The following is a 461,373-nucleotide window of genomic DNA, read 5'->3' on the forward strand; positions in this document are numbered from 1 at the left end:
GGAACCGCTCATTCCTATAAAATGTTCAGCCGAAATATTAGAAGCAATCAGGGAGGCACCAATTGCCCACCAGGTAAGAGAACCTTCGGCAAGGAAATATTCGTTAGAACTCGTTGTTGCATTTTTCTTGCTTCGGTAAATATACATTCCGTAACTCGAGACCAGTACGAAATAGATAAAGAAAACAATGTAATCTGCGGTTTGTAATGCATTCATAATGGTGTGGTTATTTTTGGTTAGTCAGTAAAGTGCATTCTAAAATGTGTATGTTTTTAAACAAGTGCAAAGCTTAAAATAAGTCAGTCTTCCTATTATTCTTAACCCCCTCTTTTCTCTTTATTCTTTCCTCTCTTTCTATAATATATTCTCTTCATTCTATTCTCATCATTCTATTCTCATCATTCTATTCTCATCATTCTATTCTCTTTATTCTATACTCTTCATTCTATACTCTTTCCTCTCAAACTTTCAAAAACCATCTCCTCTTATACAAAAAATAAAGCAAAACAAGCTGCACTACTGTTACGGACAAAGCTGTAAAAACGGGTTGCCAAAGGAGAGGAAAGAACTTGATGATTCCTCCAAATACAAAATCGGCTGTATATTTAAAATCTACCAAGCCTTCTGCTGCTATATAAATCAAAATCGAATTTGAACCGATTAACAGTAAAGGGAATGCCCATTTATGAAATCCCAAAATATCAATTGTCAGATAGAAAAAAGTAAAAAACAAAATACTAAATCCACCTACAAAACATACAAAAGAGCTTGTCCATAAATGTTTATTAATCGGGAAATCATAATCCCAAATAATTCCTATTAGGATCAAAACAATTGCCGAAGCAACCATGACAGTTAATTTATTCTTTCGTGAAAAGTAGTTATCCGTCTTTAAAAATGTGCCTGAAAAAACACCCAACAAAGCCGTCGCAATTGCTGGTATTGTCGAAAACAAACCTTCAGGATCATATACTGTGCTGTGCAATCTTCCCGGCAAAAACAAACGATCAATATAGCCTTCTAAGGAACCTTCTTTGGTCAAAATACCTGCTCCAAAATCAGGAACAGGAATAAATTTCATTGTCAGATAATATCCTGCCAGAATACCTGTAAACCATATCAGTTGTTTTTTTAAATCAAAATTCAAATAGATCATACCTGCAAAAAACCAGGCAAGTCCAATGCGCCCCAATACACTGGCAAAACGGGTTTGATCAAACCCGTCAAAACGCAATAAGCCGTTGACAACAAATCCTAAAAACAATAATATAGAAGTTCGTTTTAGCATCGATCTGTATATTTTCTGTTTTTCTTTTGTTGGCAGTTCTCTTGGCGTTTTTACACCTGCCAGATTCATTTTCTTTTCGAAAGAATACGGCATAGAAACCCCGGCAACAAATAAAAAGATGGGAAAGATCATATCATAAAACGTAATCCCATTCCACTCTGCGTGGTGCAATTGCGACGACATCCAGATAAAAACGGGAATTGGTACAGCCTTCGCCAGCGCGTGCATGATATGTTCTCCGCTCATAATCCAAAACATAACAAACCCTCTCAGAGCATCCAGAGAAACCAATCTTTCACTTGCAATAGTTTTATTCATATTGTACTTATTTAAAAGCATATTTATCCTGTTGAGCCTCTTTTGTGAGATCAAAATTTTATAATTATTTCCTTTTATGGTATAGATGATGCATCAATACAATTCGCTAAAAAAGCAATTGTATGACTACAGAAATTTGAAAATTAAAAGCAGCAACAGGTACTTTACTGCTTTTAATTGTCCTTTATTACTTTGGTTCTATTGGCTTTATGACAAAGCCGTAACTGTATTCATTTTGTTTTAGTAAATACTGTTCGTGTGGATATTCGCCCCAACTGTTGTCTCCACCTAAACCCCGTTGTGCCAGATCAACACAAACAACAACTTCATTTCTTGGTGTAATATCACTTGAATGCATGTTCTTTTTTGTTAGTCCCGCATCAAAATCACTTGGATAATTATTCAAAGTACTCATTCCTAAAGGCTGTAATCCTTTTATTTCTAAACCTTTTCCGTTTTGATTTGAAAGTTTGAACCAACGGATATCTGTTTTATATCCGTTTTCCTGAGGACGAGTATAAGGAACATATTGATCGGCCACTTTACTTGTATAAATTCCTTTCAGTGACGAATCATTTCTATCTGAATAATTTTCCCAAGGTCCTCTTCCGTAATAATCCAGATTTTCGAGCGTATTTTTAAGAACGAAAATCATCCCGAAACGTGGCATATCCGGCACCGGATTAATTCCTTTTTTATAAGAAGGAACTATTTCTAAAGCGCCGTCACTACCCAAAGAATATTTGATCGTATAATCAGAAGCAATATCGTTAAGCTTCATTTTTGCACTAACATATTTTTTTCCGTTTTCTTCAATCATCTGAATATTTTCTAAACTGCTGTTTTTTCCGGCTGTTCGCCACACATTCGCTTTTACATTCATCTTATTTCCGTAATCATTATCTGTTGGAGCTCTCCAGAAATTAGGTTCCGGATATTGTTTAAAATATTCCTCTCCATTGAAACTATAATACGAAATCAAACCTGTCGCCTTGCTGATCTTCACGATAACATTGGTTGTACTCAAGATAAATTCATTTTTCTCCTCCTGAACTTTTGATGAAGAAGCGGTTGTTTTTTCAAAATAATTATCCCCATCCAAAACAAATTGTTCTTTAGCAATTGCAAAATTTTGAGGCAAAACTTCTGAACCAATTTTAGTATAAGCAAAAACATTAAGTAAATATTCTACTCCTTGTTTTGACTGCAATTTTGGTAAATTAAGTTTAAATTGTTTTTTTGATTTCGGATCTAAAGCGACATCAATTGTGCCCTCTTTTATAACGTTTCCGTTTTCTAAAACCTGATATTTAAAATTGTACTGATTCAGATTCGTAAATCCAAAATCGTTTATGATATCGATTACTCCATTCTTGATATCAACGGCTTCAAACAAAATATCCTGATATACTTTTTTTACTTCAAATGCTCCGGGATGCGGTGTTCGATCCGGCCAGACTAATCCGTTATGGCAAAAATTCTCGTCGTTGGTGTAATTCTGACTTCCCATATCTCCTCCATAAGACCAGTAATTACGTCCCGCTTCATCTTTTACCAGAAATCCCTGATCTACCCAATCCCAAATAAATCCGCCCTGCATGTTTTTACTGCTTCGAATAATATCCCAGTATTCCTGAAAATTACCGTTGCTGTTTCCCATGGCATGCGAGTACTCGCACATAATAAACGGACGGGTAACTTCTTTGCGTGCCGCATATTCTTTCATGTAGGCAATTGTTGGGTACATGGGACACACAATATCTGTGTTTTCATTTTCTCTTGCCTGCTCGAACTGTACCAAACGGGTGTTATCTCTCTTTTTGATCCATTTATAAGCTTCATGAAAAACGGGTCCGTTGGCACATTCGTTTCCTAAAGACCAAAGTATTACCGATGGTGCATTTTTGTCTCTTTCTACCAGACTGTAAATTCGGTCTAAATGTGCTTCTCGCCATTCCGGAAGATAAGCAGGATGTGTTTTGGGATTCATAAAACTTTGTCCCTCTACTCCCATTCCATGACTTTCAATATTGGCTTCGTCTACTAAAAACAAACCGTATTTATTACACAATTTTACCCAAAGGATATTGTTTGGATAATGACTACAGCGTACTGAATTGATATTCAACTGTTTCATCAGCTTAATATCTTTCATCATCGTGGCTTCATCCTGATAATGTCCTGTTACAGGATTATGCTCATGAATATTCACGCCGTGCACCATCAATCTTACACCGTTTACCAGTAATTGCCCTCCTTTTAGTTCTACTTTTCTAAAACCTATTTGAGTAGCTACTGTTTCGATTATATCTCCTTTTTCATCTTTTAAGGTTAACAGTAATGTGTATAAATTAGGCGTTTCACTGCTCCATAATTTGGGGTTTGATACCTTTTGCCCAAAATTGACTGTTTGAATTGTATTGCCTTCAAAATTTACTTTTACATCTTTAACAAATATATTTTTACCGGAAGCATCTACCAGTTTTGCTTCTAATTGTTGATTGTTTACGGCTTTTGACGTCAGATTTTTTAGAGTAACTTCTACATTTAAGCTTCCGTTTTTATACTTAGCATCTAAATCAGGTTTCGCAAAAAAATCAGCAATTCTGGTATCATTTGTACTATATAAATAAACATCTCTGTCTATGCCGGAAAGTCTCCAGAAATCCTGATCCTCGAGATAAGATCCATCGCTCCATCTGTACACTTCAACAGCCAGGCTATTATTTCCGGTTTTTAGGTATTTCGTAATATCAAATTCTGCCGGACTTTTTGTGTTTTCCGTATACCCTACTTTTTCTCCGTTTACCCAAATGTACATTGCTGATGTTCCTGCTTCAAAATGAAGATAAACATGGCGATTTTTCCAGTTTTCCGGTACTACAAAATCTTTTTTATAAGAACCAACCGGATTATCTGAATGATTTATAAATGGCGGGTTCCTCTCAAAAGGATACGTAATATTGGTGTAAATGGGCACTCCATAACCGTTTAATTCCCAGTTTGAAGGCACTTGCAATTCTTTCCAGTGTAAAGTACTGTAATCTTGCTTATAAAAATCTTTTGGACGCTGATCGGGTGTTGGCGACCAGGAGAATTTCCATTTTCCATTCAATGAAAAATACCACGGCGAATTACTGTACTGATCCATTATTGCAGACTTTTCATCTGCATAAGGAAGAAATGCCGCTCGTGCCGGTTCTCTGTTGATTTGAAATACTTCCGGGTTTTCCCAATCGTTTCTCTCTTTTTTATCCTGCCCAAAAACTGTCGTTCCGTAAATTACAAACAGGCTTAATAAAAGTATTGTGGTTTTGATTTTCTGCATTTATTACTGGTTTAGGTATCTTTAGATTGAAAGATTTATAAAATTCAAAAAATAAGCAATCTTGGTTTAAAACTTCATTTTCTCCGGCAAATATTTAGCGACTAATTCTTTATAATACGGCAATAATGCTTTTACATCTGGTTTTACGGGTGCCTTTGTATATAAATCGTAAGGATTGAATTTGCGTACCCAGTCAAACATTTCTACATCTTTCTCATTCATCAAATGGGCATAGGCATTTTCTTTGTGCTGTGAATAAAACGAGTGATAACGAATCATATATAAGGCAGGATCCGGCAGATAATCTTTCATAATCTGATACAGATATTCATCGTGTCCCCAGCTCATTTTTACTTTATCAAGTCCGCAATTTTCAGCATAAACACCAAATTTAGTATTAAATCTTTCATCTGTAAAATCTGGATTTTCTGAAAAAAATTCAGGGTATACAATTTTATCCGAGTAAGAACAACCTACCGGAAATGTATCGCCAACAACTGCCCATTGAGGTTCGCCAAACAAACATAAAATCTTTCCTAAATCATGTATAAAACCGGTCAGTACAAACCAATCCGGATGACCATCTGCCCTGATAGCTTCAGAAGTTTGTAAAAGGTGTTGCGTCTGGTCTAAATCAATATCAGGATCACTGTCGTCTACAAGTGTATTTAGAAAATCAACGGCTTCCCAAATCGACATTTCTTTTTTATTAAACTGTAAAAATTCAGCTTCTTTACTGCATACAAAATCGTAAGTCTGATAGGTATGATTTATTCTGTAAAATTCCTTAACGGTTTCTACTCTCTCTGAATCGACATAATTTCTAAACTCGTCTTTTTCTTTTACGGGTTCAGAAGGATCCGGATATCGTACTAACAAATCGTCTTCCCATTCATCCAGATTATGCAACGGATTATTACTGTCTAGTGGCTTTTTCATAAGATCTAAAATTAAATGTTACCTGACAAAAATAGCCTTATCATTAGAGAACAAAATGGACTAATACATCAAAAACATGGATAGATTTTAAATTTATGTGATTTTTTTAATAACAAAACATTAAGTAACCAATTCTTTTTCAAACACATAAAGATCTCCTGTTGATTTAGGGCTAATTATCAAATAAATAATTGCCATCTATCTCAGCTGAGAAATATAATTTAAATAAAACCTGAATATTGGGACAACAAAGCTGTTGTTTTTTGGCTAAAGCCAATTTATCTTTCATACTAATTTACCTCCAGCTAAAGCAGGAGGCAATTCAAAGAGAATTATCAATTATCAAAATAAAATGGATCGATTTTGACACGAATTTCACGAATTTTCACGAATTAAATTTGTCATAATGGTAAAATTCAGAATAATTACAATTCGCGAAAATTCGTGAAATTCGTGGCTAAAAACACCTAACCAAGACGCACTGCTGTGCGCCTCTACGATCAAAAATGTGAATATCTCGCAACAAATCATAAAAATACATAACAATTAAAATTCGCGAAGATTCGTGAAATTCGTGGCTAAAAAAAACACATAACCAAGACGCACTGCTGTGCGCCTCTACGGTATAAAAATTTCAAAATTTACTTCAATTAAATTCATCCAATTCGTGGCAAAAAAATAATTGAAACATTCTTTTTCCTAATCAAATCGCTCTTTGTATTTTTTGAATAAAGTATTCATTACCAGAAGCACAACTCCAACTCCTAATAAAACCAAGGCTCTGATTAGGAAATCTGCATTTGATAAATCGAAAAACATAAGTCGGATTACGCAAACACCTACTAAAGAAAGTGACACGTAACGGAAGTATTTCTCTTTAAGGATAATTCCGAGTATCAGTAATCCTAAAGATTCTAAAATCCAGAAGAATGTCAAGATTCCTTTGTCGAATGAGAGATATAAAAATAAACCAATGCTAAATGTAGCAGGATAAATTATAATACTGTTTCTGAACTGAAAATCTTCAATATACTTATAGATGATAAAAACGTATAATGCCAAAAGGGCAAATATGATCAGATAAACAAATTCAAATTTAGATTCGTAATACGTGAAACTAATAAAAGCCAAATGGAAATTTGCCAGTAAATAATACACGATACTGATTTCTTTTTTATCTCCAATTTTTTTATAATAAAGCCCCAGGTTTATTATAGCGGTTGTCGCCCAAAATACAGGAAGCCACTTGTGTTCTAACTGTGAGAACATAATGATCGAAAGCCAAATATTTATGACAATTTGATAATCTATTTTTAATGATTTTATAAACTCTTTTTTGTTCATCAGCAGTACTAAAACAACCAATAAAACAATACTGGAAAGTTGTAAAACCCAAGCTAACCACGTAAAATCATTTAGTTCTTTGATGCTGTAAAAAACAGATGTCATAATAGACAAAAGCCCAATAAGTATGACCGATTCCGGGACTAATTCTATTTTTTCATATAATATAAGACCAAAATTCAGGATGGCTAAAAGCATAAATAGTGGCGCTAAATAAACTACTTCTACCTGAATAAATAATAAAGCGATTACCCAAAGGTTTTGAATAATAGGTAAAAATGCAATAAACATTTTACCATCTTCTTTTTGGCTTTTTATTTGCAGGTAACTATAGCCCACAGATAATAAAACAGTAATTGCCTGTATCGCATATAAAATATTTTTGCTCACCGTATTTGCTTCGAAAGCAGCTAAATAAAGGCTTAGAAATATCCCTCCAATTAAAAGCACAAAAGAATAAATATTATAACGTTTAAATCTGTAAATTTTTTGAAAAATCCAAAAAGTAACTAATGCCAGACCTCCTAAATAAACAGGAATATAATCGAGCGAAATACAGGCAAATCCAAAAACCAGGGCGTTAAAAAGAATGAATTCAGAATTGATGACATTGAAATTTCCCCAGCCGGAAACAACAGCATTCGATTTGTTCCTGATTTTATCTGCAAATAATATATATATTTCAATTATTGATAGTCCAATGGCAATGAATCCAATTTCAGTATTGCTCAAAAATCGGGTATTATAGGCAAATAACGCGCTTCCAAATACCGAGAAAGCAAGACAAAAACCGTACAGCAAGATCTGGTTGTCCGTCGTAAGTGTTTTACGTTTGAACTGAATCCATAAAAACTCATGATTGAGTAAAGCGATAGCAAACCATCCAAAAATCTGGATAATAGTATAAGGCGCTAAATATTTATATGAAAGCGAAATTAATAATAGATTGATACCAATGATTCCGATAGTTTTGACAATCGAATCATCATTATACAATAATTTTACAAACCAGTTTAACGTTACTATAGTTACAATCCCTAAAGCAAAGACAATATCCAAATTAGATTTTGGCTCTGTGAGCGTTAACATTAATCCTGTGCCAATGGTGATGACTAAAAAAGTAAATCGTCCAAAATCGAATGTGTTTGTCTTGAATCTGAATCGTAAAAGACACCACAATAAAGCAATAAATAAAAGCGGGTAATAAAACGAAATTTCGATGGTATGGTACCAGCTTATAAAAAGCAATATGGAGAAAAATACGGAGAAAACCCCGTTTAAACTCAAATCTTTCTTGAAGAAGAAAACATCAATTTCAAGATATTCTTTTTTTACAGCACAAAAAACAGGAACCAGTAATGTTGCAAATGTCATAAAAATGACCGCTGCAAAAGAGTTCGTAATATGGATTTGCTCAAAAGACGGATTAATGTACAAAAGGAAAAAAACTAAGGCCACCAAACAGAAAACATGATTGATCGCTAAAAATATTTTATGCAATAAAATTTCTTTGCTTTTATAAACAACAAACAAACAAGCGATCACCAAAAGGTACAATCCGCAAACGATAATATCATAGCCTACCATCCAATCGTTCAGCATTATGATGCTTAAAGCAAAGAGTATAAACGAAACCATTCCGTCTAAATGATACAACCAGATAATCTTTTTCTTTCTGGCAAAAAGGGTTGCACAAAGACAAAGAACCGCGGCTGTAAATAGAACGAAAATTTTGATTTTGCTTCCGGTAGAATGCAATATCAAACCTAAAGCAAATAAAACCCAGTTAACAAGGTGCGTTATAAAAGCGATTCGGTCAAAACGAGTATTAGCATAAATACTGCGGTATTGCATGTACATACAACTTACTGAAACCAAAACAATACCAAGTATGGCAAAGATGTTTTCAGACGAACTTAAAACACTGGTTCCTTGTGTAAACCAAATGTCAAATATTATAAAGGCAGAAATAACAATCAATAAATGATATTCCCATTTTTCTTTATAAGATAAAATTATTCCTGCTGTTGCCGTTAATGAAGCCAATAAAAATGTAATTAATAATTTTTCAGGAATTACACATAAAATCAGAAAACTCAGTATCACGTGAAGGGATAAAAAAGTTTGCTGTTTTATGATGTAACCAATATATAAATTGATCCCAATTCCAATCCCGATGAGCGAATATGCGAGCGGAATATTATCTATAAAAGCAAGCGCCGGAATTTGTGAGGCACCAAAACAACCAAACAAAAACAAACTTGCTCCGGCACTGCGAAGCCAAAGTCCTGTCTTAAACCATTTTTCTTTTTTCTGCAGGAAATAATACGACCCCGCTAAAATTCCGGCATAAAGCCACAGAATCAAAATCCTGAACATTGGCGAGACTTTCATGGCAGTATAAATACTCAGGTAGCCAATCCCTAAAACCATAATGGCTGTTCCTAAAATTCCGGTCCAGTTTTCGGCAAATTGCTGCTCCAGTTTCTTGATTAAAATAGAGAAAGCGCTTTCTACATAAACTTCTTCCTCGTATTTCTGAGGTTCCGGCTGTTCTTCGATCTCATATAATTGCTGAGGACGAGTTTCTTGTATTTCAATATTTTCTACTGATTCCGGTGTTTTTATTTCCGCTATACTTTCTTTATTATCATTGATATAAATGGTTGGATTCTCGAAGCTCAACGCCAGTTTTTCGAGAGCTTCTTCATTGCCTGCATTTCTCTCATTTTGAACAGAATCCTCAACAATATTGAAATTATCAGGAATGATCGGAGGAAGAACTTCCTGTATTTGTTCAGGAATTTTTCCAATTTCCTCGATTTTTGATGCTATACTTTCGGCAACAAAATCAGGTTGTGTTATTTGTTTTTTGATTTCTTCCATCTCTTTTTTCAAAGAGTTGAAATCATCTTTATTTTTTCTACAGAGAGAATCTAAGTATTCGTTTTCCTTTTTTAGATTGGAAAAATTATTAAATAAGATCGCAATACAGGCAATTAATGCCAAAAGAATAAAATTCTCCATAGTTTAAATTTAGAATCGGCTAATGTAAGAATTATACTTTTAAATCAATTTTAAAAAATAAGTTTCTCATTTTATGCTCAATTTTTTGCGTTTACTGTTAAAATTCGGATATAATGTATTGAACACCATAATAGTTTACCAAGAATCGAACGAATTATCACGAATTTGATTATTGCAAATAATGTATTTAGGTTCGCCACGAATTACACGAATTTGATTTCTGTTAATTCGTGTAATTCGTGGCAAAAAACCGCTAGCATAAGACGCACTGCTGTGCGCCTCTACGGTATAAAATGTGCTCAAAATATATTGAACTCAATTTTAAATCTGCCACGAATTACACGAATTAACACGAATTAATTTGTGTTAATTCGTGCGATTCATGGCAAAAAATCATAGATTGACCATTAATTAATCAATTTACTAGGCGGAAAACCAAACTGTTTTTTGAAACATCTGCTGAAATACAAAGGATCATTAAATCCTACTAAATTGGTGACTTCAGAAACATTGTATTTTTTGGTTTTTAGAAGCTCTGCAGCTTTCTTCAAACGTATTGTCCTGATAAATTCATTTGGTGCCAAATCCGTCAGTTCCTTAATTTTCCGGTATAATTTAGAAGAGCTTACACCTAATTTATCGCATAAAAAATCTGTCGACAGATCGACTTCACTCAAATTATCATTGATTAGCGTTGTGATTTTACTCATAAATTCCTCATCAATTGGCGAATGCGTCAATAAACTTATTTTACTTTCGACTTCTCCGGAGAATTTTACTTTGAGTTCTAATCTTGATTTGATAATATTTTCAATGACCGTTTTTAGCAATAAAGGTTCAAAAGGTTTTACCAGATAACCATCAGCGCCCATATCATATCCTCTTACTTTATCTACATTTTCTGCCAATGCGGTTAATAAAACAACAGGAATATGACTGATAAATTCATCGTTTTTTAGTTCTTTACAAAATTCTAATCCGCTCATAACCGGCATCATGACATCTGCAACACATAAAATAGGTTTTATTTGTCGGCAGATTTTCAGTCCTTCTTCTCCGTTTTCGGCATCATAAACTTTATAATAATCAGAGAGATAATCGACCAGATACTTTCGAAGTTCAATGTTGTCTTCTATAACAAGTATTTTTTCTTTTAGCTCTGTGTTCTGAATAATCTTTTTTGCTGCTTTTTCAGGAATAAGCATGCTGAGATTATCATTTTTCAAAGCATATTCAAATACTTCTTTACTGTCGTAAGATTCCCGATCTATTGGAAGCTCGACTCTAAAAGTACTTCCCTTTCCCGGCGTACTTTCTACAGCTATACTCCCCTTGTGAAGTGCTACTAAAGATTTTACTAACGATAAACCAATTCCTGATCCTGTATTATTGGCTTTACTATTTGATGCCTGATAAAATCTTTTGAATATTTTTTCCTGACTTTTTAGAGGAATTCCAATACCATCATCGCTTACTTCTATTATCAATACGCTTTCAATGCCGGATTTTAACCTTAGACACAAATCTACATTTCCGTATTTATTAGTGAATTTTAAGGCATTAGATAAAAGATTATAAAGGATCTTATCGTATTTATCGTTATCGATCCAGCCGTTGATACTTTCAAGATCAGAAATAAAATTTAATTTAATTTTCTTGTTGTAGGCCATTTCTTTATACGAATCAAAGATGTTTTTTGAATAGACCAGAATATCTGTTTTCGAAACTTTAAGTTTTAATTCGCCTGACTGTGCTTTTCTAAAATCAAGTACCTGATTTACGAGATTTAAAAGTCTGCTGGCATTTTGATAAATCAGGTTGTACCTGCTTTTTTCATATTCGGTTGCATTACTGTTATTTTCATCCAATAATTGTTTGGCAGGGCCTAAAATAAGCGTTAGCGGAGTTCTTAACTCATGCGAAATGTTGGTAAAGAATCGTAGTTTTTCATTGTTGAGCTTAACATCGTGTTCTCTGTTTACTTTTTCAGTCAGCAATTCTTGTTTTAACCGGATGCGGTGTTTGATCTCTCTTCTTATAAAATAAAAAATACAGGAAAGTGCCAAAATAAAGAGTACAAAAGAAGTTGGCGTTAACCAAAAAGGCGGTAAAATCTTTATTTGATAGGATACCACTTTGCTCCAGTGCCCATCACTATTACTCGATTTTATTTTGAATACGTATTTGCCGGGATAAAGATTGGTATATTGAACGATTCTGGAGTTACTATTGGCTGTAACCCAATGTTTATCAAAACCTTCAAGCATATACTGAAACTTATTCAGCTTTTCATTTGCAAATGAAGGCGTTGAAAACTGAAGTGAAAAATTTCGGTTTTTGTAGTTCAGTTCTACTTCTTTACCATAGTTTAAATCTTTCAGAAGCGGAATCTGTCCATTGATTTCCATGTCGGGAAATACTTCTTCATTCTGAATTTTAAATTCGGTAATAACCGGTTCCGGCGACCATTTATTTCTTTTCATTGTATGGGGCGAAAAGGAAATAATACCATTTTTGCCTCCTAAATAAATAGTGGAATTATTGAAATTAAAAAAACCACCTGAGCTAAAAACATCTAATCTGTTACCACTATTGACATGATAAATATTGATGTCTTTCAGATCTGATTTGACCCAGGCAATGCTATTGTTATTGATGTTTAGCCATAAATTTCCGTTTACATCAGAAACCATATCAGTAATCCACTTTCCTGAAAGCTCTTTAAAATTGGTAATTGTTACGAAACTGTTCTTTTTAGCATCATAGAGACATAATCCAAAACGGGTCGAAGCCCAAATTCTTCCTTTGTTGTCGATAATAACATCGCTTACATTGTCTTCGTGCGGTAAAGCGTTTTCTTTTTTAGAAAGTGTTTTATACGTTTCTATTTTACCTGATGGGTAATTGTATCGTACAACGCCTGTTTCTGTGGCGAACCAGACATTATTTTTGCTGTCTTTTTCTATTGCATTAATCTGGAAACCGGGTAGTAATTTTCCTTTGTCTGCCAGAACTTCTAAGGTTTTAGTATTTAATATAATCGCACCTTCGCCAAAAGACCCTACCATAAGAGACTGCTCACTGATTTTGTTGAATGCAAATACGGGGGATGTATCAAAGCCAACGCTAATTTCTGTTGATGAATTAGTACTATAATTATAAACCAGTACATTACCATCCCAGAGACCACAATAAAAAATCCTGCCATCATCTGAGTAAATACTGGCAATATCTTTTGCTTTATTGTGGAGCGGTACAAACCCTTTGGCACTCGAAATAAAGAGTCCGTTATGACTTGTTACCACAATTACTTTCTCATCATAGGTTTTAGAAAAACCACGTATACGAGGTGCCTGATTGCCAATAAAACGCGATATATCTTTGTTGAGTGTAAACTGATTTTCGTATGGATCGTATTTATCTAATCCGTCTTCTGTCCCAATCCATAATACTCCCGAAGCATCAAAATACAATGCCGAAACTAAATTATCTACTATCGAGGTATCATCTGATAATACGGAATAATACCATTTATAATCACCGGTTTTAATATCTTCTAACTGCTTACAAACTAATAATCCACCTAAAGTTCCTACCCAATATTTACCATCCGGTGCCTGGGCAACAGACAAAAAGTACGGACCTAAACTGCCTCGGATTTCTTTGTTTTCGATGTATAAATTTATAAACTGATCGTTCTTTTTATCTAATTTATACAAACCTTCGCGAGTTCCTATAAAGATATCGGACTTGGCGTCTTCGTATATAAAATTGATATACGGATTTTTGACATTCGAATTAGGAACTGAGAGTGCATAATTATTTATTTTTACAATTGCTCCTTTGCTGTCTAAGGTTATTTTTGCAACTGATCCTTTCTCATAACTTCCAATCCAGATATTGCCTTTTTTGTCTTCAAAGATTTCTTTTACGTAGTCAAAACCTTTTATCGGAATTTTTTCGAATCTATTTTCTTTTAGGAAAAACATATAAACTCCTTTGGTTTTGGTTCCTACCCAGACTCTTTTAAATTTATCAACATGAACGGAACGAATCTCTTCTTCGGGCAGACTGTTTGGATTATTTTTTTGTTTTAAGAAAGTTACAAAAACCTGTGTATCCATTTTAAAAAGGGTGAGTCCTTTTCTGGTGCCTATCCACAAATGATTCGATGCTTCATCGAGTTCTAATGCCGTAATATCGTCGTTGTTTAATTTGTTTGTGCCTGATGCGGCACTCATATAATTTTTGAACTGATAACCATCAAAACGATTCAATCCTGAAAATGTTCCAAACCATAAAAACCCTTTTTTATCCTGCACAATATGTCTCACAGAATTATGAGATAAACCATTGTTGTCATTATAATGCGTGAATTTTATATTCTGCGAATTAGAATAAAAAAAAGCAATCAGACAAAACAGTAGGATATAAGGATTCGGTTTCATGAAATGGATTATAACTGCAATATACTCTTTTAGGGTAAATTATTATTATATTTTTAAGGAGTTATTCGCGAAATTTTACTGGTTTTTAAGTTAATTTCAAAATGATCGGCAGGTTGGCCTTTCATTGTTTTCAAAAATATTCCTGACCACAAAACCCACTTTTGATCTTTTGATTTCTCTAACTCTTTACATACTATTTCATATTGTTTTAATCTGCTGGTTCCTATCTCGCGAAGGGCGAGTTCATCTGCATTTTTTAATCTGTAGAAATCGAATATCATATCAAAACCATTCCAAGATTCAAAATCTTGAAAGGTTAAGGAATTCGATTTTAATGTTGCAGCAACTTCTGTGTTATTTTTATTGAAAAGCAGTAACTCTTTTCCGGAAAGATCCTGAATTGATTTTAAAAATGCAGTCGGAAAATCTTCGGGCAAAAACCTGAGACGTACTAATTCTTTCAAATGCCATTGGGTAAAATCTTTATAATCTTTGGCATTCAAAACTTCTTTATTCCAAATTGCGGGGCTTTTTATATTTTGCAAATGGGCGTATTCTTGTTTATAGAAAGGGAATAAACTATTGAATTTTGGAACAGAACCTACCACTACCGTTTCTACCTCAACATTGGTCTGAGAATCAATGGTCAGTATTTTATACGCCGGCATATAAGCGGCCAAAGATGGCGTTTGAATATTAAATAAAGTATTGCCTTTTGCTGTTGTTTGTACTCCTGTATCGTTGATGTGCATGTGTCCGCCAAAATGAATCTGAATGCCTGCATCTGCAAATTGTTCTGCTACCTCTTGATTGGGAACTCTTGACAACTGCATTTTGTCAGCACCAAAAAGTAATTTTAATTCGGGCGAGGCACCATTATTAAAATCAACCATAGGATAATGACTAAAAGCAATTAATATTTTACCTCTTTGTCTGGCTTCTGCCGAAACCTCTCTTAACCAATTGATTAAGTGATTTTTATAAATAAGAACATTATTATAACCAATACTGGCTCCGGAAAAATCATTGGGATTATCTGCTAAACCTGATAATTTTTTATTGGGAACATAGGCATTGGCATCTATCGCCAAAAGCCAGACGCCTTTTACGGGTTCAACCAAATAACTGGCATCGGGAAGCGATAAATTGGTGTTTTTTATGGTATATGTTCTCTTTTCTAAAACAGATTCTGCTGCAGCTTTATCAAAATTATAACCTTCATACGCATAGGTTGAAAATGGTGTCTCCCAATACAAATCTTTCTTTTGTGGAAAAAATCCAAAAGAAGCCATTTCGTTCAATGTCTCTTTATATCCCCAGTTTTTTATATCGGCGGTGATAATGGGTTCTAATTGATTGTCTTGTTTTTTGAAATTGGTTTTAGAACTGCTTATAATTTGTTCCTGACCGTCTTTGCCCAGAAAATCGGTTTTTACGGCTTCTTGCGCAAAAGGTTTTACAGCATCATGATTTCCTGTGGTTACAAAAAAAGACATGCCTTTTTCTCGTGAATATTGATCCAGTATTTTTCTCAATCCGCGAACATGAACCGGTTGTCCGTCATCGCTAAAATCACCAGGAAGAACAACTAGTTTAATGCCTCTTTTTGAGATGTCATTTAATGCTTCTAAAAAAGCAAAGTAATTTTCATTAAAAATTCGGGTCGAATGCAATTGCGAACTCATTGTTCTTATATTGGCATACTCCCCGGTTACAGGATTTTTGATTCCCTGATACTCATTGTCTTCAAATTTTGCAAAAATATCCTGTAAATGAGCATCGGCAATAAAGGCTATTTGTACAATGTCTTTTTTTTCTGCCTGTTTTGATTTACAGGCATATAAAGAAAGTAATAGCATTAATATTCCCGATACTCTTAACATGTGATATTATTTTAAAACTCAGGAACTATCAGCCTATTTTATATAAGCTTCTAATTTATCCAAAGTATTGATTTCTTGTTCTCTGGCACTTGCCGATATAATTTTTGTTTCTAAAGATTTGGTTGGTTTCGAGATTAATAAATACTGTGTTCCATCATCTGTACTTTTTTCATAATCTTTAGGATTGTATATTATAGCAGCACCTATAGGTACAATTTCTGCAGCAACATCTTCAGGATGTTTTCCCCAGACTGCGATGTAATTAGTTCCTCTTTTTGTTTCAAAATCTTTGAAATAATTTACTCCTGTAGCAAATTGTACTTTTTCTCCGGTCAAACTAACAGCTTCTACTTTTGCATCTCTTTTTCCTGAAGTAACCGTAACACGAACTAAAATATCAACTTTTTTTCCTTTGTAAGGAACTCCTCTTGAAATCATTTCCATCCAAGAAGTTGTATCTGTTTTCCCTACACGTGCCAAACGATTCGTAACAGGATTCAACGGTACTAGTTTTTCGCCGTCCCAAAGTTTTACACCTCCTAAACCTACAGTTGATGCTACTTTGTAATAATCAGCTCCCCATCCTTCTTTTTGCTGTTCCGGAGTTGGATACCATTGTGCTTTTTTTAATTCTAAACCCGGTTTTGCTTTAGAATAAACGTCTATGGCAACTTTATCACTAAAATAAATACGCAATGCCATCCACTCATTTTCAATTGCGGGCCCGTGATGCCCAATTGTTTTATATAAATCTCCCGATTCTGAACCTATGTCAGTCAGGTATGTTATTTTTTCAGATTTCATATACAAACTGGTGTCTGTATTATTTTGTGCAAAGCAAATTGAGCCAAACAACAAAGCAGTGATAAATGATAATTTCATGATTTTTATTTTATATATTTAATTTTTGTGAAATTAAACTAAGATTTCAACAATACCCAAAGATTTTATTATTAAAATAGATTCATTTTGTGATGAAATGGTGTAAATCCTGTTATATAAATACGTTTTCCACTAGTTCTAAGGGTTCCCTGATGATAGGTATATTCTTCACTATCTAAATTTTCTACGTTTAAATGTTCACATTTTCCCGGACCAAATTGTATTGTATCTCCCGCCATAACAATTTCTCCAATGCCGGATTTAAGGAAATAGTTATTTTTTTCCTCTGTTATGTCTCCCTTAATTGTAGTTTCTTCATTAAAACACATTTCAATAGTCACTTCGACATTTGGCGGGCCCTCTACTTTAAAATCTAAACTTAATGCTCCGTTGTTTTCAGTAATTTCGATTGTTGTGATTTGCTTTTTTACATTGCTTTTTATTCTCGAATCAAAATCCATTTTATTCCAGAACCTACCGTCCAGCGATTCAGATAATTTATAATCTCCATCTGCTTTGCGAAATTCCGGGGCAAGAGGCTGATAATAATCTGCTTCTTTGATTTCTTTCAAAATGTACTTATTCCCTTCTTTTACAATACCGTTGCTGCTGAAATATCCCATTCTAAAAAATGACGTAGACAATCGCATGTATTTTAGTATTGAATTTCCTTTTCGATACATTAGAAAATTAGGATTTGAAGATCTTCCTGATACAATCTGAACGGGCTGGTCGTTGCCCCCAAATAGTGTTACAGAAGTTTTTCCGCGTCTGATTCTTGCCAGATTAGAGATTTCAAAAAACTTTTCAAAATCATCATCAACCTTCCCATTCACAGCAATTTGTTTCTGAAGCGCTGCATTTTCCATAAAAAAAGCCAACGAGTCTGATAAGATATCATTTGTAAATTCCGGCAGATTTTCGATCGCATTTACCATATAAGCAAATATTGGATTACGACTATGAATTGCCATATAGCGATACTGCAAATAAAACCTAGTGACTTTTAAGGACATGAACTGATCTTGTCTTTTGGAATCAACCGTCACTAAATCGCCGTTGGGTTCTGTATAATAAAAATAAGTGATTAGGTTCTTGTGTACTATTTCTAATAATTCCGGTCTGTTGAGTTCTCTTGACATTGTAATCAAAGCTTTGTCAATAACCGCCGAGTAAACACCACTTCGCTCAGAATAATGTCCGTCTTTATTGATATAAATGCCTTCGGCCAGCCATTGATCAATTCTTTTGATATATCTCGCATCGGGATAAAGGGAATTAATACTGGATAAAGCGGCACAAATAACCCATCTGTGATTTGGAGTATGAACACCGCCCGTTGTCATAGCTTCGCCGGCATTTAAAATAAACTTTTTTAATTTATCTCTTAATTCTGTCAGATCAATTTGTTTTTCTCTCTTTAGCAAGGCTGCTGCAGGACAAATATATTCTAAGATAAAAGCCGTATCAGGAGGTGATTGCCTGTTTCCTCCGGCGTCTAATGTGCCATCTGCATATTGTGATTTCAATAAAACGCCGGTTGCACGATTTAACTTTTCAGACACAAGTCCGGATTTATAATATTCAGATCCGGGATTTAATAGTGACGCTGTCATCACGGTTATTGAATTTGCTACCAAACGAAAATTACTGACTCTGATATTTGGGTCAGCCGGTTTTTCGTTTAATATAGCCCGAACCTTCGCATCATTATTGAAAATGAGCTTTTTCATTAATTGAATATCTTCTTTATCTGTATTACGATCGAAAAATATATCATTGGCAAAAACAACATCACTAACCAATGCTCCCGCTAATGTGAGGCCTGATAATCTAATAAATTCTCCACGGCTGATTTGTTTCATGTATTATTTATTGTTTTTTAAGTTTCGAATTATCTTTTTATGCAATGAAAATTTAGGAAAACAGATATATCAAATCGAAATATTTCACCCCGATGGGGTTCTTGAATATTGATTCATTATTTTTTCTATAAATATGTCATCCCGATGGGATTTAAAAATCTCAATTTCATTTCATTAAAACTATAAATGTGTCGTTCCGCTGGGATTTATCAATTATTATCACATTTTTATATCAAGCTCCGGAGGAGCGATATATTTATAGCAAATCAAATCCTGTACACAGAATAAAGCTCCAGATGAGCGATATCTTTATAACAAAATCAGAATCCCGCACACAGAATAAAGCTCCAGAGGAGCGACATATTTATAACAAATCAGAATCCATGCGCAACATAAAGCTCCAGAGGAGCGACATATTATACCTGCAATTAATATCACATTCATAAAACCAAAATCATCACAACGACATAGCAAATTCTAATATTTCACCCCGATGGGGTTCTTTCATATTGATTCATTATTTTTTCTATAAATATGTCATTCCGCTGGAATTGAAAAAAAAAATAAATTTCAATTAATTAAAACCTATAAATCTGTCGTCCCGCCGGGACTTAATCAATTAATATTATCTGCTATTTTCACTAATGTGAAATTTATTCCTAATGGGTTTTTAATTATTTTACAGATCAACGGAAATTCGGGATTTTTCACAATCCACATTTCAGTTTCATCAACCTGTGCTACGACGTGTAAAGTATCCAGTAGTTTACCTTCTATGTCAATATTGTTATTCACTGAATTTTCGTCTAACACATAGGTTGTATTATTGTAGATGAATTTGTTGTTTTTTAGCAAATCCTGATAAGCAGATTGCGAGATCATAAAAAATGTCTCTGTTGGTCTCAGGTTCAAAACCGGTGCGTATTCTCCCTGATTAAAACTGAGGGCATTACCGTTTTTCAATGCTTCCGGCAATGTTACAATACTGCTTTTTACACCTCTGGTATCTAAATCGAAAATTAGCTTATCACTGATTATTCTGGATGTAAGTGTCAAAGTTCTCGTTTGCCTGTGAAGTTTACATATATAGCTTAATTCTGTATTGTTCTTAAGGGTTGGAATGTATTTTTGCGCTGTTCCTATCTGATGCATGGCACACACAAGAAGGATTAAAATTGTGTTTTTCATCTTGTGCTTCTTTATTTTGTTGGTGGTAAAATTGCAGTTCCCCAAGCGGAAGGTTTTGAATCCATTTCGAGAACCAATTCGCCGCCTTTGGCAACATCATCGTGTAAAATCCAGGCTTTGCTGTAGTGCTTTCCGTTTAGTAAAGCTGATTTTATATATCGGTTTTTATCACTCATTTTTTTTGCCGAGATTTTAAAATACTTCCCATTTTCTAACTGCAGCGTTGTTTCCTTAATCAGTGGTGTATTCAATAAATAATACGGCTGACCTGCATTAGGATACAATCCCATCATATGAAATGCCAGCCAGGAAGACATCGCTCCTGAATCATCATTACCGGGCAAGCCTTCATGTGAGCTATTGAAATTATCCTTGATAATGGTTCTGATTCTGTCACTGCTTAAATAAGGTTTCCCGATCCAGTGGTACAAACACGGGGTTAAAAATGATGGTTCGTTTGCTACGTTATACAATTTGGTATCAAAAAAAGTATCAAGTCTTTTTTGAAAAGCTGCTTCTCCTCCGGATTTACGAACGAGTTCGGGAACATCATGCGGAATACTTAATGAATATTCCCAGGAATTGCCTTCGTAAAAAAAGACGCACCAATGGCACACGTACCAAGGCGATTCAATGATAACTGGGGTATATTTGAATGTTGGCTTTTGAATTTTCGATTCTCCAAAAACAATATCGTCCAGCCATTTCCCTGAAGCATCTTTTGGCATGATAAAACCTGTTGATCCGTTATTTACATAATCTGAGCGCCAAAGATTTTGCCAGTTGTCGGCTTGTTTTATGTATTGATTGTAGAGATCCGTATGGTTCAGTCCTTTGGCAATTGTTGCAATATTATAATCATTATAGGAGTAATCAATAGTTCGGTTTCCTGCTCGATCTGTACCGTAGGGCACATAACCAAATTTCAGATAATCTAATAATCCGCCCCTGCCTTCTTTTTCCTCATTTCCTCCGGGTGGTACTGTGGCATCTTTAAGCATGGCCTGCAAAGCCAGTTCATAATCTATACCTTTTAGATTTTTTACAAAAGCATCGGCTAAAACGACCTCTGCATTCGAACCGCCTTGTGTACGGCCATTATCATTTCCGCTGCGGCCTTCGGGCAGATAACCTTCGCGTTTGTAAATGTTTAGCATGGCATTGACAATTTCGACCTGACGTTTGGAATCTATTAGTGTAATCAAAGGGCTGGAACTTCTAAAAGTGTCCCAAATACAATAAAAATCATCGTAATAAGGCTCATCGTTTGTCCACAATGGATTCTCTCCTGTTCTGTCTGTCGGCATTATCATGGTGTGATACAAACCTGTATAAAACATTTTTCTGTATTCTTCAGATGTATCTGCCGAAAGCTGGATACGGCCTAACAATTGTTCCCATTTATTTTCTAAGCTCGCTAAAACTGTATTAAAATTCCAATGCGGAATTTCTACTTCGATATTGTTTTTTGCTTTTAATTCGCTTAAAAAAGAAATTCCGATTTTTACATTTAATTCTTGTTTTACTTCGTTACCAAAAGAAAATAATGCTGCTGTTTTTTTTCCTGAATCAAATTGAGCAGATTGATTGTTGTAAAATTTCCCGTCTTTCCAGGTTACATACTTTGCAATTGGCTGATCAAAAACTGCCCAAAAATAAACGGTATAGGCACGGCCATTATTCCATCCGCCGCGAATTCTGCTATAACCGCGAACTTCTGTATCGGAGACGATTTCTATTTGAGAACCTACAAATTGCTGCGCTTCCCTTCCGTCCGATTTTGATTCTTCTCCTAAGAAAAAGCCCGGATCAATCTTTACATTTTTAGCTGTGTTTTTAGGATAGGTAATTCGATAAAAGGCAACTTTCTCTGCTGTTGTTATTTCTGTTTTGATATTATTTTCTTTGAAAACGGTTTCATAATATCCCAGCTTTACAATTTCTTCTGCTCTGTAAGATGTTTGATCTAACTTATCTAAAGCACCTGAAAAAGGCATGATTTGAATGTTTCCATACTTTGGCCCGCCACCGGTACCGCTTACATGAACCTGACTGAATCCTGTTACTTCTTTTGGCAACGGAAGCCAGCCGCTATTTGGACTAACTGTGCAATCCGGACTTGGTTTCACCATTCCGTACGGGCATGATGGACCAATAAAAACCCTGCCAACTCCTTCTGATCCTATCATGGGATCTACATAATTGTGAAGCTGCTTTTGGGCATTTATTTCGTGGGTACAGCATAATGCTATTCCTAGAAAAGTTATGATTTTAATAGATAATTTCATTTGCTTTATCTGATATTTCTTTTTTAATAAACAGTTCTTTTTTTCACACTAAGAATCTATGTTTCTATGTCTGAAAAATTAATCACCCAACTAATTTATTTAGTGTTTTGGTGTCTTGGACATTTCTAAATTTAATTCTCCTCCGTCTGTAATGGCTGAATGAGAAATACTGAAATTTTGTACCGGAATATTGTTGTATTTTATTTCCTTGATATAAATGTTTTCCGGACTGTTATTATTGGCATTAATAACAAACTTTTTGCCTTTATAATAATTTGGATTTAATTGAATCGACACTTTATTAAATATTGGACTTCCTATCTGGTACTCGGGATTTACCTCTGTACCTCCATTCATTTGAAACAAACCAATTTTAAGCAACACATTCAGGCTTCCCATTAATCCCTGATCTTCATCTCCGTTATAACCTGTAGCCGGAGATAAACCACTAAAAGTTTCTTTTACTACATTTCTTGTCCAATACTGTGTTAAGTCAGGTCTCCCTAATAAATTAAAAATAAAGGAGGTTTGTATCGAAGGCTGATTTCCAAAATTGATCGGAATACGGCTGAATTCGGGATGTAATTCGGCATCGTGTGAAGTACCGGAAGTAAATTTTAATTTTTGAGAAGCTTGAAATTGACTGTTTAATTTTTCTGCCGCTTTTTCTTTTCCGCCCATCAATGCTACTAAACCGTTGATATCATGAGGTACAAACCAGGTCGATTGTGCGCCATTAGATTCTATAAAACCATTTTCATATTTATAGGGATCAAAATTTTCAAGCCATTTTCCGTTAACATCTTTTGGACGCATCCATCCGATTGTTGTATCAAAAACATTTTGATAATTTTTAGCTCTTGCCATAAAATAATTATAGTCATCATCATGCTTTAATTTCTTCGCCAATTGTGCTAATGTCCAGTCTTGATAAGCATATTCCAGTGTTTGGCTCGCACCATCCTGATGACTTCCAAATTCACCTTCAGGAATGGGATAAGGAACAAAACCATTATCGATATAATATTTTAATCCACCGCCAATGTCCGTCGTATGTTCATAGCCCGCTTTTCCCATAATACCGTTGAGCATATGGTTTTTTTTGAGTGCGGTATAGATATTTCCTAAATCTTCTGTTATAATTCCTTTTTGAATAGCACTTACAATAAATGGTGTCGTAGAAGCCCCGGTCATGACAAATGTATCATTACCTCCGGATGGACCACGCGGAATCATTCCGCCATCTTTATAATATTGCATTAAGGACTGAACAAATTCACCCATAATTTCTGGATAAGCAAGACCCCAAAGCGTATTTATTGTCCATTGTGCTCCCCAAAATGAGTCTGAATTGTATTGATTAAATTTAGGTTTTCCTTGTTTATCTAAAGGCAATTGTCCTATTCTGAATTTGTCTCCTGTATTATCAGGATAAGCGCCATTTGCATCACTAATCATTTTTCTACCCTGCAAAGCATGCCACAGATCTGTATAAAATCGTCTTTGATCTGTTGTAGTTCCGCCTTCTACTTCAATTCTGCCCAGCAAATTATTCCATTCGTTTTTTGAATCTGTAACTACCTGATCAAAATTCCAATGTGGTAATTCCTGCTGTATATTATTTGATGCATTTTTTACTGATGTATAGGAAATCCCTACTTTCATTAATACCGTTTTATCCGCTTTGTCTAAATTTATTAAATAATTATTTGTCTTGTTATCGTGTTCGATCGAAGTAATAGGTGTATTCAGTTTAATTTTAAAAAATACGGTTAAGGGTTTCGGACGTCTAAAATTGGTACTCAATACTAATGATCCGGAAAGTTCATCATCACTATTTTTCTGCAATATTCCGTTTGTATTATCGCAAGGTCCCAAGATTGTATTGAGATTAAAAAGAATTGCTTTTTGCTCTTTCTCTGGAAATGTATAACGATGAAAACCTACTCTTTTTGTACTGGTCAGTTCCGCTGTAATTTGATATTTATCTAATAGTACGGAATGATAACCCGGAGTTATTTTTTCGGTTTCATGACTGAATTTAGAATAAAAACTGGTAAAAATGTCTTTTTTACTGGCTGTGGAAATAGTTACAGGCATTACGGAAACGCCGGACATTTGCCATTCATGAATATGACTAAAACCTTTTATTGTGTCTGTTGTATACTTGTAGCCGCCTCCCCAATCGCCATTGATTTCTGTATCGGGACTTAAGTTTACCATACCAAACGGACGGCTTGCAGAGGAAAAGAAAAACCATCTTGAATTTTCGGTATCCAGCTGAGGATAGACCATATCTACTAATGGTTTCTTTTTTGCAACAGCATTTTTTTCTGTTTTACATGACACTAAAAAAACAAGAAAGAGACTTATTCCTATACGTCCTATTTTATAAATTTTATCCAATTTCATTTATTCTGATTGTATTGATAGGGACTACGCTTTTATTTGTGGGGAATTGTGTAAAGTGTATTCGGTAATTGTTGCCATGATTTTCTGAATTTTGAAAATGCGGTATTAAAAACCAACACTGGCAATCTGGCTTTTTAATAAAAAAGGAGAAGGAATTTTAATCCTCTTCTCCTTTTTATAAAGTTGCAATCTGTTTTAACTCGCTGATTGTGATTAATTTTAACACATAGAAACATAGTTTTAAATTCTCAAAAAAGGCGTTTCACTTATTTTTAATGCACGGAACTATGTGCAAGAAATGTTTCTTATTGCCTTCTTTTTTACTTTAGAATCTATGTTTCTGTGTATTTAACTTTTTAATAATTACACTCAACGGTTATTCAATTTACTTTTAGAAATAGCCTAATATCCGGCATTCTGTGTCAGGGCGGGATTTAAAACCAAAGCATTGGTTGGAATTGGGAATGTACGACGATAGGTATCTGAGTTTGTTTTGAATCCCCATGATCCTTCATATTTCCCAAAGCGGATCATATCGTTTCTATGCCATGCTTCCTGCGCAAATTCGCGACTTCTTTCCTGATAAAGTTCTTCCAGAGTAACACCGCTCCATGCTGCAGAAGTAGTTCTGTTTGAACGAACCATATTGACCAATGCCAATGGTGTTTGTCCTAAAGTTGCGGCACCTCCGCGAAGAATTGCTTCTGCTTTCATCAGGATAACATCTGAATAGCGTAAAAACGGTACATCGTTATTTTGATTACGGCTTGTTGACGTTGCATCAGGATAAAACTTAATATTTCTATACCCCATGTTCCAGGCAATTTCATCATTTCCGCAGTCAAATAAAGCAGCATTCTGGCGCAGTACAATATCCGGCGTTAAATTTACCTGATACGTATAGGCCGCACTACCATCTGATCCTGTATAAAACTGGTCGTAACCTTTCTTTGTAGTGCTTACCATTACAGGCGTAACACCATCATTCATGAATTGTAATCCGGTTAACCATTGTTTGTTACGAATATCAGTAACATCGTTGAAATAGGCATAAAATGATGGAATTGTACTTCTTGGTGCACTTGGTGTAAAAGGAATTCCAAACTTTGCTCTTTCAGAACGGGGCACATCATAACGGGCATGATACATTTGACCATTATATCCTACCGTTACTGCTGAAGCGTCATAAGGAACAGCAAAAATAAACTCTTTCATTTGCGGTCCGTTTGCAGGATAAAACATCTGAAGATAAGTGCTTCTTGGCTCAATCGCATACAATCCGGAATTAATAACGCCATCGCAAGCTGCAATACAATCATCATAACGTGCTGTTCCGGTATAAACTTCAGCATTCAGATACAATTTTGCAAGCAATGCATTGGCAGTTTGCTTATTTGGTCTTCCGTAAGTGGTAACTCCTGCAACAGGATTTAAGTTAGGAAGTGCTTTTTTTAATTCTCTTTCGATAAAATTAAAAACGTCTTTTCGATCTGATTTCGCGTGAGCAGTAAAATCTCCGTAAACGGTATCCAAAGGCACATTTCCGTAGCTGTCCATCATCATATAATAAGAGATGGCACGCATGGTTTTTAGTTCTGAAATCATAGTTGCTTTATCAGCACCTGTCGGCATTGTTTTATCTAAAATTGAAATCGCCTGATTGGCTGTTCCAATCACTTTTGACGACCAATCCCAAAGACTTGAAACCCAGCCATTGTCCGGTGTCCAATTGTGGTAATGCAACATACTGTAGTTCTGATTATCGAACCAGTTCCCTCCTCTTGCCGGCATAATTGATTCATCTGTGCTCAATGATTGCGTGAACCACCATGCAAAGGAATACTCGCCGCGAAAAGCAGTATATACCGGACCTGCGGTCTGAATATATTGTGTTGGATTCTGAGGAAAAACTTCTGGTGTAAGCTGCGTTGTAATGGGCACATCAAGGTCGTCGCAAGACCATAATAAACCAACCATAAGTATTGGAAGTCCTATATGTTTTAATATATTTTTCATGTTTTTTAGAATTTAATTTTTAGAATATCACGTTTAAACCAAACAAGAATGTTCTGGTTTTTGGATAGAAGTTATTTGAATCTACACCCGGAGCTGTTCCTCCTTGTTCTACTTCCGGATCAATTCCTGTATATTTAGTAATTATAAATAAATTATTTACTGTTTCGTAAATACGGATTTTCTTGATGTATTTACCCACTTTACCAAAATCATATCCTAAAGTTAAATTATCTAATCGAAGGTAACTTCCGTCTTCTATAAAGCGCGTTGAATACTTATAGGCATTTAAATCATTTGGCGATTCATTTTGCGCATCAACAAGAATATTCGTTGTCATTGCAGTACTTGGCCTGAATAAATCGGCACGGGTTGCGTTGAAAATTTTGTTTCCAAATACTCCGCGGAAAAAGATATTCAAATCAAATTTCTTGTAAGTGAAATTATTATCCCATCCCAATAAAAATTTAGGCTGCGCACTTCCTGCATAATGATAATCTGTACCAATGGCAGGATTGGTTGTTAAGCTGCCGTCTCTGGCAACATATTGGGAAACACCATTGGCATTTTTTCCTGCGTACTGAAGCGTAAAGAATTGCCCCAATGGTTTTCCTTCCTTAAAAATTTGTAACGTGCTTCCTGTCTGACCACCTCCATCTGGCTGTACTCTGCGTATTGAATCTCCTCCAACAAATAATGGGTTCTTCAATTTTGTAATCTCATTTTTATTTGTTGAACCATTTATAGTTGTTGACCAGCTGAAATTTTTAGTTTTAATGGCATTAATACTCAAAGACCCTTCAATACCACGATTCGACATATTACCACCGTTGGCTACAATTGTTCCTACAGGCACTAATACGGGATTTACAGCATAATTAAAAATCATATCTGTTGTTTTCTTTTCGTACACATCAACAGAACCTGATACTCTCCCTTTTAATATCGTAAAATCAAGACCAAGATTTGCGGTTGCTGTTTTTTCCCATTTCAAGTCGGGATTCGCTGCCTGGTTTGGTCCGTAAGCTCCAATTTGTTGTCCGTTATAATAGAATGTTCCAAGACTTCCAGAAATAAATTGAGCGGTATAGGCATTAAATCCGGAAGAGTTACCGGTTTGTCCCCAGCTTCCGCGAAGTTTCAAATCGCTAAAAACATTCTGACCTTTCATAAATCTTTCTTTATCAATTCTCCATGCACCACCTACTGAAGGAAAGTACCCCCATTGATTATTGGTTCCAAATACTGAACCTCCATCTCTTCTGATGGTTCCCTGCAGAAGGTATTTGTCTTTGTAATTGTAATTTAAACGTCCAAATTGAGAAATCAAACGTCTTTTTTGATACGCTTTACTGTCTCCAAAATTTACAACATAACCGTTTACAGAAGTATAATTGCTTAAAGCAAGGTTATTATAACTCACATTATCTACAGGAAAATTAGTTGCTGATGCCTGAAATCCGTCTCCAAGAACATCTTCCTGCCATGAATAACCAATGACTGCCTTGATTTTATGATCGCCAAAAGTTTTGTCCCAATTCAAAAAACTCTCTACAATTGTATTACTGTTTTGGTAAGAATTTCTCATTGCTGATCCGTTTACACCAAAATTCACTAATTGTTTAACCTGAGGCGGATCTGGATTATTGTAAAAAGCAGAGCTATTGTATTGCTGATAATAACTGTCATAAAACTCTCCGTGTAATGAATTTAATTGTTGGTAGGATAAATTTAGATTATACGAAAATCCATAAGGAAGTTTTAATTCTGCTGTAAGGCTCCCCACAAAATTATTTGTTTTCGTATCATCATCTCCGTGTTCAATTAAAGCAACAGGATTGAAATAACTGGTTTGAACGAAATTTTCGAAAAATGATCCGTCCGCATTTCTAATTGGTGATACCGGAAGATGGCTTACAGATTGTTGCAGCGCTGTATTACGCTGAGGAACATTGGTATATTTCGTATTAGAGTTCGTTACATTCAAACCAATTTTCAGGTTATCATCAAAAGCAAATTGCTCTACCGCTAAACGTGCAATAATTCTGGAGAAATCACTGCTCAAAAGAACTCCTTCTTTGTTTACTGCCGTTACACTTGCAAAATAATTACCATGCTCACCACCTCCGCTTAAAGAAAGGTTATGACTGCTTGACTGTGCTCCTGAACTTCTAAGAATTGCTTTTTGCCAATCTGTATTTGCTCCCTTATCATTTTCAGGCGTAAAATTTAAATTATTTTTTGATGTAAATGCTCTCAATTGATTCGCATCCATCATATTAAGTTGATTGGAAACATTCTCAACACCAAAATAATTGCTGTACGTAATCTGGCTTCTGTCTTTACTTCCTTTTTTAGTCGTTACCATGATTACTCCATTTGCAGCACGGTTACCATAAATGGCAGTAGCGGCAGCATCTTTTAAAACATCAATACTAACAATATCTTCTGATGCGATAACAGAAATATCAACACCAGGAATACCATCTACCACATAAAAAGGTCCCTGAGAGCCATTTAATGTTGAGACTCCACGCAAAACTACCGAAGATTGTTTTGTTGGATCGCCACTTGTTGAAACATTAAGTCCCGACACTTTTCCTTGCAGCATTTGACCCACATCACTAATTACTCCTCTGTTTAACTGATCTCCTTTTATAGAAGCGACAGATGTAGTTAGATTTTTACGCGATCCTTTTCCATACCCAACCACTACAACTTGTTCTAAATTAGTTGAGCCGGAATTTAATTTGATCGTGTAATTTGTTTTTGAACCATCTAGTTTGAGACGTTGTTCATCGAATCCTATAAAAGAAATAATCAATGTGGCATTTTTGTTTGAAACAGTCATTTTAAATTTCCCGTCAAAATCTGTCACAATGTTATTCGAAGTACCAATTTCGAGCACATTGGCTGCTGGTAATGGCATACTCTTCTCATCCAGAACCACACCTGATATTTCAGTTTTTTGTGCCCATGAATTAATTGAGAAGCCCAGAAAAAAGGCTAGTAATAAAAGCTTAAGTTTTTCCATATTATTATTTGGTTAATTGGTTAAATAGTAAGGCGAAAATAGTATTAATGAATTCTTAACAAATGGACAGGTTATTCACAAACATGGATTTTTTTAGTAAACACAGCAGGAATAAGGGGTTCAGCGATTTATTTTTTTGTGCATCAGAATTAAAAACAAAAATATCCTGACAAAAAAAGTACTGACTTAATTCAGATCATCTGCTTAATTATCCTTATTGGTCTGCATTTATCCCTGTTAACGATGCTTGTACATTGCAGCACTTTCACTCCATTTTACTTCCCAGTTTTTTATTGATGCTCTTACATTCGATTCATCAAATGAAGTATTATTGATTTCTGACTCTCTTAATGCCAGCAAAAACATTTTCCATCTTGGCCAGTAAAATTCTGCATACATACCACGCCATGATCGGGAAGCATAATCATTTAGATGTCCTTCTCCTCCCCAAAGTGTAATTATTGTTTTTGCATTTTTCACATATAGTTTTGATTCTTCAGTATTGCTTCCGTAATCCCACGCAGATTGCAGCCAATGGTTTAAATCATTCAATGGCTGTCCCGAAAGCATATTATCTATACGTAAAGCCTGATTCTCTATTTCCTTAAATAATTCATCTCCTTTTGGCACGTCTTTACGTTCATAAGCTTTTACACATTCTATCAATAAATCATCTATACAAAGCGAATAGTAATGTCTGGAAACATCTATTAAATCATAAGTATAAAGGCTGTTTTTATTGAAGTTTTCACTTTCTTTCTTCAAAATATCCAAAGCTTCTTTTAGCTTTTGTTTATCTCCCGGATTTCCTTTGAATTCTGTTATTTCCAGAGTTGGTCTTTTAAAAAATAAATACGCTCCGGCCCTATCATCCCACCAGCGCGTTTCCCAATACTTGGTACTGTATACTGATTCCAGCAATAACTGCCAGGATTGAAAAACAGTATCCGAAATATTTTTTCCGTATCGTGCTTTCAAATATTTTTTTAGCCAGTCCGCTATTGGTTCCTTACCTTGCGTCCAGGGCAGATCGTAGATGTACTCGTAAACTATCGAGTTATTGTTTAAGCCCTCAGGCATTACTCCATATCCTACAACATTTCCTTTGTTTGGATTTTTAAGTAAACTGGTCAATTCATTTTTATAGAAATTCAGATCCCCATACACAGGATTAGATCCTCCGTAATTGTGCACATATCCATACGTCCATTGTTTTCCGTAAAAAGCCTCCTGATTTTCCCAAACTTTATACCGGTCATTAGCATAATCCTGAATTATCATTCTGTCGTTTGGTACTTTGCTTAAAAAAGCACTGGTAGCTTCTTTAGTCCAAAATTCTTTATTATCACCAAAAAGCCAGCCCTGCATCACCCATACTGCTCCGGGAGAAGCTTCATTAATAGTTTCGAATATTGTTTTTCCGTAATCTGAAAGCTCGTCATATTTGTGTTCTTCAGAAACAGGCGGCGTTATTTCGTTGAAAGAATCAGCCAGATAAAAATCAGAATGTCCGTATAGTTTAGTATAGATTTCGATAAAGCGTTTTCCTATTTCTTTAAACAAAGGATCTTTGGAATCTAATAAATAGGTACTCGCAAAACCTCCACCGGACCAGGATTTCAGTTCACTTATTTTTGATTCGGGATGTTGCTCTGCAAATGCTTTTGGTACATAACCACTAAAAGCAGGCACTACGGGATACATCCCCAGAGCTCTCATTTTTTGCAAGATCTGTTTTTGAAGCGTGCTTTTCTTCTTAATCCATTCCTGAGGCAATGGTCCTTCAAGACTATTTATATTCCCCATTCTCTGCCAGGGCAAAAAAGCAGGTCCGGTAAAATGCGCTGCTAATTGACTGTCTGTTACCCCATATTCTTTCCATAATTCCTGCCAGACTGCTTCTTGCCCTTCCATTGCTGTAGGCAGATTAATGCCGTGAAATGCCATCCAGTCTATTTCTTGTTCCCAGCGTTTCCAATCCCACCAAGGAGTAGTGTAACCAAATGTACAGGCGTTTAGATATTCCCGGTATTCAAACGGAGTCGATTCTTTTTTTGAATACTTGGGCCAGCTTGTAGGCAAATCGACTCTGTTTCCTTCCCAACTGACGATAACTGCTCCAATATCCCTTAGAAAATTATATGCTGCATAACAAAGAGCAGTATTAGACGTTCCCTGAATTTTTACCTTATTGCCTTTGGTTGTTATTTCAAACCAATCTGATTGATTCTTATTTTCGATAATTGTAAAATCAAATTCACTCGCTCTTTTACCAATAAGTCTTTCTAGTACAGCTTTTGAACTTTTCGTGTTTTCGATATTTTGACTGTACACATCGGGTACTAAAAAAAATAGCATTACAAAAAAAGGAATTACAAATTTTAAGGAGTTATTGATTCTGACTTTCCAACATTCTATTTTCATATGGTATTATATTTATCTAATTAATGTCTACTATTTATTCTGAAATTGATACAAAAAATAGGGAGACATAATCTCCCTATTAAAACAAAATCAAATTTTCAACCCAATATTCTTATGAAACATTACTACATGAAACTTTTTGAATTGTTTCCCGACATCATTAATAAATGAAATACTGAATTGAAGATAAAAGTATAGAGAATGAATTTCTCAGTCATGGACACATCATTCAAAACTATAGACATATCCTGTATGAATGCTAAAATCTTAAAACAGCTATAAATATTAAATCCCACTTTTAAAGTATTGTAAATATGATGCCTGATTTTTTACTTGAAAAGAAATACAAATTTGAAGTTTTCAGCTGATTGATTTTAAAACCGCAAGTTTTTGTAAACCAAAAATCTACATGGAATAGGGTTGTTTTTTATTTCGTATACGCCATTATGAAACGGAAAAAATTAAAATTATAATTTGTATTTTCGTTTAACTGAAAATTTACTGCTTTAAATCACTCTAACTTTTACCACTAAAAAGTTAGTTGATAATGTATAACACCCAAACAAAACGAACATGAAACTATTGAAAATATTTGCCGGATCAATTATAGTATCATTTCTTGTTTCTTCCTGCTCTACTGTTTTAAAGAGTACAAAAATTAATTATCTAACAAGTAACTATTGTCAGCCAACCATTCAGTATGATTATTCTCAACTCGAAACTCCAAAAAATAAAATACAAAAACAGGATAGCATTTTAAATGCCCATTTATCCAAACATGATCTCTTAGTCAGCCAGGCTATTGGTATTGAAACTTATTTAGCAGAATACCTGCAAGTAAAAAAAGATACTTTAAAAAGATTGGTCCTAAAACAAAAAATCACTGATCGCCTCATGCTTACAACTATAGAAATAAATGCATTGGCATCAGAACTAGATTGTAATGGCGAACGCATCAATAAATTAGCAGACTATATTGATGACATCAACAATAAAAAAACTAGAAATCTAACAGTAGCTTCTGTGACTTTAGGTGCATTAACAACTGTGGCCACTGTTTTAATAAAAAATAATAATGCCGGTAATATAGTGGGTGTAACAGGCGGATTATTAAGTGCGGGATTAGGAGCATTAACTATTTCTCCAAAAGGTAAAAAAATCGAACTAAGGCTTCAAAGGAATCTACTGGGGAATATTTGGTACAATGATAATACAAACGAAGCATATCCTAACTCTATATGGACTCTTATAAACGAAACACAATTTAGCAATTCCGGAGAAAATGACCTGCAGGAAAGTATCAAAAACCGATGGACACAATATAATTTTGATGGTAAAATAGATTCTAAAACACAAAAACTCTTTTTTGATGATGGCGGAATCTACACCGCAGACGATTTACACTCAAGAGCGAATATGCTAAATGAACTACAGGCTACTATTCGTTCTCTTGAACAGGATTTAAAAAGCTTAGCAGTGAGACTTAATAGTTTTTAGAATGTTAATTCGATTGAGCGGATTTTAGCGAATGTACAAGGACAAGCCAACTAAAGATTTTCGAGAGCTTAACTTATATCTGGTTTACCGCAAAAGGATATCTTCTTATTCAGATTGTCTAATCTTTTTTGCCTAAACTACAAAGGGATGAAGCGCAAAGCTTGGGGAGGAAATGTCAAAATAAAATAAGAACTTTGTAATCTAAGAATTTTATATGACCCCTATAGAACTTTTGAAGTTTATGCTTCCTGATTTTTTAGTAGAACATTTTGAAGTAGTTTCATCTACTAATAGCGAAGAAATATTACACCTCTATTTTGAAGAGAATGCTAAACCTCCAGAAGAGTTTAGGGATCTTCAATTAGTCTCAAAGGGTTTTCAAGATGAGATTACCATACAGGACTTTCCTCTGAGGGGTAAGTTCGTGTATTTACATATCAAAAGACGTCGCTGGACTAATAAAAATACAGGTGAGATCGTTAAAAGAGATTGGAATTTAGTAGCTAAAGGAACCCGCATGACTCAAGAGTTTGCGGCTTTTTTAAAAGAAATTAATAGATAAAACTGCTATTGACTGTCGTACCATTGGAGGTTTCTTTGGAGTCAATGGGAAAAAATTACAAAGACAATACAAAAAATTTTTAAGCTCCTTTAGTACGTGGGCTCCACGTGAACATGCACATGAGTGGATTATTTATCCTGAAAATATAGGTACTCACTTGTCAATTGATGAAGTAGCCTTGTCTCAGGGTGAGCTTTTTACTATTGTAACCAATAAGGAAGCTAGAGGTAAAAAAGGATGCCTAGTTGCTATTATTGAAGGGACAAAGGCAGATCAGGTCATTGAACATATTTGTAAAATTAATTACAAAAAAAGAAGTTGGGTTCAAGAAATAACACTTGACATGGCTAATTCCATGAAATTGATTTCCAAAAAATGTTTTCCAAAAGCGGTACAGGTTACCGATAGATTTCATGTTCAAAAATTAGCTCTAGAAGCATTACAGGAGATTAGAATAAAATATCGTTGGGAAGCTATGGATACTGAGAATCGATTGATATTACAAGCGAAAAGAGAAAACAAAACTTATCTCCCAGATCTTTTATCTAATGGAGACTCTGTAAAACAGTTGCTCGCCAGAAGTCGATATGTTCTTTATAAATCCCGCGATAAATGGACCGAAAGACAAAACGAACGAGCCCAATTGTTATTTGGCTTATATCCCGATATTAAAAAAGCATACAGTTTAACCCAACAACTACGAGGTATTTACAACAATAATAACAATAAACACATTGCGATGACCAAACTGGCACATTGGTACAGGAATGTAGAGGAGTCAGGGTTTAAAAATTTTAATATTCTTTTAAATACCATAACGGTTAATTACCAGTCAATCTTAAACTATTTTGACAATAGAAGTACAAATGCTTCAGCAGAATCTTTTAATGCCAAAGTAAAAGCATTTAGAAGTCAATTTAGAGGAGTACGAAAAGTAGATTTTTTCTTATTCAGATTATCCAATCTTTTTGCGTAATCCCCAACTTTTGCGTTTGATCCCTACAAAGCATTATAAAACATTATCCCAGTATTTTGTAAAACAAAAAAACCTGTTTCGCTAGAAACAGGGTTTTCAAAAGAAAGGCGACGACATACTCTCCCACATAACTGCAGTACCATCTGCGCAGGCGGGCTTAACTACTCTGTTCGGGATGGGAAGAGGTGAGCCCCGCCGCAATAACCACCTTAAAGCCGTTTTGCAATGGGTAATTAGCTGTTGCTAATCAACATTACACAATATCTTAACATACTGAGATAAAGAAAAAAGTATTGATTTAGAAAGTTTCTTCTCCCACCTTACGGTGGGAGAAAAGGGTGTACATAAGCTTACGGATTATTAGTACTACTCGACTATGACATTACTGCCTTTACATCTATAGCCTATCAACGTGGTCATCTCCCACGATCCTTAAAAGAAATCTCATCTTGTGGTGGGTTTCGCGCTTATATGCTTTCAGCGCTTATCCCTTCCAAACGTAGCTACTCTGCGATGCTCCTGGCGGAACAACAGATACACTAGAGGTTTGTCCAATTCGGTCCTCTCGTACTAGAATCAGATCCACTCAAATTTCTAACGCCCACAGTAGATAGAGACCGAACTGTCTCACGACGTTCTGAACCCAGCTCGCGTGCCACTTTAATGGGCGAACAGCCCAACCCTTGGGACCTTCTCCAGCCCCAGGATGTGACGAGCCGACATCGAGGTGCCAAACCCCCCCGTCGATATGAGCTCTTGGGGGAGATCAGCCTGTTATCCCCGGCGTACCTTTTATCCTTTGAGCGATGGCCCTTCCATGCGGAACCACCGGATCACTATGCTCTACTTTCGTACCTGATCGACCTGTATGTCTCTCAGTCAAGCTCCCTTATGCCATTGCACTCTACGCACGGTTACCAAGCGTACTGAGGGAACCTTTAGAAGCCTCCGTTACTCTTTTGGAGGCGACCACCCCAGTCAAACTACCCACCAAGCAATGTCCCCCGTAAAACGGGGTTAGGCCTCAGATAAACAAAGGGTTGTATTTCAACAATGACTCCACAACGCCTGGCGACGCCACTTCACAGTCTCCAACCTATCCTACACATCATTTATCCAAGGTCAATACTAAGCTATAGTAAAGGTGCACAGGGTCTTTTCGTCCCACTGCGGGTAAACGGCATCTTCACCGTTACTACAATTTCACCGAGCTCATGGCTGAGACAGTGTCCAGATCGTTACACCATTCGTGCAGGTCGGAACTTACCCGACAAGGAATTTCGCTACCTTAGGACCGTTATAGTTACGGCCGCCGTTTACTGGGGCTTCAATTCAATGCTTCTCCGAAGATAACATCTCCTCTTAACCTTCCAGCACCGGGCAGGTGTCAGGCCCTATACTTCATCTTACGATTTTGCAGAGCCCTGTGTTTTTGATAAACAGTCGCCTGGACCTCTTCACTGCGGCCCTGATTACTCAGGGCGACCCTTCTCCCGAAGTTACGGGTCTATTTTGCCTAATTCCTTAGCCATGAATCTCTCGAGCACCTTAGGATTCTCTCCTCAACTACCTGTGTCGGTTTACGGTACTGGTACTAATTACCTGAAGTTTAGAGGTTTTTCTTGGAAGCCCTTAGGCGCACTATCTCTTTGTCCGAAGACTCCGAGTACTATCGTATTTCCCCAAAACCCGTGGATTTGCCTGCGGGTCTTATAGGTAGGTACTTCAACGAACTATTCCGTCAGTTCGCGGCGCTTTCATCACTCCGTCACCCCATCACAGTAATTAGTAGTACGGGAATATTAACCCGTTAGCCATCGACTGTCCCTTTCGGGTTCGCCTTAGGACCAGACTAACCCACAGCTGATTAGCATAGCTGTGGAAACCTTAGTTTTTCGGTGTGCGGGTTTCTCGCCCGCATTATCGTTACTTATGCCTACATTTTCTTTTCTAACCAGTCCAGCATACCTTACGATACACCTTCAACCCTGTTAGAATGCTCCCCTACCACTTACAATTGCTTGTAAATCCATAGCTTCGGTAATATACTTATGCCCGATTATTATCCATGCTCGTCCGCTCGACTAGTGAGCTGTTACGCACTCTTTAAATGAATGGCTGCTTCCAAGCCAACATCCTAGCTGTCTGGGCAGACAAACCTCGTTCTTTCAACTTAGTATATATTTGGGGACCTTAGCTGATGGTCTGGGTTCTTTCCCTCTCGGACTTGGACCTTAGCACCCAAGCCCTCACTGTTAGTGAACATTATATAGCATTCGGAGTTTGTCAGGAATTGGTAGGCGGTGAAGCCCCCGCATCCAATCAGTAGCTCTACCTCTATATAACTTTATAACTAACGCTGCACCTAAATGCATTTCGGGGAGTACGAGCTATTTCCGAGTTTGATTGGCCTTTCACCCCTACCCACAGGTCATCCGAAGACTTTTCAACGTCAACCGGTTCGGTCCTCCACTGTGTGTTACCACAGCTTCAACCTGCCCATGGGTAGATCACACGGTTTCGCGTCTAACACTACTGACTAAAGCGCCCTATTCAGACTCGCTTTCGCTACGGATCCGTGGCTTAACCACTTAACCTTGCCAGCAACGTTAACTCGTAGGCTCATTATGCAAAAGGCACGCCGTCACCCCACGAAAGGGCTCCGACCGCTTGTAAGCGTATGGTTTCAGGATCTATTTCACTCCGTTATTCACGGTTCTTTTCACCTTTCCCTCACGGTACTGGTTCACTATCGGTCTCTCAGGAGTATTTAGCCTTAGCGGATGGTCCCGCCAAATTCAGACAGGGTTTCACGTGCCCCGCCCTACTCAGGATACCACTATCTATTATACTCGTTACCCATACGGGACTATCACCCTCTATGGTGTCACTTTCCAGTAACTTCCGGTTCCTTGTACATAAAATATCGTGGTCCTACAACCCCAATCTTGCCGTAACAACATTGGTTTGGGCTAATCCGCGTTCGCTCGCCACTACTTACGGAATCACTTTTGTTTTCTTCTCCTCCGCCTACTTAGATGTTTCAGTTCAGCGGGTTTGCCCACCTATCGGTGTACTATGTCTTCAACATAGTGGGTTGCCCCATTCAGGTATCTACGGATCAATCGGTGTGTGCCCGTCCCCGTAGCTTTTCGCAGCTTATCACGCCTTTCATCGCCTCTGAGAGCCAAGGCATCCCCCATACGCCCTTATTTTGCTTATTGTACCAATCTTAAAATTAATTAAGACCGTTTTTTTTTGTTCTTTACAATAAATTGTAAAAAACGCTTTCTACTTTTTATTATTTTCTTATCTCAATATGTCAATGAACTTTTTCTTTTTCAGAATAAAGAACATAGAGAATAGAGAATAGACTTTGTCTATATTCTTTTTCTATATTCTATCTCCTTAAAGATAGTGGAGAATAACGGAGTCGAACCGTTGACCTCCTGCGTGCAAGGCAGGCGCTCTAGCCAGCTGAGCTAATCCCCCTTTTTAATTAAAAATTAAAAATCGTGAATTAAAAATTATGAACTATTTGATCCTTAATCTTTCAACTTCTAAAATTTCCTTCTTTTTAAGCATAAAATAGTTGTCTCGGACAGACTCGAACTGTCGACCCCTACATTATCAGTGTAGTACTCTAACCAGCTGAGCTACGAGACACTCTTATTCTTAAAATTTATTATTTGAACTAACAGCAAGAGTAAAATAGTCTTAAAATCAAAACCTATAAAGCTTCTTCTTTTTTCCTCAGCGTGTTGATAAATCAACTAACACTTGAGGCTCTAGAAAGGAGGTGTTCCAGCCGCACCTTCCGGTACGGCTACCTTGTTACGACTTAGCCCTAGTTACCAGTTTTACCCTAGGCAGCTCCTTGCGGTCACCGACTTCAGGCACCCCCAGCTTCCATGGCTTGACGGGCGGTGTGTACAAGGCCCGGGAACGTATTCACCGGATCATGGCTGATATCCGATTACTAGCGATTCCAGCTTCACGGAGTCGAGTTGCAGACTCCGATCCGAACTGTGACCGGTTTTATAGATTCGCTCCTGGTCGCCCAGTGGCTGCTCTCTGTACCGGCCATTGTAGCACGTGTGTAGCCCAAGGCGTAAGGGCCGTGATGATTTGACGTCATCCCCACCTTCCTCACAGTTTGCACTGGCAGTCTTGTTAGAGTTCCCGACATGACTCGCTGGCAACTAACAACAGGGGTTGCGCTCGTTATAGGACTTAACCTGACACCTCACGGCACGAGCTGACGACAACCATGCAGCACCTTGTAAATTGTCTTGCGAAAGATCTGTTTCCAAACCGGTCAATCTACATTTAAGCCTTGGTAAGGTTCCTCGCGTATCATCGAATTAAACCACATGCTCCACCGCTTGTGCGGGCCCCCGTCAATTCCTTTGAGTTTCATTCTTGCGAACGTACTCCCCAGGTGGGATACTTATCACTTTCGCTTAGCCACTGAGTTTGCACCCAACAGCTAGTATCCATCGTTTACGGCGTGGACTACCAGGGTATCTAATCCTGTTCGCTACCCACGCTTTCGTCCATCAGCGTCAATCAATTAGTAGTAACCTGCCTTCGCAATTGGTATTCCATGTAATCTCTAAGCATTTCACCGCTACACTACATATTCTAGTTACTTCCTAATAATTCAAGTCTAACAGTATCAATGGCCGTTCCACCGTTGAGCGATGGGCTTTCACCACTGACTTATTAAACCGCCTACGGACCCTTTAAACCCAATGATTCCGGATAACGCTTGGATCCTCCGTATTACCGCGGCTGCTGGCACGGAGTTAGCCGATCCTTATTCTTACGATACCGTCAAGCTACTTCACGAAGTAGTGTTTCTTCTCGTATAAAAGCAGTTTACAATCCATAGGACCGTCATCCTGCACGCGGCATGGCTGGATCAGGCTTGCGCCCATTGTCCAATATTCCTCACTGCTGCCTCCCGTAGGAGTCTGGTCCGTGTCTCAGTACCAGTGTGGGGGATCTCCCTCTCAGGACCCCTACCCATCGTAGCCTTGGTAAGCCGTTACCTTACCAACTAGCTAATGGGACGCATGCTCATCTTTTACCGTTGTGACTTTAATTATAAAATGATGCCATTTCATAATACTATGAGGTATTAATCCAAATTTCTCTGGGCTATCCCTCTGTAAAAGGTAGATTGCATACGCGTTACGCACCCGTGCGCCGGTCTCTAGTTCCGAGGAACTATACCCCTCGACTTGCATGTGTTAAGCCTGCCGCTAGCGTTCATCCTGAGCCAGGATCAAACTCTTCATCGTATATTGTTGATCTGATTACTCAGATCGTATTGTTATTCGAATCAGTCTCTATTGGTTCTTTTCAATCTCTCGATTATCTTACTCTTTATTCTTTTGTTTTAACATCTCTGTTAAAACGGCTGTCAATTCAATATGTCTACGAACGTGTCTTCTTATTTTTGTGTTTCGCTTGTTTCTCAAAGCGGGTGCAAAAGTACATAATGTTTCCGCATTTCCAATCTTTTTTATGCATTATTTTAAAGTTATTTTAAAACTTTTTCATAACACACTGACAACATACAATTTAAACATTACTTATTTTTCATTTTTTAAGGATTTTTCTTTCGGTTGGTATATTTTGCACAATTGATACTAAAAAACAAACGAACAGAGATAGTATAATTGAGTTGTGAATACTCTATTAGAAGACATAAACACCTAAAAGTCAAATGTTTTATTAAGAAAACATCATTAACATTGTGCACAGGCCTTATTCAAATAGCTTTTCATTTTAATTTTGGGTAAAGAAAAAATCTTCTTCTTCATAATTAAACCAAACTAGTCTAAGTTTGAATTTACCAAGAGTTAATAGGTGCGAGATTTGTTATTTTATTCTGTACAAAATCACAAATTAATCTGTATACAAAAGGTATTTTGCCCGTACAGCCTTAAACTTCTGCAATCCTGGTTCCCAACTTTTCCTGATTTCAGCTTCAGGCACTCCTGCGATGATCTGTTTTCTAAGTTGATCTGTACCTATACGCAGATCAAAAGGTGATACACCTGTATTGGCTCTTTCCTGATTAAAGAAACTAGCCTTGTCAGGATAAGCATTGTATAATTCAATTAGCCATGATAAATTAATCTGACGTCTATTTCGCAATTTGTCTATATTATAGTTATGAAGATCTAAACCATAACAAACGGCATCTTTGTGATTTGGTGCCTCACTCATTCCGGGAATACTTACAGGTTTGTATGAAAAAGAATATTTGCCCTTTAATTCGGGCGCTCCCAAAATAGTAAACGGCATATACGTTCCTCTACCTTCGTTGATTGCTGTTCCTTCAAACATACATAAGCTAGGAAAAAGCATTACAGCTTGTTGTGTATTTAAATTTGGTGACGGAGATATAGGTAATACATAAGGTATATCATGACTGTAATTGGCAACTTTTATAATCTTTATTTTGCATTGCTTCTTAAGATATCCTTCGCCATTAAGGTATTGTGCAAATTCTCCTATTGTCATACCATGAGTCATTGGTGTATGATGTATGCCAATAGCTGATTTAAATTTATCATCAGTCATTACCGGTCCGTCTACTACATATGCATTAGGATTTGGCCTATCAAGAATTAGCAGCTCCTTGTTGTTTTCTGCACAGGCTTCCATAACATATTCAAGAGTATTGATATTAGTATAATAACGGCAGCCTACATCCTGAATATCAAAAACCAAAAGATCAATATCTGCCAGCTGTTCTTTTGTTGGTTTCTCATTTTTACCATATAAAGAAATAATCGGAATACCGGTTTTATCATCTTTCTCATCACCCACTACGGCTCCATTACTGGCATTCCCTCTAAAACCATGCTCAGGCCCAAACACTTTTACAATTTTAATTCCAAGACTTACTAAACTATCGACACTACTTTTCTTGCCAATTATCGAACTTTGATTTGCAACTATTCCAATTCGCTTTCCTTTTAGATACGGCAAATATTTTTCAGTCTGATCGGCACCTGTGATAATTCCCGACTTGTTGGATGTACTGTGGGTTGACGATACAATTTGCGTGGGATGTTTAATATTACCAGTCACAAGAAATATAAAAAAAATCAGAGTTGTATATCTTATCATTATAGCTTTATTTATTATATACCATTAAAAATCAATTCATTATACCAAAGTATGCTTTTTTTATCAGAGACTAATAATAATTCTGCTTTAAACTTATAATTGCTTTAAAATTTTAAAGCTAGCTGTTGTTAAACATTTTCAAGTAGATTTTTTGCCTGATAATCAGAGACTGCACCTCTGATTATCAGCAATGTATCTTTCTATGAATCAAAAATGATGGCGCAAGAGGTACGATGTTAAAAAAACTGTTATAAAACCGTTATTTTTTTATTCTTGCTTGATTTTTTCAATTTGAATATGTAAATTAGTAGCTTGCTCGAGTGATAAAAAAATTAACCATAAATCTTAAAGAAATGGGGAAATTTGTAATTATAAGAAAAACAGCAGGCAAGTATCAGGTACAGCTCAAATCTAGGGCTGGAACTCTCTTGCTGAACTCCCGGGAATATACAACTAAAATAAGCTGTAAAAAAACCATTGAATGTTTGCGGTCCTATGCTGGTCAGGCAAATAAATTTCAGAAAAAGACCAGTACTGAATGGGAACTTTATTTCTATCTCAAATCCAATAATGGAAAGACGATTGCTACAAGTGTCCTTTTTCCAAGTACGCTCTCCCGCGAGCAGGCGATAAAAAGAGTGCAGAAACTGGCACCAATAGCTGCCGTCGAAGACGAGTCATGAATTACCATTAAGACAATCGAATTAAACTAACGGTAATACATAAGAGTTATGCAACCGTTTAAATATTAAAGAATAAAACTCGTAATTGGAGCTTCATGCAATAAATTATTTAGGCTTGTTGCCGACATAACAGAGATCGACGATTGAAATTTGGTTTTTAAATAAGCTGTAAATGCGGTCTTATCTGCATGCTGACAATATCACATCTTTTGGGTTGCGATAAAATAAATAAGATACTCATTGCAATATCATCTGCGTCTAGCATTTCTAATTTTTCTATTTTTTCGCGTTGTTCTTTTTTGGTTCCGGGCTGCATATCAGACATTACGGCTCCGGGTTCGATTAAGTTTACTTTTATTCCAAGGGGATTTATTTCTTTACGAAGTGATGCCGTAAATCCACGAATCGCTGATTTTGTGGTTACATAAATTGTGCTTTCCGGATTTTTTCTCTCGGCACTCATCGATCCTACATTAACAATATGTCCTGATTTTTGTATTTTCATTCTTTCAACAGCTTGTTGTGCAAAATCAATGTATCCCTTGATATTTGTATCCACTACGTATTTCCAATCATCGTTATTGGTAATTCCTCCAGCAGATAGCGCCGCATTATTAATTAATATATCGATATCTCCCATGCTGAGATCTACAATATCAAAAATCCTTTTAATGTCGTTCTCATTCGTAACATCTGCTGATGTTCCAAACAATTCGGCTTCAGGATATTTTGAGGTAAGTTCTTCATAAGTATTATGGAAATCTTCATGATCCCTGCCGAAAATCAGCACTCTTGCTCCAAGAGAAAGCAGCAATTCAGCCGTGGCTTTTCCTATTCCTGTTGTACCGCCTGTAATCACGATATTTTTTTGTTGTATGTTTGATCCAAAATATTCATTTAAATTTTTCATAATAATAATTTTTTAAGTCGTGTAATAACATACTTTTAGTGAGTGATATGCTTTATCTGCAAATTCATTTTCAATACAAATAATTATTATTTTGCCGCTTTCGCTAATGATTCGGCCATTGCCTGGGCATCTTTGGCGTATGTTCTTTTATAATAATCCAAAAGCTGTTTTTTTGTCTTTTTAGAATCTTTAGAATGTCCTTCCCATATAACTCCCAAAGAAGTATACGGAGGAACTGTTACTCCGATACTACAGAAAAAATTAGCAATATTTCCTGTAATATGTTCGACTCCATCAGAATCTCCTGTGACGATCACGCCTCCTATTTTCCCTTCAAGCGGAGATTTTTCTCCCGCCAGAATTTTATCATAAACTTCATCAAGTCGTTCTATACATCTTTGAAGTTCAGATGAATGATTGTTCCACCAAATGGGCGTGGCAAATAACAAAATTTTGGCGTTTGTGATCTTCTCATAGATTTCCGGCCAGTCATCTTTTGTTTCCATGTGCGTATAAGTGCCCGGCAGAATGTTATGTTTTGCAAGTTTGATGACTTCGTATTCTATATTTTGTTTTTCAAGATATGGCTCTAAAAATTCGACCAGAGTTTGGGTATTTGATCTTCCGTTTTGTTTAAGTGTAGCTAAAAGTATAATCGCTTTCATATTTTTTTATTTAAAAATGTATCACTTTTCTAAAGGCATTTTAAGCATTTTATCTAAACATCAATCAGTCAACAACAGCGCTTAATATTCCGTTATTTAAAACTAAACATTCCTCTGGCAGAAAGTTTATAATTTTCCCAAATAACTTTTATATTATTTTCATTTACAATTAATTACATTACTTTGAATAACAAAAGTGATTTACCACACTATTTTTACCTGACTGTTTCCTTGTATCGTATAATGGAGCACTGTTGCTCCCGAAAATTCTTTTTCTATTGCTTTTTTATTTTGGGTAACTTTTAGATTTTTCGAAATTTTCTTTGGAAAAATAATCTTGACATTACAGTAGAATTCTTCACTTCCTAAGGTTTTAAAAGTTATTGTATTTTTAACTTTTCTAAAGCCTTTTATCGGATAATCAAAAAATATCAAAAAGTCTTCATCTTTAACCTTGCAATATTGTCTTGGCACGACACCAAAAGCCACACCTCCACCATAAACTTCCTGACCAACCTGACCGCTTTTTTCCCAACCGGTATAAAGATCCTCCAACGGAATCCATAATTTTGGTTGAATTTCTCCCGTTTTCACTTCATCAGAAAGCATATTTTCTGGCAATTTTAACGGATAATAATACGGCATTCTTGTAACGGAATATTTTATAAATTCTGGAATTAAAATTCTTAAGGCCGGCAGGATTTCAACACCTTCTGCTTTTATCATGTATTCGCAAAATTTGGCATAAACTTCATGTTCCTCGTATACGGCACTATATGGCGCATCGTTAAGCGGAAAAACAGAAAAGTAATTGGGATAATTTTTTCCAAAACCATATTGGCAATCCCAAATTTGCATGTTTTTAAATAATCCTGCGAGACAGGCATAACTCAAATCGAGATACATTTTTTCTTCGGTTATTTTATAAAGTTCTAAAAGTACGCCGGCAGAAAAAGCGGTATTGTTCGCCTGATAAAAAATTTGAAAGCCATGACCCATCAATTTTTTGACTGCTTTTTTTGCTTCACGCAAATAAAGTTCATCTTTTGTTAATTCATAAACCAAAAGCATTAAATGGGCATATGAGCCCGGTACATCATGCTCACCGCCTTGCCCGGGTACGGTTTCCTGTTTAATAACCTGTAATGTGTCCATTCTATAAAAAACGGGCCATTCGTAGTCAAAATGGCGCGCCACCTTTATAGCGTACTGGATAGAATCTAATAGTATTTTCTCGGCAAGTTTTTCTCCTTTTAAGGCAAGTCTGGTAAGATTCATTAACGGATGGTGCAGATACCAGGAATCCATTACCATTTTCTCTTTTTGTTCCTCTGATCCGTCCAGTTTATCATATAAAGCAGGAAGCCAGCGATTTATAGTTTTTATATTAGGATCGTAAAATGCCTGAATTCCTCTTTGCAAATCATCAAAAAGCTGATGTTTTTCTCCGGTCCATTCCATATATTCCTTTAAAGGCACTAATACAGCAAGCTGCACCATAATTTCCGATGGCGTTTTGTAATCGCACAAATAGGCATTCAAATACGGAACACCGTTTGTTTGTGTCCAACAGCCTTTGTTATTGTATAAATCTTCCTGACATTTCTGCGCAATTTTGGGCCATTTGTGATATTCGGTTTTCGGGTGTGGAAGCGATTTATACACTTCACCCAAATTATTTAAGAATTGATGTGTAACCTGAATATCATCTTCGGCAACTTGGTCTGAAAATAATACATAAGCATCTGATAAAACAAAATCTTTATCTGCCGGCAGAGGTTTATCTTCTGTCAACGGTAATTGAAAACCTATTTCCGGCCAGTCTCCTCCTACTGTTTCAGCCACCGACGTTTCAGTTGCTTCACAATATGCACTCATAGAACCTAAATCCTGAAAGTAAAATACCGATCCGGTTTTTGGCTTTGTCATACTCAGAAAAATAAGTCCTGAACGTGCTCCTACCTGATGTGTATGGATGTTTCCAAAGGTATTTTCGACATTTCCTTTTTCTGTTAAAGGCAAAATATCACGTGGCCAAAACGGAATCATGATCGGAAAATCTGATTTAAAAGATGTTTTATAATGCACTAATGGCGAGAAATCATTCGGGAAATCGATCGTGACTTCGTATTTTCCAATTCTCGTTGTCAAATTAATTACCGTCGTTTGACCATCGTCGAATAAATTGGTTATTTCAAAACAGCTGTTTAAACCAAAAGCTGCCCTAAAAGCCATTCTTCCCTGTTTGGGCCATAATGCAACGATCCATAACGAATCGCCAGTGTTGTATAATTGAAAGGTATACTCACGGAATTTCTTTTCCCACAAAACCGTGCTATTTTCCAGATCTGACTGCACTGTCGCAGCCCATGGTGAAATTGATTGCATGTAGTAATAATTTAATGGGTTAGTTTAACTTATTTTCTTTTGGATTAATGATGCTGCACGATCGGCAGCTTTGAGTACAATTTCTTCGGCATTGCCAGAAAACACTTCCTTGTGGCTTATGTTCCTGCTGGTGTTATTATATAAAGAAAAATAGTGCCAACAGGTTTTTCCTTGGTTTCACTGCCTCCAGGAGTTGTAAGACCTGTTATTGCTACTGTTATTTTCGAATTAAAAAACTGAGCGGTTTGTTGCGCCAAATACTTTGTCACCTCTATAGATTCCGGCGTAAATTCCTTAATAAGATAATGAGGGACGTTCAGAATTTGTTCTTTTACAAAAACTTCGTAACATACAATTCCTCCTCTTAAGATTTTTCCTGAATCTGGCGTAAGAGAAAATTCTGCGCTAAGTCTTCCCGGCGATGCACTTTCAGCAAAAGCAATATTTAAACCTTTTTCTGCAATAATTTTACTGCATTCCGTAATAATTTCTGATGGCATAATTTCGCTTTTTTTATCAATAATTATTTTTCAGTTTCCGTATTAAAGAATTAACGGGTGTAGTTTTTCGATAAATTAATTTTTATTACACGCAAAAAAGAATTGAGTCACTGATTGTTGTGAAAACATTAAAACTCAAAATCTCAATGCTATTAATCAAATATTTTAAAATTTAGAACGTTCTGCCATAATTATTTAGCTATACAAATTTCAAATCTTAAAACGTCTTTTGCTTACATTATAACAAATAGATTTTATAGAATTTTATTCCCTAAAAAACATATTCTTTTCAATTATTACTTGAAAAAAAAATAACCCGTAGCATATACTACAGGTTATTTACAATCAAGAATTAATAAAAGCATAAGTAAGATGCTTAAGTTATTTACCTTTTGCAGTTGCTGAATCTGTAACAGTTCCGGTTCCGGTCGTGCCTGATGTTCCTGTTCCAACTGTATCTGTTCCCATTTCGGTAGTATCAACAGTTGTTTCAGTGGCTGTTGAATCTGTGTACTGATTATTTGTTGTAGCAGCGTCATTTTTTTAACATGAAAATGCAAGTCCGGCAACAACAACTAAAAGTCCCGTTTTGATTTTGGATGCTGTTTTCATAATTTTAATTTTAATAATTTATAATATGGTAAGTATTAGTTTTCAGTCGCAGTTTTTCAATCGCAGTTTTTCAGTCGTAGTCTCAGTCGCAGTTTTTTCAGTGATAGTATTTATTTATAATTTAAATAATACAGCGAATATTTACTGAAAGCTCAAAACTGTGACTGAGACTGAATACTTAGACTAAAAACTAACACCGAGTTCCTCCGATTATTTAGGAGTTCCCTGACCTGTTGGACGATTTATACTATCTCTAGAAGTAGAATTTGTCGACTTGTTTTTACCTTTTGTAGACTTAGATTTTGTTGTCTCAGTCTTATTGGTAGTTGTCGAATTTTTCTGGGTGCTTTTGTGCGTTTTTCCCTGATGGATTGTGTCCGTTGTAGTTTTCGATTTTGATTTAGGAGTTTCTTGTGCAGAAGCATATCCTACAATCATAATCATTGCGAATGTTAATAATAACTTTTTCATAATATTGATTTTCAAATAATTAATAAATACTTTTTAATTCATTCAAAGCAAATTTTGTATTTAAAAATAAAAAAATCTTACATTTTAATTCATGATACTTATATTATTTCCATTTGTATTTTTTTTCTTTTTTAAGGAGTTTATCAATGTCAGAGTCTTTTTTTTTAATTAAGACATTTTCTATCGTTCTATTACATAAAAAACACATAGCAACATTGTGTTTACCAATAACATAACAAGCTGACAATTATACAATTATTCCTTAAAATCTTATAAGTAAACCCTTTGTTACTCTATTAGATTTGTAAATATTAATTAAATGTAAAATCATGGATACTTCATATCATAAAAATAGTACTGCTACAAGTGCAAGAGCATCAAATAAAAAAGTTGCTTCTAAGACTACCTCATCGAGAAGCAATGAAAAGTCAAATATCGAAACTAAGAAAGTAGCACAAATCAAAAAATAGTAATACAAATACCTTTATTATGAAAACAGAAAATAACAAATTTAATAGTACGGAAGATCGTAATTTTAAAAATTCGGATTCTCAAATTACTGACGAGGCAACTGAAAATTTGAATAACAATCCTTATGATTCTGAAAATCTGGATAATGAATCAGACAGTGAATTAAAAGACATCACTGAACAAGACATTGAAAATGATTTGAAAAATAACGACCTGTTTGAATCTGATATTAATTTAGAAATTGATAATCAAGACAGAAAATTAGGAAGTAACGAATTAGATGATAGTGAATTGCATCGCAAAGAATTCGAAATTGGAGAATTGAGTAACGAACAAATTCAAAATGACGAATTTATCCGGGATGAGACTAATCATGACAAATTTAGAAAAAATGAATTTAGTACTGATTCTGATATCGAAGAAGAAGATCCTAAAAGAAATGAAAACAAGAAGTAGCTGTCTCAAAACTGAGTCAGCTACTTTTTTTTAATTTGTATTTTTATTAAGAATTTTGTAAATTTAATCAGTGTTAAGTAACTGATTATATATGAGATTCAAAGATTATAACCAACAACAAACGGTACTTTTGCCTTATTCGTTTGATGATTTAATTCCACAGAAACATCCGGTTCGAGTAGTTGATCAGATTGTCGAGTCAATAAATATCCAGCCTCTTTTACAGGCCTACAGTAAAGAGGGCAATCCTGGTTATCATCCCAAGATGTTACTCAAAGTGATGTTGTATGCTTATATGACTAATATTTACTCTTCACGAAAGATAGAACTTGCACTTCGCGAGAATATTAATTTTATGTGGCTTACTTCTATGACTATTGTTGATCACAATACAATTAATAGATTTAGAAGTGACAAACTCAAAGAGAGTTTTAAAGAAATCTTCAAGCAGGTAGTTTTAATGCTGGCATCAGAAGGGCTGGTAAACCTAAAACAAATTTATACAGATGGCACAAAAATAGAAGCTCAGGCTGGTAGGTACACTTTTGTGTGGGGCAACAGCATTAAAACCAACAAAGCTAAAATGCTGACTCAGTTGGAAGAATTATGGAAATATGCCCAAAGCATCAATAATGAAGAGGATCCAAACCCGGAACCAACAGAATTCAAAGAAATCAGTAAAGAGATAATTCAGAAAACTGTAGCTAAAATAGATGCAAAACTCTCCGGTAATGAAAAGGCAAGTTCTAAAGCAAAAGCAAAATTACGCTATATAAAAAATAATTTCACTGCCAATCTTGAAAAGTATGAAAAGCAAGAAGCTATTCTAGGGGAAAGAAACAGTTACAGCAAAACCGACACCCAGGCTACTTTTATGCGCATGAAAGAAGATCATATGCTAAACGGGCAGCTCAAGCCAGCTTATAATACCCAGATATCTACACAAAATCAGATCATCGTTCATTATACCATCCACCAAAATCCGACCGATACCAAAACCCTCAAACCTCATTTAGAAAATTTGGAACAAACCTTCGGCAAGAAAATATTTAAAAAGATAAAAGAGATAACTACTGACGCAGGTTATGGAAGTGAAGAAAACTATGATTATCTGGAGCAAAAGAAGCTCAAAGCTTTTGTGAAATATAATACTTTTGAAAAAGAACAAGATCAAAACTACCAAAAGAAACACAAGGCTTTTAGCAAAGAAAATCTACATTACAACGAGCAAGAAGATTATTATGTATGCCCAATGGGACAAAAAATGCATAAAACACATCAAAACCAGAAAACAACAGCTGCAGGATACACCCAAACCTTATCTCATTATCAGGCCAAAAACTGTGAAGGCTGTTCACTTCGAGGTCAATGTTTTAAAGCTCAGGGAAACAGAAGTATAGAGCGAAACCATAACCTTGAAAGGCATAAACAAAGGACAAGGGAATTACTGCTAAGTGAAATAGGAATACAAAGAAGAAAGCAACGCTCTGCCGATGTAGAGCCTGTGTTTGCCCAACTCAAGCATAATAACGGATTTAGACGATTTTCTTTAAAAGGAATTCAAAAAGTTGAATTAGAGTTCGGATTAATGGCTTTAGGTCACAACTTAAGGAAGAAAATTGCAGCATAAGGGCAATTTTTGCCTCCACTCAAAATTAACCCAATAAAAATCAAAACATCATCAAATAAAAAACCGTCTCAAATTATATGTTTTGAGACGGCTTCTTTTTATTTTTTGAAATTGATATAAAAACAATTAAATAAAAAAACCTGTATCAATTATTTGACACAGGTTATCAGAAATTATTTTTCTTCAACTTCATCATCAGCGGCATCAAAATTTATGGTATTGTACGCGGCATCTGTTAGTAAAGTGTCTGCTTCTTTTTCTTCTTCGAGTGTTGCTTTCAATAATTCTACAGCTTCCTGCTCTCCTAATGTTTCCGCAAATGCGGCTAAAGTTCCGTAAGTAGCGATTTCATAATGTTCGATTTTTTGAGAAGCGGCGATAATTCCAGCATCACGAACAGGACCAGGTTGTGTTTCTTCCATAATGCTTTCGCCTTCTTTGATAAGTCCTTCCATCGCATCGCATTTTTTTGCTGCTGCTTTTTCTCCTATAATTTCAAAAACTTGTTCCAGTCTTGTTATTTGTTCCTGAGTCACGGCCAAATGATCGTTGATGGTAGTAATTAGATTTTCTGAAGTTGCATTTTTTGCCATTTTTGGCAGCGCTTTGGTTAACGCTTTTTCTGCCCAATAGATATCTTTAAGCGAATCTACAAAGAGTTCTCTTAATCCTTCGGCAGCGCTTGACTTCGCTTTAACTTTTGTACCAGAAGTTGCTGTTTTACTTTTACTGGTCGTATTCTTTGTACTGGTTGTACTTTTTGTTGCAGTTTTCATAATTTTAAATTTTTAAGTTATAATTCAAATTTAAAGAAGCTGATTTTCTATCGTTTACAAATTTATTTTTCATTTTTACAGGATTCGCATTTTCAATACGTTGTCCTTATTTTATAATAAATTGTGAGATTATAGTATAATGCAGATGCTATAAATTCAATACTAAAATCTTTTGTTTGTTTGAATTTATAAAGTGATTATTGCCATGGATCGAGTACCACTTTTACACAGCCGTCTTCACGTTTTTTGAAGATATCATAAGCATGCGAAATCTCAGACAACGGAAGTCTGTGTGTGATAATATCATCCAGTTGTACTTTTCCCTGAACGACATATTCTAAAAGTTTGTCGATATGTTTGTGTGCCGGAGCCTGACCGCCTTTAAGGATTATTCCTTTATCGAAAAATTGCCCAAGCGGAAAATTATCATAATTCACAGGATAAACGCCTAATACCGAAACAATACCGCTTCTTCTTACAGCGCTCATACAAGCTTCTAATACTTTAATAGATCCTTTTTCGAAATTAATCGTCGCTTTGATTCTGTCGCCAAGATTACGTTCCGGCTCAAACCCTACGGCATCAATGCAAACATCTGCACCACGTCCTTGTGTGAGTGCACGAATTTGCTCGACAACATCTTTGGCGCCATCTTCCCATAAAATAGTAGTACATCCTGTTGTGGCTTTTGCCTTATCCAGTCGGTATTGAAGTGTATCGACAACAATGACCTGAGCAGCTCCGCGAAGCCAGGCACTTTTTGCAGCCATAAGTCCCACAGGTCCAGAACCAAATATGGCAACGGTTTCTCCTCCTTTTACTTCTCCCCAATCTACTCCTGTATATCCGGTTGGAAAAATATCCGTTAGAAATAATAATTGTTCATCTGTCAGACTGTCTGGAACAACTCTTGGTCCGTAATTGGCATAAGGAACCCGAACATATTGTGCTTGTCCGCCATCATAACCGCCGTAAAGATCTGTGTAGCCAAAAAGTGCTCCGCCTTTTTCAGTCAGGATTCCTCCTTCCGGTCCGTAATGTTCCGGATTACTGTGCTCACAATTTCCGGGAACATCGTGGTTACAAAAAAAACAATTTCCGCAGGCAATAGGAAATGGTACAACAACGCGATCGCCTCTTTTAAGATGTGTAACTGCTGATCCCGTTTCTTCGACTATTCCCATAAATTCGTGTCCCAGAACCATAGGCCTCGGCTGTGGCAAACCACCTGAATAAATGTGCAAATCTGATCCGCAGATTGCTGTAGAAGTTACTTTAAGAATAATATCGTCATTGGCCTGTAATTTCGGGTCATCGACCGTATCGTATTTTACGGAACCCGGTCCGTGTATAACTGCTGCTTTCATACTAAGCTTTTTAAAATTAATAGGCTTGTAAGTAACTCATATTAAACCTCTTAATCTTATACTTTATTCAAAAATCCTTACATATAAAACAACTGGTAATCATATAAAAGTCCTACAATATTTTATAAACCTCTAGCACACATCATTTTATAATTTTGAGAGATTCAGGCTTTTAGATAGTAATTCTGTGCCTGTTAAACTAAACACAAACAATATGGCACCATTACACGACAAATTCGACTCCGGCAATATAACATCCGGAGACAATGTATCTTTTTGGATAGATTCTACTGCGATAATTGCTTTTGATAAACCCAATAGAGATATTGAAACAGAGGTATTAATTATTGGCGGCGGAATTGCCGGACTTTCTACGGCATACAAATTAGTAAAAGCGGGCAAAAAGGTAACTCTGGTTGAGGACGGTTTTATAGGAAGTGGCGAAACTGGGCGTACAACAGCTCACTTGACTGCTGCATTAGACGACCGTTATTATTTTCTCGAAGATACTTTTGGAAAAGAAGCCGCAAAACTGGCTGCCGAAAGTCATACTGCAGCAATTGATGAAATCGAAAAAAATGTAAAGGATCTCAATATTGACTGCAACTTTATGAGGGTAAATGGCTATCTATTTCTTCACCCAAGTGACAAAGAGAAAAATTTGCAAAAAGAATTTGAAGCTACGCAAAATGCAGGTTTAAATACGGGTATTTTAGATCATATTCCTGCTATAATAGGTGGTGAAGGAATAAATTGTCTGGCTTTTTATAATCAGGCACAATTTCATATTCTGCATTATTTACAAGGACTTGCACAGGCAATTGTTGCGCTTGGAGGACAAATATTTACCGAAGCACGAGCTGATAAAATAACTAAAAACGGTGCCATAGTTAATGGTTATACTTTTTCGGCCAAGGATATTGTGGTGGCTACAAATACTCCGGTCAATGATACGCTCACAATGCATACCAAACAATTTGCTTACAGAACTTATGTTATTGCCGGGAAAATCCCAAAAGGAAAACTACCTTATCCGCTTTGGTGGGATACTGGCGATGCAGATTCTAAATGGGTTTCTCAACCTTATCATTATGTGCGCTTAGAAAGTTTTGATGATCAATACGATTTATTGATTTCGGGCGGTGAAGATCATAAAACTGGTCAGGCAGACGAAGAAGGCATTTCAGAATCAGAACGATACGCAAGACTCGAAGCATGGACAAAAAATTATTTTCCCGCGCTTGAAGAGATCACGTACAAATGGTCCGGTCAGGTTATGGAACCTGTAGATTCGTTAGGATTTATGGGCAAGAATCCCGGTGATGATCATATTTATATCATCACGGGAGATTCAGGCAACGGAATGACGCATGCTACGATTGGCGCCTTGATTATAAGTGATAGTATTTTGGGAATTAAAAACAAATGGGAAGATCTCTACAATCCGTCCAGAATTACTTTGAAAACTGCTGTAGATTTTGCCAAAGAAGCCGGAAATACAGCCGCACAATATCTGGATTGGATTGCGGCATCTGACTTAAAAAATGTAGCAGATCTTAATCATGGCGAAGGGGGAATTTTATCCTCAGGACTCAAAAAAATTGCGGTGTATCGCGATTATGACAATAGCTTAAGAGCATTTTCGGCAGTTTGTCCGCATTTGGGCTGTATTGTTAATTGGAATAACGACGAAAAATCTTTTGACTGCCCTTGCCACGGTTCACGTTTCTCTTGCGATGGCGTGGTAACAAACGGTCCTGCAAAAACAAATCTGAGTCAGATTCATATCAAATAAAAAATTCATTTACCAAAACTCAAATAATTATAATAATAATAATAATAAATATACGGATGATACAAGTACTTAATGCACCCAAAAATGTAGTGGCTTTCAGGGCTCTTGGCGAGGTCACGGCAAACGATTACAAAACGATAATCGCACCTGCGGTAAAAAATCTGGTAGAACAAATTGACGAAATCAACTTTCTATTTTTAATTGATACTGATCTCGAAAATTTTACGGCAACAGCGTGGCTCGAAGACGCTTTTATAGGTCTTAAAAATTTCGGGAAGTGGAACAGAGCCGCCATCGTCACCAACTCAGAAAAAGCTATTTCTTTTACCAATGCATTTGGTTATGTAGTGCCCGGTAATTTTCGCGGGTTCAAAAAAGAATTTTACGATCAGGCACTTCATTGGGTTCAGGGTGGCGCAGGTTGAGATTAGAATCTTATAACCTCTTAGGTGCAATTATATTTTAACAATTGTCCCTAAGTCATAAATTAAGTTTTTATATACAATTATTACTAAAAAAATCGGCAAAGTCGCAAAGCGCTCAAGTTCAGATACATATTCTTTGCGACTTTCGTGAGATTTATTCTGCAAAAGCATTATAGCTATTTTCTTTACTTATTGTCATTGGTCTTGGGAACTATGTGTTTAATTAATTTTTTGTGAATTGCCCTAAATGGTTCTTATAATATAATTTTTAAAAATATGGACAACGAAAATAAAAATTTGGCAAATGACCAAATGGCAAATGAAAGAACATTTTTGTCCTGGATCAGAACCAGAATTGGTATTATGGTCTTTGGATTCGTTATCGTAAAATTTTCTTTGTTTGTGAATCAGATTCCTTCTACATTTTTTAAGGAACCTGACCTTCCTAAAAACGGATCTACTATTTTAATAGGGATTGCTTTGGTAATCACCGGAGCCATTACCATATTGCTGTCGTATTTTAGATACAGACAATCTTCTAAACTTCTGGAACAGGGAAAATACTTGTATTCTACCATGATGTTAACGGTAATTACGGTAGTGATTTTTGTAATGAATATGATAATTATTGCCTATTTGATTATTTCCGCTTATCCTGCCGGCTAACTTTTTGAGTATAAAAATCAATTGATTTGTCTATAATTGCTGGTTTGCAAAAATTCCAATTGTCAAACTTAACAAGACTAAAAACAAGGAGATAAAATTTTATAATAAACAGTAAGAATTATATAAGTCAATTATAAAAATGAAAATTTAATTTTAGTACAAAGCAAACTATGTATTATTATGGATAATTTTTTTCATGACATTCTCAAGCATATCGAAGGATATTATTACGGTCTGGTAGATATTACTCCAAAAATTTTATTGGCCATTCTGGTTGTTTTAATCTCATGGTTTATTGCAGCACGTGTAAAAGTATTTGCCGATCGCAAATTAAAGACAAGAATGCATGATCCGTTATTGGCTACTTTTATCGCCAATTTAATCAAGGCTGTTCTTATTATCATTGGACTCTTGTTTATGTTTCGCGTTATTGGTCTTAACGGTGTAGCACAAAGTGTCTTGGCCGGTGCAGGAATATCAGCATTTGTAATAGGATTTGCTCTTAAAGATATTGGCGAAAACTTTCTTGCCGGAATTCTATTGGCTTTCAAAAGACCATTTTCTGTTGGTGATATTATAGAAAGCAACGGCGTAAAAGGAAAAGTTGTAGCATTGAACCTTCGTGATATACAGGTAAAAAGTGACAGTAAAAATATTTATATCCCAAATGCTCTTTTGATCAAAAACACTCTGGTTAATTTTAACAGCGAAGGATATTTATTGCAGGATTTTACCATTGGTCTTGAATACGGATCAGATTACAGAAAAGCGATTGAAATTATTGCTAACGTCATGAAAACAGATATTGCCGTAGTTGACAAAGGCTATTCTAATTCTGCAGTTGTATCGGGCATTACAGGAAATACGATACAAATCAACATTCGCTATTGGGTAAAAACTGATCGCACTGTGACAGATGGCAAACACAGATCAGAAGTTGTGATAAAGGTTGCCGAAGCATTAAAAGAGAATGACTTTACTATAAAATAGTATTAATTCGAATTATAAAAATAGAGAAGCTTGTTTACAGAACTAGCTTTTTTATGTCCGCATAATACACGATTTCTTACGATTACCACACCCAAACTACTGAAGATTAAATAACTAAAATCTAAAATTATATAAATATATCAATACGTCTCTTTTTAAATTTGGTTTTGAGTTTAAGCATAAGAGTTCTCATAAATCTGTTTGATTACAAGAAAAAAATCAGAACTCTTTTTGATTAAATATACCCTATAAACACAATTAAAAAAAGCAGAAACATAAAATCATCGTTGCTGCAAAATCAAATTTAAATATTTCACTACTATGAAAACAGCTAATTCAACACAGTACACACAACAAGTATTTTTATCAGAGGATTCTCCAATGTACATGGAAACATTTGAGCGCAATCATATTGAGCAGGTTTACCAATCGACAAAAGAGCAGCTTTTATGTTGGGGCGAAGAACCTAAATACCTAAACAGTGAATTTTCTAATACGTTTGAAAGAAAAGATCAGGGAGAATCAGGAAGAGTTTTTCAGATTTAGATAAGGAAAACAAATCCTGAGAACATTTTTTAAAGAACGGAAAATATAATATTATGGAAACCAAAAATAAAATATCCCGTCGCTCTGCACTTACCGGTATGGGAGCAGTATTTGCCACAGCAGCATTTAACCCGATTATGGCCAATGCATTTACATTAAATGAAATTCCGATGATGAATATACCTGAAGATCCTACTACAAAATATCCCCGACCACCTTTTAAAGAACAATCCCAGCCATGGCCGGGACTTGTCAGTAAAATGGATCCACGCCCGGATCATGGCGAGAAAAGCTATAAAGGTTCCGGTCGCTTAAAAGGCCGTAAAGCATTAATAACTGGTGGTGATTCCGGAATGGGACGCGCCGCAGCGATTGCTTATGCAAGAGAAGGCGCGGACGTTGCCATAAATTATTACCCCACCGAAGAAGAAGATGCCAAAGAGGTAATTGAACTAATAAAAGCCGAAGGACGCAAAGCTGTTGCAATTCCCGGAGATTTACGTAACGAGCAATTCTGCAAATCCCTTGTTGAACAAGCTGTAAAAGCGCTGGGCGGTCTTGACATTGTGGTCAACAATGCTGCACGACAACAAACACATGCTTCTATATTGGATATTTCGACTGAGGAATTCGACTGGACTATGAAAACCAATATTTATGCTCCTTTCTGGATTATCAAAGCGGCGCTTCCGCATCTCAAACCGGGCGCATCAATTATTGGCACAAGTTCTGTACAAGCCTATGCTCCTACTGAGGATTTATATGACTACGCTCAGACAAAAGCAGCCACAACAAATTATATTAAATCACTTGCGAAACAACTTGCTCCAAAAGGCATCAGGGTAAATGGTGTTGCTCCGGGACCAATCTGGACGGCATTGCAAGTAAGTGGAGGTGCTACGATGGAAAAACTAAAAGAATTTGGTTCTCAAACACCAATGGGAAGACCCGGAAAACCGGCTGAACTTGCTTCTATATATGTGCAGCTTGCTGCTAATGACGCCAGTTATGCAACAGGCCAGATTTATGGATCAAGTGGCGGAGAAGGTAATCCATAAACAAAAACTGCTTATTTTTTGTTCTTACTAACACAATTTTATATGTACATTATTAATTATACCACTGACTAAAAAGCCTTCAGTATCGACGATTTTGAAGGCTTTTTAGATTTTGTAAGATGCTGTAATGGGATTCAGGATATTGAAAAATTTCATCAAAACTTACCACTTTTCACCTATAAATTTCTAATCTCCTGATAAAGTATTTGATGATATATTGATTACAAAAGACTTTAATCTTTTTATGTGTTCATCGATGTCATTAATTCTTTTATTAAATGATGAAACGGTCTCGTCATGATCCCTGCGGTTTCTGCGCTCAGATAATAAACGAAGCATATTTCTTTTTTCTTCTAACATTCTGATGGATACCCAAATCGATTCTTCGATTTTTAAGTCCTGAAGTTCGTGCAGCATTTTCTCAGAATAAACATGCCCAATATGACATCTGTATCTGTGAGTGGGATCTTCTTTTATTTTCCATAATCCACCGCCGCAATCCAGACATGAAAAATCACTATGATCCGCAATCCTTTTTAACTGATTAATATCGCTCATTAGTTTTTCGGTTATATTTACTTCAATTTTCAATTCATGTGGAATAGCAATTTTTGGAGGAAGGGGTTTATTTAAAATATTTTGAATAATAACAGGTATTTCTTCCAGTTCAGCCATATAATTAACCCTTATTTTATTTAGTACATTTCTTGGCATATCAGCATATTCAGCCTGCTCCGGATCTTGTACAATACAAAGTCCTCCGCAACTTTTAATAGCCTGCATTCCTGAAGTTCCGTCATATAACATACCACTTTCAATCACACCTATTGCTTTATGTCCAAAATGTACTGCTGCAGAACGAAATAACACATCAACAGATGGGCGATGTCTATTTTCTTCCGGACCCTGATTCAAATGTACAGTAGCACCATTTACCATCAAATGATGTTCTGGCGGAGCAATGTATATAGTTCCTTTTTCAATTTCCGTTTCATCTTTTGCAACTACACATTTCAAATTTGTATTTCTTTGAAATATCTGAACAATATTTTCCGGACTTGACTTTCTCGATACATGAAGAACCACCAGAACAGCTGCATCAATTGTTTCCGGAAATCCATTGACTATTTTAGAAATTGCCTTAATACCTCCCGCTGATGCTCCAATAACAATGAGATTTCGTATTTGATCCATTTTTTTAATATTAAGTATTAGTACATAATTAATTCAAGTTGCTGATTTAATGATTCAATAAATATTTGGCTCTAAATAAATTCAATCTACGGGATATTTTTTCTCGTAATTTTTATTATTCTATCACCAATATTACTAACAATATTACTGCCAATATTTAACTCCTAACGGAGTAACAAAAAAATATCTCGCAGAGATTACATATTGGTAGAAATCAATTTATTCATACCTGTTTTGTCCCGTAGGGACTACATTTTATTAATTGGCAACTGGAATTAATGAGAAAAACAGATTCATTTAAATTCTTAAAAGTGAAATACTATTCAATCCATAACCATATAATTTTAATAGTAATGTTTCTGCGCTTTCAAATTCAATTTTATTGCAACAAGTCTATAATTCCTTTATTGTAAAGAGATTTATTCAAAGGATTTTTTCCTCACAATTGTTCTAAAAAATTACACTATTCGAATTTATAAAGAACCATAACATGAATCTTACAAAATAGAACGTTCGTTTTTACAAAATTCACAGTTAACTAATTAAACATCAGCGTTGTTAAAACCTTTAAAAAAATAATCAAGTAAGATTTTATGAAAATAATATAAATCTGAGGTTCCTATTTTATAATTGATTTACAAGCACTTATTATAATTTTCGAATTACTATTAAATGAATTTATAAATCAAAAAAGAATAAAAAATGGAAACAAAAACTTCACATTCGTCGAGTGCACTGAATCCTTTACATCTTAAAAAAAATGTATCTGCGATTGAGCGAATAATTATGGTTGCAAGCGGTGCCTATCTTTTATATGATGGTTTGTCACGCAACAAAAAAAGTTTATCAAAAAGTACTTTGGGAGGTTCAATGCTTCTGCGAGGCGTTAGCGGTTATTGTCCGGTTTATGATGCTGTCGACAATTTGCAGCAAAGCAAAGCTGCTAATGTCAACATCAGGATCAACAGCGTGATCAAAAAACCTGTAAACGAAGTATATGAATTCTGGCGTGACCTTGAAAATATGCCAAAATTTATGAGTCATCTTGAATCTGTAAAAACAATTAACCAATCAAAATCTGAATGGACAGCAAAAGGTCCGGCGGGAATTGGAAGATTGACCTGGGAAGCAGAAATTGTAAAAGATGAAAAAAATACTTTTTTGAGCTGGCAGTCACTTCCTGATGCTTCTATAAAAAATGTTGGGAAAATTGTTTTTAAACCTAAAGGAAAACATACAGAAATTGATGTAACGATTTCTTACCACGCTCCTTTTGGTGTTATTGGCGAAAAAGCGGCGCAGCTTCTTAATCCTTATTTCGAAAAAATTGTTAAAGATGATATTACAAGTTTCAAATCTTATTTAGAATTAGAAAAATAATAGTTGTTGGCATTATTTTGACTTAAAATATGATAAGTAATAATCAACAAAAACATACACACAAAAAATAATTGATAATTATAAAAATTTAAATTATGAACAACGAAAACAGCGAAAATTTCGATCGGGAAGATCGCAATTTTTATTCAGAAGGACAGCGCGCTACTCAGGATACTACTGAAAATACAGATCCCCTTAATCGCGATCAGAGTGAGACGAAAACCGGAGAAGAATACAAAAGTTCATCTGCTCAAAATGAAACCACTCCGGATCAGGAAAATAGAAACAATAGTCTAGAGAATGATTCTGATAACGATCCCAGCAGAAGAACATTGGACGAATATAATGCAAACGAAGATGAACCGGATCAGGATAATGGTTTAAAGAATGCCAATTTAAACCACAGCAATTCAAATAAAGATTCAGATCCTCTGAACAACGATTATGATTCGTACGACAATGATGTCGAAGATGACGATATCAGGGAAGATAATCTAAGAGATGCTTTTAATAATGACGATTTAGATCGAAAAGATCAAACTGATTTCGAGAATACAGATTTTGACAAGGAAGATAAACTTAGATATTCAGACAAAAATTTAGACAAACAAAATCCGAATATTAATGAACCCGATCCTTTTAAACCTAAAAGGTTTTAAGCAGGATAAAGACTTAATGAATACCATAGGATTTTGGTGTTCCGGATAGCAAAATAATACTTTCTAATTTATTAGAATCTATCAATAAACAGTACAAACTTTAAATTAAATTATTATGCCAGGAAAAGACCCGGGTCCACAAATAAAAGACAAGGACCAATACGAAGCATTGCGCGATAAAGGTTACAGCAAAGAAAAATCAGCGCGAATATCTAACAGTAAGGGAGCCGAAAAAAGAGGAGGCTCAAGAGATGATTATGCAGACAGAACAAAAGAGGAAATTTATTCTGAAGCAAAAAAAGCGGATATAAAAGGACGATCTACAATGTCTAAGAAAGAATTAATACACGCCTTACGCAATAATTAAAAATTTTAAACAGCAGCTCAAAAAACAACCGATTAAAGATTAAGTTTCTTTGAGCTTCTGTTTTGGTTTAGTAATTATTCTAAATTCTCTTTAAGAATGCAAATGCTGGTTTAAAACATCAGCTAAGCTAAAAAAATTAATTTTAAAACTACTTATTATGGGAATAGCAGATAACGAGAGATTTGGACAAAGCCAACGTCAATCTCAATCAGAAAGTCAGATGATAAATTCTGAAACTATGGAAAATAAAGATCCTGCAATAAATCAACATCAGGACGATAGCGCAAACAATGTAAATCACGAGTATAGTGATCAGGATGATAAAAAATCTTCTGACCTGGAAGAGGACGATAATGAAGATCCTTACTTTCAAAAAAATGCAGAAATTGCTCAGGATCTTGATGACGATTTAGAAAATAAAAATACATCAGAGCAATAATTCTGATAACGAAGATTCAGATCGTGACTTCGATCAAAAAGATACTTATGATCTTCAGAATGATAATTTTGGGAAAGAAAATGATCGAAATTATACTGATCCTATTATTGAAGACGATGAGGACATTGACCCTAATATAAAAGAACAAGATCCCTTAAATCAGCGATGATTGTGTTTCTTTCTTTTTTAACCTAAAAAAAACCGCCGGATATAAATTCAGCGGTTTTTGTGTTTTATCCTACAAATAAAAATCATCGACAACCTCACAGAGAAATAAGCAATGAATTATTACACCATAATCTAAATTAATCGGCTTTGTATTTATTATTCCAGTACAACATCAATAACAAAGTTACAATAATGCATGAAGCAGTTCCTTCAAATAAAAGGCACAGAACATAAGTGGCTACAGATGGATCGCCGCCAAACATAAAAGCTTCTGATAATGATTTTACATAAGCATCGCCACCTTTTGCATAACTATAAATAAGTAAGGCCACGACACTAAATACAACTCCGGAAAATGACGTGACCATTGCCGAGATTGCATTGGGAACAAAACTGTTTTTACCTTCGGCAAGGTTCATTTTTAGAGTTCTGTTTACTCCGTAAAAAATGAAGAGCACATTTAATAAACGTAGATAAAACAAGTGAGAAAGACCTAAAACTTCCATTAATAAAAAGAAAATAGCGATTCCTAAAAAAATATAAAACCCATTGATTACTTCTCTTGGTATTTTCATAGTAGTTATTTTTAAATTTAATAAATTGATTTGTTTCAAATTAATAAAAAATTAGATTAAAAAACTTCTACTATTTTCGGGTAAGATTATAAAATTTCAATTAAGAATCCAGGGCGGCATTTACATGCAAGCGAAACATTATCAAACAATTAACATATACTTTCATTAAATAAAATGTGGTAATTATGCAACAAAAAAATGAAAATTATATAAATTTGTACCTGTTCATGATTCTAAATTTACAAAAAGTAATTAAATTAGTTACAGACTTAAAGAGCCACAAAATGAAGATTATCAAACTTTTTTTAACCGTTTTTTCAATTACAGTATTCAATATTAATTGTGTCCCGCATTGTGATAATAAAGATTATACGCGTGATCAAAAAGAAGCAGAAATAACAAAAGCCAATTCGGTTCTGGTTATAAAACAATGATTTTTCTTTTACAATTTATCTGACAAAAGGCTTGTTTGTATTACAAGCTTTTTTTTTAACTTTAAAAATAAAAAAATATGCAAAAAATCTTGCTATTCATCCCTCCTGTCTGATTTGTTTTTTTTGATGACTTTTGCGGTTATCAGGTCGCATTATCTCTCACTTATTGCAACAATTATAAATACAATTCCCCCAAACATGAAATATAAAAACATTTTACAAATCGACGATGATTATGATGATTGCAATTTTTTCTTAGAAGCTCTTGAAGAAGTTTCTGTAGCTGCATATACAGCGATCCATAATCCTGTTCAGGCGATACAAAAGCTTGTTGATAATGAAATACTTCCTGATCTGATTGTTCTTGATATTAATATGCCAATCATGAACGGATTAGAAGTATTGTATGAAATCAAAAAGAAAGAAGTGATTAAAAATATACCTGTAATTATATTTTCAACATCGATACCTCCTGAAGTAAAAAACAAAATGAAAGATCTTGGCATAATGGACTACTTTATTAAACCAAGCGATTTTAATGTACTTAAAAAAATCCTGACAACGTTTACCTAGAATCTCAGTTGCATAAATACATTTTTCTAATAACAATACAATTAATACTCAATTTACGTCGAGACGTATACTGGTAGTAATCGTATTGTATTGGTTAGGATTTTTTTGTTTCATTTTTGAGGTTTTTTATATATTGGCATATAATTAATATGCTTACTTATTATAAATAGCACTCAATGATTTTTTCATAATATTGATTTTTAATCAATTAAAATTTCAAAAAATAATTATAAAACTAAATTTTACCTGAATCTAGACCATAATCTTATATTTTTATGAATTTATTATTACAACATTTCCATTTATTCAATATACAATTTTTTAATATTAAAAAGACTTAATACATTTGGTCTAAATTATAGTTTGCCATGAAAGTTCCTGCTAAAACTCCTCACAAAACAATACAGGATTTTCCCGTAGTTGGCATTGGTGCCTCTGCCGGAGGATTGGATGCTTTCAAAAAAGTACTGAAAGCCATACCCAATGATTCAGGGATGGCATATGTGCTTGTACAGCACTTGTCTCCTGACTATCCCAGCAACCTTCCTGAGATACTTTCTCAAAGCACAGATATTCCGGTTCATGAGATTATTAATGATATAAATCTGGCACCAAACCATATTTATATTATTCCGGAAAATAACAATCTTATTGCTGAAGATGGCGTTCTAAAACTGCATAACAGAACTCGTGATGAGAGAAAAAATAACAGCATCGACATTTTCTTTGAGTCGTTGGCACAAGTTCATAAGAGTTTTGCAATTGGTGTAATTCTTTCCGGAACTGCTTTTGATGGTACTTACGGACTTAAAAAAATAAAGGAACTTGGCGGTGTAACAATCTCTCAGGATCCTGAAACGGCAGCTTTTAAGGGAATGCCTCAAAGCGCTATCGACGCTGATGTGGCTGATTATGTTCTTGCACCTGAACTTATTCCGGAACAATTGCTTCAAATTCAGAAAAGTTATACCCTTAATCATGGTTATAGTGAAGAGGAACATATTCCTCAAAATGAAGAAGAAATCCTGAATAAAATTATAAATATTGTTTTTTTAAAAACAGGAAATAATTTCAATCATTACAAACAACCTACTATAAGACGGCGTATTGCCCGCAGAATGGTGATCGTTCGTAAAGAAGGTCTCGAAGAATATTACCATTATTTAAGAAATGATAAAGCTGAACAGGATCTCTTGTTCAATGATTTTTTAATTCCTGTAACGTACTTTTTTAGAGATACTAAGTTTTTTGAATCGCTGCCAAATATTGTGTTCCCAACCCTGATTCAAAATACTCTCAACAATAATTTACGTGTTTGGGTTGCAGGATGTGCCACTGGCGAAGAAGCATATTCGATTGCTATTTGCATTCATGAATATCTTGCAGAAAAAAACAATAAAGATATAAAGGTTCAAATTTTTGCTTCGGATATTTCTGAAAAATGCATTACAAAAGCCAGAACAGCACTTTATTCAGCTCAGGATTTACAACATGTTTCGCCGTCAAGGCTTCAAAATTATTTTACAAAACGTGATGGTCATTATCAGATCAATAAAGTAATTCGTGATATGTGCATTTTTGCAGTTCACAACTTTATCAAAGATCCTCCGTTTGCCAGAATTGATTTGGTTTCATGCCGAAATGTGCTCATCTATTTTGATCCGTTTTTACAGAACAAAGTTTTAAGTTCATTTCATTATTCATTAAAAGAAAAAGGAATTTTGTTTCTGGGAAAATCGGAAACTACAGCCAATGCACAAAATTTGTTTGAACCTCTTGGCAAAAACGAAAAAATCTATATCCGCAAATTTGCACCTGGACGTTATGTTCCTGAGGCGTTTAAACCGGCAAACATAAATTCGAGAGGCAAAACAGAAATATTTCCTAAAAAGATTCAACCGGAAACGGATTTTAGAAAAATTGCTTCAGATATTTTATTCCTAAAATATACTCCGGCAAGCGTCATTATAAATGAACATCTGGAAATTGTTCATTTTCATGGTGATACAAGTTTCTTTTTATTACCATCGCCCGGAAAACCAAACTTTAATATTTTGAAAATGGCACGCGAAGGCATCAGCTTTGAATTGCGTAATGCTATTTTGAAAATAAAAAAGGAACAAAAAAATGTCATCAAAGAAAATATAGTGGTCAAGGATCAACCTTATCTTGCTTCATTCGAAGTACTTGCTATCCCTAATGATGACGAACATATCATGGTTCTTTTTCATAAAAAAATGCTTCCTGAATTAGACGAAGACACTAAAAAAAGCCGAAAAAGTTCTGATCAGCAGCGTATCAAAGAACTCGAAAATGAACTTAACCAACTTCGTGAAGACATCAAACGGGTCACCGAAGAACAACAAACTGCATTTGAGGAACTTCAGACTACAAATGAAGAGTTATTGAGCAGCAGTGAAGAAATGCAGGCGATGAACGAGGAATTAGAAACCTCAACAGAAGAACTGCAGTCTAATAATGAAGAGTTAATGTGCGTAAACGACGAATTAATGGACCGTCAGGAACAATTGACTTCTATGCGAAATTATTCTGAGTCGATTTTTAAAACCATTCGCGAACCATTGATTATTATTGATCAGGACTTTTTTGTAAAAAATGCCAATCCTGCTTTTTATAAATATTTTCAAACTACCGAAAAAGAAACAGAAGGTTATTCCTTATTTGAGATTGGAGATTGCCAATGGGATATTCCGGAATTTAAAGATCTGATTTATAACATGCTTGGCGAAAAAACCCAGATCGAAGATTTCAAGGTTGATACTACCTGTAAAGGCATTGGCAAAAAAATCATGATGGTAAATGCGCGCCGTATACTAAATGCAAAACCTGCCGGCATGATCTTACTGGCACTCGAAGATATTACAGATGTAATTAGTGCTAATGAATTGTTGACAATCAAAAATGAAGAACTGCAAAATTATAACGATCAGCTAGAAGCCTTTAGTGCTGCAGCAAGTCATGATTTACAAGAACCGCTTCGCAAAATTCATATGTTTTGTAAAAGGATTATTGACAACGAAGAGCATTTATCTGAATCAAGTAAACATAATCTGGAGCGAATGTTATTTGCCGTGACCAACATGAGCCAGTTAATTGCTGACCTGATTGCGTACTCGCGAATAAATTTTATAGAAAAAGAATATAAAAAAACAGATCTGAACGTTCTTTTAAAGAAGATTATTGCAGATATAAAAGACACTATTTTAGAAACAAACACCATAATAACAGTTTCTTCATTTCCACAGTTAAATGTGATTCCGTATCAAATACAACAGCTTTTTACCAATTTAATTCTTAACGCTATTAAATACACAAAAAGCGACGTCACGCCTGAAATAAAAATTGAAACAGAGCAGCCTTCAACTGACGAAATCCTTTCAATTGGCGGTAACAAAGAAAGTAATTACGTAAAAATTAGCGTGACTGATAACGGGATTGGATTTAACCAGGAATTTGCATCAAAAATATTTGAGCCTTTTTATAGATTACACAACAACGATCAATATCATGGCAGTGGTCTTGGGCTTACATTGGCTAAAAAAATTGTCGCAAATCATAACGGATTTATTGCTGCAAAAAGCAAAGTCAATCACGGGACCACATTCAATATTTATTTACCGCTTTAAAATAAAAAAAACATAAATAACTGTCTCCAAAAAGTTTCACCGCTATTTGGAGACAGTTTTTTTGTAATGTTTTTCTATTCTCTCAATGTTTATACAGAGAACAAAAAATTATAAAATGATACTCACATTTTGCATAATTCTCATTCATAATTTACAATGTTGTACCCAAAAAATTGCCTGCGATGTTAAATTACCGTTCTGAGCGTTTCAAAAACCAAAAACAAGAATGTAATTCACTGATAATTATATAATTGAGATTTAAAATTCTATAAATAAATACGTTGCTTTCAAACTAATTTTGGATATGATCTTTACAACAATTCAATTTGTTTTTGAATAAAGATTGTATTAATCTATTAATTTAAACTATTTATTATGAACACTTCAAATCAAAAAAACAGCGGCACTACAGGTGCAAAAATGTCAGACAAAAAAACTGATACAAAATCAACTGCTTCAAAAGGTAGCAACAAGTCAACTGACGATAAAAAATCGACATCGACTAAAAAAAATTAAAACTTTTTACATCATTTTATGATACTAAAAAACAAATGAAAATTACGGTCTTCCCGATCGTAATTTTCTTCGTTTATACCAATAGCTAAAATTCAAAAAAATAAGTTTATCGATACTAAAGGGAAAAAAATCTTTTTTATTTTAAGTAAATTTGCAAATTCATAACTGAGAACCTTTACTAAAGTGCAAAAATTTCAGTTGGACCAAATGCCGGAATAATGTTTTTGACGCAAAAAAAATACTAATGAATTTAAAAAGATTACAGATCAGCAAAAACATTCAAAAAGCCGAAGACAAAAATCTATCCTTTCGCGCTTTTGATCTGAATACAGAATATATCGAAGACTATTTTCAACCTCATAAAAAAGATCATTTCTGCATTATAATTGTTGAAACCGGTACTATTGATATTCAGATCGAAGAAAAAATACATTATCTCAAAGCAGGTAAAATTTCTATAATCTTTCCGGAACAAATTCATTTTATCTTAGCCAAAAGTGATGATCTAAAAGGCAAAATCATTTTATTTGAAGAAGTCCTGTTTTGCTCTGATATATTAAAAAATGAACTAAGTCCGTATAATGTAAATCTTTCTGATAACCTTAATTGTACGGTACTCCCTACTGCTGAATTTGAACAGGCACTTTCTCTTATAAAAAACATTCAGACTATATATAACAACCCAACGTTGGTCAAAAAAGAACAGGCGCGATTTTATATAAAAGTATTTCTGCTGGGTTTAATCGAATCTATTCACGGCCAGCATCCTGTTTTGCATCAAAAAACAAATCAGCATATTTATATCGGTTTCAAAAAACTGCTAAATCAGCACTATAAAAGTGAGCGTACTGTGCAATATTATGCTTCGACGCTCACAATTACGCCAAAAAAACTCAATGAAATAACAAAAAAGCACTGCGGTGAAACGGCAATTAATGCGATTCATAACCGAATCCTTACCGAAATAAAAAGACAATTGCTTTTTTCAGATCTGTCCCACAAAGAGATTGCATTCGACCTGGGGTTTAGTTCCCCGTCGGCACTAAACAAATTTGTAAAGGCAAAACTCAAAGAAACGCCTACTGAACTACAGCAGGAATTGGCGCAAATTTATACCGCATAGTCCTGTTTGTATAACATCCTCCCCTGCACGCTCTTTTATCTTTGCCACAATAATTAATACTATTTAAAAGATGAGCAAATTATTTGTTGCAAGCGAGGTTTTCCATGGTCCCGGAAGTCTTGAGGAATTGAAAAACATCAAAGGAAAAAAGGCTTTTGTTGTAACTGGAGGAAGTTCTATGAAAAAAAGCGGAACTCTTGACAGAGCAGTAGCTTTTTTAAACGAAGCGGGAATCGAAACTTTTGTATTCGATGGTGTAGAGGAAGATCCTTCATCTGCTACAAGTTTTAAAGGCGCAGCAGCCATGAGCGAGTTTCAGCCGGACTGGATTGTAGGTATAGGAGGTTGTTCTGCTATTGACGCAGCAAAAACAATGTGGATTTTTTACGAACATCCTGATACTGAATTCGATTCATTAATCAAACCTTTCAATGTACCTGTATTACGAAATAAAGCTAAGTTTATAGCCATTCCGTCTACAAGCGGAACAGGAACGGAAACAACTGGTTTAGCAGTAATTACAGATCGCGAAAAAGGGGTTAAATATCCAATTGTATCGTATGAATTAACGCCGGATGTTGCCATTATCGATGGAGAAATTTGCGCATCAATGCCTGCTCATGTTACATCAAATACAGGATTAGACGCATTAACTCATTGTGTAGAAGCTTTTGTTTCTAACATTGATGATAATTTTGCTGACGTTCTGGCTAAAGGCGGATTAGAAATTGTATTTGATAATCTGGAAGAAGCGGTAAAAAACCCTTCAAATATTACAGCGAGACAAAATATGCATGATGCTTCATTTATGGGAGGATTAGCTTTTAATAATGCATGGTTAGGTATTGTTCATTCATTGTCACATCAGGTAGGTGCTTTATACGGTATTCCGCACGGTTGTGCAAATGCTATTTTCTTACCTAATGTTATTCGTTATAATGCTTTGGCAACGAATAAATATCCTGCATTAGCAAAAGTAATTGGTGTAGCAACTGCCGAAGATCTTGCGCAAGCGATCGAAGGTCTTAGAAGTAGAGTAAACAACATTTCATCTCTAAAAGAATTTGGAATTTCTAAAGAAGACTGGGATAAAAACCTTGATTATATTGCAAACAATGCACTAATCGATCCATGTACAGGATTTAATCCGCGTGTTTCTACTTTAGAAGATTTAAAAGATATTTATAATGCATGTTATGAAGGTATTTTTTATACAGAAAACGCAGTAACAATTTAATTTGTAAAGCCATTTTTAGCCAGACATTTATTTTATTGTCTGGCTTAGAACTGGCGAGGAATAAAATAAACTTCCGGAAAATAAAATTTCGTATGTTATTCTATATAAACATTTTAATTATAGGATTTTCTATAACTTAAAATTGAATAAGGCTGATTATTAGAAGTTTTATGATAATATAATTACCAGATTTATTTTATATTTGAATATAAATTCAAAACTATGAAAAAGATCTTTCTACTATCAATGCTTGTAACCATTTTAGTTTCATGTTCTTCAGAGAACGACAATATTCCAGACGACACATCTGGTAATATTCAGGGAACATGGCAATTAAAAGCAGAGTATATTGGTGGCGTAAGACAATCTTTAAGCGAATGCCGGTTAAACGAAAATATGTCTTTTGACGGTACTGCGGTAATAGCGGTAAAAAGTGATGAAACCGGAAATGTAAATTGTAATCTCAGCACCCAGGAAGGAACTTTTATAAGAACGGGAACTAACTTGTCGATTGCATTTACCAACGAGAATTTGAAAAGTAAGATCAAGGAATTGACAACAGTAAAACTGGTACTAATTCCTGAAAATTCAGATAAAACATTTGAGTACGAAAGGGCAAAGTAATTTTAATAAATTGCCTAATAATTAGACTGGTTTATTATTTTACAGTTCCCTTTTTTAGTCAAAAAATCAATTATACCCCTTTATTATCAAGAAATTACAATTATTATTTTTTTTCCAATACCTAATTTATTGAAATCCTTTTGGGTCACTTATTTTTAATTATAAAAAAAGAATCAGTACCTAAAACTCATTACTTAATCTAGATTAATCGATAGGTCTTCCCTTCCTATATAAATTTGTACAAGAAATCTAAGCCAAAATAAATACAGATAAAAACTTAAATTTTAGTTACAATACCAAATTAGGATATCTCCTAAATTTATTAATCTTAAAACCAAAAAAAATGAGCACAATTACAGTAAAAGACGGAACAGAAATTTATTATAAAGATTGGGGAACAGGACAACCTATTGTTTTTCATCACGGATGGCCTTTATCAAGTGATGACTGGGATGCACAAATGATGTTTTTCCTGAAACAAGGATACAGGGTTATTGCACACGACAGACGTGGACATGGTCGTTCTGGTCAAAGCTCTGAAGGAAATAACATGGAAACTTATGCTGCTGATATTGCTGAATTGACTGCTGCTCTTGATCTAAAAAATGCGATTCATATTGGGCATTCAACCGGTGGTGGCGAAGTGATACGATATGCTGCAAAATATGGAAAAGAACGTGTTGCAAAAGCTATAATAATTAGTGCTGTAACACCAATAATGATAAAAAATGAAGCAAATCCTGAAGGTGTGCCATTGTCTGTCTTTGATGAAATAAGAGAAGGTACAGGATTTAACAGAGCGCAATATTTTTACGATTTCCCTATAGCTTTCTACGGATGGAACCGCGAAGGAAAAACAGTTCAGGAAGGAATTAAGCATAACTGGTGGCGTCAGGGAATGATGGGTTCTGTACTTGCACATTATGAAGGTATAAAAGCTTTCTCTGAATCAGATTTTACAGAAGATCTTAAAAGTTTAGAAATTCCTGTTCTCGTTTTGCACGGAGAAGATGATCAGATTGTCCCTTTTAATCAGGCTCCAAAAGCAGCTAAACTATTAAAAAACGGAAAACTGATTTCATATCCGGGATTTCCTCACGGAATGCCAACTACAGAAGCAGAAACAATTAATAAAGATATCTTAGAGTTTATTAAATCTTAAGGAATATCAAATATTTTAACAGCAATAAATCCTTGAAAAAGAAGCGGCTTCAGAACTGAACTAGCATCTATTTCAAGGATTACTTTTTAATACAAATTGCAACAATCGATATTGCCGTTACAGGCAAGAAAGCAGCTTATTTATATTAAAATTTACGACATCTGTGCCGATAACGAAATTTTCTCTCTATAAAATCCTATCAAATTTAGATCGGGATTCTGCAAAATCCAATTACTATTATATAACAGAAAATTTCAGGGAAAAATTAAATTTGATGTACGCTATTAAAAATTCTGCTATGAAAAATTCGTTAATGCTTTTACTATCAATTTTCTTTTTTTCATGCCAACAAAAAGAAAATAAGAACGGTATTGTTTACTCTACAGATACAATTACGGCAAATAAAAATAAAGAGATAAACAAACCAAACGAAGAGAATAAACAAATAGGCGATACTATCCTAATGAATTTTAGAGATGATAAAGGTTTGTATGTAGCCGAAGGTTCCTTAGATTCAATTCATTCCAGAATATATGTCAAATTCAAAAATGAAAATTCAGAAAAATTGAATGCAACAATTGTTCCCTCTACAGGCAAAGGAAATATTCGTTTCAACCAAATTATTTTTCCAGATCAAACCTCAGACGGACCTTTTGGAATGGATATGAAAATCTCTCTCAAACAAAAAGGAAATTATGTTTTAGTAATTGGACATACGCAAATGGCTGACAATCCATTTTTTGGAAAATTCAGGGTACAGCTTGACAATAAAAAGGAATAATCCCTGAGTTCATAATTGCTCAAAGCCATAACTTGTATCCTCGTTTTAAGCCTTAAAAATAGCTCCAGGATTGTTGGTAAAAAATTCAAAAGCTCTTTTCTCTACATAAGAATGCGTAGAATTGCGCAATGGAAAAGCGCAGTGTCCTCCGTATTTTGGAGTTTCCAGATATACAAATGCACTGTCCTGCGATATAGCTCTGGGATAACATCTCTCGCTTAAAAAAGGATCATCAAGAGAATTAATAATCAAAACCGGAGTAGTAATGTCTTTAAGAGAAAATTCAGGAGAGACGCGCTCATAATAATCATCACGGCTTGCAAAACCATGTAACGGTGCTGTAAAATATTGATCGACTTCATCAAAAGAAGTAATTTTATCAATCTGATCGCGGTTTATAAAATCAGGAAACTGTGCCGCTTTATATTTCAGCTTTTTTTTAATATCAATTGTAAAATTCTTTAAATAAACCCTGTTAAATCCTTGTTTGAGTACCGCAGCACTTGTTGCGATATGAGTTGGTACAGAAATGCAAACACCAGCTTTGACCCGCTCATCGATTTTTGTCCAGCCAAAATAATTCAAAAGCTGAACCCCACCCATCGAATACCCAATTAAATAAACCTCATCGAATCCTTTTTGTAAAACAAACTGCACCACCTGATCAAGGTCATCAACTGCGCCGTGATGATAAAGTCTGGGAAGACGGTTCATCTCTCCTCCGCAGGTACGATTGTTCCATGCGAAAACCGAAAAATCTTTTTCCTGAAAATAAGCCGCACAACTATTATTGTACGTCCTGCGGGAATCCCCTTCTAATCCATGACATAAAATAACTGCCTTTTTAGGGTCACTTATAATAAAATCGATATTGATAAAATCTCCATCACTTAACTCATGCTTTTCCCTTGTATATCCCGGAGCGTCAAACTTTTTAAACAAAGCAGCATAAATAGTCGAAATGTGCCTGTTGCGATGAATAATAGAAGGTAAATTATATTCTGATTGTTCAATTATAGGCATGATAAAAAGTTTTTATGGTGCATACTACAAAGCTAAGGAATCAATCAAACATGTAATTAAAAACTGTCTTTTTTTATTTCATTTTTATTATTATTAATTTCATATAAAAAATATTCCCAAAACTTAAGAGACTCTATACTGATACGCGACAAGAAAATGAAAGAAGTTTTGATATTCATATATATTCCGGACTTTTATAAATTTCAATAATACCTCTTTCTTTCCTGCTTAAAACAAATTTTGCTGTTGCTGCTTTCGCATTATAACCTTTGCTGCTCTTCAGTCTGGACTTCTTTCTTTTTGTTTTCTAATTTCTGATTTCCAAAATTATAACGCAAACCTAATCTAAAACTCTGGGTGTCTGCATACGACTTGAAATAATTGTACTGATCAGCATAATCTGTAACGACTTTTTCTTTTTGCCCCCTGTAGATATCCGAAATAATAAGATATACTTCCCCGTTTTCTTTCCATATTTTCTTGCGAATAGCGGCAGAAAGACTTGAAGTCTGACTGTAAACAAAAGTACCCTGCACTGAAGAAGAATTGTATTGAAAATTTAATTCTGCATTTAGATCTTTCTTTTTAGTAAGTACGAAACGGTTGCTGATACTCGTGTTATAAGTTGGCTTTCCGTTTTTATAGAAATTGCCGTCCCTGCCCTGAAAACGATCTTCAACATAACTTAATCCTGCCTGAATTCCAGATTCCCAAAAACTATACAGCGTAAGATTAGTATTAAACTCAAGTCCAAAGGCAAAATCTTTTTTAATATTTGTAAAATGGTACACCAACATATTAGTTTCATAATCCTGATAAGAAATTTCCATAGAAGGATTCTTCTCAAGGCGATAAAAAAGATCAAAATTATATTTATTTTTAAGCGTATAAAGCAAATTCAAATTGTGCGTAATTGTAGGAAGTAATTTTGGATCTCCCATAAAATAAGAATACGAATTATAATACGAACGAAAAGGGTTTAATCTGCTGTATTGCGGTCTCGTAATTCGCTTGCCATAAGAAATACCAATTTCATGTCCCTCTTTTGGTTTGTAAAGCCCATAAAATGTTGGAAAAAGCTTGAAATAACGCTGTTGGTTTATTTCTGAAGTAGTAACCGAATTTCCTTCCAGCGAAGTATATTCGCCACGCAAACCAGCCTTGAGACTCCACTTGCCAAATTCCTTATTGTAACTCGCATAACCTGCCAGTATCGATTCGTCATAAAGAAAAACACTGGTTTTATTTGGATTGTTTACGAGATTGCCAGCAATTTCGTCCTTGTAATCAAGACCGCTTTGGGCCTTTACATTTCCAAATTTCAGTCCTGCTTCCAGAGTTCCGTTAATTTCATTCGAGTAATCCGTCTGAGCCGTAAAAAGCTGAATATCCTGCACATTATCACTAATAAAGCGTGTAGTGCGATACGGATTTTGTTCAGGAAGCGAAAATGCCGATGTAATATCCTGACGTTCCTGACGCCAATATTGAGTATAATCTGCCGCTACAGACACTTTTTCTTTTTCACTAAAAAGATGGTCAAAGGACATATTATAGGATTTATTTTTGAGCGGATTAGTACGATTATTTCTCGTTACGTAAAGCGAATCAAGAGCACCATTGCCTCCATAAATAAACGTTGGTACAGTAAAATCTCCCTCTTGCTGCAGCGCTATAAATCCAGTTGCACCTGCAGCGATCGTATTCAGCGAATCAATTTCATACGAAGCCTGAAGACGATATGAATTTTGAGCCAGTGATTTTGACTTGCGTCTCATAATGCTTTCCCAGCGCGAATCGATTGAGCCATCTTCTTTTAAATAATGCACGACATCAGTTCCTTCATTGACATATATGCCTGAGCCAAAACCGTATCTCCCTGCCAGAGATAATTTTTCTCCTTTATAAAACTGATTTGTAGATACAATACCTTTTGGATACATTGATTGCACATAAGCAGTATTAACAGAGCCTTTATAGCCTTGCGAAACATTCTTTTTTAGCTTGATATTCAAAACCGCACTTCCCTGCGCTTCGTATTTAGCAGGCGGGTTCGTGATAACCTCTATAGATTTTACTTCTTCGCCACTCGTGTTTTCTAAAAACTGTTTTAACTCTTCTCCACTAAGATAAACCTTCTTGTCATTGATAGTAACAAGAATGCTCTGACTGCCCCGAATGCTTATCGCTCCCGAAGTTCCCGTCATTACGCCAGGTGTTTTGCTTAGGATCTCCCAGGCATTGTTTGATGAAAGTGATGAATTTTCGACCCCAAACTCAAGCCTGTCAATCAACCTCTTTACAATAGGTTTTTTTGAAGTAATAGTCACACTCTCCAGATTATTTGTTATTTCGCTTAAAGAAATTATATCCAAAATCGTATCTTTTTGAATTGTTATCTTTTTGAGATACTCTTCAAAACCAATTGTTTTCAATTTAAGCAGGTAATCGCCTTTTGCCAAGCCGTTAAAACGAAACTCACCTGATTCATTCGTCTGCGCAGTCTTATAACTTACAGAATCATTTGCCTGCAAAAGCAGCATATCTGCAAAAGGTACGGCTTGATGAGAGCCGTCAACTACCTTTCCAGACAGGGAAATCTCTTGCGAATATCCAGCAAAAGAACCCCACAACAGTAACATGATTAATTTTTTCATTGATGATTTATTTGATGCAAAGCTCTGTAAATCATTTTCCGAAAATGGTTAACACAGGGTTAACGAAGGGTTAAACACCAAAAGATAAAAAGCTGATTGTAAACTCAAATTGCCCTTGATAAAAGACATTTCAATCCTGGCGCAGTTTTGTTTGAGTTATTGTTTATAAATTTGGTTAACGAAGGGTTAAGGCTAGTATATTTGAACTGAAAATACCCAAAATGCGATAGCTTTGTCTCAACAAAACAAACTGATTCGCTTCACGGATTAAAACTTTAAGAACAGATGAAAAGAAAAATAATGCTCTTGATTGGTGCCTGTATTTTTACAGTAATGGCCTTGGCAACCATACAAGGCTATTTTATCTACAACACTTATCAATTAAACGAAAGAGAAATAAATAGTGCCATAAAGAAACAAATTGCACGCCTGGAAGATACTGACGAATGGGAGAAACTGAATGATAACTGGGCAGGACATTCGAAAAAATATGCAAAACAGTATCTAAAAGGAGATGTAACAAAACAAAATTTCATTAAATATCTGAGTGCCAATAAAGATTCGCTTTCCAGGGCTATGAATACCTACATGAAAAAAATGGCGGAACCCGAAGACTATAATATTAATTATTCTATTTATCTCAATTCGATAATACTTATAAATAATAAAAAAACAGATACTTTATTTAAAGGAAAAATATTAGTCTTAGCCAACGACACCCTAAAAAAAAACCTAATTCTTTCTTCTATCGGACGCTGGGAGGTTAAAGATAATGATACAGAACTTTCAATGGTTATAAAAAGCCAACGTTATTATGGTTTTGATGAATTGCAGCAAACCATTATTTCTAAAATGGCCGGCTTATTACTTTTTTCAATAGTATTAATGGCTTTTGTTGTTTTCTTATACTATATGTCCCTAAAAAACCTGATTTCGCAAAAGCGAATTGCCGATATCAAAACGGACTTTGTCAATAATATTACACATGAATTTCAAACGCCACTCGCTACAATGGATATTGCCATAAAAACATTGCAGCGAAAGGACGAACAAATGAGCCCGGAACATTATAAAAATACACTCGCCATGATTGCAAGACAAAATGAAAGACTGCAAAAATTGTTTCGTCAAGTAACCGAAGCTTCTGTCAAGCCCATTGCCAATAAAAACACTATTCAGGTTACCAATGAAGAAATTAAGGACATGATTGACGACTTTAAGCTTTCGAAACCAGATGTAGCAATTGCGTTCTCGTGCCAAAAAGAAGCTTTTAGTATTTCGATGGATCGTTTTCACCTGAATACAATTCTGATAAATTTGTTAGACAACGCCGTAAAATATGGAGCTGACAAAATTGAAACTGACTTAAAAATAACAGATAAAAACTTTATTCTCTCTGTAAAAGACAATGGAAAAGGAATCCCGGTTCAGGAGCAGACCTCAATTTTCGATAAATTTTATAGAGTCGAAAAAGGAAATATTCACAACAGCAAAGGCCTTGGGCTTGGGTTATTCTATATCAAGCAATTGGTAGAAACGTATAACGGTAATATCGTTGTGGAAAGCGAAGAAGAAAAAGGATCTATATTTATAATTACAATTCCAATATGAAACAGCATATTTTATTAGCAGAAGACGATTTTGACTATGCTTCTATACTAAAGCAATATCTTGAATTTTCGGGCTTCATGGTAACCTGGGCAAAGGATGGTAAGGAAGCTTTGAAAATTTTTTCGGACACAAAACCGGATATCTGTGTTTTGGATGTTATGATGCCCCATATGGATGGCTTTACCCTGGCTGAAAATATTATTGAAAATTATCCTGAAACTCCTTTTATATTCTTAACAGCAAAAAGTCTCAAAGAAGATAAGATCAAAGGACTGAAACTTGGCGCTGATGATTATGTAGTGAAACCTTTTGAAGTCGAAGAATTGATTTTGCGGATTCAAAACATCCTGAAGCGCAGTCAAAAGCCGGTTACCGGAAATGCTAAGGAAACTCTGGTATTCTCTATTGGTACTTATATTTTTGATGGTAATAATTATACGCTTTCCCATGAACAAATCACACACCGAATTACTGAAAAAGATGCGCACCTGATTCGGTTTTTATATGCCAATAAAAACAAGCTGGTCAAACGTGAAGATATTTTAAAGGAAATATGGGGCAATGACGACTTTTTCTCAGGACGAAGCATGGACGTTTTTATCAGCCGTCTCAGGAAATATTTTAGCAACGATCCAAACATCTCCATCACAAGTGTAAGAGGTTTAGGATTTGAGTTTAATAGCAAAAACGAATAAAAATTTAAAACTTTTACTTATGAAAATCATCTTATTTTTAATAATGCTAATTTGTGGAGCTTTAGCTCACGGACAAACAACAGTTTCTAAATCCGGAAACACAACAGCAGTTGCAAAAACTCCTTCTAAAAATACAAAATCGACCAAAACTTCGATATCAATTTCTAATTCAGACAATTATTATTCATTACTTGCGAACTTTGATTCCTGGAGAACTAAAAAGTTGGAAAAACTATTATCTGAAAACTTAGACAATAGTTTATTCTCAACTGATGCCGACACCAAAATTTGGAAAAAAGATCACAATGGCGAAACGGCTTACTCTTTTATATTAAAAGAAGAAAAATTAAAGGTAAACATTGACAAAGAATTGGTTTCTAATGCAACCTTTGAGAAACTAAAAGCTTTGGGAGAAAAAATTTCTGAAACACTTTCAGAAGACTAAACTTTGGTTTTCTGGATTGTTAGCATAAAAAAGGACATCTTTTTTCAAAGCAATATTTTCCTGATCTGACCAATCACTTCATTGATTTGTTTCTCTTAACAAAAGCTATTTTCTAATTTTTCAAAAAGTTAAAACTAGTATTGACTGCTTTTAATTCATTACCAACAAATTCGATATCAATTATAGCTGCTTTTCTGGGAGAAACAGCACTCTCATTAAAATGCGTATGCAAGACATAATGCATTTTTTGATTTTGATCCCAAAAAACATCTCCATGACCAATCCCGTTTTGATTCGTGTTTTTTCGACTGATGATCGGACTGTCTTTTGATTTTTCCCAAGGACCTAAAGGACTTTTACTCGTGGCGTAACCAACAGCATAATCAATGTTTCTAAAATCATTTGCTGAATAAATCAGGTAATACAAACCATTGTGTTTTAACACCGTTGGTCCTTCTGTAACTGGCCAATTGGTTTTTTCGGTATTTTCCCAAGGCAATGTTCCCGAAATACATTCAGTCAACGTTTCTGGTTTAATACTTTGAAGATCGTCGTTTATCTCGGCAACAAAAATTCGGTTTCCATTGGTCAATCTCACGTGATATAAGTATTTTTTCCCGTCATCATCAATAAACACAAACGGATCAATCTGATTTCCGGTTTTAATAATCGGTTCTTTGGTCTCATTTTTAAATGGTCCAAGCGGACTATCACTAACCGCTGTTGCAATGTTTTCATTCGCCGTATAAATCATGTAAAATTTGTTTTTATACGAAAGAATCTGCGGTGCCCAAAAACCTTTATCTCCATAAGAATCTCCCTTTTTCAAAGCCAGACCATTTTGCGCTCCAGCGGGTCCTTTCCAATCTTTTAAATCCGAAGAAGTGTAAACCTGAAAACCTTCGCCATTTGGGATAGTTCCTGATGTCGTTCCGTATAAATAATAGGTCCCGTTGTTATAAAAAATAGTAGGATCTGCCAGTAAAATTGTACTGGATTTTTCCTCTTTTGGTTTGCTTGCTTGTTTTTCCTGCGAACATGCAACAAACACGCAGAGTGAAGTTATTAGAGTTGCTATTTTTTTCATTTTTGATTTGATTTATTTTTAGGTTTAATTATCAACCGTTTTTCATTTCGACAGAGGAAAATCACACAAGAAGTTCCGTATAGTATATCGCCAATCTTTGTCGACTTACTAATGTGATTTCTCTCTTCGATCGAAATGACAAACTTGGGAGATTTACTTTATGTTCTTTATTCTCTTATTCTCCCATTATTTCATTATCTCATTCCGTCTTTCTCTCACTTCACCGAAAACTGATAATAAGAAACCGTATGATACTTCTGCCCTGCTTTCAAAACAATTGGTGCAAATTTTGGCTGATTTGGTGCATCCGGGAAATGTTGTGTTTCCAATGCAAAAGCCGTTCTAAAATCATCTTTCGAACCAGATTTAAACGTGTTTTTTGATTGCATAAAATTTCCACTATAGAACTGTAATCCAGGTTCTTGAGTATAAACATCCATTATTATTCCCGATTTATCTCCTGAAATTGTTGCCGCATGGTTCAATCCGTTTTTCTTAGTTCCGTTTAAAACATAGTTGTGATCGTATCCTTTTCCAAATTTCAACTGCTCGTCTTTCGTTTCAATTCGTTCTCCAATAGTATGTTTTGAAGTAAAATCAAATGGCGTATTTTTTACCGATTTTAATTCTCCATTCGGAATCAAACCTTCATCAACCGGTGTAAATTCATTGGCATAAATCTGTAATTCATGATTTATGATACTACCGCTTCCTTCCCCATTCAAATTAAAAAAGGCATGGTTTGTTAAATTGACAATTGTCGTTTTATCGGTTGTCGCTTCATATTCCATTTTTATAGAATGATCATCTGTAATAGTGTATGTAACTCTTACCGTTAAATTCCCGGGAAAGCCTTGCTCTCCGTCTGGCGAAACATAACTAAAAACCAAAGTGTTTTCATTAGTTTTAGCAACATCCCAAACCACATCCTGAAAACCTTTTATCCCGCCGTGCAAAGCATTTTCTCCATTATTAAGCGGAACCTGATATTGTTTTCCTTCCAAGGTAAATTTTCCTTTTGCAATTCGGTTACCCACTCTTCCAATTGTAGCGCCAAAATAAGGTTCTGTAGCATTTTTAAAACCTTTTGCACTATTCATTCCAACCACAACATCTCTTGGTTTTCCGTTTTTATCTGCAACCCAAAGGCCAACTAATCTTCCTCCGTAATTGGTAAAAGCCGCTTTGATTCCTTTATTTTCAATCCAATACAAATTGACTTTTTTATTGTCTATTGTAGTATCAAAATTCTTCTCTTCTAAAACTATTTTTGTAGAATCTGTTCTTGTGCCAATTGTTTCTTTTAATGGTGAATTTTCTTTTTTACTGTCTTTACAATTAAATTGAAAAAGTGCCAGCATGATAACCCCAGCAATCTGAATATTTTTCATTTTATACTTTTAAGATGTTTTCTAATTTCTATTTTGATGGCAACGCTAATTTGGTTCCTTCGCTTACAGGTTCTCCCAAAACCGGAAATCCATTTGCATCCCAATTGATTTTCTGCATTCTTGGTGCTCTTTTATTCCCGCATCCTTCTCCCGGATTTGAATTGGCGTGGTATAAAATCCAATCTTCTTTTCCGTCAGGAGACTTAAAGAACGAATTATGTCCCGGCGCATAAACCCTATTTTTATCCGACTGTTTGAAAATTGGTTCAGGAGATTTTTTCCATGCCAATGCGTCTAACAAATTATCACTTCCTGTAAAAGTTAACAATCCCAAAGCATAAAAATCTGTCCAACAGCCACTAGCCGAAAACACGATAAAAACTTTACCATTTCGAGATAAAAACTGAGGGCCTTCATTCACATTTACCTGCGCCGGATTTATATCATCATGCAAAGCTCCGTGCGTTTCCCAATCGTTTGTTGGTGCGGAAATCATAACGCGATCTCCTTCAATCTCAAGCGGATTTTTCATTTTGGCTATGTAAATATTCTGTTGTCCGTTAGTTTCGCCTTCCCATCCTGCCCAGATCATGTACAATTGTTTTTTATGCTCAAAAACATTTCCATCAATCGCCCATTTGTCCGTTTTAGCAGCGATTTTTCCTTTAAATTCAAAATCTCCTTTAAACGGATCTGATGATTTATTTTCCAATACATACATTCTATGCGTGTTGTTATCGCCATTGTCTGCTGCAAAATAACAATACCATTTCCCGTTAATGACATGAAACTCAGGCGCCCAGATATCCGCAGAATAATCGGTTCCTTTTGGTGCTTGCCAAATGACTTTGCTTTGGGCATTTTTCAGATCAGATAGATCTTTTGTTTTCCAAAGCACCAATCGGTTTTGTAACGTATTCGTGTAATAATAATATCCGTTGTAATACGTGCTGTAAGGATCAGCACCCGCTGGTAGAATGGGATTTGTGAATGTTTTTTGCTGTGAATATCCAGTAGAAACAATCGCTAGCAAAAAGAGTAATAAGCATTTTTTCATTTTATTTTTTTATTGTTGGGTATCTGTTTTTAGTATCAAAAATTGGGTCAAATTGCTTCCTTTTATTAGAAGCTAATCCCGCTATCCGTTACAATCTTTTGTGGCGAACCCCTCCACAAAAGGATTTCCACTTCTATCGGGGCTAAGACAATGATTTTCATAACAATATTTCGGCATAGTTTGTCATCCTAATTTCTATAATAAAACCAAATCTTTTTGTTCTTTTCAACGGATTTAAATCCGTTGCTACAATATAACTCGTTCCTCCTAAAAGAGCCTTCGCTCAAATTATATTGTAGGGATGAATTTTAATCCATTCTTCTCAATCCGTAAACACAATCATTGTCATCTTGCGAACTTTGCATAAAACCTTTGCGCTCTTTGCGGTAAAAGTCATTTATATTGCTTTTTTAGAATAAAAATTAAACCTCGTACAGATAGAAATACGTAACTGACTTTTCTCTTTGACTCCCAAAATTGAAACTTCGGGCTATGCATTATTACTATGTTTAGAAACTTGTTTCTTTTTATCTTCTCTTTTCGATACAAAAAACTATGTTTCTATGTGCTTAAAAAAACTATTTATGGTTTAAAGCATCAATAACTTCTGTGTTCATTTTATTCACAGCTTTAAAATCCATTTTATCTACTTTTCTGTCGTAAGTCATGAAGCCGTTTACTTCGCCCTCAACATCCGTTGTTTGCGTGTAAACTGCTGCTGAGAATCCGCTTTTTACATAATTTTTTAGGATTTGGGCATATTTGATATACTCGGCTGTTACTTCACTTTCATTTTTAAATTTTACGTAACCCCAATTGTCATTTGCTCTCCATAAATGACCTTCAAGTGGCAAGCCAATTCCGCCGTACTCACCTAAAACAGTAACTCTTCTGGCATCATACAAATACATTTCAGGTCCCGGATAATTGTGTAAATCGAGAATATCTCCCGTTTGAAAATGATTTCCACCGCTTGATGAATTCGTTAATCTACTCGGATCATGTTGTCTTGTCCATTCTGTAATTTCTACAGTTTTAAATTGTCCCCACGCTTCGTTAAACGGAACCCAAACAACAATACTTGGATACGAATACAAATGATCCATAATTTCCCGCCATTCTTTTCTATAGATTTCTTCAGATTTTGGAGTACGCAGTAATTCAGTTCCTTCAAAATATTTTTTGTTTTGCCATAGCGGTTGTTCATCTCCGCTTGGCATATCCTGCCAAACTAAAATTCCCAATTGATCGCAGTGTGAGTACCAGCGTTCCGGTTCGACTTTTACGTGTTTACGAATCATATTAAAACCCAAATCTTTTGTTTTAATAATATCATATTTCAAAGCTTCATCTGTGGGTGCCGTATACAAACCATCTGGCCACCACCCTTGATCTAAAGGACCAAACTGAAAATAATCTTTGTTATTCAACTGCATTCTCATGATTCCGTTTTCATCTCTTTTTGATGCAATTTTTCGCATCGCAAAATAACTTTTCACTTCGTCAACCACTTTATTATTGCTGATTAAACGGATTTTTGTCTGATATAAAAATGGATTTTCAGGCGACCATAATTTCACATTATTCAAAACAATATCATTGCTTTCGCCAACAACAGCTTTTTCTTTGGCAATTTCTTTTCCTGCGTCAAAAACTGATATTTCGACTACGTCTCCGGTTGTTGCTCCCGCGACATCAGCTTTAATGCTTATCGTATTTTGATCAATATTTGGAGTTGTTTTTAGTGCCGTAATATTTTTTGTATTTACGGGTTCTATCCAAACCGTCTGCCAGATTCCGGTAACAGGCGTATACCAGATTCCTTCGGGATTTTTAACCTGTTTACCTCTTGGCTGCGGCCCATCATTTGACGGGTCCCAAACTTTTACAACCAGTTTTTGAGTTTTTCCTTTTTGGATAAATGGTGTAATATCAAATGAAAACGGTGTATAACCACCTGTATGTGAACCTACTTTGATATCGTTTATAAAAACTTCCGTTTTCCAGTCTACAGCGCCAAAATGTAAAAGGATATTTTTATTATTCCAGTTGGATTCAATCGAAAAATTGGTTTCATACCAAAGTTCATTTTTTGCCCCTACTTCTTTCATCACGCCAGACAAACTAGATTCTACCGCAAACGGAACCAGAATTTGTCCGTCATATTTTGATGGCGCGTTTTTTCCAAATTCCTGAATGGCGTAATTCCATAAACCATTCAAATTTTTCCATTGGCTGCGCTCCATAATCGGACGGGGATATTCTGGTAATGTTTTAGCAGGATCAACCTGTGCTGCCCATTTGGTTTTGATTTTATCGCCCTGAGGTTTCCATTGCGCATTTGCTGCAAACATCGAAAACAAGGCTAAAAAAACGATACTTTTTCTTTTCATGCTGTCTATTTATTTGGCATCTTTCATTAAATAATGCCGTGATATTTCATTTAAATCAAAATTGAATTACCAGACTTATATTCACACAAGTCTGGTAATTACTTAAACTAACTTCACTAACCATATTTTTCCTGAGTTTAGAACTCATTTTTTAAACCATATAAGCAATAAAAGTTCATATTAATTTAAGCTCATCTTATATTGTTTATATGGTTTATTTTTTACTTTTTTGTCAAACCAAATTTCTTCACCAAGCCGTCGTATTCTTTTTTTGAAATTGTAATCATACAACCATGACGTACTTTTTCGGGGAAACTGTATTTATCCCAATCGGAAAAAAAGGTGTAACCTGAGGCTTGAAACCAAGGTCCGTTGAGATTATCTGCGATAGATAATCCGTAGGAAACTCCGGGATATTGTTCGTAATACATGTACCATATTTTATCATCTGGTGAAGGAATCAACATTGGTGCTTCTCTAAAGTTGGGACTGATAGATTGCTGGGGCAAAGAATAAGGTCCTAATAGTGATTTTGATTTCGCAATACGGACGGTTTTTCCGGTTGTCCAATATAGAGTTGGATAGGTTTCATCTTTGATTACGGCGTAGTAGGAATCGCCAACTTTACGAATGAAAACATCAATGGTTCCCATATCCCAATCAAATAGACGTTTTGGTGTTCCTTCAAAAATTTTTAAATCTTTAGATAAAACATACAACGTTCGCTGACTTGCCCAATAACGTTCCGGATCTTCTTTTGTTCCGTCAAGATGTGGCGTGTGCCAGGTCATGATAAACTTTTCTGAGTCTTTGTCATAATATAATTTTGGTGCGCCAATTCGCTGTAAAGCATTCGAATAATCAGGTGTACTTTTTAAATCAGGCGTATAATCAGAGTGTTTTTTCCACGTAATTAAATCATCCGAAACCCAAATGTTGATGGTTTTTGCATCGTCGCCTGTATTTCCTGCGATGTAATATTTTCCGTCCGGACCTTTACAGATATCGGGATGTCCTTTATAATCTTCAAAAACTCTTTTTCCGCTGTTTAAGTTTTCCCAATGCAAACCATCAAGACTCACAGAATAATACAATCTACCATAATCGTTGTGTGTCATATGCGCAAAAAGATACGCTTCGTTTTTAGGTTTTTCATTTCCCTTTACTTGACCAGGCGGATCTGGCTGTTGCGCTTTCGCTGAAAATCCTACTAGAATTACTACCAGAAAAAAGAGCTGTTTTATTGTGTTTTTTTTCATGTTTTTAAAAGATTAAAATGTTTTTTTTGCCACGAATTCCACTAATTATTTTTTGCCACTTCGATAGTATCGGGATAAAAATGTTTTCTTTAACACATAGAGACATCGCTTTTCTTTGACTGAAAAAGGCGTTTCACTTATTAAAATACACATCGCTATTTGTGAAAGCGAGCTTTTTTGTACTCTTAAAAAGAAACAATAAATCTATGTTTCTTTGTGTTTAGTTTTTCATCACAGATTAGAATTAATCATTCTAATCTGCGCAATCTGTGGCAAAAAAATTATCAAATTGACACATTATCTAATTTTCTAATTCTTCTTATTCGCCTCAGCAGTCATTTTCTTAATCAAATCTGTTTCTGCTTTTATATAAGGTGTTCCATCGTTTTTAAGTACTTCGTGAAACCAAAGTTTTGGCTCTGAATCGTATTTTTTCGTCCAGCTGTCCCAAGCATATTTAGTTTGTGTTTTTCCGTCAACAAAACCCCAGTTGATCATGCCAACATTATACTTTTTTGCGATTGGTAAAAATCCCTCAAAAGTGCTTCCGTTTGGTCTTGCCATATATTCTGTACACAATAAAGGTTTTCCGTAACGCTGTAATTGTTTGATTACTTTTTCGAAATCCGCAGGTGTATTATAATTGTGAAAAGAAACAATATCAGATTGTTCGATCTGCATTTTGTGTATTGGTTTCATCTTTGTTTCATCGCTCCAATCACCAACCCAAACTCCGGAAGTTAATGGCTGAGAAGAATTGCTTTCTCTTGCCCAGACAAAAACATTTTTTAAAAGTGGTAGAATCAAATCGACTTTGTTTTTTATTTCGATTTTTTCGTAAGATGGTCCCGTCATATTATCCGGTTCGTTCCATACATCCCAACCTAAAACACGTTTATCATCTTTGAACTTACCAACAGTTTCTTTTACATATTTCTCTAAACGAGGATATTGTGCAGCATCCTGCAAAACTTTTTGCCCCGGACTTTGTACCCAGCCTGAATTGTGTATAAATGGTTTTGGCGCACGTTGTTTTCCTAAAGCTGGAAAAGGATCCCAACAGGAATCAAATAAAACAAATAATGTTTTAATATGATGTTTATCTGCTATTTCCAGAAACTTGTCCATGCGTTTATAAAGACCTTCCGCATCTTGCTTGTGCAATAAATCATGAAGATAAACGCGCATAACATTCATGCCGATAGCTTCTGCCCAACCCAGTTCCTGGTCGATTCTTATGGGATCAAATGTATCTTCCTGCCACATCTCTAACTGATTTATAGCTGTGCTAGGATAATAATTTGCGCCTACTAACCAAGGTTGTTCCGCATACCATTTATTGGCCTGATCTTTTGTCCAGATTTCTCTTTTTTCAACCGCAGTTGTTTCATTTTTATTTTCTTCGGTAGTATTCTTTTTATTGTTGCAACTAAGCAATACAAGTCCTGCCAACATAAATGTCAGACACAATTTTACTTTTTTCATTATAAATTTTGTTGTTTTATGAACGATCGTTCTTTTTATAAGGGAATCAGATTTGTTTGATCTGATTCCCTTTAAGCTATTAATATTCGTCGTGTTGTTTTAATTTCGGATTATTTTCAACCTCAACTTGCGGAATTGGTAATCTTTGATTTTTTCCTACTACAAAGTTTTTGAAATCAGGATCACGAAGTGCAATTTTATCGACAGAAGCCTGAGTGTTTAAATCTCCCCAACGTTTTAAATCTTCCCAGCGAACACTTTCTCCGGCCAATTCTAAAACTCGTTCTGTTTTTAATCTTTCTAAAAATTTATCGTGATCGTTTCCTATTTCAGGATGAGCCACCGCTAAAGCGTTCATGTTTACACGGGCTCTCACTAAGTCTACATATTGATAAGCATCTTGCGTATTTCCCAGTTCGTTCAAAACTTCGGCATAGCGCAATAAAATATCGGCGTAACGAACCAATCTGTAATTTACCTGACTGTAATAATCTTCGTTATTTCGGTAATAATCACGGCTTCCTTTTCTGAACCATGCTTCGTCATTGCCCCATTCCCAGTTTTTACCGTATACTTTGTCTCCAAAATCGGCTAGTAATTGAGGATAGTATAATGTATATCTCAATCTGGTATCAAGATTTCCGTCCTTATTTTTTTCTTGTTTAAAGGCATTTATCAACCAGAAACGAGCTTGTCCGTCAGACCATCCAATTCCTCTTGGTGCAAAAAACTGAGCACGGTTGCTTGAAACTGCAGCACTTTGACCCTCATCTGTTCCTCCGCTTTTTTGATCTCCAAACTGAATTTCAAATACAGATTCACTGTTGTTTTCTTTTAGATCCGTGAAGTTGTCTCTAAAATTTGAAGTTAAACTGTATTTTGCGCCTGCCCCGCTTATTAAATAATCTAAAGCGCCTTTTGCTTCACTCCATTTGTGCTGTTGCATGTATACTTTTGCTAAAAATGCTTTTGCTGCACCTTTATCAGGTCTTCCTGTTTGTTCTGCTGACCATGATGTAGGTAAATCTTCAAAAGCCTCATTTAGATCTTTTTCTACTTGTGCCCAAACTTCGGTTACATTTTTTTGTTCCGGTAAATCTGCTGGTGTAGACGGTGTTAAAACAAGCGGAATATTTTCCCAAAGTATTGCAGCATAATAATAATGTAATGCTCTAAAGAATTTTGCCTGTGCTATAATTCTCTTTTTATCGTCTTCATTCTGAAACGTAATGTTCGGCACATTTGCCAATACCTGATTGCATCTAAAAACGGCTTTATAAGTATCTCTCCAGGTTACTACCTGCCCTTCCCAGAAATTATAATTAATGTAATTAAATCTTGTCCAGTCAGCTAATTCTGTCCACGGGCTATTGCTAAATCCTTCATCAGAAGTCAGGTCTAAGCGAAAATACATCCATCTTGCCCATAATCCATCTTTATAAAACATGGCATAAATGGAGTTTACTCCTGCCTGTGCATCAGTTTCGGTCTTCCAATACTGATCTACGGTTACAGCATTTGGATTGTCCAGATCTAATTCGTTTTCACATGATGATGTGAAAAACAGACCTGAAAAAATTGCTATTAATACTATTATTTTTTTCATTACGCGATTTTTTTAAAATTAGAAGCTAAATTCAACACCAAATGAATACGTTTGTAAGTTTGGGAAAGCCCCGTTATCAACACCTCTCTGAAAAATATTAGAGTTACTAAACTCAGGATCTAAACCTTTGTATTTTGTAATTGTAATAACATTTTGTGCAGATATTGTTAATCTTGCTCTTGTAATTCCGGCACTTTTCAAGACGCTATCCGGAATGTTATAACCCAATCCGATGTATTTCAAACGGATAAAATCACCGTTTTCTAAGAATCTGTCTGTATCTCCCCTTGAGTTCAAAGTTGTTCCTTTTACAATTCTTGGAAAATCAGTATTTGGATTTTCCGGAGTCCAGGGCTGAATTCCTGTTCTGTAATTGCTATTGTCATCAAAACGATCCACAACACTCCTAAATCCGTTATAAACCGTTGCCCCGTGTGACGCAATCCAGTTCATAGAAAAATCAAAACCTTTGTATTCAGCTCCTGCATTTAAACCCATTTCAAATTCTGGCCAAGGACTTCCAACAATATCTTTGTCTTCGTTTGTAATTTGTCCGTCGCCGTTAACATCTTTAAAACGAATATCTCCAGGCTGCGCATTTGGCATAATTACTTTTCCATCCGCATTTTTGTAATTGGCAATTTCAGCTTGGTTTTGAAACAATCCGTCTGTTTGCAAAACGTACCACATTCCTACCGCGTTTCCGGCACGAGTAATCGTATTATCCTGAATATTTTGGTTTTGCCCGTTACCTAATGAAACCAGTTTATTATTTACTTTAGTAAAATTGATCGAAGCATTAAAAGAGAAATCATTGATTTTTTTGCTGTAAGCCAATTCCAGTTCAAGACCTTTATTTTCTACAGTTGCAGCATTAGAAATTGGATTTCCTCCGTCATTTCCGGTAGTTAATAAAATTGGGAAACCAAACAATACATCTTCGGTACGTGCCACAAAATAATCTGCTGTAAAGCGCAAATCGTTGTTCAAGACACCAAGATCTAAACCGAAATTTGATTGTTTTAATTTTTCCCAACGCAATTGTGCGTTTGATAATCTTACCTGAGTTGCAGCAGGATACAAACCTTGTCCGTTACCCAAAACTACAGTTCCAAAAGTATTAATGAAACTTTTATATTCGTAGTTTCCTATATTTCCTGAACCCAATTCTCCGTAACTCGCTCTTAGTTTTAAATCTTTAATAAATTCTGATTTAAAGAAAGATTCGTTATTGATTCTCCATCCTGCAGAAACAGATGGGAAATTCCCCCATTTATTATCGTCACTAAATCTTGAAGATCCGTCTCGTCTGATAACTGCATTAAGCAAATAACGATTATCATAATTGTATTCTAATCTTCCTAAATAAGATGTCAAAGCAGCTTCGTTTCTAAAACCTCCAACTTCCGGCGAATCTCCTAAATCCAGAACATCATAATATGATCCTGTACCTGAGTTTATCAAAAGATTTCTCTTTGTTCCGTAAATTTGGTTGTAATTGTCTTTTTGGAATGTTTGTCCCACCAAAACAGTGAAATCATGTTTACCAAATGCTTTTTTGAAAGTCAGTGTATTTTCATAAAGCAAGGTTTCTGATCTTCCTTTATTTTGGTTGATGAATGATTTTTCTACCGGTTGATTTAAAGTCCAGTTTCCTAATTTCCTCATGAAATTATAGCTATCAAAGCTGGTTTCATATCCAAAATTGAAACGGTATTTCAACCATGGCGTGAATTTAAGTTCAGACCAGATATTTCCTCTTATTCTAAAATTCTCATTGATAGTATTGGCAAAATCAGCAAGAGCCAAAGGGTTTGTACCAAAAGTATCTGCGACACCTTGTTTTCCGTAACCGTAACCACCAGGATTAGAAGCGTCGTAAACAGGAATTGTTGGTGTTAATCTATATACATCAATAATTGGGTTTCCTGACATTTCATCAGTTTTTGAATTACTAATAGCAATGTTTTCTCCAATACTAAAAATACCTTTTGAACCGCTTGAATTTACCCTGAATGAGATTCTGTCAAAATCAGTTCCTACTACAGTTCCTTTATTTCCAAAATAATTTCCCGACATAAAAAATGACGAGTTATCTCCTCCTCCGGAAACACTTACATTATAGTCATTGATCATTCCGTTCTGGAAAACCACATCCTGCCAGTCTGTATCGACTGCCATATTTAAGTTTTGTCTTGGCGCTCCGGCATTATCATACGCCTGATTATTGAATTTAGCGAACTCTTCTGTTCCCATCAAACTATATTTTGGCATTGTAGTAAAACTGCTTTTTGCTGAAGCTTCCACTTTAAGCGGACCTTTTTTACCTTTTTTGGTTGTAATAATAATTACACCATTTGCAGCTCTCGAACCATAAATTGCTGCTGCAGATGCATCTTTTAAAACCTGAATAGTCTCAATATCATTTGGGTTAAAATCTCTGTTTGCAGATGTAACCAATCCATCAATTACATATAATGGGTTAGTACTTTGAAGATTTTTTAAACCACGAATTTCGATATTCGCTTCCTGTCCCGGACGACCACCGCCACGCACTTTTACTCCAGTAACTAAACCCTGTAGTCCGTCTGCTACAGTTGTAATCTGACGTTTTTGAATTTCTTCGGCTTTTACTAGGGAAACTGCTCCTGTAAGGTCTTTTTTCTGTTGAGATCCATACCCTACAACCACAATTTCGTCCAGTTTCATTGCATCTTCTTCCAGAGAAGCGTCTACTGTCGTTCTATTGTTAATCGCAATTTCAATTGTTTTATATCCCTGCGAACTAAAAATCAGTGTTTGATTTGAAGCTGCTTCAATTTTATACCTTCCGTCGAAATCAGTAACTGCTCCGTTTTTGGTATTCTTGATGACAACATTTGCAAACGGAATTGGTTCTCCTGTTACTGAAGATACTTTTCCGCTTATGGTTATTTGCTGTTGCGCATACGTTTGTTGCACTAATAAACTAAAGAAAAACAAGAGGTAATATCTCTGCTTTAAAATTTGAGTGAACTTTGTTTTCATTGATTTTTCATTTTAGATAGTTTTCTTTTTTGGTTGGTTTTGTACTTAATTTGTAAAGTTTTAGCCGTCTTTTATCCGAGCGGCGTACCATTGTAAATTGGTATCTGTTAATAATGTGTTCATTTTAATTCAAAAGTATTAATGACGTTATTTTTTAAAGTTAATTTTACTGATGTCTTATTTTTTAAGGTTAAAAACTATCAATATCATTTATTTAAAAAGTCAAAGTAGATGATTTTAATTCAAAATAAAATGATTCATTTGTGTCAATATCTCTCTCAAATGAGTCAAATTGTACAAAACAGACCAGAAAAACAAAGACTTGCAACATTATGTCGAATATTGACACGATTTGAATAAGTTCTGGTTTTATCATAAAAAACACAACTATGCGTAAATTCTTTCTTATTGTATTTTTTTCGATTTTTTCAATAAATCTTATTCAGGCGCAAGAATATTATTTCAAACATTTTCAGGTCGAAGAAGGACTTTCAAACAACACCGTTTTGACTTCTTTACAGGACGAAGATGGTTTTATGTGGTTTGGAACTAAAGACGGTTTGAACCGATTTGATGGTTACCGATTTAAAACCTATCGAAGTAATGGCAACCCAATTCATAGTTTAGGAAGCAATTATATACAATCCCTGCATGAATATAAAGGTGTAATTTGGGTGGGTACAGACAAAGGTTTGTACCAATACAATAAAAAGACAGACCAGTTTACAGTTTTAAACGAAGCAATTAATGACAGGATCAACGATATCAACCACGACAAGAATGGAAATATTTGGTTTATCTCAGGAAATATTCTCTACAAATATTCTATGGTAAAAAAAGAAACCAAGACTTTCAACCCCAATAAGTACTTTATTGTGACTTCGATTTCACGCGATGCAAATGGAGAAATCTGGGCATCTTCCCTAAATAAAATCTACCGCTATTCTGAAGAAAATCTTTCGTTTGAAAACATTCCGATTACGCCTCCCGCAGGTTCTGCCAATTTTAGGATTACGGTTATTTATGCTTTAGACAAAAACAATATTGCGATTGGTACACAAGAAGATGGAGTTTTGGTTTATAATATTCCCGGAAAAACGACTTCAGGTCTGCAATTTTCGACCAAGAATCCGGTTTATGTCCGTCAATTTAAAAAGAAAGACAATGACGAACTCTGGATTGCCAGCGAATCAGGAGTTTATGTTTATAATCTAAAAACAAAAGTGAATGTAAATCTGAAAAAAAATTACAATGATCCGTATGCGATTTCAGACAATGCGGCTTATTCTATCACTATTGATAAGGAAAACGGGATTTGGATTGGAACTTATTTTGGCGGTATCAATTACCATCAAAAACAATACACACAATTCAAGAAATACTTCCCGCAGAAAGGGCAAAATTCTATTAGCGGAAGCGCCGTCAGGGAAATCCATAAAGATGATAAAGGCGATCTCTGGATTGGAACTGAAGATGCTGGCTTAAACCGATTTAATCCTAAAACCCAACAATTTACTTCGTATTTGCCCAACGGAAGCAAAAGCAACGTTTCATACTACAATATACATGCTTTGATGCCCAGAAAAGACAAAATTTGGGTGGGAACTTTTGAGCACGGATTAGATGTTTTAGATCGAAATTCAGGCGCCGTTATCAAACATTATAGTGCTAATAATCCGTCGTCAGGATTGAGAAGTAATTTTATTTTTTCATTTTATGAAACCAAAAAAGACGAATTGATCGTGATTACAACAATGGGACTTTATAAATATAACGATCAAAATGATACTTTTGAAACCTTAAAAAACTTTCCTGAAACGATACATTACACGAATTATAAAGAAGACAGCGACGGCAATTTGTGGGCAGGAAGTTATCGCGACGGTTTGTTTTATTATAATCCGAAAACTAAAAAGAAAGAGGTTTTTATTTATGATTACAAAAATCCGAATGGCATTAGTAATAATTCCATCAACTATATTTTTGAAGACAGCGCAAAAAACTTATGGTTTGCCACCGAAAACGGACTGGATTTATTGGATAAAAAAACAAGGACTTTTAAAAAATTCACCACAAAAAACGGATTCCCAAGCAATGTCGTATATTCAATTTTAGAAGATGATGCCAAAAATTTATGGCTGACGACTTCTAAAGGTTTGGTAAAATTTAGCCCGGACCATAAAAGCATTAAAATTTATACCACGGCAAATGGTTTATTGAGCGATCAGTTTAATTATGCATCGGCTTTTAAAGATGATAACGGCGATATGTATTTTGGAAACCTTAACGGAATGATTAGTTTCAACCCAAAGAATTTTACCAAAAACAAATACACGCCTTCGATTTTTATTACCAATTTGCAGATCAATAATAAAGATATTGATGCGAACGGAGATGATTCTCCTATAAAACAATCGATTTCTCATATTGATGAACTGGAACTTAACAGCAACCAATCGTCGTTTAATCTTGAATTTGCTTCCTTAAATTACACGGCTCCTGAACTTACAGAATATTGGTATAAACTCGAAAACGTTAATAATGACTGGGTTTATCTGGAACGCAACCACAAAGTTTTCTTTACAGAACTGGCACCTGGCGATTATGTTTTTAAAGTAAAATCATTGAATAGTTTTGGCGTTTGGAGTAAAGAAGTCGAATTAACAATAAGAATCCTTCCTCCGTTTTGGGCAAGTTCTTATGCTTACTTTTTTTATTTTCTCTTAATTTGCGGTTCGTTTTATTATATAATTCGGTATTCGCAAAATTTAACCCAGATTAAGAACAATCGCAAAATAAAACATCTTAACGACGAAAAAGAGAAAGAAATCTATCAGGCCAAAATTGATTTTTTTACCAATGTAGCGCACGAAATCAGAACGCCATTGACGTTGATAAAAGGACCTCTGGAAAAACTTTTAGTGATGGAACACCAATTGCCGGAAGTACCTCAGAATCTTTCTATAATGAAAAAAAATACCTCACGATTATTAAAATTAGTAAACGAATTATTGGATTTTAGAAAATCTGAAATTGGAGGTTTGAAACTTACTTTTGTCGAAGCAAATATTTCATCGATGGTGAGGAATTTTCATTTAAGATTCAGCCAATTGATTGAAGAAAGAGGCATTAAATTTGAACTGGAACTGGGCGATAAAGATATTTTTGCTTTTGTAGATAAAGAGGCTTTCAAAAAAATCCTGAGCAATTTGATGAGCAATGCCATTAAATATGCCAAAGACAAAGCCTCGATTACACTTTTCAGGGACGAAAAAAAACTGACTTTGATTGTGAAAAATGACGGGAATATAATTCCGTTTCATTTAAAAGATAAAATTTTCGAACCATTTTTCAGAGTGGATAATATGGATACGACTTCAGGAACGGGAATTGGGCTTTCGCTGGCGCATTCGCTAACGCAATTGCATCACGGAAACTTACAGGTAATTCCAGATTCAGAAGTTAATATTTTTGAACTTGTGGTTCCGCTGCGCCAGGAAGAAGAATTTATGTTTTATAATGAACCTGAAAAAGAAGAAATCGAAACTGAATCCGAAACTATTGCAATCGAAAACAAACACGAGAAACCACAACTTTTGATTGTAGAAGACAATGAAGATTTACTGAATTTTATTGCTACAGAATTGTCTTCGGTTTACACTGTTTTAAAAGCTGATAATGGCGAAAATGCGCTGAAAATAATTCACAACGAAAACATTCAATTGGTGATAAGTGATGTTTCGATGCCTGTTATGGACGGAATTACGCTGTGTAAAGAAATCAAATCCAATCTGGAGACGAGTCATATTCCGGTTATTTTGCTTACGGCCAAAAACTCGCTAAAATCTCAAATTGATGGTCTTGGTGCTGGCGCAGATGCGTATATCGCAAAACCTTTCTCAATGGATTATTTAAAAGTTCAGGCTAATAATCTGATCGAAAATAGAAAACAGATTATGAATTATTATGCGAGTTCGCCACTTTCGCACATTAAAAGTATCGCACACAATAAAACCGATGAAAAGTTCCTTAAAAAACTGGATGACGAAATTCTAAAAAACATTACAGATCCCGATTTAAGTGTAGAATCACTCGCAGAAATCATGAATATGAGCCGTTCGACTTTGTATCGAAAAATCAAGGATATTTCGAATCTAAGCCCGAATGAACTGATCAATTTAGTTCGGTTAAAAAGAGCTGCAGAACTACTTTTGAACGAGAATTTTAAAATGTATGAAATCGCAGAAAAAGTGGGTTATAAATCTCAGACGAGTTTTGGAAGAAATTTTCAAAAGCATTTTTCTATGACACCATCTGAATATATTGCCATGAATAAATAACTTTGCAATCTCAATCAACAGCCAATGTCTAAGAAAAATAAAACTATTCCGGTAAATCGTATGACAGAAGATGTGCATACCGGTATTGCTATCGAAAGGTTTAATTTTAACGATTTGAGCATTGAAGAAAAAGCTGAATTTAAGGAAGAAAATCAGGCACATCGACACGATCGCCATTCTTTTTTTCTGCTTGAAGAAGGAACTGTTGCTATCGAAATTGATTTTCAAAAGTATACAATAGAACCCTTTTCTGTGATTTACATTCACCCCAATCAGGTGCATCATACCATAACCACAGAAAATGTAATCGTGAGCTGTTGGGCTATTGATAATGAAAACCTGAATCCTGAATATTTGAAATTGCTGGAAGAAATTACTCCCGTAAAACCGTTAGTTTTAGAGAAAGAAATATTCTCTGTTATCGCAGAAGCAGTATTACTTGGTATACAATTATCTGCACTTAAAAGCGATAAATTATATCATTCTATAATAAAAGACAGTTGTAATTCGCTCGTTGCATTAGTGATTTCGCAGTATTTGAAAAATGTTCCGTCAACAGATAAAATTTCAAGATTTGACGTTGTAACGAAAACGTTCCGGGAATTATTAGAAAAGAATTATACCACTCTAAAACGTCCTGCCGATTATAGTCCAAAACTGAATATTTCGACTCCTTATTTAAACGAATGTATCAAAAATGCAACTGGATTTTCGGTTTCACATCACATACAGGAACGGGTAATTTTAGAAGCAAAACGGTTGCTTTATCACTCTGATAAATCGGTAAAAGAAATTGCTTCGGTTTTAGGATACGATGATTATGCTTATTTTTCACGACTGTTTACGAAGGTTACAGGCATGTCTGCTTTAACTTTTAGAAACAAAAACCTCGATTAGTCCAATACTTACTTTGATTGGCTATTTTGCGACACTGATTTAGGATGTTCCTTTGCATTGAATATAAATCGTATACAAAATGGAAACATTAAAAAATAAAAAAGTACTTGTTTCAGGCGCAAGTTTTGCCGGACTTTCTACCGCTTACTGGATGAATAAATTTGGCTGCAAAGTAACTATTGTCGAAGTTGCAGATGACCTGAAAATGGGCGGAACTCCTGTTGATATATTGGGCAATACTGTTGATATTGCAAAACGTATGGGCATTTTTGAGCAGATAAAATCAAACAGGCTGAATCCGAGAATTATAGAATTTAAAAACGCTGATAATATCACCGAAGGTTTCATGGCGCATGATGACGACGAACAAATTGACGACGATGAATCTGAAATTGAACGTGATATACTGCTTAAAATTCTATACAACACGATAAAAAATGATGTCGAATTTGTTTTCAATGACAGTATTACAGCATTAAACGAAACAAATGAAGAGGTCAAGGTTACTTTTAAAAATAATCCTCAGAAAAAATTTGACTTCGTATTTGGTTGTGACGGAATTCATTCCGCCGTACGAAGACTGTGGTTTGGTCCTGAAACTGACTATGTGCACTTTTTACAGCAATATTTTTCGATTACTATCGTAGATAAACTTTTAATAAAAGAAGATAGTGCTCAATTGTATAATGTGCCCAACAAAGCTGTTATGCTGAATACTTACAACAATAAAACAGACATTATTCTTTGCTTTCGTTCCGAAAAAGAAATTCCTTATGATTATCGAAATGAGGACGAACAACGAAATATTATCCTCGAAAAATTCGCTGGAGAAAGCTGGAGAACATCGGAATTATTACAAGAAGTACAGAATTCTAAAACTTTTTATTTTGATAAATTTTGCCAGATAAAAATGCCATCCTGGACAAAAGGCCGAATTGCTCTTGTAGGCGATGCTGCTTATTGTGCATCTCCAGCAGCCGGAATGGGCGGATCGCTGGCAATAAATGGTGCGGCGTCTTTGGCAGATGCTTTTGAAAAACATGACGGAAATTTTGAAGAAGCTTTTAAAGAATATAATATAAGTTTTCGACCGTTTATCGAAGAGGTTCAGGCAAATGCTGTAAACTTTGGGTTAGAAATTCTTATTCCCAGAACCGAAGAAGCTATTCGTACCAGAAATGCTGAAGCAAAACAGCTTTAGTTATCTTAATATATAGACAAATTGTATTTCGTAAATTAAAAAGAATTTAGACAGTCCCAATTGAATCGGGATGCTCAATCCAGCTGAATTATGGCGACAGATTATTTATAAGTTTTTCAACTTTAATTTACTTTTCCATTTTTTCACTTCTAATTCTCTTTTATAAGCCAATGATTTGGTCACAAATTCTTCAAAATAAGCAACGATCGGATCCTTCGCTCTGCCAGTAAATCCAGAATGATTTGATAAATGTTTACGTAATCGTTCCTCTAAACTCTCAGATGTATGACCAATATAATATTGATTAAGTGAATTTGAATATAAGACATAGAAGTAATTCATCAATTTCGTTTTCTTAGCAAATGATACAAAACAAAAAAACCACTCGATTTGAGTGGTTTTTCGTGAACGCAGAAGGATTCGAACCTTCGACCGCCTGCTTAGAAGGCAGGTGCTCTATCCAGCTGAGCTATGCATCCAATTATTTTACTAAAACTATACCACGGTCATTAAAACAAAAAAGCCACTCAATTGAATGGCTTTTTATGTGAACGCAGAAGGATTCGAACCTTCGACCGCCTGCTTAGAAGGCAGGTGCTCTATCCAGCTGAGCTATGCGTCCATTTGTTTTAAAACTTTATGGCAAAGTTTTCGTCGGGGTGGCAGGATTCGAACCTGCGGCCTCCTGCTCCCAAAGCAGGCGCGATAACCGGGCTACGCTACACCCCGAACTTTTTAGTCAATAGATTTGTATCTGTGTTATTCCCAATCTAAATCGGGACACGATAACCGGACTACTCTAAACCCGAGACAAAAATTAAGCGGAGAGTAAGGGATTCGAACCCTTGGTACAGTTACCCATACGCTTGTTTAGCAAACAAGTCCTTTCGGCCACTCAGGCAACTCTCCAGCTCAAGGAAACATGTCCTGTTTTGCGGTGGCAAAGGTATGACAACATTAGATATCTCACAACTATTTCGGTGCTTTTTTTCATCTTTTTTTCATCTTTTTTTTAAAACACTTCACAATCAAACAAATAGAATTAACAAAAAATTTATATTAAATTTAAAATCCAATCGAATTGGATCAAAATTTGAATTTATTCAAATAAAGAGTAAATTTGCTTGATTAACTAATATTAACAGAAAATGAACAAAAGAGTTGTTATCGTTTCTGCCGTTAGAACACCTATCGGAAGTTTCATGGGAGGTTTATCTACCGTACCCGCACCAAAATTAGGTGCTGCCGCTATTAAAGGCGCACTTCAAAAAATTAACCTTGACCCAAAATTAGTTGATGAAGTATTCATGGGGAATGTAGTACAAGCCGGAGTTGGACAAGCGCCAGCACGTCAGGCTGCACTTTTCGCCGGCCTGTCTAATGAAGTTGCTGCTACAACTGTAAACAAAGTTTGTGCTTCAGGAATGAAAGCTGTTATGTTTGCTGCTCAGGCTATCGCTTGTGGCGATGCTGAAATAGTAGTTGCCGGAGGAATGGAAAACATGAGTTTGATTCCACACTACGTACAAATGCGTAACGGAACTAAATTTGGCCCTGCAACTATGCTTGACGGAATGCAAAAAGATGGTTTGACAGATGCTTACGATAACAACGCAATGGGAGTTTGCGCTGATTTATGTGCATCTGAATACAAAATCAGCCGTGAAGAGCAGGATAATTTTGCAATTCAGTCTTATGAAAGAAGTGCAAAAGCATGGGATGCAGGAAAATTTGATAACGAAATTGTTCCTGTAGAAGTACCTCAAAGACGTGGTGAACCAATCATAGTTTCTAAAGACGAAGAATACACTAACGTAAAACTGGATAAAATACCTTCATTAGCTGCCGTTTTCACAAAAGACGGAACTGTTACTGCTGCTAATGCCTCAACAATCAATGATGGAGCTGCAGCTTTAGTTTTAATGTCTGAAGAAAAAGCAATCTCATTAGGATTAAAACCCCTCGCCTACATAAAAAGTTATGCTGATGCTGCTCAGGAACCAAAATGGTTTACAACAAGCCCGGCAAAAGCTTTACCAAAAGCTTTAGACAAAGCAGGAATAGCAATTGGCGATGTCGACTATTTTGAATTCAACGAAGCATTTGCAGTTGTTGGATTGGCTAATTCAAAAATTCTTGGTCTTGATAATGATAAAGTAAACGTGAATGGTGGAGCTGTTTCATTAGGTCATCCTCTGGGATGTTCCGGAGCAAGAATCATTGTAACTTTGCTAAATGTTTTAGAACAAAACAATGCAAAAACCGGAGCTGCTGCAATTTGCAATGGTGGCGGTGGCGCATCTGCAATTGTTATAGAAAGAGCTTAAATAATATTAAATTCAGGAGTTATTTTCAAGTGCAAATAACTCCTGAATTTCAACTAATAAATTACCCTAAATGTTCGGAATTTGCAATCTAGCTATAGTACCCGTTCGATCTGAGCCAAGTGACAGAAGTGAAATCGTTACACAACTTTTGTTTGGCGAACATCTCGAGATTTTAGAACGCCAAAATCAATGGGCCCGAATAAGAATGCAATATGATGACTACGAAGGTTGGGTAGATTCTAAACAGTACCAAATTATTTCTGAAGCAAATTTCAATCAGTTAAGCAAAGAAGCGATTATTCTTAATGCTGATCTAATTGATTATATCAGTGCGCCGGAAAATTTATTATTACCGATTCCGCTTGGTGCATCATTATCCTTTTTGAATAATAACGAAATAAATACTTCTAACTTTGATTTCGAAGGCACAAAAACTAGTGGCACAAAACCAAAAAGCGCTTTAATAAATACCGCTTTTATGTATTTAAACGCACCCTACCTTTGGGGCGGCAAAACACCTTTTGGAATCGATTGTTCCGGTTTTACGCAAATGGTCTACAAACTAAACGGATACAAAATACATCGCGACGCCTCACAGCAAGCTCTTGAAGGTGAAGCGTTAAGCTTTATCGAAGAAAGTGAAGCAGGAGATTTAGCCTTTTTTGATAATGACGAAGGAAACATCACACACGTTGGTATTATAATGGACAATAATTACATCATTCACGCAAGTGGAAAAGTACGTATCGACCGTCTGGACCATTTAGGAATTTACAATGCTGAATTGAATAAACACACACATACACTTAGAGTAATAAAAAAAATAATTTAAACACGAATTTCACAAATTAACACAGATTAAAAAATTCTTTTAATTTGTACCCGAGATGATAACGAACTTGCGTCGCAAAAATCGGTGGCAAAAAAATTCGTGCAAATTAATGTAATTCGTCTTTAAGTACTTATTCTTTAATCTATTATAAAAAATCCGCGATAATCCGTGTTTTCGCTTGCGAATCCGCGTCATCCGTGTGCCATTATCATGCACTAACACGTATCACTTTCCTAAACTCCGAAGGACTATTCCCTCTCTGTTTCTTAAAGAATTTATTAAAGTGGCTTTCATCCGTAAAACCAAATTCATACGCAATTTCGTTGATTCGCTTATCGCTAAATTGCAAACGATGTTCAATCAGTTTTGTTTTATAATTACTGATATATTGCTGCATCGTTTCATTAGCGTGTTTCTTGAAATAACGCCCTAAATATGTATTCGAAATACCAAAATATTCACTGAGCGATTCTGCTTTTATTCTCTCAGGGTAATAGATATTGTTCTGGATGTATTGCAAAATATCCATTGCTTTGGCTTCACAGCCAATATTAACCTGTTCCGGCAAGTACTTCGCAATATTTCGCGCTACTACAATAATCAAAGTATTCACCAATTGCTGAATCAATTCTTTATTATAAACATCCTTATTCTCATGTTCTCTAATAATAGCCTCAACCATCACTTTTACCAAACATTTATCTGCCTCATTTTTTAAAATACATCCCGGCTGATGATTTGCATTTTGTAGAATATATTCTAAACGCTGAATATTCTCATTCTGCAGACTCGAATTTTTCAAATAGATATCATTAAATCTCAAAAAGAAAAACTTCGTTTCCTTCTCTATCGTAAAGTTATGACAATCCTCAGGCGTCAATAAAAACATATGTCCCGCATCATATTCAAAAACATTCTTGTTGATACATTGCCTTCCTGTTCCTCCCAGAATATATACCAATTCAAAGAAATTATGACGATCCCCAACATCAGGATATTCATCCAGAGTTTCAAAGGAAACGGTAAACGGCTCGTATAAATTTTCTTTTTTCATGATAGTCTTTATTAATTCGGCTACAAATTTACATAAAAAAGACAAATATATACAAATTAATAGTCTTAAAAATGGTATAATTTTGCTAAACAATTTTTAAGCATTAAAATATAATATTATGGAATATAGAAAATTAGGCAATACAGAACTTGAATTATCAACTATTACATACGGAGCATTTGCTATTGGCGGGAACATGTGGGGCGGAAACGAAAAGAAAGATTCAATCGATTCTATCCACGCTTCAATCGATCATGGCGTAACCACAATCGACACTGCTCCTTTTTACGGATTTGGTTTAAGCGAAGAAATGATTGGTGAAGCCTTAAAAACAAAAGACAGATCAAAAGTACAATTGTTAACCAAATTTGGTTTGGTTTGGGACGGAAGCAACAACGGAAAAGGAGAATTCTTTTTTGATGCCGATGACAACGGAAAACAAATCCCGGTTTACAAATACGCATCAAAAAGCAGTATAATAAAAGAAGTCGAAAATAGCTTAAGACGTCTTCAAACTGATTATATCGATTTATTACAAATTCACTGGCCAGACGCTACAACTCCAATCCATGAAACTATGGAAACACTTGAAACCTTAATCCAACAAGGAAAAATCAGGGCAGCCGGAGTAAGTAATTATAGCCTTTCGCAACTTCAGGAAGCACAAAAAACAATTCGATTGGCATCCAACCAAGTTCCGTATAGCATGCTAAATCGCGGTATCGAATCAGATTTAGTACCATACACAACCACAGAAAACATCGGAATCATAGCTTACAGCCCAATGGAAAGAGGTTTATTGACCGGAAAATATTTCACAGACAGTAAACTAAAAGACAACGATCACAGAAACGGATATTTTGGTCAGTTTGATCTTCAAAAAGTAAAAACTCTAGTCGAAGAATTGAGTTCATTGGCGAATGCAAAACACATTTCAATCTCACAATTGGTTTTACGCTGGACAACTTTACAAAAAGGAATCACAATTGTTTTAGCCGGAGCAAGAAACGCAGAACAAGCCATTTCAAACGCAAAAACAATGGATTTTGATTTATCGATTTCAGAATTAGATTTCATCAATCAGGCAATTTCAAAACTAAAATAATACTAGTCACAAAATATTTAAACACATAGAAACATAGCCAATAGAAATATAGAAAGGCGTTTCACTTGTTTAAACAAACATAGGTATGTGTTAGAAACTAGTTTCTTTTTTGAATCCTTTTAAAAGCAAACAAAAAAACCTATGTTTCTATGTGTTTAAAAAATTACACTCAACAATAAAAATAATTAGGGTGTGTTCGCCGCGGCTAATCGGGCTATTCGTTACAATCTTTTTTATAAATAGAAAAAATTTATAAAAAAGGATTTTCACTTCTATCCCTCACACAAAACAAAATATAAAAGAACATTTACGATATGAAGAAAATATTTATCATCAACGGAAGTCAAAATTTTGCGCACTCAGGCGGAAAATTCAACGAAACCGTTACCAACTGGACAATCGAATACTTAACCAACAGCAAGCAATTCGAAATTAAAACCACCGACATCAAACAAGATTTCGACTTAGACAAAGAAGTAGAAAAATTCGTTTGGGCAGATGTTATCGTGTATCACACACCGGTTTGGTGGTTTCAGTTACCAAACCAATTCAAAAAATACATCGACGACGTTTTTACAGCCGGACACAACAAAGGAATTTACAGAAGCGACGGTAGAAGCAGAACAAATCCAGACATTAATTACGGAACCGGCGGCCAATTACACGGACGCAAATACATGTTAACCACAAGTTGGAATGCGCCTGCAACAGCATTTACACTTCCGGGAGAATTCTTCGAAGAAACATCTGTAGATGATGGCGCTATGTTTGGTTTTCATAAAATGAATAAATTTACAGGTATGGAAAAACTGGACGGATTCCATTTTCACGATGTCGAAAAAGGTGCTACTGCAGAAAATATTGATATCTTTAAGAAAAACTATACCAAACATTTAGAACAAACCTTTAAAACTTTATAATCATGATTTCAATTACAGCCCTCTTTAAAAGTAAACCAGAAAATAAGGAACAACTACAAAGCATGTTAAATCACCTCGTTACTGAGACCAGAAAAGAAGCCGCATGCGTTCGTTACGACCTTCATCATGCTGATCATGTTTTTATTATCTGGGAGGAGTGGAAAGATCAGCCAGGTCTTGACATACATAACAATCAACCTTATTTACTTGATTTCATCGCAAAAAGCGAAAGTTTTGTTTCTGCTCCTATTCAGGTTTACAAAACAGTACAAATACTATAATTTTTTTTACCACAAATTCCACCAATTTTCACTAATTAAAATATTCAATTGGATAATCCAAAAAATAAAAATTGGTGGGAATTCGTGGAATTCGTGGAATTCGTGGCAAACTTTGTAATACTATTTTATGCCGCCAAAAGCGCCAAAACACATATTCTTGTGTAAAATCTCTACACTTGAAAACCCTACCTTTTTCATCAAATCCAATTGGTAATTCATTGATCTTGGTGTGTCTTCTTTCTCTACATAATCCAATACTTTCTGACGGTATTCTGCACCTCCAATTCCTTCTAAATACTCTCCATAACGCTGCCAGGTATATTCGTTTAACAATTCAGTATCTTGTGTAATCAAGTCCGAAATCATAAAACATCCACCGGGTTTCAACAATTTGAATATTTTAGTAAAAGTACTTTCCCAATCCTGATCATCACGCAAATGATGCAAAACTGCTCCCGCCAAAATAATATCAAAATGATTTTCCTGTAAATCTACCTCACGAATATCACCATGCTTTACCTCTACCCTTCCGTCAGTTTCTTTTGAAACTCTTTCAAAAGCCTTGTCTAACATTGGCAAACTCAAATCGACCAATGTGCAATTCAAATTACTAACTTTCGATAACATTTTCAAAGTATAATTTCCCGCTCCACATCCAATATCCAAAACAGTTTTGGCATGAGGAACAATTCTTTTAGAAGCTTCCGTAATTAATTCTAATGAGATCGTAGCGTCAATTGTAGCGACTTGTCCCGTTTCTAAATTCGAAAATCGTTCGACATCATTATCAAAACGTTCTCTGATTTCATCAATAGTTGATTTTTTCATCATATAATTATTTAGCATGAGTTTTTTTAGCACACGGATGACGCGGGTTTAAACTGATTTTTATGGATTTTTTTTTCATAGTTTCTACCTTTTTTTGCCACTAATTTTCACAAACTTAAAAATAAGTAATTCGCGAAAATTCGTGAAATTCGTGGCGAACGAACTTTTACGTAACATACAAAAAATCCGCACAAACCAGTCCAATCCGTAAAACCCGTAGACCTAATATTTTTTTAGTAAAAGTATATCTTTCATATATACTTCAAAAATACTTATTTTGTCAATTATTAATACTTAATAGGTATTTATGGAATTACGTCACTTAAAATATTTTTTGGCTGTAGCCGAAGAATTAAACTTTACCAAAGCTGCTGAGAAACTTTTTATTTCTCAACCTCCTTTGAGCCGACAAATTATCGAATTGGAAGAAGAAATTCAGGCGCGCTTATTCAATCGAAATAATAAAAAAGTTGAATTGACCGAATCCGGGAAATATTTTGAAAAAGAAGTACGAGAACTTTTTCAGAATCTCGAACGCATTACAATCAAAACACAAAAAATTGCTAAAAATGTTTCCGGAGATTTTAGAATCGCCTATATCAGTTCAATTTATTCAAGCGTAATTTCAGAATTGATACAACATCTGAAAGCCGAATTTCCGTATGTGAATTTCAAACTATTTGAGATTTCAACAACCAAACAAATATCGGCATTAGAACAAGGAAAAATAGATTTAGGAATTATTCGGTCTCCAATAAAATCACCCATAATAAAATCGCAATTATGGTTTCGTGATGGTTTTTCGGTTGTCTATAATAAAAGTTTAATTCAAATTAATTCAGAGAAAGAAATTCCGAATTTAAAAGACGAAACTTTTGTTTTTTTTAATAAAAATTACGCACCGCATTACCATGAAGTTTTACTTGAACTTTGTGCTTTTTATGGTTTTACGCCAAAGGTAGTTCATGAATCAAACAACATCAATTCGATTGTACAATTGGTCAAAAATGGTCTCGGGATTTCGATTGTTCCATCAAATATTGCGAAGAATAATCAAGATTTGGAAATAGGTTTTATCGAATTAAAAAAGGTCAATTTGTTTACGGATGTTTCATTGATTACATCGAAAGAAGATGATTCTGAAATTACAAAAGTGGCCGTTGATTTTCTATTGCATCTTTCTAAGAAATAAGTTTGCCTCAAATTTTTAAAACGAAGGAAATCCGTAAAAATTACTTAAAAGAAATCTTTAAATTGTAAACTATAAAGTAATCTCGCAAAGGTCCAGAGTCGCAAAGTTTCTTTAGGTTTAAGTAAGTTTGTCATTTCGACGAAGGAGAAATCACAGTAGTTATTCCGTTGCTAAAAGTGTCAATCTTTGTCGAATTTCGAGTGTGATTTCTCCTTCGTCAAAATGACATAAAATGAGCAAAAATCATTATGCCCCTTATAATCTGTGGCTTAAAATTAATTCTTAGCGCTTAAGCAACTATACAATATTAACTAAAATTCAGGGAATTCGTGACAAAAAAACCTCAATTTTTAAATACCTTAGCAGATTATAATTCTACTCAATAAAATCAATAAAAATGGCGGAGCAATCTTCAATTAAGTGTCCAAATTGTGGAACAACTATCGATGTAAATGATATTTTAAAACATCAGTTAGAAGATAGTATCCGCAAAGAATTTCAACAAAAAACGAATGCTCAGACAAAAGAACTTGAACTTAAGAACGAGCAATTTGAAAAGGCCAAAACTGAATTTGAAGCCAAAAAGAAACACGAAAACGAACTTTTTGCAGAACGTTTAGAACGTGAGAAAAAAGTTGCCGAAAAAGAAATTACCGAAAAACTAAAAACAAAACTAGACGAAGAAAATAAGGATCGTTTGCTTTCGATGGAAAAAGAACTTTCTGAAAAATCTGAGAAACTTCGCGATCTAAGTAAAATGCAAGGAGAAATTGCTAAACTTCAACGGGAGAAACTGGAGATGAAAGATGCTATTCAGGCTGAAGCTGAAAAACAACTCAATGCTACTTTGGTTTTAGAACGGGACAAAATCCGCAAACAGGAAGAAGAAAAAAATGAACTAAAAATAAAAGAATACCAAAAACAATCTGACGATCAAAAAAAGCTGATTGAAGAAATGAAACGCAAGCAGGAACAAGGATCTATGCAATTGCAAGGCGAAGTAATGGAATTAGCAATCGAAGAATGGTTGGCAAATAATTTTCCGCTTGATACTATCGACGAAATCAAAAAAGGTGCAAACGGTGCTGATTGTCTTCAGATTGTAAATACCAGGGAATTACAAAATTGTGGTTCAATTTATTACGAAAGCAAGCGTACAAAAGCTTTTCAGCCTGCGTGGATTGAGAAATTCAAAAATGACATTAGAACTAAAAGAGCCAATATTGGTGTTTTAGTAACTGAGGTTATGCCGGCAGGACTGGACAGAATGGGAATGCGCGACGGAATCTGGATTTGTACTTATGAAGAATTTAAAGGTTTAAGCGCGGTTTTGCGTCAATCTCTGATACAAGTAAGTCAGGCTGTTCAGGCGCAGGAAAACAAAGGCGACAAAATGTCGATGTTATATGATTTTCTAACAAGTAACGAATTCCGTTTGCAAATTGAAGGAATTGTAGAAGGTTTTACGCAAATGCAAGGCGATCTTGATTCTGAAAAAAGAGCGATGCAGCGTATTTGGAAGCAACGTGAAAAACAAATCGAAAAAGTCGTTCATAATACGTTAGGAATGTACGGATCTATTCGTGGTATTGCCGGAAATGCTGTTCAAACGGTGAGAGCTCTGGAACTTGATTTTATTGAAGAAGAGAATGAAGATCCTAAAGAACTGGAATAGTAATACGAAATGGCACACGGATTTTACGGATTCGCTAAAGCGAAAACGCAGAATTACACGGATTTCTATATTATTTTGATTTCATCGTATAGTTTGTTACTCCACGGAACTAGCGATGAAAATCAAAAAAAACTAATCTACTTTTCTAAAAACCAAAAGTTTACCTGAAGGATTAGAAAGCGTTAATCGATTATCACCAAAAGAATATGTGGTGGTATTTTGAAGTGCTTTTATAAATTGATCTTCTTTATTTCCGGGTGCACAAGCCATCATAGTCGAAATAACTTTGGAAAATCGGAGTACGTCTTTTTCATAAAAAATACTGCCACTAATTGCATTACAACCTCCGTAACCCATAAATTTATTTTCTGCAGCATTAATTTCGATTCTTGGAAGTTCTTTTTGAAAATCTGTTAAAAAGACTTTGAATCCGTTTAGCTCTTCTAAAACCCAGATATCATGAAGACGATAATCTGTATTATAATTACCACATCCGTCCAGTTTTTTTAATTCAAGTTCCGAATTATTCTTAATTTCAATCGACACTTTATAAGGCGAAATTGCTCCTGACATTGAATTTTGACATTCTAATTGCTGAATCGAAATTGTCGCACTTGATGTTTCGTTACTGACTTTGTACATTTTTACATTAGCATCCATTGCTCGTATGGCTTCAGTTGCAGGAAAAATAAGTTTCTCTTTCCCCGAGATTAATGATGTAAACTCAATATTTTCTGTCCCCATTTTTAATGCCCAAAAAGGCTCGTTGCCGGTTGCAGTAAAATAATACTTCATTTGATCTTCCTGAGTTCCGTATTCTGAAGTAGTTTCTTTTGTATCTGGATTTTTATTTATCGCTATTTTACAGCTTATTATCAAAGAAGATAATAACATTAGTAAAAGAAGTTTTTTCATGAGATATGTTTTTAGAAATTGAATACTATCAAATTTAAGAAAAATAACACACTTTATTAAAATTTTAAGATCAAAACATACTTAAAAATAAATACTCTGAATTCTATAGAAATTATCCATGGTACTATTTTTTCATACTTTAGAATGAATATTTTATTTTGAATATTGAATGAATAAAACCTGTGCTACTAAAGTATACATAAGCTTTAGAGATTAATTATGTATATTTGAAATCTATTATCTTACCAAAAAATGAAGACACCTTTTCAAAAAGCAAGCGAGTGGATCGATACCGAAAACGCACAAGATCCAAACATCGAAATCGACCAGAATATTGAATATCCAAAGGAATTATTATATTCGAACAGGATGTATCAAAGACTAATGCAATTTGAACCTGAAGCTTCTGAAGAAGTGCAGATTGCTTCTAAAGCGCAGCATATTTGCAGATGGAAAGTGGCCCGGGAATCGTACCCAATGGATCGTGTTGGTTACTTGAAATGGAGGGAAGAACTTAAAAAATTTCATGCTAAAACTACCGCAGCAATTTTAGAAAAAGCCGGATATGCTTCTGAATTTACAGATCGTGTCTCTTTTTTGATCGAAAAGAAATTACTTAAAAAAGATGTAGAAACACAATTACTTGAAGATGTTATTTGCTTAGTTTTTTTAGGATATTACCTGGATCCTTTTGTGCACAAACACGACGAAGAAAAACTAAAAAACATCATTAAAAAAACCTGGGATAAAATGTCTGACAAAGGACATCAGGAAGCATTAAAGATTAATTATTCTGAAGAAAACTTAAATTTGATAAAAGCGTCTTTAGGTTTATAAACTTAATTTATTTACTGAAAAATAATATTTCACTTACTTATTTTACAATTAATTTTATTTCAAATATATAAAATAAGTACATTAGCGTATTATCTATAGGTAATTATACGTAAATAGTGAGAATTAAAAATAAGTAATTCATGAATAATGTTATTAAAATAGTCCTTGCAGATGATCACGTATTTGTGAGAGATGGTGTAAAATCATTACTGGAAAATGAAATAAATATAAAGGTTGTAGGTGAAGCTATTGATGGTATCGATGCTATTAAAGTAATAAACGAAACCGTTCCGGATTTACTTATTCTGGATATTAAGATGCCGAACTTAAATGGAATTGAGGTCATCGAAAAACTTAGGGCTCAAAACAATAAGATAAAAATTATAATGCTTTCTATGTACGATACTGAGGAGTATGTACTAAAATCACTAAAAGCCGGAGCAGACGGATATTTACTAAAAGGTTCAAGTAAGGAGGAATTCCTAAAGGCTTTACATACAGTTGCAGCAGGTGGAAAGTATTTTAGTGGTGATGTTTCTTCTATTCTTATTCGTCAGTTAACAGGTTCTTCCGGAGCTCTGGAACCCAAACAAAATTCTGGTGTACAAATGATGATTACCAGAAGAGAAAAAGAGATCCTGACTCTCTTATTATCAGGAAAAGGAAACAAAGAAATAGCCGAAGCACTAAATATTAGCAAACGAACTGCTGAAGTGCATCGCTTTAATCTGATGAAAAAACTAAAAGTGAAGAATCTAATGGAACTTTCGAATAAAGCTTCTGAATATTCCTTAGTATAAAATTACGTATTTGTACCTAATTATATTTTAAGTTCATTTTCGTTTTTAACCATTATAAAACGTTCAGATTTTATTTATTGAATAAGTCCTACTATGGTTTATAGTTTCATTAATGTGTTTGAACATATTTCATGATTTTAAATTAACAAAAAAAGACCACTAAAAACTTGAGAAGTTTTAAAAGCTCCCGGATATGCCGGTCATACCAACAATTGGACCTGGCTAATGATTTCTGTAAATCCAGGAATTTTTAGATAGAAGAAATAGATATTTTTTAAATCTAAATATTATAATTCACCTTTTTTTTCTTTTGAAAAGGATGTTTTTTTTGTTTTATGGTAATATTTTTTATTTTTTAATTTGGGTATATTTGATTTAGAAAAGAATTCCTTTTTTTAGCCTTTTTAAAATATTTAAGGCTATTGTACTATTCAAAATACAAATAAAACCATGAACAACTCCTGGAAAGATAGATGGGATGACCGCTACAGCAGCGAAGAATTTGCTTACGGTACGGAACCCAACAATTATTTAAAAGAACAACTGGGAAAATTAAAACCCGGAAGCATTCTTTTCCCTGCTGAAGGCGAAGGCCGCAATGCTGTTTTTGCAGCACAATTGGGCTGGAAGGTTGCTGCTTTTGACATTAGTGCCGAAGGAAAAAACAAGGCAATAAAACTGGCTGAAGCTAACAAGGTTGAAATTGATTTTCAGGTTGGAGTATTAGAAACGCTGAATTATCAACCCAACCAATTTGATGCTATCGCCCTGATTTATGCACACTTTCCCGCAGAAATTAAATCTTCTATTCATAAAACACTTGACCAATATTTACGCAAAGGCGGAGTAGTTATTTTTGAAGCTTTTAGTAAAAAACACTTAGAATATCTTGCGATTAATGATAAAGTGGGTGGACCAAAAGATATTGAATCTTTATTTTCTATCGAAGAAATAAAAGCTGATTTTCCTAATTATGAAATCATCGTGTTAGAAGAGAAAGAGATTGAATTGAATGAAGGATTATTCCATAACGGAAAAGGCTCTGTAATTCGATTTGTTGCATTAAAAAAATAATTATACCGATGTAGAGACGCGCTCTTGCGTGTCTCTACAAAAATGAATTTTCTCCTTGCATTCAATTCATTTGACTTTTTTACTTCCCATACGCTTTTCAGTTTTCAAACAAACTTCCCTGCATTATTTTACAATTTTGTTTAGTGAAATTGTTAAGAGATTTTATCTTTTATATTTCCAATACACTTCAAATAACTAACATTCAATACGTTAATTTATAAATTTATTGAAAAACTTAACATTGGCGAGTTTATTTAATGATTATATTTACTTAACTGTAAATTAACAATTTAGTCACATTTGTAATAATATCTACATCTAAAAGCGCATTAATATGGAAAACAAACCCACAGAAACCACTCCTGAGAAAATTGATTCACCAACATCTGAAAACAGCAAGCCTGTTGCAGAAAACATAAAACCTGTAAATCCAGCACCTGCAAAAGCACCGGTTCGTAAAGCAACTCCTGCTAAGACAGCAGCTGCAAAACCGGCAACACCAACGGTAAAACCAGTAGTGGCAAAACCAACGGTAACAAAAACTCCCGTAAGACCTGCTGTAAAAAGTGCAACAACAACTACGCCTAAATCGACAGTTCAAAAGGCTCCTGCAAGAAAAATTACTCCGGCTGCCATTGAGAAAACAGAAGAAATAACAACTCCAAAAGTTACAATCAAAGAAAAAAAGAAAGAACAGCCATCAGAAAACAAAACTGATAAAGCAACCGAAATAACAGGAAAAGATAAAAAAGATAAATCAACAGATAAAAAGAAGAAAAAAGTGAAAGACAAAGACAAGGAAAAAGAGAAAAAGAAATTAGCCAAGAAAAAAGAAAAAGCTAAAAAAGACAAAAAGAAAGAGAAAGCTAAAAAAGCGAAACAAAAAGCTACTGCGAAGAAAAAAGAAAAAGCAAAAAAAGCTAAGGATAAAGCAAAAGCGAAAAAAATAGCAAAAAAGAAAGCTAAGTCTCAGAAAAAGGCAAAAGCAAAAAAGAAGAAATAATTTAGAAAGAAGGTTTGACTTATAAAGTTGAACCTTTTTTTTGGTGGGCATTATCTATTGCACTAAGCAAAAATAATTATTGCGATAAATTTTGAATTTGGATTTTGGACCTCGTGCCCTCATCGCTATCGGGATGATTCATCATCAAGATGCTCTTTAACATAAGAATTCAATCCTGAAGTGTTTTTCACAACTTCGCCAATTACAATAATTGCGGGAGATGAAATTTTATTTTCTGATACCAATTTACTAATCGTACTTATTCTCCCTGTCACTTTTTGTTCTGTATTTTTAGTTCCGTTTTGAATAATCGCAATTGGTAAATCATCTGTTCGGTTCTTCTGATAGATGGAAATAATCTCATCTAATTTGTGCATTCCCATTAAAATCACAACCGTTGCATTAGACTTTGAAGCTAAATTAATATCTTTAGATAATTCATGATTTGAAGTTGTTCCTGTAATGACCCAAAAACTATCTGATACCAAACGCTCTGTCAGGCTTATCCCAACGGAAGTCGGTACACCTAAAGCAGAGGAAATTCCCGGAACGATTTCTGTTTCTACTCCAAATTTTTCTACATATTCAATCTCTTCACTTCCTCTTCCAAAAATAAAAGGATCTCCACCTTTTAAACGTACAACATGACCGTAACGATTAGCCATCGAAACAATCAATTCATTAATCTGATCCTGCGTATAAGCGTGACATCCCAGACGTTTACCCACAAAAACAATTTCTGCTTTTACCGCATATTGCAATAATTCTTCATTAACAAGAGCATCGTATAATACTACATCAGCATTCTCTAAAGTCTTTATCGCCTTTAGTGTAATCAATTCGGCATCACCCGGTCCTGCACCTACAATCGTTAATTTTGGTGTCTTTAAATTTCGCATAACATTAACTTAAATTGATATTCAGATCGTTCAATTCGTCTGCCGAATTAATATTAGTCAAATGAAAGTTTTCACTTTCTTCGATTGTGATGACTTGATGCGGAACGTTCGCTATTAAATTCGTCATTTTTAAATCGTCATTATCAATTGCACTTTTGATAACAGGTATTACTTTTTTAGAATAAATTCCAATTAACGGATGCATTCTGCTTTCAGATGCAAAAACAGTGATTTGAGCTTCCTGATTATGTTTTGCAATTAATTCAGATAATAATTCGGTCGAGATTAAGGGAATATCACAACTTAGAATCAAATTAAATTCTGTTTCTGAATTTGACAAAGCTGTGTAAATACCACCTAACGGACCTTTGTCTAAAATTATATCCGGTATTTTTTGATACGTCAGATAATCGTATTCTTTATTGTTTGTTATCAGCTTAATGTTTTCTGATATTGGTAAAATCGCCTTGATAATATGTTCAATAAATGGTTTATTCTGAAACAGAACTAATCCTTTCTCCGATTGCATTTGAGAACTTTTTCCTCCACAAAGAATAAATACAGCTAATGTTTCCATGACTAATTTTTGTTTCAAGTTTCAGGTTTATTTTTTTGTTTCAGGTTTTCTTTGTTTCAGTTTTTTTTGTTTCAGGTTTATGCTATATGTTTAAATTTACATACCGCATTCTACACTTTTTCTTCTTTATTCTATCCTCTATCCTCTATTCTCTTTATTCTATTCTCTTTACTCTATTCTCTAAAATCTACCCTATCGGCAATAAAGTCACCAACTCTCCTTTTTTGATCGATTCTACATCATGCGGAACAATTAATAAACTGTTGGCAATAGCAAAAGTATTTAGCATTGCTGAACTCTGGCCTTCTAAAACCCTAACCTGAGTTTCATCATATAAGGCTTTTAAAAACAATGTTTTTCCTGTTGTATTTAGAATGTCATCTTGTAATTTTCGAACTATTTTCTTTAAATGAATGTCTGAAAAACCCATTCTGTTTTTGATCGCCGGATAAACATAAATATAAAAATTAGTTAGCGATGAAGCAGGATTTCCAGGCAAAGCAAAAACTAAGGTTTCATTTTTAGACCCAAAAAACATTGGTTTTCCAGGTTTTTGATTGATTTTATAAAAAAGTTCCTGAACGCCATTTTCCAATAAAGCTTCTTTGACAAAATCATAATCTCCAACAGAAATTCCTCCTGAGACTAAAACAATATCATATTTATTCAGAATTTCTTTCAGGGCTTTTTTTGCCGCTTTTAGATCATCCTTTACTTTATAAACTTTCGCTTTTTTGATTCCAATCGTTTGAAGCGCAGCTTGCAACATTACCGAATTGCTTTCGTAAATTTTTCCTTTTGGCAATTTCTTACCGGCTTCTACCAATTCATTTCCAGTTACCAAAATGGCAACCGTAGGTTTTTTATAAACTGAAATTTCAGTAATACCTAAACAGGCTAAAAAACCAATTGCTGCAGGAGTAATCAGCGTATTTACTTTAAGAACAACTTCTTCTTCACCAATTTGTTCTCCTTTATTGCGAACATTTGTATGTTGCTCCGGCATTATGGTAATCAAAATAGAATTTTCATTAGCCATTACATGTTCCTGCGTCACTACAGTATCAGCATTATTAGGTACAAAAGCGCCTGTGAAAATTCGCACTGCTTCGTTTTCTTTAAGCTTTATTTTTGAATGATCACCAGCCTGTATAGTACCTACAATATCATATTGATGTTTTTCGCTATGAATAAAAGCATACCCATCCATCGATGATTGCCGAAAGGGTGGCATTGCAATTGGAGAATAAACCGTTTCAGCCAAAATATATCCCAGCGCTTTATGCATCTGGATTTTCTGGACCAGTATTCTAGTGCTATTCTCTGCAATAATTGATAAGGCTTCTTCGACTTGAATCATGGTTTGCTATTTTATATACAAGCAAAAAATACGTATTACAAATACTAGTATTTTTACTTAATTGAATTCATTAATAATCTAAAATTTTTTAAAGAATATAAATTTAAGCTTAATTACTCATATACTTCCAGAATAACGTACTGAAGTTCTCTTATCCTCAGTTCATATTTTTCAATATTACATATATACAACTGATAATAAAACCATTAACGTGATAAAAGTAAAAAAAACAATAATAGTAAATAACTAGTTACCAATTAATTTAAAAAACAAATTATAAAATTGTCTTTCCTCAATTATAAAAAATTTTGTGATTGATGAGCATTTAATTTTATTCCATTTTTATGTTTTTTTGAAAATCAATATTTTGTTAAAAAAACTCGTTTCAGATGACTAAATGGCATATGCTCGACGTTTTTGTTCTGTTTTTAGAATAGCTAAGGATTTAAAAATTAGAAAATTAAGTGTAAAATACTACATTTTGAATCCTTTTCAAAAGACTTATTTAACATATACAACACAAAATAAAAACATTACAAATAATTGATTTTCAATAATTTAAATAAAAATAATTACACTTAAAAAAAAGTAAAATTAACTATTTTTAAAAAAAACTAAACTATTTTTTGGATATTATTACAATAAAATTAACTTTGTCTATAGGATTAGTAGAGTATAAAAATATTTAAAAACCTAAAGAATTATATTTTGAAAACAACCGAAAGCATATTGTATCACATTTTTTCTAAAAAAAATACTTATAACACATTTTGTTATATGTGCTTCTGTTGCTAATTCCTGGCAATTTTTTCGTTTGCATTCGATTCCTCTCTCCTATCGAATCGATTTAAAAACGAACTTATAAAAAAACACCTCAAGATTATTTACTGAAATTACAAAAGTCTGTTTAACACATAATTTGTGTCGAAAGGATTCTTGAAACTATACTTATATAATAAAAAGAAAAACGACTAATAACTAATAAAAACTAAAATGAAAAAGATACAAAATTGTTGCTGTAAATAAAAAAAGCCATTTCTGCGGCAACAGAAATGGCAAGGCTTAAAGAACATTTATCACTAAATCAAGAATCCCATTAGAGAGTTGAAAATTCAACTTTCAAGGTGCCTTGTTAATTACTTAAACCAATACAAAGAAATGAAAAAAAAATTAAAAATATACTCATTGCTTTTTATCCTGTTGTTATCAGCCGGAATTAATGCCCAAAATACAACCCCACTTATTCAATCTAAGCTTGACGGAACTGTAGTCGATGATATTACAAATCAACCTATTATAGGAGCTTCAATAAATATAAAAGGAACAACTCACGGTGTTCAGACGGATGCAGAAGGAAAATTTTATTTTCAGACCGGTCAAAAATTTCCTTATACATTGATTGTCTCTTACATTGGATACAAAAAAGCGGAAATAGTTGTAAACAAAAATCCTGTTACAATTCATCTAAAAGAAGAACGTCAGGAATTAGATGAGTTAGTAGTTGTGGGTTACGGTGCTCAAAAACGTAAAGACATTACAGGATCTGTAGCTTCAGTACCTAAAGCAAATTTAGCTCAGGTTACCTCATCTGCAGATAATTTATTACGGGGCGCAATTGCCGGAGTGGTAGTTACGCAAAGTTCAGGACGTCCCGGAGCTTCTTCAAGTGTACGTATTAGAGGAGGAAATTCGATTACTGCGGGTAATGAACCACTTTATGTAGTAGACGGAATATTGATTTATAATGACAATAATAATGGTACAGCGGGAGTTTCAAACGCCGGTTCATCAATCAATGTATTGTCTACTATAAATCCCGGCGATATTGAATCTATCGAAGTATTAAAAGATGCGTCTGCAACTGCAATATATGGATCTCGTGGTGCAAATGGTGTTGTAATCATCACTACCAAAAAAGGTACAAAAGGACAGGATAATATTTCGTATCAGGGTTATTTTGGGTTTCAGAATGTTTCGAAAAAATTACATTTAATGAATGCCAGCCAATGGGCAAGCTTACGCAATGACGTTCAGGCAAGTATTGGACAGGCTCCGTCTTTTTCGGCTGCACAAATAGAAGCTTTTAAAACATCCGGAAGTTATGACTGGCAAGATGCTCTTTTTAGAACTGCTGCACCGGTTCAAAATCATCAATTATCATTTTCAGGAGGAGATGAAAAATCAAGATACGCAGTTTCGGCAGGTTACTTTCAACAGGATGGAATTGTGATTGCTTCTGATTTCAAAAGAATTTCTCTACGTGTTAACTACGAAAGAAATTATTCCCAGAATTTTAAATTTGGTGTCAATGCCAACTACAGTAATTCAGTTTCAAATGGTGTAGGAACCAATGGAGGAGCTACAGCCGGAAGATCACCAAGTCCTTTAGTTGTTGCTTTATATCAACCGCCAGTAGTACCAATTAAAAATGCTGACGGAAGTTATAATTTAACAAACAATCCTTACGCAACAGCGGTTAATGGTATAATACCAAACCCTATAAACGATTTGGTAAGTACGACCAATGAAACTAAAATTAATAGAATTTTGACCAGCTTATTTGGTGAATATAAAATAACCAAAAAACTGGTTGCAAAGGTTGCCGTGAGTGGTGACGTAATTAATACAAAACAAAATTATTATGCTCCGGCAACTACTACAACAGGTGCTGGAACAAAAGGGTTAGCATCTGTTGGAGACAGATTGGTAAGTTCTGTACTAAATGAAAATACTCTGAACTACAATACCACTTTTGGCGAAAACCATAAGTTCTCAGTTTTAGGAGGATATACACTTCAATACACTCAGGGTGAAGTTGTAAATGCCGGCGCCAATACTTTTGTAAATGATGCCAACACTTATAATGCACTTCAGGATGGTGTTGCGGTAAAACCATACAGCGATGCATTCGAAAGTGTATTAAAATCATGGTTGACCAGAATAAATTATTCTTATAGAGGAAAATATAATTTAACGCTTTCTGCCCGTGCAGATGGTTCGTCAAGATTTGGTTCTGAATCGCTATGGGGATATTTCCCGTCAGCAGGATTTTCATGGAATATTACGGATGAAGATTTTGCCAAAAACATAAAAGGTGTAACTGAAGCTAAACTTAGAATAACAGCCGGAACAACAGGAAATCAAGAGATTGGCAACTACCTTTCTCTTCCTGCAATGGGTTCTGTAAATTATTCTTTTGGAGGTACTTTATACACGGGACTAGCTCCTACCCGACTGGCAAATCCGGATTTGAAATGGGAAAAAACAAATCAATACAACGTGGGTTTAGATTTGTCTTTATTAGACAGAAAAATAAACTTTGTGTTTGATGTTTACTACAAAAAAACAAATGATTTGCTTATTAATGTCCCAGTACCATTAACTTCAGGATATGCTACAGTTCTTCAAAATATTGGTGGTGTTGAAAATAAAGGTGTTGAAGTTGGTTTGATCACAGAAAACATCAAAACAGAGAATTTCTCCTGGAATTCTAATTTTGTCTTCTCTGCCAACAAAAATAAAGTAGTTTCTATAGGAAACGGTGTAGATCAGTTTTTTCCTGTAGTGCCAAATGGTTCTTTATTGCAACAACAACCTGTAACTGTAAAAGTAGGATTGCCTTTAGGAACTTTCTGGGGATATAAAACCAACGGAATTTTCCAGACTCAGGAAGAAGTAAATACGCAGCCTAAGATTAACAGTTTAGCCAACACAAAAGTAGGTGACAGAAAATATGTAGATACAAATGGCGATGGCGTAATTACAGCTGCTGACAAAGGAAATCTTGGAAGCTCACAGCCTAAATTTGTCGGAAGTTTCAATAACACGGTTTCTTATCACGATTTCGATCTTAATTTCTCTTTTCAGGGTTCTTATGGCGGAAAGGTCTTTAATGCATTAAACCAACAATTAGAAATTTCTACACTGGGAACTAATGCTAATGTTACACTAGATGACCGCTGGACTCCAACGAATCCAAGCAATGAAATTCCAAGAGCAACAAGTTCTCCTCTGGGAATCGTATCAGAACGTTATGTAGAAGATGCTTCTTTTTTAAGATTAAAATTAATCACTTTAGGGTACACATTGCCTAAAAGCCTTTCTCAAAAATTAGGAACAAAGAGTATTAAATTCTATATCTCTGCCGAAAATTTAATTACATGGACAAAATATACCGGTTATGATCCGGAGGTAAGTTCATACGAACAAAACAACTTATATCCTGGAATTGACTTTGGCTCTTATCCAAATTCTAAAACATTCATTTCCGGCCTGAACGTAACTTTCTAAGTAAAAAATATACATAATGAAAAAGATCATACTAACAATACTATTAAGTGCCGGTTTATTTGCATCATGCACAGATTTAGAGGTAACACCAACCTCTTTTGTAACCGAAGATAATTACTTTAAAACACAAGATGATGCTATTGCCAGCGTAACTGCTGCCTATGCCTCGTTAAGTCTTGATCCGGGAGAACAGAGCTTATTTGGTCGAAACCTTTATTTCTTAACAGATATGGGATCTGATTATGCATCAGCGGGAGTTTCTGCAACGAATCCTCAGGTAAGAGCGATGAGTAATCTGACTCATGATGCTACAAATGATCGTGTTCAGGTTGCCTGGCGACAAATCTATAACGGAATAAACAGAGCGAATGTTTCTATCGATAATATACCTAAAGTAGCGGGTACAGAAGCTGTAAAAACAAGATTAATCAATGAAGCAAAATTCATCAGAGCCTTGTTGTATTTTCAGGCAGTTCGTCTTTGGGGCGGAGTTCCGATTGTATTGCACGAACCAACTTCTATAAAATTAGAAAGTTTAAAGTCAAGAAGAGAAACTGTAGACGCAGTATACACACAAATTATTTCAGACTTAAATGCCGCTGAAACTTTACCGGCAACTTATCCTGCAAGTGATGCAGGACGCGCAACATCAGGAGCTGCAAAAGCGATTTTGACCAAAGTATACCTGACAAGAAAAGATTATCCAAACGCTATATTAAAAGCCAGAGAAGTAATCAATGGCGGTTACGGATATGCGCTTTTCGAAAGTTTTGCTGATATCTTTAATAAAACCAAAAAGAACGGAAAAGAGCATATATTCTCTGTTCAGTTCGAAGCAAATCAGGCAGGAAACGGATCAAGCGGAAATAATTTTCAAGCCACATCATTCATTGGTTACACAGCAACAGAACCGGCAGATATTGTCTCAGATGTAGCTTTGTTTTATGACATATATGCTCCGGGAGATACAAGAAGAGATGTAAGTTATGCTAAAACATTACCTATTACCGGTACAGCAAATACATATACTTTCCCGAAACCAATTTTCAAAAAATATATCGATTTTACCAATTTGGCAACACCCGGAAATGTCGCTATCAATTTTCCAATTATCCGTTATGCAGATATTTTATTGTCATTGGCAGAAGCGATAAACGAACAAGGTGCGCCAACTCCGGAAGCTTATGAACTAATCAATCAGGTACGACGAAGAGCTTTTGCAAAACCAATTGCAACCCCAGACGCAACTATCGATTTAGCGGGATTAACACAAGTTACTTTTAGGGCAGCCATTCAGGAAGAACGTAAAAAAGAATTTGTTCAGGAAGGACAAAGATGGTTTGACCTGGTTCGTTGGGGAACCCTTGTTACCGAAGTGAAAAAAGTAACGGCTAAAAACTCTGTTACAGAAAGAAATAACCTATATCCGATTCCGCAAAGCGAAAGAAGTTTTGATCCCGTAGGATTGCCACAAAACCCTGGTTATTAATCAAAGCTCTAATTACCAATAAATAAAATGATTAAAAAACTGTTCATTCTCGCCCTATTGGTTGTTGTACAATTTCAGCTATTTGCACAGAAGAAACAACCTAACATCATCGTCATTTTGGCAGATGATTTAGGTTTCTCAGATATTGGTGCTTTTGGCTCAGAAATTAAAACTCCAAACCTGAATAAGCTCGCTAAAAACGGACTTATTATCAAGCAGTTTTACAATGCCGGACGTTGCTGTCCTTCCCGTGCGTCATTGCTCACGGGATTGTATCCGCATCAGGCAGGTATTGGAGATATGGTTCAGGACAAAGGATTTCCTGCCTATCAGGGATATTTAAACGAGCATTGTATCACAATTGGGCAAGCACTAAAACAGGCAGGATACAATACTATTGTTTCTGGAAAATGGCACGTTGGTCTTGTACCATCGGCCTGGGCGGTGAATCGGGGGTTTGATGATTCATTTACTTTACAAAACAATGGAAGTAGTTATTTTAACTCACAGCCTTTGTATAACGACGGAAGAAAAGTCACTTTTATGAAAGGAGATAAAGAAATTATCCGCACCGATACTTCTACCTATCTCACCCAGGAAATTACCAATTTCGCGCTTAATTCTTTAGAAAAACAGCGCAATCAGCAACAGCCTTTTTTTCTATATGTGGCTTATAATGCTCCACATTGGCCCATTCAGGCATTGCCCGAAGATATTGCAAAATACAAAGGCAAATATTTAGAAGGCTGGGATCAATTGAGAGCAAGTCGTTTTAAGAAATTAAAAGAACTGGGAATCATTGATAAAAACTGGGACTTATCAAATCGTTTTGAAAAAGTACCCGATTGGGAAAAACTAAGTGCCGAAGAAAAAGACAAATGGGATACGCGAATGGCAATTTACGCCGCTATGGTCGACCGAATGGATGCCGGAATTGGAGAAATCCTAACGAAAGTGAAATCTTTGGGTGAAGAAGATAATACGCTTGTTCTCTTCCTTTCGGATAATGGCGGAAGTGCCGATGATGTGAAAAACTGGAATTATGTTACACAAAAAAATGGAACACCAGGATCAGTTGCTTCGATTGACAGTTACGAAAGTCCGTGGGGAAATGTGAGCAATACGCCTTTTCAATTATTCAAAAAGAACACCCACGAAGGCGGAATTGCGACACCTTTTATTGCTTATTATCCAAAACACATTAAGGCTGGAACACAAAGCAACAGAGTAAGTCATTTGATCGATATTTTTCCAACTCTTTTGGAGTATGCCGGTATTCAATATCCCGATTCTTTTCAAGGAAAAAGTCTGACAGCTTTAGAAGGTATTAGCTTAAAAAAAGAATTTGAAGGACAACAATCTGATGCTCATGAAGCTTTGTTTTGGGAACATGAAGGCAGTAAAGCAGTACGAAAAGGTGATTGGAAAGCTATAGCCGAAAACAATCAGCCTTGGGAATTGTACAATCTTGTCACCGACCGGACAGAAACCAAAAACCTGGCAAAATCCGAACCAAAATTACTCCAAACCCTGATTGAATTACATCAGCAATGGTCCGTAAAAGTAGGTGTCGAAGATTGGAATAAAATAAAATAATCATCAGTGTAGCCTAACAGAAATTTTCTAAAGAATAGTAATAAACATAAAAATATATAAAATGAAAAAGTTTAAAAATAATATTGCAATCAAAAGTCCTAATAAAGGGCTTTTGATTACGGCATTAATAGTCGCCCAATTAAGTTTTGGGCAATCAAAACCAGATCCCAATTACAAAGGTGTAATTGGCAAAACCCTTGCAGATTCTAAAGAATATTGGCCAGATCCTGTAAAAGCTCCCGAAGGTGCGCCAAACGTTGTCTGGATTTTACTGGATGATGTTGGTTACGGAGCTACAAGTGCTTTTGGAGGTTTGATCAATACGCCCACTTTTGAGAATTTAGCCAATAATGGTTTACGTTATACCAACTTTCACACCACTGCAATTTGTGCACCAACCCGTGCAGGATTATTAACAGGTCGTAATGCACACGCCGTTCACGTAGGTGGATTTTCGCATACGGCTATGTCGGCTGGATTTCCCGGATACGATGGTAGAATCCCGTCTTCGGCAGGAACAATTGCTGAGATTTTACGCGACAATGGATACAACACTTTTGCCGTTGGAAAATATGGTGTCACGCCAGACGAAGATGCTACAGATGCCGGACCGTTTGACAGATGGCCAACCGGAAAAGGTTTCGACCATTTCTACGGATTCTTAGGTTCAGAAACCGATCAGTATAATCCCGATTTGGTTGAAGATCAAACTTGGCTTAACGGAAATACGAGACTAAATAATGCAGGAAATGATAAATCTAAAAATCAATTTACAGCTGATTTAAAAGGAAAACACTTAAGTGAATTAATCTCTGATAAAGCCATTACTTATATCGATCGCCAAAAAACTGCAGCGCCAAACAAACCTTTCTTTTTGTACTATGCGCCGGGAGCAACACATTCTCCGCATCAGGTGGCTAAAGAATGGAGCGACAAATACAAAGGTAAATTTGATGAAGGCTGGGATGTTTACCGCGATAAAGTAATTGCCAACCAAAAGAAATTAGGTTTAATTCCGGCTGATGCCAAATTGCCAACGCGCGATTCATACGTAAAAGCATGGAACACTTTGTCTCCGGATGAAAAGAAATTATATGCCCGTTTTATGGAAATCTACGCTGGATATCTTGAATATACCGATTACGAAGTAAGCCGAATCGTAAATCATCTGAAAGAAATAAATCAGTTAGATAATACTGTTTTCTACATTGTTTTAGGAGATAACGGAGCTAGTAAAGAAGGAACAGGATCTGGAACTATCGATCAGCCTTTATTGAAAAAATTATTCGGAAATGGTACAAAAGAAGATGCTGTAAAAGAAAATCTTGCGAAAATTGATCTTATGGGAACTCCTGAAGCTGTTGAAGGAAATTATCCTTACGGATGGGCATTGGCGGCAAATACACCGTTTAGAAATCTGAAACAAGATGCACATTCTGAAGGCGGAACACGTAATCCGTTGATTGTGTATTATCCAAAAGGAATAAAAACTCCCGGAATTCGTAATCAATACGGTCATGTAATTGATATTTTACCAACCACTCTGGAAACTGTTGGTATTACAACCCCAAAAGAAATACGCGGAATTGCTCAGGATTCGATTCAAGGAACTTCACTAGCGTATTCTTACGCTGATGCAAAAGCACCTTCAAGACATAAAATTCAATACTATTATATTTTTGGATCAAGAGCTTTGTACAAAGACGGATGGAAAGCTGCAGCACCTCATCATCCTGATTTTATTGATATCGTTGATAATGGCGCTTTGGCTAAAAATACAGGACCAAGTACCTACGACAATGATGTTTGGGAATTATACAATCTAAATACTGACTTTAACGAAAGAGTCGATTTAGCCAAAAAAAATCCTGAAAAATTAAAAGAACTTCAGGCTGCTTTTGACGATCAGGCGAAGAAAAACAACATCTACCCTTTTATCGATTGGCAGGATGTTTTGAAACAACGCGTTCACAAGAAAAATAAATAAAAACCCCTCGGTACTATTAATCATCCTGCAAAGAATGATTAATAGTACTGATATTAAAACAAGTAAATTATGTCAGCAACAAAACCAATTTTGAAAAAAGGCATCTTCGCCTTGATTCTTGTAGTAATTGCAGTAAGTTTTTACTACCTCACGATCTGGGTCACTCCATATTACGTGCAAAAAAAGTTTGCAGAAAAAAGTCTGGGCATTGTCAACACTCCCCGATTTGGAGATCAGCCCAATGCTGACAACAGCAGGGTAATCCCATTACCAAATCCTGACTTTTTGTATTCAACCATCAGTTATGATTTGAAAGAAAATGTGTTGAAAATTTCAGGGATTGTTCCTGATTCGACGTATTGGTCAATCTCGGCTTATCAGGAAAACACCACTAACTTTTTTGTAGAAAACGAAGAAAAAGTAAAAGCTAAATTCGAATATTATTTAGCGCCTGAAGGAAGTACCGCTGAAGCATTGAAAAATATTCCGAAAGAGAAAATCATTTACAGTCCTACAACTAAAGGATTGATTTTGTTTCGCTATTTAGTTTCAAAAGCATATCCGGTAAAAACATTAGCGGAATTGCAACATGGTGTTACGGTAGAAAAGTTAGGGAAGTAAGCGTAATCTTTGTCAAAGTAACCCCAGTCTTTGTCATTCCGAGGAACGAGGAATCACACTCTTTTATCGTCAAAGATTGTCGACATTGTTTGCGGAGTTTCGAGTGTGATTTCTCCCTTCGGTCGAAATGACAAAAATGTGCCTAATAACTTTATCACAGAGCACACAATGTAACTCGCCAAAGTCTTACCTAGCCCCGATAGAAGTGGAAATCCTTTTGTGGCGCTTCTTTAGCGACACAAAAGATTGGAACGGATAGCGGGATTAGCTCCTAAAAAAACACAACATTCAACTAAAAAAAAAGTAAAAATGGCTTTAAATCAAAAAATTAAAAAGATAGGACTTGCAGTAGCATTGATCATTTTGGCTATTGTATTCGGGAGTGCCGTTGGTGTTTATAACATCAAATCAGGCAAAAGCGATTCGCAACGCATTATTGGCAATTGGCAAACGGTCGATAAAGACAAAGACCTCAATTCGGCTGATTTGCTGACCATTGCTCAAGTGGCAGTTTATGGGCCTTATGCTTTGACCAAAAAAGAAGTTATCTACTTAAGTACAAGCACAGATAGCGAAGGAAACGCATTAGACCCAAAAGCTGATTACGTAATTAGCGGAAAAAAACTAGACGCTAAATACTGGAGTATCACGGCGTATGATGAAAACGGTTTTCTAATTAAAAACGCAATCAACAAATACAGCTACAATCTCGAGGATGTAAAATATGAAGCGGATAGTACTTCGTATAAAATTAATCTTTCGGGAACGGAGAAAAAAGAAAACTGGCTGCCTATCAATGACGTTAAAAAAGCGAGTTTGATCATTCGTTTGTATTTGCCTTCTGAAAAACTAAGAGACAATTTAACGCTTGAAACGCTTCCAACGATTCAAAAAGTAAAACAATAATCAATACATATTATAACAAATTTTGAAAAAAATAGTAAATAAAACTCTACTAAATCCATAGAATTAGAATAATATTTTATTTATTTTTACATTATCTAAAACGTACTGATTTTCAATATAGTTATAAAACATAAAAAATTAGAAATCATGAAAAGAGTAGACTTTGAAATTATAGGAAAAAAAATTGTCGTGGGAGCGATCGTTTTTTTAGTTCCGCTAGCTGTTTTGGCGGGAGGTTTAGCATTAATTAGTAATTTTTTAAAATAAGAAATCATGGCAATAGTTCAAAAAGAAAAACTAACAAGAGATTTAAGCATCAGTCTTTTAATATACAGTTTGCCTGTACTGGCAATTTTCCTTTATTTTAAACTCACAAACGGAGTTATAACAGAATCACACCTTACTTTACCCTCGTTTTTAGAATTTACAAAACCCGCTTTCGAAAACATTCGTACCTGGGGATTAATCGTTTTCATGCTGGTTTTGGGAGTTATAGAATTCACCGCAGGTTTATACGATGACGAATGGACGGGCGAAGAACGCAAAGTCGATATCATTTGTTTCTTGGCGCCAAAATTACTTTTACCTCCGGTAATCGCATTTTTTAGCTTAACAGCATTACCTTATTTAATCCCAAATTTGGCCAACTCGCTTTCATGGGTTCCGTTTTGGGGAGGATTTTTTCTAATCGCAATTGCTGATGATTTAACGCAATACTGGTACCACCGTTTGCACCACCAATTTCCGTTTTTATGGAGATTTCATAGAACGCACCATTCAGCTCCGTATATGGGCATGGCGATGGCATCGAGACAAAACTTTATCTATACGGTTTTCTTTTCTCAAATTTACTTGACAGCAACCTTAACTTTTTTAGGTTTAGGATTGCCTGCATTGTTTGTTTTGGTGATTAAAAGTTTCATCACTCTTGGCGCACATTCAAGCATCAAATGGGACAAACCTTTTTATAAATACAGAATATTACACCCAATTGCATGGGTTCTTGAACGCTTAATTTCGACTCCTGCAACGCATCACGCACATCACGCCGATACAAGCGGAGATGGTGTTGGGCATTTTAAAGGAAACTTTGGGAATATGTTTTTTATCTGGGACATGATTTTCGGAACCGCTTTGATCACCCGTAAATACCCAACGTCTTACGGAATGAAGTCCTACAAACAAGAAGAATGGTACGCACAATTTTTATGGCCAATATTCAAATCTAAAAAAGAAGGAAGTGCTTTGGCAGAAGGCGTTTTATCAGTTCCTATAAAAGCAAAAGCAGAAACTATTTCTCCGAGTCCGGTGTATTACGAGCAGGCTCAATCTTAAAAATACCATGAAAAAAAATAAAATAACGACACTGTTAATCGGTTTCAGCATTGCTGCAAATGCACAAGCGCCAAAACAGGCGTCAACTTATACCCAAAAATCAAATGAGGCAGTATATTCAAAGTTAAACTTTGATGATACTGCCGATTTTACCGACGCCAAGAGAGGTTTTATCGCCACTCTTGCCGACGGTAAAATTCTTTCTAAAACAGGAAATGTTGCTGTAAACCTCAATGATTTTGCTTTTATAAAAGGCAAATCTCCGGCAACAGTAAATCCCGCTTTATGGCGTCAGGCACAACTCAACAACATCAATGGCTTGTTTAAAATTACCGATGGTGTTTATCAGGTTCGTTCTCTTGATATTGCGAATATTTCGTTTATAGAAACCAAAAATGGCTATGTAGTTATTGATGCTTTGACGATTGGCGAAGCGTCGACTGCTGCTTATGAACTGGTCAAAAAACACGTTGCTAATAAACCTATATTGGCCGTAATTGTCACGCACAGTCACGGTGATCATTATGGTGGTATCGAAGGATTAGTTTCTGCAGAAGATATCAAATCCGGTAAAGTAAAATTTATAACGCCAAAAGGTTTCTACGAAGAAGCGGTGAGCGAAAATGTACTTTTAGGAAATGTAATGCGTCGAAGAGCCGGATATCAATTTGGGTTAGGTTTAGAAAGAAATGCAACTGGTCAGGTCGATGTGGGATTAGGAAAACCGTTTTTAAGCGGAGGTTCGTCCTCCCTTTTACAGCCCAATTTTGAAGTCGAAAAAACAGGACAAAAAATCACGATTGATGGTTTAGATCTGGTTTTTCAGCTTACGCCAAATTCTGAAGCTCCAGCCGAATTAACGGTCTTTGCTCCTGCTCAAAAAGTTTTCTTTTCTGCCGAAATTGCCAGTCATACGTATCATAATGTCCTTACGCCTCGTGGTGCAAAAACCAGAGATGCAAAAGCATGGGCAGGATATCTGGATGAAGCGATTGATTTGTTTGGCGATAAAACCGAATTCATCGTTCCGTCGCATACCTGGCCGGTTTACGGACATGATAAAGGAATTACTTTTCTGGAAAAACAACGAGATTTATACAAATACGTGCATGATCAAACCGTTCATCTGGCCAATAAAGGTTTAAATAAAGATGAAATTGCCGAAGAAATAAAACTTCCTGCCGAATTAGGCAAAGAATGGTACAATCGTGATTTTTACGGAACAGTAAAACACAATGCCAAAGCAACATACCAATTCTATCTGGGCTGGTGGGACGGAAATCCTGCTGATTATGATAAACTGCCACAAGTAGAATCGGCTAAAAAATATGTAGAATGGTTTGGCGGCGAAGAAATAGCTTTGAAAAAAGCAAATGAAAGCTACCAAAAAGGCGAATATCGTTGGGTTGCCGAAGTACTGAAACATGTGATCTTTGCGAATCCTGAGAATGTTGCGGCCAAAAATTTACAAGCTGATGCTTTTGAACAAATTGCGTATCAGAGTGAATCCGGAATTTGGAGAGATTTATATTTATCAGGAGCCAAAGAACTTCGCGAAGGTGTAATTGTTCCTAAAAACCCTGTGAATCGTGCTGCCGGATTTTTGTCGACACTAACTCCCGAAGCAATTTTCGATTATTTGTCTGTAACTGTTGACGGAAATAAAGCGGCTGGAAAAGACGTAAAATTGCGTTTCATTTTCCCTGAACTCAATAAAAATATTCTCGTTTATCTTAAAAACGGTGTTTTACATCAAAGTCAAACCCGAGCAAATGATAAAGCCGAATTTACATTAACCATTCCAAAAGCCAAGTTCGTAGCCTTACTATCCAATCCTGAAGAAGCAAGAAATATTCTAACTTCTGACGGTGTGAGTTTTGAAGGTGATCCGTTTAAATTCAGAGAATTGGCAGGCACATTCGAACCCGCAAATCCGTATTGGAATATTGTTACACCCTAATCTAAAAAATCATGAAAAATAAAATATTCAAAAAGAGTATTGCAACCGCAATTTTACTTTTTACAGTCGTAGGTTTTTCACAAAATAAAAGTTCAAATACAGTTTCATTAGAGGTCTTTTATTCAAAAATTCAAAGCCAAAAAAATCCACAAATAATTGACGCCAGGGGAGCTGAAGAATTTGCACTCAACCATATCAATGGCGCACAGAATTTTAATCTGGAATCAAAAGATTATGAGAAACGCATTGCCGCTTTAGACAAATCAAAACCTGTATTTACCTATTCGATTGGTGCAGGAAGAAGTGTTTGGCTCGCTGATGATTTATTAAAAAAAGGTTTCAAAGAAGCGTATAGTCTTGAAGGTGGAATCGCCAACTGGATTGGAAACGGAAAACCTTTTTATGCGAGCTCAAAAAGCAAATTAACACTAGCCGAATACAAAAAAATTATCGCTGAAAACAAAGATGTATTAGTAGATATTGGCTCAATCTATTGTGGCGCCTGCAAAAAAGTAAAACCGGTTTTAGAAACCATAAAAGCACAATACGGTTCTAATTTAAAAATCGTAGAAATTGATCTGGAAGACAGCCCGCAAGTAATTGCCGATTTAAAAACCGTAAAAGTTTTCCCTACGTTGATTTTATACAAAGATGGAAAAATTGTGTTCAAAAAAGAAGGTTTAGGCGATTTGAAAAATGATGTTGATGTGGCTTTGGCTGTAAAATAAACGCAATCATAATCACCATTTTTGTCATCCCGAGGAACGAGGGATCTCCGCAAGAAACTAACGCAAAGTTTATGCAGCATGTCGAGCTACTAGCGGAGATCCCTCGTTCCTCCGGATGACAAAAATGCGCATAAAAACTTTGACAAAGATTATCACTAAGTCCATTATTTCTAAAACAAAAAAACATGGCATTATCAAAAACAAAAAAGATTGTTTTTCCAATCCTGATTATAATTGCTATTCTGGCTATATTTTTATTCTGGCCCATCAATACAGATGGAACCTTAATAAAACCAGACCCAAAATTACTTGAAGGAAAAAAGGAATTTCTGGCTGAAAAAATTCCTGTAGATAGTTCTTTTAAAAAACCAAATATCATTATTCTTCTTGCCGATGATTTAGGAAAATATGATATTTCGTTATACGGAGGAAAATCAACCCCAACTCCGCAAATAGATTCTCTGGCAGCGTCAGGAGTTACTTTTCAGGATGGTTATGTTTCGGCTTCGATTTGTTCACCTTCTCGTGCAGGAATTTTAACCGGGCGTTATCAGGAACGTTTTGGACATGAATATCAGCCTGGGGATCGGTATCCAAAAAACAATCTTGAATATTATGGTTTCAAGTATCTGATCAATACCAATAATTGGAGATTGAATGATAAAATCAATTATCCAAACGAAGCTTCGATAGCCACACAAGGTTTGCCACAATCTGAAATTACGTTTGCCGATTTGGCCAAAAGAGAAGGTTACAGCACAGGAATTATCGGAAAATGGCATTTGGGACACAACAAAGGCTTTTTTCCTTTAGACAGAGGTTTCGATTATCATTATGGGTTTTATCAGGCGTTTTCGCTTTATACTCCTGAAGATGATAATCCGGATATTATCAACCATCATCACAAAGATTTTACAGATAAAATGATTTGGGGAAATGGACGCGTTGGAATCGGACAAATTCGTCGTGATACCACCATTATACACAATAAAGCCTATCTAACCGAAACATTTGCTGATGAAGCAGAAGCTTTTATTGATCGAAATAAAAACAAACCTTTCTTATTGTACGTGCCGTTTAATGCGCCACATACACCTTTTCAGGTTCGCAAAAAATACTACGATCGTTTCCCGAATGTAAAAGACGAGAACAAACGTGTCTATTTTGCCATGATCAGCGCCTTAGACGATGCCGTGGGAAGAATCAGGGCAAAAGTCAAAAAAGAAGGTCTGGAAGATAACACCTTAATCATTTTTGCCAGCGACAACGGTGGTGCCGATTATACTTTTGCTACGACAAACGCACCTCTGAAAGCAGGAAAGTTTTCTCATTTTGAAGGTGGCGTAAATGTTCCGTTTGCACTTTCGTGGAAAGGAAAAATCAAACCTCATACAATCTATAAAACTCCGGTAAGTACATTGGATATTTTTGCTACAATTGCTGCTGCTATTCATTCTGATTTACCAAAAGACCGAGTTTATGATGGTGTTGATCTTGTAAGTACAGTCAACGAAAATAAAGAAGCACACAAAACTTTGTACTGGCGTTCCGGCGATGCAAAAGCCATAAGAAGCGGTGACTGGAAATTAATCATAAGCGGAAAAACCCATGAAGAATGGCTTTATAACTTAGCTTCAGACAAATCTGAAACTACAGATCTTGCTCAAAAAAATCCGGCAAAAGTAAAAGAATTACATCTTGCATTGAAAAATTGGGAAAAGGGTTTAGTAAAACCTTTATGGCCAAATTTAACTCATTATGAATTTGATTTTGGCAAACAAAAATACTTTGTCGATTTGTAATCTATACACAAAACCAACATTTATCTATCCTAACAGGTTTTCAAAACCTGTTAGGTATTTAATTTTAAAAATAAACAATACAAATATTCGGCTAAAGCCAATGTCAACCTCATAATAATAACCTCCAGCTAAAGCAGGAGGCTATTCAAGAAAACTTTAAAAAAACTCAACCATAAATAATAATACCTAACAGGTTTTAAAAACCTGTTAGGATAACCAACAATAAATTTAAAATGTCAACCCCAACCAAAACATTTACCATTCACGAAGACTGGACCGTCGTAATTCTCGGATTTATAATCATCGGAATTTCCCTTTTTATTTTTCTTCCCGAAGTTCCTGTTTTCAAATGGTCTACCGGATCAGATTTATTCCACGATGTATTTGATTTCGGAAACCTAAAAATAATCGGATTACAATTTTTATATCTCATTTCTATCGGAACTTTAGGCGCTTTTTTAATTGGCAAATCGGTAAAATACTTTTTATTGGGTTTCCCGGTTGTTTATATCCTGACTGTTATTGCGCTAATTATTGCAGGAAATACAGCCGTAAAAGGACTGAATCTTGAAGCTGTCATTTTCAGTTTGGCAATTGGTTTAGCAATTGGCAATTTCTTCCAACTTCCGGATTGGTTTCGGTCAGCACTTTCGACAGAAGTATTTGTCAAAATAGGATTGGTATTATTGGGAACCAGTGTTATTTTCTCAGACATTCTAAAAGCTGGTTCTTTAGGATTAATTCAGGCTTTGGTGGTAGTTTTATCCGTTTGGTATTTTGCTTTTTGGTTGTGTAAAAAATTAAAAGTCGATGACGAATTGACCATGATGATTTCAAGTGCCGTTTCTATTTGTGGCGTTTCTGCCGCTATTGCCACATCCGGAGCCATCAAAGGAGATTCCAAAAAACTGTCTTATGTAATTTCGATTGTATTAGTAACCGCAATCCCAATGATGATTTTCATGCCTATAATTGCCAAATATTTCAATTTTCCCGAAGAAGTTACCGGAGCCTGGTTAGGCGGAAGTATCGACACATCCGGCGCTGTTGTCGCTTCTGGTTCTTTGGTAGGCGAAACCGCTTTGAAAATTAGCACGATCGTAAAATTCTCCCAAAATGTATTATTAGGAATCGCTGCTTTTGCGATCTCCTTTTATTGGACCTACACACACAACAATTCAGCCGAAGCTGTTGAATCAAAACCTACTTTGGGTGTCATTTGGGAACGTTTTCCAAAATTTGTTATCGGTTTTATTGCCGCTTCCCTACTCTTCTCTTTCCTGCTTACTGCTGAAACCAGAGAGGGCGTAAAAGATAGTTTGAAGAACTTACAAGGCATTTGGTTTGCATTGGCTTTCACGAGTATTGGTTTAGAAACGAACTTTAAAGATTTACTGAGTAATAATAGCCGAAAACCTTTGTATGCTTTTTTAATCGCGCAGTTATTCAATGTGATTATTACGCTGATTATTGCTTTTTTGTTGTTTGGTAAATAAACTACTTCAAACTTAAAAAAATATTGTTTCATACAGAAAACATTTTATAAACATAGCCAACGGTTTTAACCGTTGGAGCGCAATAAATTGACAAAATCCGTATTCCCAAGGTTGAAACCTCGGGCTATGTCTCTCCTGTTTTTCACGTTTTAAACTTTGACAAAGTGAAACTCCTCCAATTTCCAAAAAATTAAAATATCAACTATAATGAAAAAAACAATTCTTTCCCTAAATCTTCTACTCTCTGTAGTGGCTTTAAATGCACAAAATAAAACAACTGCTGAAAAACCCAACATCATTTTAATCATGGTCGATGATATGGGCTATTCTGATTTAGGAAATTACGGTTCCGAAATTAAAACACCCAACTTAGATAAATTAGCCAGCGAAGGTTTACGCTTACGCGAATTTTACAATAACTCAATTTGTGCGCCAACCCGCGGCTCTTTGCTAACGGGACAATATCAGCACAAAGCCGGAATGGGATTTTTTGATGTCAATTTGGGATTACCGGCATATCAGGGATATCTAAACAAAGAATCTTTGACATTGGGAGAAGTTTTCCGTTCTGGCGGTTACAGCACTTTATTATCCGGAAAATGGCACGTAGGTTCTGAAGATCAGGCGCAATGGCCAAATCAAAGAGGATTTGATAAATTCTATGGGATCTTAAAAGGAGCATCAAACTATTTTGATACCAAACCTTTGCCATTTGGAAAAACGCCTTATCCTGTAAAATTGATTCGTAATAATGAAGAACTGCATCCCAAAGATGATTCGTATTATTTTACAGATGAGATCGGGAATAATGCCATGACTTTCTTAGACGAACAAAATAAAGAAAACAAACCCTTCTTTTTGTATTTGGCATTTACAGCTCCGCATTGGCCGTTGCAGGCAAAACCGATTGACATTGCTAAATATAGAGGGAAATTTGATGAAGGCTGGGATGTTCTCAGAGAAAAAAGAATCGAAAAACTAAAAGCAAACGGCATTTTACCCGCGAATCAAACCGTTTCTCCACGAGATCCGGAAGTACCGGAATGGAGTAAACTAACCTATGACGAGAAACAATTCTGGAAAGCCAAAATGGAAGTTTATGCCGCAATGCTCGATAATATGGATCAGAACGTGGGCAAAGTTTTAGAGAAATTAAAAGCGTTGAAGAAAGATAAAAATACGCTGATTATTTTCATTTCAGATAATGGAGCACAAGGTGGTTTCAATTCGTATAATCCGTTAGGAAGAGGTTTGGTTCGAAATGACGGACCCGTTGGAACTTCAGAATCGTTTGATTACCAGGAACAAAACTGGGCGTATTTGTCTAATACTCCATTACAACAATACAAAAATAATATGCACGAAGGCGGATTCAGTTCTCCGTTTATTGCGTGGTTTCCATCAAAAATAAAAGCGGGCAGAATCGACAAAGGAACAGGACATATTATTGACCTTGCCCCTACTTTTTACGAATTGGCCGGAATTGAATATCCCAAAGAATATAATGGTGTGACGACAAACCCTTTGGTTGGAAGCAGTTTGTTGCCTGTTTTATTTAATAATGTTTCGCAGGTCGATAGAGGCGCACCATTATTTTGGGAAAGAGCCGGAAACAGAGCCGTGAGAGATGGCAAATGGAAATTGGTTTCGACCTATCCGTCGTACGAATGGGAACTTTACAATATCGAAACAGATCGTGGCGAAACTACAAATGTCGCACAACAAAACCCAGGAATTGTGAACAAGCTTTCGGCTTCTTATTTTGACTGGGCTGATAAAACGGGAGTGGTTGAATACAGTAAGTTCAAACTGAAAACAGAGGTTATGCCTGGCGGTGCAACTTTGAAAAAGTAATTTGTAATTAATCCTAAACCAAGTCCCAGCGGGACGATATATTTATAGAAATTTAATTTGACAAGAAGAATCCGAACCCCAGCGGGGTGGTATATATGTCGCTCCTCCGGAGCTTTAATACGGGGAAATATATAATTGCTATAAATATATCACTCCTCCGGAGCTTTAAATAATATTTACCTAAAACACTTAAAGACAGAAAAATAAGTATAAAAATAAACCTTATACTTTTTTTTCTGTCTTTTTTATTTCACACAGAATAAACACAAACCACTATAATACAACACATTAAACCCAAACCATTAAATTAAATCACTAATAACCTGCAACTTGTTAAAAAAAATATTTGGTTTTTATTATATTAAATTTAACTTTGTCTATAGAATTAGTAGAGTTTAAAACCAAAAGAACTACATTTTGAAAACAACCGAAAGCATAGCATTTTACATTCTTCCCAAAAAATATACTTATAACACTTTTTGTTATATGTGCTTCTGTTGTTAATTCCCTCACCTCCTTTTCGTTTATAAGTGATTTTTATCCAAAGAATCAGAATTAAAAAAACGAAAATTCTTAAACCTCAACGGTTTCTTATTGAATATTATACAATCATTTTGATGCTTTTTTTCATCAGGAAGAAGTATCACGCATAACTATAAATCATCCAAAAACAACAACTAAATACGAACAAACATGACACAAATACCACTACAAAACCGAACCTAAATATTTCTACGGCAATAGAAATGGCAAGGCTTAAAGAACATTTATCACTCAATAAAGAATGCACCAGAAATCCAATCTCCCGGCATTTTAATTACAAAAAATCAATAACCAAGAATGAAAAAAAATACAAAACTTATTTTATGGATTAGCATTTTGTTCATCTCCATCGGAATAAATGCTCAAAATACGGAACCAAATATTCAATCGAAACTTAACGGAACAATAGTAGATCAAATATCGAATCAGCCTATTATTGGCGCTTCGGTAAATATCAAAGGAACTACACATGGCGTTGAAACTGATATTGATGGGAAATTTTACTTTCAAACGGGACAAAAATTCCCTTACACTTTAGTCATTAGTTACATAGGGTACAATTCTAAAGAAGTTATAGTTGACGGAAGTCCGGTGGTCATCAAACTAACGGAACAGGTTGAAAAACTAGACGAAATCGTGGTTGTAGGTTACGGAACATCGGCCAAGAAAACCTTTACAGGAGCAACCTCAAAAATTGATGCGAAACAAATTGCCAATCGTCCGGCACAAAGTTTTGATCAATTGTTAGGCGGTCAGGCAGCAGGATTAAACATTGTTCAGCCCAGCGGATCTTTAAACAGTACGCCTGTTATTAGAATTCGAGGAATCAACTCTATCACAAGTTCGCTTTATCCTTTAGTAATTGTCGATGGTGTTACCGTTTTTACCGGAACTGCCGGAGGAGCAATTGGCAACAACCCGTTATCAGACATTAACCCAAATGATATTGAATCGATCGACGTTTTAAAAGATGCTTCGGCGGCAGCAGTTTACGGCTCTCGTGCAGCAAATGGTGTGATTGTGATTACGACCAAAAAAGGAAAAAAAGGAAAAGTAAACGTTAATTATGATATTTGGGTAAGCTGGAATAAAGCAACGAATTTACCAAAACTTTTGAATGCCGAAGATTATGTAAGCATCAAAAATGAAGCGAGAACCAATGCGGGACTTACACCTGGTTTTGCATTAGGACAAAATGCTGACGGATCGACAATAGGAACCAATTGGTATGATGTAGCATATCACACAGGGGTTTCGCAAAATCATAATTTAAGTTTCTCCGGCGCAACAAATTCTACTAGTTATTTTATTTCTACCAATTATTCTAATCAGGAAGGAATTCTAAGAACGAATGAATTTGTTAGAAAAGGAATCCGATTGAATTTCGAACATAAATTGAACAACTCGCTAACTTTAGGAACTAATTTCTCGTATAACAATTCACTAAATTCAGGACCAAACTCAGGATCATCAACGCCTAACTCGATTGGATCTTCGGCTGGAAATGCAGTGAACACACAATATATTGGTTTACAACCTTTGGGCCGACTTACTTATATTTTACCGTCAAACGTTTCGGTTTATAATCCTGATGGATCTTACAACATTAATCCGAGTAACGGAAATATTGGCTACGGAGCAAACAGTCCTTCACTAGGAGTTTTTAATGCTTATAACTTACAGACGATTTTAGATCTGGATAAAAACACTTCTGAAAACAACACTTTTATTGGAAGTATTTATGCCGAACTTGAAATCATCAAAAACCTGAAATTCAAAACGGTTTACGGTATCAATAATTTTGTAGTAGAAAACAAAGAATTTAGAAATCCGTTTAGTGGAGATGGTTTCTCTACTAAAGGAGCTGCAACAAACTCTAATACCAAATATTCCAGATCAAACTGGACCAATACCCTTACCTACTCGACTGTATTTGATCAAAAACATAGTTTGAAAGTACTTTTAGGACAAGAGAAAAATGTTCGCGAAATTGATGGTTGGGGAGCAATAAAAACCGGTTTGACTGATCCTTTCTTCACGAGTTACCAAGGCGGATTTACAAGCATTGCCCCTGGTCCTTCGGTTCAGACAGAAAATGTTTTGCTTTCATATTTTAGCAGTATTGCTTATGATTATGACAAAAAATACCTGCTGAATCTTAACTTCAGAAGAGACGGATTATCAGCATTGGCATCTGGAAATAAATGGGGAAATTTTGGCGGGGCTTCTGTAGGATGGAATGTATCTGAAGAAGATTTCTTTAAAAGTTCTTCTATAAAAAATGTCTTAAATGCTTTTAAAGTAAGAGCAAGTTACGGAATTGTGGGCAACAGCGAATTAAACGATTATGCCGCTTTATCGCAATATAACGCAGGTACTTATGCAGGAGTTCCAACGCTTAGTTTTGGGCAATCAGGCAATCCGGATTTAAAATGGGAAACAAGCAAAAAGTTTGACTTCGGGATCAATTTTGGATTGTTTGACAACCGCATTACAGTTGAAGCAGATTATTACAAAAATAACATCAACGATTTGATTTTGAATGCGCCTCAATCCTTATCACAAGGAATCCCAAACAATTCTATTGCAGCAAACGTTGGATCTTTATACAACAAAGGATTTGAACTTTCGATTAATGCAAACATTATAAATGGCAATGATTTTCAGTGGAATGCAAGTTTTAATTTATCAACAATTAAAAACAAAGTAACTTCATTAGGCGGTTACGGAGATATTTATCCAACGGTTCTAAGCACTTTCGGAATACAGAATATTACCAGAGAAGGTTATTCTGTAGGATCTATTTTTGCCGTACCAACAACGGGAGTAAATCCTGAAAACGGAAACCGTGTTTATGTCAACGCCAATAACGAAGAAGTACAATACAATGCACTTACAAAAGCTTTTACCTATCTCAATGGTGGTACTGCTCCGGCAATCGACAACTATCGTGACGGTCGTATTCAGGGACCCTCGTTACCCACTTATTACGGAGGTTTGAACAACAATTTATCGTATAAAAATTTCGATTTGTCGATTGGTCTGACTTTCTCCGGAGGAAACAAATTGTACAACGGTACAAGATCTACTTTATCTGATCAGCGTTTCTTCAACAACGGAACTTTCATCAAAGATCGCTGGACAACTCCGGGTCAGGTTACAGATGTTCCTAAGTTAATTTACGGAGACAGTTTTTCAGGAGGTTTCTCGTCAAGCAACTCTGCTTATGTAGAAGACGGATCTTACCTGAAAGTAAAAAACATCATTTTAAGCTATAGAATTCCGGTAAAAAACGAGTTGGTCAACAAATACATTTCAACAGCAAAAGTATATGCTCAGGGCTCTAATTTATACACCTGGACAAAATACCGCGGTTCAGATCCTGAGATTTCAATCAACGGGAACTCCATCAATTCCGGAAAAGATCAAAACGTGCCGGCCAATTCAGTAGTATTCACTTTAGGACTTAATGTAGGTTTCTAGGCATTCATCTTAATTAAAAATAAAAACATCATGATTTTCAATTATAAAAAAAGCATACAAAAAGCCTTTATTATCACACCATTTCTAGCTTTATTATTGGCCGGATGTAGCGATAATGCTTTAGATACTGTTCCTGAAACGAGCATTTCTACAGAAACGGCTTTCAGCACACCAGCCAAAATTTTAGGTCAGGTAAACGGACTATACGGTCAGTTTAGCAATCCGTCTTTTTACGGTGGCCGCTTCATTATTTTTAATGAACAAAGAGGAAACGAATTCAGTCAGAATGATGGTAACAATTCAACCGGAGCCAATGTTTGGAATCAGACGATAACTTCATCAGGAGATTTTGTAAACTCAGTTTGGAGCGTTGCTTACACGACTATTAACTTTTCGAATATTCTGATCGATAATCTGGCAACATCTACTGTTGTAACAGAGGATTTACGCAAGAATTATATCGCCGAAGCTAAGTTTGTAAGAGCGATTTCGTATCTAAGTTTAGTGCAAACCTATGCAAAACCTTATGCGCAAAATAGTGCTGCACTGGCGCTTCCGTTACGCTTAAAAGGAAATACATCGGGCGGACTTAACGACTTAGCCTTTAGCAGCGTTGCAGATGTTTATAGTCAAATTTTAAAAGATCTTGACGAAGCCGAGGTCGATTTACCAGAAAGTTATGCAACAGGAATCCTTACAGTTTCAAGAGCGCATAAAGCATCAGCAATAGCTTTAAAAACCAGAGTTTATTTAAGCAAAGGCGATTATGCAAAAGTAATTTCCGAAGCTAGTAAACTGGTTCCTGCAACAGCTCCTTTTCAATACGTTTCAGGAAGTTTGACACATCGTTTAGAACCTAATGTTGCTAACGTTTTTGGAGGTTCGTATGTAGGTAACGAAGCTATATTTTCAATTCCGTTTACTACTGCGGCAGAAGCTCCAGCCTTGCAAAGTGCACTTGGCGCAAACTACTTAACTCCGGTTATTTATTTTAATACCGCAGGAATTATTGCAGATCCTGTTTATGCTTCTCCAACTTCTGCAGATGCCAGAAAAGGTTTGGTGATCACTAATGCCACCGGACAAAAATTACTGAACAAATTCAAGAAAAATGGTGCCCCTTTTACTGATTATGTTCCTGTAATTCGATACGCAGAAGTCCTTTTGAATTATACCGAAGCTGCGGCACAAAGCGACAATTTGCCTTTGGCCAGAACGCTATTATCGGCAGTTCGCAATCGTTCTGATGCTGCTTATGTTTTTACAACAGGAGTTGCGACAAAAGACGAATTGGTCAATACAATTCTAAACGAAAGAAGAATAGAATTGGTGGGCGAAGGATTTCGTACGCCGGATTTATTGAGAAGAGTTCAGGCGCTTCCTGCCAAAACAGGAAATGCTGGTGCTGCACCTGAAGTCTTGCCAACAGCGGCGAATTATGTTTGGGCAATCCCAAGTAATGAATTAGCTTATAACAAACTGGCTCCGAGATAGAATACTACAACCCATTAGATGCAAGTGGAAAAAAAAATATTTAACACATAGAAACATAGGTTCTAGATTTTAGATAAGGGAACAAAAAGAAATAAATTTCTTTAACATAGCTCATATAGCTATGTGATTTATTCTAAGTGAAAAGCCTCTTTTCATAAAGTAAATGTATGTTTCTATGTGTTTAAAAATAATTATATAAACAAAAAAACAACAAAATGAGAACTAATTTAAAATGCCTGGCTATACTCTTCGCTGCGACGGTTATCCATGCACAGCAAAAAAATACAGCTGAGAAAATTTTTATCAACGGAAATATTATTACCGTTGATGCCAAAAACAGTACAGCGCAAGCTGTTGCCGTAAGTAACGGTAAAATTCTGGCTGTGGGAACGAATAGCAAAATCGAAAAACTAAAAGACAAAAACACGATTGTTGTCGACTTAAAAGGAAAAACGGTAGTTCCCGGATTTATTGACGGTCACAGCCATTTTATGGGTTTATCGAGATCTACAACAGTAAATGTGGGATCTCCGCCAATGGGAGATGTTAAAAACATTGCCGATTTGGTAAGCCGTATTCAGGATTTTCAAAAGAAAAACAATGTCGCTCCAGGCGAATGGATCGATGCTTTTGGATATGATCAGGATCAACTTGAAGAAAAAAGACATCCAAGCAAAGAAGATCTTGATGCTGCTTTTCCCAACAATCCAGTAACGATTACGAACATCAACGGGCATATGTCGGTTTCTAATTCGTATGCTTTAAAACTCTCAGGAATTGATGCCAATACAGCAAATCCTCCCGGTGGTGCCATCGAAAGAAAAAAAGGAACTAACGAACCAACAGGATTATTACAAGAAAATGCAAGCCGATTATTGAAAAGACCTGCGAAACCTGCTCCAACTTTAGACCAGCAGATAAAAGATTTAAAAGAGCAGCAATTATTTTATGCCAGTAATGGTATTACAACGGCTCAGGACGGATATTCAAGTTATGAATCTGTTGAATTATTGCACAAAGCCGCAGAAAGAAATGAATTGTTTATTGATATTGAAGCTTTGCCGGGATATCCAACTTTAGAAAAAGTATTGCAAAATCCTGATTTTAAATTTGGTGTACTAAGAAACCACTTAAAACTGGCCGGAACAAAAATGATTGCCGATGGTTCTCCACAAGGTAAAACGGCTTTTTTCAGTAAATCATATTTGGTAGAAGTTCCGGGTTGTAACCACGACGAATGTACCGGTTTCGCCAACATTACCCAAGATCAGTTTAATGATTTAGTTATTAAGGCTTTCCAAAATAATGTTCGCCCATTTGTGCATTGCAACGGAGATGCCACGATCGATATGTACCTGAAAGCGATAGAAAATGCCAATAAAACATTAAATACCAATAGTAACGATCGCAGACCGGTAACGATTCACTCTCAGTTTGTAAGACCTGATCAGTTGGATACTTATAAAAAACTGGGCATCATTGCCGCTTTCTTTAGTAATCACGCCTTCTTTTGGGGCGATGTACACCTTCGCAACTTAGGTCCGGAAAGAGCTAATTTTTTAAGCCCATTAAAAACAGCCATCAAAAAAGGTGTTGTCGCCACGAACCATACAGATTATCCGGTTACACCATTAAACCAATTGTTTTTATTGTGGACCTCTGTAGAAAGAAAATCACGTTCAGGTCAGGTTATTGGTCCGGATGAAAGATTAACGCCTATCGAAGGACTTCGTGCCATCACGATAAACGGCGCTTACGAATATTTTGAAGAAAATAGCAAAGGTTCTATCGAAACCGGAAAACTGGCGGATCTAGTGGTACTTTCAGACGATTTAACCAAAATAGATCCTTCTAAAATAAAAGACATTACTGTTCTGGAAACCATTAAAGAAGGAAAAACAGTCTTTAAAAAATAATAACTAAAACTCAAAAAATATGAATCAGACCAACCTAAATCCCGCACCTGTTGTATCAATGAGAATTAAAAATACTGAAATTTCCTGGTTGAGTGAAGCTGGAAAAAATGCGCAGGATAAAAATAAAAAATTGAAAAAGAGCTTAAAAAAGAAGAAAGAAAATGATTGAAGGTAAAATTGAAACAGTAGCCATTAGAACCCCGGAAAGAGTAGCAGAAATTTCCTGGTTCAATGACATTATTGGTGGAGATACAGCATATTTAGGCGTATTAGATAATGATCGCCGAAGCAGTTACGAACATTGTCGTGAAATAACATTAGAAGCAGAAAAACTAGGTTTTAGCAACATCTTATATCCATCTGCCTATACCGTAGGACAAGACGGACTGGCTTTTGCGGCAAGTGTTGCGCCGGAAACGAATAACATTACATTTTTGTTGGCGATCCGTACCGGAGAAGTACATCCGCCCATGTTGGCAAGAGCGATTTCTTCATTAGATCACATCTTGAAAGGAAGATTGATTTTAAACATCATCAACTCAGATTTACCGGGAACCCGTGAAGATCCTAATCTAAGATACCAACGATGTTCTGAGGTGATTCAGATTTTGCAGCAAGGCTGGACACAAGACAGAATCTCGCATAAAGGACAAATTTATCAGTTTGATTTGCCATCTGATCCGGTAAAATCCTATCAGCAAAACGGCGGTCCATTATTGTATTTTGGAGGAACTTCCCCTGGTTCCAGAGCCGTTTGTGCGAAACATTGCGACGTGTTTTTGACCTGGCCGGAATCTGAAGAATCGATGTATGCGACTCTGAAAGAAATGAGCGAACGTGCTGCTGCAGAAGGAAGAACGATAGATTTCGGGTTAAGAATTCATGTCATTGTTCGTGAAACACAGGAAGAAGCCAGAGCTTACGCGAAAAAGCTAATCTCGAAGTTTGATGAGAAAAGAGGTTTGGAAATCAGAAGCCGTGGCGAAGATTCGCGTTCGTTAGGAGTTTTAAAACAAGATGAATTAAGAGAAACTTCGGATGAGGATGGTTATGTAGAAGATATCTTATGGACCGATATTGGTAAAGTTTTCTCTGGCTGCGGAAGTGGTTTGGTAGGAAGTGCCGATCAAATTATAGAAAAACTGAATCGCTATATGGATATGGGTTTCCGCTCTTTTATTTTCTCCGGTTTCCCTTTGATTGAAGAAGCGAACTATTTTGCCAAATTGGTGCTGCCACGTTTGCCAAATGCATCGTTACCGCATCTGCAAGGAAGAATTCCAAAAGAAACACCTACAACACCTTTGACCAATGCCGAATTGGTTTAGTTATAAAAACAAAAAATCAGAATGTCAGAAATAGAAAAAAAACAAGAATATAAAAGAGAACTCGGTCTTGCCGATGCAGCTTTATTGGTTGCCAGCGGAATGATTGGTTCGGGAATTTTTATTGTGAGTGCCGATGTTACCCGTAATGTAGGATCAGCAGGCTGGCTAATTTTGGTTTGGTTAATTGGCGGATTCATGACGTTGATTGCAGCTGTGAGTTACGGAGAATTAAGCGGAATGTTCCCAAAATCAGGAGGTCAGTATGTTTATCTTAAAGAAGCTTATAATCCGCTTGTGGCATTTGTGTATGGATGGAGTTTGTTTACCGTAATTCAAACGGGAACAATTGCTGCGGTTTGTGTATCGTTCTTTAAATTTCTGGCGTACTTTTTTCCTTTATTTAGTGAAGATTTGGTTGCTTTTAGAATCGGAGAATCCTTTACCATTTCGCCGGCACAGCTCTCCTCTATTGTCTTGTTATTCATCTTAACCTATATCAATACCAAAGGCGTAAAACTCGGAAAAATAATTCAGAAGTTTTTCACCGGAACCAAACTGATAAGCTTACTAGTTCTTATTGTCTTCGGGTTTATATTTTTTAAACCCGAAGTATGGCAGGCAAACTGGACGAATCCGTTTCATTTGCAAAAACTAAATCCGGATGGTTCGTTTTTGCAATACACGAATACGCCTGCTTTTTGGGGCGCAATCGCTTCTGCTTTGGTGGGAACAGTTATTAGTTATGATGCCTGGAATAATGTGACGTTTGTTTCGGATGAAATAAAAAATCCAAAACGAAATATCGGTTTGAGTCTGCTTTTAGGAACTGCCGTGGTAACGATTATATACGTTTCTTTAAACATCATGTTTACTGCCGTTTTACCCGTTGAAGCCATTGGAACACCTGAAAAAGACCGAGTTGGAATTGCCGCTGCACAAGCGATTTTTGGCTCAAGCGGAACTTCGATTATCGCGTTAATGATTTTGATTGCTTCTTTTGGTTGTGCCAACGGAATGATTCTATCAGGCGCGAGAGTGTATCAGAGTATGGCAAAAGATGGTTTATTTTTCAAAAAGACAGCGATTTTAAACAAACATTCGGTTCCGGCAAATGCACTTTGGATTCAATTTTTTATGGCGGTTGTTTTGAGTTTAAGCGGTCGTTACGGGAATTTATTAGACATGATTTCATTTGTAGTTGTTCTGTTTTACGTTATCACTATTACTGGAATTTTTGTTTTGAGAAGTAAAAAACCGGAACATGAAAGACCTTATAAAGCCTTTGGATATCCATTTTTACCTGCCATTTATATCATTATGGGATCAGCGTTCTGTATATTATTAATCATTTACAAACCCACCTATACCTGGCCGGGATTAATCATCGCAGGAATAGGAATACCTGTTTTTTATATCAGGGAGAAGTTTTCAAAACCCAAAACCGAAGACATTTAAGCGGTTGGGGTAATTCTTTAACACATAGAAACATAGCTTATTGGTTGCTTAAAAAAAGGGGTTTCACTTTAGAATAAATCATCCCGAAGCTTCTGGACTATGTGAGAGAAATGTATTTCTTTTTGTCTCCTTTTCGAAACATAAAATCTATGTTTCTATGGGTTTAATAATATTTATGAATCCAAAAAGTTGCTTTAGAATACCTCGTTAGACTAGTTGATTTCGCATAAAGATGTTAGTACGAACCAAAAAACAATTTATTATGAATTCATTTTATCAAGAAATAGCCAACAACCATCAGAGTTTATTGATCCTTCCTCAAAAAAAGGTAATCCATCAATTTATTGAGGATTTATTCTCTGTTTTATTTTCGAATACTTCAAAGCGTTTTGGAGATTTATCCATTATCAAAAACAAATTTGAAGTTCTAGAAAAGCAATTTAATGAAATCGTAATTGATTATGCATCCAAAAAAGACGACAGTTTCGAGCAAACTAAGATATTTTTTGAAGCATTGCCTCATCTGTACAAGAAAACACTAAATGATGCCGATACCATTTTCAGGAAAGATCCTGCAGCTAAATCTATAGAAGAAGTTTTATACGCTTATCCCGGTTTTTTCGCCATAGCCGTTTATCGGTTTTCGCATCAAATCTGGGAACAGGATTTAAAGCTTTTAGCCAGAACTTTTTCAGAATATGCACACATCAAAACCAGTATCGAAATTCATCCTGGCGCTCAAATCGGCAATGATTTTGCCATCGATCACGGCACCGGAATTGTAATAGGCGAAACGACTATTATTGGCGATAATGTACAAATATATCAAGGTGTTACGTTAGGCGCTTTGAGTGTAAAAAAAGAGGAAGCCTTTATAAAAAGACATCCCACGATTGAGAACAATGTCATTATTTATTCGAATAGTACGATTCTGGGCGGACAAACCGTGGTAGGAAGAGATTCGATCATTGGAGGAAATGTCTGGCTGACGTATACGGTTCCGTCAAATTCAGTTGTGTATCATAAAAATGAGATTAAAGTGAAGGACAATAATCCGTTTCCGGAGCCTATTTTTTATTCGATTTAAAATGTTTTTTTGAACCATGTAAGTAATATTTGAACCATATAAGGAATATAAGAGCATATAAAAAAGGTCTTGCAAACTTTGTCAAAGTTCGAAACTTTGACAAAGTGTTTAGCCACACAATCTCTAACCGCAATCTTGTCATCCCGAGGAACGAGGAATCTCCGTTAGTAGCTCGACAAAGATTGACAATTTTGCATGCGGAGTTTCTTGCGGAGATTCCTCGTTCCTCGGAATGAACAAAAAATGAGCGTAAGAAATGAAATACTAAACGAAAACATTCTTATGAAAATGACCGCCATAGCCCCGATAGAAGTGGAAATCCTTTTGTGGCGGGGTTCGCCACAAAAGATTGAAACGGATAGCGGGATTAGCTCCTGAAAAAAAGATTTGGTTTTATCCTAGAAATTGGGATGACAAAAATGAACATAATAATATTGAGCATAAATCTTTGAAAAAGTTGTCAATAAAAAACGCAACGCATTTAAACTAAAATGAACTTATAATCACTTATATGGTTTAAAAACAAAACATCATGAAATATCAAAATATACTAGAAACCATAGGAAACACGCCTCACGTAAAACTCAACAAGATTTTTCCAGAGCATCAGGTCTGGATTAAGATTGAAAAGTCGAATCCGGGTGCGAGTATCAAAGACAGGATTGCATTGGCAATGATTGAAGATGCAGAGGAAAAAGGGCTTTTAAATCCTGATTCGATCATTATAGAACCCACTTCAGGAAATACCGGAATAGGGCTTTCGCTGGTGGCTGCGGTAAAAGGATACAACGTTATTCTGGTGATGCCGGAATCAATGAGTATCGAAAGGCGTAAAATCATGAATGCTTATGGTGCGGAATTTGTTCTGACTCCACGAGAAAAAGGAACTTCGGGCGCGGTAGAAAAAGCTAAGGAACTAGCATTATCAACTCCCAATTCGTTTTTGCCTTTTCAGTTTACAAATCCTGCAAATGTCGAAATTCATGAGAAAACTACGGCACAAGAAATTCTACAAGATTTCCCTGATGGAATTGATTACCTCATCACGGGAGTTGGAACGGGCGGACATATTACGGGAGTTTCTAAAATTTTGAAACAACATTTTCCTAATCTTAAAACTTATGCTGTAGAACCTGCCTTATCACCGGTTTTAAGCGGTGGTTCTCCTGCCCCACATCCTATTCAGGGAATTGGACCAGGATTTATTCCGGAAGTTTTTAATCGGGATTATGTCGATTTGATTATTCCGGTAGAAAAAGAAGATGCTTTTTATTTTGCTAAAAAATTACCAAAAGAAGAAGGAATTTTTGCCGGAATATCGACGGGAGCTTCTTTGGCGGCAATTTCAAAACAAATAAATAAAATCCCGAAAGATGCGGTTGTACTGACTTTTAATTATGATACGGGAGAACGATATCTTTCAGTTGACGAGTTATTCGACCCGCTTTCATAATTCTGTGATACAACAAATTACATGTTATTATACCGTAAATTAAACAGTAATAAAATCAAAGGCTACTGTTTTTAACATAAATTTACTGATAGAACAAAAATGTGTTTTTCTATGCGAAGATTTCACAAAAACATTAAAAATAAAATTAATCTTTAAACCATTACACCATGGCTGAACAAAAACAACAACAGACGGCATTAGGAGATGTTGCAGCAAGACAATTAGCAATTGCAACACGTACGGTTCCCCAAATTGGGACAATTTCGCCACGCTGGTTAACGCATCTTTTGCATTGGACACCAGTAGAATCAGGCGTTTTTCGTTTGAATAAAGTAAAAGACGGAAGTCATATCGAAGTCGATTGTTCTGCACGTGACGAAAGAGTTTTACCTAACACTTTTGTCGATTATATCGATAATCCAAGAGAATACAATCTAGCGGCAGTACAAACGATTGTAGATGTGCACACAAGAGTTTCTGACTTGTACAGCAAACCATACAATCAAATTTCTGAGCAGCTTCGTTTGGCAATTGAAACGATCAAAGAACGTCAGGAAAGCGAATTAATCAACAACAAAGATTATGGTTTGTTAAGCAATGTTGCAAAATCGCAAATTATCAAAACCAGAACCGGCGCACCAACTCCGGACGATTTAGACGAATTATTGACAAAAGTATGGAAAGAACCGGGATTTTTCTTGTTGCACCCTTTAGCAATTGCTGCTTTTGGCCGTGAATGTACTCGTCGTGGTGTTCCGCCTCCTACTACATCTTTGTTTGGATCTCAATTTTTAACATGGAGAGGCATTCCGCTTATTCCATCAGATAAATTACCTATCGTAAACGGAAAATCTAAAATCATTTTATTGCGTACAGGCGAAAGCCGTCAGGGCGTTATCGGATTGATTCAACCTGGATTACAAGGCGAGCAATCACCTGGATTATCGGTTCGCTTTATGGGAATCAATGAAAAAGCAATTGCTTCGTATTTGGTATCTCTTTATTGCTCATTGGCAATTTTGGTAGACGATGCAATCGCAGTTCTTGAAGATGTAGAAATAGGTAAGTATCATGAGTATAAATACTAACCACGACGGTTTACCCAACATTGAGGATTTGCAGCTTTTAGCGAACGAATTGTTCAAGTCATTGCCTAATGAGTTTCCTAAGGAAATTTCGTTGAGCCCTGATCGTAGTGAACATCCTCGTGCTACAAAAATTGCAGAGACTTTGTTGAATTCAGGGAACTTACGCGGTAATAATGCAACTCTTCCATTACAAGATGTAGCAACGCCACCTTCTGGTGCGCCTGCATTTAGTGGTTTTGGAGTTTCGCCAACTGTTGCCAATTATGGTTCAGGAGCTTCGGCTTTGTATCCAAACGCCGGAGCCGGATTTGATCCTCAAAGTGGCGTTTCTCCATCGGGGATTCCACACGGAAATAATGTAAATGTCAACAATCCGCAAACGGGTTTTCAGGATGCTAATTTCAAGAATAGCGGAACGGCGCAATCAAATGAAGAATTGTCTTTTTCGAAATTGCTTTTGAACCATGATTATCTGCCTTTTCAAACCGACAGTTCTTCTTTTGAAACGGAATTAAAAGTGGCATTGTCATTTGTTGATACACAATTTACAAAACGTCTTGATTTTCCGTTAAACGGAAATGAAATACCCAATTCGTATTATTTTTTAGATCAGAATCCGTTTGCTTTTGATCAGAGAAATTCGAATTTGGTTGTTGGAAATACTTTTGAAAAACCAGATTTTGGTACTATCTCAGGCTCTCATTTTGATGCTAATCTCATTAAAAAAGATTTTCCCATTTTGAGAGAAACTGTAAACGGAAAACCTCTGGTTTGGTTTGATAATGCTGCTACGACCCAAAAACCACAATCGGTTATTGATCGTATTGCTTATTTCTACGAGCATGAAAATTCAAACATTCATCGTGCAGCACATGAACTTGCGGCTCGTGCCTCAGATGCTTATGAATCCGCCCGTGAAAAAGTAAAAACATTTCTAAATGCAAATTCTGTAAACGAAATTGTATTTGTTCGCGGTGCCACAGAAGGAATTAATCTGGTGGCTCAAAGTTGGGGCGATCATAATCTGGTTGCCGGAGACGAAATCATTGTGAGTAATCTGGAACATCATGCGAATATTGTTCCGTGGAAACGTCTGGCGGATAAAAAAGGTCTAAAACTTCGTGTAATTCCTGTTGATGACGACGGACAAATTTTATTGGATGAATATTCAAAACTACTGAATTCTAAAACGCGTTTGGTTGCTTTTACGCAAGTTTCAAATGCTTTAGGAACTGTAACTCCGGCTAAAGAAATTGTAAAAATGGCACACGCCATTGGTGCAAAAGTTTTAATTGATGGCGCACAATCGGTCTCGCACATGAAAGTCGATGTTCAGGATTTAAATCCGGATTGGCTGGTTTTTTCCGGTCATAAACTTTTTGGTCCAACGGGAATTGGCGCTTTATACGGAAAAGAAGATTTGCTAAACGAAATGGAACCGTATCAAGCTGGCGGAAACATGATTCAGGATGTAACTTTTGAGGAAATAAAATACCACAAAGCACCGAATCGTTTCGAAGCCGGAACCGGAAATATCGCCGATGCCATTGGTCTAGGCGCTGCAATAGATTATGTTACTAAACTAGGTATCGACGCTATTGGTCACTACGAACATCAGTTACTGGAATATGCGACAAAGCTGCTAAAAGAAATTCCGGGTGTTCGATTGATCGGGACGGCGAAAAATAAGGCGAGTGTTCTTTCTTTTAATTTACAAGGTTATACCAACGATCAGGTGGGTCAGGCTTTGAATAAAGAAGGTGTTGCAGTACGAACCGGACATCATTGTGCTCAGCCTATTTTGCGAAGAATGGGTGTTGAAACTACCGTTCGTCCATCATTGGCTTTTTATAATACTACTCAGGATGTTGATACTTTTATCAAAACATTATGGGAACTTAAAAAAGTTAGATTTTAAATAATATAAAGAAGTGTCTTGTGCATTTTCTTAATGAAATAATTACTTTTTTTGATATTTTAAGTAATTATAACTAAAAGCGATTGTTCCTTGAACAGTCGCTTTTTTATTTAGAATGGCATTTGGAGTGGAAAAAAATTTAACCGCAAAGTTCTCGAAGTTTTAAGCTGATCTGAAAATTTTCTGACGAAGCTCGCAAAGCTTTGAGAATCATTTTATCCCGATGGGCATTTAGAGTGGCAAAAAATTTAACCGCAGAGAGCACAAAGGTTTACGCAAAGTTCGCGAAGTTTTAAGCTAAGCTCAAAATTTTCAGATGAAGTTCGCAAAGCTTTGAGAATCATTTCATCACGATGGGCATTTAGAGTGGCAAAAAATAATTCGAGAAATTCTTGGAATTCGTGGCGAAAAAAAACTACACCAGATACAGCAGATTAAAAACAAAAAACCATCCCGCGTTAAGTGGAATGGTTTTCTTTTTTTACGTTTGAGCGTAATTTATATTAATGCTTCAACAGCTGGCGACACTACTTGTGAATCAATTATTGATAAAGTTAGTTGATCTGAATACCCTAAGAAAAAAGTATCTAATATTTCCTGAAATACAGGATGAGCACCTTCTACCTGAGAAAACAAGGTCATCGACGAAAATAATTTACGAGCACCTAAATCTCCTAAGATACCTTCGGCTGATTTTCTTTTAAAGGTTAACAAAAGTTCTGAAATCTCTATAAGATGTTTGGCTAAAACAGGATGATCCAGAAACTCTTTAGCTTCTTTAAGATCAGTGATAGCATAAAACTTTGATATATTACTGGTGCCTAGTCCTTGTATTTGCGGAAAAATAAACCACATCCAATGGGTCTCTTTCTTTCCTTTTTTTATTTCGGAAAGAGCAGTAAGATAAAGTTTATTCTGCGCATCTAAAAAACGTGTTATATCATTATTTGAGTAAGCCATTATTATAGAATTGTATTTATAAATTTTTGTAAAACCATTTTGGTTCTTTCCTTTTTCTTTCTATTAAGAATTAAACAAAAACCTTTTTAGAGATTCGTTTTTAATTCCGTTTCAAAGACATTCAAAACTACTTCTCAACTCGCTAAAAAAGATTATACAATTCATGTCCTTTGTTATATAATTTATAGAATGTGGGAAAATAGTTTTTAGTCCCTGTTTTCAGTTCCAGTTTTCAGTTTCTAACCGAGACTGAAAACTCAGACTGAGACTGAGACTAAAAACTAAACTAAAAAAGCTGCTCATCTCTGAACAGCTTTTTTAGTTTGTATTATTTAAAAGATGTTTAATCTCTAAAATCATTTAATGATTTCTCGATAATTTCAAGACATTCGTGAATCTGAGCTTCGGTCATTACTAATGGTGGTGCCAATCTAATTTTGTTACCGTGAGTTGGTTTTGCCAATAATCCGTTGTCTCTAAATTTAAGGCAAATTTCCCAGGCAAGATCTGAATCTTCGCCACAATTAATTACGATAGCATTCAACAAACCTTTTCCACGAACAAGCGTAATTAGGTTATTTCTTTCTGCAATTTCGTTTAAACCTTTTCTTAGAATAATTCCTAAACGTTCTGCATTTTCAGCCAGATTTTCGTCTTTAATTACTTCAAGTGCCGCGATTGCTACTGCTGCTGCAACAGGATTTCCTCCAAAAGTAGATCCATGCTGACCTGGTTTAATTACATTCATGATTTCGTTATTACACAAAACAGCCGAAACAGGATAAACTCCGCCAGAAATAGCTTTACCTAAAATCAAAATATCAGGCTGCACATTTTCATGATGTACCGCTAATAATTTTCCGGTACGTGCAATTCCGGTCTGAACCTCATCTGCAATAAACAACACATTATGTTTCTCGCACAATGCTTTAGCTTTCGATAAATACCCTTCAGAAGGTACATACACTCCAGCTTCTCCCTGAATGGGTTCAACCAAAAATCCCGCTATATTTTTTGATGATTCCAGAACTTTTTCAAGAGCTTCAAGATTATCGTATTCAATTTTTATAAATCCTTCTGTAAAAGGTCCAAAGTTTTTACGGGCACCTTCATCATTAGAAAATGAAATGATCGTAGTAGTTCTTCCGTGAAAATTGTTTTCACAAACAATAACCTGCGCCTGATTTTCCGGAATACCTTTTACTTCATACGCCCATTTTCTACATACTTTAAGGGCTGTTTCTACAGCTTCTGCCCCAGTATTCATTGGCAGAACCTTATCAAAACCAAAATATTTTGTCACAAACTCTTCATAATCACCTAATTTGTCATTATAAAAAGCACGTGAAGTCAAGGTAAGTTTCTGTGCCTGATCTACCATTGCTTTTACAATTTTAGGATGGCAATGCCCTTGGTTTACCGCAGAATAAGCAGATAAAAAATCATAGTATTTTTTACCGTCGACATCCCAAACATATACACCTTCTCCTCGTTCTAAAACAACTGGAAGTGGATGATAATTATGAGCTCCGTATTTATTTTCTTTTTCAATCAAAACCTCAGATTTTGAAGAAAGGGATTTTTCAGTATGAATCATGATTTATTTATTTAAAGCACAAAAGTATTAAAATTTATTCATTACCAAGGTATAAACATTATTTTGACTTTTAAAATTCATTATTTAAGTCAAAAATAACATTTTTAAGGCGATAAAAAATCAATTTTATTTATTTAATGAAAGTCTTTTATTCCTTTTTATTAAAAAAAACAATTACTTTTATGAATCTGAACAATCAGCATATATTCCGTTAGGAATAAAATATTGGTAGAAAAAGAAGATCACAAACCAGTAAAAATGTTCCGTAGGAAGTACATATTTACCACAACAATAAAACAGTAGATAATTACATTACAATTTAAAGAATGGATATATTAGACGAATTTGACATTAGCATCATAAAAGAATTAGAAAAAGATGGAAGAATGGCTTTTTCTGCAATTGCTGCTAATTTGAAAATATCAAACACTATGGTGCACCAACGCATTAATCGAATGATAGAGCAAGGTGTTATTGGTGGAATAAAACCTATTATTCAGGAAAAGAAAATTGGTTATGACTGGGCTTCGTTTACGGGAATCACCTTAAATAAAGATTCTGATTCTGATCGCATTATTGAAGCATTAAAAGATATTCCCGAAATTACAGAATGTTATTATGTAACCGGTTCTTTCACGCTTTATATCAAAATCGTTGCAAAGGATCACGAGCATATGCGAAAAATTCTTTATGAAAAAATCGACAATATTCCGGGTATTGCCAAAACTGACTCTATTATAGAATTAGGTTGCGCCTTTAAACGAAATATTACATTATAACAATAGTAAATAATCATGTTCAATTACCCAAAAATATTAAAACTATTTTTTGTTTTTTGTTGCATCAATTTTCAGATTACTGCACAAAAAAATAATACAAAAGAAGTCATTCGTCTGGAAAAATTAGCGCAACAGGTTTCTATCATCAGAGACAAATGGGGAATTCCGCATGTTTATGGAAGAACAGATGCTGATGCGGTTTTTGGGTTATTATATGCGCAATGCGAAGATGATTTTAAACGTATCGAAATGAATTATATCGAAAAACTGGGTCGGCTTTCTGAGATAAAAGGCCAATCGGTTTTATACAATGATTTAGAAATCCGTCTTTTGATTGATACCGAAGAAGCAAAATCAGATTATAAAAAAGCACCGCTTTGGCTTAAAAAAATTTTGAACAGCTATGCTGATGCTATCAACTTTTATTTATACAAACATCCTGAAATAAAACCAGCTCTTTTAACACATTTTGAACCGTGGTTTCCTTTGCTATGGACAGACGGAAGTATTGGCGCCATTAGTACCGCTGATCTTTCGACAGGAGAACTAAAAGCCTTTTATTCCGGCAACAATGATAAAGTCGCTTATGTTGAGAGAAAAAAAAATGTGCAAACCGGCTCCAATGGATTTGCTTTTTCGCCATCGAAAACTGTTGATGGAAATGCTATTTTGTACATTAATCCGCATACTACATTTTACTTTAGACCTGAGGTTCAGATTACAAGCGAAGAAGGTTTAAATGTTTACGGAGCTGTAACCTGGGGACAATTTTTTATCTATCAGGGTTTTAATGACAATTGCGGCTGGATGCACACTTCATCAAACGTAGATGTTGCAGATATGTATGCCGAGAAAATCACCAATAAAAACGGTAAATTATTTTATGAATTCGATAAAAAACTATTGCCTGTTATCGAAAAAGAAATTACAATCAATTATAGTGAAAACGGTAAACTAATCCCAAAAAAATTCAAAACCAATTTTACCAACAATGGTCCAGTTATGGCAAAACGTGACGGGAAATGGATTAGCTTAAAATCGAACAATCGTTCGATGACAAGTTTGATTCAGAGTTGGGTCAGAACAAAATCGACCAATTTCGAAGAGTACAAAAAGGCAATGAATTTGAAAGCCAATACATCCAACAACACCGTTTATGCAGACAGTAAAGGAAATATTGCTTATTGGCACGGTAATTTTATCCCAATACGGGATAAAAATCTCAATTGGGCAAAAGTCGTTGACGGATCTATTTCATCTACACAATGGAAGGGTTTGCATGAAGTAGACGAAACCGTACATATTTATAATCCGGTAAACGGGTGGCTGCAAAATTGTAATTCAACACCCTATTCTGTTGCCGGAGAAAATAGCCCTAAAAAAGAAAACTACCTTCCTTATATGGCACCGGACGGAGAAAATTTTAGAGGAATAAATGCCGTTCGTATTTTCACCAAAGGCGATCATTATACTTTAGACAAAGTAATCTCGGACGGATATGATACTAAATTATCAATTTTTGAAATTCTGGTTCCAAGTTTGATTTCTGTTTTCGAAAAAAATATTAAACCTACAGATCCGGAGTATGCTGAACTAATCGAACCTATTACCATTTTAAAGAACTGGGATTATTATGCCAAAGAAAATTCAATAGCCACAACATTAGCGGTCGAATGGGCGTATAAATTGGATCCGATTATCTTAAAAGCATACATTGACGAAGGAGAATTAGATCAGGTGGAGAATACTAAAAATTTTGCAAAGAATGCGACTGTCAAACAACTCCTGCCTCAATTACAAGAAGTTCTAAAAGATTTAAAATCAAAATGGGGAACCTGGCAAGTTGCCTGGGGTGAAATAAACCGTTTTCAGCGTTCCAGCGGCGATATAGATTTAAAATACGACGACTCGAAACCAAGTTTACCAATTGCTTTTGGTCCCGGTTCCTGGGGAAGTCTGCCCTCTTTTAAAAGCAGTTATCAAAATAGCTCAAAGAAACGTTACGGATACAACGGAAACAGTTTTGTATGTGCTGTTGAATTTGGACCAAAAATAAAGGCAAAATCATTATTGGCGGGAGGAAACAGCAGTGATCCCAATTCAAGACATTTTGATGATCAGGCAGAAATGTATCAAAAAGGACAATTTAAAGATGTTTTATTTTATAAAGAAGATGTACTTAAAAATGCTAAAAAAACATATCATCCCGGCGAATGATTTTTAGCTTAAAAATTAACTTAGAAACCTCGGAAGAAATACCTTTCGAGGTTTTTTTGTAACATAATATTTCAGATATTTGTTAAAAATTGCAAAACTATGAAAAATCTGTCTCTTCTTCTGTTTGCTTCTATTTTGTTTTCTAACACTATAAATGCACAATTAAAAGCTGTAAAATATACAGACGGTTCTCAGGCGTTAAATGGATTATTTGTAAAATCTGTAAAGAAAAGCACTCAAAATCCAGGTATTTTACTTTTACCGGCGTGGCTTGGAATTGATAAAGCGTCTAAAGATATCGCAGAAAATTTATCTAAATTAGGTTACAATGTTTTCATCGCAGACATATATGGCGAAGGAAACTACCCAACAAATACTGCCGAAGCTGGAAAACAAGCCGGTTACTACAAAAAAAATTACGAAGTCTATCAAAAACGTATTGATGCAGCCCTAAAAGAATTAGTAAAATCAGGAGCAAACGCAGATAATATAGTTGCTATAGGATATTGTTTTGGCGGAACAGGAGTTCTTGAAGCTGCCCGCGGAAATTTGAATTTAAAAGGCGTTGCTTCATTTCACGGAGGTTTAGGCAAAGATGCAAGCCGTCCAGTTGAACCAATAACAACTAAAGTACTAGTTTGCCATGGTGCTGATGATCCGTTTGAATCAAAAGAAGAAATCACTGCTTTTCAGCAAGAAATGCGCGACTCAAAAGCCGATTGGCAAATGATTTATTATGCAAACGCAGTACATTCTTTCACCAATCCTGAAGCTGGAAGTGACAACTCAAAAGGTGCAGCATACAATCCTGTTGCTGCAAAGAGATCATTTGAGCATTTACAGCTTTTCCTGAATGAAGTATTCAAAAAATAGCACTTTATAGCCCACAGATGGTGCAGATTAAACGGGTTTACACAGATTTTATAAAAATTAATTCGTGCTAATTTGTGAAATTTGTGGCGAAAAGAAACCAGCTTAAACCCGTTTAAACCGGCCTAATCTGTGGGTAAAAAATAACAACCAAAACCAAACCAATTTACATCAAATGTCACATAGTCCGATTAGAAAAGACAAAACCTGTTTGAATTGCAGGCACGTTGTTGAGCAGAAATTTTGTCCAAATTGCGGGCAGGAAAATACCGATTCCCGAAAAACATTTCACCATTTATTTATTCACTTCTTTGAAGATCTGACGCATTACGAAAATGCTTTTTGGCGTACCATTAAAAACCTTTTATTTAAACCTTCTTCTTTAACTAAAGAATATCTTTCAGGAAAACGATTGTCGTATTTAGCTCCTGTGCGTCTATATATCTTCATCAGTTTTATTACTTTTCTTTTAATTGCTCTGTTTCCAGTTCATGTAAATGATACTGTCCATGAATCTTCTAAATTAGAAAAAGTTAAAGAAAAAGTTTCGTCTCCTACTAATTCATTAAATGAAGATAAGGATGTACAAACTTTACTAAACTCTAAATCAATATCTGAAGAAAACAAAAAAGCAATTCAGGATCTGTTGGATAACCCCAAAAAAAGTGATGACAACTTAATCAATTTAGGATATAAATCTGTTGAGCAAATCGATTCCATTCAAAAATACGGTTCAAAATCTGAAAAGCTTTCTGACTTTGGTTATTGGATCAATAGAAAAGTGCAGCTCATAAAAGACAAAAATAGTGGTCGGGAAGTTCTCGATAAATTCATAGAATCTTTTATACATAATTTGCCTAAAGTTTTATTTATTATCATGCCTTTTTTCGCTTTCTTTTTATGGCTTTTTCATAATAAAAAGCGTTGGTACTATTTTGACCACGGAATTTTCACACTACATTATTTTTCATTTTTATTACTCATATTTTTAATGCTCTTTTCTATTGAAAAATTAGGCGCCTTGATAAACCTTTCTTTTGTAAATTTTATAATTAATTGCATTACATTTATTGGAATAGCATGGGCATTTTATTATTTCTTTCCTGCTCATCATAGATTTTATGGCGAATCAAGAATTGTGTCTTTTACTAAAAGTATGGTATTATTTATCATAAATTCATTTTTTATCTTATTTTTACTCATTGTCTTTGCCTTTTATACATTTATCAATTTACACTAATACCAAATGAAAAAAATCATACTCCTATTATTAATTGGTTCTGCCTTTTCATGCAAGAATATGCAGTCGGCTGCATCAAAAGACAATTCAGATCCAAGCAAATACATAAAAGCCATCAAGGAGAAAGACTTAAAAGAAATGCTGTATGTTATTGCTTCTGACGAAATGGAAGGTCGAGAAACCGGCTCTAAAGGACAGAAAAAAGCCGGTGTTTATATGATCGAACAATACAAGAAAAACGGCGTTTCGTTTCCTAAAGGAGCCACGGATTTTTACCAGCACATTCCTGCCGCTTTTTTGAATGCAAGACGAAATGAAAACTTACCGGATTCTGAAAACATCTGGGCATATATTGAAGGTTCTGAAAAACCGGATGAAGTCTTAGTAATCTCTGCTCATTATGATCACGTAGGCATAAAAAATGGTGATGTATATAATGGTGCTGACGATGATGGTTCAGGAACTGTTGCATTAATAGAAATGGCAAAAGCATTTGCTAAAGCGAAGAAAAACGGGCACGGACCAAAACGTTCTATCCTTTTCTTGCACGTAACCGGAGAAGAACATGGTTTACACGGTTCTCGTTATTACTCTGAAAATCCTTTATTCCCTATTGCCAATACCATTGCCGACATTAATATTGATATGATTGGACGTCGCGATGTAGAACATGCCAAAACTAATAACTATGTTTATGTAATTGGCGCTGACAGATTATCAACAGATCTACATAATATTGTCGTGGCTCAAAATGAGAAATACACCAAAGTAGATTTAGACTTTAAGTTTAATGATCCTAAAGACCCTAATCATTTCTACGAGCGTTCTGATCACTATAACTTTGCAAAATTAGGTATTCCTGCAGTTTTCTTCTTCAACGGAGTTCATGAAGACTATCACGGAAAAGGTGACGAACCAGAAAAAATCGAATACGACGCCTTAACAAAAAGAACGAAGTTAGCATTCGTTATCGCCTGGGATTTAGCCAATAGAGAAAACAGACCGGTAGTTGATAAAAAGTAGCCTCTAAGGCACTAAGTAAGGTTCTAAGTTTTTAAAGTAAAGACGCGCAGCAGAACGTCTTGTTAAAAGTCGCGAATCTTCAGGTTTAGAAAAAACAGAATCCAAAACAAATAACAAACATAAAGTTTGGACAAGAAAAAGGGATGAGTTAAAAAAACTCATCCCTTTTTTATATTTATATATTCTAAGAAAACCTTAGGAACTTAGTACCTCAGCAACTTAGAGCCTTTCCACTAGTCATTCATAGAGATCAAAAACTCTTCGTTATTTCTTGTTTTCTTGAAACGTTCGTTTACAAAATCCATCGATTCTACTGGGTTCATATCTGATAGATATTTACGCATAATCCACATTCTTTGTAATGTTTTTTCGTCTAATAATAAATCATCACGACGTGTACTTGACGAAGTAAGATCAATTGCGGGGAAAATACGTTTGTTTGCGATTTTACGATCCAATTGAAGTTCCATGTTACCAGTACCTTTAAATTCCTCAAAGATCACCTCATCCATTTTAGAACCCGTTTCAGTCAATGCAGTTGCGATGATACTTAATGAACCACCATTTTCTACATTTCTTGCCGCCCCAAAGAAACGTTTTGGTTTTTGTAATGCGTTTGCATCAACACCACCACTTAATACTTTTCCGGACGCTGGCTGAACTGTATTATAAGCTCTTGCCAAACGTGTAATCGAATCTAAAAGAATCACTACATCGTGGCCACATTCTACTAAACGTTTTGCTTTTTCAAGGACGATATTAGCAATTTTCACGTGTTCTTGTGGTTCTCTGTCAAAGGTAGAAGCAATAACTTCTCCACGAACACTACGTTGCATATCTGTAACCTCTTCAGGACGCTCATCAATCAAAAGAACGATAAGATACACTTCTGGGTGATTTGCTGCAATTGCGTTTGCAATGTCTTTTAGCAACATTGTTTTACCCGTTTTAGGCTGAGCTACAATCATACCACGCTGTCCTTTCCCGATAGGAGAAAATAAATCGATAATACGGGTTGAAACTGAACTGCCTTTTTCGGCTAATTTAAATTTTTCAGAAGGAAAAACTGGCGTAAGGTGCTCAAAAGAAACTCTGTCGCGAACAACTTGCGGGTCGTGACCATTGATTTTAAGTACACGAACTAATGGAAAAAACTTCTCGCCTTCTTTTGGAGGACGAACCACTCCTTTTACAGTATCTCCGGTTTTAAGACCAAATAATCTGATTTGTGAAGTTGATAAATAAATATCATCCGGAGAGGCTAAATAATTATAATCTGATGAACGTAAAAAACCATAACCATCCGGCATCATTTCAAGAACACCTTCACTTTCGATAATTCCATCAAACTCAAAGTCTGAATCCCTGAAATTATTCTTTTTGTTTTTATGATTTGGATTTTGATTCCCGTTACTAACATTTCCGTTTGTGTTTCCATTTTGATTTGGATTCTGTGGAGCTGCAGTGTTTTGGCTGGGACTCTGGTTTGGATTTTTAATCTGGTTCGGATTGACCTTTTTAACTAAAAGCGGTGCTTCTGTTTTTTCAGCAGTCGAAGTTTCTGCTACAGCTTCGCCTTCCGGAATTGCTTCTTTTGTGGCTTCTTTTTCTTTTTGCAAAGCGACCTTTTTCTCGTAAGCTGATTTATTAAATTTTACGATTTTTGGTCCTTTTTTCTCCGTTACTTCATTCTCTGCAGCTTCTTTAACTTCAGGAGCTTCATTAACTTCGGGAGTTTCGGGAGTTTCATTAACTTCTGCAACTTCCTTTATTTCTGCAACTGCTTTAACTATTGGAGCTTTTGCTTTAGGAGTTATTTTTGCTGCCGGAGTTTGTTTTACAACTACAGGAGTTTCTATTTTTTCTGGAGTTTCCTCTATTTTATCAAATTCTAAAACTGGAGCATTTTTACTGATGGCTGCTTTTTTTACAGGAACAATTCTTGCTCTTTTAGGCTTATCATCAATATTCTCCGTTTCAGTTACAGCACTAACAGGTGGTGCTACAGTGGTTTCCTGATGTGCTAAAATCTGACTAATTAAGGTCTCTTTTTTGACACCGGTAAACTTTATAGTTTTAGCTAACTTAGCTATTTCTTGAAGCTCAGAAAGCTTCATTTCTTTTAATGCAGAAATATCAAACATGAATGTTCTATGAATTTAATTATTTTAACGGAAATACTGTAAAAAGAATAGGTAGATAATTGTTTTCAATTGACCGCAGTATGAAGTGCTTACGGTATTATGATGCAATAATACGAATAAAATTTAATCATACAATAGTATTTTAAAAAAAGAAAATATATTTTTGTAAAACAATTTCACACCATGATACAACGAATTCAGACCGTATATTTAATTCTTACCTTTATAATTACAGGTGTATTACTGTTTTTTATTCCGCTTTGGACATTAAATAATGGGAAACCATTTTACTTTATGCAGGACCAGTTTTATACTGTGTTATTAGGTTTAAGTACTGTCTTAACTGTTTTCAGTATCATTTCATACAAAAAAAGACAAAATCAGTTTGTCATGGGCAGACTGAACATAATATTAAATTTAATTTTATTAGGATTGTTTGTATATCGCTCTCTAAATCTATCTGGAGAAACAGTTGCTGTTTCAGAGAAAGGTATTGGGATGTTTCTACCAATTGTTGCTATCGTATTATTAGTTTTAGCTAATAAGGCCATCAAGAAGGATGAAGATCTTGTAAAATCTGTAGACCGTTTGAGGTAAACCTATAAACTTAAGTTTTTTGTGCGAAGAGAACCCGAATTTTATAATTCGGGTTTTTTTGTGCCTTAAATTTTATAATCACTCCCAATATCATCTTAAACAAAGACCGAAAACAGCTTTGTAAGATATTTTTTTTCATAAATTTGCGTTTTAGTTCCAAAAACAATCATGATATACAAAATAAGGATACATCTTGCCGATGATCATCAAGTACTTATTGATGGCCTTACCAATTTGCTGCAAACCGTAAATAACTTTGAAGTTGTAGGTAATTCATTAGACGGAACTACTGTTTATGATGATGTCATTAATAACAAAGCCGATATTTTAGTTTTAGATATTAGTATGCCTAAAAAAGATGGGATCGAAGTATTAAAAGAATTCAGCCAAAAAGGATTTCCATGCAAAGTGATTATCCTCTCCAGTTATGATGACTTAAAAATCATAAAAGAAGTAATGAAATTAGGCGCCAAAGGTTATCTCACAAAAAAATGTGCCGGTGAAAATATCATAGAAGCCATCCAAAGTGTTTATCAGGGACAAGAATACTTTTGTGATGCTGTAAGAGAGAAAATCTTTAATAGTTTTGCAAATAACAATCCAAAATTAAACAAACCGCTTTATATTGAGAATCCTATATTAAGTGCTCGCGAAATCGAAATTATTACGTTGATCTCACTTGAATATAGTGGAAAAGAAATAAGCGAACAACTTTTTATTAGCGTGAATACGGTAGAAACCCATCGAAAAAACATCATGAAAAAGTTACAAACCAAAAACACTATCGGGCTTGTAAAGTATGCGCTAAAAAACAACTTAATAAATCCTTAGTCTTATTTTAAAGTCAAAATCTATTACGTAATTATTTATGGGGTTACTGAGAGTTTTTATACTATTGCTTTTTTTCACTTCTACAAGTGGGACTATTTTGTTTAGTCAGCAAAAGTCAACTCTACCTCCAACACAATCCGATAGTATAAGTCAGGAAATCGTTAAAAAAAATATTTTTCCCGAAGCAAGGAAATTTGAAAAACTGAGAAACAAAAAAATTGTTAGTTTATCTATTGTTCTTGTCATAATATTGTTCTTTTTATTTTATTTCTTTTATCAGAATAATAAATTAAAACAGAAAATTAAACGGAAAGATACCAAACAAAAAATACTCCTTAATATTATTAACGCAGGAATTGACAGTCATGAAATCGAAAGTAAAAAAATTGCTTCTTTTTTACATGACAACATTAATTCATTATTGTCTTCTGTAGGTTTGCACCTGAATACTTTTACGGCACAAAACAATATAAAATCTGACGAAATTCAGAAAGCAAAAAATATACTTCAAGAAGCACACGATCTCTTGCGTGATATGTCTCATGACCTGATCCCTACCCTTTTGGTTCGTTTTGGACTAATTTATGCATTGGAAGACTTATGCGAAAGGAACTCTAATTCGAGTATTAATTTCGAATTTTCAAGTGCAATCCCAACTGATAAAAGGTATACGGAAAAGTTTGAAATGAAGGTTTATTTTATTGTGTCTGAATTATTCAGCAACATTATAAAACATAGTGACGCAAAAAAAGCTCAAATTTCATTGCAGGAAAGTAATAGTCAATTTACCATTATCATTCATGATGACGGAAAAGGTTTTAAACCCGAAAAATTAAATGAGGTCGAAGGCTTTGGCCTGAACCGAATCAGGGCACGAATCAAAAAATATAAGGGAAGTTTTGCAATTGTCTCAAAAGAAAATGAAGGAACTTCGATTAAAATCAGAATACCGTTACCGCATTAAGCAAGACTATTTCTTTCCGATCTCGATGATCTCTAAATCTTTAATTTTATCGTCGTCGATAACAAATCGCAACATAGTACGCACTTGGTGAAAACCGCTTTTTCCGGCTGCACCGGGATTCATGTGCAAGAGATTATGTTTCTTATCAAACATTACCTTTAAAATGTGCGAATGTCCGCAAATGAATAATTTAGGCGGATTCAGAGCCATTTCTTCTCTAATCGCCGGATTGTATTTTCCGGGATAACCACCGATATGAGTGATCCAAACTGAAACATTTTCGCATAAAAACTTATTATGCAACGGAAATTCTAATCTCGCTTGTGCATCATCAATGTTTCCGTAAACGCATCGTAAAGGTTTTAGCTTCTTTATCGTATCCGTAACATTCAAATCTCCAATATCTCCTGCATGCCAAACTTCATCTGCCTGATTTACATATTTTAAAATAGTATCATCAATATGACTGTGAGTATCTGAGAGGAGAAGTATTTTTTTCATTCTTTTTGAAGCAAACAAAGGTTTAAGAGGCGCAAAGGTACAAAGGTTTTTCTTTATAGTTGTTAAGGGCCTGAGTTGCTAAGATTCTAAGTTTTTCTTATGTGACCTATAATTTAAACACATTCGATTATAATGTCAAAGCACAATATTAAAACCTCAGAGCCTTTGTTGCTTTGCTACTTTGAACCTTTAAAGAAAATCTTTGTACCTTTGCAATTCAGAACCTTTGAACCTTCACTTTGAGATATTTTATTCAATTCGCTTATAACGGAACACATTATCATGGTTGGCAATTTCAGCCCAACGCATCTTCTGTTCAGGAAACTTTAAACAAAGCTTTTTCGGTTTTATTAAATTCGCCGATTAATATAATGGGCGCCGGAAGAACTGATACCGGTGTTCATGCACAGGAAATGTATGGCCATTTTGATTATGAAACTCTATTTGATGTTCCAACTTTAGTGCATAAACTAAATTCGTATTTGCCAAAAGACATTGCGGTTTTTGATATTATCCCGGTTCATGATGAGGCTCATTGCAGATTTGACGCTACAAAAAGAACGTATGAATACCATATCAATACTGTTAAAAATCCGTTTACGGAGGAATTGAGTTGGTATTTTAATCAAAAATTAGACGTAGCTTTGATGAATGAAGCCGCGAAAATCTTGCTGAATCATACGGATTTTCAATGTTTCTCGAAAGTAAATACGGATGTAAATACTTTTGATTGCACGATTTTTGAGGCCCATTGGAAAAGCGAAAACAACAAATTGGTTTTTACCATATCCGCCAATCGGTTTTTACGAAATATGGTTCGTGCCATTGTAGGCACTTTGGTAAACATTGGTTTACATAAAATTTCTCTCATCGATTTTGAAAACATTATTGCCAGCAAAAGCAGAGAAAAAGCTGGTTTTTCGGTTCCGGCACACGGATTATATTTAACCGAAATTGATTACGATTACATCATAAAATAGCCCTGATTGAAGTCAAAAGCTTTTTTGAAAAAAAATATTGTTTTTGTGTTTTTATGGAGCGACCAGCGGAAGCTTTATAAAAACAGTACAAAAACATATTTTTGAGAAAAACTTGTAACGGAAAGCAGGAATAGCTCCTAAAAAATATAATGAAAGCAAAAGCATTTGATACCGGATTATTCAAACGAATCTTAAAATATACTAAACCTTATAAATGGCGCTATTATGGTGTCATCATTTTTGCAGTCTCATTATCGATTTTTGCTGCACTTCGCCCCTATTTATTAAAACAAACGGTGGACGGCTATATCAAGACGCACGACAAAGAAGGTTTGCTGATGTATATTGTTTTAATGGGAGTAGTTCTTTTGTTTGAAGTTTTTTCACAGTTTTACTTCGTGTATTGGGCCAACTGGCTGGGACAGGATATTGTAAAAGATATCAGGACAAAACTTTTCAAGCATATTTTGAGTTTTAGAATGAAGTATTTTGATTTGGTTCCGGTAGGACAACTGGTAACCAGATCTGTGTCAGACATTGAGTCGATCGCTCGTATTTTTAGTCAGGGTCTGTTTATGATTATTAGTGACTTGATGAAGATGCTGGTCGTACTGATTTTTATGTTTTACATGAACTGGAAACTGACCTGGATTGTGGTCGTTGCGATGCCAATTCTGGTTTACATTACCCGAATATTCCAGCGTAAAATGCAGGTTGCTTTTGAGGAAGTTCGTACGCAAATTGCCAATATGAACTCGTTTGTACAGGAGCGCGTTACGGGAATGAAGATTGTTCAGCTTTTTAACCGTGAGAAAATCGAAGCTGATAATTTTAAGGAAATCAACAACAAACACAGGGTTGCCTGGATAAAAACGATTTTATACAACTCAATATTTTTCCCGATTGCTGATATTATTTCGTCGATTACTTTGGGATTAGTTGTGGTGTATGGGGGATTCAAAATTTTGAACGGAGATCATTTTACGACTTTTGGTGATCTATTCTCTTACACTATGTTTATCGGGATGCTGTTTAACCCATTGCGTCAGATTGCGGATAAGTTCAACGAGATGCAATTAGGAATGATTGCTGCCAATCGTGTATTTGATATTATAGATACACAAGATCATATACAAGATACAGGAACGCTTGAAGCACCTGTTTTTAATGGAAGTATTGAATTCAAAGACGTCCGTTTTAGTTATATTCCGGAAGAAGAAGTGATAAAAGGTATTGACCTATCGGTTGATGCCGGACAAACCATTGCAATTGTAGGTTCTACAGGTGCCGGAAAATCAACCATCATTAATTTACTGAATCGCTTTTACGAAATCAACAGCGGAACTATTTTTATCGACGGTCATAATATCGAAAACTATACTTTGGCTTCGCTAAGAAAACAAATCGCGGTCGTTTTGCAGGATGTGTTTTTGTTTGCTGATACCATATATAATAATATCACTTTGCATAATCCGGAAATTACCCGTGAACATGTTCTTAATGCTGCCAAAAAAATTGGCGTTCACGATTTCATTATGAGTTTGCCTGATAATTATGATTTTGATGTAAAAGAGCGTGGCGTAATGCTTTCGTCAGGACAACGCCAGTTAATTGCCTTTTTGAGATCGTATGTAAGCAATCCGAGTATTTTGATTTTAGATGAAGCAACCTCCTCTATCGATACATATTCTGAAGAATTGATTCAGCGTGCGACCGAGACAATTACTAAAGGAAGAACTTCTATTATTATCGCACATCGATTGGCAACAATTGTAAACGCCGATAAAATTGTAGTAATGGATAAAGGTTTAATTGTAGAACAAGGAACACATCAGGAATTACTGAATAAGGTCGATGGTTACTACAAAAATCTCTACGACTCCCAATTTTCAGTCGCTAATTAGATTTTGAAATGCTAAAAAAATTCTTAAAAAAGTTAAATAAGCGTTATAGGAATCATAAATGTAATATCTGAGCGAAATTATGTAATTGTTATAGTTTTTGAATTATTTATCTTTGAGAGACAAAATTCAAATGCAAAAGAAAATGCCACAAAATAGATTTTATCCAAACGAAGAATTCAAAGAAATAGAAATAAACGCCTCATTACAACTTAGATATGCAATTTCAAACAAAGGCCGACTTATAAGCTTTACGGATGAAATTCAAAACGGACGTCTTTTAAAAGGCGGTCTAAGTGATGGATATCCAACCTTTAGATTTAAGGTTAAAAATGACGACAAAATTGTCAATAAATATCTTTTTTTATACAAATTAGTTGCCCATTATTTCATTCCAAAAGCTTCAGAAGAACAAACTTATGTACTTCATTTAGATTACAACCGAAGTAATGATGATGTAAATAATTTACGTTGGGCTACAAAAGCCGAAATGATGGCGCACAGTCGTAAAAGCCCGCGCGTTATTCAGGCAAAAAAGAATCTGATCGAGCACAACTTAAAAGCCGACGGAAGAAAATTAACAACTACCAAAGTAATGTTAATCAAGAAAATCCTGGCCAGACCTGAACAAAAAACACGTCTTAAAATGATCGCCAAACAATTTGGCGTGAGCGAAATGCAAATAAGACGAATTGCCAGTGGTGAAAACTGGGGACATATTAAAGTTTAATTATAAGTTATAAATTGTGAATTATTAATTCTCTTACTATCACACTTAACAAAGTCGAAGTTTTTCAACACGAAAAGACTTCGACTTTGTTTATTTTGACAAACAATTTAATTTGAGACTTCGTTTCTAAATCTGTTTTTTCAGTTCAGAATTCACAATTTACAATTAACATTTTGACCTATCTCTGTGAAAAGATCAAAATCAGTGTGGGTAAAAATAAAATTTCAAGTGTTTTTTAAAATAATTCCTTAAATTCGCAATCACAAATAACAAAAGAATAAATCGAAAAATGAGTTTCGGAATAAACTTCATTTTTCGGTAATAAATACTAAAAACCAAAAAAATGAAATACGACATTATTGTTTTAGGAAGTGGTCCTGGCGGATATGTAACAGCTATTAGAGCTTCACAATTAGGCTTTAAAGTAGCTGTAGTTGAAAAAGAGAACTTAGGTGGTGTATGTTTAAACTGGGGTTGTATCCCAACAAAAGCATTACTAAAATCAGCTCAGGTTTTTGATTACTTAAAACACGCTTCTGACTACGGATTGAAGGTTTCTGAATTTGATAAAGATTTCCCTGCAGTAGTGCAACGCAGCCGTGACGTTGCTGACGGAATGAGCAAGGGGGTTCAATTCTTAATGAAAAAGAATAAAATTGACGTTATCGAAGGTTTTGGAAAACTAAAACCAGGAAAAAAACTTGACGTTACTGATAAAGACAATAAAGTTACTGAATATAGCGCTGATCACATTATCATCGCAACCGGAGCTCGCTCTCGTGAGTTACCAAACTTACCACAAGATGGTGTAAAAGTAATTGGTTACCGTCAGGCAATGACATTACCAACACAACCAAAATCTATGATCATTGTAGGTTCTGGAGCTATTGGAGTTGAATTTGCACATTTCTACAACTCTATGGGAACTGATGTTACTATTGTAGAATTTATGCCAAATATCGTTCCTGTTGAAGACGAGGATATCTCTAAACAAATGGAGCGTTCTATGAAAAAAGCAGGTGTAAAAATCATGACCAACTCATCTGTTGAGAAAATTGATACTACCGGAACTGGAGTAAAAGCAACTGTAAAAACGGCTAAAGGAGAAGAAATCCTTGAAGCTGATATCGTACTTTCTGCAGTTGGAATCAAAACTAACATTGAAAACATAGGTTTAGAAGAAGTTGGAATCGCTGTTGACAGAGATAAAATCTTAGTAAACGCTTATAACCAAACTAATATTCCTGGATACTACGCAATTGGAGATGTTACTCCGGGTCAAGCTTTAGCTCACGTAGCTTCGGCGGAAGGAATTAACTGTGTTGAAAAAATTGCTGGTTTACACGTAGACCCAATCGATTACGGAAACGTTCCTGGTTGTACTTATGCAACTCCAGAAATCGCTTCTGTAGGTTTAACAGAGAAACAAGCTAAAGAAAAAGGATACGAATTAAAAATTGGTAAATTCCCATTCTCAGCTTCTGGAAAAGCAAAAGCTGCCGGTGCTGCTGACGGATTCGTAAAAGTAATCTTTGATGCAAAATACGGAGAATGGTTAGGATGCCACATGATTGGTGCTGGTGTTACAGATATGATTGCTGAAGCAGTTGTAGCCCGTAAACTAGAAACTACAGGTCATGAAATCCTTAAATCTATTCACCCTCACCCAACAATGAGCGAGGCTGTTATGGAGGCTGTTGCTGATGCTTACGGCGAAGTAATTCACTTGTAAAAACATACCGTTTTACGGTTATATATAATTTTCAATTTAAAAATCCGATTTGCGAAAGCAAGTCGGATTTTTTTATGTTTATAAAGGCGTTTGCAAATCATTTTTCCAATTTTATTTCGCTTAATAAACACAAATGATCGTTATAAAAGATTTTATTTAAAACTACTAAACCTTTTTAAAAACCAAAAAATTAAAGCAGTTACAAGTAGAATAACACTTGACCAAATAATATACTTTATCTCAAAATGATATATAAAATATCCTCCTAACAACGTACCAAACGTTACAGCAGAATTTCCGCATGTGGTAAAAATGCTATTAATAAATTCCGCAGATTCCGGCGCCGATGAAGTCAGGTTTACATTGCTTATTAAAAATCCTGATGTATGTACAAAACCCCATACCATTACCAGCAATAACATAGGAATATAGTAAAATCCATAAAAAAACAACAAAACATGAACAATTAATAGCGCTATTATAAAGACTAAAATAGTCGTCAAAACATTTTTACTCAAAAATCTTCCTGCCAGCCAATTACCTCCAACTCCGCTTATCCCAAAAATTAATAATGTATAACTAATCTGCATTCCATTCATTCCGGTAATTTTACCCAAAAAATCTGCCATATAGCCGTATGTAGAATACATTGCGGCTATCATTAAAAATGATAAAATAAAATTTATCCAGAATACAGGCTTTTTAAGAATTTTACTTTGCGATCCAATCGTTTGTTTTTCAACAATTAGAGTTGATGGTAAAAAAAGTAATACCCCAATAAAAGATAAAACATTAATAATAGCACATAGTATAAAAGACGATTGCCAATTAAATAATGTTGCCATAAATGTTGCCAGAGGAATCCCAAAAACACAGGCAAGAGTAAATCCACCAAAAACAATGGCAACTCCTTTTGAAGATTGATTATCAGGTAAAGTATTTGCTGCCAAGGCAAGAGCAATAGACCAAAATACCGGATGCAAAAATGCCGGCAATATTCTTGCTATTAATAAAAACGAAAAGCTATTAGCAAATACAGACATAATGTTTGAAATAGCAAAAATTCCCAATACAAACAACATTAATTTCTTTTTATTAATTGAGGATAACAGAAGCATTACAAATGGGCCAAATATAGCCACTGTCAATGCAAATGAACTTAAAAGCCATCCTGCTTTATCAATTGTGACAGAGAAAGCCGAAGCAATTTGTGGTAAAATTCCAATAACTCCAAATTCTGTGGTTCCAATCCCGAAAGTACCTAAAGCTAAAATGTAAAGTGTGCGTTTCATAAATTTATTTTTTGCAAATTTGCAGAAGTAATAAATCATTTACACTTTACTTACTTTTATGTACTACACTTACTTTTAAGAAAGTTAACTGATTTTTAAACAGTTATACAATGCCTGATTTTTTTTATGATAGAAAACTCTATTACACTCCAATCGAATTTGCTTTAGCGCATATAGGCGGAACTTGGAAAATGCCAATATTGTGGAGATTACAAAACACTATTTTACGTTTCAGCGAATTAAAAAAAGATATTCCGCATATTACAGACAAAATGCTTACGAGCCAATTAAGAGAACTTGAAAGTAAAGGACTAATTACTAGAAAAGTTTATCCCACTGTACCTCCAAAAGTAGAATACAAATTAACAGAAAAAGGACAAAAAGCAATACCTGTAATTGAAACAATTATGAAATACGGATATAAACTTATTAAAGAGGCAGGAATTGAATATCCGCCTTTAGAATAAATACTTTTGGGGAATATTTTTACAATAATATACATTTTTACAAACTAATAAAACATCAGATTTAACTTATTTGTATTACCAATAAAAAGACAAATAAATTATTCCTCTTTTGATCTAAAACAAAAGAAGATTATAATATTAAAATGATATTTTTGCAGCACCCAAAATTATTTTAAGATGAAAAACCTACTCTTCATTATTACAATTTCTTTTCTTTTACCAAGTACCTTTTTTGGTCAGTCAAACAAAAGCACTTTTCAAAATTCAGTAACAGAAAATACTTTTTCAAAATCATATAATTATCTCAATGATTTCGAGAAAATCTTAACCTCATCCCAAATTACCACTTTAAATACAACGCTAAAATCTTCTGAAAAAAAATCAGGAACTAAAATTATTGTAGTCACGATTTCTTCCATACAACCTTATACAACTGTTCCGGAGTATGCTTCTAATTTGAAAAACTATCTATCCGATAATTTGAAATTGAATCCCACATTTCTAATTGTATTAAGCAAGGAGTTAAGACAAATCCAGATTCAGAGCAGCTACGAGGCACGCAATAAACTAACCGAGGAAGAAACGAAAAGCATTATAAATAGTTTTGCAATTCCCGAATTTAAAAAAGGCGATTATTATAAAGGTTTAGAAAATGCAGTAACGCAGATCATAAAAAAACTGGAATAGAATTAAAATACTACTTTATAGAATCCGATTTGCTTTTGTAAATCGGATTTTTTTGTTTTTACGCTGTAAATAAAACCTCAACTCCTTAAAACATTCATAAAATCAACAAGTCCACTTTTTACTATCTGACAAAAAATTTATATTTACGTAAAAAGAAATAATTATTCTAAAAATATAAGTGATGGAAAATACACCAATATTCTTTGCCGACGGAGAAAGTCCAAAAATCATTGACGCATTCAGAAAAGCACAGGAAACTTTTAAATATTTCTGGAGAGAACTATCTTGGGAATACCGTAGAATCGTTCCGGCACTTGACGTTGCCTGCGTAAAACTGGCATTTACACAAGAAATAAATGGCAATACAGTGGTAGAACATATGTGGATCAATGATATCAATTTTGACGGCGAGAAAATCAAAGGTATCCTGGTAAATGATCCGGACGAATTAACTAATGTTACTAATGGTGAATATGTCGAGATTCCGGCAAACCAAATTAGCGATTGGTTATTTGTAACCCAAGACAAAACTTATGGAGGTTTTACGATACAGTCAATGCGTTCAGAAATGAGCGAAACCGAAAGACAAGACCATGACGCAGCGTGGGGATTAAATTTTGGGGATTTTGATGATATTCTGGTTGCTTATGAACAAAAAGAAAAGCCAGAAAACCTTACAGAACACCCTATGAGCAAGAATATGAAGGAAAGTCTTCTTGAATTTATAAAAGCTAATCCTAATGAATTAACTGCTCAGGATGAATTTGGATATACTTTTTTGCACCGTGAAGCCATCGCAGGAAATAGTACAATTGTCGAAGTACTATTAGAATCCGGTGCTGATAAAAATGCGAAAACGCACAACAATAAAACACCTTTAGATTTTGCTCAAGAACTCAAATGGGATCATTTAGTTCCATTATTATAAAGACATTATTTAAAATCCGATTTATGAAAGTAAGTCGGATTTTTTTTGCGTATTCCCGGGCCACAAAAGGATATCGCCCCAATTACGCAAAAAACAATAACGATAAAAGAACCAATTAACAATAATATCCAAATCTAAACTTCGTATAATAATTTGTATTTTCGTTTGGCTAAAAGCTGATGATTCAGTTATTACATCAATAAAAATCTTATTACTATTTATACCGCTTAAAATCATAATGAAAAAACTAATAACCTACCAAATTGATTCTTTCACAAAAGAAAAATTCAAAGGAAATCCCGCCGGAGTTGTTGTAAATGCAGATGGACTGAATGATTATCAAATGCAACAAATTGCGCGCGAATTAAACAATTCCGAAACTGCATTTCTTTTCCCTCCTGACAGTACAGATTGCGATGGAGTAATTCGATACTTTACCCCAAATACCGAAGTTCCAATTTGCGGACATGCTACAATTGCAGCCATGTATGCAAAAGCAATCGAAGAAAAATTAGATTCCTGCATTCTACGATTCAAAACCAAAGTGGGTATTCTTCCGTTTGAAATAATTAAGAAAAACGAAGACTATCAAATTATAATGACTCAGGGAAGTTTTGAACTTAGTCCACCATTTGATGCTGATGTAACACAAAAAATGATCACAGCATTAGGTCTTGAAAAATCAGATATCGACGAAAAATGTCCCATTCAGATTGCTTCAACAGGACATTCTAAAGTAATGATAGGAATCAAAAGCAGAACAAAACTAAATTCCTTATCTCCCAATTATGCTGACTTAGCACATTTAAGTAAAGAGATTAACTGTAATGGTTATTTTGTTTTTACTTTCGATTCTAACGATAAGGATATATTAACCTACGGCAGAATGTTTGCCCCGGCAATTGGCATTAATGAAGATCCTGTTACCGGAAATGCAAACGGACCTTTAGGAGGTTATTTGGTACAAAACAAAATCGCTGATTTTAAAAATAATGAATTCGAGTTCAACGGAAGACAAGGCGAAAAAATAGACCGTTTGGGAATTATAAAAGTTAAAGTTAGTATAGAAGACAACAAACCAGCATTGATTCAGATAAAAGGTGATGCCGTAGTTGTTTTTAGAGCCGAAATAGAAATCTAAACAAGCACTTATTCATTTTACAAGACCAAGTAACTATAATGGAAATAATTAAAATCAGAAAAAACGACCTTCCTGCTTTGAGAATCTTATTCTTAAAGGAAAGACAAACCACTTTTTTGTGGATTGATTCTTCTAGTTTTCATTTGAAAGATTTTGATTCAGAAATTAAAGACGAAGAAGTTTTAGTCGCTATTCTTGATAATGTTGTAGTTGGTTTTATCTCTGTCTGGCTGCCCGAAAATTTTATTCATCATTTATATGTCGATCAAAAATATCATGATAAAGGCATCGGAACCCAATTACTTAAAGCGGCAATTGAAAAAGCCAATTTTCCTATTACTTTAAAATGTCTTGAGAATAATACCAAAGCCGTTGCCTTTTATAAACAAAAAGGATTCATAGAAAAAGAAAGAGGTCCATCTGAACATGGAGATTATATTTTGTTTGAGTTGCTATGAATTTTACATTAATAAAATAAATGAACAACGAACCAGACGAAATATTCGCTTTATTATACTCTAGAATTAAAACCACCAACAATAGAAAAATTAAGCCATGTAATTAGGCTTGGCAAAAGTACCAATTCAACGAAATATCTTACTTTATTTTATGCTTTTGCTGACCAAAAAACGTCAGTAAATAAACTAGTAATAAATCATGGAAGAATTAGTAATTGAAAAATCAGTATTCGAAGAAATACCAACAGAAAAAATTTATTCTGAAAAAGCAATTCGGGTTGGGACCTTTTTAGGAGGACCGCTGGTTGCGGGTTATTTTATGGCTGAAAACTTTAAAGTTTTTGGCGATTATAATAAAGTAAGAAATACATGGATTATAACAATTCTTTCGACAATAGTCATCTTCAGCTTGATTTTTATGATTCCTGAAGACGTTAAAATTCCTAACATTGTATTTCCATTTATTTATATGGGGATAGCAGCTTATCTGACGAAAACATATTAGGAGAAAAATATTGTCCAACACATTCAAAATGGCGGTCAAGAGTTTAATTGGTGGCGAACAGTAGGTATATCTCTTATTGGGTGTCTCGTAACTTTAGGCGTAATATTTGGCATTGCCTTTTTTAGTGAAGCGGCAAACGAAAGAATTTCGGAGTCAACAAAAACGTATGGAGCAATGAATCACGAAATTGTTTACCAAACTAATATCAATGAAAACGAAGTCAATAAAATTGCCAAGGCCTTTACGAAAGAAACTTTTTTTGATGACTCTATTACAAAATACATCTACTTAGAGAAAATCGATAACAATTACGAAATATCTATATCCTGCAATGAGTCAATTTCATATGATCCAGTTGCTTACAGTTCTTTTGTCGAGCTAAGAAAAAATATGCAAAAAGACTTTCCTGATAATAAAATTATTTTCAAACCAGTTGTTAAGGACTTAAATAATGTTGTGAAGAGAATTGAGTAATAAACATGAATTTAAAAAAAATAAAAGTTTATCATCTTTTCTGGTTTGTTTCCATAATTGTTTTATTGATCGGAACATTTAATCCTGACGAAACATTAGACATTAATGTTCATGATACATATTTTATAATTGCGCAGCTTCATGTTGCCATTGTTTTGTTTCTCTTTTTCTTTTTAAATGGATTTGGATATTGGTTTGTTCATAGAGTATTAAAGAAATCACTGGAAAAATACCTAACCCTAATTCATTCTTTTATTGTACTTGGGAGTTTTATTTTTTACTGGCTTATCATTCTTTATTCCAAACTTTTTTTATTCAATCCTGATTTTCTATTATTTGATGAGTATCAATTAATCAATATTATTTTGATATCTGAGTTCATGCTTATTGTTTTTATTGCCTTGCCAATTTTTATTACGAATTTATTGATTGCTATTTTCAGAAAGAATACTTAAACAAACTTCCTTTAGCAAACCTGACGGGTTTAAAACGACCAGATCATAAAAGGGCAACTTTCTTTTCTCATAAAGAATAATTTTGATATCCGACAAGAGACATATCATTAAAACACATAAATTTAACATTAAGAAAAAATAAGACGCAACCATTTAACGAAATATTCATCTATTAACTAAACCAATAACCTTTTAAACCATGAAAAAATACTTTTTACTTCTCGTTTTAATTACAATAAGTTCATGTAGTAACGAAGATTCTGATACAAAATTAAAAAAAACATTAGAAGGCAAATGGAATTGGAATGGATCGAGTGGCGGATTTACCGGAACATCTTCTACGCCTGAATCCACAGGCAGAATTATTTATATCGAATTTTCAGGTTCGACTTATAGAAACTATATTAATGGAAAGTTACTTTTTGAGAAAAAATTTGAAATAAAAACTCGAAAATCAATTTTAGGTGGTCAAAGACCAATGATTGTCAGCACTGATACTTTACAATATTTTATACCAATGTCTTTTACAATCGAAAATGATGAACTATTCTTAAGCGACGAATGTTTTGATTGCTTTGGATCTGGTTACACCCGTATGAAATAAATTTTTCAATAAAAACAAAACGATATAAAAAAAACTACTTCAATTATACGCCTTTTTGTATCTGCTAAAAATTCAGATAATAACACTTATACTCCCGCATATCCAAGCATCAGGATTCAAAATTATTGAATTTTTGAAATTTGCTGCAAAAAGTAGTATCAGATTATCAGATTCAAAAGATTCAGTTTTTAATTTGTATTTTCGTTCGATTAAAATCAATACTTCTTAAGAGAAAAGAATAAAGTTAATTAAAGCCTCAAAAGAAATTTCTTAAAAATCATATTAAATGACAATCGAACAAATTATCGACGCCCAAATGTTGGCTTTTAATAATAGAGACATCAAAAGCATGATGCCTTTATATCCTGATGACATCAAAATTTATAATTTCCCAGATACATTAGCGATTGATGGTAAAAAAGAATGCGAAAAAATGTTCGTTACCTTATTCGAAAATTCACCAAATCTTCGTGCCGAAATAATAAAAACAATCCAATTTGATAATAAAGTAATTGTTCAGGAATATATTTATGGTCGAAATGGAAGTAACGAAAGGACAGAACAAGTCGTGATATTTGAAGTAACCAATCAAAAAATAAGTCGAATGGATATAATGAGAAAATAAAAGCAATCACTAAATCATTTTTATAATTTTATGAAATTGCTTATATTGCAGATAACACAAAAATTATAAACATGACTCAAAACATTGAAAATCTTATTCCTCACCGCTCGCCATTTCTTTTTGTTGATGAGATAGTATCATTTACAAATGAAACGATTGTAGGCATGAAAACATTTGATGAAAAAGACAACTGGCTAAGAAGCAGTTTTCCTGAAATTGAGTATATTCCCGGGTCCATTTTAATAGAAGCGATGGCACAATGCGGAGGTGCCGGCGTAAAACTACTGGGAGTAACAGATGGGATATTTGGATTAGTGAGTATTGAAAATGCAGAGTTTTATGGAGGTGTAGAGTTTGATGACGAAGTAAAATTTATCATTGAAAATGTTCGTTTAAGCCAAAAAATAATTAAACAGCAAGGCATTGCGTATGTTCATGATAAAGCAATTCTCAAGGCAGGCTGGATGTGTATTAAACTATCCTAATTTAGACATCATAATTAACTATAAGGCTCACGAAGTTTTTAACTCTAAAATCTTAAATACAGAATTTAAGAATTAAAACTTGTCCGAAATACACCTTAAAATTGTCCTCTACAACCCTAACTTATTGATTTTTAAAGAATAAATTTGACATTCAACTTTAAAAAACATAAAATGAGTGCAACAGATTTTACCACAACAATAAAAGTAGACCAATCTCCTCAAGAAGTTTTTAACGCTGTTACAAATGTTCGAGGCTGGTGGTCTGAAGAAATTGAAGGCAATACAGCCCAACTTAACGATGTTTTCGATTATCACTACGAAGATATTCATAAAGCTAAAATTAAACTGATCGAAGTGATCCCAAATCAGAAAATTGTCTGGCTGGTGGAACAAAACTATTTTAAATTCACCAAAGACAGAACTGAATGGACGGGAACTAAACCGACTTTTGAAATCACGGAAAAAGATGGAAAAACAGAACTTCGCTTTACTCATTTTGGTTTGAATCCTGAATATGAATGTTTCGAAATATGCCGTGACTCCTGGACAAATTATATTCAGAATAGTTTAAAAAAACTGATCACAACCGGAAAAGGTGAACCAAATGCGACGGGAAAACCACAAACAGAAAACGAAAAAAAACTGTCTGAGAAATAATTCCCGGACTTCCCTCCCATCTTTAGACTACGACAATCGTAGATTTGGCGACAGTGATCCTCCTGATGTTGCCCAACTTTGTATTTAACTTATCTATAAGCGAAATTGCTTTTGAACTGGGTTTTGAACATCAGCAGTCTTTCAGTAAATTGTTTAAGACCAAAACAAATGTCTCACCGCTTGAATTCAGGCAATCTTTTAATTAATTTACCAAAACTTTCAACCAAAAGCTTCCATAATTTTCATAAATTCGTTGTGTAAAAACAAGTTTATGAATCCAATTTTAAAAAATACTTTAGCTGTAATCATTGGCCTTTTTGTGGGAAGTATTGTTAACATGGCTATTATCTTAACGAGCAGTTCGATTATTCCGCCTCCAAAAGGAGCAGACATTACCACAATAGAAGGATTAAAAGCCACCATACACCTATTTGAACCAAGACATTTTATTTTTCCGTTTTTAGCACATGCTATTGGCACTCTTGCCGGTGCCGGAACAACAGCTGTAATTGCAGCCAATCACAAAACAAAATTCGCTTTAGCAATAGGAGGTTTCTTTTTATTGGGTGGTATTGTAAATGTATTTACATTGCCATCTCCTGTTTGGTATGCTGTTATAGATATTGTGTTTGCTTATCTGCCTATGGCTTATCTGGCTAAAAAAATAGCAACAAACGAAAAGTCTTAAATTTAATAATTTAAACTATTATCAAAATGAGCGAGAAATCAATTACCGTAAAACCTGCAAAAACATGTTATGAACATATTGGTGGAAAATTAGGTCAATTACTTCTAGAAACTTTTACTGATAAAGGCTGGATTAGTAAAAACAAACCAACAGACAAACACTTTTATATTACAGATCTGGGCCAAAAAGAATTTGAAAAGCTAGGCGTCGATATTTCACAAATAAAATCGGAAGATTTATAAATAAAACGCAATGAAAAAAATTGGACTCGTAGGCGGTATCAGCTGGGTTTCTACAATTGATTATTATAAACTAATTAATGAAGGCGTAAATAAAAAATTAGGGGGATTGCAATTTGCAGAATGCCTGATTTACTCTTTGAACTTTGGTGATATTCAGGAAAAAACCTGGGCTCATTCGTACGAACTTTTATTAAATGCCTGCTTAAGCCTAAAGAAAAGTGGTGTCGATGCGATTGTATTGTGCGCCAATACAGCTCATATGTATGCAGACAAGATCGAAAAAGAAGTTGGCTTACCATTAATTCACATTGCAACTGAAACGGCAAAAGCCATCACAGAACAAAAAATCACTACCGTTGGACTTTTAGGAACTTCTTTTTCTATGGAAATGGATTTCTATAAAGAACGTCTCAAAAGTTTTGGATTAAATGTGTTAATTCCTGAGAATCAAGAAACAAGAGATTATATTCAGCATGTTTTAAAAGAAGAACTCGGAAGAGGAATTATTAATCCGGAATCGAAACAAAACTATATCAAAATTGCCAACGAACTTATTGCACGCGGTGCAGAAGGTATTATCTTAGGATGCACCGAAATCCCGTTATTAATAGACCAATCCCATTTTGATGTTCCTGTTTTTGATACGACAAAAATACATTCGGAAGCTATTGTAAACTTTATACTCTCTTAAACTTAAATTGTAACTTATGGGCTATTTTGGCGGACTCGGTTCTGGAAAAGGATGGAATAAATTTAACTTCATACTTACACCCAATGAATTTGAATCTCTTTTTACAGAACTTCAATTTTACTTTGTTATCACAAATACAAGAGTTCCTATCGATTATAAAGCAACTGATAAACCATATGTATTTACAGGTTACAAAGATTTTTTTAACGAAATTATAATCGGAGAGAAAGAATACGATAGAAAAGAACACTGGTTTTATGAAGATAAAATTCGAATATCGATTACAGATGATATTGACAAAATAGATTTTGAAAATATTGATGATAAAAACGAAATAGTATCTAAAGAATTTAAACGTGTTAGACCTACTGAACCGGTAATTAATATAACTCCTTTTTACCTTTACTTTATTAAAGATAAAGAAAGTTTAAGTGTGGCCTTCATGAATACAGAAGGAACTATTGGACTAGAATTGACGTATCCCAAATTTGTAAGCTTTTTAACTGATGGAGATAATTCCATAATTGATGCACATACTTTTAATAATTATAATTTATTTAATAAATTAGTAAAAAACATCAAATCAATATCTCATAAAGCGAAAGTACAAAGTCCAGCAAAACTATATCGCCCAAACTTTTGGATTAGCCCGGAAGCAAAAAAAGTAATCAATGAAAATCGATATCTAAAATCTAATGAATTAATTATTTTGTAATCGGATTACATATGAAAAAGATCATACAAATATTTATACTATTATTAATTTCAGTTTCATTACTAAATTGTGCTTCTTTTTCGACAAAGGATTTCAAAAACGATTACACTACAATTGATAACAAAAATTTAGATTCTTTTAATGGAAAATTTACCTTCTCACCAATAAAAAAATTCGACAAAAAAAATCAGCATTCAAATATAGAAAATTCAAAAAAGTATATTAATTCATACAATTACATAACAAACGAAAGTTTAAAATTTGAAGATATAGATTCTATTATAAATGGCCTTGTCAACTATCATATCGAATTAAAAATCAGCAATAATACCCAATTAAACGTCGAATTATTCAGGAATAATTACAGCATAAAAAAACAGCAAATCATGGGTGAGCTAAAAAAAGAAGGAATGTTTTATCTCGACAATAAATATCTTAAATGTACCGGAATACCCTACCTTTTTGGCGGATGCAATAACAATAAAAGACGCATCGCCATTTCTAAAAACAATAATTTAATTATAAATGAAGCCGTAGATAATACAGGCGCATTCTTGTTCCTTTTTTGGGCCGGACCAAGTTATAATGGTATTTATGAATTTAAACGTCTGGACTAAAATTATTAAGTACTTTTTGATTTTCATAGATACTTATTTTATAACTTAGTTAGCTTTTAAATTCCAGAACCATGACTAAGAAAGAAATTGCCCAGGACTTTTTAAAACTCGCTGCAAACGGGCATTCTCATGAAGCATTTCGTTTATATGTTGGTGAAAAATTCAAACATCATAATGCCTATTTTAAAGGTGATGCCGATACGTTGATGCTGGCAATGGAAGAATCAACGAGAACAAACCCAAATAAAGTTTTTAAAATTCACCATATTCTTGAAGATGGAAATCTGGTTGCTGTACATTCTCATTTAAAACAAACCCCTGTCGACTTAGGTTTTGCGGTCGTTCATATACTTAAATTCAAAGCAGATAAAATTGTTGAACTCTGGGATTTAGGACAACCTATTCCGAGAGAACCTATTAACAAAAATGGAATGTTCTGATAGAATAATTTTTAATCTCAGTCGCTGAAGACCGACACTAAAAACGGAGATCAAAACTCGAATCCTTAAACCTGAAACAAAAAAACAATCTTAAAAAATGAATTCCCACTTCAGAATCTCTTTCCTATTTTCTTTCATACTTTTATTTTCTAACAGCTTTTTATTTGCTCAGAAAAAAAATAATTATGCTGCTCAAATTGATAGTTTAATTAGCGTTAGCGATCCAATATTTAACGGCGTTGTCCTGATTGCCAAAAACGGAAAAACAGTTTATAATAAAACATATGGTTTTACCAATTTTGAAACCCGAAAACGTTTAAAAACAGACAGCCAATTTGAAATAATGTCGAATACGAGACAAATCACGGCTGTTTTAATCTTAAAAGAAGTAGAACAAGGCCGAATTGATTTACAGGCACCTATAAAAAAATATTTACCTGAACTTACCCAAGCTTGGGCAGATTCAGTTACGGTTCATCAACTTTTAAATCACACACACGGAATAATCGATTTACAAAAACCGCTGGCATTTAAACCGGGAACTGATTTTAAATATGGAGATTTAGGATATAGTTTACTGGGGGAAATAATAAAATATGTTACTAAAAAAAGTTATCAGGAAATAGCAAATGCATTTTTTAAAGAACTAAAGATGAAAAATACACTATGCTTTTCTGCAGCTCCAATTAAGAATTTAGTTTCCGGATATATCAACACGAATAATAGTTTCAAGATAGTATCAAAAACGATGATCACTTTAAAAAGTACGGCTTCTAACGGAATTGTTTCGACTGCGGGTGATTTAGCAATTTGGAATAAAAATCTTCATAAGGGAAAACTGCTACAACCAGAGAGTTATCAATTACTGTTTAAATATAACATAACCGCTCAAAATAATTTCTTTGCAAAAGAAAAGATAGGCTACGGATATGGCTTTAGAATCATAGATAAAGAACCTGTTAAATATGTTGGTCACACAGGTTTAGGCGACGGTTTTTCATCTGTAAATTTATATTTTCCTGAAAGCGATGTCAGTTTAATTATTTTAGAAAACCAGATGAATCAAAATCGTGATTTGTTTTATATCAATGAATTCAAAATCAAAAATATCCTGATGAAAAGTGATTTACTTAATTAGAATAAAATAAAATGGCAAAGAATAAAACTATTGAAACCAATGAAAGTATTGTTGATTTTATAAATGCTTTTGTTGAAGATGAAGCCAAAAGAAATGATTCGTTTAAACTTATTCAAATAATACAGGAAATCACTGGTTTAGAACCCAAAATGTGGGGACCAAGCATTATTGGTTTCGGAAATTATCATTATAAATATGCCAGCGGTCATGAAGGCGATGCGCCACTTGTGGGATTTTCTCCAAGAAAAGCAGCGATATCGCTTTACATATATGTCTCGCCAGAAAATAAAGACGAACTACTTTCTAAATTAGGAAAACATAAAGCCACTAAAGGCTGTATTTATATTAAAAAACTAGCCGACATTGATATTGAAGTTCTTAAAAATATGATTTCATTTTCTTTAGAATACTTAAAAATTTTATATCCTTCAAATTAAATTATAACCATGATACTTACCATACTAATTCTTTTGTGCGCCGTTCTTATTTTTGTTTTACAACATCCCAGATATGGCAAAAAACCGTCAGGAGCAAGATTGGCTTTAATGCAAAAGTCGCCTCAATATAAAAACGGAAAATTCGAAAACATCTCTTTTACACCAGAACTTGCCGAAGGTTACAGCTTCTCTAAAGTTTTCTATAATTTTTTGTTTAAAAAAGTAGACCGTAAAATTCCCACTGATACAATTCCATCCATAAAAACCAATCTAGAGGATCTCCCTATCAATCAGGATGTTTTGGTTTGGTTTGGACACTCCTCCTATTACATTCAGCTTGAAGGAAAACGATTCCTGATTGATCCTGTTTTTAGCGGCAACGCCTCTCCTATTTACGGAACTACAAAAGCATTTAAAGGAACTGATATTTATACCGCCGATGACTTTCCTGAAATTGATTATTTACTGATTACACACGATCATTATGACCATCTGGATTATAAGACAATCATGGAGCTAAAACCAAAAATCAAAAAAATAATTTGTGCACTTGGCGTAGGATCACATTTTGAATTTTGGAATTTTCCAAAAGAAATTATTATCGAAAAAGACTGGCATGAAAAAATCGAGCTCGATCAAAATTTGACGCTTTATACGACTCCATCAAGACACTTTTCGGGCAGAAGTATTAATCGTTGCAATACGCTTTGGACGTCTTTTGTTTTAGCAACCAAAGATTTTAAAATGTATTTGGGCGGCGACAGCGGTTACGACACGCATTATGCTGAAATTGGTAATAAATTCGGGCCTTTTGATATTGCACTTATCGACAACGGACAATATAATCCGGCATGGAAATACATTCATAATTTGCCTGAGGATGTAATAAAAGCCATGAAAGACCTAAAAGCAAAACGCGTGTTTCCGGTACATTCTTCAAAATTTCCATTAGCGCTGCATCCCTGGGATGAACCTTTGATAAAAGTGACTCAATTGAATGCCGCTTCAGAAAACCCGATTCCGTTGATAACTCCAAAAATTGGGGAATTAGTAAAATTGAAAAATGAAAAACAAGAATTTCAACAATGGTGGAAAGGGATTAAGTAATTGTAGATTTTAGAATAGAGAGTATAGATTTTAGAATATAGAGTATAGAATATAGAGTATAGATTTAAAATGCGACTGTAACTGCAAATTGAAACCTGAAACATGAAACCTGAAACAAAAATAAACCTTGCAAAAAACATGAAACAAAAAATAACCTTTTTCGCAATTGCTTTTCTGATCACTTTAAATAGTTTCTCGCAAAATACTTATGTCTTTTTAGGAAGTTACAATCGTGATTTGGCTGCAGAATCTATTCAGGTGTATCAGTTAGATACTGTAAAAGGGAAATTAAGCAAAGTAACATCTGCAAAAAACACTATCAATCCTTCGTATTTGACTTTATCACCAAACGGAAAATATCTATATGCATGCACAGATACAAAAACGCCAAATGCAGGAAGCGTAAGCAGTTTTGAATTTAATCCGGAAAACAAAACATTGACTTTTTTAAACAAACAATCAAGCGGTGGCGAAAATCCTGTTTATCTCTCTGTTCATAAAAATGGTAAATGGCTGGTAAACGGTAATTATACAGAAGGAAGTGTTTCAGTACATCCACTATTAGAAAACGGAAAAATCGATTCGATTGCACAAAATTACCAATATTCTGACGGAAGTATCAATAAAGAAAGACAAACAAAATCTCATGTTCATTCGACTGTGTTTTCGCCTCAAAATGATTATCTATTTCTACCCGATTTAGGCGCTGATAAAATCCGTTGTTATCGTTTTGATGAAAATCAAAAACAGCCTTTGCTCGAAACAAAAGTACCGTTTACTAAAACTGATTTAGAAGCCGGACCCAGACATTTGACTTTTCACCCTAATGAAAAATTGGGTTATTGTATCGAAGAAATGTCCGGATCGATAAGCGTCTACCAATACGAAAACGGAACTTTAAAACAAATTCAGCGTATCAACACACATCCTGAAGTAATAACATCGGGTTTTGAAAGTTCTGATATTCATATTTCACCAGACGGAAAATTTCTATACGCCACAAATCGCGGCAAAGAAAATAATATTGCCATTTTCTCTATTGATGAAAAGGGACTTTTGAAAAACATTGGTTACCAGTCGACTTTAGGAAAACATCCACGAATCTTTGCCATCGATGAAAGTGGAAAGTTTTTAGTCGCTACAAATGTCAATTCAGGAAATGTAGTAGTATTTAAAAGAAATTCAAAAACCGGATTACTTAAGAAAGTGGGAAAAGAAGTTAAAATGGAAAATGTTTCCTGCGTTCAGATTAAGAATATATAATCGCTCACGGATTAACCAGATTAAACCGGTTTGCGTAGTTTTTTTTATTTTATTCTCCTTTTTTGTCATTTCGATCGAAGAAAGAAATCAGTAGTTGATCGACCAAGATTGTCGGCATTTCTTTGCGGAGTTTCATGCGTGATTTGCTTCGCCTGTTCGCTATCGCCAGAACCTCCTTAGCATCGAAATAAACTTTATATATAAAATCATTTTAATCCTATAATTTGTGGCAAAAAAAACAATTCCCCAAAAACTAAAGTCAATTTTTTATTTTAAATTCATGCTCATTCGTAAACTTTAGTAGTAAACGAAAACTTTAAAACTTTAAGAAATGAATAATTCAGAATTCAATTTACAACCCGAAATTTTAGAAGACGAAATAACAAAATTAATTCCATTGCAGGAAAGTGATTTTGACGCACTTTATAAAGTAGCTTCAGATCCTTTAATTTGGGAACAGCATCCAATTAAAGACCGATATAAAATAGAAGTTTTCAGACCTTTTTTTGATGCTGCAATCAACTCAAAAAGTGCCTTTTTGATTGTAGATAAAAAAACAAATGAAATTATAGGCAATACCCGTTATTATGATTACAATCCAGAGAAATCCAGTATTGCAATAGGTTTTACCTTTATTGGTCGAAAATTCTGGGGTGGATTATATAATAAATCAAATAAAAAGCTATTAATAGATTATGCTTTTCAACATGTAGATTCGATACTATTTCATATTGGCGCAGATAATATTCGTTCGCAAAAAGCAGTATCAAAATTAGGCGGTGTAAAAATTGGTGAAATAAGTGCTATCAGTAATATTCCTCTTAATATGCCTCATTTTGAATATGAGTTAAAGGTTGAAGATTATAAATTATAACATTTACTTAAACAAAAAAATAAACAATGAAAAGAATTACCGTTTTCTGCGGTTCCAGTTTTGGTACCGATGAAATTTACAAAGAACAAGCAACTTTACTTGGACAGACTTTGGCTAAACAAAATATCGAATTGGTTTATGGTGGCGCAAATGTTGGTTTGATGGGCGCAATAGCAGATGGAGTTTTGAATGCAGGAGGAAAAGCAATTGGAGTTTTACCTAATTTTTTACGATCGAAAGAAATTGCACATTTAGGTTTAACCGAATTGATTTTAGTAGAAAGCATGCATGAAAGAAAAACCAAAATGAACGACTTATGTGATGGCGTAATTGCACTTCCGGGCGGTTTTGGAACTCTTGAAGAACTTTTTGAAATGCTGACATGGGCACAATTAGGACTTCATAAAAAACCTATTGCAATTTTAAACATCAATGGTTTTTATGATGCATTGATTGAACTAACAAAAGTTATGGTTGAGAAAGGTTTATTGAAAGATGTTAATCAGCAAATGTTATTAGTAAGTGACAACATTGATGATTTATTAGATCAAATGAAAAATTATGTAGCGCCAACTGTTGGAAAATGGATTGACAAGGAAAAAGTATAAGTAAAACGCTCATCCCGAGAAGTTAAACAATTAGAGCCAAAAAATAAAAAATTAGAATTATATTTACATTTACTTCTAAACCTCTATATTTTAGCACTTAACGTCTAACCTATAACTTCTTATTAAAAAATGAAAGCAGAAAACAACCACTTCGCAAAAGCCGAAATGCTAATTAGAAAACCTGTTTCAGAAGTTTTTCAAGCTTTTACAGACCCGGAAATAACACGTAAATTTTGGTTTACAAAAGGTTCCGGAAAATTAGAACAAGATACTACCACCGAATGGATTTGGGAAATGTATGGTTTTTCACTAACGGTTACAACACTAGTTTTGCAGGAAAATCATAAGATTGTGATCGAATGGGGAAATCCTGATGAAACCACATTAGTCGAATGGATATTTAGCCCACTAAACGAGCATGAAACTTTTGTAAGCATTATCAATTCAGGATTAAAAGGAGATGCTGATAAAATAATCGATCAGGTCAGAAACTCAACCGAAGGTTTTACTTTAGTCTTAGCCGGAGCGAAAGCATATCTAGAACACAAAATAGAACTGAATTTAGTTTTGGACCGCTTTCCTAAAGGACTTGCATAAAAAAGTTTTATTTTTTTTTGTTTCAGGTTAGTTACGAAAACTTGAAACTTCAAACCAAAAAAAAAACATGGACATAAAGAAACCAGTAGATATCGACGAATATATTGGCGCATTCCCAAATGATGTTCAGGAGATTTTGGAGGAAATCAGAACAACAATTCAGAAAGCTGCTCCGGATGCCAAAGAAAAAATTAGTTATTCGATGCCGGCTTTTGACCAAAACGGAATCGTTATATACTTTGCAGCTTTCAAAAATCATATTGGTCTGTATGCTTTGCCCAGTGGTCACGAAGCTTTTAAAGAGGATCTCTCAAAATATAAATCAGGAAAAGGTTCCGTACAATTTCCCCTTAATGAACCAATACCATTAGATTTAATAACCAAAATTGTAAAGTTTAGAGTGAAAGAAAACCTTGAAAAAGCAAAAAAGAAATAATTTTAAATGAATTTAACTGAACATTACAATCAGCTTTACACCAAATCTTCCGGAGAAATTTTAAACGGAAATTATAAATTAGATACGCAAATAAATAATATATCCGATTCCAGATTTGGCATCACGTTATTAATCCGTCCAAGCGAAATAATAAAAGCCAATATTCAGCTGTTTTTAGATGAACTAAAGGCAATTGAACCCAATCAATATTATTATCCTGATTCAGATATTCATATCACGGTTATGTCAATTATTTCATGCTACGAAGGTTTTACTTTAGATAAAATAAACATTCGCAAATATGTCGACGTAATTCAACAAAGTTTAGTGCATCTCGATAAAATTAAAATTGAATTTCGAGGTATTACAGCTTCACCTTCTGCGATAATGATTCAAGGTTTCCCTACTGATGAATCGTTGAATAATTTCAGGAATAAACTTCGTGAAGACTTTAAAAATTCAGCTCTGGAACAAAGTATAGATAGTCGATACACAATAGCAACTGCACATACCACAGTTATGCGATTTCAGGAAAAGCTTGAAAACCCGGAAAAATTAATACAAATTGCAGAAAAATTTCGCAATTATGGTTTTGGGGAATTCAAGGTAAAAAATATGGAATTAGTTTATAATGATTGGTACCAGAGAGAAAGCAACACAATTCATTTAGCCGATTTTTATATAGCAAATTAAAAAACTTTGCGCCTTTGTACATTGGTGGCAAAAACTATTTATTAAACTTACCAAAGTGCCATAAAACACCGGACGGATCGTGTAAAAAACATTCGCTTCCCCAATCTAAATGCACTGTAGGTGTTAACTTAACTCCATATTTTTTAGTTAAGTTCAAAGCCAATAAATGATTATAGTAATAATCAACATCTTCAACTTCAAGAAAAATCATAGTATTTTCGTTCCAGCTTTTGTCATAATAATCCTGAAGATAAAAGGCTAAATCTCCAGTCTTAAAAACAGAAAACTTTGAATCTAAAACTCCTTCTTCGAAACCTAAATCCCGATAGAAATTTCTGGAAATTTCGAAATCTTTGGCTCCAATAAAAGGTCTGATTGAAATTGCTTTGTGATTCATCTTATTGTGTTTTATAAATTATATAAATTTAAGAAAACCATTCAATTTTATGATCAAGACGAATAAGAAAATCAGTAAATGACTTTCCGATTTCAATATTATGTTTACTATCCAAATCAATAAAAGGAGAAAGTATTATTTTTACATTATCAGATAGATCTATTTCAATCCCTATAAATTCGCCGCTTCCGTTTGAACCAATCCCAATAGTTCTGGTCAATTCTTCAACTATATTATAGTTTTTATTGGCTTCGATTATTTCTTCTAAACTCCAGAGATTTATAAACTCAACGCCAATAAACTGGTCAATACCAAAGTAATTTTCAAGATAAAAAATATAATCTTTCGGGAGTTTTAAACCTGAATATGATTCAACATCAGCTACTTCAACAGAAGCTTTTATATCCCTTTTTGGAAAATCGCATTTTGACATAATTTCTAGTAGATCATCCATAATCGAAATGCTGTTTTATAAATTGATATCATTATAATAAACCAGAAACCATTTGTTTTTAATGAGTTTGAACTGTCTTTCGACTTCAAAACCACTATCAGGAATCCAAAATCTTTCGATTATCAAAGTATCGCTTTTTACCAAACTATGTTCGTAATTTTGTATTTCATTTTTCTCAGAAACCGGAACATTTATAAACTTCCAATTTTCTTTAGTCCAGTTGTGTCTGTCAAAACCCGAAACCGAGATTCCATCAATAGGAAAGTCTACTCTTGAAATCTGAAAAACAGAATCTGAATGAAATTGAGAATTAAATACATCAAAATTCTCCCCTTTTACAATTGTAGTTTTTTTTGATTCTGATAAAGATTCCTGCTTTTTATGCTGACAGCTTATCAAAATCAAAAATGCAACAATAGATACTACTTTTAGACAATTCATAATCAAAATTACCCCTTCTTCAAAATATTCCCTAATCCTCGACCTATTTGCTCAATGGCTTCAATACCTTTCGTTAATGGAGTTGCAGTAAAATCTTCATACGCATCCATAGAAGTCCCTTTGCGGTCATCATGGGCATAAACCAAAATCAGATTATTTTCATTAAATAATCGCTCAAATTTCTGTGGTAATTTGTCAAAGATCGACTGATAAGAAACAGATCCTTTTCTCGATAAATTAAAGACTATTAAATCTGTCAGTTTTATTTCTTCTGAGATCGATTCAAAATCATCCCAATCCATAATACTTTTAAAACCTAACTTAGCATTTAATTTCAAATTAACAGCAATTTGCTGGATTGCCTGATGTGTTTTATATTCGGCGTAAATCACAATCGGAATACTTAATTCTTGAGATAATCGGCAGATTTTCTGCAATAAAAGATGAAATCCAATTCCTCTTTCAGAAAAAGGCGGACAAATAAATACCAATCTTTTTTCTTCTATAAAAGTCTTTTGAAACCTGCAGATAAATAAACTTTTATCTACATTATTGATAATTGAATCTACGTTTTCTCCAAAAATCTTATCCAGAAAACCCGTTTTTCTTGGCCAGCCTACAATCACAATATCTGACATGATTTCTTTAGAAGTTCTCGCAATTCCACTCGCGGGATTATGGTCGATTCTGGCAATTGTATTTATTTTTACTTCTGAAGCAGATCCCTGAATAACAAATTTATCAACTGCTTTTCTATACTTTAGAATATTCTTTTCGGCCTGATCATTATTTGGCACAATCGTTAACAAAGTGACCGGATTAGCTGATTTTTTATCTTTAATTAAAAGAGCAAAATCTAGTAAAGTAGCCGTCGCAGAAGTTTTGGCTAACGGAATTAAAATATGTTCATCTAAAATTTGATCGCTATGTGCATCTTCATGCGAAACCTCTTCTTCGCAAATTGCTATTTTTTTAGCTGCTTTTTCAGTTGCAAACGAAGCAACAATACAAGTAATTAATATTAAGATAATAGTTCCGTTTAAGATATTCTCGTCCAGAATCTTTGCTTTAAATCCAACCAAAATAACGGCTAACGTTGCGGCAGCATGTGCACTGCTTAATCCAAAAATAAGTTGTCTTTCAGTCTTCGTATATTTAAAAACAATCTGAGTAAAAAATGCCGCAATCCATTTTCCAAAAATAGCTACAACACTCAAAGTTCCCGCCACAATTAATGCTGTGGGTCCGCTAAGAATCACGCTGATATCGACCAACATTCCTACCGAAATCAGGAAAAAAGGAATAAACAATGAATTCCCGATAAACTCTATTCTATTCATCAATGCCGACGAATGCGGAATTAAAGGATTTAATGCCAGACCAGCAACGAACGCTCCAATAATGGGCTCTACTCCTGCTACTTCGGCTAAAAAGGCCGCAAAGAAAACAACAGAAAGTACAAAGATATAATGAGCGTGTTTTTCGCTTTCTAATTTTTTAAAGAACCATTTTGCGATTCTCGGAATAACCAAAAACATAATGGCTGAGAAAATAGCCAATGAAACTGTTAGTTTTATCCAGAAAGCCTGATTCAGGTTTCCCTGACTGCTTCCCATAATAACAGCCAGAATAATCAAAACAGCTGTATCAGTTAATATTGTTCCTCCAACAGTAATTGCAACAGCCTGATTTTTTGCAATACCAAGTTTACTTACAATTGGGTACGCCACCAAAGTGTGTGTTGCAAACATACTGGCGGTTAAAAAACTAGCATTAAAATCGTATTGTAACAAATAATAACAAACTGGAAATCCTATCGTTAACGGAAAAATAAAGGTGAAAAAACCGAATAATAAACTCTTATTTCGGTTGGCTTTAAACTCATTCATATCCAACTCAAGTCCCGCGATAAACATAATATAAAGAAGCCCAATTGTAGAAAACAAATCTACTGCCGAGTTTTTTGCCAGAATATTAAGTCCGTGTGGTCCAATGATTACTCCAGAAATAATAAGCCCTATAATCCCGGGAATATTGATTTTTTTTAATAAAATAGGCGACAAGAGAATAATGAAAAGTATTAACGAGAAAATCAATACTGGATTGCTAAGCGGTAATTCGAATTCTTGTAAAAAATGCTTGAAAAATTCTATCATAATGTAATTTTATCTTCTTTGTGGTATTTCAATTTTTCGCAAAAGATCTGTGCAAATTAAAACAAAACCTCAGAAGTTATTATTTACCGATTTATTTAAAACTAAAAAAATCGGATTCTTTAGTGATTACTTCATTACAAAAATACCTAAAAAAAATGCGAACTTTTCACGAAAACCGCATATTAAGTAATAAAATTTGTTTCGTTGCCAAATTATTAATATTTAATATTTTTTTTAACAAAACTGCAACATTAACAAACGAAAGTAAAAGTTCATTGCATTATTCAATTATCTTTGTCTTAATAAATATTACACAATGGAAGAATGTATCTCTGTTTTTGATATGCTTAAAATTGGCGTTGGCCCCTCAAGTTCTCATACTTTAGGGCCTTGGAGAGCCGCAGAACGTTTTTTAGAAGAGCTGAAAGACGAATCAATTTTAGACCAGGTTAAACGGGTTAAAGTCGACTTATACGGATCCCTTTCATTAACAGGAAAAGGTCACGCTACTGATTTATCTGTAATGTTAGGTTTAAGCGGGCAAGATCCTGAATATATCCCGGTTGACAATATTGCAGGAATCATTAAAACGATCGAAGATACAAACGAGATTATTCTTGCAAACGAACATAAAATTCCGTTTTATTTTCTTCAGGATATTGTGTTCAATAAAGAGTTTCTTCCTTTTCATGCAAATGGACTAAAATTTACGGCTTACAAAGCCGACGATTCTGAATATGAATCTACTTTCTATTCTATTGGAGGTGGTTTTGTAGTGAAAGAAGAACGTACAAATGCAAAAATCAAGGAGGTCATAAAATGTGCTTTCCCCTTCCCGATTCAAAATGCTGTTGAACTTTTAAATTATACGGTTTCAGAAAACAAATCCATTTCGGAAATTGTTTACGAAAACGAAAAATCAATGCGTCCGGAAGCCGAAATTCACTCTGAATTAATGCGCATCTGGAACACGATGTTAGAATGTATGTATATTGGCTGCCATACCGGAGGAATTCTCCCAGGCGGGTTGAACGTTCGCAGAAGAGCTTTTGATATGCACCAAAATTTAATAGGTTTATCGAATTATTCGAACCCGCAAACTTGGTTGGAAGAAATCAGAAAAACCGAAGTGAAATTTCGCCAAATCTTAAAATGGGTAAGTTGTTTTGCACTTGCTGTAAATGAGGTAAACGCCTCTTTAGGCCGCGTTGTTACTGCACCTACAAACGGAAGTGCTGGTGTAATCCCTGCCGTTTTAATGTATTATCTGGTAATTGAAAATCACGATGCAGGCGAAAAAGAAATCAAACAATTTTTGATGGTTGCCGGAGAAATTGGAAGTATCTTTAAGAAAGGGTCTACCATTTCAGCAGCAATGGGCGGTTGTCAGGCCGAAATTGGTGTTTCATCATCTATGGCTGCGGCGGCACTTTGCGAATTAATGGGCGGATCTCCTGCTCAGGTTTTAATGGCTGCCGAAATCGCTATGGAACATCATTTAGGTTTAACCTGTGACCCAATTGGCGGTTTAGTTCAAATACCGTGCATCGAAAGAAATACAATGGGAGCAATAAAAGCAATTAATGCTGCTGAACTTGCTTTAGAAACAGATTCTAAAAATGCAAAGGTACCTTTGGATAAAGTCATCAATACAATGTGGCAAACGGCAAAAGACATGAACTCTAAATACAAAGAAACCTCTGAAGGCGGATTGGCAATTGCTGTAAATATGGCGGATTGTTAAAATAATAAAGGTTGCCACAGATTAAAGGATTTACACAGATTAAGTAAGTATGAATTAAGCATATTAAAAAAATCATTTTAAATCCTTTAATCTCTGGCAAAAAACTCTTCCAAATTTTACTTCATGAAAAAATATTACTTTCTTATTACAATACTATTTTGTTCCGTTTTAATGCATGCTCAGGAACGTTATTTCCTTAATTCAGATACGCGTTTGTATACTTCTTCGAATGCTTCTGCTGATTTTTTGGGCTATTTTAAATATGGTGCCGAAGTACAATTATTATCAGAAAGCAAAAACGGCTGGTATAAAGTAAAAGCTGATAATTTATCTGAAGGTTATATTCCTGAAAAATATGTCGCTACAAGATTAAACGCCAAAGATGTTAAAGTTAGAGACAATGAAAATCCTATTTTAGAAGGCGGAGATAATTATTACGGCGGAAACCATCTTTTTGTTTTAGTTGCTGGTTTAAAAGCGCGAGCACAACCAGATAAAAATTCAAAAATAAAAGAAATATTAAATACAGGAGATCCTGTCGCTATTAATTACCTTCCTAAGAATCAGGAAGACTGGGTTAATATAAGTGGTAATTTTAATGATGAATACGCAAGGTTTACGCTAAGAAAATTTGTTGGCAAAAGACCTGATTTCAATACTTTAATAAATGACTTTGACAAACTGGATGTTGCGAATATCACAGAGCGCAAAACCATTGGCGAAAGACTTGTAGAATTAGCCTGGAATAGTGATAACACTACTTTAGCTCCTGCATATCAAAGATATTATGAAGTCGTTAAACAATTAAATGATCCGAAACTTCTTGCTGATACAGAATTAAATATGGCTGTTGCCAAAGGAGTAACAAAACATAAAAAGCCAGAAGAAATTCTTGCTTTCGTTAAAAAATCCGAATTTATTTTGAAAGGAGTAAAAACCAAATCATGGTATATAACCCAAAAAGATTTGGTAAACACTTTCGGAAAACCTCCTAAAAAAGCAATTGTAAGCGATGAATGTGGTGTTTATTTAAGTGAAACTTTTTATTACTATCCAGATTTAGAAGCTTCTGTAGATGAACAAAAAAATCAGGCCGAATTAACTAAAGTTTTTATTAACGAAAACAACAAGTTAGTTTTAAATCCAAACGCAATATTAGACAATTCAGTAACTGAAAAAGCATTTGTCGAAAAATACGGTACTTATATTGGTGCTTCTATAAAAGTACCACATTCTTACTCCATACAAATAGAAGACAGCGAATTTAAGATAGAATTTAAAGATGGAAAGTTATTTTCGATCGAAATATTCTTCTATTGCTGATTTCAATCTATAATTATTCAATACTTTTACATCTTCAAAAAAAAACAAAATGTCAGTAGCAAAAAAAGATTATAAAAGAATCACAACAAAGTCATTAATCGAAATGAAAAGCAACGGAGAAAAAATCTCTATGCTAACAGCTTACGATTTTACAATGGCAAAAATTGTTGATACCGCAGGAGTCGATGTGATTTTAGTGGGCGATTCAGCATCAAATGTTATGGCGGGTCATGAAACGACGTTGCCAATTACTTTAGATCAAATGATTTATCACGCTTCATCTGTAGTTCGAGCTGTAGAAAGAGCACTAGTTGTGGTTGATTTACCTTTTGGAAGTTACCAATCTGATCCAAAAGAAGCTTTGCGTTCTGCTATCAGAATCATGAAAGAAAGTGGCGGTCACGCTGTGAAACTTGAAGGAGGAAAAGAAATAAAAGAATCTATCAAAAAAATATTAAACGCAGGAATCCCGGTTATGGGTCATTTAGGTTTAACACCTCAATCAATCTACAAATTTGGAACTTACAGTGTTCGCGCCAAAGAAGATGAAGAAGCAGAAAAATTGATCGCTGACGCAAAATTACTTGAAAAAGTAGGTTGTTTTGCTATCGTTTTAGAAAAAATCCCTGCCCATCTGGCAGAGCAAGTTGCCAAAAGTATTTCGATTCCAGTTATTGGTATTGGTGCCGGCGGTGGCGTTGACGGACAAGTTTTGGTTATTCACGATATGTTAGGAATGAACAATGAATTCAGTCCGCGTTTCTTACGTCGCTACTTAAATTTATACGAAGAAATGACAAAAGCAATTGGTCAATATGCTGCTGATGTTAAATCTAGTGATTTTCCTAATTCCGGTGAACAATATTAGTTTTTTTTTTAGGTACTAAGGTTCAAAGTAACAAAGGCTCAAAGGTTTTAAAATTATAAGTTCAATGCCATTAAGTTAAGCGTTTTTTGAATGCAGACTAATTATTTTTGTGTCAATAACGCTATCAGAATCCGCAATCGTGTCATCTCGACGAAGGAGAGATCAAAACAGAAACTCGACAAAGATTGGCGAATATCTGAACGGAAATACTAGTGTGATCTCTCCTTCGTCGAGATGACAAACTTTGTGTTTAAGCTTGGAGACTTGGAGAGAAAATTATGATACAAAACTTAACTTAACAAAATTGAGCTTTAACTAGAACAACATTTGAAATTCATAAAAAAGATTTAGCCAAAATTTCTCCTTATCTAAAATTCCCAACAAATCTACAATGAAAATAATATCAGATAAAAACAACTTACAAATACTACACGAAGACAACCATATTATTGTGGTTAACAAACGCGTAGGCGACATTGTACAAGGTGATAAAACGGGTGATAAACCTTTATCTGATGTTGTAAAAGAATACATAAAAGAGAAATACAATAAACCTGGTGATGTTTTTCTGGGAGTGATTCATCGTTTAGATCGTCCTACAACCGGAATTGTTGTTTTTGCGAGAACAAGTAAAGCACTTACGAGAATGAACGAAATGTTCAGTAATCGTGAAACACAAAAAACCTATTGGGCAGTTGTCAAGAATAAACCTCAGGAAACAACTGCCAAATTGGTTCATTATCTTAAAAGAAACGAGAAAAACAATACTTCAAAAGCACATTTAAAAGAAGTTCCAGACAGTAAATTGGCAAGTTTAGACTATACTGTTTTTAAAGAACTTCAGAATTATGTGGCACTGGAAATCAATTTACATACAGGTCGTCATCATCAAATTCGCGCTCAATTGTCAGCAATTGGATCCCCAATAAAAGGAGATTTAAAATATGGTTTTGACCGAAGCAATCCTGACGGTGGAATTCATCTTCATGCAAGAAAACTAGTTTTTATACATCCCGTTTCTAAAGAAAACATTACAATTGTAGCGCCAACTCCGGACGAAACAATCTGGAATGCAATTTGATTTTATGAAACAATTGTTAATTTTTTAATTTTTATCGATTAACTTGCATAGGCAAAAACAAGTGATCATAAAAATGGACTATAAAAACGACATCGGGTACAGAAGAGAAACGCTGAAAAAATTGTTGTACAATATTCAAAAAAGCGAAGACTTAATTGTAAAAGCTTTGTACGATGATTTTAAAAAGCCAGAATTTGAAGCTGTTTTAACAGAAACAAATTATGTCATTTCAGAATTAAAAGATACCATAAAAAACATTAATAAATGGGCAAAACGAAAACGTGTTTTCCCATCCCTTCTTAATTTTCCTTCTACAGATTATATTTTTAAAGAACCATATGGAAACGTATTGGTAATTGCTCCCTGGAATTATCCTTTTCAATTGGCTTTATGTCCTCTAATCTCTGCAGTTGCAGCGGGAAACAGAGTTGTTTTAAAACCATCAGAACTTACACCCCATACATCAGCAATAATTGCGAAAATCATCGAAAAAACATTTCATGTCAATCATGTAGAAGTTATTGAAGGCGGTGTCGAAGTATCAAATAAATTATTAGCCCAACGCTGGGATTATATTTTCTTTACAGGAAGTGTTTCTGTTGGTAAAATTGTAGCAAAAGCCGCTGCAGAAAATTTAACTCCAATCACTTTAGAATTAGGAGGAAAAAATCCTTGTGTTATAGACGAAACCGCCAATTTAAAATTAGCAGCCAAACGTATTGTCTGGGGAAAATTTATTAATGCAGGTCAGACTTGTATTGCGCCGGACTATATTCTGATTCAGAAAAACATGAAAGTTAATTTCATTACTTTTTTAATTGAAGAAATCATAAAGGCTTACGGTAAAAAAATGGATAAATCCCCTGATTTTGCCCGTATCATTAATACCAAAAACTGGTTGCGACTCGCAAGTATGATTGAACCTGAAAAAGTAATTTTTGGAGGAGAAACAGACGCTAATGAACTTTATATTTCACCAACATTAATTGAAGAACCGGCACTCGAAAGTCCTGTAATGAATGAAGAAATATTTGGACCCATTTTACCAATTTTAACTTACGAAACACAAACTGACATTGATACTATAATCAATCGCTATGAGAAACCTCTTGCATTTTATATTTTTAGCGAAAATAAATCGTTCGCCAAAAAATTAATCAAAACATATTCTTTTGGCGGTGGATGCATTAATGATACAGTTATTCATTTTTCTAACAAAAGACTTCCTTTTGGAGGTGTTGGACACAGTGGTATGGGCGCTTATCACGGACAATTGAGCTTTGATGTCTTTTCTCACCACAAAGCTATCGTAAAAAAAGGCAATTGGTTAGATTTACCAATGCGATATGCACCCTATAAAGGCAAATTATCATCTATAAAAAAGGTACTGGATTGGATGTAATAAGTGAAAAACAATTTTGTAATGTTTGCAGATTTTCAGACGGATTTGATTAAAAATATTATATTTACGTCACATATTTATCTTAAAAGACAAAATATAAAAACAATACCACTTAATAAAAAATGAAATCTATCGTTGAACAAATCAAAGACATTAAGAATCACGGTTATCACTTAGATTTTTCAGATGTCTTTAACAGTGCTTTTGAAAACTATAAAAAAATAGCACTTTATGCCGGATTAATATTATTAGTATTTTCAATACTTTTTGGTATTATCGGTTCTATTGTATTAGCAGCAATTTTTGGTGCAGATAAATTAAGCAATCCTGCATTTTTTAATATTCAGCCTATCCATCTCTCCAGTACTCAAGTACTATATTACGTTCTGGGAACAGTTCTTTTTTCAGCATTATTAAGCCCTTTTAGTGCCGGTTTTTTAAGAATGGCATACTGTGCAGATCGCGATCAGCAATTTAATGTTTCAACAATTTTTACATATTATAAAACCAAACATTTTTTACAAATATTTCTGGCAACTGCAATCATATCATTGTTTAGTGCTTCAATTTCTACATTTCTGGAAATTCAGAAACTTAGTAATTTAGGAATTATTATCTCACTGATTATATCTTATTTTACGTTTTTAACAATTCCCCTTATAATATTTGGAAATTTAAAAGCACTTGATGCAATAAAGTCAAGTTTCATTATTATTTCAAAACAACCACTTGTGCTTTTTGGACTAATGACTACAGTTGTAGCGGGTTTAATTGTGGGTTTTATGGCTTTTTTTATTGGAATTCTTTTTACAGTTCCACTTAGTTATTCAATGACATATGCTATATATCATGCAATTTTTAAAAATGACAAGGAAGATCCAATTGATTCAATTGGTCAATCGGATTTAGAATAAACAGAAAATTTTATATAAAAACAGAACTTAACCTACTCTGATTTAAAATTTTTTAAAAGAAATTTTACTAAACCAAACATACCCCAAATTCAATGGTAGAAAACTATAGTTTTTTCAATTCGTTGATTTCAGGAATTACCTCCCACGGTAATGCCCTAGACTCAATCATTACAAACTGGTATGTTTTCAGCTCAGATATTATTTTTTTTCACAATTCTAAATTTATCATTTTAGGATTAATGTTATTTGGTTTTCTGGGGATATTAGTTTATCAATTCTTTCGGATCAGAGCCAGAATTGGTTATTTTATAGAAAAAAAGCTAGAGGTAGAAACAGGTAACAGAGAATATCAACTCTACATTCTCTTCTTTGGTATTGCGATTATTGTAATCGAAATCATTAATGAAATCTTTAAAATCAGACCTAAAAGCTTATTAATCGTAAATTTATCAATAGGATTTGCAGTCCTGATTATCTATCTTATAACAAATAAAGTAAAATTTTTACGGGATCATATTCAACCCATTTTTATATTCTTTTTCTTTATTTACATAAGTTATGTGGCAAACAACATTATTATTCTTCCAAATGATGTTGTACCAATAATAGTTTTTTTAATTTCATTTTTCTTTTCTTACAGTATTCTAAAACCCATAAAAGTCTATTGGTTTTTCATTATTTTGGTTTTTGTTTTTTTAGTTCTCACAATTGTTTTCGATCTGATTCCTCTAAAATCATCAATCTTATTGATTAATTTCTGTATTCTGATTTTCATACTCAATCAGGTAAAATATGCCGTTTTATTAAACAATCTTGACAATTTCAGATTTACAAATGAGATTGTTCACAAAGGAAACTCATTAACAATTGCCACAAATAAAAAAAATGAAGTCCTGTTTTGCAGCGAGACCATAACATCAATTTTAGGTTATTTACCGGAAGAAGTGACTGGTTTAAAATTCTGGAAATTAACGAAAGAGACTGATTATATTGACAATATTAAAAACTTAAACCACGCAGAAAACAAACTTTATATTCGAAAATTAAAAAGCAAAAATGGCGAATACAAGTACATTCAGTGGAAAGATAAAAAATTCTCCGACGACTTAATTATAAGCATTGGTCAGGACGTTACAGAACAAATTAATGTTCAGGACCAATACAAAAATCTAATTCAGACCGCTACAGATATTATATTTGAGATTGACAATAATGGCTGTTTTACTTTTGTAAATGATTTTGGCTTTTCGATCTTGGGTTATTTTGAAAATGAAATTATCTCACAACACTACTCAAATTTTATTCATGAAAATTATCAAAGAAATGCAGTTGATTTTTATGAAAATCTAGATCCTGATGAAAATAATTTTCCAACAATCGAAATTCCAATTCTAAAGAAAAACGGAAAAACATTATGGATCTCCCAAAAAATAATAACCCGTAAAAATGATTTGGGACAAACAATCGGTTTTGCTGGTATAGCCAGAGATATTACAGATATTAAAAACATAGAAAACGAGAAAAAAAAGCGTCTAAAAAAAATAGAAGCTTACAACAATTCAACAAAAAAATTATCTACTTCAGATTTTAGCAAATATGCTAATTTAAATACTGTTATTGATTACATTATAAAAGAAGCAGCTACGGTAACGAAAACAAATCGCGTAAGTTTCTGGAAATACAATAAAGACCTGATTACGTGCAAGAACCTATTTAGCGTTGATAATCAAAACTTAAGCGACAAAAATATTCTTGACAAACAATCTTATCCAATTTATTTTGAAACTTTAAAAAACAAAGCCATCATTAACGCCCCGGATGTATTTAATAAACTAGAAACATCAGAATTTCAAAAGCTCTACTTTACCAAAAATCAAATTAAATCAATGTTGGATGTTCCAATATTTTTGAGTGGACAATTGGCGGGAGTAGTTTGTTTTGAGAGCACTGAAGAAAAAAGAGATTGGGATAACGAAGACATTACATATGCCCGAACGATTTCAGATATAATTTCTATTGCTATTTCATCTCAAATGCGTCTTGAAGCTGAGCGAAGATTAGAATTTAAAAGTCAATTACTTTATGCGCTTTCACTATGTACTGAAAAGTTTTTATTGAGCAAAACTACTCATGAAATGTTTCAGAAAACTTACGATTTAATAGGCAAAGCTGCTAAAGTCGATCATATGTACTATTATGAAAAAGATTTTACAACCAACACTGTTAGTCAGAAATACAAATGGTCAAGAAAAGGAATCAGGCATCAAACAACTGATCTACAACAACTTACAGAGGATGATTTAAAAGAAATTTATGAAGCTGCTAAAAATAGAAAAATACTAAACAAGCTGACGCGTAAACTTGAGAATACTTTTTTTAAAAAACTATTAATTGATAATGAAATCAAATCGATTTTGATTTTACCTTTATATATAAATGATATTTTTACCGGTTTCATAGCTTTTGATGATTGTACAAAAGAAAGAAAATGGTCTGAAGAAGAAATCTATATCTTTCAGGTTCTTGCCAATAACATTTCATCAGCATTGGAAAGGAATCGAAATGAGGCTAAAATTCTTGAAAGTGAAGAGAAATTTAAATTGATTGCCAATAATATTCCCGGAACTGTTTACCTGTCTAAATTTGACGCTTTTTCGACAAAAATTTTCCTTAACGACGAAATTTTAAATTTAACAGGTTATTCTAAGTCAGAATTTATTGAAAATAATTTATCTTTTCTATCCCTTATTCATCCGGAAGATAAAGATGAAGTAATCAACAATCAAATTGATAATTTACAAAGCGGAATACCTTTGCACAATATATACCGGATTCGAAGAAAAACAGGCGAATATATTTGGGTAGAAGAATTTGGAGATGTCATTAAAAAAGGCTCTGAAATTGAATTTGTAGGCGGGATTTATTTTGATATCACCAACAAGAAAGAAACTGAAGATGCCATAAAAGCCAAGCAACTGGCCGAAGCTGCAAATAAATCCAAATCGGATTTCCTTGCCAATATGTCCCATGAAATCAGAACACCACTAAATGGTATTATCGGCTTTACCCATTTATTAATGAAAACGGACTTAGAAGAAATTCAGGAAAAATACATGACCACTATTAATCAATCAGCACATTCGCTGTTAGAGATTATAAATGATATTCTCGATTTTTCCAAGATCGAAGCCGGAAAACTAGAATTATTTATCGATTTATATGATATTAAAAAAGTATTAGGTCAGGTTTTTGATCTAATTGTGTACGAATCGAATCAAAAAAATCTTAAATTAGAATTAAATGTCGATAACAATGTTCCTAAATATATCTGGACAGATATCGTCAGGATCAAACAAATTTTAATTAATTTACTTTCAAATGCAGTAAAATTCACGAACGAGGGTTCAATAAAACTGAATGTTTCTATTCTTAAAAAGCATACAAATAATTATTGTACTATCCGCTTCTCAGTAATTGATACAGGAATTGGTATTCTAGAAAAAAATCAAAAGAAAATTTTCAAAGCTTTTTCACAAGAAGATAGTTCCACAACAAGAAAATTTGGAGGAACTGGTTTAGGGTTAACAATTTCAAATCAGTTACTAGCCTTAATGGAAAGCAAATTACAATTAGAAAGTAAAATAGACACAGGGAGCAATTTTTATTTTGATTTAAATTTAAAAACAAGCAACCAAAGTATTAACGAAAAATACAATGATGAATTAAAAAAAATCAACCTTGAACATACTACCAAAAACATAACTAAAAGCTATAAAAACATTACATTTTTAATTGTAGAAGACAACAAAGTAAATATGTTATTATTAAAAACTATTATCAAAAACCTCTACAGCACAGCTTATATCTATGAATGTGAAAATGGTTACGAAGCCGTAACTCAATTTGAAAGTATTAATCCCGATCTTGTTTTTATGGATATTCAAATGCCAATTATGAACGGTTACGAAACAACAAAAGCCATTAGAAATATCAATTCAGGAAGAAATATTCCAATAATTGCTGTAACAGCCGGCGCTGAGAAAGACGAGAGAAACAAATGCCTATCAGCAGGAATGGATGATTATATCTCAAAGCCAATTATAAAAGGAACTGTAGAAGAAGCCTTAGTAAAATGGTTAAAATAGTTAAACTAAATCGTTTCATATAACTTGTAATTCCCAAAAAATATATAAATTAGTACAACAAATAATTTACAATAAACTAAAATACAATATAATATGAAGTGGCAAGGCAGAAGACAAAGTGATAATGTTGAAGACCGACGATCAATATCTGGCGGGAAAGTAGTCGTTGGAGGTGGTATTATTGGTATTATTATTTTATTAGTAAATGTTTTTGGCGGAGAAAATGCTCAACTTATCACTCCTGTTTTGGAACAATTGCAAGGCGGTCAACAACAAACTGAAGCCACAGCCACGTTAAGCAAGGAAGATGAAGAAATGGGTAATTTTGTCAGAGTAATTCTCGCAGACAATGAAGACATTTGGAGTAAAATATTTGCTGAACACGGAATGAAGTACAAAAATCCAAAATTAGTACTCTTTAGAGGTTCTGTAAACACGGCTTGCGGCGGAGCATCATCTGCATCCGGACCATTTTATTGTCCGGCAGATCAAAAAGTATATATGGATTTAGGGTTCTTTGAAGAACTGAAGACTAAATTCGGTGCCAAGGGTGGCGACTTTGCCATTGCCTATGTTATAGCACATGAAATTGGACATCACATACAAACCTTAATTGGAACTTCAGCAAAAATGCATCAGGCACAAGAAGGTAAAAGTCAAGCCCAAGCTAACAAACTCTCTGTTGCCTTAGAATTACAAGCTGATTTTTATGCAGGAGTCTGGACACACTACAATCAGGAAAATTTAGATACCGGAGATATCGAAGAAGCGTTAAGCGCCGCTAATGCAGTTGGTGACGATGCTATTCAAAGCAAAATGTCTGGACAAGTTATTCCCGATTCCTTCACGCACGGTACATCTGAACAAAGAATGTACTGGTTCAAAAAAGGTTTTAAAACCGGCGATATCAACCAGGGAAATACTTTTGAAGAAATAAGATAATTATAATTCATAGACCAAACTATTATAACCAAATGAGCATGATTTAAACATCATGCTTTTTTTTGTTTTTATAATACACTTAACAAATAAGTTTTGATAATATCATTCCTTTTTGCAACCCAGAGATAAACAAAATTCATTTCACCCTTTTAAATTTATTTTGGAAGTTTGGGTTTTACCGCAAAAGGATATCGCTGCCATCCCTAACGCAATCTAAAATAAAGAGAAGTGTCATTATTAAAATGAAATCCCAATGTATTTCCCATTGAACCTTTACAAACTTTACAAGAACATTAAATCAATAGTTTTTTTGTGCTTCTCTTTTAAAAAAGCAAATTAGAAACTATTTAAGAAAAAATGCTGGGTATTTCGGTCGGACCGTGCCACCCATTTCGGTTGAAATGGTGCCACTTTGAAAGAGATTACAATAATACAAAAAAGTTTGTTCAGTTTAAAAATTTGCTTTTCTCATAGACTCGCCTTGCAGATTTATTCTATGAGAAGAATTTACAATACGATCTAGGACTGCGTCAGCAATTGTCGAGTTCCCAATTATATCATGCCATGCAGATACAGGTATTTGAGAAGACAGTATTATTGATGCTTGATTGTACCTTTGGTCAACAATGTCCAATAATGCTTCCCGGGATTGGTTATCGAATGGTTGTAAGCCAAAGTCATCCAGAATAAGTAGATCTGATTTTAGTATCTTTTTCATTTCCCTTAGGTATGTCCCGTCTAATTTACTTATTTTTAATAAATTAAAAAGATTAGCAGTGTTATAATATAAGACTTTATAATCCATCAAACAGGCTTGGTATCCCAGAGCCTGAGCAAGATAACTTTTTCCAACTCCGCTGGAACCAGTTAATATTACATTCTGTTTTTTGAGAATAAAATCCAATGTTCCTAGACGGGTAAACATATTTTTATCTAGATCTCTGTTTTGAGTATAATTCACATCTGGCATACTTGCACTTTGTCTAAATTCAGCCTGTTTAATTAGCCTTTCTATTTTTCTATTTTGTCTATTTTCATACTCGTGATCCGTCAATAAACCAATGTACTCATCAATAGTAAATGAGGTCATTGTGTTGTTTTTAATGTGACTGTGATGTAGCTGTGCCATGTCGTTAAGTCTCATGGTCTTTAGCTTTTCGATAGTTTGATTGTTGTCCATATTATAATATTTAAGATTAATATTTATTGATACGCTGAGGCTCCTCTGATGTTTTGATGTACTGGGATGTGATTAGTGTTAGCGTCTAGTTCTTGGAACATAGCTTCTTTGAGATCCATATTATGACGCAGGATGTTTTTGATATGGGTGTAGGTTGCAACATTAGCATTCAATGCAATCTCACAAGCTTTATCCAGTCTTTGTGATCCATAACTCTTGTGTAGTTGTATTAAGCCAATCACCCTCTTGTATCCAATCTCAGGGTAATCGACATTACACAGAATCTTCTCTACGCATTTGACTAAATGAACACCATGTGGAGCTGCTTGATTTTTAAAATACTCAGGACTCCAACTGGTATAGCTTTGATGCGTACTGGATAAATGTTCCTTAATTGTATTGTAATTCCCTTTTTTCGGGTTTCGTTTATGTATTGCAATGCGTAAATGATTATAATAGATCTCTACTGAAGTATTGGTGTAGTGAATCATTGTATGATGGCCTATGTAGCGATAAGGAACGCTATAATAACTCTTGTCAGGTGAGAAATACACATAACCTATCTTCTGAACTTTAGCTCTTTTATAATCCTTTATTTGATAAGTAGTACAGGGTAATGCTTTTAAATATTGTCTTTCCACAGATTGAAAGAGCTCTACACGACTTGCTTCTTTACGTTGAAAAAGTAATTGGTTGTAAGTGATTAGCATACGTCGTAGCTCTGCATTGAGCTCTTCTAAAGAGAAGAAAGTCATCTCCCTGATTGGGTAGTAAATTCTTTGGTAGACAAGATGTACTGCGTTCTCCACTAACGCCTTATCTTGGGGAGCATAAATACGAGTTGGATTGACTATGCAGTTATAGTGGCTAGCAAAGTCTTTAAAGCTTCTGTTTATTTGTGATTCATATTTACTTGCGCGAGATACAGCTGATTTTAAGTTATCGGAGACTATTGCCAAGGGAACACCTCCATAAAAGTTTAGCGCATTAGTACAGCATATAATAAGATCTTCTTTCTTCTGACTCGGACAGGCTTGCACATAGGTATATTGGCTATTAGGAAGTATAGCCACAAAAACTTCTACAGATATAATTTCTCCTGTGTTTTGATCAATATATGAGAGTTTTTTACCTGCAAAATCAATGTACATCTCTTTACCAGGTTCATGCTCTAACTTCATAGAGCCTTTTACTTCTTTATATTTCCGGTTATAATGCTCCATAAACTGTGTGTAGCTGTAGGGATTAGCTACTGTCTGAGCATATTGAGCATAATGATATAGAAAAGTAAATCCAGGATGATTCCGAGCTTTATTAACCGTCTCAAAATAGAGCATTAAAGAGTTATGTCTTTGAGTGTCTACTGTCGTAAAGCTAGAAAAGAGCTCTGATAGTTGTTCAATATCCAACGTCAGCAACTGTTCTAAAGAGTATTTAGAGCCTTCGAAAAGCTGCATATAAGTATTTACAGTATTGCGAGAAATACCTAATGTACTTCCAATTTTACGATTGCTATAACCGTCCAAATGTAAAGTAATGATTTGTTTTAAGTCCATAGGATCAAGTTTATTAGCCATATCGTATTGCTTTAGATAACAACAAGATAGTAGCTGATTTTGATCTTTCAAAGTGGCACAAATCGAACCGGAAAACTATGACTTATTAACCGAGTGGCACAAATTGAACCGAAATAGTGGCACTATTCAAACCGAAATAGTGGCACAAATTCACCGAAATGGGTGGCACGGTCCGACCGAAATCACTGGCACAAATCGAACCGAAATATCCAAATGCATAAGAAGCAAGGAAAGCAAAAAGAAAAACAACTTTCCACAATTGCATTTGGTAACAAAATATTATCCGGTCCAGCTTTGCAAACTTAACGAATGCTTCAGCGGAATTTTTGTGTTGATCCTAAGAATCCTTAAAAGATGTTTCGTCTGTATCCCAAAGGCTTACTTCTTTATAACAAAGTGAGGAGTCATTTAGAGGTAAAAAGTAATAGGTGTTTTTTGTGTATAAATTGTATGTTTTATTTGCAACTAAGACATTATCAGTTGTCCTGATTGTCAAACTAAATATTTCTAAGATATCAGAAGTCTTTCCTTTTACTTTTGGAGATGCAGTTATTTTAAACTCATTAGCACTAGTTGTTGTATCATCGTTTTTTATCCAATTTACTTCAGACCTTGCAAATGCTTCAGCAGAATCTTTTAATGCTAAAGTAAAAGCATTTAGAAGTCAATTTAGAGGAGTGCGTAAAGTAGATTTCTTCTTATTCAGATTGTCTAATCTTTTTGCCTAATCCCCAACTTTTGCGTTTGATCCGACAGACTCCCGATAGCTATAAGGGCTCGCGCATTACTGCAGTATTTTGTAAAACAAAAAACCCTGTTTCGCTAGAAACAGGGTTTTCAAAAGAAAGGCGACGACATACTCTCCCACATAACTGCAGTACCATCTGCGCAGGCGGGCTTAACTACTCTGTTCGGGATGGGAAGAGGTGAGCCCCGCCGCAATAACCACCTTAAGAAGTTATAATTGCTTTGGGCAATTTGTTCTTCAATTTTTAATTTTTAATTCAAAATCTATAATTGAAGTAATATCTTAACATACTGAGATAAAGAAAAAAGTATTGATTTAGAAAGTTTCTTCTCCCACCTTACGGTGGGAGAAAAGGGTGTACATAAGCTTACGGATTATTAGTACTACTCGACTATGACATTACTGCCTTTACATCTATAGCCTATCAACGTGGTCATCTCCCACGATCCTTAAAAGAAATCTCATCTTGTGGTGGGTTTCGCGCTTATATGCTTTCAGCGCTTATCCCTTCCAAACGTAGCTACTCTGCGATGCTCCTGGCGGAACAACAGATACACTAGAGGTTTGTCCAATTCGGTCCTCTCGTACTAGAATCAGATCCACTCAAATTTCTAACGCCCACAGTAGATAGAGACCGAACTGTCTCACGACGTTCTGAACCCAGCTCGCGTGCCACTTTAATGGGCGAACAGCCCAACCCTTGGGACCTTCTCCAGCCCCAGGATGTGACGAGCCGACATCGAGGTGCCAAACCCCCCCGTCGATATGAGCTCTTGGGGGAGATCAGCCTGTTATCCCCGGCGTACCTTTTATCCTTTGAGCGATGGCCCTTCCATGCGGAACCACCGGATCACTATGCTCTACTTTCGTACCTGATCGACCTGTATGTCTCTCAGTCAAGCTCCCTTATGCCATTGCACTCTACGCACGGTTACCAAGCGTACTGAGGGAACCTTTAGAAGCCTCCGTTACTCTTTTGGAGGCGACCACCCCAGTCAAACTACCCACCAAGCAATGTCCCCCGTAAAACGGGGTTAGGCCTCAGATAAACAAAGGGTTGTATTTCAACAATGACTCCACAACGCCTGGCGACGCCACTTCACAGTCTCCAACCTATCCTACACATCATTTATCCAAGGTCAATACTAAGCTATAGTAAAGGTGCACAGGGTCTTTTCGTCCCACTGCGGGTAAACGGCATCTTCACCGTTACTACAATTTCACCGAGCTCATGGCTGAGACAGTGTCCAGATCGTTACACCATTCGTGCAGGTCGGAACTTACCCGACAAGGAATTTCGCTACCTTAGGACCGTTATAGTTACGGCCGCCGTTTACTGGGGCTTCAATTCAATGCTTCTCCGAAGATAACATCTCCTCTTAACCTTCCAGCACCGGGCAGGTGTCAGGCCCTATACTTCATCTTACGATTTTGCAGAGCCCTGTGTTTTTGATAAACAGTCGCCTGGACCTCTTCACTGCGGCCCTGATTACTCAGGGCGACCCTTCTCCCGAAGTTACGGGTCTATTTTGCCTAATTCCTTAGCCATGAATCTCTCGAGCACCTTAGGATTCTCTCCTCAACTACCTGTGTCGGTTTACGGTACTGGTACTAATTACCTGAAGTTTAGAGGTTTTTCTTGGAAGCCCTTAGGCGCACTATCTCTTTGTCCGAAGACTCCGAGTACTATCGTATTTCCCCAAAACCCGTGGATTTGCCTGCGGGTCTTATAGGTAGGTACTTCAACGAACTATTCCGTCAGTTCGCGGCGCTTTCATCACTCCGTCACCCCATCACAGTAATTAGTAGTACGGGAATATTAACCCGTTAGCCATCGACTGTCCCTTTCGGGTTCGCCTTAGGACCAGACTAACCCACAGCTGATTAGCATAGCTGTGGAAACCTTAGTTTTTCGGTGTGCGGGTTTCTCGCCCGCATTATCGTTACTTATGCCTACATTTTCTTTTCTAACCAGTCCAGCATACCTTACGATACACCTTCAACCCTGTTAGAATGCTCCCCTACCACTTACAATTGCTTGTAAATCCATAGCTTCGGTAATATACTTATGCCCGATTATTATCCATGCTCGTCCGCTCGACTAGTGAGCTGTTACGCACTCTTTAAATGAATGGCTGCTTCCAAGCCAACATCCTAGCTGTCTGGGCAGACAAACCTCGTTCTTTCAACTTAGTATATATTTGGGGACCTTAGCTGATGGTCTGGGTTCTTTCCCTCTCGGACTTGGACCTTAGCACCCAAGCCCTCACTGTTAGTGAACATTATATAGCATTCGGAGTTTGTCAGGAATTGGTAGGCGGTGAAGCCCCCGCATCCAATCAGTAGCTCTACCTCTATATAACTTTATAACTAACGCTGCACCTAAATGCATTTCGGGGAGTACGAGCTATTTCCGAGTTTGATTGGCCTTTCACCCCTACCCACAGGTCATCCGAAGACTTTTCAACGTCAACCGGTTCGGTCCTCCACTGTGTGTTACCACAGCTTCAACCTGCCCATGGGTAGATCACACGGTTTCGCGTCTAACACTACTGACTAAAGCGCCCTATTCAGACTCGCTTTCGCTACGGATCCGTGGCTTAACCACTTAACCTTGCCAGCAACGTTAACTCGTAGGCTCATTATGCAAAAGGCACGCCGTCACCCCACGAAAGGGCTCCGACCGCTTGTAAGCGTATGGTTTCAGGATCTATTTCACTCCGTTATTCACGGTTCTTTTCACCTTTCCCTCACGGTACTGGTTCACTATCGGTCTCTCAGGAGTATTTAGCCTTAGCGGATGGTCCCGCCAAATTCAGACAGGGTTTCACGTGCCCCGCCCTACTCAGGATACCACTATCTATTATACTCGTTACCCATACGGGACTATCACCCTCTATGGTGTCACTTTCCAGTAACTTCCGGTTCCTTGTACATAAAATATCGTGGTCCTACAACCCCAATCTTGCCGTAACAACATTGGTTTGGGCTAATCCGCGTTCGCTCGCCACTACTTACGGAATCACTTTTGTTTTCTTCTCCTCCGCCTACTTAGATGTTTCAGTTCAGCGGGTTTGCCCACCTATCGGTGTACTATGTCTTCAACATAGTGGGTTGCCCCATTCAGGTATCTACGGATCAATCGGTGTGTGCCCGTCCCCGTAGCTTTTCGCAGCTTATCACGCCTTTCATCGCCTCTGAGAGCCAAGGCATCCCCCATACGCCCTTATTTTGCTTATTGTACCAATCTTAAAATTAATTAAGACCGTTTTTTTTTGTTCTTTACAATAAATTGTAAAAAACGCTTTCTACTTTTTATTATTTTCTTATCTCAATATGTCAATGAACTTTTTCTTTTTCAGAATAAAGAACATAGAGAATAGAGAATAGACTTTGTCTATATTCTTTTTCTATATTCTATCTCCTTAAAGATAGTGGAGAATAACGGAGTCGAACCGTTGACCTCCTGCGTGCAAGGCAGGCGCTCTAGCCAGCTGAGCTAATCCCCCTTTTTAATTAAAAATTAAAAATCGTGAATTAAAAATTATGAACTATTTGATCCTTAATCTTTCAACTTCTAAAATTTCCTTCTTTTTAAGCATAAAATAGTTGTCTCGGACAGACTCGAACTGTCGACCCCTACATTATCAGTGTAGTACTCTAACCAGCTGAGCTACGAGACACTCTTATTCTTAAAATTTATTATTTGAACTAACAGCAAGAGTAAAATAGTCTTAAAATCAAAACCTATAAAGCTTCTTCTTTTTTCCTCAGCGTGTTGATAAATCAACTAACACTTGAGGCTCTAGAAAGGAGGTGTTCCAGCCGCACCTTCCGGTACGGCTACCTTGTTACGACTTAGCCCTAGTTACCAGTTTTACCCTAGGCAGCTCCTTGCGGTCACCGACTTCAGGCACCCCCAGCTTCCATGGCTTGACGGGCGGTGTGTACAAGGCCCGGGAACGTATTCACCGGATCATGGCTGATATCCGATTACTAGCGATTCCAGCTTCACGGAGTCGAGTTGCAGACTCCGATCCGAACTGTGACCGGTTTTATAGATTCGCTCCTGGTCGCCCAGTGGCTGCTCTCTGTACCGGCCATTGTAGCACGTGTGTAGCCCAAGGCGTAAGGGCCGTGATGATTTGACGTCATCCCCACCTTCCTCACAGTTTGCACTGGCAGTCTTGTTAGAGTTCCCGACATGACTCGCTGGCAACTAACAACAGGGGTTGCGCTCGTTATAGGACTTAACCTGACACCTCACGGCACGAGCTGACGACAACCATGCAGCACCTTGTAAATTGTCTTGCGAAAGATCTGTTTCCAAACCGGTCAATCTACATTTAAGCCTTGGTAAGGTTCCTCGCGTATCATCGAATTAAACCACATGCTCCACCGCTTGTGCGGGCCCCCGTCAATTCCTTTGAGTTTCATTCTTGCGAACGTACTCCCCAGGTGGGATACTTATCACTTTCGCTTAGCCACTGAGTTTGCACCCAACAGCTAGTATCCATCGTTTACGGCGTGGACTACCAGGGTATCTAATCCTGTTCGCTACCCACGCTTTCGTCCATCAGCGTCAATCAATTAGTAGTAACCTGCCTTCGCAATTGGTATTCCATGTAATCTCTAAGCATTTCACCGCTACACTACATATTCTAGTTACTTCCTAATAATTCAAGTCTAACAGTATCAATGGCCGTTCCACCGTTGAGCGATGGGCTTTCACCACTGACTTATTAAACCGCCTACGGACCCTTTAAACCCAATGATTCCGGATAACGCTTGGATCCTCCGTATTACCGCGGCTGCTGGCACGGAGTTAGCCGATCCTTATTCTTACGATACCGTCAAGCTACTTCACGAAGTAGTGTTTCTTCTCGTATAAAAGCAGTTTACAATCCATAGGACCGTCATCCTGCACGCGGCATGGCTGGATCAGGCTTGCGCCCATTGTCCAATATTCCTCACTGCTGCCTCCCGTAGGAGTCTGGTCCGTGTCTCAGTACCAGTGTGGGGGATCTCCCTCTCAGGACCCCTACCCATCGTAGCCTTGGTAAGCCGTTACCTTACCAACTAGCTAATGGGACGCATGCTCATCTTTTACCGTTGTGACTTTAATTATAAAATGATGCCATTTCATAATACTATGAGGTATTAATCCAAATTTCTCTGGGCTATCCCTCTGTAAAAGGTAGATTGCATACGCGTTACGCACCCGTGCGCCGGTCTCTAGTTCCGAGGAACTATACCCCTCGACTTGCATGTGTTAAGCCTGCCGCTAGCGTTCATCCTGAGCCAGGATCAAACTCTTCATCGTATATTGTTGATCTGATTACTCAGATCGTATTGTTATTCGAATCAGTCTCTATCGGTTCTTTTTCAATCTCTCGATTATCTTACTCTTTATTCTTTTGTTTTAACATCTCTGTTAAAACGGCTGTCAATTCAATATGTCTACGAACGTGTCTTCTTTTTTGTCTCGCTTGTTTCTCAAAGCGGGTGCAAAAGTAGAAAATTTATTTTCAACTGGCAAGTAAATTTTGAAGTTTTTTTTAGAAAATTTCTTTTCCTTTTCTTCTCATTTTCCAACCAATCTATCAATGAACTTCCGTTGTTTTGCGGGGTGCAAATGTAACATCTGTTTTCAAATCTCACAAGCTTTTCAGAATCTTTTTTAGAAAATAAATTTCCGTTTTGATCAGTAAGGCTTGTCAGTATTTCAGTGAACGTCTGTCGTTGTTGCGGGTGCAAAAGTAGGTGGTTTGTTTACATTTACAAGCCTTTTTGTTCTATAATTTCAATGTTTTTACAAACTTTTTCTTAACACTCTGATAACACCAACCTTAACCATTGTCCTTTTTTTGACTTTATCGGAATTTTCGTAAGCACATTGTGCTTTTCATAATAACAACACTTGAAGAACCGCCATTTTTATGAACTTTACAGACTTATCGAGGTTTTTCTATCACTTTATAATAGTAATCACATATTAGTTTCGGCTCCCTGCGCCGGGGCTTGCCTGATTATACCTCGAAGACACGAAGATTCTTTTGCTTTACCTTTGAATAAGGCACTAAGATTTGCTCCCATACCTATATACACTATATTTCTAATTAAGAACAACTGGCCTTGCCCCGATAGAAATGGAAATCCTTTTGCTTTTTTCTTTAAAAAGTAAAAGATTGAAATGCATAGCGAGATGAAGCTCCTAATTCATATTTCAAAACCAGAATCTCACTTACTACAACTAAATAAGACACTCCTAATATACACCTAAAATTCATCCCGTATATTAAACACAAAGACAACAAGCCTGACAGTTTCCTAACACTATCAGGTTCACCCTAAAACCACTCTTATATATAGGTAAAAAAATCACAATACGAATACACATAAACCTAAACCCACACAACCGGGCTTCATTTTTACTGAGAAAAAATTAAGCGCACAAAAAAAGCCTTGAATTTCTTCAAGGCTTTAAATTTCTGGGTGGCTGACCGGGTTCGAACCGGCGACCCTCGGCACCACAAACCAATACTCTAACCAGCTGAGCTACAACCACCATTTTTCATTGCGGTTGCAAATATACAACAAAGGTTTACTTCTACAAAGAAAAAAGATTTAAAACCGCAAATACAAAATACGAAAATGCTTTTTCCGAAATAAAATGATACATAAACCAAACCATAACAACCAATAAACCTATACTTAAACGCCATCCTTTTTCAACTTACAAAAAAGCATACATATAATTATTGCAGGGATTTAGAATTTAGATCTATTAAAACCTAAAATTATAGGCACAAAAAAAGCCCTGAATTTCTTCAAGGCTTTAAATTTCTGGGTGGCTGACCGGGTTCGAACCGGCGACCCTCGGCACCACAAACCAATACTCTAACCAGCTGAGCTACAACCACCATTTTTCTTTGCGGTTGCAAATATACGACAAAGGTTTACTTCTCCAAAGAAAAAAATGAAAAATTTTCATCAAAATTACATCAAATTTCCTAAGCTATTGACTGCCAAACACCTTTCAACAGTGAACCCTTCAGCAAAATCTTTACCAACTAGTCTCCCTAAGTCTTGGGCACGATAATTTAGACTTTCAAAAAAGTTCTTACTCGTAATTGGCGTTACAGGTTCTTTTGAATTTGGGTCATAAAACTGGGTTTTATACGCCATAATTGCTTCTACTTTTTTCTCTTCAAAACCAGTAATATCAACTACAAAGTCAGGTTGGATATTTTTCCACTGAATATAATGATACACTACTCTTGGTCTCCAGGCTTCTTGGTTTTCTCCATCAACCGAAGTTTCAATTTTCATCAAACCTGATAAAAAGCAAGCATCAGAAACTAATTTACTTCCTTTACCGTGATCAATATGGCGGTCATCAATTGCATTACACAATACAATTTCAGGCTTATACTTTCGAATCATTTTAATAACTTCCAACTGATGTTTTTCGTCGTTCATAAAAAAACCATCTCTTAAACCTAGATTCTCACGTACTAAAACCCCTAAAATTGCAGCTGCATCATTCGCTTCCTTATCTCTGGTTTCTGCCGTTCCGCGCGTTCCTAATTCGCCACGTGTTAAATCAACGATACCTACTTTTTTGCCAAGAGATATTTCTTTTAAAATTGTTCCCGCACAACCCAATTCTACATCATCCGGATGTGCCCCAAAGGCTAATATATCTAATTTCATGTTTTTTGTTTGTTTTGTTTCAAGTTTTAGGTTTCACGTTCTGTTGGCAACTTGAAACCTAAAACTTAAAACCTTTTTTTAACAATTTTGAGTTCAACACTCTTTTCATCGTCATTGATTTATTGACGCTTTCCCCCCATTCGTTTTCAGGTATGCTTTCTTTTGTAATGCCACAACCCATATATAGAATGGCTTTGTTTTCCTGAATTTGCATACTGCGTAAATTTACAAATAAATCAGAACTAATGTCATTATTCGCAAAACTGCTGTTTAATTCACCCAGAAAACCAGAATAAAAAGTCCTGTCGTAATTTTCGTTTTCTATAATAAATGCTTTCGCCTTTTTCTTTGGCAAACCACAAACTGCAGGCGTTGGATGCAAAGTATCAATCACCTCTTCAAGCGTAGAATTGCCATTCAATACTCCTGAAATATCCGTTTTAATATGCCAGATTGATCCTGCCCTCAGACTATAAGGTTCTGTAACATTAACCGAAGCGGCAACTTCACGTAATCTTTTTACAATAAAATCAGTTACATATTGCTGTTCGTCTTTTTCTTTTTGCTGCCAGAGAATTTCAGTTTCAGTAGTTGCTTTTTGAGTTCCTGCCAAAGCCGTAGTTTCAAAAACATTTCCGTTCGCTTTTAATAATTGTTCCGGTGTTGCCCCCATCCAAAATCCAATTTCAGGATGAAAAAAGCAATATGTAAAAGTCGTTGGATACAATTCGATCAAATGCTGAAAAGTTTCGACAAAATCAAATGCTGCCAAATCAACCTTTTCGCTTCTGGACAAAACTACTTTCTTGAATTCTTCGTTTTTGATCGCTGCAATTCCTTTCGAAACTAAATCTTTATATTGGGTTTTAGCATCCTCATCAAAGCTTAAATCTTCAATTTCGATAGCTTCAAAAGAAAGATCTTCCTGTTCTGTTGTTATAATTTCAGATTCATTCTCCGGAATCAAAACCAATTGTTTTTCATCAAAAGAAGCAAAAACAAAACCTTTTTCTTTATAATTGGAGATTTTATATAAAGTATCATTTTGCTGTAAAAGCCCAAAAACACTTCTAGAATTAGGTTTAGAATACATCACAAAAGGCAAATGCTTGTTGTAATGATTTTTTATTTTAGAAAAAAAGTCATTCATGATCTATTCTGTTTTCTTTTTTTCCAAAACCATATTTGTTAGTTTGCAAAGCGAAATAAGATTTCCAGCTTCATCCGTGATTTTAATTTCCCAAAGATGAATACTTCTTCCCTTATGAATAATTCTTGCTGTACCAAAAACCCAGCCTTCACGAATACTTTTTAAGTGATTTGCCGAAATTTCAATTCCGCGCACTTCTTGTTCCTTTGGATCAATAAAAAAAAACGATGCCGCACTTCCTACACTTTCTGCCAAAGCTACAGAAGCACCTCCGTGCAAAAGCCCCATTGGTTGGTGAACAGACGGATTTACCGGCATTTTAGCGGTTAGAAAATCTTCACCGGCATCAATATATTCTATTTTTAGCGTTTCCATTAGCGTGTTTTTCGAAAATTCATTGCAACGCGCTAAGATTTGCTCCTTTGTATAATTCATTAAAATGGAATTTAAAATCGTAAAATTAAAGAAAAGAAGAGATACAAATTGGAAAATGCAATTCTAAATTAAAAATCAACTTTAATCATGTAAGTTTTTTGTTATTTTTACACAAACAATCAAGATCAATCTAAGGCTGAAATGCAATATCTTTTTACTACAGATTATACACATAGCTACGGATTAAATTTACACAAAAAGTGTAAAAAAACTATTTTAAATGCGTCAATACTTTATATTTTTCATTTTCGGAATACTTTTAACAACCAGCTCTTGCAGAACTGATTTTTATACTGTTGCCAGTTCCGGAAATTTAAAGTTTTCAAAAGATACTGTTTATTTAGATACTATTTTTAAAAATATTGGCTCGGCTACGTATCAACTTAAAGTATACAATAAAAGCAAAGATGACATTTCGATTCCAACGATTCAGCTTAAAAATGGTTTAAACTCTAAATACCGAATGACGGTTGACGGAATGAGCGGAAACAACGGTAAAATTTTTAAAGATGTAACACTTTTAGCTAAAGACAGTTTGTACATTTTTATAGAAACCACCGCCGATATTACAGATGCCAACCCAACTGATTTTTTATACACAGATCAGATTCAATTTGATAGCGGAGCTAATCTTCAGGAAGTTGCTTTAGTAACTTTAATTCAGGATGCTGTTTTCCTTTATCCAAAAATTAACTCTGATGGAACTAAAGAAAAAATTCAAATCGACGGTAAAAGTTTTGATGGTTTTTACCTGGATGAAAACGATCCTATTAACGGCAATGAATTACTATTTACAAATAAGAAACCTTATGTAATTTATGGATTCGCAGGAGTTCCCGTAGACAAAACAGTTACTTTTCAAGCAGGAACACGCATATTTTTCCATGCTAATTCCGGACTTTATGTAGATAATAAGGCATCCCTACAAATTAACGGAACTATATCTACAACAGATAAATTAGAAAATGAAATTATTTTTGAGGGAGATCGGCTAGAATCTCTTTATGCCAATATTCCCGGACAATGGAATTCTGTTATTCTCGCAAATGGAAGCAAAAATCATTCAATCAACCATCTTACTTTAAAAAATGCCATTTCGGGTTTAAACATAAAAAGCCCTGACAACGCCACGATTCAAATCAAAAATACACAAATTTACAATTGTGCCGAATATGGAATCTTAGCTAAAAATGCGAATATTAACGGAGAAAACATAGTAATAAACTATGCCGGCTTATCAAGTTTATCCTGCATTTATGGCGGAAATTATGTTTTCACACATTGTACTTTCAATAATAACTGGCAGAACACTTCTCATTTCGCCGTTAATCTAAGCAACATTTTAGTCGGTGCTAATCCTGAAACTAACCCGCTAACACAAGCAACTTTTAACAATTGTATTATTTACGGATCCAGTACAAACGAATTCAATTTGAATAAAAGCACAAATGCTGCGTTTGTTTACCAGCTGAATAATTGTTTATTGAAATTTAGCAATTCTACTACCAATCCAGATTATCAGTTTAAAACTGATGCGGTTCATTATAATCAGATTATTCTAAATGAAAACCCTAAGTTCTTTAATGTTTCACAGAACAAGTTTAACATTGACAATGCTTCTGCTGCTTTCGCGAAAGGAAATCAGATATATGTTATTCCGATAGATATTATCGGAAAAAACAGAACTTCCCATCCGGATCTAGGAGCTTATCAGAGTGCAGCTTTCACTAAATAACTTTGTTTTTCCATCATATAAGTAATATAGTTAATTTAAGTTTTTTTGAACGCAGATTACGTGCTATTTGTAATTTCAACGAAGGAGAAATCACACTAGTTGATCTATAACGATTGTCGATATTCTTTGATGAGTTTCGTGTGCGATTTCTTGTTCCTCAAAATGATAAACTTAGCAGTAAAAAACCTTTGCGTCTTAGTGCCTTTGTGGCAAAAACCACCCGTAAGAAAATTTTTCTAAAATTAAACATCACTTAACGTAGCATATCCCTAAAAGTAGTATTTTTGATACAATAATAAATTAAAAACCTATATTTCAATTTATTAACAACCCAAATCTTAAACTACTATTTATGAAAAAAAATTACTCATTACTCTTATTGCTATTTGTTACGGTTGGTTTTTCGCAAATTCCTTCCGGTTATTACAATACAGCAACCGGAACTGGTTACACTTTAAAAACCCAATTGTACAACATCATAAAAGGACATACTGATAACGGATATGCAGGATTGTACACCACATATCAAACCTCTGATGTTGATAATTTTTATGAAAATGATGGAACTGTTTTAGACATGTATTCAGAGAATCCATCAGGAACAGATCCTTACAATTACTCTACCGGAAGCACACAACGATGTGGGAATTATTCTGCAGAAGGCGATTGTTATAATAGAGAACACATTATTCCGCAATCGGTATTTAATGAGCAATCTCCAATGGTTGCAGACGCTCATTTTATCACTCCAACTGATGGAAAAGTAAACGGAATGCGCTCTAATTATCCACATGGAACTGTTAGTTCAGCAACTTATACTTCTCAAAACGGAAGCAAATTAGGATCAAGTTCTGTATCTGGATATTCAGGAACTGTTTTCGAACCTGTAAATGAATTTAAAGGAGATATTGCCCGAATGTATTTCTACTTTGCAACCCGTTATGAAAATACGGTTGCAGGATATACGTATGCTATGTTTGATGGCTCAGGCAACAAAGTTTTTACAACGGCATTTTTGAATATTCTTTTGGCCTGGAATGCGCAAGATCCGGTAAGTGCGAGAGAAATTGCAAGAAACAATGCAATCTACGCCCGCCAAAATAACCGAAATCCGTATATTGATCATCCGGAATATATCAATCAAATTTGGGGTGGTACTGCTCCTTCCGGAGATACTCAGGCGCCAACTGCTCCAACGAGTTTAGCTTCAACAGCAACAACAGCAAGTTCTATTTCGGTTAGCTGGAATGCTTCAACAGATAATGTAGGTGTTACAGGTTACGATGTTTATGTCAACAGCGTTTTAAAAACTACTGTTTCTGGCATAACTGCTACAATTACCGGATTAACAGCTTCAACGAGTTATTCTATTTATGTAAAAGCAAAAGATGCAGCCGGAAATATTTCTTCGTCAAGCAACATTGTTTCTCCCACAACAAATGCAAGTGGCGGAACCGGAGGAACAGCAACAGAATTACTTTTCTCTGAATATGTTGAAGGATCAGGAAATAATAAAGCTTTAGAAATTGCTAATAATACAGGAAGTTCAGTGAGTTTATCAACGTACACCGTAAAAAAACAAACGAATGGCGACGGATCTTGGAGCACTGGTCTAGTTTTAAACGGAACATTAACATCAGGAAGTAAATTTACGATTGTAAACAGTTCAATGGCTGCAAGTTGTTATGCGACAACTTCAGCCAATATTTCTACGACCGCAACGGAACTGACTTTTAACGGAAATGATGCCGTAGGTTTATTCAAAAATGGAGTTTTAATTGACATCATCGGAACTTTCAACGGCGGAACTGCCAACTTTGCTGCTGATGTTACTTTAAGACGAAAATCAACTGTTACTTCTCCATCGACAACATTCAATATAAGTTCACAATGGGATTCATTTTCCGCAGACACTTGTTCAAATTTAGGAGCTAAAAAAGCTAAAGTTGAGTCTATCGAGACGGAAGAAGAAACGTTTACTGGATTAAACGGATTGGTTTTATATCCAAATCCAACCAACGGAAACTTCAACATTTACTTTGATATTATTAATTCACCTTATTCTATCGAGATAATTTCAATTTTAGGTCAAAAGGTATTTGAGAAATCGAATATTACTGATTCATTATCGACGATAAATAATTTGCCAAAAGGCATCTACATTGTTCGTATTAATAGCGGTTCTGAAACTTTTAATAAAAAGATCATTATCAACTAATTAAAAACGAGTGCTTACTACATTTAAAAGCGGCAATATTGCTAGTAGTGGTCGGAAGAAATTCCGGCCACTTATGTTTTAAAGACTTTTGAAGGATCTCCCCCGGAGAGTGTTACCATTATTGCTGTAATTAGCTCTCTTAATTCCATAACAAACCTTCTTTTAGCTGTTTTATAACCAAGGTTGTTTGCTTTCTTGTAAATTAAAACTAACATCGCTACAATTAGAGTCATATAAATCATGACTTGTATTCCATTTTTGCTGAGTGATACAAGATGACTAACATTGAGCTCTTGTTTTATAAACCTGAAAAAGACTTCAATATCCCATCTTCTTCTATAATAATCAGCAACTTCTTTGGCTGTAAGTTCAAAATCATTAGTTATAAACCAAAATTCTTTTTCTGGATTTTGTTTGTTTTTTACAATGACCAATCTGAATTTAGTTTCAACTATTTCTTCTCTATAATGTGTGTTTCCTCGTTTGTTTTTAATTGGAGTTCCTGTATAGAGATTGATAATGCTGTCTTTTATTAAGAGGTTTTCTTCGATATCTAAATCTTGATTTTCTTTGATTAGGGATTCTAACTCTTCATGCTTACGATTTTCTCTGGCTCTGATTACAAATTTGACATTCTTTTGGTCAAAATCCTTCATAGTACGGGTGGATTGAATACCTCTGTCAATAATATAAATATTACGATGTTGAGCATCTTTTTCGACCTGCTTTAAAATAGCCTCGGGGAGTGCAATATCCTCAGATGAATAACTCTGAGTATTAAACACTTCTGCACCTGCCGGAAGAATCCCATCAAAGGAAACACTATATTTCACAAGCTTTTTACCGGTCTTTTGGTCAATACCTTCTCTGAGTTTTCCCACAGCTTCTGAAACAATTGTACTGTCAACGCGTATTAAATTGTACTTGTCTCTTTCTGCTTGATTATAATTCTCTGAGAAACGATCATACATGTATTCAAAAATTTCTTTGAAATAACCCGCATCAATCTTCGATAATCTCTCAGAAATAGAACTTCTCCTGACTGTTTCAGATTCCTCTAGATTGAAAATAGTTTTAAAACCGGAATAATTAAAAGTATCTTCTAATGTGCGCTGACTGAGTTTCTCATTGTCTAGAATAGCATACAGAAGTAGGTAAAATACTTTTTTACCATGAAGTACTTTTGAATAATGGTCTACTTTTGTACTAGTAGAGAGATGTGACAAGAGTGCTTCAGGAATAAAACCTAGCAGCTCATTAACGCATACTTTGTGATCTTTAAAATTTGCCATAAATTACTGATTTACGGCAATAAATATACAAACAAGATTAATCCTGTTAAGAATAATTTGTTAAGAACAAGACAAAAAAAAGTCGGAAGAAAAATCTTCCGACCATGACTACAATATTGCCGCTTTTTTTGTTTATATGTCATAAACACATAAGGGTTTTTCCAGCCACGAAGACGCTAAGTCGCAAATTTATTCTCATTTTAATTCATTTCAAAAAAGGAGTCCCGAGTGGTCGCGAACAGGAGAAGCAAATCTCCGCAAGTAACTCCATAACGAAAGTCCAATCTTTGTCCAGCTTCGCGCGGAGATTTCTCCTGCGTCGAAAAATGACAAACAATACGATTAATCATTACTTTAATTAAAACTTTGTGCCTTTCTATCTTTGTGGCAAAAAGTTCAAAAGACTTTGTTTTCAAATTTGCGCTTGCTATTTATTTACACTAAATTTGCACCTCAATACAACAAACTACACAAAACAATGATCCATTTCTTTGAAAACCAAAGCAAAACTGTTTTTGCCGTACAAACGCAAAACGAAATTTCGGCTCAAGACATTTCAAAACTAAACTGGCTTTTTGCCAACTCTAATAAGATCGAAAAATCCGCAATGACGGATTTTTTTGTTGGTCCTCGTGCCACTATGATCACACCTTGGAGTACAAATGCTGTAGAAATCACTCAGAACATGGGTATTCCGGGCATTATCAGAATTGAAGAATTTCATCCCGCAACGGAAGATTTTACTGATTTTGATCCAATGCTTTCACAAAAATTTAATCAATTAGATCAGGAGATTTTCACTATCAATGTACAACCGGAACCAATTCTGGAAATCGATGATATTGCCACTTATAATAAAGTAGAAGGTTTGGCTTTAAGCCAGGAAGAAGTAGATTATTTAGATAATCTGGCTGTAAAACTGGGCAGAAAGTTAACCGATTCTGAAATTTTTGCTTTCTCACAAGCGAATTCAGAACACTGCCGTCACAAGATTTTCAACGGAACTTTTGTAATTGACGGTGAAGAGAAAGAAACTTCTCTTTTTAAATTAATCAAAAAAACATCACAGGAAAACCCTAACGATATCGTATCTGCTTACAAAGACAATGTTGCTTTTGTAAAAGGACCAAAAGTACAGCAATTTGCACCTAAATCAGCTGACAAACCTGATTATTACGAGGTAAAAGATTTTGATTCGGTTTTATCTCTAAAAGCAGAAACCCACAATTTTCCAACAACTGTAGAGCCTTTCAACGGAGCTGCAACAGGATCAGGAGGAGAAATTCGTGACCGTCTTGCAGGTGGTCAAGGTTCTTTGCCATTAGCAGGAACTGCAGTTTATATGACTTCTTACTCTCGTTTGAACGACGATAGAAAATGGGAAAATGCTGTTGAAGAAAGAAAATGGCTGTACCAAACTCCAATGGATATTTTGATCAAAGCTTCAAACGGAGCTTCTGATTTTGGAAATAAATTTGGTCAACCGCTTATTACAGGTTCGGTTTTAACTTTCGAACATTCAGAAAACGATCGCAAAATTGGTTATGATAAAGTAATCATGCAAGCGGGTGGAATTGGTTATGGAAAACTGGATCAGGCAATTAAAAAGAAACCACAAGAAGGTGATAAAATCGTAATTCTTGGTGGAGAAAATTATAGAATCGGGATGGGTGGAGCTGCGGTATCCTCTGCAGATACAGGAGCTTTTGGTTCAGGAATTGAATTAAACGCGATTCAACGTTCGAATCCTGAAATGCAAAAACGTGCTGCTAATGCCATTCGTGGTTTGGTAGAAAGCGATCATAACCCAATTGTTTCGATTCACGATCACGGAGCTGGAGGACATTTAAACTGTCTTTCTGAACTAGTTGAAGAAACTGGCGGATTAATCGACCTTGATAAATTGCCTGTTGGAGATCCTACACTTTCTGCAAAAGAAATTATTGGTAACGAATCTCAGGAAAGAATGGGATTGGTTATTGGTCAGAAAGATATTGCTATTTTGCAAAGAATCGCTGACAGAGAGCGTTCGCCAATGTATCAGGTTGGAGATGTTACGGGAGATCACCGTTTTACTTTTCAATCAAAATCAAATGGTTCAAAACCGATGGATTATGCTTTAGAAGATTTCTTCGGAAGTTCTCCTAAAACGGTTATGACAGATAAAACTATCGACAGAAAATATGCTGATATAACGTATTCAGCTAATGATTTTGAAAAATATTTACAAGACGTTTTACGTTTAGAAGCTGTTGGTTCAAAAGACTGGTTAACGAACAAAGTTGACCGTTGTGTGGGTGGAAAAGTAGCCAAACAACAAAACGCAGGACCTTTGCAATTGCCATTGAATAATGTTGGGGTTATGGCTCTGGATTATTTAGGTAAAGAAGGAATCGCAACTTCTATTGGCCACGCTCCTATCGCTGCTTTGATTGATCCGGTTGCAGGAAGCAGAAATGCTATTGCAGAATCGTTATCAAACATTGTTTGGGCACCAATTAAAGATGGTTTAAAAGGTATTTCATTATCTGCAAACTGGATGTGGGCTTGTAAAAACGAAGGTGAAGACGCTCGTTTGTACGCTGCTGTTGAAGGTTGTTCGGAATTTGCAATCGAATTGGGAATCAATATTCCAACAGGAAAAGATTCGCTTTCGATGAAACAAAAATATCCAAATGACGAAGTAATCGCACCGGGAACGGTTATTATTTCGGCTGGAGGAAACTGTACCGATATTAAAAAAGTGGTAGAACCTGTTTTACAGAAAAACGGAGATTCTATTTATTATATCAACTTATCTCAGGATGATTTCAAATTAGGAGGTTCTTCTTTTGCACAAATCAGAAATGTAATCGGAAAAGAAACTTCTACTATAAAAGATGCTTCTTTCTTCAAAAATGCATTTAATACCATTCAGGAATTAATTGGTAAAAACCAAATACTTGCAGGTCACGATATCGGAAGCGGTGGTTTAATCACTACTTTATTAGAATTGTGTTTTGCTGATGTAAACCTTGGAGCAAAAATTGATTTTAGCGCTTTCGCGGAAAAAGACTTATTAAAAATCCTTTTCGCTGAAAACATCGGAATCGTTTTTCAGGCTAAATCTGATGCAGCTGTTGAAGCTAAATTAAAAGCTAATAATATCGAATTCTTCAAAATTGGTTCAGTACAAGAAACTGCAAGTTTGGAATTTGGAATTTATAATTTGGATATTGCGAAGTATAGAGATATCTGGTTTGAAACTTCTTATTTATTAGATCAGAAACAATCTAAAAACGGAACTGCTAAAGCTCGTTTCGAAAACTATAAAAATCAGCCATTAGATTATACATTTCCAACTCATTTTACAGGAGAAAAACCAGTAATTGACGCTTCGAAGCCAAAACCTAAAGCAGCGATTATTCGTGAAAAAGGAAGTAATTCTGAGCGTGAAATGGCAAATGCTATGTATTTAGCCGGATTTGATGTAAAAGATGTTCACATGACGGATTTAATTTCTGGTCGTGAAACACTTGAAGACATTCAGTTTATTGGTGCTGTTGGAGGATTCTCTAACTCTGATGTTTTAGGTTCTGCAAAAGGTTGGGCCGGAGCATTTTTATACAACGAAAAAGCAAAAACAGCTTTGGATAATTTCTTTAAAAGAGAAGATACTTTATCTGTAGGTATTTGTAATGGTTGCCAATTGTTCATGGAACTTGAAGTAATTAATCCGGAGCATGAAGTACACGGAAAAATGCTGCATAATACAAGTCAGAAACACGAAAGTATTTTTACATCTGTAAAAGTTCAGGAGAATAATTCGGTTATGTTATCTACTTTAGCCGGAACTACTTTAGGAGTTTGGGTATCTCACGGAGAAGGAAAATTCAATTTACCAATGGCCGAAGAGAGTTATAACATCGTTTCTAAATATGGTTACGAAGGTTATCCTGCAAATCCTAATGGTTCACATTACGACGTAGCGATGATGTGTGATAAAACCGGAAGACATTTAGTGACTATGCCTCACATTGAGCGTTCGACTTTCCAATGGAACTGGGCACATTATCCAAAAGACAGAAACGACGAGGTTACGCCTTGGCACGAAGCTTTTGTTAACGCAAGAAAATGGATTGAGAAAATCTAAAAAATATATTTATTTATTACTAAAAACGCTCGAATAATTCGAGCGTTTTTTTGTTTTTTTATTGCCACTAATTTCACGAATTTTCGCGAATTATTTTTTTAATTGTTTGCTAATTGCAAACAATTAAGTTACATTTAAAATCATTTTAATTTCTTAATCTGTGGCTAATTTTAAAATTACAAATTAATTAATTCGTGAAAATTCGTGAAATTAGTGGCAAAAAAAACCTCAGCGAAAACCTTTACTTAATCAGCTCTAAGACTAATTTAATGATATCTTAAGGCACTTTTAGAAGCCTTTTTTGCTCGTATAAATATCTTTGTCTCATGAAAAAATGCAGACAAAATCTATCGCTTTTAATTCTCTTATTATCTATATGTCAATTTTCATTTGGACAAAACTCTTCTGTAAAAGGAATTGTTTCTGATGGAAAACTTCCTGTTGAATTTGTCGATGTTATTTTAAAGAATGCAAATGATTCTACAAAAGTTGCTGCATATTCTGTAACAGACGTTGCTGGAAATTTCTCTTTAGACAATGTAATTTCTGGCGATTATCAATTGCAATTCAAATTAATAGGTTTTAAAACTTTCACTCAAAAAATAAAAGTTACAACTGTTCCCATTACTATTGGAACTATAACTTTACAAAACGACACTAACTTACTGAATGCCGTTGTTGTCAATTCTCAGAGAAAACAAATTCAAAAAACTGATGAAGGCTTTGTTTTTAATGCGGTTTCGAATATCTCGCAATCCGGCGGAACTGCTACAGACATGCTAAAAAGTATTCCAACAGTTGCCGTTGATGCTGACGGAGGAATAACCCTGAGAGGGAAATCGCCAATGATTTTAATTAACGGAAAAAACTCTGCGATTACCAATATGGATCAAATCGCAGCAAGCAGTATCGAAAGTATTGAGGTAATTAGTAACCCTACTGCAAAATATGATGCGAATGCAGAAAGCGGAATCATCAATATTAAACTAAAGAAAAACAATCAGAGCGGGATTAATGGCGCTGTAGTTTTAGGCAGCGGATTTGGTGCAAAAGGAAGATTGAACAGCTCGGTACTTTTGAATCAGAAAACCGAAAAATGGAATTTCGGTTTAGCTTATGACAATCGTTTCGCCGGAAGAACAAAAAAAATAAAAGGCGAAAGAACCAATAATTTTATTGATGATGAACATTTTATCAATCAAAATAGAAACGACGAACGAACTGAAGGATTACAAAATCTAAAATTTAATATTGATTTTTCTCCAAATGAAAGAAACAGTTTTTCATTTGAAGCTTTAGGAAATTTGGAAAGTCAGGATAATGATGAGACTTTGTACACACAAGTAAACACAAGTGCCAATCAGTTTTTCTCGAATAACAGGAGACTTTCTCTGGAATTGGAACGTTCAAAAGTAGGCGAATTAGCTTTTAGTTATGACAGAAAATTTGCTGATGATCGCAAAAATCTGAATGCAAGTATTACTTCTTCTTTTAATAAACACAGAGAAAATACAGATATCGACACTTTTAACTATGATCAGTATAATACAAAAATTGGTGATGCTTTTTTGCAAAGAACACACAATTATGAGCAAGAAAACATTTCGAATGCTATTGTAAATTATGTCATTCCGGTTTCTGAAAAATCAGTTATAGAAACGGGATACAAAGGAACTTTCCGATTTTTTAATTCAGATTTTCAAAGTGCTGACATGACTAATGGCGAATATGTTATAAATCCTTTAGCCAGTAATGGTTTTAAATATAACGAACAAATCAATGCTGTTTACGGAATGCTAAACTCCTATATAGGCGATACAGAAAATCCAAAATGGAAATATAATCTGGGCCTGCGCGCAGAACAAGTTTCAAACAATGGAAAAACACAAAACAACAGTGATAATTTCTCTAATCATTACCTGAAATTTTTTCCGTCTGCATCATTACAAAGAAATTTAACCGCTGATGAATTTATAAAAATTGGTTATAGCAAACGGATCAATCGCCCGGATTTAGACGATATGAATCCTTTTATAGATATTACAGACGCCTTGAATCCTCATGGCGGAAATCCGTATTTGAAACCTGAAATTATTCATATTGCCGAGATGAGTTATAATAAAGAGTGGTCGAAATATTCGTTTTCTATCAATGCTTTTTATAGAAATGCTACTGATGCCATTAGACAATATGCAGAACTACAAGACAATGGAGTTATCTTCCTGCAACCCAGAAATATAGGAACTACTGTAACTTATGGTTTAGAAACTATTTTTAGCCTGAAACCTATTGGTTTTTATGATGCAAATATTAGTGTAACTACTTTTCAGCAACATATTGATGCTTCTAATTTGGTGCAAAACACAGTCAATAATGCTTTTAGCTGGTACGGCAAAATCATTAATAATTTTGTTCCCTGGAAAGGCGGAAAACTACAAATTATTGGCAATTACAATTCGGCATTGGCTACCGCACAAGGAAAAAGGATTCCAATCTATAATGTCGATATGGGTTTTCAGCAAAAATTAGGTAAAGGAAATGCCCGTTTAGGAATGGTGGTTACAGATATGTTCAACACCCTGGAAAGCGGTTATAAAAACAACACATTACTTTTTACCAATAACCGAACTTCTAAGTCAGATACCCGTGCGTTGATGATTACTTTTGCCTATACTTTTAAATCTGATTTTAAAGAAAAACTATTGGAAAACCAATTTTCAACAGAGTAATATTTGATAAAAATAAAAACAATAAAAAAACACATTCTTGTAATTTGGATTCATTTTTCTATGGAAATTTTGAACTATATTCGCCAAAAAAATCGTCCCTGATTTTTTTGCCTCCAAAAATAATTAAACCTACATAGAATGAAATTTTTACATTTATTACTCACTACGTTATTTTTTGTTTTTACACAATCCTACTCCCAAGTTCACGTCGATCAGATTACATATAATGGCCGTGATCACTATATTACCACCACTATTGGTTACCCAGTTCCCGGAACTTATATTCCTACAGGACAAAAAGCACCAACTACAATTTTAAATCCTGATGGTAGCGGCGTTATTCAGGCCGACGATTTAAGCAAAAATAAGATCAACTGGGGAATTGAGTGTACAGATGAAGGAATTCCTGTTTTTAAGGAAGGATTTAATAGTGCATCATATACATTCTGGTTCAGATCAAATGATAGTGAAGCCTGGAGTTATTCTCAATTTTCTATTCACTTCGCCAAGAAAAAAATGTTTCTAATGGGAGAAAGAGTAAAAGAATATGTTGATTATAACGTTCAATAATTTTATCCTAAAATTTCTATTATAATATAAATTTTTCTCGGTATTTCGAAAAATTACTACAAAAAAGAAAACGTTTTCGTAGATTTTCTATTGTACCTATAATTTTTCCCATAAAATTGTATAAAATTAAAAATCATACCTTATTTTTAATTAATTTGCGGTAAAATTCAATATATTAAACATGGTTTCAATCACACGCCTTTTTGATTTTCCTTATTATCAACAAGAAACTTATAACCTTCAGGTTGCTTTAGCAACTAAAAAAAATGGAGTCTGGGAAAAAACATCTAGCCAGGAATATATTGCAAAAGCTAATGCTGTTTCGAGAGCATTATTACGTTTGGGCATTCAGAAAGATGACAAAATTGCCCTGATTACATCGAACAATCGTACGGAATGGAATATCATGGATATTGGTATTTTACAAACCGGTGCACAAAATGTTCCTGTTTATCCAACAATTTCAGAAGAAGATTACGAATATATATTAAACCATAGTGGCAGTATGTACTGCTTTGTTTCTGACAAGGAAGTACTTGACAAGGTAAATGCCATAAAAGCAAATGTACCAACCTTAAGAGAGATCTATTCGTTTGATGAAATCGAAGGTTGCAAACATTGGACTGATTTATTGGCCCTTGGCGAAGATGACAGTAATCAGAACGAAGTTGAAGCCAGAAAAGACAGTATTCATACAGACGATTTAGCTACAATTATTTATACTTCAGGAACCACCGGAAAACCTAAAGGTGTTATGCTATCGCACCAAAATATTGTATCGAATGTTTTAGACAGCGCACCAAGAATTCCGTTTGATCCGGGAAAAAGTACCGCTTTAAGTTTCTTGCCTATTTGCCATATTTTTGAAAGAATGATTTTGTATATCTATCAATTTTATGGTGTTTCTGTTTATTTTGGAGAATCAATTGACAAAATAAGCGATAACTTAAAAGAAGTACGTCCTACCGTTATTACTGCTGTACCAAGGCTTTTAGAAAAAGTTTACGATAAAATTTATGCAAAAGGTGGCGAATTAACAGGCATCAAGAAAAAATTATTTTTCTGGGCTATTGATTTAGGCTTAAAATATGAACCATACGGTGCCAATGGCTTCTGGTATGAATTTCAGTTAAAAATTGCCCGAAAACTTATTTTCAGCAAATGGAAAGAAGGTTTGGGAGGAAATCTTGAATTAATGGTTTCCGGAAGTGCCGCTTTGCAACCCCGTTTGACAAGGGTTTTTGCTGCTGCCGAAATTCCGGTTATGGAAGGTTACGGTTTATCTGAAACATCTCCGGTAATTGCTGTGAACGACCAAAGAAATAAAGGTTTCAAGATTGGAACTGTTGGTAAACCAATTCGCAACGTTGAAGTTAAAATTGCACAGGACGGAGAAATTCTTTGCAAAGGACCAAACGTAATGTTAGGTTATTTTAAAGATCCTGAAAAAACTGCTGAAGCATTACAAGACGGATATTTCCACACCGGAGATATTGGTGAAATTGACAGCGAAGGTTTCCTTAAAATTACAGATCGTAAAAAAGAAATGTTCAAGACTTCTGGCGGAAAATATATTGCTCCCCAACTTATTGAAAATGCAATGAAACAATCTCGTTTTATTGAACAAATCATGGTTATTGGTGATGGAGAAAAAATGCCTGCTGCTTTTATTCAGCCTAATTTTGAATTTGTAAAAGAATGGGCAAAACTGCATAAAATAACTTTAGGAAGTACGGATGCATCGATTAGCGAAAATGCTGATGTGATTAAACGTATTGACGAGGAAGTGGAGAAAATCAATGAAAAATTTGGCCACTGGGAAAAAATCAAACGTTTTGAATTAACTCCGGATGTCTGGTCTATTGATGGTGGACAATTAACTCCTACTTTAAAATTGAAACGTAAAATTATCAAAGAAATTTATAAAGATCTTTATCTTAAAATCTACGATCATAATTAATCAAAATAATATAACCAAATGAAAATGGCTGTCTTAGAAAGACAGCCATTTTTTATTTGACGAAGATTTCCTTCAATTGAACAATAGAGTGCTAGCCACTCGAAAACCGGATTCTTTTTTCCGGATATCCCTTCTGATCTCCTTTTTTAGAAAATAGAGTGGTGAAATTAGAAAAAAGACTTCTTTGTCTAGAATGCTCTCCTGGCTTTTCGTTTTCTATAAAACTAGCGGTTTCTCTAGTCTTTTTCTCTGTTTTAACAGTTGCCGTAGCTTTATAACTGCTTTCAATTTGTTTTGCATCTTCCATTCTACACATTTTATTAAAGTTTTTGAAAGGACGTGGTTGAAAATCAACCATAACTGCTGCTAAATTTATTGCATCAATATTAGACGGATCTGTTTCTCCTTTAAAGAAAGTTTCGATAGGTCTAAACTTATCTTTTTGTTCTTTAAATTTTTTCTTTTTGGTATGATCAAAATCTATAGAAAATAAATTTCTAAAAACATTTAAGTCATCCTGCGTTGCGCCATTCTCGAAAATAAGCCAGCAAAAATCACGTAACTTTCCACGAGAAGGACTGTACAAATAATCAAAGTATTCGCCCTCTTTTTCTATCTCGTATTTATTTCTAATCGCTTTTTTGTATTTATCTAATGTATTGTTGTTCATAATATTTTGTTTTATTTTATTAATTTTTAATTTGCTGCTAAGTCGCTAAACTTGCCACTAAGGCGCTAATGCACAAAGTTTTATTTTTATTCTTTTAATCATTCTTTTTTTTGCGTAATCAGCCTGCCGCAAAGGCATAAGTACGTTAAGTTTTTTACTTTGAGCCTTTGCGCCTATACGACTTTGCGCGAAAATCATTTCATACTTATCTTTTATATACTTTGTCAATCTCTCGCAAAGACGCCAAGTCGCCAAGTTTTTTTACTTTGAGCTTTTGCGCCTCTGCAACTTTGCGCGAAAATCATTTTACTCATTACTTTTTCAGTCTGCTACTAAGTCACTAATTTTTTAATTCAATTCTTTATAAAAAAATCTTTGTGTCTTCGCGCCTTTATGGCAAACCTAAATTTTAGGGCACAAAAAAAGCACCCGATTAAAGGTGCTTCATGAGATTCAATAAGACATATCTATCCTACTGCCGTTCATGCACCTGTATTGTATAACATCCCGAAACGAATCCTGGGGCGTGTAATTCTGAGTTATATGAGTTATATTTAAAATCCATTTTATTTATTGTATTGTATTTTTAAATCATTATTGTTTGAAATTCAATCTTCAAATTTCTTCGACAAAGATATAGTGTAAAAGATCAATTATGCAAGTCATTTTTAATATTTATTTTCCTAACAATCAAATAGTTACCTCTAAATAAAATCATAAAAATGGCTGTCCGCATAATTGTGCAGATATTTCATTTTATCAAATGACTGTCTATCATCAGATTACTTTTCAAGAGTATATTTTGTTATTTAGTATTATCATGTTACATTTGGTCAATTATTTTTTTGATTCTTTTTGTCAAAATTCTTTTTCCGTCATACTGAACGAATTATAAGAACATTTTCTGTCATAATGAGTATCCTAATTATCAAACTTAGACTTTGCTAAGTCAGACAAAAACAAAAAAAGCGCCCCGAAAAGGACGCTTTTATATATTTATGTTGAGTTTGTAACTACAATTTACACTTCAATTCATTAAAATACATATTCCATCCTGAACCTTTAGCCGGAACAAATCCTGCTAAACGATCGCTATATGCTATTGCCGATAGACTGATATATATGCTTTTCTTTTCCATTTCAGGTACAAATGTACGTGTTTTCAGGAATATAATTTAACATTTACATACAATAATCCTGAAATATTTATAATAGAGATAAAAATTTTAACCTAAATTTTCCCTTAAAAATCCCCTAGCTTTTTTGTATAAAAACAAAATCGCCCTCATATTCAGGGCGATTTTTATTTTTTGAGGTTTATAAATTTTAAGCGTAAGTTTTATCAATCTGACTTAAAATTGTTGGATCTTGTATTTCATTGTCTTTTGCAAACAACAATACTTTTGACATTACCTCAGCCGATTTTGGATCATCGTCTGCAAATGGCAAGAACAAACGTCCTCTATGTTGTGAGTGAATTGGCAGCACCGATAAATATTTACCAGGCATCTGATGTACTACTGCGCTTCCTAAATGTACACTATAATCTGCCAGTTGCCCTTTTATTATCGCATGATTTTCTTTAATCTCTACATTTTTAACTTTAAACAAGCGTAACGTTTCTCTCAATAAAACAGCTCTCATTTCGATTGAAGAATGACTGGCTTCAGGATCAACACCTCCAACATGGGCAACACTTACAACCAAATCAATGTCGCGCATTACTTCTGAGAAAATCCTTGGATTAACATCTTCAAATGCTATGTTTTTATAATCCTTTAGCGAATGAAATTCAATTGTTTCCAATGTTGGACTTTCTACATCTGCGGGAGAGAACCAGTCTGCCATCGCATACATTTTTACCTGATAGCCTTCTTTATGAAAAACTTTCTGTAATCCTTCTTCATAATCTACCTTCCATCCTCTGGTTTTTAATAAAGCCAAAGTCTGGTTGGGTTGTACCTGATGTCCAGCATAACGTCTTGAAACCGATTTCTCTTTTAATTCATCCGGAGTTGGAACATACAATTCCCTGAATACTTGTTTAAAAGGCTGTTGCAATTTATTGTCAAAACAATATGTTTGATAATCTGTCCAGACACTATTTTTATGAAGGTCATAACAATGCGCAATTCTAAAAGTCTGTTTTTCGTTGAGCGAGATCACTTCTCCTAAAGCAGTTACCAGATTTCCATCAATATAAAAACCAATTTTATCATCACTAGATATAAAAACTAATTTTTCAAGATGCTTCGAAATTATTGGATGCTCAAAAAGATTCTGCATTTCGGCATAAAGAAACTCATCACCACGAATCATGCTTTCTTCCAATCCTTTTCTCGAACGCGTCCATTGTTCGCGCATGGTTTTGCGATAATTGGTTAATTCCAGAATTGCTTTTTCTTTTTTATACTTCGCCGGAATTGCTTTTATTTCTTTATCGCCTTTAAAAGTTACTAAATCTGCTTTTCCTTCTTTATTAATCACAAGGCTTATTGTTACATCATCAAGAGTAACTTCTGTTTCTTTTGATAAAATATTCTGAACTTGCTTGGTTTCCATCGCCCAGGTTAAGCGAACCGGATCCGGATAACCTGCATTTCGGGCTAAATTTTCGAGCGCAACACGAATTGCCAAAGCTTCGCTGGCTTGCTTCATAGAACCAAATTCCTTGCTTTCTTTTTTAAACTGCTGCAAATATTCATAACGTGACAAAATATCTTTTTCAGGACTTGCTTTACTTAAAGGCACTAATCCGTAAACCCTTAAATAATCCTGATCTCTTTTGTCTTTTACTTTGGCTGTAACTTCCCTGATTTTCAAATCTCCTGTGATCGTATCTGCATATAATCGCGCACGTCTGTGTCCGTTTCCATCCGTTACATATTTGGCTGATTCGTATAAAAGTTCCCATTTGGCTTTGCCTAATTTTTTATAAGCAGATATAAACCAGTCTTTGTCAACTGCACCATCTTTGAAATCCTGCAAATCTATTGACGAAAATTTAGCCATTTCGCTTTCCAGTTCTGAATTTACTGCGCTGTAGCTTGCCGTTTTTGTATGCGCGTGAAACCACCAGATTCCTTCGTCTAAACCGTTCCAGTCTAAATAATTACTGATTAACTTTTGCCATTGCGGTGCGTAAATAGCGGTTTGAATTAACCTTTCTTCTGATATCTTCGCTTTTTTAATCGCTTCGTTAAAAACTTCCTGCGTATCTGAAGGCAACGGATAACATCTTTTTAATAAGTAACTGAACAACTTTTGTTTGGTTAACTCTGTATAACTCCACGAATAAATATAGCCTTTGTATAAACTCGATTTGCCCAACGCTACAAGCATTTCGACCAAACGGTTAATACCAAATATCTTTTGGAAACTCTGAACCAAATGTGTAACGGACGTATTCGAATCTCCCCTTTTTACTTCTACATCTAAGAATGTTTCGCGAATTTTATTTATCATCGGAACAAAAAATGGAAATGTCTTGATTAACTCATCGCTTCCAAAATGTCTGTAATGTTTTGCTTCGCCTGTTAAAACAGAGATTCTTTCGCTTTCTAAAACACCTTCATACAACTCTCCTTCTGTAATTAAGTTTTTATCAAATGCCGTAGCATAAAAGTAAATAGGCGGTTTAGTTAGCGATTTATTTCTTTCTAATCCGTTTAGTTGTCTCCATCTGTACAAATTCCAAATTTTATTATTTTGCTCCTCTGTTAAATCAACTAAACTGATTTTGTTCAGATAGATATCGAAAAAATTCTGATTTTGCCAGCCATTCCCCTGATCTGAATTATAGTAAAATTCATCTTTTGACGGTTTGTACTCAAATTCTAATACAGATTCCGGAAGATCAGCATACAAAGTGCTACACGCATCAATCAGAAAATCTGTTTTTTCTTTAAAGGTATATTTTAATTGCAAAGCGTTCAAAATACCCAAAATAGCATTATCCCAGTCGTAACCTCTTTTGTTTTGGTGCGGTAATAATTCTTTAAAATAAAAAATATGTTTCTCCAGAAAATCACGCCATACTTTTCGGTCACAACTGCTGATAAGAGTTAGCAAAAATAAATCTCTTTCGGCTAAACCTGAATTTTCAAACCAGCCGGACCAAATCTCGTACAACGGATAATTGACCGCAGCTGCTTCCGGATCTTTTTCGTCTTTCAGGTTTTTTACGCTTCTAAAAGTATTTCCCAATAAAACAGTTGATTTACTATTGTCATAGTTTTCGATTTCATACTCGTAGTTTCGATTTTCTTCGTACAATTGATACAATTTCGAAATTTCGGTTTTAATATGCGACATTGGTTTTGAGAAACCATATTGTTCCGCTTTTATTGCTTTGGCATACAAAGAATCTGCATCGGGTTTTGGCAATGCATAAGCCGAAATTTCGTTTGGAGTATAAAAACCAAATCCGTTTTCGGCACTCAGAATGTTCTTCTTTTTTGATGGTTCTAACTGCTCTAGAAATTTAGTTTCTTTCTCGGTAATTTTTGGCCTTGCCGAATATTCTTTGACCCAATCATTTACTTTTTCAGTCAGTTTATTATTTTTCTGAAGCTGCAGCATCAAATCCAAAATAGACATGCGCTGTTCCAGATCGCCTTTTTCTAAAGTTTTATCTACAAAAGATGTTATTTTTTCATCTTCTTGTTTTAGTAAAATTGCTGTTAGGTTTTTCTTTAAATTAGAGTTTTTACGTTTGAATAATTCCTGAAAAACACCAAGTTCCTCTTCGGTTAAATTCAAATTGTTTAAAGTAGAAATAGCCGAAGCGACAAGAGATTCTCCTCTGTCTTTTAAAATTCGTAAGGCAAAATTTCTTTGAAAATCCGTAGGTGTCTTTTTTTCTTTGCCACTATTGCTTTTATAGCTGTAGAAAGAATAACAATAATGATCGCCTAAAATTTGTCTGGTTAGTTTCTCTCTTAAATTGATCGAAAATCCTTCGAAATGATTTAAAACACGCTCTAATCTTTCGTCATTATCACCAACCAGATTAATCGCAGCCGAATAAAGCGTATCTCTTTCGAACTTTATATTTAGCCATGAAAACACTTTGCCTTCAAACGTTTTTTCTTTTACGGTTAAAGTCTGCGCCAGATGGTATACTTTTTCGAAGAAATCAGGATAGTCTTCATTCTCAACATAAAACTTAGATTTTGCATTAGCATCCAGCATCGCATTCAATCTGGGAAGGGCAAATGCCAAAACTTGTAGGTTTTCGTCGTTTAAAGCTTTAAAATAAAGTGGCATTTCGATATATGGATCTTCGGTTTCTCCGGCAAATTTCAACGCCAGGGATTTTTTTTCAATAGAACCTTTATCCAGTAATTCATGCAGATACGGAACCGTTTTTTCTACATCAAAAACACCCTGAACCCAAAGCGCCATATAGGCTTCATTATTATTCTTACTTTGAATTCCGGCCGGAATTGTTTCCGGATTCGAGAAATAACCTGAAGCAAGCTGAATGATATTTCGAACCGTTGTTTCTTTTTCAGCATCCCAACCCAAACCGGTCCAGGTGTCTATTGAACGTACAACTGACGAAAAACGGGTTAGTTTATTATCAACAATCACCTTAATCATGTATTGCAAAGCGCCAATACTGGTTTCGTCAAGTGCTTCTAAAACCGTCTGGCGCAAACCTTCCTGACGTTGTGCTGCCAGCAATAATTTTTCGACCAGTTCCCAGCTTTCTTTTTTCTCGCTGTTTAAAAGTGCTTTGATAATGTTGCGCGAAACTTTTCCTCTTGGGTCTTTGTTGAAAATAATATCTTCGAACAATTGAAACAGATTTTCTTTATCTAAATCTATCGCTGCGGACCAAAGCATAAACTGATTGGTTGAATTCGAAATTTCGGCATCAAAACGAATTTGATCTTCGATACTCAAATCATAATAAAAGGTACTACTATCCTGATAATTATAAATTTGCGGGCTGTGAACTAAAGATCGTAAGAAGTTGACCTGATTTACAAGCAAATATTTTTTATTATTGGGAGCTCTAAAAGAACGTCTTGTGTAACCGTACTGATACATTTTTTGTGGCAGCCTGTTCCATGCTTCTTTTACATAAAGGGCATTTTCTTCTCCAAAAAAGTAAATCAGCAGATCGTAGTAATTTTTATCTTCCCAGATCTCGTCTTTTACCCATTTTTCGAATTCTTTGACTTCTGTCGAACCCAAAGAAACATAAGTACCATAATAATTGTCTTTCAGTTTTAATAACTGCAAACCAAATTCGGCAACTTCTTTTGTAAGCTTTGTTTTTAATAATAATTTAGAAACTATATTGCTGTTTACAACTTCTTCCAGTTGCTTTTTAAATCTCGTAATTGGATTTTCAATTATCTTACTCTTCAAGAGATCTTCGATCGTCATAATATTTCTATTTATAAGTTATGGTAAAAATTTTGGCTGTATACTGTAAATATAATCCAACGGTAAACTGCACAAACTGATTTTAATTTGATTTGACATTTTCATTGAAATTGTCATTGAATTTTGAAAACTACCAATAGCTTCCTGCTAAAAAGGTAAGTCTGATAAATGTGATGGATTTGTTTTGGGATAAATCGATTTCTTCCGTTAAAGTTTCGAGTTGGTCATCGCCATAAAAAATGGCGTATAAACCATCTTCAAAAGCTAGAATAGCATTTTCCTGTGCCGTAACAATATTTACTTTGTTGTGATTGTAAATAGCGCCAAAACCTACCTTGCCGGTATCTGTAAGAATTGGCAAATAGTTTTCTTTTGGCAGATGAATTGTGTCTTCATCTTCCCACTCAAATGATGCCGAATGAAACAATTCGACCTGATGTTTTACGATTAATTCTAAGAAATTACGAACAGAAAGGATTGAAGTAGTATTATCTAAACTGATGATTGTTTCCTGAAGTATAGGGTGCTTTTTCCCTAATTGCTTGACAGATATGGTAATATTCATTACTAAACAGTGGCTTAAATTAAAAGTTTCTAAATTAGTAAATAAAAAGCTACAGACAAGTTGAACTTTGATTTTTTAATAAAAAATTAACCGACATATAATATGTGCCAAATTTTAATTAATTTTTAGTCTGTTTTGTTAGTCTTTTTTTTGATTGAATTAATTTTGATTAATAATTTTCAGTTGAAGTGTTGAATTTTAGACGCGGATTATACGGATTCGCTTTCGCGAAAACGCGGATTTAGTCGGATTTTTGAATTATTGTTTTTAATGATTTTCGCTTAGCATAACTTTGTTTTTATTAGCGCTCTTTCTTCACTTTTAATGTACTTGCCTCTTTAAGTCGTTTTGCTTGCGCTCTTGCTTGTTCTAAAGTTACAGGTCTTTGTTTTGCAAGTATTTCCATGCCTAACTCAGCTCTTTCTTTAAATGTTAATTTACAATTCATACGTTTTTATATTTAGCCTACTAAATTACAAAACATTTATTATAGTCTTTACCTGTAAAATACTGTTCTAATTAAAGTAAGAAAAAGCATATATTTACAGACACAAAAAACAACGGAAATTGTATTTTACCAAATTGATCTTGTTTTTTACCGATGAGTATTTTTTTAAAGAATTTTAAATACCTTTGAATTATGAGCACAGCAACTAAACCAAAACACATTGGCAGAAATATTAGCCGAATCAGAGAGCTTCGTGGTATGAAACAAGAAGCGCTTGCAGAAGCAATTGGACTAAGTCAACAAACTGTTTCGAGTATTGAAACCAGCGAAACTGTCGATTTCGAAAAATTGGTACAAATTGCAAAAGTACTTGGTGTTACCATAGAAGCTATTGAAAATTTTACAGAAGAGTCTGTTTTTAATTTCTTTAATAACTTTTACGACAATAGTGCTAATAATGGTGCTCAAGGAAATACAACTAATAATCATTGTAATTTCAATCCTCTTGATAAAGTTGTGGAGCTTTATGAACGTTTGGTTCAGTCTGAAAAAGAAAAGGTTGAGTATTTAGAGAAGTTGATGAAAGAGAAATAGGATTTTCTTTTTCTTTATATATAAAATGCGCAATGGGAATTGCGCATTTTTTTATTGGTATAATTCTTCACGAATTTTAATTAAAGTTTGAATTACTTTTTCTTCATCTGGTTTTTCAGGTAAAGTTGAAGTTTGATAATGATTTTCGATTGAAATAATTAAATTATCTGCCATTTCGAGTAAATCATCGTATTCTTTATTTCCTGCTTTTATATCCAGTAATTCATCCCGATTAGAAACTCTAATATTTAATTTTCCTGTTGACAGAATTTGCTCAGCCGTTTGCAAAAGCCGGATCGTGTGCATCATGTTTTTGCTGTCGTAATTTTTTCCGTGTTGCTGATTGGTGTTGTAACGATCTTCGTTTCGTTTCTCGATCCAGGACCAATATTCAGTGTATTCTTTGCAATACTTAGAATATCCGTCCTGATTGCAGGATAAATAACCTATTAGCTTTTCGTTTTTAGGAATTGATGAAAGCGAAACTTCATTAGAATTTTCTTTTTGAATAATTCCTTTATAGCCTAAGCTTTTATCATCATCATAAAAAAACGCAAACATTCCTTTTGAATTTGGCAAATTAACCAAACCGCATTGTTCCTGCTTTAAATTATTTTCTGCTAAAAAACTATTTGCAGCAACAGTTTCGTAACCTTTCAAAACATAACAAAAATCCAAAAGGCTTTTCTTTTCCTTTGGCATTGGGTTTACAATTTTCTTGTTTAAACCTCTCGCCTTTTTGATTTGCGTTACGGCATATCCCGCAAAAGAATCTTTGCACAATTTAGACAGAAAATCTTCTATCTTCAATTTCTCCATCAACGGATGTTTGTACAAAATACAATCTTCCGGCGAGGCCAAAATTTCCAAAATATTAGGATTATTTTTTATTAGCAATTCTACAAAACGACCAATTTCATAATAAACCTCATCATTGGTTTCATTACTTATCTGCGGAATATAATCTAACCCAAAGAATTTTTCTTTTGGCAGATAATAAACGCCTTTGATATCAGTATCTGATGTTGGTGTGTTTAACCCAAAAGATTTACTTCCTGAAATAACTTCGAAAAGGATTAGGTTTTGGGATTTTAGGTTTTGGATGGTCATAATCTATCTATTGATTCTTTATTCTTTTAATAACTTCATTTAAAAGAAAATCGGGGGGTAACGGCTTAAATTCTTTACTTGGGTTTATAGAAGATTTTACTCGTTGAAAATCTCTTAGTTTCTTAATATCAATTTCTCCTACTAAAATTGCATCATTAATTCCTCCTTTCAATCGTAAAATATCTTTTACAGCAGTTTCTTTAGGCTGGGTGAGTCTTGTATCTCCAAAATTACTAGTATTTACTTGCGCAACATAACAATGTAAATCCCTTGAAGCCGACTCAACAATATTGGAAAAATAAGGTATATCTCTATTCCATTCGATTCCAATTAATAAATCTATTTTACTCTTTAATTGTTCCCGATGACTAATATTAGCCATTTCAAAACAATAACAAACAGAAAAATAGATGTTTCTCCAATTTGTAATTTGAATTTTTTGTTTACTCTTTGGCACTAATAAATGATTCTTATTTATCATCAATTCTTCACCCGGTGAATAATTTTTTTTCAATCTTAGCACTATTGTAGCATCCTTTATTCCATTTACTTCAACCGGAATAATAGATACAACGAAATTAAATGAAGTATTATTTATGGTAATATGTTCCAAACCTGAAACTAATAATGATTGATTATCTGACGAATATCTGGCTAAAGTTGATAACAAATTAAATGGAACAAAACATTCAGGAAATAATAAAATATCAGCACTCTCTTCTCTAGCTTTTTTTAATATTAAAGCTAGTTTATTGTATCTTTCAGAAGTTAAATTAGGACTTCCTAAAACGCTTTTCAAAATATTATCTTCTAATATTTCTGTATTTGCAAAGGATATTTTAGGTATTTCTATTTTATTTTCTTTATCTATTTCAAATTTATTATTATTTAAAAAACTATAAAACTTGCTTTTCAATTCTTCATAGCTTTCATAATCATTTGAGTGGTTTGTATTTCCTTCTAAATAATACTCAAACGCGACATCTAAATAATTCTGTTTGATTATTTTCTCAATTTCCTCATATTCAAAACTTTCATCATTAAAAACAGCTTCTTTTTCTGTTTTTTCAATATCAAATAATATATCTGTTTCTATATATCCTTCGTTGTTTGCACATAAATTTTTTATCTGACTAAACTTGTAAAATTGTTGAAATGAAGATGCAATACAACATTCCCAAAACCTAATTGGTCTTGGAGAATTTTTCAATAATTTTTCATCTATTTCATAGGATTCAATATGCAATTTCTTATCAACTAAATTGATTTTTCCTTTCTTGCTTTGCTTTGTATAATTTAACAATGGTATTACGACATAGTGATGTCGAATCATGTTTGCTTTTCTATATCTCTCTGCAATAAATGAATTTGGTTTAATAAAATCCAGTTCAGAAAAAAACATTGTGTAGATATTATTTTTAAAGTGATTGGATTTAAATTCATATTCCCTAGAAATTCCATCATTAGTATTTAAAAAGTCTAAATTGAGTGATAAGGAAACTTCGTGAGCACAAAAAAGATAATTAATCATTGTCCCTTTTAAATTTGAGACAATTATATCTGAATATTTATGATTTGATTCTATCTTATCTATTTGCTCCATACAATGAAATAGAAAATTCATATAATCTTTAGGTTGCTTATTAATTAATAAAAGTGTTAATATTTTTTCCCACAATTTATATAATGTTAGACAGTTTTCTCCTCTAAAAAATTTAATTATTTTATCTTGTTCTTCTTTAGAAATCATCTTTTGATTTCGCAAAGCAAAATTTATTTTGTGAGACAGATAAACTGATAACCCAAACCTATCTTCTTTATAATCTTTTAAAGTTTTTATCTTTCCATCTGTACCGTCATATTGTAAATAATATGCACTCTCTTCAAAATTATTAGAGTCATCTTGCTCATTCGGCATATCTCTAAATTCGCTTGATTTTTCTTTTAACTCCTTTTTAAGCTTATCAATCACGATACTCGATTCATCTTTATCAAAATAATGTAAAAGCGTTTTACTACTTTGAAAAAATAAAGATGGATATCCATTTACTTTAAATATTCTCTCCCTTGTATCATCACAAATACAATCTTCATTATTCTTTTTACGATGAAACGGATTATCTACAAGACTTACAATCTTATTAAAGTTATTCAAAATGTATAACTCAATTTCTGACAGATTGCTTTCATTAAATTTTACATTATAAAATTTCTTTTTAGTTTCATTAATATTTTTTTTGTAATTATTAAATGAAAAATTAAAATCTGAAAAAAAATTATTTTGTGTAAAACTTAGGGGATTTGGTTCGGACAAAACAATTAATATATCATCAACATATCTTCCGTAATAGGCAGGTTTATATTTTTCAATTATTACTTGATCAAATTCCTTTAAATAGTCATTCGCTAATACATAAGATGAGAGTAAGCCTATTGGTAAAATAACTTTAGTCATATTCCCTTTTGCATCCATTACTTCGTCTACAAAATCATATGGAAGTTCAAACTCATTCGTTATCTTTAATGTGTAGTCTTTGTGAATATTTAATAAAATCTCATTTAAATTATACTCTTTACTTGTAATGCCCAATTTCTTTCTTATGGGAAATTTACCAACTTCTACTCTAACAGAATAAAAATAATCTTTAATATCTAAATTTAAAAAAAGTGCATTTTTATCTTGTGATAACAAATCTTTAGCCACATCAACAGCACCATCACGCCACTTTTGATATTGTTTAAAATATGGCTTAAATAATGAACTCCCCTTTAATACATTGTCTTTATTTTTATTCAACAAGAGTCTGTTACCAACACATTCTGGTTGCAAATTAGAATCAATTTTAACGCCTTGACTAAGAATCCATAGAACCGATAGTATATGAATTTCAATAGAGGTATCAATAAAAGCAGTCGCCTTTTCTAAAGTATATTTTTCTTTGACTCTTTGATTTGATACGATTTTATTTTGAATATCATTTGCAACAAATACTTTTGGAAAAATTTTCACATCAACTTCGTTAATGTACTTTTGGAAAAAATCAGGTTCAATATGATAATTATTAAGCCTATCAGTTATAACCTTAAGTTTCATTTCTAAAGTAATTTTTCCTTTGTAATTAGAAATAAAATTCCCCTCCTCGTCTTTTATATAATTAGAATAATCTTTATTTCTATATATTTTAAACAGATTATCAGCTGCATTTGACAAGCCAGTTTCAAAAACAACTATTTTTTCTCTTAACAATAATTCGCCAGAATCATAATAAATGTAGGCTCTTAATTTATTATATGCCTCCGTTACTTGTTCAATTGAATACTCCATATATTTTATAATTTTATCATAGTTCTAAAAAACAAATCCAACTCCGCATTCATCTTCTTACCACTTCCCAACTTACTAGCATTTTCCTGATTAAAATGTACCGTTTCTAATAAAAAATCAGTTATTAAAACCTCTTTTGGATGTAAATACTTTTCATTTTGGTTGGCTTTTATTTCTTGTAATTCTATTATTTTATCTTGTATGTTTTGTGGTGCGATTGGCAATAAATCAGCAAAAGCAACGGGCGGAAACGAATTGTTCTCTATAATCCATTTTCCGGCTAAAGCGGTTCTTAAGGCGTAGAAATAACTTTTTAGTTTTACTTCTTCCATTTCGCAAACTTCCATGAAATTTTTTGTCGTTCCCAAGTAATGATGTAAAGTCGCTATTGGCGAAAAACATTCTACGGCTAAGTCCTGCATTTGTTTTGCAAAATCATTATTTGCATAATACACTACAGGCGAAAACAACCACTCGATCAAAGGTGCGTTAGATTTTGCTAATAACTTTACGGCTTTCCGTAAATCCCAACCAGAACCGTCAAGATCATCATCGGTCATGAATTCGATTACGTCTGGTTTTTCCCAAAGCGATAAGTAATAATCGGGTTCGTATTTGTATATAAAACGGATATCATAATCGCTGTCCGGAGAAGCAAATCCCCAGGCACGACTTCCTGATTCTACAGCAAAAAGTATTTCTACATTCTTGCTTTTTTCTATTTCTTGTAATTTTTTAAGTATTTTTTCTTTCATCGTTGGTTTCAAATATAAATAAACAAAAAGCCTTTAAACTCAGTAAATATACCTGATTTAAAAGCCTACAAATAAAAATATCTAACACAATACCTAACAGGTTTTTAAAACCTGTTAGGAAACGCTAAATTCCAAAAAAGTCTTTAGCATTTTTCGTCGTTTCCTCCGCAACTATAATTCCTGAAATCCCTTTAAACTGCGCCACAGTCGCCGCAACAAAAGGCAGAAAAGCAGGTTCGCAACGGCGTTCGTGGTATTTTTTCAGGAGATTATTAGTTACGTTTTTTGGGAGCATGAATGGCGCATCGGTTTCTATCATCATTCGGTCCAGCGGTACGTATTGAATCACTTCTTTTAAATGCTCAAAACGTTTACTGTCGGATATTGCTCCCGTAAAACCAAGGTAGAATCCGTTATCGAGATAGGTTTTGGCTTCTTGCAAACTTCCTGTAAAACAATGCACAACCGCTTTTGGCAATTGTGGCAAATAGTCTTTTGTAATCTCCATAAACTTATTAAAAGCGGCTCTTTCGTGCAGGAACAAAGGTTTCCTCACTTCAATCGCCAACTCTAATTGGGCTTTGTAACAGCTTTCCTGTACATTTCTGGGCGAAAAATCACGATCAAAATCCAGTCCGCACTCGCCTACTGAAACTACGTGTTTCTGTTTTAATAAATTTCTTAGTTTCGAGATGCTTTGCGCATCAAAACTCTTCGCATCATGCGGGTGAATTCCTGCCGTGGCATATAATATTCCGGGATATTCTTTTGCTATTTGAGCCGAAGCTTCGCTGTTTTTTACGCTTGTTCCGGTAAGTATCATTTGCGATACATCAGCATCTAAAGCGTTTTGTATGACATCGTCTATGTCGTTTTGGAATTGTTTATTGGTTAAATTAATTCCTATGTCTATGTATTGTTTCATTTTTTTGTTTTTTGCCATTAAGGCGCTAAGACACAAAGTTTTCTATTCTTTGGTCTGGCTATTATTATTTTTTAAGCGTAATATTTGTCATTTCGACCGAAGGGAGAAATCTCCGCGAGAAACTCTACAAAGATTGGACTCACGTTGCGGAGCTACTTGCGGAGATTTCTCCTCCGTCGAAATGACATACGGTGTGGAAAAACCTTTGCGAACCTTGCGTATCCCAAGGCTTCGGGATTGCGTCCTTTGCGGTTAAAATCAGCACAAAGTGTTAGACGCACTGCTGTGCGCCTCTACACTGAAAACTGAGACTGAGACTGACAACTAAAAAGTGCGTCTATACACTGAAAACTGCCACTGAGACTGAATACTAAATTAGAACCTCTCTTTTAAAAATCCCCATAATAAACCTGAAAGCAAGGCAATTTTAAGTCGTTTCTCCAGGTATCAACTACTTGATTTCTATCGTCAAGAACAAATTCTACAAAGTATTTATCTTTGATAGATTCATTATAGATTTCGGTTTTTATGATCGAATCTTTTCGGTTGTCTTGGGTTTTACGCATGATTAATTCATCGTATTCGATTTCGTGTTTATCGAGAAAACGCAATGTTGGTACTTTGTATCGGTCTTCTCTTCCTGAAACTAATAAGATTTGATATCCCAATTTCTTGTAATTTCTCAACACATTTGCCACCGGATTATTGATTTCGTCTTCATCACATTTGCTTGCATCAAAAGGATTTCTTCCGTTCATTAAAGCCAGGGTTCCGTCAAGATCACAAATTATGGCTTTAGGCAAATCCGGGTTTTGAGCGCAGTATTCAAGATTTTTATTCACTTTCTTTATTGGTTTAAAATCAAACTTTTCTTTTGTTTTTTGCAATTGATGGTACATATTTTCAATCACTTTTTTTGGCACTTTTCGGTCTCTTTTTTCGTTTCGGATAAAGAGTTCTTCAAGTGGCAAATCAAACACCTTGAATTCGATATTTGCCATTTCAGAGAAATCTTTAATAGGTTGTTTGATGTATTCCAGCTTTGCGTTGCAAGTATCCAGAATAACATTCCATCCATTAGAAAGTAAGGTTTTAATTTGTCCATTGATCACTTTCGAAATCATGCTTTCGAATGCCGGATCCATAACTTCCTGAAATTGCGAAAACCTGATTTCATCACGACTTATTCGCATCGTTTTTGGTTCAGTTCTCACTTTCCACTCGGCGAAAGTACTTTTCCCTGATGCCGGACAACCTGTAAGTATCGTTAATGTTGGTATCTTTTTCATTTTATTGTCTTGTTATAATCTTGGATCTAATGTTTTTTCTATTTCCTCGTTGTTGATTCGCTTTAAAAGCAACAAACGCATCAAATAATTTTCTTCTTCTAAATCTTTATACGGAATCTGAAGCATTTTCTGATTGATTTCCCAACCGTTTATCGATTGTTCCATCTTCTTTTTTACATTTCTTTTTTCTAAATAATGATCAAAATCCTGATGAAAATTCACTCCGTAAATCATCGTTAGATAATTGTTGTTTCTAACTTTAAAACACGGTGGTAAATTTTTAATATAATTTTGAACCGGCTTAATCATGATTCCCTCTTCATTCTCATTGGTCAGTTTTTCGAAAAACGAATAAATTTCCTGTAACTTTTCTTCTTTATTTAAAGCGGTAATTTCTAATTGCAAAAAAGCATCATCATTTACCAGTTTATAAGTCAAATTGCTGTTTGGCAATACTTCGCCACCAGAAATATTTACAATTTTTAAAATCGTAAAAGGTTTAAAATGCAATTCGGCTTCGTTTCCAAAAGTATCAATTTGATTATGAAACACTTTCAATGATTCTTCCTGCTTGGTTACATCTGGTATTTTTACAGCGGCCAAGGCTTCGTATTGACGAACAATGTGTGCTTTATGTTTATTGTTGAATTCTTTTTTAGTCAGCTGTTTTTTATCTAAAATATATTCTGTAAATGTATCCGATTCTCTCACACTTATCAGTTTTTCAAGTAATCCCGAAGATTTCAAATACTCATTGTGCGTTTTTAAAGCATCATAATATCCTGTAAATTCTTTCTCGATTAATCCGGCTCCCAAAACTTTCCAAGGCAATAATTCTGAAGCGATCAAAATGGTTTCGAAATCAGGAAAAGCAATTTCCATTTTGGCATGCAGATCCTTCAAACTATGTATTGCTTTTTCTACATCGATATGATCCATTTTAAAACCATTTCTGGAAACAAAATAGGTTTCTTCAAGGTTTCTTTTCAAGTAAATCGTGCAATACGAACCCATGTATTTTTTTTGAACCACAAATTCAGATACTCCTTTTTCTATATAATAGTTTACAGCTTCTTCGATGCTTTCTATCTCATTTTTTGTCTTGCTTTCTGGCGCCGGAGAAATAGTTGGCGAAAAATCGTTTATCTTATTTTTGCAAAACCACTCTATTCTGTTTCTTACTTTATAGTCTAACATTTTTACTTTTTTTGAATGATTACTGCACTTGTTGGATAAACTCCTTTTACACAATCTCCTACTCCATAATACGTTTTAGAGTTTGGAAAAATTTCGTTGATTAATGTTCTAAATTCTGAATTTGAAAGTTCAAAATCGTGATCGTCATGTCTGAATTCATCAGTCATTTCATAATTTACATTAAAATCTTTATCTGGCGTTGTTACAAATAATTGTGTGAAATTGGTATTGTCCCTGATCCAGATTAACAATGCTTTTGCTTCTTCTAAAGAATTGTGCTCAATTACTTCGCTCAAAATAACCTGACCTTCAAAACCTTTTATTTCTTCTGGATTTTCAACCCAATGCAGGTTATCTGCATTTTCTATTGCTGTGATTTTATCTGCAATGTGTTTAAAATCAACTTCATCATATGCATGATATTCCTTGGTAAATCCTTTTTTAAGCAATAATTTATAATATTGTAATTCGCCACAACCAAAATCTAAAACCGTTTCATCAAAATTGATTTTACTGCAAATAAATTCTTTTCTGGATTGATGCGTGTCTGTAAAAACAAATTGAACTTCGTTATCAAAATAGGCTTCTAATTGTGGTTTGAACTTTTCGAATTGTACGGGAGAACGCATGATTCTTTTTATAAAAAGATAAAACACAAAATACGGAATGCCCGAAATATTGGTTAACATCGTGATATGCTTCTGAATAAAATAGTCATCAATAAAAGTATAAACGGCATATTTATTAGTAAAATGCGAAAACAAAGCAACAAGCGAAAATTTCTGTACCGCTTCTCTAACGGTTTTTCCTTCGATCTTTAATTCGTAATTATTGCCTATTTTATTATTGAGTGAAATTCCGCCAATGTATTTTGACAAAAGATACTTTTCGTTTTTGTACCAGCCTGAATCGATAAAAAAAGTAGCAACTTCGATAGTACATTTTTCTGTATCAATTTCATTATAGTTTTTGTCTAACCAGGAAATTGTTGTTTCACCCAAACTTTTATCTTCTTTGTACAAATGATTAAAAAATTCAGTTGATATGTTCAAAGCTAATAATGGACTGCAATAACTTTGAAAATCAATTTGATTTCCTTCTTCCGGCAAGTAACTGTTTTTTCCGTCCAGAAAAACACAATGATATTCACTACTAGAAATTACATTTCCTATGATAATTCCGTTTTTTAATTCTTTCAAATACAAACCTTGATCTGTATTTGGATTTTTATAAAGAACATCTAAAAAGTATTTATTCTCTGATTTAAGTTTTATAATCATTGTGTTTATTTTTGTTGGACAAATATAGCTTTGCCTCTGCGCAGTTATTTTGCGCAGTTAAATTAAAATTTTATTCTTCTTCTTTATTAAAGGGTTTTTCAAAACTCGGACGAATCATTTTCCAGATAATTTCTGAATATTCTCTGTTATCCAGCATCGCAAATAATACGCTCGCATATTTGCAAGTCAGGAAATACAAAGCTGTTTCTTTACGGGAATCTAAAACTTTGAAATCTTTCTTGCATTGATTCTCAATCAACAAATATTGATTTTCGAGATCACTTTTGGTTTGTTTTACCCAATCGAAAAATTCATCAGGAACACGTTCCAAAATCTCTTCCATAGATTGGTTTGTTTTTAGGTATTCCCAAATGTTCACATTAGAAACCTCAGTGATGATTCGGTGTAAACGAAGGTATTCTTCAAATTTAATTTTTACTCTAAAATTGTTCGCGTATTTAATGATGAAACCTTCTTTATTCGTAATATTCATTTCTTTTAAAGTCAGAATATCTTTTATTCCGTCATATTTTGCCACTACAGGAAAACCAATATCTTCAAGCGGAAATTCTTCTCCGGATTTTGTATCAACAATCGTTAATAAAACCAATTCTTCTGAAGCACCGTAATCTAAAACGATTCGGTTTTGAGGATAAATAATTTCAAACAAATAGGTTTTACTTTTATCCAAAAGCGACCACGAATTTCGATATTTTCCGTGTAGCATTTCATTCGCTTTATCCGATTGATCGCTCGAAAAAGAACCTCGACTGGCTATAAAAGGAACATCATTTACCCAATACAAAATTCCTAATGAACCGTCCATTTTATCATAAACCTGAAAAGTTGTATCCGGAAGAATTTGATTTTCTATTTCGCCTAAATTGAAAAACTTAGGAAAAGGTCTTGCTATCACATTTTCATTTTCATCCAGAATCAAACCTCTGCACGCTAATGTAACATCGTTCCAAATTCTCTCGAATTGAGCATTTTGAGTATAGTTATAAATATATAAATTATGCTTAGGGTGTTTGTTTACCTTGACATATTTTTTTGCAATCATTTCCTTTAAAAGCGTTGTATTCATTAGTTCTTTTCTTTAAACAAAGATTCAAAAGTTAGTGCGCAGTTATTTTGCGTAGTTTTAAAAAGGTGCAGAGGTTCAGAGGTTCAAAGGAACATAGGTTTATTTACACAATGATTAATTGTAATGTTTGTCATTTCGACGGAAGGGAGAAATCACACTAGAAACTCCGTACAGTATGTCGCCAATCTTTGTAGAGTTATGCGTGTGATTTCTCCCTTAGGTCGAAATGACAAACTTGTGCGAAGACGCACTACAGTGCGCCTCTACAACAAAACTATGTGCTTTTACGCCTTTGCGCCTCTGAACGTTTACACCTTTGTCTCTTTGCGCTTCTGTCCCGATAGCTATCGGGATTGCCCCTTTCTCCCTAATCAATTAATAATTGCGTAACTGCCGCAGCATTTATCGCCCATTTTGCATCGTAAATCTCATCGGCATTTTGATCTTCGGTAATTGTTAAACCCTGGGCTTCTGCTTTGAGTTGTAACAAACTACCAATATTCAATTTGCTGCTTAGTTTTGCCAATAATGCCTGAACTCCTTTAAAATCCAAACCTTGCACAACTTGCCCTCCAAAGGTCATCTCTAACCAAACGATTTCTCTTTTGGCTACATCCAACACTCCAAAAACCAAACCTTTGGCAACATTCTGCGTCACGCGAACCTGATGATCTACACATGACGGATCATATGCAACTCCGGTTTTTTCGGAGATTTTCATTGGGTGTTTACTACTCATCCAACCTACAATAAGATTTGGCGTGATACTTCCGTTGCTGTATGCATTACAAGTAAAAGTTACAAATTTGGCGTTGGCTTTCGCCAAGTCATCAATGTTGATGTTGATATATTCTGCCGTTCCAATTTTAGCCGGAATACTTCTGATATCTCCGCTATGTTGACAACCTATTGTTTCCAATCGGCTGTACGAACAGATATCGGCTTTATCTTCGTAGGCTATATGACAGCTCAAATCCATATCCAGGTGTTGTGCAGGCAAGTCTTTACCCCATTGCATGAACAATCGCACTTCGTTACCTTCAATCGGGAAACGTGTTCCCATTAAAGCAACCGGTAAATCCTGAATATTCTCGCTTCGATCTCCTATAGAAACTGGCATATTAAACAATTGCGGATCGATATAGATCGTTTTATTCGGGTTTGCAATTGCTGCAAATCTCTTTTTCATGGCCAATAAACACAATTCTTCGATTTGATTTTTCATCGCTTCTAATTGCGCTTCATCGTACAAATTCAATAAAGCATTTGGCGCAATTCGTTTGTTTGTTCCGCCCAAAGGTTTCACGCTTCTTTGCATGTTTTTATCAAAATATTTTTGAGCATACATATTCAAAGTAAACACCAATCTTGCCGGAACTTTATCGATAATTTCTGTAAAATGCGCCACAGTTTCGTCTGCACTAAACCATAACATATTCGAGAATAACGAGCGTGCAAACAATCCCGGACGCTGTTTTAATAATGCAAATGTTTTATCAGCATCAAATTTCAATCTCGACGTGTTTACTTTACTTTGCCAAACATCGTAAACCTGGTTGTAAAATACATCCATCAAAAAAGCTAATTTTTCAAAGCCTTTTCTTTTGCTGTATTCTGCCAAACGCAACGCTCTGATAAAACGAACCCACATTCCTCTTTTCGGGTGCATGATTTCGCAGATTGTCTCCACATCCATATCAAGATTATTCAACCAATTGGCAACCATTAAACATTCTTTTCGGGAATATTTAAGTTTTAAATCTTTTGTCGCTGCGATTTTAGATTGCGCACTTGCATCTAAGAAACCAACAAAATGCTGGGCATTTTTTGATGTTCTTTTGATAATCGTTTTTGGCTCGATAATTTGCAGCAATCCTGTATTCTTAAACCATAAATATCTTAGGATATCGGTTGGTGATTTAAAATACTGAGAAGCCTTTTCGGACTTACCTTCTTCGATCAAAACATCGATTACCAACATCAAAGTTTCTTTGATGGCAATATCTGTTTTTGGCAAAGGCAAATATTTTAATGCAATTTTTAAACTATCTGCTTGCGTGGCATCAAGAGCGGTTTTAGATTGTAATAACGATTTATAGAAATCTTCTAATTCCATTTCTGTCCATAAATCCAATACTTTTAATTTACTTCCCTGACCGAAGTTTTCGATTTTACCAAATTCAAACGGAGTTCCGCAGAATGGGCAGCCATTGTATCTTTCTAAAGGAAATGTATTGTTTGGGATGATATGTCCGCATTGCAACGTTGTTCCGTTATTCGTTTTAAAAACGTTGGCGAAAAAAGTTGCAACATGATCCAAAACAGTTTCTCCTGTTGGAATATGCCATTCTTTTACTAAAGGTGTCCAGTTTTTATCTGTTCCTAAAACTTCTTTTAGAACGTCTAAAACTTCTATTTTATAATTTGGGTTTATATTGTTTAAAGCGTGTAATAACGACTCAGAAAATGTAAATCCAAGTTTCGAAACATTGGCTACTAAAACCGATGTTGATCCTGATAATTTTTTAATATCATTCGCGATCATCGCTGATGGAATAAAAATAGCGTTTTGACGCAAACTGATTTTTAATAATTCTTGTGTTTTCATTTTTTTTAATTTTTAAAATTTAGATAATTGTGTTTCTGATTCTACCAAAAATTTGAAGTAAGAAACACTTGACCTGAAATTGGAGTGTAATTGATGAACTGTTTATCAGATGGGTTTCCCCGAAGAAGTAAGTTAATCTTGACCCTCGTTTTTTTTTATTAATGATGATTTTAAAACTTGCCGGACTCGAACCGGAAGTTACCAATGTTCTGAAGTAAGTTTTGATTGACCATTAATTGTGAAGCAGATGGGATTCGAACCCATGACCCGGACATTAGAAGTGTACGAAGTAAGTTTTGATTGACCTTTTATGGATAATTTCAAAACTACCTGCTCTAACCGCTGAGCTACTGCTTCATTTTAAATTGTGTTAACCGGTAATGGTGTAAGTAGTACGTTGGAAAGTTTTAGAAGTAACTTAAACTTGACCTTGTTAACCCAATTTTTTATTTCAATGAACTTGTTTTATTTATTAAACAAAGATTTTTATATTACTGCTCAATTATTCTGCGTAGTAAAAATTATAATTTCCATTCTTTATAAATATGATCGTTTATCTTTTCTTTAACTATTACATTCTTAATCTCAAATTCAATATAATGGCTTAACCAACAATCAGAAATCTCCGTAGCAACTTCATTTCCGCATAGACAAACTTTATTTAAACTATTGAAGGTAGAACTTCCACAACATCCCTCAAATCTTGATTCGTCAGAGTGATTTTTTAATTTATAATTGTCAATCGCAACTACAAAACATTTCACACCTGATTCTGTATCAAAAAGACAAAATTTATTTTTTTGCAACATATTTTGGTTTTCTTCCACACACAATATTGATTCTGGTATTTCAGTCAGATCACCAGTTATCTCACTTTCACATTTTTTACAGTAAATTTTAATCGTCTTCATTATCTTTTCATTTTATATTTACAAAGATTTCGATTCTACTGCGCATTTATTCTGCGCAGTACAAATTTCTTTTTTTGTGACCCTGATGAGATTCGAACTCATATTCCCTTTCGGGCATTGCGGCTCTAAATACGCTTCCCTACTTTCCCTAACGATTTCGGTGCTTCTGTAAATTCTACCCATTAGTCCGCTCGGGTCTAACCGGAATATCCGCAAACTCTATAGTCAGTAATTTTTCTATAGGCTTTTCCTTTTAAGCTACAAGGCCTTTCGTTTTGACATTACAAAGATTTCAGAACTACTACGCAATTATTTTGCGTAGTAAAAAAAGAATTTTATATTTGAATACATATTTATTTAGCAAAATCGTGTAAGCCCTATTAAAGACGGCACATTTATGGATTTTTTTAGATTTAATAAAACCAATAAAGTCCCAGAGGGACGAAATATTTATAGCAATTTTCCAAAAGCATTTTAAGAACCCCAACGGGGTGACATATTTTATTGATTAAACATACAGGCCAAAGTATCGCACCGCTGGAGCTTTTGATTCTCTTCTAATAAATTGCTCTGCATATTCTGCTCCGATGGAGCTCAATGCCGAACAATGTGAAATTAGCTATAAACATATTGCTCCGCTAGAGCTAATTGCAATTCGAAATATTATTGTCTATAAATATTACGCTCCCGTAGACTTGACAAAAGATTAAACAAAAAAACAATATGAATTTACAGAAAATTTATTCTGAATTACTCACAAATATTGGCTTTTCAGCAAATGAAATGCAACAGAATTGGCTGAATTTAGAAAAGGCTTATTCCAATAAATCACGACATTATCATAATCTTACTCATATAAAGGATATGATAGAATGTTATGAAACCTACTTTGACAAACTCAAATTGCCAAACGAAGTATTATTCTCTATTTTCTATCACGATTACATTTATAAGAGCAGTAAAAAAGATAATGAACTCAAAAGCGCCGAATATGCTTTGTCTATTTTGCCCGAAAATATCCAATTGGATAAGCAATTGGTTTTTGATGCTATTTGTGCAACTCAACATCATCAACATAATACCAATGAAGATATCAATTGGTTAATCGATTTTGATTTGAAAATTCTCGCACGAGATTGGGAAGAGTATCAAATTTATTTTGAATAAATCAGAAAAGAATATAGTATTTATCCTGATTTTCTGTACAAACCCGGAAGGGCAAAGGCTTTGAAACATTTTCTGGAGAATGAATTTATTTTTCAGACGGAAGATTTTAGGGGTTTATATGAAGTGAAAGCGCGATTCAATATTGAAAAGGAAATTTTATTATTGACGTAGATATTCCCGTTGTTAAACCTGACAGGTTTAAAAAACCTGTCAGGTTTGCTGAGAGGAATTAATTGTGGTTACGATGTGTTAGACGCACTGCTGTGCGTCTCTACGATAATACGAACGAGAAAATTGGAATAAAAAAATTTAATAAAATAACGCAAAGTTTTGTTTCACGCAGATTTAGGAGATTTTTATCCTTTTAATCTTTTAATCTGTGGCATTAAAAAAACTTAGTGTCTTAGAGCCTTTACGGCAAAAAAAACAAAAATTATGTCACAAAACAAAAATGCCCTAATACGGTACAAAACCATTGACAAATGCCTGCAGAATAAATACAGACAATGGACTTTAGACGATTTAATAGAATGCTGTTCTGAAGCTTTGTTTGAATATGAAGGCCGCGAAAACCCAATTAGCAAACGAACAATCCAAATGGATATTCAGCTGATGCGAAGTGAAAAACTGGGTTATAATGCGCCAATCGTAGTTTACGATAAGAAGTATTATAAATATGAAGATAAAGAATTTACGATAACAGATATTCCGCTGACGGAAACGGATATGAATGTTTTGACAGAAACGGTTTCGATGCTGAAACAGTTTAAGGATTTCTCTTTGTTTAGCGACGTATCGGATATTCTACAGCGTTTAGAAGATAAAATCTATTCTGAGAAATCGCATACCAAACCGGTTATTTACCTGGACAAAAACGAAGGATTAAAAGGTTTGCATTATCTGGATGAAGTGTATCAGGCGATTATCAAGAAGATTGTTTTGGTGATTACGTATAAGTCTTTTAAATCGAGAGAGGAAAGTAAATTTCATTTTCATCCTTTTATCTTAAAGGAATTCAATAACAGGTGGTTTTTGATAGGCAAGAAAAAAGGTTCTCAGCCCATTAGTAATTTGGCTTTGGACAGAATTATGGCGATAGATTATGATTTTAACCTTCCTTATTTAGAAGAAGATTTTGATGCGGAACTCTTTTATAAAAATGTAATTGGTGTGACTGTAAACACAGGTTTGCAGCCCAGAAAAATCGAACTTTGGATAGACGCTGTAAACGCACCTTATGTTTTAACCAAGCCTTTGCACAATACTCAAAGATTAATTAAGGAAAATGAGGACAAAAGTATTATCGTGCATTTGTTGATTTCTCCTAATTATGAAATGGAACGTATTTTATTGGGCTTTGGTGACGGAATCGAAGTTTTGAAGCCTGAAAACTTACGAAATCGTATGAAAAAGATCCTCCAGAAAGCATTTTCAAGATACGAGCCTGAAAATAACACTGAGCTAAACTCATGATTTTTTACAAAATGTAGAATTTATTCTCAAATTAAAACCATAAAACAATTTTTACAGCATAAAATTTGTTAAAATCTCAAAAAAGAATAGTATATTTCAATTAATTTCAACCATAAACCGCTCTAAATCAGAGATATTTTTTTACTAACCAAAAAATTATCACAAAATTATATGCATGCATAGTATTTTTTGATTATATTTGAAATCGATATAGTTACATATGAAAGAGAAAACAATAGATTATATTTTGAGAGCTACCTGGCAGGCTGTATCAAGAATGTACAATGAAGAAGCTGCGAAATACGATGCCACAATGGCCACCGGATTTGCGCTTTTGAGTATTGACAAAGAGGAAGGAACTCCGTCTACCGCTTTAGGACCAAGAATGGGAATGGAAGCGACGAGTCTGACCAGAACATTAAAATCAATGGAAGACAAAGGTTTGATTGTTCGCAAAAAAAATCCAACGGATGGCCGTGGTGTTTTAATATACCTGACCGAATTTGGAAAAGAAAAAAGAGATTTATCTAAAAATACGGTTCTGAAATTTAATGAAACAATCAGAAAACATGTTTCAGACGAAAAACTGAAACATTTTATTGAAGTTTCTGAAATCATCAATGAATTAATTCAGGACAAAAACATATTTAATCAAACAGAAAAATTAGAAAAAGAATAGACTGGGATATTTTTTATAAAGGTCTATTTCAAATTCAAATAAAAAACAAAATATTAACTCTATGAAACGCACAATTAAAAAAGTTGCTGTAATTGGATCCGGAATTATGGGTTCAGGAATAGCTTGTCATTTTGCCAATATTGGTGTTGAAGTTTTACTGCTTGACATCGTACCACGCGAGTTGACAGAAGCTGAAACTAAAAAAGGATTAACGCTTGAAAGTAAAGTTGTTCGCAACCGAGTTGTAAACGAGCACTTGGCGAATTCATTAAAATCGAAACCGTCTCCTATTTACAGTCAGAAATTCGCAAACAGAATTACGACTGGAAATACTACTGATGATATAGCAAAAATTGCTACTGTAGACTGGATTATTGAGGTTGTAGTAGAGCGTTTGGATATTAAGAAACTAGTTTTTGAGCAAATCGAGAAATTCCGTAAACCGGGAACTTTGGTTACTTCAAACACTTCTGGTATTCCAATTCATTTTATGAGCGAAGGAAGAAGCGAAGATTTTCAACAACACTTTTGCGGAACTCACTTTTTTAACCCTGCGCGTTACTTAAAGTTATTTGAAATTATTCCTGGTCCAAAAACTTCTACTGAAGTATTGGATTTCTTAAACGAATACGGATCTAAATTTTTAGGAAAAACATCTGTTGTTGCTAAAGATACTCCTGCGTTTATTGGAAACAGAATTGGTATTTACGGAATCCAAAGTTTATTCCACTTGGTAAAAGAAATGGGATTAACGATTGAAGAAGTTGATAAATTGACTGGTCCTGTTATTGGTCGCCCAAAATCGGCTACTTTCCGTACTGTTGATGTTGTTGGTTTAGATACTTTGGTGCACGTTGCCAATGGTATTTATGAAAACTGCCCAACTGATGAACAACACGAATTGTTTAAACTTCCTGATTTCATCACAAAAATGATGGAGAACAATTGGTTAGGAAGCAAAACAGGACAAGGTTTCTACAAAAAAGTAGACAAAGATATTCTTACGCTTGACTTAGATACTTTAGAATATCGTGCTGCTAAAAAAGCAAACTTCGCTACTCTTGAACTAACAAAAACTATTGATAAACCTATCAACCGTTTTAAAGTTTTGGTAAAAGGAAAAGACAAAGCAGGAGAATTCTACCGTAAAAGCTTTGCCGGAATGTTTGCTTATGTGTCAAACAGAATTCCTGAAATCTCAGACGAATTATATAAAATTGATGATGCGATGAAAGCCGGTTTTGGATGGGAAAATGGTCCATTTGAAATTTGGGACGCCATAGGTGTTGCAAACGGAATCGAAATCATGAAAGCAGAAGGTTTAGAGCCAGCTGCATGGGTGAACGAAATGTTAGCTTCAGGAAGTGAGAGTTTTTATTCTATTAAAGAAGGAGCAACTTATTTCTATAACATTCCAACAAAATCACAAACTAAAGTTCCGGGACAAGATTCATTTATTATCCTGAACAACATTCGCGAAAGCAAAAAAGTTTGGAGCAATAGTGGAGCAATTATCCAAGATTTAGGAGATGGAATTTTGAACTTAGAATTCCAATCAAAAATGAATACAATTGGTGGCGACGTACTTGCTGCAATCAATAAAGCAATCGACTTATCTGAAAAAGAATATCAAGGTTTAGTTATTGGAAACCAGGCAGCGAATTTCTCTGTTGGGGCCAATATCGGAATGATTTTCATGATGGCAGTTGAGCAGGAATACGACGAGTTGAACATGGCAATCAAAATGTTCCAGGACACAATGATGCGCGTTCGTTATTCTGGAATTCCGGTTGTAGTAGCACCTCACGGAATGACTTTTGGTGGTGGATGCGAAATGAGCTTACACGCTGATAAAGTGGTTGCTGCTGCAGAAACTTACATGGGATTAGTTGAGTTTGGTGTTGGTGTACTTCCTGGTGGTGGTGGATCTAAAGAAATGGCTTTGAGAGCTTCTGACTTATTCCATAAAAATGATGTGGAATTGAATGTTCTTCAGGAGTATTTCTTAACTATCGCTATGGCAAAAGTATCAACTTCTGCTTACGAAGCTTTTGACAATGGACTTTTACAACACGGTAAAGATATTGTAGTAGTAAACAAAGATCGTCAGATTGCCGAAGCTAAAAAACATGCTTTGCTAATGGCTGAAGCGGGTTATACACAACCTATCAGAAGAACTGATGTGAAAGTATTGGGAAAACAAGCATTAGGAATGTTCTTAGTAGGAACAGATCAAATGGAAGCTGGAAAATATATTTCTGAGCACGATAAAAAAATCGCTAACAAACTAGCTTATGTTATGGCTGGTGGTGATTTATCTGAAGCAACTTTAGTATCTGAACAATATTTATTAGATATCGAACGTGAGGCTTTCTTGAGTTTATGTACAGAACGTAAGACTTTAGAGAGAATTCAATACATGTTGACAAAAGGAAAACCACTTAGAAATTAGAAAATAGAACAAAGAGAATAGAATATAGATTTCAGACTTTGTAAAGTCTATTCTCTATACTCTATACTCTATCTTCTATACTCTTAAAAAATAGAATAAAGAGAAAAGAATATAGATTTAAGACTGTGTTGAGTCTATTTTCTATAATCTATTTTCTATAATCTTAAAAAACAAAAACAAATGAAAACAGCATATATAGTAAAAGCTTACCGTACTGCGGTAGGAAAAGCACCAAAAGGGGTTTTTAGATTTAAAAGACCTGATGAATTAGCTGCAGAAACTATTCAGTTTATGATGGCTGAATTGCCTGATTTTGACAAAAAACGTATCGATGACGTGATGGTAGGAAATGCCATGCCGGAAGCAGAACAAGGTTTGAACGTTGGACGTTTGATCTCTCTTATGGGATTAAAAGTTGAAGATGTTCCTGGTGTAACCGTAAACCGTTATTGCGCATCTGGACTTGAAACTATCGGAATGGCAACTGCAAAAATCCAATCAGGAATGGCAGATTGTATCATCGCCGGTGGTGCAGAAAGTATGAGTTTTATTCCGATGGGAGGTTACAAACCAACTCCGGATTATAAAGTTGCTGCTGCAGGTCACGAAGATTACTATTGGGGAATGGGTTTAACTGCTGAAGCGGTTGCCAATCAATATAAAATATCCAGAGAAGATCAGGATGAGTTTGCTTATAACTCTCACATGAAAGCCTTGAAAGCGCAAGCTGAAGGGAAATTCGATAAACAAATCGTTCCTATTAGTGTTGAACAGACTTTTGTGAATGAAAATGGTAAAAAAGAAACTAAATCATACGTTGTAAAACAAGACGAAGGTCCAAGAGCCGGAACTTCTGTTGCTGCTTTAGCAGGTTTAAGACCCGTTTTTGCTGCTGACGGAAGTGTAACTGCCGGTAACTCTTCTCAAATGAGTGATGGTGCCGCTTTTGTTTTAATCATGAGCGAGGATATGGTGAAAGAATTAAATCTTGAGCCAATTGCAAGACTGGTAAACTTTGCTTCTTCTGGTGTTGAACCAAGAATCATGGGTATTGGTCCTGTAAAAGCAATTCCGAAGGCGTTGAAACAAGCTGGTTTAGAGTTGAAAGACATTGACTTAGTTGAATTAAACGAGGCTTTTGCTTCTCAGTCTTTGGCTGTAATCCGTGAGTTAGGCTTAAATCCTGATATCGTAAACGTAAACGGTGGAGCAATCGCACTAGGACACCCACTGGGTTGTACCGGAGCTAAACTTTCTGTTCAGTTATTCGACGAGATGAAACGCAGAGGTAATAAATACGGAATCGTTTCTATGTGTGTGGGAACTGGTCAGGGTTCTGCGGGGATTTACGAGGTTCTTTAAGAAGAGAATAGAAAATAGAGTATAGAATAAAGAGATAGATGTTTTTTAAATGAAAGAGAAAAGAATAAAGATTTATTAAAAGTAATAAAAAACCTACTTTTAGATTCTTAGTTTCTTATCTTGGTCAAAAAACATGAGACATAATTATAAGAATTTGAAGATTTGGCAAATGGGAATTTCAATTGCTAATGATATTTCAGATTTATTGCTAGACTTTCCGAGACATGAAAGGTATGATTTAAGCTCACAAATAAGCAGATGTTCTGTTTCAATGCCTAGTAATATAGCTGAAGGTTCATCAAGAACTGATAAATCTTTCAGTCATTTTTTAGATATTTCTCTAGGTTCTTCATTTGAATTAATAACACAATTATTAATTGCAAAGCATAGAAAACATATAAACGAAACACAATTTAACCAATTAGAAATTAAAATAGAAGAATTTCAAAGAATGACAATGGGCTCCCAAAACGGATTAAAATAACGTTCAGTCTAAAATCTATTCTCTTTATTCTATTTTCTTTTCTCTAAAAAAAATAAAAATGGCAGATACAATCGAAAAAAACGTAACCCGTGGTGGTCAGTTTTTAGTTAAAGAAACAAAATGCGAAGATATCTTTACACCAGAAGATTTTTCGGAAGAGCAATTAATGATGCGTGACTCTGTAAAGGAGTTTGTAGACAAAGAAATTTGGCCTAACAAGAATCGTTTTGAGAAAAAAGATTACGCCTTTACAGAAGAAAGCATGCGTAAAGCTGGTGAACTGGGACTTCTAGGAGTTGCGGTTCCAGAAGAATACGGCGGATTAGGAATGGGATTTGTATCTACAATGTTAGTTTGCGATTACATTTCTGGCGCAACAGGATCTTTCTCAACTGCTTTTGGTGCCCATACAGGAATTGGAACTATGCCAATTACACTTTATGGTACTGAAGAACAAAAGAAAAAATACGTTCCTAAATTGGCTACAGGCGAATGGTTTGGAGCCTATTGTTTGACTGAGCCAGGTGCAGGATCTGATGCTAACTCAGGAAAAACGAAAGCTGTTTTATCTGAAGACGGAAAATACTACTCTATTACAGGTCAAAAAATGTGGATTTCGAATGCAGGTTTCTGTAGCGTTTTCATCGTTTTTGCCCGTATTGGTGATGATAAAAATATTACAGGTTTCATCGTAGAAAATACTGCTGATAACGGAATTTCTATGAATGAAGAAGAGCATAAATTAGGAATCCGTGCTTCATCTACACGTCAGGTTTTCTTCAACGATACGAAAGTTCCTGTTGAAAACATGTTGTCTGAAAGAGGAAACGGTTTCAAAATTGCAATGAACGCATTAAATGTTGGTCGTATTAAATTAGCAGCAGCATGTCTTGATGCTCAAAGAAGGGTAACTTCCGGAGCTGTAAAATATGCTAATGAAAGAATCCAATTCAACACACCAATTTCAAGCTTTGGAGCCATCCGCTATAAATTAGCAGAAATGGCTACAAGTGCTTATGCAGGTGAAAGTGCTTCTTACCGTGCGGCAAAAAATATCGAAGACAGAATTATCGCTCGTGAAGCTGAAGGAACAACTCATCAGGAAGCTGAACTAAAAGGTGTTGAAGAATATGCTATCGAATGTTCTATCCTTAAGGTTGCTGTTTCTGAAGATGTTCAGAATTGTGCTGACGAAGGAATTCAGATTTTTGGTGGAATGGGATTCTCAGAAGATACTCCAATGGAAAGTGCCTGGAGAGATGCTCGTATTGCTCGTATTTACGAAGGTACAAATGAAATTAACAGAATGCTTTCTGTGGGAATGTTAATCAAAAAGGCAATGAAAGGTCATGTTGATTTATTAGGACCTGCGATGAAAGTTTCTGAAGAATTAATGGGTATCCCATCTTTTGACACTCCTGATTTCTCTGAATTATTTGCTGAAGAAAAAGGGATTGTTGCCAACCTGAAAAAAGTTTTCTTAATGGTTGCAGGAAGTGCAGTTCAAAAATATGGTCCGGATTTAGATGCTCACCAACAGTTATTAATGGCTGCTTCTGATATCTTAATCGAAATCTATATGGCTGAAAGTACTATTCTTAGAACTGAAAAATTAGCTAAAAATCAAGGTGAAGATAAAGTACAAGAGCAAATTGCTATGGCAAAATTGTACTTGTATAAAGCAGTAGATATTGTAACTCAAAAAGGAAAAGAAGGAATTATTTCTTTTGCCGAAGGTGACGAACAACGTATGATGTTAATGGGATTACGTCGTTTTACAAAATACACTAATATGCCAAATGTAGTGGCATTGAGAGAAACAATTACTAATAAATTAGTTGCAGAAAACGAATACTGCTTCTAATATAAAAATAGTTTTTAGCTTTTAATTTGTTTAAACCCGCACTTATCCGAAACAGTGCGGGTTTATTTTTTTATTTTTAACCTTAAAGTATTTTACCAGATAAACTACATAAGTTCACGTAAAAAATGAGAATGCTGTTTATCTTTTATTACGTCATTATATAACCCTACCTAAATTTATATTTAAAGTACACCACTTGTATTTTCTTATTCAAATAATTATAAGTTGCACAGCTTACTAAAACACAATACTTACGTTATCTTATATAACTAACATGTTTAAAACACGTACAGTTAGATTTTTTTTACAATTAACTATTAGGTTTCATAATCAAATCGTGATCGCCCTCGGAGCTAAGGTTTAAAAAACGTTCGTATTCTCTTAGAACATCTGATATAATTCCATCCTTAGTCAAATATTGAATATCATATCCTTTACGGTGGTCTCCAAAATAAGTAATCGGTTCAAAAACGAATTCCTTATCTATATCCGGAGTATTTTTCTCGTTCAGTAATGTTTCAGAAACAGTCTGAGGTTGTGCCATTACACCATATTTAAAATTTCGCAATTGATCGTATTTTATCTCTAACTCAATAGCTTGTTGTGGCGAAGAAAAAGTATTTATATGAGCTTCAATATTATTCTTCGCTAATTCCACCAATAATTCTTCAAAAGCCTTTTTCACCGTTTCATTTAGAAATTTATGAATGTCTTTCTTTTTAGAAACCGTTACAATCTTTTCTAAATGTTCTTTCCAATTGCTATTGTTCCAATTTAGGCTTCCATGCGAATATTTTTTCTCACTATATTCACTATCAACAACCAATGCTTTCCACAAATTATAACACAATAACGCCATAATAATTCCAAAAGGCAAAGCAGTAATCAATGTCATTGTCTGCAAAGAAGCCAAACCTCCGGAATGTAATAAACTTAGCGATAAAAGCGATAATAAAACACCCCAAAAGACACTTTGCCACTTCGGAAAACTTATGGCTCCTTTTGATGCAATACCATTCATTATAAAAATTCCAGAATCTGCTGACGTGATAAAAAACACGCAAATAATCAAAATCGACAAGATATTCAAAAAGGTAGTAAAGGGAAAATAGGTAAAGAAATTAAATAATAATGTATCCGGATTTTTAGCAAACTCGCTCAAAGCTCCATGTGCTACATGTTCATCAATCCATACTGCACTACTTCCAAAAACGGTCATCCATAGAAAATTAAAAAAAGCAGGAATAAATAATACTGCCAGAATAAACTCCCTTATAGTTCTTCCTTTAGAAATTTTTGCAATAAACAATCCAACATAAGGCGCCCATGAAATCCACCAGGCCCAATATAGAATAGTCCACTTTGAAAACCATTCCTGGCTTCCTTTTTCATAAGCATACGTATTAAAAGTAAGTGAAATAAAATGACTTATATAATGTCCCAAACCTTCAGTAAATGTACTTAAAATGTATATCGTTGGCCCAAAAACAAGTATAAACAACATTAACAAAACGGCCATAATAATGTTTAATTCACTTAATTTCTTAACCCCTTTTCCTAAACCAGAAATAGCAGAAGAAACTGCAATTACCATTACTACCAAAACAATAATAATCTGATAATTAAAACTGGATTCAGGAATTATATGAAGACTTAATAATCCTGCACTTAATTGAACAACACCAAAACCAAGCGTCGTAGCGATTCCAAAAAAGGTACTGCACAAACCAAAAACATCAACAATATTTCCAAACTTTCCGTGAATTCTATTTTTTAAAATCGGGTAAAATCCGCTTCGGATTGCAAGAGGCAAATTATGTCTGTAAGCAAAATACGCCAGTGACAGCCCAACTACCCCATATATCGACCAAGCATGAAAACCCCAATGAAAAAAGGTATACAATTGCGCTTCTTTTGCTCGTAAATTATCTGCTAAATTGGCATTTGCCGGCGTTGCATAATGTGACATCGTTTCTCCTACCCCAAAATACATCAAACCAATTCCCATTCCGGCGGCAAAAAGCATCGCTACCCAGGAAAAAAAAGAATATTCAGGCTCTGAATCGTCTGCACCTAATTTGATTTTACCAAATTTACTTATTGCCAATGTGATCAAAAACAGCACAAAAACTGTCACCAGCAATACATAAAGCCAGCTTAAATTCTTGAATATTATTTCTTTTACAATATTAAGTGCCTGCTCTGTATCCTTCGAAAAAAAAACACAAAATAATGATATTGCAATAATTATAGCTAAACTGGGTAATGCAACTGATTTTGTAAAATTGGTTTGAAAGACACTTGAGCTTTTAGTTTTATTCATGGTAAAATTGTTTGTCACTTATTATCAAAAGTTGTTCTGAATCTTAGATTCAGATAAAGGAGTTTTTTTTATTATAAAAATAACTTTGATAATCTATATAGAGATGTATTGTAAATTTAGTCAAAAAGAAAAAAAAATCCTATTTAAACACAATAAACTTGATTTTTGTAACCAGAAACGTAACAAATCAGCTTAAGACTGTTTGCCAATTTAGTTCATATTTCATTCGAAAAGTTCTATATTTAGCATTCTAAAAACTTTAAAAAACATAAAATGAAACAAATTAACCTGATTGCCCTGATTTTATTGTGCAGCTTTACGTCAAGTACATTTGCACAAAAAAACAAAAAGATCGACATCATTGCTTATTACACAGGCGATGATAAACTCATTAACGATTACGAAGTAAACAAGTTAGATCAGATTATCTTTAGTTTTTGTCACTTAAAAGACGGAAAACTAAGCGTTGATTCTCCTAAAGATTCAACTACAATTAAACATTTAGTTTCTTTGAAAGCATCTAATCCACAGCTTAAAATTCTTCTTTCGCTTGGTGGTTGGGCAGGTTGTGAGCCTTGTTCAGCGGCATTTTCTACAGCTGAAGGAAGATTAACTTTTGCTAAATCAGTAAAGGAAGTAAGCACTTATTTTAAAGTGGATGGTTTAGATTTAGATTGGGAATATCCGGCAATTGAGGGACTGCCAGGACATTTATACCAAGCTGCTGACAAACCTAACTTTACAGAATTAATCAAAATTTTACGTTCTACTTTAGGCAAAAAATATGAATTGAGTTTTGCTGCAGGAGGCTTCCAAAAATATTTAGATGAATCTGTTGACTGGAAAGCTGTTGCTCCACTAGTAAATCGTATCAACATTATGAGCTACGATTTAGTAAACGGATATTCTACGGTTACAGGACATCATACTCCTTTGTACAGTACAAATCCTAAAGAAGAATCTACAGACAGAGCTGTTGAATTTTTATTAAAGCAAGGGATTCCTGCTGAAAAATTAGTTATTGGTGGTGCATTTTATACCAGAACCTGGAAGAATGTAGAAAACGTAAACAATGGTTTATATCAGACAGGAGAACACATTCAGGGTGTTTCTTTCAAAAGCTTTGCAGACACTTATACAGAAGCAAATGGCTGGAAATATTTCTGGGATGATAAAGCTAAAGCTGCTTACTGGTACAATGAGAAAGAAAAAACATTTGCAACGGGAGACAACTTAACTTCTATAAAAGCAAAAGCTGAATATGCCAAAGCTAAAAAACTGGGCGGAATCATGTTCTGGGAACTTCCTTTGGATACGCCTCGTGACGGTATGGTTGATACTATTTATAAAGTTAAAACAGCTAAATAAATCATTAAAAAAAAGACAATAAAAAACGGCCAATACTTAAGTACTGGCCGTTTTTCTATTTACAGGAAAAGTTGATTAAACTTTTGATTTGTCTAATTCACCAATGAAAGGAATTGATTCGAGAATCTCAGCTCTAATTATGGTTTGCAAATACACTTCTAACTGAAGAAATTTAGCTGCATTTATTGCCCCAACTGCTTTTTTAGCCTGATTATAAGTTTTAGAGTATAATTTTTCATATCCTAAATGATTTTTCAAAGTTCCTTTTGCCAATTCATCTGCTTTTGCATCGGTCAGAGTAGCATAATTGACTGCATAATCATTAATAAGTTGAAATTTTGTTTGTCCAAGCGCTTTACGCTCGACTTCATAATTATCATACACTTTAGTAAAAGCTGCAGATTGCGTGTCAGACAAATTCATGTACTGTTTTACAAGATCACTTTTCGACTTACCATAAATACTTTGCAGAACATCTATATCTTCCTTAAACGAAGATTGAGCATAAGATGAAAACGAGGCAATTGCCATAATAAGAATAAGACTTAATTTTTTCATAGTTTTAAATTTTAATTTGTTACTAATTAAAGGATTCATGCATTATCAAATATACTAATTTTTCTGACAAAATATTTCAAGCTAAAAAACGAATATTTATAAAGAGACAGAATAAAACCATTAATTAGGGAATTCGCCCTTAAATAAAAAATTTATTTTTTAGTTTCTGCAGCTTTAGGAGCTTTAATTTCTCCATCATACGAGATTGATACCCGGTTATTGCTATTAACAGAAAGTGTTGCTCCACCATCAAAAAAGATAGAAAATATCAAATCATAAACATCATCTTTTCCTTTCACTGTTGCTCTCAAAGTATAATTTTTCTTTTTTTTCTCGACTTTTATATTTTCCGGAACACCTTCAAATTTTATTCCCCCGTCTCCACCATAAGGAACATTAAATGCACGTCCGAAAAATGGCAAATCACAAGTTGTTTTCTCTGTATTGAAATTTAAGAAGTAGCTGTTATTATTAAGAATAATTAATCTGCCGCCTTGCGGATTAACTTTTTGCGCTTCGAAAACAAAGTTTTTAGAATCAATCAAAGCTTCAATTTCGCTTTGCTTCTTAAGGTCACTTTCTGCCTTTAATTCTTTCTTCGTTTTTTGCTGTGCATAAACAGGAGCAGCTAAAAGGCATACTAACACTAATAAAAGCGATAATTTAGTTTTCATAAATATATTTTTATAGAATAAAAAAAGAAAATATTATTTTTTTGTAAATCGCATCATGGCAATATCTCCGGAAATAAAGTTTAAAGTTTTTCCGTCATCTGTAACATCATACGAAGTTATTTTTTGCAGCGTACTCATAAAAACCTGCTCTCCTTGCTGCGCATCCATACACATCATTTTGGTCATAGCCATTGGCTGCGTAAAATCAATTTTATTGCCGGTTACAACAAGTTTTCCTGTAAAAGAGTTACAACTACTATTTCCTGAAACCTGATTTTCTTTTACATTAAAATTTATGGTTGGTTTTTTGTTTGGATATAAACCATCAAAAGCAATTCTTGGACCGCTGATATAATTGAGCTCCCACGTTCCGTCGAGTTTAGAAACGGAATCATTTTTTTGAGTTTTAGTAGCATTACATGAAATTAAGGCAACTCCTAAAAAAAGCAAAACTAAAATATTCTTCCTCATAATTTTATATATTAAATTAAAAAATAATAAACATTTATTTATAGAATTTTGAATTTGAGGTTATACGAAATTACGCAATAATTTCTGGTTGTTTACTTAAAGAGGTATTAAATTACAACCAATAGTTTTGGATTTTTTTAACGATTAGGGTTAATCAATGTCGGAATTTTATGTTAAATTTACTTAATCTTTAATTTAAAAGCCTCACACATGAAAAAAATAATTGTTTCTTTCGCTATAATTACGGCCTTAATAGTTGGTTGTAAGACTAGTACAAAATCAAGTGACAGCAAAACGCTGACTATCGCCCTGGAACCAAAAAGCAATAGTACTGTTGCAGGAACAGCTACTTTTACGGAGAAAAATGGTAAAGTAACATTTGTTGCAAAAATGTCTGGATTACAACCTGGAGTTCACGCTATACACATTCACGAGAAAGCAGATTGTAGTTCTGCGGACGGAAGTTCTGCTGGCGGACACTGGAATCCAACTTTCAAAAAACACGGAAAATGGGGTGTTGCAGAATATCATAAAGGTGATATTGGAAACTTTACCGCTGATACAAAAGGTAATGGATCTATAACATTAACTACTGACGAATGGTGCATTGGTTGTGGTGATGAGACTAAAGACATTCTTGGAAAAGGTTTAATTGTACATCAGGGAACTGATGATTTTACAACTCAGCCTACCGGAAATGCCGGCGGAAGAGTAGCTTGCGCAGGAATCATCAAGTAAAAAAACAAATAACCACTATTTTTCACAAAAATCTAGTGGTTATTTTATTTAAAATATATCCTAAAACGAGAAAAAGATATAGCTTTGCAGCTATAAATAAAAGTTAATGATTAACCCATCAGCATCAGGTTGGATAGACAAGTTTTTTAGCGAACAAAAGTTCTCAGAAGCAATTCCTTTTGAAACTACGGATTCGTTTTACTATAAAGTCAGAGAAACCGGTTTTATTTATGGACATATCATTACTATTGATTCCCGAATTCCAATTCCTATAAAAGGCTGGTTTAAAACCGAAATTTCTAAAGTTGCCCTATTAAATACTTTATACGGCGTTTTTTGTTTAGAAAAAAGAACATTTGAACCTACTGTTTTTATTACCGCAGTTTTAAAATTCTACAACGAAATGAATCCGGAAGGATTTAATCTCTTCAAAATTTTACTTCCAAAAGATACCCCTTCCCTATCTTTAGAAAACATAATCGATCAAAGGGTTCAGACCAATGATAGTATTATCAGTAAAAACTTTTCGCACTTAGTAACCAATGCCCTTTTGTTTATTGATGTCCTGGCTTTCAGACAATATCTGGAACATGGTGCAATTCCTGAAAAGTATCTAAAACGAATCGAAGAAACTGTTCTTGGTATTGTTGCTTTGGCTTTAAAAACCAAAACGATCAAATCGCAACACGATGATTTACTGATTAAACTTTTTGAAGCTTCGATACGTTATTCAAAATTTTCAAAAGTTACTGTTGATACCCTCGAAACATTACAGCTTGATTATTTTAGTAATAAACTCGAACAATATTATTTAATCGACATGGCCGGAATGGCTTTATGGAGCGATGGTGTTGTAGAAAATGAAGAGTCTTACTTTTTATATTCATTGGGATCAATGATGAATGTTTCTGATGATTTTGTAACCAAAAGTATTGATACAACCAATAGCTTTATTACCACTCATAAAAAGAAAATTCCATATTTTAATTATTCTAATCCGGTAAAACACTTTTACGATCAAATGACGCACAGCGTTGTAAAATTGATTGTAAGAAACAAAAACAGACTGGTTAAGGAAATTATACAGAGTAAGGAATTAATGATCCTGCTGGCTTACTCTACAACAAGAGATCTGGATGCCAAGGAAAAAAAGAAAGTAAAAAAACAACTCTTAGATATTTGCAAAACGATTCCGTCACTGACCATATTCTTACTTCCGGGCGGAAGTTTATTATTACCGATACTGATCAAGTTTATTCCAACTTTATTACCATCGGCCTTTAATGAAAATCTAGACGAAAACGAATAAAAAAAATCGCCCTTTTGAGGCGATTTTTTAATTTTATAGATTACTTAGTTGATAAACATCATCTAATTCATCATTCGAAGCGATATTTACATTCAAATCGGTTACAAAACCTGAATTCAAACCGTAAACCCAACCGTGAAGCATTAATTCCTGGCCATTTTTCCAGGCACTTTGTACAATTGATGTTTTAGCTAAATTATATACTTGCTCTTTAGCATTGATTTCAACAAAAGCATTAAAACGTTCTGTTTCATCTTCAATCGAATTTAGGTATTTGTCATGCAAACGATATTCATCTTTGATGTGGCGAATCCAGTTATCGATAATTCCAACAGACATATTGCCCATTGCAGCTTTTACACCACCACAACCGTAATGTCCGCAAACAATAACATGTTTTACTTTTAGAACATTTACAGCATAATCCAGAACACTCAGCATATTCATATCAGAGTGTACGACCATATTGGCGATATTTCTGTGTACAAAAACTTCTCCAGGTTTCGCACCAATAATTTCATTTGCAGGAACACGACTATCAGAACATCCAATCCATAATAATGGTGGAGTTTGTCCTTTCGCCAAATCCGCAAAATAATTAGGATCTAATGCTAATGATTTTTCAACCCACTCCTTATTGTTTTCTAATAATTGCTTATAAAACTCTTTCATTTTTTTGTTTTTTGAATGGTATTTCTAAATGCTTAAACATATTAAAAATAACTTTACTGTAAAGTTATCTAATTTTTAATACTTCTCACACTTGAGAAATACCTTAATTAATATAATTTATTTAAAATCTTCTTTTACGGTTTCTTTTTGGACTAATGCTCTTTTGGCAACATCATAATAGTGCTCAATCGAAACGTGATTGCTAAGATCCGGAGAGTTCTCAAGCTCATAAGCTTCTTTAAAACCTTTTAGCTTCACTTTTATGTTTGCATCAATCGCTCGTGTTTCTTTAAATTCACGAATCAAATCCAGAACATCATGTGCAATGTACTCTGTATCCTGAGCATTAATTACTACTTTAGAATTTTCAGGAATCTCATTTAATGTCAATTTTATAGCAGCTTTGTTCAAAAACGAAACTTCTTGTGCTAAATCGATATGGATAACATCTCCATCTTCGTACTCTTCTTTCTTGAAGCTGTACGCTCTTTTTAAGTTTCCTCTCAATACAAAAATGACACTAATTACAATTCCTAAAGCAACTCCTTTAAGTAAATCTGTTGCTACTACAAATACTAGTGTAGCAACGAAAGGGATGAATTGGTATTTTCCTTTTTCCCAGAAATGTTTGAATGTTGCAGGTTTTGCTAATTTATATCCAACCAAAATTAAAACGGTTGCTAAAGTTGCCAATGGAATTTTGTTTAAAAGTGTCGGAATAGCCAAAACACTTAACAATAAAAGCACTCCGTGAATAATAGCTGACATTTTAGATTTTGCTCCTGCATTATTATTTGCAGATGATCTAACCACAACTGATGTCATTGGTAAACCTCCTAAAAGTGAACTTAACATATTACCAATACCTTGTGCCCTAAGCTCAACATTTGTATTCGTATAACGTTTTTGAACATCCATTCTGTCAGCAGCTTCAATACAAAGTAATGTTTCAATAGAAGCAACAATGGCAATTGTTATAGCAACTACCCAAACTTGCGGATTTGTAACAGCAGCAAAGTTTGGTGTAATCAGAATAGATTTAAATTCATCAAAAGATTTTGGAACTGGCAATGAAACCAAATGTTCTTTTGCAATTGCCAATGAGCTTCCTGTAGCAAGAAAAAATTCGTTTAAAGCTATACCAAGGATAACAGCAACAAGTGCTCCCGGAATTAATTTTAATTTCTTTAAAAAAGAAACCTTATCCCAGGAAATTAATATAATAAGCGAAACAAGCGAAATTACTACCGCTCCTAAGTGAATGTGTTTTAAAACATCAAATAAAAACGAAAATGAGTTACTTCCGTCACTTTGTACAAAAGCCTGATCGCCTTCAAAATCTGCATCATAACCAAAAGCGTGAGGCAATTGTTTGAGGATAATAATGATCCCGATCCCCGCTAACATACCTTCGATAACATTTGTTGGAAAATAATTTGAGATACTTCCGGCCTTTAAAAATCCTAATGCTAATTGAATTAATCCAGCAATAAAAACAGACATTAAAAACACATCAAAAGCACCAAAATCAGTAATAGCGGTCAAAATAATAGCTGTTAACCCAGCTGCTGGTCCCGATACACTAATGTGTGACTGGCTTAAATAACCTACCACAATACCACCAATGACACCCGAGATAATTCCAGAAAATAAAGGTGCTCCAGACGCCATTGCGATACCTAAACACAAAGGCAGAGCCACCAAGAAAACCACTAAACCTGAAGCAAAATCAGATTTAAGGTTGGCAAAAAGATTGATTTTTTTTGTCATAATACAATACTAAAAAAATTATTCATTAAAGATTTACCACATTTAATCAAAAATGCAGTGAGTTCAAAATAATCGGAAGTATTATACTAAGTTGGGAGGTGGAGCAAAAATGCTCGGAGAAATATTGTCAAGTTTTACAATATTTTCAGATACTATAGTCTTTTTTTCAATATAGACAGGCATCATAACTTCATGGTGAAGTATTGCCGGATAAACAGCAGCCTTAAGTTCTTTGTGTGAATGCTCCTCTTCAGCAAAACTGAAAAACATAGACCTATCATTGCTTTCCTTTATCACCGTTACAATAGTTGGGGTAGATAAGAAAGCAATAAATATGAATAATAATATGCGAGCAACTAATTTCATTGGAGCAAAAATAGTGTTAAACAAATAAAATCAAAGCTTCAGGGCTAAAATTTTATACAAATTTAACAATCATAAAAAAACAGAATGACACTTAAGCATCATTCTGTTTATATTTGACTCAAAAGCAACCTATTACAATTCCTCTTCTAACCAGGCTCTCATCATCCAGATTGTTTTTTCCTGTTCAGCGATAAAGTCACTCATCATAGAATTAGTACCTTCATCACTTATTTCATCTGATTGTTTCAGAATTTCTCTTTCTATTTTTAATAAATCAGATAATGAATTTACAATTAAATGAACTGCTTTTTCATCATTTGAAATATTCTTTCCAACAGTTAATTTATTATTTTGAATATAATCTTCAAATGTATGTAAAGGAGTTCCTCCAATTGTCAGGACTCTCTCTGCGATCATATCAATTTTTAATTGGGCATCTGTATACAATTCTTCAAATTTTACATGTAAATCAAAGAAACGTTTACCACGAATATTCCAATGTATTCCTCTTAAATTTTGATAATACACCTGGAAATTTGATAACAGAATATTTAATTCCTTTACTAACAGTTCAGACTCTTTTACAGGTAAACCTAAAATATTTGTTTTCATAGTTTTTCGTTTTATAATATGTTTACTACAAATTTAAGATAAGTTCTTTAAAAATGACATAAAAAAAAATTATATTTTCTTATTTTTGCATCACAAAATACTATCAAAATGACAATTACTCAATTACAATATGTGTTAGCTGTTGCCGAGCACAAAAATTTTACTCTTGCTGCCGAAAAATGTTTTGTTACACAACCTACATTAAGTATGCAAATTCAAAAAATTGAAGAAGAACTTAATATTTTAATTTTCGACAGAAGCAAAAAACCAATCCAACTTACAGATATCGGTCAAAAAATTGTCAATCAGGCGAAGAATATTGTAAATGAAGCTGACAGAATTAAAGATATAGTAGAGCAGCAAAAAGGTTTTATTGGAGGAGAATTCCGTCTAGGGATTATCCCGACCATCATGCCAACTCTTTTGCCGATGTTTTTAAATAATTTCATTAAGAAATATCCAAAAGTAAAACTCCTTATTGAAGAGCTGAATACTGATGAAATTATTCTGAAATTAAAAAACGGTCATCTAGATGCTGCAATTGCTGCAACGCCGCTTGAAGATGAAAAAATAAAAGAAATTGTTTTATATTTTGAGCCATTTGTCGCCTATATCCCGGAACATCACGCAAGTTTTCAAAAAGAAGAAATAGAAGTTTCTGATTTAAATCTAAATGAAATTTTGCTTTTGCAGGACGGACATTGTTTTAGGGATGGTATTTTGAATTTATGCAAAAACGGCTCTGATACCGACCAGAATAATTTCCAGATACAAAGCGGAAGCTTTGAAACCCTGATAAAATTAGCCGATGAAGGTTTAGGCACAACGCTATTGCCGTACCTGCATACCTTAGACTTAAAAGATTCCGACAAACTGAAACTACGAAACTTTAAGGAACCAAAACCTGCCCGTGAGGTAAGTTTAATTTACCCAAAGAGCGAATTAAAAATGCAAATCATTGATGCTTTAAGATCTACAATCGCCGGAGTCGTAAAAGGAGCCATCGTTTTCCAGAACGTTCAAATAATTAGTCCGCTACAACAGAAACAAAAATAGAAAAAGGAGCCAATTGGCTCCTTTTTGTTATACTTTGATTAGTAGTAAACTTTGTTTTAATTCCGGTTTCTCAATAATAAAATTCATCAACCATTCTTGCAATTGTTCCATCTCGTATGGTAACAGTGTTTTGATAGCTTTTTCTAATTCTTTGCAGAAAAGTATCGGATCGAAACTTACTCTCTCAAGTATTGATTTCGTGTAATCAAACATTAATTTTGACATAATAAAATAAGATTTTCGGGGGTTATCATTATTTTTAAACTCGCACAAATTTAATCAAATATCATTCATAAGCACTTCTTTTAACTTATTTTTTTAAAAACTTTGGCAACGAATACGTTTTCTTAATATACATAAATCAATATAGAACGATTCTAAACAACTCATTTAAACCTTTTTAAAGGCTCGAAACATTTCACGTTTCCCCGGAGGACCTGCCAATTTTTCTACCGTAAATCCAACTTCGATCATACTTCTTTTAACAACTCCCCGGGCTGCATAAGTTACAAGAACTCCGTTTGGTTTTAAACTATTGTACATTTTCTGAAAAATTTCCGTACTCCACAACTCTGGCTGCACACGATATCCGAAAGCATCAAAGTAAATCAAATCAAAAATTTCGAAATCGTCTATTTCATCAAAAAATTGTTTTCTTTTAGTTAACGAAAAATCGCTGCTAATTTCTATTTTCTGATTCCACTCGCTTTCGTGCATTTTTTCAAACACACCTTTATATTGATCCGCTTCTAATTCTGAGACATAATTCATTTCCAGAACTTCCTTTGCTTCTACCGGGTATGCCTCTACCCCAACATAATCGATTGGCTGTTTTTTGTAAACAGATTCTAAAAAAGTAATAAAAGCATTTAGACCTGTTCCAAAACCAATTTCGAGGATACTAACCGGATTATTGTCAAATAATGAAAGTCCGTTTTTTATAAATACATGCTTTGCTTCCTGAATTGCACCATGTTTTGAATGATAACACTCATCCCATTCCTGCAAATGAATTGTCGTTGAGCCATCTAGCGTTTTTATTATTTCTCTTTTCACTTTTCTACGAATTTACAATCTGATTTTGGTGGTATTCACAGTATTTTGCGAGCCAAAATTAGTCAAAACAAATACGTAAAGCCTTAAAAAACGGTTGTTTTTTCATAAATTCTTTATAAAACTGTCTTAATTTTTTCACTTTATTATAAGATAAATAAATCTCAGTTAAAAGGCATAAATAATGCAGTTTTACTAAGTAAATTACATATTTTTACTTAATTTTGCATTCAACAAATTCTATTTCACACCAAATCATTACTTTAGAATCTTTCTATTGCAATGAGAATTACATAAAAAACTTTACATAATTATGAGTACAACTCAAACAAGCAAAATTGAAATCAGAAAAGCAACTTCGTCAAAAATAAGCGGAGTAGACTTTCAAAACTTAAGCTTTGGTGCTGTTTTTACAGACCATTTATTCGAATGTGATTTTAAAAACGGAGAGTGGCAAAATCCTGTCATTAAGCCTTACGCTCCAATTTTAATGGATCCTTCTTCGAAAGTCTTTCATTACGGGCAAGCTATTTTTGAAGGTATGAAAGCTTACAAAGATGACAATAATGACGTTTGGTTGTTCAGACCTGACGAGAACTTCAAACGTTTTAATAATTCTGCAATTCGTATGGCAATGCCAGAAGTTCCAGAAGCAATTTTCATGGATGGTTTGAATGAATTATTGAAAATTGATCAGGAATGGGTTCAAAAAGGAAACGGAAGCAGTATGTACATTCGTCCTTTTATGATTGCTACAGGCGCTGGTGTTGTTGCAAATCCTTCTGACGAATATAAATTCATGATTTTACTTTCTCCTGCACAATCTTATTATGCCGGCGAAGTAAAAGTAATTATTGCTGAACATTACAGTAGAGCTGCAAACGGTGGAATTGGAGCTGCAAAAGCTGCAGGAAACTATGCTGCACAGTTTTACCCAACTAACTTAGCAAACAAAGATGGTTTTCAACAAATTATCTGGACAGATGATGCAACACATACAAAATTAGAAGAAGCGGGAACAATGAACGTTTTCTTTAGAATTAACGATACTTTATTGACTGCTCCAACAAGCGAAAGGATCCTTGATGGTATTACCAGAAAAAGTTTGCTTACTATGGCAGAAAAAGAAGGTCTTAAAGTAGAAGTTCGTCCTGTTATCGTTTCAGAATTAGTAGAAGCTGCTAAAAACGGATCTCTAAAAGAAATCTTCGGAGCTGGAACTGCTGCAGTTATAAGTGTTATCAAAGGTTTCTCTTACCAGGATGTTTATTATGAAATGACTCCGATTGAGAATTCATATGCTTCTCTTTTAAAAGAAAAACTAACAAGCCTTCAAAATAAACTTTCTGAAGATACTTTTGGCTGGACTGTAAAAGTGCAATAAATAGTCATAAATAAGCAAAAACAGAAACTTCAGATATTAATATTATCTGAAGTTTTTTTTTACAGCATCATTTAATACAGAACATTATTTGTCCTAAAAATACTCATATATTTATAAAATATTACACTAATAAATAATGAGAAATCTAAAATATAACTTTGAGTATTTTTGCTTCCCTATTTGGATAGAACAAGATAATGAAAATCCAATTTATGAAAATATTAGCTTAGACACTTTACCGATTAGCAACCATTTAAAAAATGAAATAAAGGAATTAGAAAACATTTACCAGTCAAAATATAATGACGATTACCCTCCTGACTCTTATGAATTTGACTTAATAGAAGAAATAATCTGTATTAACAGAGTAATTTTATCTGGAAAATTACTGAACGAAGAAATCAGAAATTATTACAATTTAATTTTTGATTTTGATTATTGGAACAAGAGATATAACGAACTTCTAAGTAAATATGCAAAAACAGATAAAACTTAAATCATCCAATAGAACAAGCTCTTGAAACTCCATCAAAGAATGACTCAAAATCTGATTTTACAAAATATTGCTAAACATATTTCGCTTGACGAAAATGAAATCTCTTATTTTCTTTCGATTTTAAAAGAAAAGAAATACCCTAAAAAGAGCATTGTTTTGAAAGAAGGGGAAATATGCAGAACAATAAATTTTGTACAATCCGGAACTTTAAGGGCATTCTACAGAAATCCCGCCGGAAAAGAATCAACAATCATGTTCGCCATTGCTGACTGGTGGATTACAGATATGTCTTGTTTTATTAATCAACAGCCTGCAATGCTGAATATCGAAACTATCGAAGAAAGCCACATATACCATTTGCAAAAAGAAGATCTGGATGATTTGTATCTTAAGATTCCAAAATTTGAACGTTTTTTCAGGATAATAATGCAAAATGCTTACATAAGAGAACAATTGCGAGTGATTCAAAATCTATCGCTAACAGCAGAAGAACGTTATTATATATTTCTGGAGAAGTACCCACAAGTTGCAAAACAAGTTACTCAAAAACAAATTGCTTCGTATTTAGGAATCACTCCTGAGTTCTTAAGTATGATACGCGCCAACAAAAACAAACAGGCATTTTCTTAAACTACATTATTTTTTTGCTGTGATATCTTTACGTGCTTTGTAAAAAAGAAACAGATATGCTTATACTTATTGCAGGACCTTATCGCGGCGGCACAAATGACGACCCGAAACTAATTCAACAAAATTTAGAAAAACTAGAAGCTGTAGCGCTTCCTTTATTCAGAATGGGACATTTACCCGTAATTGGCGAATGGCTTGCATTACCACTACTCCATATAGCCGGCTCAAAACAAATTGGCGATAGTGCCTGGGACGAAATACAATATCCTGTTGCTCATCGGCTTTTAGAAAAATGCGATGCAGTTCTTCGTCTCGAAGGCGAATCGAAAGGAGCAGACAATGATGTTAGAATTGCAGAAGAAAGAGGTTTGAAAATTTATTATCGTTTAGAAGACATTCCAGATGCAGAGTAATTAAAACAAAAACATCTAATAGATTTTACCATCTATTAGATGTTTTGCAATTTACTTTATAGTAATTTAGAAAAATCCGGCTTAAAATAGTTTGGCCCTTTCATTACTTTTCCGTCTTCTCTGTAAATTGGTTGTCCGTCTTCGCCAAGTTTACTCATATTACTACGCTGAATTTCATCAAAAACAGCTTCAATTTTTTCCTGTAGTCCGTGCTCTATGATCGTACCACACAAAATATACATCATATCTCCAAGAGCATCAGCGATTTCAACCAAATCATTATTCTGAACCGCTTCAAGATATTCTTCGTTCTCTTCTTTCATTAAATTATAACGAAGTATTTTTTTAGATTCACCCAAATCAGCAATTGGTGTTTGACTGTGACCTATTTTAAAAGCAGTATGAAACTCCGTAACTGCATCAAGTTGTTTCTTCATGATATTATTTACTTAAATGAGATGCCAAATTAGCAACTATTCATATACAATTCTCTAAATTTGTAAAAAATAATTTTTTACTATGTTTAGTCAAGGACAATTAATATTCGCACTCTGTTTTTTTATTGCATTTGTAATCGTAATGATATTCGCTTACCGAAAAGACCTCGCATTACATAAAATTTTCTACAAAGGAAATTATAAAGTATTAATTGCTTTCCTGATCTTTATTGCTCTTTTATTTGTAATCAAATTTTACTTTAAAAGATAGTTTCAAAAAATATTTCTATATTTAGAACACGTATTTCTTAAAGCTGCATAATTAAACCTGACTAAAAACGTTTTATTTAAAGCTTTTTTTGATCAAAATAATTTCACAAAGTGTACTTTTATTGTTGCACGAGTAATGCGACTAGTAATAAAATTTATAACTTTACGACACAAAATCACCGACTCCAATGAAGATTCTAAAATATATATTCCTACTATTATTATTAAGTTTAGTTGCCCTAACCGTTTTTGTTGCTACCCAAAAAGGGATTTTTTCTGTTGAAAGAAGCAAAGTGATCAATTCGCCAAAAACAACGGTTTACAATTATATAAATGATTTTAGAAATTATGAAGATTTTGAGTCGTGGTCAGTAGCTGATCCTTCAATAAAAATGACATTCCCTAATAAAACAGCCGGAAATGGTGCTTCGTATTATTGGACCGGATCTGAAGGAAATGGAAATGCAATTACTCTAAAAACGAAAGAAGGGGAAAGCATTCAGCAAAAAATGAAATACGACGGTACGGAAGCAGATGTTAACTGGACGTTTAAAGATACTCTGGGCGGAAAAACTAAAGTTACCTGGAAAGCAAGCGGAACTATGAGTTTCCTATTTAAAGTTTACACTGCTCTTAACGGAGGTTCCGACAAAGTCATTGGAACTATTTACGAAAAAAGCCTTGCAAATATTGACAAAAACCTGGATTACGAAACCAGAACTTTTGCAGTTGAAATGAATGGAGTGGTAAAGAAAACTGAAACACCGTATATTGGACAGACGTTTACAAGTGAAATTCAGAAAGTAAGCAAGAATGCCAGAATTGTAATCCCGAAACTTATCGAGTTTAGCCAAAACAATGGCTTAACTGCCAACGGAAAACCATTTATTATCTACCACACCTATAACACAGCAACGGGATTAGCCAAAATTTCTATTTGTTTGCCTACAAACAAGGAAATCATGACAACATCAGGAAGCGATATTTCAGGCGGAACATTAAATGGCTTCGAAGGCGTAAAAACAACTCTTAAAGGTGATTACAGCCACATTAATGAAGCAATTACAAAAACCAACAACTTCATAAACAAAGAGAAAATTACACCGGATTTAAGCTGGTCACATCTTGAGATCCTGACTATTAGCAAGCTAGATGTAAAAAGTCCGTCTAAACTAACGACTGAAGTTTATTACCCAATACAGCCTAAAGTTGTTCCGGTTGCTAAAACTCCTGTTTACAGAACAGATGTTGAACCAACTTATCCGGAGCCAACAGAAGCAGATCCTTCAGAGGCACCAAAAACGGCGCCTAAACTAGCTCCAAAACCAAAACCGACTCCAAAACCAGCTCCAAAAACAGAAGAAGAACAGTCAGAATTCTAAAATAATCATGACCGATTAAACCTTTTGTTTAAATTTCATTCTAATAAGATAAATCAAAAAATTTGACAGACGAGAAGGAGTTTATACAACAATTATTAAATCCTAAGACGCAAAATACAGCGTTTCAAAAACTCCTGTCTGATTATCAGAAACCATTGTATTCTCATATTCGAAACATCGTTTTGAATCATGATGATACAGATGATGTTTTGCAAAATACTTTTGTAAAAGTTTTTCAGTATTTAAAAAATTTCAAAGGAGAGAGTAAACTTTTCTCCTGGATGTACCGAATTGCAACCAATGAGGCTTTGACTTTTTTAAATCAAAAAGCAAAACTAAGCGGATTAACTTCTGAAGCATTACAAAATAAAACCATCGACAATCTGAAAGCTGATGTTTATTTTGATGGTGATGAAATACAGATAAAACTTCAAAAAGCTATCGTGACCTTGCCGGAAAAACAGCAATTGGTTTTTAAGATGAAATACTTTGAAGAATTAAAATATGAAGAAATTTCTGAAATCCTAGGGACTTCAGTTGGCGCATTGAAAGCATCTTATCATCATGCTGTAAAAAAAATTGAAATATATGTTACATCAAATTAAACCTTTTGTAACTAAAACTATCTTATAGATATGAAAGCATTTAAATTAGAAAACGAACCGAAGATAACAACTGGATTTAAAGCTCCGGAGCATTACTTTGATGATTTTTCGGAAAAAATTTTACAACAGCTAAAAGACAAAAAAGAAGTAAAAGTAATTCCGATTTATAAACGTAAAAAGGTTCTTTCACTACTTGCCGCAGCTGTAGTTGTTATTGCATTAATGATCCCTATAGTTAACAACTACAATAACACTTCTAAAGATCTTGACGAAGACACTTTAGAGACCTATTTATCCTATCAGTCGAATTTAAATCAATATGATTTAATTAAGGAATTGGATACTAAAGACATCGACAAGCTTAACAAAAATGTTGCCCTTGAACAGGAAACACTCGAAGATATCTTGGCTACAAACCCAAATCTTGAAAATTTAATTTCAGAATAAAATAAAAATATCAAAAGATGAAAATTAAAAATATACTACCGATAATTCTTTTCTTTTTCACTTTATCATTTTATGCACAAAGTGACAAAACAGATGAAAAGCGAGAAAAAATTAAGGCTTATAAAGTTTCTTTTTTAACTACAGAATTAGAACTGACCTCGACAGAAGCGGAGAAATTCTGGCCTATTTATAATGCATATGACGATAAACAATATGAATTGCGTCATGAAAAAATGAAAACTTATCTACGCAAATTAGATGATGACAACATTACTTCAATGTCAGAAAAAGATGCAGCGTTGCTTTTATCACAAATAGAAAGTACTGATAAAGAATTATATCTTTTACGAGACAAGTATACCAGCAATTTGAAAAAGATATTATCAGCAAAGAAAATATTAAAGCTTAAAAAATCTGAAGATGATTTTAATCGTAAATTATTAAAACAATATCGGGATAAAGCAGGCAAAAGCTAATATCAAAAAGAACAACAGCGATGAGGACCCTATATAATAATACTTACTTTATTATTTAGGGTTCTTGTTATTTAAAACGGATTCTGATTACTTTATTATGACCTGCAGCAATTGCCGTATTTCTATTGACAAAGCGAATAGTAAAAAGTTTTAAATCTGTTGATAATTGAGTCCAGTTTTCGCCGCCGTTCTGAGAATACTGAATCCCTTCAGAACCAACGCAGATAATTTCTTTACCATTTCCGCCCGGAACGTATTGTACGCATGATGCATATCCAAAACCCATTTCCTGGCCTATTAACTTCCAGGTATTTCCACCATCAGTTGTAAAAGCTTTATTATCTGTTTTTTTATTTGGAAGCTCATAATCACCTCCCGCAACAAATCCGTGTTTAGCATCATAAAAATCGGCTGTAAAAATACCCGTCATTGCTTTTCCCTGAACAATTGGCGTTTCAATTACTTTCCATGTTTTTGCTTTATCAGGAGAATAAAAAACGCGCGCTTTTTTTCCTCCGGAAACCAGCCAGGTATCATTTCCTTTTATAACAATATTCGAATTACTTGCTGCAAAAGCGGCTTCGCCCTCAGCGTTTGTAGGTAATTTATCTGAGAGTATTTTTGTCCAGGTTTCCCCTCCGTCACGTGTTACAATAATCGAAAAAGTATCTTCTGTCGGGTCACCAATTGCGATTCCCTCCTTATCATTCCAAAATTGCATACTATCGTAAAACACCTTCGGGTTAACTTCCTTATAAACTAATTTAACTTTTTGCGTTTTTTTAGAAACCTGATAAAGCAGTGCAGGATTTCCTACACTCAATAAAAAAACACTTTGAGAATTTTGCGCAATGCTTCTAAATTCTAAGTTTAAAGTATCACGATAAATACGGTCTTCAAACTTCTCTTTTTTATCTAAATCATAATAGCCAAAACGGGAATTATCAGCTCCGTACCAGATTTTATTCTTATCAATTACGATCGCTCTGATACTAATTTTATCCTGAAATAAAGTATCTATTTGTATGGAAGTAAAACCTCCCCATAACGACTTTTTATCATTATGATTCAGCGCTTTAAAAGACATCAACAAAATCAAAGCACCGAAAAACAATATTACTTTTCTCATATATAGTAGGTTTTTTTGTTGCTAAAATACAATTATTTATAACATATAAAATAAGTTCTGTTCTTTTTTCTGGCACAGTAATTGGATATCTCAGAATATTAATCTTAATATGATTTAAAATGAAAACTAAACTACTTTTTATAGCCCTGCTAACATTAGGTTTTAGTTCTGTATCTGTACAGGGACAAACTACTGTTTATGCAAAAAATTCAGATATAAGCGATAACTTAGACTTAAGAGCTGTAGCGTCTATGTTTGGGGAATCAGCGAATCTTCAGGATTTTGAAAGACGTTTGAACGATCCCAAATACCAGATCTCAAATCTTGATTTAAACGGTGATGATCAGGTTGATTATTTACGAGTAATCGAATCTGTAGAAAACAGAACTCACGTTGTAATTATTCAGGCTGTTTTAGATCGCGATGTATATCAGGACATTGCAACGATAGATGTAGAAAGAGACAATTATAATAAAGTTAGCGTACAGGTTGTAGGTAACACCTACTTATACGGGGCCAACTATATTTATGAGCCGGTTTACAGTGTAACTCCTGTGATCTACAACTCGTTCTGGGTAACAAATTACAGACCTTATTACTCAACATGGACATGGAATATATATCCTACTTACTATGCCGCATGGAGACCTTACCCAATTTACAGATACAGAAACAATATTAATGTTTGTATCAACGTAAACAATCATTACAATTATGTAAGCACAAGAAGAAGTTACAGAGCTCCTGTTTTATACGAATCTAGACGCACATATGGCTACGAAACAAGACGTCCTGATTATAGCTTTGCGCAAAGACATTCTAACGTATCAAACAGATATGATCTGGATCAAAGACGTGTAGCAAGCAGAGATTATAACAGAACTCAAAATACTTACAACACTAACAGAACAAGTACAGGAAGAGTTTCATCTACGGATGACAGAACTCCAAACAGAAATTACACTGAAAACAGAAACAGTACTGACAGAAGCTACAACACCAACCGTACATCTTCTGCCAGCAGAGATAATTCTTCAAATGTAAATAATCCTGTAAGAGTTGAAAACACTCCAAGAACAGAAAACAGAAGAGATTACAGTCAAAATAATGCGAATGTTTCAAGAGAAAGTTCACAAAACATGAATACCAATAGAGGTTCTGCTACTCAAAGAACAGAAACTCCAAGAAGTTATTCAGAAAACAGAGGAAGTTCTGAGAACAGATCAAGCTCAGCAAGAACTCAAAACACACAACGTTCTGAGTCTCCAAGAGCCAGTCAGGAATCAAGAAGCAGCCAGCCACAAAGAGAAAGCGGATCTGGTTCAAGAAGCGCCGGAGGAAGAAGAGGTTAATATTAATTTCGCATTTATAGATAAAAAACTAAAGCACAATTTAACGATTGTGCTTTTTTTTATCTTTTTAATTATAATTGACTCTAATTTGTTTTAAAACAGTAAATTTGCAACCGTCTTTTATAAAAACATACATGAGCGCATCGCATAAAAACTTACACAGTAAGTTGTCTATAGGGGGTTTATTGATAACATTAGGGATTATTTATGGAGATATCGGTACTTCTCCATTATATGTAATGAAAGCCATACTTGGTGATTACGCCATAAACGCTGACATTGTTCTGGGTGGAATTTCATGTGTTTTTTGGACCTTGACCTTACAAACTACCATAAAGTATGTCCTTATTACTTTAAGCGCTGATAATCACGGCGAAGGCGGTATTTTCGCCTTGTATGCCCTGGTCAAAAAAACGAAAATTCAATGGCTTATTGTACCCGCCATTATTGGAGGAAGTGCTTTGCTTGCCGATGGAATTATAACCCCGCCCATTTCGATATCATCAGCTGTAGAAGGAATTAGAGCGTTTTATCCTACAATGAAAACTGAGACGATTGTTTATATCGTAATCGGAATTCTATTTATTCTATTTACCATACAACAATTTGGAACCAAGCTAGTTGGAAAGTTTTTTGCTCCAATGATGTTAATTTGGTTTGCCATGTTGGGAACTCTGGGAACTATACAAATTATAACTCATCCTGAAGTAATAAAAGCAGTAAACCCTTACTACGCTTACCATTTATTATCTATTCATCCTGACGGTTTCTTCGTGCTTGGTTTTGTGTTTTTATGTACTACAGGTGCTGAAGCGTTATACTCTGACATGGGGCACTGCGGAAGAAAAAACATTAGAATAAGCTGGATTTTTGTAAAAACAACTTTAGTTCTGAACTACTTTGGTCAGGCAGCTTATTTAATTCACCATGAAGGAAGTACATTGCAACAACTAGGTGGAGAGAACGGAAACCCTTTCTATTTGATTATGCCGCACTGGTTCCTTCCATTCGGGATTGTAGTAGCAACTTTGGCTGCAGTTATTGCTTCTCAGGCACTTATCAGTGGTTCATTTACTTTGATAAACGAAGCAATGCGATTGAATTTCTGGCCAAAAGTAAAAATCAAATATCCTACAGAAGTAAAAGGACAATTGTATATTCCGTCAATCAACTGGTTATTGTTTTTTGGTTGTGTTGGAATCGTTTTACACTTCGAAAAATCAGGAAATATGGAGCATGCCTATGGTCTTGCTATCATTTTATGTATGATCATGACTACTATCTTACTTAATTATTATCTGATAATGAAAAGAGTAAAATTGTATTTGATGGTACCACTTATCACAATTTATTTATTGATCGAATTCAGTTTCTTAATTGCTAACATTACCAAATTTGCAGAAGGTGGTTATGTAACGTTAATCATTGCAATGATTTTGATTTCGATTATGACAATTTGGTATCTGGCCAAAAGAATTAATAAAAGCTATACCAAAATCATCAAAATCGACGATTATAAGAAGGTTTTAATGGAATTGAGCGAAGATTTATCTATTCCTAAATACGCTACACACCTGGTTTACATGACTAATGCGAATCGTGTGGATGAATTGGAGGAAAAAGTAATCTACTCAATATTACAAAAACGTCCTAAAAGAGCTGATATCTATTGGTTTGTACACGTAAACATTTTGACTGAGCCTTATAAAACTCAATATAAAGTTACTGAGATTGCGAAAGATGACATTTATAGAATCGATTTTAATTTAGGATTTAGAGAACCTACCAAAATCAATTTAATGTTTAGAGAAGTAATTCGTGACATGGTAAAACGTGGCGAAGTAGATATTACGAGCCGTTACGAATCATTGAATAAAAACAATATTATTGGTGACTTTAAATTTGTATTGTCTGAAAAATTCCTTTCGAATGACAATGATTTAAGATGGCACGAAAACATTATAATGAACTCTTATTTCTTTATTAAGAAACTAAGTTTATCTGAAGAAAGAGCATTTGGTCTGGACAGTAGTTCTGTAAAAATAGAAAAATTCCCAATGGTACTTCACGCTCCGGAAAATATCGGATTGACGAGAATTATAAAATAAATCAATTCTAAAACACATTCAAAAACACTCTTTTAAACATTATTAGAGTGTTTTTTTCTTTTTAAAGGGAAGTTAAAATAACATTCATAATTAAAAATTTAACTTTCAATCAATTAATAGTACCTTTGCAACTCAAATAATTAAAATGAGATTACACAGAAATTTAGTTTATACTACCATCGATTCTTTAAATGCAATTTTCAATGAAGGAGAATATGCAGACAAAGTGGTAGCAAGAGCATTAAAAAAAGACAAACGTTGGGGAAGTTCTGACAGGAAGTTTGTTGCTGAAACGATATACGAAATTGTTCGTTGGAAACGATTATACGCAGAAATTGCCGAAGTAAAAGAACCTTTCGACAGAGAGAATCTATGGAGAATGTTTGCCGTATGGGCAGTTTTAAGAGGTTATCCTATTCCGGATTGGAAACAACTGGAAGGAACTCCTGAAAGAAAAATAAAAGGACGTTTTGATGAACTTTCTAAAGTTAGAGCACTTAAAGAATCTATTCCGGACTGGATGGATGAATTGGGCGTAAAAGAACTTGGCGAAAAAGTTTGGGCTACAGAAATTGCAGCTCAAAATCAACCTGCAAAAGTTATTTTAAGAACCAATACACTTAAAGGAACTAAGGAAAACCTAAGAAACACGTTGATGGATTTGAATATTGAAACAGAATATTTAAAAGATCAACCTGAAGCTTTAGTCTTAAAAGAAAGAGCAAACGTATTCTTAACTGACGCTTTTAAACAGGGACTTTTTGAAGTTCAGGATGCAAACTCACAATTGGTGGCCGGTTTTCTTGATGTAAAACCAGGAATGCGTATCGTTGATACATGCGCAGGAGCAGGAGGAAAAACATTGCATATTGCTTCTTTAATGGAAAATAAAGGACAATTGATTGCAATGGATTTGTATGAAAGCAAACTAAAACAATTAAAATTAAGAGCTAAAAGAAATGGTGCTTTTAATATTGAATACAGAATTATTGACACAACAAAAGTGATCAAAAAATTACACGAAAAAGCAGATCGTGTATTAATTGATGCGCCTTGTAGTGGTTTAGGAGTTCTAAAAAGAAATCCTGATGCTAAGTGGAAATTAAAACCTGAGTTTATTGATAATATCCGAAAAGTACAGGCAGAAGTTTTAGAAAGTTATTCTAAAATTGTAAAACCAGGCGGAAAATTAGTATACGCAACTTGTTCTGTTTTACCATCTGAAAATCAGGAGCAAATAGAAAAATTCTTAAAAACTGAAATCGGAAAACAATTTACGTTCATAAAAGACCGTAAAATTTTAGCTTCAGAATCAGGTTTCGACGGATTTTATATGGCGTTGTTAGAACGTAAAAATGCTGTAATTGCTGAATAACATATAAATTATATTTTAAAAAATCCCAAATTCCAATTTTACAATTGCAATTTGGGATTTTTATTTTGGGAATACCTTAAACTAAACTTGGTTTACGCAATAACTTCCCATTCTCGTTTTCCTTAAATTTTGGAACAAAAACAATTTCTTTCGGTTTTTCGTATTTATCCAGAACATCAAAAAAGTCCGCAGCAAATTCTTGCTTTTCTCCTTCGATAACCAAAATTAATTTTTCTCCTAAAATAGTATCAGGAACTCCCGTAACAAAGAATCTATTCGTTATCTTGTTAATTAATTTCGCTTCTATCTGTTCGGGAATTAACTTCACTCCTCCACTATTTACAACATTGTCGATTCTTCCCAGAAAAATAAATTGATTTTCTCTTACTAAATCGACCAAATCATTGGTTACAATAGGCTCATCAGAAATACTCGCCAATTTAATAACCAAACATCCCCGATCATCCTGAGCAATCTTTACATTAGGCAAAACAGTAAAAACATTTTCTCCTACCTTTCTCGCAGCGATATGAGTAATCGTTTCAGTCATACCATAAGTTTCATAAACTTCTGTCTTTAATGGTAAAACTTTTTCTTCGAGAGCAGCATCCATTTTTGCCCCTCCCACAATTAATTTCTTTACATTTTTTAAGGCCGCAATAGAATTATGAACCTGTAAAGGCACCATTGCAACAAAATCATATACTTTATCATTAAATGCTAATGGTTGCGTACTTGGCTCTGTAATATCCAACTCAAGACCTAAAATTAAGCTTCGAACCAGCATCATTTTACCGGCAATAAACTTTACAGGCAAACAAAGTAAAGCCTTGTTTCCTGGCTCTAATTCAAAAAAATCTCCCGTAGCCAAAGCCGATTGAATCATGGCTTGTTTTTCTAATTGCACCAATTTAGGAAGCCCGGTTGTTCCGGAAGTTCTCAATTCGATATAATCCTTATCATCGAACCAATCGAGTAAAAACTCTCCTATCGCCTGCTCGTTGCCATCACCTTCTTTTATATAATCATAAGCAACACGGCGCACCTCGTCTGCGTTTAAATGAAATCCATCTATTTTAAAATAATTATGGACATTTTTGTGTGTTAATTTTGACATATTATTATTGATTTGAAATTTCTACAACATTTATTTTACCTGTTAATTTTTCTTTCCAATTAGTCCAATTGTATTTTTTACTAAAGATAAATAGTAAAATAGGATAAATCACTACAACCGGCAATATAACATCCAGACCCGCTGAAGGTTCTGACATATCTTTGAAAAGGGAATGTGTCTGAAAAACAGACCAATCTGAAGTAACCAATATAGCGCCAATCAAATTATTTGCAGCATGAAACCCTAATGCCAATTCTATTCCTTCATCCATAAGAGTGATGATACCTAAAAACAAGCCGGTTCCTATATAATAAACCATTATAACGTAACCCATTTTTTCAACTTCAGGATTAAAAATGTGCATCGATCCAAAGATGATCGATGTCATCAACAACGGAAACCATTTGTTTAGTGCCAAATTAGCAAATCCCTGCATCAAATATCCTCTAAAAACATATTCTTCTGTACTCGTTTGTATTGGTATTAATATCGCCCCAATAACAACCAAAATCAAAAACGGAACCGGTTTAAAATTCCAGATAAAATTTTCGGGAGAATTAAAATACACAACCAGAAAACTTATTAATGTAAAGAAAGACCATAAAAGGAATGAAAAACCAATACGTTTCCAATCTACTTTTTTTCTAGATGTCGTAACCGATAAAAATGTTTGATGATGCAAATACTTCACCACAAAATAAATTCCCAAAAGTGCAAAAGCAAAAGAAATCATTACCAAAAACAAGGTAAGATTAGGTTCGAATATTTTCATAACAGCAGCATTGTCTGTTGGAAAATCCTCTTTCTTGACAATACTTTTATACAATACTGCAATCGAAAAAGGAATTTGACCAATAAACGATGCGATAATAATCAAAACTGATCCTATAAGATATAGCCAAAATTTATTTTGAGGTTTAATTCCTTGTTCTAAAAACATATTTATAATAATTTAAAAATGAGAATTCGATTTAATAAGTAAACCTTATTTTTGCTCTTGCTAAAATACCTAATTTTAGTTTAATTATCTTACAACATATTTTAAATATCTCAAAATGATACAAATTTACCATAATCCACGTTGCGGCAAATCCAGGAACTGTCTGGCATTCATAGAACAAACAAATCAGGAATATCAAATTATTCCGTACCTGACAGAAACCCCAACTTTTAATGAGCTAAAAGAAGTTCTTAAAAAGCTTAATCTCGAACCTCTTGAATTAGTCCGAATCAAAGAAAAAATCTGGATCGAAAACTATAAAGGAAAAGAACTAAGTAACGATCAGATTATTCAGGCTATGATTGATAATCCAATTCTGATCGAACGTCCAATTGTTGTAAAAGACGGAAAAGCTATTATTGGAAGAGACCCTGATCTTGTAGCGGCTTTTTTAGACTGATTATAAAGAATCAAATTAACATATTTTTGTGATTTCCCTCTTTAAACCAAAAGGTACATTTGTGGTCTAAAATAAAAAGAAACCAAAAATATAATGAAAAAAATCAAATTTGCTGTATTGCTTGTATTGCTATTTACAAGTTTTTACAATTATGCCCAACAAGGACCACCTGCTAAAAACAAAGTAAAAGTTACGGGGAAAGTTTTCGAAAAAATAAGCAAACAACCTCTTGAATATGCAACAATATCAATCACTGCTCCAAATGACACAAAAGTTATTGCTGGAGGTATCACCAATCCAAAAGGTGAATTTGATGTAGCGGTTGCTCCGGGAACTTATGATATAAAGATTGAATTCATTTCGTTTAAGCCCACCCTAATCAAAGGAAAGAACATTCAGGGCGATACCAACTTAGGAGTTGTTAATCTATCTGAAGATGCAGCACAATTAAACGAAGTTGTAATTCGTGCCGAAAAATCGACGGTAGAAATAAAACTGGACAAAAAAGTATACAATGTTGGACAGGATATGATGGTTAAAGGCGGAACTGTAAGCGACGTTTTAGACAATGTTCCATCAGTTTCTGTTGATACTGAAGGAAATGTAAGTTTAAGAGGAAGTGACAACATTAGAATTTTAATTGACGGAAGACCTTCAAACGCTATTAATGTTGCAGAAGCTTTACGCCAATTACCCGCCGATGCTATTGATAAAGTAGAAGTAATTACAAACCCATCTGCTCGTTATGATGCGGAAGGTGGTTCAGGATTAATTAACATTATTCTTAAAAAAGGAAAAAACCAGGGCTTTAACGGAACTTTTATTGCCTCAACAGGAATTCCTGAGACTTATGGCTTAAGTGGGAACCTAAACTACAAAACCGAAAAATTAAATTATTTTACGACAGCGGGTTACAACTACAGAACTAACGAAGGCGGCGGATTAACCAATACGGAATATCTTAATGCTAACGGAACTCCTAAAGGTTATTTAGACGAAGATCGTGATACCAAAAGAACTAACGAGGGATTTAATGGAAGAGCAGGTATAGAATGGACAGTTGCCCCCAATACTTTTTGGACAAATGCCATTAATTACCAAAAAAATAGTGGTGATACCAGAGACTTAATTAATTATTATAATTATGATGCTGCCCACGCTTATACCGGTACATCATACCGTTTAAACAATGGAAATACAGGAAGCGAAAATGTAGAATATACTTCCAATTTGATCAAAAACTTCAACGATAAGGGACATAAACTTACCGCTGATTTATCGATTTCAAGAAATACAGACGACAGCAACAGTATTATTACAGCTTCACCTAATTTTAACAACACGTTAAACGATCAAGTTCAAAAACAAATACAAGTTCAGGCTGACTATGTTCTGCCATTAGGCGAAGGAAGCCAGTTCGAAGCCGGATATAAAGGTAGTTTTGGAGACCTGAATAACCAATATCTAATCACTGATGGCGCAGGTGTCAAAGATGATAACTTATCAAACACTTTAGAGTACAAAGAAAACATAAACGCGGTATATACCCAGTATGGCTTTAAGGTTAATAAATTCTCTTATTTATTTGGATTACGTTGGGAAGATACCAATATTCAGGTTAACTTACTAGACACTAATGAGTTTAACACTAAGAAATACAACAATTTATTTCCTAGTGCTTTTATTAGTTACGAAATATCAGATCAGAGCAACTTTACTGCAAGCTACAGTAAACGTTTAACAAGACCCAGAGGTCGTTTCATGAATCCTGCAACAAATTACTCGAGCAATATTAATATTTTTCAGGGAAATCCGGATTTAGATCCTTCTTTAACTGACAAATATGATATTGGATACATCAAACGTTGGGATAAATTGACTTTTAATACTTCTGCTTATTTCGAAAACACAAAAGACGTTTTTAGTTTCGTACGAACTCCAAACGGTGACACAGTAGATGGAATTCCTGTTATTTTAAGCAGACCAATTAACTTAGGAAGAGAGCAAAAATATGGTTTCGAATTTACACTGAATTATACACCATTTAAGAAATGGAGAGTAAACAGTAACTTCAACCTTTATAACGTAAAAACAACGGGAGAAAATACGTATACCGATACGAACGGAAATGTGGTTGTGCAAAATCTAAACAACCAAGCTAATACCTGGTTTGCCAGAATCAACTCAAAATTAACGTTACCATACAAAATCGACTGGCAATTAAGCGGAGTCTACAATGGAGAACAAAAAACTGCTCAGGGTAAAAACCTTGGACAATTTGCAATGAACACCGCTTTCAGTAAAGATGTACTAAAAGACAAAGCGACTGTTGCATTCAACATCAGCGACATCTTCAACTCAAGAATCATGAGGTCATACACTTATCTGCAGAATGACACAACTCTTGAGAGCCAGACATCATATAGCGAAATGCAATTCCGTAAACGTCAATTCAACTTATCTTTCACTTATCGTTTTAACAAACCTAAAACCGAAAGAGAGAAACCGGGAGCACCTAAAAATGAAGGTGATGGTGGGGGAGATTTTCCCGGATAACATTCCTTAAAATTCCAAAATATAAAAAATCCAAATTCCAATTCCAGACTTAATGATTAAGTTCTAAAAAATTGGAATTTGGAATTTTTTATTTTTGGGATTTTGTATTTTAAATTTATTTGCATAAAAAAAAGGACTCGTAAAACGGGTCCTTTTTTTATGAAGTCAACTTAAAATTAAATTGCTTGTTCTGCTTTTTTCTTTGCTCTTTTCTCTTTGATAAGTTCCCAGCTCGCTCCCGTAACCCAATAAGATACGAAACCAACCAAGAAAAACATCAACCAAAACCCTATAGTTAGTATGGTCAAGAAAAGTAAAAAGCCTAAGTACTGTGAAAATTCAAACATGTTTTCCGGAATTTTTGAATGTAAGTACAAATGTAGGTCTTATATTTTTCCTTAGCAATAAAATCCAAATCAATTTTTATAAAATCATAATAATCCGTATATTTAAACTCATTTTAAATAAGCTTTTTTTGCCATGATTAATTCCTTTATAATCAAACAATCTAAAAAAGAAGAAGATAAGTGTTTTCAGGAGCTATTTCCTGCTGTACGCTATATCTTTTATGTCGAACCCCGCCATAAAAGGATGTCGCTCCCATCAGGGCTAGGAAAACCGTTTTTATAAGAAGTTTCAATCATAAAGAAAAAAAATCAGTTCTAATTAGCGCTTTTACGAGGTAGACCGGTTTCATCCGCGTCTTATTTACCATACTATTTTACCAATTACACCTATAACATTTTACAAAAAACATCATGAAATACAGAATAGAAAAAGACACAATGGGCGAAGTACAAGTCCCTGCAGACAAATACTGGGGCGCACAAACAGAACGTTCCCGAAACAATTTCAAAATTGGAGCTTCGGCATCTATGCCACAAGAAATCATAGAAGGCTTTGCTTATCTAAAAAAAGCAGCAGCTTATGCCAATGCTGATCTAGGTGTTTTGCAAGCCGAAAAAAGAGATGCAATTGCAGCAGTTTGTGACGAAATTCTGGCCGGACAATTAAAAGATGAATTCCCGTTGGTAATTTGGCAAACAGGTTCAGGAACACAAAGCAACATGAATGTAAACGAAGTGGTTGCCAATCGTGCACAAGTTCTTAAAGGTTTCAATATTGGCGAAGGCGAACCTTTTATCAAAGCGAACGATGATGTAAACAAATCCCAGTCATCAAATGATACTTTCCCGACGGCTATGCACATTGCAGCTTACAAAATGGTTATTGAAACAACCATTCCGGGAGTCGAAAAACTACACGCAACTTTAGCTGCAAAAGCAACCGAATTCAAAGATGTTGTAAAAATTGGCCGTACACATCTTATGGATGCAACTCCCCTCACGCTTGGTCAGGAAATTTCAGGATATGCAGCTCAATTGTCTTTTGGACTAAAAGCACTTAAAAATACTTTAGCACATTTATCCGAAATAGCATTGGGCGGAACCGCAGTAGGAACCGGATTAAATACTCCAAAAGGATACGACGTAAAAGTCGCTGAATATATTGCAAAGTTCACCAAATTACCTTTCGTTACAGCCGAGAATAAATTTGAAGCTCTGGCTGCACACGATGCGATTGTCGAAACACACGGCGCTTTAAAACAATTGGCTGTTTCTTTAAATAAAATAGCAAACGATATCAGAATGTTAGCTTCCGGACCTCGCTCTGGAATTGGAGAAATTCATATTCCTGAAAATGAACCGGGATCATCAATAATGCCGGGAAAAGTAAACCCAACACAATGTGAGGCTTTAACCATGGTTTGCGCACAAGTAATAGGAAACGATATGGCAATCGCCATTGGCGGAATGCAGGGACATTATGAATTGAATGTTTTTAAACCTGTAATGGCTGCTAATTTCCTTCAGTCAGCAAGATTATTAGGCGATGCTTGCATTTCATTCGACGAGCATTGTGCTCAGGGAATCAAACCCAACTACAAACGTATCAAAGAATTGGTCGACAATTCGTTGATGTTGGTTACCGCTTTGAACACAAAAATAGGCTATTACAAAGCTGCTGAAATTGCTCAGACCGCACACAAAAATGGAACGACCCTAAAAGACGAAGCCGTACGTTTGGGTTATGTAACTCCGGAAGACTTCGATGCCTGGGTAAAACCGGAAGAGATGGTGTAGAAAAAGTCGCAGTCGCAGTCGCAGTCGCAGTCGCAGTCGCAGTCGCAGTCGCAGTCGCAGTCGCAGTCGCAGTCGCAGTCGCAGTCGCAGTCGCAGTCGCAGTCGCAGTCGCAGTCGCAGTCGCAGTCGCAGTCGCAGTCGCAGTCGCAGTCGCAGTCGCAGTCGCAGTCGCAGTCGCAGTCGCAGTCGCAGTCGCAGTCGCAGTCGCAGTCGCAGTCGCAGTCGCAGTCGCAGTCGCAGTCGCAGTCGCAGTCGCAGTCGCAGTCGCAGTCGCAGTCGCAGTCGCAGTCGCAGTCGCAGTCGCAGTCGCAGTCGCAGTCGCAGTCGCAGTCGCAACTAATAAAAAAGGCAGAAAACTAAATAGTTTTCTGCCTTTTTTATTAACTTTATTAATACCTACAGCTTTGACAAAGTTTACCCGCTCTTAAAACTGAAAACTGAGACCGCGACTGAAACCTCCTTATTTCCCGTCTACATAATCTTGTAAATAGCTAAATCTTTCGGTTAATTTTCCTTTCTCCGTTATTTTTGCACGTTGCAGGATTCCGTCTTTATCTCCATTAAAAAAGGCAGGAATTACGTGTTCCATAAATTGTTCGCCAAAACCTTCGCTGGCGTCTTTTGGAATTTCGCATGGCAAATTATCAACTGCCATAACCACAACAGCTGCAGGATGAAACACCTCTACTTCTCTATCTTCTAAAGGAAAGTATCCATAAATAGGTTCTTCGATTGTAGACGAACGCAAAGTACATGCAATTGGTCCTTTTACATCGCAAGATATATCAGCAACAACTTTTAATTTGCAGTCACTAGCATTCAGCATTTCTTTCGTTAAAATCATCGGAGCACCAGCCCCATAAAAATGTCCTACGAAATAGATATCCGAAACTTTAGTAAACTTTTCAAAATCTGAAACATATTCATCAGGATGCGCAACGAAATCCTGAAAATCCAAAACCTTTCCATCAGTGCGTTTATTATACTCTAAAACATCTAACTGAATGTAAACTGGTTGTGTATAATTTTTAGTTAAGTAATTCTCAACTGTAATTTCTTTTACTTTAATAGCGTCCAAAATTTCTTTTGCTCCGCTCCCCACTTTTCCGGTTCCGGTAAGCACAAATTTTAATGCGGGCAAATTAATACGTTTCAAATGCATGATAAGTGCATCTTTTCCTGAAAGAGTTTCTGCTTTTGGCAATTTAAATAATTCAAATTTTATTCCAAAAGCGCGGATTCCGTTATAAACACCAACCATTCCGGCATACCTTCCAAAACCAATTAAACGGCGATTTTGATCGTCAACAATAGTTTCATGATCATATAGATCGATGTTTTTCTCTAAAATTGCTTTTAACAATTTCTGATTATAAGGCTGCTTCTTTATTGTATGAGAAAAAAAGAAATATGCTTTTTCCGGGATTAAATTTTCAACAGGAACTTCTTTTACTCCAAATAAAACATCACAATTAGAAACATCATCCGTAACAGTAATTCCCATACTTTGATATTGAACATCCGTAAAAATCCTAATATCTGAACTTTCTACCTCAACGATAGCTTCATTATAAGTTTGTTTCAGTTTTACGAGTTCGCTTGGTGAAAATACAACACGTCTGTCAGGCGGATTTTTTCTTTCCTTAATAATTCCAAATTTCATTTATAGCAGATTAAAATAATTATTAATATAACTTTTTGAACTCATTTTGTTTCAAATATAACAAATTTAGTTAAAGTTTTGTTGTTAAAAATCAATTTAGAATGTTCGTAAACTGTTAAAAGCTGACTAACAAACAACTAATTAAACAAAATCTTAATTTTTTGTTAAAACTACCTTTTTGGTTACACAAAATTGGCAAAACATAAATATTGAATTCTATATATTTGTTTTTAAAGAATGATGAAAATGAGCTTCCTTAAAAAGACAAATATACCACAAATACTTTTCCTAATTTTAGTTTTAGGGTCATGTGGGAAAGATAAAAACACAACAAATAAAGAAGAGGTTACAATAGAAGACACCTTACCTAAGATGAAGCCTTTAGGTCCTGAAAAACGACTTACGCAAGCTTATATAAATTCAGTAACCGGAAGGATAAATCACTTTTATAATAAAAACTGGCCAAACAATTCTATGAATGGCGGATTTTTGGTAGCCAGAAATGGTCAAATTATTTTTGAAAGATATAATGGTTATGCCAACAAAAATGAAGGCACAACAATTACAGCCGATACTCCGTTGCATATTGCATCAGTAAGTAAAGTTTTAACAGCAACTGCTGTTTTGAAATTGGTAAATGCAGGTAAACTTGATTTGGATCAAAAAGTAAATACGATACTAAAGACTTTCCCGTACCCGGATTGTACAATACGAATGCTGCTTAGCCATCGTAGTGGAATGCGTAATTATGCTTATTTTACAGATCGCGATAAATCAGTTTGGGACAGACATAATCAATTAACGAATAAAGATATTCTTAATATTCTGGCAACTAAAGATATTGGCCTGGAATCAAAAACAGGAACACGTTTTAGTTACTGTAATACGAATTATGCAATGCTTGCTCTTATCATAGAGAAAATAACAGGACTGACTTACAAAGAAGCCATGACTCAAATGGTTTTTAAACCTTTAGGAATGTCCAATACTTTTGTTTTAGATAATGAAAAAGACAGAAAAACAATTGTTCCTTCTTATAAAGGTAATGGTGTAGAAATTGGTTTTGATTATCTGGATTGTGTTTATGGTGATAAAAACATCTACTCTACTCCACGTGATTTACTTAAGTTTGACAGAGCGAGAAATGCTCCGGATTTTCTGAAACCAGAACTTTTAAAACAAGTTTATACGGGTTATAGTAATGAAAGAAAAGGCACAAAAAATTACGGTTTAGGAATAAGAATGATCAATTGGGATTCAGGACAGAATTATTACTTTCATAACGGTTGGTGGCACGGAAATACCTCATCATATATTCCGTTACAAAAAGAAAATGTTACCATAATTGCTTTATCAAATAAAATGACGAGAAACACTTATGCGGTTCGTAAACTGGCTCCAATTTTTGGTGATTATCCGTTTAATTTTAAAGATGAAGAATAATATTATTTTTCTGCAAAATTTATTACAAAACTAACTTCAAATAGTATAAATTTGCAAACTCATTTTTGGGGTCGACTGGTTTTGACAGCAAGTCGAATTGGAAAGTAAGCACGTCGAGCATTGAGACCTTGCTCGTAAATATAAGATCTTACAATTTTACACGGCGAAAATAACTACGCTTTAGCTGCATAATCCGAATTATAGTAAGATTAAGCCACGTCCCTATCAGATAGGGAAGCTGGATTCTCCTTGAAAGCCTTGGTTTGTGGCGGTCAGTCCAGGAGAACCGTAAAAATAAACCTAGATTTCCATGAGCTTCGGGTGGAGATCGAAATTAAGAAGATAAGTGTTGAGTGGTTGTTCCTGACCTAGCTCAACAACGAAAATCCAATCAGGAAATAAACGTGTAGAAAGCTCTTTAGTTGCTTGTTTGGACCCGGGTTCGATTCCCGGCGACTCCACTTGACGGGATGATTGAAAAATCATCCCGTTTTTTTCATAAACCAACAACCCTTTTTTCTTCATTTTCAAACAGTTATTTGAAAAAATATCGATCATTGTAGGTGTTCGATATACATTAAAAAGATATTGCAGTGCCTTTTCTTTGTTTTTTCCCTGCGCATAAATAATAGCGAGGTTGTTTTCTAATTTTGCAACTTCCTCAATATTATCGCTGTTTTTATAGATTTCATAGGCTTGCAAATAATATTGCAAAGCAATATTCAAAACATCTTTCGAAGCATACATTTTTTCTGCCGTAATACATACATAAGCCAGATTTTGTTTTGGTTCCTTTATTTTTTTTGCCTCAGCTTCAGCTAATTCTATGTATTTTATAGCTCGATCCCAATCTGAATTTTGAAATTCCAACGCAATTTTTCGGCACATTGCTAACTTTTTCCTGATGATCATTAATACCATTTAAACGATCAATCAATTCCTCTGTCAAAGATTGAGAATAAATATTAAAAGAAAGAATGAGAAAAATAATCTTGTCATCATATTTAAAATTCTAAATGAGAATTTTAAATATTAATAATAATAATAATACAAAATACTAATTATAAAGTAAATATTTTACGATATTTTTTAAATTATTAATTATGATAAAAAAAAGTACTCGTTGAAGAATTCTAAAAAAAAAAATCTAACGCTTGAAAACTATCAAACGTTAGATTACAAAAAACCACTTTTGTTTTAAACAAACTTATAAAAACTTAAACAACTTATTTTTAAAAGCCTTTTGATATTCAGAAATTTATAATATCATCAGGCAATATAATTCCATTTTAATAATTCGGACAATTTTAATACCGAATCACTCTTTAATAATTTCAGACTATTTCGAATCATTTATTTTTGTAAAATAATCGAATGTAAAAAAGAAAACTGTCCTGTACTATCCTTTATAATTCTCATTATTTCATCAAAAGACAAAGATTATTGCAACAAAGCATGTTCAAAAACAAAAATAAACCCCAAAAACACATCATATAAAAATACATTTAACAGTTATTAGATCCATAATAAATATTAACCTTAAAAAATAAAAATTACTTTTTTTAACATCATAGTACAGGATACTATATCAAGATTGATGCTTTAGATTTGAAAATAAAATCAATTAAATCTCACTAAATTGGTAAAAATCAGAACATTATTATTTTTTGTGTTTATACCGGCTTTTCTATTTGCTGTACATTCAAGTGAGCATTTAAAGCAGCTAAAAAAAGTATTAAAAGTAAATGCAGATGATAGCATTAAAAACACAAAATCAGTACAGTTCCAGTTTGGTTCTTTGCTAAACTCTTCCAAAGGAACGATAATCAAAAATTCTTTGATTTATAATTCAAAACTAGGATATGGTTTTGATTTTAATACTTCTTCGAATGTAAAAATTAATTCAACCTCTTTTTCCATAGCTAGACCAACGTATTTTTCAGTTCAACTTCCTGAAGAAAATTATCAAATTGAGGTGGTTACGGGCAGTGCTGACAAACCATCAAATGTTACTATAAAAGCGGAATCACGAAGATTGATGATCGATCAGCTTTCCGTCAAAAAAGGAAAACCGATTACAACAACTTTCAATGTTAATATCAGAACTCCTAAAATAAATGACAACCTCAACGTCACTCTAAAAGACAGGGAAAAAGATATTTTTGATTGGGATGACAAACTCACTCTTGAATTTTTAGGAGGAGTTGCTGTTCAAAGTATCAAAATCACTCTAAAAAACAACTTAACAGTCGTTTATCTGGCCGGAGATTCAACGGTTACGGATCAGGATGTAGAACCGTGGGCTTCGTGGGGACAATTTATTACGAACTATTTTGATGATAGTGTTGTTGTTGCCAACTTTGCTTATTCTAGCGCTGCTTTAAGTTCGTTTAAAGCGGGTAATCGTTTAAAAAAAATACTGTCGCAAATCAAAAAAGGGGATTATTTGTTTGTGGAATTTGGACATAATGACGAAAAAACAAAAGGTCCAGGAAATGGTCCCTGGGAATCCTACTCGGCTCTATTGACAGAATTTGCGCAATCTGCAAGGGACAAAGGAGCAATTGCTGTTTTGGTAACGCCTACACAACGTCGGGGCTTTAATGAAAATGGTACTTTGAAAGAAACACACGGCGAGTTTCCTGACGCGATGCGGACTTTAGCACAAAAAAATAATATTGCTCTTATCGATATTACAAAAATGACAACGGAATTATATGAAGCCTGGGGCGATGAAACTTCGCGAAAAGCTTTTGTGCAATATCCTGCCCACACTTTTCCGGGACAGGAAAAGGCGCTGGATGACAATACGCATTTTAATAGTTTTGGTGCCAACGAAATTGCACTTTGCGTTCTTAAAGGCATTCGGGAGCTTGACATTCCGCTAAAAAAACAAATCAAAAAAGAAATACAAAAATACAATCCAAAGCAACCCAATTTTATTTCGAGCTGGACACTTCCTATGAGTGACCGTTTTGAAATTAGTAAACCAGATGGCAACTAACCATCAAAGAATTCTATCTCTATGATGCTCAAAAACACAATTCAAAATCTAACTATTGCCGCGTTTACCATTTTTATAATACAAAACGGCACGGCGCAGCAAACGGACAAAATCTATCTTTCAGGAAAAGATTTTGAACATCCTGTACAATGGGATTTTTATTGCACAGGCGGAAATAACAGCAAAATCTGGTCTAAAATAAATGTTCCGTCGCAATGGGAACTCGAAGGTTTTGGCGAATATACGTATGGACGCTGGTACAAAGAACTCAACCAGAAAGAACCAAGCAAGGAAGAGGGTTTGTATAAATATGAATTTGAAGTTCCGGCATCTTATAAAGACAAAGACGTTCTGATTGCTTTTGGCGGTGCGATGACGGATACTGAAGTAAAAATAAACGGAAAACTAGCCGGAACAATTCATCAGGGAGGTTTTTATGAGTTTAAATATGATATTTCGTCTTTATTAAAATTTGGTTCTAAAAATATTCTGGAGGTTCATGTCTGGAAACATTCGGCCAATAAATCTGTAAATGCAGCCGAAAGAAGAGCCGATTGGTGGCTTTTTGGCGGTATTTACCGTCCCGTCTGGTTAGAGGTTTCTCCTAAAACTCATATCCTTAATATTGCTGTAAATCCTAAAATGGACGGTTCAATTACGGTTGATCTGAATCTGAAAAACATTCAAAAAAACACCATTTTAGAAGCTTCTCTTAAAGGTTGGAACGGGGAAAATTTTCAAACTTTTACTTTTCCAATTAAAGCCAAAAGTACCTCAGCAGCTATTGCAGCACAATGGAAAAATATTAAACCGTGGAATCCGGAGACGCCTAATTTATATGAACTGGAATTGGTTTTGAAACAAAACGGAACTGTAATTCATGAATATAATAAGAGAATTGGTTTCAGAACTTTAGAGTTCAAAAAGCAAGATGGAATCTACGTAAATGGTACGAAAATCATAATGAAGGGTATTAACCGCCATTCGTTCTGGCCTGAAGGCGGCAGAAGTACGAGTAAACGTATCAGCGAATTAGATGGTAAATTACTAAAGCATATGAATATGAATGCGGTTCGAGGGCATTATCCTCCGGACGATCACTTTCTGGCAGTTTGTGATTCATTGGGTCTTTTTGTTTTAAATGAATTGGCGGGCTGGCAAAATTCTTATGATACTGAAACGGGAACAAAATTAGTAACAGAAATGGTGACGCGCGATGTTAACCATCCCTCGGTCATTATTTGGGATAATGGTAATGAAGGCGGGTGGAATTATGATGTTGATAAAGTTTTTGAAGCCAATGATCCTCAAAAAAGGATTGTGATTCATCCCTGGGCCGATTTTAATGGATGGGACACGCACCATTATCCTACTTACTTAACGGGAATGCATCGATTTAATGCGGGTGAAAATGTATTTTTTCCAACTGAATTTATGCACGGAACTTATGATAACGGACATGGTGCCGGACTGGAAGATTTCTGGAATCGCTATAAAGAAAGTCCATTGTTTGCCGGAGGTTTTATGTGGGCAATGCTGGACGAAGCTGTAAAGCGCTCTGACTGGACGGGAGCTATAAAATTTGATTCGAAAGGTTCGCTTGCCGCCGATGGAATTCTGGGACCTCATCGCGAGAGAGAAGGAAGTTATTATACCGTAAAAGAAGTTTGGGCGCCCATTCAGTTTGAGCCCAAACAGGTCAATCCTGACTTTGACGGATCGTTTTTAATTGAGAACGATTACCTGTTTAGCAATTTGAATTCCTGTAAAATGGAATTTAAAGTGCTAAAATCGGATAATGATGTGCTTTATACCAATGGCGTTCCTAAAGAAATAAGTTCCGGAAAAATTGAAATTCCGAGTATTGATCCGGGAGAAACACGAAAAATTCAGTTGGCTGTTCCGAATAATTTTGCAGAAGGTGATATTTTGTCGATCTCAGCTTTTGATCAGTTTAATAAAGAAATTTATACCTGGACATGGCCCATTCATAAGGCTAAATTTTATGCTGAGAAGTTTTTAGCGGTTCAAAATACTAAAGCAAAAGCATTGGGAGCAAAAACGGGAAATGAAATTACGCTAAAAGGAAGTGATGTTACATTTACTTTTGATGCTCTAACGGGGGAAATTTCATCTATTAAAAATGCGAAAAATGTAATTCCGCTAACAAATGGCCCACGCCCAATTGGCATGAAAGCGAAGCTGAAAGACATTCAGCTGTCACAAGAAGGTGACAAAGCCATTTGCACAGTCAACTATTCCGGTGGATTGTCCTCTATAAAATGGATTATGGAACCGGACGGAAGATTTAAAATGGAGTTAATTGCCTTAAAAAATGCTTCTGGCGGCGAAGGTTTTGACGGTGCTTTTTTTGAAGATAAAATCAGTTCATTTGGCATCACATTTAGTTTTCCTGAAAAAGAAGTCACAGGCATAAAATGGTTTGGAAGAGGTCCGTATCATGTCTGGAAAAACAGAATCAAAGGAACCACTTATGGTGTTTGGGAGAAAGAGTATAACAATACGATTACAGGCGAAAGTTTCGAAAATTTAATCTATCCTGAATTCAAAGGATATCATGCCAATTTATTGGGCGCAAATTTAAAAGCCGGCGCTTCATCATTCAGGGTTTTCAGCGAATCTGACAATTTATTTCTGAGATTGTTTACACCGGATTTACCTAAAAACAGTTTGGCAGGAAGTTATCCGCAGCCGGCATTTCCGGAAGGTGATATCTCTTTTATGTATGAAATTCCGGCCATGAGAGATTTTAAACCTCTGGAACAGCAAGGACCACAAAGTCAGCCAACGAATATCCGCATCAAAAGCGGTGACGACGGAATTAAAATGAATTTGTGGTTTGATTTTAGAAGTTAAATTCTTGTTTCAGGTTTTCTTTGTTTCAAGGTTGAAATGAGAGTTTAACCGTAAATTTCGCAAAGCTTATATACCATAAACTTTGCGGCGCTGCGTGTTTGTGTGAAATGATAAAAAGTTAACTTATTATATAAATTAACAAAATACCATTTCAACATCTGACTTCTTCCATTTAACTTCTAACTTATTTTTATTTTACCTGATTGTTTTTTCCGGGAATTTTCAATTGTATGGCGCTGTCATTTAGCTCGAACTGACTTTCCTTCAAAAGTAAAATTACTTCGGCACCCGCCAGTAAAACGGGACCATAACCGTGAGCAGCGAAAACGTTGACAGGACGATGGTAATAGAATGCGGGATCAAAAGCCATTCCGGTTCCAACGCAGGTTCCTTCTACCTGGCCTTTATCATTTACTTTTGACGCTACGGCATTCCAGGCCAACAGTACAGCCGGAGCATAGGTCATCTTATCCACATAACCGCGATTGATGGCTCTGGCAACCGAATAGGCATAAATGGCGGTTGCCGAAGTTTCTAAATAAGAATCATTTCGATCTAATAACTGGTGCCAAAAACCGGTCCCGTCCTGATATTGCATCAATCCGGCAATATGCTTTTGCAGTTGGGACAAAACCTGGGGATATCCGGGATGATTTTTAGGTAACACTTCTAACAATTCGACCATGGTCATAAGAGCCCACCCATTTGCCCTTGCCCAATGAAACTGTGGATGAACCTGCATAGACTCGACCCAGCCGTGCATATAAATTCCTTTCTGACTGTTGAACATTCGCTCAGAAAACTGATTGACTTGTTTAACAGCATCGTCAAAGTATTTTACATCTCCGGTATAACTTCCCATTTGTGCCAATGCCGGAACACTCATAAACATATCATCTAACCAAAGCGTATTGTCCTGAGGTCTGTTTCTTGCTAATGTTCGGTCTTTTAGCCTAAATTGTTTATTACTGATAAAGTCAATATAATTGTTGACCAAAGGATCAATATTGGCTTTTAATCCTTCTTTTTTGGCCTTAATAAATGCAGCACAAAGAGCACCTGCAAAATCTAGTGCTTCCGGATGAAGCGTTTTAACCATATCGACATCTTTGATATTTTTCTCCTTATAATTGGCAGCGATATCTGTTATTAATTGTATTCTTTTATTGGAATAATCAGCAAAATACTTTTCGCCTGTAGCGTTTGCCGCTAAAAGCATTCCGGCATAGGTTACTCCCCATTCGTAACTTGTTAGTCTAAAAGCACCGGGTTCGAAAATAATATCCTGATTGCTTTTTTTATAATCCGTAATTACCGCTTTAGTATTTGCATCTACAATCTTAGAAGCTGAATTTTTATCTAAAAAATTATAAACTCTGTCTAATACTGCTTTTATATTTTCCTTTTGAGGGATCACATAGGGCGTTGGATAATCCGGCTGTGTTAGATGCAGTGGCGCTGTGGCATCTGTTTTCTGGGCATTAACCATAGTACATAATCCTAAGGCAAATACTATTATAATTCTGGTTGGTTTATAGTTCATGGTTAGTTTGTTAGTTTAGCAAAATACAAATTGATTCTTAAAATATTTTATCCTTAATCTAAATGAAAAACTTCTTTTAATGAAGTGGCCGCTGGCGAATTATCAGGATTTGTTTCCATGATATCGCTCATATACGCCCACCACTTTTTGACAATGGGATGATTTGGCAGTAAATTTTCATCAAAATCCGCACTTATTTTTTGAACGGCGAAAAGTATCAGTGTTTCTTCGTCCAGAAAAATACTGTAATCCTGTATTCCTGTGTCTGAAAGCAAGGTGACAAGTTCCGGCCAGATTTCGTCGTGCCGTTTTTTATATTCTGCCTCGAAACCCGGTTTAAGCTTCATTTTGAAAGCATTTCGAAGGATTGTATTATTTTGCATCTTTTAATGTTTTTAGATTGACTTTAATCATTACTATGCAACATGTTAAACTTAACAAATTAATTCATCTTAAAGTTTAAATTTAAAATACTAATCCTGTATTTGTATCCTGTGCTTCCCTGTTTAAATAATCTACGAGAGCAAAAAAAGTATTAACTCATATTTTGCTTTACGCTAAAATAGGATATTCTTTTAAACAAAAAAACTACCTGTTTTAGAGGTAGTTTTAACTTATAAAAATTGTAAAGCATATTAACATTACATTTATTCAGTTAATGTTTTATTATTTTATCAACTCTGATATTCTCTCATTAGCTGATTGATCATCAATTCTATAAATTTTACAATCTGTAATTTCGTGATTCTTATTTAAAATAAATATAGCACTTATTTGGTCTGCTCTGTTTAAATTACAAATCAACAGTATATTACTTTTATTTGAAACTTTTCCTAAAACATTCAAACTTTTATCTTTCTCATTATATCGTTTGATCGAGTCGTAAAATAATTTGTACACCTCTTTAGAATGACTTTTGGAAAACAAAATGTTTTTAATATCCTTTTCATCTATATATGTGATATTTGAAGAAGTAAAATCATCTGATTCTAAGTATGACTTGAGATTAACATTATCACTCACTAAAGCTGTTTTTCTTATAATATATTCAAGTCTGTCCGGAGCAACCATTTTTTCTTCATCAGGAGGAGTAAACTGATCAATAATTTCAAACTTGCCTTTATCATTAACCTTATAATCTACATAAGCATGAAAAGGTTTGCCGGATTCTATTTGACAATGAATAATACCTTTTTTATTAATGTAAACGCTGGATGTACATTGACAGATTTGTTGATTGAATTTTGATAAGTCTAAAAAATCTACTAGTTCATCTTTCGAATTGTAATTTAATAAAGTGTAAACTGATTCCAAAGTGGAAATTATTACGGTATTATAATTGGAATTTAAGTTGACTCTTCTTTTAATTCTAATCCACTCAAAAGATTTCTCATCATTATACTTCAATTTTTTAAATTGTTGTAAATCTTGACTTTCTAAAACCATCTTATCAAATAATAATGATTTATATCGAAATTTATTTTTGCCTAAATTAATATCCTCCCCAAGATCATCACCTTCATAATCAAGCCGTAATGTATCATGAAATTTTATTAATTCGATATCATTAATGCTAAGTACATTACTTTTAGATTCTTTTTTTATAGATTCTTTTTTACACCCAAGCAGAATAAATAATGTGCAAATAATTGTTATTCTATAAATAATACCATTCATAATAATTAAATTTAATTTTATCTTTTTTAAGTTGTTCCCATAACCAAAGATTGGACTCTCCTTTTAATATGGAATTATTTGAATAATTTTTACCTCCATTGTATCCGCCCTTATTCCCTTTTTCTTTTCTTATCTTAAAACTCTGTATTTTTCCATATGGATCATCAACGATTATTCCAATGTCATTTACATCTACTACCCTGACAATATGTCCCAACAAAGACATACAAACACCATAACCTTTATTTAATTTATCTTCTAACATTTTTTTATGAGTCTTTTTATCATAGATCCCTCCAACACCTATAAACCCACCTTTAATTCCTAGTTCATTTGCTATTTTTACCCTGGTATTAGCTTCATATCTACTATCGTCTCCTTGTTTTAGAATGTCTCTAATCATAGTCATCATAAAATCTTCCATCTTCATATTAGGATCTGGAGCAGGGTTCATCTGACCTAAATATTGTAATGCAATCGATTCACTAGTTACATTACACATTGTATCGGCTAGTTTCTTATATTTTGCATCTCTTTGGCTATTATACTCTGCAAAATACTGCAAAATACGGTAAGCTTTTATTTTCTCTTCATTAGTTTGCAACTTGTCAATAAGCTTTCTAATTTCTTTTATTTGTCTAGCGCTAAAATAACAGAAGGTTAACGAGGTGTCCAAATTAAAAATTTCTTTTGGATTGCTCATTATTAAACTATAAGATTTATTCATTAAGACAGTATTTTTTGAATATTGTCCTTCTATTTCATTTTCTTCTAACGCTTCTCTAACTTCCCAGACATAAGTCTTTCCACCATCTTTACCTACTGACTTCCCATTTTCATCAATTTCATCAGCTTCTCTCAAGAAAGGTTTGTTAGCTCTATAAGCAGCTTTTGGATCACCATATACGACTTCATTATCTAAATGTCCTATTCCTGCAGCAGTGGGATAATTTACAGATAAATAAATATCTGTTGCGGTCTTTAATTCATTTTTACTCTTTAATAAAAACCATTTCTCAACATAATCTAACTGCTCTTCAGCTGTCATATTAAATAGTACAGAACGCTTTACTTTTAAATCTTTTGAAGCATCTATCCCAAATTGTATTAATCCTACGAATCCAGCTTTTTTATTATCGTCCATAATTTTCCCGAAAGTACCTGCTTTTGGAGAAAAAGATAAATTAGTTTCAAAAGCTATAATATTCATTAATACATTTGGAGAAAATGGAATTCCTTTTTGTTTTTCTATATTTTTACAAATTTGTACTACTTTTACTCTAAATTCCTTACTTACTTTAGATCCCCAAATCAATTGTGGATCATTTTCATCAAGTATTTCTTCATTATCTTTATTCGTACCAACACCCATAACCATAGTCAACAATTTATCTGTCAAATGCTTCGTAGAATATCCTTCAATACCAACATAGTACTTTATTTTTGTCCCCTTTTTCAATTTCTTATTAAGGTTTTTCAAAATAAAACTGGTTATTGCGACTCCTTCAGAATTTATTATTACTGCGTTGCTATAAGTTGGTTTCTCTCCCACTTTATGGGCTGTCAACACAATTTCTTTTCCAACCATATTTTGCGTTTTAGCTACAATAGTTACAACTGCTCCATTTTCGCCAAACGGAATTTCATCTTGTGTTGTTACTCTATTGCTATCATACATAAAATAGGCATCAAGGATTTTTGCATATGTTGTAACGGACAAAAGGGTATCAGATTCATAATTAGCCGGGACCTTAAATGGACATGGTTTCCCGTTCTGGATTCCTAATAATTTAAATCCAATTTTGGCAATTTTACCGTTTTCAAATCCGATGAGTTTCCTGAAATCAGAATCAAATTTTATTTCTTTAAAAATAACCCCTTCTCCATTGGTCTTTACATCTAAATAATGTTTTGTTTTTTTGTTATTGAGATAAAAATATATTCTGACAGTTTGATTACTGTAATACGGAATTGCAGCTTTGATCCAATTACTTTCACCTGAAAAACCTGAGGTTATTTTTTTGCTTCCACCGCTCCATGCCCAATAAGTTGCTGTAACTTGTGGCTGTTTTACTTCTATTTTAAAAATAGAATTCGATTTACTGCCTTTCTGAATGTCACTATAAGCTTCTACTGTATAATTTCCCACTTTTTGAGGAATCGGAACATCGTAGAAACCCCATTGGTGAAAATATTCTTTTTTAGGATTTTTATCTTTATTCATTATTGCTGTACCTGGTGACAAGTAGGGTTTATTATTAGCATCATAAATCATCCATTTTACATCTTCTTTTTCTTCATCTGTAGGAGGATTTATTTTAAACGTTTTGGCTTCTAAAGTCAACTTTCTATTTGGATCACCTAATAAAAACACACCTGTAGCTGATGCATCTTTTACGTAACCAATACTCGTCACTTCATTTTTAATTACTGAGATTTTAGATTCTTTACTTAATGCATATTGATCTTTACTGGTTACTTTAATTTTATATTCGCCCAATTCAGGCAAGGCTAGTTTAATGATACCTCCTGCATCTAATTCCAGTTCCTCAGAAATTTCAGTTACTTTATTGGCTGTTTTCTTTTCTAGCTGATAATAAAGTTTTAACGGATTTAATGTTTTTACTTTGGTATTTTTCAGGTTTACTTTAAACAATTGCTCTTTTACAGAAGCTCTTGTGAAACTGTCTTTAAATGGAGATTTAATCTCAATTTGCTGGGCAACTATTTCTAATTCTATAAAAGTAGATGTTCCGGCATTTTTGCTGCCTTTTATTGTAGGTTTGTAACCATAGGCATCAATTCTGTAAACGCCGGCTGTATCGAAATTATAACTAAATGAAGTTCCCTCATTTACAAAAACAATTCCTTCATCTTTTTTGTTTTGAACATTACGAACAATCCAATTGATATCTTCTTTTTTATACAGGTTTTGGTTTATAAATTTTTCATCAAGGAAAAATTCCAGGCTTTCTCCAATAATAAATGACTTTGCCGTTGTGTTTTTAATTTTTACCGCACCTTTATCTACTGCACTTCCACGAATTTCTTCGTTGTTTATTTCTCTTAGGAATACATAAACGTCTTCTCTTCCTATTGAAGCATATAATTGGTCAGCACTTAAATTAGGATATATCTTTGTTTTGGTAGTTATTGTGATCGTATTGGGTAATGCACTCAATCCTTCTACTTCTTTCAGCAGTAAAAACAGTTCGTCGTATTGTTCAAAAAGGTTTGCAATATTAGTTTTATCATCGCCTAATTGTTTTTTGATTGTTTCCCAACGCGTTTTATTTTTCACAGAAATTGTTCCGTTCAGTATGTTAGCATCAATTGCTTCAATCATTTTTTGACGAACGGTTTCCCAGTTAAAGTTTTGACTTTCTACAGTAATTTTAGCAGACTGTTTTAGCTGGTCATACATTTTAGTAAATAGCATGTCATCTGGTTTACCATCAAAATCTTTGGCAGTCGCTCCTTCATCAAAAGCTTTAGCAATGTTTCTCCAATACGCTGTTTCGACAGTATTATTTGCTGCCATTGCAGCTTCTAATCTCTTTTTTATTTCTGCTCTAACAACTTCTGTTTTTGGCTCGTTATTATTTGTCTGAAGTGTTTGAGAAACCGTTAGCGTCTCTTGTGCTGCGACACTTGTATACGTTTGCGTTGTTGTTCCGCTGCTAAAATTGAGCGTATTACTTTCTGCCCCTGATGTTGGAGGCGTAGTGTTGTCTGAAGTTGCAGAGCTTCTTGTTGTTCTGCCAGTGGTATCGATAACGTCTCCTCCGATTAGAGTGCCTGAAGTTGATGTTGTCGGTAAAGAAATAGTAGCTGACGAAACATCCAGATTTGACACTGTTCCTCCGGAAACCAAAGGAGTATTGCCAATCGACAGTGCTGTTTTTTTGATTTCAGCAGTAGTATCGATGGCGCCTCCTTCGGTTGAGGCAATAGTATTGTTGGCAATAGCAGCGGCATTCTGTTTTTTTTGCTCCTGCCATTCCTGTACTATATCTTTTTGCTGGCTCATTTCTTTCGAAACTTTGGCCAGCTCTTTTATGATGGTTTTCGTTAAGTCTTCTGAGGCTTTTATATCAGCACTATTTTGTATGGAAAGATTGAAATTATGGATTGCATTTTTACTCATCTCTTGGTGTTTTTCTGGGTGTAAAAATAGTATCAATGTTTGCAATTTCTAAACTTCAAGACACTTGTATTCAGTAGTTTCAGCAAGTTATCGTTTTACTGAAACTACTGAATTTACAAGGCTTTTTTTAGTTCATTTTGTATTCTTCTGTCCTACTTTTACACCCTCAAAAATTAAATAGTGATATTCCTTTTATCGAACAATAATTCAAAAAGGCTTCTCTTATTTTTCAAAAAAAACAATCATCACACTATATATTAATCACACTAAAACAGCAGCCATTATGGATTATGTATTATCAACAGGCATGTCAAAAATGCCTAAAATACCCGACAAGAGTAATTCACAACTTTTCTTAATCACATATTTAGAAAAAAGATTCCAGACAGGAAATTTAACCCTACCCTAAATTGAAAAGGAACACAACTACAAGATCTGTTGTTCGTCTCCATACTGAAGAAGATTCAACTTATCAAAATCAAATAATTACATCATTTAAAAGAAAAAAAATATGGCTTTACAAACATTAAATACCATAAAACAATGGTTTAAAACGGGTTTAAAACCAACACAAACTCAATTTTGGGATACCTGGGATTCCTTTCGACATAAATTTGATAAAATCCCTGTAAAAGAGGTCGAGGGATTGGACGAATTACTCCTTTCAAAAGCTGACAAAACCGCTCTGGACAGCCACATCGCCGATAAAAATGCTCATGCACCACAAGTAAATACGGATTGGAATAGTGAGTCCGGTTTTAGTCAATTACTTAACAAACCTGAATTTAAAACTATCAATGGAGAGCCATTGACAGGTGGTGGAAATATAATTATTGAAGCAGGCGGATCCCAGAATTTACAAACAACTTTAGCCAATGGTAATGAAACCACAAACAGCATAATATTTAACGATGACTATTATAATTGGCTAAAAACAAGCATAGATTCGAGATCTATACGTTTAACGGATAGTAATTCAGATATGTTAGTAGCTATTGATTCTGCTGGTGTTGTTACACGAGATGATAGTCAACATGTTTCGCTAAATCCTCAAGGGATATTTTTTAATCGGGATACTGCTGATACTGCTGAATCGTATTTACGAATTAATGAATCTTCTACAGGCGTTAGCACAGTAAATTTACCTGTAACTAAAGGTAAGGAAATAACATTAGCTGCTACAGATGATTTTAAAACAATCAACGGAGAATCTATTGTTGGAGAAGGTAATTTAGACATTGAACCTCGAGGTCTAAAGTCCGTTTTAGATGCAGATCCGACTGCTTCTTATGGCCAAAGTAAAGCAACTGTTATGGGCGATTACGGCAATTCGAAATATAATGAGCTTATCGTTTCTGATGAAACCGAAAAAACAGGGATCTATCAGTTAAAAAATCAATTATCATTTGACCATACTGTGTTAGATTCTAATGACATAGGGAATATAACGCTTTCAGAAGGCAATGTTATATTAACCAGGGATAAATCTAATAATCAGACGGTTGTCGATATATCTGATCCTGTCGCTAATACGCAATTAAGGTTTCCGGCAAAATCAGAAGAAGGTAAAACATACACGATAGCTACTACAGAAGATTTTAAAACCATTAATGGAGAATCTATTGTAGGTTCAGGTGATATCCTTATCAGTGGAGGTGCCGGAGACATCCCTACTCTGCAAGAAGTATTAGATAAAGACAGAAATGCGACAAATGCAAGTATAAATCTCTTATCAGAGGACGAAGAATCGCAAACAACGGTACATGAGGGTGGTCTAAATATTTCGGCCAAAGCAGAAACCGGTTTTCTTATTACCGATATTAATAAACTGGGAGTTTCAGTAAGTAAAGACGAAGAAACTACTTTCGTAAATGTATTAGCTGATGAACTATCATTAAATAAAAATCTATCAGGAAATCCGGTTAAGCAAGGCATTGTATTAAATGAGGAGAGTTCCGGAGCTTCTACAATCAAGCTGCCTCTGACTTCAGATGGTAATGTAAAAACTTTGGCAACAACAGAAGATTTTAAAACCATTAATGGGGAATCTATTGTTGGAGAGGGAGATATTGTTATTAGTGGTACAACTTTATGGAAAGCTGGCACAGTTAGTACTTCCATAACAACAGTTGATGGTGATAATGAAGCTAGTGGAACAAAATCAATAGCTATAGGCCACCAAACAGCAGCAAGTGGCTATGCTTCGTATGCAGAAGGCTCATTCACTCAATCATCAGGAAATAATAGTCATGCAGAAGGGAACGAGACCACTTCTTCCAGTAGCGCATCACATTCTGAAGGATATCAAACAAGTGCACAAGGCCCATATTCACATGCAGAAGGGCAAGCAACAAAAGCATTTGGGACTGGATCACATTCTGAAGGCTACCAAACAATTGCACAAGGCATATATTCACACGCAGAAGGTAAACAAACAACAGCATTAGGTGATTATTCACATGCAGAAGGTAATCTAACTATAGCTCTAGGAGAAAATTCACATGCTGGAGGTAATGAATCAGAAGCTAATGGTCTATACTCATTTGTTCATGGAAATAACTCATTTGCTAATAACGAAAATACAATAGTATTAGGTGCTAACATAACTGGCATAGAAAGCGATACAACATACGTTGACAAATTAAATATAAAATCTGTACCAGCCGGTACATTAGATAGAAGTTTAGGAATTGATGTAGATGGTAATGTTATTGCGGGAAACGTTGGAGGTGTTGGGTCTCAAACATTTGACCAAATATTAGATGCAGGTAATACTGCAATAGGTAAAACTATGGTATTAAATTACCCTAACGAAGCTACCAGTACATTGAACGGATTTAATATTTCTGTTGACAATCAAAGAGGCAATTCAGTTACAACGTCTCCTAACATAATTAGTGTAGAAAGTAGAAATCAGAATAAGAGAATTAGCATACTATCTGATCAGATAGAGTTTTATAACTCTCTGAATGAATCTGATAAAGTACGCTTAGCATCCAGGGGTATAGAACCAAACGCTACAGGTACAATTTACTTACCTACATTAAAAACAGGACCAAATAGTAGAACCTTAGCAGCAACAGACGATTTTAAAACTATTAATGGGCAATCTATTCTAGGAGAAGGTAATATATATATAACAGGAGATCAAGGTCTTGATCAAGTATTATCGAGAGGTAATGTTTCAGAAAAAGTTATTTTTATAACAGATGGAGACTATAAGACTACTCTGGGTAGAGGTGCTATAAAACTTGATGGTCTTTATAACAATGAAGCTTCTACTATTACGCCAAACTCTGTAAATCTTCAAAGACAAGAGGTTAATATAGAGTTAAAAGCGTCTTCCGACATAGCTGGAAGTTATATACAAACTTTACAGTCTAAATCCGGAATAATAGCTACTACAGATGATTTGACGCCTTATGCTTTAGATGCAAACGTTGTACATAAAACAGGTACAGAAGATCTTCATGGAAGAAAACGTTTTTTTTCAGATAACACCGAATCGGGAGGAATAGACATTTATGGATCTGTTTTTAATGGAGGTAAAATGCTTAATATTAGTCCAGGAAGTGGAGCTAACTCTTCAGGTATAGGTATTACTGTAAGTGGAGGAGCTAGAGGAATCGAGGTTGACGCAAGTTCAGAAGCAGGAGACGCAATATTTGTACAAGCAAGAAGTGGCAGCGCTGCTTTTGTAGCAAATGGAGGCACAGGATTTTCAGGAAATCTATTTTTAGGAACGAATAATGGATCTACCACGTCTAGTATTGATAAATTAGGAAATGGATTTTTTAATGGTAACGTAGGTATTGGAATATCAAAACCTTTAAGCGTAGGTGGTGGCTCAAAATGGCTTACTATTGATGGCACGACATCATACGGAGGTGGCTTTATTTCTTCTATCAATGGAGTAGGAAAAGGTTTTTACTATTATGATAATGGTTTCGCCAAAGTTCAAGCAGACGGAGGATCAGGTATAAGACTTGTAGTTGGTGGAACTAATGCATTGACAGTTTTACCTAATGGTAATACATTAGTAGGAACAACAACAGACAACGAGGCAAAATTTCAAGTGAATGGAACTATTTCCACAACAGGGATAGTATCAAACTATATTGCTAATAATGCATTAGTAGTATATAATTCAATGACTAACTATACATCTTTAAACACGTTTGGAGATTCTGAAAATGTAGCAGGTAATGTGGGCTTTTATAGTCTTGAATCTTTAAGATACAATAGTACAGACGGAGTTCAGAAAATTACTTATATAAACGGTGCTAACGCAGGTAAACTATATGTAAGGGTTAAAAGCGAAGGTACTTGGTCGGCTTGGGTAGAGAAATAATAATTAAATATAAATAATGAACACAATAAAGCAAGTAGTAGCAAATCTACTAGGAGATTTTACAGCAGACTTTTACATAACATATTTCATCTTCGTTATGCTCGGTATTATACTTATCTTGAGAATACAAGCTTTGAATAGAGATAAATTATCAGATAGTACTCCTATCAAATTCAGCTACGACTAAATACTTATAATAAAAACAACCTCAAATTAATCATATGAATAAATCAAAAATCACCGTAATCATTAGCCTTTTAATTGTTTTAACTGGCTTAGTTGATACAAAATTCGATCTTTTGCAAGATGCAGGATTATCATTAGTAAACATTAACCGAATCAAATTGTTGGGGCTGTTTTTATCAGCGGCATTACCAAGTATTACTTCTTTATTTTCGACCGAAGAAAGGTAGAAAAGTCAAATGGCAGGAATAAAAAAATGTTTTAACAAGCAGCAATAATACTTTGCCTTTATTTTAAAATGAAACATCCAGGATAAAAAGAAAAAATAAAATCTTTGATAATTCCTGGGTGTTTTCTTAACGACTTAAAATCGTTATTTTTTTCTAATGAAACTACAGAAAGCACTCATCTCATTTTTCTTTTTTATGGGGCTTTCCATACTACTTTTACACGCTCATAAACCGAATAACCGTGTTCATCTAAACACGTCAATTCGCAAATTTTCAGGATGTTTTATAAGAACATCCTCCTCTCCTACTTAGAGAAAATGATTCTGCCTGAATTAAACATTAATAGCAATAAATAACAAACACAAAAAACATGGCTTTACAAACATTAAATACCATAAAACAATGGTTCAGAACGGGTTTAAAACCAACACAAACTCAATTTTGGGATACCTGGGATTCCTTTCGACATAAATTTGATAAAATCCCTGTAAAAGAGGTCGACGGGCTTGACGAATTGCTCTTATCTAAAGCTGACAAAACAATTTTAGACCAGCACATCGCCGATAAAAACGCTCATGCACCACAAGTAAATACGGACTGGAACAGCGAATCGGGCTTTAGCCAATTACTTAACAAACCTGAATTTAGAACTATTAATGGGGAAACTATTCTTGGAACTGGGGATATAATTATTGAAGCTGGCGGAGATATTCCAACATTACAACAGGTATTAGATACAGATAATAAAGCAAATAAAGGGATTATATTAACAAGCGGATCAAATACTGCTCAGATAAATCCAAATTATATATTTTTAGATAACAACAATGCTACAATACAATTATCTACCGCATTAGACCGTAATTCATCTAATGAGACAATAGAATCAGGTGAGATCATTTTAGGATCTGCAAATGCTGCAACACTTCAAAGACAAGGAGACGCGTGTATTAGACGTAATCCTAATTCAAAAGGAACTACTGTATTTAAACTTAAGGAAACTAATGACGAAGAAGTCTATACCTTAGCCACGACAGACGATTTTAAAACCATTAACGGAGAATCTATTCTTGGAGAAGGTAATTTAGACATCGAACCTCAAGGTCTAAAATCCGTTTTAGATGCAGATCCTACTGCTTCTTATGGCCAAAGTAAAGCAACCCTGATGGGCGATTACGGTACTTCGAAATATAATGAGATTATCGTTTCTGATGAAACCGAAAAAACAGCTATCTATCAATTAAAAAATCAATTATCATTTGATCATACTGTATTAGATTCTAATGACATAGGCAATATAACGCTTTCAGAAGGCAATGTTATATTAACCAGGGATAAATCGAATAATCAGACTGTTATTGACATATCTGATCCTGTTGCTAATACTCAACTAAGATTTCCGGCAAAATCAGAAGAAGGCAAAACATACACGATAGCTACTACAGAAGATTTTAAAACTATCAATGGAGAATCTATTCTTGGAGAAGGAGATATCCTGATCAGCGGAGGTGCCGGAGACATCCCAACTCTGCAAGAAGTATTAGATAAAGACAGAAATGCTACAAATACAAGTATAAATCTCTTATCAGAGGACGAAGAATCGCAAACAACAGTACATGAGGGAGGTCTAAATATTTCGGCCAAAGCAGAAACCGGTTTTCTTATTACCGATATTAATAAACTGGGGATTTCAGTAAGTAAAGACGAAGGAACTACTTTCGCAAATATATCAGCTGATGAATTATCATTAAATAAAAATCTATCCGGAAATCCGGTTAAGCAAGGCATTGTATTAAATGAGGAGAGTTCCGGAGCCTGTACAATCAAACTGCCTCTTACTTCAGATGGGAATGTAAAAACTTTGGCAACAACAGAAGATTTTAAAACAATCAATGGAGAAACGATAGTTGGAGAAGGAGATATTACGATAGAAGGCGGAGGAAATCAGAACTTACAAAGCGTTGTTGATTTTGGTGGCAGAGTAAGTAAAGAAGGTTTCAACTTCCTCGATATATTAGAAGGGAGTTCCTATGACAGACATATTTGGGGCTCTGTAAACAATGGAAATAATCAGGGAAGTAGTTTTGCTATCTGGAACAATCAATCTTATTTTACAAATACATCAGGAAATGTAGATGGTCGAGTTGGTGTTTATGAAGGTAAGGCACAAATGACGAGAACCAGGTCAGGTGGCGGGAGTTCACATACGGTTACTATGGAATTTGATGCCGTGAATCCAACTTATGACGCAACAGTACTCATACCTGTACCTAAAACTTGGGGAACTTACCGATTAACTTTAGCAGATGATTTTAAAACAATCAATGGAGAATCGATAGTTGGTACAGGTGATATGGCAATAGGCGGAACTAGCCCAGATGCAACCACTACAGTAAAAGGCGTTGTAAAACTTACCGGAGATTTAGGAGGTACGGCAGATTTACCTACTACTCCTACAGCTTTACACAAAACGGGTAACGAAAGTTGGACAGGCCAAAAAAGTGCAGCGAATAGCGATGGTAGCCCCGCAACAGTTTTACAACTTATAAATAATTTTAGTACTAATACTAATGGTACTACTTTTGATTTAAAATCTATATCTGGATCTAATTCTATATTGATGGGTTTAGATTTACAAAGTTCAGTAGGCGGAAAAGGATTATTGATTAAAAACACAACAGCTAGTACAGTTGTTCCTATAACGGTTCAAAATAACCTTACAGACGTTTTTACAGTAGGCAAATTAGGAGATATAACAGGAAAATCTTTTATTAAAACAGGAGGTACAGCATCGCAATTTTTAAAAGCTGATGGATCTGTAGATTCAAATGTTTATACTAATGACGCAAATGTAATTCATAAAACGGGTGATGAATCTAAAAGCGGATTTTTAACACTTAATACAGGTTTAAAATTGGATAGTTCTTTTATATCCTGGCTTGGAAGCCCCTCGAAACCAACAGGTTCAGGATCTGCAACTATAACTGCCATAGGAAATGATATAGCTATAGCGTCTGGATCATCTTCACGACAATTTGCGACATTTAAAACTGATCTACTTAGTACGGCGCAAACTTATAGTTTCCCAAATAATAGTGGAGTAATAGCTTTGTTATCAGATATACCTACAAACGCCCCGGCCGGAACTTCAGGAAGTTATACCGCAACAGTCTCAGAAATAACTAATGTATCTATAAACGGGATAGGCAGAATGTCCAATTATATAAAAGTAGGAAATGTAGTTTCTGTTCAGGCTAACGTTAATTTGAACATCACTACGAGCTCTACATTATCGAGATTTAGAATATCATTACCTATAAATATTGCAGGCTCTGCAACTAATTTCTATTGCGGCCAAGGTACCGTATTCACTACTACCGCCGGAACTGCGGCATACCCGTGTCAGGTATATTTAAATGGAGGTACTGAAGCTATTGTACAATTTAACTCCGAAATAGGAACGGGGCCGAGAGATGTATCTTTCAATTTTCAGTACGATATAACAAAGTCCAATTAGACAATACTTTATCTCAAGACACCAACTAAAAAATTAGCTAATATTCAAAAATAAACTCTAATTAATTTTTAAACCCACACCCAAAATCGTCTGAGAATATTTATCTCTAATGATTTTGGGTGTTTTTTGTCTGCGAATAGCGGAGTGTAAAACTTATTCGAAAAATGTAGTCATAGAATTATTTTTTCAGAGAATAACAATTCTCCAAAATAGTCTAATTAAAAACCACAATCAATTATATCACAGAATATTAACACTATTTACATTCTACTGAAACTACTGAAAACGACAGCTCAATTTTTCGTTTTTCACCCACTTCTGCCCTATTTTTACATACTCTAATAACCACTATTAGCATCCCAAAACAGACATAATAATGCACTTTATTTTCATTTTTTTTTGAGAATGGATACCTCATCTGTAGACAATACCTTCAATAATCATATTAACCATTAAACATTCACCCATCATGGATTATACACCAAGAGACTTAGGAGAAACGCCTAAAACACCAGACATGAGAAATTTCAAAAATCCCTTGGGACAAACCACAGAGGGAAACATTTTTATAGAAAGTTTTAACATCACGCCTCTAAGCGTATCCGAAAAAAATGAGAGTCTCACCGAAGTCCTAAAAAAAGAAAGCAGAGACAGCAACATTTAATCTCACAATCTCTAAAACCATAAAAATGCCAGACCAAACAACACTGCAAAAACTAAAAGAAAAATACGGTACAGTATTAAAGCTGACCTCTGATGATCAAATAATTACTGCTTATTGCAAAAAGCCAACTTTCACTACATTTCTTAATTATCAAAATAAATACAAGGACAATCCCCATGAAGCAATTCTGTTTTTATTTCAGGAATGTGTCCTGGATACAGAAAATTACGATGATGAATTCATGCTTTCGGCAGGAAATTCTATTGTCGCCATGATCAAAAACGATAGTGAATTCTTCATCGATACAACACCGCAAAAAGACGAGTTCAAAAAATCAGCAGCACTTATTCGGTATGCTTTTCATGTCGATCCTTATCAATTAGCAATGGATGAGTTTTATAAACTGCTTGAAGAAGCTTTGTGGTTACAAAAACACAAAGAGAAAAGAATGGAAAACACATTCATGACCGCCTTTGCCCAAACATTTTCAAATTAAAAACAAAAAAATAAATCATTATGAAATTCAATTTTAATGTAAACGAAATTTTAGCCACCAAAGAAACCGAATATACAGGCATTAACTACAACGAATCAGAATCGAAAGATTTTATTATCGATAAAACCGGAGGCGAATTTAACCTGAGAGTCTTCGCTCCTTTGGTTTTTGAGCCATTGGTAAAAAAAGACCTTAATTTACCCAGTTTACGAATAGATGCTGTTACTGTCAACCTAAACCGTTCGAAAGTCATCAAAAAAGAAGGAATCGAAGGACGTGATTCAACCATCAAGGAACATATTACAAATGGTGATTTTAGTATTTCTATAGACGGACTAATCGCGAATGAAACCGGAGATGAATACCCAAAAGAAAAGCTTTTTTTACTGAAACAATTCCTGAATGCCCCTTATGCTCTAAGAGTAACGCATGCCATCTTAAACCGATTTGGTATTTACGAATTAGTGATCGACTCCTACGCTATCCCTTCGATTTCAGGAACAAAAAACATTCAAAAATTTACGGCCAGTGCTACATCAGATGAAACCGTTGAACTAATAATCAGAGACAATGCTTAACCTAAATGCCAAAATCAGAGTCTACGAAACGGTACGACTCATCCCCACTCCTAAATATTATGAATTTACTTATGTCAAAAATGTAGACATCAGCAGTTCGTACAAATCCCTTACGGATACGGCGACTATTGTAATGCCGCAAAAAGTATATACCGATACTAAAGGATTTGATCAAAACTTATTTGCCAACGCCAGCGGAGAAGAAAAATCAATTTACGATTTTTTTAAACTCGAAAATTTTATCGAAATATTTTTAGGCTATGATGGCGATTACAAACCGGCTTTCAGAGGTTATATCACAGGAGTACAAACTGATATCCATGCTGTCATTACCTGCGAGGATGCGATGTATGCGTTTAAAAAAGTAAAAGCCGTAAAAGACGATGATGTTCAGGATAAAAAGGATATTTTGAATATTGTAGCAACCAACCCTACAACAAATATTGAAAGCTTTAATCCTAAAACTTTCTTCGAAAAAAGAATCAAAGAACTAAAACTACCTTTTAAAGTAAATGCGCTTGACGAAGAATTGGGGAATGTCATGATTAACAGAAACCAAAGTTTAGCTCAGGTTTTCGAGATGCTTAAAGACAAAGGAATTTATACGTATTTTAAAACCGAAAACCTGGCTCCTGTACTTACAATTACGAATAACCCACAACAGCATACTACAGCCGAATTAGCCAGCTTTATTGATCGAAATTTCATTAAAAGTCCGTTAGCGGGAGCATTGGTCAAAAAACTAATCAACCAAGGACTTAGTCTTTTAAGTGCACAGTTCAATAAAATAGCGCAATCTGTTTCGGGAGGTTTTCTGGGAAAAGTACGTTTTAGATTTCGTTACAATATTATCGAAGACAAACTAGTCGCGGTAAATGAAACGACAAAGAATACCCGTACCAGAGTAGAAAAATACTTTAAAAATTCGAATACGCCAATTTATATCGAATTAGGTGATCCGAATGGGCAATTAGTCAAAACCCATGTATTGCATAATGACAACGATGATTTGCCTAATGATCCTGCGGCTTTCAAAAAAGCAACAACAGAAGTTGCTGCAGCATTGTACCAATATGCCGCTTCAAGGGCCATGCAATCGAAACCAAGCGGATTTGAAGGCTATTTCCTAACTTTTGGTGAACCATTCGTAAGACCTACAGACAAGGTAATTTTGGAAAACGCCAAGGACAAAGAAAAAAACGGCACTTTTCAGGTCGAAAAAGTAGAACGAAGTTATGGCGAAAACGGCTATAGGCAAAAGATTTATATAGGACGAAGAGTAGAAACAGTATAAAAACACAAAATGGGAAATATAACAGATTTAATAAAAGATGTCGCTGGTAAAAATCAAATTATTGAGACTTTTGCTGCAAAAGTCATCGAAATAAACACAGAAACAGCATCGCTCCATAATCCTGAAGATGCTTATACCGTAAACATCATGCGCGCTGATGGTGCCATACTTAAAAACGTACGATTGAAAGCTTCAATCCTCGATGCAGAACAAGGAATTATTATTATTCCTAAAAAAGACAGTTGGGTTTTGGCTACCATTATAGATGGAGTCGAAACGAGAGCGTTTGTTTCGCAATTTTCTGAAATTGAACGTTCTTTTATTCGATTCAAGAATGATGAAAATCAATATCTGGAAATCAATACTGAAGTAGATAAATTCCAAATGTTATTCAAACAATCCAGCGAAAATAATGCATCATCAACTGCAAAGCCTACTTACAAAAATATTGCTCAAATAGAATTTAGCGGCAAAAAAGATTCAAATATTACCACGTCTTTCTATGATGAAAATGGTAAAGAAATTGCTAAGAACATCTTTAATGGAAATCAGCAGCAAACTATTTTAAGTACTGTTAATGGTGAAGATATTAAAGAGCGTTTAAATTTCTCCCTTTCTTCTGGAGAAAATTCAAAGGCAGCAATACAATTTTTAGATAAAGAAGGTACTGAAAAACAAAAAATAACATTTGACGAATTACAGACCGAAATTAATCTCAATAAAGGAAATACCATCTTTAATTTAAAAGATAAAGAAGCAAAAGTCATCATTAAAGACGGTTTTGAAGCTTTAATTTCAGATACCAAAACTTCATTTATTAAGGGTAAATTAACTTTAGAAATGGATGATAAATTTAAAATTAATGCCGAAGGAAAAAATTTACTCACCGAGCTAAATGGGCTGATTGATGAAATAGTTAAAATTACCGTTCCCACACCAGTTGGTCCTTCAGGTCCTCCAATCAATTCTACTCAGCTTACAGGAATAAAAGAAAAATTAGCACAACTATTAAAATAAAATAACAATGGCTTTAAATAAATCAGGTTTAGAAGGATCAATAAAAGCTCTTTTAAAAGAGGAAAAAGAAAAAACAGATAACGCGTCGTCTATCGATAACCTTGCAGCAAAATTAGCAACTGCAATCGAGGCGTTTGTCAAATCAGGAACCGTAACCACCACAGTAACTACAACAGGTTCTGCATCAGCCCAAACCGGAACGGGAACCGGAAGCATTTCTTAAAAGTTCTCGTTTTAAAATGAAAAAGCACCTATTACGTTTCAACGTAAGAGATGCTTTTTTTTATTTTAAAAAATCTCAAAGTCTAATATTTCAAAGTCTCATTTTATTTAGAAAAATATTAGTTTAATTTTTTTCTCAAAGTCTCTTCCATTTCATAAAATTTACTTTCGAGATCGTGAATCTTTTCATAGATATTAATAGGATCGGGCATTTGCTTAGAAGCATACATGCTTGCGTACCAAACTTCCAGAATATCCTCGGCATAAATAGAATACATTGGGTAATTTCCGTCTCTGTTGTCGGATTTCAGGATTAATTTTCCACTTTCCCTGATTCGGTTTAAAACCCTTTTTACTACTACTCCATCATTCTTACTGATAATAACATAAATTCTTCCGTCAAGGATATCATCAAAATTATCGACGTATTTCCCAAAAAGGTAATCGCCGTCATGAATGGTTGTCGACATCGAGTTTCCTTTTATTTCAAAACATCTGTAGGTACCGTTTTTTAACATTGGCATACTGAATGACGGAAGACTTTCCATATATTCCGGATCAGAATAACCGTCTAAATAACCTGCTCTTGCTTTTACTCCGACAAAATTAATATTCTCCTCCCCGTCTTCATTTACCGTTATAATCTTAGGTAGATTCAGCCCCACTTCGCCAGTTGTTTTATTGGCGAAAATTTCATCACTATTTCCAAAAAAATAGTCCGGGTTTACATTACAATGCGTAATGATACTTTGCAGCAAATCAAAACCTGGCTTTGTCCTTTTTCTTTCTCCGTCAGACTGCAATCTTCCAATAGTGATACTATCTATTGTAGTACTGGTTACTCCTATTAACTTCGCAAATGAGTTATTATTTAACTTCAGCTCGTCTATAATACGTTTTATCTTAGTATGTATTTCCATGTTGTTGCATTTGTTTTAATTATGTAATATGTTTTAAACAATAATACACATTCCACTATATGTTGCAAAACTAAAAAATATATCATAAATAATAGCATTCTTTTCTATTTATTTTACGTAACAGCTGAACATAAAGACATTTAAAGCCTTTTTCTTACTGTATTACTCTAATAGTCAATATAAAAAACTAAATCATATTACTGAAATTACTGCATTTTTCATCGTAATATGTTGTACAAATCAAAACATATGTTGTATATTTGTCAAAAATAATCCACCATATGATTCTAAAAGATTTTTATACCGAAAAAAAGAACGCAATCGAAACAGAGTTCACTTCTAATGCACCAATAGTTCAACTTTATAGTGATGCCATTTTTAAAGATGCTATTGAAACACCGGTAGTAATGTTTAAATATGATACCGTAGACTGGGAAACATCTTCTGAAAAAAACTACAAAGCAGATGTATCATTTTGTCTGTATCTAATATTACCTGTAGCAACTATTTCTTCTACAAGTTATGCAAATGCGTTTGATATTGCCCAGCGAATAGACAAAGCAGTATTGTCTAAAAGCAACAGTAATGCTGCTATAGATACTAACTCAACGTTTAAGATAAGAGAAAAACAATGTACAAACGAACACACGTACTGGAACAAAAATGATTTTTTTATTTGGGAGATCACGTACAAAACCACCTTAATAGAAAATATCTTAAAAAAGAAATACATCCTTTTTAATAATGGTTTAAGTAATGAAGAACTGGAGGAATTAGGATATGACTTAGAATCTGGAATAATTGGAATAAACCCTAATCAGGTCGAAGGAAATATTGATTTAAAAACCACTACTTAATCTCAATAAGCAATCAAATAAAATTACATGGCATAAAAATACCGCAGCACACGAAGCCAAATCATAAATAAAATCAACCTATCTTTTTAAAACCCAAAACATGAAGAGAAGCAGAACACTATTAGACAAAAGGAGAGAGTATGTGATCAACTATCTAAATAGAAATCAAGCTAAACAAATGAAAGTTGTAGTATCTGAACTTTCGGATACTTTGTTCCTCACAGAGCGTACTATCTACACCATTATAAACGAAGGACTCGCTACAGAGGCCAGAGCTTAAAGCACTGAAACTACTGGTTTTGACGATTAAAAAAATTGGAAAAAGCAACCTTGAGCCTTAAATTTGTACTCGATATCAAAAGCAAGTTTATCTCCTGGCCAAGAACAGGATCCAATTGAAAAACCGGTTTTTATACCACGTCCAAAAATACCCTTTCTACTTTTTGGATTCCCGATTACGAATATCATTTTTAACATAATAAATAGCTGATTCATAACAAATTCAACAACTTGTTACGGCCCTTCTTTTGCCTTTTTTCGGGCAAAAAACAAGAACAAATTTTCAACACTTAAAACAATTTATATTATGAGTACATTAAACGATGTAGTGATTACCAAACTATCAGGCGGATTAGGAAGAAGAAGTCCGGAGCAGGACATGGTTTCAGGATTACTTTTTGATGAACCTACCGGGATTTTGCCTGAATTAAAATTAGAATTAGAATCTGACACAGTAAAACGTTTAGCATCATTAGAAGATGCCGAAGCCTTAGGTATTACAGAACAATATGATGTAAGTGGTCAGTCTGTTTACTATCAAATTCAGCAATTTTTCAGAATGAATCCTTCCGGTGATTTATATATTATGAAAACTGCTGCCACTTCTTATGAGGACATTGTTGCTAAAGCAATGGACATGCAGGAAAAAGCAAACGGAAATATTCGTCAAATGGCCATTATCTATTCCGGAGCAACCACATTTGCACAAACTCAAGCTGCAGTTTTAGCAGCGCAAACTCAAGCTGATCTTGCTTATGCAGATTATATGCCTTTTGAAATTATTTTAGAAGGAAAAGGTTTTACTGTTGATGCAGCTTCTTTAGCCGGATCAGATTCTGAAAACGTATCTGTAGTTGTGGCTATGGATTTGGAAAAAGCAAGTAAATACAAAAATTCAGCAGCAGTTGGATTAGCATTAGGTGCCATTTCTAAAGCAAAAGTATCTGAAAACATTGCCTGGATCGAAAAATTCAATCTAACTGGTGAAGGTTTTGCCAAAGCTGGTTTTGTAGGCGGAAAAGAAATTAAGGATCTTGGCACTTTAAGAGAATTAAACGAAAAAAGATTCATTTTTACAAAAACGCACACTGGTTTACCTGGTCTTTATTTTAACGACAGCCACACCTGTACTGTTGGAACTTTAGACTTTGCTTATGTCGAAAACAACCGTACAATCAATAAAGCTACTCGTTTATTACGTACCGCTTTATTGCCAAAATTGGCTTCTCCGGTTTTAGTAGATATTGATGGTAAACTGCCTCAATCTGTTTCAAAAAGCTTTGAAGGTTTATGCAGATCTGCTTTAGAAGGAATGGTAGGCAATCAGGAAGTTTCTGATTTTGATGTTTATGTTGATCCAAAACAAAACATTTTAGCCACTTCAGAATTAAAAGTAAAAGCTGAAATTACTCCAATTGGAACTGCCCGTAAAATTATGGTTGATTTAGGATTTAAAAATCCATTCGGAATCGATAAAGCATAATTTATACGATTTCTTATCATTCATTAACAACAAAAATTCACCACTACTATCACGATAATTGAGTTACTCTAAAAAACAATTAATCAAAATGATAGCTCCCGAGCGTTATCGGGATTATAAAAAACAAATCAAGATACATATGAATAAATTACCCTTAATTAACGGACAACAACACAGCTGGTCATCTATTGAAGTAAGTATTGCAGGTAATATCGTTACCGGAATTACAGCTGTAAACTATAGCGACTCAGTTTCTAAAGAAAACCATTACGGAGCCGGAGATATGCCGGTACACAGAGGTAGAGGAAAATACGAGGCAAAAGCTTCAATTACTTTATACAATTACGAAGTAGAAGCTATTTTAGCCGCTTTACCAAAAGGACAAAGATTGCAGGACATCAATCCGTTCAGCATCATTGTAAGTTACCTGGACGACAGTAACGAAGTAATCACACACACTGTTAGAAACTGCGAATTCAACTCAAACAGCAGAGGAATTAGTCAGGGAGATACTAAAATTGCGGTATCTTTTGACTTGATCTGTTCTCATGTTGAATGGAATTAATCATCCCGATAAATTCCTAACATTATAATACCCTTCCCTGTCTTTAAAACCGACTAAAAAGAGAAAACCAATATCAATTGCGGTATGCAAAAAAGGAGTTCAAAGAACATGATTTTTGCCAGCAAACTTATTCTATAAGCTCTTTATTAGTCCGCTTTAAGCAGGGCATCTTCTTCAAGAGGCTGCCTCGAGATTATTCAACCCCAAAACAATAACTCAGGCAGTCTCTTTTTTTTTAAAATCTGCATCTCTTAATAATTCAATTTCTATTAAAAATAAAACGTCAATCAGCAATTATAGCTGAATATGACATTTATGCATGTGTCCGCTAATTCTTTGTTATTGCAATAGAATAAACGCAAAAGACACCACTCAATCCGATACCAATTTACCCTATCATAAAAACAATAAAAGAATTTTAAAATGGAAACAGAAAACTCAAAAAACATCGACGTTCTTGACGGAAACATCACTCAGGCGCAACTCAACCAATGGAAATACAAACATAAAAAAGTAGTAAAACTGACCATTGCAGATGACGACAAAACGACTTTGTTTGCCTATTTTAAAAAACCGGATATGAGCATTCGTTCTGCCGTATTGCAAGCTTCTAAAATGGACGAGTTTAAAGCTCTCGAAGTATTATTCAAAAACTGTTATTTGGGCGGCGATGCCAAAATAGAACAAGAAGACGATTTACGTCTCAATATTACCACAGCATTCTCAGATCATATCCAGCCGAAACCTGTTAAAGTAGAAATACTGTAACAACACCTTTTTTGCCCTTTCCTAAAAAACTATCCCAATGATTATTAAAAACCATACAATAGAACTAAAAGATACCAGTGCTTCTGAAATGGCCAGGTTTAGGCAAATTATGCTGGGTATTTGGCGTCAGCAGATTGAGGATGATAAAAATACTGACGAGATGATTAAGTATGCTAGCACTTCTAACATAAATAACAGCACTAATTTGGTTTCGTTATCAAAAATTATAGAAAGCATTAAAAATAAAATTGGAGAAGTTCATGAGCACATGTTTTTTCATGATTTAGTTGATATTCCAAACAGTATTCCTGATGGTTTCGAAGAGTTCACTTATGATGATAGTCAGGGAAATGTAAAACAAGCTGGAATTCTTTTAAAATCGAATCAGTTTAAGGGGATAAATTTGATAGCAAATACTTTTCAGGCATTTATTGAAATCGGAAGTGAACAAACCGATTTTATACTAACTATTTTCAATAATGATTTAACTCAAACCGCATTCAAATTTACCGTTCATGATTTTGATCTTTTTATGGCCCTTTTTAAGTCTTTAGGAATTAAATATAGCGATACTGGTAACAAAGCTGTCATTGATTTATATATTAAAAAAATAAAAGACGCTAAAAATGATCCTAACCAACTAGACGTCATCTATCAATCATATCCTAAAATTTTATTTGGAAAAATGGACGATTCGGATTTATACAAACATCTGGATCTTATTTTAAATGATATGTATTTACTTGGAGGGTCGGTTGGTACAAATGAAGACAAAGCTGTTTTACAAATTCTTTACGCAATAAAAGACAGGCAAAGTTTGTATATAATTCTTAGAGACTCAGACTTGTTATGCAATATATACAGAAAGCTACAAGGTGATGAACTCCAAGATCTACTTCGATTTGTAACTCATTTAGTTGCTGAATTTGACAATTCAAAACCAACAGATACTGTGTATTTTGACAACAGTTATTATTTATTTAGAGATACGCATATAAAAACTGCTTGGTCAGGAAATAACATTTTGATCGATAATTGTAAAAAAACGGATAAGACTGAAACAATTGGAAAAGCTAGAGCTTCGATAAGTGCAAAAGATCTTGATAGAATAAACCCTCCAGGAGTCTACGAAGTACCCGTTTTTGAGCATTATATTGAATGGAAACCATTTAATCCATTAGCAAAATTAAACTTTGGTACAAAACTGGGAGATTTGGGCGATCAAATAGGCGACGAAAATACGTTTGTTATTGCCTTAAAGCTTCATAATATGGCTACTAAACAATCAAACTGGGATTTGTTTAATATTGCCACAGATTTATTGAGTTTATTATCTGCGGTTGGTGCATTGCGTATTGTTTTGGCAAAAGGAGCACCTATGACAGCGAGAGCACTTGCAGGAATTGTTTTAGCAAAAGACGCTACTCATTATGCTATGTTAAGTAATGGTACTTTAGAAAAATGGCATAAAAATGGTTATGGTTGGCTAGCCAATCTCTGGATCGCTTTTAGTGTAACAGCAGATCTTGCTTCTTTTGGATTACCTAATTTATCAAAAATGGCAAAGGAAGGAAATGCAGCGGCTGAATTGGCAGAAACAGCAAAAGATGCGAAAGAAACAAGAAAGGTTATTGAGGAAGCAAACAAAATTGTTGAAGTTCAAACAGGAAAAGATGTTTCAAAGATGACTGAGAAACAGTTTGAAAAATTTGTAAAACAAACAATGATCGATAATCGTAAAATAATTACTTTAGCGGATATAAATCAGTTAGGAATTGCAAATAAAATTCAACTAGTTGACGAATCAGGCGAAAACGTAGCTTATATTACTCGAAATATGCGATATGGCGCTAAAAAAGGAATTACTTACGAGTTTAACGCTCTAAGAGAAGCTGGAACGATTAAAAAAGGTAGTAAAACTGACCTAAAGTGCGAAATGAAATTACTAGATAGCGAATCTGCAAAAAAATATGATTTGACTGTAAAACAAAATGAAGAAATTTTATATCTTGATTTTAATATTCCACCAAAAATTAATGAGCAATATAGCGGTTTAGGACAAATAATTTTTGATGACGCACATACTTTTATGAAAAACAGCAAAAAAGTACCTGAAATAAGCGGTATGTTTGGTGTTTGGATTAAATATCCCGCATATTATGCACATTACGGTGGAGAATCTATTAATCTTAAAAAGTTTTTGAAAGCCATAGATAGTGGAATGGATGAAAAGAAAGCTGCTTTTGAAACTATTACTGGAGGATGGGCGAAAGATAACGGATATACCAAGGTTGAATTTCAAAAAGAATGGTCAAGAGAAGAGGTCATTGTTAAATTTTTAAAAGAATAAAAATGGGAAATCATTTATACGAAAACGGAGATTGGATATTTATTAGTAATTCAACTATTAAAGAAAAAACTAATAGGGATTTCTATCCTGTTGATTTAGAATCTAAAAACAGAAAATGGGGAAGTAATGAAAACCTAGATTTAAAATACTCTATTATTTTAGATGTATTAAAAGAAGTAATTCCAGAAAAAGCTAGCAAAAAGGGAATAATGGATGTCGAATTATCAATGGAAGAAGTTTCAGGAATAAAGACAGTCTTTGAACGTGAAATAAATCACTTATTATCTATCAGAAAACTTGCAAAAGATGGATATAATATTTTAGTCTTCGATAAAGAAATTAAAGTTGACACAAGGAATCAAGCTCCAACAGATGGTCGCTTAGTAGCTTTTAATGACATCTATTTAATTGCGAAAGAATGTCTGGATGAAAACAAACCTATGTTTTTAAGTATTGATTAAATTCAATTGCAAAAATATAATTTATTACAAACCCGTTTTTCAATTCAAGAAAAACGGTTTTTTTTTTGTCATCTATTTGTTTCAAGTGACAAAACAAAGCTACAAAAAGCAAAACATCTTCTACTGAAACTACTGACTTACAACTCCATATTATTTTTCAAACACGCTATTTCGGCGTATTTTTACAGTGTTATTAAAACGTGTTTCACCTCTTAAATGTGATCACAAAAAAGGAACTTTTCAAGCTTTATTTACAAGTTTTTCTTAACCGTAAATAAATCCTTAAACACAAATAATCTTATTGCAGCATAAAAATCCTGATTGTCGTTAAACTATCAGGAAAGGCTTTTTATTCTCAAAATTTGAAATCTTTAATACACACAAATATGGATCAAACAACAAAAAAACACATCGATTTACTGCATCCTTCTGTCAGGGAAGAAGTGACTAAAATCATCGAAGAATGCGATCTGGCATTAATCGGACGCGCAAAAGTACATATTACGCAAAGTCTCAGAACTTTTCAGGAACAGGAAGACCTTTATGCTTTTGGCAGAACGAAACCCGGAAAAAAAGTAACTAATGCAAAAGGCGGACAATCTATTCACAATTATGGCTTTGCGATAGACATTTGTCTGATTATAGATGGTAAAACAGCTTCCTGGGATACGGCAAAAGACTGGGATGGTGACCAAATTTCGGACTGGCAGGAATGTGTCGAAATTTTCAAGAAACACAATTGGAACTGGGGCGGAGACTGGAAAACCTTTAAAGATCTTCCGCACTTTGATAAAAAAGGATACAGCGACTGGAAAGTGCTCAGTAAACTAAAACGTGACAGAAAAAACTATGTAATCTTATACAAATAATCAGATGAAACATTTAAAATTAAGACACCTCACTTTTCTAATTGCCGTTTCTTTTGTAATTACTTCCTGTACCTCAACCAAAACAGCCCTTTTCGATCATTATTCTTATCAAAAAACAACAGAGATAAAGGTAGAAACTTCGAAATTAATGAGTCAGGCAAGTACGCCTTACACTTCAAATAAAGAAGCAATTGAAGTTTTATTTCTGAACATTGAAAAATTGACCGAATATGAAAAAAGTAAACCCAATAACGAAATCACTTTTGCGATGTGGAAAATCCTAAACGACAAAGAAAAAAATCTTTTGGCAGGTTTCTTCCAACGGTGGAAAACGAAAGAAGTTTTATCTCCAACCTTTATAGAGGAATCCAAAAAACAGGTTTTAGAGGCTGTGGATTTGCTGATTCAATACGAAATTAAAAAAGACAAAGAATCAAAAGATGCCCTTTGGGATTTAATCAACAGCAATACTTAAAACTATGAACAATGATCTATTAATAGAAGAACTAAAAGACAAACTGAAAGTTATTATAACCAAAAGTTATAAAGAGAATAAAACCGAATTAGAAAAGGATTTAAACGCATTTTTAGAAACCTCCAAAGAAAAACTGGAACGCTGGATGTTTCTTTTTTCTATAGGGGATTTAACCGAAGAAGAATTAGAATGGCTTCTAAAAAGCCAATTGGATTTGGTGACATTGCAAGCACTTCAAACTACCGGAATTTCAAAAATAAAACTCAATACGCTTAAAAATAATATTATAAAAATGATTTTTAAAGTGATTACAGAAATGATTATCCCAATCGCATGAAAACATTATTTTTAATTCAAAAAAAAGAATAATAAATTTCTAAAAATCAGACAATTAAACACAAACAACAACTTACTGAAACTACTGATTAGGAACCTCAAAAATCTTGGTTAAAGGCAAATCGCGGTGTATTTTTACAGTATCAAATAAAATAGCATCTTTTTGATATGGCGCGCAGATTCAAAAAGAAGTATTCATTAATAAAACAACAAATAATAACGGTATATGAAAGATTTTATCATAGATGAAGACTTGTTAATTACAGATGGAGATTTCGCCCTGAAACAGGCAGATCAGCAAAACATAGAACATCTATTGTTAAGCCAGAAAGGAAGTTATAAAGAGTTTCCGATTCTGGGAGTAGGAATCAAAAAATACATCAACAGTCCGGATGCAACCTCCAGGCTAAGACTAGAAAACGAAATAGACAAACAATTATCGTATGACAACTTTTTTGTAAAAACATTAGATGTCAACGATTTACAAAACATTAAAATCGATGGAAACTATTAAACCACAGGAAAACCAAAACATTTTTGACATCTCTTTGCAGGAATACGGAAGTATAGAGAAAGTATTCGACCTTTTAGAAGACAATAATCAATTTAACCTTACTGATGATATTTCTGTTTATGAAGATTTAAAAATTGGCAGGGAAGCTTTTAAAAAGGATATTGTCGAATATTACAATGCCCGAAATTTAAAACCTGCCACTTCTATTACAGACGAGGAACAGTATTTACTGGATAATTTCTCCGGAATTGACTATATGATTATCGAAGATGATTTTATCATTTATTAATTCATAACTTCAATGTTGATTGCTGGAAACGTTGGCTATCAATAGGCAGATTTTCGGATACATTTAAACCTCTGCTTTTAGAAATCTCTAAAGAAAACTACACTTCTGTAGTATTTACAAAAAAAACATAAAAAATTATCTATAAGCATATTACACATGTCTTACAGGCTAAACTATATCTAAAAATTAAAATATGGCACGTACAATTGCTGAAATACAGAACGAAATTCTGGATGAGAAAAAGAAACAATCCTCTTTAAACGGCTTAACAGACTCAAAAGCTGCGATTTGGAAACTCTGGATCAACATCGTCGCTACCGCGATCTGGATACACGAAAAAATAGTCGAAAAAAACGCCCTGATTTCAAGGCCTCACACCTTAAACTGGTATCGCGAACAGGCTTTGAATTTTCATTACGGGATGCCTTTAGATCCGGATTCGAACAACAGAATATCGCTGATTTGGAAAGAAGGTGCTTATCAATTTGACACCGCAGAACTCACCGACACCGAAATTGAGGCTGCTAAAATAATCAAACATTGTGCGGTAAGCGAAATTGACTTGGAAACGGTATTAAAACCCAAGGAAGAAATAGGAGATATAAAAGAAATTTTTTCGGATTATTTCCATAATAAAGTTGGTGTTGTTTTTATAAAAGTCGCCACTGTAAAAGACGATAAAATTTCTAGAATTGATGTTCCTAACGAACTTTATGCTTTTAAGGAATATATCGCTAAAATAAAAGATGCAGGAAATCAGGTATATATTACTTCTGACCAGGGAGATAATCTAAAAATGACTTTGAATGTTTACATAGATCCTCTAACTATTTATATTCATCCCAAAGACATTGGATACTATCAGTTAAAAAGTATCAGCAGGGATTTAACTGAAGAAGAAAAAAACAAATTAAAGCAATACGAAGAAGCGTTCCTAGAAAACCCACTAGATCCGGCAAACGGTTCCTTAATCTTAAACAATACAATATTTCCGATAACTGATGCTGTCAATGATCATTTGAAAAATATTGAGTTTAATGGCGCTTTTGTCAAAACCTATCTGGTTGACGCTATTCAGAAAGCATCAGGAGTTAAGATTCCGATATTGAAAAAGGTTGAAACCACCTGGGCAAAAAATCCTAATGACCAACAAAATCCGGAATATAAAGATGCTACCAATATCGAATATTTTATTCCGAATTCAGGTTATTTTGATATGGATACGCTTCAGGTTGAGCTCAACTACATTCCCTACACATTCTTCAGAGATAAACAATAGTCTAATATATATACAATGAATAAATACACCGTTTTAAAATGGGAAAAGCTGTTATTGTGGCTCATCCCTCCTATTCTTAGAAAAAAAACTCATATTGACTGGCTCGATGTTTTGCTGACACCCATTCATACCATTTATGAAGAAACACTCTATAAAATGCAGCATACCGGACAGATTATTTATCTGGAAAAAGTACTGAACGAGACTTATAACCCAACTAAAAACTACAATCCTAATTTAAGTACAGAACAAAAACGATTAGAAGAGTTGATTTATATCGACGAATCCGTAAAACCTACTATACAATACGTACATCTGCACAAAGAGTATCACGAACCCGCTACTCGTTTACCAAATGGTACTTTAACAGAAGGCGCTTTGATGATTCCGCAATTGAAAGTTTTTACGCATAATGAATATAAAAACAGGAACAATAAACCTCCTTATCTCGCACATCGTGAAGACTATACAACAATATCATATGCCAATTTCAGAGTATTTATTCCGGAAAGTTTAATAACCAACAAAACGATAGTGATTGAGCCAACTGAAAATCAATCAGCACCAACTGAAGCTATTAAAGTAGCCAATGTAGAATACAGCAATCTGCTTAACTTCTATAAACTGGCCGGTAAAAGTTATGAAAGCTACTCCTATTCACTGAAAAATTAAAAATAAAAGCTGAGATATAAAAAACTCAGCATTGAAACAGCAGTATAAAAACAACAGCCTTTTAAATTAATAAAAAAATGAAACAAATAAATTTTAGTCATCCAGGAGGATTTCCTCTGGAGCAAGAAACTTTAGAAAGACTTCAAACCGCTTACAGAGCTGAATTATTCGGAGCTTTGAAAGCACATTTAAGTATTGAAATTGATAAAAACTATATCATAGCTCCGGCAACTAATGCTACAAAAGGCTGGGCCATTATCCAGCAAGACGAAAATAATTTAAAAAATCCTCCGGCAGTTTTACCAGAAACAACAGCGGTTTTATACCCTATTCAAAAAGGAGCTCCAACCGGATTTTTAAAAACCACCAGAAAAGGTACCAATTTAGTGTACGGAACCGGAGTATCTCAAACTGCTTATTTTGATTATGAAGCGGAGTACATTAGCCCCGAAGAGTATGCAAATCGCCCGGACACTTCTCATAATGACAATCTGTTAACCGTTTATTATTATGATTTAAGACCTTTTAAAATTGTTAAGGATCTCAAAACGATTGAACTGATTATTCAGACAATTGAGGAAAACATCAATTCAATTAAGACTAATATTTCTGCAATAGAAACTAACATTGACGCAGTTGAGGCCGACATTAAAAATTATTTACCCCTTAATGGCTCAAAGGCTATGAAAGGCGATCTGGATTTAGACATTTATAAATTATCAAAATTAGACACTAACGAAGCCGCTGTAGCCAATGTAAGAGCGATTGACTTTAGATTAGGTTCAGCAAGTAAAAGAGGATTAAGACATCCTGCAGATCCGTTAGGAAGAGCTTTGGTAGATAATAGTACCGCATCTAGTACAGGTCTTACTCTAAATTATGGTTCAGATTGGGAAAATACCAATATTGGAGGAAAAGTATATTTAGAGAATGTAAAATCATCAGATTCTATAGGTTCCTTACTAGTATTAGACAAAGCCAATCAGATTATTAAAAGCGATACACTAATTGAGTCGCTAATTGATCGCATCATAAAATTAGAAAAAAAACCTGCAACGGCTGTACCTTTGGGTGTGATTGCTCTTTGGGGAAAAGCTGCACCATTTCCGGAGGGTTGGGAAGAATATGTGCCCTTAAGAGGAAGAATGCCTGTTGGTCTGGATATCTCACAATTCGAGTTTAGTATTATGGAAGCCATGGGAGGAGCTAAAAGCAAACAACTTGCTATTGAGGAAATTCCTGCCCATACCCATACCTATGAAAAAGCAATTACAGGGCGTGGTTATCAAACTAGATCTGATGATAATCCGTTAGGAACAACCACTTCAGAAACTTCTGGCAGTGCTGGTGGAGGACAAGCTTTTTCTATATTAAACCCTTACAGAATAGTTCAGTTTATCGAATATACAGGACGCCCGGTTGATACAACAGCTCCAGTAAACGCTCCAAATTTAAGAGTTGCAGACGTTGGAAGAACATTTGTAGCCTTACAATGGTCTCCATCATTTGATGAAAGAGGCATTGCTAATTACTTGATATACAAAGATAATATTTTGGCTGCCACAGTAGCTGATGTAACTTCTTATGCTATTGGTGGTTTATCAAGGTCCAGAACGTATAATTTTTATGTTGTTGCTATGGATGCAGCAGGAAACAAAGGTCCAGTCAGTAATACTGTATCAGCAAAAACTAATTTGCTGTAATAGCCAAAAGGACCAATATAAAATAACTATAATACTCTTTTGGGGCTTAAAAACCCCAAAAGATTACTTATAAAGACCTCGAATTTATAAAAACACAATCCTACCATGCAAAAAATTTCAGAATATTCAAACGAAATTAAATTATTGCTTTATGGAATTTTTATTTACTTAGAAATGGATGTCGGAATTGTCAAAGTATTATTTTACCTCATGGTTATGGATACTTTTTTAGGTATTATCAAAACCATTGTATTGAACAACGCCTTTAGCTTCAAAAAACTAGCCCTGGGATTTGTTTCCAAGTTAGCTGTATTGCTGATACCAACTGCTCTGGCATTGATGAGCATAGGACTTAATTACAACTTTAAATGGTTTGTAACCATCGTAATGGACTTGCTTATTGTAAGTGATGGAATTTCTATCATCAGCAATATTATTGCCATAAAGACAAAAAAAGAAGTAGAAAATTTCGACGCAATGACATTAATTCTCAAGTCGGTAAGAAATCGCCTGATCCAACTTTTCAAAAGACTTCTGATCACAATCGATCCAAAATATCACATCGAAAAATAGAACAATCCCAAGACAATATTTTTTTACAATTACCATCCACTATTAAAATATAACAATCCTCTAATTTACTTTTCAAACCCATTAAATAATGGAGATAGTATAAAAATGATACGATTGACTTTTATACTATCTCTATTTATTACCGGGTAATACTAAAACTTCCTTTTTTGATAAGGTGTTCCTTCTCCATCTTCACAATAACTTTTCAGACTTAATAAAAACATTGCCCAATTGTAATTGCACCATTGGTAAAACTCAGTAAGTTCGCGCCAATCAAAATGTTTAAGGACAACCGCGGTTACTCCGTCCTTTTCTGTAAGGTCGAATGAAATTCCTGTCCCGATCCATTCCGGGTCAGAATCTACACATTCCCATACTATTCTTTTATTTGGAGACAATTCGACCACTTTCATTTTTGTATCATAATTATCGTCGAAATCAAACTCATTGATAAACCCCACTTCCGGCTTAACAATCAATTCTGTTGTCCAGACGGCAGCAAGACCTTCCTGTGTTGTCAGTACTTTATACACTTCTGCAATAGGTGATTTGATGTAATTAATGTGTTCGATTTTTTCCATTTTTATGATTGGTTATGGTTAGAAATTCAAAGTTAATAATTTTTATAGTACACAAATACAGTGTGTTTTTCTAAATATATCCGAGCGATTATGGTATTTATATTCAAAAATAGAAGAGCAATCTCAAACAGAATCAGGTGATCTATTTGAAGTTTTTCTCTGTTATGAGGATTAATTTAATTAACTTTAAATTAAATACTATAGTAAAAACAGATTAGGAATTACTTTGTTTTGTCCTGATCTAAAATAAAAGACACTATGAAAACGACTGCAGAAATAACATCCCCATACGATCTGAGTTTTATTAAGGAATTGCCCTTAATCAGTAAAAATGATATCGACAAAGTCCTCAATACCGCTCACAACTTGTTTACCGATCAGTCGAATTGGATTCCGGCGTATAAAAAAATTGAAATACTGGAAAAAACAGCTTCAATAATGACGGATCGAATCGAAGATTTATTAGTTACCGCAATAAGCGAAGGCGGAAAACCATGGCAGGATTCTAAAGCTGAGGTACTGCGCGCTATCAAAGGTGTAAAATTAGCCGCAGAACACATATCTCAAATAAAAGGGGAACAAATACCAATGGGGCTTACTGACGCCTCTTTAAACAGGATTGCTTTTACATCAAAAGAACCTATAGGAGTTGTAGCAGCTGTAAGTGCCTTTAATCATCCTTTAAATTTAGCTGTTCATCAAATCGTTACCGCAATTGCTGCGGGTTGTCCTGTAATTTTCAAACCTGCAACGGCAACTCCGTTATCCGGTTTCGCCCTTGCCGATATTCTAAAAGAAGCAGGATTGCCTACCGGATGGCTTCAGGTGATATTGTGTGACAATGAAACCGCAGAATTACTGGTAACAGATCCGCGTATTAATTTTTTATCCTTTATTGGGTCGGCAAAAGTAGGCTGGTATCTTAAAAGCAAGCTATCTCCCGGAACAAGATGTGCCTTAGAACATGGCGGGGCTGCTCCCGTTATTGTTGAAAGTGATGCTGATTTTGATGAAATGATTCCTTCTCTGGTAAAAGGAGGTTTTTATCATGCCGGACAAGTTTGTGTTTCGGTTCAGAGAGTGTATGTCAATCAGGAAATCTGTGATGCTTTTATTGAAAAATTTGCAGCGGCAACCAAACTATTAATTACGGGAGATCCGCTGGATAAAAAAACAGATGTAGGTCCGCTTATTACACCTAAAGAAGTTGATCGTGTCGAAGAATGGGTGAACGAAGCCATAAAAAAAGGAGCAACCTTAATAACAGGCGGAAAAAGAATTTCGGCTACTTTTTTTCAGCCTACTGTTTTGTTTAATCCTTCAGAGGATTCTCTTGTTTCTACTAAAGAAATCTTTGGTCCGGTGGTATGTATCTATCCGTTTATAGATCGGGACGAAGCAATAAAAAGAGCCAATGCTTTAGACGTTCATTTTCAGGCTGCTGTTTTTACAAAAAATATAGATATTGCTCTGGATACCGTTAAAAAACTAAATGCTACCGCAGTTATGGTTAATGATCATACGGCATTTCGCGTAGATTGGATGCCATTTGGAGGCAGGGATTCTTCAGGTATCGGAATGGGTGGAATTTCATATGCTATAAATGAAATGACCAGAGAAAAACTAATGGTTATTAAAAGCAAATTTTTATAATTTTTTCGTTGAGTATAATTTATAAACACATAAAAACATAACTTTCATTTAGAAAAAAAAGTAACAAAAAGAAACTCATTTCTTTCAGATAGCTATGTGTATTTCAAATAAGTGAAACGCTTTTTATAAATAAACAAAAACTATGTTTCTATATGGTTAAGATCAAACGCAACAGGTTCAACGTACTATAAGTAACCGAATTTAAATTCTAAAAAAAGAAAAAGTTTTAAAATATGGATACAAACATTGCAGGACAAAACAATGAAACAATAAAAAAAGTATTACCGCTCATTTTAGGGACTTCCATTTTTATGCAAATGCTCGATTCTACTATTCTTAATACATCGATCACTTCTATTGCCAAAGATCTCCACGAGTCGCCGCTTGATATGCAGAATGCCATTATCAGTTATGTTTTGACTCTTGCACTATTTATGCCTGTTAGTGGCTTTTTATCGGATAAATTTGGAACTAAAAAAGTCTTCATTTTTGCTTTGTTACTCTTTAGCATTGGCTCTTTATTTTGTTCTCTTTCTCAAAACCTAACTCATCTGATTTTTTCGCGTGTTATTCAGGGTATCGGAGGAAGTTTAATGACTCCGGTAGGCAAACTGGCGCTTATTAGAACATTTCCTAAAAAAGAATTATTAAAGGCAATGAATTTTGCTATTATTCCTGCCTTAATTGGTCCTGTATTAGGGCCGTTGGTGGGCGGATATATGGTCGATTATTTATCCTGGCACTGGATTTTCCTGATCAATATTCCTTTTGGGATTATTGGTATATTATTAAGTCTGAAATACATGCCGGATTACAAATCTCCAATAATCGATTTTGATTTAAAAGGCTTTTTAATCTTTGCAGCGGCTTCACTGCTCTTATCTATTTCTTTAGAATTATTTGGCAATACAGTTCGTCTAACCCCGGTTTTACTGATCTTAATGTCAGGATTCCTGATGTTGTACTGGTATTACCGCCACGCTGTTACGGACAACAACCCTCTTTTTCCTCTCAATTTATTTCAGGTGAGAACCTTTCGTGTCGGGATTGTAGGTAATCTGGCTACGCGTCTGGGTTTTAGTTCGATTCCGTTATTATTACCTATGATGATTCAAATCGCTTACGGACAATCGGCTGTTACTTCTGGATGGATTGTTGCTCCTATGGCTCTTACTGCAATGTTTGGAAAATCAGCTGTTATTGGGATTTTAAATACGTATGGTTACAGAAAAACTCTAATGGTCAACACTTTTATTATTGGTGTATTAATTTGCGCATTAGCCATTCCTTCTATTCATACCTCGATTTATTGGTACATTCCCATTATCTCGGTATTGGGTTTCTTTAACTCGATACAATTTACGTCTATGAATTCGATCTCTATTGCAGATTTAAGGGTTTACCATACGAGTAGTGGCAACTCTTTGGTTTCTGTAAATCAACAGCTGGCTATTGGTTTTGGAATCGCTTTTGGGCTTTTAGTACTTAAAATTTTTCAGGGTGATACAAAACTCATTCATAACGAAATACACAATGCTTTTCGATATACATTTTTAGTTGTAGGTTTTCTGACCATTCTTTCCGGATTCGTTTTTAGAAGACTTCATGATAAAGATGGTGACAACTTAAAATCAGCTAATTAATAAAAAACTAAAGCCCAATCTTTTACAATTGGGCTTTAGTTTTTCGTAAAATTCTTTATTTTTTTAGTTCCAGCCGCCACCAAGCGCACGATATAGATTTACAACAGCATGCAATTTCTGACTTTGATCGTCGATACCTCTTAATTGTGCGGTTAATAAATTCTGTTCGGCCGTTAGTACATCTGTATAATTAGTCGTTGAATTATTTAATAATTCTTTATTAAATTCTACCGCTTTGAATAAAGCTTCTAACTGTTTCTTTCTTTTTTCTTCTTTTAAAGCGGCATTATCATATTTTGACAAGGCATTAGAAACTTCCTCACTTGCTTTTAGCATTGAAAATTCAAAATTGTAAAGCGCTTCTTTTTGAATGGATAAAGCAGTAGCCAATCTTGCCTTATTAATTCCTTTATTAAAAATAGGCTGCGTAAGTCCTCCCGCGATATTACCAAAAAGTCCGCCGTTTGTAAACCAGTCTTTCAATCCAAAGCTTGAAAAGCCTGCCGCTCCGCTAATGTTTAAAGCAGGATAAAAATAGGCTCTTGCGACATTACTTTCTTCAAATGCCATTCTAAAATTATATTCGGCCTGTTGCACATCTGGTCTGTTTGCCAAAAGTTGCATAGGAACCCCAATTTTAAGATCGTACATCAGCTTTTGCTTTTCGAGAACACTACGCTCAATTTTAGAAGGTGATTTTGCCAGAAGTACACATAAAGCATGTTCCGTTTCGGTTATCTTTTGTTCGATATCCGGAATAGCCAATTCGGCTTCATAAAAATTAGCTTCACTTTGTACCACCGCTACTCCATTTATAATCGAATTTTCGAACAGTACTTTAATCGTCTCTGCATCGGTTTCTCTGTTTTTCGCTGTCTTTTTAAGCACTTTTAGTTGTTCGTCTAGAATTAGCAACTCATAATACGAATTGGCAATATCAGCAATCAGCTGTGTATGAACAGCACGTTTGGCAGCATCTGTAGCCAATAAATTGGCCAGGGCGCCTTTTTTAGTACTTTTTAATTTACCCCAAACATCTATTTCCCATCCGGCAGCAATACCCAAATCATATTGTGTCGACTGATCGAAAAGTCCAAATCCTTGCGGGAAAGCCAGTCTCGATTCTTTTACGGATAAATTCCCATTTACCGACGGTAGAAAAGCGGCTTTACTCAGTTTAAGAGTGATTCCTGCCTGATTGATTCTTTCTACCGCAATCTTCAAATCCAGATTTGCAGCCAATCCCTCAGCAATAAGTTGTTGCAAAGCAGGATCAGTAAATAATTCCGACCATTTCATGGTTGCCATGTTAATCGTGTCTTTGTTGTCAGGTTGACGATAATTTACAGATGTTGTGGGTTTTGTATAGGATTTCGTGATTTTGCACGAACTCCATATACCGGCAACCAACAGTACAATGGCTATTAGTTTATAATTGTATTTGTTCATTATAATATATTTTTATTTATTATTTATTTGACTGAAATTTAACCGCTAAGTCCGCAATCCCGATAACTATCGGGATACAAAAAGTTCACAAAGCTAACTCAGCACAAAGCTTTACGAACTTTATGTTTTTATAAAAACTATCCTTGTAAAAAACTTTGTGTGCTTTGCGGTAAAATAATCTGCTTGGTTATGAAATAAGATTTAACCACAGAGTTCACAATCCCGATAGCCATCGGGATACACAAAGTTCACAAAGCAGCTTCAACACAAAACTTTGCGAACTTTGTGTTGTTATAAACCATACATGTAAAATACTTGGTGTTCTCTGTGGTAAAATAATTTGCTTAATTATGAAATAAGATTTAACCACAGAGTCCACAATCCCGATAGCTATCGGGATACACAAAGTTCACAAAGCTGACTCAATACAAAGCTTTGCGAACTTTATGTTTTTATAAAAACCATCCTTGTAAAAAACTTTGCGCTCTTTGCGGTAAAATAATCTGCTTGATGTTGAACTGAGATATATCGCTCCGCTGAAGCTTTAATTACAGAAACGTGTATATTAGCTATAAATATTACGCTCCGCTGGAGCTTTACTCAATGACTCTAGGCTCATGAACCGGTATTTTCACCCCTCCAATCTTTTCTTGCAATGACTGAAAAATGATAAATAGAACCGGAATTACAAAAACTCCGAATAACGTCCCAATCAACATTCCGCCTACAGCAGCTGTACCAATTGACCTGTTGCTTAATGCCCCTGCACCAGTAGCAATCATCAACGGAATTAACCCGAAAATAAAAGCAAAGGAGGTCATTAAAATAGGTCGTAATCTGGCTTTTGCTCCAAATATCGCCGACTGCACAAGGCTTCTTCCACTTAAGCGATGTAATAAGGCAAACTCAACAATAAGAATTGCATTTTTCGCCAAAAGTCCAATCAGCATAATCAAACTGATCTGAAGGAAAATATTATTATCAACTCCAAATAGATTTGCAAATATAAAAGCACCTGCAAGTCCTATTGGTAAGGATAACAATACCGAAAGTGGTAAGATGTAACTCTTGTATTGCGCACTTAATAGGAAGTAAATAAAGATCAGACAAAGTGCAAAGATTAAAGTTGTCTGGCTTCCGCTGGAAAGTTCTTCTTTTGTCAAACCTGAAAACTCATAGGTATAACCTCTTTCTAATGTTTGTGCAGCTACTTCTTCGATTGCTTTTATCGCATCACCGGAACTATATCCTGCATTTGGTGAACCTGTAACTGTTGTTGAGGTAAAGAGATTGAAACGGTTTATAAATTCAGGACCATACGTTTTTTTCAAGGTTACAAATTCAGAAATTGGTGCCATTGCCCCTTTATCTGTTCGAACAAAAACTTTATTGATATCACTTTCTTTCGCTCTGTAATCTGGATGAGATTGCAACATTACTCTGTATTGTTTTCCGAATTTATTGATATCAGAAGCATAGATTCCGCCAAAATATCCCTGAAGCGTGTTGAGAACCGTATTTACACTTACGCCCGCATCTTTACACTTCGCTACATTTACGCTGACTTCCATTTCCGGAAAACCAATGTCAAACGGACTTGTGGCGTACATAATCTCTGGCCGCTGATTAATCGCTGCCATAAACTTCCCGATATTCTTATCAAAATCTTTATAACTGCCACCAGTTTTGTCCTGCAGTTGTACCTCGAATCCGTTGCTGTTTCCAAATCCCTGTAAAGTTGGTGCAGCAAAGAAAATAATATTTGCCCCTTTTATATGAGCTGTTTTTGCAAACAACTGCCCAACGATTGAAGTAACATCCTGATTTTTTCCTTTTCTCTCCTTCCATGGTTTTAGCCTGATAAACAATGCGCCATAAGAACCTCCGGATCCGTGAATTAAATCCATTCCGGAAAGTGTTGATGAAAGTTCAATCTCCGAAATACTTCTCGCGGCAAGATCTATTTCTTTTACAATTTCCTCTGTACGTTCTAATGTCGAAGAAGCGGGTAAAACTACATTTCCGTAAATTGCTCCTCCATCGTCATTAGGTACAAAACCAGTTGGCGTTGTTTTGATCAATACATAAAACACCATTCCAAATAGTGCGATTGCTACTAAAGAAATCCATTTTCTGCGGATTAGGAATCGGACTGCTCCAATATATTTATTCGTGACTGCATCGAAAGCAGCATTAAAGCCGGCATAAAATTTAGGCAAAAATCCTTTGGGATGATTTGACTTTTCAGAATCATGTGGTTTTAATAAAATAGCACAAAGCGCAGGACTTAACGTCAAGGCATTCACTGCCGAAATTAAAATTGCTACTGCCAATGTTAATCCAAATTGTTTGTAGAAAACACCAGCAGAACCTGTAATAAAAGTAACAGGAATAAATACTGCCGACATAATTAAGGTAATGGAGATAATCGCTCCGCTAATTTCGCTCATCGCATGAATAGTCGCTTTTTTGGCTGATTTTGCTCCCTGATCTAATTTTGCATGAACAGCTTCAACCACGACAATGGCATCATCGACGACAATACCAATCGCTAAAACCAAAGCAAAAAGGGTCAGTAAATTAATGGTGAAGCCAAATAATTTCAGAAAAAAGAAGGTACCAATAATCGATACCGGAACTGCAATTGCAGGTATCAGGGTCGATCTGAAATCCTGTAAAAAGATAAATACAACAATAAAAACCAGAATAAAAGCTTCAATAATTGTGTAGATTACTTTCTCGATAGAAGCGTCCAGAAAGTCATTGGCATTCAGGAATGTATGGTATTCTAATCCCGGAGGAAAATCTTTGGACGCTTTTTTTAATATGTCTTCGCAAGCTATAATTAGCTCTCTCGCATTCGACCCTGAAATCTGACTGATCGCTCCTCCTGAAGATACATGCCCCTGAGTAAGCAATGAAGTCGAATAATCTAAAGCTCCAAATTCGATATCTGCTACATCTTTTAAGCGTAATAAGCTTCCTTGTTTACCGCTTCTGAGTACAATGTTTTCAAATTCAGCAGGATTTTCGAGTCGGCCTGTAAACTTCAATGCATATTGAACTGATTCTTTGCTGTTTTCCCCAATTTTACCCGGTGCAGCTTCGATGTTTTGTTCTTGCAGCGCTTTAATAATATCATCAGGAACTAAACGCTGATTGGCCATTGCATCCGGTTTTAACCAAATACGCATTGAATATTCCTGACTGCTGTAAATTTCCGTTGCTCCTACACCTACGACACGTTTCATCTCGGGCATAATATTTATCCTCAAATAATTATCGAGGAATTTTTCGTCATATCTCCCGTCTTTACTGTATAATAAAAAACTCAGCGCCGTACTGCTTAACTGTTTGCTTGTTGTAATACCAGACTTAATCACCTCGGCAGGAAGCAAACTTGTCGCTTTTGTAACTCTGTTCTGAACATTTACGGCCGCCATATCAGGATTTGTTCCCTGCTTAAAGAATACGGTAATCGAAGCACTACCATTGCTACTGGCTTTAGAAGTCATATAAGCCATATTCTCGACTCCGTTTATTTGTTCTTCCAGAGGAACAATTACACTTTTCAAAACCACATCGGCACTTGCTCCCTGATACGAAGCGTTTACCACAACCGTTGGAGGTGCGATTTCGGGGTATTGTGATACAGGCAAGGATGCTAATCCCAGTAATCCTAAAATCACTATTATGATCGATATTACCGTAGATAATACCGGATTTTCTATAAATTTTCTAAACATCTCTTTTTATTTTTTTGATGAAGCCACTATCGGTGCGATTTTTACTCCATCCCTTAAATTCCCAATTCCATTAATGACAATAGTATTTCCGGATTGTACTCCTTCAGTTACTACATATTCTTTTTCAGTGGCTGTGTTTCTTATTTTTATTTCGGTGTTGTGCACTACATTTTGTCCGTCTGTTGTAAAGACAAAATAGCGTCCCTGCTGTTCAAAGACTGCTTTTTTAGGAACCAGGATCGCATCAGAAAATTGGGTCGGAATAACAATTGTTGCACTTGCACCACTCCATAATTTGCCTTCAGGATTTGGAAAAACGGCTTTAAAATTTGCTGAGCCTGTACTTGCATTCAGAACACCGCTTAAAGTTTGAATATTTCCTTTTTGCGCATAGGTTTCTCCATCAGCAGTGACTAAGGAAACTGCCGGCATATTTCTGAATTTGTCCTTTAATTGATTGCCTGAATATTGGCTTAAGAATGAATTTAGCTGTTGCTGACTTAGCGAAAAATAAGCATAAATATGTTTGGTATTCGCAACGGTGGTTAAAGGATCCGGTGCCGAAATACTAACCAAACTCCCAATTTTATAAGGCAGACTTCCCACAACTCCATTAATTGGACTTACTATATTAGTAAAAGCAAGTTTCGATTTTGCTGCTGATAAATCTGCATTTGCCTGACTTAATTCTGCTCTTTTTACCCGCTCTACGTTTTTGGCAGATGTTAGTTCGTAGGTATTTATAATTTTCTTTTCTGCCAGTGCTGCTGTTCTTTTGGTCTGGATAACCGCTGTTTCCAAACTTGCTTCGGCGGCGAGAATTGCTGCTTTTTTATTATTTACTTCCTGCAGATAACTATTGGCATCTATTTTAAACAAAACTTGTCCTTTGGCTACAGCCGCACCTTCTTCTACATAAACCTGCTCAATATAGCCATCGATTTTAGAACGTATTTCTACAGTTTGCTCTCCTTCTAAAGTTGTTGGATATTGTACAGAAACATTCGCTTTTTGAGCTTTAAGTGTAAGCGTTGGATAAGACGCGGGACTTTGTGTTTGTTCTGTATTTTTTTTGTTACATGAAACGGTCAAAAGCGTTCCAAGAAACAATATTGCTATTATTTTTTTCATTATTTCGTTTATTTTCTTTTGTAAATCATTAGAGGTGAACCTGCTTCGCCCCACATTAAGGTTTGTACATATTTTATTAACTGACTTGTAGCCAATACGAGAATTTCTTCCGGTATGGATGAATTTGCTTTGAGCACCACTTTTTGACTGATAAAAGCCGAAAATTCTATTTTTCTTATTCGTTCGATCCATAAAAGACCTTCGTGATTTCCGGTTGTAGAATACACTACGATTGAGGTATGTGGAGCCACTAATGCGCTGATCAATACATAGGCCCAAAGTGGAACGATGGCATCATTAGAACAGCAAATGACTACTTCTTTTCCTGAATATTGGCTCCAGTCTATACTGGCCATTTCTGAACGAAAGGCTTTTTCCTGCAGTAGAAAATCTTCTAAAAGAAAGGGAACAATATCAAATACAACAAAGTCATTTTTGTCCGGTTTATAAGACCTGAGATCGAGAGTTTGTATGCCTGAAGCTTCTATTTTATTTAGTATTTCCATATTTATGACGATTAAAAAATTTGAATTATTTGCTGATTTTTAGGCATAGATATCCCCCGCCCAACCTGAATATTGTTTATCAGGTATGCTGAGCACATTGTAAAGCGTTTTATGCTTTAGCTAGAAGTTTTTGAGATTTTTAAAATCTTTGTTATAGATCTTATTTATAGATTTTTCATTAATACATTCCAGTACGGAACGATAGAGACTGGTAAATTGATCCTGTAGCAGGAAGTGGTTGAGGAAGATTGTAATTCTGGTACCATAATCTATATTTTGTATTAATAAATTCTGTAACTATCAACGTTCATTGCAATTAGGATAATAATATCTTAGAATGCGCTTTGATAAGTTATGCAAAATTAATATTTTTGCATAATAAAACAACTAAATACTTGTTTTATTAATTTATGACTACAAATAAGATTTTAATGTTGCTCAAAATGCGAGGTCCCCTTACGGCTCTCGAGATCGCCCATGAGCTTAAGATAACGAAGGAAGGCGTTAGACAACAGCTAGTTAAACTTACCGAAGAAGAACTCATTGAACCTCAGGAAGAATCAAAAGGTGTGGGCAGACCGCAAAAAACGTTTAGTCTTACAGCAAATGGAAATGCTAAATTTCCTGATACTCATGCCGAATTGACCTTAAAACTGATCACTATTATTAATGCAATGGGCGAAAACACCATGCAGGCGGTGATTGATGTCTATGAAGAAACAGGGAAAAAGAAGTATCATGAAGAAATTGATACGATACATAATCTGGAACTGAAAATAGAGAAATTGGTCGAAATAAGAACCCGAGAAGGTTATATGGCAGAATACTCTAAAAATGACGAAGGCTATCTTTTGGTCGAAAATCATTGCCCTATTTGTGCAGCGGCAACAATTTGCCAGGGTTTCTGCTCATCTGAATTAAATACGTTCAGATCTGTATTAGGAAAAGATGTTCTCATTAATCGGGTAAGTCATATTGTTTCGGGCGAAAGAAGATGTGCTTATCAAATTACTTTAAATTAATATACAATAAAAAAAATGCCTCTTCAGGCTGTCCCTGTTCACAAATACTAAAAATCAAATTGAACACGAATTACACCAATTCTAAAGGGTTGATTTTGTTTGTGAAATTAATTTCACAAACAAATAGTGTAAATTGGTGTAATTCGTGTTTGCATTTATTTTGAGGCAGACGAAAGAAGCGATTTTTATCTCTAAAACAGCAATTTATTTCTTAGCTAAAACTGCTAAAATCTTAGTATAAATTTCGGTGTTCTGATACACTCCCATAAATTTTTCAGCTCCTGGCCCGTAAGCAAAAACCGGAACCGGAACTGCCGTATGATCGTTAGTACTAAAACTGCCGTGCACATATCCCTTTTCTATATTTCCGTCAATTAAAGAAAGTCCACCCGTTTCATGGTCAGCGGTTACGATTAATAACGTTTCCGTATTCTTATCTACAAATTCCATAGCTTGTCCAACCAATTTATCAAAATCAAGCATTTCGCGAACCACATATTCTACATTGTTTTTATGTCCGCCGTAATCGATTTGCGCACCTTCTGCCATGATAAAAAATGGACTTTTTGTTTTAGCAAAAGTTGAGGTTGCTTTCGCTAGGGATTTCGCTAGAAAATCACCTCTTCCGTCTTTCATAGAAACTACTGCAGCGTCATCTAAAACAATAAATTTAGAGTTTTTGATGGTATCAAGACTATTGAATTTATCTGAAAAAGTATATCCTTTTTGCTTCAGTATTTTAGATAAGTCTTTGCCATCTTTTCTTGATGTAAATTCCTTTGTTCCTCCACCAATCAAAATATCTGATGGATTCGATAAAAAATCTTCGGCTATTGGTTCGCTGTAACTTCTTTCCGGCTGATGTGCATAAAAACACGCTGGCGTAGCATCTGTAATATTCCCTGCCGAGATAATAGCTGTTTTGTAATTTTTCTTTGCCAATTGTTGTATGATTAATTCCAGCGGTTTCCCATTTTCATCAACACTAATAAATCTATTATTGGTTTTATGCCCTGTTGCCATAGCAGTCGCTCCTGCGGCAGAATCTGTGATATAACTGTCTGAAGATTTTGTGACAGACAATCCCTGAGTTGGAATATTAAATAAACTCAACTGACCTTTATTAGCGGTGTAACCGGAGTAAATCTGTGTCAATCCCATTCCGTCACCAATAAGAAGGATTACATTTTTAGGTTGTTTTTTAGAAAATCCCAATCCGTTTCTAGGAATATAAGCTTCGTGAAAATCGGTATTTTGATAAAATGTCGATTTGATATTGTTGATAAAATGCGTCAATTCAGCAACGTTATCTGTCCCAATAAAATCAACTTTTAAGTTCATCAATGTCATCCAGGTATTTACATTATCCTGAGTTGCCCAGAATCGTACTTTTTTGTTCTGATCGTGTACTTTTTTAATAATCGATTGCACTTTTTCAGCATCCGTTTGTGTCATCACGCCTTTCCCGTTCCAGATTGTGATTTCTTTTAAATCTTCGCTGATCATTTCAACACGGGACAATTGTTCCGCAGAGTAATTTTCATTTAGCCTTCCGTCAAAATAAATAAATTCAGGATAGTCTTTCCAGTTTGCCAGAGAAGGTCTGTTTCCCGAAATTACCACTTTTATATTTTTATTCGAAATAATATCAGGATAGGTTTTAAGCTGCTGCGCAATTAATCTCAGCGTAGCATCACCTTCTGTTTTTATATCGATCATTAAAATCAAAGGTTTATTGCCTTGGTAAGCTTTTCCTCCTAAGCTTTTTAATTTTATAGTAAGCGGATCAAGATATTGTGTCTTAAGCGTATTCTGCGGATTAATTTCTTTGGATGTATGGGCAACAAAAAGCTCGTTATTGACTAAAAAAACATCGGCTTCAATAACGCCGGCTTCATTAGAATAGGCTTCATAAAAGGGTAATTTGCTGGCATAATCATTATGCGAATGAATGTTAGATGAACTGTATTCCTGTGCTTGTGCAATCAGCAAAAATTGGAGGCAAAAAAGGGTGATTATTTTTTTCATGAGAAAATTGGGTTTGTTTATTTTTAGAACTGTAGGATTTTAAATTGTTGAGGTTTATTTAAACACATTGGGACATAATTTTTTATAGCTAAATAAAAAGGTGTTTTACTTGTTTTTAATGCACATAGTTCATCCCGTTTTGTCATTTAATTATTAAAGCTCCGAAGGAGCGGTATATTTACAGCAATTATAGATTTCCATTTATTAAGCTCCAGAGGAGCGACATATTTATAGCAATTATAGATTCCCTACATTAAAGCTCCAAAGGAGCGACGTATATGCCACCCCGATGGGGTTTGGATCCTTTTTATCAAAAATTAATTGCTATAAATATATCGTCCCGCTAGGACTTACCTACTATTAGCGTAAGATTTTAAAATCATTTTTTTTATTTAACGAAGGAGAAATCACACGCGTAACTCGACAAAGATTGGCGATTTTCTTTGCAGATTTCTGATGCGATTTCTCTCCTGAAGCTTCGGGATCGAAATGACAATATTGGGGTTACCTTCTTCATGATTTTATCATTATTAAACCTCCGGATGAGCAATATATTTATAACAATTATAGATTCCCCCCATTAAGCTTCAGAGGAGCGACATATTTATAGCAATAATAGATTCCCATACATTAAAGCTCCAGAGGAGCGACATATTTATAGCAATAATAAATTTCCATACATTAAAGCTCCAGAGAAGCGATATATATGCCACCCCGATGGGGTTCAAATTCTTTTTATAAAAATTAAATTTCTATAAATATATCGTCCCGCTGGGACTTGGTTTATGATTAATTAAAATGGGGCAAAATCATTTTTTTCATTTAACGAAGGAGAAATCACACGCATAACTCGACAAAAATTGGCGATTTTCTTTGTGGATTTCTGGTGTGATTTCTCCTGCGTCGAGATGACAACATTGGGGGTTACTACTTTATATTTCTTTTAAATACAAACCAGTCTTTTTCCTAAAAAAAGACTGGTTTATGTTTATATCTGAAATTCATTTGCTATTTTTTACAACTGCAAGCTCCGACAAGCTTGCAGTGTAAAAAAACTAAACAAACAAAATGAAACTACAAACTACCAACCTTTATTTTGCGTCAGTGCTCCTTTGCTTACTGCAATTTCATCCGGTGGTATTGGCCAAACTTTGTGAATTGCAGGGTTAAAATTACGAGCAGGATAAATCACGGTTCCGTTATAATGGTGTAACGGTTTTGCATAAGTTGCCTGAGCATCGCCCCAACGTACTAAGTCAAAATGACGGTCTGTCCATTCTCCGGCCAATTCACAACGTCTTTCTCTTTTTAGATCGGTTAATGTTGCTCCGGCAAGATCTCCAAGACCTGCACGACGACGGATCATATTAATTTCTGTATCGGCATTCAGGCCTTTCATAAGTTTGGCTTCTGCCAACATCAAAATCACATCGGCATAACGCAAAAGAGGAACGTTTAAAGCTGTCGAAGGTTTATCTCCGTTGGCATTTACATAACGAATATCAATCCCGCCCGAAGTTGTTTTGGCATAACCAAACGGCTCCATATATTTATTGAACTGATATCCGGTTCTATTACTGGAACTTACAAGATATTTACCTTCATTAAAAGTTACTAATTCACCAAAATACAGGAATTTATCACCTTTTTGCAAAATAGTCGCGCTGCGTCTTTTATCTTTTGGATCATAGGTATCAAATAATTCTTTGGTAGGATAAAAATTTCCCCAACCATTATAAACTCCCCAACCTTTGTCTTCTAGGCATACTCCCGGAAAAATAGATCCTAAAGAAGTATTCTCTGCACTTGACGTTACTGACCAAATGTATTCTGAAGACCAGTTGTTCTTGATTTTAAATACATCTTCAAAATTATCCAGCAACTTATGTTTTCCACTATTCACGATCATATTGGCATATTTTATTGCGTTGTCCCAATCTTTAGCATACAAATAGGTACGTACTAAATATCCCCAGGCAGCTGTTTTATGAGCACGTCCGTAATTATCAGAAGTCAGCTCATTAAAATAAGGTAGTAAATCGGCTGCTTTTACTAAATCGGCTGCGATGTAGGCATAGTTTTCAGCTACATTTTTAGCTCTTGGCACATATACATTTGTTGGGTCTTCGCGATCCTGAATCGGGATTCCGGCGCGATCATCTCCGTAATGATAAGCCAGTTCTAAATGCATTACAGCATGATTGAAGTACGCTTCTCCCAACATCCCATTCTTTGTTTTTTCGTCTAAGGAAATCTTAGGAATATTGCGAATAACATCGTTGCAGCGTTTCATTATTTCGTAGTGAATTCTCCAGATATCTTTGGTATCAGATTCTGCACCATCAACAATAAAATTCTTAATACGTTCTGCATTTTGTCTTGGCTTGGTTCCTATATCATCACTGGCGTTATTCAGCCAGAAAAAACCACGACCGTACATATTATCATCAGAATATAAAGCATAAATAGCGTTTACTCCTGCTTTTGCATCTGCTGGAGTTTTCCAGAAATTTCCGCTTGACGGAGCTCCTTGCGGCACCAAATCAAGTTCGCTTTCGCACGCTGTCGCGCCCAGTAAAAGCACAAAACTCAATACTAAAAGACTTAAATTTTTCATTTTATTTGTTTTATATTTTTTTAAAAAGTTGCATTTACACCGGTCATATAAATACGGGAAAGCGGATATTTTCCTAAGTCCATACCAAAGTTTTTAAGCCCTATTTCCGGATCCATTCCTGAATACTTGGTGATCGTGAAAAGGTTTTGAGCTGAGATAAAAAATCTCAGTTTTGCTTTTCCGTTCAGCCATTGATCTTTTACTGTGTATCCTATCGAAAGGTTTCTTAATCTTACGAAAGAAGCATCTTCGATATAAAAATCAGAGATTCGCCCGAAGTTATTATTGTTGTCTGTTGATGAAAGTACCGGAATATTGGTCTTTGTATTGGTTGGCGACCATGCATTTTTAGATTCTGCCAATAAGTTATATCCAGGAAATGAACCGTTTAGACCGGTGTGTTTTACAGCATTAAAAACACTATTTCCTGCTGCTCCGCTAAAAAAGACATTCATATCAAACCCTTTATATCTAAAGTTCATATTTAAACTGAAAGTCGTTTTAGGAAAAGGATTTCCAAGCACTACTCTGTCATTGTTATTGATGACACCGTCTCCATTTATATCTTTAAATTTAATATCTCCTGCAACCGCATTGGGCTGATATACTTCGCCTTTAGCGTTTACATATGCTTTTGCTTCAGCATTACTCTGAAACAGTCCATCTGTCGAATAACCGTAAAAGGCACCAACAGGGCTTCCTACCTGATAAATATTCGCTAAAGGCAAACTACGAACCCTGCTTAAATTTAATGGTTCAAGAGAAGTCAAATCATCTTTGATCGAAACAATTTTATTACTTAAAAATGATGCATTTGCTGTAATATCAAATTTAAAATCGCCACGCGTTTTTTGGTACATCAAACTTGCCTCAATACCTTTGTTTTCTACATCTCCAGAGTTTACGATTCTACCTTTTGGAGTCCCTGAAACACCCGGAAGCTGATCGCGAACCAACATGTCTTTGTTTGTTTTTACGTAAGCATCTACGGATCCTGACAAAGCATTATTGAACATTGTGAAATCTAATCCTACGTTGGTTTGCTCTGAACTTTCCCATCTTAAATTAGGGTTTGACAATTCGCTTTCAGAATATCCGTAGTTAATTACCGGACTTGACCCGATTAAAGATTGTGTCTGGTTTAATGGTACACTAAACTGGTAAGGCCCAAGGTTTCCTAAGTTTCCTATTTGTCCCCAGCTTGCACGTAATTTTAAGTTGCTGATTATTGGATTAATATTTTTCATAAATCCTTCTTCAGATACTAACCAACCTGCAGAAACAGAAGGATACACTTTCCAACGGTTCTCAGAAGTCAATTTTGAAGTTCCGTCGCGACGCACAATTCCTGAAATTAAATATTTTTGATTAAAGTCATAATTCAGCCTCCCAACATATGATGAGATAATTTCTTCGGCCATACCTGCCTCTATTTGTTGTACCAATTTGGCGTTTAATAAATAGCGCTGCGATGCATCTTCGCTATCAAAACCTGTTCCCTGCACGGTATAAAAATCTCTTTTGGTTTGTTGATATGTATAGCCGGCCAAAGCTTTAAAATTATGTTTGCCTAATGATTTTTCGTAAGAAACCGTTTGTTCCCCTAACAAATCTGTTGTTGTCGAGTTTGTTAAAGTCAATCTGTTGAAATCGAATATTTTTCCCGGCTCAGTAATTTTTGTTGCAAATTCTGTTGCATTGTTTTGTATTCTTGTATAACCCAAATTTGACTTTAGCTTTAAACCTGAGACAACTTCCCATTCGACATACGGATTAATTAAAACTGTCGAAATAGGATTTCTGTTGTCTAATCTTTTTAAATAAGCCACCGGATTTATTACATCTCCGTAAGAACCTATGTATTTCTCCGGAACACCACCAAATTGTCCTGAACCATCTTCTCTGTAAATGGTAGCATTTGGCGGATAAAAAATCGCCGCCAGAATCGCTCCTGTATAAGCATTTGAAGTATTGGCTGACTGACCATCTGTTAAGGAATACGAAAAGTTTTCTCCAAAGGTAAAATTGGGAGCTAACTTAAAAGAAGAATTTGCTCTTGCTGTATATCGGGTTCCAAAAGTATTCAATAAAATCCCTTCGTTTTTTCTATAACTTCCTGACAAAAAGAAATTAGATTTCTCTGTTTTTCCGTTTACAGAAATAGACAAATCCTGTATTTCGCCTGTACGAAAAATTTCGTCCATCCAGTTCGTTTTTGTTGTTCTAGCTGTTGGCTCAAATGCAGGATCAAAAGCGGGGATTCTAGGCATTCCCGCATTATCTCTGGCTGTATTCATAGCATCTGCATATCCTGCAGCGTCCAGAACATTTAATGTCTTTGCTACACTTTGAAAACCTCCCTGATAATTTACATTTACATTGATATGATCAGAAGTTCCTTTTTTAGACGTAATCAGAATTACACCACCAGAAGCTCTTGCACCGTAAATTGCCGCAGAAGCTGCATCTTTTAGCACGCTGATCGAAGCAATATCATTAGGGTTTAAAGTGTTTAAAGATCCGCTGTAAATAATTCCGTCTAAAACAATCAAAGGAGTTTCGGCGTTTAATGAACCAATACCACGAATGTTAATTGTTGGCTCTGCTGTAGGATCTCCACCATTATTGATCACCGTAACACCGGCCACTGTACCTTGCAATAATTCGGCTGCACTGTTATAGGTTCTGCTTGACGTTTCTTTCATAGAAACAGTTCCAACAGCTCCCAAAACTTCGTTCTTTTTTACAGAACCATATCCCATTACTACAACTTCCTGTAGTTGCTTCATATCAGCTAATAATCTGACACTGATATTTCTAGTCGACTGATTTACTTTTACTTCCTGAGTAATATATCCCACGTACGAAAAAACAAGTATGGCTTCAGCTGAATTAACTCCCATTTTAAAAGTTCCGTCAAAATCTGTCGTTGCTGTGGCATCAGAATCTTTGTCCTTAATACCAACTCCCGGTAAAGGCATTCCGTCATCGCCACCAAAAACAGTTCCTGAAATGCTTATTTTACCTTGTCCGGCATCAGTCAGTTTTTGATTCTTTTTGATTACAATATTGTTGTTTACAATTTCATATTTAAAGAAAAAATTACTGCATATTTTGTCCAATGCTTGTTCTAATGTTACGTTACTCAGTTTCAAACTAATTTTTTGATTCGTATTAACTTGATTGGTTTCGTACATAAAATGTACATCTGCCTGTTTTTCTATTTTCTGAAAGACAGTCTTTATACTTTCGTTTTCAACTTTTAAGGTTACTCTTTTACCAATGTCAACGCTGCCTGCTTTTGCTGCTAATCCTATAAAAAATAAAGCAGTAAAAATGAGCGCTTTAGTCAGTACAGATCTTGTCATGTTTTGACTGTTTCTGACATACCGCATTTGTTTTTGATTCATGATTGTGTGTGTTTTTTAATTGTTTTTGGATTATTTATAGGCTTCTACGTAGATGTTTTAATTTGATTTTTACTTTGCCAGACCTAACAGGTTTTAAAAACCTGTTAGGTCTCTCTGGATACATGTTACTATATGGTCAAATCTATTTTTAGTTATCGTATGATATAAGTTCCTGATTCGATTTTATAATTGGCATTGATAATATTACACACTAGGGCCACAACCTGACCAACAGGAAGTTCTTTGAAATAGGCGCTAATTTTTAGATTGTTGAGATTTTTGTTTTCGATCTGGATCGCCACATTATAATTGCGATTGATTGTTGCAATAACTTCGGGTAAAGGCGCATCTTCAAAAACGATAATGTTTTTTCGCCATAGCGAAATAGAGTTCACCGGAATATCCGTAAAGGCTTGCAGTTTATTATTCTGCGATTTAAAAACTACTTTTTGTCCGGGCGTTACATAAACATTTTCTTCGGTAAAAGTCGATTTTACATTTACTCTTCCGGTTAAAACCGAAACTTCTTGTGTAGCATGATCCGGATAAGCCTGAACATTAAAACTGGTTCCTAAAACTTTGGTATCCATTTTATCGGTATGAATAATAAACGGATGTTCTTTGTCTTTGGCTACATCAAAAAATGCTTCTCCTGTTAAATACACTTCACGTGTTCCTCCTTTAAATTTTGCGGGATATTTTAGAAGACTTCCTGCATTGAGCCATATTTGGGTTCCGTCGCTTAGTGTTATTTTAGAATGTTCTCCTGATTTTGTAGCGTATTCTTTAGTTATAGTCTGCACAGATGACAAATAAAAGAAACAGGATAATCCCATTAAAAAGATTAGAGAAGCTGCTATAGCCCAATTTCTGTTTTGAAGAAAAATAACCGTATTTGTTTTCTTAATTTGCCTGATTTCCTTCTTTAGTTTTAAGCGATCAGATTGTATAAGGTTTGTAGTATCTGTTATTTCGTCCGGGTGATCATACCAGTTATTCCATAATTCTTCTCCTTTTAGAGAAGTCTTACCTTCTAAAAAAAGCTGTATTTCTTGATGTGGTTTTTCAGGCATTATAATGTGTTTATCTCTTTAATAGTATGTCTTAGAATTTTTACTTTTGGGTAGGCGGATGAGGTTACGCTTTTGTTAAGAAAAGAAAATGCACCTCACAATTTAGAAACCTCCCATCAGTTAAACTCACCTAAATAGTTTCGCATAAACTTTAGCGCATAAGCAATATGATACTTTACGGTTTCATGCGATACATTAAGTTCTTCGGCTATCTCTTTGTTTGTATAATGTTTGATGCGGCTCAGGATAAAAACTTCTTTGGATTTTTTAGGAAGTAATAATGTGGCTTTATCCACCGCTTGTTGCAGTTCCTGATAATGAATAGCATCTTCGGTTGTATTACTGCTGGTATAATCGTCATTGCTTCGATCAGTAACCTCCTTTATATATTGGTCTGTAATGGTGTGCGATTTTATATAATCTAAAGTCACATATCGAACGGAAGTATAGATGTAGGCTGCAAATTTCTTTTGAATAACCAAAGTCTTTCGACGTTCCCAAATAGTGGTAAAAACTTCCTGAACAATTTCTTCAGAAACCGGAATCGATTTCATTCTCATATAAACAAAGCGAACTAACAAATCCCGATACCGAAAGTACAATTCATCAAACGCTTTATCTTTTCCTTGTCTCAATAATTCAACAAGCTGCTCATCAGTAAACGCTTTATACATGACAGGCTTCTTTTTTATTATTGGGCGAATGAATAGCGCTTTGTAAAACACTTATTCCTTTTATTTTTCTGCGATGTATTCTTGATTTAAAAAATGACATATACTACAAGTGTGTTGTTTATAATATGTCTCCAAAATTAGAAATGAGGGTAGGTCTGCAAGGTTACGTTTACATTAATAAAACATCCTATTTATAAAGCATTATATTAACATTTCGTCTCTTATACGTTATGCGGCAAATTTTGTGCAGAAGCAGCACTATCTTTTTAGGGAGTATGTAGTTTAAAAATGTTTTCCTTATTTTTAAAACACGAGCTACATTAAAAAAATATTTTAATAATTAGATCCAATTCTTATAATTATTTAAAAATTATAGTAAGTTTGTAAGAGACACGTAATTATAAAAAACGATGAGTTTAAAAGATTTATTAGATAGTAGTAAAGATAAAAGTCTTTCCGGCCAGAAATGGCATATGCTAAGACAATCGATAACAAAACGTTTACTTTCAGGAGGTAATTCTACAATTGCCGAATTAAGTACAGAATTACAATCAAGTGTTCCAACGGTAACCAAAGCTGTCAACGAATTACTAACCGAAGGTTATGTAGTCGACATGGGAAAAATTACCAATAGTGGCGGACGAAGACCTTCCTTATACAGTATCAACCCTACTTGCGCTTACTTTTTAGGTGTTGAGGTTGGCATCAGCAGTATGTCTATTGGACTGCAAAATATCAAAAATGAATTGGTTAGTGTTGATCTTGGCACTTCTTTCATTTTAGAAAATACTCAAAAATCATTATTAAAATTCTGTGACCTCATCAATTCTTTTATCGAAGATAGCTCTGTCGAAAAGAAATTGATTGTGGGGGTTTGTATCAACTTTTCCGGACGTATTAATTCGATGGAAGGTTTTAGTTATAACTATTTCTTTAGCGAAAACCGACCTTTAAACGAAATCATTTCTGAGCAATTAGATCTACCGGTTCACTTAGAAAATGATACGCGCGCAATGGCTTTTGGCGAATATTGCGAAGGCGTTATCGACGACGAACAAAACATCATTTTTGTCAATTACAGTTGGGGTGTTGCCATCGGGATGATTACTGATGGTAAGTTATATTACGGTAAATCAGGATATTCAGGCGAATTTGGTCATAGTACTATTTTCAATAATGAAATCATGTGCCAATGCGGAAAACTAGGTTGTCTTGAAACCGAAATTTCCGGCTGGTCACTCATCAACCAATTCAAAGATGCCATAAAAGAAGGCAAACAATCAAAAGTCATTCTTGACGAAAACTCTTCTACACTACAACACAATGCGATTATTGCCGGAGCTGTAAATCTCGAAGACACTCTTTGTGTCGATTTGGTAACCCAGCAAAGCGAAAAAATGGGACGTTATTTATCTATTTTATTAAATATCTTCAACCCTGACTTACTGGTAATTGGTGGAGATTTCGCACAATTAGGCGACTACGCCTTACTCCCAATTCAATCTGCATTAAAAAAATATTCACTCGGTTTAGTTAACCGTGATATGAAACTTAAAAAGTCTGCTTTAGGCCGTCGTGCGGGCGTTATTGGTGCCTGTTGTGTCATTAAAGAAAAGATGTTATTCCCTCTAATTAATAACTAAATTTCCCAACCACTTCCTTATTATTAAAATATTTTAATAACTAAACTTGTTATATTAAAATATTTTATATCTTTACTTCATAATAATAAATTAATTTATTCATAAGATTATCATAACATTTATTCATATTATGTTTTTTCATTGTTAAAAGGTAATAATAATGATAGCTACATTTTTAAAATATCCATAAATATTAAAATACATTTTTCGTAAAAAAAAGAAGGTATTTGCTTTTTATAGATAGAGATAAAATAAAAGTCAAGTAATGCGAACTTATCATGATGTTGTGTGAATAAATTTTAAAAAAGAGAATATCAGTTTTATATAGAGTAAGAAAATTAAAGATCAACTATAAATATCAACACTAATCATCGCATAAAAAACATTTGTTTTTAAGTCATAAAAAAGCCAGCTAATGCAGGAACATTGCTGGCCGGTTCCTTAATAGGAACAATGACTTGAAAATTAATAAACAGACCTTTAACAAAGTTATTATTAACCAAACCATTACAAAAGTATGAAATTATTGCCAAAAAGTAAACCTATAAATTGTAGGTTTACTCCTAAACACGTAAAAGTTATAAAACTAACATCTGCGTTGCTTTTAGTTTTTACAATGCAGTTAACCGCTGCAGAAACAGAAAAAAGTACCATACTTACAGATAAAAATGTAAAAAAGAATGACCTAATTCAAAAGAAAGTTACCGGAACAGTTACCAATGAAAAAGGAGAAGCTTTACCAGGTGTAAACATTGTAGCCAAAGGAACTCAGTTTAGCGCACAAACAGATTTTGACGGAAAATTTACTATCGAAGTACCGGATAATGCGACTACTTTGATCGTTTCTTATATTGGTCTTCAGGAACAAGAAGTTGCGATAGGTACTGCACCTCTTACTATTGTTCTTAAAGAAATAGGACAACAAATGAATGAGGTAATTGTAGTAGGATATGGTTCTCAAAACAGACGAACTTTAAGTACTGCGGTTTCTAAACTGGACAAAAAAGTATTAGAAAATGTACCGTATTCAAACGTAACACAATCTTTGCAAGGTAACGTAACCGGTTTGGTAGTAAAAACGTCATCTGGACAACCAGGGAAAGCTTCGAACATTCTGGTTCGTGGAGGAACTTCTATCGATAATCCTGCCGGAGCTACACCTTTATATATAGTAGATGGTGTTATTCGGACTCAGATAGATGACATTAACTCTTTTGATATTGCTTCGCTTCAGGTACTTAAAGATGCTGCTGCAACTTCAATCTACGGAGCGCGTGCATCAAACGGTGTTATTATTATTACGACAAATACAGGTAAATCAGGTAAAATGAAAGTGACTTATAATGTCTCTACTCAAAGTAGCCGAATTGGTAAAAAATACGATTTCATGGACGGTGGGGATTATATCAAATTTCAACGTCAGGGTATTTATAATGCCGCAGAACTTGCCGGACTTTCTACTACGACAGGTATCGCAAGACTGGGTCAGTTAACGGGCGCGACTCCCGCTGGTACTGGAAACAACCTTCAAAACAACACTCCGTTTGCTACTTTATTAAAGTCCAGTTTAACACCGGATTCAGTAGCACAGCTACAGGCAAAAGGCTGGCAGGAACTTCAGGATCCTTTAAATCCTAACAGTACTATTATGTACAAAAGTACAGATTGGAATGATGTTTTGTTTCAAAATGCCCTTACACAAAGTCATAATCTTGGGATAAGCGGAGGTAATGATACTGGAGTTTTTGACTTAAGTTTAGGATATTTAAAAGGTGACGGTATTACGATTTTTACAGGATACCAAAGATTTACAAGTAAATTAAATGCTTCGCTAAAAGTAGCTGACAATTTTACTATCAATGGCCGTATGTTGTTCTCTAAATCAAGCAACAATCAGGTGGTTGCCAATAGTGTCGTTTTCAACAGATATTTGGGAAACTCACCCACTACAAAATTATATCTTGAAGACGGAACATTGGCTCCGGGTCAAAATAACATTAACGGAAATCCATTGTACCAAATGGGGAAAGTTAAGGGAATCAACGAAAATAATAAATTACAAATAGGCGTAGATGGTGAATTAAAACTAGCCAAAGATTTCACCTTCACTCCTTCTATGTCTCTTTATAGCGAAAATGAAAATGACAACACTTTTCAGCAGGCGTTCTTAAGCGGAAGCAGTGGTTTAGTAGACAATACACGTACTGCAACAAGATTAAGCAACCAAATTTCGCAAGTACAATACGAAGGAGTTTTTGCCTATAAAAAAGGATGGGATAATATTGGAGATTTTGATGCCAAATTAGGAGTTTCAAAATACGACAGAACTATAAAATCTTTTAATGCTTCAGGAAAAGGAAGTCCTTCAGATCTAGCGCAGACTTTAGACTCTTCTCCAATTCCGGTTTCTGTTTACAGCAACAATACAAAATTGGTTTTAAACAGTGTTTTCGGACGTGTTAATTACGATTACAAAAACAGGTATTTCGCAACAGCATCTTTCCGTTATGACGGTTCATCAAGTTTAGGACCTGACAACAGATATGGTTTCTTTCCTGGGATCTCTGCAGGATGGAACATTCAGGAAGAAAAATTCTGGGAGAAAGCAATGCCAAAATTCTTCTCTTCTCTTAAACTTCGTGGAAGTTATGGTGTAAATGGTAACTTGGGAACTCTTGGAGATTTTCAGGCCGGAGGATTATACTCAGGTTCTACAAATGGTGTAGCAAATAGTTACAACGGACAATCTGCGATTATCAACTCACAAATTGCAAATCCGGGATTAAAATGGGAACAATCTGAAACTGTAAATGGTGGTTTCGATTTAGGTTTCAACGAAGATAAAATCAGAATTATTGGAGATTTTTATAACAAATTAACTTCTGATTTATTAACGAATCTTACTTTACCATCAAATAGTGGTTTCTCTACGGTATTAACAAATCTTGGAGGATTAAGAAGCAAAGGTTTCGAATTAGAAATACAAGCGAATCTTTACAATAAAAACGACTGGAAAATTAATGTTGGAGCAAACGTTTCTCACAATACCAATACAATTGAAAAATTGCCATCAAACGGAAATTTAAACAACAGAATTGGCGGAACAGAGATTTTCGATCAAAAAAGCGGAACATATCAATATGTTGGAGGTTTGCAGGAAGGACAAAAAATTGGAAATTTCTACGCACACAACCAATTGTATATTCTTTCGACTCAGGCAGAAGCAGATGCATACAACTTAAAAGTGCACGATACTTATGTAACTAAAACGGCTGCAAATGGCGGAAATCCTGAAGGTAAAAAATTCGCCGGAGATGCTGTATTTGAAGACACGGATGGAAACGGAATTATCGACAGCAGAGACAGAAAGTATATGGGAAATATGTTCCCAACATTTGTAGGAGGATTTAATTTTGATACTTCGTACAAAGGATTTTCACTTACAGTAAGAACAGATTACTCATTGGGAGCTACAATTTACAACGAAGCAAGAGCACGTTTCTTAGGTCAGTTTCAGGGTAATTACGGATTATTGGCAGAAAGTGCACAATCATGGCAAAAAGAAGGAGACATTACAGATGTACCTCGTTACCGTTGGGCAGATCAAACGAATCAAAACAACTTGTTCAGATCAGAAGCTAGTGGAGCTGCTTACAACACCAATATGTTTCAGGGAAATAGCCGTTATTACGAAAGTGGAGATTATTTATGTATAAGAGAAATCACTTTTAGCTACAACTTGCCTAAAATGTTAATCGACAGAGCAAAACTAACATCGGTTCGTGTTTACGTAACCGGAAGCAACTTATACTATTTCACAAAATACAAAGGATTAAGCCCTGAAGTACAAGGTATAGACGGAGGATCTAGTTTAGGATTATCTGCCGCAGGATCAACAGGTACATACCCTGTTCCAAGAAACATTATCCTTGGTTTAAATATCAGTTTGTAAATTTTAATACTAAAATCATGAAAAAGAAATTTCTTATATATACACTACTTTTTACTACTCTATCCCTATTCAACTCCTGTCAGGATGATTTAGAGCTAACATCTGATAGTGTTATTACATCTGATAGTTTTTGGAAAACAGAAGATGATGCCAAAGCTGGTGTAAATGGTATGTACGTTAACTTCAGAATCCAGACCCAACAAAATTATTATTTATTGGGAGGAGCCAGAAGTGCCGAAATAACTGGTGGTGTTCAATCACCGTTGACTTTGGCCAATTATTATAACAATCAGCTTACACCACAAAATGTCGACGTAGACTGGGCGGGATTATATACTGTAATACATTCTGCAAACTTGGTTTTAAAGTATGTACCACAAATTACCTTTAGCCCAACAACCGTAAATGAGCAAAAACGATATCTTGCACAAGCGTATTCTATGCGTGCTTTATGTTATTTTATCATGGCGCGTTCGTGGGGTGGTGTTCCACTTGTAACAGATCCTACAGAAAACAGCAATCAGTCACAATATATTATTCCGCGTAATAGTATCGAAGAAACATTTGCTTTCATCAAAAAAGATATTGATGCAGCAATTGCAAACTTTCCTGACGCAACGAATAATAAAATTCAATTGTCGCTTGCTTCAGTGTATGCTTTAAAAGCCGATGTAAACTTATGGACTGCAAAACAATTAGGTGGCGGAACAGTAGATTTGAATACAGCATTAACAGCTATAAACGCAATTCCGGGAACTCCAACTTTATTGCCTAATTTTAAAGATGTTTTTGCTTACGACAAAAAAGCAAATGCTGAGGTAGTTTTTGCTGTTCGTTATTCTCTTGCAGATTTACCTTCGAATTTAGCCGACAACTGGAACCAGTTTATGTTTGTGGGGCCAAGTGATTTTGCTCCATTAACATCTGCAACAGCAACAGCCACTTTTGGAACATTAGGAACTGGTGCCGGAAATGCCGGAATTTCAAGAGTGCAACCGGATATTACAAGATTCAATTTTGCAGCAACAGATACCAGAAAAGCTGCAACTTACTTAACTTTATACAACGGCCCCGTTCCTGTAGTAACAGGTTTGGTAAAATACAACGGAACTGTTGACGGAACTTTAAGACGTTTTGTAAGTGATATTATCATTTACCGTTGGGCAGATATTTTATTAATGAAAGCTGAAATTAAAAATGCTTTAGGACAAGATCCAACTGCTGAAATGAATTTGGTAATGCAAAGAGCAGATGCTACGGCTTCTTTCACAAATGATTCTCCTGCAAATAATGACAATGTGATCTTAAATGAACGTTTGAAAGAATTGGCTTTTGAAGGAAAATCATGGTGGGATTTGGTTCGTTTCAACAAAACAAGCTTAGTGCCATCGATGACAGCAGGAAAAGAAGTTTTGTTTCCGATCTCTCAGAACACAATCAACTTTAATCCAAAAATTGTTCAGAATCCTATTAGCAAATAAGATTTTAAAACTATAGTTTACCATTAGATCGGGAATGTAAAAGTTCCCGATCTAATACAACAAAATACAAATAATAAAAAAACATACTCATGAAAATTCAACATTTACAAGGTCTGATTTCTGCTCCTTTCACCCCTTTTGACAGCAACGGAAAATTAGATGTTAGCCTGATTCCCGCTTATTATACTTTTCTAAAAAGAAACGGAATCACCGGAGCTTTTATCAACGGATCAACCGGCGAAGGAGTTTCTATCACCTTAGAAGAAAAAAAGGCAGTTGCACAAGCCTGGGCAGATTGCTCGAATCACGATGATGATTTTAAAGTAATGGTTTTCCTTGGCGGAACTTGTCTGGCTGATTGTATCGACCTTGCAAAACATGCTTACGAAATTGGTTTATACGCTGTTTCTCTAACCGGAGCTTTTTACTTCAAACCAAACAATGTAGATACTCTTGCCGAAATCTGTATTAAAGTGGGAGAAAGTGTTCCTAATATGCCATTTTATTATTACCACATTCCCGTATTAACAGGCGTAAATGTTGCGATGTACGATTTGGTAAGAGCTTTAGATAATAAACTTCCAAACTTTGCCGGAGTAAAATATACTCACGAAGATTTTATGGATTTCCAAAGTTGCATGAGCTACGAAAACGGAAAATTTGATATGCTTTGGGGGCGTGACGAAAATATGTTATCTGCTTTGGTTCTGGGTGCAAAAGGTGCTGTAGGAAGTACTTTCAACTATGCTGCTCCATTATATTATGATTTAATTGAAGCTTTCAATAATAATGATTTGGTTAAAGCAAGAGCGCTTCAGCAAAAATCAATTGATATGATTCGTTTCTTAGGTAAATATGGCGGAATCTCTGTTGGGAAAGCATATATGAAATTGGTAGGTCATGATTTAGGAGAATTCAGATTACCGGTTAAAAACATGAGTGCTGAACAATTTGAGTTATTCAAAAAAGATGTTGCAGGTTTAAATTTCGATACTTTCAAATCTAAATAATCAAGTTCGTTTTCTCTAAAACAAACCCAATATGAATACGTCTTTTTCTTCCTTAATCCTTACTATTTTTATTATGTCAACAACCATTGGTTTTTCGCAAAAAACAAAGATTTCAAATGTCGAATGGAAAAAAGCCGCACAATTGCAAAATGCTGACGGAAGTCTTTCACTAGGTTTTGCAGGTCCGATAAACGGAGTTAGCAACAACATTTTGATTGTCGCCGGAGGAGCCAATTTTCAGAATAAAATGCCTTGGGAAGGAGGAAAAAAACACTATTCGAATGAGATTCATGTTTTAGAAAAAGTAGGCGATGAATATCATTGGAACAAAAAAGTGACGAATACATTACCGGAACCTATCGCGTATCCGGGAAATACAACCACAAATTCAGGAATCGTTTATGTAGGCGGAGAAAATGAAAACGGACTTTCGAATAAAGCCTTTATCCTAAAATGGAATGCCGATAAAAACGAAATTGAAACAAAATCATTACCGGATTTTCCAATCGCCATTACCAATATTGCACTTACAAATCATGAAAATATTGTTTACGCAATTGGCGGAGATGAAGCAAAACAATCCTCAGATTTAGTTTTTAGTATGGATTTGAATGCTGAAAAACAGGAATGGAAATCGTTACCAAAATTACCTTTTGCTTTAGCAAATTCGGTTGCAGTAATTCAAAATGATAAAATTTATGTTGTTGGCGGAAGAACCAAAACTGCATCAGGAATAAGCGATTTGCACAACACTACTTTAGCTTTTGATCTAAAAAAACAAGTTTGGGAAACGAAAGCAGAGATCTCTGACGGAAAACACACCACCAATTTTTCTGCTGGCGCAGGAGTTGCTGTTGGCAATGAATACATTTTGATTCTTGGCGGAGATAACGGAACTACTTTTCATAAAATAGAAACCTTTTTGTCGCAAATTGCAAAAGCCACATCTGAAGAAGAGAAATCAAAACTTATTGCCGAAAAAAATATTTTAAACACAACACACAAAGGTTTTTACAACGCTATTTTAGTATACAACACACATACAAATAAATGGTCAAAAATGGGCGAATTGCCTTTTCTTGCCCAGGTTACAACAACAGCCACAATCTGGAATGACAAAATAGTTTTATCGAATGGAGAAATAAAACCCGGAATTCGTACACCTGATGTTATGTTGGGAACCATCAAATAAAAATTAAACACGAATTGCACAAATTATCACGAATTAAAATCATTGTAATCTTTTTAATCAGTGGCAAAAAAATTTAAACAGATAGAAACATAGATTTTTAAATCATATTAAAAGGTGGTTCTAAAAAAACAAGTTTTTTTTTCACATAGCTAACTATGAGTTTTATTTGAAGCGAAACGTCTTTTCGCGCTATGCAAACTATGTCTCTATGTGTTTAAAAACCGATTCGCAAATAATTAAACGTAACCAAAGAGACCTAACAGGTTTTTAAAACCTGTTAGGTCTAGCAAGAATCAAAATAAAATCTGTTTATCCCGATAGCTATCGGGAGCGGCAAAAAAATTTAAACACATACAAACATAGTTTTAAATCGAAGAAAGTTGGTTTTAAAAAAATACATTTTTTACACATAACAATATGAGTTTTATTTGAAGTGAAACGTCTTTTCGCGCTATGCAAACTATGTCTCTATGTGTTTAAAAAACCGATTCGTAAATAATTAAACGTAACCAAAGAGACCTAACTGGTTTTTAAAACCTGTTAGGTCTGGCAAGAATCAAAATAAAATCTGTTGATCCCGATAGCTATCGGGAGCGGCAAAAAAATTAAACACATAGAAACATAGTTTTAAATCGAAAAAAGATGGTTTTAAAAAAATACATTTTTTACACATAGCACTATGAGTTTTATTTGAAGTGAAACGTCTTTTCGCGCTATGCAAACTATGTCTCTATGTGTTTAGAAAAATACCCAACCAATTAAATAAAATAAATCATATCAAAATATGAAAAACTCTAAATATTATCCGTGGTTAGTCGTAGCGTTACTCTGGATTGTAGCGTTGCTCAACTATATGGATAGACAAATGCTGGCGACCATGAGACCTTCTATGGAAGCTGACATTCCTGAACTGGTTTCAGGTGAAAATTTTGGACGTTTAATGGCTATTTTCCTTTGGATTTATGCTTTAATGAGCCCTATTTCCGGAATTATTGCCGATAAATTAAATAGAAAATGGTTGATTATTGGCAGTTTATTTGTCTGGTCTGCGGTTACATATGCTATGGGTTATGCTACAACATACAATCAGATTTATTGGTTAAGAGCCATTATGGGCGTGAGTGAAGCCTTATACATTCCCGCAGGTTTGTCTTTAATCGCCGATTATCATCAGCAAAAAACAAGATCGCTTGCCATTGGTATACACATGACGGGACTTTATGTAGGCTCCGCTTTGGGAGGTTTTGGAGCTACAATTGCTGCGAGATTTTCATGGCATACTACTTTTCATCATTTTGGTATTGTGGGCATTGTGTATTCGATAGTGTTGGTTTTCTTTTTATATGAGAAAAAAGTATCTACCAAAACATTTGATCCTGAGTTTAATAAAACACACGAAAAAGATTCGCTTTTTAAAGGCTTGGCATTATTGTTTACCAATATTTCATTCTGGGTGATTTTATTTTATTTCGCTATTATCAGTTTACCGGGTTGGGCAACTAAAAACTGGTTACCTACCCTATTCTCCGACAACTTAGGAATCTCAATGGATCAAGCCGGGCCAATAGCCACAATTACAATTTCATTCTCGTCCTTAATAGGTGTTATTTTCGGAGGAATTTTATCGGACAAATGGGTTCAAAAAAATATAAAGGGAAGAGTTTATACCAGTGCCATTGGTCTGAGTTTAACGATTCCCGCTTTAATGCTGATTGGTTTTGGGCATTCCTTATTTCATGTGGTTGGAGCTGTTTTATGTTTTGGTATCGGATATGGTATGTTCGATGCCAATAATATGCCCATTATCTGTCAGTTTGTCTCCTCAAAACATCGTGCAACCGCTTATGGAGTACTGAATATGACCGGAGTTGGCTGCGGTGCTTTGGTAACTTCATTGCTTGGAAAATCTGCAGATTCAGGAACTTTAGGTTTTGGTTTTGCCTTAATGGCCGGAGTTGTATTGCTTGCATTAATAGTGCAAATTAGTTTTCTACGCCCCAAAGTCAATGATTTTGCAGATGCGTAGAACATAAAGTTCATCCCCTTTTTTACAATTTAAGAGTTAGTTGGTTTTTTGAAGTTTTTATAAGCCAGGGCGGAGCTATGCCTTCTGCCCAGCTTATAAATGAGCCTTTTTTTAATAATAGTTCTAAAAAAAATGAGAACAAAAAAACGAAATCTTTTCATGGTTATGCTTTTCATTTCAATGATTTTCAATCTTGAAATGACAGCGCAAACTCCAATAAAAATTGCTTGCATTGGTGATTCTGTTACGGCTGGTTATCTTTTAGCCAATCCAACAACCGAATCTTATCCTTCGCAGTTGCAAATTTTAATGGGAAATCAATATGAAGTCAAAAATTTTGGACATAGCGGAGCAACGCTTTTAAAGAAAGGAAGTACGCCTTATTTTAAAACCGAAAAATGTGCCGAAGCCATTGCCTATCGTCCTGATATTGCCATTATTCATTTAGGATTAAATGATACCGATCCCAGAAACTGGCCGAATTACAGAGAAGATTTTGATGCAGATTATTCGTGGTTAATCGATACTCTAAAAACACAAAATCCGAAGGTAAAAATTTATATCTGCAAAATGACTCCGATATTCAATGAACATCCAAGATTTAAGTCCGGAACACGAGATTGGTTTTGGCAAGTTCAGGAACATATCAACGGAATTGCAAAAGCCAATAATGTCAAACTAATTGATCTTCACGAGAAACTGTACAATCGTCCTGATCTTTTCCCTGATGCTTTACATCCAACAAAAGAAGGAGCAACAATTTTAGCAAAGATCGTTTACGAAAATATCACGCAGGATTTTGGCGGACTAAAATTATCTCCTGTTTTCACCGATAATATGGTGTTGCAAAGAAATCAACCAATTGTAATTTATGGAAATGCAAATGGCGGAGAAAAAGTCGAAATCACTTTAGACAATAAAAAAGAAATTACAACTACAAATGAATTCGGAAAATGGAAAATAAATTTTCCTGCAGTGAAATCTGGAGGAACACATCAGATTACTATTTCATCAAAAGAAAAAAAAATCGTTCTGAAAAATATTCTAATTGGAGACGTTTGGTTTTGTTCCGGACAATCAAATATGGCATTCCCTCTTTATAAATCAGAAAATGGAATTGCTGAGGTAAAAAAAGCCATCAACAACACCAATCTTCGATTATTCAATTTTGAGGCCACTGCAGAAACAGATGAAAAAGCGTGGGATTCTATTACTTTAGAAAAAACGAATCGATTAGAATTCTTTTCCGGAAAATGGAAAATCTCTGATTCATTAAGTGCAAAAGACTTCTCGGCAATAGCTTATTACTTCGGACAAAATATTGCTCGCGAAGAAAATGTTCCAATAGGTTTAATACAAGTTGCCGTTGGCGGATCTCCCATAGAATCCTGGATTGACAGATATACTTTGGAACACGATGATAAAGTAGTCGACGTACTGACCAACTGGCGAAAATCTGATTTCATGATGCCGTGGGTAAGATCGCGTGCTGATGAAAATTTAAAAAATGCCAAAAATCCAAAACAGCGACATCCCTACGGACCTTGTTATAATTATGAAACCGGCGTAACTCATTTCACCGATTTTCCCATAAAAGGAATTATTTGGTACCAAGGCGAAAGCAACGCACACAACATCGAATTATACGAACATTTAATGCCTGTGTTGGTTGAAAGCTGGCGTAAAGCCTGGGCAAACTCCCTTCCGTTTTATTATGTTCAATTGTCAGGAACAGATCGTCCAACCTGGCCGTCCTTTAGAGATGCACAAAACAAAATTCAGAAAAACATTGCCAATAGCGGTATGGCGATTAGTATGGATTACGGTGATGCTACAAATGTGCATCCTATTCAAAAAAAGCAGGTTGGAGATCGTCTGGCGCTTCTGGCATTGAAATATACTTACGGAAAAAGTATCATCGCAAACGGACCATCGGCGCAAAAAGCCACTCAAAAAGGTGATCTAATTATAGTTTCTTTTTCGAATGCCAAACAATTATCAACAGCGAATAATAAAGAATTAACAGGTTTTGAGTTGGTAACCGAAAAAGGAATCCGAATTGAAAGTAAAGCAACAATTATTAAAAACGAGGTTTCAATAAATATCCCAAAAGGTGAAAAAATTAAAACCGTCTTATATGCCTGGAAGCCTTATACAAAAGCAAATCTCGTCAATGAAGCAAATTTGCCGTGTTCGACGTTTCAACTGGATTTAAACAATAAAAATTGAAACACAAATTGCACGAATTAGCACGAATTAAAAAATCATTTTAAATCTGCCTAATCTGCGAGAAAAAAATTAAACACATAGAAACATAGTTTAAATATCAAAAAAGACAATTAAAGAAAATACATTTTTTCACATAGCGCTATGAGATTTATTTTTAAGTGAAACGCCTTTTTTTAAGAATTAGAGAGCTATGTCTCTAATTCTTAAAAAAATATAGACCAACAAATACGAAATCAACACTTAGTAAAAAAAACTAAGTCTAAAAAATATATAAAATGAGTTATTCCAATACTGATCTCTTACACCTAAAAGATTTTTATCAGAACCAATTACTACATGACACCGTTCCGTTTTGGTTTCCACAATCAATTGACACAATTCACGGCGGTTATTTATTAATGCGCGGACAGAATGGCGACTTAATCGACGATGATAAATCGGTTTGGTTTCAGGGTAGAACCGCATGGTTATTATCGACACTTTATAACACGATCGAACCTAAACAAGAATGGTTAGACGGCGCCAAATCCGGAATCGATTTTATCAACCAACATTGTTTTGATACTGACGGAAGAATGTTTTTCCATGTAACCCGCGAAGGAAACCCAATTCGTAAACGCCGTTATTATTTCTCTGAAACCTTTGCCGTGATTGCGATGAGCGCTTACGCGAAAGCTAGCGGAGACGAGAAAATTGCAGAACAGGCACGTCATTTATTTGGAGAATGCATCAAATATTCGAGTACTCCGGGTTTATTAGAACCAAAATATACCGGAGAACGTCCGTCGAAAGGAATTGGATCGCCAATGATTATGATCAATACGGCACAACAAATCAGGGAGACCATTGGAGATCCGCGTTGCGATGAATGGATCACCAAATGGATTGCCGAAATCGAAAATGATTTTGTAAAACATGACATCGAATGTGTGATGGAACAAGTAGCTCCTGATGGTTCAATCATAGATCATATTGATGGACGCACGTTGAATCCGGGTCATGCTATTGAAGGTGCATGGTTTATTCTACACGAAGCAAAATATAGAAATAATGATCCTCATTTAATCGAATTAGGCTGCAAAATGCTGGATTATATGTGGGAACGTGGTTGGGACAAAGAACATGGAGGGATTTTATATTTCTGCGATGTTTATGGTAAACCTGTTCAGGAATATTGGCAGGACATGAAATTCTGGTGGCCTCATAATGAAGTTATTATTGCCACTTTATTGGCGTACACAATGACCGGAAATGAAAAATACGCAACATGGCATAAAATGATTCACGATTATGCGTATAGTAAATTCCATGATAAAGAAAACGGAGAATGGTTTGGGTATTTACACAGAGACGGAAGCGTGGCGCAAACTGCTAAAGGAAATCTTTATAAAGGACCTTTTCATTTACCGAGACAAGAATGGTATTGCGCACAAATATTAAACGAACATCTTGAAAAAACAATGAAACATGAAAATCAAATTATGTAAATCGGTATTGGCGATGTTAGACATTTAGCCATCTATAAATAATACCTTTTATATTAAGTTTTTGTGTGCCGTTTGGCAAGAAATATTGGTAGAAAACACAGATCAGGATTGAATTTAATGTGCCGTTAAGCATTAAATATTTGGTAGAAAATTACATTTACGGTCCGTTGGCGTGTGCCGTTAGGCACTAAATATTGGTAGAAATACAGATCAAGATAGGATTGTATGTGCCGTCAGGCACAACATATCGGTAGAAAAAATACGTTCAAGATCCGGTAGCGTGCCGTAGGTACGCAATATATACGTTTTGTTGCATACCTACGGCACGCTGGATTTATTGGGATTCTTTTTTCTACCGATATGTTGTGCCTAACGGCACAGCAAATAACATAACGCTATGTGAGAAAATCATGATTTTATTAAAAAAGAATTTAAATTTTAAATCTATGTTTCTATGTGTTAAATAAAAATGACACTAAATAATTGTAATAGTACCACCTATTCCATCAGGATTCTCGAGATTAAACCTTACGCTTATTAACCAATTTTAACCAAAATAAAAACTATGAAAAATTTATTACGCTTATTTTGTTCGTGTTTTATGTGTTTATATGGTATTAGTATCAAAGCACAAAGTGGTAAGGTTTTGAACCTCGATGGAATTTCTACTTATATGACTGTTCCTGATCATGCTGATTTAGACTTCGGCGCAAGCCAAAACAAAACGATTACATGTTGGATAAAAACAACAACTTCAACCGGAACTCCCAGAATTTTTGCCAAAAGAAATGGCTCATCCGGAAACGGATATGAATTTTGGACCGGCAATGGAACCAATGCTGGAAAATTTGCAATGAACATGAGCGGAACCGGAACGCCCAACAATATTAGTACCGCAGGATATTCGGCCAATTCTATTGCAGACGGAACCTGGCATCATATTGCACTGGTTATCGATGCTTCCAGTAATCGAACGATGTACGGTTATATTGATGGTGTTTTGGCCAATACCGGAAAACCTTTTACCTCTGTTACTTCGGATTTTTCGAATGCTTTAAACTTTGTGGTTGGAGCGACTTCTGATGCCAGTAACAGTTACAAATGGGCAGGTCAAATCGATAATCTCCGCATTTGGAACAAAGCCATGACAGCAACTGAATTGCAAACTGATATGACTGCTGTTATCAATGCTCCGGCAACAGATCTTCTGGCAGCGTGGAATTTTGAAAACATAAGTGGTACAACTGTTCCCGATGTTTCAGGGAATAACCATCCCGGGACTTTGGTTGGATCTCCAACGACATCAAATGCTTTTCCGATGATTTTATCTTTAGATGGTGTTAATGATTATATGTCGGTTGTGAATCATAGTGATTTTAATTTAGCAGCCGGACAAAGTTTAACGGTGACTTGCAAAATCAAATCATCAGATTTTGGTAAACGTATTCTAAGTAAACGCCCTGGCGGTGCAGGAATTGGATATGAATTTATCAATAATACTTCAGCCGGCGGTGGACAATTTGGAGTAAATTTAACGACAAGTGCCGGAGCCGCAGGACCTCCTTACGGAACTTCGAATATTGCGAATAACATTTGGCATCATTTGGCAATGGTCGTTGATGTTGCTTCAACAAGTTGTAAAATTTATGTTGATGGTGTTTTGCAGCAAACCAAAACGACCACAAATATTGGCGGAACAAATACAGTTTCAAATACCGGAGATTTATTATTTGGAACGCTCAGTAATTTTTCTTCTTATATGAATGCACAATTAGACGATATTCGTTTTTGGAATAAAGCCATGACTGCCGCAGAAATTGTAACAGATAAAACAGCAATTGTAAACGGAGCACAAACCAACTTGATTGCAGCTTGGGATTTTGAAAATGTTAGCGGTACAAACGTTCCGGACATTTCAGGAAACAATCATCCGGGAACTTTAAATAATGGAGCGATGGTGATTGCCCAAACCAACGAAATGCAAATTAATGCAGTTTCATTAGTGCAGACTGAATTACCAACCGGAATTGGAGATACCAACCAACGAATTATTGCTGTAAAAGCTGCTGTTAGCGGCACCATAAATCCGCTTACGGTAAGTGCTTTAAAATTTACAATGGCAGGAACTACCAATATTGCTGATGTTACTAATATCAAAATTTACTCCAGCGGATCTACTGCAATTTTCAATTCGGCAACGGCAACATTGTTTGGGAATGTGACTCCGTCAAGCGGAAATCTTGTTGTTAACGGCTCAAAAGCATTGATAAACGGAGACAATTATTTCTGGATTACCTATGATGTTTCGGCTTCAGCAACAGAAGGGAATTTATTAGATGCCACTTGCGAGTCAATCGTAGCGAACAGTATTACTTATAATACAACAGCTAATACCGTTTCGGGCAATCGTACGATATTATTAGCCAATACACTTTTGTTTACACCCGGAGATGCAGAATCTGCCAGTTATCGTATTCCGGCGATTATCACCGCTGCCGATGGTTCATTAGTTACCGTAACCGATAAAAGATGGAATGGTGCCGGGGATTTAGCAGCTAAAATTGATCCTGTCGTGCGTCGTAGTACCGATAACGGAAAAACTTGGTCTGCTCCTATTGTCATTGCTAATTTTGGTGCTTCAACCGGAGCGGGAGATGCCGCTTTAGTTCTCGATAAAACTACAGGAGAATTATTGTGTCTGGTTTCTGCCGAGAAAGGTTTTTTTGCTTCGACAAATGCAGCACCTGCCAAAGTTTTAGTGATTCATAGTACAGACAATGGCGTAACATGGGGAACTCCTGTTGATATTACTAACCAAATTTATGGTCCAAATCCGGGTTGGAAAGGATTATTTGTGGCTTCAGGAAGAGCACATCAATTAAGAGACGGAAAAATTGTCGCTGCCATTGCTGTACGAGAAAATGTTTCGGGAGTTGAACACATTAATAATTATATAATTACCAGCGCTGATCACGGAATTACATGGACAGCATCAACCGGAAGAGCAGAATTAGACGGAGACGAATCTAAAGTCGTAGAACTAAACAACGGCAATATCATGATGAGTATTCGTAATCCGGGAACGCGTCGTTTTAATATCTCAACAGATAAAGGAGCAACTTGGGGAACTGCTTATAATCAAGCAAGTATTACTGACCCAAATTGCGATGGCGATTTTATTCGCTATACTTCTACCCTTGACGGATATGATAAAAACAGATTATTGCATTCGATTCCGTTTTCTGGAAGCCGAAAAAATGTGAGTGTACAATTGAGTACAGATGAAGGAACAACGTGGGGATCACCTAAAACTATTTTTAGCGGAGCTTCGGCATATTCGAGTTTAACAATTTTGCCTGACGGAACAATTGGCATTTATTATGAGAACGGAGAAAGTTCAACTTATCAGATGTATTTTGTTCGTTTTAGTTTAAATTGGCTTACCAATGGCACGGATACATTTGTTCCAGCCAGTAGTCCTTCGTTAAGCAAAAAAACACAGGAAAACACAGCAACTGAAGATCAAAAATTCAGCATTGATGTAAATCCAAATCCAATTAATGATGTGGTTAGGATTAAAGTAAACAATGCGAAGGGAAATATTACGTTCAAAATTTATGATTTATCAGGTAAAATAATTCGTACTGAAAAATTAAGTACTAATGAAACAGAAATTTTCTTTTCGTTAGGAAATCAATTGAAAGGTATTTATCTTTTAAATGCAAATGATACAGAGACAACCATTAGCAGCAAATTGATTAAAAACTAAAAAAGAGCCATCGGATTAATTCCGCTAAAAAAAAGAGCCATCGGCTCGACCAATATTGTAGGGCCGAATTTTAATCCGGTTTAAACAATGCAAAAAATAATAAAGAAATAAAATTAAAAAATGAAACAAGCGATTATCAATACAACCGTACACACAGGAGATGAAATCATCGAAAACGGAGTTATTATCATCGAAAATGGAAAAATTATATCCGTACAAAAAGAAATCCCAGATGTTATTGAAACGATTGATTTAAAAGGAAAACATATTGCTGCGGGTTTTATCGATATTCAGATCAACGGAGGAGAAAAACTGTATTTCAGTCAAACTCCAACCGAAGAAACGATTCAGGATATGTATGATGCAAGCCTAAAACATGGAACTACACAAGTACTTGCGTGTTTGATCTCTTCTTCGCATGAAACAATTCTTCAGGGAATTGAAGCCGTTCGCAATTATAGAAAAAAACACCATAATGGCGTAATCGGAATGCATTTGGAAGGACCGTTTTTGAATCCGTTAAAACGTGGTGCGCATAGTATTGATCAGGTTCGTAAACCAACGAACGGTGAGCTTGAAGAAATTATAAGACTTGGAAAAGATGTTATAAAAGTGATCACGATTGCACCGGAATGTTTTACAGACGAGCAACTGAATATGTTGTTAAAAAGTGACATTCAAATCTCAATTGGACATTCTACAGTTACGTACAAAGAAGCACAGGTTTACTTTTCGAAAGGTATAAAACTGGTAACCCATTTATTTAATGCGATGACACAATTTGGGCATCGCGAACCGGGTTTAGTGGGTGCCACTTTTGAAAACGAAAATGTATATGCTCCAGTAATTCTTGATGGTGCACATTGCGATTATGCGGCGGCAAAATTAGCGTACAAACTCAAACAAGACAAATTCTTTTTGATTAGTGACGCCACATTTTTAGGCCGAAAGGTTGAAAACTTTAAATGGGATAATTTCGATGCACATCTTGACAATGGTTTTTACAGAAACGACGACGGAAATCTGGCAGGAGCAACAATCTCAATGTTAGAAGCAGTTCAAAATGCCTATAATCATCTTGATGTTTCGGCAGACGAAGCTATTAAAATGGCTACTTCGCGCGTTGCAAGTGCGATTGGTTTACAAGATCAATTCGGAAAAATAAAAGAAGGATTTCCTGCCACTTTTGTACAATTTAATGACGATTTATCTGAAATAGAAACGTTGGATTTTTCTAAAAACAAAACTACTATTTCATAAAATGATCAAAGAAAAAATGCTTCCGATTACTGCTAAAATCAAGGAATTTAAAATCATTATTGCCGGAATATTATTTGCCTTTTTATGGGCATCTGCATCAACGGCAACCAAAATTGGTTTGCATGCCGCACAGCCTTTTGTGATTTCTATTTTCAGGTTTATAATAGCCGGAAGCATTATGCTTTTCATTTCTCATATCGTAATGGCAAAACGATTTCCTCAAAAAAAAGAGTGGGTTCAGATCAGTATTTATGGTTTGTTTAACATCACTATTTATTTGGGGTTGTATGTCATTGCCATGCAAAAAGTATCCGCCGGTTTGGGAAGTCTGGCTGTAGCAACTAATCCTGTTTTTATTGTTTTGATCTCGGCTATTTGGTTATCGCATAAAATCAAGTTCAAAAACATTCTTAGTTTACTGCTGTGTTTTATTGGTGTATTTCTAGCGGCTTATCCTCTATTACAAAACAGTTTTGCAACTCCCGGCGGCATACTTATTTTAGTTACAAGTATGATTGCCTATTCATTAGGAACAATTTATTATTCCAGACAAAACTGGAACGGATTACACATTCTTACCATCAATGGGTGGCAAACCATTATTGGAGCTGTGTTTCTGCTTCCGGTTTTATTTTTAACGTATGAACCTGATAAAAATGTTTTCGACAGCGATTTTTGGTTTTCGACTTCTTGGCTGGCAATTGCGGTTTCTATTGGTGCGGTTCAGTTTTGGTTGTATTTATTAAAAAACAATCCAATCAAAGCTTCATATTGGCTTTTTCTTTGTCCGATATTCGGATTTTTGATTGCGTATTTTGTGGTCGATGAACCACTTACTTTGTATACGCTTTTTGGAGTTGCATTTGTCATCATCGGATTGTATACTACCCTTTCTTCTGATAAAAAAATTATTAAACACATAGAAACATAGATTTAGAAACAAATAAAAAGTGCTGCCAATTAGCTCCGGAGGAGCGTAATATTTATAGCCAATTATTAGCATTCACAAAAGCTCCGGAGGAGTGTAATATCTCAAACATTTATATTGTTATAAAAATATGTCACCCCGCTGGGGTTCATATAAGACAACCCGAATTTCTATAAATATAACGTCCCGATGGGACTTGTCCTATTCTAAAATTAAATAACCAAATAAAATTAATAAAAATGGAAACTGATCTAGAAACCAAACCTGATATCAGCTATAAAAGCGCGGGAAAATTTGAAGAGACCAGATTTGAAAAAATCCACAATGAAATCTTCAGAAATTCTACAGAAGCTTCGATAATTGTAGCGCAGGAAATCGCGCAATTAATTAGATCTAAACAAGAAAAAGGAAAATCTTGCGTATTAGGTTTAGCAACAGGTTCTTCTCCTATCAAAGTTTATGAAGAATTAGTGAGAATGCACAAAGAAGAAGGATTAAGTTTTAGCAATGTAATCACTTTTAATCTGGATGAGTATTATCCAATGACCAAAGAGAACAATCAGAGTTATCATTATTTCATGCACCAGCATCTTTTTAACCATATTGATATCAAACCGGAGAACGTTAATATTCCTGATGGCACTGTAAATATTGAGGAATTAAATCAATATTGCATCGACTATGAAATGAATATTAAAAATGCCGGAGGACTTGATTTTCAATTATTAGGAATTGGCCGTACCGGTCACGTAGGTTTTAACGAACCGGGATCACACGTCAATTCAGGAACCAGGATTATTACACTGGATCATATTACAAGAGTAGACGCTTCATCAGATTTTAATGGTATCGACAACGTTCCTAAAAGAGCGATTACCATGGGAGTTTCAACCATCATGAGATCTAAAAGAATCGTATTAATGGCCTGGGGACAAAACAAAGCCGATATCATCAAGAGAACTATTCAGGGAGATATCAGTTCAGAAGTTCCTGCTACATTTTTACAAAACCATCCTAATGCAACATTTGTATTAGACCAGTCTGCAGCATCAGAATTAACGCGTTTCAAAACGCCATGGCTAGTGGGAGAATGCATCTGGAATCAGGAATTAAAAAGCAAAGCGATTGTTTGGTTGTGCCAAAAAACAAAACAATCAATATTAAAATTAACAGACAGAGATTACAACAATAACGGAATGTCTGATCTTTTGGCGCAGGAAGGTTCTGCTTATGATCTTAATATCAATATGTTCAACGTATTGCAGCATACCATCACAGGATGGCCGGGTGGAAAACCCAATACCGACGATTCGCATCGTCCGGAAAGAGCCAATCCAGCAAAAAAACGAGTGATACTTTTTAGTCCACATCCGGATGATGATGTGATTTCTATGGGAGGAACTTTTTCAAAATTGATAAAACAAGGTCACGATGTACATGTCGTATATCAAACCTCCGGAAATATAGCTGTTACAGACGATGAAGCATTAAAGTTTGCTGAGGTTGCCAAGGATTTTGTTGGCGAAGCCGGCAGCGGAATCAACTTCAAATCGGTAATTGAGTTTTTAAACAGTAAATCAGAAAACCAAATTGATTCTCTTGAAGTTCGCAAATTAAAAGGACTTATTCGTAGAAGAGAATCGTATGCAGCTACAAGATACATTGGATTAAAAGATGCCAATACACACTTTCTAGATCTTCCGTTTTACGAAACAGGACAGGTAAAGAAAAACCCGTTAGGAGTTGAAGATATAGCCATTGTAAAAGACATTATTGCAAAAATAAAACCACATCAGGTTTTTGCAGCAGGAGATCTTGCAGATCCGCACGGAACACATGAAGTTTGTCTGAACGCGATTTTTGCAGCAATGAAAGAATTGAAACCGGAGAAATACATGGACGATTGCTGGCTTTGGTTGTACAGAGGTGCGTGGCACGAATGGGACATTCACGAAATTGATATGGCCGTTCCGCTTTCTCCATCAGAAGTATTATTGAAGCGTCATGCCATTTTATACCATCAGTCTCAAAAAGACAGAGTAATGTTTCAAGGGAATGACTCCAGAGAATTCTGGGTGAGAGCCGAAGACCGCAACAAAAATACAGCAATTCTATACGATGACTTAGGATTGGCAGAATACGAAGCAATCGAAGCTTTTAAACGTTTTGATTACTAAAACAGTCACTATGTATTAAATATACCTTTCAGGTTTTGTACAAAATCAAAATATTTTTAATCAAATTTAAAAGTGTATATTCTAATACATTTTTACCTTCGTTTTAGCAACAAATAAAAATGGAAACAAATAATTATACAGTTACAAAACCCTACTTTTTGAAGAAAATAAAATCGCAATTTTCTGTCAATATTCTTGTTTTTAATAATGATATTGATAGTTTTGCGTTTTATAATTAAAACCCCAAATTTAACCTACAAACCCTATGAGAAAAACCATTTCTTATTTTTTGCCATTGGCATTATTTGCAGCCGTACTTGTTGGCTGCAGCGATGATGATTCAAAAGGCGACAATTACAAAGCCAATTATTTACCCAGCATTGATGCCACTACTTTACCTCAGGGAAACCGTCCGATGACGATGTTTGAAGACGATGAAAGCTCTTCAAAAATGTATGATAATAAAGACCGTTGGTTTCGCGTAAATCAACCGATGCAAATCATTCAAAAAGGAAAAGATTCCGTACAAGTTTCACTCTATTCTCCGGTTGGACTCAGCAATGTAAAAGTCTATGCAAAATTGGCCAATTATGACAAGCGTTTTTTGATTTATGAATTTTCTAAAGTTCCGGCTTTTCATCGTTCATTTCACCAACTTCCTTTGGTTGAAGGCAAACATGATTACGAGTTAGAGAACGGAAAAACGGTTACGATTGATAAAATTGGCGGATTTTCTTCCGGAGCGATCGAATTTTCTGTAGAATCAGATGATCCATTATTTGCTAAATTCAAGAAAATTAAATCAAATCGACTAGTACAATTCAGCACGCAGTACCATCTTAATAATCCTGCTGATGATCCTAATAAATATTTACCGATGAATCCTGTTTTGGCTAAAGAAGCGATCACAATGATCATCAATTTCTCATATGCCATTAGTCATCCTTTGTATTATGATACATTCATGAATTTTGACCGATACAAAAAAGAACAGGCTATAACGGCCGGAACAGAAATAAATGGAGCCTTAAACTGGCACGGAAATGCTGATGATGTCGATGGCGTTTATGATTATCTGACAAAAGCTCAAATCGAACAAACGTATAATACTTATATTGATAGCCGTACACTGAATATGGCAATGGTTGGCGGAGGTTCTGCCTGGGGCGGAGGTGCTTTGGCATCGCAATGGGAATCCGGATATGTAACGGGACACTGGAATGGCGAAATGTCTGTCTGGTCTCATGAATATTCTCATCATAGTGGTTACAGTCACAGCAGTAATTTAGCCAATAGCGGCCAAGGTGGAGGTCAGCAGGAGATGTTAACCGATTTGTATAAATACCTGATTTCTTTAAATGATCTTCCGTTTACAGATCCTGATATATTAAAAGGATATATGAAGACCAAATACTTAACAGGAACTTATAGAAAACCTGTCTTTAAAATTAATCCTAAAAATACGTTTTTGGTAAAATACAAAGGAGAAGGAAAATGGAACTAACCTACAAAACTATCATGAATAAAACACCTTTTTTAATACTTTTACTTTGCCTGTTTACCAATTGCAGCAAAGATTCTGCAGACGGAAACCCATCCAGTTACGATTACTTCTACCCTACTGATGAAGCAACGATAACTGCAGCTCAAATTGGAACGGGAACAGGAACTTTAGACCCGAAAGGGATCACGATTGCTAACGAAAAATTGTATGTAGCAAATGGTGATGTACTTGAAATTTTCAACGCTGTAACTTTGGCACATATCAAGACCATTGCAGAATATAAAAAAGGAACTACAACTATTCCGTTTACAAAGATTTCTTCTGTTGCGGTTGACAATGGCCGAATTTATATTGGAAGTGTTGATTCAAGACTTTTTGTAATGGATGAAAATACAAATGCCGGAATCAGTACTGTTGGAAACGGTCAATGGTGGAATACTTTTGTACACGTTTTTGGTGTTGTGGTAAAAGACGGATTAGTTTTCGTAAAAGAAAAAGAAACGTCTATTAAAGTTTTAGAAACTTCTCAAATCACTGAAACCAGTACCTGGGATTTAAAACCAATTGCTAAATTAAATACTTTAAACGGTTTTGATCAGGTATATTCGTTGGATGTTGAAGCAGGGAACTTAGTGGTAGCAGGAAGAGATGCAAAAAGCTATTTGTACTATAATATTGCAGGTATAAAAGCCAATGCGACCGCTTCAATCACAGAACCATTAAAACCGGTTACCGAAACTTTTAATGCTAAGCCTATTGCGATTAGTTTTAGTAAAGACTGGGCAATTACTTCAGAAAACTCCGGAAGCCTGAATTATTTACGTCTTTATCCTAAAGCAGACTTTATGGCCCGCAACTATACTGCAAGTGTAAATGTTTCTGATGTTTTAGGAACGAACCCATTTGGTACTATTGTAAGTGTTGCACAACTTAACGATCGTTTGTTTTTGTCTGATAACACGAATAAAACAATTAGGGTTCTTAAGCTTAATAAATCAGCAATTGCTGAGCAGAATTAAGCTTGTTTAATTCTATTAATAACGTAAAAGGGAATAGTTCAACACTATTCCCTTTCTTTATTTTAGAACTTTTTGATCTAAAAAGAGCAACGACTATTAAAACTTTTGCAATTGCGTGTAGGCAATGCCATTAAGTTAAGGAATGAGTAAATAGGCAAAGAAAATAGTTTGTCATCTGGACAAGATGCCGAGTTTACAGGACTAAAAAAATCAGTTAATAAATAGTCTAATACATTCGTAAAATTGCTACTTTTAAGGGTAAAAAGGATACCACACTTTATGTTAAAAAAATATAGCTCACTAATTATTTTTGCTGTAATAGAAATTATTATAACATTAATAAGTTTCAGTTATTTGATCAAAAATAATTCAACTTTACTTTCTGCATCAACTGCATTATTTCTGGTCGTAACGCCTTTATTATATTATGTATTGACCAGAAAAAAACAAACTGAATTTACTTTTTGGTTTGTTTTGTATTCTGTTTTTAAAATTACTCCTTATGTCTTCAAAATGGAGGGCAATTTTTTTGAAGGGCTTTTTCAGTTGAAGATATATTTCAACATTGCATTTCTAATCTACTTAATATGGAAAGCTTTTCAGTTTATAAAAAACTTCAGAAAGACTTTAAAACAAAAAAACAACATCGAACAGGATGATTATTCTATCATTTCGAATTCTTTGCAGGAAGCCATAAAATTTAAAAAACTAGCAAAGATGATCTCTTTTGAAGTTTGTTCTTTTTATTATTGTTTTATAAAGTGGAGAAGAAATAATAATGATAATAATACTGGAAATAGTTTTTCAGGTTATAAAGAAAGCGGTATGAGTGCCGTTTATATCGGTTTAATGCTTGTTTCGGTTTTTGAAGCAGTTGGTTTGCATTTCCTGCTCATCTCCTGGAATAAAACGGTTTCTCTACTTTTACTTGTTCTTCATGTTTATATTTTAATCAATCTGATTGGTCACTTGAAAGCCGTTTTTTTTAGAAGTCATCTTGTTTTATCTCAAAAAATTATAATCCGATACGGACTTTTCGATACTTTAGAAATACCTTTTGACCTACTCCATTCCATACAAAAATTTGAAGGAGATTATGAAAAAAGCAGCGAACTTGTAAAATTTGCATTACTGGGAAAGTTAGAACCTCATAATATTGCTATCGAATTAAGAGATAAAATATTTGTTAGTTTACCTTTTGGAATTACAAAACAACCATCAAGAATATTACTTTACATCGATAATGCCAAAGATTTTCTTAAAGTAATCAAAGACAAAATCGAAGAGGATAACAGACAAACAGTATCGCTACAATTAGAAAAAAGCATGTAAAATTGAATCAATCTCACATGCTTTTTATTAAAAAATTAAACTAAGGATCTTAAATTTTTACTTTGTCCTTATTTTTTATCAGCTGATTTACTCTCCAAATTAATACTATTGAAACGGCTGTAATCACAGCAATTACATATCCCAGGATATCATAATTTTCCAACGGGGAAGTTTTCGTTTTTTGCTGTACAATATATCCGGCACAAACGGCCGCGATTCCACCCGCGATTTGCTGTAAAGAAGACGAGATTGACATATAGGCTCCACGATCCTCTAAGCCGGGAATAGCGGTATTTAGTGTTGTTGCAGGAATCATACGGCTCATGATTCCCATAAACAAAATCATATTGATGACTACGATTTCCCATAGCGGAATAGGATTCAGGTTCGTATAAATTAAAATCATAATGATAGAAATTACTGAACCTGCTGTAAACAATTTGAATTTGCTGACTTTATCACTTAATTTTCCAACTAAAGGCATGATAAATAATACTGAAAGTCCTGTAAAGAAGAATACCATTGGCAGTTCGAGCTGGCTAATGTGAATGTTGTTGACCAAAAAGGCGCTCCCAAAAGGCTGTAACATAAAACCTCCAACAGATAGAAATGCAATTGAAGCAAAACCTACCTGATATTGTTTATTGCTTAGTGTATGCCAAAGATGCAGAAAAGGATTTTTATCTGATTGTACCTCTAAGTGTTTCGTGATAGGCTGCATCTGGGTTATAATAGCAAGAAGAATAAAAACACCTAAAACGGCGATCATAATAAATGCGGAATGCCATCCCCAGTGATTTGCAAAATACAAACCAACCGGAATTCCTAAAATCTGACTTGTTGCAAACGCCATTTGTATGAATCCCATAACGCGGCCTCTTTGATGAATAACAAATAAATCTGTTACAATCGCCAAGGAAACAGATCCAATAACACCACCAAAAAGTCCGGTAACAATTCTTGCCATAAGCAGCATGTGGTAACTTGTAGAAAAGGCACAGAAAACCGTACCGATGATGAATCCTGTATAAAAGAAAATCAAAAGTTTTTTTCGGTCAAACCGGTCTGCAAAACCTGCTGCCAATAGTCCTGAAATTCCTGCACTGAAAGCATAAGCAGAAACGGCAAAACCAAAGTTTGACGTTGTCATATCAAGGTGTTTCATTAAGATATCTCCTAACGGAGAAATGACCATAAAATCAAGTATTACAGTAAACTGCAAAAGTGCCAGAATAGCGATGATAATTTTTTGGTTAAAAGTAAAAGCGGGGCTGTCCCCTATTGTTTTTTCCATATAAACTGGTTTTTTTTTTATTAATTTAATTCCTGGCATTCGTGCCCAAAATCGTTGATCATTCCTATGATGGCGTCAGGTTTTAATACATCTGAAACTACTCGAAGTACGCAATCGACATCTTCGCAATCAATGCTCCATTGCTGTATATTCGAATCACTATCCAACGTTTTGCGCATCTCGCAGGCTGGGTCTATATTTTTAATATCTGTTTTAAAAATATGTATGGCATTTAAATTTGTTCCCATAATTTTTCATGGTATTAATCCTTTTATGGTTCGGCTAAAAGCTTCTTTCATAATTTCTTTGGTAAGCTTAAATGGCTTTCCTCCCATACTCTTACCCTCAGTATGCAAGTTCAACAGCGTGTATAATGGTCCGTAAGCGACAGACCAAAATGCTTCAAATGTCATGGGAACCAGTTCTTTGTTACGAAGACCGTTTTCCATAAACTCAGTCATAGTTTTTCTAAAATCTGCAAACTCTTTAATCGAATCGAGAATGATTTCTGAGTGAGGGGAATGTTTGATGATTTCAAAAAAAGCAACTTCCTTTGGGTATTTCATGGTAAATGCCGCGCGGTTTTCCCATTGCTTCCATAATCCTTCCTCAAACGACATTTCGGGTGAAAAGTTTTTTACCGTACTGGTAAAATATTTGAGTGCAGTTATGGCACCTATTTTTTGTATTAAATCATCTTTGTCTTTGTAGTAAATGTATAAAGTGCCTACAGAAATCGAACAAGCTTTCGCCAGCTTATTCATGCTGAAACCCTGAAATCCGTCACGTACAATCTGATCAATTGCCATTTCGATTACCAACTTTTCCTTGTCTGCATCTCTAATTCTCATACTCTTTTTTTGCAAATATAAAACAATAAATGAATGAACATTCTTTTATTAATTGTTTTTTTTAATTTATTTTTATTGACAAACCCGACAGGTTTTTGAAACCTGTCGGGTTAAGAATGCGGTTCAAATAATCTTAATTATAAAAACATAGCGAACGGTTTCAACCGTTTGGTCACAATATCAAACAAGAAACGCCGCAAAGAAAATCAGCAATCTTTGCCGAGTTTCTTTTGTGATCTCTCCCTCTGGTCGAGATGACAAAAGAAACGAATATTATCATGCAAATGAGTACCTTAGCCCGATATAAATGGAAATTCTTTTTAATTCCATTTAATCAGTGGCTATAAAAACTCATCACATTTAATCCCATAAAAAAACTCCTGTTCAGGTGAACAGGAGTTTCAAAAACAAAATCTAATTTCTATTTCTAATTCTAATATTTAAAATTTTTAAACTAAACCACGTGTTAACCAACCTCTTTTATTGGCTGTAACAATGGCATATGGTGTAATCCAGAATAAGCTGAAGGTGTAAAAAACACTGTATGAATACGCCCAAAGCGAATCAGACAAATTGTATCTTTTAGCATAAAACAAAACTGGAAAACTTGATACTATTAATATTCCTAAAAGCGTTGAACTCAAAAACAATAACGGATGTATAGCAATAAAAAAGAACATAAAAAGCATAAACGGATATGCCATAACGATTCTTAATGCCTGATTTAACCATAAAAGTCTTGAACCAAATTTAGATCCTTCTCTAAAATCTGTAAATACATATTTCGCCATTGCAATGTTTTCACGCACATTACTTCTGCTCCATCTGATAAACATTTTGTATAATCCTGTATATTCCTCAGGAACGTTTGTCAGTACATAAGCATTTCTCTGAAACACTACATGCTGTCCTTGTTTCAGGATCATATTGGTCATCGCACGATCTTCACCAATGTCAGACGGCTGTCCCATAAAAGTTTGGTTAATCCATTCGTCAAGACAAGCAAATACAGCCGTTTTACGATATGCTGCCGCTGCACCCGGAGTACAAAGCACAGATCCTAATTTACTTTCTGCAGAACGCATGAATTCAAAACTCATTACAAAACTTACGTTAAGCATTTTTGGCAATATGGCTTTTTTACTATTCAGTACATGCACGTTTCCAGCAACTGCCCCACATTTTTCATCAACTACAAACGGGCTAACCAAATTTCTAAGTGTATCTTTTTTAACGATCGAATCACTATCTACCGTTACAAAAATTTCTCCCGTTCCTAATTCAAATCCACGGTATAAGGCGTGACGTTTTCCTGCGTTTACAGGTTGTTGAAAAATAGTCAAACGGTCCCCTAATTTTATTTTCGCCTGTTGCATCCAGTACCATGTATCATCTTTACTTCCGTCATCAACAGCTAATATTTCTAATTTATGCGCAGGAAAATCACTATCTGCCAAACTCAATAAAGTATCCCAAACCAGTTTCCCTTCATTATACGCCGGAACAATTACCGTAACGGTTGGCAACATTTCGTCTGAAACTGATTCGATTGGTTTGTATTTAAAATACAAGTATAAATTATACAGGAAAACTCCCGTCTGAAAGAAAAACAATACTCCCGCAATAATCAAAAACGGAAGTCCCCAACTTGAATTCAATCGGTCAATCTGAAACTGATCAAAGTCATCTTGTAAATGGTAAACCGAGTAAGCTCCAACAAACATAAGGATAAATGTACTTATCAATACAAATAAACCAAACTTACTTTTGGTGCGCTCGCTCACTTTTTTTGATGAAGAAGTCGAGTTGTTAATACGAAAAATGGAACTTTTTAAGGCTTGTTCGTTATTACTATTTGGGCTCGAAGTATAAAATTGTTCTGATGTTAAGGTTTCACTTTTCATATGACACTACTTTTTGATTGCTTGCTATGGGCTTTTACTTATGATTTGTTTTCTTTCCGATTCATTATTTTCATTTATCGAAAAAGAATTTACATATTCCCAATTTGCAAGCGTTGTGCCATTGTCATTTTTTACTGTTTTTCAGCGAATTAACTATTTTACCTATTTTATAAGTGTGTAATTTTTATACATTTTCAAGATACAGTATACAGTTTTATTGGATTTTCGCAGGCTTTTGAGGTTGAGGTTTGGTGTGTTTGAATACCTCGAAATTTACTAAAAACGATTTTTGGAGTTTATCATCATCATCCTGATGTATAATTTTTATTCTAAAAAAGTAAAATAAATGACATTTACCGCAAAGTGCGCAATCCCGATAGCTCAATGTCATTAAGTTAAGCTTTTAAAAATAAAATTATTACAAATCAAATCCGTTTTTATCTGCGTTTTTACGAAGTAAATCTGTTTTATCCGCGTCAAAATTAGACGCCGATTTTACTGATTCGCTAAAGCGAAAACGCTGATAAAAACGGATTTTTCTAATTACTTTCTTGATTAAACTGTTAAGTAATTTTATATATTCCCCCCACTCATTTAACTTGGTATTTGGTAGTAAGATGATAAATACAAATATAATTAAAACACTTTAGATTTTTTAGACCTTAAAATTATTTAAAAATTATAAGATAACGATAAACAATAATTACCCTACTCCTCATACATCTCCATCCATAACCTCGTCTCCTCCAAATCCAGTTCCTTCTCAATCTTCCTGAAAATCTCTTCATTGACAGAACCAGATTTGTGCATCGATTCTAGTTTACTGCGTTCGACATTTAGGAGATCAATTTGTATTTTGGTAAAATCATTAAAAATCTCCCCTCCCATTACATTTCCTTTTCCGAAGAAGTTGGCAGGGAGTTCCGTTTTTTGGAGGCGGTTGAATTTTACTTCATATTTGCTTTTGATGTTGTGGAGTAAATCGTTGTTGAGTAACGAGAAATTATCTTCGATATGGGTAATGGTTTGCGACACGATAATGTTTCGTATTTCGTATTCTTCGGCGATGATCGAGTATTTTTCTATTTTTAGTTTTTTAATCAGCCATGGCAAAGTCAATCCCTGAATAACCAAAGTCGAAAGGATTACACAAAATACCAGATAAATGATGAGGTTTCTCAGTGGGAATTCCTGGGTTTCATTCATCATTAAAGGCAATGCCAAAGCCGCCGCCATCGAGACTACGCCACGCATTCCGGACCAGCCAAAAACAATCATATTCCTAAAATCAAATTCTTCCTGCAAACGGATTTTTTTACTGATATATCTGGGAAGCAAAGTAGCCGGAATCACCCATAAAAAACGCACCAAAATCACGACCAAACTTACCGAAGCGCCCCAAATAAACAAAGACAAACCCGAGTAATCACCTATTCCTGCAATAATCTGTCGTAACTGTAATCCTATCAGAATAAAGATTAATCCGTTTAGGATATTCGTTAGAACACTCCAGATTGTTCCCGTCATCATTCGGCTTTCGTGGGTGAAGATCGTTCCGGATCTTGCCGAAAGAAAAAGACCTGTTGCCACTACGGCCAAAACACCGGAACATTCAAAATGTTCTGCAATCAAGTAAGATGCAAAAGGCGTCAGTAAAGTTAAAGTCGCCTCAATCACCTCATCGCAAACAAACTTTTTATGAATAAAACTCATGACATAGCCAACCCCTAAACCTATGGAGATTCCTAATACCGACATGACCAGAAAATTCAGTCCCGCTTGCCAGAGTACAAAATTTCCGGCCGTAATTGCCGTCAATGCATATTTGTACGCTACCAGACCACTAGCATCATTTACCAGACTTTCGCCTTCGAGAATCGCAATCAGTCTTGGATGTAAACCCAAACCTTTGGTAATCGAAGTAGCCGAAACTGCATCCGGTGGTGAAACAATTGCTCCTAACAAAAAAGCCAACGGCCAAGAGATATCATCTATCAACATATGAGCTGCAACAGCCACGGCAACAGTAGTAAAAAGCACCAAACCAACAGCCGCCAAAGTAATTGGTCGGATTGTTTGCTTAAAATCTGACCAACTCGTGTACCATGCGGCATGATATAAAAGCGGTGGCAAAAAGACAATAAAAACAATTTCAGGACTCAAAGCAATCACAGGAAGTCCCGGAATAACGCTAATAATGACACCACAAAGTACCAGCACAATCGGAATGGGAAAATTATATTTTTTACTGATAAGGCTCAAAAAAGCAACCCCAAAAAGTAACATGATGATTACAGTAATATTTTCCATTTTTTGTTGTTTTGGTAATTCTGGTATGAGAGTACGAATATAATATTTTTAAATCTTTGTGTTATTTTTTTTAAACACATAGAAACATAGGTTTTAATATTTTTTAAACCACGCCGACAGCTATCAGGACAATAGAATTTTATTTCAGGCAGATTGAAAAAAATTTAAGCAGATTGAAATAGATTTTTATTAAAATTAATTTGCGTAAATCCGTTTAATTTTTTTCAATCTGCGTGAAATTCATATTAAAAAAATCATGATTTTCTCCAATAGCAATATCCTTATATCAAAACAAATGGTTTCTTGATATCTTACTATGTGAATTCATATCGAAGTGAAACGACTTTTTTTACGCTTGCTAAAGCTACGTTTCTATGTGTTTAAAAAAAATAAACTGAATGTCATAAAACTCCAATCTACAAATCTCTTAACCAAATTTTATTATCTCTTTAAGTCATAAATATCTTAAAAAAAATTACATTTGATACTTAAATTCATTGCCTTACATTATGATTCAGAAAAGAAATTATATTTATTTACTCGCCCTGTTAGCCGTCTTTTTTTACGCGCCGCTTACCTATTCACAAACCGCACCGGTCAAAACGGAAACTGCACCTCCTAAAACGGAAACCAAATCGAAACTTTTTGAAGAAAGTGCCACAGACAGTGACTATCTGATGGCTATCGAAAAAGCCGGAGAAGTTTTAGAATCTGCTCATAATGATACTGAATTTGATGCCAACAGCTATCATTTGTTTGGAGAAATTAAAAGAACACAAAGTAAACTTGATCTTATTTTAGTAAGTATAAAAGGAGCAAATCCTAATGTGCGCAATCAGCAAATGTATCGTATTGTACTTAAAGAAATCGAACAGGAACTGGACGAACAAAATACCGCAATCAATTCCCGCAACCTTGCTCTCGAAAAAATAAAAGCCAGAGTAATTGACTTGCGCAAAGACAAAACCTTAATGGGGCTTTTGACAGATACCATTAAACGCCAACAATTTAAAAAAGAGTTTGCCAATCTTAAAGACAGATACCTCAGCACGGATAGCCTGATGACCAAAAATCAAAATATCCTAAATGATAATAAAAGACTGACTGTTGAAAGAAAAATAGCAGTTTCGAATGCTTTAATCACTGTTGACAGTAAACTGGAACAATCAGGAATCAGTATTCTTAAAAGAGAATATCCTGTTTTATGGAGTACAAATGATTCTGTGGCAAAAAAAATAGAAGGTCAAAACATCAAAGCTAAAATTGCTATCGAACAAAGCGTTGCTTCCTATTATTTAAGTTACAAAGCTGGTGCCATAATCTCATTGCTCCTCTTAATGGGAATATTAGGCTGGTATATTGCACGCAACCTAAAATACCTGAAAAATAACGGACATTCAAAAAACCTTGCTCAATTTAATTTTAAATATCTAAATAGAGGCGTTATTATTCCGGTCGCTGTTATTGCCTTGAATATTGCTGTTGTGAGCAACTTATATGCTCCGGCGATGTTTATTGAACTGGTTCAGCTTTGCCTTCTTGGTCTTCTTACTTTCCTTTTTAGAAACGACTGGTCCTCTACCGCAATACGCAACTGGATGTTTCTTTTAGTATTATTTTTTATTCTTTGTTTCCTAGACCTGTTTATTGCCGTTGGTTTTATACAACGCTGTGCCTTTATTATAATCAATATTTTAGGAATACGTTACGGTTTTGTTCAGATAAAGACTTTAAAAAATCAGCTTTATATAAAAGGTTTTTTCAAATGGGCGACTATTATTTTTATAGGCCTGAATGTTTTAGCCTTACTAAATAATGTATTCGGCCGTGTTTCTCTTGCTAATATGTTAAGCCTTACTGCTTTTATTTCGCTAACGCAAATTGTGGCATTAAGTGTGTTTTTAAAAATAATTTTAGAAGTTATCCTTTTACAAATCTACACGACAAGAGTAAAACGTGGTATCGAAAAGATTTTTGATTTCGAAAGCTTGTCTGACACACTCAAAAAACCTTTCATTATCCTGATCAGTTATATGTGGATTGTGGTCATCGCTGCTAATCTGAATATCTGGGAATCTTTACGTGACGGTTTAACTTCAATTTTAAGTCATCCCAACACAATTGGAAGCATCACCTTTACTTTAGGAAATATCGTCTTGTTTTTTATCATCATTTGGCTCGCGCATTTATTACAGAATTATGTCGCTTACTTTTTTGGAGAAGTCGATGATGAGAACGAAGAAAACATCAACAAAAGACAGCATTCTAAATTATTGATTACAAGACTTGTGGTATTAATTAGTGGTTATCTTTTGGCCGTTGCCGCATCAGGAATGCCATTAGACAAACTAAGTATTTTGCTGGGAGCTTTGGGTGTTGGTGTTGGACTTGGTCTACAGAGTGTGGTTAATAATTTCGTTTCGGGTATTATCCTGATTTTCGATAAACCCATACAAATTGGCGACGTGATCAATATTAGTTCTGAATCCGGCCGTGTAAAATCGATGGGATTGCGTACTACCAAAATTAACTCAGCAAATGGTGCCGAAATCATTATTCCAAATGGTAATTTATTGTCTCAAAACATTACCAACTGGACTTATACGGACAATTTTAAACTGGTAGAAATCGCTGCAGAAGTGAGTGGAGAAATTATGCCGGAAGAAATTAATACGCTAATACTGGAATCTCTCGAAAGCATGGAATTGGTAAATAATGCTAAACCTCCTCATATTTATTACACCGCCATTGCTGATGGAAAATTCAAATTGCAAATTAAATTCTGGTGCAGCATTTACCGTACAGAAGAAACAATTAGCAGTGCACGTCAGGTACTATACAGTAATTTTAAAGCAAAAGGCTTAGCCTTGTCGACATAAAATGATTGGTGACTTTTGATTAACGATTTTTGATTACAGATGTGTAAAACCTGGAAAAACAGATACTACAGCAAAATTCAAAAATCGTTAATCTTCAATCTAAAATATAAGACATTGAACTTTGGGATTATGTATTTAAAAACAATTATACCTCACGACTTCATCCTCTTAGATTATATCTTAAATCCGTCAAATTCATTTTTTGGCGGATTTTTTTTGAAGTTGATTTCCGAAGTAAACTTTACAAACCTCAACTTCTTAATTTACAAGATGTTAATTTTAAAACAAAACGATTACATAATTAGCCCTAAAAGCGTTAAATTTATTAAAATATTCATGATTATTTGTAATACAATTAATCTTATCTTAGCGAAATAATCGCATTTTTGAATTTAAATTCATCATAGATACGACGCAGAAAGGTTTCAATTGAAACGCTGTATTAAACAAAAAACAACTGATTTACAAACAGATAAAAGACCAACAAAACCATTTTTTTCCAGAAACACAGAGATTAACCGGGATTGGACCAACATATTAAATCTTACAATACTTAAAATGAGCAAGCAGAATTATAATTTATTACTGGCAGATGATGACGAAGATGATTGCGCTTTTTTTAAAGAAGCACTTGATGAATTATCACTTCCTGTATCGCTTACGACAGTAAATGACGGAGTACAACTCATGGATTTTTTAGCCACTATTTCTTCAGGCGATTTACCGGATATTCTTTTTCTGGACCTGAATATGCCCCGAAAAAATGGTCACGAATGTTTGACGGAAATAAGAGAAAAGGAAGAACTTAAAAATCTCCCTGTAATTATTTTTTCGACTTCTCTGGATAATGAAATAGTCGACAAAATGTATGAAAAAGGAGCAACATATTATATTCGCAAACCAGGCGAGTTTGCTAAATTAAAAAAAGTGATCGAAAATGCTCTGACTATAGCATCACAAAATGACTTTAAGCAACCTATAAGAGAGCAATTTATACTCCAACCCTAATTCGTTTTTGGAATGAGCCTTACAAATAAGAATCTTTATTTTCTGACCGATGGTGGAGAAATGGGTGAATTGATGCGTACTAAAGATTGGAGCAAAACACTTTTAGGCAATCCAGAAACCTGGCCACAAAGTCTTAAAACCATGGTCGCTGTGGTGCTCAACAATCCGTTTGGAATGTACATTGTCTGGGGAAAAGAATATACGCAAATTTATAACGACTCATTTCGTCCTATCCTTGGCTCTAACAAACATCCTGAGGCTTTAGGAATTAGTTCTCAAATCACATTTTCTGAAATCTGGGACACTATAGGTCCAATGTTTCATGATGTCATGCAAAGTAAAGCAGTTAGTTTTCCTGATCTTAAATTAACATTAAACAGGAACGGATTTGATGAGGAATGTTATTTTAATTTCTCTTACAGCCCTATTAAAAAAGAAGATGGCGAAGTTGGCGGCATATTAGTTACAGTTATTGAAACTACAGAAAAAGTCAGGGCCACAGCAGCTCTTAATATAAGCAATATTCGATATCAGAATAATATCATGCAGGCTCCTGTCGCTATGTGTGTTTTTAGGGGCAAGAACCACATTGTCGAAATTGCAAATGAGCAAATGATTCGATTATGGAGAACAACGGCAGAAAAAGTACTTAATAAACCTATTTTTGAAGCATTGCCTGATACAAAAAGTCAATATCTCGAAAACCTTTTAGACAATGTTTATAATACCGGACAAAAATTTATTGCCAATGAGGAACTCGTTAAATTTCTTCGAAATGGAAAGATAGAAGATACTTACATCAATTTTGTTTATGAAGCGCTTACAGAATCTGACGGAACAATTTCGGGCGTTGTAGGAATAGCCATAGAAGTTACCACACAAGTAGTTTCTCGCTCAAAAGTAGAAGAAAGCGAACAAAAAGTTAGAGAACTGGTAGAGAATGCACCTTTTCCTATTGCTTTGTATGTTGGCCCGGAAATGATTGTTGAATTGGCCAATGACTCTATTATTAAAGTATGGGGAAAAGGCAATGATGTAATAGGAAAATCATTTAAAGATGTAGTTCCTGAACTCGACAATCAATTAGTCTTTGAGCAGATTAATGAAGTTCTAAACACCGGGAAATCTTTTCATACACAAAATACTCCCTTAGACCTTACCGTTGATGGTAATTTAGGTACTTATTATTTTAATTATAGCCTAACGCCAATATATGACGTAAATGGCAATATTTATGGTGTAATGAATACTGGCGTCGATTTAACAGACTTAAATTTAGCCAAGAAAAAAATTGAAGAAAGCGAACAGAATTTACGAAGTATGGTATTGCAATCGCCAATTGGTATTTGCGTACTGGATGCAGAAACTCTAATTAGCGAAATTGTAAATGACAGTTTCATTGAAGTTGCAGGAAAATCCCGTGAAGAAATTGCAGGGAAACACTATTGGAAAAGCTTTGCCGAAGTAAAATCCTGTTATGAAATTCCTCTTCAAAAGGTAGTTACTGACGGTACTCCTTTTTATGCCAATGAGGTAGAAATGTTACTTATCAGGCATGGAAAAAAAGAAAAAGTATACGTTACTTTTGTTTATGCACCACTAAAAAACATAGAAGGCAAAGTAACAAAAATAGCGATTTGGGTACTAGACAATACTCCACAAGTTATTGCAAGACAAAAAATTGAAGAAGCTGACAAACGTTTTCGTAATACAGTAAAACAAGCTCCGGTAGGAATTACCATTTTGCGAGGTCCGGATCATATGGTCGAAATGGCCAATGAAGCTTACTTAAAGTTGGTTGCCAGAGAAGAAAAAACCTTTGTAGGCAAACCTTTATTTGAATCATTACCGGAAGTAAAAGAAACAGTAAGTTCACTTTTGAAAGATGTTTTTAATACCGGGATTCCTTATCACGGAAACGAAGTTGCTGTACCTATAAACCGATATGGAAATCATGAGATTTTCTATTTTGATTTTCTTTATCATCCATTAAAAGAAGAAAACGGAGAAATTTCAGGAATAATTGCAATTGCAACTGAAGTATCTGAAAAAGTCGAAGCCAGAAAAAAAATAGAACTTAACGAAGAAAGACTTAATATTATCGTCGAAGCCAGTGAATTAGGTACTTGGGAACTGGCGATAAAAACCAAAGATCTTCAATATTCTAAAAGATATCTTGAAATCGTTACCGGCTATAAAGAAGAAGAATCTCTAACTCATGCCCAACTCCTAAGCCATATTCATCCGGATGATTTACACATACGTGAAAAAGCTTTTAAAGAATCCATTGCTTTAGGAACCATACAATATGAAGCCAGAGTAATATGGGACGATCAATCGGTTCATTGGGTCGAGGCGAAAGGGAAACTTTTTTATGATGACGAAAACAATCCCGAAAAATTATTGGGCACGGTAAGGGATATTACTGACGAAAAAAATCATCAGCAGGAACTTGAAGCAAGCGAGAAAAGGTTCCGTAAACTAGTCATGGAATCTCCCGTTCCAAAAGCTATTTTAAGAGGAAAAGATATGACCATCGAAATGGCGAATGCTGCACTTTTGAAAAATATATGGCGAAAAAATGAAAGCGATGTTCAGGGTGAAAATATATTAAACGTTTTTCCGGAACTTAAAAAACAAAAATACGCTAGACTTTTAAATGAAGTCTATACGACAGGAAATGTACATTCAGAATCTGAATCATTGTTTTACTTAAATAATGGAAATACGGAATACAAAATGTACATCGATTTTGAATATGCGCCAATGCGTGAAATAGACAATACTATTTCTGGAATAAAAATGACGGTGATTGATGTTACTGAAAAAGTCGAAACCAGAAAAAAAATCGAAGAAAGCGAAAAAAGATTCCGCTCTCTTACAGAAAGTATCCCGCAGCTTATTTGGGAAACAGACGAAAAAGGAAATGCTTTGTTTACCTCAGGCAAATGGTTCGAATATACCGGCGTAATTCCTACCGGTGAAGCCGCGTGGAAATCTATGATTCATCCTGATGATTTTGATGAAAACAGCAAAATATGGAACAACAGTTTAGCAACCGGAGAATTATACAGAACAGATGTACGGGTTTTAAGAAAAGACGGAACCTATAGATGGCATGCTGTAATTGGTGAACCAGTTTTGAATAAAGACAATAAAATCATAAAATGGGTTGGAGCCTTTACAGATATCCAAACTGAAAAAGCATTTACCCAGGAATTAGAAAAACAAGTTACGGCACGAACAAAAGAACTTGAACAAAAAAATATCGAGCTCGAGCAAATGAACAAAGAACTACAATCGTTTGCCTATATTTCCAGCCACGATTTGCAGGAACCATTGCGAAAAATTCAGACTTTTGCAACGCAGATTACAGAGAAAGAATCTAAAAATTTATCAGATTACGGAAAAGATAAATTTCAACGAATGCAAAATGCCGCTCAACGAATGCAAACATTAATCAATGATTTACTTTCGTATTCAAGAACCAACATTCAGGAAAGAAAATTTGAAAAAGTCAATCTTTCTCAAATCATTGATGAAGTAAAAGAAGATCTTAAAGAAGAACTTGAACAAAAAAATGCCAAAATAGAAAGCAACGAAACTTCTGAAGTAAGTATTATTCCGTTTCAGTTCAGACAATTATTGTACAATTTAGCCAGCAATTCATTAAAATTTTCGAAACCTGATGTTAATCCGATAATAAAAATAAAAAGCAAGTTTGCCAAAGGAGCAGCTTTAAATAATGATGCCTTATCAAAAGAAACAGAGTATTGTCATATCAGTATTTCGGATAATGGTATTGGGTTTGAACCACAGTACAGTAAAAAGATATTCGAAGTTTTTCAGCGTTTACACGGCAAACTCGAATACACAGGAACAGGAATTGGACTTGCGATCGTAAAAAAAATAGTAGAAAACCATAACGGTTTTATCACCGCAGAAGGCGAACAAAATAAAGGTGCAACTTTTGATATTTATATCCCGGTGATTCAAAATACAAACTAATAAAAAAACGGAAATAACTTTTAAAAAGTCATTTCCGTTTTTGTTTTTTAATCCTCTTAAAGAACTAAAAAGTACTTCTGATAAATTATCTTGTATATACAGTAATGATACCAGTAGTTTTGTCTTTCAATTTTAACTCCTTATTAGTAAGGTTCATAATGTCGCTGGTAGAACTTACATTACCAACACTAATAGTTAAGTCATTATGAGATCTTGCATAAGTTCCTGTAGTTTCTGTCAAGGCACAATCAGAACCGTTATAATCACCAATAACTGCAGCATTACTTAATCTTAGATCTAAATAATCTCTACTGCACCCTGTTTGATTTTGTGGCGCATCGATTAAAACTTCTTTTCCGTCAATAATTGTTCCTGTCTGACTTAGGTTGTATTTACCTTGTATAGGGACGATTGTTTCCCCGTCATTGTCATCGTTACTACAAGATGCTGCAAATAAACCGATGCTCAATAATAATGCGAATAATATTCTTTTCGTTTTCATGTTTGATTTCTTTAAAATTATTTTATGCTAAATTAGTTTTAAAGTTTATCAGAAATGTTCTATAATTTTCGATAATATTTACATAATTCTATTTAAATCCTAAATAATACCTTACGAAACAAAATTATAACTAGTAAAAGACAATATTATATCCAGTTAATAAGTCGGTATTTCTTTTCATCTACCTATCTAAAATAAAGTAAGTTAATGCTCATAACGAATTATTATTTTAGGAAACACATCAAAACAAGTTCAGCATGTTATAATAATTACGTCTGAAAAATTGTACTTTTACTTTATAATTCTATCGTTTTCTTTAACCGTATAGTACAGTGCTTAATATGTTTTTTACATATTGCCTGATTACACTTAATTATTATCTTTGAATTATGAGCACACTTACAAAACAAAACCATATAGGGCGAAAAATTAGCCGTATTCGTGAACTTCGTGATATGAAGCAGGAAGCTTTGGCGCAAGCAATGGGAACAAACCAACAGGCTATATCTGCAATAGAAAATAGCGAAATTGTAGATGATGAAAAACTTGTCGAAGTAGAAAAAGCCCTTGGCGTAAGTGTCGAAGCCATTAACAATTTTTCAGACGAAGCTGCAATTAATTATTTTAATATATTGTATGATCACAGCAACAATGGCAGCCAAGGTGCATTTGCAAATAATTGTACTTTCAATCTGTTAGATAAATTGATGGAAGTTGTTGATGAAAATAAAAAACTTTACGAACGTTAATTGCAGGCTGAAAAAGATAAACTCAAATATGTAGAAAAATTAAGAAATAATCCTTTATGATATATTAATAAAAAAAGAGGCTTCGCATGAAACCTCTTTTTTTGTTTTATTTAGTTGAAATATAAAAATGTAGAAATATCATTATTTACAAGGTTTATTCCTTACGTATTTACCAATCATATATCTCGTCATTGGTCTCAAATATTGACTCGGTCTTTCAGGATGGTATCCAATTTGATTAAAACATTCAAGAGAATCTCCAGATCTGGCATAAAAAACGACCGATTTACCACTTTTAAAAAAAGTAGTTGTGTCACAAACCTTAATCCTTTTAAGATTAATAAGATTTCGATCTAAAAGTTCAATATTGTTATCTGGTGCTTTCAGATCACAATCTACAACCTCATAATTATTACCAGTCCATTGCATACATCCTTTATCTGGAAATGCGAAAAAGATTACCGGGAACCCTATACATAAAACTAAAGCAAGACCTATTATAGTATTCTTAATTCTTCGATTTAATTTATTTGGAGGATTTTTTTTAAAAGCTACGAATGCATTGATTGCATTTAATTTTGGTTTTACTTCTTCAAAAGTACTTTCTCTTAATTCCTCAATTTCTTCTTTACTTTCATTTTCATTTACATTCTCACATTCCTCTTCCTGTTCACCTACTATCCCTTTTTCTATTCCTTTTTCGCTTTCTTTCTTATCAAGAAAAACTCCTAGATCTCCTGAAGTATCATTTTGTCCTGTTTGTTGGTTTGATATTATGGAGTTGTTGGTATGATCATTTTGAGTTTCATCCCGATATAAATTGTGAATTCTAAATTTATTAAAAGGTCGTGGTTCAAAATCTATCAAAATTGCAGCTAATTCTATTGTACTGTTTTTTGCAGGCTTTTTTCCTTCTTTGTAAAAAGCCCCAACTTTTCTAAATTTATCCGTGTAGGTAGTGGAAGTATTTTCCTCTTTCGGATCAAATTCAAACTTAAAAAAATCCGAGTATACCTTTAAATCATCATATTTAGGATTAGATCTAAAAATCTTCCAGCATAAATCCCTTAAACTTGCTTGGCCTGGAACATCTAAAAAATCATAATACTCCCCTCCTTCTTTTTCTTTTCTATATTTTGCCCTAATAGCTTCTTTATATTCATTTTCAACATTTTCTCGGGTAGTTTTTTCCATAAGCTTTCAGGATTTTCAGGATTTTTTCTATGACTTTTCAGGTTTTTCAGGAGATCTCAGGAAAGTTAGTACATCCCGGAATTCCTTATCAATTCAGGCTTAAAGCCGTTGTTACTTTGCGGTATCAAAAATTAGTTCTTGTTCGATATAGCGATTAGAACAAATGTACAAACTAGTTTAAATAAAAAGTGCGGAAAACCGTAAAACGGAGTTTATCCGGGAAGTATAAATAAAATTTTACTGTCTACGCACTTCACTTCCCAACACAAAATGATGTTGCATTAACAATTTCGGAAAAGATCCGAACAGCAATACTCATGCTTAATCCTTAAATATTAAAAAAATGAAAAAGCTACTATTATTGGGAGCGTGCGCTCTATTGACAACTATGATTTCTTGTACTTCTGACGATTTCGAAGATACTAAAGCGAATATTAAACCTGAAGTACCTGCATACGCTGGACCTGGGGATTCACCAATAACAGTTCCGCCACCACCACCGGTAAAATAATATTCAATAATAGTATTTAATTTACAATTAATTACTATTTTCGGGGAAAGTACCTTTTATGCTACGATCCCCGTTTTTTTATTTCCTTATTTTTTTATTTCTTCTTTCCTGCAAAAAACAAATTATAAAACCTTTCAATAAGACTGCTATCATAAAAGAAGCTGTTAATCTACAAGAAAAAGGAATAACGAACTTTCAGAATAAGAAATTTAATAGTGCCTTCTATAACTTTAATAAATCAAAAATCACTTTTGAAACCCTAAAAGATAGTGGTAATATTGTGTACAATCTTATCCAGATGGCTAATATTCAGCAAATAAACGGCGACTATTATGGCAGTAAAGAAACACTGACAGAAGCATTACCTTATCTTAAACAAAAAGATGTTTATAGTGCTGCTATCAATAACTTATTCGGAATTGCTGATAAAGAACTTTCTCTTTATAATGATGCTATTTTTTATTATCAGGAAGCTCTTAAAGATTGTACAGATGAAGCATCAAAACAATCTCCCTTAAATAATATTGCGGTCGTATACATTCATCAAAAAAAATATGATAAAGCAATACTAATTTTAGAATCTATTATAAACGAAAAATCTCTCAACACAGACCTTACTAGAAAAGCACGGGTTCTTGACAATTTAGGCTTTGCCTATTTTAAAAAAGGAATACATGATAAAGGACTCTTATTAATGCAAAATAGCTTTAACTTAAGAAATAAAATTGACGATGCTTATGGAAATATTGAGGGCAATTTACACTTAGCCGAATTTTACTCAAAACCAAACCCACAAAAACCAAACCCACAACAATCAAATCAATATGCGCAATCAGCCTATGAAATCGCTACAAGATTTAATAGTGTTGATGAACGTTTGAAAGCTTTGTCTTTTTTAATTTCTAATGATTCCGGAAATAAAAATGCACAATATGCCCAAAAGTACATTACTATAAATGATAGTATCATAAAGATTCGAAACAACTTTAAAAACAAGTTTGCCAAAATCAAATACGATTCTAAAAAAGAAAAAGACGAAAATCAAAAACTACGCTTACAAAAAGTAGAAAATGAATTATCACTACAAGAAGCAAAATATCAAAAAATAGTTGCCGGAATTGGTATAATCTTTCTAATTATAGTAATTGTTATCCTGATTCGATACTACAGAAACAAAAACAGGATCGAAAAAATAAAAACCGCTTATGATACTGAAACCCGAATTGCAAAAGACATTCATGACGAACTGGCAAATGATGTTTTTCATGCCATGACTTTTACACAAACACAACCTTTAGAAAGTGATAGTATAAAGGAGACTTTAGTTCAAAAACTTGATAATATTTATTCGCGCGTTCGCAGGATTTCAAAAGAAAATAATACAATCGATATCACAGCAAATTATTCTGCGGGGCTAAAAGAAATGCTTTCGACATATAATAGCAACAACACAAATGTAATTATCAATAATGTCGAAAAAGTAAATTGGGAGTTAGTAGATGCTATTAAAAAAGTTACTATTCATAGAATTTTACAGGAATTAATGGTCAATATGACCAAACACAGCAATGCGTCATTGGTTGTTGTAAAGTTTGACAGTAACGGAAAAATAGTTTTTATTGATTACACGGATAACGGAAAAGGCTGCAAAAAAGAAGAAATTATAAAAAATGGTTTACAAAATATGGAAAACCGTATTCTAGCCATAAAAGGAACTATTACTTTTGACAGTGAACCTGATAAAGGTTTTAAAGTAAAAATAACGCTGCCTAAATAAAAGCCATATGTTTAAAAAAGTAATAATAGCCGAAGACCTTGAAGATATAAATTTAGGAATCGAGCAGACCTTAAAAAGTTTAGATATTGTAAATTTTCAACACGCCAAATATTGTGATGATGCTTTTTTAAAAATACGAAAAGCCATTCAGGATAATGAGCCTTATGATTTATTGATTAGCGATCTTTCTTTCAAAAAAGATCATCGCGAAGTAAATATTACTTGTGGCGATGAACTTGTTGAGAAGGTACGCGAACTTCAGCCTAATATTAAAATTATAGCCTATTCTGTCGAAGATAAAAACATACGCATTAAATCACTTTTTGACAAAGCAGATATTAATGGCTTTGTACTAAAAGGAAGAAACAGTATTGAAGATCTCAAAAAAGCAATAAACCTCATCGGTACTTCAGATCAAAAATATATTTCACCGGAAATTGCATCAGCATTACAAGAAAAAAGCAATTACGAAATCGACGATTTAGACATACAGATTCTGAAACAATTATCATACGGAACTCCTCAAGATGAAATCATACAGATTTTTAAAGAAATGGGAGTAAAACCAAACAGCAAAAGTACAGTCGAAAAAAAAATCTCCAAGCTAAAAGATTTTTTTAAGGCAAATAACACGACGCATCTGGTTTCGATTACAAAAGATATGGGAATTATCTAAAACTCATTACAATACTATTATTAATTCATTAAGCTCCTTCGGGGGCTTTTTTTATTGCTTAAAATTAAAAAAATACGAATTACGGATTTCCATAAAATACAAATTTCAAATAGGTTTAAGTTTGAATTCTTAAATCAATTTAAAATTATGAAAAAATTAGTCGTTTTGTTTAGTCTCATCCTCTTGGTTCTGGGAGGTACTATTGAAGCCCAAAGTGGTCATTATAAAAATGGAAAAGGTAGTTCCCATAAAGGAGGAAAATACAAAAATGCAAGTACCAAAAATCACTATAAAAAAAGAAAGTAAAGTTTGTGAATAATTCGAAAAACTTTAATGACCAAAACCTAAAATCATGGGATTTCGATTTCAAAAAAGAATAAAAATTGGAGGAGGATTTGGCTTAAACATAAGTAAATCCGGTATTTCTCCAAGTTTAAGAACAAAGATAGGATCATTTAGTAAAAACGGATATTCTGTAAAAACAGGTATATCAGGACTACGTTACCAAAATAGCGGTTGCATCGTACTATTTGCATTTACAGGCATCATAACACTTTTAATTTTTACAATAAAACATATATAACAATGGGATACAGAAAAGGATATTTCAAGAAAGATGGAACGTATGTTCAGCCTCATTTTACCAAAACAAGAACAAAATCATACTCAAACAAGAATAGCGGATGCATTTTAATAATGCTTATAACGATGACATTTGGACTGGCAATTTCTTGTTCAGATTCGTCAGATACATCAGGCTCAAACTGCCCCACTAAAACTTGCGGAGATTTTAAAACTCAGGCGCAAGCACAAGCAACTTACGATAGCAACAGAAGCTGTTATAAAAATCTCGACGCTGACAAAGACGGAATCGCCTGTGAAAATTTACCTAAAAAATAACTATTCTTCTTTGTGCTCAATATGAAAAATATTTTAACAGATTTTATATTGAAGAAGCAATAATAAAAAACCAAATAGACATTGAGAAAAAATTACTTTTATTACTTAGTGACCACTAAGATGTTTTATAATTATAAACTACCATTCCTACTTTTAGCATTAGGAATAATTTCCTGTAAAAAAGCTGCTGCTGCGCCTCCGCCGGAAATCAATTCATTGTACCAACAAGTAATTACTACTGACGATCGAAAAACAATCACAGTAGAAGAAGCGAAAACGTATCATGTAAATACAACTTATCAATACGAATACAGAACCGGAAATCCTGGAGAATACGAATACAATTATGATGTAAAAGGAATCAATATAAAAGGAGATTCAGTTCGTGGAAACATCAACGTTCAGGGAAAGTACGGTGCAGGAATTTTAATTGGTGATACTATTGCCGATATTGAAATTAAAACCGAATGGATTTCATACGGAAAGTTGAAAGCCGCTGACAAAAAAGGAAATGAATATCAACTGATTGTCAAATAAAAAAAGTCTGATGAAATCACTTTTAGTGCTGTTTTTATTTTTTTCGACTTCTTTTCATCCTTCTGAAACCGCAGTTTATATCTGCGGTCCAAAAGGTGCAAAAAAATATCATTACACAGAAAACTGTCGCGGTTTTGCGGGTTGTCGACATGAGATAATAAAAACATCACTTAAACAAGCACAAAGTTTAGGTCTTACACTCTGTGGCTGGGAAGATTGATTTTATTCCCTTTAAAAAATATTTAATCATTTGATAATAATCACTTTACGATAAATTCATATTAGTTTTATTAATTTGAATAAAACTAAACGTTATGAAATTCTTTAATCTAAATTTTCTGGTTTCTTTCAAAGAATGGCTTTTTTTAAGAGCTATGCAATCATCTTTCCTTCATTAATAAATTACAATTAAAAAAGGAAAAACTCATTTGAATGAATAAAACTGAGAACTCATTTTTGAACAAAGACCAATTTGGAGATGATTTCTTGTGGGGTGTTTCAACCGCCGCTTTCCAAATTGAAGGGGCTCATGATGCTGATGGAAAAGGTTCTTCTATCTGGGACGTTTTTACGTCGCAAAAAGGAAAAATCAAGAACGGACATCATGCTCTTACCGCCTGCGATTTCTACAATTCGTACCAAAACGATATTGATCTAATTCAGGAACTAAACATTCCTAATTTTAGGTTTTCGATCAGCTGGCCCAGAATTATGCCAACGGGAGTTCATCCTATCAATCAGTCTGGTATCGATTATTACAATAAAATCATCGATTCTTTACTCGCAGCAGGAATACAACCCTGGATTACACTTTATCACTGGGATTTGCCACATGATCTTGAAACAAAAGGCGGCTGGACCAATCGGGAATCTGTTTTGTGGTTCTCTCAATATGTCGAAGTTTGCGCTCAATATTTTGGCGATCGTGTCAAAAACTGGATGGTGATCAACGAACCTTCGGTTTTTACGGGTGCAGGATATTTTCTGGGAATTCATGCTCCGGGAAAAAAAGGCATTTCTAATTATCTTAAAGCCATGCATCATGTAACTCTGGCTACAACAGCTGGTGCAAAAATACTACGAAACCTAATTCCAGACGCAAATATAGGAACTACTTTTTCCTGTACGCATATCGAGCCGGCAACTCAAAGCTCTAAAGATATCGAAGCTGCAAAACGGGTAGATACTTTATTGAACAGAACTTTTATTGAACCTATTTTGGGATTGGGATATCCTCAGGCCGATTTACCTGTTCTTAAAAAACTCAATAATTATATTTTAGAAGATGATCTGAACAATTTATCTTTTGATTTTGATTTTATAGGCCTGCAATGTTACACGCGGGAAGTCGTAAAATCCTCGATGCTGATTCCGTATATTGGCGCCGAATTAATAAGTGCCGAAAAAAGAAACGTGATATCAACAGATATGGGATGGGAAGTCTACCCTCCTGCCCTTTATGAGGTGCTTAAAAAATTCAATGCATACAAAGGCATTAAAAAAATTATAATTACAGAAAATGGCGCTGCGTTTCCGGATATTCTGACGAACGGAAAAGTATACGACATCAAACGTACTCATTATATTCAGGACCATTTAGAACAAATCCTAAAAGCAAAAAAAGACGGTCTAAACGTCGAAGGTTACTTTGTCTGGAGCCTTACCGATAACTTCGAATGGGCAGAAGGCTACAACGCCAGATTTGGATTAATTCATGTTGATTTCGAAACACAGCAAAGAACCATTAAAAATTCAGGATTATGGTTTAAAGATTTCTTATCTTAAAACTGATGCTTAAGAAAACACAAAAGCCTTTCACTACTAAATCGTGAAAGGCTTTTTTTTTGAAGTAAAATCATTTATCTCTGAACTCGAAACAAATATTTCTGTTTTAAGATTCCAATATTAATCTTGCCATTGTTTTTTAAGTGCGCCGTTACAAGAATATATCTATCTTCGGGATAATTTACATTATAACTAAAGGTTGTGTCTTTTACCTTAACCTGAAGCACATGTTTTCCTTCATCTGATACTGGCAGTTCTGCTGTTTCATAACCCGGCAATGTATTTGTTGCTTTTAAGTTTATGTCCTGAACTTTCTTTTTATCCAGAAACACTTCCAATTTTAAGTTATCAAGTTTCATATCCGTTGGCTGTTCAAACGAGACAACATATTTTTTGCAACCCAAAGTGCATAAAACAATTAATAGTATTAGAAGCTTTTTCATAAAAGATGTTTTTAAAATGATAGTGAATAGAAATCGAAACCTATTCTAATATTCTATAAATATAGATAATATTATCACAATTCGACCACCGGAAAAAGCAATAATTGGGTGAGGAAAATTCATGAAATTTATTTACTAAAAAAAGCAAAAAAAGTGATCATTTCTCTTGTAATCACTAGGTTTAACGGTTATTTTTTCTTATCTTTATAGTGTAAATAACAGATAATATATGCCAAAAAACAAACTATTTAAATGCTCAAATTACTTCTTAAAAAACCATTCTTTTTATTTCTACCTGCATTTTATTTTTCAAAATGCTACCCAATTTCATTTCGAAATTTTCTCAATTAATCTTTTTTTCTGCACAAAGTATAAACACGCAGAATACACTAGAGCAACCGCTGGAATTTCTACCATAATTATTTTTCCCGAATATATTTCTGAACTATTTTTTTAGAAAATATATTCCTGTATTAAAGAAAAGATTTCCTTTTTCGGGATCCTCTTTCGACTCTTCATGTTCATTTATCACTAAACTCTTTATTCTATGATTATGACTTCATTTCTTATTTCAACAAATGCCATCACTTTATTGGCAATTTCAATTTGTTTCTTTTATTCAATATTACATTTTTCCTCTTTTTTTTAATCGTTCAATCCAACCTTTTTATGACTTTTTGCCTCTATATAATAAAGGTCAGATTGGTTTTAAATTTAACTAACACGTTCTAACAAACCTAAATTTACTATTCATTGTATTTTGTTTTAAGGAATTATTAGGAATCTCGGGAAAACGCGGGAATTCTGGGAATCCCTTATCTACAAAGGCTTCAAAGCGCCTTTACTTTGCCAAAGAAATTAGTTCACGTTTTAACTGCAGATTAAAACAAAACAGAACTAATTCAATTCAAAGTGTAGAAAACTGTAAGACCGAGTTTATTCGGGAAGTATAAATAACGTCTTACAGTTCTACACGCTTTACTTCCCCAAAAAGCAATTTGGTATTGCCTCAAATAAGCTCCGGAAAAATTCCGGACAGCAATACTCATGTCTAATTTTTAAATTAAATCAAAATGAAAAAACTCATACTTTTTATCGCTTTCGCGTTATTGTTCACTATATTTTCTTGTACTCCTGATGAACTTGAAACTCAACCAAAAAAGGAAACAGAAAAAGCTGTTAATCCTATAAAAGCGACTTATGCTGGCCCTGGTGATACTGGTACAAAGCCACCACCACCGCCACCAAATGTTTAATAAATATATAATTTTAGTATCTAATTAATTACTATTTTCGGGGAAAGTAAATTTATATGTTACGGTCCCCGTTTTTTTATTTTATTCTACTTCTTTTTCTTTTTTCCTGCAAAGAAAAAAAGACTATTGATATTAACAAAGAATCTATCCGAAAAGAGGCACTTAATTTACGAAATAAAGCAATTGAAAATTACGATAAGCAAAACTTCAATACTGCTTTTTATGAGTTTAATAAGTCAAAACAACTATATGAAACTTTAAAAGATAGTGCAAATATAGGTTATGCACTTATTTTAATGGCATCAATTCAGCAAGTTAATGGGGATTACTACGGGAGTAAGGAGACCGTAACAGAAGCACTATTATATGTAAAAAAAAAGACTGCTTACACAGCTGAAATAAATAATAGGTTAGGTATTGCTGACAAAGAGCTTTCCCTTTATAATGATGCTATTATTTACTATAAAGAAGCTGCAAATGATTATAAAGATCCTATTGAGAAGCGAGGACCTCTAAGCAACATTGGAGCTGTTTATATCCAACAAAAAAAATACGATAATGCAATCGCTCTTTTAGAATCTCTCTTAAGTGAAAAATTTTCAAAAAAGAAAGTTCAAGCAATTGAAAATGCAGCAATTATAGACAATCTGGGTTATGCTTATTTTAAAAAAGGAATAAATCAAAAAGGTTTTTCTTTAATGAATCAATCCCTCCACATAAGAAATGAATTTAAAGATACGTACGGAAGCATTGAAAGCTATCTTCACCTTGCCGATTATTATGCTAAAAAAGACATTAAAAAATCGAATAAAAATGCTCTTGAGGCTTACAACACCGCCACAAAACTAAATAGCGTTGACGAAAGATTAGAAGCACTACAAATTCTAATTTCTAACGATCATAGTGCTCAGAACGGCAAATATGTACAAAGGTATTTTACTTTAAACGACAGCATTATTAAAGTCCGAAATAACTTCAAAAATAAGTTTGCTAAAATTAAATACGATTCTAAAAAAGAAAAAGACGAAAATGCAAAACTTCGCTTAGAAAAAGCAGAAAACCAGTTATCGCTTCAAAAAGCCAAATATCTCCGAATTGTTTTTGTAATTATTTTTATTTTTTTAGTGATCTTAATAGCAATTCTAATACGCTATTATAGAAATAAAAACAAGGCTATAGAAGTTAAGACATCCTATAACACTGAAACCCGAATTGCTAAAAAAATCCACGATGAATTAGCAAACGATGTATATCATGTGATTGCTTTTGCTGAATCTCAGTCATTATTGAAGGAAAGTGCCAAAGAAAACCTACTTCAAAAACTAGATGATATTTACGGACGTGTAAGAGGGATTTCGCGAGAGAATAATAGAATTGACACCGGTATTAATTTTACCAAGAGTATAAAAGAAATGCTTTCGACTTATAATACCAGCGAAAGAAATATCATGGTTACCAACTTAGAAACTATCAACTGGGAACTTATTGATGATATAAAAAAAATTACCATTAATCGGATTTTACAGGAATTAATGGTGAACATGAAGAAACATAGTAACGCAAATCTGGTAGTGATAAAATTTGAAAGTGATCAAAAATCTATACTAATAAACTATACCGATAATGGTAAAGGCAGTGAAATAACTACAATGGTAAAAAATGGACTTCAAAACATGGAAAACCGTATTCAGGCTGTTAAAGGAACTATTAATTTTGACACGGAAACTGATAAAGGTTTCAGAGTAAAAATATCCATCCCTAAATAACATGAATTAGAGTATATATATAAAACTTAGCTCATACTTAATAAAAATCGGATAGGAGCCTAGGGATTAATTCCCTAGGCGACCTTCCACACCACCCGGCATACGGATCCGTACCAAGGCGGTTCTTAATTTACGATACATTTTAAGATAGATACCTAACCTAAAGTACTTCCGTGAGGTTGTTTTCAGTTATCCCAATAAAGGTCTGCACTCCCTGGTAGCTGTCGGATTCCGTCCTATCCTTCCCAAGGTAGTTATCAAATTACTTGATATTTTCTGCATTCGTGCCTTCATAGGTAACATTCATTTACTACTCACTTAATTAAGTTCAGTCCTTCGGTACTCATTTACAGTACCTACTATGACCTCTGCTGACTTCTTATAGCAATTGTTATCCATAAGTGCTTTTCTTTAAAAAAAAAACTCCCCCTATGTCTATAAGACCTCCCCAGGTAAGAACGACAACTTTCCTCTCATATACCTGCTATATTTACCATGATGTTTCCGTACAGTTTTGGACTTCAGTTTGTGTTGCAACCTTATCCAACATCTTTGGCCTTTTATATAGTTTCTGTTCGTCAGGTCAAGAGTTTGCCTACTGCTTCCTTCAGATTCCACCTCGCGATGGACACCCTTGCATTCAGCTAACACTTCCCACTGTAAAGGCGTGTTCGGGACTTACACCCTAGAGTTATCGCCCATGCTGGGCACACAACAAAAAGCCTTTCAGGATTACTCCAGAAAGGCTTTTCTCTTCAAAAAACAATAATATTATAACCTCGTTGCGTTATAATGTTTCCTCTAAGTAAGCAACTGCTTCTTTCCAGTTGTTCACACGCAAATGATGCGTTTGATTCACGTTATGAAATGCGGTAAACATAATTGGTTTACCCATACAATAATCCAGATTTTTGCAGTGATCATCGATCATATAATCTGTATTTATAATTCTTTTGCTTCCGCATAAAATGATATTCTCCCATTTAATAAAAGGAAAATATTCCCCAAGCCATGCCACTTTTTCTGCAAGTGAAACAGGAAATTCTGTCGCAGCAGAAACAATAAAAATTTCAAAATTCTCTTGCAATCTTTGCAAACTTTCAACCGCATCCGGCATTACCGGTAATGTTCTAAAAAAATTATCTGTATTAAGGACGCCTCGTAAAAGAGTTCTATCACTAAAAGCCTCTTCTTCTGCTAATCCCTGAATACTTTCTCTTGATACTATAGTTCCGTTTGCTTTATTGTAATGTTCAATTAATTGTGCCTCGATATCCGCAAGTACACCATCCATATCGATAGCAATTGTTTTCTTTTTCATTATAAATGATTTTGCAACAAATTTACGCAAATATTGCAAATTATTGCAATTTTAACTTATTTTTGCAATATAATTTTGCAACACATGAAAAAAGAAGAACGTCAAAAAGTAATTTTAGAGTACTTATCAAAAGAGCATCGTGTAACTTTACTGGAACTTAGTGAATACCTGAACGTCTCTGAAGACACCATTAGACGTGATGTAAAAGAACTATCAGATCAGGGATTACTAAAGGCCGTTCGGGGTGGTGCAGTAGCTCCTTCTCCTATTCCGCTGCATTATAGAAATAGAGAAAAACACGATCTTGAAAACAAAAAAATTATTGCCGAAAAAGCAATTTCATTTTTAAAAGACGGACAAGTCGTTTTTATCGATGGCGGAACAACTTCTTTGGCTTTAGTTGCAAGTTTTCCTTATGATTTAAAAATTACTGTTATAACCAATAGTTTTCCGGTTGCAGCATTAATCGAAGATTTACCTAATATCGACTTGATTTTTGCAGGCGGAAAAATGTGCAAAACATCTTTTACGACCGCAAGTATTGAAACTATTGATTTTTTTAGAAATTTTAGGGCTGATATATGTATTTTAGGAATTTGCAGCATTCATGACGAACGTGGAGTTACCGCTGCTTTGTATGACGATTCGCAAATCAAAAAGAACATGATTCAGAACGCCAATTTTATAATCGCCTTAAGTTCTATTGAAAAAGTAGGAACCGCCGAATCGTATTTTGTCTCTCCTATCAAAGCCATTAATGTATTGGTAACAAACATTGCCCCAGAAGATGAAACATTAAAAGTTTACAAAGAAGCTGGCTTGACAATTGTTTAGTTCCCTCATGAATTTAGATGATACTGATAAGGAGCTATTTCCAGCTATCCGTTATATCTTTTCCTGCCTAAAGAAGGCAACAAAAGGATACCGCTCCTATCTGGGCCAGGACACTCAATTTCAAAAGAAAATTTATCGAAATTTAGATTTTCAAAAAATAAAAAAGCCTTTCAAGGTATAAATCTTGAAAGGCTTTTTATCTACAAATTAACGGGCAATATTATTTCCATCCGCCTCCTAAGTCTCTATAAACATGGACGGCAGCATTTAGCTGTTCTTTTTTAGTATCAACCAATTCTAATTTTGCTTCTAACGCATCACGTTGTGTCATTAACACTTCGAAATAATCAACTCTCGCTGATTTAAACAAATCATTAGAAATATCAATAGATGTATTTAAAGCATCAACTTGTTTCGATTTAAGATCATATCCTTTTTGAAGATTCTCAATCTTAGAAAGTTGGTTTGACACTTCTAAATAAGCGTTCAAAACCGTACGGTCGTAATTATACAACGCCTGAAGTTGTCTTGCGTTTGCACTTGCAAACTCGGCCTTGATCGCATTTCTGTTAATCAATGGCGCAGCAAGATCTCCTGCTAATGAATATAAAATAGATTCTGGGAAAGTAAATAAATAAGATGGTTTGAAAGCATCTATACCTACTGCAGCTGATATATCTAATGAAGGATAGAACTCAGCACGGGCAACTTTTACATCTAATTTTGAAGCTACCAATTCTAGTTCTGCTTGTTTTACATCAGGACGATTTGTCAATAATTGAGACGGAATTCCTGAACTCACAGCAGCCGGTAACAAACTTAAAAAGTTAGTACTGTTTGTTCTCTTGATTTCCTGTGGGTATCTCGCTAACAAAAAGTTGATTTTATTCTCTGCCTCTTTAATTTGCTGACGAATGTCAAACTCCATACTTTTTGAAGTCAGAACTTCAGCCTCAAACTTTTTAACTCCCAGTTCTGTTGCTCTTGCAGCTTGCTTTTGAATTTTTACAATTTCTAAAGCATTACTTTGCAATTTGATCGTTTGGTTCACAATATCCAACTGTGTATCCAAAGCCAATAATTCATAATATGAATCAGCCACTTCAGCAATAAGATTGGTAATTACAAAGTTTTTACCTTCTACAGTCGCTAAATATCTGTTTAATGCTGCTTTTTTAGAATTACGCAGTTTTTTCCAGATATCTACTTCCCAATTCGCATAAGCAGAGATGGTAAAATCTCCTAATGGATCCGGTGTTTCCTTACCTGGTTTAATTTCTGTCGTAGCATCACCAGCACCCTGACTTGTGTATCTACCTACTTTTTCTACTCCAGCTCCGGCGCGAACACCAACTGTTGGCAACAAAAGTCCTTTTTTTACACGAATATCATTCTTTGCGATTTCAATTTCCTGTAAAGTAATATTTAATTCCTGATTATTTTTTAAGGCAACATCAATCAAGTCTACAAGGTTTTGATCCTTAAAGTAATCTTTCCATTGTAAAGCTGAGGTGTTGTTTGCATCCTGAGATTGAGCTGTTACACCAAACGACTCAGGAACTGGCATACTTGTAGTAGGTGCTGCCTCAGGCGCAGGGGCTTTACACCCTGCAACCGTAAGACATATACCTAATGCAATACCATATTGATATGATTTGAATTTATACATGATTGTTATCAATTTCTTCTGTTAATGGATTCTCTTCTTCATGTTTTACCAGTTTATGTTTTTCTGCAATTCTGGCAAAAATGTAATACAAGCCCGGAATTACAAATACCCCACAAATAGTACCTATAAGCATACCACCGGCAGCTGCTGTACCAATAGTTCTGTTACCAATTTTACCCGGACCACTAGCAAATGCAAGCGGTAATAATCCCGCAATAAAAGCAAATGAAGTCATCAAAATTGGACGGAACCTCGCTTTCGCTCCCTCCATTGCGGCTTCAAGTACTGATCTTCCTGCGGCATGTCGCTGTATCGCAAACTCTACAATCAGTACGGCATTTTTACCCAGTAAACCAATAAGCATTACCATCGCTACCTGAGCATAAATGTTGTTCTCTAATCCTGTTAACTTCAACAATAAGAAAGCTCCAAAAATACCTGCCGGTAAAGAAAGGATTACAGATAATGGTAAAATAAAACTTTCGTATTGAGCGGCTAATACCAGGTATACAAATCCTAAACAAATCATGAATACCCAAATTGCCTGATTACCCTGGGCAACCTCATCTGCAGAAATACCTGCCCAGTCAATATCGTATCCTCTGGGTAATTTTGCGGCCGCAACTTCCTGAATTACTTTAATCGCTGTACCTGAACTATAGCCTGGCGCAGCAGAACCACTAATTTGCGTGGAAGTATACATGTTATGTCTCGTAATCTCAGAAAGTCCATATACTTTTTCTAACTTCATGAAAGCAGAAAAAGGTACCATTTCATCACGATTGTTTTTTACATACAACTTTAAAATATCATCCGGCTGAGCACGATATTCCGGAGAAGCCTGAACAATTACTTTATAGTTAATTCCGTATTTAATAAAACTAATTTCATAGTTACTACCCACAAGAGTTGACAAAGTGTTCATGGCATTTTCGATAGAAACCCCTTTTTGCTGAGCCAAATCATTGTCGACTTTCATCATGTATTGCGGGAAACTAGAACTATAAAAACTAAACACGTTAGATAATTCCGGATGGGTATTTAACTCTTTAACAAAATCGTTATTTACCTGCTCCATTTTTTTGTAATCATTAGAACCAGTTTTATCTAACAAACGCAGCTCAAATCCTCCGGCAGCACCATATCCCGGTACAGCAGGTGGTTGAAAAAACTCAATATTTGCACCTGCAATATCTTTAGATTTTTCTTCCAATTCAGCCATAATCTCAAGAACAGAGTGTTTTCTGTCGCTCCAGTCTTTAAGGTTAACTAAACAAGTTCCTGAATTTGAACCTGTACCTTCAGACAAAATTTCATAACCTGCTAATGAAGAAACTGATTTTACTCCGTCTATTTTTTCAGCAATTTTCTGTAGTTTTTCAGCAATATTATTTGTTCTTTCTAATGATGAACCCGGTGGTGTTTGAATAACAGCATAAAACATACCCTGATCCTCATTCGGGATAAATCCGGAAGGAACAGTACTGCTAATCAACCATGTTCCGGCGCAAAATACAAGAAGCGCAATAATAGTAACGGCTCTTCTGTTTACAATTTTAGCTAATAAATTTTGGTATTTTCCTTGCGCTAAATTGAACTTATTATTAAATCCGTCTATAAATATATTTACAGGCGTTTTCTTTTTAGGTTTACCATGCTCATTTCTTAACATCATTGCACAAAGCGCAGGAGTCAATGTCAAAGCCACAATACCAGAAAGGATAATAGCTGTTGCCATAGTTACAGAGAACTGTCTGTAAAATACTCCAACCGGTCCAGACATAAATGCTACGGGAATAAATACTGCCGCCATTAAGAATGTAATGGCAATAATTGCTCCTGCAATCTCATGCATCGCTTTTTTAGTGGCTTTAAGTGGCGAGAGATGCTCTTCCTCCATCTTGGCGTGAACAGCTTCGATTACTACAATCGCATCATCGACGACGACTCCAATAGCCAGAACTAAAGCAAATAAGGTGATTAAGTTTAATGAAATATCAAAGAAGGTCATGAACACAAACGTTCCAATCAATGATACAGGAACCGCAATTGCGGGAATAACCGTAGAACGCCAGTCTCCTAAGAACAGGAATACTACTATACCTACCAGAATAAAAGCTTCAACAAGGGTATGAATAACTTTTTCGATAGAAGCATCAAGGAATTTAGAAACGTCATACGAAATCTCATAATCCATTCCTTTAGGGAATCTTTTCTTGATTTTTTCTAATTTAGCCTTTACCTCTTCAATAACCTGATTGGCATTACTACCAAATGACTGTTTTAGTACAATTGCCGCAGATGGTCTTCCGTTTAAGTTCGAATAAATATCGTACATCGAACTACCAAATTCTACTTTAGCAACGTCTTTCAAACGTAAAAGTTCTCCGTTAGCGTTTGATTTTACAACAATATTCTCATATTGCTCTTTGGTCGTAAAACGTCCGGAATATTTTAATACATATTCAAATGCCTGAGAACGTTTACCTGAACTTTCTCCCGTTTTACCAGGTGAAGCTTCTAAACTCTGACTAGATAAGGCATCCATTACCTCATCGGCAGAAATTTTATAAGCCAACATACGATCTGGTTTTAACCAAATACGCATTGCATATTCACGTGTTCCCAAGATATCTCCTGAACCAATACCATTTACCCTTTTTAATTCTGAAAGTACGTTGATATCAGCATAGTTATACAAGAACTTCATGTCAGTATTTTTATCTGTACTATAAAGATTCACGTACATCAACATACTTGGCACTTCTCGTGTAATTTTAATACCTTCTCTAATTACTAATGGAGGTAATTTATTAGTAACCGAAGCCACACGGTTCTGAACGTTGATCGCAGCCTGATTAGGATCTGTTCCTAAGTTAAACACCAATTTTATGGTCGCTTCACCGTCATTTCCTGCATCAGAAGCCATATATTTCATTCCGGGAACTCCATTTAAGGCTCTTTCCAGAGGAATTACAACGGCTTTGATCATCAATTCACCGTTAGATCCCGGATAATCTGCGGTAACATTCACCATTGGCGGTGAAATTGTAGGGAATTGTGTAATAGGTAAATTCAATACCGACAATACCCCTAAAAAGACAATTATCAACGATATTACTATCGACAGAACAGGTCTTTGAATAAATTTATTAAACATTTTATATTTTTTTTAATGATTAAAACCAAAGCAAATCTGCGATTGTTCAAAGTTTTGAGTTTCAAGTTTAGCACTGAACGTGAAACCTGAAACAAAAAATTACTCTGCTTTTACGCGCAAATGATTCATTACCTCCTTAGGAGACTGGAATTCATATTTAATTTTGTCATTCTCTTTTACTTTCTGAACTCCTTCAAGTAAAATTTTATCATTTTCTGTAAGACCTGTTTTGATCACGTACAAATCAGGGATTTCGCCTGTAATAGTAATTTCTCTTGAAGTTACTTTATTGTTTTTATCAACAACAAAAACATACTTTTTATCCTGAATTTCGTAAGTTGCTTTTTGCGGAATTATTATCGCATTTTTAAGCGGTACCAACATTTTAACTTGTCCGGTTTCTCCGTTTCTAAGTAATTTTCCTGAATTAGGGAATCTTGCTCTAAAAGCAATATTTCCGGTTTCACTATTAAATTCACTTTCGATAACTTCTACGTTTCCTTTTTCTTTAAATATTTCTCCATTGGCCAAAACCAAACTTACTTTACTATCAGCACGATCTTTTACGTCTGTCTGATATTGTAGATATTCAGGTTCTGATACGTTGAAGTAAGCAAACATCTGACTGTTGTCTGAAAGGCTTGTTAACAATTCGCCTTCGTCGATAAGACTTCCAAGTTTTAACGGGATACGGTCAATCGTTCCGTCAAAAGGAGCTCTGATTTCAGTAAATGATAAATGAAGTTTTGCCAGTGATACTTCAGCTTTTGCCGACTGCAGTTTTGCCTGCGCTACACTTAATTCGTTTTTAGAAACGATATTTTTATCTGCCAGTAATTTTGAATTTTGCAATTCAATTTCTACAGATTTTTGTTCAGCTTGTGCTTTAAGTAATTCTGCCTGATACATGTTTGGCATAATTTTAAACAACAGCTGTCCTTTTTTCACAAACTGTCCTTCGTCAACATAAATGTTTTGTAAAAACCCTTTTTCCTGGGCACGAAGTTCAATATTGCGCACAGATTTAATCTGCGAAACATATTCTTTAGTAAATGAAGTATCAATTCTTACCGGATTAGTTACGGTAAATTTTTCCGCTTCTTCTTTTTCTTCTTTTTTAGCTGTACAACTAGTTAGGCACACCAGAGCAATTAAGCCTGTGAACAAGATAATTCTTTTCATGATTTTATTTGGAAATTAAGCGATTGAATGCTTGGAATACAGAGATTCCTTTAGATGAAAAAATGCATCAGGCACCCTTAGTCAGAACTTAACTTTCATATAAGATGAGGTAGAAAAAAAATACATCAACAAGATATGCAGATCACAACTTAGGTAACCGATGTATACTGTTGAATCAAATTCTTAGAACCTGTTGGGTAATGTAGATAGGATTTGAGTTGCCACAAAATGGCACGAAGATTTTAAAACGATTGTAATCATTTACAATAGTCTGACTTGAAAAGGAAAGGTACCAATTGTCAAGTAAACTGTAGTTTGTTGCAAAAAACTTATTTGAAAGTCCATCTGTAAGATCATCACTTCCAAGATATTCTTCTTCAAGATCTATATCTGCATCTTCAATTATTGAACTGCCCTGATCCTGATTGGTGAATTTTACTCGGTGCTTTTTCTCAAGAGTATGCTGACGAAAGTTTTGTGGAGTACCAGCATTAAGATATTGCCCTCCGCCAAGCAGAAGCAAATTCATGAATACTAAAAATACTATTAACTTTCTCATTTGGGTGCGAAAGTAAGGAAAGTATCGAAACAAAAAAAGATTTTTTTATAAGCTTTAACATTTAGTAAAAACGAAAACGTTTTCATTGTTTTACTAAGTATGAATTACAACAAAATATTATTACTTTATGCGAAAATATCATAAAAAAACAACCTCCTCTTAGAATTATTCTAATACATAATCTTAAACTTATACAAAACAATCAAAATCGCAATGATTTGACTTTATATCTTTTATTCTATAATTTAAGCAGTCTTTTCTATAATAAAATTTAGGCTATTGAAAATTATTCTTTTTCTTTTTTAAAAAAATTACGATTTAAGCCGTTATTATTCGAACACCAAAGTCCTACTTCTTACATTTTTATTTATATGACAACAATCATATTTTGTAAAATAAGTTGTACATAAATTTGTGTCTTTATAAATCACAATGAAAATTCTAGCGTATCTATTTTTAATAGCGATAATTTTAAGACCGGCTTTTCCTGTTTTAAATTATATTGTTAACTATGACTATATAGCTAAGGAACTTTGTGAAAACAAAAAACAACCTCAATTGGGTTGTAATGGGAAATGTCATCTTAAAAAAGAATTGGCAAAAACCACAGAAAATGACTCTCCCTCGTCAGAGAAAAAAAACGTTTCCTCAGGAATTGACTTATTATTTATTGAAAATATTCACGCTTTTAATTTCAATTTTGCTGTTAAATCAATTTTGACAAATGATATTTTGCGACATAATTTGTATTCTTATTTTAATATCGTTTTGATATTTCATCCACCTGCTTTTCAGTATTAATTTCCAGAATCTTTATTAATTTTCTTATCGGTGCTATTACCGATACGCTATTTATTATCTGTTTTTTAATTTAATACTTATGAAAAATTTCAAATATTTATCTTTTCTTTTCTTGGCAATTACATTTTTTTCTTGTACATCTGATAGTGATTCTACACCGGAAACTGCAGTTGACGAAACCTTGGGACTTGTAAAAATTCAGAAACTATCCAATGAAAATCATGTTATTGAACTTTATTCCGAAACTGGAGTACTAACACAGGGGTACAATCAAATCTCGTTAAGAATAAAAGACAAAACCACCAATAAATACATTACAAACGCTTCGTTTAACTGGATACCAATAATGAAAATGGCTGCAATGCAACATTCTTGTCCGAGATCTGGCATCGAAAAAATTTCAGGCAAGCAAACTCTATATCGCGGCGATATTATTTTTCAAATGGCTCAAAATGATACAGATGCCTGGCATTTGCAAATAGATTATACGATTGATGATATTAAGTCTAATGCAACATCTGCTATAGCTGTAATTGCTTCTCAAAAACGTACGGTAAACTCTTTTACCGGAACTGACGGAGTAAGATATATTCTGGCTTACATCAGTCCGAAAACACCAAAAGTTGCCTTAAACAACATGACAGTTGGTCTTTATAAAATGCAGGATGATCTGATTACATTCAATGTAGTTGATAATTTTAAAATAAAAATAGATCCGCGAATGCCAAGTATGGGTAATCATAGTTCGCCTAACAATACTGATTTACTGCAATCATTATCCGGAGGAACTTATAATGGAAAACTTTCGCTGACTATGACCGGTTATTGGAAAATAAACCTGCAGCTCCTGAATGCTACCGGAGAAGTATTGAAAGGGGAAGATTTTGCAACTGAAAATCTGCAAAGCAGCCTCTTTTTTGAGGCGGAATTTTAATCATTTTATTACTAACAAGAAAGGGCTAAGTGATCACACTTAGCCTGCCTATTTATGATATTATGAAAATTACAGCCACAATTCTGTTAGCAGCATTTTCTACTATTTGTTTTGCGCAGAAACAAGAAAAAGACAGTATTTCGCCAGTTGATCTGAATGAAATTATTGTTATCAGCAAAAAAACGCCTGCTCGCCTTAAACAGCCAAAATCTCTTGCAACAGTTGAGGAATACTTGCAGCAATCATCAAAAGTTAATATGGTACGAAGGGGCGGATACGCACTGGAACCAATTATCAATAATATGGCGACTGAAAGAACTGTTATTACAATTGATTGTATGCGCATTTTTGGTGCTTGTACGGACAAAATGGATCCTGTTACTTCTTATGTTGAGGTATCGAATCTTTCTGAAGCTAATATTGCTTCGGGCCAACAAGGAAGCTGTCATGGACCAACAATTGGCGGATCGATCGATTTGAAGCGAGCCAATCTTAATCAAAAAGAATTAGGATGGAATGGTGCTGCTAAAACTGGTTACGAAACCAATAATCAACATAAAATTCTGGGAACATCTATAGGATTCAACGATAAGTCCTTTTACGTTAATACCGATTTTACTTATCGCGATGCCCAAAATTATAAAGCAGGGAATCATGAAGAAATAGATTTTTCGCAGTTTACAAAATACAATCTCTCGGCTACAGCCGGTTTTTATTTAGGCAAAAAAGGTTTGATCGAAGGTGCTGTAATTTATGATAAAGCTACAGATGTGGGTTATCCTGCTCTGCCTATGGATGTTTCTTTGGCAAAAGCCACCATAACTTCTTTGCGCTATAGCTATACTCCTGTTTCTTCTTATTTTACCAATTGGGAAACTAAAGTATACTATAACACTATTACACATAAAATGGATGATACTAAAAGACCAAACGTCCCCATTCATATGGATATGCCCGGATGGTCTGACACTTATGGATATTATTCTAAACTAAAAGGGAGGTATGAAAACCATCACTTCATGGCAAACCTGAATAGTTTTTATAACAAATCGATTGCCGAAATGACGATGTATCCAAGTAATCCTAAAGAGAATCCCATGTTTATGTATACTTGGCCTGATGTTCGAACTTTTTATAATGGTTTATATCTTGAAGACGGAATGCAAATTTCTCCAAATGCTAATATCAAAGTTTCTACAAATATTGGAATTCATTCTAATAAGGTTGCAGATGAATTTGGTTTGCAAAGTCTTGAGATTTTTTATCCTGATATGAATGCAACTAAAAATCGTGTTTTAAAAAGTCTTGCGGGAAATTATATTTTGCATCATAATAAATTCGAATACGGTTTTGGTTTGGCTTACGGAGAAAGAGCTCCATCAGTTTCAGAAGGTTATGGTTATTATCTGTACAACAGTAATGATTTTTATGATTATATAGGAAATCCCAATTTACAAAACGAGAAATCATTTGAAGCAAATCTCTCTTTTGGATTTAAAACCGAAACATTTACGGCGAACCTAACTTCATCGTTTTTTCATATTCAGGATTATATCATCGGGAAAATTGATCCTAACATACAGCCTATGACTATTGGAGGCTCAGGAGTAAAAGTCTATAATGCTTTGAATTATGCTACAATTTTTAATACAGATTTGAATTTGGAATATAAAATAGCCCAAAACTGGTATTTTAAAACACTTCTGGCTTATAGCTGCGGCAAAGATGACGATCATAATAATTTGCCTTTCATAAGTCCGTTGCGCTATTCCGGGAACTTACAATTTAAAAAAGAAAATTTCAATTTAGGATTTGGAGCATCCGGAAATCTAACTCAGGTAAAATTTGCAGCAGCTTACGGCGAAACTAAAACATCAGGTTATGTAATCTTTAATTTCAATTCCGGTTATACTTTTCCTTGGAATGAAAAGAAACTAAACGTTCAGGCTGGCGTCGAAAACATTTTTGATAAATATTACACTACATTCTCTGACTGGAATAAAATCCCGAGACAAGGAAGAAATTTTTTTATTAATGTTTCATATGTTTTATTTTAAAACCTCTTTATGATTGATGAAACAAACTAATTAGTGGATATACGTTTACCACAAAGTTTCCATTATTGTAAATTCCTTTCCTTCCTTAATAAAAGTTTGATGCGTATCGACCATTCCTAATTTCTCATAAAAAGATTTTTTGTTGGTTCTGGCATTGCACCAGACTTTTTTTAAGTCTTTTTCTTTTGCGACTTTAAAAATATGGTTCAAAAGTTCAGATGCGATCCCTTTTCCCTGATATTCTTCGAGGGTTGCTAATTTCCGAAACTGCATTTCAGTGTTCTTAATAAAACAAGAAACTATCGAAACTAATTGATCATGAACAAACACGCCAAAATGCAATCCTGAATTATCTTCTTGTAACTGAACAAACTCAAAAGGCTGATCCGGCCACATAATTTCATGCCTGATTTGCCAGGTTTGAGAGGCTTCGATTGCTTTAATTACCATTATATCATTTTTTCTTTAATGTTTCAAATTTAAGACATTTTATAATTATATCAAATGCGACTACCACAAATACATTTTACTCATTATCAAAAACATACACGAAATAAATAAGATAAATCATTCTTTTTAAATTAATAATATTTATTTTTATACGATCTAAAAAAACAAATCCAATTATGAAAAAATTCATTTTAGCAGTAGTATTGTGTATTAGTGTAAATGGTTTTGCACAATTAATACAATTCGGACCTCAATTTTCTTATAATATAACGTCTCCCCTAACCAATGATTTTAGTTCAAAAAGCTCAGGAACCGGCATAGGAGCTGCAGGATTTGTGAGAGTGAACTTATTACTTTTTTACGGTCAGGGTGAATTTGGATATGCGAAATCAAAATTCAACGTTGCTCAAACCGGAATTGGAGAAACTGAATATCAATTATCAGGAACTGATGCTACGCTACTTATTGGTTTTAAAGTTGTTCCTCTGGGAAAACTAGGAAATGTTCGGATATTTGCGGGATACAACTGGAAAAATTATTCGGATATTAAAGCAAATAATAGCCTGAATCCTATTGATATTGAAAAAAACAACAGCAGTATCCTTGGCGGAGTTGGTGTAGATTTATGGAGATTGACTTTAGACTACCGATATCTTGCCGGTGTTACAGATATTGATCCATCAAACAGAAAAGTAAAAACGGCCGCTTCTAATATCTCACTGGGATATAAATTTTTATAGAAAAACTCTTTTTTCTACATACAAAAAAAGGAATCTAAATTTAGATTCCTTTTTTTATTATTTCACTTTTGAATAAAAACGTTCTATATTATCCTCTGTTATTTTCTCATAACCATTCGCGCCTTTTTTTCCAACGTTAATGACACGTAATTCATCTGATTTGTTACTAATTATACAATGCCAAACAGTACCATCAGATAAAATAATATCCGAAAATAAAGAGCTTGTTTCTTCTCCATCATAATAAACTAATGGTTCAGATTTAATTAGTTTCTTTTCTTGGGTTTTCTTGTTTCTCTCGTAAAACAAAATTTCATTTTTATTGATTTCAACTAACTCTTCGAAATCTTTTTCTGCAGAATCATAGGTTTGATTAACTGCCCATATTGGTTTGTCACCAATCATTTTCCAGGTACCTAAAGCCTGAGTCATTATATCTTCTCTCAAAATATGCTGCAAAGTATCTACTTTTTTAGCAGACTCAATACCTATTTCGTTTTCAGGTTTAATTTTAGACGCAAAATAAAATAAGTCAATAGCTTTCTTAAAGTCAGCTTTGTCATAATAAGACATGGCTAATTCGTATCTGCTCTTTTGAAATGCAGTTTTAGAATTATTTTGAGCAAAAGTTTTAGAAAGAATTAATAAAACAATTAAAAGGAGGGGCTTTTTCATTTATATGGTATTTTATTCTTTTTTTTGCAAACCTAGTTTTTTATTCCATAATTCTTACGGTTTTCCACATTTAATTTTAAAGAAAAAACTTGCTTATAAAAACACAAAAAAAAGGAATCTGATAATTATTAGATTCCTTTTTTATGATATTAGTTATTTCTGGCGAAATGAAGTTAATTTTAATTCGAAAATGAACTCAAAATTTGCATTGCCTTATCGGTATCTTTTTTATTGACAAAAATATGATCATGATAAAAAGCAGCCACAACATTGCAACTAATTTCATGCTCTGAAAGTGCTTTCGAAAAAGCTGCTGTCAAACCAACCGCTTCTAATGATGAATGAACCGTAAGTGTTATCCAGGACATTAAAATCGAATAATCGAGTTTTAATTTATCAGCGACTTCTTTTTTAAGAATTAAGGTAATCGCTTCTTTTTCTTTAAAAAACATTTCAACTTCCTTTAGATCAATATCTTTTAAACTATCTGTTTTACAAAAAACGTAATCACCTGAATTATGTTCCGGTTTCATGCTTTTTAGCAATTGCTGTAAATCTTTTTCTCCTGACATATTTATAAATTCATTCTAGATTATTTAGAAGACCATGTATTATTCTTTGGTGTTGCATCCATAAAAATACCGCCATCGACTGTTACTTGTTTAATTTCTTTTTTATTTTTTAGGGCAATTACAGCACGTTTTTGATTGGCTTGCCAAACTGCAGGTGTTTGATGAATAGTTTCTGTCGTTTTATCAGAATAGGTAACAATAATATCAAACGGAATCGCAAAACCTCCAACGTTTTCTACTGAAACAACATTTTTGGCCACATTTTTAATCGAAATATCAATATAATTATTGGTAAAAAACCAGTTATTAAAGAACCAATTCAAGTTTTTTCCTGAAGCAGTATTAAACGAATTAAAATAATCCCAAGGAATTGGATGTTTACCATTCCATTTATCCATATAGGCATGAAGGGATTTTTTGAACAAATCATCACCAAGCAGATCTTTTAGGGCGATATAAGATAATGATGCTTTACCATATGAATTATTGCCATAACCTGAATCTGATAACTGTGATGACATGGTAATAATGGGCTGATCTTCTTCGGTCGATGGATCGTTTATGTATTGCTGCACTCGAAATTCTTTATAAAATTTATCAGCAGCTTCTTTTCCATGTTCTGCAATTCCTATTAAATATTCAAAGGTCGTTGCCCAGCCTTCATCCATAAAAGCATAACGCGTTTCGTTGATTCCCATATAAAACGGAAAATAAGTATGAGCGACTTCATGATCCTGAACCAATTGTGCAAAAACGGGATCGCCCATTTGAGAATCGTTACACATCATTGGATACTCCATATCTGCGAAACCCTGAAAAGCTGTCATTTTAGAAAACGGATACGGAATTCCCGGCCAGTTATTAGAAAACCAATCTAATGCATATTGATTGTTCTTGATCGAATTTACAAAATCAGTTCCTGCCACATCATAAGCTGCCTGTATACTCGCACGTCTATTTGTTTTTTTATCTACGACAACACTACCGGCATCCCATAAATAATGATCACTTAGACCAAAACAAACATCTGTGATATTTTTGGCTTCAAATTTCCAGACATTCCATTCGTTTTGTGTTGTTACAATACCACTTTTCATTTCCTGTTCATTGGCAATATGCAAAACTTCATCTGTTGTATATGATTTCTTTAAGCGTGAAGCAAATTCAGGCTGCAAAACCTCATCCGGATTCAATAAATCTCCTGTTCCGTAAACAACATAATTTTTTGGTGCTTCTACAGAATAGGTATAGTCATTAAAATCATTATAAAACTCCTGACCTGAAGTATGAGGAAGGTCATCCCATTTATTATAATCATCAAAAACAGAAACACGAGGATAACTGTAGGCCACAAAAAATGTGCTGTTATCGATTTGTCCTTCTCTTCCGCTAAGTTTTGATAAGGGATAATTCCAATCAATATCAATTGTAATTTTACTGTGCGGAGGCAAAGGTTTTTTCATTTTTACTTTTTCTACTGTTCCCCAGTCTTTGGCATCTTCCTTGTAAACTATTCCTTCAATTTTTAAAGCAGTAATTGTTAAACCATCAGTAAAAAAATCTTCACTATTTTGTACCGCCCGTGGCGATGTTTTTTTATGAATATTATTTACAAATCTAATTCGTAAATTTTTCAGCGTATCGTTACTATTATTTTCATAAACGATAGTTTCAGTTCCGCTAACTATTTTAGTATCGGCATTTACTTGCAGGGCAATGGTATATTTACCATGATTTTGCCAATAATTTTTACCCGGCTTTCCGTCCATAGAACGAACATTATCAGCATAAGATTCTTTTATATTTCTTGGCATATAAAGCTCTTGTGAAAAGCTATTTTGAGCTAAAAACACAAAGGCTATTAACAGCAATTGAAGTGATCGTTTTTTCATAAGTTGATTTAAGATTTGATGATTAATTGATTATAACATTAGTTGAGTTTTCTAACTTAATGTTACACAAATTTAAAATTATAGTTTTTAAACTATACCATCTGATATTAAATAACTTAAAAATAAAAACCGTCTAATTCTAAAAAAGAAAAAGACGGCGTCTACAATTAATATATAACCTTGATCACTACAAAATATAATCAGTATTAATAAAATTCGATTCCTTGCTGTTTAGCAATTCCTGCAAAATTTCATTATTATACGCAATATCTTTTGAAGCTACAAACGTACGGATTGAGAAGGAGCGCAATGCATCAGGAATACTTAATGTTCCTACAGCAGAGTCTTTACGACCGGTGAACGGGAATGCATCCGGACCTCTCTGGCAAGAACTATTTAAGTTTACTCTGCACACTAAATTTACCAAAGCATCGATAAGCGGTGCTAAAGTCTTGATATCTTTTCCAAACAAACTAACTTGTTGTCCGTAGTTAGATTCCGCCATATCTTCAAGAGGCTCACTAATATCTTTAAAAGCAATAATTGGCACAACTGGTCCAAATTGTTCTTCATGATACACACGCATCTCTTTGTTTACAGGATATAAAACAGCTGGGAAAATATAATTATCTGTATGTTTTCCTCCTTTTTCGTTCAATATTTTTGCTCCTTTATGAGTTGCATCATCAATTAAACCCTGGATATAATTTGGTTTTTCAGTTTCAGGAAGCGGTGTTAAAGAAGCTCCTTTTTCCCATGGGTTTCCAAATACCAAAGCATCTACTTTTTCAGAGAAACGTTTATTAAATTCTTCTACAATAGATTCGTGTACATACAATACTTTTAGAGCTGTACAACGCTGTCCGTTGAAGGATAAAGTTCCTGCAATACATTCCTGAATTGCCAAATCTAAATCAGCATCCGGTAAAATAATTGCCGGGTTTTTAGCTTCTAATCCTAAAATTAAACGCAATCTGTTTTTATTTGGGTGTTGATCCTGCAATGCAATCGCAGATTTACTGTTTCCGATTAATGCCAACACATCAATTTTTCCAGATTTCATGATCGGAGAAGCTACTTCACGACCTCTACCGTAAACAATATTGATAACACCTTTAGGAAAACTGCTTCTAAATGCTTCTAACAATGGCGAGATACATAAAACACCATGTTTAGCCGGTTTAAAGATAACTGTATTACCCATAATCAAAGCCGGAATCAACAAAGAGAAAGTTTCGTTTAATGGATAATTGTAAGGTCCAAGACACAATACAACACCAAGAGGTCCACGACGAATCATAGCGTTTACACCTTGTACTTTTTCAAAATGTGCACTGCGTCCGTTTAATTCTTTATAGCTGTCGATAGTATCGTAAATGTATTCAACGGTTCTGTCAAATTCTTTTTGAGAATCCCCAAGGTTTTTTCCAATTTCCCACATCAAAAGTTTAACCACTTCCTCACGGGTTTCCTTCATTTGTCTTACGAAATTTTCCATACATTTTATACGGTCAACCACTTTCATGGTTGGCCATAATCCCTGACCTTTATTATATGCAGCATTGGCAGCTTCAACCACTTCGGCAGCTTCTTTCTCTGCCATGAACGGAATCGATCCTAATAAAGTTGGAGTATATTTTTCTGTAGATGAAATCGTCGAAAACACTGGAGTAGTCTGTCCTGTCCAGGGTTTCAATTCGCCATTTACAAGATAAGTATCTTGGTTTATAAGTGTTTTGATCTGATATTCTTCGGGTATTAAACTCATAATTTGGTAATTTATGTTTGGTTATTTATTAGTTATTAAAAGAAAAAAGAGGCTTTTTGCGCCTCTTAATTTATTTTTATGAATTTATGGTCTCGCCTTCCCAATCCAAAATTCCACCAAGCAAGTTGTAGGCATTAGCAATACCTAATTCATTCATAACCTGACATGCCTTAGCGCTTCTGGCTCCAGAACGGCAATACACATAATAATTTTTATTTTTATCCAGTTCTTCGATTTCGTAAATAAAACCCTGACCTTTATTAATATCAATGTTTACGGCATTCTCGATATAACCGTCATTAAATTCGTCTTCAGTTCTTACGTCCAGTATAACTGCATTCTCGTCAGCAGCAAGCTGATTAACCCAATCTTCTTGTGATAAATTCATAGTATCTGTTTTTTGTAAAATTACGACGTTTATATTAATTAAAAACGTGCCAAATGCGATTTCGATTATTATTCTCAGAAAACGTTTTAGAGAAAGTATTATAATCAGTGAAATACAAATTTACTTACTATTTTTAAAAATACAGTCTATAAAATTGATAGAAAATAGGTTTTTATCATTTACATAAAATGTATCTTAAAAATAGTTTTCTCACATTTTATACCATTCCAATCTGCTATCTTTGTAATAAATTATATGTTTTAATTTCTATTTGATAAAATTATTTGCACGAATTTATTTTTTTTCACTGATTATAATGATCAAAATTATTAGCAACGAATTACACTAATTTCCACTAATTAATTCAGGTAGATTCGTGAAACCCGTAGCAAAAGAAAAACATGTGCAAACCAGTTCAATCCGTAAAATCCGTGGGCTATTAATTGACCACAACTAAGCAATGCAAAATTCATTTAAAAATATATTCCCTAATTTCTCCCCTGAACTTATTGCGACTATCGAAGAAAACGGAAGTGTGCAGAATTTTGAAGCCGGAACAATATTAATGCGAACCGGCCAATACATAAGAAACACGGTTTTGATCACCAAGGGAAAAATCAAAATCTATCGTGAAGGCGAAGATGGAGGCGAATTTTTAATGTATTATTTGCAACCGGGACAAGCCTGCGCTATTTCGATGATTTGTACCGCCAAAAGCGAAAAAAGCCAGATTATGGCAAAAGTAACAGAAGATGTTTCCGTCATGATGATTCCATTACAAATGATGGACAAATGGATGATGGAGCACAGAACCTGGTACGAATTTGTAATCGAAACTTATAGAAGCCGTTTTGAAGAAGTCCTTGAAGTTGTAGACAATATCGCTTTCCGTTCTATGGATGAAAGATTGGAGTTTTACCTCAAAAGACATTCTGACGCATGTGGCTGTTCTGAAGTCAATTTATCACATCAGGAAATTGCCTCAGAGCTAAATACCTCAAGAGAAGTTGTTTCAAGATTACTCAAAAAAATGGAACAAAGAGGTTTAGTCAAACTAAACAGAAATCAAATTGAGTTATTAAAGTAAAATTATTAGCCCGCGGGTTTTGCGGGTTAAACGGATTTTTACTCATTTATTTTTATTAACCATTAAGATATAAGAAAATTTAAGGCGCAATGCTTAATTTCCTTATAACATTAAGATAAAAAAGCTAAACTTAACTTTCTTAATCTTTTAATGGTAAAAATTAAAATTTTAATTGTCCACGGATTTGGAGGATGGAACGAGTTTTCGCTGGTTTATTTTTATTAACCATTAAAATATTAAGAAAAATTAAGGCGCAAGCTTAATTTCCTTATAAACATTAAGATAAAAAAGCTAAACTTAACCTTCTTAATCTCTTAATGGTAAAAAACTATTTCAGACAACGATTATCAGTTCAAGACAAACCAAAAAGAAAAAAAAACCTGTGTCAACCCGTTTACCCGCAAAATCCACGGGCAATAAATCAGCAATAAAAATCCCATATGTGATAAAAGTTACTGTAAGTTTCTTTTTATCAGAGCACCTTTGTATAAAATAAATACAATGGAATATTTAGGTTATTTTGCTTCGATTATTATCGGGATTTCGCTTGGCTTAATTGGCGGAGGCGGATCGATCTTGACCATTCCTATTTTAGTGTATTTGTTTAAAGTAAATCCGGAGCAAGCCACTTCTTATTCTTTATTTATTGTAGGATTAACTGCTATGTTTGGGAGTTACAGCCATTACAAAATAGGTAATCTCAAACTCAAATCGGCATTGTACTTTGCCATTCCCTCCGTGATTTCGATTCTGATTATTCGCGAAGTGATATTTCCTAAAATTGCATCGACCTTGTTTTCTATTGCATCGTATTCCGTTTCAAAAGATTTTCTGATTATGATTGTCTTTTCAATATTGATGATTACAGCGGCAATATCAATGATTAGAAAAAACAAACCCGAAATAAAAGCAACCGAAACCAATTATACACAATTAAGCATAATAGGTTTTATAGTAGGAATCTTAACCGGATTTCTGGGTGCCGGCGGAGGTTTTCTAATTATTCCTGCGCTGCTTTTTTTTGCAAATTTACCTATGAAACAAGCCGTAGGAACATCATTGTTGATTATCGCCATAAATTCATCTATTGGTTTTGGAGGAGATCTTTATATTGGTACTTCTATAAATTATCCTTTTTTATTTAGCGTTTCCGGAATGGCGCTTATTGGAATGTTTATTGGAAGCCAGCTTTCTAAAAAAATCGACGGAGCAAAACTTAAACCTATTTTTGGCTGGTTTGTATTGGTAATGGGATTTTATATTATTACTAAAGAGGTTTTGTTTTAATCTTTTTTTCTCTCACAGATCTTGCAGATTTTTGTTTTATTACAATTTTTGCTTCTTAATTGCAGCATAATCTTTGTCAAAGTTTTTGAACTTTGACAAAGACGAAAACCAAAAATGAGGAAACAATTACTGCTTCCCCATTTTCTATTATTTACTCTTTATTCTTTACTCTTTGCTCTCTATTCTCTATCTCCACCAATGATAATAATTATGCAATCCGTCATATTCAAATCCGCAACGTGGGTATAACGTGTTTCCTATATCATTAGTTTTTTCTGTTTCGAGCATCAAACCACATGCATTTGTTTCCTCGCACCATTGTTTACTTCGGTCAATTAAAGCTACCGAAAGTCCTTTGCCTCTATAATCAGGGTGTACAAAAAGATCACTTAACAACCACTGTTTTTTCAACTTTGTATAATGAAATAATTTGTATAGCTGCACAAAGCCAACAGCTTTTTCGTCTACAATTGCTAAAAAAATATCTGATTCATTGTTTAATAATCGTTCTTTAAGAAATGCTTTTCCTTTTTCGACATCAGATTCCTGACGGTAAAAAACACGATAAAGGTTAAAAAGTGCTACTGCTTCGTCAAGGTCTTCAATACTTGCTTTTTTGATTTTGTAATCCATTGTTTTTAAATATTTTGATTAAAAAGCGAAAGTATAGTAAAGGATAAAATCCTTTGTAATCCAGTTTATAGAAAACAAGATCATCCAGCGTTTAGCTCGTTTAAACAAAGCATTTCATTCAATAAAAAGATAAATTACCTTAATAATAATGTTTAAAAAGCAAAAAAATCAATGACAGAAATATTCCGTCATTGATTTATAGTTTCATTTTATAAATCTCTGTTTAATTAACGTTGTCCACCAGAAACTGCAATAGTTTCGCCAGTAATCCAATACGAATCTTCAGAAGCAAGAAATACAGCAACTTTTGCAATATCATCCGGTTTCCCTACTCGGCCTAGCGGTGTTTCTGACACGTGCCATTTTTCTGCATCTCCATTGATAATCCCTGAGCTATGAGAACCTTCGGTTTCGATCAGTCCGGGATTAATCGAATTGACACGTATTTTCTTTGTACCAAGTTCTTTGGCAAGAATACGAGTCATTGCATCAACAGCATATTTAGATTGTGAGTAAACCAATGAGGTTGGCATATCAAGCGTAGATACTATAGAACCTGTATTAATGATAACGCCACCTTTGTCTCCAAATAATTTTACAGCTTGCTGAATCGTAAGTATACTGCCCAATACATTAACGTTGAACATATGGTGAAAAGATTCTTCGGTAATATCATCAATACCCGCAAAACTATAAACACCTGCATTATTGACCAGTACATCCAATTTACCAAATGTTTTCGCAATTTCTTCAAAAATGCGTTTTACATCTTCTGATTTTTCAACATTACCTTGTATTGCAATCGCTTTTCCGCCGTTGGCAGATATTTCCTCAACCACTTTATCTGCATCATTTTTATTACTTGCATAATTTACAACTACAGTTGCACCTTGATTTGCATATGCTTTAGCAATACCGGCACCAATACCTTTTGATGCGCCTGTTATTAATGCTACTTTACCGTTTAATTTCCCTGAATTTTCCATCTTTATTTTATTAATTATAAGTTGTTAATTGATAAAGCAAAGTTGGGTATTAAGTCAGGGTGAAAAGTTGAAGTATCTTAGGAAAAAAGGTTGAACTAGTTCAACCTTTTTTCTTCACTTTCTCATTACGTATTTTAGATAAGAACTCCGTAGTCATATTTAAGTAAGATGCAAGTGCGTATTGTGGCAGTCGCTGCGCGACTTTTGGAAACTTTTCGAGAAACTCATTATAACGCTGTTCTGCATTTTGTGTATGCGTTGCGATGATACGACGTGCAAAAAATGCTGCCGATTTTTCGGCCATTACACGAAAGAATGTTTCAAGGGTATGAGTCGAAGATTTTAGTTTCTCTTCGGCTTCATGATTTATCTGTAGTATCACACTATCTTCTAACGCTACAATAAACATAGTGGCAGGAGTTTGGTAGATGTAGCTATTATAATCCGCAATCCACCAATCTTCAATTGCAAACTGAATGGTATGTTCTGAACCTTTTTCATCAACAACATACGCCCGAAAAGCGCCTTCAAGTACATAAGTTCTCTGCTTGTTTACAAATTCCGGCTGTACAATAAATTGTCTTTTCTTTACTTTTCGTACTTTAAACTCAGACAACAAAGCATCCATTTCGTCTGGTAGCAAGATAACTTTCTTATTAATGTTTTCAATTAATGATGTCAGATCTTCCATGAAATTTTAAATTATTTTTAGAGTAGTTCAGTAGTTGTACAAATTTATTCCAAAAAATGGTAGCAAGACGAGAAATGGTTGGTTTGTTTTGGGCGTTCCCATCGGTCGGGCTATCCGCTAAATTCCCAATTAACAAAAACTACGGCTAAGAAGCCTTGTTTTTCTAAATCGCGAGATACCGCTTCTATCCCTAACGCAAACTTAAGGTAATTAGAAATTTTAGTTTTAAAAATCTTCTATAAGATATATAAAAGCTGATATACGATATGAGATTGCTTCGTTCCTAGCAAGGACAGAAGCAAAGTCATTGGGAACGAAGTAAAGACGCTAGGACTTTTTTCTAGATCTTTAATCGCATAATCTTATAAGATTCAATACTTATTAAAAGCAAATTAATGACAAACAAATAATAGCTAAATTTAATTTGATAAATATCTTCTAAGAATTCACAACAATAAAACATAACTAAATGTACAATTAAAATCAACAGATTTAAAACACTAAGAATTAATATATATTTTGCCTTTCTTTTAAATGCAAAATAAATTAGCAAGACAGTGATAATTAATGTTAGAAAAAATGGCAAATAACCATAATCAATTGAATTTAAAAAATCATTACGATCTAATACTTGAATGAACAGAAATCCCAATTGATATCCATTATTAGTCATGTCTTGTTTTACAATTAAAAACTTATTGACTATTTCTCGTTTCTTATCAGCAAGTTCTTTCGAAGCATAGTGATATTCTTTTACTCTTGAGTAATCAATTCTTTTCTCCATTTATTGAATCTCTTGTTGTTTGTGCAAGGGCCAGCAATGGACTATTTCTTAAGTAGCCATTAGTCATTATACGTTTATCAGAACATGTCTGAAAAAAAGGTAAAACCAATATAACTAAACTCAATATTGTTAGTTTTCTTAAAAGTTTAAAATTCATTTTTAACTAGTTACCTAAAAAATCATCCTTGCCGTGCTGTGGTTTTAACTCACGGAGCATGAAATAAACCTCCTTAGCTTTAGCCAAATACACTTAACATTTTAGCTAAAGCCATCATACTATAATAAAAAAACCGTTGGTTAAAACCAACGGCTATTCATATAATTAATTCGTGAAAATTCATGAAATTCGTGGCTATAAATTAATGTTCCCCATACCCCACATCATCCATCTTCCCACTAAAAACTCTGTACTGAATAATAAAATAAATAATCACGAGAAACAAAGCGATAAAAAACCAGCTCATTCCGGCATTCAAACCATATTCTCCCGCAGCAGTATTATAAATGGTTAATGACGGATTTACATTATTGGTTGAAGGCAAAACATTTGGAAAAATCGAAACGGCTGTTGAAGCGAAACCTCCCACCAGGAACAAAGTCGAGAACAAAAATCCCATTCCGTCTTTTTGCCATGAACGTACTTTAAACAAACCTAAAATTCCAACAAAAGTCATTAGTGGAAAAAACCAAAGAACAGGGTTTTCGACGAAGTTATGAAATGGCTTTGGTTCTATAAAATGCCAAATTTGCAATGAAATACAAACCAGAACCAGCAACACAATATTCAGTTTGAAAACTACATTTTTCAGTCTTGGATTCAGCGCCGAATTTGTTTTATAAATAATCCAGTTTGCACCATGAATCGTTAGGGCAACCACACTCACAATTCCTAAGAAAAGTGTAAACCAATCTATAATTCCCAATTCATTCGCCTGGGGACTAAAAGTAGGGTTCCATAAAGGCAAAAAGAAAAAATGTGCTTCCTGTGTAGAAACTCCATTAGTTACCATTCCTAAATTTACACCACGAACAATATTTCCCAAAGCAATCCCGAAGAATAACGCCAAAAGCAAACTGGCGATCCCAAAAGCTTTATCCCAAATGGCTTCCCACATTGGGTGATGCACTTGTCCGCGCATTTCTAAACCGATCGCACGAAAAATCAACAACCATAAAATCATAATCAGCGGTAAATAAAATCCGCTAAAAGAGGAAGCGTATAAAGTAGGAAAAGCAAAAAACAAAACACCTCCCGCAGCAATTATCCAAACTTCGTTAGCGTCCCAAAACGGACCAATAGCGCTTGTGATTGCTTTTTTATCTTTCTCTTCTTTAGCAAAAAACAAATGAATTATTCCTGCTCCAAAATCATAACCGTCCAGTACAATATAAACGGCCAGAATTCCCATTAAAACAACGTACCAAAAAAATTCCATAATTATATTTTTTCTGAATTAAGGTCAACATTATGAGGTCCTTTATTGATGATTTTTCCAATCAAAAGCAAAAACAACATTCCTAGTAAAAGGTACAATCCTATAAAGCCTAATAAAGTAAACAAGGTATTTCCGGATGAAACAGTTGGCGAAGCTCCCGCAGAAGTTCGCAACAAATTATAAACTAACCAAGGCTGTCTTCCTAATTCTGCCGTATACCAGCCTGTAGTATTAGCAATATACGGAAATGGTATCATAAACATCAGCGACCATAATATCCATTTTGTTTCGAATAGTTTTCCTCGAATAAGCTGAAATAGAGCAAAAGCCATTAAGCCTATAAATATTGTACCAAGTCCTACCATAATATGATACGCATAATACAAACCTGAAATATTGGTGGGATGAAGATCTTCTTCAAATTGGTCTAGACCTTTTATTTCCTCATGCCAGCTTCCGTAAGTCAGGAAACTAAGGATATTAGGAACGGCAATTTTGTTGTCTAGTTTTTTGTCTTTTACATCAGGCTGTCCAATTAAAACAATTTCAGAACCTTTTTTCTCGGTATGAAAAATTCCTTCCATAGCGGCAAAAGTCACCGGTTGGTATTTTACTACGTTTTTAGCCAATAAATCTCCTGTAGGAACTGCAACAATAACACTCGAAATCAATCCGAAGATTACTCCGGTTTTCACGAACAATCTACCAAAAGCAACATTTTTTTTACTTAATACATAAAAAGCACCAATTCCGGCCACAAAAAATGAACTAGTTACCAGAGAAGCTGCCTGATTGTGCAAATACGATGGCCACAACCATGGATTTAGAAATAAGGCTTTGAAATTGGTTAATACAAATCTTCCGTTTTCAAGGATTTCATAACCCACAGGATTTTGCATCCAGGAATGTGTGGCTATAATAAGGTATCCACTCGCCCATGAACCTATGCAAATGAGTAATCCGGTTACAAAATGCCATTTATGTCCAATTATTTTTTCTCCAAACAAAAAGATTCCCAGAAAAGAAGATTCTAAGAAAAACGAGAACATTCCCTCCATGGCTAAAGTCTGACCGATAATTCCTCCGGTTAATTCAGAGAATTTTGCCCAGTTGGTTCCAAACTGAAACTCCATTGGAATTCCGGTTACAACGCCCATTGCAAAATTCAGAGCAAATATTTTCATCCAGAAATGCGTGGCATGATTATAATGTTCTTCTTTGGTTCGTAGGTATTTCCATTTAAAATAAACAATGATCAGCGAAAGCCCCATTGTAAGTTGCGGAAAAAGGTAATGAAAAGTAATTGTGAAAGCGAATTGCATTCGGTCATAAAAAAGCATTTCTTCCATAGTGGTATTGTATTTATGAAGTCTCCTCAAATTTACCCATTAAAACCTGAATTCACTGCCTTGAAAAAAAGTTTTTTCTTTTTTAAACCATATAAGTTATATAAGAAAAATAAGCTTAGCCTTAATTAAAAAAAGTTAAACATAATGCAATAAAAAATTTCATTTTATACATTTAATATAAATATAAAATTCGCAAAACCTAAAATGAACTTGTATCACTTATAGGGCAAATTCAGTCTTTCTTCAAAATTCCTATTTCGACACTTTTATTTATAAAACCTTCAGCGTAAGTCCACAACGTTTTTGAACCTTCTTAAAACATTTAATTTTTAGATCGCATAATATCAGTATGTTAAACCATGTCTGGCAGTTGATTAAGTTTTCCCAACAAAACTAAAAAAGAAATAACTTACAAATGTTTTATTTCTTTTTTACTTTAGCAAATGTTTGAAAAAACAACATAAAAATGAATTCACATAAATAATGGCACACACAATCAGGCAATCAAAAGAAAATTTATTTTCAGAAACTGACGGGAGTAAATTTGACAAAATAAAAGATAAACTTATAAAAAATTTTTCTGTTGATAATAGAGAAGAAGTAATTGACATTTTTATCGAGTATTCAAAAACTGGCAGAATGCAACATTGGAGAAATTTCCTTTTAACAGATATCATTGATCTGGTAAAAGAAAATGAAACATGTTATAGTGATTTCTTTCAATGGACTATTACTAAACCCGAACTAATCTATTGGGGAATCGATGGGCTTTTAAAAACACAAGGACAGAAAGCTTATCATGTTCTGATCCACCTTGTTCAAAATGAGACTTTAGAAGTAGAGGTTCGTGCAAAGGCAATTAAGAGTATTTCTATATATAGTAATAATCGTTTTGACCGGAATTTACCAAAAGATCCCGGTTACTGGAAAATTGAAGAGTTAAGGATTGAAGAGATAATACACTGGCAAAATCAAGGTTATAATAAAGGTGATGGGCATAAAGCCCCAAATACTAATCCGAATTTAAAAAACCCTAAAACAGAACTTGAAAAAGCAGTTGCTAAACTGAACGATTTACTGGAAAAAGAACGAAAAAACAATCAGGATTTATCTAACCCATCAAATTGGCTTTCTATTGCTGATGAAAACAAAATAATAGAAATAGAAAAAAAATGGAGCTTACCTGAAAACTATCTGATATTTCTAAAAAATTTCTCCCCCATTAATGTTTTTATTGATGACGATGAAAAATTTTTTCAGGGCTTATCATTGTATGGAGCAGACGATTTAATTAAGAATCAAAATGGATACTCTTTCAATCCTGTAACAGGAGAAACTCTGCAGCAATGGCCTTCAAATTATATTGTTATTGCAGATGCAGGAGCTGCCCCATATTGCATTAACATCAAGAACATTAAAAATAATGATGCTCCTATTTACACCAGTTTTCATGGCGCAGGCGAATGGGAATTTGAAGAATATGCAAAATCATTTGTTGATTTTTTAAAAGATATTGTTGAATAACTACTTTATGTTTTTCCCCATCATATAAGTTCATTTTAGGTTTAGGTAAAAATTTAGATTATACTTAAATTTACTTATATCACTTATATAGTTAAATTTAATCTTTCTTCAAAATTCCTTTTGCTACACTTTCATTTATTAATCCCTCGGCATAATGCCATAATGTAATTGAACCTTTTTTTATGACGCTCTTTTTTTCGTAGACCTTATTATAAGCCACGTCAAATTCTTTCCAGGTCCCTCCTTCATTAGACGTATTTTGTAATAAAGGTTCTAATCGATCCATAGATTTTGCGAATTTTGCTTCATTGGTTTCTCCAGCCTCAAATTCTTCCCAGATGGCAATGATTTCCTGAGCTTGTTTTTTGGGTAGTAAACCAAAAATTCTATTCGCCGCCAATCGCTCCTCATCGGTATTATCGTGACTTTTTTGTGTATCGTATATAAAAACATCTCCGGCATCTATTTCTACAATATCATGTATTAAAACCATTTTTACGATTTTCAAAACATCAATAGGCTCATTTGAATGTTCTGCTAAAACAATCGCCATCAAAGCCAGATGCCAACTGTGCTCTGCGTCGTTTTCGTTTCGGTCACTATTAAACAGTTTCGTTTTGCGCTGAATATATTTAACCTTATCAATCTCTTTTATAAAAGCAATCTGATTCAATAAATCTTCTGTGTTCATATCAATGATTTTTGTAGAGTTGTAAAATTACGTAGTTTTTTCTTTTTACTATATAAGTTATATAAGCTCATTTTAGCTTTGCACATAATTACAGTCTGCCCTAAATTTATTTCCCAGATTTATATCGTGAAACCGTCAATCTTAAAAGTGCAATTAGTTTTTAGATGCGTCTTTTTAAATTTCCTATAGGCTTTATATGGTAAAACCATCAAACTTTTTTTTATATAAAAATCAAATTTGTGTAACATAAGTTACCTGTTTAAAGTAAAAAGTAGGTTACCTTTGTATTCCCTTATTTGTAGAATACATATCATGAAAATAGAACAAATTTACACCGGATGCCTTGCACAAGGTGCTTATTATATTACTTCAAACGGAGAGGCCGCAATTATTGATCCTTTACGAGAAATTCAACCTTACTTAGATCGTTTAGAACGCGATGCCGTAAAACTCAAATACATTTTTGAAACGCATTTTCACGCTGATTTTGTTTCAGGTCATATCGATTTGAGCAAAGAAACTCAGGCGCCAATTGTTTACGGACCTAATGCGGCTTGTGAATTTGATTGTATTTCTGCCAAAGACGGACAAGAATTCAAAGTGGGAAATATTACGATTAAAGCGTTGCATACTCCGGGTCATACCATGGAAAGCACGACGTATTTGCTGATTGATGAAAACGGAAAAGATCACGCCATTTTCTCTGGAGACACATTATTTATTGGCGATGTTGGTCGTCCGGACTTGGCTCAAAAAGCAGCCGGAATGACGCAAGATCAATTGGCAGGAATTTTATATCATTCGTTAAGAGATAAAATCATGACTCTTGCAGATGATGTTATCGTTTATCCTGCGCATGGTGCAGGAAGCGCTTGCGGGAAAAACATGAGTAAAGAAACCGTTTCGACTATTGGTAATCAAAAAGCAACCAATTATGCTTTGCGTGCGAACATGACGGAAGCTGAATTCATCAGCGAAGTTACTGAAGGATTATTACCTCCTCCAGCTTATTTTAGTATGAATGTGGCAATGAATAAAGGCGGTTACGAAAGTTTTGAATCGGTTTTGCATAACGGAATGAAAGCGATTGATGTAAAAGATTTTGAGGCTGTTGCCGAAGAAACGGGAGCATTGATTCTGGACACCAGAAAAAGTGCCGATTTCTATAAAGGATTTATTCCGCAATCTATCAACATTGGGATCAATGGTGATTTTGCACCGTGGGTAGGAACTTTGGTTGCCGATGTAAAACAGCCTATAATATTAGTTACAGAAGCTGGTCTTGAAGAAGAAACAGTAACACGTTTAAGCCGTGTTGGTTTTGATTCGATTATTGGACATCTTGACGGTGGTTTTGAAGCTTGGGAAAAAGCTGGTCTTGAAACTGATAAAGTTAACCGAATTTCAGCAGAACAATTTGCCAGTCAATTTAAAATTGAAGAAGATAAAGTAATCGACATTCGTAAAGAAACCGAATATAGCGCAGAACATATTGACGATGCTTACAATAAACCGCTTGCTTTTATTAATGACTGGGTAAAAGACATTGACCCAAATGAACATTTTTATTTGCATTGCGCCGGCGGATATCGAAGTATGATAGCAGCTTCTATATTACAAGCCCGCGGTTTTAGAAATTTTACCGAAATCGAAGGTGGTTTTGGAGCAATCGCAAAAACCAATATTCCAAAATCAGATTTCGTTTGCCAGAGCAAGGTTTTGAAAGCATAACTTTTATTTTACCATTAAGATATTAAGAGAATTAAGTTGCTGGCTTTTAAAAATGAAGTTTAAAGCATAAATTGAACGTAAAATTTAACCATTAAGACATTAAGTTTATCAGGCAAATTATTCTTAATCTTTCTTTATCAAGACTCATTAAGTTGCTACATCTTAATCTCCTTAATATCTTAATGGTAAAAAAATTAAAAATCTAATTTTAAAATAAATTATGACTCTATTAGAAATTTTAAAAGAACCTTGGCCTTGGTACGTTTCAGGTCCGTTAATTGGGTTAACAGTTCCTATTTTATTGATTATCGGGAATAAATCTTTCGGGATTAGTTCTTCGCTTCGTCATATTTGCGCAGCTTGTATTCCGGCAAATATTTCATTCTTTAAATACGACTGGAAAAAAGAAAGCTGGAATCTATTCTTCGTTTTCGGAATTTTCCTTGGCGGAGTTATCGCGTCGCATTTTTTAGCCAATCCAAATCCGGTTGAAATTACACCACAGCTTTCTGAGCAATTAGCGACATACGGAATCACCGATCATTCAGGATTATTGCCAGCACAGCTTTTTTCATGGGAAAGTTTATTCACGCTTCGTGGATTTATCATGATCGTCGTTGGAGGATTCTTGGTTGGTTTTGGTACGCGTTATGCAGGCGGCTGTACCAGCGGTCATGCGATTATGGGAATTTCAAATTTGCAATGGCCTTCATTAGTAGCAACAATTTGCTTTATGATTGGCGGTTTTATTATGTCTCTTTTGATTTTACCTTATATTCTTTCACTTTAAAATTTCAAAAATGAATAATTTAGAAAACAAAAACACAGACACTGAAGGAACCAACGGAAGTCAATTCAAAGATTCGGGATTCTCGAACCTAAAATATATGTTGGTCGGAATTCTTTTTGGAATTGTATTCGTAAAAGCCGAAATCATCAGCTGGTATCGCATTCAGGAAATGTTTCACTTGCAATCCTTTTTTATGTATGGCGTAATTGGCAGTGCCGTTGTGGTTGGACTTATATCTGTTCAGATCATTAAAAGATTTAATATCAAAACCCTTCAGGGAGAAAAAATAGAAATTCAGCCTAAAACCTTTAATAAAGGACAAATTTACGGCGGACTTTTATTTGGTTTTGGATGGGCAATTACCGGAGCTTGTCCCGGACCACTTTTTGCGCAAATTGGAACTGGAGTTACTGTAATTGTTGTGACTTTAATAAGTGCCATTTTAGGAACGTGGGTTTACGGTTTCTTTAAGGACAAACTTCCTCATTAAATATATTTTTTAATATAAATCAAACCCGACAAGTTTAAAAACTAGTCGGGTTTTGTTTTTTCCTTATGTTTGTTATTAGAAATAAACGCCTTCAAAAAGAAATCTAAGAATTACAATATGAAACGTTCAGAACAGTTATCGACTTTAAAAAACACTAAAAAGTGGGATGTTATTGTAATAGGCGGCGGAGCAAGCGGACTAGGAACTGCTCTTGATGCCGCGAGCAGGGGATACAAAACTATTCTGGTCGAAGCAGTAGATTTCGCAAAAGGAACTTCTAGCAGAAGTACAAAATTAGTTCATGGCGGCGTACGCTATTTAGAACAAGGCGATTTGCACTTGGTACGGGAAGCACTAAAAGAGCGGGGCTTAATGGCTCAGAATGCAGGTCATTTAGTCAAAAATCAATCTTTTGTGATTCCGAATTATAATTGGTGGGGCGGTTCTTTTTATACTATCGGATTAAAATTTTACGACTTACTGGCGGGCAGTTTAAGTTTAGGAAGTTCAAAATATATTTCGAAGAAAAAAACAATAGAAATGTTGCCTAACGTAGAAGAAGACGGTTTAAGAAGTGGTGTTATTTATCACGATGGGCAATTTGATGATTCGCGTCTGGCTATTAACCTTGCGCAAACAGCTGTCGAAAAAGGTGCTTGCCTTTTAAACTATACAAAAGTTGTCGCTTTATTAAAAGACGATAAAAACCAGATAACTGGTGTTCGGGTTTCAGATCAGGAAACGGGAGACAAATATGATCTAAAAGGATCTGCGATAATCAATGCAACTGGCGTTTTTACAAATGCCATAATGAAATTAAACGATACGGTTTATAAAAAATATATCGTACCGAGTCAGGGAATTCATCTTGTTTTTGATAAATCATTTTTACCGGGTGATCATGCCTTGATGATTCCAAAAACAAGTGACGGACGTGTATTGTTTGCGGTACCGTGGCATAATCGAATCGTTGTTGGGACAACTGATACTCTCATCAAAAAACAAAGTTTAGAACCTATTGCTTTAGAAAGCGAAATTGAATTTGTACTTAAAACAGCACAACGTTTTTTGGCAAAAAAGCCTAGCAGAGGTGATGTTTTATCTGTGTTTGCAGGTTTGCGCCCTTTGGCGGCTCCAAAAGAAGAAGGAAAAAGTACTAAAGAGGTTTCCAGAAGTCATAAAATCATTGTTTCAGAAACCGGACTAATTACGATTACGGGAGGAAAATGGACTACTTACAGAAAAATCGCCGAAGACATTATAAATAAAGCCATTAGTACAGGTAAACTAATTAAAAAACAATGTGTTACGCAACATCTTGCTATTCATGGAAACAAAGTCACTACAACTTTAGACAGAGAAAATCATTTGTATATCTATGGTTCTGATATTGCTAAAATAATCGAATTGCAACTGAACAATCCTGAACTAAACGAAAAATTACATCCCGATCATGAGTTTACCATGGCAGAAGTTGTATTGGCGATTCGATATGAAATGGCCAGAACGGTAGACGATATTCTGGCAAGACGTGTTCGGTTACTGTTTTTAGACGCCAGAGCTGCAATTCAATCTTCAGAAAAAGTGGCGAAACTAATTGCAAAAGAACTTGGACACGATGATACCTGGATAAAAAAAGAGGTTTTAAACTTTAAAGAGATCTCAAAAGGATTTCTTTTATCTGAATTTCAATAAAGTTTATTTTTAATAATTATCGAACCCGACAGGTTTAAAAATCGGTCAGGTTTCTGCTTTTTTTTATTGCGTGAGGGATAAAAGCTTGCTACCGAAGTAGCGCGCAGAGCCCGACAGCATTTAAGAAAGAGTAAAAAAAGTAACCCCTTCAGAATTACTTTCTAAAATGGATTAGTTTAAACAATCGTTAAATATCATGATAGCAATGTTTTAATTTAAAAAAATACATTATTTTTATACTAATTATATAGGGTTTATATATCTTCAATTTAGCTCTAACTCAATTAACAAAAAATTAACACAACATTTGTATATACAACTATTAAAAGATATACATTTGTATATACAAATTAGACACTTACGACTATGACAATTGAAGAGGTTATAAAAAGTACAGTTAAGATGGATAATGCGAAAAAAGTTATTCTGAATATCATGTACACGCAAAACGTGATTCTGGATCATTTCAACGAGTTGATAAAACCGTATGATTTATCCGGAGAACAATATAATGTGTTACGTATATTAAGAGGACAAAAAGGAAATCCTGCTAATATGTGTGTAATACAGGAACGAATGCTGGCGAAAACGAGTAATACAACCCGATTAGTAGATAAACTGCTCTTGAAGGATTTTGTTACCAGAAATGTTTGCCCCGGCAATAGACGTAAAATTGAAGTTTTGATCACCCAAAAGGGATTAGATGTTTTGAAAGAATTAGACCCGAAGGTGGATGAACATGAACGTGCATTTGCTGAGAATATAAGTCCTGAAGAATTAGAATTATTAAATAAATTATTAGAAAAATACAGAACCCAACAAAATTAATATTATGAGCACATTATTAGACAATCTAAATTGGAGATATGCGACCAAAAAATTTGACGCAACAAAAAAAATATCTTCAGCAGATTTAAATACTTTAAAAGAAGCGGTTAGATTAAGTGCTTCTTCATACGGATTACAGCCTTATAAAGTTATTATCGTAGAAAATCCGGAAATTAGAGAAAAGCTAAAAGCAGCTGCTTACGGGCAAACTCAAATTACAGATTCGTCTCAATTGTTTATTTTTGCAAATGACTTAAACGCAGGAGCAGAATCTGTAGATGCATACATCAAAAACATTAGCGAAACAAGAGGTGTTCCTGCTGATGCTTTGGCTGGATTTGCAGATATGATGAAAGGTACAATTGCTAATTTATCGCAAGAGGCTAAAAACATCTGGACAGCAAAACAAACTTATATCGCTTTAGGAACTTTATTAAGCGCTGCATCTGAATTAAAAATCGATGCAACACCAATGGAAGGATTTAATGCTGCAGCATTCAATGAAATCTTAGGCTTAGACAAACTAGGTCTAAACGCGTCAGTAATTGCTACTGTAGGTTACAGACATGGTGAAGATGATACGCAACACTACAAAAAAGTTAGAAAATCAAACGAGGAATTATTTATCACTATATAATTATTATTAATCCACAATCAATTTAAACAACATGAAAAATTTAAAAACAATTGCAATAGCATTATTCGTAGCAGCGGCTAGTATTTCAGTAAATGCTCAAACTAAAAAAATCGACGTTAAAGCAAGTACTATCAAATGGGTAGGAAAAAAAGTAACTGGAGAACACTCTGGAACTGTAAATTTTAAAGACGGTGCTGTAGTTTTTAAAGGAAAAAAATTAACTGGTGGTAGCTTTACTGTTGACATGACTTCATTGACTTCTACAGATTTAACTGGAGAATACCAAGGGAAATTGAATGGTCACCTGAAAGCTGACGATTTCTTTGGAACTGATAAATTCCCAACTGCAAAATTAGTTTTCAAAACTATCAGTACTAAATCTACTGACGTTTATGCTGTAACTGCTGATTTAACTATTAAAGGAATTACTAAACCTGTAACTTTTGATATCACTGTAGCTGGAAATACTGCTACAACAGCTTTCAAAGTTGACAGAACTAAATACGATATCAAATACAACTCTGGTAACTTCTTCGAAAACTTAGGAGACAAAACTATCAATGATGATTTCGAATTAACTGTTGCTTTAAAATTCTAATATTTTAAATTCGCATACAATTCTTATTATTATAAAAAAAACCCCATTGGTTCTAAAACTATTGGGGTTTCTTTTTACACTAATTTCAAAAAGATAACATTCTTAATAGTAGCGTAACGCTTTCGTAATAGCATATAAGACTTTGATTAACATTCGCCTTCTAATTTTGGACTCATTAAAAAACAAAACTAGAAATCAACATCATAGTTATGAAAACAAAAGTACGTATTGCAATTATTATGCTTCTAAGCACTTTTTTTATACAAGCACAACAACAAGTTAAAGGGATTATTGGCAACACTAACTGGATGAGCAACTGGACGAATTTTAAACCTGCCAATACTGAATATAATGAGGCGACAAATATTATTGCCGGAACTATTGACAAAGACACTAAACTATTAAAACGAAATACGTATCAATTAGTTGGGGTTGTTTATGTAACCAAAAATGCAGTTTTGACTATAGAACCCGGAACGGTTATTCGTGGAGATGATAAAACTTGTGGAACTCTCGTTATTACCAATGGTTCGAAAATTATTGCCGAAGGTCTTGAAACTGATCCTATTGTTTTTACATCAAATAAAGAAATTACAGAAAGAAAACCCGGCGACTGGGGCGGAATTATCATTTTAGGGAAAGCTCCTATAAATACCATTGGAGGCATACACACTTTACCTTTTGATCTTGAACCTATGCTAAATCATTACGGTGGTCAGGATACCGAAGACAATTCAGGTATCTTAAAATATGTTCGAATAGAATATTCCGGACGAAAGCTTAGCGCCGCCAAAGAACTTAACGGACTTTCGCTAGCGGGTGTTGGAAGAAAAACAATTTTGAGTAATATTCAGATTAGTTATTCTAATGATGATTCTTTTGAATGTTATGGTGGCGATTTAAACATGACTAACCTCGTTTCATACAGAACTACAGACGATGATTTTGATTTTACACAAGGTGCCCAAATTAATATAAGCAATAGTATTGCTATTCGCCACCCATTTTCATCAGATGTTTCAGGGTCCAGATGTTTTGAAGTAGACTCCTATGATAAAATTGGAAACACGGATATGTCTAAAAAACTGACTAAGATAAATGCCAATAACATTACATTAGTTAATCTGGAAGAGAACAATCAAGGTCTTGTAAGAGAATCTGTTTACGTAAGAGAAAATACTTTTTTTAATCTAACAAATAGTATTATTTCAGGCTTTAGTCCTTTTGTTTTACTAGAAGGAAATATTGGAAATGGAGATGTAAACTTATCTAAAATCACATTCAAAAATCTAATCGTTAACAGCTGCAATGGCGGAATTACGAGTGAAGCAGGTGGTGCAAATCAGGCTATTCAGCAATTTTACAGTAATCCTGATTTTCAAATTGGTTTTACAAAAGTTAAAAACAGTGAACTGTTTACAACGCCTAATATCAAAGGAAATCCAGATTTTAGAGTGAACCAAAACAATACAATTGCAATTGGAAATTAGACAATTAAACCTATCCAAGGAATTGAAATTTAACAAATTTTAAAAATTAGAAAAGTTTTTTTTGAAATTTTATGTATTCTAATCCAAATTACATTTATATCTTTGTCCCATCAAAATAAAATATGAAAACAATAATAAACAATACTTGGTGGTGGAAGAATTTACGTCAAACGTCGTGAACAAAGCTTCCTATGGTACTGTAAAACTATAAATATAAAAGGCTTGTCATCACGACAAGCCTTTTTTTTTGGTCAAAACTTAAAATAAATTAAAAACTAAAAACAACATACTTTGAAACCTTTTATACTCAACACACATTACAAACAAATTCTGGCAGATACAATTACGCCAGTAAGTATTTATTTTAAAATCAGAGATAAATTTCCTAATAGTCTATTGCTTGAAAGTAGTGATTATCACGGAAATGATAATAGTTTCTCTTACATCTGCTGCAACCCGATTGCGACAATTAAAATAGAAAACGAAATCATCTCAAAGACTTTTCCTGACGGAACAGCGGAGCAAATTAATATTGATGCTTCGACTAATATTCCGGAAGTAATTCAGGAATTTTCAGGTCAGTTTAAATCAGAAAAAAATGATTTTAAATTCATTAATAACGGTTTATTTGGATACATTTCTTATGATGCTGTTCGCTATTTCGAGAAAGTTTCGATTGCAAAAAAAGATACCGCTACTTTAATTCCTGATGTATTTTATGCAGTTTATCAAAACATTATCGCCATCAACCACTTTAAAAACGAAGCTTATATTTTTTGTCATAGCGTAGACCGAAGAAACAATATTTCTGAAATTGAACAATTGCTGCAATCCAGAAATATTGCATCTTATAAATTCACAAAAGAAGGCGAAGGTTTCTCTAACTTAACCGATGACGAATTCAAACACAATGTGGCTTTAGCCAAAAAGCACTGTTTCCGCGGTGACGTTTTTCAATTGGTTTTATCTCGTCGTTTTACACAAGGTTTCAAAGGTGACGAATTTAATGTTTATCGTGCTTTAAGAAGCATTAACCCATCTCCATATTTGTTCTTTTTTGATTATGGAGATTTCAAAATATTTGGATCTTCGCCTGAAGCACAAATTATCGTAAAAGACAGAAAAGCGGAGATTCACCCAATTGCCGGAACTTTCAAAAGAACAGGAAATGACGAACGTGATGCGGTTTTAGCCAAACAACTTTCTGAGGATAAAAAAGAAAATAGCGAGCACGTAATGTTAGTCGATTTGGCGAGAAATGATTTAAGCAGAAACGGACACGATGTAAACGTAGAAAAATACAGAGAAGTTCAGTTTTTCTCGCACGTGATTCACCTGGTTTCTAAAGTAACAGGACATTTACATGAAAAAGCTACGACTATGCAAGTTGTTGCAGATACTTTTCCGGCAGGAACTTTGAGCGGCGCACCAAAACACAGAGCCATGCAATTGATTGAAGACTATGAAAAAACAAATCGTAATTTTTATGGAGGCGCAATTGGTTTCATGGATTTTGAAGGCAACTTTAATCACGCGATCATGATCAGAACTTTCCTGAGTAAAAATCACCAATTACATTGTCAGGCCGGAGCAGGAATTGTTGCCAGCTCAGACGAAGAAAGTGAAATGCAGGAAGTGTATAATAAACTAAGAGCTTTGAATACAGCACTGGAAATGGCGGAGAAAATTTAGTTTCAAGTTTTTTTAGTTCCATGTTTCAAGTTGTTGGAACGTCAGACTTGAAACAAATAACACCTAAACCTAAAACCTATGAAAAATATTATTGCTTTTTTGATTGTTGTTGTATCATTCATTTCTTGTGAAACTAAGAAAGATTCAAAGGCACTTCCTTTAAATGGAACCTGGCGATTGATATCAGCAGAAACCACTGAGAAAGATTCGACATTCTCGACTTTCAATCCAAAAACAAAAATGATTAAAATTATAAATGATACGCATTTTGCTTTTTTCAATCATGATCTGAATAACGGAAAAGATAGTTCAGCAGTATTCTTTGGCGGAGGCGGAAAATACACTTTAAAGGATAGTATTTATACTGAAAATTTAGAGTTCTTCAATAACAGACAATGGGAAAATGGAAAATTTGAGTTTACAGTAAAAATTAAAAATGACACCTTAACTCAAAAAGGAATCGAAAAAGTAGAAAAATTAGGAATAGACCGTATTATCACTGAAAAATACGTTCGAGAAAAGTAAAAAAATAATCAGTTTTCAGTCGCAGTTTTCTGTCACAGAACTTGAAACTTGAAACAAAGAAAACCTGAAACAAAGAAAACCTGAAACAAAAATAAAAATGAAAAAAATATTAGTTATAGACAATTACGATAGTTTCACTTATAATTTAGTACACTATTTAGAGGATTTAAATTGTGAAGTTACCGTATATAGAAATGATGAATTTGATATTGATGAAATTGCATCTTTCGATAAAATATTACTTTCTCCAGGTCCTGGAATTCCGGATGAAGCAGGTTTATTAAAAGCGGTAATTGCAAAATATTCTCCGACAAAAAGCATTCTTGGAGTTTGTTTAGGACAGCAGGCAATTGGAGAAGTTTTTGGCGGAACTCTTTCTAATCTTGATAAAGTGTATCATGGTGTAGCCACGAATGTAAAAACAGTAGTTTCAGACGAAATTTTATTTGAAGGTTTAGGAAACGAATTCGAAGTAGGAAGATATCATTCGTGGGTTGTTGATAGCAATTTGCCAGATGTTCTTGAAGCAACTTCAATCGATGAAAACGGACAAATTATGTCATTGAGACACAAAACATTTGATGTAAGAGGCGTTCAGTTTCACCCTGAAAGTGTTTTGACTCCAAATGGAAAAAGGATTCTTGAAAACTGGATAAAAAGCTAGTTTTCAGTTTACAGTCTCAGTCTCAGAAAAAAACCTTAGCAACTCAGAATCTTAGCAACTTAGAACCTTAAAAAATGATTACTATTTCAGAAACTAAAGAAATCAATATTGAAGATGTTTTGATTTTATACAAAGCAAATGAATGGAGTTCAGCAAGTAAACCAAACGAATTGTATAATGGTCTTTTAAACTCTGAAACCTTAATTACAGCTTGGGAAGAAAAAAAACTAGTTGGACTTGGGAATGCAATTTCTGACGGATTTTTAACTGTTTATTATCCGCATTTATTAGTACTTCCGGAATATCAGGGAAAAGGAATTGGAAAATTGATTGTAGATAAAATGCAGGAGAAATACAGTCACTTTCACATGCAAATGCTTACAGCAGACGGACGTTCAGTTGATTTCTATAAAAAGAACGGATTTGAACGTGCGGGAAAAACAGAACCCATGTGGATTTATCAGGGGAATGAACATTAAAATAGTATTCAGTCACAGTCTCAGTTTTTAGTCTCAGTCTCAGTTCTCAAAAAACTTAGCAACTTAGAACCTTAGCAACTTAAAAGAAAAAATGAAAAATATATTAAATAAACTAATCAATCACGAAGTGCTTTCTAAAGAAGAGGCCAAAAACGTATTGATTAATATCTCAAGCGGAAGTTACAACCCAAGTCAGATTTCGGCATTTTTGACCGTATTTATGATGCGAAGCATTACAATCGATGAGCTTTCGGGATTTCGTGAAGCATTGTTAGAATTATGCGTTCGCGTTGATTTATCAGCATACAATACAATCGATTTATGCGGAACTGGTGGTGACGGAAAAGACACTTTCAACATCTCGACTTTGGCATCCTTTATATCAGCGGGAGCCGGAATAAAAGTGGCTAAACACGGAAATTACGGAGTTTCTTCTATTTCAGGATCAAGTAACGTAATGGAAAAAATGGGAATCAAATTCAGCAATGATGCTGATTTTCTGGAAAAATGTATTGACAAGGCGGGAATTTGTGTTTTACACGCTCCCTTATTTCACCCGGCAATGAAAAATGTTGGACCAATAAGAAAAGAATTAGCTGTAAAAACATTCTTTAATATGTTGGGACCAATGGTAAACCCATCATTCCCACAAAATCAACTGGTTGGAGTTTTCAATCTTGAATTGGCAAGAATGTATGCTTATTTATATCAGAATACAGATATCAATTTTACGATTTTACATTCGCTTGACGGATATGACGAAATTTCCTTAACAGGCCCAACCAAAACGATAACATCACACATGGAAGGAATGTTGAAACCAGAAGATTTTGGCGTTAGACTTTTAAAACAAAACGAAATCGAAGGCGGAAAAACCATCGAAGAATCGGCAGATATGTTTACCAATATCATTTCCGGAAAAGGAACCGAAGCACAGAATAATGTTGTTTGTGCAAATGCAGCAATGGCAATTGCAACCGTTACAAAATGTTCTCCACTAGAAGGTTTTGAATTGGCTAAAGAAAGCTTGTTCTCCGGAAAAGGATTAAAAGCATTGAATACATTACAAGAATTAAGTAAAAATTAAAGTCATGGCTTTTGAATTAAAAAGTGTAGTTCCATGGGGTCGAAGTTTAGAGGAATATATCAAAATTTTTAAATTAACTGATTCCGATTTGAATAGTAGTATTATCAGTTTTGGGGATGGACCTGCAAGTTTCAATT

356 protein-coding genes, 11 tRNA genes, 6 rRNA genes, 1 other RNA gene and 1 pseudogene (2 of these 375 cut by a window edge) are annotated in these 461,373 nt (G+C 34.6%); 230 read left to right on the forward strand and 145 right to left on the reverse strand.

The window, feature by feature from the left end:
- The 15 genes from QLQ94_RS21610 to QLQ94_RS21680 form a co-directional block, all read right to left on the reverse strand.
- A protein-coding gene (locus QLQ94_RS21610; protein ID WP_271335984.1) for a sodium/sugar symporter crosses the window boundary here: on the reverse strand, positions 1-216 show its beginning. It extends 1,422 nt beyond the left edge of the window; the window shows 216 of its 1,638 coding nt (coding positions 1-216); it begins with the start codon at positions 214-216; its stop codon lies beyond the left edge, outside the window.
- 244 nt (positions 217-460) lie between these two features.
- Entirely contained in the window at positions 461-1,606 is a 1,146-nt protein-coding gene (locus QLQ94_RS21615; protein WP_271335983.1) for an acyltransferase family protein, read from the reverse strand.
- Between the two features lie 187 nt (positions 1,607-1,793).
- A complete protein-coding gene (lacZ, locus tag QLQ94_RS21620) occupies positions 1,794-4,934 on the reverse strand; it encodes a beta-galactosidase, LacZ type (protein WP_271335982.1) in 3,141 nt (1,046 codons plus the stop codon).
- 66 nt (positions 4,935-5,000) lie between these two features.
- Positions 5,001-5,873, reverse strand: a complete 873-nt coding sequence (locus QLQ94_RS21625) for an inositol oxygenase family protein (protein ID WP_271335981.1) — start codon at positions 5,871-5,873, stop codon at positions 5,001-5,003.
- A 699-nt stretch (positions 5,874-6,572) separates the two neighbouring features.
- Positions 6,573-10,244 (reverse strand): hypothetical protein, encoded by a 3,672-nt coding sequence (locus tag QLQ94_RS21630; protein ID WP_482498497.1) that lies wholly within the window; start codon positions 10,242-10,244, stop codon positions 6,573-6,575.
- 407 nt (positions 10,245-10,651) lie between these two features.
- On the reverse strand, positions 10,652-14,692 hold the full coding sequence (locus tag QLQ94_RS21635; RefSeq protein WP_482498499.1) for a hybrid sensor histidine kinase/response regulator transcription factor: 4,041 nt from the start codon (positions 14,690-14,692) through the stop codon (positions 10,652-10,654).
- 53 nt (positions 14,693-14,745) lie between these two features.
- Entirely contained in the window at positions 14,746-16,575 is a 1,830-nt protein-coding gene (locus QLQ94_RS21640; protein ID WP_482498501.1) for a metallophosphoesterase, read from the reverse strand.
- A gap of 33 nt (positions 16,576-16,608) precedes the next feature.
- Positions 16,609-17,457 carry a DUF4861 family protein gene (locus QLQ94_RS21645; protein WP_271335977.1) on the reverse strand — a complete coding sequence of 283 codons (849 nt, stop codon included), beginning with the start codon at positions 17,455-17,457 and terminating at the stop codon, positions 16,609-16,611.
- Positions 17,458-17,528: 71 nt separating this feature from the next.
- Positions 17,529-19,322 (reverse strand): hypothetical protein, encoded by a 1,794-nt coding sequence (locus QLQ94_RS21650; RefSeq protein ID WP_271335976.1) that lies wholly within the window; start codon positions 19,320-19,322, stop codon positions 17,529-17,531.
- A gap of 615 nt (positions 19,323-19,937) precedes the next feature.
- Positions 19,938-20,510: a hypothetical protein gene (locus QLQ94_RS21655; protein ID WP_271335975.1), complete on the reverse strand. Its 573-nt coding sequence runs from the start codon at positions 20,508-20,510 to the stop codon at positions 19,938-19,940.
- A gap of 11 nt (positions 20,511-20,521) precedes the next feature.
- Entirely contained in the window at positions 20,522-22,798 is a 2,277-nt protein-coding gene (locus tag QLQ94_RS21660) for a GH92 family glycosyl hydrolase (protein ID WP_271335974.1), read from the reverse strand.
- A gap of 99 nt (positions 22,799-22,897) precedes the next feature.
- Positions 22,898-25,210 carry a GH92 family glycosyl hydrolase gene (locus QLQ94_RS21665; protein ID WP_482498504.1) on the reverse strand — a complete coding sequence of 771 codons (2,313 nt, stop codon included), beginning with the start codon at positions 25,208-25,210 and terminating at the stop codon, positions 22,898-22,900.
- A 402-nt stretch (positions 25,211-25,612) separates the two neighbouring features.
- Complete coding sequence (locus tag QLQ94_RS21670) at positions 25,613-27,226, reverse strand: RagB/SusD family nutrient uptake outer membrane protein (RefSeq protein ID WP_271335972.1); 1,614 nt, start codon at positions 27,224-27,226, stop codon at positions 25,613-25,615.
- A 19-nt stretch (positions 27,227-27,245) separates the two neighbouring features.
- Positions 27,246-30,257 carry a SusC/RagA family TonB-linked outer membrane protein gene (locus QLQ94_RS21675; RefSeq protein WP_271335971.1) on the reverse strand — a complete coding sequence of 1,004 codons (3,012 nt, stop codon included), beginning with the start codon at positions 30,255-30,257 and terminating at the stop codon, positions 27,246-27,248.
- Between the two features lie 237 nt (positions 30,258-30,494).
- On the reverse strand, positions 30,495-32,681 hold the full coding sequence (locus QLQ94_RS21680; protein ID WP_427402765.1) for an alpha-N-acetylglucosaminidase: 2,187 nt from the start codon (positions 32,679-32,681) through the stop codon (positions 30,495-30,497).
- A gap of 573 nt (positions 32,682-33,254) precedes the next feature.
- Here QLQ94_RS21680 and QLQ94_RS21685 point away from each other — a divergent pair.
- From QLQ94_RS21685 to QLQ94_RS21695, 3 genes are all read left to right on the forward strand, one after another.
- Positions 33,255-34,178: a hypothetical protein gene (locus QLQ94_RS21685; RefSeq protein ID WP_482498506.1), complete on the forward strand. Its 924-nt coding sequence runs from the start codon at positions 33,255-33,257 to the stop codon at positions 34,176-34,178.
- Positions 34,179-34,392: 214 nt separating this feature from the next.
- Positions 34,393-34,740: an ISAon1 family transposase N-terminal region protein gene (locus tag QLQ94_RS21690; RefSeq protein WP_482498407.1), complete on the forward strand. Its 348-nt coding sequence runs from the start codon at positions 34,393-34,395 to the stop codon at positions 34,738-34,740.
- 22 nt (positions 34,741-34,762) lie between these two features.
- Complete coding sequence (locus tag QLQ94_RS21695) at positions 34,763-35,716, forward strand: ISAon1 family transposase (protein ID WP_482499945.1); 954 nt, start codon at positions 34,763-34,765, stop codon at positions 35,714-35,716.
- 102 nt (positions 35,717-35,818) lie between these two features.
- On the opposite strand, the gene rrf (QLQ94_RS21700) is transcribed toward QLQ94_RS21695, so the two are convergent.
- The 6 genes from rrf (QLQ94_RS21700) to QLQ94_RS21725 all read right to left on the reverse strand — a co-directional run bounded on the left by rrf (QLQ94_RS21700) (position 35,819) and on the right by QLQ94_RS21725 (position 42,865).
- Positions 35,819-35,928 (reverse strand): 5S ribosomal RNA (gene rrf, locus QLQ94_RS21700).
- A gap of 128 nt (positions 35,929-36,056) precedes the next feature.
- Positions 36,057-38,940 (reverse strand): 23S ribosomal RNA (locus QLQ94_RS21705).
- Positions 38,941-39,134: 194 nt separating this feature from the next.
- Positions 39,135-39,208, reverse strand: a tRNA-Ala gene (locus tag QLQ94_RS21710).
- Positions 39,209-39,308: 100 nt separating this feature from the next.
- A tRNA-Ile gene (locus QLQ94_RS21715) sits at positions 39,309-39,382 on the reverse strand.
- A 126-nt stretch (positions 39,383-39,508) separates the two neighbouring features.
- Positions 39,509-41,022: ribosomal RNA gene (locus tag QLQ94_RS21720) — 16S ribosomal RNA — on the reverse strand.
- The 16S, 23S and 5S rRNA genes sit together here with 2 tRNA genes alongside, the layout of an rRNA operon.
- Positions 41,023-41,632: 610 nt before the next feature.
- A complete protein-coding gene (locus tag QLQ94_RS21725; RefSeq protein WP_427403118.1) occupies positions 41,633-42,865 on the reverse strand; it encodes an exo-beta-N-acetylmuramidase NamZ family protein in 1,233 nt (410 codons plus the stop codon).
- Positions 42,866-43,218: 353 nt separating this feature from the next.
- Here QLQ94_RS21725 and QLQ94_RS21730 point away from each other — a divergent pair, with 353 nt between their 5' ends.
- Positions 43,219-43,548 carry a YegP family protein gene (locus tag QLQ94_RS21730; RefSeq protein ID WP_271335775.1) on the forward strand — a complete coding sequence of 110 codons (330 nt, stop codon included), beginning with the start codon at positions 43,219-43,221 and terminating at the stop codon, positions 43,546-43,548.
- A gap of 157 nt (positions 43,549-43,705) precedes the next feature.
- Here QLQ94_RS21730 and QLQ94_RS21735 read toward each other — a convergent pair whose 3' ends face one another.
- The 5 genes from QLQ94_RS21735 to QLQ94_RS21755 all read right to left on the reverse strand — a co-directional run bounded on the left by QLQ94_RS21735 (position 43,706) and on the right by QLQ94_RS21755 (position 49,094).
- Positions 43,706-44,458, reverse strand: coding sequence for an SDR family oxidoreductase (locus QLQ94_RS21735; protein WP_271335774.1), 753 nt, complete (start codon positions 44,456-44,458; stop codon positions 43,706-43,708).
- 86 nt (positions 44,459-44,544) lie between these two features.
- Positions 44,545-45,123: a flavodoxin family protein gene (locus QLQ94_RS21740; protein ID WP_271335773.1), complete on the reverse strand. Its 579-nt coding sequence runs from the start codon at positions 45,121-45,123 to the stop codon at positions 44,545-44,547.
- 201 nt (positions 45,124-45,324) lie between these two features.
- The gene (locus tag QLQ94_RS21745; protein WP_482498509.1) at positions 45,325-47,511 is read right to left on the reverse strand and encodes a hypothetical protein; all 2,187 of its coding nucleotides are present in this window, start codon (positions 47,509-47,511) and stop codon (positions 45,325-45,327) included.
- A 116-nt stretch (positions 47,512-47,627) separates the two neighbouring features.
- Positions 47,628-48,011 (reverse strand): CinA family protein, encoded by a 384-nt coding sequence (locus QLQ94_RS21750; protein ID WP_271335771.1) that lies wholly within the window; start codon positions 48,009-48,011, stop codon positions 47,628-47,630.
- 822 nt (positions 48,012-48,833) lie between these two features.
- Positions 48,834-49,094: a hypothetical protein gene (locus tag QLQ94_RS21755; protein WP_271335770.1), complete on the reverse strand. Its 261-nt coding sequence runs from the start codon at positions 49,092-49,094 to the stop codon at positions 48,834-48,836.
- Positions 49,095-49,423: 329 nt separating this feature from the next.
- Here QLQ94_RS21755 and QLQ94_RS21760 point away from each other — a divergent pair, with 329 nt between their 5' ends.
- The 3 genes from QLQ94_RS21760 to QLQ94_RS21770 all read left to right on the forward strand — a co-directional run bounded on the left by QLQ94_RS21760 (position 49,424) and on the right by QLQ94_RS21770 (position 51,651).
- Positions 49,424-49,564: a hypothetical protein gene (locus QLQ94_RS21760; protein ID WP_271335769.1), complete on the forward strand. Its 141-nt coding sequence runs from the start codon at positions 49,424-49,426 to the stop codon at positions 49,562-49,564.
- A 19-nt stretch (positions 49,565-49,583) separates the two neighbouring features.
- A complete protein-coding gene (locus tag QLQ94_RS21765) occupies positions 49,584-50,021 on the forward strand; it encodes a hypothetical protein (protein ID WP_482498511.1) in 438 nt (145 codons plus the stop codon).
- A gap of 91 nt (positions 50,022-50,112) precedes the next feature.
- Positions 50,113-51,651 carry an IS1182 family transposase gene (locus QLQ94_RS21770; RefSeq protein WP_482498513.1) on the forward strand — a complete coding sequence of 513 codons (1,539 nt, stop codon included), beginning with the start codon at positions 50,113-50,115 and terminating at the stop codon, positions 51,649-51,651.
- Positions 51,652-51,824: 173 nt separating this feature from the next.
- Here QLQ94_RS21770 and QLQ94_RS21775 read toward each other — a convergent pair whose 3' ends face one another.
- On the reverse strand, positions 51,825-52,427 hold the full coding sequence (locus QLQ94_RS21775) for a YciE/YciF ferroxidase family protein (protein WP_271335767.1): 603 nt from the start codon (positions 52,425-52,427) through the stop codon (positions 51,825-51,827).
- A 197-nt stretch (positions 52,428-52,624) separates the two neighbouring features.
- Complete coding sequence (locus QLQ94_RS21780; RefSeq protein WP_271335766.1) at positions 52,625-53,794, reverse strand: zinc-dependent alcohol dehydrogenase; 1,170 nt, start codon at positions 53,792-53,794, stop codon at positions 52,625-52,627.
- Between the two features lie 214 nt (positions 53,795-54,008).
- Here QLQ94_RS21780 and QLQ94_RS21785 point away from each other — a divergent pair, with 214 nt between their 5' ends.
- From QLQ94_RS21785 to QLQ94_RS21810, 6 genes are all read left to right on the forward strand, one after another.
- Positions 54,009-55,589, forward strand: a complete 1,581-nt coding sequence (locus tag QLQ94_RS21785) for an FAD-dependent oxidoreductase (RefSeq protein ID WP_482498515.1) — start codon at positions 54,009-54,011, stop codon at positions 55,587-55,589.
- Between the two features lie 56 nt (positions 55,590-55,645).
- On the forward strand, positions 55,646-56,014 hold the full coding sequence (locus QLQ94_RS21790) for a SpoIIAA family protein (protein ID WP_271335764.1): 369 nt from the start codon (positions 55,646-55,648) through the stop codon (positions 56,012-56,014).
- A 276-nt stretch (positions 56,015-56,290) separates the two neighbouring features.
- Positions 56,291-56,680: a YidH family protein gene (locus tag QLQ94_RS21795; protein WP_482498517.1), complete on the forward strand. Its 390-nt coding sequence runs from the start codon at positions 56,291-56,293 to the stop codon at positions 56,678-56,680.
- A gap of 180 nt (positions 56,681-56,860) precedes the next feature.
- Entirely contained in the window at positions 56,861-57,670 is an 810-nt protein-coding gene (locus QLQ94_RS21800) for a mechanosensitive ion channel family protein (RefSeq protein ID WP_271335761.1), read from the forward strand.
- Between the two features lie 321 nt (positions 57,671-57,991).
- A complete protein-coding gene (locus QLQ94_RS21805; RefSeq protein WP_271335760.1) occupies positions 57,992-58,216 on the forward strand; it encodes a hypothetical protein in 225 nt (74 codons plus the stop codon).
- 53 nt (positions 58,217-58,269) lie between these two features.
- Positions 58,270-59,274, forward strand: coding sequence for an SDR family oxidoreductase (locus tag QLQ94_RS21810; protein ID WP_482498520.1), 1,005 nt, complete (start codon positions 58,270-58,272; stop codon positions 59,272-59,274).
- Positions 59,275-59,460: 186 nt separating this feature from the next.
- Here QLQ94_RS21810 and QLQ94_RS21815 read toward each other — a convergent pair whose 3' ends face one another.
- Positions 59,461-60,468: a chemotaxis protein CheB gene (locus QLQ94_RS21815; RefSeq protein ID WP_482498521.1), complete on the reverse strand. Its 1,008-nt coding sequence runs from the start codon at positions 60,466-60,468 to the stop codon at positions 59,461-59,463.
- 702 nt (positions 60,469-61,170) lie between these two features.
- Here QLQ94_RS21815 and QLQ94_RS21820 point away from each other — a divergent pair.
- The 4 genes from QLQ94_RS21820 to QLQ94_RS21835 all read left to right on the forward strand — a co-directional run bounded on the left by QLQ94_RS21820 (position 61,171) and on the right by QLQ94_RS21835 (position 63,313).
- Positions 61,171-61,848 carry an SRPBCC family protein gene (locus QLQ94_RS21820; protein ID WP_482498523.1) on the forward strand — a complete coding sequence of 226 codons (678 nt, stop codon included), beginning with the start codon at positions 61,171-61,173 and terminating at the stop codon, positions 61,846-61,848.
- Between the two features lie 95 nt (positions 61,849-61,943).
- Positions 61,944-62,507, forward strand: a complete 564-nt coding sequence (locus tag QLQ94_RS21825) for a hypothetical protein (RefSeq protein ID WP_482498524.1) — start codon at positions 61,944-61,946, stop codon at positions 62,505-62,507.
- 115 nt (positions 62,508-62,622) lie between these two features.
- Positions 62,623-62,874: a DUF7218 family protein gene (locus QLQ94_RS21830; RefSeq protein ID WP_482498525.1), complete on the forward strand. Its 252-nt coding sequence runs from the start codon at positions 62,623-62,625 to the stop codon at positions 62,872-62,874.
- A 157-nt stretch (positions 62,875-63,031) separates the two neighbouring features.
- Positions 63,032-63,313: a hypothetical protein gene (locus QLQ94_RS21835; protein ID WP_271335754.1), complete on the forward strand. Its 282-nt coding sequence runs from the start codon at positions 63,032-63,034 to the stop codon at positions 63,311-63,313.
- A gap of 305 nt (positions 63,314-63,618) precedes the next feature.
- Here the strand turns inward: QLQ94_RS21835 and QLQ94_RS21840 are convergent, their stop codons facing one another.
- Positions 63,619-64,056: a hypothetical protein gene (locus QLQ94_RS21840; RefSeq protein ID WP_271335753.1), complete on the reverse strand. Its 438-nt coding sequence runs from the start codon at positions 64,054-64,056 to the stop codon at positions 63,619-63,621.
- Between the two features lie 632 nt (positions 64,057-64,688).
- On the opposite strand from QLQ94_RS21840, the gene QLQ94_RS21845 reads away from it, so the two are divergent.
- From QLQ94_RS21845 to QLQ94_RS21880, 8 genes are all read left to right on the forward strand, one after another.
- Positions 64,689-65,063, forward strand: a complete 375-nt coding sequence (locus QLQ94_RS21845) for a response regulator (protein ID WP_271335752.1) — start codon at positions 64,689-64,691, stop codon at positions 65,061-65,063.
- 368 nt (positions 65,064-65,431) lie between these two features.
- Positions 65,432-68,710: a CheR family methyltransferase gene (locus QLQ94_RS21850; RefSeq protein WP_482498527.1), complete on the forward strand. Its 3,279-nt coding sequence runs from the start codon at positions 65,432-65,434 to the stop codon at positions 68,708-68,710.
- A gap of 375 nt (positions 68,711-69,085) precedes the next feature.
- Positions 69,086-69,226 (forward strand): hypothetical protein, encoded by a 141-nt coding sequence (locus QLQ94_RS21855; RefSeq protein ID WP_271335750.1) that lies wholly within the window; start codon positions 69,086-69,088, stop codon positions 69,224-69,226.
- A gap of 244 nt (positions 69,227-69,470) precedes the next feature.
- Entirely contained in the window at positions 69,471-70,349 is an 879-nt protein-coding gene (locus tag QLQ94_RS21860) for an AraC family transcriptional regulator (protein WP_271335749.1), read from the forward strand.
- Positions 70,350-70,419: 70 nt separating this feature from the next.
- On the forward strand, positions 70,420-71,586 hold the full coding sequence (locus QLQ94_RS21865; RefSeq protein ID WP_271335748.1) for an iron-containing alcohol dehydrogenase: 1,167 nt from the start codon (positions 70,420-70,422) through the stop codon (positions 71,584-71,586).
- A gap of 222 nt (positions 71,587-71,808) precedes the next feature.
- A complete protein-coding gene (locus QLQ94_RS21870) occupies positions 71,809-72,210 on the forward strand; it encodes a lipocalin-like domain-containing protein (RefSeq protein ID WP_271335747.1) in 402 nt (133 codons plus the stop codon).
- A 343-nt stretch (positions 72,211-72,553) separates the two neighbouring features.
- On the forward strand, positions 72,554-73,372 hold the full coding sequence (locus tag QLQ94_RS21875; protein WP_271335746.1) for an alpha/beta fold hydrolase: 819 nt from the start codon (positions 72,554-72,556) through the stop codon (positions 73,370-73,372).
- 298 nt (positions 73,373-73,670) lie between these two features.
- On the forward strand, positions 73,671-74,153 hold the full coding sequence (locus QLQ94_RS21880) for a hypothetical protein (protein WP_271335745.1): 483 nt from the start codon (positions 73,671-73,673) through the stop codon (positions 74,151-74,153).
- Positions 74,154-74,198: 45 nt separating this feature from the next.
- Here QLQ94_RS21880 and QLQ94_RS21885 read toward each other — a convergent pair whose 3' ends face one another.
- Positions 74,199-75,176 carry a YheT family hydrolase gene (locus QLQ94_RS21885; protein ID WP_271335744.1) on the reverse strand — a complete coding sequence of 326 codons (978 nt, stop codon included), beginning with the start codon at positions 75,174-75,176 and terminating at the stop codon, positions 74,199-74,201.
- A gap of 260 nt (positions 75,177-75,436) precedes the next feature.
- Entirely contained in the window at positions 75,437-77,833 is a 2,397-nt protein-coding gene (locus QLQ94_RS21890; protein ID WP_271335743.1) for an outer membrane beta-barrel family protein, read from the reverse strand.
- Positions 77,834-78,118: 285 nt separating this feature from the next.
- Between QLQ94_RS21890 and QLQ94_RS21895 the strand changes: the two genes are divergently transcribed.
- Genes QLQ94_RS21895 through QLQ94_RS21905 form a run of 3 tightly spaced genes read left to right on the forward strand, consistent with a single transcriptional unit; the run spans position 78,119 to position 80,584 of the window.
- A complete protein-coding gene (locus QLQ94_RS21895) occupies positions 78,119-79,444 on the forward strand; it encodes a sensor histidine kinase (protein WP_271335742.1) in 1,326 nt (441 codons plus the stop codon).
- Complete coding sequence (locus QLQ94_RS21900) at positions 79,441-80,139, forward strand: response regulator transcription factor (RefSeq protein ID WP_271335741.1); 699 nt, start codon at positions 79,441-79,443, stop codon at positions 80,137-80,139. Before QLQ94_RS21895 ends, QLQ94_RS21900 begins: the two co-directional genes overlap by 4 nt.
- 19 nt (positions 80,140-80,158) lie before the next feature.
- Entirely contained in the window at positions 80,159-80,584 is a 426-nt protein-coding gene (locus QLQ94_RS21905) for a hypothetical protein (protein ID WP_271335739.1), read from the forward strand.
- A gap of 112 nt (positions 80,585-80,696) precedes the next feature.
- Here QLQ94_RS21905 and QLQ94_RS21910 read toward each other — a convergent pair whose 3' ends face one another.
- The 8 genes from QLQ94_RS21910 to QLQ94_RS21945 form a co-directional block, all read right to left on the reverse strand.
- Positions 80,697-81,671: a glycoside hydrolase family 43 protein gene (locus QLQ94_RS21910; RefSeq protein WP_271335738.1), complete on the reverse strand. Its 975-nt coding sequence runs from the start codon at positions 81,669-81,671 to the stop codon at positions 80,697-80,699.
- A gap of 215 nt (positions 81,672-81,886) precedes the next feature.
- Positions 81,887-83,062, reverse strand: coding sequence for an aldose epimerase family protein (locus QLQ94_RS21915; protein ID WP_482498532.1), 1,176 nt, complete (start codon positions 83,060-83,062; stop codon positions 81,887-81,889).
- A 28-nt stretch (positions 83,063-83,090) separates the two neighbouring features.
- Positions 83,091-84,119: a glycoside hydrolase family 43 protein gene (locus QLQ94_RS21920; protein WP_271335736.1), complete on the reverse strand. Its 1,029-nt coding sequence runs from the start codon at positions 84,117-84,119 to the stop codon at positions 83,091-83,093.
- 578 nt (positions 84,120-84,697) lie between these two features.
- On the reverse strand, positions 84,698-86,512 hold the full coding sequence (locus tag QLQ94_RS21925; RefSeq protein WP_482498534.1) for a glycoside hydrolase family 2 protein: 1,815 nt from the start codon (positions 86,510-86,512) through the stop codon (positions 84,698-84,700).
- A gap of 221 nt (positions 86,513-86,733) precedes the next feature.
- A complete protein-coding gene (locus tag QLQ94_RS21930) occupies positions 86,734-87,771 on the reverse strand; it encodes a glycoside hydrolase family 43 protein (protein WP_271335734.1) in 1,038 nt (345 codons plus the stop codon).
- Positions 87,772-88,080: 309 nt separating this feature from the next.
- A complete protein-coding gene (locus QLQ94_RS21935; RefSeq protein WP_271335733.1) occupies positions 88,081-89,256 on the reverse strand; it encodes a glycoside hydrolase 5 family protein in 1,176 nt (391 codons plus the stop codon).
- Between the two features lie 79 nt (positions 89,257-89,335).
- Positions 89,336-90,862: a RagB/SusD family nutrient uptake outer membrane protein gene (locus QLQ94_RS21940; protein WP_271335732.1), complete on the reverse strand. Its 1,527-nt coding sequence runs from the start codon at positions 90,860-90,862 to the stop codon at positions 89,336-89,338.
- Positions 90,863-90,880: 18 nt separating this feature from the next.
- Complete coding sequence (locus QLQ94_RS21945; protein ID WP_271335731.1) at positions 90,881-93,889, reverse strand: SusC/RagA family TonB-linked outer membrane protein; 3,009 nt, start codon at positions 93,887-93,889, stop codon at positions 90,881-90,883.
- A gap of 389 nt (positions 93,890-94,278) precedes the next feature.
- Here QLQ94_RS21945 and QLQ94_RS21950 point away from each other — a divergent pair, with 389 nt between their 5' ends.
- From QLQ94_RS21950 to QLQ94_RS21960, 3 genes are all read left to right on the forward strand, one after another.
- Positions 94,279-98,229: a hybrid sensor histidine kinase/response regulator transcription factor gene (locus tag QLQ94_RS21950; protein WP_482498537.1), complete on the forward strand. Its 3,951-nt coding sequence runs from the start codon at positions 94,279-94,281 to the stop codon at positions 98,227-98,229.
- A 24-nt stretch (positions 98,230-98,253) separates the two neighbouring features.
- Positions 98,254-99,126, forward strand: coding sequence for an AraC family transcriptional regulator (locus QLQ94_RS21955; protein ID WP_271335729.1), 873 nt, complete (start codon positions 98,254-98,256; stop codon positions 99,124-99,126).
- Between the two features lie 79 nt (positions 99,127-99,205).
- Complete coding sequence (locus tag QLQ94_RS21960) at positions 99,206-100,327, forward strand: FAD-dependent monooxygenase (protein ID WP_271335728.1); 1,122 nt, start codon at positions 99,206-99,208, stop codon at positions 100,325-100,327.
- A 105-nt stretch (positions 100,328-100,432) separates the two neighbouring features.
- On the opposite strand, the gene QLQ94_RS21965 is transcribed toward QLQ94_RS21960, so the two are convergent.
- From QLQ94_RS21965 to QLQ94_RS21985, 5 genes are all read right to left on the reverse strand, one after another.
- Positions 100,433-100,669 carry a GIY-YIG nuclease family protein gene (locus QLQ94_RS21965; RefSeq protein ID WP_271335777.1) on the reverse strand — a complete coding sequence of 79 codons (237 nt, stop codon included), beginning with the start codon at positions 100,667-100,669 and terminating at the stop codon, positions 100,433-100,435.
- 63 nt (positions 100,670-100,732) lie between these two features.
- Positions 100,733-100,806, reverse strand: a tRNA-Arg gene (locus tag QLQ94_RS21970).
- Positions 100,807-100,875: 69 nt separating this feature from the next.
- Positions 100,876-100,949 (reverse strand) — tRNA-Arg (locus tag QLQ94_RS21975).
- Between the two features lie 32 nt (positions 100,950-100,981).
- Positions 100,982-101,056, reverse strand: a tRNA-Pro gene (locus tag QLQ94_RS21980).
- A gap of 93 nt (positions 101,057-101,149) precedes the next feature.
- Positions 101,150-101,236: transfer RNA gene (locus QLQ94_RS21985), tRNA-Ser, on the reverse strand.
- A gap of 239 nt (positions 101,237-101,475) precedes the next feature.
- Here QLQ94_RS21985 and QLQ94_RS21990 point away from each other — a divergent pair.
- Entirely contained in the window at positions 101,476-102,654 is a 1,179-nt protein-coding gene (locus QLQ94_RS21990; protein WP_271335727.1) for an acetyl-CoA C-acyltransferase, read from the forward strand.
- Positions 102,655-102,724: 70 nt separating this feature from the next.
- Entirely contained in the window at positions 102,725-103,486 is a 762-nt protein-coding gene (locus tag QLQ94_RS21995; RefSeq protein ID WP_271335726.1) for a C40 family peptidase, read from the forward strand.
- A gap of 208 nt (positions 103,487-103,694) precedes the next feature.
- Here QLQ94_RS21995 and QLQ94_RS22000 read toward each other — a convergent pair whose 3' ends face one another.
- Entirely contained in the window at positions 103,695-104,540 is an 846-nt protein-coding gene (locus tag QLQ94_RS22000) for an AraC family transcriptional regulator (RefSeq protein WP_271335725.1), read from the reverse strand.
- Between the two features lie 118 nt (positions 104,541-104,658).
- Here QLQ94_RS22000 and QLQ94_RS22005 point away from each other — a divergent pair, with 118 nt between their 5' ends.
- The 3 genes from QLQ94_RS22005 to QLQ94_RS22015 all read left to right on the forward strand — a co-directional run bounded on the left by QLQ94_RS22005 (position 104,659) and on the right by QLQ94_RS22015 (position 106,846).
- Complete coding sequence (locus QLQ94_RS22005; protein ID WP_271335724.1) at positions 104,659-105,645, forward strand: aldo/keto reductase; 987 nt, start codon at positions 104,659-104,661, stop codon at positions 105,643-105,645.
- Between the two features lie 314 nt (positions 105,646-105,959).
- Positions 105,960-106,565 (forward strand): NAD(P)H-dependent oxidoreductase, encoded by a 606-nt coding sequence (locus QLQ94_RS22010; RefSeq protein WP_482498541.1) that lies wholly within the window; start codon positions 105,960-105,962, stop codon positions 106,563-106,565.
- A 2-nt stretch (positions 106,566-106,567) separates the two neighbouring features.
- Positions 106,568-106,846 carry a putative quinol monooxygenase gene (locus tag QLQ94_RS22015; RefSeq protein WP_271335722.1) on the forward strand — a complete coding sequence of 93 codons (279 nt, stop codon included), beginning with the start codon at positions 106,568-106,570 and terminating at the stop codon, positions 106,844-106,846.
- Positions 106,847-106,966: 120 nt separating this feature from the next.
- On the opposite strand, the gene QLQ94_RS22020 is transcribed toward QLQ94_RS22015, so the two are convergent.
- The gene (locus QLQ94_RS22020) at positions 106,967-107,692 is read right to left on the reverse strand and encodes a class I SAM-dependent methyltransferase (RefSeq protein WP_427402000.1); all 726 of its coding nucleotides are present in this window, start codon (positions 107,690-107,692) and stop codon (positions 106,967-106,969) included.
- A 289-nt stretch (positions 107,693-107,981) separates the two neighbouring features.
- Here QLQ94_RS22020 and QLQ94_RS22025 point away from each other — a divergent pair, with 289 nt between their 5' ends.
- Both QLQ94_RS22025 and QLQ94_RS22030 read left to right on the forward strand, forming a co-directional pair.
- Positions 107,982-108,866: a LysR family transcriptional regulator gene (locus tag QLQ94_RS22025; RefSeq protein WP_482498543.1), complete on the forward strand. Its 885-nt coding sequence runs from the start codon at positions 107,982-107,984 to the stop codon at positions 108,864-108,866.
- A gap of 397 nt (positions 108,867-109,263) precedes the next feature.
- Positions 109,264-110,541 (forward strand): DUF2130 domain-containing protein, encoded by a 1,278-nt coding sequence (locus QLQ94_RS22030; protein WP_482498544.1) that lies wholly within the window; start codon positions 109,264-109,266, stop codon positions 110,539-110,541.
- A 132-nt stretch (positions 110,542-110,673) separates the two neighbouring features.
- Here QLQ94_RS22030 and QLQ94_RS22035 read toward each other — a convergent pair whose 3' ends face one another.
- Entirely contained in the window at positions 110,674-111,456 is a 783-nt protein-coding gene (locus QLQ94_RS22035) for an META domain-containing protein (RefSeq protein ID WP_427401999.1), read from the reverse strand.
- Positions 111,457-111,708: 252 nt separating this feature from the next.
- Here QLQ94_RS22035 and QLQ94_RS22040 point away from each other — a divergent pair, with 252 nt between their 5' ends.
- The 4 genes from QLQ94_RS22040 (at position 111,709) to QLQ94_RS22055 (ending at position 115,170) form a co-directional block, all read left to right on the forward strand.
- On the forward strand, positions 111,709-112,293 hold the full coding sequence (locus QLQ94_RS22040) for a DUF4202 domain-containing protein (RefSeq protein WP_271335717.1): 585 nt from the start codon (positions 111,709-111,711) through the stop codon (positions 112,291-112,293).
- 140 nt (positions 112,294-112,433) lie between these two features.
- On the forward strand, positions 112,434-113,093 hold the full coding sequence (locus QLQ94_RS22045) for a response regulator (RefSeq protein WP_271335716.1): 660 nt from the start codon (positions 112,434-112,436) through the stop codon (positions 113,091-113,093).
- Between the two features lie 450 nt (positions 113,094-113,543).
- Positions 113,544-114,167, forward strand: coding sequence for a class I SAM-dependent methyltransferase (locus QLQ94_RS22050; protein ID WP_427401998.1), 624 nt, complete (start codon positions 113,544-113,546; stop codon positions 114,165-114,167).
- A 334-nt stretch (positions 114,168-114,501) separates the two neighbouring features.
- Positions 114,502-115,170, forward strand: coding sequence for a hypothetical protein (locus tag QLQ94_RS22055; protein ID WP_427401997.1), 669 nt, complete (start codon positions 114,502-114,504; stop codon positions 115,168-115,170).
- 125 nt (positions 115,171-115,295) lie between these two features.
- On the opposite strand, the gene cobA is transcribed toward QLQ94_RS22055, so the two are convergent.
- The 3 genes from cobA to QLQ94_RS22070 form a co-directional block, all read right to left on the reverse strand.
- A complete protein-coding gene (gene cobA / locus QLQ94_RS22060) occupies positions 115,296-116,069 on the reverse strand; it encodes a uroporphyrinogen-III C-methyltransferase (RefSeq protein ID WP_271335713.1) in 774 nt (257 codons plus the stop codon).
- Positions 116,070-116,073: 4 nt separating this feature from the next.
- Positions 116,074-116,646 (reverse strand): molybdenum cofactor guanylyltransferase, encoded by a 573-nt coding sequence (locus QLQ94_RS22065; RefSeq protein WP_271335712.1) that lies wholly within the window; start codon positions 116,644-116,646, stop codon positions 116,074-116,076.
- A 187-nt stretch (positions 116,647-116,833) separates the two neighbouring features.
- On the reverse strand, positions 116,834-118,006 hold the full coding sequence (locus QLQ94_RS22070; protein WP_271335711.1) for a molybdopterin molybdotransferase MoeA: 1,173 nt from the start codon (positions 118,004-118,006) through the stop codon (positions 116,834-116,836).
- A gap of 1,158 nt (positions 118,007-119,164) precedes the next feature.
- Between QLQ94_RS22070 and QLQ94_RS22075 the strand changes: the two genes are divergently transcribed.
- The 22 genes from QLQ94_RS22075 (at position 119,165) to QLQ94_RS22180 (ending at position 153,835) form a co-directional block, all read left to right on the forward strand.
- Complete coding sequence (locus tag QLQ94_RS22075) at positions 119,165-122,296, forward strand: SusC/RagA family TonB-linked outer membrane protein (RefSeq protein WP_482498548.1); 3,132 nt, start codon at positions 119,165-119,167, stop codon at positions 122,294-122,296.
- 16 nt (positions 122,297-122,312) lie between these two features.
- Complete coding sequence (locus QLQ94_RS22080) at positions 122,313-123,785, forward strand: RagB/SusD family nutrient uptake outer membrane protein (RefSeq protein ID WP_482498550.1); 1,473 nt, start codon at positions 122,313-122,315, stop codon at positions 123,783-123,785.
- A 27-nt stretch (positions 123,786-123,812) separates the two neighbouring features.
- Entirely contained in the window at positions 123,813-125,381 is a 1,569-nt protein-coding gene (locus QLQ94_RS22085) for an arylsulfatase (RefSeq protein ID WP_482498552.1), read from the forward strand.
- A gap of 61 nt (positions 125,382-125,442) precedes the next feature.
- Positions 125,443-127,368: an arylsulfatase gene (locus QLQ94_RS22090; RefSeq protein ID WP_482498554.1), complete on the forward strand. Its 1,926-nt coding sequence runs from the start codon at positions 125,443-125,445 to the stop codon at positions 127,366-127,368.
- 69 nt (positions 127,369-127,437) lie between these two features.
- The gene (locus QLQ94_RS22095) at positions 127,438-127,989 is read left to right on the forward strand and encodes a DUF1254 domain-containing protein (RefSeq protein ID WP_271335706.1); all 552 of its coding nucleotides are present in this window, start codon (positions 127,438-127,440) and stop codon (positions 127,987-127,989) included.
- A gap of 309 nt (positions 127,990-128,298) precedes the next feature.
- The gene (locus QLQ94_RS22100; RefSeq protein WP_271335705.1) at positions 128,299-128,895 is read left to right on the forward strand and encodes a DUF1214 domain-containing protein; all 597 of its coding nucleotides are present in this window, start codon (positions 128,299-128,301) and stop codon (positions 128,893-128,895) included.
- A 273-nt stretch (positions 128,896-129,168) separates the two neighbouring features.
- Complete coding sequence (locus QLQ94_RS22105; protein WP_482498556.1) at positions 129,169-130,230, forward strand: sterol desaturase family protein; 1,062 nt, start codon at positions 129,169-129,171, stop codon at positions 130,228-130,230.
- 7 nt (positions 130,231-130,237) lie between these two features.
- On the forward strand, positions 130,238-132,190 hold the full coding sequence (locus QLQ94_RS22110; RefSeq protein WP_427401988.1) for an alkyl/aryl-sulfatase: 1,953 nt from the start codon (positions 130,238-130,240) through the stop codon (positions 132,188-132,190).
- An 11-nt stretch (positions 132,191-132,201) separates the two neighbouring features.
- Positions 132,202-132,918 carry a thioredoxin domain-containing protein gene (locus tag QLQ94_RS22115; protein WP_271335701.1) on the forward strand — a complete coding sequence of 239 codons (717 nt, stop codon included), beginning with the start codon at positions 132,202-132,204 and terminating at the stop codon, positions 132,916-132,918.
- Positions 132,919-133,103: 185 nt separating this feature from the next.
- A complete protein-coding gene (locus tag QLQ94_RS22120) occupies positions 133,104-134,720 on the forward strand; it encodes a sulfatase-like hydrolase/transferase (RefSeq protein WP_271335700.1) in 1,617 nt (538 codons plus the stop codon).
- Between the two features lie 233 nt (positions 134,721-134,953).
- Positions 134,954-136,216, forward strand: a complete 1,263-nt coding sequence (locus QLQ94_RS22125) for a YeiH family protein (protein ID WP_271335699.1) — start codon at positions 134,954-134,956, stop codon at positions 136,214-136,216.
- Between the two features lie 207 nt (positions 136,217-136,423).
- Positions 136,424-138,070: an arylsulfatase gene (locus QLQ94_RS22130; protein WP_271335698.1), complete on the forward strand. Its 1,647-nt coding sequence runs from the start codon at positions 136,424-136,426 to the stop codon at positions 138,068-138,070.
- A gap of 840 nt (positions 138,071-138,910) precedes the next feature.
- A complete protein-coding gene (locus QLQ94_RS22135; RefSeq protein ID WP_482498557.1) occupies positions 138,911-142,096 on the forward strand; it encodes a SusC/RagA family TonB-linked outer membrane protein in 3,186 nt (1,061 codons plus the stop codon).
- Between the two features lie 30 nt (positions 142,097-142,126).
- Positions 142,127-143,590 carry a RagB/SusD family nutrient uptake outer membrane protein gene (locus QLQ94_RS22140; RefSeq protein WP_271335696.1) on the forward strand — a complete coding sequence of 488 codons (1,464 nt, stop codon included), beginning with the start codon at positions 142,127-142,129 and terminating at the stop codon, positions 143,588-143,590.
- Positions 143,591-143,805: 215 nt separating this feature from the next.
- Positions 143,806-145,506: an amidohydrolase gene (locus tag QLQ94_RS22145; protein WP_271335695.1), complete on the forward strand. Its 1,701-nt coding sequence runs from the start codon at positions 143,806-143,808 to the stop codon at positions 145,504-145,506.
- A gap of 19 nt (positions 145,507-145,525) precedes the next feature.
- Positions 145,526-145,675 carry a hypothetical protein gene (locus tag QLQ94_RS22150; RefSeq protein ID WP_271335694.1) on the forward strand — a complete coding sequence of 50 codons (150 nt, stop codon included), beginning with the start codon at positions 145,526-145,528 and terminating at the stop codon, positions 145,673-145,675.
- A complete protein-coding gene (locus tag QLQ94_RS22155) occupies positions 145,668-146,834 on the forward strand; it encodes an LLM class flavin-dependent oxidoreductase (RefSeq protein WP_271335693.1) in 1,167 nt (388 codons plus the stop codon). Before QLQ94_RS22150 ends, QLQ94_RS22155 begins: the two co-directional genes overlap by 8 nt.
- Positions 146,835-146,855: 21 nt before the next feature.
- A complete protein-coding gene (locus tag QLQ94_RS22160) occupies positions 146,856-148,289 on the forward strand; it encodes an APC family permease (RefSeq protein WP_271335691.1) in 1,434 nt (477 codons plus the stop codon).
- Between the two features lie 262 nt (positions 148,290-148,551).
- Entirely contained in the window at positions 148,552-149,376 is an 825-nt protein-coding gene (locus QLQ94_RS22165; protein WP_271335690.1) for a serine O-acetyltransferase, read from the forward strand.
- Positions 149,377-149,908: 532 nt separating this feature from the next.
- On the forward strand, positions 149,909-150,829 hold the full coding sequence (gene cysK / locus QLQ94_RS22170) for a cysteine synthase A (protein ID WP_271335689.1): 921 nt from the start codon (positions 149,909-149,911) through the stop codon (positions 150,827-150,829).
- 167 nt (positions 150,830-150,996) lie between these two features.
- Complete coding sequence (locus QLQ94_RS22175) at positions 150,997-151,917, forward strand: family 2A encapsulin nanocompartment shell protein (protein ID WP_072960213.1); 921 nt, start codon at positions 150,997-150,999, stop codon at positions 151,915-151,917.
- On the forward strand, positions 151,901-153,835 hold the full coding sequence (locus tag QLQ94_RS22180) for a family 2A encapsulin nanocompartment cargo protein cysteine desulfurase (RefSeq protein WP_427401983.1): 1,935 nt from the start codon (positions 151,901-151,903) through the stop codon (positions 153,833-153,835). Before QLQ94_RS22175 ends, QLQ94_RS22180 begins: the two co-directional genes overlap by 17 nt.
- 498 nt (positions 153,836-154,333) lie before the next feature.
- Here the strand turns inward: QLQ94_RS22180 and QLQ94_RS22185 are convergent, their stop codons facing one another.
- Complete coding sequence (locus QLQ94_RS22185) at positions 154,334-154,795, reverse strand: DUF1810 domain-containing protein (protein WP_271335687.1); 462 nt, start codon at positions 154,793-154,795, stop codon at positions 154,334-154,336.
- 343 nt (positions 154,796-155,138) lie between these two features.
- Positions 155,139-156,392, reverse strand: a complete 1,254-nt coding sequence (rocD, locus tag QLQ94_RS22190; RefSeq protein ID WP_427401982.1) for an ornithine--oxo-acid transaminase — start codon at positions 156,390-156,392, stop codon at positions 155,139-155,141.
- A gap of 326 nt (positions 156,393-156,718) precedes the next feature.
- Here rocD and QLQ94_RS22195 point away from each other — a divergent pair, with 326 nt between their 5' ends.
- From QLQ94_RS22195 to QLQ94_RS22215, 5 genes are all read left to right on the forward strand, one after another.
- A complete protein-coding gene (locus tag QLQ94_RS22195; RefSeq protein ID WP_271335685.1) occupies positions 156,719-157,171 on the forward strand; it encodes an Lrp/AsnC family transcriptional regulator in 453 nt (150 codons plus the stop codon).
- A 15-nt stretch (positions 157,172-157,186) separates the two neighbouring features.
- Positions 157,187-159,388: a penicillin acylase family protein gene (locus tag QLQ94_RS22200; protein WP_482498562.1), complete on the forward strand. Its 2,202-nt coding sequence runs from the start codon at positions 157,187-157,189 to the stop codon at positions 159,386-159,388.
- 99 nt (positions 159,389-159,487) lie between these two features.
- Positions 159,488-160,261, forward strand: a complete 774-nt coding sequence (locus QLQ94_RS22205; RefSeq protein ID WP_271335683.1) for a dienelactone hydrolase family protein — start codon at positions 159,488-159,490, stop codon at positions 160,259-160,261.
- Positions 160,262-160,433: 172 nt separating this feature from the next.
- Positions 160,434-161,498 carry a DUF3667 domain-containing protein gene (locus QLQ94_RS22210; protein ID WP_482498564.1) on the forward strand — a complete coding sequence of 355 codons (1,065 nt, stop codon included), beginning with the start codon at positions 160,434-160,436 and terminating at the stop codon, positions 161,496-161,498.
- A gap of 6 nt (positions 161,499-161,504) precedes the next feature.
- Complete coding sequence (locus tag QLQ94_RS22215; RefSeq protein WP_271335681.1) at positions 161,505-162,521, forward strand: M28 family peptidase; 1,017 nt, start codon at positions 161,505-161,507, stop codon at positions 162,519-162,521.
- Positions 162,522-162,754: 233 nt separating this feature from the next.
- Here QLQ94_RS22215 and rho read toward each other — a convergent pair whose 3' ends face one another.
- Positions 162,755-164,665 carry a transcription termination factor Rho gene (gene rho / locus QLQ94_RS22220; protein ID WP_427401980.1) on the reverse strand — a complete coding sequence of 637 codons (1,911 nt, stop codon included), beginning with the start codon at positions 164,663-164,665 and terminating at the stop codon, positions 162,755-162,757.
- 183 nt (positions 164,666-164,848) lie between these two features.
- On the opposite strand from rho, the gene QLQ94_RS22225 reads away from it, so the two are divergent.
- The 3 genes from QLQ94_RS22225 (at position 164,849) to QLQ94_RS22235 (ending at position 167,057) form a co-directional block, all read left to right on the forward strand.
- A complete protein-coding gene (locus QLQ94_RS22225; RefSeq protein WP_271335679.1) occupies positions 164,849-165,262 on the forward strand; it encodes a DUF4293 domain-containing protein in 414 nt (137 codons plus the stop codon).
- Positions 165,263-165,430: 168 nt separating this feature from the next.
- Positions 165,431-166,093, forward strand: a complete 663-nt coding sequence (locus tag QLQ94_RS22230) for a response regulator (protein WP_271335678.1) — start codon at positions 165,431-165,433, stop codon at positions 166,091-166,093.
- A gap of 37 nt (positions 166,094-166,130) precedes the next feature.
- Entirely contained in the window at positions 166,131-167,057 is a 927-nt protein-coding gene (locus tag QLQ94_RS22235) for a sensor histidine kinase (protein ID WP_271335677.1), read from the forward strand.
- A 6-nt stretch (positions 167,058-167,063) separates the two neighbouring features.
- Here QLQ94_RS22235 and QLQ94_RS22240 read toward each other — a convergent pair whose 3' ends face one another.
- Positions 167,064-167,558 (reverse strand): metallophosphoesterase family protein, encoded by a 495-nt coding sequence (locus QLQ94_RS22240; protein WP_482498567.1) that lies wholly within the window; start codon positions 167,556-167,558, stop codon positions 167,064-167,066.
- 239 nt (positions 167,559-167,797) lie between these two features.
- Here QLQ94_RS22240 and truA point away from each other — a divergent pair, with 239 nt between their 5' ends.
- The 4 genes from truA to lpdA all read left to right on the forward strand — a co-directional run bounded on the left by truA (position 167,798) and on the right by lpdA (position 172,901).
- Positions 167,798-168,538 carry a tRNA pseudouridine(38-40) synthase TruA gene (truA, locus tag QLQ94_RS22245; RefSeq protein WP_271335675.1) on the forward strand — a complete coding sequence of 247 codons (741 nt, stop codon included), beginning with the start codon at positions 167,798-167,800 and terminating at the stop codon, positions 168,536-168,538.
- Between the two features lie 149 nt (positions 168,539-168,687).
- On the forward strand, positions 168,688-170,442 hold the full coding sequence (locus tag QLQ94_RS22250) for an ABC transporter ATP-binding protein (protein ID WP_271335674.1): 1,755 nt from the start codon (positions 168,688-168,690) through the stop codon (positions 170,440-170,442).
- 142 nt (positions 170,443-170,584) lie between these two features.
- Complete coding sequence (locus QLQ94_RS22255; protein ID WP_271335673.1) at positions 170,585-171,169, forward strand: NUMOD4 domain-containing protein; 585 nt, start codon at positions 170,585-170,587, stop codon at positions 171,167-171,169.
- 343 nt (positions 171,170-171,512) lie between these two features.
- Entirely contained in the window at positions 171,513-172,901 is a 1,389-nt protein-coding gene (gene lpdA, locus QLQ94_RS22260; RefSeq protein ID WP_271335672.1) for a dihydrolipoyl dehydrogenase, read from the forward strand.
- 152 nt (positions 172,902-173,053) lie between these two features.
- On the opposite strand, the gene QLQ94_RS22265 is transcribed toward lpdA, so the two are convergent.
- Positions 173,054-174,193, reverse strand: a complete 1,140-nt coding sequence (locus QLQ94_RS22265) for an MFS transporter (protein WP_427401978.1) — start codon at positions 174,191-174,193, stop codon at positions 173,054-173,056.
- Positions 174,194-174,303: 110 nt separating this feature from the next.
- Between QLQ94_RS22265 and QLQ94_RS22270 the strand changes: the two genes are divergently transcribed.
- From QLQ94_RS22270 to QLQ94_RS22405, 28 genes and pseudogenes are all read left to right on the forward strand, one after another.
- The gene (locus tag QLQ94_RS22270; protein ID WP_271335670.1) at positions 174,304-174,660 is read left to right on the forward strand and encodes a winged helix-turn-helix transcriptional regulator; all 357 of its coding nucleotides are present in this window, start codon (positions 174,304-174,306) and stop codon (positions 174,658-174,660) included.
- Positions 174,661-174,837: 177 nt separating this feature from the next.
- Entirely contained in the window at positions 174,838-175,347 is a 510-nt protein-coding gene (locus QLQ94_RS22275) for a TPM domain-containing protein (protein ID WP_271335669.1), read from the forward strand.
- 181 nt (positions 175,348-175,528) lie between these two features.
- Positions 175,529-176,275, forward strand: coding sequence for a DUF2314 domain-containing protein (locus QLQ94_RS22280; protein ID WP_271335668.1), 747 nt, complete (start codon positions 175,529-175,531; stop codon positions 176,273-176,275).
- Positions 176,276-176,513: 238 nt separating this feature from the next.
- Positions 176,514-177,416 (forward strand): PhzF family isomerase, encoded by a 903-nt coding sequence (locus QLQ94_RS22285; protein ID WP_271335667.1) that lies wholly within the window; start codon positions 176,514-176,516, stop codon positions 177,414-177,416.
- Between the two features lie 38 nt (positions 177,417-177,454).
- Positions 177,455-177,874: a GNAT family N-acetyltransferase gene (locus tag QLQ94_RS22290; RefSeq protein ID WP_271335666.1), complete on the forward strand. Its 420-nt coding sequence runs from the start codon at positions 177,455-177,457 to the stop codon at positions 177,872-177,874.
- A gap of 199 nt (positions 177,875-178,073) precedes the next feature.
- Positions 178,074-178,379 carry a hypothetical protein gene (locus QLQ94_RS22295; protein ID WP_271335665.1) on the forward strand — a complete coding sequence of 102 codons (306 nt, stop codon included), beginning with the start codon at positions 178,074-178,076 and terminating at the stop codon, positions 178,377-178,379.
- 174 nt (positions 178,380-178,553) lie between these two features.
- Entirely contained in the window at positions 178,554-178,853 is a 300-nt protein-coding gene (locus tag QLQ94_RS22300; RefSeq protein ID WP_427401977.1) for a PX domain-containing protein, read from the forward strand.
- A gap of 5 nt (positions 178,854-178,858) precedes the next feature.
- On the forward strand, positions 178,859-179,308 hold the full coding sequence (locus QLQ94_RS22305) for a hypothetical protein (protein ID WP_427401976.1): 450 nt from the start codon (positions 178,859-178,861) through the stop codon (positions 179,306-179,308).
- 199 nt (positions 179,309-179,507) lie between these two features.
- The gene (locus QLQ94_RS22310; protein WP_271338298.1) at positions 179,508-179,912 is read left to right on the forward strand and encodes a hypothetical protein; all 405 of its coding nucleotides are present in this window, start codon (positions 179,508-179,510) and stop codon (positions 179,910-179,912) included.
- 286 nt (positions 179,913-180,198) lie between these two features.
- Positions 180,199-180,537, forward strand: coding sequence for a nuclear transport factor 2 family protein (locus QLQ94_RS22315; protein WP_271338299.1), 339 nt, complete (start codon positions 180,199-180,201; stop codon positions 180,535-180,537).
- A gap of 71 nt (positions 180,538-180,608) precedes the next feature.
- Positions 180,609-181,022 carry a 3-hydroxyacyl-ACP dehydratase FabZ family protein gene (locus QLQ94_RS22320; RefSeq protein WP_271338300.1) on the forward strand — a complete coding sequence of 138 codons (414 nt, stop codon included), beginning with the start codon at positions 180,609-180,611 and terminating at the stop codon, positions 181,020-181,022.
- Between the two features lie 171 nt (positions 181,023-181,193).
- Complete coding sequence (locus QLQ94_RS22325; RefSeq protein WP_271338301.1) at positions 181,194-181,679, forward strand: SRPBCC family protein; 486 nt, start codon at positions 181,194-181,196, stop codon at positions 181,677-181,679.
- Positions 181,680-181,765: 86 nt separating this feature from the next.
- A pseudogene (locus tag QLQ94_RS22330) lies at positions 181,766-181,885 on the forward strand (helix-turn-helix domain-containing protein); the annotation flags it as partial.
- Positions 181,886-181,950: 65 nt separating this feature from the next.
- Positions 181,951-182,367: a hypothetical protein gene (locus QLQ94_RS22335; protein WP_271338302.1), complete on the forward strand. Its 417-nt coding sequence runs from the start codon at positions 181,951-181,953 to the stop codon at positions 182,365-182,367.
- A 26-nt stretch (positions 182,368-182,393) separates the two neighbouring features.
- Entirely contained in the window at positions 182,394-182,609 is a 216-nt protein-coding gene (locus QLQ94_RS22340) for an ArsR family transcriptional regulator (protein ID WP_271338303.1), read from the forward strand.
- A 10-nt stretch (positions 182,610-182,619) separates the two neighbouring features.
- A complete protein-coding gene (locus QLQ94_RS22345) occupies positions 182,620-183,300 on the forward strand; it encodes an aspartate/glutamate racemase family protein (RefSeq protein ID WP_271338304.1) in 681 nt (226 codons plus the stop codon).
- Positions 183,301-183,316: 16 nt separating this feature from the next.
- Positions 183,317-184,015 (forward strand): hypothetical protein, encoded by a 699-nt coding sequence (locus QLQ94_RS22350; protein WP_271338305.1) that lies wholly within the window; start codon positions 183,317-183,319, stop codon positions 184,013-184,015.
- Positions 184,016-184,026: 11 nt separating this feature from the next.
- Complete coding sequence (locus QLQ94_RS22355; protein ID WP_271338306.1) at positions 184,027-184,632, forward strand: hypothetical protein; 606 nt, start codon at positions 184,027-184,029, stop codon at positions 184,630-184,632.
- A 71-nt stretch (positions 184,633-184,703) separates the two neighbouring features.
- Entirely contained in the window at positions 184,704-185,072 is a 369-nt protein-coding gene (locus QLQ94_RS22360; RefSeq protein WP_271338307.1) for a nuclear transport factor 2 family protein, read from the forward strand.
- A 97-nt stretch (positions 185,073-185,169) separates the two neighbouring features.
- Entirely contained in the window at positions 185,170-186,210 is a 1,041-nt protein-coding gene (locus tag QLQ94_RS22365) for a serine hydrolase domain-containing protein (RefSeq protein WP_482498573.1), read from the forward strand.
- Between the two features lie 11 nt (positions 186,211-186,221).
- Positions 186,222-186,647 (forward strand): DUF1801 domain-containing protein, encoded by a 426-nt coding sequence (locus tag QLQ94_RS22370; protein WP_271338309.1) that lies wholly within the window; start codon positions 186,222-186,224, stop codon positions 186,645-186,647.
- A 9-nt stretch (positions 186,648-186,656) separates the two neighbouring features.
- A complete protein-coding gene (locus QLQ94_RS22375; protein WP_482498575.1) occupies positions 186,657-187,754 on the forward strand; it encodes an MBL fold metallo-hydrolase in 1,098 nt (365 codons plus the stop codon).
- A gap of 138 nt (positions 187,755-187,892) precedes the next feature.
- Complete coding sequence (locus tag QLQ94_RS22380; RefSeq protein WP_271338310.1) at positions 187,893-189,017, forward strand: lactonase family protein; 1,125 nt, start codon at positions 187,893-187,895, stop codon at positions 189,015-189,017.
- A gap of 331 nt (positions 189,018-189,348) precedes the next feature.
- Positions 189,349-189,891, forward strand: a complete 543-nt coding sequence (locus tag QLQ94_RS22385) for a GNAT family N-acetyltransferase (protein ID WP_271338311.1) — start codon at positions 189,349-189,351, stop codon at positions 189,889-189,891.
- A gap of 26 nt (positions 189,892-189,917) precedes the next feature.
- Entirely contained in the window at positions 189,918-190,499 is a 582-nt protein-coding gene (locus QLQ94_RS22390; RefSeq protein ID WP_271338312.1) for an LOG family protein, read from the forward strand.
- A gap of 129 nt (positions 190,500-190,628) precedes the next feature.
- Positions 190,629-191,096 (forward strand): SRPBCC family protein, encoded by a 468-nt coding sequence (locus tag QLQ94_RS22395; RefSeq protein WP_271338313.1) that lies wholly within the window; start codon positions 190,629-190,631, stop codon positions 191,094-191,096.
- A 67-nt stretch (positions 191,097-191,163) separates the two neighbouring features.
- The gene (locus tag QLQ94_RS22400) at positions 191,164-191,532 is read left to right on the forward strand and encodes an iron chaperone (RefSeq protein ID WP_271338314.1); all 369 of its coding nucleotides are present in this window, start codon (positions 191,164-191,166) and stop codon (positions 191,530-191,532) included.
- A gap of 6 nt (positions 191,533-191,538) precedes the next feature.
- The gene (locus QLQ94_RS22405) at positions 191,539-192,225 is read left to right on the forward strand and encodes a mutarotase (RefSeq protein WP_271338315.1); all 687 of its coding nucleotides are present in this window, start codon (positions 191,539-191,541) and stop codon (positions 192,223-192,225) included.
- Between the two features lie 34 nt (positions 192,226-192,259).
- Here QLQ94_RS22405 and QLQ94_RS22410 read toward each other — a convergent pair whose 3' ends face one another.
- From QLQ94_RS22410 to QLQ94_RS22425, 4 genes are read right to left on the reverse strand one after another with little or no spacing between them, the layout of a single operon-like run.
- A complete protein-coding gene (locus QLQ94_RS22410) occupies positions 192,260-192,622 on the reverse strand; it encodes a VOC family protein (RefSeq protein WP_271338316.1) in 363 nt (120 codons plus the stop codon).
- 28 nt (positions 192,623-192,650) lie between these two features.
- Complete coding sequence (locus QLQ94_RS22415; RefSeq protein ID WP_271338317.1) at positions 192,651-193,076, reverse strand: SMI1/KNR4 family protein; 426 nt, start codon at positions 193,074-193,076, stop codon at positions 192,651-192,653.
- A 15-nt stretch (positions 193,077-193,091) separates the two neighbouring features.
- The gene (locus tag QLQ94_RS22420) at positions 193,092-193,517 is read right to left on the reverse strand and encodes a hypothetical protein (protein ID WP_271338318.1); all 426 of its coding nucleotides are present in this window, start codon (positions 193,515-193,517) and stop codon (positions 193,092-193,094) included.
- A gap of 8 nt (positions 193,518-193,525) precedes the next feature.
- A complete protein-coding gene (locus QLQ94_RS22425; RefSeq protein ID WP_271338319.1) occupies positions 193,526-195,673 on the reverse strand; it encodes a cation:proton antiporter in 2,148 nt (715 codons plus the stop codon).
- A 316-nt stretch (positions 195,674-195,989) separates the two neighbouring features.
- On the opposite strand from QLQ94_RS22425, the gene QLQ94_RS22430 reads away from it, so the two are divergent.
- The 8 genes from QLQ94_RS22430 (at position 195,990) to ypfJ (ending at position 208,092) form a co-directional block, all read left to right on the forward strand.
- Positions 195,990-197,417 (forward strand): L-serine ammonia-lyase, encoded by a 1,428-nt coding sequence (locus tag QLQ94_RS22430; RefSeq protein ID WP_271338320.1) that lies wholly within the window; start codon positions 195,990-195,992, stop codon positions 197,415-197,417.
- A 123-nt stretch (positions 197,418-197,540) separates the two neighbouring features.
- Entirely contained in the window at positions 197,541-198,740 is a 1,200-nt protein-coding gene (locus QLQ94_RS22435; protein ID WP_271338321.1) for an SH3 domain-containing protein, read from the forward strand.
- A 49-nt stretch (positions 198,741-198,789) separates the two neighbouring features.
- Positions 198,790-199,608 (forward strand): 3-methyl-2-oxobutanoate hydroxymethyltransferase, encoded by an 819-nt coding sequence (gene panB / locus QLQ94_RS22440; RefSeq protein WP_427401957.1) that lies wholly within the window; start codon positions 198,790-198,792, stop codon positions 199,606-199,608.
- 391 nt (positions 199,609-199,999) lie between these two features.
- Positions 200,000-200,689: an RluA family pseudouridine synthase gene (locus tag QLQ94_RS22445; protein WP_482498580.1), complete on the forward strand. Its 690-nt coding sequence runs from the start codon at positions 200,000-200,002 to the stop codon at positions 200,687-200,689.
- Positions 200,690-200,762: 73 nt separating this feature from the next.
- Positions 200,763-202,091, forward strand: a complete 1,329-nt coding sequence (locus QLQ94_RS22450) for an aldehyde dehydrogenase (RefSeq protein ID WP_271338324.1) — start codon at positions 200,763-200,765, stop codon at positions 202,089-202,091.
- Between the two features lie 122 nt (positions 202,092-202,213).
- Positions 202,214-203,005 carry a DUF2189 domain-containing protein gene (locus QLQ94_RS22455; RefSeq protein ID WP_271338325.1) on the forward strand — a complete coding sequence of 264 codons (792 nt, stop codon included), beginning with the start codon at positions 202,214-202,216 and terminating at the stop codon, positions 203,003-203,005.
- A 92-nt stretch (positions 203,006-203,097) separates the two neighbouring features.
- Positions 203,098-207,150 carry a PAS domain S-box protein gene (locus QLQ94_RS22460; RefSeq protein ID WP_482498583.1) on the forward strand — a complete coding sequence of 1,351 codons (4,053 nt, stop codon included), beginning with the start codon at positions 203,098-203,100 and terminating at the stop codon, positions 207,148-207,150.
- Positions 207,151-207,243: 93 nt separating this feature from the next.
- Positions 207,244-208,092: a KPN_02809 family neutral zinc metallopeptidase gene (ypfJ, locus tag QLQ94_RS22465; RefSeq protein WP_271338327.1), complete on the forward strand. Its 849-nt coding sequence runs from the start codon at positions 207,244-207,246 to the stop codon at positions 208,090-208,092.
- Between the two features lie 451 nt (positions 208,093-208,543).
- Here ypfJ and istB read toward each other — a convergent pair whose 3' ends face one another.
- Together istB and istA are read right to left on the reverse strand one after the other, a co-directional pair.
- Positions 208,544-209,272: an IS21-like element helper ATPase IstB gene (istB, locus tag QLQ94_RS22470; protein WP_482497946.1), complete on the reverse strand. Its 729-nt coding sequence runs from the start codon at positions 209,270-209,272 to the stop codon at positions 208,544-208,546.
- 23 nt (positions 209,273-209,295) lie between these two features.
- Positions 209,296-210,849: an IS21 family transposase gene (gene istA, locus QLQ94_RS22475; RefSeq protein ID WP_271338775.1), complete on the reverse strand. Its 1,554-nt coding sequence runs from the start codon at positions 210,847-210,849 to the stop codon at positions 209,296-209,298.
- Between the two features lie 446 nt (positions 210,850-211,295).
- Here istA and QLQ94_RS22480 point away from each other — a divergent pair, with 446 nt between their 5' ends.
- Positions 211,296-211,577 (forward strand): hypothetical protein, encoded by a 282-nt coding sequence (locus QLQ94_RS22480; RefSeq protein WP_482498585.1) that lies wholly within the window; start codon positions 211,296-211,298, stop codon positions 211,575-211,577.
- A gap of 115 nt (positions 211,578-211,692) precedes the next feature.
- Here the strand turns inward: QLQ94_RS22480 and rrf (QLQ94_RS22485) are convergent.
- The 10 genes from rrf (QLQ94_RS22485) to QLQ94_RS22530 all read right to left on the reverse strand — a co-directional run bounded on the left by rrf (QLQ94_RS22485) (position 211,693) and on the right by QLQ94_RS22530 (position 220,898).
- A 5S ribosomal RNA gene (gene rrf, locus QLQ94_RS22485) occupies positions 211,693-211,802 on the reverse strand.
- 152 nt (positions 211,803-211,954) lie between these two features.
- Positions 211,955-214,838, reverse strand: a 23S ribosomal RNA gene (locus tag QLQ94_RS22490).
- A 194-nt stretch (positions 214,839-215,032) separates the two neighbouring features.
- A tRNA-Ala gene (locus tag QLQ94_RS22495) sits at positions 215,033-215,106 on the reverse strand.
- 100 nt (positions 215,107-215,206) lie between these two features.
- Positions 215,207-215,280 (reverse strand) — tRNA-Ile (locus QLQ94_RS22500).
- Positions 215,281-215,406: 126 nt separating this feature from the next.
- Positions 215,407-216,920 (reverse strand): 16S ribosomal RNA (locus QLQ94_RS22505).
- A gap of 1,171 nt (positions 216,921-218,091) precedes the next feature.
- Positions 218,092-218,165 (reverse strand) — tRNA-His (locus QLQ94_RS22510).
- Between the two features lie 281 nt (positions 218,166-218,446).
- Positions 218,447-218,520: transfer RNA gene (locus tag QLQ94_RS22515), tRNA-His, on the reverse strand.
- 76 nt (positions 218,521-218,596) lie between these two features.
- The gene (bshB1, locus tag QLQ94_RS22520) at positions 218,597-219,313 is read right to left on the reverse strand and encodes a bacillithiol biosynthesis deacetylase BshB1 (RefSeq protein WP_482498587.1); all 717 of its coding nucleotides are present in this window, start codon (positions 219,311-219,313) and stop codon (positions 218,597-218,599) included.
- 58 nt (positions 219,314-219,371) lie between these two features.
- Positions 219,372-220,463 carry a chorismate-binding protein gene (locus QLQ94_RS22525; RefSeq protein ID WP_482498589.1) on the reverse strand — a complete coding sequence of 364 codons (1,092 nt, stop codon included), beginning with the start codon at positions 220,461-220,463 and terminating at the stop codon, positions 219,372-219,374.
- A gap of 3 nt (positions 220,464-220,466) precedes the next feature.
- Positions 220,467-220,898, reverse strand: a complete 432-nt coding sequence (locus tag QLQ94_RS22530) for a PaaI family thioesterase (protein ID WP_083692961.1) — start codon at positions 220,896-220,898, stop codon at positions 220,467-220,469.
- Between the two features lie 220 nt (positions 220,899-221,118).
- On the opposite strand from QLQ94_RS22530, the gene QLQ94_RS22535 reads away from it, so the two are divergent.
- Entirely contained in the window at positions 221,119-222,633 is a 1,515-nt protein-coding gene (locus QLQ94_RS22535; protein WP_482498591.1) for a hypothetical protein, read from the forward strand.
- Between the two features lie 352 nt (positions 222,634-222,985).
- Positions 222,986-224,851, forward strand: coding sequence for an endonuclease (locus tag QLQ94_RS22540; RefSeq protein ID WP_271338413.1), 1,866 nt, complete (start codon positions 222,986-222,988; stop codon positions 224,849-224,851).
- A gap of 71 nt (positions 224,852-224,922) precedes the next feature.
- On the opposite strand, the gene QLQ94_RS22545 is transcribed toward QLQ94_RS22540, so the two are convergent.
- Positions 224,923-226,143 (reverse strand): IS4 family transposase, encoded by a 1,221-nt coding sequence (locus QLQ94_RS22545; protein WP_482498592.1) that lies wholly within the window; start codon positions 226,141-226,143, stop codon positions 224,923-224,925.
- A gap of 478 nt (positions 226,144-226,621) precedes the next feature.
- Here QLQ94_RS22545 and purL point away from each other — a divergent pair, with 478 nt between their 5' ends.
- The 4 genes from purL to QLQ94_RS22565 all read left to right on the forward strand — a co-directional run bounded on the left by purL (position 226,622) and on the right by QLQ94_RS22565 (position 235,534).
- Complete coding sequence (gene purL / locus QLQ94_RS22550) at positions 226,622-230,275, forward strand: phosphoribosylformylglycinamidine synthase (protein WP_414655403.1); 3,654 nt, start codon at positions 226,622-226,624, stop codon at positions 230,273-230,275.
- 326 nt (positions 230,276-230,601) lie between these two features.
- Positions 230,602-233,004, forward strand: a complete 2,403-nt coding sequence (locus tag QLQ94_RS22555; RefSeq protein ID WP_482498594.1) for a TonB-dependent receptor — start codon at positions 230,602-230,604, stop codon at positions 233,002-233,004.
- A gap of 138 nt (positions 233,005-233,142) precedes the next feature.
- The gene (locus QLQ94_RS22560) at positions 233,143-233,574 is read left to right on the forward strand and encodes a hypothetical protein (RefSeq protein ID WP_427402802.1); all 432 of its coding nucleotides are present in this window, start codon (positions 233,143-233,145) and stop codon (positions 233,572-233,574) included.
- A 181-nt stretch (positions 233,575-233,755) separates the two neighbouring features.
- Complete coding sequence (locus QLQ94_RS22565) at positions 233,756-235,534, forward strand: AMP-dependent synthetase/ligase (RefSeq protein WP_482498596.1); 1,779 nt, start codon at positions 233,756-233,758, stop codon at positions 235,532-235,534.
- 91 nt (positions 235,535-235,625) lie between these two features.
- On the opposite strand, the gene QLQ94_RS22570 is transcribed toward QLQ94_RS22565, so the two are convergent.
- The 4 genes from QLQ94_RS22570 to QLQ94_RS22585 form a co-directional block, all read right to left on the reverse strand.
- Positions 235,626-236,204: a hypothetical protein gene (locus tag QLQ94_RS22570; RefSeq protein ID WP_271338409.1), complete on the reverse strand. Its 579-nt coding sequence runs from the start codon at positions 236,202-236,204 to the stop codon at positions 235,626-235,628.
- A 1,326-nt stretch (positions 236,205-237,530) separates the two neighbouring features.
- Positions 237,531-242,603, reverse strand: coding sequence for a DUF4132 domain-containing protein (locus QLQ94_RS22575; RefSeq protein ID WP_427402800.1), 5,073 nt, complete (start codon positions 242,601-242,603; stop codon positions 237,531-237,533).
- Between the two features lie 130 nt (positions 242,604-242,733).
- Positions 242,734-243,168: a hypothetical protein gene (locus tag QLQ94_RS22580; protein ID WP_427402799.1), complete on the reverse strand. Its 435-nt coding sequence runs from the start codon at positions 243,166-243,168 to the stop codon at positions 242,734-242,736.
- A 301-nt stretch (positions 243,169-243,469) separates the two neighbouring features.
- Complete coding sequence (locus QLQ94_RS22585) at positions 243,470-243,616, reverse strand: hypothetical protein (protein WP_427402798.1); 147 nt, start codon at positions 243,614-243,616, stop codon at positions 243,470-243,472.
- Positions 243,617-243,808: 192 nt separating this feature from the next.
- Between QLQ94_RS22585 and QLQ94_RS22590 the strand changes: the two genes are divergently transcribed.
- Positions 243,809-244,210 carry a helix-turn-helix domain-containing protein gene (locus QLQ94_RS22590; RefSeq protein WP_427402797.1) on the forward strand — a complete coding sequence of 134 codons (402 nt, stop codon included), beginning with the start codon at positions 243,809-243,811 and terminating at the stop codon, positions 244,208-244,210.
- Positions 244,211-244,261: 51 nt separating this feature from the next.
- On the opposite strand, the gene QLQ94_RS22595 is transcribed toward QLQ94_RS22590, so the two are convergent.
- From QLQ94_RS22595 to QLQ94_RS22645, 11 genes are all read right to left on the reverse strand, one after another.
- Entirely contained in the window at positions 244,262-245,320 is a 1,059-nt protein-coding gene (locus QLQ94_RS22595; protein WP_427402796.1) for a nucleotidyltransferase domain-containing protein, read from the reverse strand.
- Positions 245,321-245,327: 7 nt separating this feature from the next.
- A complete protein-coding gene (locus tag QLQ94_RS22600) occupies positions 245,328-248,645 on the reverse strand; it encodes a reverse transcriptase domain-containing protein (RefSeq protein WP_427402795.1) in 3,318 nt (1,105 codons plus the stop codon).
- 5 nt (positions 248,646-248,650) lie between these two features.
- On the reverse strand, positions 248,651-249,400 hold the full coding sequence (locus tag QLQ94_RS22605) for a nucleotidyltransferase domain-containing protein (protein WP_427402794.1): 750 nt from the start codon (positions 249,398-249,400) through the stop codon (positions 248,651-248,653).
- Between the two features lie 124 nt (positions 249,401-249,524).
- Positions 249,525-250,325, reverse strand: coding sequence for a TatD family hydrolase (locus QLQ94_RS22610; protein ID WP_427402793.1), 801 nt, complete (start codon positions 250,323-250,325; stop codon positions 249,525-249,527).
- Between the two features lie 389 nt (positions 250,326-250,714).
- Positions 250,715-251,614 (reverse strand): phosphatase domain-containing protein, encoded by a 900-nt coding sequence (locus QLQ94_RS22615; protein WP_427402792.1) that lies wholly within the window; start codon positions 251,612-251,614, stop codon positions 250,715-250,717.
- Positions 251,615-251,626: 12 nt separating this feature from the next.
- Entirely contained in the window at positions 251,627-252,811 is a 1,185-nt protein-coding gene (locus QLQ94_RS22620) for a DNA ligase-like domain-containing protein (protein WP_482498600.1), read from the reverse strand.
- Positions 252,812-252,813: 2 nt separating this feature from the next.
- Positions 252,814-254,091 carry a hypothetical protein gene (locus QLQ94_RS22625; RefSeq protein ID WP_427402790.1) on the reverse strand — a complete coding sequence of 426 codons (1,278 nt, stop codon included), beginning with the start codon at positions 254,089-254,091 and terminating at the stop codon, positions 252,814-252,816.
- 70 nt (positions 254,092-254,161) lie between these two features.
- Positions 254,162-255,178 (reverse strand): RNA ligase, encoded by a 1,017-nt coding sequence (locus QLQ94_RS22630; RefSeq protein WP_482498602.1) that lies wholly within the window; start codon positions 255,176-255,178, stop codon positions 254,162-254,164.
- Between the two features lie 367 nt (positions 255,179-255,545).
- On the reverse strand, positions 255,546-257,786 hold the full coding sequence (locus QLQ94_RS22635; RefSeq protein WP_482498603.1) for a hypothetical protein: 2,241 nt from the start codon (positions 257,784-257,786) through the stop codon (positions 255,546-255,548).
- 239 nt (positions 257,787-258,025) lie between these two features.
- Positions 258,026-258,143: transfer RNA gene (locus QLQ94_RS22640), tRNA-OTHER, on the reverse strand.
- A gap of 164 nt (positions 258,144-258,307) precedes the next feature.
- A complete protein-coding gene (locus QLQ94_RS22645; protein WP_482498605.1) occupies positions 258,308-258,697 on the reverse strand; it encodes a hypothetical protein in 390 nt (129 codons plus the stop codon).
- A gap of 723 nt (positions 258,698-259,420) precedes the next feature.
- Here QLQ94_RS22645 and QLQ94_RS22650 point away from each other — a divergent pair.
- From QLQ94_RS22650 to QLQ94_RS22680, 7 genes are all read left to right on the forward strand, one after another.
- On the forward strand, positions 259,421-259,864 hold the full coding sequence (locus QLQ94_RS22650) for an HD domain-containing protein (protein WP_482498607.1): 444 nt from the start codon (positions 259,421-259,423) through the stop codon (positions 259,862-259,864).
- 435 nt (positions 259,865-260,299) lie between these two features.
- Positions 260,300-261,337, forward strand: coding sequence for a helix-turn-helix transcriptional regulator (locus QLQ94_RS22655; RefSeq protein ID WP_482498608.1), 1,038 nt, complete (start codon positions 260,300-260,302; stop codon positions 261,335-261,337).
- Between the two features lie 220 nt (positions 261,338-261,557).
- On the forward strand, positions 261,558-262,016 hold the full coding sequence (locus QLQ94_RS22660; protein WP_194615770.1) for a MarR family winged helix-turn-helix transcriptional regulator: 459 nt from the start codon (positions 261,558-261,560) through the stop codon (positions 262,014-262,016).
- A gap of 61 nt (positions 262,017-262,077) precedes the next feature.
- Positions 262,078-264,468 (forward strand): 3-hydroxyacyl-CoA dehydrogenase/enoyl-CoA hydratase family protein, encoded by a 2,391-nt coding sequence (locus QLQ94_RS22665; protein ID WP_482498609.1) that lies wholly within the window; start codon positions 262,078-262,080, stop codon positions 264,466-264,468.
- Positions 264,469-264,648: 180 nt separating this feature from the next.
- Positions 264,649-265,830 (forward strand): acetyl-CoA C-acyltransferase, encoded by a 1,182-nt coding sequence (locus tag QLQ94_RS22670; protein ID WP_482498611.1) that lies wholly within the window; start codon positions 264,649-264,651, stop codon positions 265,828-265,830.
- Between the two features lie 133 nt (positions 265,831-265,963).
- Positions 265,964-266,314: a four helix bundle protein gene (locus tag QLQ94_RS22675; RefSeq protein WP_482498612.1), complete on the forward strand. Its 351-nt coding sequence runs from the start codon at positions 265,964-265,966 to the stop codon at positions 266,312-266,314.
- A gap of 58 nt (positions 266,315-266,372) precedes the next feature.
- Entirely contained in the window at positions 266,373-268,178 is a 1,806-nt protein-coding gene (locus QLQ94_RS22680) for an acyl-CoA dehydrogenase family protein (RefSeq protein ID WP_427402782.1), read from the forward strand.
- A 310-nt stretch (positions 268,179-268,488) separates the two neighbouring features.
- On the opposite strand, the gene QLQ94_RS22685 is transcribed toward QLQ94_RS22680, so the two are convergent.
- Positions 268,489-270,501, reverse strand: coding sequence for a BCCT family transporter (locus QLQ94_RS22685; protein WP_427402781.1), 2,013 nt, complete (start codon positions 270,499-270,501; stop codon positions 268,489-268,491).
- Positions 270,502-270,774: 273 nt separating this feature from the next.
- Here QLQ94_RS22685 and QLQ94_RS22690 point away from each other — a divergent pair, with 273 nt between their 5' ends.
- Positions 270,775-271,869 carry a glycoside hydrolase family 18 protein gene (locus QLQ94_RS22690; protein ID WP_427402780.1) on the forward strand — a complete coding sequence of 365 codons (1,095 nt, stop codon included), beginning with the start codon at positions 270,775-270,777 and terminating at the stop codon, positions 271,867-271,869.
- A gap of 75 nt (positions 271,870-271,944) precedes the next feature.
- Here the strand turns inward: QLQ94_RS22690 and QLQ94_RS22695 are convergent, their stop codons facing one another.
- The 3 genes from QLQ94_RS22695 to QLQ94_RS22705 form a co-directional block, all read right to left on the reverse strand.
- Complete coding sequence (locus QLQ94_RS22695) at positions 271,945-272,427, reverse strand: hypothetical protein (protein ID WP_427402779.1); 483 nt, start codon at positions 272,425-272,427, stop codon at positions 271,945-271,947.
- Between the two features lie 152 nt (positions 272,428-272,579).
- Complete coding sequence (locus QLQ94_RS22700; RefSeq protein ID WP_427402778.1) at positions 272,580-273,101, reverse strand: DUF4251 domain-containing protein; 522 nt, start codon at positions 273,099-273,101, stop codon at positions 272,580-272,582.
- Between the two features lie 33 nt (positions 273,102-273,134).
- Positions 273,135-273,572: an META domain-containing protein gene (locus QLQ94_RS22705; RefSeq protein WP_427402777.1), complete on the reverse strand. Its 438-nt coding sequence runs from the start codon at positions 273,570-273,572 to the stop codon at positions 273,135-273,137.
- Positions 273,573-273,782: 210 nt separating this feature from the next.
- Between QLQ94_RS22705 and QLQ94_RS22710 the strand changes: the two genes are divergently transcribed.
- Positions 273,783-274,310, forward strand: coding sequence for a superoxide dismutase family protein (locus QLQ94_RS22710; protein ID WP_482498616.1), 528 nt, complete (start codon positions 273,783-273,785; stop codon positions 274,308-274,310).
- A gap of 106 nt (positions 274,311-274,416) precedes the next feature.
- Complete coding sequence (locus QLQ94_RS22715) at positions 274,417-275,619, forward strand: LETM1-related biofilm-associated protein (protein ID WP_271338675.1); 1,203 nt, start codon at positions 274,417-274,419, stop codon at positions 275,617-275,619.
- Between the two features lie 33 nt (positions 275,620-275,652).
- Here QLQ94_RS22715 and can read toward each other — a convergent pair whose 3' ends face one another.
- From can to QLQ94_RS22735, 4 genes are all read right to left on the reverse strand, one after another.
- Positions 275,653-276,291, reverse strand: coding sequence for a carbonate dehydratase (gene can, locus QLQ94_RS22720; RefSeq protein WP_271338671.1), 639 nt, complete (start codon positions 276,289-276,291; stop codon positions 275,653-275,655).
- Between the two features lie 117 nt (positions 276,292-276,408).
- The gene (locus QLQ94_RS22725) at positions 276,409-278,061 is read right to left on the reverse strand and encodes a SulP family inorganic anion transporter (RefSeq protein WP_271338670.1); all 1,653 of its coding nucleotides are present in this window, start codon (positions 278,059-278,061) and stop codon (positions 276,409-276,411) included.
- An 81-nt stretch (positions 278,062-278,142) separates the two neighbouring features.
- Positions 278,143-278,427 (reverse strand): hypothetical protein, encoded by a 285-nt coding sequence (locus tag QLQ94_RS22730; protein WP_271338669.1) that lies wholly within the window; start codon positions 278,425-278,427, stop codon positions 278,143-278,145.
- A 132-nt stretch (positions 278,428-278,559) separates the two neighbouring features.
- Entirely contained in the window at positions 278,560-279,039 is a 480-nt protein-coding gene (locus QLQ94_RS22735) for a Dps family protein (protein WP_271338668.1), read from the reverse strand.
- A 108-nt stretch (positions 279,040-279,147) separates the two neighbouring features.
- Here QLQ94_RS22735 and QLQ94_RS22740 point away from each other — a divergent pair, with 108 nt between their 5' ends.
- Entirely contained in the window at positions 279,148-280,095 is a 948-nt protein-coding gene (locus tag QLQ94_RS22740; protein ID WP_271338667.1) for a LysR substrate-binding domain-containing protein, read from the forward strand.
- A 27-nt stretch (positions 280,096-280,122) separates the two neighbouring features.
- Here QLQ94_RS22740 and QLQ94_RS22745 read toward each other — a convergent pair whose 3' ends face one another.
- Positions 280,123-280,320: a hypothetical protein gene (locus tag QLQ94_RS22745; RefSeq protein ID WP_271338666.1), complete on the reverse strand. Its 198-nt coding sequence runs from the start codon at positions 280,318-280,320 to the stop codon at positions 280,123-280,125.
- A gap of 165 nt (positions 280,321-280,485) precedes the next feature.
- Positions 280,486-281,151, reverse strand: a complete 666-nt coding sequence (gene mnmC2 / locus QLQ94_RS22750) for a tRNA (5-methylaminomethyl-2-thiouridine)(34)-methyltransferase MnmC2 (protein ID WP_427403124.1) — start codon at positions 281,149-281,151, stop codon at positions 280,486-280,488.
- Positions 281,152-281,461: 310 nt separating this feature from the next.
- On the opposite strand from mnmC2, the gene QLQ94_RS22755 reads away from it, so the two are divergent.
- The 4 genes from QLQ94_RS22755 (at position 281,462) to QLQ94_RS22770 (ending at position 284,071) form a co-directional block, all read left to right on the forward strand.
- Positions 281,462-282,532, forward strand: a complete 1,071-nt coding sequence (locus QLQ94_RS22755) for a branched-chain amino acid aminotransferase (protein ID WP_271338664.1) — start codon at positions 281,462-281,464, stop codon at positions 282,530-282,532.
- A 136-nt stretch (positions 282,533-282,668) separates the two neighbouring features.
- Complete coding sequence (locus QLQ94_RS22760) at positions 282,669-283,028, forward strand: hypothetical protein (protein WP_427403125.1); 360 nt, start codon at positions 282,669-282,671, stop codon at positions 283,026-283,028.
- A gap of 39 nt (positions 283,029-283,067) precedes the next feature.
- Complete coding sequence (locus tag QLQ94_RS22765; protein ID WP_482498620.1) at positions 283,068-283,658, forward strand: Crp/Fnr family transcriptional regulator; 591 nt, start codon at positions 283,068-283,070, stop codon at positions 283,656-283,658.
- Positions 283,659-283,714: 56 nt separating this feature from the next.
- Positions 283,715-284,071, forward strand: coding sequence for a DUF4406 domain-containing protein (locus tag QLQ94_RS22770; RefSeq protein WP_482498622.1), 357 nt, complete (start codon positions 283,715-283,717; stop codon positions 284,069-284,071).
- Between the two features lie 56 nt (positions 284,072-284,127).
- On the opposite strand, the gene QLQ94_RS22775 is transcribed toward QLQ94_RS22770, so the two are convergent.
- Positions 284,128-284,508: a nucleoside triphosphate pyrophosphohydrolase family protein gene (locus tag QLQ94_RS22775; RefSeq protein ID WP_271338606.1), complete on the reverse strand. Its 381-nt coding sequence runs from the start codon at positions 284,506-284,508 to the stop codon at positions 284,128-284,130.
- An 82-nt stretch (positions 284,509-284,590) separates the two neighbouring features.
- Between QLQ94_RS22775 and QLQ94_RS22780 the strand changes: the two genes are divergently transcribed.
- The 5 genes from QLQ94_RS22780 (at position 284,591) to QLQ94_RS22800 (ending at position 287,688) form a co-directional block, all read left to right on the forward strand.
- Positions 284,591-284,779 (forward strand): hypothetical protein, encoded by a 189-nt coding sequence (locus QLQ94_RS22780; protein WP_244860567.1) that lies wholly within the window; start codon positions 284,591-284,593, stop codon positions 284,777-284,779.
- Positions 284,780-284,966: 187 nt separating this feature from the next.
- On the forward strand, positions 284,967-286,160 hold the full coding sequence (locus tag QLQ94_RS22785) for an SRPBCC family protein (protein ID WP_427402420.1): 1,194 nt from the start codon (positions 284,967-284,969) through the stop codon (positions 286,158-286,160).
- Positions 286,161-286,222: 62 nt separating this feature from the next.
- Positions 286,223-286,765, forward strand: a complete 543-nt coding sequence (locus QLQ94_RS22790; protein ID WP_271338604.1) for an RNA polymerase sigma factor — start codon at positions 286,223-286,225, stop codon at positions 286,763-286,765.
- Between the two features lie 30 nt (positions 286,766-286,795).
- Positions 286,796-287,212 (forward strand): hypothetical protein, encoded by a 417-nt coding sequence (locus tag QLQ94_RS22795; RefSeq protein WP_271338603.1) that lies wholly within the window; start codon positions 286,796-286,798, stop codon positions 287,210-287,212.
- A gap of 17 nt (positions 287,213-287,229) precedes the next feature.
- On the forward strand, positions 287,230-287,688 hold the full coding sequence (locus tag QLQ94_RS22800; RefSeq protein WP_271338602.1) for a sensor of ECF-type sigma factor: 459 nt from the start codon (positions 287,230-287,232) through the stop codon (positions 287,686-287,688).
- A gap of 67 nt (positions 287,689-287,755) precedes the next feature.
- Here QLQ94_RS22800 and QLQ94_RS22805 read toward each other — a convergent pair whose 3' ends face one another.
- Positions 287,756-288,817, reverse strand: a complete 1,062-nt coding sequence (locus tag QLQ94_RS22805) for a WD40/YVTN/BNR-like repeat-containing protein (RefSeq protein WP_482498625.1) — start codon at positions 288,815-288,817, stop codon at positions 287,756-287,758.
- Positions 288,818-288,936: 119 nt separating this feature from the next.
- Between QLQ94_RS22805 and QLQ94_RS22810 the strand changes: the two genes are divergently transcribed.
- The 3 genes from QLQ94_RS22810 to QLQ94_RS22820 all read left to right on the forward strand — a co-directional run bounded on the left by QLQ94_RS22810 (position 288,937) and on the right by QLQ94_RS22820 (position 293,652).
- A complete protein-coding gene (locus QLQ94_RS22810; RefSeq protein WP_427402423.1) occupies positions 288,937-290,169 on the forward strand; it encodes a hypothetical protein in 1,233 nt (410 codons plus the stop codon).
- A 134-nt stretch (positions 290,170-290,303) separates the two neighbouring features.
- On the forward strand, positions 290,304-292,277 hold the full coding sequence (locus QLQ94_RS22815; RefSeq protein WP_271338599.1) for a KUP/HAK/KT family potassium transporter: 1,974 nt from the start codon (positions 290,304-290,306) through the stop codon (positions 292,275-292,277).
- Between the two features lie 145 nt (positions 292,278-292,422).
- A complete protein-coding gene (locus QLQ94_RS22820) occupies positions 292,423-293,652 on the forward strand; it encodes an RsmB/NOP family class I SAM-dependent RNA methyltransferase (RefSeq protein ID WP_271338598.1) in 1,230 nt (409 codons plus the stop codon).
- A gap of 76 nt (positions 293,653-293,728) precedes the next feature.
- On the opposite strand, the gene QLQ94_RS22825 is transcribed toward QLQ94_RS22820, so the two are convergent.
- Both QLQ94_RS22825 and QLQ94_RS22830 read right to left on the reverse strand, forming a co-directional pair.
- Positions 293,729-294,769 (reverse strand): AMP-binding protein, encoded by a 1,041-nt coding sequence (locus QLQ94_RS22825; RefSeq protein ID WP_482498627.1) that lies wholly within the window; start codon positions 294,767-294,769, stop codon positions 293,729-293,731.
- 4 nt (positions 294,770-294,773) lie between these two features.
- On the reverse strand, positions 294,774-295,709 hold the full coding sequence (locus tag QLQ94_RS22830; protein ID WP_427402425.1) for a CPBP family intramembrane glutamic endopeptidase: 936 nt from the start codon (positions 295,707-295,709) through the stop codon (positions 294,774-294,776).
- A gap of 115 nt (positions 295,710-295,824) precedes the next feature.
- Between QLQ94_RS22830 and arsC the strand changes: the two genes are divergently transcribed.
- Together arsC and QLQ94_RS22840 are read left to right on the forward strand one after the other, a co-directional pair.
- Positions 295,825-296,169: an arsenate reductase (glutaredoxin) gene (gene arsC / locus QLQ94_RS22835; RefSeq protein WP_427402426.1), complete on the forward strand. Its 345-nt coding sequence runs from the start codon at positions 295,825-295,827 to the stop codon at positions 296,167-296,169.
- Positions 296,170-296,262: 93 nt separating this feature from the next.
- A complete protein-coding gene (locus QLQ94_RS22840) occupies positions 296,263-298,725 on the forward strand; it encodes a TonB-dependent receptor (protein ID WP_482498630.1) in 2,463 nt (820 codons plus the stop codon).
- Between the two features lie 176 nt (positions 298,726-298,901).
- Here the strand turns inward: QLQ94_RS22840 and QLQ94_RS22845 are convergent, their stop codons facing one another.
- A complete protein-coding gene (locus QLQ94_RS22845; RefSeq protein WP_194615743.1) occupies positions 298,902-299,072 on the reverse strand; it encodes a hypothetical protein in 171 nt (56 codons plus the stop codon).
- 411 nt (positions 299,073-299,483) lie between these two features.
- Here QLQ94_RS22845 and fumC point away from each other — a divergent pair, with 411 nt between their 5' ends.
- Complete coding sequence (fumC, locus tag QLQ94_RS22850) at positions 299,484-300,869, forward strand: class II fumarate hydratase (RefSeq protein ID WP_482498632.1); 1,386 nt, start codon at positions 299,484-299,486, stop codon at positions 300,867-300,869.
- A gap of 460 nt (positions 300,870-301,329) precedes the next feature.
- On the opposite strand, the gene QLQ94_RS22855 is transcribed toward fumC, so the two are convergent.
- Positions 301,330-302,532, reverse strand: coding sequence for an NAD(P)-dependent oxidoreductase (locus QLQ94_RS22855; protein WP_482498634.1), 1,203 nt, complete (start codon positions 302,530-302,532; stop codon positions 301,330-301,332).
- A 240-nt stretch (positions 302,533-302,772) separates the two neighbouring features.
- Here QLQ94_RS22855 and QLQ94_RS22860 point away from each other — a divergent pair, with 240 nt between their 5' ends.
- The 4 genes from QLQ94_RS22860 to QLQ94_RS22875 all read left to right on the forward strand — a co-directional run bounded on the left by QLQ94_RS22860 (position 302,773) and on the right by QLQ94_RS22875 (position 309,856).
- Complete coding sequence (locus tag QLQ94_RS22860) at positions 302,773-303,975, forward strand: serine hydrolase domain-containing protein (protein ID WP_482500002.1); 1,203 nt, start codon at positions 302,773-302,775, stop codon at positions 303,973-303,975.
- A gap of 67 nt (positions 303,976-304,042) precedes the next feature.
- Positions 304,043-304,439, forward strand: a transfer-messenger RNA (tmRNA) gene (gene ssrA / locus QLQ94_RS22865).
- A gap of 1,175 nt (positions 304,440-305,614) precedes the next feature.
- The gene (locus QLQ94_RS22870; RefSeq protein WP_427402430.1) at positions 305,615-306,979 is read left to right on the forward strand and encodes a rhamnogalacturonan acetylesterase; all 1,365 of its coding nucleotides are present in this window, start codon (positions 305,615-305,617) and stop codon (positions 306,977-306,979) included.
- Positions 306,980-307,000: 21 nt separating this feature from the next.
- Positions 307,001-309,856, forward strand: a complete 2,856-nt coding sequence (locus QLQ94_RS22875; protein WP_482498636.1) for a glycoside hydrolase family 2 protein — start codon at positions 307,001-307,003, stop codon at positions 309,854-309,856.
- A gap of 190 nt (positions 309,857-310,046) precedes the next feature.
- On the opposite strand, the gene QLQ94_RS22880 is transcribed toward QLQ94_RS22875, so the two are convergent.
- From QLQ94_RS22880 to QLQ94_RS22895, 4 genes are all read right to left on the reverse strand, one after another.
- Complete coding sequence (locus tag QLQ94_RS22880; RefSeq protein WP_427402432.1) at positions 310,047-311,399, reverse strand: glycoside hydrolase family 88/105 protein; 1,353 nt, start codon at positions 311,397-311,399, stop codon at positions 310,047-310,049.
- Positions 311,400-311,452: 53 nt separating this feature from the next.
- Positions 311,453-311,782 (reverse strand): L-rhamnose mutarotase, encoded by a 330-nt coding sequence (gene rhaM / locus QLQ94_RS22885; RefSeq protein ID WP_427402433.1) that lies wholly within the window; start codon positions 311,780-311,782, stop codon positions 311,453-311,455.
- Between the two features lie 283 nt (positions 311,783-312,065).
- Positions 312,066-313,076 (reverse strand): hypothetical protein, encoded by a 1,011-nt coding sequence (locus QLQ94_RS22890; protein WP_482498639.1) that lies wholly within the window; start codon positions 313,074-313,076, stop codon positions 312,066-312,068.
- Positions 313,057-317,223, reverse strand: coding sequence for a hypothetical protein (locus QLQ94_RS22895; RefSeq protein ID WP_482498641.1), 4,167 nt, complete (start codon positions 317,221-317,223; stop codon positions 313,057-313,059). The genes QLQ94_RS22890 and QLQ94_RS22895 overlap by 20 nt, the downstream gene beginning before the upstream one ends.
- Positions 317,224-317,734: 511 nt before the next feature.
- Between QLQ94_RS22895 and QLQ94_RS22900 the strand changes: the two genes are divergently transcribed.
- The 9 genes from QLQ94_RS22900 (at position 317,735) to QLQ94_RS22940 (ending at position 329,776) form a co-directional block, all read left to right on the forward strand.
- A complete protein-coding gene (locus QLQ94_RS22900) occupies positions 317,735-321,574 on the forward strand; it encodes a hypothetical protein (protein ID WP_482498643.1) in 3,840 nt (1,279 codons plus the stop codon).
- 221 nt (positions 321,575-321,795) lie between these two features.
- Positions 321,796-321,987 carry a hypothetical protein gene (locus QLQ94_RS22905; protein WP_427402438.1) on the forward strand — a complete coding sequence of 64 codons (192 nt, stop codon included), beginning with the start codon at positions 321,796-321,798 and terminating at the stop codon, positions 321,985-321,987.
- A gap of 370 nt (positions 321,988-322,357) precedes the next feature.
- Positions 322,358-325,504 carry a hypothetical protein gene (locus QLQ94_RS22910; RefSeq protein WP_482498645.1) on the forward strand — a complete coding sequence of 1,049 codons (3,147 nt, stop codon included), beginning with the start codon at positions 322,358-322,360 and terminating at the stop codon, positions 325,502-325,504.
- Positions 325,505-325,973: 469 nt separating this feature from the next.
- Positions 325,974-326,168 carry a hypothetical protein gene (locus tag QLQ94_RS22915; protein ID WP_482498647.1) on the forward strand — a complete coding sequence of 65 codons (195 nt, stop codon included), beginning with the start codon at positions 325,974-325,976 and terminating at the stop codon, positions 326,166-326,168.
- A gap of 25 nt (positions 326,169-326,193) precedes the next feature.
- Positions 326,194-326,664 (forward strand): hypothetical protein, encoded by a 471-nt coding sequence (locus QLQ94_RS22920; RefSeq protein WP_427402440.1) that lies wholly within the window; start codon positions 326,194-326,196, stop codon positions 326,662-326,664.
- 20 nt (positions 326,665-326,684) lie between these two features.
- The gene (locus tag QLQ94_RS22925; protein WP_427402441.1) at positions 326,685-327,242 is read left to right on the forward strand and encodes a DUF6046 domain-containing protein; all 558 of its coding nucleotides are present in this window, start codon (positions 326,685-326,687) and stop codon (positions 327,240-327,242) included.
- Complete coding sequence (locus QLQ94_RS22930) at positions 327,235-328,536, forward strand: hypothetical protein (protein WP_427402442.1); 1,302 nt, start codon at positions 327,235-327,237, stop codon at positions 328,534-328,536. The genes QLQ94_RS22925 and QLQ94_RS22930 overlap by 8 nt, the downstream gene beginning before the upstream one ends.
- A 9-nt stretch (positions 328,537-328,545) precedes the next feature.
- On the forward strand, positions 328,546-329,553 hold the full coding sequence (locus tag QLQ94_RS22935) for a hypothetical protein (protein WP_271336240.1): 1,008 nt from the start codon (positions 328,546-328,548) through the stop codon (positions 329,551-329,553).
- 7 nt (positions 329,554-329,560) lie between these two features.
- Positions 329,561-329,776 (forward strand): hypothetical protein, encoded by a 216-nt coding sequence (locus tag QLQ94_RS22940; protein WP_271336241.1) that lies wholly within the window; start codon positions 329,561-329,563, stop codon positions 329,774-329,776.
- Positions 329,777-329,894: 118 nt separating this feature from the next.
- On the opposite strand, the gene QLQ94_RS22945 is transcribed toward QLQ94_RS22940, so the two are convergent.
- Positions 329,895-330,695: an XRE family transcriptional regulator gene (locus QLQ94_RS22945; RefSeq protein ID WP_271336242.1), complete on the reverse strand. Its 801-nt coding sequence runs from the start codon at positions 330,693-330,695 to the stop codon at positions 329,895-329,897.
- A gap of 281 nt (positions 330,696-330,976) precedes the next feature.
- Here QLQ94_RS22945 and QLQ94_RS22950 point away from each other — a divergent pair, with 281 nt between their 5' ends.
- The 16 genes from QLQ94_RS22950 (at position 330,977) to QLQ94_RS23025 (ending at position 344,168) form a co-directional block, all read left to right on the forward strand.
- Positions 330,977-331,552, forward strand: coding sequence for a hypothetical protein (locus tag QLQ94_RS22950; RefSeq protein ID WP_482498651.1), 576 nt, complete (start codon positions 330,977-330,979; stop codon positions 331,550-331,552).
- A gap of 100 nt (positions 331,553-331,652) precedes the next feature.
- Entirely contained in the window at positions 331,653-331,832 is a 180-nt protein-coding gene (locus QLQ94_RS22955) for a hypothetical protein (RefSeq protein ID WP_065450601.1), read from the forward strand.
- Positions 331,833-332,138: 306 nt separating this feature from the next.
- Positions 332,139-333,314 carry a DUF2586 domain-containing protein gene (locus tag QLQ94_RS22960; RefSeq protein WP_482498653.1) on the forward strand — a complete coding sequence of 392 codons (1,176 nt, stop codon included), beginning with the start codon at positions 332,139-332,141 and terminating at the stop codon, positions 333,312-333,314.
- 139 nt (positions 333,315-333,453) lie between these two features.
- Positions 333,454-333,879 (forward strand): hypothetical protein, encoded by a 426-nt coding sequence (locus QLQ94_RS22965; RefSeq protein ID WP_035684757.1) that lies wholly within the window; start codon positions 333,454-333,456, stop codon positions 333,877-333,879.
- A 423-nt stretch (positions 333,880-334,302) separates the two neighbouring features.
- Positions 334,303-334,647: a hypothetical protein gene (locus QLQ94_RS22970; RefSeq protein WP_271336246.1), complete on the forward strand. Its 345-nt coding sequence runs from the start codon at positions 334,303-334,305 to the stop codon at positions 334,645-334,647.
- 37 nt (positions 334,648-334,684) lie between these two features.
- Complete coding sequence (locus QLQ94_RS22975) at positions 334,685-336,997, forward strand: hypothetical protein (protein ID WP_427402446.1); 2,313 nt, start codon at positions 334,685-334,687, stop codon at positions 336,995-336,997.
- Between the two features lie 2 nt (positions 336,998-336,999).
- On the forward strand, positions 337,000-337,458 hold the full coding sequence (locus QLQ94_RS22980) for a hypothetical protein (RefSeq protein ID WP_271336248.1): 459 nt from the start codon (positions 337,000-337,002) through the stop codon (positions 337,456-337,458).
- A 386-nt stretch (positions 337,459-337,844) separates the two neighbouring features.
- Entirely contained in the window at positions 337,845-338,327 is a 483-nt protein-coding gene (locus tag QLQ94_RS22985; RefSeq protein WP_271336249.1) for a M15 family metallopeptidase, read from the forward strand.
- A gap of 4 nt (positions 338,328-338,331) precedes the next feature.
- Positions 338,332-338,802 carry a hypothetical protein gene (locus QLQ94_RS22990; protein ID WP_271336250.1) on the forward strand — a complete coding sequence of 157 codons (471 nt, stop codon included), beginning with the start codon at positions 338,332-338,334 and terminating at the stop codon, positions 338,800-338,802.
- A gap of 4 nt (positions 338,803-338,806) precedes the next feature.
- Entirely contained in the window at positions 338,807-339,139 is a 333-nt protein-coding gene (locus tag QLQ94_RS22995; RefSeq protein WP_271336251.1) for a hypothetical protein, read from the forward strand.
- A gap of 225 nt (positions 339,140-339,364) precedes the next feature.
- Entirely contained in the window at positions 339,365-339,652 is a 288-nt protein-coding gene (locus tag QLQ94_RS23000) for a hypothetical protein (protein WP_271336252.1), read from the forward strand.
- Positions 339,639-339,941 (forward strand): hypothetical protein, encoded by a 303-nt coding sequence (locus tag QLQ94_RS23005; RefSeq protein WP_271336253.1) that lies wholly within the window; start codon positions 339,639-339,641, stop codon positions 339,939-339,941. Before QLQ94_RS23000 ends, QLQ94_RS23005 begins: the two co-directional genes overlap by 14 nt.
- A gap of 193 nt (positions 339,942-340,134) precedes the next feature.
- Complete coding sequence (locus QLQ94_RS23010) at positions 340,135-341,220, forward strand: hypothetical protein (RefSeq protein ID WP_271336254.1); 1,086 nt, start codon at positions 340,135-340,137, stop codon at positions 341,218-341,220.
- 15 nt (positions 341,221-341,235) lie between these two features.
- Positions 341,236-341,892: a hypothetical protein gene (locus tag QLQ94_RS23015; protein ID WP_482498657.1), complete on the forward strand. Its 657-nt coding sequence runs from the start codon at positions 341,236-341,238 to the stop codon at positions 341,890-341,892.
- Between the two features lie 77 nt (positions 341,893-341,969).
- Positions 341,970-343,595: a fibronectin type III domain-containing protein gene (locus QLQ94_RS23020; protein ID WP_271336256.1), complete on the forward strand. Its 1,626-nt coding sequence runs from the start codon at positions 341,970-341,972 to the stop codon at positions 343,593-343,595.
- A 105-nt stretch (positions 343,596-343,700) separates the two neighbouring features.
- Positions 343,701-344,168, forward strand: coding sequence for a phage holin family protein (locus tag QLQ94_RS23025; RefSeq protein ID WP_271336257.1), 468 nt, complete (start codon positions 343,701-343,703; stop codon positions 344,166-344,168).
- Between the two features lie 152 nt (positions 344,169-344,320).
- Here QLQ94_RS23025 and QLQ94_RS23030 read toward each other — a convergent pair whose 3' ends face one another.
- Positions 344,321-344,749, reverse strand: a complete 429-nt coding sequence (locus QLQ94_RS23030) for an SRPBCC family protein (protein WP_271336258.1) — start codon at positions 344,747-344,749, stop codon at positions 344,321-344,323.
- A 258-nt stretch (positions 344,750-345,007) separates the two neighbouring features.
- On the opposite strand from QLQ94_RS23030, the gene QLQ94_RS23035 reads away from it, so the two are divergent.
- Both QLQ94_RS23035 and QLQ94_RS23040 read left to right on the forward strand, forming a co-directional pair.
- Complete coding sequence (locus tag QLQ94_RS23035; protein WP_271336259.1) at positions 345,008-346,402, forward strand: aldehyde dehydrogenase family protein; 1,395 nt, start codon at positions 345,008-345,010, stop codon at positions 346,400-346,402.
- Between the two features lie 233 nt (positions 346,403-346,635).
- The gene (locus QLQ94_RS23040; RefSeq protein ID WP_271336260.1) at positions 346,636-348,045 is read left to right on the forward strand and encodes an MFS transporter; all 1,410 of its coding nucleotides are present in this window, start codon (positions 346,636-346,638) and stop codon (positions 348,043-348,045) included.
- Positions 348,046-348,108: 63 nt separating this feature from the next.
- Here QLQ94_RS23040 and QLQ94_RS23045 read toward each other — a convergent pair whose 3' ends face one another.
- The 4 genes from QLQ94_RS23045 to QLQ94_RS23060 all read right to left on the reverse strand — a co-directional run bounded on the left by QLQ94_RS23045 (position 348,109) and on the right by QLQ94_RS23060 (position 354,877).
- Positions 348,109-349,494: an efflux transporter outer membrane subunit gene (locus tag QLQ94_RS23045; protein ID WP_427402451.1), complete on the reverse strand. Its 1,386-nt coding sequence runs from the start codon at positions 349,492-349,494 to the stop codon at positions 348,109-348,111.
- A gap of 596 nt (positions 349,495-350,090) precedes the next feature.
- Positions 350,091-353,240, reverse strand: coding sequence for an efflux RND transporter permease subunit (locus QLQ94_RS23050; RefSeq protein WP_271336262.1), 3,150 nt, complete (start codon positions 353,238-353,240; stop codon positions 350,091-350,093).
- Positions 353,241-353,246: 6 nt separating this feature from the next.
- Entirely contained in the window at positions 353,247-354,371 is a 1,125-nt protein-coding gene (locus tag QLQ94_RS23055; RefSeq protein WP_271336263.1) for an efflux RND transporter periplasmic adaptor subunit, read from the reverse strand.
- A gap of 8 nt (positions 354,372-354,379) precedes the next feature.
- Entirely contained in the window at positions 354,380-354,877 is a 498-nt protein-coding gene (locus QLQ94_RS23060) for a DUF2480 family protein (RefSeq protein ID WP_271336264.1), read from the reverse strand.
- Positions 354,878-355,287: 410 nt separating this feature from the next.
- Between QLQ94_RS23060 and QLQ94_RS23065 the strand changes: the two genes are divergently transcribed.
- Complete coding sequence (locus QLQ94_RS23065) at positions 355,288-355,899, forward strand: helix-turn-helix transcriptional regulator (RefSeq protein ID WP_271336265.1); 612 nt, start codon at positions 355,288-355,290, stop codon at positions 355,897-355,899.
- Between the two features lie 204 nt (positions 355,900-356,103).
- Here the strand turns inward: QLQ94_RS23065 and QLQ94_RS23070 are convergent, their stop codons facing one another.
- The 5 genes from QLQ94_RS23070 to QLQ94_RS23090 all read right to left on the reverse strand — a co-directional run bounded on the left by QLQ94_RS23070 (position 356,104) and on the right by QLQ94_RS23090 (position 365,701).
- Positions 356,104-357,927: an alkaline phosphatase gene (locus tag QLQ94_RS23070; protein WP_271336266.1), complete on the reverse strand. Its 1,824-nt coding sequence runs from the start codon at positions 357,925-357,927 to the stop codon at positions 356,104-356,106.
- A 1,081-nt stretch (positions 357,928-359,008) separates the two neighbouring features.
- The gene (locus QLQ94_RS23075) at positions 359,009-360,544 is read right to left on the reverse strand and encodes a RagB/SusD family nutrient uptake outer membrane protein (RefSeq protein ID WP_271336267.1); all 1,536 of its coding nucleotides are present in this window, start codon (positions 360,542-360,544) and stop codon (positions 359,009-359,011) included.
- A gap of 20 nt (positions 360,545-360,564) precedes the next feature.
- On the reverse strand, positions 360,565-363,954 hold the full coding sequence (locus QLQ94_RS23080; protein WP_271336268.1) for a SusC/RagA family TonB-linked outer membrane protein: 3,390 nt from the start codon (positions 363,952-363,954) through the stop codon (positions 360,565-360,567).
- A gap of 152 nt (positions 363,955-364,106) precedes the next feature.
- On the reverse strand, positions 364,107-365,027 hold the full coding sequence (locus QLQ94_RS23085; protein ID WP_271336269.1) for a FecR family protein: 921 nt from the start codon (positions 365,025-365,027) through the stop codon (positions 364,107-364,109).
- A 116-nt stretch (positions 365,028-365,143) separates the two neighbouring features.
- Positions 365,144-365,701, reverse strand: a complete 558-nt coding sequence (locus tag QLQ94_RS23090) for an RNA polymerase sigma-70 factor (RefSeq protein WP_271336270.1) — start codon at positions 365,699-365,701, stop codon at positions 365,144-365,146.
- A gap of 410 nt (positions 365,702-366,111) precedes the next feature.
- Between QLQ94_RS23090 and QLQ94_RS23095 the strand changes: the two genes are divergently transcribed.
- The 15 genes from QLQ94_RS23095 (at position 366,112) to QLQ94_RS23165 (ending at position 392,710) form a co-directional block, all read left to right on the forward strand.
- Positions 366,112-367,344, forward strand: a complete 1,233-nt coding sequence (locus QLQ94_RS23095; protein WP_482498663.1) for an ROK family transcriptional regulator — start codon at positions 366,112-366,114, stop codon at positions 367,342-367,344.
- 517 nt (positions 367,345-367,861) lie between these two features.
- Positions 367,862-371,296, forward strand: coding sequence for a SusC/RagA family TonB-linked outer membrane protein (locus QLQ94_RS23100; RefSeq protein WP_482498665.1), 3,435 nt, complete (start codon positions 367,862-367,864; stop codon positions 371,294-371,296).
- A 17-nt stretch (positions 371,297-371,313) separates the two neighbouring features.
- Positions 371,314-372,777 (forward strand): RagB/SusD family nutrient uptake outer membrane protein, encoded by a 1,464-nt coding sequence (locus tag QLQ94_RS23105; RefSeq protein WP_427402457.1) that lies wholly within the window; start codon positions 371,314-371,316, stop codon positions 372,775-372,777.
- 89 nt (positions 372,778-372,866) lie between these two features.
- The gene (locus tag QLQ94_RS23110) at positions 372,867-373,787 is read left to right on the forward strand and encodes a dihydrodipicolinate synthase family protein (protein WP_427402458.1); all 921 of its coding nucleotides are present in this window, start codon (positions 372,867-372,869) and stop codon (positions 373,785-373,787) included.
- 31 nt (positions 373,788-373,818) lie between these two features.
- Entirely contained in the window at positions 373,819-374,979 is a 1,161-nt protein-coding gene (locus QLQ94_RS23115; RefSeq protein ID WP_427402459.1) for a galactose oxidase, read from the forward strand.
- 784 nt (positions 374,980-375,763) lie between these two features.
- Complete coding sequence (locus tag QLQ94_RS23120; RefSeq protein WP_427402460.1) at positions 375,764-377,005, forward strand: MFS transporter; 1,242 nt, start codon at positions 375,764-375,766, stop codon at positions 377,003-377,005.
- 132 nt (positions 377,006-377,137) lie between these two features.
- Positions 377,138-379,234, forward strand: coding sequence for a GDSL-type esterase/lipase family protein (locus QLQ94_RS23125; RefSeq protein WP_427402461.1), 2,097 nt, complete (start codon positions 377,138-377,140; stop codon positions 379,232-379,234).
- Positions 379,235-379,509: 275 nt separating this feature from the next.
- Complete coding sequence (locus QLQ94_RS23130) at positions 379,510-380,721, forward strand: AGE family epimerase/isomerase (protein WP_427402462.1); 1,212 nt, start codon at positions 379,510-379,512, stop codon at positions 380,719-380,721.
- A gap of 565 nt (positions 380,722-381,286) precedes the next feature.
- Complete coding sequence (locus tag QLQ94_RS23135; protein WP_427402463.1) at positions 381,287-384,490, forward strand: LamG-like jellyroll fold domain-containing protein; 3,204 nt, start codon at positions 381,287-381,289, stop codon at positions 384,488-384,490.
- Positions 384,491-384,610: 120 nt separating this feature from the next.
- Positions 384,611-385,750: an N-acetylglucosamine-6-phosphate deacetylase gene (gene nagA / locus QLQ94_RS23140; RefSeq protein ID WP_427402464.1), complete on the forward strand. Its 1,140-nt coding sequence runs from the start codon at positions 384,611-384,613 to the stop codon at positions 385,748-385,750.
- Between the two features lies 1 nt (position 385,751).
- Positions 385,752-386,681, forward strand: coding sequence for a DMT family transporter (locus QLQ94_RS23145; protein ID WP_427402465.1), 930 nt, complete (start codon positions 385,752-385,754; stop codon positions 386,679-386,681).
- Between the two features lie 236 nt (positions 386,682-386,917).
- Positions 386,918-388,855 (forward strand): glucosamine-6-phosphate deaminase, encoded by a 1,938-nt coding sequence (gene nagB / locus QLQ94_RS23150; RefSeq protein ID WP_482498669.1) that lies wholly within the window; start codon positions 386,918-386,920, stop codon positions 388,853-388,855.
- Between the two features lie 265 nt (positions 388,856-389,120).
- On the forward strand, positions 389,121-390,359 hold the full coding sequence (locus QLQ94_RS23155; RefSeq protein ID WP_271338297.1) for a hypothetical protein: 1,239 nt from the start codon (positions 389,121-389,123) through the stop codon (positions 390,357-390,359).
- On the forward strand, positions 390,350-391,378 hold the full coding sequence (locus QLQ94_RS23160; RefSeq protein ID WP_271338296.1) for a PQQ-binding-like beta-propeller repeat protein: 1,029 nt from the start codon (positions 390,350-390,352) through the stop codon (positions 391,376-391,378). The genes QLQ94_RS23155 and QLQ94_RS23160 overlap by 10 nt, the downstream gene beginning before the upstream one ends.
- A gap of 279 nt (positions 391,379-391,657) precedes the next feature.
- Positions 391,658-392,710: a hypothetical protein gene (locus QLQ94_RS23165; RefSeq protein WP_482498671.1), complete on the forward strand. Its 1,053-nt coding sequence runs from the start codon at positions 391,658-391,660 to the stop codon at positions 392,708-392,710.
- A 49-nt stretch (positions 392,711-392,759) separates the two neighbouring features.
- On the opposite strand, the gene QLQ94_RS23170 is transcribed toward QLQ94_RS23165, so the two are convergent.
- From QLQ94_RS23170 to QLQ94_RS23190, 5 genes are all read right to left on the reverse strand, one after another.
- The gene (locus QLQ94_RS23170; RefSeq protein ID WP_482498673.1) at positions 392,760-394,004 is read right to left on the reverse strand and encodes an MFS transporter; all 1,245 of its coding nucleotides are present in this window, start codon (positions 394,002-394,004) and stop codon (positions 392,760-392,762) included.
- A 20-nt stretch (positions 394,005-394,024) separates the two neighbouring features.
- On the reverse strand, positions 394,025-394,252 hold the full coding sequence (locus QLQ94_RS23175; RefSeq protein ID WP_482498675.1) for a hypothetical protein: 228 nt from the start codon (positions 394,250-394,252) through the stop codon (positions 394,025-394,027).
- A 6-nt stretch (positions 394,253-394,258) separates the two neighbouring features.
- Positions 394,259-394,855: a TetR/AcrR family transcriptional regulator gene (locus QLQ94_RS23180; RefSeq protein WP_271338292.1), complete on the reverse strand. Its 597-nt coding sequence runs from the start codon at positions 394,853-394,855 to the stop codon at positions 394,259-394,261.
- A 449-nt stretch (positions 394,856-395,304) separates the two neighbouring features.
- Positions 395,305-396,759: a glycosyltransferase family 2 protein gene (locus QLQ94_RS23185; RefSeq protein WP_271338291.1), complete on the reverse strand. Its 1,455-nt coding sequence runs from the start codon at positions 396,757-396,759 to the stop codon at positions 395,305-395,307.
- A gap of 708 nt (positions 396,760-397,467) precedes the next feature.
- Entirely contained in the window at positions 397,468-399,069 is a 1,602-nt protein-coding gene (locus QLQ94_RS23190) for a Na+/H+ antiporter (protein WP_271338290.1), read from the reverse strand.
- A gap of 509 nt (positions 399,070-399,578) precedes the next feature.
- Here QLQ94_RS23190 and QLQ94_RS23195 point away from each other — a divergent pair.
- The 3 genes from QLQ94_RS23195 (at position 399,579) to QLQ94_RS23205 (ending at position 406,964) form a co-directional block, all read left to right on the forward strand.
- A complete protein-coding gene (locus tag QLQ94_RS23195) occupies positions 399,579-401,948 on the forward strand; it encodes a mechanosensitive ion channel family protein (RefSeq protein ID WP_271338289.1) in 2,370 nt (789 codons plus the stop codon).
- Between the two features lie 558 nt (positions 401,949-402,506).
- A complete protein-coding gene (locus tag QLQ94_RS23200; protein WP_271338288.1) occupies positions 402,507-402,956 on the forward strand; it encodes a response regulator in 450 nt (149 codons plus the stop codon).
- Positions 402,957-402,968: 12 nt separating this feature from the next.
- Positions 402,969-406,964 carry a PAS domain S-box protein gene (locus QLQ94_RS23205; protein ID WP_482498678.1) on the forward strand — a complete coding sequence of 1,332 codons (3,996 nt, stop codon included), beginning with the start codon at positions 402,969-402,971 and terminating at the stop codon, positions 406,962-406,964.
- A gap of 85 nt (positions 406,965-407,049) precedes the next feature.
- On the opposite strand, the gene QLQ94_RS23210 is transcribed toward QLQ94_RS23205, so the two are convergent.
- Complete coding sequence (locus QLQ94_RS23210) at positions 407,050-407,466, reverse strand: lipocalin family protein (RefSeq protein ID WP_271338286.1); 417 nt, start codon at positions 407,464-407,466, stop codon at positions 407,050-407,052.
- 389 nt (positions 407,467-407,855) lie between these two features.
- On the opposite strand from QLQ94_RS23210, the gene QLQ94_RS23215 reads away from it, so the two are divergent.
- Complete coding sequence (locus tag QLQ94_RS23215; protein WP_271338285.1) at positions 407,856-408,215, forward strand: helix-turn-helix domain-containing protein; 360 nt, start codon at positions 407,856-407,858, stop codon at positions 408,213-408,215.
- 141 nt (positions 408,216-408,356) lie between these two features.
- Here the strand turns inward: QLQ94_RS23215 and QLQ94_RS23220 are convergent, their stop codons facing one another.
- The gene (locus QLQ94_RS23220) at positions 408,357-409,409 is read right to left on the reverse strand and encodes a hypothetical protein (protein WP_271338284.1); all 1,053 of its coding nucleotides are present in this window, start codon (positions 409,407-409,409) and stop codon (positions 408,357-408,359) included.
- 343 nt (positions 409,410-409,752) lie between these two features.
- Here QLQ94_RS23220 and QLQ94_RS23225 point away from each other — a divergent pair, with 343 nt between their 5' ends.
- The 9 genes from QLQ94_RS23225 to QLQ94_RS23265 all read left to right on the forward strand — a co-directional run bounded on the left by QLQ94_RS23225 (position 409,753) and on the right by QLQ94_RS23265 (position 415,595).
- Positions 409,753-409,920 (forward strand): hypothetical protein, encoded by a 168-nt coding sequence (locus tag QLQ94_RS23225; protein ID WP_271338283.1) that lies wholly within the window; start codon positions 409,753-409,755, stop codon positions 409,918-409,920.
- 298 nt (positions 409,921-410,218) lie between these two features.
- Entirely contained in the window at positions 410,219-411,697 is a 1,479-nt protein-coding gene (locus QLQ94_RS23230; RefSeq protein ID WP_427403015.1) for a tetratricopeptide repeat-containing sensor histidine kinase, read from the forward strand.
- A 7-nt stretch (positions 411,698-411,704) separates the two neighbouring features.
- Positions 411,705-412,373, forward strand: coding sequence for a response regulator (locus tag QLQ94_RS23235; protein WP_427403016.1), 669 nt, complete (start codon positions 411,705-411,707; stop codon positions 412,371-412,373).
- A 147-nt stretch (positions 412,374-412,520) separates the two neighbouring features.
- Positions 412,521-412,679, forward strand: coding sequence for a hypothetical protein (locus QLQ94_RS23240; protein ID WP_482498681.1), 159 nt, complete (start codon positions 412,521-412,523; stop codon positions 412,677-412,679).
- A 46-nt stretch (positions 412,680-412,725) separates the two neighbouring features.
- Positions 412,726-412,956 (forward strand): DUF4236 domain-containing protein, encoded by a 231-nt coding sequence (locus tag QLQ94_RS23245; RefSeq protein ID WP_271338279.1) that lies wholly within the window; start codon positions 412,726-412,728, stop codon positions 412,954-412,956.
- A 2-nt stretch (positions 412,957-412,958) separates the two neighbouring features.
- Positions 412,959-413,273, forward strand: a complete 315-nt coding sequence (locus tag QLQ94_RS23250; protein WP_271338277.1) for an excalibur calcium-binding domain-containing protein — start codon at positions 412,959-412,961, stop codon at positions 413,271-413,273.
- A gap of 81 nt (positions 413,274-413,354) precedes the next feature.
- Positions 413,355-413,810 carry a single stranded DNA-binding domain-containing protein gene (locus QLQ94_RS23255; RefSeq protein ID WP_271338275.1) on the forward strand — a complete coding sequence of 152 codons (456 nt, stop codon included), beginning with the start codon at positions 413,355-413,357 and terminating at the stop codon, positions 413,808-413,810.
- Positions 413,811-413,820: 10 nt separating this feature from the next.
- Positions 413,821-414,030, forward strand: coding sequence for a hypothetical protein (locus tag QLQ94_RS23260; RefSeq protein WP_271338274.1), 210 nt, complete (start codon positions 413,821-413,823; stop codon positions 414,028-414,030).
- A 212-nt stretch (positions 414,031-414,242) separates the two neighbouring features.
- Complete coding sequence (locus QLQ94_RS23265; RefSeq protein WP_271338273.1) at positions 414,243-415,595, forward strand: GH1 family beta-glucosidase; 1,353 nt, start codon at positions 414,243-414,245, stop codon at positions 415,593-415,595.
- A gap of 74 nt (positions 415,596-415,669) precedes the next feature.
- Here the strand turns inward: QLQ94_RS23265 and QLQ94_RS23270 are convergent, their stop codons facing one another.
- The gene (locus QLQ94_RS23270; RefSeq protein WP_271338272.1) at positions 415,670-416,038 is read right to left on the reverse strand and encodes a hypothetical protein; all 369 of its coding nucleotides are present in this window, start codon (positions 416,036-416,038) and stop codon (positions 415,670-415,672) included.
- Between the two features lie 1,073 nt (positions 416,039-417,111).
- On the opposite strand from QLQ94_RS23270, the gene QLQ94_RS23275 reads away from it, so the two are divergent.
- Together QLQ94_RS23275 and QLQ94_RS23280 are read left to right on the forward strand one after the other, a co-directional pair.
- A complete protein-coding gene (locus QLQ94_RS23275) occupies positions 417,112-417,294 on the forward strand; it encodes a hypothetical protein (protein WP_271338271.1) in 183 nt (60 codons plus the stop codon).
- A gap of 56 nt (positions 417,295-417,350) precedes the next feature.
- Entirely contained in the window at positions 417,351-419,060 is a 1,710-nt protein-coding gene (locus QLQ94_RS23280; RefSeq protein ID WP_271338270.1) for a tetratricopeptide repeat-containing sensor histidine kinase, read from the forward strand.
- Between the two features lie 787 nt (positions 419,061-419,847).
- Here the strand turns inward: QLQ94_RS23280 and QLQ94_RS23285 are convergent.
- Positions 419,848-420,381 carry a 5' nucleotidase, NT5C type gene (locus tag QLQ94_RS23285; protein ID WP_271338680.1) on the reverse strand — a complete coding sequence of 178 codons (534 nt, stop codon included), beginning with the start codon at positions 420,379-420,381 and terminating at the stop codon, positions 419,848-419,850.
- Positions 420,382-420,465: 84 nt separating this feature from the next.
- Here QLQ94_RS23285 and QLQ94_RS23290 point away from each other — a divergent pair, with 84 nt between their 5' ends.
- Positions 420,466-421,215, forward strand: coding sequence for a DeoR/GlpR family DNA-binding transcription regulator (locus tag QLQ94_RS23290; protein WP_271338681.1), 750 nt, complete (start codon positions 420,466-420,468; stop codon positions 421,213-421,215).
- 220 nt (positions 421,216-421,435) lie between these two features.
- Here QLQ94_RS23290 and QLQ94_RS23295 read toward each other — a convergent pair whose 3' ends face one another.
- The 4 genes from QLQ94_RS23295 to QLQ94_RS23310 all read right to left on the reverse strand — a co-directional run bounded on the left by QLQ94_RS23295 (position 421,436) and on the right by QLQ94_RS23310 (position 427,785).
- Positions 421,436-422,884, reverse strand: coding sequence for a TolC family protein (locus QLQ94_RS23295; protein WP_271338682.1), 1,449 nt, complete (start codon positions 422,882-422,884; stop codon positions 421,436-421,438).
- Entirely contained in the window at positions 422,877-426,044 is a 3,168-nt protein-coding gene (locus QLQ94_RS23300) for an efflux RND transporter permease subunit (RefSeq protein WP_271338683.1), read from the reverse strand. Before QLQ94_RS23300 ends, QLQ94_RS23295 begins: the two co-directional genes overlap by 8 nt.
- 99 nt (positions 426,045-426,143) lie before the next feature.
- Positions 426,144-427,226, reverse strand: coding sequence for an efflux RND transporter periplasmic adaptor subunit (locus tag QLQ94_RS23305; RefSeq protein ID WP_271338684.1), 1,083 nt, complete (start codon positions 427,224-427,226; stop codon positions 426,144-426,146).
- 175 nt (positions 427,227-427,401) lie between these two features.
- Entirely contained in the window at positions 427,402-427,785 is a 384-nt protein-coding gene (locus tag QLQ94_RS23310; RefSeq protein WP_271338685.1) for a hypothetical protein, read from the reverse strand.
- Positions 427,786-428,217: 432 nt separating this feature from the next.
- Here QLQ94_RS23310 and QLQ94_RS23315 point away from each other — a divergent pair, with 432 nt between their 5' ends.
- From QLQ94_RS23315 to QLQ94_RS23325, 3 genes are all read left to right on the forward strand, one after another.
- Positions 428,218-428,586 carry a hypothetical protein gene (locus QLQ94_RS23315; RefSeq protein WP_271338686.1) on the forward strand — a complete coding sequence of 123 codons (369 nt, stop codon included), beginning with the start codon at positions 428,218-428,220 and terminating at the stop codon, positions 428,584-428,586.
- 79 nt (positions 428,587-428,665) lie between these two features.
- Positions 428,666-429,520, forward strand: a complete 855-nt coding sequence (locus QLQ94_RS23320) for a hypothetical protein (protein ID WP_482498686.1) — start codon at positions 428,666-428,668, stop codon at positions 429,518-429,520.
- 62 nt (positions 429,521-429,582) lie between these two features.
- A complete protein-coding gene (locus QLQ94_RS23325) occupies positions 429,583-431,577 on the forward strand; it encodes a TonB-copper family protein (RefSeq protein WP_482498688.1) in 1,995 nt (664 codons plus the stop codon).
- 45 nt (positions 431,578-431,622) lie between these two features.
- On the opposite strand, the gene QLQ94_RS23330 is transcribed toward QLQ94_RS23325, so the two are convergent.
- Positions 431,623-432,027: a GNAT family N-acetyltransferase gene (locus QLQ94_RS23330; protein ID WP_271338689.1), complete on the reverse strand. Its 405-nt coding sequence runs from the start codon at positions 432,025-432,027 to the stop codon at positions 431,623-431,625.
- A 176-nt stretch (positions 432,028-432,203) separates the two neighbouring features.
- Between QLQ94_RS23330 and QLQ94_RS23335 the strand changes: the two genes are divergently transcribed.
- Positions 432,204-432,767 carry an outer membrane beta-barrel protein gene (locus tag QLQ94_RS23335; RefSeq protein ID WP_271338690.1) on the forward strand — a complete coding sequence of 188 codons (564 nt, stop codon included), beginning with the start codon at positions 432,204-432,206 and terminating at the stop codon, positions 432,765-432,767.
- Between the two features lie 57 nt (positions 432,768-432,824).
- Here QLQ94_RS23335 and QLQ94_RS23340 read toward each other — a convergent pair whose 3' ends face one another.
- From QLQ94_RS23340 to QLQ94_RS23360, 5 genes are all read right to left on the reverse strand, one after another.
- Complete coding sequence (locus tag QLQ94_RS23340) at positions 432,825-433,442, reverse strand: hypothetical protein (protein WP_271334290.1); 618 nt, start codon at positions 433,440-433,442, stop codon at positions 432,825-432,827.
- Between the two features lie 179 nt (positions 433,443-433,621).
- The gene (locus QLQ94_RS23345) at positions 433,622-434,014 is read right to left on the reverse strand and encodes an ACT domain-containing protein (protein ID WP_271334291.1); all 393 of its coding nucleotides are present in this window, start codon (positions 434,012-434,014) and stop codon (positions 433,622-433,624) included.
- A gap of 20 nt (positions 434,015-434,034) precedes the next feature.
- Complete coding sequence (locus QLQ94_RS23350; protein WP_271334292.1) at positions 434,035-435,906, reverse strand: M1 family metallopeptidase; 1,872 nt, start codon at positions 435,904-435,906, stop codon at positions 434,035-434,037.
- A gap of 187 nt (positions 435,907-436,093) precedes the next feature.
- On the reverse strand, positions 436,094-437,674 hold the full coding sequence (locus tag QLQ94_RS23355; protein ID WP_271334293.1) for an NADP-dependent glyceraldehyde-3-phosphate dehydrogenase: 1,581 nt from the start codon (positions 437,672-437,674) through the stop codon (positions 436,094-436,096).
- 76 nt (positions 437,675-437,750) lie between these two features.
- A complete protein-coding gene (locus QLQ94_RS23360) occupies positions 437,751-438,062 on the reverse strand; it encodes a rhodanese-like domain-containing protein (RefSeq protein WP_271334294.1) in 312 nt (103 codons plus the stop codon).
- 460 nt (positions 438,063-438,522) lie between these two features.
- Between QLQ94_RS23360 and QLQ94_RS23365 the strand changes: the two genes are divergently transcribed.
- Positions 438,523-439,149 (forward strand): Crp/Fnr family transcriptional regulator, encoded by a 627-nt coding sequence (locus QLQ94_RS23365; protein ID WP_271334295.1) that lies wholly within the window; start codon positions 438,523-438,525, stop codon positions 439,147-439,149.
- A gap of 501 nt (positions 439,150-439,650) precedes the next feature.
- A complete protein-coding gene (locus tag QLQ94_RS23370; RefSeq protein WP_271334296.1) occupies positions 439,651-440,436 on the forward strand; it encodes a sulfite exporter TauE/SafE family protein in 786 nt (261 codons plus the stop codon).
- Between the two features lie 186 nt (positions 440,437-440,622).
- Here QLQ94_RS23370 and QLQ94_RS23375 read toward each other — a convergent pair whose 3' ends face one another.
- The 6 genes from QLQ94_RS23375 to QLQ94_RS23400 all read right to left on the reverse strand — a co-directional run bounded on the left by QLQ94_RS23375 (position 440,623) and on the right by QLQ94_RS23400 (position 446,315).
- Positions 440,623-441,069 (reverse strand): GNAT family N-acetyltransferase, encoded by a 447-nt coding sequence (locus tag QLQ94_RS23375; protein WP_271334297.1) that lies wholly within the window; start codon positions 441,067-441,069, stop codon positions 440,623-440,625.
- A gap of 227 nt (positions 441,070-441,296) precedes the next feature.
- Complete coding sequence (locus QLQ94_RS23380; RefSeq protein WP_271334298.1) at positions 441,297-442,055, reverse strand: SDR family NAD(P)-dependent oxidoreductase; 759 nt, start codon at positions 442,053-442,055, stop codon at positions 441,297-441,299.
- A gap of 100 nt (positions 442,056-442,155) precedes the next feature.
- Positions 442,156-442,746 carry a Crp/Fnr family transcriptional regulator gene (locus QLQ94_RS23385; RefSeq protein ID WP_271334299.1) on the reverse strand — a complete coding sequence of 197 codons (591 nt, stop codon included), beginning with the start codon at positions 442,744-442,746 and terminating at the stop codon, positions 442,156-442,158.
- 340 nt (positions 442,747-443,086) lie between these two features.
- Positions 443,087-443,530 (reverse strand): hypothetical protein, encoded by a 444-nt coding sequence (locus tag QLQ94_RS23390; protein WP_271334300.1) that lies wholly within the window; start codon positions 443,528-443,530, stop codon positions 443,087-443,089.
- Positions 443,531-443,889: 359 nt separating this feature from the next.
- Positions 443,890-444,966 carry a cytochrome d ubiquinol oxidase subunit II gene (gene cydB / locus QLQ94_RS23395; RefSeq protein ID WP_271334301.1) on the reverse strand — a complete coding sequence of 359 codons (1,077 nt, stop codon included), beginning with the start codon at positions 444,964-444,966 and terminating at the stop codon, positions 443,890-443,892.
- A 2-nt stretch (positions 444,967-444,968) separates the two neighbouring features.
- Positions 444,969-446,315, reverse strand: coding sequence for a cytochrome ubiquinol oxidase subunit I (locus QLQ94_RS23400; protein ID WP_427401699.1), 1,347 nt, complete (start codon positions 446,313-446,315; stop codon positions 444,969-444,971).
- 483 nt (positions 446,316-446,798) lie between these two features.
- On the opposite strand from QLQ94_RS23400, the gene QLQ94_RS23405 reads away from it, so the two are divergent.
- Positions 446,799-447,839 (forward strand): SMI1/KNR4 family protein, encoded by a 1,041-nt coding sequence (locus QLQ94_RS23405; protein ID WP_271334303.1) that lies wholly within the window; start codon positions 446,799-446,801, stop codon positions 447,837-447,839.
- Between the two features lie 97 nt (positions 447,840-447,936).
- Here QLQ94_RS23405 and QLQ94_RS23410 read toward each other — a convergent pair whose 3' ends face one another.
- Positions 447,937-448,530 (reverse strand): HD domain-containing protein, encoded by a 594-nt coding sequence (locus QLQ94_RS23410; protein WP_271334304.1) that lies wholly within the window; start codon positions 448,528-448,530, stop codon positions 447,937-447,939.
- Between the two features lie 312 nt (positions 448,531-448,842).
- Here QLQ94_RS23410 and QLQ94_RS23415 point away from each other — a divergent pair, with 312 nt between their 5' ends.
- The 14 genes from QLQ94_RS23415 to QLQ94_RS23480 all read left to right on the forward strand — a co-directional run.
- The gene (locus QLQ94_RS23415; RefSeq protein WP_271334305.1) at positions 448,843-450,261 is read left to right on the forward strand and encodes an MBL fold metallo-hydrolase; all 1,419 of its coding nucleotides are present in this window, start codon (positions 448,843-448,845) and stop codon (positions 450,259-450,261) included.
- A gap of 220 nt (positions 450,262-450,481) precedes the next feature.
- Positions 450,482-451,051, forward strand: coding sequence for a YeeE/YedE family protein (locus QLQ94_RS23420; protein ID WP_427401698.1), 570 nt, complete (start codon positions 450,482-450,484; stop codon positions 451,049-451,051).
- Between the two features lie 10 nt (positions 451,052-451,061).
- Positions 451,062-451,541, forward strand: a complete 480-nt coding sequence (locus tag QLQ94_RS23425; protein ID WP_271334307.1) for a DUF6691 family protein — start codon at positions 451,062-451,064, stop codon at positions 451,539-451,541.
- Between the two features lie 117 nt (positions 451,542-451,658).
- Positions 451,659-453,236 carry a glycerol-3-phosphate dehydrogenase/oxidase gene (locus QLQ94_RS23430; protein ID WP_271334308.1) on the forward strand — a complete coding sequence of 526 codons (1,578 nt, stop codon included), beginning with the start codon at positions 451,659-451,661 and terminating at the stop codon, positions 453,234-453,236.
- A 366-nt stretch (positions 453,237-453,602) separates the two neighbouring features.
- A complete protein-coding gene (locus QLQ94_RS23435) occupies positions 453,603-454,064 on the forward strand; it encodes a MarR family winged helix-turn-helix transcriptional regulator (protein WP_271334309.1) in 462 nt (153 codons plus the stop codon).
- A gap of 4 nt (positions 454,065-454,068) precedes the next feature.
- Entirely contained in the window at positions 454,069-454,701 is a 633-nt protein-coding gene (locus QLQ94_RS23440; protein WP_271334310.1) for an NAD(P)H-dependent oxidoreductase, read from the forward strand.
- Positions 454,702-454,732: 31 nt separating this feature from the next.
- Positions 454,733-455,299 (forward strand): YceI family protein, encoded by a 567-nt coding sequence (locus QLQ94_RS23445; RefSeq protein WP_271334311.1) that lies wholly within the window; start codon positions 454,733-454,735, stop codon positions 455,297-455,299.
- 209 nt (positions 455,300-455,508) lie between these two features.
- Positions 455,509-456,789, forward strand: a complete 1,281-nt coding sequence (locus tag QLQ94_RS23450; protein WP_271334312.1) for a hypothetical protein — start codon at positions 455,509-455,511, stop codon at positions 456,787-456,789.
- A gap of 291 nt (positions 456,790-457,080) precedes the next feature.
- Positions 457,081-458,481, forward strand: a complete 1,401-nt coding sequence (locus QLQ94_RS23455) for an anthranilate synthase component I family protein (RefSeq protein ID WP_271334313.1) — start codon at positions 457,081-457,083, stop codon at positions 458,479-458,481.
- A gap of 78 nt (positions 458,482-458,559) precedes the next feature.
- Positions 458,560-459,006, forward strand: a complete 447-nt coding sequence (locus tag QLQ94_RS23460) for a hypothetical protein (protein WP_271334314.1) — start codon at positions 458,560-458,562, stop codon at positions 459,004-459,006.
- Positions 459,007-459,103: 97 nt separating this feature from the next.
- Positions 459,104-459,670 (forward strand): anthranilate synthase component II, encoded by a 567-nt coding sequence (locus QLQ94_RS23465; RefSeq protein WP_271334315.1) that lies wholly within the window; start codon positions 459,104-459,106, stop codon positions 459,668-459,670.
- A 74-nt stretch (positions 459,671-459,744) separates the two neighbouring features.
- Complete coding sequence (locus QLQ94_RS23470) at positions 459,745-460,149, forward strand: GNAT family N-acetyltransferase (protein ID WP_271334316.1); 405 nt, start codon at positions 459,745-459,747, stop codon at positions 460,147-460,149.
- A 91-nt stretch (positions 460,150-460,240) separates the two neighbouring features.
- Positions 460,241-461,236, forward strand: a complete 996-nt coding sequence (trpD, locus tag QLQ94_RS23475) for an anthranilate phosphoribosyltransferase (RefSeq protein WP_271334317.1) — start codon at positions 460,241-460,243, stop codon at positions 461,234-461,236.
- 4 nt (positions 461,237-461,240) lie between these two features.
- Positions 461,241-461,373, forward strand: the beginning of a protein-coding gene (locus QLQ94_RS23480; RefSeq protein WP_271334318.1) for a hypothetical protein. Its footprint extends 557 nt past the window's final position; the window shows 133 of its 690 coding nt (coding positions 1-133); it begins with the start codon at positions 461,241-461,243; its stop codon lies beyond the right edge, outside the window.

The sequence above is a fragment of the Flavobacterium sp. B114r genome, assembly GCF_056824125.1.

Coding starts and splice junctions, on each gene's coding strand:
- fumC (WP_482498632.1), top strand. CDS start 299,484: ATGAAATACAGAATAGAAAAAGACACAATGGGCGAAGTACAAGTCCCT.
- QLQ94_RS22005 (WP_271335724.1), top strand. CDS start 104,659: ATGGAATATAGAAAATTAGGCAATACAGAACTTGAATTATCAACTATT.
- QLQ94_RS22445 (WP_482498580.1), top strand. CDS start 200,000: ATGAAAATAATATCAGATAAAAACAACTTACAAATACTACACGAAGAC.
- QLQ94_RS23025 (WP_271336257.1), top strand. CDS start 343,701: ATGCAAAAAATTTCAGAATATTCAAACGAAATTAAATTATTGCTTTAT.
- QLQ94_RS22560 (WP_427402802.1), top strand. CDS start 233,143: ATGAAATTTTTACATTTATTACTCACTACGTTATTTTTTGTTTTTACA.
- QLQ94_RS22035 (WP_427401999.1), bottom strand. CDS start 111,456: ATGAAAAAACTTCTTTTACTAATGTTATTATCTTCTTTGATAATAAGC.
- QLQ94_RS21925 (WP_482498534.1), bottom strand. CDS start 86,512: ATGAAAAGAAAAAGTATCGTTTTTTTAGCCTTGTTTTCGATGTTTGCA.
- QLQ94_RS21655 (WP_271335975.1), bottom strand. CDS start 20,510: ATGAAAAACACAATTTTAATCCTTCTTGTGTGTGCCATGCATCAGATA.
- QLQ94_RS22710 (WP_482498616.1), top strand. CDS start 273,783: ATGAAAAAAATAATTGTTTCTTTCGCTATAATTACGGCCTTAATAGTT.
- QLQ94_RS22700 (WP_427402778.1), bottom strand. CDS start 273,101: ATGAAAACTAAATTATCGCTTTTATTAGTGTTAGTATGCCTTTTAGCT.
- QLQ94_RS23430 (WP_271334308.1), top strand. CDS start 451,659: ATGAAACGTTCAGAACAGTTATCGACTTTAAAAAACACTAAAAAGTGG.
- QLQ94_RS22065 (WP_271335712.1), bottom strand. CDS start 116,646: ATGGAAACATTAGCTGTATTTATTCTTTGTGGAGGAAAAAGTTCTCAA.
- QLQ94_RS23165 (WP_482498671.1), top strand. CDS start 391,658: ATGTTAAAAAAATATAGCTCACTAATTATTTTTGCTGTAATAGAAATT.
- QLQ94_RS22740 (WP_271338667.1), top strand. CDS start 279,148: ATGACAATTACTCAATTACAATATGTGTTAGCTGTTGCCGAGCACAAA.
- QLQ94_RS22965 (WP_035684757.1), top strand. CDS start 333,454: ATGAATAAATTACCCTTAATTAACGGACAACAACACAGCTGGTCATCT.
- QLQ94_RS22230 (WP_271335678.1), top strand. CDS start 165,431: ATGATATACAAAATAAGGATACATCTTGCCGATGATCATCAAGTACTT.
- QLQ94_RS21645 (WP_271335977.1), bottom strand. CDS start 17,457: ATGAAATTATCATTTATCACTGCTTTGTTGTTTGGCTCAATTTGCTTT.
- QLQ94_RS23445 (WP_271334311.1), top strand. CDS start 454,733: ATGAAAAATTTAAAAACAATTGCAATAGCATTATTCGTAGCAGCGGCT.
- QLQ94_RS22115 (WP_271335701.1), top strand. CDS start 132,202: ATGAAAAATAAAATATTCAAAAAGAGTATTGCAACCGCAATTTTACTT.
- QLQ94_RS23270 (WP_271338272.1), bottom strand. CDS start 416,038: ATGAAAAAGCTTCTAATACTATTAATTGTTTTATGCACTTTGGGTTGC.
- QLQ94_RS22715 (WP_271338675.1), top strand. CDS start 274,417: ATGATTAACCCATCAGCATCAGGTTGGATAGACAAGTTTTTTAGCGAA.
- QLQ94_RS21905 (WP_271335739.1), top strand. CDS start 80,159: ATGAAAATCATCTTATTTTTAATAATGCTAATTTGTGGAGCTTTAGCT.
- QLQ94_RS23320 (WP_482498686.1), top strand. CDS start 428,666: ATGAAAAATTTCAAATATTTATCTTTTCTTTTCTTGGCAATTACATTT.
- QLQ94_RS23060 (WP_271336264.1), bottom strand. CDS start 354,877: ATGGAAATACTAAATAAAATAGAAGCTTCAGGCATACAAACTCTCGAT.
- QLQ94_RS21615 (WP_271335983.1), bottom strand. CDS start 1,606: ATGAATAAAACTATTGCAAGTGAAAGATTGGTTTCTCTGGATGCTCTG.
- QLQ94_RS22000 (WP_271335725.1), bottom strand. CDS start 104,540: ATGAAAAAAGAAAATTTATACGAGCCGTTTACCGTTTCCTTTGAAACT.
- QLQ94_RS21800 (WP_271335761.1), top strand. CDS start 56,861: ATGGATAATTTTTTTCATGACATTCTCAAGCATATCGAAGGATATTAT.
- QLQ94_RS22290 (WP_271335666.1), top strand. CDS start 177,455: ATGGAAATAATTAAAATCAGAAAAAACGACCTTCCTGCTTTGAGAATC.
- QLQ94_RS21685 (WP_482498506.1), top strand. CDS start 33,255: ATGAAACTATTGAAAATATTTGCCGGATCAATTATAGTATCATTTCTT.
- QLQ94_RS21920 (WP_271335736.1), bottom strand. CDS start 84,119: ATGAAAAAATGCTTATTACTCTTTTTGCTAGCGATTGTTTCTACTGGA.
- QLQ94_RS22845 (WP_194615743.1), bottom strand. CDS start 299,072: ATGTTTGAATTTTCACAGTACTTAGGCTTTTTACTTTTCTTGACCATA.
- QLQ94_RS22365 (WP_482498573.1), top strand. CDS start 185,170: ATGAATTCCCACTTCAGAATCTCTTTCCTATTTTCTTTCATACTTTTA.
- QLQ94_RS22800 (WP_271338602.1), top strand. CDS start 287,230: ATGAAAATTAAAAATATACTACCGATAATTCTTTTCTTTTTCACTTTA.
- purL (WP_414655403.1), top strand. CDS start 226,622: ATGATCCATTTCTTTGAAAACCAAAGCAAAACTGTTTTTGCCGTACAA.
- QLQ94_RS22130 (WP_271335698.1), top strand. CDS start 136,424: ATGAAAAAAACAATTCTTTCCCTAAATCTTCTACTCTCTGTAGTGGCT.
- QLQ94_RS21900 (WP_271335741.1), top strand. CDS start 79,441: ATGAAACAGCATATTTTATTAGCAGAAGACGATTTTGACTATGCTTCT.
- QLQ94_RS21635 (WP_482498499.1), bottom strand. CDS start 14,692: ATGAAACCGAATCCTTATATCCTACTGTTTTGTCTGATTGCTTTTTTT.
- QLQ94_RS21680 (WP_427402765.1), bottom strand. CDS start 32,681: ATGAAAATAGAATGTTGGAAAGTCAGAATCAATAACTCCTTAAAATTT.
- QLQ94_RS22015 (WP_271335722.1), top strand. CDS start 106,568: ATGATTTCAATTACAGCCCTCTTTAAAAGTAAACCAGAAAATAAGGAA.
- QLQ94_RS23420 (WP_427401698.1), top strand. CDS start 450,482: ATGACTCTATTAGAAATTTTAAAAGAACCTTGGCCTTGGTACGTTTCA.
- QLQ94_RS22180 (WP_427401983.1), top strand. CDS start 151,901: ATGAGTATAAATACTAACCACGACGGTTTACCCAACATTGAGGATTTG.
- QLQ94_RS22735 (WP_271338668.1), bottom strand. CDS start 279,039: ATGAAAACAAATATTTTAGGTTTACCTGTAAAAGAGTCTGAACTGTTA.
- QLQ94_RS21640 (WP_482498501.1), bottom strand. CDS start 16,575: ATGTTAAGAGTATCGGGAATATTAATGCTATTACTTTCTTTATATGCC.
- QLQ94_RS23225 (WP_271338283.1), top strand. CDS start 409,753: ATGAAAAAGCTACTATTATTGGGAGCGTGCGCTCTATTGACAACTATG.
- QLQ94_RS23210 (WP_271338286.1), bottom strand. CDS start 407,466: ATGAAAACGAAAAGAATATTATTCGCATTATTATTGAGCATCGGTTTA.
- QLQ94_RS21865 (WP_271335748.1), top strand. CDS start 70,420: ATGAGCAAATTATTTGTTGCAAGCGAGGTTTTCCATGGTCCCGGAAGT.
- QLQ94_RS22420 (WP_271338318.1), bottom strand. CDS start 193,517: ATGAATTGTCTAAAAGTAGTATCTATTGTTGCATTTTTGATTTTGATA.
- QLQ94_RS23345 (WP_271334291.1), bottom strand. CDS start 434,014: ATGTCAGGAGAAAAAGATTTACAGCAATTGCTAAAAAGCATGAAACCG.
- QLQ94_RS22280 (WP_271335668.1), top strand. CDS start 175,529: ATGGAAAATACACCAATATTCTTTGCCGACGGAGAAAGTCCAAAAATC.
- QLQ94_RS22320 (WP_271338300.1), top strand. CDS start 180,609: ATGACTCAAAACATTGAAAATCTTATTCCTCACCGCTCGCCATTTCTT.
- QLQ94_RS22100 (WP_271335705.1), top strand. CDS start 128,299: ATGGCTTTAAATCAAAAAATTAAAAAGATAGGACTTGCAGTAGCATTG.
- QLQ94_RS21785 (WP_482498515.1), top strand. CDS start 54,009: ATGGCACCATTACACGACAAATTCGACTCCGGCAATATAACATCCGGA.
- QLQ94_RS23175 (WP_482498675.1), bottom strand. CDS start 394,252: ATGGGAACAAATTTAAATGCCATACATATTTTTAAAACAGATATTAAA.
- QLQ94_RS22980 (WP_271336248.1), top strand. CDS start 337,000: ATGGGAAATCATTTATACGAAAACGGAGATTGGATATTTATTAGTAAT.
- QLQ94_RS22435 (WP_271338321.1), top strand. CDS start 197,541: ATGAAAAAATATTACTTTCTTATTACAATACTATTTTGTTCCGTTTTA.
- QLQ94_RS23435 (WP_271334309.1), top strand. CDS start 453,603: ATGACAATTGAAGAGGTTATAAAAAGTACAGTTAAGATGGATAATGCG.
- QLQ94_RS22165 (WP_271335690.1), top strand. CDS start 148,552: ATGAATTCATTTTATCAAGAAATAGCCAACAACCATCAGAGTTTATTG.
- ypfJ (WP_271338327.1), top strand. CDS start 207,244: ATGAAGTGGCAAGGCAGAAGACAAAGTGATAATGTTGAAGACCGACGA.
- QLQ94_RS22135 (WP_482498557.1), top strand. CDS start 138,911: ATGAAAAAAAATACAAAACTTATTTTATGGATTAGCATTTTGTTCATC.
- QLQ94_RS22935 (WP_271336240.1), top strand. CDS start 328,546: ATGGGAAATATAACAGATTTAATAAAAGATGTCGCTGGTAAAAATCAA.
- QLQ94_RS22305 (WP_427401976.1), top strand. CDS start 178,859: ATGAATTTAAAAAAAATAAAAGTTTATCATCTTTTCTGGTTTGTTTCC.
- nagA (WP_427402464.1), top strand. CDS start 384,611: ATGAAACAAGCGATTATCAATACAACCGTACACACAGGAGATGAAATC.
- QLQ94_RS23035 (WP_271336259.1), top strand. CDS start 345,008: ATGAAAACGACTGCAGAAATAACATCCCCATACGATCTGAGTTTTATT.
- QLQ94_RS22600 (WP_427402795.1), bottom strand. CDS start 248,645: ATGGAGTATTCAATTGAACAAGTAACGGAGGCATATAATAAATTAAGA.
- QLQ94_RS23360 (WP_271334294.1), bottom strand. CDS start 438,062: ATGAATTTATCACAAGAAGATTGGGTTAATCAGCTTGCTGCTGACGAG.
- QLQ94_RS22235 (WP_271335677.1), top strand. CDS start 166,131: ATGGGGTTACTGAGAGTTTTTATACTATTGCTTTTTTTCACTTCTACA.
- QLQ94_RS22565 (WP_482498596.1), top strand. CDS start 233,756: ATGGTTTCAATCACACGCCTTTTTGATTTTCCTTATTATCAACAAGAA.
- QLQ94_RS23115 (WP_427402459.1), top strand. CDS start 373,819: ATGAATACGTCTTTTTCTTCCTTAATCCTTACTATTTTTATTATGTCA.
- QLQ94_RS23110 (WP_427402458.1), top strand. CDS start 372,867: ATGAAAATTCAACATTTACAAGGTCTGATTTCTGCTCCTTTCACCCCT.
- QLQ94_RS23410 (WP_271334304.1), bottom strand. CDS start 448,530: ATGAACACAGAAGATTTATTGAATCAGATTGCTTTTATAAAAGAGATT.
- QLQ94_RS23005 (WP_271336253.1), top strand. CDS start 339,639: ATGGAAACTATTAAACCACAGGAAAACCAAAACATTTTTGACATCTCT.
- QLQ94_RS23105 (WP_427402457.1), top strand. CDS start 371,314: ATGAAAAAGAAATTTCTTATATATACACTACTTTTTACTACTCTATCC.
- QLQ94_RS21630 (WP_482498497.1), bottom strand. CDS start 10,244: ATGGAGAATTTTATTCTTTTGGCATTAATTGCCTGTATTGCGATCTTA.
- QLQ94_RS22770 (WP_482498622.1), top strand. CDS start 283,715: ATGCTTATACTTATTGCAGGACCTTATCGCGGCGGCACAAATGACGAC.
- QLQ94_RS22210 (WP_482498564.1), top strand. CDS start 160,434: ATGTCACATAGTCCGATTAGAAAAGACAAAACCTGTTTGAATTGCAGG.
- QLQ94_RS22310 (WP_271338298.1), top strand. CDS start 179,508: ATGAAAAAATACTTTTTACTTCTCGTTTTAATTACAATAAGTTCATGT.
- QLQ94_RS22370 (WP_271338309.1), top strand. CDS start 186,222: ATGGCAAAGAATAAAACTATTGAAACCAATGAAAGTATTGTTGATTTT.
- QLQ94_RS23155 (WP_271338297.1), top strand. CDS start 389,121: ATGAGAAAAACCATTTCTTATTTTTTGCCATTGGCATTATTTGCAGCC.
- QLQ94_RS22820 (WP_271338598.1), top strand. CDS start 292,423: ATGAGATTACACAGAAATTTAGTTTATACTACCATCGATTCTTTAAAT.
- QLQ94_RS21840 (WP_271335753.1), bottom strand. CDS start 64,056: ATGAAAATACCAAGAGAAGTAATCAATGGGTTTTATATTTTTTTAGGA.
- QLQ94_RS22085 (WP_482498552.1), top strand. CDS start 123,813: ATGATTAAAAAACTGTTCATTCTCGCCCTATTGGTTGTTGTACAATTT.
- QLQ94_RS23055 (WP_271336263.1), bottom strand. CDS start 354,371: ATGAAAAAAATAATAGCAATATTGTTTCTTGGAACGCTTTTGACCGTT.
- QLQ94_RS21885 (WP_271335744.1), bottom strand. CDS start 75,176: ATGCCTATAATTGAACAATCAGAATATAATTTACCTTCTATTATTCAT.
- QLQ94_RS22650 (WP_482498607.1), top strand. CDS start 259,421: ATGAATTTACAGAAAATTTATTCTGAATTACTCACAAATATTGGCTTT.
- QLQ94_RS22920 (WP_427402440.1), top strand. CDS start 326,194: ATGCCAGACCAAACAACACTGCAAAAACTAAAAGAAAAATACGGTACA.
- QLQ94_RS22040 (WP_271335717.1), top strand. CDS start 111,709: ATGAAGACACCTTTTCAAAAAGCAAGCGAGTGGATCGATACCGAAAAC.
- QLQ94_RS22880 (WP_427402432.1), bottom strand. CDS start 311,399: ATGAACTATAAACCAACCAGAATTATAATAGTATTTGCCTTAGGATTA.
- QLQ94_RS22690 (WP_427402780.1), top strand. CDS start 270,775: ATGAAACAAATTAACCTGATTGCCCTGATTTTATTGTGCAGCTTTACG.
- QLQ94_RS23440 (WP_271334310.1), top strand. CDS start 454,069: ATGAGCACATTATTAGACAATCTAAATTGGAGATATGCGACCAAAAAA.
- QLQ94_RS21775 (WP_271335767.1), bottom strand. CDS start 52,427: ATGAAAACTGCAACAAAAAGTACAACCAGTACAAAGAATACGACCAGT.
- QLQ94_RS23215 (WP_271338285.1), top strand. CDS start 407,856: ATGAGCACACTTACAAAACAAAACCATATAGGGCGAAAAATTAGCCGT.
- QLQ94_RS22430 (WP_271338320.1), top strand. CDS start 195,990: ATGGAAGAATGTATCTCTGTTTTTGATATGCTTAAAATTGGCGTTGGC.
- nagB (WP_482498669.1), top strand. CDS start 386,918: ATGGAAACTGATCTAGAAACCAAACCTGATATCAGCTATAAAAGCGCG.
- QLQ94_RS23305 (WP_271338684.1), bottom strand. CDS start 427,226: ATGAAAAGAATTATCTTGTTCACAGGCTTAATTGCTCTGGTGTGCCTA.
- QLQ94_RS21940 (WP_271335732.1), bottom strand. CDS start 90,862: ATGAAAAAAATAATAGTATTAATAGCAATTTTTTCAGGTCTGTTTTTC.
- QLQ94_RS23375 (WP_271334297.1), bottom strand. CDS start 441,069: ATGGATTACAAAATCAAAAAAGCAAGTATTGAAGACCTTGACGAAGCA.
- QLQ94_RS21845 (WP_271335752.1), top strand. CDS start 64,689: ATGAAATATAAAAACATTTTACAAATCGACGATGATTATGATGATTGC.
- QLQ94_RS22030 (WP_482498544.1), top strand. CDS start 109,264: ATGGCGGAGCAATCTTCAATTAAGTGTCCAAATTGTGGAACAACTATC.
- QLQ94_RS23015 (WP_482498657.1), top strand. CDS start 341,236: ATGAATAAATACACCGTTTTAAAATGGGAAAAGCTGTTATTGTGGCTC.
- QLQ94_RS22815 (WP_271338599.1), top strand. CDS start 290,304: ATGAGCGCATCGCATAAAAACTTACACAGTAAGTTGTCTATAGGGGGT.
- QLQ94_RS22810 (WP_427402423.1), top strand. CDS start 288,937: ATGAAAACTAAACTACTTTTTATAGCCCTGCTAACATTAGGTTTTAGT.
- trpD (WP_271334317.1), top strand. CDS start 460,241: ATGAAAAATATATTAAATAAACTAATCAATCACGAAGTGCTTTCTAAA.
- QLQ94_RS23380 (WP_271334298.1), bottom strand. CDS start 442,055: ATGGAAAATTCAGGGAAATTAAACGGTAAAGTAGCATTAATAACAGGC.
- QLQ94_RS22205 (WP_271335683.1), top strand. CDS start 159,488: ATGAAAAATCTGTCTCTTCTTCTGTTTGCTTCTATTTTGTTTTCTAAC.
- QLQ94_RS22620 (WP_482498600.1), bottom strand. CDS start 252,811: ATGTTAGACTATAAAGTAAGAAACAGAATAGAGTGGTTTTGCAAAAAT.
- QLQ94_RS23030 (WP_271336258.1), bottom strand. CDS start 344,749: ATGGAAAAAATCGAACACATTAATTACATCAAATCACCTATTGCAGAA.
- QLQ94_RS22775 (WP_271338606.1), bottom strand. CDS start 284,508: ATGAAGAAACAACTTGATGCAGTTACGGAGTTTCATACTGCTTTTAAA.
- QLQ94_RS23340 (WP_271334290.1), bottom strand. CDS start 433,442: ATGAAAAAGCCCCTCCTTTTAATTGTTTTATTAATTCTTTCTAAAACT.
- QLQ94_RS21805 (WP_271335760.1), top strand. CDS start 57,992: ATGAAAACAGCTAATTCAACACAGTACACACAACAAGTATTTTTATCA.
- QLQ94_RS22255 (WP_271335673.1), top strand. CDS start 170,585: ATGCCACAAAATAGATTTTATCCAAACGAAGAATTCAAAGAAATAGAA.
- QLQ94_RS22630 (WP_482498602.1), bottom strand. CDS start 255,178: ATGAATACAACGCTTTTAAAGGAAATGATTGCAAAAAAATATGTCAAG.
- QLQ94_RS22275 (WP_271335669.1), top strand. CDS start 174,838: ATGAAAAACCTACTCTTCATTATTACAATTTCTTTTCTTTTACCAAGT.
- QLQ94_RS23425 (WP_271334307.1), top strand. CDS start 451,062: ATGAATAATTTAGAAAACAAAAACACAGACACTGAAGGAACCAACGGA.
- QLQ94_RS22805 (WP_482498625.1), bottom strand. CDS start 288,817: ATGAGAAAAGTAATATTGTTTTTCGGTGCTTTGATTTTGTTGATGTCT.
- QLQ94_RS22785 (WP_427402420.1), top strand. CDS start 284,967: ATGAAGATTCTAAAATATATATTCCTACTATTATTATTAAGTTTAGTT.
- QLQ94_RS22295 (WP_271335665.1), top strand. CDS start 178,074: ATGGAAGAATTAGTAATTGAAAAATCAGTATTCGAAGAAATACCAACA.
- arsC (WP_427402426.1), top strand. CDS start 295,825: ATGATACAAATTTACCATAATCCACGTTGCGGCAAATCCAGGAACTGT.
- QLQ94_RS21895 (WP_271335742.1), top strand. CDS start 78,119: ATGAAAAGAAAAATAATGCTCTTGATTGGTGCCTGTATTTTTACAGTA.
- QLQ94_RS22950 (WP_482498651.1), top strand. CDS start 330,977: ATGATTCTAAAAGATTTTTATACCGAAAAAAAGAACGCAATCGAAACA.
- QLQ94_RS23135 (WP_427402463.1), top strand. CDS start 381,287: ATGAAAAATTTATTACGCTTATTTTGTTCGTGTTTTATGTGTTTATAT.
- QLQ94_RS22995 (WP_271336251.1), top strand. CDS start 338,807: ATGAACAATGATCTATTAATAGAAGAACTAAAAGACAAACTGAAAGTT.
- QLQ94_RS21725 (WP_427403118.1), bottom strand. CDS start 42,865: ATGATAAGATATACAACTCTGATTTTTTTTATATTTCTTGTGACTGGT.
- QLQ94_RS22140 (WP_271335696.1), top strand. CDS start 142,127: ATGATTTTCAATTATAAAAAAAGCATACAAAAAGCCTTTATTATCACA.
- QLQ94_RS21880 (WP_271335745.1), top strand. CDS start 73,671: ATGAAAAATTCGTTAATGCTTTTACTATCAATTTTCTTTTTTTCATGC.
- QLQ94_RS23390 (WP_271334300.1), bottom strand. CDS start 443,530: ATGGAGAAAAGAATTGATTACTCAAGAGTAAAAGAATATCACTATGCT.
- QLQ94_RS23020 (WP_271336256.1), top strand. CDS start 341,970: ATGAAACAAATAAATTTTAGTCATCCAGGAGGATTTCCTCTGGAGCAA.
- QLQ94_RS22745 (WP_271338666.1), bottom strand. CDS start 280,320: ATGTCAAAATTAATGTTTGATTACACGAAATCAATACTTGAGAGAGTA.
- QLQ94_RS22270 (WP_271335670.1), top strand. CDS start 174,304: ATGCCTGATTTTTTTTATGATAGAAAACTCTATTACACTCCAATCGAA.
- QLQ94_RS21995 (WP_271335726.1), top strand. CDS start 102,725: ATGTTCGGAATTTGCAATCTAGCTATAGTACCCGTTCGATCTGAGCCA.
- QLQ94_RS21950 (WP_482498537.1), top strand. CDS start 94,279: ATGCGTAAATTCTTTCTTATTGTATTTTTTTCGATTTTTTCAATAAAT.
- QLQ94_RS22605 (WP_427402794.1), bottom strand. CDS start 249,400: ATGAAAGAAAAAATACTTAAAAAATTACAAGAAATAGAAAAAAGCAAG.
- QLQ94_RS22315 (WP_271338299.1), top strand. CDS start 180,199: ATGACAATCGAACAAATTATCGACGCCCAAATGTTGGCTTTTAATAAT.
- QLQ94_RS21935 (WP_271335733.1), bottom strand. CDS start 89,256: ATGAAAAAAGTAAAATTGTGTCTGACATTTATGTTGGCAGGACTTGTA.
- QLQ94_RS21760 (WP_271335769.1), top strand. CDS start 49,424: ATGGATACTTCATATCATAAAAATAGTACTGCTACAAGTGCAAGAGCA.
- cysK (WP_271335689.1), top strand. CDS start 149,909: ATGAAATATCAAAATATACTAGAAACCATAGGAAACACGCCTCACGTA.
- QLQ94_RS21825 (WP_482498524.1), top strand. CDS start 61,944: ATGAACAACGAAAACAGCGAAAATTTCGATCGGGAAGATCGCAATTTT.
- QLQ94_RS21965 (WP_271335777.1), bottom strand. CDS start 100,669: ATGAATTACTTCTATGTCTTATATTCAAATTCACTTAATCAATATTAT.
- QLQ94_RS21790 (WP_271335764.1), top strand. CDS start 55,646: ATGATACAAGTACTTAATGCACCCAAAAATGTAGTGGCTTTCAGGGCT.
- QLQ94_RS23300 (WP_271338683.1), bottom strand. CDS start 426,044: ATGTTTAATAAATTTATTCAAAGACCTGTTCTGTCGATAGTAATATCG.
- QLQ94_RS21990 (WP_271335727.1), top strand. CDS start 101,476: ATGAACAAAAGAGTTGTTATCGTTTCTGCCGTTAGAACACCTATCGGA.
- QLQ94_RS22375 (WP_482498575.1), top strand. CDS start 186,657: ATGATACTTACCATACTAATTCTTTTGTGCGCCGTTCTTATTTTTGTT.
- QLQ94_RS22595 (WP_427402796.1), bottom strand. CDS start 245,320: ATGACCATCCAAAACCTAAAATCCCAAAACCTAATCCTTTTCGAAGTT.
- QLQ94_RS22685 (WP_427402781.1), bottom strand. CDS start 270,501: ATGAATAAAACTAAAAGCTCAAGTGTCTTTCAAACCAATTTTACAAAA.
- QLQ94_RS22890 (WP_482498639.1), bottom strand. CDS start 313,076: ATGAATGGTATTATTTATAGAATAACAATTATTTGCACATTATTTATT.
- QLQ94_RS21730 (WP_271335775.1), top strand. CDS start 43,219: ATGGGGAAATTTGTAATTATAAGAAAAACAGCAGGCAAGTATCAGGTA.
- QLQ94_RS23470 (WP_271334316.1), top strand. CDS start 459,745: ATGATTACTATTTCAGAAACTAAAGAAATCAATATTGAAGATGTTTTG.
- QLQ94_RS21915 (WP_482498532.1), bottom strand. CDS start 83,062: ATGAAAAATATTCAGATTGCTGGGGTTATCATGCTGGCACTTTTTCAA.
- QLQ94_RS21870 (WP_271335747.1), top strand. CDS start 71,809: ATGAAAAAGATCTTTCTACTATCAATGCTTGTAACCATTTTAGTTTCA.
- QLQ94_RS22055 (WP_427401997.1), top strand. CDS start 114,502: ATGGAAAACAAACCCACAGAAACCACTCCTGAGAAAATTGATTCACCA.
- QLQ94_RS23230 (WP_427403015.1), top strand. CDS start 410,219: ATGGCTAATATTCAGCAAATAAACGGCGACTATTATGGCAGTAAAGAA.
- QLQ94_RS21860 (WP_271335749.1), top strand. CDS start 69,471: ATGAATTTAAAAAGATTACAGATCAGCAAAAACATTCAAAAAGCCGAA.
- QLQ94_RS23295 (WP_271338682.1), bottom strand. CDS start 422,884: ATGTATAAATTCAAATCATATCAATATGGTATTGCATTAGGTATATGT.
- QLQ94_RS22360 (WP_271338307.1), top strand. CDS start 184,704: ATGACTAAGAAAGAAATTGCCCAGGACTTTTTAAAACTCGCTGCAAAC.
- QLQ94_RS22905 (WP_427402438.1), top strand. CDS start 321,796: ATGAATAAATCAAAAATCACCGTAATCATTAGCCTTTTAATTGTTTTA.
- QLQ94_RS23125 (WP_427402461.1), top strand. CDS start 377,138: ATGAGAACAAAAAAACGAAATCTTTTCATGGTTATGCTTTTCATTTCA.
- QLQ94_RS23450 (WP_271334312.1), top strand. CDS start 455,509: ATGAAAACAAAAGTACGTATTGCAATTATTATGCTTCTAAGCACTTTT.
- QLQ94_RS22400 (WP_271338314.1), top strand. CDS start 191,164: ATGGACATAAAGAAACCAGTAGATATCGACGAATATATTGGCGCATTC.
- QLQ94_RS22535 (WP_482498591.1), top strand. CDS start 221,119: ATGCGTCAATACTTTATATTTTTCATTTTCGGAATACTTTTAACAACC.
- QLQ94_RS22945 (WP_271336242.1), bottom strand. CDS start 330,695: ATGGAAATACATACTAAGATAAAACGTATTATAGACGAGCTGAAGTTA.
- QLQ94_RS22970 (WP_271336246.1), top strand. CDS start 334,303: ATGGAAACAGAAAACTCAAAAAACATCGACGTTCTTGACGGAAACATC.
- QLQ94_RS22585 (WP_427402798.1), bottom strand. CDS start 243,616: ATGAATTGTAAATTAACATTTAAAGAAAGAGCTGAGTTAGGCATGGAA.
- QLQ94_RS22020 (WP_427402000.1), bottom strand. CDS start 107,692: ATGCTAAATAATTATATGATGAAAAAATCAACTATTGATGAAATCAGA.
- QLQ94_RS22680 (WP_427402782.1), top strand. CDS start 266,373: ATGGCAGATACAATCGAAAAAAACGTAACCCGTGGTGGTCAGTTTTTA.
- QLQ94_RS21830 (WP_482498525.1), top strand. CDS start 62,623: ATGCCAGGAAAAGACCCGGGTCCACAAATAAAAGACAAGGACCAATAC.
- QLQ94_RS22960 (WP_482498653.1), top strand. CDS start 332,139: ATGAGTACATTAAACGATGTAGTGATTACCAAACTATCAGGCGGATTA.
- QLQ94_RS23280 (WP_271338270.1), top strand. CDS start 417,351: ATGTTACGGTCCCCGTTTTTTTATTTTATTCTACTTCTTTTTCTTTTT.
- QLQ94_RS21855 (WP_271335750.1), top strand. CDS start 69,086: ATGAACACTTCAAATCAAAAAAACAGCGGCACTACAGGTGCAAAAATG.
- istA (WP_271338775.1), bottom strand. CDS start 210,849: ATGGCTAATAAACTTGATCCTATGGACTTAAAACAAATCATTACTTTA.
- QLQ94_RS23090 (WP_271336270.1), bottom strand. CDS start 365,701: ATGTATAAAGCGTTTACTGATGAGCAGCTTGTTGAATTATTGAGACAA.
- QLQ94_RS22830 (WP_427402425.1), bottom strand. CDS start 295,709: ATGTTTTTAGAACAAGGAATTAAACCTCAAAATAAATTTTGGCTATAT.
- QLQ94_RS22215 (WP_271335681.1), top strand. CDS start 161,505: ATGAAAAAAATCATACTCCTATTATTAATTGGTTCTGCCTTTTCATGC.
- cobA (WP_271335713.1), bottom strand. CDS start 116,069: ATGCGAAATTTAAAGACACCAAAATTAACGATTGTAGGTGCAGGACCG.
- QLQ94_RS22765 (WP_482498620.1), top strand. CDS start 283,068: ATGACTCAAAATCTGATTTTACAAAATATTGCTAAACATATTTCGCTT.
- QLQ94_RS23260 (WP_271338274.1), top strand. CDS start 413,821: ATGAAATCACTTTTAGTGCTGTTTTTATTTTTTTCGACTTCTTTTCAT.
- QLQ94_RS23350 (WP_271334292.1), bottom strand. CDS start 435,906: ATGAAAAAACGATCACTTCAATTGCTGTTAATAGCCTTTGTGTTTTTA.
- QLQ94_RS23235 (WP_427403016.1), top strand. CDS start 411,705: ATGTTTAAAAAAGTAATAATAGCCGAAGACCTTGAAGATATAAATTTA.
- QLQ94_RS23160 (WP_271338296.1), top strand. CDS start 390,350: ATGGAACTAACCTACAAAACTATCATGAATAAAACACCTTTTTTAATA.
- QLQ94_RS22675 (WP_482498612.1), top strand. CDS start 265,964: ATGAGACATAATTATAAGAATTTGAAGATTTGGCAAATGGGAATTTCA.
- QLQ94_RS22590 (WP_427402797.1), top strand. CDS start 243,809: ATGAGCACAGCAACTAAACCAAAACACATTGGCAGAAATATTAGCCGA.
- QLQ94_RS22580 (WP_427402799.1), bottom strand. CDS start 243,168: ATGAATATTACCATATCTGTCAAGCAATTAGGGAAAAAGCACCCTATA.
- QLQ94_RS22660 (WP_194615770.1), top strand. CDS start 261,558: ATGAAAGAGAAAACAATAGATTATATTTTGAGAGCTACCTGGCAGGCT.
- QLQ94_RS22760 (WP_427403125.1), top strand. CDS start 282,669: ATGAGAAATCTAAAATATAACTTTGAGTATTTTTGCTTCCCTATTTGG.
- QLQ94_RS23080 (WP_271336268.1), bottom strand. CDS start 363,954: ATGAATCAAAAACAAATGCGGTATGTCAGAAACAGTCAAAACATGACA.
- QLQ94_RS22900 (WP_482498643.1), top strand. CDS start 317,735: ATGGCTTTACAAACATTAAATACCATAAAACAATGGTTTAAAACGGGT.
- QLQ94_RS21670 (WP_271335972.1), bottom strand. CDS start 27,226: ATGAAAAATATATTAAAACATATAGGACTTCCAATACTTATGGTTGGT.
- QLQ94_RS23185 (WP_271338291.1), bottom strand. CDS start 396,759: ATGAAAAGTGAAACCTTAACATCAGAACAATTTTATACTTCGAGCCCA.
- lpdA (WP_271335672.1), top strand. CDS start 171,513: ATGAAATACGACATTATTGTTTTAGGAAGTGGTCCTGGCGGATATGTA.
- QLQ94_RS22615 (WP_427402792.1), bottom strand. CDS start 251,614: ATGAAAAAGATACCAACATTAACGATACTTACAGGTTGTCCGGCATCA.
- QLQ94_RS23335 (WP_271338690.1), top strand. CDS start 432,204: ATGAAAAAATTCATTTTAGCAGTAGTATTGTGTATTAGTGTAAATGGT.
- QLQ94_RS21780 (WP_271335766.1), bottom strand. CDS start 53,794: ATGAAAGCAGCAGTTATACACGGACCGGGTTCCGTAAAATACGATACG.
- QLQ94_RS22175 (WP_072960213.1), top strand. CDS start 150,997: ATGGCTGAACAAAAACAACAACAGACGGCATTAGGAGATGTTGCAGCA.
- QLQ94_RS23045 (WP_427402451.1), bottom strand. CDS start 349,494: ATGAACAAATACAATTATAAACTAATAGCCATTGTACTGTTGGTTGCC.
- QLQ94_RS23400 (WP_427401699.1), bottom strand. CDS start 446,315: ATGGAAGAAATGCTTTTTTATGACCGAATGCAATTCGCTTTCACAATT.
- QLQ94_RS22610 (WP_427402793.1), bottom strand. CDS start 250,325: ATGAAACAATACATAGACATAGGAATTAATTTAACCAATAAACAATTC.
- bshB1 (WP_482498587.1), bottom strand. CDS start 219,313: ATGAAATTAGATATATTAGCCTTTGGGGCACATCCGGATGATGTAGAA.
- QLQ94_RS23095 (WP_482498663.1), top strand. CDS start 366,112: ATGAGTTTAAAAGATTTATTAGATAGTAGTAAAGATAAAAGTCTTTCC.
- QLQ94_RS21910 (WP_271335738.1), bottom strand. CDS start 81,671: ATGAAAAAAATAGCAACTCTAATAACTTCACTCTGCGTGTTTGTTGCA.
- QLQ94_RS22090 (WP_482498554.1), top strand. CDS start 125,443: ATGAAAAAGTTTAAAAATAATATTGCAATCAAAAGTCCTAATAAAGGG.
- QLQ94_RS21690 (WP_482498407.1), top strand. CDS start 34,393: ATGACCCCTATAGAACTTTTGAAGTTTATGCTTCCTGATTTTTTAGTA.
- QLQ94_RS23245 (WP_271338279.1), top strand. CDS start 412,726: ATGGGATTTCGATTTCAAAAAAGAATAAAAATTGGAGGAGGATTTGGC.
- QLQ94_RS23265 (WP_271338273.1), top strand. CDS start 414,243: ATGAATAAAACTGAGAACTCATTTTTGAACAAAGACCAATTTGGAGAT.
- QLQ94_RS22075 (WP_482498548.1), top strand. CDS start 119,165: ATGAAAAAAAAATTAAAAATATACTCATTGCTTTTTATCCTGTTGTTA.
- QLQ94_RS23465 (WP_271334315.1), top strand. CDS start 459,104: ATGAAAAAAATATTAGTTATAGACAATTACGATAGTTTCACTTATAAT.
- cydB (WP_271334301.1), bottom strand. CDS start 444,966: ATGGAATTTTTTTGGTACGTTGTTTTAATGGGAATTCTGGCCGTTTAT.
- QLQ94_RS21835 (WP_271335754.1), top strand. CDS start 63,032: ATGGGAATAGCAGATAACGAGAGATTTGGACAAAGCCAACGTCAATCT.
- QLQ94_RS22825 (WP_482498627.1), bottom strand. CDS start 294,769: ATGTCAAAATTAACACACAAAAATGTCCATAATTATTTTAAAATAGAT.
- QLQ94_RS22405 (WP_271338315.1), top strand. CDS start 191,539: ATGAATTTAACTGAACATTACAATCAGCTTTACACCAAATCTTCCGGA.
- QLQ94_RS22925 (WP_427402441.1), top strand. CDS start 326,685: ATGAAATTCAATTTTAATGTAAACGAAATTTTAGCCACCAAAGAAACC.
- QLQ94_RS21960 (WP_271335728.1), top strand. CDS start 99,206: ATGGAAACATTAAAAAATAAAAAAGTACTTGTTTCAGGCGCAAGTTTT.
- QLQ94_RS22380 (WP_271338310.1), top strand. CDS start 187,893: ATGAAACAAAAAATAACCTTTTTCGCAATTGCTTTTCTGATCACTTTA.
- QLQ94_RS22325 (WP_271338301.1), top strand. CDS start 181,194: ATGAGTGCAACAGATTTTACCACAACAATAAAAGTAGACCAATCTCCT.
- QLQ94_RS22525 (WP_482498589.1), bottom strand. CDS start 220,463: ATGAATGACTTTTTTTCTAAAATAAAAAATCATTACAACAAGCATTTG.
- QLQ94_RS22195 (WP_271335685.1), top strand. CDS start 156,719: ATGGATATATTAGACGAATTTGACATTAGCATCATAAAAGAATTAGAA.
- QLQ94_RS23065 (WP_271336265.1), top strand. CDS start 355,288: ATGACTACAAATAAGATTTTAATGTTGCTCAAAATGCGAGGTCCCCTT.
- rocD (WP_427401982.1), bottom strand. CDS start 156,392: ATGATTCATACTGAAAAATCCCTTTCTTCAAAATCTGAGGTTTTGATT.
- QLQ94_RS22285 (WP_271335667.1), top strand. CDS start 176,514: ATGAAAAAACTAATAACCTACCAAATTGATTCTTTCACAAAAGAAAAA.
- QLQ94_RS22755 (WP_271338664.1), top strand. CDS start 281,462: ATGAGTACAACTCAAACAAGCAAAATTGAAATCAGAAAAGCAACTTCG.
- QLQ94_RS23385 (WP_271334299.1), bottom strand. CDS start 442,746: ATGGAAGATCTGACATCATTAATTGAAAACATTAATAAGAAAGTTATC.
- QLQ94_RS22575 (WP_427402800.1), bottom strand. CDS start 242,603: ATGACGATCGAAGATCTCTTGAAGAGTAAGATAATTGAAAATCCAATT.
- QLQ94_RS22225 (WP_271335679.1), top strand. CDS start 164,849: ATGATACAACGAATTCAGACCGTATATTTAATTCTTACCTTTATAATT.
- QLQ94_RS23285 (WP_271338680.1), bottom strand. CDS start 420,381: ATGAAAAAGAAAACAATTGCTATCGATATGGATGGTGTACTTGCGGAT.
- QLQ94_RS22455 (WP_271338325.1), top strand. CDS start 202,214: ATGAAATCTATCGTTGAACAAATCAAAGACATTAAGAATCACGGTTAT.
- QLQ94_RS22635 (WP_482498603.1), bottom strand. CDS start 257,786: ATGAAAACACAAGAATTATTAAAAATCAGTTTGCGTCAAAACGCTATT.
- QLQ94_RS22545 (WP_482498592.1), bottom strand. CDS start 226,143: ATGGCAAATTTTAAAGATCACAAAGTATGCGTTAATGAGCTGCTAGGT.
- QLQ94_RS21660 (WP_271335974.1), bottom strand. CDS start 22,798: ATGAAATTATCTATTAAAATCATAACTTTTCTAGGAATAGCATTATGC.
- QLQ94_RS21740 (WP_271335773.1), bottom strand. CDS start 45,123: ATGAAAGCGATTATACTTTTAGCTACACTTAAACAAAACGGAAGATCA.
- QLQ94_RS22705 (WP_427402777.1), bottom strand. CDS start 273,572: ATGAGGAAGAATATTTTAGTTTTGCTTTTTTTAGGAGTTGCCTTAATT.
- QLQ94_RS22390 (WP_271338312.1), top strand. CDS start 189,918: ATGAAAAGAATTACCGTTTTCTGCGGTTCCAGTTTTGGTACCGATGAA.
- QLQ94_RS23460 (WP_271334314.1), top strand. CDS start 458,560: ATGAAAAATATTATTGCTTTTTTGATTGTTGTTGTATCATTCATTTCT.
- QLQ94_RS23240 (WP_482498681.1), top strand. CDS start 412,521: ATGAAAAAATTAGTCGTTTTGTTTAGTCTCATCCTCTTGGTTCTGGGA.
- QLQ94_RS22425 (WP_271338319.1), bottom strand. CDS start 195,673: ATGATAGAATTTTTCAAGCATTTTTTACAAGAATTCGAATTACCGCTT.
- QLQ94_RS22910 (WP_482498645.1), top strand. CDS start 322,358: ATGGCTTTACAAACATTAAATACCATAAAACAATGGTTCAGAACGGGT.
- QLQ94_RS22655 (WP_482498608.1), top strand. CDS start 260,300: ATGTCACAAAACAAAAATGCCCTAATACGGTACAAAACCATTGACAAA.
- QLQ94_RS22120 (WP_271335700.1), top strand. CDS start 133,104: ATGGCATTATCAAAAACAAAAAAGATTGTTTTTCCAATCCTGATTATA.
- QLQ94_RS23290 (WP_271338681.1), top strand. CDS start 420,466: ATGAAAAAAGAAGAACGTCAAAAAGTAATTTTAGAGTACTTATCAAAA.
- QLQ94_RS22875 (WP_482498636.1), top strand. CDS start 307,001: ATGATGCTCAAAAACACAATTCAAAATCTAACTATTGCCGCGTTTACC.
- QLQ94_RS22010 (WP_482498541.1), top strand. CDS start 105,960: ATGAAGAAAATATTTATCATCAACGGAAGTCAAAATTTTGCGCACTCA.
- QLQ94_RS23085 (WP_271336269.1), bottom strand. CDS start 365,027: ATGCCTGAAAAACCACATCAAGAAATACAGCTTTTTTTAGAAGGTAAG.
- QLQ94_RS22645 (WP_482498605.1), bottom strand. CDS start 258,697: ATGAAGACGATTAAAATTTACTGTAAAAAATGTGAAAGTGAGATAACT.
- QLQ94_RS22540 (WP_271338413.1), top strand. CDS start 222,986: ATGAAAAAAAATTACTCATTACTCTTATTGCTATTTGTTACGGTTGGT.
- can (WP_271338671.1), bottom strand. CDS start 276,291: ATGAAAGAGTTTTATAAGCAATTATTAGAAAACAATAAGGAGTGGGTT.
- QLQ94_RS22795 (WP_271338603.1), top strand. CDS start 286,796: ATGAAAGCATTTAAATTAGAAAACGAACCGAAGATAACAACTGGATTT.
- QLQ94_RS23075 (WP_271336267.1), bottom strand. CDS start 360,544: ATGAAAAATTTAAGTCTTTTAGTATTGAGTTTTGTGCTTTTACTGGGC.
- QLQ94_RS21875 (WP_271335746.1), top strand. CDS start 72,554: ATGAGCACAATTACAGTAAAAGACGGAACAGAAATTTATTATAAAGAT.
- QLQ94_RS22355 (WP_271338306.1), top strand. CDS start 184,027: ATGAAAAAGATCATACAAATATTTATACTATTATTAATTTCAGTTTCA.
- QLQ94_RS21810 (WP_482498520.1), top strand. CDS start 58,270: ATGGAAACCAAAAATAAAATATCCCGTCGCTCTGCACTTACCGGTATG.
- QLQ94_RS22240 (WP_482498567.1), bottom strand. CDS start 167,558: ATGAAAAAAATACTTCTCCTCTCAGATACTCACAGTCATATTGATGAT.
- QLQ94_RS23275 (WP_271338271.1), top strand. CDS start 417,112: ATGAAAAAACTCATACTTTTTATCGCTTTCGCGTTATTGTTCACTATA.
- QLQ94_RS22250 (WP_271335674.1), top strand. CDS start 168,688: ATGAAAGCAAAAGCATTTGATACCGGATTATTCAAACGAATCTTAAAA.
- QLQ94_RS22050 (WP_427401998.1), top strand. CDS start 113,544: ATGAACAACTCCTGGAAAGATAGATGGGATGACCGCTACAGCAGCGAA.
- QLQ94_RS21625 (WP_271335981.1), bottom strand. CDS start 5,873: ATGAAAAAGCCACTAGACAGTAATAATCCGTTGCATAATCTGGATGAA.
- QLQ94_RS21735 (WP_271335774.1), bottom strand. CDS start 44,458: ATGAAAAATTTAAATGAATATTTTGGATCAAACATACAACAAAAAAAT.
- QLQ94_RS22625 (WP_427402790.1), bottom strand. CDS start 254,091: ATGATTATAAAACTTAAATCAGAGAATAAATACTTTTTAGATGTTCTT.
- QLQ94_RS23145 (WP_427402465.1), top strand. CDS start 385,752: ATGATCAAAGAAAAAATGCTTCCGATTACTGCTAAAATCAAGGAATTT.
- QLQ94_RS21850 (WP_482498527.1), top strand. CDS start 65,432: ATGAAAGTTCCTGCTAAAACTCCTCACAAAACAATACAGGATTTTCCC.
- QLQ94_RS23000 (WP_271336252.1), top strand. CDS start 339,365: ATGAAAGATTTTATCATAGATGAAGACTTGTTAATTACAGATGGAGAT.
- QLQ94_RS23010 (WP_271336254.1), top strand. CDS start 340,135: ATGGCACGTACAATTGCTGAAATACAGAACGAAATTCTGGATGAGAAA.
- QLQ94_RS22985 (WP_271336249.1), top strand. CDS start 337,845: ATGGATCAAACAACAAAAAAACACATCGATTTACTGCATCCTTCTGTC.
- QLQ94_RS23120 (WP_427402460.1), top strand. CDS start 375,764: ATGAAAAACTCTAAATATTATCCGTGGTTAGTCGTAGCGTTACTCTGG.
- QLQ94_RS22955 (WP_065450601.1), top strand. CDS start 331,653: ATGAAGAGAAGCAGAACACTATTAGACAAAAGGAGAGAGTATGTGATC.
- QLQ94_RS23170 (WP_482498673.1), bottom strand. CDS start 394,004: ATGGAAAAAACAATAGGGGACAGCCCCGCTTTTACTTTTAACCAAAAA.
- QLQ94_RS22145 (WP_271335695.1), top strand. CDS start 143,806: ATGAGAACTAATTTAAAATGCCTGGCTATACTCTTCGCTGCGACGGTT.
- QLQ94_RS22415 (WP_271338317.1), bottom strand. CDS start 193,076: ATGGATGATCTACTAGAAATTATGTCAAAATGCGATTTTCCAAAAAGG.
- QLQ94_RS23415 (WP_271334305.1), top strand. CDS start 448,843: ATGAAAATAGAACAAATTTACACCGGATGCCTTGCACAAGGTGCTTAT.
- panB (WP_427401957.1), top strand. CDS start 198,790: ATGTCAGTAGCAAAAAAAGATTATAAAAGAATCACAACAAAGTCATTA.
- QLQ94_RS22070 (WP_271335711.1), bottom strand. CDS start 118,006: ATGATTCAAGTCGAAGAAGCCTTATCAATTATTGCAGAGAATAGCACT.
- lacZ (WP_271335982.1), bottom strand. CDS start 4,934: ATGCAGAAAATCAAAACCACAATACTTTTATTAAGCCTGTTTGTAATT.
- QLQ94_RS22110 (WP_427401988.1), top strand. CDS start 130,238: ATGAAAAAAAATAAAATAACGACACTGTTAATCGGTTTCAGCATTGCT.
- QLQ94_RS21665 (WP_482498504.1), bottom strand. CDS start 25,210: ATGAAATTGGATAAAATTTATAAAATAGGACGTATAGGAATAAGTCTC.
- QLQ94_RS21745 (WP_482498509.1), bottom strand. CDS start 47,511: ATGCAATCAATTTCACCATGGGCTGCGACAGTGCAGTCAGATCTGGAA.
- QLQ94_RS22125 (WP_271335699.1), top strand. CDS start 134,954: ATGTCAACCCCAACCAAAACATTTACCATTCACGAAGACTGGACCGTC.
- QLQ94_RS22975 (WP_427402446.1), top strand. CDS start 334,685: ATGATTATTAAAAACCATACAATAGAACTAAAAGATACCAGTGCTTCT.
- QLQ94_RS21675 (WP_271335971.1), bottom strand. CDS start 30,257: ATGGAAAAACTTAAGCTTTTATTACTAGCCTTTTTTCTGGGCTTCTCA.
- QLQ94_RS23330 (WP_271338689.1), bottom strand. CDS start 432,027: ATGGTAATTAAAGCAATCGAAGCCTCTCAAACCTGGCAAATCAGGCAT.
- QLQ94_RS22930 (WP_427402442.1), top strand. CDS start 327,235: ATGCTTAACCTAAATGCCAAAATCAGAGTCTACGAAACGGTACGACTC.
- QLQ94_RS22345 (WP_271338304.1), top strand. CDS start 182,620: ATGAAAAAAATTGGACTCGTAGGCGGTATCAGCTGGGTTTCTACAATT.
- QLQ94_RS22725 (WP_271338670.1), bottom strand. CDS start 278,061: ATGACAAAAAAAATCAATCTTTTTGCCAACCTTAAATCTGATTTTGCT.
- QLQ94_RS22695 (WP_427402779.1), bottom strand. CDS start 272,427: ATGAAAAAATTAAGTCTTATTCTTATTATGGCAATTGCCTCGTTTTCA.
- QLQ94_RS23365 (WP_271334295.1), top strand. CDS start 438,523: ATGCAAAATTCATTTAAAAATATATTCCCTAATTTCTCCCCTGAACTT.
- QLQ94_RS22780 (WP_244860567.1), top strand. CDS start 284,591: ATGTTTAGTCAAGGACAATTAATATTCGCACTCTGTTTTTTTATTGCA.
- QLQ94_RS23040 (WP_271336260.1), top strand. CDS start 346,636: ATGGATACAAACATTGCAGGACAAAACAATGAAACAATAAAAAAAGTA.
- QLQ94_RS23190 (WP_271338290.1), bottom strand. CDS start 399,069: ATGGAAAATATTACTGTAATCATCATGTTACTTTTTGGGGTTGCTTTT.
- QLQ94_RS22265 (WP_427401978.1), bottom strand. CDS start 174,193: ATGAAACGCACACTTTACATTTTAGCTTTAGGTACTTTCGGGATTGGA.
- rhaM (WP_427402433.1), bottom strand. CDS start 311,782: ATGCAAAATAATACAATCCTTCGAAATGCTTTCAAAATGAAGCTTAAA.
- QLQ94_RS22185 (WP_271335687.1), bottom strand. CDS start 154,795: ATGGCTTACTCAAATAATGATATAACACGTTTTTTAGATGCGCAGAAT.
- QLQ94_RS21650 (WP_271335976.1), bottom strand. CDS start 19,322: ATGAAACAAATCAGCCGTGGAGAATTTATTAGATTATCAGGCCTCACA.
- QLQ94_RS22860 (WP_482500002.1), top strand. CDS start 302,773: ATGAAAATGAGCTTCCTTAAAAAGACAAATATACCACAAATACTTTTC.
- QLQ94_RS22105 (WP_482498556.1), top strand. CDS start 129,169: ATGGCAATAGTTCAAAAAGAAAAACTAACAAGAGATTTAAGCATCAGT.
- QLQ94_RS22840 (WP_482498630.1), top strand. CDS start 296,263: ATGAAAAAAATCAAATTTGCTGTATTGCTTGTATTGCTATTTACAAGT.
- QLQ94_RS22395 (WP_271338313.1), top strand. CDS start 190,629: ATGAAAGCAGAAAACAACCACTTCGCAAAAGCCGAAATGCTAATTAGA.
- QLQ94_RS22300 (WP_427401977.1), top strand. CDS start 178,554: ATGAATCACGAAATTGTTTACCAAACTAATATCAATGAAAACGAAGTC.
- QLQ94_RS21755 (WP_271335770.1), bottom strand. CDS start 49,094: ATGAAAAAGTTATTATTAACATTCGCAATGATTATGATTGTAGGATAT.
- QLQ94_RS22530 (WP_083692961.1), bottom strand. CDS start 220,898: ATGAATTATACAAAGGAGCAAATCTTAGCGCGTTGCAATGAATTTTCG.
- QLQ94_RS22350 (WP_271338305.1), top strand. CDS start 183,317: ATGGGCTATTTTGGCGGACTCGGTTCTGGAAAAGGATGGAATAAATTT.
- QLQ94_RS23220 (WP_271338284.1), bottom strand. CDS start 409,409: ATGGAAAAAACTACCCGAGAAAATGTTGAAAATGAATATAAAGAAGCT.
- QLQ94_RS22410 (WP_271338316.1), bottom strand. CDS start 192,622: ATGAATCACAAAGCAATTTCAATCAGACCTTTTATTGGAGCCAAAGAT.
- istB (WP_482497946.1), bottom strand. CDS start 209,272: ATGGACAACAATCAAACTATCGAAAAGCTAAAGACCATGAGACTTAAC.
- rho (WP_427401980.1), bottom strand. CDS start 164,665: ATGTTTGATATTTCTGCATTAAAAGAAATGAAGCTTTCTGAGCTTCAA.
- QLQ94_RS22460 (WP_482498583.1), top strand. CDS start 203,098: ATGGTAGAAAACTATAGTTTTTTCAATTCGTTGATTTCAGGAATTACC.
- QLQ94_RS22025 (WP_482498543.1), top strand. CDS start 107,982: ATGGAATTACGTCACTTAAAATATTTTTTGGCTGTAGCCGAAGAATTA.
- QLQ94_RS21945 (WP_271335731.1), bottom strand. CDS start 93,889: ATGAAAACAAAGTTCACTCAAATTTTAAAGCAGAGATATTACCTCTTG.
- QLQ94_RS21765 (WP_482498511.1), top strand. CDS start 49,584: ATGAAAACAGAAAATAACAAATTTAATAGTACGGAAGATCGTAATTTT.
- QLQ94_RS23310 (WP_271338685.1), bottom strand. CDS start 427,785: ATGAGAAAGTTAATAGTATTTTTAGTATTCATGAATTTGCTTCTGCTT.
- QLQ94_RS23405 (WP_271334303.1), top strand. CDS start 446,799: ATGGCACACACAATCAGGCAATCAAAAGAAAATTTATTTTCAGAAACT.
- QLQ94_RS22080 (WP_482498550.1), top strand. CDS start 122,313: ATGAAAAAGATCATACTAACAATACTATTAAGTGCCGGTTTATTTGCA.
- QLQ94_RS23355 (WP_271334293.1), bottom strand. CDS start 437,674: ATGAGTTTAATACCCGAAGAATATCAGATCAAAACACTTATAAACCAA.
- QLQ94_RS22160 (WP_271335691.1), top strand. CDS start 146,856: ATGTCAGAAATAGAAAAAAAACAAGAATATAAAAGAGAACTCGGTCTT.
- QLQ94_RS22570 (WP_271338409.1), bottom strand. CDS start 236,204: ATGAACAACAATACATTAGATAAATACAAAAAAGCGATTAGAAATAAA.
- QLQ94_RS21955 (WP_271335729.1), top strand. CDS start 98,254: ATGTCTAAGAAAAATAAAACTATTCCGGTAAATCGTATGACAGAAGAT.
- QLQ94_RS22155 (WP_271335693.1), top strand. CDS start 145,668: ATGATTGAAGGTAAAATTGAAACAGTAGCCATTAGAACCCCGGAAAGA.
- QLQ94_RS23195 (WP_271338289.1), top strand. CDS start 399,579: ATGATTCAGAAAAGAAATTATATTTATTTACTCGCCCTGTTAGCCGTC.
- QLQ94_RS22855 (WP_482498634.1), bottom strand. CDS start 302,532: ATGAAATTTGGAATTATTAAGGAAAGAAAAAATCCGCCTGACAGACGT.
- QLQ94_RS22045 (WP_271335716.1), top strand. CDS start 112,434: ATGAATAATGTTATTAAAATAGTCCTTGCAGATGATCACGTATTTGTG.
- QLQ94_RS22200 (WP_482498562.1), top strand. CDS start 157,187: ATGTTCAATTACCCAAAAATATTAAAACTATTTTTTGTTTTTTGTTGC.
- QLQ94_RS21820 (WP_482498523.1), top strand. CDS start 61,171: ATGGAAACAAAAACTTCACATTCGTCGAGTGCACTGAATCCTTTACAT.
- QLQ94_RS21750 (WP_271335771.1), bottom strand. CDS start 48,011: ATGCCATCAGAAATTATTACGGAATGCAGTAAAATTATTGCAGAAAAA.
- QLQ94_RS21770 (WP_482498513.1), top strand. CDS start 50,113: ATGAGATTCAAAGATTATAACCAACAACAAACGGTACTTTTGCCTTAT.
- QLQ94_RS23315 (WP_271338686.1), top strand. CDS start 428,218: ATGAAAATTCTAGCGTATCTATTTTTAATAGCGATAATTTTAAGACCG.
- QLQ94_RS22730 (WP_271338669.1), bottom strand. CDS start 278,427: ATGAAATTAGTTGCTCGCATATTATTATTCATATTTATTGCTTTCTTA.
- QLQ94_RS22895 (WP_482498641.1), bottom strand. CDS start 317,223: ATGAGTAAAAATGCAATCCATAATTTCAATCTTTCCATACAAAATAGT.
- QLQ94_RS22915 (WP_482498647.1), top strand. CDS start 325,974: ATGGATTATACACCAAGAGACTTAGGAGAAACGCCTAAAACACCAGAC.
- QLQ94_RS23100 (WP_482498665.1), top strand. CDS start 367,862: ATGAAATTATTGCCAAAAAGTAAACCTATAAATTGTAGGTTTACTCCT.
- QLQ94_RS22450 (WP_271338324.1), top strand. CDS start 200,763: ATGGACTATAAAAACGACATCGGGTACAGAAGAGAAACGCTGAAAAAA.
- QLQ94_RS22340 (WP_271338303.1), top strand. CDS start 182,394: ATGAGCGAGAAATCAATTACCGTAAAACCTGCAAAAACATGTTATGAA.
- QLQ94_RS21890 (WP_271335743.1), bottom strand. CDS start 77,833: ATGAAAAAATTAATCATGTTACTGTTGTGGGGTTCTTTTGCTGGATAT.
- QLQ94_RS22990 (WP_271336250.1), top strand. CDS start 338,332: ATGAAACATTTAAAATTAAGACACCTCACTTTTCTAATTGCCGTTTCT.
- QLQ94_RS23205 (WP_482498678.1), top strand. CDS start 402,969: ATGAGCCTTACAAATAAGAATCTTTATTTTCTGACCGATGGTGGAGAA.
- QLQ94_RS22150 (WP_271335694.1), top strand. CDS start 145,526: ATGAATCAGACCAACCTAAATCCCGCACCTGTTGTATCAATGAGAATT.
- QLQ94_RS23180 (WP_271338292.1), bottom strand. CDS start 394,855: ATGAGAATTAGAGATGCAGACAAGGAAAAGTTGGTAATCGAAATGGCA.
- QLQ94_RS22940 (WP_271336241.1), top strand. CDS start 329,561: ATGGCTTTAAATAAATCAGGTTTAGAAGGATCAATAAAAGCTCTTTTA.
- QLQ94_RS23050 (WP_271336262.1), bottom strand. CDS start 353,240: ATGTTTAGAAAATTTATAGAAAATCCGGTATTATCTACGGTAATATCG.
- QLQ94_RS21815 (WP_482498521.1), bottom strand. CDS start 60,468: ATGGATCAAATACGAAATCTCATTGTTATTGGAGCATCAGCGGGAGGT.
- QLQ94_RS22670 (WP_482498611.1), top strand. CDS start 264,649: ATGAAAACAGCATATATAGTAAAAGCTTACCGTACTGCGGTAGGAAAA.
- QLQ94_RS22335 (WP_271338302.1), top strand. CDS start 181,951: ATGAATCCAATTTTAAAAAATACTTTAGCTGTAATCATTGGCCTTTTT.
- QLQ94_RS21795 (WP_482498517.1), top strand. CDS start 56,291: ATGGACAACGAAAATAAAAATTTGGCAAATGACCAAATGGCAAATGAA.
- QLQ94_RS23370 (WP_271334296.1), top strand. CDS start 439,651: ATGGAATATTTAGGTTATTTTGCTTCGATTATTATCGGGATTTCGCTT.
- QLQ94_RS23200 (WP_271338288.1), top strand. CDS start 402,507: ATGAGCAAGCAGAATTATAATTTATTACTGGCAGATGATGACGAAGAT.
- QLQ94_RS23250 (WP_271338277.1), top strand. CDS start 412,959: ATGGGATACAGAAAAGGATATTTCAAGAAAGATGGAACGTATGTTCAG.
- QLQ94_RS21930 (WP_271335734.1), bottom strand. CDS start 87,771: ATGAAAAAAAACACAATAAAACAGCTCTTTTTTCTGGTAGTAATTCTA.
- QLQ94_RS22095 (WP_271335706.1), top strand. CDS start 127,438: ATGTCAGCAACAAAACCAATTTTGAAAAAAGGCATCTTCGCCTTGATT.
- QLQ94_RS23130 (WP_427402462.1), top strand. CDS start 379,510: ATGAGTTATTCCAATACTGATCTCTTACACCTAAAAGATTTTTATCAG.
- QLQ94_RS22385 (WP_271338311.1), top strand. CDS start 189,349: ATGAATAATTCAGAATTCAATTTACAACCCGAAATTTTAGAAGACGAA.
- QLQ94_RS22665 (WP_482498609.1), top strand. CDS start 262,078: ATGAAACGCACAATTAAAAAAGTTGCTGTAATTGGATCCGGAATTATG.
- QLQ94_RS23070 (WP_271336266.1), bottom strand. CDS start 357,927: ATGAAAAAAATAATCACCCTTTTTTGCCTCCAATTTTTGCTGATTGCA.
- QLQ94_RS22555 (WP_482498594.1), top strand. CDS start 230,602: ATGAAAAAATGCAGACAAAATCTATCGCTTTTAATTCTCTTATTATCT.
- QLQ94_RS23325 (WP_482498688.1), top strand. CDS start 429,583: ATGAAAATTACAGCCACAATTCTGTTAGCAGCATTTTCTACTATTTGT.